Origin of the sequence: Bdellovibrio sp. ZAP7, assembly GCF_006874645.1 — a bacterium.
Taxonomy (GTDB): domain Bacteria; phylum Bdellovibrionota; class Bdellovibrionia; order Bdellovibrionales; family Bdellovibrionaceae; genus Bdellovibrio.
Window position 1 is genome coordinate 3,573,295 of sequence record NZ_CP030082.1, and the last position, 456,624, is coordinate 4,029,918.

Sequence of the window (456,624 nt, forward strand, 5' to 3'; positions counted from 1 at the left end):
ACGCGCAATACTTGACCGATCTCTTTCAAGTTCAAATCTTCATAGTAATAAAGAGAAAGAACCAGGCGCTGTCTTTCAGGAAGCTCTTCGATAGCCGTCGCCACAACTTCTTTGATGTTTTTAACATTCAATTGGTTGAAGGGGCTGTTGGTACGAGAACCTTCCAAAATATCCATGATGGATTTTTTGTCTGTATTACTGAAAGTAGTCGCTTGGTCGATTGGCAACAAGCTTACAGGACGAACTTGATTTACCAGATCATGGAATTCATCGATATTGATATTAAGGGCTTTCGCTACCTCTTCATCAGTCGCATTACGGCCCAAATCTGCTTCCAACTGTACCATCGTTCGATCCAGCAATTTTGCTTTATCACGAATAGAACGTGGAACCCAGTCTTGAGCGCGAAGTTCATCCAGAATGGCACCCCGGATACGGAACTCAGCATATGTTTTAAATTTATTATCACGAGTGGAATCGTATTTCTCGATGGCATCCATCAAGCCGATAACACCTGCCGAAATAAGATCATCCAATTCGATGTTAGAGGGAAGTCTAACGGCGATTTTCTGAGCGATAAATTTAATAAGTGGAGCGTACTCTCTAATAAGGTCGTCTTTTTTTGTCGGCGCGAGCTGACGTGGCTCATCCTTGTACTTCTTCAACAATGCCGCATTTTTCCCCATATTTATCCCTCTTGAAGTCTATGTTAGCAAACAGCCCTATGCGCTGAAAGTCCAATTCTGTGGCGGACTAGGATTTGCCCTAAGCGAAACCCACCACTTGATCCCAGAACATCTGCATCCCGCCATTAGCTTCAATTAGCTTGGAGGATTTTTCGATCTGCGCAGAAATTTGACGAATTGCCTTAGATGATTCAGCTCCCACATCGTGTCTCACAATGAGACGTTGCATTTGTGTTGCTTTCCTCAAGACCGAATCGTTTGGAACTGAGCCCCAGTAATCAAGACCAATGTACAGGAATCGATTCACGACATCGTTGAAGCGTTTATAAAGATTCATCCCTTCTTCTTCATCGCGCACCTGATTACAAACGATCGAGAAGTGATTCACTTTGTACTGTTTGTTTAAAACTTTAATAAGTGCATAGGCGTCTGCAAAGCTAGAAGGATCTGGTGTGATCACCACACTTACCGACTGAGCGGCAGAATTCAGGAACAAAACGTTCTCTGCGATCCCCGGAGCGGTATCAATTAACAGGTAATCAAAGCCCATCGGCAACGAACTGATGGCTTCCACCATCGCACGTCTTTCGAAATGATTCAGATTATTAAACTCTACGATTCCGCTGCCACCAGGAATCAAAAAGACATCTTTAGAAACTTCCAAAAGAATGTCTTTCATCTCTTTACGACCGGCGATGATATCGTGAATGCTGCCCTGGCTTTTGGCGCCGAACATGATATCCACGTTCGCCATGCCCAAGTCCCCATCCAAAATCAAAACCTTCTTACCTTTTTGAGCTAGACTCAAAGCAAGGTTGGCCACCAACGTCGTTTTACCAACACCACCCTTGCCGGAAGTAATGCTGATCGTTCTAGTGCGGTATAAATCAAAAGTATTTAAACGGCTCATACAGCTTCAGAATCCTGTTGTTTGAATTTAGTGATATTGAAAATAAGATCCAACAAACGCTCTTTCGTCGCGAACTCAAAGTCTTCTGGAACGCGCGAACCAATACCGAAAGAGTGCAATGGAATATCAAAACGCTTCATAAAGTTGTATATAGTACCGTGCTGAGTGGATTCATCCAGGGATGTAAATACCACATCTTTATAACCTAACACAGAATAGCGACGACCCAATTCGATCGCATCGGCGTCTTTCGTATTAGCCGACATCGTCAAATGGATGTTTGCGTTCAATGCCTGTGGCGGCAAAATGCTGCGCAAAAGACCGATCTCTTCATTGTTTTTAAGGCTTAGACCCGCAAAGTCCACCAACACGCAATCAACATTCGCCAAATAGCGCATTAGATTATGCCAGTCATTTTGATTGCGAATCACAGAGAATGGAACATTCAGGATTTGCGCATAGATCTTCATTTGATCAGCAGCACCCACTTTGAATGTGTCTGTGGTGAAAATTGCAACTTTCTTGCGCTCACGAACCACCATGTGGCTCGCCATTTTAATTAATGCTGAAGTTTTACCGCTGCCTGCAGGACCCACGAAGCAGTGAATCTTCCCTGCTGTGGGATTTTGGGCGATCTTGATAGCGTCCAAAACACGGCGGGCAACAAACGCTTCTACCAAAGCTTTATTTTTGATTTTCAAAGGTGGCAATGTTTCTTGAGTCTGAGTCAAGATATCAGCCGCGATCTCTGGAGCCATTCCTGAACGAGTCAATTTTTCAAAAATAGAACTTAAATCGTAAGAAATGCCGAAATCAGCTCCTGGGTGAGCACCCACGAAGGATTGTGGCATTTGTTGAAACTGAGTGATCACCTGACGCAAGTTTGCGATCTCGCTTTTCAAAGCGATGACTTCTGGTGACTCACCTGCAGGTTTAGCTGGTGCTGGAGCGGCCGCCGGCTTTACGGATGCCGCCGCCTTTTTAGGTGCAAAATTTTGTTCTTGCTCTTGGAAAGCATGCAAAGCGCGTTGTGCTGCGTTTTTAACTCTTTCCTCAGACATTTTCTGCTGACGAGCATATTCATTTTCATCTTCGATATCGATATAACGACGTTGCGTGATTTGCGCAGGCGGCTGGCTTTTTTGCACATGCTTTTCCACCATTTTGGTGATCAGCTCTTTTTGCTGACGAGCGGTGCTAGCCTGGAATCTTTGACGATCCTGCTCACGCAATTTGGATTCTGCGAATTTCTTTTTTTGCAAAGTCTCTTCGGAGACAGCGGCAGTGATTTCCACACTTCCTTCGCCAACCAAGCCGAAGCTTTTGTTGTTGTCACGGGCAGAGAGGATGATGGCATCAGGCCCCAGCTGGGTCTTAACCATCTCCAGAGCTTCCTTCATAGTACGTGCTTCAAATTTCTTAACCTGCATGGCTCATCTCCACAAGGGCAACCGATTGAACATCCGCATCTGACGTCAATTCATTGTGCGAAAGCACAACCAACTGAGGGATAAAACGCGAAGTCAGTTTATAAATATGACGACGGGAAGTCGGGCTGGTCAGCAGAATCGGCTGACTTGCCACTTCCGGATGGTTTTCCACCGCACGCGCGATCTCATTGATCAAGCGATGTGCTGTATTTGGATCCATCACCAACTGCACACCCTGCTCTGTTTGCAACAAAGAGTTCGCGATCAATTCCTCGATCACCGGGTGCAAGGTCATCACAGGGATGTTGCCTTGATCAGTTGTGTACTTTGCAGTGATACCGCGAGCCAGAGACCTACGGACACTTTCTGTAAGGACTTCAATATCTTTTGTGCGCGGAGCTTCGTCTGCCAAGGTCTCAAAGATCGTAAGCAAGTTACGAATCGATACTTGTTCTTTAAGAAGTCCCTGCATAACGCGAACAACAGAACCCAAGGACATAAGATCCGGAATAAGCTCTTCAACGACTTTAGGATGAGATTTCTTAAAGTTTTCAACCAAAGATGCTGCTTCCTGACGACCCAACAATTCATGAGCATGAGAGCGAATGATTTCAGTCAAGTGAGTGGCCATAACCGTTGGCAAGTCCACCACTGTATAACCCGCGATTTCAGCGTCTTCTTTGCGGTTTGGAGAAATCCAAAGAGCATCAAGACCGAATGCAGGTTCTTTTGTTTTAATGCCGTCGATAGGATCAGAAACATTTCCTGGATCCATGGCAAGCATCGCTTCAGGACGAAGAGTCCCACCGCCCACACGGTTGCCTTTGATCATCACGCGGTATTCACCTGGCGCCAACTGCAAGTTGTCGCGGATATGAATACTTGGAACCACGATCCCCAGATCCAACGCAAATTGCTTACGGATGCTGACGATACGCTCAAGCAAGTCACCAGATTGGTCCGACTCGACGATACTGATCAAGCCATAACCAACTTCCAATTCCACCATGTCGACTGGAAGCATGCTTTCGATATTTTCTTTTTTCGGAGCAATCGCTTGAGTTTCCAAAGCTTTCTTTTCTGCTGCCACAGTCTCGGCTTTGTATTTTTTGATAACCCAGGAAACTCCACACATCAATCCACCCATCATTAAGAATGGAACTGTTGGAAGACCTGGGATGATACCCATAAGGATCAGTACACCACCAGAAATCATAACGGCACGAGGGTTGACCAAAAGTTGGCTTGTAACCTCAGCACCCATGTCTTTATCTGAGTTTGAAGTACGAGTAACTATCGTACCGGCAGCAGTTGAAATGATAAGTGCCGGAATCTGCGCAAGCAAACCGTCACCGATCGTCAACATCGTGTAGTACTTGGCAGCCGTGCCCACATCCAAACCTTTTTGGATCACACCAATCGCCAAACCACCCAGGATATTGATCAAAGTAATAATGATACCCGCGATCGCGTCACCACGAACGAACTTGGAGGCACCGTCCATCGCACCGTAAAAGTCAGCTTCTTGTTCAATCTGACGACGGCGTTTACGAGCGTCAGCTTCAGTGATGTGACCCGCGTTCAATTCCGCGTCGATCGACATCTGCTTACCTGGCATCGCATCCAAGGTGAAACGGGCAGCAACTTCGGCTACGCGCCCAGAACCCTTGGTGATTACCATGAAGTTGATGACGATTAAGATCGCAAACATGATAAACCCGATGACGTAGTTGCCACCGACAACGAAGTTTGCGAACGAGGCGATAACATCACCGGCCGCTTTTTCACCTTCGTGACCGTGGGTCAAAATCAAACGAGTTGTCGCTACGTTCAGGGACAGACGGAATAACGTCGTCATCAACAGCAGCGATGGGAAAGATGTGAAATCAAGGGCTCTTTGAGTATAGATACTCACAAGCAGGATCAGGATACTGATCGCCAGGGAGAATGTAAGAGAGATATCCAGCATCATTGGAGGCAATGGAATGATCATTACCGCCAGGATTGCCAGGATACCAAACGCAATAAAAAGATCCGTATTCTTAGTATACTTTTCGAATCTCTTTAAAAACTGAAAAACATCTTCCATTATCTTTTCTTCCTACGTAGTCGGTAAACATATGAAAGTACTTCGGCCACTGCGACAAATAGATCCCTGGGAATCACTTGTCCGATCTTCATGGTTTTAAAGATCGTGCGGGCCAATGGTTTATTCTCAACGATCGGAATATTGTGCTCTCTTGCAAGCGCCTTAATATTCTCTGCCACAGAATCCGCACCCATCGCCACCACCTGAGGAGCTGGCAAGTTGTCTGAGTATTTCAAAACAACCGCGATATGCGTCGGATTCGTGATCACAACGTCGGCCTTAGGGATGTCAGCCATCATACGCTTAGAGGCCATCTCCCTTTGGATACGACGAATGCGCGATTTGATCATCGGATCACCCTCGCGCTGTTTGTGCTCTTCTTTCACTTCCTGTTTGGTCATCATCATTTTCTTTTCAAGATCCCAACGTTGATAGAAGTAGTCAGCTCCAGCCAGAACCAACATCACTCCACCCACGCCGCCCAAAAGTTTCGCGACGATGCCACCAATGTAAGTGCAGATTTGTTCAATCGAGAAACTCATCAAATACGGAATTTGATGAACTTCGCCACGTAACAAGAAATACAAAACCATACCGATCGCGCCCATTTTCAGGATACCTTTTACGGCTTCCATAACAGCGCGAAGACTCATCACACGTTTCATCCCCTCAACGGGATTCAGCTTGTTAGGATCCGGAGTCAGTGCATCTTCAACTTGCAAGAAACCGATTTGTGCCACAGTGGCAGCAACACCCAACAAACCTGCAATACCCATTACAGGTGCAATAAGAATCAAAGTTTTCTCTCCGTTAATACGAAGAGCTTCAGTGAAGTTCCCGGAACGAATAGTTGAAACCATGTCGGGACCGAAGGAATATTGGAAAAGGTCATAGAAGTTTTTGAAAAAGAAACGACCCAAGGCATAGACGCCACCTGAAGCAGCCAACAACAATATTGCTGTAGCTAGCTCCTTGGACTGCGCAACATTTCCTTGCTTGCGAAATTCTTCCCGTCGGGCATCCGTGGCCGATTCGGTTTTTTCGCTGTCGTTTTCCCCTGACACTTAGTTCCTTCCTAGAACTTCATCTCTCTCTAAAATTCTACAATGCTTTCATCACTTTGAACAGTTGACTGGCCGTGATTTCGACCAGTCCATTCATCTCGGAAACCATCAATGGTAAACAGATGAAAACAACCGTCATACCGATCATAATCGACACCGGCATACTCGTAACCAGGACGTTAATCTGGGGAACTGCTCTACCGAGGATACCCATCGATAAATTCACCAGCAAAATCGTCACCAACACAGGGGCGCACATCTTAATTGTAAGAATAAAAGTAGTTTGACCAAACATCGCCATTTCCGCGAAAGGCCCAACATTCAAACTCAAGGAGCTGACCGGAACCAAAGTATAACTCTCGACAATGGCGCGAATCAGAATATGGTGTCCGTTGATCGCGAGAAAAACCAACGTCCCCAGAGTGGAGTAAAAAGATTCCATCGCATTCCCAGACGTTCCTAGCAATGGATTGTACATCTGCCCGGCAGACAAACCCACGCTCATCGCGATAAGATCCCCCACCATAGAGACAACGAAAAAGAAGATGCGGGTTAAAAAACCCAGCAGCAATCCGACCAAGAGTTCACGGATAGCTAAGGATATGATTTCATTGGAAATCACAAGGTAATCCACGTTACCGATTTTAACGATCGGAAACAAAAGAACGCTTAAAATCAGCGACAATAAAATCTTTACTGGAGCTGGGATATTGCCAGCTCCAAAGAAAGCGGAGGCAATCACAAAAGCCACCATGCGCAGAAAGATCAGCGCGAAAAGGAGGATTTGTGCTTCTGTAAGTGCCGTCCAATTTAACATTCTGCTATTCCCTGACCATGGCCGGAATATTTTCAATTAACGTCGAAGTGTATGTCGTCAAAACGTCCATCATCCACGGCCCGGCTAAAACTACGACCACCGCAACCACGATCATTTTCGGAATGAACGTCAAAGTCGCCTCATTGATCTGAGTCAATGCCTGGAAAATGGAAACAGCCAAACCGACAACCAGCGTGCTGATCAAAAGCGGAGCTGACAACATCGCTGTTGTTCTTAAAGCATCCTGGCCAAGTTTAATTACTAATTCTTCAGTCATTTATTACCTCAACCGAAACTTTTTACCATCGAACCGATCAGCAAACCCCAACCGTCGACAAGTACGAAAAGCATAATTTTAAATGGCAGCGAAATCACAATCGGTGGAAGCATCATCATACCCATCGCCATCAAAACGCTGGAGGCGACGATGTCGATCACCAGGAAAGGCAGGAAGATAATGAAACCGATTTGGAAAGCGGTTTTAAGTTCCGAAACCACAAATGCCGGAACTAAAACCATTGTTGGAACTTCGGCACGTGTCTTAGGTTTTTCAACTTTAGACAGTTTTACAAACAAAGCCAGATCCGCGTCGCGTGTCTGGTTGAACATGAACTTACGCAAAGGAGCCAGGGAGTTTTCGATCGCTGCCTCTTGAGAAATGGTGCCTTTCAAATAAGGCTGAACACCTTTGGTGTTGATTTCATTGAATGCCGGTTGCATCACAAAGAAAGTCAAAAACAAAGACAAACCCACCAACAATTGATTCGGTGGCATTTGTTGAACACCCATCGCTTGTCTTAAAAAAGACAATACGATGATGATACGAGTAAAGCCTGTCATCATGATCAGGATACCCGGTGCCAAAGTCAGCACGGTCATGATCAAAACTAGTTTAATCGCATTTACAACTTCGTTTGGATTGTCAGAAGTTTTGAACCCCAAGTTCACTGTTGGCAATGTCACTTGCGCAAATGCATGTGAACTCGTCAGCAAAATCAGGGGAAGTAGAATCAAACTCCAAAGAGTCAGTTTCTTAAAATTCACTGAAAATTCCTCATGCCTTTCAAACGTTTTGAAACGATATCTTTGATTCCGCTAATGGCGAATTCATCGTCCGCGTCAGTGTTTGCGGATTCTTTTGCACGACTTTTGAATGAAACACGTTCTTTAGGCTCTGTGCTAAATTGTTGTTCTGCTTCGTCTTCATCAAAAGTCGCCATTGTTTTGCCGAAGCTTTTTGGGGCTTCTTCCGGAACTTCGTCATCCAACAAAGAAAGGGATTTAATCATCGAGATATTATGATCCGTTACCCCGATCAGAATGGACTCGCCCGCAACGCGAACGATAGCCAAACTTTTCTTAGGCCCCAGGTAGTGCTGTTGCAAAACCTTGATCTGCGTTTGATGCTTTCGTTCTTTAGGAACCGAGTACTTGCGCAAAAAGATAAATGCACCGCAAGCCACCGCACCCAAAATAGAAAGCGTCATCAAAATGCGGAACCAGCTAGAGCCTTCGGTTCCGGCATTTTTCTGTTTTTCCAAATTTAGTGGAATTTCAGATTCTTTGCGATTGTCGATTTTCGGCAAATCTTTAGTCGCCACCGCATCAGCAGTTGTTGCCGTCACTGCCGTGTCGGTTGTTGCTTCTGCCGTGACAGCTGCTGGAGCTGCCTCAGAGGTAGGGGCCTCTTTGTCTGCTGCTTGAGCAGATACGGAAATCACAAAAAGAAGAGAAAGAATCCACTTCATTTAAACCTCTTACTTCAGCTGTTCTACGCGTTCAGCCGGAGAAATGATATCAGTCAAACGTACACCGAACTTCTCATTCACCACCACGGCCTCACCGCGTGCGATCAACTTGTCGTTCACGTAAACTTCCATTGGCTCACCAGCCAATTTGTTCAATTCAATAACGCTACCTTGAGTCAGATTTAAAAGCTCACTCACCGGCATTTTTGTACGACCCAACTCCACTGTTACTTTCAATGGAATATCCAGGATCAAATTCAAATTTCTATCTTTAACGATAGAATTACTGTTGGTTTCCTTTTTTGGAGCGGCACTTTCAGATGCCATTCCGGAAGCTTCTGCCATTAACTGATCTGCCAAGTCGTCCAATTTATCGTCTGTCATTTATCCCCCTACTTGATTACCGGACGAGTCACTTGGACAGCCACGGTTCCATGATGTATTCCGTAATAACCTAAAAACTTTTTGATACCTTCAATTTCAACTTCAAACTCGCCCGTGGCATCTTGATCCAAAGGAATGACATCCCCTACTTTCAAGCCCATCATGTCGCGAAGTTTGATCTCGGTTTCACCCAAGTTCACTTTGATTTCCAAATCTGTTTCCAAAAGCTGTTCTTGAATTGTGGAAGTCCACAATTTCTTGTCAGTTTGGTCAGACTCAACTTGGAAACCAGTGGAAAGTTTTTGCTTGATCGGCTCGATTGTCGCATAAGGGATAACGATAGAAACCGTACCCGAAGCGTTTTCAAGCTCAACGTCGAAAGTCGAAGCGATAACTACGTCAGTCGGAGGCACGATACCTACGAACTGGGGATTCACTTCCGTACGAACAAAAGAACAACCGATTTTTTCAACAGAAGCCCAGGCTGTTTCAAGGTCGTTAATAGCAAGACCCACGACTTTTTGTACGATCTGAAGTTCAATCGGAGTAAAATCTTTACCATCGATTTTGGTATAAGGACGGTCAGCACCACCGAAGAAACTGTCCACCAAAGCATAAGCCAGTTTACTTTCGATTACGAAAAGAGCTGAACCACGCAAGTTACCAAAACGCAGAACGCACATGCACGTCGGCATCGGCAAAGTATTGATAAACTCACCGAATTTAAGGAATTCCGTACCAGTCAAAGTGATCGACGCGATTTTGCGCAGAGCCGAAGACAAAGAAACACGGAAAGCTCTCATGAACTTTTCGTAAATAACTTCCAGCTGAGGCAAACGACCGCGGATAATACGGTCCTGGCTGGTTAAGTCGTATGATATAATTTTGCGCTCTTCAACTTTACCATTGCTGCCGCCACCGCCACCACCTTGGCCATCATCTGACTTTGGTGAATCCGAAGAGGCAACATCCCCGTCGGAAACCGCGGCTAAAAGCGCATCAACTTCACTCTGTGAAAGAACCTGATTCATAGCCCTGCCTTAGTTGTATAAGAACTCAGTAAAGAGCACGTTCGAAATCTTCCCTTGAACCAGGAAGGAGTTAATCGTGTCTTTGATTTCATTTTTCAAGCTGTCACGACCCTCACGAGTCGAAACCTCTTCATATGTTTTAGAAGAAAGAATAATGATAATGATGTCGCGAATTTGCGCTTTACGCTTGTCGATTTCTTCCGCAGCTTTTTCGCCTTTCAGCTCAAGCTCGATATTGACCTTGGCGACACGACGACCTTTGGAACCTGCAAGATTTACGATGAATGTTTCAAGTGGAACGACTTTACCGACCAACTCTTTTTCTTCAGCTTCTTCTTTATGTTGAGCTTCAGCTTCACCTTTAATTACATGTTCGATTTTAGGCTCGGCTGCTTCTTTCTGCTTGTTCTTATAAAGCATGAAGCCCACGCCTGCGACGATGAGCATATTGATCACTGCTAGAGCGATAAGAAGTATAGGCTTTTGTCCTGAACCGCCAGACGGAGCTGCTTCAGCTGCCGCCGCTTTTTCTTCTGCCATTCATCCTCCATGATGAACGACCACAGATGGGAGTGGTCTCATGGAAATTGTAAGCAACTGGAATGCCAACACGCCTTCGGTCTAGGCCCCTGTCCTGCGGTCTAACATATTTGATTACAGGCAATTTTTGCCCCTGGGGAAAATGTTTCCCTACAAAATTTTTATGACGGTAGTCAAAAGTTTGGCGAAGTAAAGTTGACTGTGTCTCTTGTCAGGCCCCGACCTAGGTCAATAGTGAGAACCTTCTGACAGGTTCATAATAGAAGAGGGTCCACGCATAAAAAAGGAGATCTTTATGGATAACCAAAATCAAACCGTGGGAGGCCTTCAAAGCAAATTCGGAGAAATGTCCTCCGCACTAAAAGCTCAGTTCTCAAACTTGAATCTTTCTGATGCTCAAATCAAAGACGCCTTAAAAAGTCCCGATGATTTGATTAATATGATCTGCGAAAAAACCGGCATGTCCAAAGAAGCCGCCACAGAAAAAGTTCATTCATTGATGGCCCAATACAACATCACCGATGAACAAGCTAAAAGCTTTATGGCTCGCTGGGGTGAAAAAGTCGAACATGGCATTGAAACCATCAAATCGAAATTCACCCATTAGTCAGGAAAGACTTTCTTAAATGGATTTATCCTAACCATCTGGTTAGGATAAATCCATGACAGCACTGAAACAACGCCTTCTAAATTACTATGAAAAAAATGAAACCAAAGTGGACATCGCCTTTTTCCCGGGCGGATTTATCTTTGACGTTCTGACTCTTTCAGACATCGATGATCCGTTAAGCATAGTGCAACAGGTGGTCTATCTTGGAGTCATTGGCGTGATTCTTTTCTATGACTTCTTAAACACTCACAACTTAGTCACAATTTCTCCCCGTGTTTCAAAATACTGGGAGTATCGAAATCTGGCCGTGCACTTCCTATTAGGAAGCTTGCTGAGTGTATATTCGTTATTCTTCCTGAAGAGTGCCTCGATCTTTTCATCGATCGTCTTTGTCGTTTTAATGATGGGTATCATGGTGGCAAACGAACTTAAAAGTGTTCAGAAGGCCGCTGTCGATTTGAAAGTCGCCTTGTACGTGATATGCCTGTTTGCATTCTTTTCAATGACCATTCCGGTGCTATTGGGATTTGTGGGAGTAACAACGTTCCTGTTGTCCATTGCACTAACAGCGGCAGTTATTTATAGTGCGTTTGTATTACTGACAAAAAAAATTCAAAACAAAAAACTGCTGCTAAGAACTTTAGCCGTTCCTGGCTTTGGCGTTTTGGGAATGTTTCTGATTTTGTATTTCATCGGCTGGATTCCACCGGTGCCACTGTCAGTTCAGAACATGGGTATCTATCACAACATTGAAAAATCAGAGGGAAATTATCTCTTGTCCCACGAAAACCCCTCCTGGAGATTCTGGAAAACTGGAGATCAGGAATTTTTAGCAGAGCCTGGAGATAAAATTTATTTCTTTGCGCAGATCTACTCCCCGGCACGATTCAGTGATTCCGTTATTGTGCATTGGTATTACAAAGATCCGCGCCAGGGTTGGATCAGCACCGACAAAGTTCCAATGAAAATTTCTGGCGGCAGAAAAAATGGCTTCAGAGGATTCGCGGTCAAACAGAACTATGCTGCCGGCGAAGGACGGGTCAGTGTGGAAACCACGGACGGTCGTGAAATCGGTCGTATTTATTTCAATGTGATGAAGAATGAAATGAGCTCAGAGAACCGCACCTTCACGACCGAGATCATGTAGAAAAAACTACGCCAGACTTTTTGAAGATTCGTGGATGATCTCACCGATCGCCACGTTCTCAAGTGAAGATACTGCCACTTCAAAGCGGCCTTCGTCACAAAGGCCGCTGATTCCCGCCGACTCGTATGAATCATTCAAAGTCGCACGTAACTTGGGCAGAAGTCGCTGTTTGAAGCGCTCTGCCAGTTCATCACAAACCTTGCAATCAAGTTCAACCCCAAGATGCCCCTCACGCCCTTCAGCAGTCAGAACCCATTCTCGCACCATCCACGGCGGATCATGTCTGACATGTTGAACATGACCACACTCTAGTTTTGCCACCCAGTGGTTTTCCGAATCCGTAAGATAGCCGACGATTCCTTGATCCATACCGTCCTCGCGATTTTATTCTTAATGGGTTTCAGGGCTGACATGCGGAGCCAAGACGCTTTGCAGTTGTTTTACGATCGCAGCGGGTCCGGCGATGATTGAATTCTTATACGGATTATATTTTTCTCCGCGGTAAGTTTCAACAATCCCACCCGCTTCTTCCACTAACAGAATTCCGGCAGCCGCATCCCAGGGTTGAATATTGCGCTCCCAATATCCATCAAAGACTCCACGTGCAACTTGCGCTAAATCATACGCGGCAGCACCTGGGCGACGCACACCGCGCGCTTTACGAACAACATCGGTGAATATTTTTAATTGCTCAGAAATGACGTGCTCGTGTTCTGCAACGAAACCCGTTGCCAACAAAGCGTCTTCAAGTTTTTCATTTTTAGTAATGGAAAGCTTGCGACCATTCACAAAAGCGCCTTCACCGCGAATCGCTGTATAGGTCTCATTGAGCATCGGCACATCAATTACTGCTAGCTGAATCTGTCCGTTGATTTCCAAACCCAAGCTGATACAAAAAATTGGAAAGCGATGAATGTAATTCGTTGTTCCATCCAATGGATCCAGAATCCAACGCCCGCGCGCCCCTGCGGTTTCCCACTGGACTTTCGCCCCAGCGGCATAAGATTCCTCTCCAAGAAACTCTATGTCAGGAAAATTTTTCTTAAGGTAATCCGAGATGACTCGTTCTGATTCTTTGTCGGCCTCAGACACAAGTCCAGCCTGGAATTTTTGTTCGATATGCTCTAAGTTACCGAAATAATTGAGAAGGACTTCTCTGCCAAGGCTCACAGCCTTGATGGCCGTACCTAAGACCTGCTTCCAATCTGTTGATTTTACGCTGCTTTCCACGATGTACCTCACAAGTCAGGACCGTCAGGTTATTGACCGGTTCCAGGACTTAAAGCTACCATGGATGTAAGGCCAAAGGAAGGGCCCTAAACTTAAGCATTTACGCGGGTTTTAACATTATGAGGATTCAAAAAATGGCAGCGAAATCAGATACGGTTGTAAAACTAGTGATAGTTTTGTTCATCTCTCTTCTTTCTTTTTCGGTGGGCTTGTTCGCCGGTAAGAACTTTAGTGACAACCAACACACGATTTCACAACTTGAGCCGACTAAAACTGCAACTCGTGAAGTAGCTTCTGAGCACGGCGCAACTGCAACTGAGTCTAAATCGGGCGCGATGACTGATGAAGAGATCGCGAAACTTGCTGAAGAGTTCGTAGCTGACGAAAAACCAGTGGCTGCAGGTCACGGTGAAGCAGCAGCCGGTCACGGCGAAGCGACTCCTGCTGCGGGCCATGGCGAAGCCGCTCCAGCACACGGTGCTCCAGCTAAAGCTGAAACTGCAAAACACGTTGAAGCTCCAGCAGCTCACGGTGCTCCAGTAGCAGCGGCAGGTCACGGTGAAAAAGCAGAACCTTCTTCTGTAGCAAAAGATTTAGCAGCGGGCAAAGGTCCACAAACTCGTACCGCTCCTGCTGCTAAACCAACAACTGCTGAATCACGCATTCCTTCTTCATTGCCACAAAATGTAGCGCAATACACTGTTGGTAAATTCACAGTGCAAGTTGCTTCTTACGCTGATGAAGCTGAAGCACAAAAATTTGCTTCTGATTTGAAAACTAAAGGTTACAGCGCTTTCTACGTACCAGCGAATATCAAAGGTAAAACTTGGTTCCGTGTTAGCGTAGGTCAATTCGCAACTTCCAAAGAAGCTGCTTCTTACAGAACTGAACTGATTAGCAAAGCAAAAGTTTCTTCTGCGATCGTTCAAAAAATTACTGAGTAATCTTCCTTACTCGGTCAACTCCGGTAACATCGGAGTGCACCTTTTCAAAACTCGCAAAAAAAACCCTATCTTTTCGAAGATAGGGTTTTTTGTTTTTTAGAGTGGTTTTTCTCAATTTACTTAGCGGGAGTGCCTGTTGAAAAGCGCTCTGTCATCTCTTTTAAATTAAGCTCATCCAGAATCCAATTTAAACGATCTGCTGCACGCTGGCGAGGGCCTTCCTTTTTGGTGGCAATGATCAATTCATTTTTCATGGAGTGTTCGAACCCGACAAGCTCCGTCACGGTGACTTGATAACCATGGGCTTCCAATCGAAGACTGCGCAAAACATTCGTTAGATGACTCCCGAATTCCCGGGTATGAATGGGATGACGCCAAATTTCAGTAAGAGGACTTGCAAGTTGTTTAGCTTTATTTTGGCGAAGGACTTTGGCCATTTCGGCCTGACAGCAGGGAACTAATACGATGTGCTTTGCTTGTTTTTTCAAAGCAAAATCAATGGCGTCATCGGTCGCCGTATCGCAAGCGTGCAGGGCGGTGACCAGACCGATTTTTTCAGGCAAAAGTTTCGATTCAGTTGCCTCCGCCACCAACAAAGGCAGGAAGGACATGTTGGGAAAATCTAACTTTCCTTGGAGTTCGACGGATTTTTTAACAAGCTCATCACGCGTTTCAATGCCGTACACATGACCTTTGCTGGCCAGGTTTTTAAAGAATAAATCATAGATAATAAAACCAAGGTACGACTTGCCAGCACCATGATCAACCAATGTAACATCATCGCCCGATGCTTGAAGGTCTTTCAACAATGGCTCGATGAAATTATACAGGTGATAAACCTGCTTTAATTTTCGGCGACTGTCTTGATTGATTTTTCCATCGCGGGTCAGAATGTGAAGTTCTTTAAGTAACTCAATCGACTGACCGTCGCGCATTTCTTCTAGGGGCTTTTTCATAAAAATCGCTTCTATCTAATTTTGATCGAAAAGTACACTACCATGCGTAGTAAATTCCAGTACGAATAACTCCACCGAACGTGGGATTCGGATCAAGCTCTTGTCCCATCAAACCGCGGCCTTCCGCTGCGGCGATGACACCGAAATACTTTGTAAAATCATAGGAAATATCAGCTCCGGCTGCCAGACCACTTAAAAACTTTCCACCGGTCGTGTCCTTCTGACTCGTACCAGACAAAGTCGTCGTTACGTCTTCTTTGTAAGTTCCCAGACTGCCACCACCGTAAACAGAAACGCGAATGGATTTTTTCTGCAGACGCCACAAATGCCAGCGTCCCCACAACAACATTTCCTCGTGATCGCGCTTGATATTCAACGTGGGATTTCCACTTTCTTCGGTGAACTTGGAATATTCAAACAAAACAGACCAGGCGTTCGTGCGATAGGCAAAACTTAAATTCTGTGGTTTTTGCTCGATATAATTTTCAGCAGAGTCTTTTTCATAGCGAATATCCATCGCCAGTGGATAAAGCTGCAACTGATTCAACGTTGGAACCAGTACAGGACGTTTCATGCGGGTCTCCTGCGGAGAAGCCGCAGAAGGTGCCTGCGGAGAAGCCGTTGCAGATGCAGAACTCGCCGCCGTTTGCGCAAACGCATTCAAGCCGATCAAATAAGACAACAGAACTAAAACTAATTTCATTTCTTAGCCTCTGTCAGGTCATAGCGTTTCGCAGAAGCCACACACGTCTTATCCGTGTTCTCTTCAGTCGAATTCACAACCTCTGCCAGGAATTCACATTCCTTTTTATTCAAGTCTGGAATCACGCTTGCGAGCACAGACAGAAAACGTGTCGGCGGATAGTAACCTTGAGAATCAGTGTCTATGAAATCCTGACGATACACCGGCAATGCAGCCACGATCCATTTCGCAACTTCCTTACGCATCTCTTGATGATCGACGTTACGTGCATCCGCAGCTGTCTCTGTGAAAAGCTTTAACAAGCGAGAATACTGCGTACCCAGGCGGTAAGATTTATCGCGCATATCATCTTCATATTGCGAGCGGTCTCTGTAGTTTACATACGCGGCCGAGAAATCACGGAAGCGCTCTGCCTTCACCAAACTTACCACTTCATAGTCTGCGACATTCAGCGTGCGAAGTCCCTTAAACGCCGGCAAAGACGACGCGATAAAATCAGGGTCGCCGGTATAAACCCAACCCCACACATCCGCCAAACCTTCATTTAAAGCACGGTGGAAGTAACGGTTGTAATAACGCTTCACCAGTTTTTCCGAGATCACCACAGCGCGACCGTGACCTTTTTTAAGTCCACCCTCATCAACGCGAGGATTTACCGCCGCATCTGAAGTTTCCTCTACGATACCAGCTGCTTTCATAAAGCCATTGCGATCATGGATCGAGCCCGTGTCTGTTTGGTTGTTATCACTTGGATCGTCAAAACCCTTCATCACAAGTTTGAAAAACAACGAGTGAAAATGCTCATGAGCCAAGATCCCGCCATTCACAGCGATAGGAAGATTTTCTTTTGTATACGGTACGATCAAAATAGAATCCGTCGTTCCGTCGTAAAGAGCATTGTTCGTAAGACCACTGGATTCACGAACCGCCACGCCGATATCACGCGGCCAGTGATTCACTCCGCCTGCACCCACTTCTTCATCCAGTTTTGCTAGATTTTGCATGTGAGAATAGATCGCCACCAGCTGCTGACTTTGCTCGTTGGCAGGAATGAATTTGCCTTCGGAATTTTTAATGAAGCGGCCTTGAGGAGAAGGGCCATTTAAACGATTGTCCAAAATACGCGGACTGATAAAGAAACGAACGAAACGTCCGGAAACCTCACGCAAGTTATCCAAGCCTGAAAGCTCGATGAATTTCAGCGTGTAACCACTTTTGCTATCATTCACGGGAGATAGAACTTCGACCGAGCCCGAAACTTGGGACGTTTCCTCTTGGCCAGAGCATGCTGTGACAGCCATAGCCAATAAAACGACAGCAGTGATTTTAGGAAGAACGCGCTTCACAAAGTCCTCTCCAGGCACTATAAAAAAGGTGCCCCGGCTGGTCTTCGACCAAATGCGTTATAGTTTTAGCGGAAGTTCACAAAAAACTCAATGATAACTTAGGGATAGACAAACTTTGTCAGTCCCACTAAAACTTCGACACCCGCCTTCGCTTAAGCTTCGGCGGGCAGGCCCGCGGGAAAACGAGGAGCGATCTGTGGATGTATTGGAATTTGTTACGAAAAATTTGAATCCGGCACAGAAGGAAGCGGTTGAGACCCTGGAAGGGCCGATTCTGATTCTGGCAGGAGCAGGTTCCGGTAAAACCCGCGTTCTTACTCATCGCATGGCCAATATGATCGGAAACGGTGCCGCAAGTCCCGAAGAAATCCTGATGGTGACCTTTACAAATAAGGCCGCCAAAGAGATGGAACATCGTATTTACAAGCTTCTGACGGACCTTCAAGTTCCCGTTCACAGCCAGCTTTGGATTTCCACTTTCCATAGTTTCTGCGTGCGCGTTTTACGCCAGCACGTAACTCTTTTGGATTATAAACCGTTCTTTGGAATCTATGACTCTTCTGATTCGCTTGCGCAGATCAAAAAAGTTATGACGGCTTTGAACATCAACGACAAAATTTATCCCGCTAAAAACTTTCAAGGCCGTATCAGCAGCGCCAAGATGTTAGGCCTGACTCCCGACCAATTTGAAAAAGGCAACAAACGCCTGATGGATCAAAAAACGGTCGAGGTGTACAAAGCCTACGAAAACGAAATGAAAAAAGCGAACAGCATGGATTTCGATGATCTTCTGATGAAGACCTACGAACTTTTCCGCATGTATCCAGACATCCTCGCTCAGTATCAGCAAAAATTCCGTTTCATCATGGTGGATGAGTATCAGGATACGAATCACATCCAATATCTTTTGGTGCAAATGCTGGCGAAAGCTCACCGCAACTTGTGCGTGGTCGGCGATGAAGATCAATCGATCTATTCGTGGCGTGGGGCGGACATCAAAAACATTTTGGATTTCGAAAAAGACTTCCCAGAAGCGAAAGTTGTTAAGCTTGAGGAAAACTATCGTTCCTCTGCGAATATCGTGAATGCGGCGACCGCCGTGATCAAAAACAACTCGCAACGTAAAGACAAAACTCTTTTCACTTCCAATACGGAAGGTGATCTGATCAATGTGCGCGAAGAGCGTAACGAATACGATGAAGCTAAATTCGTCGCGAAAACGATTCAGACGATGATCAACGAAGGCGAAGGCTCTTACAATGACTACGCGGTGTTTTACCGCACCAATGCGCAGTCTCGCGTGCTTGAGGAACAACTGCGCACCTTTGGTATTCCTTACCGCTTGATCGGCGGCGTGCGCTTCTATGAACGCATGGAGATCAAAGATATCATTTGCTATCTGAAACTTTCCATCAACCCAGCGGACGATATTGCGTTCAAGCGTATTATCAATGTTCCTGCCCGTGGTATCGGTAAAACGACTGTCGAAAAAATCGAGGAGCTGGCTTTCCAAAAAAATATGACTTTGATGGAAGCCGCGGAAAAAGCAGTGAATGAACGCCTGTTCAACGCCGGCACTTCTGGAAAAGTTCGCAGATTCCTGGATTTGATGACAGAGCTTACGGCGAATGCAAATGCGTTTAAGCTGACTGATTTCTATCACATCGTATTGGATCGCTCTGAATACCTGATGGCTTTGAAAAAAGACGAGTCTCCGGAAGCCCAAGCCCGTATCGAAAACTTAGAAGAACTCGACAATGCCATCGCGCAATTCGCGAAAGAACGTGGCGAGGAATCCACTTTGACCAGCTTCCTGGAAGAAATGGCTTTGGTGAATGACGTTGACTCCTTGGATCAGGAACAAAACTCAGTAACCATGATGACGCTTCATATCTCCAAAGGTTTGGAGTTCCCGTATGTGTTCGTGGTGGGCTTAGAGGAAAACCTTTTCCCAAGTTCACGCAGTGCTGAATCGGAATCCGAAGAGGATGTTGAAGAAGAGCGCCGCCTCGCCTATGTCGGCATGACTCGCGCCCGTCAAAAATTGTGGCTGACTTATGCAAAGATGCGCCGTGTATGGGGTCAGGAACAGTTCAATCCACCATCGCGTTTCATCAAAGAAATCCCGACGCAGTTTGTGAACTTTAAATCCGCAGCGGCCGATGCACCTCGTTTTGTTTCTAGATATGGCACAAGTGGTAGTAATTCTGACGAGTACTTCCCAAGTGCGTGGTCTTCCTCGGGTTCCAGCGATCGCAACAAACCTCGCTCTGGTGGCGATGACTTTGATACTCAAGACTTCCCGGATTACGATGAGATGGGCTCATCCAGCAAGAGTTCTTACTCTAAAGGCATGCGCGTCCGCCATCCAACATTTGGAGTCGGCACGGTGTACTCCACAGAAGGTGCTGGGGATAATTTGAAGGTCAGCGTTATGTTCACGGACAATACCGTTAAAAAGTTCGTGGTTAAATACGCGCGTCTTGAAAGAGTTTAATAGAAATCCGGTTGACTCCTTTTTGATAAACAACAATCATTTTTGTTGAACTATTAAAGGAGTCTCATCATGAAAAAACTATTTGTAGCCGCAGCATTGATCGCTTCTGCAGTTTGCTCTGTAGCATCTGCGAAAGATTACTCATCAACTTCATTTACTTCTTACAGCTCTCAACCGTTGAACGAAGTAACGACTAATCTTACAACAGGTTACTTCTTCTCTGGCGAAAGATGTAAAGATTGCGACAGCGGCAGCGACCTAACTGTTAACGTCTCTTACCTTCGTTATTTGACTGACGGCTGGCAAGTGGGCGGCGAAGGCGGTCTTCAACTTCTTTCTAAACAATTCTCTGGAACTGGCAGCAGCGAAACTTTGATCACTCTTGTAGGTATCGGCGCTTACAACTTCCAATCTGATATCAAAACTTCTATGTACGCTAAAGCAGGCGTGGGCTTGTACCCTGTTCTTGATGGCACAAGCTACAAATCACAACTTGGTTTCTTTATCGGTGGTGGTAAACGCTTCCAAATCTTTAACAGCATCACTTACACTCCAGAAGTTCGCCTTGAAAAACACGGTGACTTGGATATGGGAATCAGTATCGCATTCCTAAACTTCTCTCTTTTCTGGAACTAACAGTTTCTTAAAGTTTGAATACGAAAGGCTCTGGGCAACCAGGGCCTTTTTTTATTTGTGGGTCCGGTTTTGATCAACTCCTAGCCTGGAGTCCTACTCGGAGTCAGGAAGCTTTTGATTTTGTCTTTCAAGTTGCTACGCTTTTAGTATGACAACATTCAAGTATTTCATCGTGGTTCTAAGTCTTTTGGTTTCTGCAGCATCTTTCGCAGCTCCCCGTCCAGGTTTTAAACTTATCGGTCCTAAAGGCGTCACTGAAGACAATGTGAAATTTCGCTGGATGAGTAACGACGGTGAAATCATTTTGAACTGCTCGCACGTCTATGACCGCCCCGATGCATGGGACTGGGATGTTTGGTGTGGCAAGGGAACCAAAATGCTGCGCGAATTCCGCGTGCATTTCTTAGTCCAAGAATACAATCACCCAAAACTCGAGAAAAAAGCATTTCAAGTTTTGTACTGGGTCACAGATCGCAACTCCGAACCACGCAAGTTTGATTCCATGTCTCAATGGCTGCAATTCAATGGCAAACCTGATGTGGAGTACTTCAGTTTCTCAGTCGGTGTAGAAAACGACTACGGCATTCTAGAACTGGATTACCGCCCTTAACGGGTAACAGTTCCCTTTTCGGAATGCGCCGCATTCCGAAAAGGGAACTGTTACCTCGGAGCCTTTGCAGACTTTAATTGATTCCACTCGTCAAGATAGTGATACAGCTGGGGCTTTTTTATTTTATCTGCTGTCGGGCTTACGTATTGTGCGTTCACCCCGTCCCAACCTGTATAGTTGCGAACGTTGCCTTCACGAGACGTTTCAAAATTTGGAACAAGATAAGTTTTGCCACCACCATCAGGAATATCGACCGAGAGATTTGGCATCGCCAAACCTGATAGATGCCCCCACAACTCTTTTTGAATTTCTAAAGAGTCTTCAATCGAAGTGCGCAGGTGATCGGTTCCTTGCGAAGGATCGCATTGGAACATGTAATACGGTTTTACTCGCAAGAACAACAGGCGACGATTCAACGCTTGCACCAAAGCTGGATGATTGTTTACGCCGTTAAGCAACACCATCTGATTCATAACTGGTACCCCGTTATCCACCAGCTTTTCCAGACCAGCAGCGGCTTCCGCGGTTAATTCGTTGGGATGATTAAAGTGCGACATCAAAAACACGGGCTTGTGCTTTTTCAAAATTTTAACCAGATCATCGGTGATACGCATCGGGCACACCACTGGCATACGTGAACCGATACGGATGATTTCCACATGCTCAATCGCACGCAAGTCACCCAGCACTCGATCCAACTGACCGTCACTCACCGTCAATGGATCTCCGCCTGACAAGATCACTTCGCGAATACCAGGATGAGATTTGATATAGCTAATCGCTTTTTCGTATTCTTCATTGCGGATGAAAGCTTGTTCCTGACCGGTGAAGTGCTTACGCGTGCAGAAGCGGCAATAAACACTGCAAATATCGGTGATCAAAAACAGCACGCGATCTGAATAGCGATGAATCACGCGTGGAGCGGGATTGTTTTTACGCTCCCCCAAAGGATCCAACATCTGCTGCAAACCTTCTTCGATTTCAAACTTTTGTGGCATCAAAATCTGGCGAATTGATTCGCCCTCACCACCTGCAAGGCTCGCATAATAGGGCGTCGTACGGATATTAAAAAGCTCCGCACCCTCACTGAAAGCAGCACGTTCGTTCTCAGTCAGTTCAAATGCCTTTTCAAAATCAGCTTTGGTCTTTAACGAATGACGAAGCTGCCAAGTCCAATTGTTCCAATCGGATTCAGCGATATCAGCAGGTTTACGGGAAGGGGGAAAATGCAGCTTCATTGAGAGGGTGTTATCGATGAATTTACGTCTATGCGCAAGCGGAAGCGCCACAAAGTGGCATTTTGGCGGCTTTTCCGCACCCGCCCCCTCTGTGGGCCTAACTTATTGATTTTTAGTGGTTATTTTCAATTCTCATAGTGAAACTCTAGAAGTTCGACATGTGAGTTTTTATAGGACACCGATCTCAACATGAGAATAGGCAAGATATTCGCGAGGTTATGTGTGCCAGCTCAGGGACCCTAAGTTGGCGCGCACTTCGCTTTACCTTCTAGTAGGAAAAAGGGTCTGGAAGACCCATTAACTAGGAGGACTTTATGAAATTCAACGATACACAAAAGAAATGGGCCATGACCGGTGTTCTATTAGCCGTGCTTGGATTTAATATCTCACCACCAAAATCTGTGAGAGGTTTCTCATTAACAGAGATGGCATCCACTGAAGACGTGAAGATCGACGAGATCACTCGCGAAGACGGTGTCTATGAAGCCAAATACTCTAAATTCAATGATAACCAAACCCTCGTTGAATATCGTAAAATCCTGACCGAATCCGGCGCCGAAGTAAACTGCGATACTTGTATGGAAAAAATGGTTCTAGATAAACCATTCGCAACACGCGTAGACGTCCTTAATATGAATCTAATGAAAGCGCTTTCAGCGGTAGAACCAAAAGTAGTTGCGGCATCCGCATCACGCGGCGAAGCTCGCAAACGTTCCGTAAGAGGCGTTAAGGAAGAACAAGCCGTTAAAGAAACTAAAAGAGCGCCTAAGGAAGAAGAAGAGGAAATGGATACAGAAGAAGAATCTTCAGCATTCTCCTCATCTCTAGCTTCCCTTGCGGAAACTTGTAAGGCGAAGAAAAAAGGCATGAAGCAACTAGAGTGCCTGTCTAACGGTCTTTCTAGACTCATGGAAAAGACTGAATCTGAAGAAATCGAAGATGCAGCAGTTAAGTCATTTATCCAACGCAAAGTTCTTCCACTTCAGGCAGACTTGGTTTTGAAAAACAGAAAAGCTCAGTACGAATATGCTTTGAACGGCGGAGAAGAACCAGCTGAGACAACTTTGTCTATCCTTAAACCAATGGAAGATATCATCGCAAGCATCCCGGAAGACCATGCAGCACTTCAATCAGCATTGGTTAAATCAACAGCTGCAGTAAAAGCATCTGAATTGAAATTTATCTCCAACTTGAACGCTCGTGCACAAAACAGTGAAGGTATCGAGAAAACAGAGTTGTTGAATGAATCTAACTGGAGAATGAACTCTTCAAGAACTATCGATAACGATTTGCAAAAAATGATTTCTCAAGCACTTTATGTGTCTGATGGAATGTCTCAAGCAAATAAATTGTCTTCAGCTCTTCAAGGTCAGTTGAACCAAGTTTGGGTAGACTACAGCAACGGCCGCCTAGGCTCTTCTGAAACTTTCCAAATTGGTGACGGCGTATACACTCGCGTAGGTACAGTAAATAACCGCGGTGGTGTAACTCCAACTCAAATCAACACAACAGGTGTGATCGTACCGAACACACAATTCACTCAAACGAATTTGATGCCGATCCAAGTTCCAACGAACAATGGCGCAGCAGCAGTGCCAGGACAACAGCAAATGTTCGCTCAGCCGCAACAACAAGTTCAGTTTGTGAACCAACAACCACAACAACAGTTTGTCGGTCAGCCACAGCAGTTCGCTCCGCAACAGCAATTCGCAGTACCGCAAACTCAAGCAGGTGTTGTGAATATGGGAACTTTCAGAACAGGTGGCGTACCAGCAACAGTTGGTAACGGCATCCAGGTAGTTCCTCGCCAATAATCTGACGAGAAACCACAATAACAGAATCCTCCAACGGGTCCATGACGGGCCCGTTTCCTACCAAGAGAAGAAAGGAGATCACATGAAAAAAAACATCATTGCTTCAATGGTAATGCTTTCTTTTTTGATAGGATGCTCCTTTTCAAAAGATAGCAACAAAGTAAAAACTCAACAAATCACCAGTCCGCCACCAGAAGATATTTTCAGCATTGTAAAACGCGGAAGCATTGATGACCTGATTGAAGAACTAAAGAAATATACTCCATATGATTTAACATATGCATCCAAAGATGGACGCTCATTACTGCAAGTATCAGTCGATCGTGGAAGCACAGAGGTCGCAAGCATTTTGTTAAATGCGGGGGCATCTCCATATTACCCGAATTCTAATGGAAAAAGCTTTTATAGTTCCTTCGAAGACTCAAATGTAATCGGAATTTCCATTGAAGCACACATTGCCAAAGGTTCGACATCTTACCTCGCAAAAGAATTTTCCTATTCGCGCCCTGACAAAATTCAATACTTAATCCGACAAGTTAATCAGTATCTTTTGCCTTGTGATCAAACGTTAGTACAACTTTTGAATAGCAGTGAAGGCCACGCGAACATATCTCTATTCTTAAGTGAAGTGAAGAACTGTGAACAAACGACAATTAGGAAAAACGTAAAATACATCTTTGAATCAGCCACAAAGAATTTCTTAGTTAAGGACAACATCTCCGGGCCAGACTATCTAAAAATTTTGAACACCATACCTGAATCGTTCAAATATGATCTAATTAATGTCAAATCCATCTCTAAATCATCTTCTTGGGAAATTGGTGTCCATCCAGAAGTGGTATTGAATATATTAAGAAAATATTATCCCAACAAAATCGATCCTATTTTAGCGGAACTCCAGAAGAAAAGAACAAACAACGAAGCAGCATTTGCGCTGGTTTCAAGCGAGGAAAAGTATACTCCGATGGCAAACTTAGGTGAATACTTTCGTTCACCAAACCAATATTCTTTAATTGAGGAATCTATAATTCAAAAAATTAATCCGGTACTATTAGAAGATGACGAGGATATACTATGAAGTACTTCATCTTTTTTATTTTAGTTATGGCGGGTTGTTCATTCAAAAAGAATTCATACTCAGATGGCAAAATTTTATCCGAAATGAATCGAGCATTGAGCAAAGAAGCCATCCGTACTATACAAGAGGATCCGGCTGAAGCTGCCATTAAGTATTTGGAATCGATTCCGTCAGAATCAATTTTGAATACTTCGCTCGAAAGTGAGATCGTTAGTAGCGCATTAATTCGTGGTGAAACTAAGCTAATCTCATACGTCACAAAAAGATTCTCTATATATATCGACGCAGGAAAACATCGTAACTACCTGCTCAATCCAGCATTTGCCTCAAATACTTTCGGCATGGTAACCACAATTAATGCACAACTGCTTGATGATTTGCAAAAAGTAGAAGAGAAAAGTATCAGTACATTTCTCAAGAAAAATAGAATTCCATGTATTGCATTATTTGACCTTACTCAAGAAGTTCGCCTTAGAATGGCCGCAATAAATATAAATCCAAACTTCGATAATTTTAACTACTACTTCCAGAATTCTGAAGAATGCAATCTTGCCAATTCAAAGTATAAATCGGAATGGATGGACAAAGGAGTAGCAGCACAGTTTGCGTCCAACGTCTACGAGACAAAAAACTTTCTTCTTCTCACAAGTTTATTTAATAACCATGAATACAAATCTGATCTTGGAAAATTTATTCCAAGATCATCCTTCGGTGAAATTGATTTAATTGGCTACATAAATCGAAAATATGGATCTGAACTACCGGAAGCTGGCCACTGCCTAGAAGAAATAACAAGAATCTCGAATAATTACTATAGCCAATTGGATCACGATTTATCGAAAATTGAAGACGACAAGCAAAAAGAAAAGTTTTTGAATAACATTGACTCTCAATTAATGACCTACCGACAACTTTCTCGAACAGCTATTCAAAGAACAGACTTAGCTTTGACAACTCCAAGTCGTGTTTTTCCTTGATTAACGAAGATAGATTTGGATTTGGGCTGGGATGTTGCGATCGAGATTGATCACGTTCATGCGGATGTCGCGTACGGAATCTGCCAGGAAGTTTGCGCTGGCATCGCGAGGGCCGCGGTAATCACCTTGAATTGTGAATGCGGAAACTTGGCCTTTGTTTTTAAGCCAGATCATTGGATTTTGAATGCGCACAGTGCCACGATTTACTCGAACCAGGATTTGCGAATAAACTTCTTTGGAATTCACGGGATAAATTTTCATTTGTGGTGCATTGGGGAAGATATTTTCAGTCGCTACCAATTTCCAATTACCTGCAAAAGCTGAAGCTGACATCATCAAAGTCACAAACATCGCGAAGAACTTTTTCATACAAACTCCTTACAAGACTTGAAATGCAAACGAGTGAACTCGAACTTCGGCGTCTTCAGAATAAAGACCCAAAGCCCCCGCCTGATCGTACAACGCTTCAGGCATCTGGCTACCGTGGTAGTCCATAATCTGAACCCCGTCACGAAAAACACGGAAACGTTGGCCCTGCTTGGCAAAATAGTACGTCACTCTCGCGCCGACCTCTTGTTTTGATTGCTCGGATGTCATTAAAAACTTCTGTCCCTTGTCTTCAAAGAATCTTCCCAGCTCCACTCCGGAATTAGGTTTCTGAATAAAGTAATTCGCAGTTTTAATCAGATGCGGATCTTTGCGGTAGTTGCTGATGAACCAAAAAACTTCCCAATCGTTGGGAGTTGAGGAACGCAATTGACGAATGGTTGTGACTTCCATTTTCACAACATAGTTATTTACGGGGGAATTCATCGTGTTCTTTAGCAACAAAAGGCTGGCAAACGTTTGCAGAGAGGTCTTAGCCGTTTGGGGATAAAAAACCAAATCACCCGTGCCGTCGACGTTAAACTTAACCTCACCGCCACCATCAAACGCCACCATCCAATATTTTGCCGTCAAAGGAACATTGATCAAACGATTGTACTTAGGAAGATCCATAGGCCGTGGAGCTTTCTGCGCACAGGCACTAAGAATTAAAAAGAAAGAGAGGCAAAGGACGGCTTTCATCGAAACATCATAGGACGAACTGAGAAAAAGGCAAAAAAAATCCCCGGGGGTTTCCCCCCGGGGCCTGCTCACCACCAAACAAGATGTAAAATTATGTCATCAAGCTGTCGTACAAGTTGCTATCAAGTTGTTATCAAAAGCTGATGGCGGCTTTAGAAACGAATCCAAATGTAAAGTCATTACCCTTATTCCCACCGGCGCCTGTACCGTTCTTCCAAGCTTCACCAGGGAAAAGTAGACCAAGCTGATTCACCCATTGAACACGTTCAATTGGTTTGTAAACTAGCTCGATATCCCATTCTAGGCCTAAATCTTTTTTCGCATCAACAGAATTTTGAAGCGTGTTCATCAATTGTGCATAAACCACGGTGTTGCGAAGAGAGAAACGCTCGTTGATTGTGTAATTCACTGAAGGAGCCAAGTAGAAAGCGTTTCCAACACTTTCATCGTCTGCCGAGTTACCATTATCCAAAACATTCGATGCTTGTCCCGTCGGAATATAAGTCGGTTTCACTGCGTTCGTGTTAAAGAAGTCAGCACCACCCAAACGGTGATTGAACATCAACATCGCAACATCATAGTTTTTATTGAATGCGAATCCGCTGAAGTTCGTTGCCGCTGTATCGCCAGTTGCCATACCCGTTTTGAAAGACCAGTCCCATTTAGATTCTCTTGCCGGGAAATAGAATTCCGCAGCCAATCCGTACCCGTCCAACGCTACGTTTTCGGAACCGTTTTTGATCCCTGTTTCGCCAGATTGGAAAGCACCTTCGATTTTATAACCGAAAGAGTCCCAAGCGCGACCCAAGATGAAGCTAGTTGTGTTGATGCTCATGTCACCACCCACAGTTCCAGTACCGCCACCTGTGTACGCAGCCAATTGATCAGCTGTGTAGTTCAAAGTCGTGCGTGCACCTTTTTTCTGTTCAACGTAAACGCCGATCACAGATTTCGCTTCAATGTTTTCGTATTGAAGTTGAGCACCCCAGAAAGTTTGGTTGTTACCTTGACCGAAGTCATTAGCAACAATACGGCCCATCATCGGCATCAAGAACCAGTCGCCCACGATGATTTTGTAAGCGGCCATATCACGAGTGTTATACCAGTGATCAAACTGACCTTTACCCGCAGAGTACATCATGCCCATACCGAAATCGAATGGCACACGACCCACCATCAACGAACCGAACTCTTGGTTCACGTTCAAGTATAACTGGCTTGCAGTCACAGATGCCGGACCTTGATTACCAGAAGTCGTTTGGTTGTCAGAAGTGTTCATCCCCCAGATAGTTCCCAATTGAGAACCTGGATAGATACTGCTGTTAAAGATATCCACGCGAGAAATGATGTTTACACCGTCCGCTGCGATGATTTTTGGAGTTAGATACAGGTAATTCAAACCATATGCTTTACGCTCAGTCGGAGATGTTAAAGAAGGTTTATCAACCTCTGTCCATTCCGCACGGTATCCACCTGACCAGTCCAAAGACATTGCGTGAGCCGCCGTTGACGACAAAGCAATGGAAAGACCCAATACTTTTAGAAAATGTGCTTTCAACATTTGTATTCCTTTACTTTTCTACCACGCCCATCACTTCAGTTTCGCGAAGGATGACGAGGTCTTCATTTTTTAATTTAATTTTTGAACCGGAGTATTGCGAGAACACAACTTTGTCCCCGACTTTCAACTCCATAGGCGTCAAGTGACCTTTTTTGTTCACATGACCACGGCCCACAGAAACCACTGTGCCATGCAGATTGCCGGAAACATCAGCCACGGTGTCTGGAATGTACAGTAAACCGCTTGCCGACATACGATCCGAACCAGAAGTTTGCACAATCAAACGATCATCCAGTGGCGTGACAAAATCACTGAGGTCCACCAACTTTTTCGCTGCTGGCTTCACCAAATGAGCCATAGCTGGCGCTTTGGTCTTCGCAACAGACGCTTGCGTTTTCACTGCGGATGATTTTTTCACAGAAGACGGAGCGGATTTCTTAAAAACTGCTTTTTTAGGTGCTGTTTTCTTGGCTACCGTTTTTTTAGCGGCTTTCGGAGCTGCTTTCGCTGCGGCTTTTTTTACTGGAGCTTTTTTTGCGACCTTGCCTGCAGACTTTTTTGCAGGTGATTTTTTAGAAACTTGTTTTGCGACTTTTTTAACGACCTTTTTTGCGGTCTTTTTTACGGCTTTCTTAGCAGAAGATTTCTTCTTAGCCACAACTTATCCCTTTCACGAAAAAACACTTCTACAGTGTCTATATTTCGTACTACTCTTATGTGCATGTTGCGACCAAGATTAAAGACCATTTTAATTCGTTTTACAATCCTCGTGACGCTTGCAATCATCGTGGGCCTTGGGATTGGTGTCTATTCCTATTTTTCTCTCGAAAAAGAGATGTCACAAAAGCTTGAGTCCAAGCGCTTCATTGTACCTACGGAGTACTACGCAGGGCCGCGAGTTTTCAGTGTGCGCAACAGCGCCGACGCCAACACTGTGGAAGGCCTATTTAAGAATCAAAACTTCCGTCGTCGGGACTATGATCAGCGTTTGTTGCAGGGCGATTACTTTCTGGCAGACAGAGAGCAGTGCAGCGCTCGCCTGCAATTGCCTTTGGATGAAAATCAGGTCGCTTGCTTTGCCTGGGTGAACAAAGATGTCGCAACCGACAAAGTTGATTCCAGCATGCAGGTTTTGGTCTTTCAAAATGATGGGACTATCTCGAAAATCTTACTGGGAGCGCCTTTCCAGGAGTCTCAAACTGCTTACGGCGAAGCCCCGCTTTTGGCACAGTACATCGGTAACGAACCTTTAATGCAAAAAACCGTGACATTGGGTGAAGTACCTCCCACTTGTTCAAACGCCATCATGGCAATCGAAGACGCGCAGTTTCTGGAACACGGCGGAGTCAGCATCAAAGGCATCATGCGTGCCGTGGTCAAAAATATCACAACCGGTCGCAAAGAAGGTGGCAGCACCATCACGCAACAGTTGGTGAAAAACTATTTCCTGACCAGCGAAAGAACTTTCAAAAGAAAGTACAACGAATTCATCATGTCGATCTTGCTAGAGTCTCGCTTTAACAAAGACGAAATTCTAGAGACTTACCTGAATGTCATCTATATGGGCCAAAATGGTTCGTTCCAGGTGCGGGGTTACGGAGCAGCGGCTCGTTACTACTTCAACAAAGAGGTTTCTGATTTAGATCTGTCAGAGTGTTCTTTGTTAGCTGCCATTGTGAACAGCCCGGGCCTTTACAATCCGTTCAAAAAGCCTGCGAATGCAGAACGCCGTCGCCACTTGGTTTTGGATAAAATGAAAGGCTTGGATTTTATCACCGAAGCCCAAATGACAGCCGCAGATCACATGCCTTTGCCAAGTGCTCCGATCACTCTGGCAACTGAAACAGCTCCGTACTATCTGGATGCCGTTCGCAAACAATTGGACTCGTTAAAAATTCCAGTTGAGGGACTGCGTATCTACACAGCTCTGGATCTGGAAGCCCAACAAGCGGCTCAGGAATCTTTGCGCAATCATCTGGATGGCCTTGAAAAAACCAACAAACACATCAAAGGCCTGAAAGAAAAGGGCAACAGCCTGGAAGGCATTGTTCTAGTCGGAGACAACCGCAGCGGCCTAGTAAATGTTGTTGTGGGTGGTCGCAATTATCGCATGACTCAGTTCAATCGCGCGATCGATGGACATCGTCAAGTTGGTTCGACAATGAAGCCGTTCGTTTATTTGACGGCGTTGATGAATGAAACTCCGGAGGGAAAACCTTACTCCCCGATCACGCTGCTCAATGATGAAAAGCAGCAGATTAAGTACGAAGGACAAACGTGGGCGCCGGAAAATTACGGCAAAAAATATTACGGCCAAGTTCCAATGTTCTATGCTTTGAAAAACTCGATGAATGCGGCAACCGCCAATCTTGGCATGCAAGTGGGCCTTGGCAACATCGTCGATATCGCTCATAAATTCGGAATCGACTCCGAACTAAAAGCTTTCCCGTCACTGACTCTGGGAGCTTTTGAAATGTATCCCCGCGAAGTTTTACAAAGCTATATGACGATCGCCAACATGGGACTTCGTCGCGATATTTCCTTTGTTCGCAAAGCTGTAAATGCGGAAGGCAACGAAGTTTACACTTTCGATCCGCATGAAAGGCAAGTGGAGGATCCTGCCACGGTCGCAAGCCTTATCAGCATGATGAAACAAGTGATCGTATCGGGTTCTGCTCGCGCGATTCCTTTGAATGGATTTACGAATCCTGCGGCAGGAAAAACCGGAACCACTAATGACAATAAAGACGCCTGGTTCAGCGGTTTCACACCTTATCTGACGACGATTGTTTGGGTGGGATACGACAACAACCTACAACACAAATTGACGGGTTCAAGTGGTGGCGTTCCGGTGTGGACAGACTTTATGAAAAAAATTGGCAGCCGTTATCCCGCTGACGACTTCGCTTGGCCAGAAGGCACCGTGAAAGTGACTTTGGATGAAGAAACACTAAAGGCCTTGAACGCTGTTCAAGCTCCATTCGATCCGACTTCAGTTGAATTGATTTTCAGAAAAGGGACGGAGCCATAGGCTCCTAGGTAACAGTTCCCTTTTAGGAATGCAGCGCATTCCTAAAAGGGAACTGTTACCTATAAAACGACTTCCAGGCCTTCGTGGGCGAAATCCCAAGAGACATTCGGAAGGATCTCATTGTTCGCGGCCGACGCGCGAGCCACAGCTTCATAGTATTCCCGAGTTTGACGACGCAATTCCAAAACATGATCCGTGCGAGCGCCCGGGTCATGATGTGCAAATAGAACTCGCTTGATGCCCTCACGGAAAGCAATTTCCAATCCCACTTGGGCGGCACTGTGCCCCCAGTTAGCTTTTTCTGCCAACTCCGGCAACGTGTACTGCGCATCGAAATACATCAAATCGATATTCTGATACAAAGGCAAATCCGCACCCAACTCTTCTTGAGTCACGCGCGTGCCTTCTGTATCCACACAATGCGCATAAGATTTACCATTCGCTTGAACTTTGAAACCCCAACAAGGATCTGGATGGTCGAGCTGATAAGGTGTCACTTTGAATTCGCCGACTTGAATCATTTTGCGTGGCTCTAAAACATGGAAATGAATTTTCGCCTGCAAGGCTTCAAACGGTACCGGGAAGTAAGGCTTTTTAAACAAACCACGAATCAAAGATTCCAGTTCCGGTTGCACAGCATAATAGTGAATTTCTTCGCCAGGAATAAAATGCGGAACAAAGAATGGCAAACCGATCACATGATCCCAGTGAAAATGAGTCATGAAGATATGATAAGGACCTTTTTTGCGATTCGCTGTGCCTTTAAGAATTCTTTCGCTGATCGAACGAATGCCACTACCACCATCAATGATAATTTGATCATTGCCATAGTTCAGCTCCACACAGGTAGTTGCTGATCCGTAACCACCTACAACAGGCTCTTCCATCCCCCGAATGTACATGGAGACCTGATCGGCACTGCGATGACCGGCAGTGAAAAAGTTCTGAAGAACTCCCTCAATGTGCTGTGCCCAAACTGATGGTGGTGGAGACGATGGCAAAGAGCCACGAACGCCCCAAAATTTTATGGAGAATGACATACCTTCTAAGGATGCCTCAGAATAAACACGAAACAAATTAATATTTTGTCCTGGGACCGACCTAGGTAGGTGACCCTCACAAAATTGGAATAAATTCCGGCAATAACAGAAGTTCGACTTAAATATCGCAACCGCTCTAACGGTGTCACCACGCCCCCTCGAGTAAGGATTACTCGAATGGCGGTTCCTTTTGCACCCACCCATTATACGTCGCAGCCAAAAGATGCATCGTAAGTGACTGAAATTACTTAAATAATTTTATAACTCCGGGGCCTTAAATTGGTACGCCTATTGCTTACTTCTGCAGTATGGAAATTCGGAGACAAAATGACATCATTGCTTTTCGTGCGCCGGGGGAAACCCCAGTGGCTTTTCATGCGCGAAATCTAGAGGTGGCAGACATCTCCGAAGAGCTTTGGGGGGAGATGACCCAAGCCTCCAACGACTCCCTTCGGTCCGTGTTGACTGACTGGAACAACGAAATCAATCCACAAACAACAACGACAGTTCCGGGTAAAGAAATCCGCGCGCTGACCATCAACGTTACGCAAATTTGCAATTTGAAATGCACATACTGCGCAGCTGGTGGCGACGGCACATACGGTGCCGCTCAAACTAAAATCTCAGTTGAAAAAACTTTGCCACAGCTAAAATACTTCCTGGAGAAGGTTGCTGATTCAGGAACTTTCCGTATCGGCTTTATCGGCGGCGAACCCCTGCTATATCCAGATGGCATTCGTGCTATCGCAAATTATGTGAAATTGATGACGGCTGGAAGAAACATTCGCGCGCAGTTTTCTATTGTGACGAATGGGACTTTGCTGACGGATGAAAACATCGCTTTGCTTGAAGAAATCAAATGCAATATCTCGGTGAGCATTGATGGCGAAGCTAAGTATAACGATGCCGCTCGCCCTATGAAAAACGGTCAAGGCAGCACGGCTGTTGTCGTTGAGGGACTTAAAAAACTTTTTGCTCGCAAAGAAAATTTTGGTTCCATCACTTTGCATGGTGTCTTTACAGCTGAAAACATGCACGTGGCAGAAGCTTATGAGTTTTATCGCCAATTCCCAGCGGATGCTTACGAATTCACTTACAGCGTTTCTGATTTGAATCAGGAAGCCAGTGATACTTTCACACGCGAGATGCGCTTGATCGCAGCGATGGCTTACGCTGAAGGTGGCGAGACTGCACTTCGTAAGATCAGCTTTTTTAATCGCATTTTCTCGGCGTTGGATGAACAACGTCGTACTGAAAACTTCTGTGGCGCCGGGAAATCCTTTCTGGTCGTAGATGCCCGCAACAACCTCTTTACCTGCCCTTGGGACGTTGGCAACGACGCCATGAAAGTGGGTCAAGGCACAGAGGTTTTCGAGGGCGCACTAGAAGAATACTCAAGTCCCCTGATTGAACAAAACAACTGCCAAAGCTGCTGGGCCAGATTCCTTTGCGGCGGCGGCTGTATGTATGTTCACAAGGAAGCTACGGGTTCAAAACATCAGAAAAACGGTCAATTCTGCGAAAGAACGCGCAGCTTGGTCGGAACAGCCATTTTATACTTTAAAAAAAGTCGTCAGACTGATATTCAAGAGGACAGTGACTATGGAAAACACTAAAAAAACTACGACACACATCAAGAAAGTAAAGCCTCGCGGCAACGTGCTTTCTGCCGTACCCACAGCCAGCGAATGCATCCCAGTTAAGTAATCAGCTAAATAACCTGGAGCTATTTAAAACAATATGAAACTGCCAAGTCCATTCGAGGAAACAACGAACTCCTCGAAACCAGTGCAATACCGCGTTTACGCGATCAGAGCTGTATTAGCTATGATCATGGCGTTCCTTATTGCGCAAATCAATTTGGACTATGTGGAGTCATGGCTTTATGACTTCCGCATCCGCTCGCAGCTCTTCCAAAGAACTTCTGAAAAAATTGAACTGGTTTACATCAAACCCTCAACAGTTCAGGCTTTCAAAGGTCAACCGAACGCCAAGGACCAGACAGCGATTCTTTATAACCTTTTGGCCGCTCACCCGCGTGCTGTGGTTTATGATTTTGCGATCGACGACGCCCAAGGCAGTGAAGAAGACAAAGCGGAATGGGCGAACCTTATCGTTCAAAGCACCAATGTCTATGTGGCAACTCCTGACACCCCACTAAAGGGCGAGGAGCGCAGCCTCTATTTACCTCTGCCGTTTGATCATGTGCGCATGGTTTCGGCTCCAAAAACTTCTGATACTATTAACTTTGCCAAAGACCGCGTCACTCGCCGCATGCTTTTGTCCTATCAGGATTCAATGATGCTTCCTGTGACTTTGGCGGGCTTCTATAATCCTGATGTTTTAGATTTTAGAAAAATCCGCGGTTACTTTGATTTCTATGATACCAAGCAATCCTTTATTGACTACCGTCGACCTGGCTCCTTCCCGTCGACCGTGTTCGACGATCTGGCCAATGGCAAAGTGGATTGGACTAAATTCGAAGATAAAATCGTTATCATCGGGACTGATTTAAATATCAGCGAGTCAGACTATATTCTGACTCCTTATAGCCGTATTCCTTCGGCTATGACCCGCATTGAAATGCAGGCAAATATCATCGATACCCTGATCCGTAACTCCAGCCCGGTCAGAATGCCAACCTATGTGAACTGGATCCTGCTGACTTTGATTTCCATCCTGGCAATTCAAATCGTCCTGAGCATGAGCCCGGCAATGGGTTTGGTGATTTTAGTTGGAACACTGACAGGATTTTCGGTTATTTCGTTCACTTTGTTCTGGTTATTCGGCTGGTGGATCACCATGGCGGCTCCGTTGTTGGCGGGTTTCCTGGTTTACTATTTCTTTATCCCTTACCGTCTGATCATCGAAAACCGTCGCAGCTGGGAATACTATCAAAAGAATAAACTTTTGAGTCAGGTCGAAGAGCTTAAGACGAATTTTATCTCGATGATGTCCCACGATTTGAAGACACCGATTGCGCGGATTCAAGGGATGACGGATGTGATCTTGGCTGATCAGGTGCAATTGAGCACGCAACAGCGCGAAGCCGTGGATACGATCAAGCATTCCTCTGACGATCTGTTGAAATTTATCAGCTCGATTTTGAATTACGGAAAAATTCAAAGCGAAGGCGTGGAACTGCACATGCAAACCAAGGACATCAACAATGTCCTTCAGGAAGTAATCCGTAAGCATGAGTTCCTGGCGAAAGTAAAACGCATCCAGATCGTGTCAGAGCTTGAACCGCTGTTCCCTATTCGTATGGATCCGGATTTGATGCGCCAAGTGCTTTCAAATCTGGTGGAAAACGCGATCAAGTACAGCCCGGATGACACGAAAATCCTGGTCACCAGTGAGGAAAGGGATGAACGAGTTGTCATTCAGGTTTCTGACCAGGGACCGGGAATTCCCGAGGACGAACTGAATAATATTTTCATGAAGTTCTTTAGAAGCAAAAACGTAAAGAGCACGCAGATAAAAGGCTCGGGGCTGGGCCTTTACTTGGCTAAATATTTTACAGAACTACACAAGGGACGCATCTTTGTGGAGTCGAAAGATGGAAAAGGTTCCACATTTACGGTAGAACTGCCGATGGAACAAGGGGGCGTAAATGCTTAAGGTTTTGGTAGTAGACGACGATCAAGGGTTGAGACTTTCAGTTAAGACAGCCCTTACATCCAACCAACGTTTTGACGTCGACGAAGCATTCGATGGCATCAACGCCATGGAAAAAATTAAAGCCGGTACGACTAAGTACGACCTTGTTATTCTTGACGTCGACATGCCTCGCTTAAACGGCCTGGAAACTCTTCGCGCTATCAAAGAATACGACTCTGGTATCATCGTGATGGTGATGACCGCGCATGCCACTTTGAACGATGCTGTTCAAGCCGTTAAAGACGGTGCTTACAATTATCTTTCCAAACCAGTTGCGGGTGATGAACTATTAGCTTTGATCGATAAAGCCGTGAACGCTCACAACTTGATTTCCAATATCGCATTCTCTGCCCCTGTGATGGTTGAAGAAGGTCGCAAGATCATCGGTCACACATCCCAAATGCAGAAAGTATTTAACATCATCCACCGCCTTGCCAAAGTGGACACTCCGGTTTTGATCCGTGGTGCCTCCGGTACAGGTAAAGAGTTGGTCGCAAAAGCGATCCATTTCAACTCGGCTCGCAAAGACGAAAAGTTCGTGGCGATCAACTGTTCTGCAATTCCAGAGAACTTGTTTGAATCTGAATTATTTGGTCACGAAAAAGGCTCGTTCACTGGCGCTGATCAACGTAAAATCGGTAAATTCCAATTCGCTGAGGGTGGCACTTTGTTCTTGGACGAAGTCGGTGACATGCCTCAATTGATGCAAGTTAAAATCTTGCGCGTTCTTCAGGAAAAACTATTCACTCCTGTGGGCTCGAACCGCGAATTCGCCAGCAACGTACGTATCATTGCTGCGACAAACCGTCCTTTGGAGGACATGATCAAAGCCGGAACTTTCCGTGAAGACTTGTTCTATCGCCTGAACGTCGTACCTATATTCTTGCCAGCTCTTCAAGAGCGTAAAGATGATCTTGAGCACATGATCAACATCTTCATCAAGAAGTTCAATCAAGCTCAAGGCAAACGCATCAATGGTATTACTCCGGATGCGATGGCGGTTCTTAAAAAACATTCTTGGCCAGGAAACATCCGTGAGCTTGAGAACGTGATTGAACATGCTTTCGTTCTGGAAACGAGCAACTTGATCACTTTGGCATCTTTGCCAGAGGCTTTGTTGATCGCAACAGGTACTAACTTGATCGATCTTTCACCGTTTGAAACGGCTCAGAACGTGGCTTCTGCTGGCATCGTTAAAGCAGCAAAAGCGCATGTGAGTTTGGGTGAAGACGATGAAAATGCTGGAAGTGATATCGACTCTGAAGACCTTGAAGGTGAAGAGATTGTTCCTTACTCTGGCGAGAATCTTGATTTCAACGCGCAAAAAGAAGCGTTCGAAAAAGAGTTTATCATCAAGGCACTAAAAACTTTCCGTGGTCGCATCAATCAAACAGCGCTTCACGCGAACATTCCGAAAAAAACTTTGCTACGCAAAATTGAAAAATACGGAATTATCGCCAAAGACTACGCAAACTAATTTCATTCTTTTCAGCTCCAGCAAGGCCTTCCATTCCCGGAAGGCCTTTTTTATTTCCGGCCGATACGCGATAAAAATAGGTGCCTAACTAAAAGTGCCGGCCTGAATGCAAGTGAAAGTTATCAATAAAAAATCGGTTTCTGCATCGCCTCTAGTTATTTAATCCAAAAACAATCACCAGATCTAGTGTTGCACGTTTTTTAAGCACAATTTGTTTAAGAATCATGTCGACGATACATTGACTCGATGTTGTGAAATTTGTAACGTCAGCCCCTCGACCCCGGAGAAATTCTAAGACATGACCATGAATCCCTTGCCACCGCAGGCTTACACAAAAGAGACGCTGCTGAAAGCCTACCAATGGCTGATGTCGCAAAACTCTAATATCAAGGAGATCGCAACAACTCCTGATATGCTGGTAAGTCTTTACCTAAAATCGGTGCGTGATGGTGAAAGCGCTTTGGAGCGCCCAAGTATCAAGAATTTCAAATCCGAATTGAAAAGCTTATCAGCAATGATGGGCGAGCTGGATCGTCCCAACCAAAATCATGGAACCGGTGCGACTTATCATCAGCAAGCTTCGCAACAACAACCCGTTCAGCAACAACAGCACATTCCGCAACAACCCGTTCAACAGGTTTTGCAAGCTCAGCCGATTGCGCAACCACAAGTGGTTCACGTGGCGCCAACGATGGTTCCTCAAACTCAAGTCTCTTACACAGAGAAAACCCTGACGGCGACAACTCAAGATTCCGATGTGATGGTCCTTTTTGATTGCGGGACTAAATCAATGATTCAGGAAGTCAAAGACGAGTTCAATTTGAGTTCTGAACTAGAAGCCTTGCGCATGCTCGTAAAAATCGGTTATGTGAAGTCTAAAGGCATGCTAAAATAGTTTAAGAGGCCCACACATGAACAAAAAATACATCTGGCTGGCAGCGATTGCAGGCTTTTTGGTCGCCTTAGACCAAGTAACGAAACTCTATATTCACACACACTTTCACCTGGGTGAATCTGTTGTTGTGATCCCAAACTTCTTTAATTTTACTTACGTTAGAAACTTTGGTGCGGCGTTTGGATTTTTGGCAGAAAGCCATCCTTCCTTCCGCGAGTTGTTCTTTCTAAGTATGCCACCTATCGCATTGATCATCATCATGGGTATCTTGCGCGGGGTGAAAAACGAAGACACGAAACAAATCGTCGCTCTTTCCAGCATCTTTGGTGGTGCGATCGGGAATTATATCGACCGCATCCGCTTCCGCTATGTGATCGACTTCCTGGACTTCCATATCTATGGAAAGTGGAGCTGGCCTGCGTTCAATATCGCTGACATGGCGATCGTGGGCGGAGTGGGACTCCTACTTCTGTTAATGTTCCTGGAAAACAGCAAAAAGAAAGAATCAGAAAAAGGCGCTTAAAGGCGCCTTTTTTTTGACCGTAAACTTTATGGATTCGGTATTTGGCAAACAGGACTAGCCCTGGACCTAGACATATTTCCGTTCACCGCCGAAAATTTATCTATGAAAAAAAGTCGTTTTTTCGTAGCGCTCGTTTCATTGATTTCTCTTATTTGTATCGCCTATGAAGTGGATAACTACACCCTTCGCTATCAATCTTTGCCCGACTCTCGGGATGCGATGAACGACGAAGTGAATCGCATGCTTCGAGAGGCTCAAGCAAAACTAGAAGGCAAAGGCTGCAATCCAGACAAACTGGTCACAGCAGTTCACGACACCTTGGGCGGTTGGGTCGTGGGGAAACTGGAAGAATTTGCTTCGGATTCGGATACAGTGAAAAAGCATAAATCTCCGTCTGATAACATTTATTCCAAGCGAAGTGCCAAATCCAAATTGTCAGGCTTCATGATGACGTTTGCGGGTCTTAATGATTCCGTAAATTTAAATGGCCAATATGTGGGCGCAGATAAATTTGGTCATTTTATCGATCAGGGTTGGGAATACTATAAAGAATATGAAAGCCGACAATCACCTAGTGAAGGTACGGCGGCGGCCTTGAAATATGGCGTCGGCCTGGAGGAAGGCGGATTCGGCCTAAGAGCGACGGGAGTCAAATCCCACGGCGACCTTGCTGCGAACTATTCTGGATTTCGTTTTTGGCTGAATCTGCATAAAGGTGATGTACCGTACTTTAAATGTGAGAACGATAAATGGACGCAAGTTCGCCAATTTGATTTTATTGATTACGTAAATCCTGCTTGGGACGAAGCGATCAACTGCAGTGACTTTAAATCTGATGACATGGCGACTTCCGTTGTCGAGCGCGCCACAGAACTGGAAGAAACAGCTTTGAAAAATGGTAAAACTCAGCGCTATGTCTGTCCGGTTTCACCGAACGACTGTGTGAAAATGAAAAAGTACTATGGCGATAAGGCTCCTATGATTCTTTCTGAGAAATGCCTGAACGCCAAACCCGAGGCCGATAACACTCGTCACTCGGCACAAATTTCTGCTCAAGAACTTGGGACTTCCAAATATAGCAAACGCGCACCTAAAACGACTGAAACGCCTCAACCTACACAGGGGACACGATGAAATACGTAATTCTTATCTCTCTTTTGATTAGCCAAATGTCTTTCGCGGTGACGATGAAACCAGCGACAAAGATAGCTCCGACTAAAAACAGAATGACTGCAAACACGGAATATTCTGCGGAAATTAAAGTCCTTTCGTCTTTGATTGGCTGTGTGAAATCAGGGACAAGCCCAGACGCCATCCGCGCCTGCAGCAAAGACTTGCTTTCTGAATCTTTGAAACAGAAACACCGTGATCTGGTTTTGACTTGGTTTGAACAACAAGTGGAAATCAGCTATCCGGCAGCTTGCCCCGCATCTGATTTGGAATTCATCGATAAAGCAGTTTTAGCGAAATCCAAAGCGACTTTGTGCTCGAGCTTTGCTCGTGGTGATCAGACCAGACAAGTCATGTTCTTTATGAGCGAAGAAAAAGGCCAATCGCGCCTTTTGAATCTTAAAGAAAGATAGAATCAGAAAAAGGCGCTTAAAGGCGCCTTTTCTTATTTATTGGGAATGTTCTTGCGGAGCTTGCGTTGCAGGCTCTGCCTGTGAAGTCCCAATTTTTTTGCGGCCTGAGTGATATTTCCATTCGAAGTATTCAAAACGTAATCAATATACTCCCGCTCCATACGCGCCAAAGAGATCTCGGATTCATCTTTAGGAGCCTCAGAAACCTGCTCCTCGGTAAAAGCACGAACAATCATATCTGGTGTCACAGGTTTTGCCAGAAAGTTTTCGGCCCCCAGCTGCATGGATTTTACCGCAGAAGCCACCGATCCAAAGCCACTCATCATCACGATGCGAGCGCCAGGAAATTTTGCCGTTAGCAGCTTAATAAAATCTAAACCATTGTCATTACCAACACGCAGATCCAGCAAAACTCCATCCGGTGGATTCACGCGGTCCAAGTTAGGAAGTTCTGCAAAACTTTGCACGACGAAATCGCGCTCTTCCAGCTCCTGATGCAGAACATCTCTTAAGCGAGAGTCGTCTTCGATCAGTAAAAGATTTTGAACGCTTTTTTTCATTTCGACTCCTCGTAAGGAATCGACAGACGTGCCGTCGCTCCTTTGCCGGGATTGTTATTACGAAGGCTAAATTCGCCGCCCATGGACTGCGCCGTCATCATGGCCGAGTAAACCCCCAAGCCGTTACCGTTTTGTTTGTTTGTATTAAACGGCTCACCCAAGCGTTCGATAATTTCTGAAGCCACACCGGAGCCTGCATCGACCACTTCGATCACGATCTCCCCGGCATTTTGATATACACGCAAGGAAATTTCCGAGGCCGACACCGAAGCTTCTTTAGCATTATCCAAAAGATCGAAGACTGTTTGGGCGAAGGATAGCGGCTGAAGACGGCAAAATAGTTCCCCCGGAGCCCATTCTTTTTTCAAAGTGATTTTATTATCGGCTTCCCAGGACTGAACGATGTCTTGCAATACAGAATGAACATTGAGCTTTTGCAAATCACCATCAGCGGATGTGGCAAAGACGCCCACCATTTTTTGAAAGATTGAAATACACTCATCCAATGACAACTGGGCTTGTTGAATTTCAGCGTGGGCTGCGACGGGATCACCCAGCTTGCGAACGCCACGATCAAGGCGAAGTTTCAGGGAATTCAGCGGTGTCGCCATTTCGTGGGAGAACCCTGCTGCCAAAGCTCCCAAAGATTTCAGACGATCGGCGCGGTGTTGGCGGTTTTGCAAACTGCGAATGCGCTCTTCCTGTTTTTCCAATAAAACGGAAAACAAACGCGCGACAAACCAAGCACCAACCACAACGACCCATTGAAAAAGAAAATGGAAAGCCATTTCTTTGCGATCCACATTCAACGTCACAGCAAGGTCTTTGTTCGTCTCGCTTTGCAAGATTGCCAGTAGGCCCAAAAGAATCACGGCAAATAAAAGACTGCGCTTATTTCTAAGAAGCATCCCTCCCAAAAAAGCGTGCAAAGTCAGAACAGCGATAAATGGATTCGCCGCAGATCCACTGACAAATAAAAGTCCCGCCACTGCGAGCAAATCCACCAACAGCTGAACAAATAATAACGACTGCTCTTTCGCGGCGGAAGTTTTGCTCCAGATACCTTGAGTCAGACCATTGAAAACCGCGAGCAATGCCACCACGGCCATAAAATAAAAGAGCTGCTCTTTTAATAAGTATCCAGACTCCAAAAGAGGAACGGTGCCGACCATCATGAAAATGATCGCGATCCATCGGAAACGCACGATTCCCTGAATCAAGGATGTGTCGGGCCAAAATGATTTAACGACAGAGGATAACATGGGCTTTTCATAGTCCAGAGAGGGAGACACAGCAAGCTCTTGCGTATTTCCGCAACTATCCGCTGCACTGACGCACCCGCGAATATCATTTGGGTTTCTAATTGCAAATTACTTGCGTTTAAGAATGGTCCACGTTAAACGCTAATTCTGACAGACCCTGGAGGATTTGAATGAAGAGATACTTATTGCCTTTAGCATTGTGCCTAGCAAGCACTGGGGGTTATGCCCAAACGGCCTCACCTTTGGTGCAAAATTTAAATTTTTCTGCGGCGATCGATGCCACCGCGCCAGTTAATTTTGATGATTCTTCGGAAAACCAATTGGGAATTCGTTCCGCAGAGCTGATGCTTTACGCCCCTGTGGATCCAACGTTTGATGCCCTGATCAATTTTGCAGCCCACAACGAAGATGGCGAATACCATGCTGAACTTCATGAAGGTTATATCTCTTCTTCGAAATTGATTCCGAATTTGCGTTTTAAAGTCGGGATGTTTTTCCTGGGCGTGGGACGACTGAATCAATTCCATCAACATGATTGGGCCTTTATCTCGGCACCGAAAGTACAATCTGAATTCTTTGCCGATGAAGGCGTTCACGATACGGGAGCAGAAGCGACTTACATTCTGCCAACAGATCACTATTTTGATGTCACAGTGGGTGTGACCGATGGTTACAAATGGCATGAGGACGATACTCCGGAAAGACCCAAGGCGCCGGTTCATTATATCCGTCCTTCAACATTCTTTAATATCGGTGACAATGGCGGTCTGCAAATCGGTTTAAACTATTTGGGTCGCACCGATGCCACGGGATTGCAAACGCAACTAACGGGCCTTGATTTGGTCTTTAAGCAAAAAGAAGGCAAATTCAATCGCTGGTATTTCCAATCAGAAATTTGGAATCAGGTGCAAAACAGTGATCTGACAGATCGTTCGAATAAAATGGGCGCTTACTTTTATCCAGAGTATGGTTTCAATGAACGTTGGTTCCTGGGTCTTCGCCTGGATGCATTTACCGACATGAGTTTAAAATACGACGACGGAGATCACCGCGACAACTTGGATTATGCGTTTGTACCAACAGTGACTTTCAGAAACTCGGAATTTGTGACTTGGCGTTTGGCGTATACGCACGAAGTAAACCATATCGCTCTGGAATCAGACCAAACAAACCGCGTTCTTGAATTGCAATTCATTGCGATCCTTGGCGCCCACCCGGCTCACGCATTTTAGAGGTGATTATGAATAAGTTGATTTCTATTCTTCTGCTTTTCGTTTCCGTGAATGCCTTTGCAAAAATCAAAGTCGTGGCCACTTTGCCTGATGTCGCCGAAATTGTGAAAGCGATTGGACAGGATAATGTCGAGGTTTCGTCTTTGCTTTCCGGTGGGACAGATCCGCACTTTGCAGATGCTCGCCCGGATTATATTTTGAAAGTAAATCGCGCGGATGTGGTTTGCTCCGTGGGCCTTGATTTAGAAATCGGTTGGTTGCCAAAAGTTTTAGAAAAAGCCGCCAATGCCAAAGTTCAATCTGGTGGCGCGGGCTTTTGTGAACTGGGGAATGCAATCAAGCCTTTGGAAATTCCCACGGGCGTGATCAATCGTTCGTTAGGCGACGTACACCCACACGGAAATCCGCATTTCACTTTGGATCCGCTGAAAGTCGCAGAATCCGGCGCTGAAGTGGTCCGCGTGCTTTCCGCGGTCGACGCAGCAAATGCAGCTGTCTATCAGAAAAATTATGATGCATTCAAAAAGCAAATGGAGACTTTGCACTCTCAGCTGAAAGCGAAAGTTAAAAAAGTAAAAGTGATGGAGTACCACAAGGAATTTACGTACTTCTTTAATTCCTATGGTTTGGATTCGGCTGGTTCTTTGGAGGAAAAACCTGGAATGCCGCCTTCCGCGACTCGCATTGCTCAGGTGGCCCAAGCTGCCAAAACGAACAAAGTCCAAGTTTTGTTCGCGACAGCTTCTGCTCCCCATCAAACATTGGAGCGTTTCACGGAGCTTTCAGGAATTCCTGTTGTTACTGTGCCTTCCTATGTTCAATCATCAGGTGACGCAAAGACCATTGAGGCTTTGCAAAACTTGTTGGTAAAATCTATTCCATGAAAAAGCTTTTAAGCGTTTCTAATCTCTGCGCCTTAAGTAAATCAGGCACGAAACTTTCCCCTGCGGTGAATTTTGAACTTCACGCGGGGGATATTCTTTTCCTGCGCGGTGAAAATGGCGCCGGAAAAAGCACGATTTTGAAAACGCTGTTAAAGCTGCATGCTTATTATTCCGGCAAATTTGATTTTGCCGTTAAGAATGAAGAAATCGAATACCTGCCACAGCTGGGAAATTTAAATTTCCATCTACCTCTTACTTTGGCGGACATGCTGGGCGAAGCGACGTCGTCTCCCTTGCTGGCCGGCCTTGATCTGAATAAAAAATGGAACACAGCCAGTGGTGGTGAACGTCAGAAGATATTGTTTTCTGCGGCTTTGGCGAAAAAGCCCAAGGTTCTGATTTTGGATGAGCCCTTTAATCACGTCGATAAAGATGCAGGCCTTTTACTGGAACAAGGACTGCTGCAATTCTTAAACGAAAATCCGGAAAGTGCACTGATCCTGGTGTCTCACCGTTCATTGACTCAAAACCACGCTCGCATGCGCTTCCTGGAGATTCAATGACAGAGTTTTTGTCTTTATTAGGAATCTACAAGTGGTCACTTCCCGCCAGCACTTTGATGGCGGGAACACTGTGCCTGATTGGTGCCCAGTGGACCGCGCGCGAAAAAAGCTCGCAGATCTTCGTTTTGGGACAAGGTTCTTCCCTGGGTATCGTATTAGGATTAGTTTTAAATATTTTGTTGGGAACTGATTTTCACTGGCTAAGCCTTGCTGGTGGCTTGGGAGTCGGCGCCCTGACTTTGGTTCTTTCCGATCTTTTGATTCAAAGAAAGTCCGACCGCAATCACGTGTACTTAACCTTATTTGTTTTGTTCCTGTCTTTGACGTATCTGATGTCGTCCCTGACTCCGTCACTGGAAAGCCATATGGCGGCCGCTTACTTTGGTGATTTGGCCGTTATGAGTGACAATGCGGCGGCGATTGCGATGTTAGCGGCAGTTCTATTCATGGTTTTTATTTTGATGAATTGGCGAAATCTGACTCAAATCAGTTTTCAATTGGTGAATCAAAGCTTGATTCACCGTCATTGGAAAAATCGCCTCTTTGATGTGGGAACGCTGGTTATCACGACAGTTGCCATTCAAAGCATGGGCTATTTGTTCACGATGGGCTCACTGTTTATTGCGACAAGCTTTGCTTCGCAACGAAGCCGTAATTTGAAAAATTACACTCAAAGAGTTTTGGTGATTTCAATTGTGGGATGCTTATTAGGATTCTTGATTTCCCTATTATCTACCAATCTGCCCACAGTTCCTTGTGTGATGCTGGGACAGATTGTAGTGGGTATTCTGACTTACATGAAGAAGTAATGGAAAGACGGTTGAGCCAAGCGCTTTTGACCGTCCAAATTGAACAGACAAATCACTTCTGTGCGCACACCTTGTTTGACGTTGAAAATCGTCAAATCTGAATTCTCGATGATCTGATGAAGTCCGCGGCCTGCCCCACCTTTAGTGGTATTCAAGCTGCCCGCTGTGCCATTGTAACAAGTTTGCAGATAATCGATGATCACGTCTCTTTGAAGAGCACCAAATGGATCGACGACCGCCACTGCTGCCATCACACCATCCGTCGCATATCTAAAGACAGATTGTTGGTGAGTTTCCAACTGAACTTCTTGTTTGCGGCTGACGTGATTAAAGATGGCTTTGCCATGGGAATCCACGGGAGCATCATAAATCGCATTCATCAGCATTTCCTCAGCAACCGTATTCACGCGATCAATAACCGACGTACGCACACCTGCTTTTTTCAGGTAAGAACACATATCGTCGCGCAACTGTTCACGCTGGCCTGAATGAGTGACCACTCTTTTTTGAATATCCACACCCCAAGTAAGGTACTTGTCGATACCAAATAGATCTTTATTCAAAAGCTTACCCAGTGCCGTCAAGACAAAGCGAATGGTCGCATTTTTGTCTTCAGCATCACGGGAGATAATGTTTTTGATAAAGCGATTCGGAACCAAAATCCCCAGGTTGCCCTGAACATCGTGGCTGGTTAAGAGAATCACATTTGGACTTAGTTTTTGCTCTTCAACTTTACGAAGCACATCAACGCAGCTGTCTTCACCGACAACCACATCGTATTTGCCACCTTTTAAAAGCTCCTCAGCTTGAGCCGCATCGCTCGCGATATCCAAATGAACACCCGTACTACCTAAGGCCATACGAAGTGGCATTTGCTGCTTTTTATCTGGCTCGATCAAAAGAACACGGCCGCCTGCGCCACGTTGCAAAGCATTCTGGGCTTCATGCAATTCGCGGTTCAGGATTTCAAACAACCGAGCCTTTTCGTTCGTTTTAATCAGGCGCTCGGTCAAAATCATGCAATAGATTTGATATAGCAATGCTTGAAAACGGTCTTTGTCCTTAGGATGAACGTGGGCAAAGTCTTCGTCTTTGATCACATAGCATGTTACTTCAGTGACCGCGCGAACCGACGTGGAAGCAGGGTTTGAGGTGATAACACTCATCTCGCCCCAAACTTCACCGGGAGTATCAAAAGAAGCCAGCACTTCACCGGCCAAAGAAATTTCCAATTTTCCAGATCTTAGAAAATACAAATTGCGATTGGTTTGGCCTTCTTTAAGCACCACTGTCCCAGCAGGGAACACTTCATTGTGCATCATCGCTGCTACTTGCAGTAACAGGTCTGTGCTAAATGATTTGAAAAAGGAGTAGCCCTTAATTTCCTGAACTATATCTGCTGGGTGCATTTTCATATGCTACAATTATGTAGTCAGACATCTGTATATGGGTAGTTTCGCTTGAAAATTCTTCGGAATTTTTTAAAAATTAAGTCTATCGTCGGTGTCAGGAGTACTGTGTTTCCAACGATCGAAATCTCATCTGAAATCCACGTTCCCACATATTATCTTGTAATATGTATTGTGGTCGCAATTTGCCTTATCTGGGTCACACGACGGAGTCAGCAACAGAAGCTTTCTGTCCAACATACACTCGACCTAAGTCTTCTAATCATGGTGTTTGGTTTCATTGGTGGACGCCTGTTTCACGTGTTTTATGAAAGTTTCAGCTATTATCAAAACAATCTGATGCGCATCCTTTATTTCTGGGATGGTGGTTTCGTGTTTTACGGAGGTGCTTTGCTGGCGGCCTTTGCGGGAATCACATACCTGTATTTCAAAGAGCAAGATCTGATGGAAAATTACCTGGATTTGCTGGCCCCAGTATTAGCCTTGGGTTATGGCCTGGGTCGTATTGCCTGTTTTCTAGCGGGTTGCTGCTATGGGCGCGCCTGCGACCTTCCTTGGGCCGTTGCAGGCAAACATCCTTCGCAGCTTTATGCCGTTATGTGGGAATTGGGCGTGGTCATGGTCCTCCTCGGCCTGGAAAAATCCCGCCCGAAATGGAAGTTCTTTAAGACTCCGGGAACACTCTTTTATGTATGGATGATTCTTCATGGAAGTGGTCGCCTTATTATGGAGTCCTTCCGCGATGATTTCCGCGGTCCTAATGTGGGCTTCTCTATCTCCAGCTGGATTAGCTGGGGGATCATTATTCTTGGTTTAACACTGCTTCTAAAAAAGCCCGTGGATTCCAAGGTTTAAAGTGTCTCATGTTGAGACTTTAGACAAAAGGTGACACAAATTGGCGAAGTGTCTAAAGAGTTCAACACCACCACCCCTCTCAAATCGCAAATAACAAATCTCTGCGCATAGTTGGCAGTGGCACGTCCCGTGTATTGCATCTGTAGTGAAGAAGCTTATTTAATGAGAGAGGTATTTATGAAAAAGCTCATCCTACTATTAGTAACGACGGCATCAATGCTGACGTTTGTTGGTTGCGGCAACAATGACAGTGGCGGTGGTGGCGGCGCAGCTGCAATCCCGACATGTAACTACGGCTCTACATGGAACGGCCAATACTGTGTTACTTCAAACGGTAACATCGTAAGCCCTGGTGTTACGACAATGCGTTTTGGTGACTATAAATATTGGTTCCAAATCGATTACTACACACGCATGCCGGTGCAAGTCGTAACTCAGGAAACAGGTAATCTGCAAATCACGAATACAACTGTGTATGCAAAATTCCTTAAAGAAGCGATGGCAGTATGTGATCGCACGATTTGGGGTTGGAACACAGGTTATGCGAATTGCAGCTCATGGACGACGGGTTCTTTGATGGTGCAACTTGATATGAGCAACAGCTTGAAACCATCTTTGTACTTCACGGCGATTCCATCTCAGCAGTACTTCAGCTTTAACATTGGTATCAATGGTGGCGGTATGGCATACAACCCATTGGCTTTGGTTCAAAATACGACTTACAACTTGATCAACCAAAACAAAGGATTTGAAATCCGCACAAATGGTTCTTCGATGAATGGTGGTGGTTTGCACTTGATCCAACTTCAAGTACCAAACGGCTCCATCAACGACAGCCAGGTTTCTTACCAACTTGCTTATCCAGATGCTAACGGCAAAGGCACTGTGTTCGCGACAGGCGTACTTAAAAAGTACTAATAGTTAATGAACTGAATTTAAAACAACCGATTGGAGTAACTTCGCAAGTCTCATGGCGAAGGTGCACAATCGGTTGATCTCGTTTCAACTCTGCGCAAATATCCTACCATGAGTGAATCTGAAAAACCCCAAGGTAAAATGGTAAAGTGTCCACAGTGTGGCAAGCCTGCTTTGTACTCACCTGAAAATCCTGCGCGCCCTTTTTGCTCTGAACGCTGCCGCCTGATTGACCTTGGTGAGTGGGCCTCTGAGGGATATCGCATTCCCGTGAGCAATCAATCTTCAAGTGATTCTTTAACTTCCATCGACGACGCGTACGATGATGAAGATGGTAGCAACGATCCACGACACTGATCCTTACACCAAAAAGAGATTTCGTGAAAATGGCTGTACGAGCCTTTTTCGTAAATAGCCGTTGACGAAGCAGAGTTTTTAATTTGTTATTTGAAAGTCATCGGAAGACGAGAATTTATCATCAGGATTTTAAACAACTGAGACACACACATGTGTCACTAAAGAGGAGTTCAAATGAACAAGGCTCAATTGATCGAAAAAATCGCTGGCGAAACTAAAGTTTCTAAAGCTCAAGCTGAAGCAATCCTTGACTGCGCAGTAGAAAACATCAAAAAAGCAGTTAAAAAAGGCGACGACGTTAAACTTGTTGGCTTCGGTACTTTCACAAAAGCTAAACGCAAAGCTCGCACTGGTCGCAACCCACAAACTGGTAAAGCAATCAAAATTCCAGCTGCATGGGCTCCAAAATTCCGCGCTGGCGCTGAATTCAAATCAATGGTTAAGTAATTAGTTTTACAACTAATCACTGATTTAAAAAGGCGTTCGCAAGAACGCCTTTTTTTTATTCCCAAAATCACACTCTCCCACTCACCCACTCACCCAAAAACTTCTTGTTCCCACAAGACTCCAAAAAACGTACTCACCCCGTGCACTCCACAGGATCTACCACCAACGCAGGAAACAACACCCCGCTCCATATCCATTTATTAATCTCCATCGAAGAGTTTAGCACTGAAGAGGAAATTTCAAAGGGAATCCCCTGTGGAGCGTGAGTGCAGCGACCTCCGGTGGCGCCCGGACAAAAATAGCAGGATGCTATTTTTGCGCGTTAGCCCGTAGGGACAAGGGCAGGAGCCCTTGTCATCCGCGAACTCGCCGAAGGCGAGCACCGGTTGAGCCACGATGGCGTGTCGCGGAACACACGCTCCACAGGGGATTCCCTTTGAAATTTCCGGCGCCCAGAGCTAATCTTCCCTTCATGGCAACTTTCAATAAAAAGATCAAAAGACTAGGTGTGTATACAAGTGGTGGCGATGCGCCGGGAATGAACGCAGCTCTGAGAGCCGTAGTTCGTGCAGGTATCGCAAACAAACTCGAAGTTTTTGCAGTCATGCAAGGCTATGTTGGAATGATCGAAAATCACATCGAATCGATCGACCAACGTTATGTTGCCAACATCATTCAGCGTGGTGGGACTGTTATTAAAACAGGGCGCTCGACTGAATTTACCAAACCTGAAGGTCGCACGAAAGCTGTCGCAAATTTGAAAGCTCATGGCATTGATGCTTTGGTTTGTATTGGTGGCGATGGTTCCTTCCGCGGTGCTCATGCTCTTTGGGAAGAACATCAAATTCCTATCGTCGGTGTACCGGGTACCATTGACAATGACGTTTACGGTTCTGATAAAACGATTGGTTTCGATACTGCTGTTAATACGGCGCTGGAAGCCATCGACAGAATTCGGGACACAGCGGCTTCTCATGACCGTTTGTTCATCGTTGAGGTGATGGGTCGCAACTCCGGCTTTATCGCTTCTGCTGTGGGTCTTGCCGGCGGTGCGGAAGAAATTTTCGCACCGGAATCTTTGACGACTGTTGATAAAGCTGTGGACCGCATCAAAGACGGTATTGCTCGTGGCAAAACGAGTTCTATTCTTGTGACAGCGGAAGGCCAAAAACCAGGCCGCGCTTATGATTTAGCGGATGCTATTCGTAAGAAAACGGGCTGGGATGCAAAAGTTTGCATCCTAGGACATCAACAACGTGGTGGCTCGCCGACTGCTGCTGACCGCATTCTTGCAAGCCGCATGGGTGCTGCCGCTGTGGATTCATTGCTGCGAGGTCATTGCGACATCATGATCGGCACTGAAGGCGAAAAATTGATTGAAGTTCCTCTCGATATTGTAACAAAGAATGAAAGAAAAGCGCATCTTGACTTGATCAGTCTTGCAAGTGTTTTAGCGACCTAAAAACTCTTGACCTCTTTTGTAGATACTTGAATTCTAAACGCTATTCAGGTTTTAGAATTACAAAAGAGGTCAATATGAAACGTCTGGTACTTTCCCTATTGCTAGTACTTCCTTTACTGGCGAGCTGTACAAAAAAAGAAAATGAAATTGTGATCGGTGAATACGACTCCTTGTCTGGAAGCGATGCCACTTTTGGCTTGAGCTCTAACAAAGGTGTTCGTTTGGCTTTTGATGAAATCAACGCTGCTGGCGGTATCAAAGGTAAAAAAATTGAATTAAAAACGATGGACGATCAAGGTAAGAACGAGGAAGCCGCTGCTGCGACAACTCGCTTGATCACACAAAACAAAGTCGTTGCAGTTATCGGTGGCGTGGCCAGCGGTCGCTCTAAAGCTGCTGCTCCGATTGCACAGGCAAAAGGTATCCCTTTTGTTTCCCCAGCTTCCACAAATCCTGATGTGACTAAAATCGGTGACTATGTTTTCCGTATTTGTTTCATCGATCCATTCCAAGGTTCTGTGATGGCAAAATTCGCCAGCGAAAATCTTAAAATCAAAAAAGTTGCTATCCTTCGCGACGTTAAAAATGACTACTCTGTTGGTTTAGCTGACGCCTTCCTGACTGATTTCAAAAAACGTGGTGGCGAGATCGTAGCTGACGTTTCTTACCAAGCCGGCGATATCGATTTCAAAGCGCAATTGACTCAAATCCGCTCTAAAAACCCTGAAGCACTTTATGTTCCCGGTTATTACACTGAAGTGGGTTTGATTGCACAACAAGCGCGTCAATTGGGCATCAAAGCTCCATTGATGGGTGGCGACGGCTGGGATTCCGATAAACTTCATGAAATCGGAAAAGAAGCTATCAACGGTAACTACTACTCCAATCACTACACGGTTGAGTCAACAGATCCTGCAGTGACTGAGTTCATCAAAAAATTTAAAGCGAAATACAACGAAACTCCGGACGCATTGGCGGCTTTGGGTTACGATGCCGCAAAAATCTTGGCTGGCGCAATTGAGCGTTCTGCAGACTTGTCAGGCAAATCGATTCGTGATGAACTGGCTAAAACTAAAGACTTCCCAGGCGTGACTGGTAAGATCTCCTTGAATGAAAATCGCGATGCAGTGAAAAGCGCTGTGGTGATTCAAGTGGACGGACCAAATCGCAAGTACATCACGACAGTGACGCCGTAAAGGCCACTAACGAAGGACAGACATGCAGGATTTCGTACAACATTTGATTAATGGTATCAGCCTTGGCTCCATCTACGCATTGATCGCCCTTGGCTACACCATGGTGTACGGAATCCTGAAAATGATTAACTTCGCCCACTCGGATGTTTACATGGTGGGCGCCTTCGGGGCTTTCTACGTTGCCCGTGCCTTTGGAATTGAAGCAAATCCTGGCATCGGCTCTCTCGCTATCCTTCTTATTTCCTCCATGCTTGTATGTAGTATCTTGGGTCTTTTGATTGAAAGACTGGCGTACCGCCCTCTTCGTAATGCACCAAAACTAAATATCCTGATCACAGCCATCGGCGTGAGTTTATTTTTAGAATATGGTGGCCAAGCTTTATTCGGAGCCAATCCCAGAGTTTTTCCTGAAGTCATGAAAGATTTTGTGATTTTCTCCTTCGGCAACGTTGAGTTGAAATCCTTCGACATCACAGTTCTAGTCGTCAGCGTTCTGGCGATGCTGGGACTGCAATATCTGATCTATAAAACCAAACTTGGAAAAGCGATGCGCGCTGTAAGTGCCAACGCCTCCGTTGCAAGTCTTTTAGGTGTAAATCCAGATAAAATTATCGCTTTCACTTTCATCGTCGGCTCCGCATTGGCTGGTGTCGGCAGCGTTTTGGTGGGTATGAAATATCCTAAGATTGATCCTTTGATGGGGATGATGATTGGAATGAAAGCTTTCGTTGCCGCAGTTCTAGGTGGTATCGGAAATGTTCGTGGCGCGGTACTGGGCGCACTTATCATGGGCCTTTCAGAAGAAATGGTCGTGGCTTATTTATCTTCTACATACCGTGATGCTTTGGCCTTCGGTATTTTAATTGCGATTTTGATCTTTAAACCTGCCGGATTGCTGGGCAAATACTCTGTGGAGAAAGTCTAATGATTCGCGCGTTCAAGAATCCTCTTTTATCTTTGCTTGGTGTTTTAGCGGTTGGTGCGATCTTCCAATTTGCTTTCGATGAATACATTCAGCTGATGGTTTTGTTCATTACGGTGAACTGCCTGATGGCGATGAGCTTGAATCTGGTAAATGGCTACACTGGTCAGTTTTCATTGGGTCACGCAGGCTTCATGGCAATCGGTGCTTACTTTACGGCTTATGCTTCCACTCATTGGAATTTTCTTCCAGCAGAACTACAAGGCGTGTCTTTCTTTATCTTTGCCATCGGAAGCGGTCTTGCGGCGGCTTTGGCGGGTTTCCTGGTCGGGCTTCCTTCGTTGCGATTGAAAGGTGACTATCTGGCCATCGTGACTTTGGGTTTTGGTGAGATTATTCGCGTGTCGTTGCTAAATATGGATGTTCTGGGTGGCCCTCGTGGTTTCGCAAACATTCCTGGGTTCTCTAATTTCTATATGTCTTATTCGTTCGCTGTTTTGTGGATTTTGATCTGCTTCTTTACGATCTGGCGTGTGATGAAATCTTCTTGGGGCCGAGGCTTCTTAAGTGTTCGCGAAGACGAGATCGCTGCAGAATCGACGGGCGTTAATACGACTGGCATGAAAGTACGTGCTTTCGTGCTTTCCAGCTTTTTCGCCGGTGTCGCGGGAGCTTTATTTGCGCACTTTACGAACTTCATCAATCCTTCCTCGTTCACGTTCTTGCAAAGTGTGAACGCCGTGATCATGGTTGTTTTAGGTGGTATGGGTTCGATGACCGGTTCAATCATCGCGGCTATTTTCGTAACATCCCTGCCTGAAGCACTTCGTCCGCTGCAAGAATGGACTGGCGTGGATTTGCGTATGGTTATTTATTCTTTGTCCCTGATTCTTGTGATGATCCTTCGTCCTAAAGGAATCATGGGTGAACTTGAGATCACTGACTTGTGGAGAAAATATGTCCGACGTTCTGCTAGAAGCTAAAGGTATCACTATGCAGTTCGGCGGATTAAAAGCCGTCGATAACTTGTCCTTTCAAGTTAAAAAAGGTCAGCTTGCAGGTTTAATCGGTCCCAACGGTGCGGGCAAAACGACAGCCTTCAATATGCTGACGGGTGTATACCAACCCACAATGGGTGAAGTATGCTTGGATGGTCAATCCGTGCATGGTTTAAAACCTTGGCAAATCTCTCAAAAAGGCATCGCACGTACTTTTCAAAATATCCGTCTCTTTAAAAACCTGACGGTATTGGAAAACGTTTTGATCGCGACTCATCAACACGTGGAATACGGTTTGATGGATGCTCTTTTTCAAACCAAACGTTTTCTAAAATCCGAAAAAGACATGACCGATAAAGCAATGGCATTGTTGGAAGTATTCTCCCTGCAATCCAAAGCCAATGAAATTTCCAGCAGTCTTCCTTACGGTCAACAGCGCAAACTTGAGATCGTTCGTGCTTTGGCGACGGATCCTAAGATTATTCTTCTGGATGAGCCGGCTGCGGGCATGAATCACTCGGAAACTCATCAATTGATGGAAACGATTGCTGAAATCCGGGCGAAGTTTAATCTGACGGTTCTGTTGATTGAACATGACATGAAACTGGTGATGGGTATCTGCGAAAACATAGTGGTTCTGGATCACGGCGTGAAAATCGAAGAAGGCACCCCTAAGCACGTACAAAATTCCAAAAAAGTGATCGAAGCTTATTTGGGTGTTGAGGAAATTCACTAATGAGCACTCCGATTATCTCTGCTGAAAACCTGAATGTTTATTACGGATCTATTCAAGCTTTGAAAGGCATCACCTTTCATGTGAACAAGGGCGAGATCGTAAGCCTTATCGGTGCCAATGGTGCTGGTAAAACGACGACTCTGCGTGCTTTGTCGGGCTTGGTGCCCGCCCAAGGTAAAATTGAACTCCATGGGAAAGATCTGACGACAGTTCCAACTCACCAACGTGTAACACTGGGTATCGCCCAGTCTCCAGAAGGTCGCGGCGTCTTCCCGCAAATGAGCGTTCAAGAAAACTTGGAAATGGGCGCATATCACCGCTCTGACAAGGCCGAAATTAAAAAAGATTATGACATGTGCCTGGGACTTTTCCCGCGCATCAAAGAACGCCTGTGGCAAATGGCCGGCACCTTATCCGGTGGAGAGCAGCAAATGCTTGCGATCTGCCGTGCTTTGATGTGTAAACCGGAAATTTTGCTTTTGGATGAGCCTTCGTTGGGCTTGGCACCTTTGATTGTGAATCAGATTTTTGAGATCGTCACAAAGTTGAATCAAGACGGTATGACAATTCTTTTGGTAGAGCAAAATGCCCGTTTGGCCTTAAGAATTTCCCACCGCGCCTATGTTTTAGAAACAGGTCGCGTGGTCATGCAGGACACAGGTATCAATTTGCTGAACAACGACGAAGTTCGCAAAGCTTATCTTGGTGTCTAACTAAGGCAGAACAAATCCCGGAAACAATAACGACGAGGCTCGAAAAGCGACCTCGTCGTAAAAAAAGGTCCGTCGGGGGACAGGCCTTTTTTATTTTAGTGAATTTCTACTTTGAATCCGTTGGATGCAGAAAACAATCCCAACGATTCATGAATATCTTGTTCGATCGCGATGGTGTTACTGATTAAGAAGCTCTCGTCAGCATAAGTCGCTGGACTCTTGGTCATATTATTATAGCAGCGCTTAGCAAAGAGCGACATCATTGAGGTCCAATTATCGTATTTAAGGCCCGCTTCCACTCCCAAAAGACTCCAAGAACCACCCATCATGAACTCTGTATCAGGAAGATAAATTTCCTGCATAACCTGACACTTTTTCTCTGGAGCCGCCGCCACGTAGGCTTTCATTTGTGGGATGACTACCTTCTGGAAGTAAATAAGATTACGCCCCAATGCTGCAGGCACGTTGGTAATTTTATTTTCAAATGGCGGAATTTCCCTAGCGTTCGACAAGGTTACCATTTGCATTATCCGACGCTGAAACTCATACGCGGCATTTTCATCGAAACCAAAGCTGTGAGAAACTTCGTGAAGAATAAGAGCTGCGACTTGATTGCGCACTTCAGATCTCTCTACAAATCTGGCGATATCGCCAGCAGAAAGACAAATAATGTCAGGCTTACGCGCATCCCAAGCGCCAGTACGTGCATTTCCATCCACATCAATACAAGGGCGGTCCGTCAGAATCTGAATCGTCATGCCACTGATTCTTTGTTCCAATTGATTCTTAACTTTGAAAAGCGCTTTAGCTTGATCGGAATACTGCTCCGGAAAAAGCTGCATGCGCACACCCGCCATGCGTGCTACCGCAATAACTTGATCTTTGGAGTTTTGGATCATTTGCGCAACTTCAGCTGGAGTTGCAAACCCGGAAGTCAGTGTGTTACCGCCACCACCAGTAACTCCCCCTTGAACGTCTAAACCTGCTGCCGAAGCAACGGTCGACACACCTAAAAGCACACTGCAAATAACTTTCGCGAACATATTTGTTTTCATATAGACCCTTCTACCAGAGACCGTCTCTGATTTCGAAAGTAGAAGTATTTGATAGCCGCTCATTTGAAAATAATATGTTGCTATAGAATATACATGTTCGTTTATTTTTATACAACATTGAGCCCGAATGAGGTATTTTTATTTAAATATTTCAATGGGTTGGCTTATGAACACATCTGTATTTATGTTTAAAGATTTTCGCAAATTTTTACTCGATATCGTGAAGTCTCCAGCAACAGGCCGAGGCATTCAAGCTCGTTGGGCGGCGGCAACTCTATGTCAACCCGCCTATATTTCCCATGTTTTAAAAGGCCGCGCGGAGTTCAGTCTTGAGCAAGCAGAAGCCCTTAGCAATTATTTGAATTTAAAGCCCAAGGAAAAAGAATACTTTTTAAATCTGATTCAATATTCGCGAGCAGGAACGAGTTCATTGAAATCATATTTGAAAAGCAAGCTCGATGCCCAGAAAGCGGAGTTCGATAATTTAAAACAGCGAATCAACATCGAATCTAAAATGAATCTTGAGGATCAAATCCTTTATTATTCGCGGTGGCAGTATAGCGCAGTTCATATGTGCGTGATGCTTCCAGAAATGAGCACTGTTCAAAAAATTTCGCAGCGCCTGTCCATCTCAACCCAAGAAGCAGAAGAAGCCCTGGAAATTTTGTTGCGTCTGGGTTTGATTGCAAAGACTTCGTCCGGTTGGAAAGTGACAAACACGGCAATGCATCTTGAAAACAATTCGCCACTGCTTAAAAGTCTCCATACACAATGGCGACTAAAATCAATTGATGCGATATCTTTGTTGAGGACGAAACAGGATTTGCGTTATTCCGGTTGCGTGGCATTGGCCAGAACGGATCTAGAGCAGATCAAAGAAATCCTGACTCAAGCCATTGAGAAATCAATTGCCCAGGTTCTTCCTTCTCCTGAAGAAACCTTGGCCGTTATGAATGTAGATTTTTTTGAGATTTAGATTTTAATGTTCGTGGTGCCACTGTTCCAAATAGTTGGTGGAAGTCTTGTTCTCTGGGAACTCATGATACTCTTTATAAAGCTGCAGAACTTCGCGGTGGAAGTTTGATTTATACGAATGAACCCGGCTGCCCAAGGCTCCAAAAGTATCAAACATGCAGAACACGACGAACACGCTCGCAAAAATCCACTGAAACCGTTTCGCCGGCATTTTATCGCGCAATTTATGGAAGGCGATGGTGATCAGCACCGTCACGATCGGGAATGCCAAAATCAAGTGCCAGTGGTTGAATTCAACTGGGGAAAGCCCTGTCGCAATCACCATCGCAAAGAAAAAGTAAAAGGCATAAAGGTAAATCCCCTGCTCGCCACGAATCACTGTGCGATCTTCGCCACGTCGGAACGGGTGGCCTTGCTTCCAAATATCACGGAAGATGCGCCATTGAACCACGGCACTGAAAACCACACTAACCGCCGTAAAGACATATTTCATTGAATGAAACGCGCCACTCACGACCTTTTGGACCGTCATGTCCTGAATCCATAAGAAATTGATTTCGCTAAAGATATGTCGTCCATAAGAAACTGCACCGTAACGGACCCAATAAGAAATACCTTTTAAAACCGGATACACCAAAACAAAGTTTTTACCAATGAACGTACCGGATTCTTTACTGACCGCCACGGCCAGTTCCCTGTGAGCCAGGTAAGCCATAAACCAAGGCAGCAAACTTAAACCGACGACGGCACTTCCCGCAACGAAACCCCACCAGTTCACTTTGAGGTATCTGAATCCCCAAAGACCCAACGATAAAATTCCCAACATCAAAACGGAAAAGTGAACCTGAACGCAAAAACCAATCGTCAGCACGTGAAAGAACGTCATCCAGAAGTTTTTCTTGTTCATATGATAGGCGGTATAGAAATGAACTGCCGAAAACAAAAACAGGTACGCTGGATTATAAAGTTCGGTCTGCTCCACACGCCAAGGGCTTAACCAGTACAGCAAAAGGAAATCGACCAGAATCAGCGATTTGAAATTTTCTTTTAGAACACTGGCAAAAAGAAGGTACGAAATCACATGGAATAAAAGGATCACGACCAGTGCGGAATACGGAGAAAAATAAATCTGCATCGGAACCGCAGACACTGCCGTCAGAAAACTTCCCGGCAAAAATCCCATCCCTGTCGTGGCATTCCCAAAGTGCGACCACTGGCCTTCGTCGACCACCCGGAAAACTTTGAGCAACATCTGCACATGATCGTTATGCATCGTCAGTTTTGTAAAAAACAAAATGCTAAAGAAAAGTCCCAAGGAAAAAAGGACGACTTTACTCACTCGTTGGCACACTACATTTTGATTGTTCTCAGACATGGGCTTACTTTGTCACAAAAGATGGCCTTATGCCATCTTTTGTAGAGTGATTTCCATCTCGGTTCCGCGGCCGTCTTTAACCGGGCTTTTGATATTCACTTTGCCATCGTGGGCTTCCACGACTGCCTTTACGAACGTCAACCCCAAGCCCATCCCGTATTCAGAGCGGCTTTTGTCACTGCGGTAAAGCTTTTGCCAGATCAGGCCATGCTCTTCCGGAGCAATCCCCGGCCCCGAATCTGTGACTTTTAAAATCACGCTTTCAGTTTGATTGATGGTCTCAATAATCACCTCACCACCTGGTGGCGTGTATTTATGGGCATTATCTAAAAGATTCGCGATAACCCGACTGATTAGACGAGGATCCACCATCGCCCAATCGTGAGAATCCAATTTCTGCGTGATAGTGATGTTCTTTTCCTCGAACGCCATCTCATACAGATCCATGATTTCACGAACCAGATCACTGATGAATTTCTTTTCAATCTTAAGCTTCTTACTGCGGTTTTCAGCCTCGGTAATATCCGTCAGAACCTGCAGGAAACTTAGAATTTTATCTGAATTTTCAAAACAGCTTTGCAAAGCCTCACGGTATGATTCCAAATCACCTTCGCTGGTCAAAGCGATTTCCGCACGACCACGCAAACGAGTCACCGGTGTACGAATATCATGAGCCAAATGGTCAAAGGCTTCTTTCAATCCATTCACCAGATTTTCAATTTTATCCAAAGCCTTGTTGAACAGAAGCTTCAGTTCTTCCAGTTCGTCGTCACTGCCACCGATCGGCACACGTGTAGATAAGGATCCACGCTCGATCTTTTTCATCGAGTTGATCAAGTCACGCACCGGACTCAATGTAGAATTGGATAAGAATAAACCACCCAAGAATCCAATCAACGCCACAGGAAGCAGGGACCACCAGAAAAGTTTTTGCAGATAACGGAGTTGCTTACCCATGCCGGCCGTGCTTTTTGCGATAATCAAACGCTCGCCGCCTTTTAAGTTACGCCCCAAAACCAAAACTGCCTCTGTGGAGGAAACTTCTGGCAAGGAAAACTCAAAGGACGTCTCGCCATGACGATTCAACTCGTTCAGCAATAGGTCTTTATTAATATCAAAAGCTGGCGTGGGATTATGCGCGAACAGCAATTCACTGCGACCGCTATAAATTTCCACCAATAAGGAGGCATCACGATCGTAATTGCGCAGCAATTCAAAGTACTGCTTAAAGTCGGCCATACCGTTCACTTCAATACGATTCGCAAATTCTTCGGTTTTTGATTCAAGAATAGCTCGCTCCTGATTTTGGAGCGAGTGAGTGATCTGAAAGTATAGAAAACTAAAGATCAGTGTCGAGCTAAGAATCAGTACCATGGAGTACGCGAGCGTAAGCTTGGTACTGATTCGGAATAGCGTGGGTTTAAGTCCCTTTAAGAACATAACCTACACCTCTGACTGTATAAATAAGTCGTGTAGGAAAATCTTTTTCTAATTTGTTTCTTAGGCGGCATACCAATACGTCTACCACATTCGTTTGTGGATCGAAATCATAATTCCAAACTTCCTTGAGGATCGTTTGTTTACCGATGATTTTATTGGGATTGCTCATGAATAGATCCAAAAGAACGAACTCGCGCTCTTGAAGATCCAATTTGCGACCGGCGCGAACCACATCACGGTTCAGACGGTTCAATTTCAAATCCTGGAATACCAGCTGCGTCACTTCAGAAGCTTTTTGAGCGCGCTTCAAAAGGTTTTTCACGCGGATTTGCAGCTCAGCCATTGCGAATGGTTTCGTAAGATAATCATCACCACCCATGCTAAGACCCTTCAGACGGTCATCAAGCTCGCGCAAAGCGCTCAAAATAAGAATGGGTGTGTTGATTTCTTTTTCGCGCAAAGATTTCGCGAAAGTGTAACCATCCATTTCTGGAAGCATCAAATCCAGAACGATGATATCATAATGATTCGTCAAAGCTCTTTCGTAGGCACGTCTACCGTTGGATTCAACTTCGACTTCACCTTCAAGCTCTCCTAAACCTTGCTTTACTATTGTTGCGATCTCGTTGTCGTCTTCAACTACTAAGCATCTCATGTACTAAACCCCTCAGGACTGATGATTAAAACTTGCGCCAGTGTATATCAGGTTTGTTTCTAAACAAAAGGAGCAATTTTAATAAACATTGCTAAAAAGCCCATTATTACACACATTTAATCGCTGTTTTTGGGGCATATTGCCCAAGATTGCGAGCTTTTAAAACTTCTGTGGGGCATTTAGGGTTGACCCGGAAAAAATAAAAACAGGCCCGGGGTCACGGGCCTGTTAGACATGGATTATTTGTTAGTTAGGGGGATTAACGTTTCAACTGGATCACTTCATTCAGAAGCTCATCCGTCGTCGTAATCGTCTTTGCATTGGCTTGGAAGCCACGTTGATTTTGGATCATGTTTACGAACTCAGTTGCTAGATCCACTGTAGATCTCTCAAGAGATTTCGCGAACAATTTACCGCGACCAGCTGCGCCCGGGCCACCCACTGAAGCTGTTCCTGAATCTCTGGATTCTTTCAAACGGTTGTTACCAACTTTGAAAAGAGCTTCTGGATTTTCGAACTTAGCTAGAGCGATTTGCGCCAAGTCTTGCGCCTGACCGTTAGAGTAAACTGCAGTCAAGATACCATCATCATTGAAGGACAAGCTGTTGATTGTACCAGCAGCCGCACCGTCTTGATGCCAAGAGATAAGGTCAGAGTTTTTACCGTACTGTTTAGTACCGTCCAAACCTTTACCACCGTCTTTGATAGCATCACCGAAGTTCATTTTGATTTCTTGACCTTGAAGAGCACCACCTTTGAAGTTGAAGCTCGAAGAAGTCATTGTTTGGCTGTCAAGTTTACCGTCTACTGTAAACTCAAGTTTACCAGCTACCACTTCAGAAAGTTTACCTTCTTCGCCGCCAGTCACTTCTTTACCGTCAACCAAGCCTTTGTATTCCCATTGTCTGTCAGCCACTTTATTGAAGAACATGCTCAACAAGTGCTTATTACCTTGAGAATCGTACATCTCAACACCTGTAGAGTAGTGAGAAGTGGAGTATGGGTCCTTCACATCAAACTTTTTAGTTGGTTCCATACGAGAATCCAAGTTCAGGTCCAACTTAACTTCTTTAGTTGCTTTCGCTGGAACTAGAGCGCGAGGGAATTTGATGTCAGTCATTTTGTTCAGGATGTTACCTTTTTCGTCAGTACCGAAACCTTGAACTTTTTGATTGTCGTTTGTTACCAGGTAACCTTCGCGGTCAAAGTGGAAAGAACCGTCACGAGTGTAAGACTCGCCATCAGAACCTTTAACTTTGAAGTAACCGTCACCAGAGATAGCAAGGTCAGTTACTTTTTCAGTAGCGTCTACGTTACCTTGAGTAAGGATTGGATTTACGGCACCGATCTTCACACCACGACCGATTTGGTTACCACCAAGAACGCCTTTTAAGCTTTTAGAAATGATATCTTGGAATTCAGCGCGAGATGCTTTGAAACCGACAGTGTTCGCATTTGCGATATTGTCACCGATAACGCCAAGGGCTTCGCCCTGTGCAGTCATACCAGACACACCCGTGTACAATGAAGAAAGAATACCCATGTGACCTCCATGTCGTTGGCAGTTCTATTCGAGAACCACCGTTTGGAGGGCCTCCTCTACGAGGACCAGCCCTAATATTTAGTTTTTAAAACCAACCTTGAACACATTCTATGTTCTCGGTTCTTTGTACTTTATCTGTCTCTTCAGGACAGCTTCGGTACGTTTTGCGGTTAAATAACCACTGTGGAATCGATGTTCGTGAACACATTTTCTTTCAATGCGGTCTTGTCCATCACTGTTACCACAGTATTATTCTTCACGCTGACAATCAGTGCCGAGTCATTCATCAAAATCAATGAATCCTTGGAACCTTTCGCCGCTGCTCTCGAAACTGCATCATTCAGCTTAGTGATATCGTCGGGGCTGTAATTAATCCCGCGAGTACTCATTCGCTCAATCGCATGATTCGAAAACTTCACTCCTTCAACAGGCTTGGTAAAGCCCTGAGGATTCACTTGTTTCGCTACCGGGGTCGCAATCGGCCCGCCGAGCTTATCAAGGGTGTCCTTGAAGGAAGGACCCGTTCCAGCGCCAACTTCAGGTTGAACCTTCGGTTGCGTCTTGGGGACGAGTTGTTCGAATGTCTGTATCTTCTTTAAGTCTACCATTTTACTTCGCCATCTCCTTCGCGATCTTATCCATCATGTCGCGAGATAAACCCACCGTATCCATGATCTTAGATTTACCCATAGGAGCTGGCTCAGTAGTAGAACTTTGTTGAACTACATTCGCCTCTTTCTTAGTTTGTCCTGTGGCATCATCTTTTTTCAAGTCTAGGTTGGTGACATCATTTACATTCTGGTCGTTTCTCATAAGACGTGGGTCTGTGATCTTCTTCACGTCTCTGAAGCGGATTGCCTGATTTCCTACGTTAAGAACCGGGCCTTCAGCAGAGTAACTTACACCAGTGATCAAACCATCAAAGTCAGTTTTGATTCCCAATTTTTTTCCGTCAGCAGTTTTTGCTTCTGCGATGAATTGATATTCACCCACAGCTGCTTTCATACCCTTTTCGTCTTCACCATTCCAAGTGAGTTTGTTGTCTCCTTGTTTCAGACCTTTCAAGTTGTATGTTCTTACCACAGCGCCATCCGCATCGCGAACTTTCACTGTGACTTCCTCTGCTGCCATCGGAAGATTAAATTTGAAATCGTGTTCTTTATCATTCAAGCCGCGCACGATTTTAGATGAATCACCCGCCACTGCTTTACCGATCAAGTTCAACGCCTGGAAATTTTCAGAAGGCTTTTGGGCATTCTTCAACTCCTCAAGTGTTTTGTTCATGTTCTGCATTTGCTCGAGTGACGAGAAGTTCGCCAATTGAGCCGCCATTTCATGGGACTTCATCGGATTCGTTGGATCTTGATTTTTCATCTGGGCAAGCATCAATTTGAAGAAAGCATCTTTATCCAAATTGGGATTACCTGTCGTACGAACTTTTTTAGTGGGATCCGTCCAATTCGGGTCAGCAAGTTTATTGGCAACGGCGCCAAGATCCTCTTCGCCAACTTTCGCTTTGTCTTGAACGCTGAGGTTAGTTGGAGTGCCAACAGTACTTGTCGGTTTGTCTTGTGTCGCACCGAAAGCATTCACTCCTAATTTCGCATTAACCATTGTCATTCAAATTCTCCCTTAAAAAATTTAAGCCTACGCTACCAGGTTAAGTCCGCTGCCTTTGCCTTCTACTGCGCGCGGAGCTGCTTTCACAGATGCGCTGTCAATAGGCTGCAATGGATCACGACGTTTACCAGCATAACCACGAAGCGGTTGCATCTCAGTAAAGGATTCACGGCGGCCTTGGTTACCAAAGCTTTCGTTGAAGTTATTCCAGAACTGACGCGCATCACGCTGACCACCTTGGCCATTCGTATTATTATTTTGGTTTTGTGTCGCAGTATCTGCGGAAGTCGTGTTCACAACATCCACTTTAACATTTTCCACAGACAATTTGTGAGCAGCAAGACTGTTCTTCAAATCAACTAGACTAGACTCGATCGACTTCTTCGCCTCTTGAGAGTCCGCTTGCATTTGAAGATTTACTTTTCCGTCCTGAAGCATAACTTTCAAGTGGATCGTTCCCATGCCCTCTGGGGTCATTTGAACTTTCACTTCACCGCCACCTTGTTTAATCAGGTATTGGGCTTGATTCATCAATTGCTTCACGTTGGCTTCGTTTTGCGCCTCTGTTGCCGGAGCTTTCGGAGCCATCGCTGCCATTGCCGGGTCAAACTTCAATGTTTCACCTTTCAACGGTTGCGTTTGCAAACCTTCAAGTCCCGTCATCTCTGCTTTGAATTCTGCAGCTTTTGTCGTCAGCTTTTCTTTCGCCGCATCTTTGCCATGAGCGCCACCTTGCTGCATGAACTCATTTGCTGAATCCTGCATCATGGATTGCTCTTGGCCTTGCTGTTGTTGGAAGAAAGATTCTGGAGTGACTTTGCCGGCCACCGCTTTGTTCATCATATCTGCTTGCTGTGGCTTCTCTCCACGAGGAGCCTCCAGAGCTTTAGTGAACTCGTTCGTCAATTCAGACGAAGAATCTTCTGTCACAGTACCTTCAGCTTTTTGAGCTGCTGCAGCGGCTTGTTTCGCTGCCAAGGCTGCCAACAATGCTGGAGACATTGTCTCTTTCATTTGACCTTGCAAATGAGGAGGCAACTTGTCCAACAGGCTTTGCTGATTCATAGCTTCTGGAGCAGGAGTTTCCATTCCTGGCATTTCTGCCAATGGAGTTTCCGCCAAAGCGCTATCATCCATCATCATGCGTGATGCAAGATCACCCTTTAGATCCGGCATAGCTGTCGTTTTCATCGCAGCATCCGGCTTCATCCAGAATTTTTTATTAACGCTATCTGCAGCAGCACCCAATTGGGACTGCTTTTCCTGAGCGGCTGCCACACGCATCTGCATGCTCTGTTGAGACATACCAGCGCCCACAGACATTTCTGTCATTTCTTTAGGCGTTTGCTGTTGTGGCATCTGTTGCAATTGCGCCAGCAAACCTGCATACATGGCCGCGGCTTTTTCTGCCTGGTCATCGTCCAAGTTCAATTGGTCAATCACAGCATTCGCTGTTACTTCCGGGGATTGTTTGAGCTGGCTGTCATCCAGTTCGGCCATCGCTTCCACAAGTCGTGTGGGAGGGATTTCAAATTCACTCTCGAATGAGTCCATGAATTCTTTGATTGCCTGCTGTCTGTTCGCCGCCCGCTTTTCTTTCCCATCGTCAGTGCGAACCTTGCGTTCTGGTTTTGCTTCCTTCGCTGGAGCTTTGTCGTCTCTTGTCTCTTTCGAGTCGTTAGAGTCTTTGGCTCTGGCTTCTTGCCTTTGCGATTCTTTGGCTTCTTTCGGGCTTTTAAGACTAATTTTGTCCTGAAGAGCTTTATTGAAACCGGAATCTGCACCGGAACCCTTGAAGTCTTTCTCCTGAAGTTTATCAGAAGCTTTAGGCTTCAATTCGGTCGCACCCACCATTGGGGGGCCGACTATATTTAACAAAACGATCCTCCTTCCTTAGAGAATTGCTGTTACTAACTTTTATTTTTCAGATGCTGGAGCACGTTTATAACCGGCGTACTTCTCAGAAATGATCTGAGCTTTCTCCGGTTTTAATAAATTCATGATATCAGCAGCATTTTTCTTTTTCATACGACCAAGTATCTCAACCACCAAATCCTCGTCCATCGTCTCAAAGACTTTGGCCGCTTGTGGGGCTTTCATGTTGGTGTACATCTGTACCAAGGTATCGACTTTCTGGTCGTCAGCCTTGACGCGAGTTTCCAGCATGTTGGAAATTTTCCCACGCATGTCTTCCAACTCTTTCAAGCGCTTATCAAGTTCTACCTTCTGCGCTTGCAACTCCACCTCTTGACGATTGAGTTCTTCTTCGCGCGCATCCAATTCTTTTTTTCTGTCATTCAATTTTGTCAGATGATCGATTTCATCAGAAGACAAAGCCGCAGCTTTGGTTTCAGTTTCTGCAGCGGCTGCTTCTTCTTTTTTCTCAGTGGCTTTTGCTGCTGCCGGTTTTGCTGGAGCTGTTTCAGCCACAGCTTCACCCGTCATTGTGATTTCCACACGTTTAAGAATGTTATCGATCTCTTCGTGATTCTGGAATCCCACCACTGCCAATACCAATCCCAAGAATGAAAAACCGGCCATTTTCCAATGGACGCCAGATTTTTTCTTTTTGGATTTTTTGGGAGCAGTCATTTTCATGCGACGACGCAACTGCTGTTCAACGTCTTCAGAGGACAGATCAAGATGCAAACGCGTTGCTGATGGATTCTTGGTGAACTTCACAGGTGCTCCACCGTTTTCATCAGCGACTTTGCGAGCATTCTTAAAGAACTGATCGTATCCTGTTTTCATCTATTCCTTCATCCTTGAAGAGCGCTGAATATCCTATTCAGCTGTTTTCTTAAAGCGGTAGATGGCCTGCTCAACTGTTCTTTTTGAACCGCAGAATAGCCTGCTCATCGTTCTCTTTTTGATCTTGGATCTTACGTTCGGCTTTATATTCCTCGAACTTGTTTTCCCGGACCTTCTCCATAATTTTATATTCTAGAGCCGCTTGTCGCAAAATTTCTCTCTTGTACTCGACTATTTTCTCGATCTCTTGAATTTTTTGCTCTTGCTGGAGAATGCGAATCTTTTGACCTTTAAGAAACTCATGAATTTGCGACAGGGCTGGACCTTGGGCGCCCCCGGCCTGAAGCAGGCTGCCCGTACGGGCTTGGGCTTCCAGAATCTCTTGATTCATTTTATCTAATTTTTCTTGGAATTCATTCAGAACCGCGACAGCGTCTTGAAAGTCTTTCTGGGCAAGGTTTTCCACAACCTTGCGATGCTCAAGAACCTTTTGCATGGGGAATTTAAATCTCATGACTCTCCCCTAGGTTATGCGTTCATCAGGATCTGTTGGAGCATACGAACTGTGTTATTGAAGTTCGTGGGGTCCTCGACTCTTTGCTTTAAGAAGTCGTTTACTTGATCGATTACTTTCACAGCCTTATCAATCTTCGGATTGGAACCTGGCTTGTATGCACCGATATTGATCAAGTCTTCTGCGTCTTTATAAACGGCCAATACTTCTTTCAGTTTTTGCGCCAGTCTCACGTGTTCTGATGAGGCCACGGCTTTCATAACACGCGATGCACTTTGCATCACATCGATCGCAGGATAGTGACCACGTGCTGCCAAGGCACGGGAAAGCACGATATGTCCGTCCACGATTGAACGAACAGAGTCCCCGATCGGGTCATTCATGTCATCACCCTCTACGAGAGTGGTATAGAAACCAGTGATACTGCCTTCGCCTTCAAAGTTTCCGGCGCGCTCCAAAAGTTTTGGAAGAGTCGCAAACACGGAAGGCGTATAACCTTTTTGAGAAGGTGGCTCGCCGGTCGACAAACCGATTTCACGTTGAGCCATGGCAAAACGTGTCACTGAATCCATCATCAATAGAACATTCTTACCTTGAGCACTGAAGTATTCTGCCATTGCTGTTGCCACATAGGCGCCACGCATACGCAAAAGAGGAGATTGATCACTCGTAACACAAACGACTACAGAGCGAGCCATGCCTTCAGGTCCCAAATCGTGCTCGATAAACTCACGCACCTCACGACCCCGCTCACCGATCATGGCGATTACGTTCACGTCGGCACTGGTGTTACGAGCCATCATCCCTAACAGAACGGACTTACCCACACCCGAACCGGCCATAATAGCGACACGCTGGCCTTGGCCTGCGGTTAATGCGCCATTGATTGCACGGATACCCACATCCAGGGGCTCACGAATCGGTTGTCTATCCAAAGGGTTACGAATTTCACTGTACAAAGGAACTTCACGGAAGTTTTCGATCTCGCCTTTGTTATCCAAAGGACGACCCAATCCATCCACCACGCGGCCCAAAAGCTCATCGCCGGCGCGAACAGTGGCAATTTGACGGGAAAGAATAATCTTGGAACCTAAAGCGACGCCTCTCATATCATTAAGAGCCATCATCAGAACGTGTTTGTCTTTAAAGCCCACCACTTCAGCAAGGAAAGAGCGCTCCAAACCTGTCGGATTGATTTGCACGATACTGCCAACGCTGGCGCCAGGGAGATATCCCTTGATCAGCATTCCGTTCACCTCAGTCACTTTACCGCTATCGCGAGTCAAGTGGATCGAGTTGACCAGGTCAGAATACTTATCCAGATCAAGAGACATTTCATCGTTCATTAACTAGCAACCTTGTCTTTTACTTTAGGCATGTTTTCGGAAAGAACAGACCACAGCTGTTCCAGGCGTTGCTCGACACGAGCATCCACTTCGCCATAATTTGTTTCCACGATGCAACCGCCAGCCATAATTTCTGTGCTCGGTTCAAAGCGGATCTTTTTCGTGAATTCGAGATCACGGCCGGTTTCTTTTTTTAACTCTTCCAAGAATTCGAATTGTTCTTGAGAAACATGCACCGTAATTTGCTCTTCGTCTTGCGCCAGGCTGACAGCATCACGCAATATCTGAATCATAGCGTCGTTATTCGTCTGCAACTCAGCCTTCGCCAGGCGACCCGCCATTTTATAAGCCAAAGTCACCAGATGGTTTTCATTGAAAGCCGCAAGATCCTTTTTCAATTCTTTCACACCCAGCAAAAGCTCATCCAAACCCTGCATTCGAGCTTGGATTTCAGCAGAAACTTTTTCGAAGGCTTCTTTACGACCTTCTTCCAGGCCCAGATTGTAAGCTTCCTGATAAGCCTGCTCCTGAATCTCTTTTAGTTTTTCCAGGGCCGCTGCTTCAATTTTTTCTTCTTCGTCAATGCGTTCCACTTGATCCACACCCGTTTGAATACGGATGGCATCATTCATGCGGAAATCAGAACCGCGTTGTTTTTGAAGCAAATACTCATGGGCTTGAGCGGGAGTTCCCAGCTCAAATTTAGCTGGGACAAACTCCAGAACAGTCTTTTCAGCGACGTCCTTTTTAAGAACTGCTTTTGTATGGGCGCCCACGCCCTGTTTACTAGACCATTGCATCTTCTGAACCACCTCTTGCGATCATAATCTTGCCTTCCGCCTCTAGGCGGCGAGCAGCATTGACGATCTCTTGTTGTGCGCCCTCGACGTCTGACAAACGAGAAGGTCCCATGTTCGATAAGTCTTCGCGCAACATCTCGGCCGCACGGGCAGAAATATTTTTGAAGATTTTGACACGGATATCTTCGCTTGAAGTTTTGAGTGCCAAAAGAAGTTTGTCGTTCGGTACTTCTTTGAGAAGTGCCTGAATACCACGGTCGTCGATTTTGATGATGTCGTCGAAGACAAACATAAGTTTGCGGATCTCTTCGGCAAGAAGAGGATCTTTTTCTTCCAAACGGGACATGATCGCCGTCTCTGTGTTTTTGTCCATAACGTTGAGCATTTCTGCCACCGGCTGAACACCACCCAAAGCCGCTTGTTCGACTGTCGCTGTGTTAGATAATTGATGTTTCAATACGCGGTCGATCTCGCCGATCAACTCTGGATCGACGTGCTCTAGATTCGCCATACGCAGAACCACTTCGGCTTGAAGAGCTTCTGGAAGACGTTTTAGAACCTCACCTTTTTTCTCTGGCTCCAAGTGAGCCAAGATAACTGCAACAGTCTGTGGATGTTCATTCACTAGGAATGTCGCCAAAGACTTCGCATCGACCATCTCCAAAGATTCCAGTGAACGAGAGCCACCTGTCGTGATATTCAAACCACCCAGGATACCTCTGGCACGTTCTTCACCCAAAGCGTCCACGATAGTTTCCTTCGCAGAGATCGTTTCAGAGAAGATGTAATCCTCAGTTTCAGAAATCATTTCATAGAACTCTTCAAGAACACGCTTTGTCACATGTACAGGAACCACACGCAATTTACTCATTTGATTAATAAGCTTGCGGATATCTGCATCGTCCATGCGACGCAAAAGAACCTTAACGGCGTCCTTACCAAGGTAATTGATAAGAATTGCTGCCTTGTCGAAACCTTTGAGCTGTTCGTACTCAATATGATCGGCTCTTTGCAGTTTCATTAAGAATCCTTCCTTACCAGCCACATACCAAAGGCATTAGCGGCTTTTTCTTCATCACGACCCATGGTCGCCATAATACGGTCTTTCAACAATTCAGATTCAGCTTTCTCAGGGTCAATAGATTCCTGCAAAACAGGAAGAGCGGTCGACATACCTGGAAGCGTGTTATCCACGGATTGCAATTCTTCGAGTTCCTCGATCGTACGTGGCAGCATTTCCTCAACAGAGTCTTGGAAGCTGTCTGTGATCCATTGCATGAATGGACGAACCACGATGAAGAAGAACAGAGCCAAAGAGAAACCAAGAAGAGCCCATTTGAACAATGCGTGGATCAACTTCTTACGCTCAAGCGTCGTCAGGATTTTTTCCGCCTCAGAGAAGTCTTCTGGTTGGAACTGGATCGTTTCAACTTTAACCGAGTCCCCACGAGCCGCATTGAAACCAACTGCACCCTTGATCAGGTCTTCGTACTTTTTCACTTCTTCAACAGAACGGGGCTGCCATTTAGTTTCAGATGTCCCGTCAGGGTTCTTTGTCGTAACGGCGACACCGTCAACCACAACCGCAATGCTCAGGCGCTCAAGGTTACCCGCTGTTTCACGGATATTGCGCACTGTTTTTGGAACTTCGTAGTTAATCGTTTTAAGTTCTTTTTTAACGTCTTGTTTGAAACCCACCTGGCCGTTGTTGTCTTCGGCACCTGGGATATTGGAACGGGAACCTGGAACACCAGAAGGATTCGTACGCGCCCCATCTAAAGATTCCTCTTCAGATTGTTGGGAACGAATCGCTGTTTTATCCGGATCAACAAGTTCTTCCACAGAAGAAATCACACGGTGATTCAAAGTGGCATCAACTTTAGCCACGACTTTGGCGTGACCCACAACTTTAGAAAGAATGTCTTCAATGCGATCTTCGAAATCTCTTTCAACTTTCGCTTTCAGGTCCAAGAGTTCATTGGAACCACCTGTGGAACCGTCTGAAGTACGAGTCAAAACTTTACCGCGCTCATCCAGAACCGCGACTTTATCTGCGTCCATACCTTCAACTGCGTTCGCAACCAGATAACGGATACCTCGAACTTGATCAGGCGTAAGTTCTTTGCCTGAGTGAAGTTCAACGACAACGGAAGCCGATGGCGAGCCACCTTCTTCCAGGAAAGTTTTCTTATTTGGCAGAGCCAGGATCACTTTAGACTGCTTAACCGCTGTCAAAGTGTTGATAGCTCTCATCAACTCACCCTGAAGGGCACGCTGATAGTTAATTTTCTGAGCGTAAGAGTTCACACCGAAATCTTGCTTATCGAAAAGTTCAAGCCCGATATTCCCCATTTTCGGAGAACCGATTTCCGCCATCAACGTCATTTGCGTTGAGTGCAAAAGCTCTTTAGGGATCGCAACAGTTTTACCACCGTCACGCAATTGGAATGGGATATTTTTTTCGTTCAGTTTAGCTACGATCGACGAAACTTGTTCAGTGGGAATGTTCGTGAATAGAGGAACATAGTCTTTACCAGACGCCATGAACATCATCGTCAATAAAGCCACCACCGCAATAAGAGTTACGGCAACAACTGAAAGTCTTTTGGTTGGACCCAGATTTTTAAAGAACTCGCGAAACTGGACAACCAATCCACCAAAAATTTTGTTCAAAGAATCCCTCCGGGGCTTTTCACTTTGGCTCCGCCAAAGCACACGATCTAACTAAACCTGTACCAGTGATTATAATCTAAAAAACTAAACCTGCATCTTCATGACTTCTTGATACGCATCGATGATCTTGTTGCGCACCTGAACCATCACACGCAATGCGATGTCAGCTTTTTCTGCAGCAATCATGGCACCAGCGACGTCGTCCGTTTTTCCTGTTGCAACGTTTTGTGCAAATTTATCCGAAGACTTTTGCAACTCGTTCACAGAAGAAACGGCTTCTTTCAGAGTGTCAGCAAAGCTCTTACCGGATTCTGATGTATTACTAAGTGGTGTCGTCTCGCCCGAGATAGACAGTGACTTTGAGTCACGCAGATTTCCAGATTCCAGAAATCTGTTTGCATTTGATACTGTAAAACCCTCCATGGCTTCACTTCTCCTTATACTCTCTAAAAGTGTATTCTAAACGTTCTTAAATTTCCTGCTTTTTCAACCTAGTCTAGGAACTATCTTCCTATCTCGAGAGCACTCATGGCCATATCTTTTGACGCCTGCATCGCCGATACGTTGGCCTCGTAGGAACGCGACGATTGTATCATATTGGTCATTTCTTCCATGAGATTGATATTCGGATAAGCGACGTAACCCTCTGGATTTGCATCAGGATGATCCGGCTCATATTTCATCAAAGGAGCTTTTCGATCCGAGACAACGTCAGTCACCTGGACCCGTTGCATATTCCCCATAGGGTCTGTGCCTGTCACGATTTCGCCGAAGTTCTTAGCATCGGGCATCGACTCGAAAACCACGTCCTTACGGCGATACGGACCACCCTCGGGGGTCTGGGTTGTATTGATGTTAGCGATGTTGCTGGCAATAGTATTCATGCGCATTCTTTGCGCCGCCATACCACTGCTACTAATTCTCATACCCGTTAAAAAATCAGCCATGACTTACTCCTGAACATCCAGTTCTGGATTAATTAATTACTCCGACGGAGTCGGAGTGCAGACCTACCTGCCTTCGGAAGCCGCGTACTTCAGAGCCGCCATTTTTTTATTGATCAGCTGAAGAGCGGTTTTGTACATGATGGCATTCTCTGACAACGCCGACATTTCTTTTTCCAGATCCACAGTGTTGCCGTCATTGTTCACAGCACCCTCTGGATTTTCATAAATGTCTGGTCGAGTTTTCGCCACAGAAACACCACCGATCGCGAAATGCTCGCCACTGCTGGTGCTAAGGGCATTCATGCCATCCATGTTCAAGGAACGAGACAATGCCTCTTCGAAGTCCATCTTTTTTGCGTGATACCCTGGGGTCTCCGCATTGGCGATGTTGGAGGAGGTAACATTATTACGGAGCTGGCGCATACGCATCGACGTCGCCAGCGCGTTGGTTGTTTTATCGAAAATATCACTCATGCGACACCTTCTTCCCTGTACTCGTTAAGTTTGTTTCTTAATGTTCTGATACTGATTCCAAGCATTTGCGCCGCACGTGTGCGGTTCTGGGCCGTCAGTTCCAGGGTCTGAAGAATCAGACGCTTTTCAACCGCAGAAAGGGACATTCCCGGAGCAAAATCTGCTGCCGTGTCATCCTGGACGGACTCAAATTGAATAGAACCGACTTCGATGGTTTGGGTCTTAGCCAGGACCACAGCGCGTTCTATAACATTTTCAAGTTCGCGGATATTTCCTGGCCAATTCCAGCTGGTCAGACGGGCATAGGCATCAGTTGAAAAATGCATGCCTGAACGGCCATGCATAATCTGGGTAACTTCCAGGATAAAACTCGCAATCGTATTGAAATCGTTGGTGCGATCTTCAAGACGTGGAACTTCCAAATGAATCACAGCAATTTTATAGAACAAATCCTGTCTGAATTGTTCTTGCTTCACCATCGCACGCAAATCACGACGAGATGTGGAAATAAAACGTGGCTTTGTGCCATCCGTTCTTTCTGCAAGTTTCATCAATTCCGCTTGAACGTGAGATGACGCACAATCCAGATCTTCAATAAGCAAAGTGCCACCATCAACTTTATCAAAGTTAAAGCCACCGGCATTTTTGCATTCCAAAACCTGAAGTTTCCCTGAACGGCTTTTAGAGTATATGTAACGAGCCAGACTGGTTTTACCTACACCGGCTTCACCAAGCACTAAAAGACTTGCTTGTGTTGCCGCCAACTGCAATCCCAACTGCTTTGCTTCGTTCATTTTTCTGTCTTCGATGTTCAAAGCATCAAAATCAAAATACGACATCCTGTCTTTACTCCTACTTGCTTTCCTGCTTATCCGCTGCCATTGCGGGAATTCTTTGAATATACTTTTTATAACCGTCTCGCCATTCGGAGTTCTTCAATTGCTCTTGTGCGAGATTTTTCCAGAATCCACTTTTTTGACCCTTGAATTCGTTCCAGACCTCTGCAGCTTTTTGAACTTCGCCGCGATTAAAATAAATCTGTCCTAATTTGTATCTGATGGAAGAAAGAGGTCTGGTATCCTCGTACTGTTCCAAAAGATTTTTATATGCACCAATCGCTTTGTCTTTTTGACCGGCATCCATATAAACATTGCCCATCATTTCCAAAGCCTTGGCATGAACCACGGCTGGAACTTTTTGAGAATCTGTTTTCAATTTATCGATCATACCCAAGGCCTGAAGTGCTTCGTCTTTTTTCCCTTGTTTCAATTGCAACTCAGCGAGTTTCAAGTAGGGTTCCGCCACCAATTCCGGCTGACCTTTCCAGGTTCTTAGCAATTCTCCCAAATAACGAACGGCAGAGTCCGTGTCACCACGACGTTCAAGCAAACGGACGGCAACTCCCACTCGCTCGATCTGATCATCTTCAGAAAGCTTCTCTGGATTTTTGATATTCTTAAGATATTCGTACGCTTGGTTGTATTTTTGTTCGTTCGAAGAAACCGCTGCCAGACGCAAATTCAATTCCTCGATAGAAGGAACTTCTTCTTTGACGCTGATCTCTTTGGCTTCCGGAGTTCCCTGCAAAGCGTACACGCGATTCAAGACTTCTTTGTAATAGCGTTCAGACTCCGCCGGAGTTCCCGCCATTTCAAAAGCACGGCCCACATTAAATTTCGTATCCAGACGGTTCGAGTTTTTCAACCAGTTGTCAGCGTATTGACTGTGAGTTTTCAGGGCCCCAATAAAGTCGCCTTTTTCTACCTGATCGTCCAATTTGCTGTTGATGTTGCCGATAATTCGACCCGTCAACAAAGGCGCATCGACCGAACCTGGATGCTCTTTATAGTACTTCGACAAAAGATTTACGGACTTATCAAACTCTCCCCGTTGAGAGTAACCATCCGCCACCATCACGGTCGCAAATTGCTCCATGTTTGGCAGGTCCACTTTTTTCGCGAGTTCCATGATCTCTTTAACTGCATTCGCTGTTTCTTTAGGTTTCATGCCCTTCATACGAGCACTTAAAAGACGCAGACGCGCAATCACCGCACTTGGTGTTTCGCCGTAACGGAAATAGGTTTCAAGATAAGCACCCATCACTCGGGATTTATCAGCCCCCAAAATATCCAACAACTCACCCAAGCGAGTCATCGCATACGGAGCATGATCACTGGACGGAAATTTTTTAACGAACTCACGATACATATCCAAACTTTGTGGATACATTTTCAAACCAAACATGGATTCCGCTTGGTTATAAAAAGCATTTGGATAAATATTCTGACCCTCTGGATATTTCTTCAGGGAGTTTTTGTATTCGTCGACAGCTTTCGCATAATTTTTAGCACGAACCCAAACGTCACCACGGCGGTAAGCAGCTTCCACTTTCAAGTCGCGGTTTGTGGAATTCTTTTCAATCTCATTAAACTGTGCAACTGCATCATCCCATTTATTCAAACGCATGAAAGCCAAGCCCATACCCATGCGGGCCAGGTCTTTGGACAATGATTCTTTTCCACCGAAGTTTTTATTTTCGATGTGTTCTTTGAACAGACGAAGTGCCGCCAAGTTATCGCCACGATCCAAAGTCAAATAGCCAACCTTCAATGACGTTCTTTCCGCCAAAGGAGATGTTGGGTATTTTTCAATCGCTTCTTTATATTTCTGAACGGCTTCGTCAAAGTACTCCATTTTTCCGCTTTGTTTGTACAAAGCAAGATTCACGTCGCCCGTCATGAAATCGATGATTTCATTGTATTCAGACTTTGGATATTTTTCGCGGAACCACTCACGAGTTTTCAAATAGACGGCGTAACGTTCTTTTTCAAACAGAGTCAAAAGCAGACGCGCCTGTTTGTTTTCTTCAGTTCCTTTGGGAGTAATCTCGTAAATAGTTGGAGTTATTTTCAATTTTTCCCATTGGGCAACGGGAGTTTCCAACATAGGAAAAGAGATATAATAGTTATCTTTGGCACGAATGATCGAATCTTCCTTAATATCATAAGGTTTGATCGAAAAACGTTCATAGTTGGGATCGCCACCATCGAAGATACCGGATTGAACCTGATCCGCTTGCGCCACCACAGTTCCCGCATCCTTGATTGCCAAAGCATCTGAAGTTGCTGGCTTGCGGTTTGTAGTTTTAACTTTCACAACTGTTTTTGAAGGCTTAGCTGCTGCTTCGGTCGTTACTGTTTCATCTTTTTTAGCTGGAAGTTTTTTGGCTGCTTTAACCATATTAGGATTCAAATAGAAATCCATAATCAAGCGAGAAGGTTGGTCTGTCAGATAATCAAAAGTGTCAATACTTTCACCAGCCAGCGTGAAAGAGATCACAGATTTGCCATCAGTGCCCTGAGCATCCACAGTTACTTTAGTAACCATGTCACTTTTAAATGTGTTGAGTGACTTGATCGTTGATTCATCAAGAGCTGGAACAGTCATACGGACGATGGTCTGGCCTTTTTCATCCAAACGCTTCACATCGTAGTCCCAATTTTGTTGGCCCAATAACTCCAAATGCACGGTATCGCCCTGGAAGTTAATGAAGCCATTTACTTTGTTATTTGCTGAATTGGCCACTAGACCAAAGCAAAGGCATCCTGCCAAAATTACGTTGCGCAAAGTGTTCACTCCTCGAACCCCTTTTCCCCTGCGTTATGCATTTGCACATACGATGCCAGCCTTGCAAAGGTCTATTGGCAAATATGTTCAAGATGGGCAAAATGTTTCATAGAATTATTGTCAGGCCTGACAAAGCGATGACAGCGACGTTGGTCTGGATTGAATTTGTATGACTGAATTTTCCCTCAGAAAATTCCGATAGATAGGCGATATGAAAAACCACTTTAAATACATCATCATGAGCTTACTTCTTGGCAGTTGCGTATCAGTGGAACTCCCTGGTGGCAAGGTAACCGCCGCTAAAGACGTGGAGTTTTCGGAGCCTGGCGGAGACTATTCCAAAATCAAATCCAAAGGTGCGGATCGCGCGTGGCAGAGTTCGAAAACAGGTAACACTATTTCCTATATCTCTGAGTGCGGTGGCAATACCGACGCGAGTTTGCAGACTTTGGAAACAGAATCCTTGAGTGCACTGAATAAATTGGAAGTCTTAAAAACCGAAGAAAAAATCTTCAACGGCCGCGCCTCTCGCCAAACAACCTCCGTGGGTTCTATTGACGGTGTACCTGTGGCGCTTTCTCTGGTGGTGTTCAAAAAGAACGGCTGCAACTATACACTCAGCTACGGTGGCGTTGAAAAACAGTTCAATTCGGAACTTCCCGTTTTTGAAAATTTCAAAGCAAACTTCAAGGCACCATAAATGTTGCAAACCCTTTTACCTCTTACCAACTTCACGATCGAGATTTTCCACTTTCTGGGTGGTATCGGTCTTTTGACTCGTGATATTTTTCGCGAGCTGACGTCCAGCAAGCTTTACTGGCGTCTGCTCGGCGAGCAAATTTATCAAGTCGGTATTCGCTCGGCCCCCCTGATCGTGGTGACGGCGGTGACGATTGGTGCGGTAATGTCTTTGCAATTTGGTCTGGGTTTGGAAAAGTTCGGTGGTAAGATGTACGTCCCAAAACTTTTGGCCGTCACTATCTTACGCGAAATGGGACCAATGTTCACAAGCTTGATGCTCGCAGCCCGCGTGGGCGCAGGTATTGCCAGCGAAATCGGTTCCATGGTGGTCACCCAACAAGTGGACGCTATCCGCGCCCTGGGCACCTCCCCGATTCGTAAAATTGTTATTCCTCGCGTGTTAGCCTGCTTAATTACTTTACCCATTCTTTGCGCAGTCACCAACGTTGTGGCGAATGCAGGGGGCTTGTTCATCGGTGCTGTGGAATTGAATTTAGATCCAAGCTTTTATCTTTTGAAAGTTCTTTCCACTTCCTCTGTCGGCGACTATGTTTCTGGCTTCGGAAAAACGTTCTTCTTTTCCTTATTCATTTCGATCCCGGCTTGTTACTTTGGATTAAACGTTAAAAACGGCACGAAAGAAGTTGGTATCGCGACGACGAAAGCGGTCGTGGTTTCTTCAATTTTGATTCTGATTGGGGATTTCTTTCTTTCGAAACTATTCTGGATTGTGGAGAAAATCTTATGAACGAAAAACCACAAGCCTTTATTGAAGTAATTGATTTCCATAAATCCTTTGAAGATAAGAAAGTCCACCAAGGTGTCAGCTTTTACGTTCGCAAAGGCGAATGCCTGGGCCTGATCGGTGGGTCTGGCACCGGCAAATCCGTCTTGCTACGCACATTGGTAGGGTTAGAAAAACCTGACAAGGGTCAAGTCATCGTGGATGGCACTCCTATTCACGGTATGAACGAAGCTCAACTGGTCGATATTCGTAAAAAAGTGGCTTACGCATTTCAGGGTGGCGCCCTTTTTGACTCGATGACGGTATATGAAAACCTGGCATATCCTCTTCGCGAGCATTTCAATTTCTCGGAAAAAGAGGTTGAAGCACAAATCAAAGCTCAATTGGAAGAGTTTGGTCTGGCTCCGGGAACTGAGAAGCTTTACCCAGGAAGTCTTTCCGGGGGTATGCAAAAACGCGTGGGCCTAGCCCGTGCGATGATGATTCATCCTCAAGTGGTTTTGTACGATGAACCAACGGCAGGCCTGGATCCTTATAACACCAAGAAAATTCAGGAATCTATTTTGAAACTGAAATCCAAAGGGATGACTTCAATATTGGTCACCCATGATATGCCGACCGTGTATGCTGTTTGCGACAAAGTAGCTTTGCTGCAAAATGGTCGTATCAGCGAACAGTACACGATTGATACTTTGAAAAAAGAGCCGAGCGGCGCGATGACAGAATTTATCAACGGAGAAAGCGCGTAATGGAATCATCAAACAGTACCCAAGTTAAAGTCGGAATCTTCCTGGCGATCGGGATTGTGATCATCTTAGGATCGATCTTTTTCATCGGCGGTGAAAAATCCATCTTTAAATCCTATATCAACCTGCATGCGCACTTTGAACAAGTTCAGGGTCTGGCAGAAGGCAGCGTGGTCTCCCTTTCCGGTATCACCATCGGGAACGTACAAAAGATCAATTTCCTTTCAGACAAAAATTCTTTGGATGTGGTGATGAGGGTCGATAAAGAGTTCCTGCCGCGCATTCGCGAAGGCTCTCAGGTCGAGATTCGCACTCAGGGTGCCCTGGGTGACAAGTTTGTCTTTATCATTCCTGCAGATCCCCGCAATCCTGAAGTCAAAGACGGCACGATCCTGGAAGTGGCGAAAGCGACTGATTTGATCGGTGTGATTTCTGAACGTGGCAACGAGGCTGGTAAGTTATTTGATATCATCGATGAAATGCACAAGATCGCGAAATCCATGAACGATGGCAACCGCCTGGGAAAAATCATGGCAAACTTTGAATCGACGTCTGCAAACTTAAGCAGAGTCAGCGGCGATGCTTCAAAAATGATGAGTCACTTAAGCGATGGCAACAGCGGTGAGAAATTGAAAAATACTATCAACCGCCTGGATGCGATCGTGGCGAAAGTAGACCGCGGCGAAGGCACACTGGGTGCCTTGATCAACGACCCAAGCATTCACAATCAGTTGAAGGCACTTTTGGGCGGCACTCAACGTAAAAATAATGTTAAAAACCTTCTTCGCACATCCATCGAAAAAGAAGATTAATAACCTCCTATACATCTAAATAGTTAAATCCAAAGAGGGCTCAAGAAGCCCTCTTTTTGCATTATTACTCCTTGTCGTGATCCAAAAGTTCCCAGGAGGAATATATGCCAGCTCAAAACTCGACAGGCAGCGCCCGCCGTCATAGTGTCTTAAATTTAGACACGGGTCTGCGTTTGGCTATGGCTTTGATTATCCCCCTGGTGACGTCGCTGGCGGCCCAGGGCCAAGTGATTTCCTGTGGGCAGGTCTTTTCCACCACAGCTCGTGACGAACGCGCTCCGTACTATGAAGAGGCTTTTGAGCGCGCATTGACCAAATCCATCCGACTCTTTAGCGATAAAGAAGGCCTCTCTGCCAAGGACATCGAATTACTGGTGGAAAAAGTTTACGCCAAAGAAGATGGCCCCCTTTATAAAGCCAAAGATTATCTGACTCTTTCCCCTCGCGAGCGCACCTTTAAAGCCCTGACTCGTCAGATGGCTGAAAAAGTCACACGCGATGGCTTGATCGCTTATTTCCGCGAGAACGGAATTTTACTGGATAGCTCAAACCTGCTGACGAAATTGATTTTTATCAATCGCGCCGGTATCACCAACGTCAGCTCCGCGGGACTTGCCGTCTATGGCTTAACCAAAGGCCGTCTGCCGATCCTGCTTCCCGATGTGTTTTCGAAAATTAAAACAGACGATATGAATGTGCTTTTATTGCGTGGCCTGGAATCCAAAGAAGGCCGCGAGATTTTGGAAAAGTATCAGTCTAAGCAGGAAATCCTGCGCGGCTACACGATCTTTAATCGCAACTATACGCGCATCGCTTTGGCCGTAGTCATCGCGGTGCTTTGGGATAAGGGCGACGATTTCTTTAAAGAAAAACATGACGATATTTTTAATGATCTTTGGGTGCGTATTTTGGAAGAACTAAAATTGGTGAAAGGAAAATCAGCATGAGAAAATTTCTTTTCCTTCTAAGTTTTTTGGCACTTGCGGCCTGCCAGGATGGTGGCTTTCACAACAACCAATCCGTGGCCCATCCCAATGTAAAATCCAATGTTGATGACACCATCATCGGAGGCCATGAAGCCAAATCCGGGAGCGAGATTTCTAAGCTTGTTTTTTCTTTTAAATCCTTGGTGGAACCATTAGAGAGCCAAACTGGCAGTCATAAAGTAGCTGTCACACAATGCTCTGCCTCGGCTTTAACCCGTCGGGTGATTCTGACAGCCGCTCACTGTATTAATGGTGAAAACCCAAGCTATATTGAAATCATGCAAGGAGCAACGGCGACTACGATCCCGGTTGTTAAGACTGTTATCATCGATGACTATAAAACAGATTCTTTCGCAGACCTGGCACTGGCCGTATTGAAAGAGGAACTTCCTGCAGACACGATGACGGTACAGATTCCTAATCCCAATATGGAAATCGATTTGAAAAAATTGGATTTGATTTCTGCGGGCTATGGCAAGGATACGGAAACCACGGGCGAAGAAGTTAAAGACGGCTTGGGCGTGTTGCGTGTTGTTTTACTAAAAATCTCTGGTTACGAATTTGCTGACAGTAAATTCCTGGTCGATCAATCCCAGGGCAAAGGTTTTTGCCAAGGCGACTCCGGTGGACCCGGCATGTTTCAAGTTGATGGCAAGTACTACGTCATGGGTGTTGCTTCAAAAACAGTTTTCCCAGAACAACAAAAAGACTCTGGAGAAACTCCCGTCTGCAGTTTCCGGGGTGCTTATGTAAATCTGGTGAAATTTAAAACTTGGATTGAAGGCACAACTAAAGAATTGATGGCTGAAATTGAAGCCATCGAAGCACCAATTGCATCCTCTGCCCCGAATGCTGATCAAACTGGAATCAACTAATCTTCAGAATCCGGTGCGAGTCTTTGAATCATCTCTCGAATCCCCGTTTGATCGTCTTGAGGAACCTCACGGCGATCCAGAGTGAACTTGATATAGCGAACAAAGTTATTCTCGAATTTCTCGTTTATGGTGTCGCGGATCTGATCCTTCAAAAAGATCATCTGCTGCATCCATGAGGAATTTCGGACCCAGACGTACAACACGCCTCTCTGGAATCCCACCGGCTCTGCATTTTTTGCAATGGTAGGACCCACGACCTCTTCCCATTTCGCCCATAATTTCCAGCGCATGAATTGTTCTGACAATGGCGACTTGCCATTTTCAAAAAGACTCTGTAGGACTTCGGATCCTAGAGTGAGCTTGCGCTTTTTATTTTTAGGGTGGCTTGGATCGTTTGAATTCATTCGCCCCCAAGTTAGCAAAGGATTTCCCAAAAGATGACCAATTTCATGCAAAATCAAAAAATTACTGTCGTTGGCGCGGGGCTCGCGGGCTCTGAGTGCGCATTACAGCTTGCTGATATGGGTTATAAGGTCGTTCTGTGCGAGATGCGCGATAAAACCATGACACCAGCGCACAAAACCCACAAATTCGCGGAACTGGTTTGCTCCAACTCCTTTGGGACATTGAACGAAATATCGGCCCCAGGCCAATTGAAATGGGAAGCCGAATTGAATGGCTCCCACATCCTAAAAATCGCTAAAGAAGCCGCAGTTCCCGCAGGTCAGGCTTTGGGCATGGACCGCGAGGTTTTCTCCCAACTGGTGACTGATAAGGTAAAAAGCCATCCCAACATTGAAATTCGCAATGACGTGATCAAGTCTTTGAGCGACGTTCCCCGCCCCGCAGTTATTGCTACAGGTCCTTTGACTCACGATGAATTGGCAGAAGATCTGCGCAAGCATTTCGGTGATGAGTTCTTGTACTTCTTTGATGCCATCGCACCGATTATCGATGCGGAATCCATCAACACCGAAATCGCCTGGAAAGCTGATCGTTGGGGCAAAGGCACCAACGATTACTACAATTGCCCGATGAACAAAGAAGAATACAATAACTTCATCCAGGCAGTGACTGACGCTAAAAAAATTGAACCCAAAGACTTCGAAAAAACAGAATTCTTTGAAGGCTGCATGCCGATTGAGGTGATGGTCGAGCGCGGTCCTCAGACTTTACGCTTTGGTCCGATGAAACCAATCGGCTTGGATGATCCTCGCACAAACCGTTATCCCTGGGCCGTCGTACAACTTCGTCAGGACAATAAAGAGGGCACGGCCTACAACATGGTGGGCTTCCAGACTCGCATGGCTTACGCCGATCAAGTACGTGTGTTCCGTATGATCCCTGGTTTGGAAAATGCGGAGTTCTTGAAATTGGGTTCTATCCACAGAAACCTTTTCATTAACTCTCCAAAACGTCTGAACAAAGATCTTTCCAGCAAGAACGATCCTTGGTTGTTCTTTGCAGGACAAATCACTGGCGTGGAAGGTTATTTTGAATCCACTTGCGTGGGCTTGATGGTGTCTCGCTTCATCAATCAAAAACTGAAGGATCAGATATTCAATCCTCCGCCAAGAGCCTCTGCGTTCGGTTCTCTGTTGGAAGCCATCACGGATGAATCCCGTGCAGAACACTTTCAGCCGACGAATATCAATTTCGCGCTGTTGCCACCATTGGCTGAAAAAGAACGCGACAAAGAGATCCGTAAAAAGAAACAAATCGAAATCGCTCGCAATGCAGCCAAAGAATGGGTTCAAGCTCATTCCTAAGCTGTTCCTCTTTGCCTAAAGACAGCTGGGAGCCTGTCCCAGCTCAGGGCAAAATATCTCCATGACCTTTCTACCCGCTTTTCTTTCCTTCTATTTATTGGCGCAACAGACGATGGCAATTCCGTGCCAGGGTTCCTATAGAGTTGCGGTTAACGAATCCGAGCCACTCTATTTTCAGGAGGGCAGCAGCAAACGTTATACGGGCGTCAGTTTTGACACTGTGGAAGAATTGGCAAAACGCACGACGTGCAAGTTTACAGCGGTTCCGCTAAATCGCTCCCGATTGCTGTCTGAAATAAAGTCCTATCGAATCGACCTTGTGGTCGTGACAATTAAAAATCCGATTTTTGACGAGTACGCGCAGTTTATTCCCATTCAAAAAATCCATCGCGAAGCGCTACTCATAAATAAAGACAAACATAAGAGCTTTCGTGAGGTTCTAACTGACACCAAGATTCGTTTCATCATATTGCCTGCAGCCGCCTATTTCTTTACACCTGATGAAGTTCAAATGTTAACGAAGGCCGAGCGATTCAAAACAGCCCCGTCATTACAGGCCGCCTATCAAATGTTGACCAGAACACCCAGGGCCGCAATTGTGCAGAATGCATTTGTACATGAATACTTTAAAAAGACAGTTCCACTATCCTCGGAATACACGCGAGTTCCCGACAGCGAATCATCATTTGAAATTGGGATTTATCATCGCACGAAAGATCGTGTGAGAGATATGGATGCCATCTCTGAGGCAATAAGTGACATGGTGAAAGACGGAACTTGGGAGCGAATCACAAACACCTACGCGAATTATAAAAAACCCGCCCCCCGAATTCGTTAGAAATTATTTTTTGCAGAATTGATCCGGCTTGATATTCGTTCCTGGTACACACATATCCAACCATTGATTATTCTTGTTAGTCGAATATCCGTAGAACCAGACAAGCTCATCACTTTGCGATGTGAAAGAAACCTTGTGTGGCATGGCCAATGGAACTTTTCCATTCACTGAATAGCACCAGCCATATGCGCGCATCAAAGTATCAGAAACAACTTCAACGGCATCCAATCCCACCGGAGAATCATTCACCGAACTGATGCCTTCTTCAACGCCGTAGTATTGAACTTTATTGGCATCAAAGATTTGAATCGTGTTAGCGCCCACGGATTTACCCAGGTCAGCCGTAGCTGTGCCTTGATAAAGTGGAGTTTCTGAGCAAGCTCCGATAACTTTCCAAGTGATTGCGTAAGATGACATAGGAGCTAAAACCAACAAAAGAATGAATATGTTTTTCATAAGGACTGACTAAACCGGCAGCCCCTTGGATGCAAGGAATCTGTGTTCAAAGACACCCGACTTGCAAAAAATTGAACAAGAACCTGATTCCTCGCTACAATAATTTCAGGTGGACCATGACGGTAGGACTGCTTATTTCCATTCTATTATCGAACACCCCGGTCTGGGCCGAGCGCCCCGCCTGTGGTGTCAATTTTAGAACATCTGTCAATGAGTCGCCGCCCCTGTACTTTCCACCCGAAGCTGGTGGAACACCGCGAGGAATTACCATCGATATTATAGAGGAACTTAAAAAACGCACGGGATGCGAGTTCACGGTCACATCTATGAATAGGTCTCGGACCGCTCATAGTTTACAGTACTCCTCTATTGATCTTGCACTCTTGGATTCCAGAAATATCACTTATGATAAATACGCGAAGTTCATTCTGCTAAGACCCTCGGCCAGAAAATTTCTGGTGAATCTGAAAAATCCACCTGCAAATCCCCCCAGTGTTCAGGAGTTAATGAACAATCCTAAGTACAAGTTTATTCTGCAGCCAGGCAGCCGTATTTTTTTTAAGCCCGACGAAGTCACAAAACTTGAAAAAGAAAAGCGCTTAATAACGATGCCGAATCTTCCACAGTGTTTTAAAAAACTCAAGGACACGGAAAACGCCGTTTTTGCTTCACAAGGAACGTTGATTACTTATTATTTGGGAGACCACCCGGAATTCACATTGGTCGATGACAAAGAGAACGTTTTTGAAAGCGGTGCCTACTATGTTCCGCGAAAGGGCATTCAAGCAGGCATCGCTTTAGTAGAAAAAGCCTTAGCTGAGATAGCTAAAGACGGGACTCTGAACAAAATCGTGAAAAAATACCAGCGAGTTCCTAAATAGAAACTTCAGCAATCTCTTCTGTACGACGTAGTTTAAAATCCAAAGTCGGCAAATCAACAACCGGTTTAAAATGAGAACGACAACGAGCCTCGTAAGCTTCGTGAGTACCGACCTGAACTTGACCGTCGCCACCGGCGGTTCTTTGCGTGCGGCATGCCGGAGCTCCACACACGACACAGACTGCATGTTGTTTGGTGACGTTTTCGGCGATGGCCATCAAAGTCGGCATGGGTTCAAAAGGTTTTGCCTGCCAGTCTGTATCCAGTCCTGCGATAATCACGCGCAAACCGCGCTCGGCCAGATCCTGAGCCACCTGAACTAGGTTGCCAGAAAAGAACTGACCCTCATCAATGCCCACCACTTTCGTTTCAGGCTTTAAATGCTCCCAGATCATTTCTGCGTCTTCGATCGGTTGCGAATCCATTGTTGTAAAGTTATGAGAGGTTACGGCCATTTCGTTATAGCGCTTGTCGATCACCGGTTTGAAAACTTGAACTTGCAGACGAGCGAATTCCGCACGACGCAAACGACGAATAAGCTCTTCCGTTTTCCCGCTAAACATAGAGCCGACGATCACTTCAATCCAACCGCGAGTTACAACATATGAAAATTCAGACACGAAATATCCCCTCAAAATGAACCGTTCAAAGCATCGGATGGGGGCGAAACAGTGTCAAATGATTGCGTTGCATTACGAAACTGAGGGATTAAAGCTTTGTTTCCCGCTCGCATCAAGGGCCTGCGGATATTGAATATTTTTCTGAAAGCGAGCCAAAAACGGCATTCTTTCACATTTAAAACCCCATTTCGGCTGCTTATTGCTTGCGCAAGCAGCGCGCCATAAGTTACTCAGCCCGAACACTATGGGTAGGAATTTAAGATTTAGACAGAAATTCAAACGCTTCTGCGTGGTCAGTGGACTGGCGGCAATGACGTTCATCATGAACGGTTGCGATGCTATCTATTGGGACGAGCAGGAAAGTTTGGAAAAAGTCCAAAAGCAGGGCGAGATCACCGTCCTGACCACGCAAAGTCCTCTTATATATAGTCAGCGCAAAAAAGGTGAAGCCAGCGGGATCGATCACGATCTGATCCAAAACTTCGCCAACCACTATCACCTCAAAGTAAAGTTCGTGGTGATGAAGGATGAAAGCGCCATATTAAGAGCCCTTTCCAAAGGCCAAGGCGATGTGGCAGCGGCTCGCATCCGAACTCCTGAGAATCGCTCAGGGTTTTTAACAGGCCCGGCTTACGAAGACACAACATTAAGTCTTTACTGCCAACGCAAATCCCAGATCAGCAATATTCAAGATCTAGGTGGTAAAAGTGTCGCACTCCTTAAAAAAGACAACTATCAAGGCTTCTCTCAACGCCTGACTCAACTGACACCGACGACTAAAATTGAATTGCTGGAAAACACCCGCACTCAAGATCTCCTATCTCAACTGAACGATAAAAAATTCGACTGTGTGATTTCTGAAAACGTCAGCGGAGATTTCTATGTGCGTTTCCATAAAAATATCGAGAAAATCACATCGTTAACGGATTCTTACTCTTTAAGTTGGCTTTTGAGTCCTGACAGTCAGGATCTTGCGCGTCTGATGCAGGCTTGGTATCAATCTGCCAGTCGCGAAGACAGCGTCATGCGTATCATGGATCGTTATAAAACGACTTTGAATCAATTGGATAAAGCCGACATCTCGCGCTTCTTCCGTAATATCGAAGACATTTTGCCGACTTACCGCCAAGCCTTCAAAGACGCAGGCAATGAACACGGTCTTCCTTGGCAATTGATTGCCTCTGTTGCTTATCAGGAGTCTCATTGGAATCCGGATGCTCGCAGTTTCACGGGAGTTCGTGGTTTGATGCAATTGACGACGGACACAGCAGACCATGTCGGCATCGACGATCGCACCGATCCTTTGCAAAGCATTTGGGGCGGTTCGAAATATTTGAAGTATCTTTTGGATAAAATGCCGCGCTCTTTGAACTCGAAAGATCGCATGGCTTTGGCTTTGGCAGCTTACAATGTGGGTTATGCCCATCTTCGTGATGCCCAAAAATTAGCCGAGAGCATGGGACGCGATCCTTATTCTTGGCGCCACATGAAAGAGATTTTACCATTGTTGGCAGATCCTGATTACACGGAAAAATTGGAATACGGTTACGCTCGTGGGTACGAAACTGTTGAGTTCGTTGAGCGCGTGAAGTCTTTCTATAGCTTAATGTCTGCGGGTTAAAATTCGCTCTCTCTTTTCAAGAAATCTTGTTAAGGTTTCTTGAAATGATAAAAACTTTCCTTCGCAAATTTATTATCTATCTTGCTGTGCTCTCCACAGGTTTGTTTGCGGGATTTACGTCATTCTTTTCTTTAACATTTGGTCCAACACTTAAGGAACTTCCACCTTCCACATTTCTGGAGTTCTTCCGTTATGATCGCGAAGCCTTTGATATGAACGTGTTGTATCTTTATCTGGTGATGTCTTTGTCCACTGGCATTTGGTTGATCATCTGGCGACGTCGTTATCGTATGGTGGATTTCTATTTTGTCTTGGGCGCGTTTCTTTGCGTACTTCAGGAAGTATTTCTTTCTTATCTGGGCCACTATCGTATCAACATCATTCTGCGATCATTTGCGGAAAACCGGGTGGTCGGCAGCGAGATCTATGGGCTCCGTGAAGAGTGGGCGTACTTTATGAACTTTCACTTTGCGACGAATCTTTTGGGATTCTGTCTGGTGTTGGCAGCTCTTCGCCGCGCGAGTTCGGGACGAGATGCTCCCCGCAATAACTTTCTGGCACCCACACATCATAAAAAAACCCGTGAGATCATCACGGGTTATGGACAGTAAAAATTTACTTTTTTAAACTATTCAACAGTCACGGACTTCGCAAGGTTGCGTGGTTGATCCACGTCGTAACCCAAGCTTGATGCCAAGTGATAGCTCATTAATTGCAACGGAATCACTGACAAAATCGTGTTCGTTGTCCAGTGAGCTTTCGGCATGGCCAAATAGTATTCGCTGATACCACGAAGTTTTTCGTTTTCACCCGTACCGATAGAAATGATTTTACCACCACGCGCACGAGCTTCTTCCAGGTTGCTGATTGTTTTTTCGTACCAGTGGTCTGTTGGAGCCACCATCACGATTGCCATGCGCTCGTCGATCAAGGCTAAAGGACCGTGCTTCATTTCGCCGGCAGCATAGCCTTCCGCGTGCATGTAAGCCAACTCCTTCAACTTCAAAGCACCTTCCATCGCGATCGGATAGCTTGTGCCACGACCCATGTACAAGAAACCACGGAACAGCTTCAATTTAGCCGCTGCTTCGTCGAAGTACTTGTCATAAACCAGGACGCTTTCCATTTGCGCTGGAGTCGCTAGCAAGCTTTGTACAAGTTCTTTTTCTTCCTTAGCTTCCATCACGCCACGGCTGCGAGCCATTGCCACTGCCACGCAGTTCAAGACCGCCAGTGTTGATGTGAAGGCTTTTGTCGAAGCCACACCGATCTCAGGACCCGAGTTCATGTACAAATGACCATGAGCTTCACGATCGATTGTGGAGTTGCGCACGTTACAGATACTCATTGTTGTTGCGCCCGCTTCTTTTGACATACGGATAGCTGCCAATGTATCTGCCGTCTCGCCGGATTGAGAGATCGTCATCACCAAAGTTTTTGGTGGGATCACTGGATTGCGGTAACGGAATTCAGAAGCCACATCCACTTCAACGGGGATGCGAGCCAATTGTTCGATCAAGTATTTACCGACAAGACCTGCATAGAAACTAGTTCCGCAAGCGATGATGAATACACGTTCGATACCTTTGAAAACTTCCTGAGTTTTCGCCCAGTCCGCTTTTGAATCAAGCTCTTCCAATTTTTGAACAGATTGACCACCGAAGCCCACATTTTTCAAAGCCACATTGAAGGCTTCTGTATTGACGTGTGGTTCGATCGCAGCAGCCACAGCACGTGGTTGCTCATAAATTTCTTTCAACATGTAGTGAGCATAGCCTTGTTTTTCGACCATCTCAGGATTCCAGTTCAACTCAACTGATTTTTTTTGGATAGGGAAACCATTGGCAGAAAAGAACTCGACCTTGCTGCCTTTGATGTTTGCGATCTCACGATCATCCAGATACACGAAAGTTTTTGTGTATTGGATCAATGCTTGAACGTCCGAAGCGACAAACACTTCATCTTTACCCAAGCCCACAACCAATGGAGGACCATCTTTGAAAGCGATCAGGTGATCCGGTTCTTTATCCCACATAACCAGGATCGAGAAGGCACCGCGAAGTTTTGTCAAAGTCGACTCGACGGCCTTATAAAGATCTTTGGTATTTTCAATTTCGTTGGCGATCAAATGCGCCACCAACTCAGAGTCTGTGTCGGAAGTGATCTCTGCACCTTGAGCCAAAAGCTCTTCGCGGATATCAAGGTAATTTTCGATGATACCGTTATGAACCAGATTGATGCCACGAACTTGATGGGGATGGGCATTGCGCTCAGAAGGCTTCCCGTGAGTTGCCCAACGCGTATGACCGATACCCAAGTGGCCATCGAATTTTTCGTTTACTAGTTTTTCTTCAAGGTTTTTTAGCTTTCCTTGAGCACGCACACGTTTCGTTGCGCCTTTATCAAGGATTGCGATACCCGCGCTGTCATAGCCACGGTATTCAAGCTTTTTCAAACCACTGATAATGATGTCTTTGGGACTTTGAGGTCCAAGGTACCCTACGATTCCACACATAACTCACCTATTAATTCTAAAATCTAATTACTTGTTCTCTGTTTCGGTTACTGCTTCAGGCGCCTTCGTCACATAGTTCTCTTTCGTGAACTGTTTACCGCGAGCCACTGCCAAAGCATTTGCCGGAACATTCTTCGTGATCGTTGAGCCGGAGCCAATCACCGCGTCGTTGCCGATTTCAATCGGAGCCACGAATTGCGTATCACTGCCCACGAATACACGATCACCAATTTTGGTCTTATATTTCTTTTTATCTGCAGCGTAGTTGCAAGTTATAGTTCCGCAACCCACGTTCACTTCTTCACCAATTTCCGCATCACCCAAGTAAGTCAAATGACCGGCTTTGGATTTTTTGCCGAATTTAGTTTTCTTCATTTCCACGAAGTTGCCCACATGAGCTTCTTCGCAGATCTCTGTTTCCGGGCGCAAACGAGCATAAGGACCCACAGAAACTTTGTTATGAAGTTTAGAACTTTCCAAATATGTCCCGCCACGTACCTGAACACTGTCACCGATTTCCGTGTCAGAGATAAAGGAGTTGGATTCGATCACACTGAAAGAACCGATCTTTGTACGGCCACGGATGAACACGTTTGGATAAACCACTGTGCCCGCACCGATTTGCACGCTGTCTTCGATGTAGGTCGTGCGTGGATCGATCATCAACACGCCTTCTTCCATCAAGCGCAAAGCTTTTCTTTTAAACAACAAGCGAGTCGCTTTCGCCAACTCCACCTGATTGTTCACGCCCACGGCCACTTTCGGAGTGGATTTGATCGCTTGAACTTTCATTTTGTCTTGAATGCACAAAGAGATCAGATCTGTGATGTAGAATTCTTTTTTAGAATTGTTGTTTTTGATTTGTGGCAAGTATTCAGCCAAAACAGAAGCCTTGGCGATATAAATGCCAGTATTGATCTCGCGGATTTTCAAAGTTTCGGCAGAGGCGTCTTTCGCTTCAACGATAGCAACCAAGTCGCCACGGTTGCGCACGATACGACCAAACTCGCCTGGAACTTTCAACTCAGCCGTTACCACCGCCAAGTCGCATTTTTCATCACGGAAAATGCGCAGAAATTCTTTAACGTCAGAAGCCTCGATCAAAGGATGGTCACCGTTCATGATGACAACATCGCCTTCGATCGTTTCAGGCTTTGCACAACGAACTGCGTGGGCTGTTCCCAACTGCTCGTCTTGAGCGTAGCAAGAGACACCCATCGGCTCGACAACCTGGCGAACCAAGTTCTGGCCATGACCAACGATCACGCGTACTTCCGTCGCGCCCGCCCCTTTAGAGGCTTGAATAACTTTTTCGATCATTGGACGACCCGCCACCGGGTGAAGAACTTTAGGGAGTGGGGATTTCATACGTGTCCCCTTACCAGCAGCGAGGGCAATCACAGTCAACTTGTCGGTAGTATTTGGGGGGGTATTATGAGTGGCATTTCCTGACATTCAGAAACTTCCTTTTAAATGCTTTTCTTCCGTTAAAAAAACAGGCTTAATTATCGCATGCAACACCAAATTTTTCACCAATCTTCTTGGGCAAAGTCTGCATCGGGAAAAAACATAGAGCTGTATAAAAAATCACACAGCTTGAGTGACTTTTCAGAACGCCCCATTCTCTTTGTGGGCGGCGTCCATGGCGACGAACCCGAGGGAGTTCGCCTGGCTCAGGATCTATTGCAATGGCTTCAGGAAAACGAGAAAACCCAAAGTGCGAAAATCCTCCCTTGGATTCTTATTCCCGATATCAATCCCGACGGCTCCTCTCAAAATCAAAGAACCAATGGCAACGGCGTCGACCTGAATCGCAACTTTCCCAGCAGCGATTGGAGCCCTGACGCTAAAGCTCCCAGATACTATCCCGGCCCTTCGCCCGGGAGTGAGCCCGAAGTTCAGGCTTTGGTAAAACTCATTGAGGACGAAAAGCCACATCTCATAGTACACTTCCATTCATGGGAGCCTTGCGTTGTCTATACTGGCGAACCGGGCAAAAAGGCCGCCGAGATTTTGGCAACTGGCACCGGATATGAGCATCGTGAGGATATTGGCTATCCGACTCCGGGAAGCTTGGGTCAGTACGGTTGGATCAATAAAAAAACGCCAGTGGTTTGCATCGAGGAACTGAGCGGAGAAGATCTCAACAAAGTATGGCCTCACTTTAAAACGGGTTTGGAAATGCTCCTAACAGGAAAAGGCGTTTAGATGACTATGATCAAGTCCATCGCATTCGATTTGGATGACACCCTGGTAGACACTTCGGGTCTACTGGTGCCCATGGCATCTCAACGCGCATGCGAGGCAATGATCGCCGCAGGTGTTTGTATTTCTTTGGAAGAGTGCATGCGCATCCGCGAGGAATTGGCTGCCAATCTTTCCCACACCGAAATTTTCACAAAAATCGCCAATCAATACGGCACGAACCAGCCGGGCAAAGCGGTGCATGATGCTTTGGAGATGTTTTACAATCCCGAAGTGCCACCGGTTCTGCCGTTGCTCGCAGGAGCGACTGAAAATCTTTTACACCTGAAAGAACAATACAACCTGTATCTGGTGACGATGGGTTCTTATGAAGCCCAAGTCCGTAAGATCCAAGCCTTGGGTGTCGAAAAGTTTTTTAAAAGGATTTACATCCTGAACGGTTTTATCGGCGAGAAAAAAGAATCGGCTTTTCAAGACATCCTGGCTCGCGAGGGTCACAGTCCTGAAGAACTCATCAGTATCGGCAACCGTCTTTCCAGCGAGATTCGTGATGGAAAACGTGTGGGCGCTAGAACTTGCTACTTTGCGCATGGGGAACACATCGGCGAACAGCCGGTTTTCCCTGAAGACCATCCTGACTTTACCATCACTCAGCACAAGGATCTTATCACAGTATGCGGACTTTAAAGGCGAGCTTCCTGCTGATCGGTCCGTGGGACTCGCGCTTGCAAGAGTTGGGGGCTCACATTGCCACCGACCTGCAACAGGCCTGGCATTGGATTCAAGATTCCACCTATAACGTTGTCGCGGTTTCAGTCACAGTGATCCTGGGCAAACGCTTCAATGAATTTTATCAGGAAATTAAACAGAACAGCCCGGCGACCCAATTCATTGCAGTTGTGCCGCCAGACTTTTCTGCAAATCAACTGAGCCGCTTGCACGAGGAATATTCTTTTATCCGTGTGATGCACAGTTTTAATGACACTGATTTAGAAACTCACTTGTTTACAGCACTTGAAGAAGCCAATCAGCGAAAGCAAGATGAAAACCTGGCGGTGTTGATTCGTGAACAAACAGAAAAATTAAAACGCCTGCAAATTGAATTGGAAGAGCGGGTTCAAAAAAGAACCAAGTTCTTAACCGAAGCACGCCGCAAACTGTATTTGACGAACTCCCGTATCGAGGGATTCAAAGTCGCTTTGATGGCGGTTCATCAGGCAAGCTCCGTGGCCGAGATCGAACAGCTATTGAACGAATCTTTGGCGACCACTGTACAAACTTCGTGGATTCGCATTTTCTTTTCTCCACAGGATGAGCAGTTTTCCAGTCAGGTAACCGCGCAGTTAAGCTTTACGCAATTACAAGTTCCATTATTTAAAATGCACGATCGCATCGGCTCAGTCTTTTTCCTGCGTGCGCCCGATCATCCTTTTAACAAGGAAGAAAGCGATTTCCTGACTCGCGTGGCAGAGGCTGTTGCGCTGGCTTTAGATCGTATTCAGAAATTAAAAGAATCAGAATCGATGAAAGAACAATGGGAAGCGACATTCAATTCGATGTCGGATCCCGTAGTTTTGATTGATCAGAATTACGACATCATTCAATCCAATAAAGCCGCCGAAGAACGCTTGAAAGAGCGGGAACATCCTCAGAACACCCGCAAGTGCTATGCTTTATTGTATAACCGCGAAGAACCCTGCCCGGGTTGCCAGCGCGGTCGCAATTTCCGTATGCGCTCGAATGATCCAGCCCCGCGCAGTTTCGATGTTTTCAGTCAGAGTTTGTTGTTGGACAGCGATAAGCCTGCCGTCTTTGTGAATCTTTATCACGACGTGACTCAACAGATGAAAATGGAAAAACAAATTCTAGAGTCCGCGAAAATGGCCGAGCTTGGAACGATTGGTTCTTCTATTGCGCATGAGCTGAACAATCCGTTGGGGGGAATTTTATCATTCACTCAGCTGATCAAAATGGACATGCCTGGCGATCATCCACTTTATCCAGATATCTTAGAGATGGAAGCTGGCGTTCAACGCTGCAAAGAGATCGTCATAAATCTTTTAGGTTTCACACGCAGTTCAACGTCAGACCAAGAAGGCGACGTCAGCCTGAAAGACGTGTCCCAAAGGGCTTTCAAGATTGTCGAACTACAGACAAAATCCCAAGGCATCGAAGTGCGCTTGCACTTCCCGGCTCAGGATATTTTTGTCAAAGGTCATTTGAATCTGTTGGCCCAAGCTTTGAAAAACGTTTTTCAAAACGCGATCGATCATTTGACAGATCGCAGCCGACAAATCAAAGGATTCCGAGCTTCCCTCGATATTGAAATCGGGTCCAGCGAAAACGTTGCTACTATTTTAATCAAAGACAATGGAACCCCAGAGAAAAATCCAAGTCTTCCCATAGGTTTAGGCGTTCCTGTTGCCGCTCAGATCCTGCGCGATCACGAGGCCGACCTCGAATTTTACACGGGTCCAGGCCAGGAAAACGTGGCAAAAATTTCCTTCAACCGTCTAGTTTTAAGGTCCTGAAACGCCCGCTGGGCGCGGATTTTTTGACAGGCCCGTCAAAAATACCATATCCTTTTATCAAGGCTGACATGCACGTCGGCTGTCTCTCCAAGAACCCACCATGGAAGGAAGGTTCATGCGTTCACAACGTGTTCTCATTCTGGATGACGAATCGTCTCTGCGTACCGCTCTGTTCAGAGTGCTCGACAGAAAAGGTTTGAATGTCATCACTGCCAATAAAATCGAAGAAGCCAAAGCTCTTTCTCAAGGTGACACTCCTATTGATCTGGCTATCGTTGATTTAAATCTCCCGGATGGAGATGGCATCGAGTTCATGACTCATTTAAAAGCCCTGAACCCCGCTTGTGAAGTAATTATCCTGACGGGTCACGCGACTATCGAGTCTGCAATCCGCGCGACACAAAAAGGCGCCTTCCACTTTGTGACCAAGCCTTTCAATCTTGAAGAGCTGATGAGCCTGATCGAAAAAGCGCTGACTCACAAAAAACTTCAGCAAGAAAACCAACAACTTCGTTCCGAATTAAACAAGAAATACAAATTCGATCAAATCGTCGGTTCTTCTGAACCCATTCAAAATGTTTTGCGCTTGATCGAACGTGTTGCTGATTCTGATTCAACAGTCTTGGTTACGGGCGAGTCAGGTACGGGTAAAGAGTTGATCGCACGCGCGATTCACTACAACTCCCCTCGCGCCCAAGGCCCTTTTATTCCAATCAACTGTGGTGCAATTCCTTCGGAACTTTTGGAAAGTGAATTGTTCGGCCACATGAAAGGTGCCTTCACCGGTGCTATCGCCAACCGCATCGGCCGTTTTGAAATGGCTGACGGCGGTACGATCTTCCTGGATGAAATCGGTGATCTGGAGCCGTCTTTGCAAGTGAAACTCTTGCGTGCTCTTCAAGAACGCAGTTTTGAACCGGTGGGTTCGACAAAAACGGTTTCCGTCAATGTTCGAGTGATCGCAGCGACTAATATCCACCTGGAAGAAGCTGTCGAGCAGGGTAATTTCCGTGAGGATCTTTACTATCGACTGAATGTTATTCCTATCCACGTTCCGGCGTTGCGCGAGAGAAAAAGCGACATTCCTTTGTTGTTGAATCACTTCATGGAGATCTTCAATAAAAACAAAGGTCGCGGTTTGACAGGAATTGCTGCCGACGCTTTGGATGCTTTGGGGAATTACCCATGGCCGGGAAATATTCGTGAGCTTGAGAATTTGGTAGAGCGCATGACGATCCTTAAAGGCCAAGGCACAGTTGAAATGAATGACCTTCCGGTGAAATACAAATCCATGAAGCCCGTGGCTTCTTTGGATGCGAGCCAAATGGAAATCCCTGACAGCGGCATGGACTTTAACACGGCGGTAGACAATTTCGAGAACAATCTGATCTTGAAAGCTTTGGAAAAAACCGGCTGGAACCGCAATCAAGCAGCGGCTTTGTTAAGACTGAACCGCACCACACTGGTAGAGAAGATCAAAAAGAAAGGTCTTACTCCTCCGAACGATATCAATCCTTCCAATTTCTAAATCTCTGAATGAGACAAGCAAGCGGCGAAGACACCTTCGCCGCTTTTTTTATAACTAAATTTCCCTGCGAAACCGGACGTTCGACGAGCGATAAAACTTCACTTTCCCTCTTAAAATCCGATCAGAATTTGATGCGATTTTTTTTGATTTCATTCATCATTTCAACGGTCTTGGGACTACTTTCGTGCACCAGCGCGCAACGTACGCCAAGCTCTGTTGTGACGGATGAAGATCGCATCGTACGTATTCAGGAAATCGACTTAGAGCTTTCCCAGTATTGGAACAACGATTGGCGCTACAGCCAAAAACTTTTCCAGGTGGCTCCCTCGAAAGTTATGACTTCCAATGCTCCCCTGTTTGATCTTTCTAAGATTTCTGACCCCAAGGTCCGCTCAGAGATTGTTCGCTTACAGAATGAGCGACAGTCTTTGCGAGACGCTTTGGCATTCAAATTCGAAGCCCGGGATTGGCAGGGTATCGGTCCTTGGTTCCAAAGTACCTTTCGTCGCCCTTTGTTTGCCAAAGAAGAAATCATCAGTATTCGTGATCTGGAAGAATTCCGTTTGAACGGGAAGTCGTCAAATCCATTTCCTTTGGAGCATCGTTTTTTCGCCGAATACTCTCTGCGCTTTAAGAATGAAATGAAAACCGAGAACGGTGTCTTTGCGAAAGACAAAGACGATCGCATCAACAAGCGCTATTTGAAGGCTCGTTTGGAATGTGATGGGGATATCATTGCTCCGGCCAAATACTTTTGGCTGTCCGAAGAGCGCACTCGTATTTACGAGTTCAAATGGTTTTATGCGAACGAGAATACTCAGAATATTTCTGTGAAGTTTTCTTCCAACGTTTCTCAATGTCGATTCAGCTATTTTGATCCGGAAAAGGCTTCCTCCTGGACGAATGGATTTCCGTTGTCCAGTCTGCGTGATGTTTCGCCAGAATGGATGAAGCTGACTCAGCAAATCGATGTGTGCCCACAGATCGCAGGTGGCTTTGGCAAAAATCCTGAAGGATTTTTTTGGATGCAGGATTTTAACTTCGACACTTGCCCTGAAAGTTTTGATTCATACACGAACCTGCGCGATCCGTATGCGGCGATGAACCGTCGGGTGATTTCTTTGACAGGATCTCCGTTGCAACGCCGGGATTTCGATGCCAAGAATCCAATGGCATCTTTGAATTTTGCAAAGGCTCCGCAATTTGATATTTTATGGGTGTCTTCTTTGAACTTCTCGGCTGACTTTTCGGGAATGGTCACAGCCCGTGCGATTCGCTATCACGCGGAAAAAGGCACGCAAGTGCGCATTTTAGTTCCGCAAGTAACGATGACTAAGAAGGATCGCGAGATCGTTTCGTGGTTGATGCGTGACCTTCCGAACGTGAAGGTTCAGTACTATAAATATTCTGTCACTGATGATGGTGATGGAACATGGTTCGATCGTTTGCACCGTGTGAATCACACGAAGCTCTTGTTGGGATATTCTTTCCGTCAGCCATCTGCGAACTTCTTAATTACGGGTGGTCGTAATATTCGCGATTCTTATATTTTCCCAGAAACGCCGTTCTATCGTGCCTATAAGAATTTAAAAAATTATGGCGATGGCGAAGAGCCCTACATTTACTATAACGACTTTGAAGTCGAACTGCGTGGGACTGAAATCGTCAAACACACACTGGCGCAAATGTTGAATTTCTGGAACCGTGAGCCCTCCACTCAACGCTTCCGCTCTACCAACGTGAATATCCCGGTGGTTGGCAGCTCGGATCTGGTGACTCGCTTAAATGCGTTACCGAAATCAAAGCCCTTGGTTCGTCATGTGATGTCACTGCCTTACTTTGATGGTTATCAGCTCGAGCGTTTCTATATCGAGATGATTGATTCTGCTCAAAAGGAATTGCTGTTAACGACGCCGTACTTCCGTCCTTCCGTGGCTATCAGCGCGGCCCTGGATCGCGCTCATGCTCGTGGTGTCGCGGTTAAAGTCGTGACCCGTATTCACTTAGCAGGCGACGGCACTCCGCAAATAGCCGAAGAAGTGAACAAAGAAGGCGTGAACCGCCATCTGAAAAACGTCATGATCTATGAGTGGACTGAATCCAATTCGATCATGCACGCCAAGATCCTGGTCATCGACGGCAAACTAAGCTTTATCAGCAGTGTGAATCTAAATCGCCGCAGCTTCATCCACGACACCGAAAGCGGCGTCTTGATCCTGCACGAACCAACGGCGATGAATCTGCGCAAAGAATTCTTCAGCTACCTAAACCGCAGCCGCCTCATCACAATCGAAGAAAAAATAGGCTGGATCAGTGGCCACCTCATCGACTGGGCCGACTCTTACTTCTAACTCTCCCCCGCCCCCGCCCCTCTCGGGGGTATCGGTCACACACCCACCCCTAACATCCCCCCGGGGGTATCGGTCACACAACACTCTCGCTCCTATCCTGGGGTATCGGTCAGCTCTATCCTCCTCTCCTGCCGGGGGTATCGGTCATGCCCACAACTCCCGTAACTGCTCCTCGGACAATCCCCGCAGTCGCGTTTTAGAATACGGTCGTCCCGCCGCCTCGAGCTCATTCAATTGAATATAATCGCGCACAACTCGATAAGGCTTATAACCTTTGATAACCCGGGAAAATGGACGATGTTTCCAAACTTTCTCGCCCTCATGCTTCTGCGTGAAGGTATCGGTCAAGCACTGAGCAAACTGCCCCGCCACAACCCGCAAGAAACTTTGCATCGCCGATCTGCGACCACCTCGCACCAAAAGATGGATATGATCCGTTTGAATAGAAACCTGCTCAACCCGCACGAAAAACTTCCGCGAATACTTTCTCAACAGTGCCCGCAATAAATTAAAAGTCCGAGGACTGCGAAGTCCGGCACGGACAGCACCTTTATTAACTTTAAAAACCAAATGAATAGGATCGGTTGACGATAACGGTCTCGCTCCCCTGCCTTTCGAGGACTTTCGTAAATTACCACCGTAAGAATACCGATGCCGCCAATGGGTGTTTAACTGGGAAAAAGTTTGCTGCTTCATTCGTAACTCCTCTGGGAAAGTCGGTTGACCGATACCCCGCGAACGAAGAATGGGAGATGCAATTTGAGAGGGAGGGCGAAGTACGAAAGATTTTGAATCAGGGATCAAGCTTGTCCGAACTGAGGATTGAATGACCAAAAAACTGAGATGACCGATACCCCAAACGACCCGGGAGTTGGGTCGCGACAAGGTAAAGGTAAAGGAGAAGGTGAAAGCGGAAAAGAAAGTCCTAGGGAGCTTGGGTGGGTGGACGGAAAAACAAAACCCCAGGGGTGCTGGGGTTTTTTCTCGAAAAACTATTTCGTTTTGAATAAGTGGAGCATTTCGAACATTGCGTCCATCCCTGCCAATGCGGTGATGTCGCCATGATCGAACGGCGGAGAGATCTCCACCACGTCACAACCCACCAAGTTTGGAATTTTGAAGGCGCGGAAGATGCGTTGCACTTCGTACGTCGTCAATCCGCCTGGGACTGGCGTGCCGGTACCTGGAGCACAGCTTGGATCCAGGTTGTCGATGTCGTAACTGATATATGTCGGAGTATCGTCGAACGTCGGCAAAGTTTTTAAAAAGTCGTTGATGTTTTGATTGCGGATTTCGTCGACAGTAATCACGCGAATGCCGTGTTTATTTACGAAATCTAAATCTCCACCTGCGGCCAAAGGACCACGGATTCCGATTTGGACCATTTTCTTGGGATCGACCAATCCCTCTTCCACGGCATGGCGAGCAAAAGCTCCATGATGGTATTCACAACCCCACGCCGCTGGATAAGTATCCAAATGCGCATCAAAATGAATGAACGCCAAAGGCTTGCCGTATTTTTTTCTTAAAGCGCGCAACACCGGAAGCGTAGTCGAGTGATCTCCGCCAACCGAAACAAACCTTTTATTATGCGACAGAATCTCACCCACAAACTTTTCAATGCGCTCGTAAGTTTGACCTTGATCAATAGGAACCGTAGGGCAATCGCCGATATCAGCGACCTTCAATTTTTCAAAGAAATTTTCCATGCGAGTCATGTGAAAACCACGACCCAAAGCAGAAACCTCTCTCACTTTCGTCGGAGCAAAACGAGCACCGGGACGATAGGAAACCCCGCCGTCATAGGGAATACCAAAGATTCCGACTTCATAGTCCGCGTCAATTGCCACATAAGGCAGTCTGAAGAATGTTTTAATCGCAGAAAATCGGGGGAACTCACGTCCGCTCAGAGGTTTGTATTCCATTATTGACTCCTCAATTATCTCCCGACTAGATTACCGCGGATGAGCTCAAAATACGATCAGAAACTCGACTATCAACGCGACCAAAAAAGTTTGATCCAGTGGTACAAAAAGAATCGCCGCAGTCTCCCATGGCGTGAGAGTAAAGATCCCTATCGTATTTGGCTTTCGGAAGTCATGCTCCAACAGACGACAGTCGTTGCAGTCATTCCCTATTTCGAGAAATTTCTTAAAAACTTCCCCACGGTTCAGGACCTGGCCTCAGCTCCAGAGCATGACGTTTTAGAAGCCTGGGCTGGTCTAGGCTACTATTCCCGCGCCCGCAATCTTCATAAGGCGGCAAAAGCTTTGGCCGAAAATGGATTTCCAAAAACGGCCGCAGAACTGTTAGAACTTCCTGGATTTGGTCCCTACACTTCCCGCGCAGTGGCGAGTATCGCCTTTGGCGAAAAAGTAGGTGTTCTGGATGGCAACGTGATCCGCGTTCTTTCACGTCGCTATGGTTTGAAGTTGGAGTGGTGGAATGGAAAAGCCCGCCAACAATTGCAGGATCTTTCTGATATCTTGTCTTCGTTTGGAAATTCTGACTCCGTCAATCAAGGACTCATGGAATTGGGAGCAACGGTTTGCACTCCACAAAAAGTCTTGTGCTTGATGTGTCCTTGGTCCACGGACTGTGTTGCACGCGAAAAAAACATGGTGGACAAATTACCTCTGAAAAAGCCACGTAAGCAGAGTGAAGTCTGGGTCTGGAATCCGATTGTTTCAATCAAGAACAATAAAGTCGCATTGATAGCGAACGACTATGCTCCGTTCCTTAAAGGGCAAATGATATTTCCAGGAACGATTTCTCAAAATGATGACAAGCCCAAAGACTATGATGCTAAACACAACATCACACATCATGATATCTTCATAAAAATCGCTCAAAGAAAGAGCGTGAATGACCGAAACATCCAGTGGGTTGAGTTGAAAAATCTGAAGAAGGTCAATCCCTCCTCACTGTTACAAAAAGTACTTCACAAGGTAGAAATATGAAGCAAACGTGTATGAAGATCTTTATTTTGGGCAGCATCCTAACTGGATGCACACACAGCCCAACGAAAGATCTTTTGACCACGGACTTCCTGCTTCAAAAAGACATCAAGCAAATCACCTTCCAAGGTGATAACGAACGTCCCCGCTTTTCTGCCAATGGCAATCGTCTGATTTACGCCAGCCGTGGTCGCGGCAACCAAAAAAATCTCCAGCTGTATGAAACCGATCTGATTCGCAACAAAGAACGTCGTGTGACATTTCAGGATGGCGATGCTTTCGATGCGAACTATATCAGCGAGATGGAAATGATTTACTCGAGCACAACGGATGAGATTAAAGAGAGTCCGTTCTTGAACAGAAATCCCAGCAAAGAGTTTCCGCCAGCTGATATTTATATGAGCGATCGCTTTGGCTCTGATATTTTACGAGTCACAAATCAACCTGGCTACGATGGCGAGGCGTTCTTGATGCCTCACCCAACCAAGCCTTCGGTGATCTTCACTTCCCGTCGCGGTGACGTGACGGGTATTTATCAGTCCGATTTGAAATCTGGTTTTGTTTCGTTGCTGGCAGCAGAAACGGGAAAAGATCGTCGCTCGCCGACACTTTCTCCCGAGAAATCCCGTGTAGCTTTTATTGAGACAAATTTAGAAACCAAGCAACAAAGTTTGCAATTGGTAGATATTCGCACCAAACAAACGGCGCTTCTAAAATCCGATGAAGGACAGTATCGCGATTTATTCTTTGCTCCGCGCCCGCCGGCACGTTTGTTCTATAGCATTTTAAGAAAAGGCGAGAAAAAGAATCAAATCGAAGTCTACAATTTGGAAACGAAATGCACGCAGGTCGTTTTCAAAGGCACAGACTCTTTGATGTACCCTGCCGTTTCCAATGAATCCAACGAACGTGTGGCATTCACCAGAACCTTCCAGGATAAAAAGCAAATCTACATTGTGGCTTTGCCAGATGATATGGGACCTTGCTTGGTGGACCCTACGGCGACAAAAATTGAAACACCTGCTTCTGCGAATGGAGTAACGGCATCTGAAAGCTCGGCCGCCGCGACTGTAGTTGCACCTGCAGCAGTCAAACCCACTCGTCGTGCGAAACGTCAGCCAATTCCAAAACCAACACCGGTTCAGGAACCTGCAAACCCACTCCCGGAAAGAAAAATAATTCCAGCTCCGGCGGATGGAGTTCCCGCTCCCACAGAAGCCACCACTCCTACGACTTCGAACCCAGCGTTTACAGCCCCTGCTTCATCGCAGTTAGCTGCGCCAGCAACACCTGCAAATGCTACAAAGCCAGTGCAAAATCCGGCAGCTGCGGCGCCGATGACACCTGCAACGAGTCCAGTTCCTGCTGAAACACCCGCAGCTTCGCCTACACCCGTGAAATAAAGACCTTTGCTCTTGCTGGGCTAGATCACCCTTGGTAACCTGAAAGGGTGAGAACGTGGTTAGCTCTTCTTTTATTAAGCCCCCTGACAAGCTTCGCAGCACCTTACCCTGCGACAAGCACTTCTGCGCTGACAGCGCCAGAAAAGGGTCTTTATTTCTTGCACAAGGGCTTCACCGTTAAAACAGATGGCAGCACTTGGACGCCGATTGCGACTTCTGAGGACAGCCTTCTCGACACTGTTCGCTTCGCAGATAAAACAGCACCCGATGCTGCTTCATTAAGTGTGCGCACGGATCGTGTTTCTAAAAACGCTTCTTTGGAACTTTACACTCGCAAATGGATGCGTGATTACCCAAGCTATGGCTTTGAAGTTTTGGCGACGAAACAATTCAATTTGAATGGCAGTCCGGCCTTGATCGTAGACATGCTTTCCAGATCCAAAAACAAACAGATCCGCCAAGTCGTTTTGAAAAACGAAGACAAAGTGGCGATCATGACTTGTTTAGACAACAAAGACACTTTCAGCAAGTCACTGAAAGAGTGCAATCAGATCATCAAGACATTCTCTTGGGTAGTTCCCGAAGAAAAGCCCTCTCTTAAAAAATAATTCTATAAATTTTAGTACAATGAAATTTGCGCAGTACAGAACCGCTGCGGTTCCGCATTGCACAAGTTATCGTTCCTAGTTGTGATCGAACTGCCCGGGACAGTAATCCATCTCGACCGGGCAATACACGCAGTTCAATCCACGAATATCTTTCGTTACGCGGCCTGTGGATTGAATGATCTCGCGGTAAAATCCTTGACCGAAATTCAAAACGTATTTCATATCGCCATCCAAGCCGACAGCGACTTGTTGAAATTCTTCGACACGATTGGAAAGTACCGTGACTCGGTCATTTTCGATCCAATACAAAGCAATGGGTTGGTTCTTCGTTACCGCAAAATGAATCTGGATGGATTTATCGGGAGTACGGCAGCGAACAGCATTGTACTGATCAGAAACTTCAGCTTGAGCTACAGATGATAAAACCAAAGATGCCAGCAAAGAGCAGATAATCGTTTTCATGCTTCGATCAAAACGACAAAACCTCTTTGTGTCAAACAAAGAGGTTTTGATGAAAACGAAAAGTTGGGTTACTCGGCCGATGACGACATACTTCGAAAAGGTACTTCCTTACTTCCGCAGGTAAGTCCGTACCTTTTCACGTAAGGCCGTACCTATTGGAACACTAGGTAAATCTCGGACATGGCTTTTGAACCACCACAATCCAGAGCGTTTACATTGAGCTCGTACTGCTTGCCGACACTGAAATCACTTGTCAGCAACAGAGTACCGATTGTCGCGGTCCCGCCCGACTCGAAAGCTTGCAAGGACACGTCGGCGTTGTTCACTTTGATTTTACCAGTTGTTCCGATGGCAGAGTCACCCGAACCGAATGCGCGGTAATTTGAAATCGGGGCCGTTGATGAAGCCAGACGACTTCCCATCAAGACAAAGTTATCAACCAGAATCGAAGTCAATGCTTGAGATGAACCTGACAACTTCACAGAGCGCTCGCCATTCAAAGTCACTTTATTAGTGAAAGCACCCAAGACATAAGGAGCAGCTACATTCGTCACAGCCAAATTGCTTGGACCACCATTTGCCGAGCTGTGGTCACGAGCCACAACATTCGATAAACGCGATCCCGAAGAAGGGCCCGTCGCAATCTTATCGAACAACTTCGCGTAATAACAAACGCCATCCACCGTACGCTCTGGAATCACCACTGGGAAAGATTTGATTTCCACAAAAGATTTACAAGCGTACACGATACATTTACCACCCGATTTCACTTCATTGCTTCCGCAAGTCACAGAAATCGAAGCCGTTTTACTCACTGAAACTCCGGCAGAGTTCGTACCTTTCACCGTACAAGCCAGATCTTGAGTCACTTTAATCGAAGTCGAAGTTTGTGCCACTGGCAACATACCTGACTGACCATCAGAGCAAGAGTATGCCATCGTGCTGACGTTGATACCTTGGGTGATCAAACCAGCCGTACCATTGATCGCCACTTTTTCACTCGAGAAAGCTGCTGTTAAGTCCGGAGCAGGACAGGCTTTATCCAAACCGATGTAACTGCCTTTTTCAGAATTCACGTAACTTTCTTTGCCACCCAGGCAAACATAGTTGTCGTTCTTATTGTAAATCGCATTCACGGTCACAGATGAAGAAGGACAGCTTTGCGGTTCAGACACCGTGCCATTCGGAACAGACCAAGTGCTTCCCGCTGGTTTACCATTACAATTAGCTGGCAAACATGCGCCTGCCGTAGAAACCAAAGCGCCTTTTTGCGAGTTACCCGTTGGTACCGCATTTCCGTTTGTACAAATCAGTTCAATATTTTTTTGATAGGAATATTTTAGATCTCCCCCAAATTCACAAATGCCGTTTTCGACAATGGCTTCATTAGATGGAACCCACCAAGTCGTACCTTCCGTGCGACCAAAGCAATTTGGAACCGCTTCCTCTTCAGGAGCTGTTTGCGATGACGCTAATTCGGATTTTGTGAATGAGGCATTATTAGGAGCACAGTTTTGAAAGGCAATAACGAGCAGGCCCACGGCCAATATCTTATTAACATGCTTCATTTGGCAGTCCTTGGTTAAAACATTCCCTACTAGACTTTTCGGCAGGTTCCGAATGAAACTTGCGGCTTTTCGCTGGGAAACAAGGACTGATTCAGAATGAGACACCCGCCTCGAACACAAGGCGGGCAGTGATGATCAAAAGATTAACGATTTTTTTGTAACCACTCGGCCATTGGCAAAGCGAAGTATGTAAAGATGATGTCGGCACCCGCTCTGCGGATAGAATAAAGTGTTTCCACCATCGCGCGGGTTTCATCAATCAAGCCTGCTTTTGCGCCGTGCTTGATCAAGCCGTACTCACCACTCACGTTGTAAGCTGCGACCGGAATGGACGTGTGGGCTTTTACTTTTGCGATCACATCCAGATATGACAACGCAGGTTTTACCATCACGATGTCTGCACCCTCGGCCACGTCCAAATCGATTTCGCGAATCGCTTCACGCGTGTTTCTGAAATCCATTTGATAGGTTTTTTTGTCGCCGAATTTAGGAGCCGAATCCAAAGCCTCACGGAATGGACCATAGAAGCTGGAAGCGTATTTTACCGAGTAAGAAAGGATGCCGGTATCGATCAAACCTTCTGTATCCAACGCCTCACGAATCGCACCGACTCTGCCATCCATCATGTCAGATGGTGACACAATATCCGCGCCTGATTTCGCATGCAGCACGCTCATTTTCGCGAGAATCTCTACCGTTTCGTCATTCAAGATGAGACCGTTTTTCACTAAGCCATCATGTCCATCCGAGGAGTAGGGATCGAGTGCGACGTCTGTGATCAGCGTCACATCAGGAAATTTGTCGCGAATTTTCTTCAGGGTTGTGGGCATTAAACCATTCGGATTCAATGACTCCTTCCCGGTTGGATCTTTTTTGGTTTCTGGCAAAGCTGGGAAAAGATCGAAACTTTTCACGCCCAAAGAAACAGCCTTCGCAACCTCATCTAGAATTAAATCAGGGCTCATACGGAAAATGCCCGTCATTGAGGCAATTTCTTGCTTCTGTCCAGTGCCTTCAACCAGGAATAAGGGGAGCACTAATTGCGATGGGCGGAGATCAGTTTCGGCAACCATTTGTCGCACGGCTTCAGTGCGTCTGTTTCTTCTGGGCCTCTGTGTCAACTTCATATAGAACCTCGCTTCGGATGTCAGATGCCGTCTCACTATGGGAAAGCAGCGTTAATGACATTTCAATGACACTTTAATGAAAGTTTAGTGATAAACCTAATAATCAAGATGGAAGATATACTTCTCGTTCACAGAAAATCTAGTAAAAACTTTGCTGAGTCTCTTCAAGATGCAGCTGTTTGGAAGACATGTCTTCGCCAGATTTTATTTTGCCGTGAAGACGAAGTAAATTCAATGCTAGATGTTTTGGAAGCCGACGATCAAATTCTTCGCGGTGAAAAAGCATTCAGTCTTCTTCTTGAAATTCTTTGTGGTCTCCACTCCCCGATCGTGGGTGAAACTGAAGTCTTCGGTCAATTCCGTAACTTCATCGAATCCCGTAAAGCCGCAGGCGACATTTTGTTTGGCGACAACCAGAAATGGCTGAACTTCGTCATGCAAGAAGTGAAACGCACGCGCGCGGAACACTTGGTGGGAATTGGTTCACAAAGTTATGGCAGCCTTCTGCGCCGCTACTCCAAGGATATGGATTCCGTGACTCTTTGCGGATCCGGACAACTGGCGCAAGAAATTCTTCCGTGGCTGGCACACAAAAAATCCGTTCAAGTTCTTTGCCGTGAATGCACAAAGATGCGCAGCTTCGCAGAGAAATACGATAATTTGACTATTTCTAACTACAACGAAGCTTACGTTCATGGAGAGGCGATGGTTATTGCTGCGCCTCTGTCTGATGCACGCATCTTGGAATTGATCAGCAAGCAGGATACCCGTCCTCATGTAATTTACGATCTGCGCGGCGAAGAAAACAATCTTTCAGCAATGATCGCGAGTCAGTTCCCTCACGTGACTCTCATGACCCTTCAACAGTTCTTTGCCGAAATCGAAGAGACCAAAAAGGACCGACAAACAAAGATCGAGCAAATCCGCGAGTTCTTGTTTGAAAAAGCCTTGGCCTTCGCGCAAAGAACGGAGCTTCGTCCACTTGGGTGGGACGATATATGCGCTTAAAGATTTCCGCGAGAAAAAGTGATTTGGCCCGCCTCCAGGCCTATATGGTTGGCGAAATTCTAAAAGAAAAAAATCCGGGACTGGAAATCGAATTCAAGTTCAAAGAATCCCTGGGTGATATCAACCTGACAACTCCGCTGTGGCAAATTCCTGAAAAAGGCGTTTTCACTGAAGACTTCTTTGGCGAGTTGATCAAGGGCGAAACCGATATGGTGGTTCACTCCTGGAAAGATCTTCCAACAGAAACTAAAACAGAGACTGTGATTGCGGCGACACTTCCTCGCGCCGATCAACGTGACTTGTTGTTGGTTAAAAAATCTCACTTCGAAAAACTGCGCACGACAAAAAAAATGAACGTGTTCAGTTCTTCGCCTCGTCGTGAATACAATCTGACAAATTTCTTTAAAGAGCATCTTCCGTTCAATTTGGAATCGGTCAAGTTTGAAAGCGTTCGTGGAAATATCCCGACACGTATCCGCAAACTTTTAGAAGCGACTGAAACAGATGGTTTGATCGTTGCGAAAGCAGCCTTGGACCGTTTGTTGACAGCGAAAGAACCAGAATTCAAAGAAGTTCAGACTTTGCTACGTTCATACCTGGATCAAGTTGAATTTGCAGCTCTTCCTTTGAGCATCAATCCGAATGCCGCAGCTCAAGGTGCATTAGCGGTTGAAATCAAAGCCGACCGTGCTGACTTGAAAGCTTTGCTTGCTAAAATCGACAACCCAACAACATTCCAGTGCGCTCAAAAAGAGCGTGATATCCTGGCGAGCTTTGGCGGCGGTTGCCATCAAAAAATCGGTGTTGCTGTGTTGTCTCGTCCTTACGGCGAAATCACGATCCTAAAAGGTCTGACTGACGGTGGAACTGTTTTGGATAAACGCGAGTTGAAACCTTCTGTGGTTTCTCCGAAATTTGCTGCAGATCAAATGTGGTCTTCCGAGGTTCGCGCGGAAAGAAAAGTATTAAACGACTGGAAGATTCCGTCGGGAACAAACGCTTTGTATGTTTCCCGTTCTGAATCTTGGCCAGAATCATTGAAATTCGATCAATTCATTTGGACGGCCGGAACTCGCACTTGGAAAGCTATGGCTCAAAAAGGTGTTTGGGTGCACGGTTGCTCTGAAGGTTTGGGCGAACAAGAAGAATCCCGCATCGATATTTTAGCGGGCAAATCTTTGTCTTGGGCAAAATTAACTCACGACACAGGTTACGAAGAAGGCGCACGCCAAATGCCATTGGTTGCGACTTACACACTGGGTGAGCAAAACAACGCAACACCTGTGACTGGCAAGGAATGCTTCTTCTGGAGCAGCGGCAGTCAGTTCTTGGATACGGCTAAGAAAAACCCTGAAGTTCTTGGCAAACACCACGCATGTGGTCCTGGCAACACTTTCAAAATCATTCGCCAGTATCTGCAAGAACAAGGCACATTTGAAGAATCAAAATTAAATATCTATTTGGATCAAGAAAACTGGAGACAGCAATGCACAAAGTAACTTCTGAAGAACTATTCCAACGCGCTCTTAAAGTCGCACCAGGCGGAGTTCACTCCCCAGTTCGTTCTTTCAAAGGCTTGGACCGTGCTCCTGTTTTCTTTAAGCAAGCTGAAGGCGCTTTTCTGACTTCTGTTGAAGACAAAAAGTACATCGACTTCTGCCAAAGCTTCGGCCCTTTGATCCTGGGTCACCGTGATGCTGAAGTTGCTGAAGAAGTTCACCGCATGGTGGATACGGCTTGGACTTTCGGCGCCACTGAAATCTATTCTTTGGAACTGGCTGAGTGGATCACTTCAACTTTGCCATTCATGCAAAAACTTCGCTTCGTATCTTCTGGAACTGAAGCGGTCATGTCTGCATTACGTGTAGCGCGTGCAGCAACTGGCCGTAGCAAAATCTTGAAATTCGAAGGTTGCTACCATGGTCACGTTGATAACTTGCTGGTTAAAGCGGGTTCCGGCTTGGCTGGTGCTGCGGCTTCTTCATCTGCAGGTATTTCTGCGGAAGTAGCTGCTACAACTGTCGTTGCTCCGTTGGATGACGAAGCGAAACTGGCTGAAGTCTTTGCGGCTCAAGGTAAAGACATCGCTGCCGTGATCATCGAACCACTTCCAGCGAACTATGGTCTTTTGATCCAACGACAAGAATTCCTTCAAAAAGTCGCTGATCTTTGCAAAAAGAACGGTTCTTTGTTGATCTTTGACGAAGTGATCTCTGGTTTCCGTGTGGGCCTAGCCGGCATGGTTGAAAAAACAGGTATCACTCCAGACCTTGTAACCTACGGTAAAATCATCGGTGGTGGCTTCCCAGTGGGTTGCTATGGTGGTCGCGCGGAACTTATGAACATGGTTGCTCCAAGCGGCGATGTTTACCAAGCAGGAACTTTGTCAGCGAATCCCATCGGTATGCGCGCGGGTCTTGTGACTCTTAAAAAGATGCAAAGACTTGATGGCTGGAATGTTCTTGAAAAACGCACTCAAAAATTCGTTCAAGCTTTGCGTGATGGTTTTTCCAAAAAAGGTTTGCCGTTGAAAGTTGAACAGCACTCCTCGTTGTTCTGGATCCACGGCGACACTAGCGGCAAACCAATCCGTACCATCGAACAAATCCCAGCGAACCAAGGTGCGACCTTCAAAGGTTTGTTCCTGAAAGCTTTGGACAAAGGTGTCTACCTGGCACCAAATGCTTACGAAGTAGGTTTCGTTTCTATGGCTCACACAGATGAATTGTTGGCAGAAGCTGCAAACATCATCGTAAATTCTGCGGAGTAATCGAAAATGAAGAACTTCCTCAAATCACATTTGAAAACGGTGCTCGCGATCATCTGGTTCGCGTTCACGTTTGCACTTGTGGCTTGGTGGTGGGTATTCTTTTTGATGGAGTTGGAAGGTGCTCGCCAACATCGCATGATCGCCTGGGAAGGTTCGATTCTTTTGGGGTCCATCTTAATTGGTGGTATTTCGCTAATTGTTTTCACCTTCCGCGATAAACAACGCCACGATCGGTTGCGTTTCTTTTTCTCGACTTTCAGTCATGATATCAAAACTTCAATTGCCCGTTTAAGACTGCAGGCTGAAGTTTTGGAGGAAGACTTGCAAGGTAACAGCCCGCCTGTGATGAAACGCCTGATCGCAGATATCCAAAGACTGGATCTGCAACTTGAAAATTCTCTGTTGCTGGCCAATCTTGAAGTAAGTCCTCTTCTGCACGAAGAAATGTCGTTGAGCCAATTGATGGCAAACCTTCGCAGCGAATTCGCAGATCTTTCCGTTGAGCTTGAGCGTGATGCCAAAATTTCTGGCGACCGCCGAGCTTTGATGAGTGTCGTTCGAAATCTTCTGCAAAATTCTGTTCTGCATGGCAAAGCCACAACTGTTCGCATTCGCGTGCGCGCCTTAAACAGCAACCGACTTGAAGTGATCTTTGAAGACGATGGCTTGGGCTTTAAAGGTGAAACGAACAAATTGGGCTCTGAACTGCTAAATTCTAAAGACTCCCGCGGTAACGGCATAGGACTTTTGATTACAAAACGTCTGATGGAAAAAATGCGTGGAGACATTAAGTTCGAATCCTCTGAAAATGCTGGCTTCAAATCAATCCTCCATACGGAGGGTCATCTATGATGAGAAAGATCCTTCTGGTCGAAGATGATTTGTCATTGGGTGAAACCCTGACGGAACGCCTGCGCAAGGACTATGAAGTTTCTTGGGGCAAAAGCGTTGCCGAAGCCTGGGCGTTGTTTAGTAAAAACAAGGACTTTGATTTAGTGATTTTGGATGTGGGACTTCCTGACGGCACGGGCTTTGAGCTCGCAGCTAAAATGAAAAAGCTTTCCCCGGTTCTATTTTTATTCCTGACAGCTCAAGCAGATGCGGAATCTCGTCTGCAAGGCTTTGAATTAGGTGCTTCTGAATACATCCCTAAACCTTTCCATCTGAAAGAGCTGTTAATCCGCGTAAAAAACGTTTTGGATTCCCATGCTCCCCTGAAGGAAGTCCAACTGACTTCCTGCGTGATTAATTTCACCAACATGTCTGTGCGTAAGAACTCGGGTCAAATCGAGTATCCTGCTGTGACTGACATGAAGATCTTGCAGTTATTAATTGATAAAGCACCCCGCGTTTTAAGTCGTGATGAAATCATGAACGAAATCTGGGGGGTTGATAAAAATCCAAGCCACCGTACGATTGATAATATCATCGTTCGTCTGCGCCATCTATTGGGCGAAGACGGAGAAGCACACATTCGTTCTGTGCGCGGCATCGGCTACCAATGGTCCACGGAGGAAACACCCGCATGAACACTCTTTTTCACAACGCTCTTCAAAGAAAAGCACAAAAAGTTCCTCCTATCTGGTTCATGCGTCAGGCCGGGCGCTATCACCAGCATTATCAAGGCATGAGAAAGAAAAATTCTTTTGAAGAGCTTTGCAAAACTCCTGAACTGGCGGCCGAAGTGGCTCGCGGTCCTGTGGCTGAATTTGATTTTGACGTCTCCATCCTCTTCTCTGATATCTTGTTCCCGTTGGAAGCTTTGGGTATGGGATTGAAATATACGGACGCTCACGGTCCACAATTGGGATTTAAGCTAAATCCTGAAACGATCGGTCAGTTGGGTGAAGTAGCTCCGGCGATTGAATTTATGAAGTTCCAAAAAGAAGCAGTGATCGCAACTCGCGAAGTCTTGCCTCGCGACAAAAGCTTGATCGGTTTCGTCGGTGGGCCTTGGACATTATTCGTATACGGTGTCGAAGGTTCCCATGCGGGTTCTTTGATTCAATCCAAAGTATTGATCAATATGTTCCCCAAATTCTTGGAAAAGATGCTTCCACTTTTGAAAGCGAACATCCAACTGCAACTGGATGGTGGTGTTGAGCTGGTGATGATCTTTGATACAGCGGCTGGTGAAGTCTCCCCGTTGTTCTTTAAAGAATGGATTCAGCCTGTGATCTCGGTTCTGGCAAAAGAATTCCCTGGGAAAATTGGTTACTATTCAAAAGGCACTCAGCCGGCATTCTTTAATAAAGAATTCACAGAGCTTCCATGGGCGGGCCAAGGTTTCGATCACCGTTGCTACATCCCTGATTGCTTTAAAGTTCAAAACAAAGGCTTCGTCCAAGGGAACTTCGATCAAAGCTTGTTGTTCATGGAAGACGGTGATTTCAAAAAAGCTGTCGCAAACTTCCTGGCACCAATGAAGGACATGTCTCCTGAGGCGCGTGCAGGTTGGGTTTGCGGCTTGGGTCACGGTGTCCTTCCGAAAACTCCAGAAAAGAACGTCAAACTCTTCATCGAGACAGTCCGTGAGGTGCTTTCATGATGATTAAAAATCTACTAGCAAAATACGACGTCCCAGCTCCCCGCTATACGTCTTACCCGACAGTTCCTTACTGGGAAACGAATCCCACGCGCGAGCAATGGGTTTCCCATTTAAACACGACATTGAAAAAAGGCGATGGCGGCTGGTCTTTGTACATCCACATTCCTTTCTGTGAAACGCTTTGTACTTTCTGTGGTTGTAACAACATCATCACGAAAAGCCACACGAAAGAATCTCCTTACGTGGATATGCTTTTGAAAGAATGGCACCTTTATACTCAACAAGTTCCAGAGCTTTTGAAATCTCCTTTGAAACACATCCACTTGGGCGGCGGAACTCCGACTTTCCTTTCCTCTGAGTCTTTGCTTCGTCTTCTGACTCCGATCGTGAATGACTGCACCCTGGATAAAGAACACTTTGAAGGTTCTATCGAAGTCGATCCACGTCGTACGACGGCTGAACAATTAAAGGCTTTACGTACGCTGGGCTTTAACCGCGTGAGTATGGGTGTTCAAGACTTCAACCCCGAAGTGCAGCGCCTGGTAAACCGTATCCAACCTTTGGAAATCACAGCCAACCTTTCAGACGAAGCCCGCAAACTGGGTTATACATCTGTGAACTTTGACTTGATCTATGGTTTGGCAAAACAAACAGCTGAATCTATCCGCGAAACGGCCGAAGCGACTGTGAAGTTGCGCCCGGATCGCATTGCTCTTTATAGCTTTGCTTTGGTTCCTTGGATCAAACCAGCACAACGTCTTTTCAAAGACGAAGATCTTCCTAAGGCTGCTGAAAAACGTGAGCTTTATGAAATCGCTCGTGGCATTCTGATCAAAGCTGGTTATGTGGAAGTGGGCATGGATCACTTTGCTTTGCCGACGGATAACTTGAGCATCGCGATGGATGAAAAGCGTCTGCATCGTAACTTTATGGGTTATACAGATCAAAGAACCGATGTTCTTTTGGGCTTGGGAGTTTCCTCGATTTCTGAAACTCCATTCAGCTTCCATCAAAATGAAAAAGTTCTGCCTTTGTACGAACAGGCTTTGAACGAAGGTGTTTTGCCTACTATGCGTGGCCACATCCTGACAGAAGAAGATCAAGTTCGTCGTCGTCAGATTTTGAAACTGATGACAGAGTTCGAAGTGGAATTCTTAAGCGCTGAGCAAGAGCAAGGCGCGAAAGAATTCTTGGCCGAAATGATCAACGATAAGCTTTTGGTCATCCAAGACCACAAACTGGTTGTTCTGGAAGCGGGTCGCCCGTTCCTGCGCAACGCCTGCGTGTACTTCGACGAACGCTTAAAAAGCAAACAACCTCAAACTAAGATCTTCTCTCAATCTATATGAAGAAGGTCACGGTGGTCGGAGCCGGTTTTGCGGGATTAACCATCGCGCTAAAGCTGGCCCAAAAAGGATTCACGGTTGAAATTCACGAAAAGTCCTCTCGTGTGGGTGGGCTTTTGGGAACTGATTATTCCGAACATGGAATGGCGGAGCGTGCTGCCAATTCTTTGATCCTTTCAAACCGCTCTGAAAAATTATTTCAAGAAATCGGTCTTGAGCCGGCCTTGCCCTTGGAGTCTTCTAAGAAAAGATTTATTTTCCGCGGCTTTCCCAAGGCTGTGCCATTGAATCCTTTTGAAATTCTGGCGGTGGCTTTTAAAGTCGTCCCGCGAGTGCTTTTTGCGAAAGCGAGTTTGAAACCCAAAGCTTTTGAAACTTTAGAAGCTTGGGGACTTCGACGTTTGGGCAAAGCGGCGACTCGTTTTCTGTTGGGACCTGCCATACAGGGAATTTATGCCAACGAACCTCAAGATCTAAGTGCATCACTAATTATAGGGCCGTTATTCAATAAAGACCGGGAAAAATTCCGCGGCATGATGACCGGCGCAAATGGCATGCAGGATTTAGTCAATCATCTGCAACAAGCTTTAGAAAAGTTGGGCGTAAAAATTCATTTAAACTCCTCTGTTGATATTGCTAGCCTTCAAGGCCCTGTGGTTTTGGCGACTTCAGCATCGGCTGCGACGGAGCTTTTAAGATCTTATGCACCTGCAGTTTCAGCGCTGATAGCACGTGTGCACATGTCGTCCTTGATCAGCACAACAGTCTTCTTTGACAAGGCGCAGACGAAATACAAAGGCTTCGGCTGTCTGATTCCTCGCGGTTTGAACCTGCGCACTTTAGGCGTGTTAATGCCGCCTTATATTTTTGCAGGCCGAGACAAAACTTATAATGAAACGTGGATCATGGGTGGCAATAACAATCAGGACTTAATAAACCTGACTGATAAAGAATTGCTGAACTTGATTGGGACAGAAAGAAAGCGCCTGTTCAAACGCCAAGATGGCATCCTGGATGCCAAGATCAACCGTTGGGATCGTGCTTTACCGATGTACGATCTGGAGCTTGAAAAGGTTCAAAATGAATTGGCGCAAATTACGCTCCCAGCAGGTCTTTTCCTGCACGGGAATTATCTTTCTGGTATTGGTTTAAGTAAAATTCTGGAGCGCAGTGAACGCCTCAGCGAAAAGATTGTGAGTCAACATGGCTAAAACGGGTGTTTTACTTTTAAATATTGGCAGCCCACGCACTTACGAAGTTCCTGATGTTAAAAGATACTTGAAGCACTTCCTGATGGATAAGGAAGTGATCAATCTGCCGTTTATTTTCCGTTGGCCATTAGTGAATCTTTTAATTGTTCCTAAGCGTGGTCCGATTTCTGCTGGAAACTATAAAAAGATCTGGTTGGAAAACGGCTCTCCCTTAACGGTGTATACGAATCAATTCGCTGAAAAACTGCAAAAGGATTTGGGTGATAAATATCTGGTGAAAGTGGGAATGCGCTATAGTGATCCAGATATTCCCTCTGCCCTAAAAGCTTTTGCCGATGCCGGAGTTGAAAATGTTTTGTTGGCGCCTATGTATCCCCAATACGCAGACGCAACGACGGGATCCTCGCTTCGTGAAGTTCAGCGCCAAATCAGAAAACTGAAACTGAATTTCAAAGTTAAAAGCATCCGCGATTTCTATCAACACTCGTCCTTTGTGGATCCCAGCGTGGAAATCGCGCAAGAGTTCCTCAAGGGAAAAGACGTCACTCACTACCTATTCTCTTTCCACGGACTTCCTGAAAGCCACGTGAAAGTAAATGCGGGATGCTTGGTCACTCCGGATTGCTGCATAAAACCTGGAGCGTGTGATAAGCCTTGCTACCGTGCCCAGTGTTTAGCAACGGCAACCTCAATGGCCACGAAGATGGGACTTTCCAAAGATCAATGGAGCCTGTCTTATCAATCACGCCTCGGCCGAGCGGAATGGCTGAAACCTTCGACAGAAGAAACCATCGCAAAACTTGCTGATAAAAAAAGCATCGCCGTTTTGTGCCCTTCCTTCGTTGCTGATTGCATCGAAACTTTGGAAGAAATCGGTATCGGTGGAGAGGAAACTTTCCATCATGCTGGTGGGAAGGACTATCACTTGGTACCTTGCGTGAACGTGAATCCAAACTGGGTCTCTAAGTTTGCACGCTTCGTAGAATCTCAAGGTTGATACATTACTCTATTTTGACCCGCTGCAGTTTGCTATCCAACAACTCCTGAACAAAAATTGGGGTCCTAATTATTCAGGAGTAGCAACTTTGAAAACGACATCTTTGAAGTCAGTTCTGTTCGTATTGGCTCTGGCTCTATCTGTTCCCGTCCCGTCCCATGCAGGTTTGGATATTTTCGAACCCTCTAAAGTTCTAGAAAAAATCCGCAAACAAATCGCGAAGCAAGATATCGGTGCGACGATTGGCCTCAGTGCTGACATCATCGATGGATTGAGCGTTTCTCTGAAATACAAAGCAAAGTCTGAACCTTCTTACTTGGATGGCTATTACACTCGTCTGGATAAATATATCATGACGACGAATGTGAATGTCGGCGATCTATTGAACGGTGATATCACACCATTTGGTTTTGACGTTGAACAAGGCACTGAAGTTTACTTTGCCCGTCAGTTTAAATCTCAAGGTGATTCTATCAAAGCTCTTCCCTACACTTTGGATCGCATCCCTTTCACAGCCCAAAAAGCTGTTCAAAAATTGAAAGTCGGCGATTTCGTGGCCCTTCAAGGTAAGCTTAACATCGTGTTCTCGATCGGTGCTGACACCGATTTGAATCCGACTGTTTCTTTGGGCGGTTCTACACATATTTATATGTCAGGTGATTTCATGATTCACTTGTATCGCATGGAAAACGACAAGATCCGCGTGAAATTGATCACATTGAGAAGTCGCGGAACTGGTGCAAGTGCTTCCATCGATTACTTGGGCCGACTTAAAGTTGTTGGTCTTCGCGTCGTCGACAGAAAACTTGAGCGTTGGATTGACTTGAAACCAGCGTCTTTGAACTTTGGTAAATCTTTGAATGACGTTTTCATGTTGGACTATGTGTTTGATTTGAAAAACCCTGCAGCCGCGACAGCTTTCAATAACTTCATGAGCAAAAAAGTGAAGTTCAAAAACTTGAAAGTGATCGATCCAACAGCTTCCCGTCCTGAGTTGCAAAATGAACTTTTGACCGATATGTCTGAAGTTGAAGACATGTACATGGAAGATCACAATTTGCCTGTGGATCAACGCCGCATCGATCGCGTGTTTAAAGGTTCCAACACCTCTGTCGACATCATGTCTCGCTATAAACTTTCCATGAGCATTCTGCGCCTGGAAGCAAACACGATGTACTCGCAAAACAAATTGCAAAACTACGATTCGAATAACATCGAGAAGCAATACATCCTGGACACTTACCAAAAATCAGCTCAGTCCAAAATCTTTTATGGTATCTGGGGTAACAAGATCACAGAAGGTGATCACATTATCTTTAATTCCAATCCCCAATGGACTCCAGGATCTTTGGTTACGACTTCACACTTTTATGAAGCCCGTATGAGAAACGTTTCCAAAAAAGATTTCGGTAAAATGCAAAACCGTGCGGAAGATGTTTTGCCAGAATGGATCTATCGTCAAATCGACTGGAAGCACTGGGATTTCTCAAACGGCGACATCGTGAACGGTTACTTCCGTCACCAAGTGTGCATCAGCCCTGAAGCTTACGAAGCAATTCCAAGATACTCTGCCAGCCAGATCGAAAAAATGTTCTCTGCTTACCTTGATTCCCAAGATCAAGACTTGGATCAGCTAAGACATAAAAAGATCGAAAAGATTGCTGTGAACTTGGCATACTTGCTTCAACCGGTGATGACTGACAAAGCTCGCTATGAAGCATTCAGAAACTTGCAAAAAATCGCGATGTGGCGTGATCACGGAGCGTATTTCATTCTGACTCTTTTGCCAGAAAATCGCTTCGAAGAATTGGTGACTTACGAAATGACTTTCTCGGGCCGTAAATCAGACCAGATCAATTTCCGCTTTGGTAACTTTGAAAAACAACAGCTTTACCAAACGTTATTATATATCCAAAACTTGATCAATGATCGTTCCTTTGATCTGCGTCTGGTGACGGATTCCACCGGCGGAAAAACAAAACCATAGTTAACGAAAAGGGCTTCACACGAAGCCCTTTTTTATTTCCCTCCAGAGGGAGAGTGTTCCCCGCAGATTTTAATTGAGTAATTTGAGCCAGTGCGACATTTCATTCGCTTCGCCACAAATAGCGCCTCTTCGAGAGATAAAAGCTTGGCCGCTTAACCTCCCCATATGTTTGACCTTTTCCCTCTGAAAACAGGTCGTAAACAAGTTTTTGGAAATTAATACAAACCCGTGCTTCGTCGAGAAAAGAAATATTCCCGGCGACTCCATTTAGAGCTTTAGATTAAAGGATTTTAAGTATATTAACCGAACCCTAGTTGCTAAGTAGACCAGCTCAATTACATCTAAACTAAGGGGAAAATGGTGTCATTCTTGAGATTCCAACTGGCATTGACTGCTTTGATTGTCGGCTTCACGACATCTTCTGCTTATGCAAAAGTCTATTTGAACTCCCAATGCACGATGAAAGCCAACTCTGGCAAAATCGAAGGCAACGGTTCTAAAGACGAAAAATTTCCTCTCGCTTCTATCTCCAAACTTGTGACTTCGTTGTGGGCCATTGAAACTCTGGGCGCCAACTACCGCTTTGAAACTAAAATCCACGTTACTAAAGTTGGGCCTAAAGCCTACGACATGCATTTCGAAGGCAGCCGCGATCCTTTGATGGGTCGTAATGTCGGCTATTTCATTTTGGCTCAGCTCACGATGAAACAGCTGGGTATCGAAAGAGTTGAAAACTTGACCTTCGATGAAAACTTCCAAATGGAATGGAACGTGGAAGAACCTGTGGCTGTTGCTGGCGACACGAAGCTTTTCGCTGATATCACAGAACAAGCTGCTCATGTTGAGCATGAATTGGAAAATGGCTTCATCACACCAATCGCAGATAACTCCTACACGTACTTGCGCAAGATTTCAAAATCGGTGGGCGTGAAGCTGCCGGAAGATAAGCCAAGTATTAAATTTGGCAACGTCTCGTTCCTGGCGAAAGCAGACTTTAAAAAAACGAACGAGACTCAAACGTTCGTTTACAAATCTGCGCCTCTTTATAAGATTGTTAAGAACATGAACAACAAGTCCAACAACTATGTGGCTGACCACTTGTATTGGAACTTGGGTGGCACTACAGCGTTCAATTCTTACCTGGCAGCGAATCTGAAAATGGACAACCGCGATCTTGAGTTCAACTTGGGCTCCGGCAACAACGCGGACTATATCTCTAAAAAGAAATACGACTATAACGAAGGCACTTGCACTGCGATGATCAAAGTTTTGATCCGCCTGAACGAAGTTTTGGCGACGCAAAAACTGGTTTTGACGGACGTGATGGCGGTTGCTGGCAAGGACAGCGAATCCACATTGGTTCGCTATGATGGCGTTATGGGCGATGCGATGACGGCCAAAACCGGAACGGTGGATAAAGCGAAAACTTTGGCAGGCACGATTTCCACAGGAAACGGCACGATCTATTTCGTGATCCTGATGCACAAAGATTCTTCGGGTGAGAATGGTTCTGCAGCGAATGCCATCAAAAACCGCATCCGTGCTTTGTTCACCATCAACAATGGCTCTAAGAAAATTAACTATTCAGAAACTACGCCTCTTCCATTCGATAGCCAATCGGCTCTAGTTCTGGAATACGGGCCTCATTTAGGAATGTTCTAATGATCAGTGTGACGCTTTGGATTTTTTATGTTCTGGTTGCGATGTTCACCGTTTTTGGCCCTGTTCGTGCCAGCGGATACACCGTCGAGAACTTAAACAAAGCGATCGAGCTTCAAAAGAACAAAGAAGTTCAACAGCAAATCCAATCTAAAACTTTCGATCCGGGTGTGGGTGACTCTGATGGAATCACACCCCTGATGGCAGCCGCCATGAACGGGAACGTGAAGGCGTTGAATTTGTTGATGCAAAAAAATGCGAATCTGGAACAAAGAAATAAATTCGGCGATACAGCCTTGGCTCTGGCTGTTTCGAACGATCAGGATGCCGCTGCGAAAACTTTGATTACTGCGGGCGCTAAAGTGGATGTCGCGGTTCTTTCTGAAAACAAAGACACGTTGCTAATCACAGCTGCTAAAAGCAGCGAGAAAACGACCCGTCTGATCCTGCAAAAAAATAAAAAGGTCATCAACCAGACAAATGCTTTAGGCAATACAGCTCTGATGGAATCCATCGTGGCGGGTTATCCTAAGATCGCAAAACTTCTGGTGGATAATGGCGCTGACGTAACCATTAAAAATAACGACGGAAAAACAGCTTTGGATCTTTCCAAAGAGATGAAGAATAAAAGCCTTTCAGATCTTCTGACGAAAAAGGCGAAAGCCATCGACTCTGCTAAAAATTAATCGCGCGCTTATAACATTTAAAGAAATAAAAAAACCCCGGTTTTGCCGGGGTTTTGTTTTTTAAGAGAAAAGCTTTTTGATGAAGCTGGAGATCTTTTTACCGATCGTTTGCTTCGCTGGTGGTCTGCGAGCAGCGCTTGCACCTTTGCGTGGCTCGTGACGTTTGTGAGCACCTTGGCCTTGGCGGTTGTCACCGCGTTTTTGCTGGCCATGAGCTGGAGTTTTAGCACCGTGCTCAGGACGCTTAGCGTGTCTTGCATTAGGTCCTTCAGACTTCACGGCTGAAGCGCCTTTGCGCTCTTCACGTGGAGGTCTGTTTTCGCCACCGCGGTTTTCACCACGAGGTCCACGACCGCCTTCGCGACGTGGGCCACGGTCACCTTCACGACGAGGACCGCGATCACGGTTTCCACCGCCACTGCGACCACCCTCACGACGAGGACCACGCTCTCCGCGCTCACCATCCAATGATTTTGGATAATGGCCTTCGAAACGATCTGGGAATGGTTTGAACTCTTGAAGTAGCTGATCATTTTCCAAATAGCCCACTTCAACTTTGTGTTTCAAATAATCTTCGATACGAGTCAAAGACTCGATATCTTTTTCGCCCACCATGGAGAAAGCCTGACCTGTCGTACCCGCGCGACCCGTACGGCCGATACGGTGAACGTATGATTCAGAATCCATTGGCAATTCATAGTTGATAACCAGGTCAACACCTTTGATGTCCAAACCACGAGCAGCAACGTCCGTCGCCACCAGAATGTTCAGATGGTTTTCCGCTTTGAACTGTTCGATCACGCGATTGCGTTGAGCTTGAGTCAAAAGACTGGAGATCGCCATTGCTGGCACATCGTTATCAATCAAGAATTTCGTGATCTTTTCCACGTTCATTTTAAAGTTCGTGAAGATGATCGCTTGTTTTGGATTGTGCAATTTAAGCAAAGACAAAAGATGCTGAGGTTTTTCAGCGTTGCCCACGTGGAAGATTTGGTCTTTCACATTTTCAGCTTTGGCTTGGTCACGGCTGATGTTGATTTCAACCGGCTCTGAACCAAATTGGTAGGCCGTGTTCAAAACATCAAAATTCAAGGTTGCAGAGAATACCAAGAACTGACGTTCGCGAGGCACTCTTTGCAAAATGAACTTCATGTCGTCTTTAAAGCCCATGTCGAACATGCGGTCCGCTTCATCGAATACGATCGCGCGAACTTGCTTCAAATCCACCAAATGTTCTTTGTACAAATCGATCAAACGGCCTGGAGTTGCTACGATGAACTCGACGCCGTTTTTAAGAGCTTCTTTTTGTTTGTCATAGCCAGTGCCACCATAAATTGCGAAACCACGAAGGCCGCTGTCAGCACCGAACTTAATAATGTTATCTTGAACTTGCTCTGCCAATTCGCGAGTGGGAACCAAAACCAAAATAAAGTTCTGTGGTTTCCAGTCTTTGAAGGCGCGTTTTTCGATGATTTCTTTTTCTGCGTCAGTCACTTCACCGTGAACTGGGCGAGCGCGCAAAATACGCTCCATCAAAGGAAGAACGAAGGCAGCTGTTTTGCCTGTACCTGTTTGGGCTAGGCCAGCAACGTCTTTACCATCCAAGATATACGGCATAGCTTGCTCTTGAATCGGGCTGCAATCTTCATATCCAATTTTTTGGATAGCAGTCATCAAGGCGGGATCTAAATTTAACTCTGAGAATTTCAATTTCTTATACTCCGGTTCGTAAGCCCAAACCTACTTTTCGGTGCCCTAAAAGTCACCAACAAAGCTTTTTAGGCTCTCTATAAAGGCCTGAGGCTGATCTGAATGGACCCAATGTCCAGCCCCAGGGATTTCGACGCCCTTAATCATCGGGTTCTCGGCCAATATTCTCTGATAAACGTCAGATTTTAGCTCTTGAGATTTCTCTCCCCGAATCCAAAGGGTCGGCATTTTAAGGCCACGGACTTGGTCCCAACGATCAAACGTATGCCCGGCCTTCACTGATTCAATGATACCATACTTGGAAAAGCGCCAATCAACGGTCCCGTCCGGTTTTTCAACCATATTCGAGTAAAAGTACTGAGCCATGACTTCGACTTTTTCTCGCGTCTTAGCGATTTTAACGAAGTCTTCCATGAAAAACTTACGAGCTTCCTCTCGAGAGGCAAACGGCGTCGGCGCCAGATTTAAGAGATACTCATAGTACTCATAGGCGTTCGGTGCTGCTTCCGGGCCGATGTCTTCCACGATCAGTTTTTCAACATACTCTGGATACATGGAGGCAAAGGCCAAAACGTTCCGCCCTCCCATGGAGTGACCCACCAGAATAAACTTTTTCCAGCCAAGTTCGTCGACAATCTGTTTTAAGTCGTTAGCGTAATCTTCAGGCGAGTAGCCCGATTCAGGCTGAAAAGAGCGCCCATGCCCGCGCTGATCGTATGCCAGGCATCTTTCAGAGGCCTCAAGCCCCGAAATGATCCGGCGCCAATTTTGTCCGTACCCCATAAGCCCGTGAATAAAGACCCATTTTCGCCCATCAACTGGACCATAGAACTGGTGATTGAAATTGTCCAAGTATGCCATATCGAACCTATCCTGCGCCCCTTGAAGGGGTATTTCAAGTTTGAATTTTGGAACGAAGGAGAGTAGATTCAGCGACAATGAGTTCCTCGAAAAAGCCCCAGCTTCATGAAGACTGGATTGATCCTTACGCATTAAGAATTGTCAAAAACCTCCAAGATTCTGGTTTTGAAACCTATCTGGTGGGCGGATGCGTGCGCGATCTGATGGTGGGAATTCATCCGAAAGATTTCGACATCGCAACTAGCGCTCACCCCAATCAAGTTCGTAAAAAAGTTCCCAATGCCTATGTCATTGGTCGCCGTTTCAAGCTTGTTTTGGTGAAACGTGGCGATCTGCAGTTCGAAGTTGCTACTTTCCGCCGCAATGTTAGTGCCGAAGAAATCGCAGCCACTCCGGAAGAGGACACGATCGAAGGTGATAACTATTTCGGAACTGTAGAAGAGGACGCTAAACGCCGTGACTTCACTGCAAATGCTGTTTTCTATGATCCAGCCAATAACAAGCTGATCGATTTCTGCGGTGGCATTCAAGATATAGAAAATCGTGTCTTACGTATGATCGGCGATCCGAAAGATCGCTTCATCGAAGATCCGATTCGTATTTTGCGCGCAATTCGTCTGTCTCACAAGCTTCACTTCTCGATTGAATCAAGCATGCGCCATGCGATCGTGGAAACCAGCGCAGAACTGAAAAAATCAGTTCTGCCTCGTCGTCGTGAAGAATGGTTGAAATTCCTGCGCCTGGATGAACCCCATTTAGCGTTCATGGAACTTTTCGATTTGCATATTCTTGAACAAATTCTTCCAGGCTTGCACTCGGTCTTTATGGATCCGGCAAAGATGGAATTATTTGAAATGCATTTGGCTCGCATCACGCAAGTCGGCATCAACAAGCAAGACCCATTGGAATTGTTTGCAGGTGTGATGTTTGCTTTTATGAAAGCACAATACGGTGAGGGCCAATGGAATCACGATGAAATTCTGAATGATCCAAAATTGGCTTATTTCATGCGCGAGGAAATGGGGATCTTCAAACAAGAAGCGGCTGTTTTCTTTAAAGCTTTACATTTGATGTCGGGACTTAAAAAAATCGACAATTATTCCCGCAAGGGCGAGCGTCGTCAGATGGCTTTCGTTTTAAATGAAGCTTTTGGTTTGGCGATGAAGCTTTCGATGATGGATTTCTCTTTGTCAGCGTCTGAGACTCACTACTGGATGCAACAGTTGGAAAAATTCACGGGCGGCAAAGTTACGCCAACGCACTAAACGCGGGCCAGAAGTGTTTTAGCAAGCACTTCTTCCAGCATCGACATATCAATCGGCTTACTCAAATACCCATCAAAACCTGAATTCAGACATTCTCTTTGTCCTTCAGAGCTCGCTTGGGCTGTAAGCGCTACGATAGGTTTTATATAACCGCGGGCCCGCAACTCTTTCGCAGCCTCATGACCTGACATTCCAGGCATTTTAATATCCATCAAAATCAAATCATAGCCTTCCGCTTTCAGGGCGTAAGAAACAGCCCCGGCACCACTGTCACAGATATCCACCATGGCCCCGTGACGAAGCAAATAACGATGCATCAGATTGCGCAGATCTTCGGAATCATCCACCACTAAAATACGGCGGTCCTTCAGATATTCAGAATTTTTATTCTGCGGCAAATTACGCTCCAGAACCATGCGATTGGCATGGTGAGCTTCTACCAACTTTAATGGCGTCACAGATCCAACACTGATGGAGTATTCAAAGATACTGCCCTTGCCTTCAACCGACTCAATCAAACACAAATCCCCACCTGACAGGCGCGCCAGACGTTGAGACAACGCAAGACCCAAGCCTGAGCCCACGACTTTTTGAACTTCGCGACTTTCCCCTCGCATGAATGGTTGGAACAGATTCATCTGCGTCTGCACATTCATACCGATACCAGAATCAGTGACACGAATTCTTAATGTGCCTTGATTTTCGGTATCCATTCCAAAAGAAACCAGAACTTGAATTTCTCCCTGCGGAGTGAACTTCACCGCATTGGAAAGAAGATTGATTAACACCTGACGGAAGCGAACCGAATCCATTTGAATTTCATCTGGCAGCAAGGTCATGTACTTCAAGGTCAGTCGATGTCGGGCATTGATCACGGTGCGAATCACCGAAACCGAATCCTCGATTTCCTGAACCGGACTCATCGGGGCATTCTGCAGGAACAGCTTTTTACTTTCAATTTTCGATAAATCTAAAAGATCATTCACCAGGGACGTCATGAACTTACCCTGCCTTTGGATAGCATGAATGTCTTTGTAAGCGGCCTCATCCAAATTCGGATTAGCCAGCATAGCTTCTGAAAACCCCAAAATGGCTGCGAGCGGAGTACGAATCTCGTGGCTGGCGTTGGCCAACAAAACTGATTTTGCCTCGTTGGCTGCTTCGTGGAGATCTCTTTCACGACGAAGGAAGTCTTGATTACGCTTGATCGTTACATCCCAGACAATACCTGATGTACGCAATACATTGCCGGCCTCACAGCGTTCGATTTTTCCACGAAATGCCAACGAGCGTGCTCCGCCGTTTTCACTCGCCAGCAAAAATTCAAAATCCAATTCACGATTTTCATGAAAATTAGAGCGTAGAATATCTTTTAACAAAGCCTGTTCTGGTAAAAGCTGCAGATTGCCCTCGCGGTAAATCATGTCTTCCTGGATATCCCAGTCCCAAGTCATCGCTTCCGAAGAAGCCATGGCCATGCGCACGCGCTCTTCACTGCGCAGTAAAATTTTATCGACGCTGAACAAAGTCAGGATGGAACGATTCAAAGAGCGCCCCAGAACAATCACCAACGCCAGATAGATCAACATGATCGTACCAACCAAGTACGTATGAGGCTGACCCGAAACGACATAACCCAAAGCCCAACCCACAATTGTCGGTCCTACCACACACAGCATTGCCGTACGGTTGGACACGTAAAGTATCATCCCGCCCGCGGTCATAACCGCAATCAACATCGCCGTTAAATTCTGAACAGTGGTCCCCGTCCACGGTGCCATAAATCCCATGGCTCCCCAACTCAGTCCCGAAACGGAAAGCAGACAGTACTTGGCTCTTTTCCAAATGTTCAGTTGTTCAATGCTTTGTATTTTATCTTTGGCTTCATTCCAGAAGGGCACAATGCCCAGGCTCAGGGCTGCATAAATATTAATCGTTAAAAACCAGCCGATGATGAACTTGTGGGAGACCGTATCCCATGCCACAAACGTATAAAAATAGGCGGTCGTCAAAACTGCCACCATGGCAGTAAAGCTTTGACCCAACAACAGGTCCACTTTGCGAATTTCTAGTTCGAGCAGATCATTTTTTTTCATATACGTGCGAATTCGTTAATATTCCATAGGCGCTAAAAATAAAACAGGGAAAGTCTGAACTTTCCCCGTTTTACACGTTCCATAAAGCATCTGTAATTAAGCGGCTTCTCTTAAATCAAGCTGCTTTAATAATTCTCCTGCAATTTTATCCAGGGCCATTATCTTATCTGCAGCTCCCAATGCCACAGCCGCGGCTGGCATTCCATACACCACACAGGTTTCTTCGTTCTGCGCGACTGTAAAGGCTCCGGCATTTTTCATCTCCAAAAGACCTTCAGCGCCGTCTTTACCCATACCCGTTAGTACGACACCCATCGCATTTTTACCTGCGTATTTTGCGACCGATTTCATTAAGTAATCAGCTGCAGGGCGCACGCTGTGCATAGGAGCATTCTGATGAAGCTTGATATAGTAAAAAGCACCACTACGAGTGATTTCCATGTGGAAATTACCCGGAGCAATCAAGACACGACCTGGAACAACCTGGTCACCTTCTTGAGCTTCTTTTACTTCAAACGGAAACATAGCGTTTAAATTATCTGCGAAAGACTTCGTAAAACCTGGAGGCATATGCTGAACCACCACTGTTCCAGGGATATTCGCCGGCATGCCGGAAAGGAAAACTTTTAAAGCCTCCGTACCGCCTGTGCTTGATGCGACTGCAATCATTTGATGGGTTGTACGCGCGAGCGACGTACGATCCACCTTTTTTACAGGAGTTGTCGGTGTTGCCACTTTCGTTCTAGATTGGATGCGAGCGCGGGCGACCACGCGAACCTTTTCAATAATTTCGCGCCCCAGAACTTCAAGAGTTTGCGAAACGTCGATGGAAGGTTTTTCCATGATTTCAATAGCACCGGCCTCAAGAGCACGAAGATAAGTTTCCGAACCTGTTTTTGCCAGACTCGAAAAGATAACTGTTCGGGTTGGAAAGTGCTGCATGACTTTTTCCAGGAAGCTGATGCCGTCCATACGAGGCATCTCCACATCCAAAGTCATAACATCAGGTTTTAGTTGCACCAATTTATCACGAGCAATGTAAGGATCAGAAGCTGTACCAACCACTTCGATATCCGGTGCCGAAGAGAAAATTTTCTCTAGCAACTTACGAATCACTGCGGAGTCATCAACGATGAGAACTTTGATTTTTTGACCCATATTTCCTTCTTACAGCTTTTGATAAACTGCGCGTGATAGCGGTTTCAAATGAGTGTGTTTAATATTTCCTGATTCGGAATGTCCCAAAATCAGGTAGCCACCCGGTGCCAGACACGAAGTCAGGCTGTCGATTACTTTTTTCGTCGTCTCTTCGTCGAAATATATCAAAACGTTACGACAAAAAATCACATGGAACTTGTGCTGAAATTCATACTTAGGACTCATCAAATTGAATTGCGCAAAGCGAACCATGTCGTGAATATTGTCTTTCGCTCTCCAATATTCAGTTTCATTCTTTTTAACTTTTTCAAAGTACTTTAGACGCTGAGCCGGAGGCAGGCCCTGCATTTCGCGATCTTCATAGGCACCGATGGAGCCTTTTTTCAAAACTTGCAAATCGATATCCGTCGCAAGCAAGCGTGCCTTCATACCGGGAATCTGTTGCATCACTTCGTGAGCAGTCATAGCAATCGTATAGGGCTCTTGCCCCGTACTTGCAGCTGCACACCACATACGAATGTCAGCGCCAAATTTTTTATAAAGTTCTGGAAGTTGTTGCGCAAGGAAATCAAAGTGATTTCCTTCTCGGTAAAAAGACGTCATGTTTGTTGTCAAAGCAGAGATGAACTCCGAAGTGATTTCATGATTTCCGTGTTCAATCATGTCCCAATACTGCTCGTAAGATTTCAAGCCATGACGGCGCAAAAGCTTCACTATACGGTTACGGATCAGCGCATGATTCTTAGGGGAAAATGGCAAATCCACGCCCGCCAGGTCATACATGTGCTTGGCGAACTTTGCGAACATCTTCTCGGTGAGCTGAATATCTTCAAACTCATACAGAGCGCTTACGGCTTCAGTCTTTTTTAGTGCACTCATGCTGCTGCCGCCATTCCTGATCCCTTAGAAACGGACTGCAACAATGAACCTGGTTCCAAAATTAGTACGGTACGACCATCACCCAGAATCGCAGCACCTGCGATCTCAGGAATATCAAAGCCCGTCACGATTGGTTTCACCACCACTTGCGCCTGACCCAAGACATCATCCACTGGGAAGGCCATTTGACCGGTCACAGACTCGATGATCACCAGCATCGTCTCTTCACGACGCGCGCTCAACGTATCTTTCACCACAGTCTCTTTGGTGCCAAACTGGCTGTTCAAAGAACCCAACGTGTGGGACACATCGATCACTGGAAGCAACAAGCCACGAATGTTGGCCACTTTGCCAGCGTTAGAAATACTTGTGTAATCCTTCGGCTGGACACGCACGATCTCGCGGATCGAGTGGATCGGAAGGATGTAACGAGAACCGTCCAAGGCCACGATGATACCGTCAGTGATCGCCGTACTAAGAGGAATCGTCAAACGGAATGTCGTACCCACGCCTGATTTAGACATGATGTTAATCTTACCGTTGATCTTATCCAGATTTGATTTCACCACGTCCAAACCAACACCACGACCAGAAAGGTCCGAAATTTTGTCAGCCGTCGAGAAACCAGGATAGAAAATATATTGGAAAACTTGTTCATCCGGAATAGTTGCCGGGTCTTGGCCCTTCGGAACGAAACCTTTTTCAATGGCTTTCGCCAAAACCTTCTCACGGTTGATACCACCACCATCATCGATGATCTCGATAACGACGTTACCACCGTTTTGTTTTGCAGAAACCGTTACTTTTGCAGTCACAGGCTTACCGCGCTCTTGACGTACTTCACGTTTTTCCACACCGTGGTCCATGGAGTTTCTGACCAAGTGAACCAAAGGGTCACCCAAGAGTTCAAAAACCGTTCTTTCAACCTCTGTCTCCTCACCGATCAATTGCAAATCAACAGGTTTATCCAGAGTCAAAGATACGTCACGCACGATACGTTGGATTTTAATGAACATGGATTTCAGAGGCGTCATGCGGATGCTTAATGTTTTTTCATAAAGTTCACGCACAGCTTTGTCCAGCTGGTCAACGATCGCTTCTAGACGAAGATTTTCACCACTGCGAACAGTTTCGTCGTGTACCAACTGATTCTTCAATACAACCAACTCACCCACAGCATCCAACACGGAATCAACACGCCCTGTATCCACTTTGATCGTGCTGTTGGCATTTTTTGCAGGAGTTTTATTACCCCCGCCGCCGCCACCGTTTTCTGATGCAGCTGGTTTTGCCTCAGAAACCACTTTCAATTTCGGAGCTTCTGCCACTGGCTCTGGAGAAGCCGTTGCAGCAGGAGAAACCGCAGGGCCCGCTGCCACAACTGGAGATGCTTCCACAGCTGCCACTTCTGGAGTGGAAGCTTCCACAGGAATTTCAATTGCTGCATTTTCAATTTCACGGATCAATTCTTTTTCGGCGGCTTCTGCTGCTTCTTTCGCATGAAACTCGGCTTGGTCTTCTGGAGACAATTGTGCGAGCAACTCTGCCAAAAGATCGTGGTTCACGACATCGTCAGAAGTTTCCATGTTGGGTTTTGCTTCTGGCACGGGACAATTCGCTGCCGCCGCATCCACATGCTCGAAGAAGTCATCAGGCACAGACATTTTTGGTTCATCAGCTGTTGCTGCTGCCACCGGAGCTGGAGCTGCCGCAGCGGCCGCGGCCTCAGCTGCTTTCGTATGAGAAGATTTTTTGCCGGAAAGACTTTCCGTCACAGCCACAAGTTGTTTCACCAGTTCAGATGGATCCCATGGACCACCTTGACCTTGCTGCAAAGAAGAGATGCGATTTTTCAACTCGTCACCTGCTTGCAAAAGCAAAGAGATAACATTCGAGTTCACCAGCTCTGGCTTGGAACGAAGAAGATCCAAAAGATCTTCCGCAACGTGCGCGAATTTCGCAAGATCTGACAATCCTACCGCTGCTGCTCCACCTTTTACTGAATGGGCCACACGGAAAATATCTGTCAGATCTTTCGCAGGATCATCACTGTTTTCTAGTTTCATCATCGATTCGTCGTATTGCTCGAACATGAACAAGGACTCGTTAAGGAAATCCATCTGCAGTTCTTCAAAGAATGCATTATCGCCGCTCATTTATTTCTCCAGGGACTGTGTATTTCTAATCACTAGAGTTATCGGCAACTTAGAACATTTGATTCTACTACGAAGGACCAGAGCCGCGGGTAAATTCACTGATTTAGTCATAGGTCCTGGAGTCGAACTAAAGCTGTCTCATAAGGGCGCGAAAATACGAATTAACAATTATTTTTAACATACCCTTAAGTTCCCTTGAGATTTCGGCGAATAGTAGGGGGTCCAATTACATCGAAAGGCCTTACTATGAGTGAAATGTCTACAAAAGCAAAAGCTGGTCAGTATCTGACTTTCCAATTGATGTCAGAGCAATATGGTGTCGCGATTGAAACAGTTCGCGAAATCAACCAGTTTGGTGAAATCACTCCGGTTCCACGCACGCCTGAATACGTTAAGGGTGTCATGAATTTGCGTGGAAAAATCATTCCAGTTGTTAATCTTCGCGTAAAATTCGGAATGGATGCTCAAGATAAAACTCGCGATACTTGCATCATCGTGATCGACACTGAAATCGGTCAAGTTGGCATGATCGTGGATTCAGTAAAAGAAGTTGTGGATCTTCAGGACAACCAAATCGAACCGTCACCGGTTCTTGGCAACCAAAGCTCTATGCACTTCGTTCGCGGTATGGGTAAAGTTGATAACAGAGTTGTTATCCTTGTTGATATCGTGGCTGCATTCTCTTCAGATCAAATGGGCCAAATGGCTCAGTTCTCTGAAGCTGCTTAATCGAATCTCGATTTTCAAAAATAAAAAAGGCACTGCTTTTGTCAGTGCCTTTTTTTATTTCAGAATGAAGTCCGAAATAATTAGTCGTTGTAATCAGCTTTGCAAAGTTCGTTGATTGTAACTTCCAAGCGAGCTGCATAATCAACATAGTCTTGTCTTTTTTCAGTCAAAACTTCGATAACGTCTGCATTGTTTGAAGCTTTGATCTGAGCTGTCAAAGATTTGATTTGAGTAAGGGCTTTTGCTTTGTTTTCGATCATTTGACCGCAAGAAGCTGCGTTTGCTTGAGATGTGAAAAGACCTGCCAAAACCAATGCGCCGATAAGTGCTTTCATTGAAACTCCTAATGGGTTGTTATTTTGACCGGAACCTACTCAACAGAAAGCGAATCTCCAAACTAATAAGCGGTAATTCGCCAATGCATCCAAAAAATTCACGAATTCCAGAGGGAAAACAGAAAAATCTCTTCATTTTCCACTCCGAAATTTAACATATGTTAATGATCGTTAAGAATTGACTAAAGCAAACCCGCCTGAACAATCTCGATCCAATAGTTGTCGGGATCTTTGATGAAGGCGATATTCTTCATTCCGCCCTCCCCTAAACGTTTCTGATACGTCACATTTAATTTATCAAACCGTTCGCACGCAGCTTTGATATCAGGAACGGTCACGCAGATATGACCAAAGCCACGAGGCTCTGTGTTGCCGTTGTGGTAAGGCGTCGTTTCTTGGTCTTCTGTGCCCCAGTTATGAGTCAGCTCTAAAACCGCTTCACGACCAAAAGTGTATTTGGCATTCGCTTCGTTTTCCGTCGGAACATTTGTGCCTTCAGGAACATAAGCCAAAAAGAACAACGAAAACTTCCATTCCGCGAAATCAAGTTTGCGCACCAACTTCATACCCAAGATGCGAGTGTAAAAATCCAACGAAGCTTTAGGATCTTTCACACGAAGCATGGTGTGATTGAATACGTATTTTTTCGTCTCGCCATCGGGGTTCGCGCACAAACCCGGAATATTTTCCGCCATGATGTTCTCCTCAAATTAATTTCGCCTTAGATATAACATAAAAAAAAGGGAGAAGCTTTCACTTCTCCCTTCGAAATTATATTTACCAGATTTTGCATCGTACCCCCCAAAAGGTACGGCGTACCTTTTACTTGGCTGCTGCGACGATGGCTGAAGCGTCGATTTTGTGCTTCTTGTACAAATCAAGAGCTGTGTATGAGCTTTGGCCGAATTCACCGTGTACGCCCAAAGACTTCACTTTGAAATCAACTTGCGCCTGCAACAATGAGTGGCAAAGCATTTGCCCGAAACCACCGATCAACTGGTGATCTTCTACAGTCACCAAGCGACCGCCTGTTTTTACCAAAGCTGCTTTCACAGTTTCGACATCGGGGTGATTTACTTTCACCACGTTCACAACCACAGAACCGATACCTTGCGCTTCCAAAGTTTTAGAAGCCTCCAAAGCTTGAAGAACCAAAGAACCCGTTGTGGCGATTGTCACAGACTTCGCTTTACCAGCTGTTGTGTCAGCCAATACTTGTGCTTTGTTCAAATCGTACTTAGTTCCAGCAACATATGTTTTAGGGAAGTTTTCACGGCCCAAGAAGAACACGGCGCTATTTGGAACTTTGCCAGCTTTGCGATCATTGGCAAATTTTTCGATTACAGAGTAAACGATGCTGTCTGCTTCTTCGCTGCAAGACAAAGAGTAAACATCCACGTGAGGAATCGAAGAAACCATCGCCATGTAAGACAAAGCTTGGTGAGATGCACCGTCAGCAGCATCTTGGAAACCCGTGTGAGAGAAGACTGCAATCACTGGAGCTTCAGACAAAGCGCCCATAGTGATTGGCAAAGCACCTTTCGTTACACCGAACTGAGCGAATGTATCGACAACTGGGATGTAACCCAATTTAGAAAGACCTGCCGCTGCAGAAACCATATTGGATTCAGCCACACCCACATCGAAAGAATCTGCTGGGAATTCTTTTCTGAAGCCAGCAACACCTGTGGAACCTGGAAGATCCGAAGTCACGCTCAAAACTGGGTAACCCGCTTTACGAGCACGGATCAAAGCGGAAGAAACACCATTTTGGATTTTTTCGCCAGAGTCTTTAACTGCGTTTGCTTTGATCTCTGCTTCCCACTTGTTCAATTCTTCGATCCAAGTGTTGAATACAGCCGGCAAGGCTTCGCCATTGTAGATTTCAGACAAGAAGGCCGGAAGTTCAGAAGGGCTCTTCAATGGGAAACCGTGAGCACCTGAAGCAGATTCAGCCGTTTTCTTAGTTCCGATACCTTTTACGGTTTTCGCGTGGATTGCGACTGGAACCTTAGGATTTGCTTTGGCTTTTTCAACAGCTGTTGCAATTGCATCGTAGCACTTTTGCAAGTCATTGCCTTCAGGCAACGAGATCACATCCCAGCCCAAAGTTTTCAAAGAAGCAAATGTATGAGACATCGAGAAAGATTCATTATCAATACGACCCGAAAGTTTCGTGTTGTTATCGCTGATAACCATCACGAATGGCCCCATCTTACCATGAGCTGCAAGCCCCGGAATCGCCGCGAAAGCTTCGCGTGCTTCACCTTCCATACTGGCACCGTCAGAGATCGCTGTGATCGTTACGCGGTTTTTACCAGACAATGCCTCACCCATCGCCAAACCTTGAGTTTGTGGAAGAGCAGAACCCAAAGGACCGTTAGAAACGAAAACACCTTCAGGGAAACAGTGAACTTCACCGTGACCAGTAAGACCCGATTCGATCGAACGGAATTTTTTTAGGCTGTTCAAATTAAGACCGGCTGTTTGGTAGTTTGCTTTCAAAGCATACAAACCGTTTTCACAGTGACCAGCGTCGTTCACAACGTGGAACAAATCATACCAAGGCTTGTTTTCTTTTTGAGCTTGATCAAAAACAAGACCATGCATTGCGGACATCAACTCTGCAAAAGCTGCAGGACCGCCGTAGTGCGAAGCCGCGCCGCCAAGCACTGCATTCATGTCCATCAAGGACACAAGCGCACGCGTCGAGCGAGGATCAGCCACCGGAATGGATCTGCCGTCTTTGCTTTTAACAAAGCTTTTGAATTGAGGTTCTTGAGTCGGGTTGCCAGCCAATTTTGATTTGATTTGAATAGGTTCAGTCATAGAATATGTTCTACTTCCAGCGCAGAGGAACATCAAATGCAAAAGCTATATGCACACAACATTCGCGATCTTTTAAAAGTAGAGCTTCACCGACACTTGGACTGCTCAGTGCGTTGGAGCACCTTGGTCGAATTAGCACCTCAAGTTGGCATCACTCTGGCGCCTACTTCACAGCAACAAAAAGAGCAGTTTTTAATTACAGAGCCCATGAATGATCTGGGAAGTGTGCTGAATAAATTCCTGAATGCTCAAAAAGTTCTGGCGAGCGAAGAAATCCTCTCGCGTATTGCTTTTGAAGCCTGCGAAGATGCTTACAACGACGGCATTCGCCTGCTGGAACTGCGTTACGCGCCCACTTTTATCGCAGAAGGCCACAGTTCTCTGACTTTTGAAAAGATCCATCAGGCTTTGCACAACGGCGTAAAGCTGGCGCAAAAGAAATTTGCCATCGCTGTCGGACTTATCTGCATCGTGCAACGAGTAAAACCATTCGCGGTTGCGGAAAAAGTTGTGGATTTCGCTATAGACCACAAAGACAGCTTTGTCGCTCTGGACTTGGCTGACAACGAAGAGGGTTTTGATCCTAAAGTATTTGCCCCACTTTTTCAAAAAGCAAAAAAGGCTGGCCTGCATATCACCATTCACTCAGGCGAAACACCGAACGATCAAGCCGCCAGCTGGGTAAAAGACTCTGTCGAAATCCTGGGAGCAGAACGAATCGGCCATGGTATTCAAATCGTGCGCAATCCTGAAGTTTTAAATTTCATCCGTGATCGCAAAATTCCATTGGAAGTTTGTCCGATCAGTAACTATCTGACTCAATCATTTAAAACCTATGAAGAGCATCCAATCCGTCAGCTTTTAAATGCGGGAGTTTTGGTGACGATAAATTCAGACGATCCGGGAGTCTTTGCGACGAACTTAAGTGACGACTATGAAGTTCTACATCGCGTGCATTCCTTCACGACGGAAGATTTCAAACGCTGCAATCAGATTGCCTTCGAGGCAAGCTTCATTCCAAAAGCGGAAAAAGAGAAATTCAGAAAGGATTTTTTCTAATGGCAACTGATTGGAAATCGATTGGCGAAGAGATTCAGCACATGATGAGAGAGGACACCGCGGTTCGCGAAGTTCTGGCATCCACGGGAGAACTTTTTCAAGGCTATGCCCCCGCGATGGAAAAAGTTCACCTGAAGCATGCACAACATTTGAAAACACTGATTGATGAACACGGTTTCCCCACGATATCTAAAGTAGGCAAAGATGCTGCGATTGATGCCATGAGATTGATTTTACATGCGATCAGCTGGCCTGAATTCATGCGCTCGATGGAGGCGGTCACAGTGAATTTAGCCAAGACTGGCGAAGTTCCAAAAGATTATGTCGCAAGGCTCATGGACCGCATTCGTTTCTATGAGGGACGCAAACAAATCTATGGAACCAACGCGGACTGGGACGATAATGGAATTATGCGCATCACCGATGTGGAAGATGAAAGTAAATTGAATGCACGCCGCGCCGAAATGGATTTACCACCTTTGGAAAGCCTGGTGATCACTCCGTTGGATGGCGATTTTCATCCAGCCGATCCCAAGAAGCGTCACGAAGAATATGTAGCATGGACTCTAAAAGTAGGATGGCGTACAGTCGCTATGCCCTAGCAAAGGATCAGAAATGGAAAAACAAACTCTTCGCGATTTTTACCCACCTATTGAGCCCTACAACAAAGGCTTTTTAAAAGTTTCAGATATTCATAATCTCTATTTCGAAGAAGTCGGAAATCCTGCTGGTAAACCCATCGTGTTTTTGCACGGCGGCCCCGGTGGTGGTGTCGCTCCTGATCACCGACGTTTCTTTGATCCGAAAACTTATCGCATCATTTTGTTCGACCAACGTGGTTCGGGCCAATCCACTCCTTGTGCTGAACTTCGTGACAACACCACATGGGATCTGGTTGCAGATACAGAACGTATTCGCGAGCATTTGAAAATCGACAAATGGGTTGTCTTTGGCGGGAGCTGGGGTTCGACCCTGGCTTTGACTTACGCCATTAAACATCCCGAGCGCGTAAAAGCATTGGTTCTGCGCGGAATTTTCCTGTGCCGTCCTTCAGAAATTAAATGGTTTTATCAAGAAGGCGCTTCTCAGATTTTCCCTGACGTATGGGATGAGTATTTGAAAGTGATTCCTCAAAATGAACGCCATGACATGGTAACTGCCTACTACAAACGCCTGACTCATGAAAATCGCGATGTGCGTTTGGAAGCCGCGAAAGCCTGGAGTAAATGGGAAGCCGCAACTTCTCGTTTGTATATTGATGCTCACGCGATCGAAGAGTTCGATGATCCAGATTCTGCATTAAGCTTTGCACGTATCGAGTGTCACTACTTCACCAACAATGCGTTCTTTGAAACCAACAACTGGATTTTGGAAAACGTAAATAAGATCCGCAACATTCCAGCGTGGATCGTTCAAGGCCGTTACGATGTGGTTTGCCCGGCGACATCGGCGTGGGAACTTCACAAAGCTTGGCCGGAAGCCAAATTCCAAATCATCCCCGATTCAGGTCACGCGGCCGCTGAACCCGGCACCCGTTCTGCCCTGGTCGAAGCCACAGATGCCTGCAGATCGCTTTAATTCGTTTTAGCGACCTGGCGACTGCATTTTTTACAATATAAGGAGCGGGAAATTGTTTCCTGCTCCTAAATTGATGTTTCAAATTCCGTGAACTTCAGGTTATATGGCTCAACGCATCATTTGTTTGATGGTGCCATTCCTGGGGGAAAATTGGGGTCTTTAAACCGCTGTTTCTTATTCCTAGCACTCTGCACTTTAAGCGCCTGCTCTCAGGCTCTGAAGATGCCAGTCTCCAAAAAGAAAACAGACTCTGCAATCATCGGTGGTGAAGTTGTCACGGGCCGTGATCTGACTTCCCAAAGCGTTGTCGGTGTTTTGACTCAAAACAAAGAGACTGGCGACGTTGAAATTTGCAGCGGAACTTTATTAAAAAACAAACTTGTTTTAACTGCTGCTCACTGTGTCTCTGACCCAGAAGGCAGTCTTAGTATTTCAGTGGTTTTCGATAACGTGATCAGCCCGACGGGCAATACCATCACCGCGATTCGCGCGGTTCCTCGTACAGCGATTCCTGCATGGTGGGGCGCCGAAACACATTTAGAAACTGATACCGGGGACATCGCACTTCTTCAGTATGTTGGCGACACTCCAAGTGGCTACACGCCGATCACGGCTTTGGCTTCCGAAGAAGACATCGTTAATAATAACCAAATTCTGATTGCCGGTTTCGGTGTCAATAAAGTGACGACGAAGCCCGTGGACGTAAATACATTCCCGGATTTGATTGGTGCTATCCAATCAGGCCAAGTCAGCTGCAAAGACCCTGTCCGCCTTCAAGGTTGCGTGGAAGTATCTATGGAAGGTGCTGGCACATTAAGACAAGCCACTTCCAAAATTAAAAACAACCGTTATTCCAGTTCTGAAATCGAAGTCGCTCCGCAATCGGGCAACACATGCCATGGAGATTCCGGTGGCCCGGCGTTCATCGTAAAAAACAATAAACTGTATTTATGGGGAGTAGCAAACCGCTCTGCCAATAACAGGCTTACTGATTGTTCAACGAATTCAGTCTATGCCAGCGTGCCGTTCTTTAGAGAATGGCTGAACCTTGCAGCGGCGAGACTTCAGGAAGAATCAGTAAAATAGTTATGAAAAAAAGCATTTACCTGATCCTGACTCTCGTATTGTTAAATGCCTGCCAACCTGAAAACCCCGCTGTTGATTCTAACGTTGATGAAGTGACGGAAGAAATCGTCGGCGGGAGCACCGTATCCAGCGTGGATTCCATCTCTAAGCACTTGGTTTTTATTTACAGCAACCGTGATTCTTCATATTGCACTGGCACAATCATTTCAGAAAATCTGATTTTAACAGCTGCTCACTGTATTAAAAATACGTCTGACACTTTAGTTCTTGGCTTTGGTTTGGATCGCTCCAAGGGCACAATGCAGGCTCGAACCAGCAACGGCGCGGTTAAACACGTCGCTTATAAAGCGGATCTAACTGCGGAACGCAACGATGTCGGTTTGATCTCATTTTCCGGTGGCTTGCCAGAGGGTTTTGAACCCGCTCCGCTGGCGAATGCGAAAATTTTCGCCAAGGTAAAATCAGAAATCATTGCGGTTGGCTATGGCCGCGTGAAAGGCGTTCGCAACGTTCCCCCTTCTGACAGTGGCTCGGGTCGCCTTCGCAAAGTGACATTGAAAATTCAATCCAAGACGACGAACGGCAAAGCTTTTGAAGTCAGCCAACAAGACGGTCGCGGCATTTGCTATGGCGATTCTGGCGGTCCAGCGTTCGTCAAATCAAACGGTCAATACTACCTAGTGGGAGTAACTTCCGCAGTGCTTTGGTACAAACCCAAAGACTCAGTCTATGACTTGTGTAAAGAGCACTCGATGTTCATGGATGTGAAGTTTTATAAACCGTGGATCAATGCCCAATCAGGACAACTGCTGTAGGATCTGTTTGATTTTTTCTGCAACTTCGCGGGGACGATCAAACAGCACACGGTGAGAGGCATCTGGGGCCACCACATAGTCCAAGCCCGTCTGGTGATGCAGATTTTGCGACATCGAGACAAACTTTTCGTCTTTCTCGCCAACCATCCACATTACTTTTTGCCTTAGGGCGCTGATGATATTGCGCATGTTCTGTTGTTCCGCCAGGGACCATCTGGTCAATGCAAGACTTAGGAATTCACGATTATAGTCTTTTTCCAAACGAACAGGCTCACTGCCACCACCGAATACAGGCTGGGCATTCCAGTTTCTCATTACCATATCCCACGGAGCTTTCAGAAACTCCTCTGCCCAATAGGAATCGCTCAACCAGCGCTGTCGACGCTGTTCAGAACTGGGATCGAAATGTCGTAAATTATCATCAAAGCCAGGATTGGTAGAGATCAATAAAGCTTTGAACCATTGAGTGGGATTTTGTGCGAGAGCTTGTAAAGCCAAACGACCGCCCAAAGAATAACCGACAATTACATTGCGGCCAGTGTTTTTGGTTTCATCATAAACCCAGTCGTTAAAGTTTTCGGCCCATTGATCAAAACCATGTACGGAGTTGAGCTCTTCGTCTTTGAAATAGTCAGGAGTATAGATACGCAGATTCGAGACCGGAGGAAGAGAAGCTTTCACCGCTTCCCAATCCGAGGGTCTGCCTAAGAATCCGTGTAAAAGAAAAAGGTTCACTCTTTCCAAAGGGTTTCGATTTCCTTCCAAAACTGCTGGGTCTCATTCCAATCAGGGACCATCTCAATCACTTGAAGATTGTCCAGTTCCAAACTCGTAGGAACAGTATGCCACTTCTGATACGACCAATTCCACATTTTTGCCCACGATTCGAATGAAATTTCGTGCTTATTCACGAAAATCTCTTTCTTGAACATCCGTGAGAAGATTTGGCCACCACCATTGTTGATCACAACTACTCGTAATTTCTGCGCTTCTAACTGAGAAGTCGCCCAAAGTGCCGAAAGATCATACATCGCAGTTAGATCCCCGACCAGACACCAGTTCTGTGTATCTGTGTGTGCCCAACCGAGGAAAGTCGAGATCTGCCCGTCTATACCATTTGCTCCACGATTCGCAGCCACACGCAATGGAGAACTGTCCAAATCAGCACATGAATCCCATTCGCGAATTGGCAAAGAGTTTCCAAGATAAACGGAGTGACCCTTCATATGTTTGGAGGCCGCATAAATCATGCCTTGCTCGGACTTAGGATATTTCTCAAGCAATGACTTCATTTGTTGGGTGCGAGATTCATCTTCCATCGCGATCTGATAGTTCTCTCTGTGAACGGAGGCGAACTCCACCTGGCTGAGCAAATCCAGCGAAGGGCAATGGTCTACCGGACGACTTAATCCCGTATAGTGATTAAATCCGACTGAAAAAACTGGCAGCTCGCGATAACGATCTTCAAGATCACGCCACAGACGAACGGTGGGAATCCCTCCAATTCGCAAAATGGAGTCGCAGGTCCCAGACTTTAAAAGCTTGTGAATCATCTGCTCGCCCGAGCGAATTTGCAGGTCCTTTAAATCAGGATGCCCGCGCAGACTGGAAATACCTTCGGCATACACGGGAGCTTTGTACTGTTTTAAAAAATCCAAAACAGTGCCATAAGCTTTCTCTGGCAAAATCCCGACGAGCACCAAAGGTTTGTGCGTGTTAAGGAAATCTTCCAATTGCTTCAACATGCCCATTGGTAATTGACCCGGAAGTTTTGTTCTTTCCGAAGTTGCTGGAACTTTGATTTGCGGAACAGGTCCGTCAATCAACGGCTCTTCAAAACAAACATTCACGTGAATTGGTTTTTTCCACGATAAACTTTTGAACGACAAATGGGAATTTTCCGCATCGATATCCAAAGCCACTTCGTTGTAATAAGAAAAAATACCGACTTGCTCAATCGTTTGCGGAGCTCCGGAACCGCGATAGCGTTTAGGACGATCCGCAGTGATCATGATCAAAGGCAAAGAGGAATACGTTCCCTCAACCGCTGCTGGCAAAAGTTCTGCAACTGCAGTTCCTGAAGTTGTGAAAATAGCAACCGGACGGCGGTAACCCGCGATACGCCCCAAAGCAAAGAAAGCAGCAGAGCGCTCTTCAAAGAAAGAATAAACTTTCAGGCTTTTGTTTTCGTCCAGGATGTGAACCAGTGGACTGTTGCGGGCTCCAGCACAAAGAATGAATTCACGAACGCCGGTGTCCACCAGCTCCTGAATAACTTTTGCCGCCAATTCCATGTTTGTCATACGTTAAGCCCCAAAATCTTTCTTACAGACAGGCGTTTTTGAAAGAGTTCACGCCACTCTCTGGAAAATTCACTAGCCGCAACAATGCCGCAACCAGAACCAATCATAGATTCGTTCGTACTCCACTGCAAATTCCGAATCGCCACAAGACACAGAGCCTCCTCTGCGCCAAAAAACGCAAACGGTGCTCCGTAACCACGACGACCTTCCTGACCTGGCAAATCCTGCATCCAACCGTAACCGGCTGCGCGCGGAGCGACTCCCAAAGCGGGTGTGGGATGAAGTTCCATCACCAATTCACGGAAATCAGGGCGTCGATTGCACTTCACCTGGAAATCAGTTTTCAGATGAAACAGTGTCGGCAATTCCAGGATCATCGGACCCTGACTTTGCACGTCTCCCCATTTCTTTAAGCGTTGGGAGAGATCTTCAACCACCAGATGATGCTCTTGCATTTCTTTTTCATCAAGCAACAATGATTGGCGTTCACCCTTGTCGCTTTTTGGACAAGTGCCTGCGAGCGCCATCGTTTGCAGGAAACCCTGTTCATAACTGAAAAGTGTTTCCGGAGTGGCCCCCAGAATGCCCTGACCCTTTTGCCAAAAACCAAAGACGTACAAAGTCTCTGGTGCCGACAACAAATTCAAAATCATTTGCGCACGCTCCGTAGCCGTCACTGTTTGTGACGAGCGGGCAAAGATCACGGGCACTGCTTTTTGAATTTCATTTTTTGCGATCTTACCTTGGATCACTTCGAGGTCTTTTTGAAAGTCGGACTCTGCTGGTTCACTCCACTGGGCCTTACTTAGGGGCCCTTCGGGACGCGGGTTTCCGGCCAGATAGTTTTCCAACAGGGATTGGAGTTCTTGGGTGCTCAAAGTGTTTTGAGCAGTTCCCCACCATAACGGGTGCGAATCCTGCTCATAGAAATCAGGGCAAAACACTGAAATCTCTGCACTATTGGCAGATTTTACAGGGCTAAAAGGACCCTCAATGAGAGTCCACTGCCCCTTATGGCGCAAGAGGGCCCCCGAGTCCAAAAAGTTTGTAATGCCTAGAGGCGATATGCTATGTTTGCGATCCACAGTGAGAGTTCGTAATATGGAAACGCAAACTATGCAAACAAGTCCCTCAACCCAAATCGTCAATGTTGGCGGGTTTAATATTGGGGGTCCCGAATTCACGGTCATCGCCGGTCCGTGCTCTATCGAAAGCCACGCTCAATTTCTTGAGACAGCTTCCGGTGTTAAGGCTTCTGGCGCACACTTGCTTCGCGGCGGTATCTGGAAAATGCGCACGTCCCCGACAGCCTTCCAAGGCTTGGGAAATTCATCTTTCGATATCGTTAAAGACGTTTGCAAACAGCTCAATATGAGCTTGATCTCCGAAGTCACTGACATCCGTCAAATTGAAGAAGTTTACGACCTTGTAGAGTGCTTCCAAGTGGGTTCTCGCTCTATGCAGAACTACGAACTTTTGAAAGAGTTGGGACGTCAAAACAAACCAGTTCTTTTGAAACGTGGTTTGGCCGCTTACATCGAAGAATGGGTTAAAGCCTCTGAATACGTGATCAAAGCGGGTAACGGCAATGTGATCCTTTGTGAACGTGGTATCCGTACTTTCGAAACAGCGACTCGCAACACTTTGGATTTGAACGCTGTGGCTTTCGCCAAGAAAAATACAAATCTTCCTGTTATTGTGGATCCTTCTCATGCAGTGGGTATTCGCGCGTTGGTTCCTGACCTGGCTTACGCAGCTGCGGCTGTGGGAGCTGACGGTATCATCGTGGAAGTTCATCCTCGCCCAGCAGAAGCTCTTTCTGATGGTATGCAAGCCCTGACTTTGCAGGACTTCGAAATGATGATGAGAAAACTTGAAAGAATCCTAGTCGCTATCGATCGTCCTCTTCACAAGGTGACAGCCCATGCACACTGAGAATCAAAAACACTCTCCAAATCCTGAAATCATTCGCAGCATGTTCTCTAAAGTGGCCGCGAACTACGACAAAGGGAACAATGTGCTTTCCATGGGTGTTCACCACTTGTGGAGAAAAAAATTGGTTAAATATTCTGGCGCGAAGCTAGGCGACAGAGTTTTGGATTGCGCAACGGGTACTGGTGACCTGGCGATTGAATTCAAACAACAAGTGGGTTCTGCAGGTCAAGTCACAGGAACTGATTTCTGTGCCGAGATGTTGATCCCGGCTCCAGGCAAAGCAGCTCAGCGCGGTTTGGACATCAAGTTTGAACAAGCTGACGTGACTCAACTTCAGTACGCTGATGATTCTTTCGATATCTCTTCCATCTCTTTTGGTATTCGCAATGTAGGCAACCCGGTTAAGGGTCTCAGCGAAATGGCGCGAGTCACTAAATCCGGTGGCACAGTGATGGTTTTGGAATTCGGCCAAGTGAACATCCCGGTGTTCGGCGCGCTTTACAATTTCTATTCACAAAACATTCTTCCAAAAATCGGTGGCTTGGTAACAGGTCAAAAAGACGCTTACGAATACTTGCAAAAGTCTTCAGCGGCTTTCCCTTGCAAAGAGGGCTTCCTGGATTTGATGAAACAAACCGGCGCGTTCTCCCACACAGAGTACATCACTTTGACTGGTGGCATTGCGTACATCTACAAAGGCACTGTTAAATAGTCTGCTTCATGCAAACGTAAAAGCCTAAACCACCTCGGCGAAGCTGAAGTGCAAGACAGCAAAGGCGTTCCACAAGGACGCCTTTTTTATTTTGTTTTCAAGAGCACTAAAATTTGACTCCGACTTCAGTTCGTTGAACAGTAGTCAGCAATTCGATTCGAATAAGGAGTCCCTCATGAAATGGATGGCTTTGGTTTTGACGTTTGCTCTTGGTTCAACTGCAATTGCCAGTGAGTTCTGCCCTTCGGCGGAAGATTACGAAGCGCAAGGCTGGGTTGTGCATAATCCAGAAGACTTTGCGAAGCTTGAAAAGACTTTCGATGCGATGTTATCTGCTGGTCAAAAAAACGGTCAGATCATTGACGATATGAGCGGTCACATGGTGACTGGTGATCTCGATAATAAGGAAATCATGTTAGCCGTGAAGTCTTACGAAGACCTGCGCACCCCAGACATGGTGATGTACGGCGATCATGCAACGTACACTCATATGGAAACTCAAAAGCGCGTCGAGATCCGTTGGTTCAACGGTAAAAAGAATTTAGTGATCAATCCCAAGTACATCAAATGCATCACAGGACAGCCGCCAGTGGCTGAAAATGTGATTCTGTAAACAGCCTCCACCCGGGTAGTAAGAAGGCTGAGTGATCCTCGGCCTTTTTTATTAATACGCTCGCATCCGAGTGAAAAATCGCAAGATATGATCTTTATCATACAGAGTTCTTCCGACCAGCCGACAAGCATAGTGAAAAAACCTGCGAGGTGCACTATGTCTGACAATTTTTTTAAATGGGACCAAGAACGTCTTACCACTCATGTCGATGCGATGGATAACGAGCATAAAAAGTTAATAGAGATTATGAATCGATTGTATGACCGCTACGAAGCGAAAGCGACGAAACCGGAGTTGCAATCCATCGTTCGCGAACTGGCTTCCTGGACGATCACTCACTTCGACCACGAAGAAAAATTCTTTGATACTTTGGACTACTCGCAAGCTGCTGTTCACAAAAAAATTCATAAGGATTTGGTCGAGCGCTTAAAAGGCCACGCGACTGAATTTGACAAGACAGGCGTATTAACGCCTGCATTCTTCCAATTCCTGAAAACTTGGCTAACAGCCCACATCATGGGGATTGATACCAAGTATGGCGTCATTGCCGCCCAAAAGTCTGCTTAAAAATAAATAAGGCTGGTTCATCACCAGCCTTTTTTATTTCCGATTCGTACCGGAATATTCAATTCATTATCCTTCAAGATCCGATTAAACGAGTGGAGAAATCCAGTTCATAGAATCTTTCACTGTGCCTTTTTGAATCCCAGTGATTTCGTTATAAAGCTCAGTGCTCAATGGACCGGTTTCGTTGCCGTTGATCATCCAGTCTTTTTCATTGTAGTGAATCACGCCGATTGGTGAAATCACTGCAGCTGTTCCCGTACCGAAAGCTTCTTTCAACTCGCCCTTCTCCAGGCGCTCAATCACTTCTGTGATTGTGATACGTCTTTCAACGATCGGAAGATTTTTCTTTTTCAAAACCTGGATGATAGCATCGCGGGTACCACCCGACAAAATGCTGCCGTTCAATGCTGGAGTCACGATCTCGTTATTGAAAACAAAGAACGCATTCATTGTACCAACTTCTTCGATACCCAAACGCTCAACGTCCAACCACAAAACTTGCGCATAACCCTTTTGTTTCGCTTCCAAGGCCGCTTTCAAACTGGATGCATAGTTCGCACCGGCTTTCACAGCACCCAGGCCACCCGGAGCTGCACGCAAGTATTTTTCCTCAGTCCAGATTTTCACTGGTTTTGCGCCTTCAGAGTAATAAGAACCCACCGGAGACAACAAGATGAAGAAAGTGGTTTCGCGAGAAGGACGAACCCCCAAGAAAGCCTCAGTACCGATCAATGTGGGACGGATGTATAAAGAAGTATTTGGCCCGTGAGGAATCCAACGCTCGTCCACTTTCGTCAACTCATGCAAACCTTGCATAAATAGCTCCATAGGCGGAGCTTGAAGACACATACGTTCGGCACCCTCAACCAGGCGGTTGTAGTTGAAATCAGGACGGAAGAAGACAACCTTGCCATCGTTTTGGCGGAAAGCCTTCATACCTTCGAAAAGTGCCTGACCGTAATGAAATACCGAAGCGCCTGGGTCCACAGAAAGAGGGCCATAGGGAACGATCGAAGCCTCGTACCAACCTTTGCCTTCAGAGTATTTTGCCACAAACATGTGGTCTGTGAAGTATTGACCAAAACCAAGTTGATCAGACGGAGGAAGAGCCTTCGGGGATTTCACGAGAGTTGTAGAGATATTTGTCATGAGACTGTGGTACCTAATTTCAATCCATCGGTCAAACCGCAGTGCCCGCGAAATGCATTTGTGGCAGTTTTTTCTATGCGAGCATCACTAAGAAATAAGGGCTGGGGCCCACTAAGGGAGCCCGTCCACCCATCACATCCAATTGACGGCGGCTCATCGTGACATCTTGGGTTTGTGTTTGGGGTTCAGGTGGTTTTGGCGGCGGAATTTTCGGCTGCTCTCGAGTGGGACAACCCGATAAAACCAGAGCCGTTAAAAAAAGGAGGAGATAACGCCGTTTCATGGCTTTATTCTCCTCCCACTAAATAAGAATTTGTACTTAATTAGGGCTGTTTTTTAATAGCCCTAAAACGCATTTTTAGTAATGCCAAGGGAACTTGGAGAAGTCTCTTTCGCGTTTCTCGACGAAAGCTCCACGGCCTTCGACTGCTTCTTCAGTACCGTAAGCCAGTCGAGTCGCTTCTCCAGCAAACAACTGCTGACCCACCAGACCATCATCGATCATGTTGAAACCGAACTTCAGCATACGCATCGCAGTTGGGCTCTTCGTATTCATTTCAGCAGCCCATTCCAACGCAACCTTCTCGAGATCTTTATGTGGGATCACGGCGTTGACCATGCCCATTTCAAAAGCTTCCTGCGCAGAGTAATTGCGACCCAGGAAGAAAATCTCACGGGCACGTTTTTGACCGACCATGCGAGCAAGGTAAGCTGAACCGTAGCCGCTGTCGAAGCTTGCGACATCTGGATCTGTTTGTTTAAAGATCGCGTGCTCTTTACTTGCCAGCGTCAGATCGCAGACAACATGCAAAGAGTGACCGCCACCCACAGCCCAACCAGGAACTACGGAAACCACGATTTTAGGCATGAAACGAATCAAGCGCTGAACTTCCAAAATATGCAAACGCCCCAAACGAGCCAGGTCTGCTTTACCAGAAGCTTCTTTGTCTTCATATTTGTAACCGTCTTTACCACGGATGCGTTGGTCACCACCGGAACAGAAAGCCCAACCCGCATCTTTCGGAGATGGTCCATTGCCCGTGATCAAAACAACCCCCACATCAGGAGTGATGCGCGCATGCTCCAAAGCCATGTACAATTCGTCCACGGTTTGTGGACGGAAGGCATTGCGAACTTCGGGGCGATTGAAAGCGATGCGTACCGTGCCCTGATCTTTGGCACGGTGATAGGTGATATCTTTAAAATTAAAACCAGGGACTTCAGTCCACCATTCAGGTGTGAAAATATCGGAAACCATTTATTCCTCCGGAGGCGTTTTACAGTTTGTCTGTTTTAGCCCAGAGGTAATGGTCTGCCAATACCAGCCATGTCATGGCCTCCAGTACAGGGATTGCGCGAGTCACGATACAAGGATCATGACGTCCTTTTTTTGCCACATCTAAAATAGAGCTGGTGGGTTTAAAGGAAACTCGCAATAAAATGTCATCGCCAGTTGAAATACCGCCGCGGATTCCACCGTAAACGTCCTGGGAGCCCTGATGGAACTGAGTTCCCTGAACTTCGGCTGAATCAAAACCCAAACCCAACTCAAATCCGTTCGCAGCACCCACGCTCATGAAAGCCATGGCCAGGTCTGATTTCAACTTATGAAATACGGGCTGACCCAAATGCGCTGGCGGAGCCTGAATCAAAATTTCTGCAATACCGCCATAGCTGTCGCCGCTTTCCTGCGCTTTCTTTAAAAGCTCTGCAACCTTTTGATCGTCTTTGGAAGGAAAACGCGCTTGATAGGAATCCACATCGACATTGGCAACGTTTTTACGATCAGCCTCTGGCAATGTCATCGGACCGATTTGTGAGGCATAGCCGATAACTTTGGTGCGAGCACTTACTTCGTTCACCAACATTTTCGCCACGGCACCAGCCATCACGCGTGAAACGGTTTCACGTCCTGAAGAACGACCACCACCTCGGTGATCACTGTGACCGAATTTATTTTTCCAGACATCATCGGCGTGACCCGCACGTGGAGAGTTTTGAATTTTAGAATAATCCTGAGAACGCGCATCTTGATTTCTTACGATGATCGCAATCGGAGTGCCCAAAGTCTTTCCTTCAAACACACCACTTAAAACTTCTGGAACATCCGTTTCCTGGCGGCCTGAAACAATTTGTCCTGATCCATGATGACCGGGACGACGTCTTTCTAATTCACGAGTCAGAACATTCGCATCGAATTTAACTCCAGCAGGACAACCATCAATTAAAACACCTAGGGCTGTTCCGTGACTTTCACCAAAAGATGACATCGTAAAGCGAGATCCAAATTGATTTGCTGAACTCATGCTTTTTCCTCACACTCTTTCCAGAAAACTCGCTGCAGCTGAGCCTGGGCAATAAACATTTTCAAACCGGATTCATAGTTGGCGCCACACAGCTGCGCGTATTCTCTGCCCACTGAATCTTCTTTGTAATTCAGATCAAAAACCATGGCTGGCTTCCAATCCGCCGGAGGCATATAAGTTTCATCCACGCGTGGAGCCGCCCAAACAATGACTTTAGGAACAAAGTCAGCTGACGCTTTTGAACCATCACGGGGTTCACCCGTACGTGCCGAATAATACGAGGCATGAGGCAGAACTTTTTCGATCATCGGTAATGTGCCACCGCCACCCCAGACGACGATTTCTTTTTGCAAAGGTGCAAGCATGCCCACGCCTTCGATCAACTCGATGAAGCCAGCTTCATCCGTTGAGGTCCCCTGCCACTTCACTTGTTTTTTATTATAATATAAAGTGTTCACTGCGCTTAACGTCGGATGCTGACACCATTTCGCAGCCGGCTCCTTATGCGGAGCAGTGACTGCAGCATATTGCAGCCCCATTTCCTGTAATAACGGCATCGCTTGATCCCACTCGTCGCGGGCAATGCGAATTGCAAAAACCGGAATATTTCTTTCAAAGAAAAAATCAGAATGTTCAACCGGAGTAAAACTGTGAACCACCGGATCACCCAGAACCGCCGCAAAATTTGATGGTCTTGTGGGTGTCATCATCCACTGAAACAAACTGGGTTGATCGCCCGCACTACCTTCGCCTTCACGCCAAAAATTAATCAGCTGCTGACCTTTTTGACGAAGTCGGTACCACGTCCAACGACCATCGGTCGAGCGCGGAATAAAACTGCGAGTCTCGTCCTGTTCCTGCTGCCAGTGATGCAGGCGCGACAGGTCTTTGAAACTATCAATCAGCGGAGCAAATTTTAAATGCGCAACTTCCGATTCCAATTTCTGCAAATCCAGGAAATGCGCGCTTTCGTGGGCCGACAGGATTATTTTTTCTTTGGGAATATTCTCTAAGACATCCGTCGGCGCCCCAAGTTCCAGGGGCCAATCGATCCACGTCGCTTTATTCAAAAGGAACTGGGCACTTTCAGATTTCCACCAACCGGCGCGGTCTTTGGCTGCCCGGAAAGAAAAGATGAATTTATCCTGCGGGAATTCGCCGATGAAATGCAGAATATTTTCTTCACTTAGGAAATCATCACGAAGTTCAAAGTACTCAACACCACGACCTGCATACCGTTCTTTAAACATGGGCAGACGATGGAGCTTTTCAAAAGTGGACGCCAGGACCGTTACTCCCCCGCCGATGTTTTGCAGTTGATGCGAAAGAATTCGGCGTTCCAGATTTAAAACCTGGTGATGATGTTCAAATACGCCTTCTGGCATCAAGTACACTTCATCAGCAACCGCTTGGTAGCGAACTTCGCGGGGGCTTGCTCGTTTGATGAATTCCTGCAACGGAGTCATGTCGGGATTCAAACGTGGACGATTTAAAAAGATGCGCCCATCCAAGTCCGTCTGCCTCTTAACCCACAACACATGCAGATCATTGGGAATGATGCTGACATCGAAACCCGCTCCTAAAACCAAAAAGATGTCCTTATAAGGTTTTTGTAAAACCTCCAGAAACATCTGCCTTTCCATTTCGCGGAAATAGGCCTCGCCGTGCTCCATGAAAAGTTCTCGGATGGTTTTACCGATGCGTTTTTCGATCTCATCATCCAGATCCAAGTACGCGACATTCGGATTTTGCATGGTTAAGCTCATGCGCTTGATCAATTCTGTTTTGCCGGTGCCACGGTGTCCGATAATTAATGTAATCATGGCTTAATCCCGATCATGTCCCAGAATTCCGGGAAACTTTTGTTAATAGCTTCGGGATGTTGAATTTTGATTTCATGTCCCATCAACTTCATCAGGACCGCCGCCATCACCATGCGGTGATCTTCGTCAGGATTAAAGACGATGCCTTTTTTCAAAGTTTGGTTGGGATTCCCGTGAATGATCATACCATCTTCCAGGACTTCGTATTGAATTCCCAAAAGATTGAAAAGATCTGCCACCTTGGCGATACGATTAGATTCTTTGGCCACCAAGTGAGGTGCCCCATGAAGTTTGGAAACACCATCGGCAAAACTGCAGACGACCGCAAGCACCGGGAACAGGTCCGGGCATTGAAACAGATTCCAGTCCACCGCGCGCAAGTGCTTGGGTTTATTGATCGTCAGAATTCTTCCATCCAGTTCAACTCCGACACCCATTTTTTTAAAAATTTCGACGAAAACTTTGTCGGGTTGCTCTGTCACTTCCGGGAAGTTTTCAATAACGGAGGTTCCAGCCAAGGCACCTGCAGAAGCCATCGTAAACATCGAGCTCATATCGGCTTCGACTTCATAGGATAGCTTTTCCAGACGCTGTTCTGCGGGAACCAAAAATCCTGTGGGAGTTTGCTTGATTCGCAAACCCATCTTTTTCAGCATTTCCAGTGTCAGCAGAAAATAACTCTCTGAAACTTTGCTGCCGACTAATTCGAAATCCAGATCAAAACTTAAAAGCCAGGAATTAAGAATCAAAGCAGAGGCATATTGGGAAGACTCGGTCGTGTCGACCTTAATCGGCACGCCTCTGAACTTCTTCCAGCCTTCACTGACGATATGCATTTCATTTTTTTTGATTTGCGCCTGAACACCCAGCTGACGAAGAAGATCGATCAAACCTTTTTGCGGACGGGACATCAAACGCGGGCTTCCCTTAAGGACATGCACACCACGAATACGCGAAGCTCTTAAAGCCATAAAACGAAATGTCGTTCCGCCCTCACCACAATCAATGCGGCTGCTTGCTTTCAGACCTTTTAGGCCTTCTCGCATAAAGCGCACATCATCACATCCCGCAAAACCGTGAAGATCCAAAACTGGAAAATAACTTTGGACAATCAATGCACGATTGAAAACAGATTTAGATCCCGGGATGCTTCCTTGAAAGTGGAACTTAGCCATGAAGCTCCTCTTCGCGCTGGCGACAGATCTCGATTAACAGATCATCGACGCTCACTTCTCGAATCACCGTTTTGCCAGGTTTTTGTACGAAAACAAATCTTAGCGTTGCCGCTTTGGTTTTCTTTTTATCGCTTAAAAGCAGACGACGATATTCATTAAGGTCGTTGCTTTTGATAGAAATCATATCATCACGCAGTGGTGACAACAGGAATCCCATGATCGGCTCGGAATAAATTTTCTCGGCCTCAGTCGGTTTCATGATTTTCTTTTGCACACTAAAGCGTAGGGCAAAATCCAAACCATAATTAATAGCAATACCATGAGGCAATTCGTAATAGCTTTCCAAAACATGGCCGACAGTGTGGCCCAGATTCAGAACATGGCGAATGCCTTTTTTCTCTTCAGGATCTTTGGCGACAACTTTGTATTTGGCTTTAACTGCTGCCTCCAGATGCTTCCAAAGAACTCTGGAATTCACCTGGCGTTCTTTGGCCAAAGAGTTCCACAACTTTCCGCCCTCGATCAGCGCGATCTTTACCAGTTCTCCGAACCCCTCATAGGCACGGGCTTCGGGTTGGGACATCAGCACCGAGCGAACCATCAAGATTTGCTCTGCAGGATAAAATGTGCCGATTTGATTTTTCGCGCCACCAACATTCAGCGCGGTTTTTCCACCGTGTGCGGAATCAATCGCAGCCAACCACGTGGAGGGAATATGGATCAAGCGCACGCCGCGCTTTAAAATGCTTGCGACAAAACCACCGAAGTCACCGAGACTGCCACCACCAACCACAACGATGGTGAGTTTTTTTACAGAAGTTTGTTCTGTAAGTTTAGTAATTGCTTTGATGTGGCGAGGGAAATGCTCGATGTCTTTTAAATGCTCGCCGGCTTGAACCGCATATTTCAGGGCGATTTGCTGCGACCATTTTTTAAAGACAGGAGATTTCTGCGCAAGGATCTGATCGTAAATCAGAAGAAGTTCCTCCCCCAGTTTTTTTACCGGAGGAAGTTCATTCGAAAAGACAAGCGTGCTTTGAGATTTCATCAATGCTTACTTTTGCTCTGCGTATTCGGCTTTAGCTTTTGCATAGGAATCAGAAATTGAATCCCAAGCTTTGCTCATACCATCTTTCATGTGATTCCATGCTTTGCCTGAGCTCTTTTTAAGTTTGGAAAGATCTTGGGACATGCTTTCTTGTTTTTTCTCAAGAGCAGCAATTTGCTCGTTCATTTCTTTTTTAGCTTCGCCCGTTTTATCTGCAGCGGCTTTTTTTAACTCTGCAGTTTCTTTTTTCATTTCAGCAAGTTTCGTTTCCATCTCTTTTTGGAAAGCGTCTTTTTGTTCTTTAGAATAGTTGGCTGCTGAAGTAGCGGCGTCAGAAGTTTTTTGTTTTACTTCATCCGCAGTTGTTGCAAATGCGGGTTGAAATGCAGAAAGAGCGATAAATAGGGCGAATACAGATTTCATATACTGGTCTCCTTAATTCAAGGAGACCAGTTTACATGCCCTAGAGGCTCCAGTCCACAGGCTCTTTGCCCTTGGACTTTAGATACTCATTGGCTTTTGAGAATGGTTTTGTTCCGAAAAAGCCGCGATGTGCCGATAGCGGCGACGGGTGAACAGATTCAATAACAAAGTGCTTTTTGCGGTCAACGAAGGCGGCTTTCTTCTGGGCATAAGCACCCCACAAGATAAAAACGATGTTTTCTTTTTCTTCATTTAGAACGTGGATGATTTTATCCGTGAATTCTTCCCAACCCTTACCTGAATGCGCAGCAGCTTTCCCATCCTCTACCGTCAAAACCGCATTGAGTAAAAGCACTCCATGCTCTGCCCACTTGGTCAAAGAACCGCTTTTGGGAATCTCAATTCCCATGTCGGCCTTCAATTCCTTAAAAATATTCAGCAATGACGGTGGGAAACGCACACCCTCACGCACTGAAAAACACAAACCGTGCGCTTGACCGGGACCGTGATAAGGATCTTGACCGACGATAACCACTTTCACTTTATCAAGTGGTGTCAAATTCAACGCCGCAAAGTATTCATCACCTTGCGGATAGATCGTCTTTCCTGCTTTGGACTCTTTTTGCAAAAATGCCGTCAGACTTTTCATGGAGTCTTTTTCAAACTCCGCTGCAAGTTTCGCTTTCCAGCTTGGGTGTAATTCTATTTTATGTTTGGTATTAGATAATTTTTCGATTTTGTCGCTCGTCTCAGAATGATACTCGTCAATAGTCTAGTTTCGCGATTCTAATTCAAACCTATTGGTTTTCAAATTATTTTTCATGCCGCCGTTAACTTGACCAGACAAATCTAAGCCTCATTGTTAAACTAGTTATAAGGAAAAGGAGGCCCGCCTATGACGAACCTTCCAAACCCCACCATTCAACTTATTGAGGATAATCCAGAAGTTAAGTCCTTTATCTATCAGCAGATAGCGGAATTTGACGGCTTTGTTACTCCTGAAACTGTGGTCACGGTTGTGGCCCGAAATCCGAAAAAACTCGCGCTTCAGTATGAAACGGAAGGCAAGGAATTCAATCGTCGCGATTTGAGCAAGCTCTATCGTATTGCGATTGTTCTATCGGATGGCGAAGCCAAGGTCGAAGCCGAAGGTGTGCATCAAGACATCTACCTTGCGATTAAACTGGCAAAAGACAATCTGATGTTGAAGCTGGTTGAGATTCAAGACTCCGTCGTGAGTCACCAAGATCGCTTGGTGGAGATCAATCATTACCTTCAGCCACAGACTTTACACTAAACCTCAATCGACTCTCTTCAAGCTGATTGAAGGGAGTCTTTCTTTTAGATAGCGGAACGGATGAGCCATTAGTCCGGGAATGTCTTTAGGGATGTTCTCGCCCTGGACGCCCACGGCGCCGACGTGCTGATCTTGCGGCTTATACCAAGTTTTAAAAACCACGTCCCATACAGATAAAACCTTTCCGAAATTCTTTGCAGAGATTTCCGGTGTCACTGAGTGATGCCAGCGATGCAATTGCGCTGTATTAAAGATTTTATTCAGCGGTCCCATTTCAAAATCAACATTCGCATGCTCTAGCAATCCCGTTACGGCGTTGACCAACAAGAATAATGCGATCAACTCTTGCGGAACTCCCAATAAGAAAAGCGGGAAAAAATAAAACAGCCAGTTAAAGAACAAATCCACCGGGTGAAAAACACCAGCATTATCCCAGTACACACGTTCAACCACGTGGTGGATAGAATGGAATTTCCATAATGCTGTCACTGTGTGACCAAAGCGATGTGTCCAGTAAAAAAAGAATTCACAGATTAAAAGCGCCGGTACCAATTGCGCAAGCAAAGGCCACTCTTTCGGCCATAGCGTGTGAATATTGTCGTGGATAAATCCTGAAGTGGAACTTAAAAAAGCAAAACCTAAAATGATCTCAACAATTTTAGAAAGGATGGGCAAAACGATATTCGTTAGAGTGAAATTGTAAATGCGATCGCCGCGGGGAATATTCCACTCTTCACGGTAAGGCATCACCCGCTCTGTGATCGCAATAATCACGATCACACCGATGGAAATCAACGCCGTGAGGACTGCGAGCTTTTCACCAGGAAAGTTATCCTTAAAGAGGAAAAAAAGATACACCGCAGCCGTCAAAAGAGCTGGATAGTAAACGCAGCGGATTGTTTGATGAAGAGCCTTCATATTTCCTCTTATTCCTTTACATCATCCAAGCAAGAAGCAGACCCAAAAACCCCCAGGGAATAAGCAATAGGTAAGATCCTTTGAAGGATTTGGCTCGAAGGACCCAAACTCGCAGGCTGACGTCAAAAAGTTCGACGTGCTTATCACGCATAAAGGCGTTTAATTCTCCTCTGACGACCTGTTTTCTGGCACGCACCTGGCAGTTGCTGTCATCTATATGAAAACGTCCATGAAACGCCTGATTCAAATGGTTTCCATTTTCTTAGCTTGCCAGTCTGCGCTGGCATCTGAAACTGATAATTTCACAAGACGTAATCTTGAAGTTGACGCTCAAGAATGGCTCAACTCGCAAATGAATGAAGCGATTCAAAACGCCGTTCAAAAAGCAGATCCCAACGTTCCCTATTCAGTTCATAAAATTTTATTTAAATCTTTGGGCGGAGTGTTCTGGGCCAAAATTGAAAAGTGGTCTGACAATCCTGTCTCTCCGGCAGAGCAGGTGGCATTTGAAGAATCCATCTTTCGTGACGTAGGACACTTCAAAGGGACTTCCAGTTTTATTCGTCGCCTGGTGAAATTTAAAAGCTACTACTCCCCCGGCATCTATCGCATGGGTGACACCGTGTTTGGCGCCGATAAGTTAGGTCACTTCCTGCAATTGGGTTATTCAATGTATCTGGCTGACGGCCAAAAAAGGAAGCCCGAGTTCAAAGACGTGAGACCTCTGTTTGCAAGATTCGCTGATGTTATTTCAGGTGATGCGAAATTCAGAAAGCAATTACAATCAAAAGGTTTAGATCTAGCTTACGAATACAGTCACTTTCAAGAAAACGGCGAATGGGGACTTAAAGGCCCCATGGCTCGCTCGTGGGCTGACATGGCCGCCAACGTCGAAGGATATAAGTTCTGGTCTGAACTGACAGGCGGTTCTGATCCTTATGTTAAAAAAGGTGCCGATGGCCGCTGGGTGCAGGTCAAGAAATTCGAATGGGGCCGCTATGTAACCCCGGCGTGGGACGAAGCTGTAAACCGTACAGACTATGATCCTCGTTTCGCTGATCAAGTTGAAAAACGCAGCCAGGAAGCGATGGAGAAAAACAAATATGTTCTTCCAGGTATTGATAGCATCTATGAAAAATACGGAGTGGATACGAATCGCGTTTTTAACAACCTGTGCTCTAAGATTTTCACTTGGTAAATCTTACCTGTCGATAGATTGATCATCTGATTTGTTCGATTTTGTACACTTATAAAATTCCTTTCTGCATGAGACAACGCTTTCAACAAAGCAACTCATGCAAAAGGAAATCCTATGAACAAGTATTTTATCTCTGCCATCAGCCTTCTCCTTGCGGCCCAGGCCAACGCAGGAATTTTCACTAAGAAATATTCTTTCTGCGAAGTGACTATCTCGGGTGATTCGCCCGTCATCTTGGGCACCAATGTTTCATCAACAAGACTTCCAGAATATGGCGAAGATATCTTGGGATACCTTGGTGTTGACGCTGCCAACATCGCCCTGGATGCCTTGATCGCCAAAGGCATCTGCCCACGTCACTCTGTAAAATTACCAGTCGATAAGTCCACTGTCGTCTGTGAACAATATAAAATCAAAGAATCTCCAGAGACGGACATCGCCCCGTTTACCTATCGCGAATTTAAAACGAAATACATCATGTGCGAAGTTGGTTATAGCGATCAATTTCAATATAAGTATGTGTTTGGCTATAAGGCCGGTCAATGGGCAGACACCCTGACCGAAAGTTCAAATTCCTTTGGAGCAAATGTTGCCTTAAATGTTTTAATCGCAAAAGGCATCTGCCCGGCTTACTCGGTGAAAGCGATTACTAACGGCAAGCATCCCGTCTGCAACTAGAGAAAGAAAAAAACGGAATTTATCATTTAAAAATTTATAAATCACAGACCGAAAATCATTATAAAAATGGAGATAAGATCTATGAAAAAAGTGGTTGTTTTATTGTCCCTTATGCTTTCCTCTCAATCATTTGCATCGGTTCCCGCGGCACAATGTAAAGAGTTTGCTAGTGACCTCATAAAAGTTTCCATGCCAAAAGATGCTAAAGACCTTCCTAAACTCGTAGGATGGAAAAGAATTAAATACATATACGAAAACGACGAAGATCGGGTTTTATATGTGACATTGTTGGCGTTCCAATCGAAAAGCGCTTATGTTGAAGTTGAAGCTTTTGTAGACGGAGTATGCCAACTAAAAAGCATCAACATTGTAAGAGAGTAAAGACCTACGGACTATAAAAAAAAGGCTTCTGTTTACAGAAGCCTTTTTCATTTAATTATTTTATTTACCGACTTCGAAAGCCAGAGGCAGATACTTGCTGGAGCTTGTCGCCGAGGAAGTATTCGCAGCTTTTCTTGCTGCATCCAACTTCACCAGTGTCCCGATGATGTCTTGCAATTGATCAAACGGTGCCAAGTTCGGTGGAAGATTTTCTTTTAGCTCCATCGTTAATACAGGAGTACTTCTTTCCATCCACATGTAGCGACCAAGACTGCCCGGATAATTTCCTAAACTTCTCCACGGCAAGTAATCAAACTTTGGCGGTGGAGAAAATTTCGGCCCGTCGAAATCCAAAACCTTTAATGGAGTGTGCACCGACACGATGAAATCAGGTTTGAAATCATCGATATGGTGAAGGGCACATTTCGTTTCCGGCTCGCTGCCACCCTCTTTACCTGGGAAGCGACGTGGATTTTCACTTGTTGTTTTCTTCCAGGAAGCAATCGCGCCCGCATCCCAATCTTTTGTTGGGAAGTTACGATTCACGTCGATCTTGTTCGCGTTCGTGCGGGTTTTGTATTTCACACCATCAGGATTTAGAACTGGAACAACTCTCCACGTATTTCTTGGAGCGATACTTTCCAAACGTTCCATCCAGTAACGGCCGACTGTTCCCGCATGTGTTTCATCACCATGAATCAGACTGATCACCAAGATACGTTTCGCACCGGTATCACTAGCTGTTTTGTCATAATGATAAATAGGACGGCCTTCAACGCTCACGCATTGCGGATCCATTATCACTTTGGCACAAGCTTGTTGCAAAAGTTTGTCATCCCACGCGCCTGGGAATTTTTTAAGATCGTTCACGCAGGTCTGATCAAGGTTTGCATACTCCGCATGCGCTGCGGATACCCCTGCGAGTGAACAAATCATACTTACTATTAGGTAACGAAGTGGCTTCATCATTTCTATCTATTATCCCACGTCTTTAAATTCTCTCAAGATGAGAAAATGCCTTTTTTCGATCCAATCTGAGAATCGCTATAAAACGACTAAAGTCTTATAGCCATTCGTCCGTAATGTAAAAGGTGATGTTTTTAGCACTCATGTTGTAGTTTTGAGGAGGAAGTATGGTTAATAAAGGTGGTTTTAGTTTCGTCGCGATGTTGGTGATAAATCCCGTCGTGATACTCTTCTACCAAAACTGCTCGATGAGCCCTATAAGTCACGCGCAGAACTCTCCTCCTAAGGTGATTGAGCGCAAAGTCGCTTCTGAGGTGAAACCTATTTTAGCTGAGGTAAAACCGGCTTGTGATACGAACAAAAAAGAGTGTCCGACCCTTAAGGAGTAAACCTCTTTCTTAAAAATTGATGTTGTTGTTCAAAAGCCCCGGTGCATAAAAACGTCGGGGCTTTTCTTTTACCGTTGGCGCGGCGCTGAAACGAAAAACTAGACCATTTTCTTTTTGACTTACATATTATTTACACTGTAAGTTCATATGTAAGTTATGACAAAGAAATTGCCCCTCCCATCACTGACACCTAAAGAAAAATCCGTTCTCGAATATATCGAGGCGCAAATCTTAAGTTCAGGTATTTCTCCGTCATATCAAGAAATTAAGGATCACTTCGGTCTAGCGTCGTTCAATTCGGTTCAGAATTATCTGAAGCAATTAACGACGAAGGGTTACATCACAAACCCAGTTAACCAGAAGAGAGCCATCCAAGTGCTTCATTCAGCGTCCGCTGTTCAGGATCACTTGCAAGCAAAAGTCTCGACGACGACGGGATCTCATCGCACTAAGCTCCTCCAGGCTCGTGACGAGATCCTGTCCCTTCCCTTACTTGGGAAGGTGGCTGCGGGACAACCTATTGAAAATTTCAAACATGATGAATTCGTTGATGTCCCACCCTCCATGGTTCGCAATCCTTCAAAGTCTTTCGCTTTGAAAGTACAGGGCGATTCCATGATTGATGACGGTATTTTTGATGAAGACATCATTCTGGTTCAGGAACAAAAATCTGCGAGCAATGGCGATATCGTGGTTGCAACTGTCGATAATGAAGCGACGGTGAAACGTATTTACCTACGCCCCCGCCCTGACAGCGGCAACTCGGATAAACAAGTTGAACTGCGTCCGTCCAATTCCACAATGAAATCTATGTGGTTCACGCCAGATCAAGTTGAGATTCGCGGCATTGTTGTGGGTTTGATTCGCAAATTCTAATCTCAAATTCATACGGCTAATTCTTCTAGATGGTCCTGATTTGTCCTCAGTCCGGTTCCGTGGAGTGGGTCTTGCCTGTCCCCTAAGCTCCTTCCATAATGTTAAGAAACAGCTTAACTGGGACGTTCAATGAAATTTGTTTTTAGCAGCTTGCTAGTAATGGCTATGACGGCCTTTATTCAACCTTCGTTAGCCAAATCCAAAAAGAAATCTTCAAAAAAAGATGCAACCGCAGTGACAACATCAGCTCCTGAGGCAACGCCGACTCCGTCAGCAACACCCACTGTGACTCCGACACCATCTGCTACTCCTGCAGATACGCCAAAAGCCGAAGCCAAAGAATCTGATGATTACACTCGTCCGGTTTTTTTCTCGGTCGAAGAACCTGATGTTAAAATTAAAAACCCAACGGTGTCCTACGATTTAAAATCTGACAAAGGCCGCTCTTTAAAAATTGCCGACTTCGTTTTCAATAACGATTCCCTGCGCGCATCGATTGAAGAAAAAAATCTGCGCATCACCTGGGACACGATGATTATGCCAACCGGGGATCTTTCAATCATCGATAGTTATGGTAAAGAATTGTGGAAAGTGACTTTGGATAAATCCGGTGACTGGAAATTCTCTGATTTTAAAAGTGAAAAAGCACCGCAATGGCAGTCAGGCAACCACTTCCGCTTTTGTCTAAGATCGGAAAGTGGCAAAGGCTTCACTGCGATGTGCACACAAACCTACGGTATAGAGATCAAAGACGACACGATCACGTTGGATTATACCAAATCTGAAACTGCTCCACGTGTAATTGCCCTGAATGAAGAACGTAAAAACCTGAAAGACGATATTGAAGTTGCAGTGGGAGCACCGGTTGGCTTCCTGGCGACTTTGAAATCCGGTGCGACTTATGAATTCATGTCAGAGCCCATCGCTCTGGATCTGAAAGATTTCATCGAGAGCGAACAAAAAGGCAACGTGACCTTCAAAGGTGCATTGCCAGCTCCAATTGGTGACACGAAAATCTTGCCAGGAATTGAATACGGTTCTGTGACGAAGGCTTTTGGTTTTCAAAAGTCCATCGCTGAACCTGTCGACCTTTGGCAAATCGATGTTCCATTGAAAAGCTCACGCCTGCACTTCCACGGAAAATACGGCGGCGTATTCACATATAACTTGGAAATCAAAAACTATCCGAAAATAAAGGACCGTCTGTTCCTTCATAAAAATGCTTTGAAAGGTACTTACAATTCTAAAGATCAAGTCAAAGTGAAGGTCGGCAAGGATTCCAAAGTTGAAGGCCTGGTTCCTGCAAATGAAAAAGACAAAGATTCTGACTTAAGAATCTGGAAATTTGAAACGAACGAAAAATACGCGCTGAACAAGCCACAATTGCTTTTAACTGAAGGCGAAGCCGGCAAAACCGAACCACACAAAGCCTACATCGAAATCTATCGTGGCGGCTCTGGTGAGGCGAGCTTGCGTCTTAGCGGTATTTCCACAACCTCAGGTGGCTCAACGTTCATCGGCGAAGCCCATTTGCAATACTGGTTTAACGACCTTTTCGGTTGGCAAAACAACTACCTATCCAAACAACGCTGGGGTGTTTCCGCAAAATACTTCACAACATTAGCTGACGTAGACGCCCAAAGAGAAAACGGCGGCACAGAAAAAGTAAGCCTGTCATCCACAGAATTAGATGTACGCTACCGCTTCGCCCAAGGCTTGTGGGAGCGAGATGAAACAGTAGGTGCCATCGCAGCCTATGAAGCCCTCTCAGTTGGTGAACAAAAGGCGAATAAGATCGGTGTCGGTCTATTCTGGGCACGCTCGATGCCAAAAACATTCGACAACTGGTTAAACAAACTCTCCTTCTTTAATCATCCTAAATACGTGGACATGGAATTCATCCAGTTCGTCAGCTCTACTGATAGCGGCACGAAAATGGGAAATGACTTCTTGTTGAACTTCCATGGAAAAATCTTATTCACCAATACTTTCTTTGGCGAGCTGGGTTTCGGCCTGAAAAGGTATGACTTCACAAAAGCTGACGATTCCGGCGCGAGCCTTTCCAGCTTCTATGGCACCATTGGCGCTGGTGTTGACTTCTAAAGCACATCACAGATCATTTTAGAAAGGAGCTTCCAGGCTCCTTTTTTTTTGAAAACTGCTCCATCCGCTACGCTGTTCACAATTCTGTCGCAATAAAAGAACAACACTTCCGTTTTGCAATGCTCATAAATTGACTGACTCCAAAATAGACAGCCAATATGGCGCATGTCTAAAAACCCTAAAACTCCAGCCAAATATGCCGAAGTTGCCGAATTTCTAAATGCTATTCTGAAAAGCAAACGCACGAAAAATCCCAAGTATTCGATGCGCGCTTTTGCCAGAGATTTAAAAACTTCTCCAGGACGCATTTCTGCAATTCTTGCCGGCCATGCATTGCCAGGAAAAATCGTCAGAAAAAGAATCTTGTCGGTTTTGGACATGAGTCCGGAAAAAGCATCTAAATTGGAATTTCTGATCGGCAAATATCTATTGGAAAGAAAAGCCCCTAATCAGTATTTTCAAGTAACCGAGGAAGTGCAAACTTTCCTTCCCGAATGGCATCATTTTGCAATTTTAAATTTATTGGAAAACAAGGACTTCAGAAACGACCAACATTGGATTTCACACCGACTGAACCTTGATGAAACTATCGTCTCGGAATCCATCAAAAAACTAATCTTGGTGGGCCTCGCAAAAGAGGAAAATGGGAAACTTGTACCGACTCATGCGAACATCACTTCAACCCACGACATTCCATCAGAAGCTCTTAAAAACTATCATCGCCAAATGATTAAAAAATCTATGGAAGTATTAGACGAAGTACCGGTGGATTTGCGAGATGTCACCTCTTTGATCCTCGCAACCAATCCACGCCAGATCTATAAAGCAAAGCTATTAACAAAACAATATCGCCAGGACATGATCAAACTTCTGGAAGAGGGTGACAAAACCGAAGTTTATAGCGTTTGCATTCAGATAACACCCATCACTAAAGCAATTACCGCGGTATAAGGATATTTATGAAAAAACTGCTTCTGTTTTCCACAATCTTATTCGCACAGACATCCTGGAGCACGGCTACTGAATTCGGAAATGGCGGCAACGCGGTGGTTTGCCCCTATGGCGAACATGAGATTGTAACCGCGTACGACATGAATGAAGTTATTTTTCGATATGAGTTGCTTCCCTCATTTCCCCCGATGGTGAGTGCTGATTGTCAAAACCAACGCAATGGTCGCGAGATCTGCGAAACCGGAACTGACATTGCCAGAGCTATCCTGAACCGCCTGGCTCTACTTGATCAGGATTTGATGAACGATCTTTTAGGTAAATTAGACACATTCTGGTCAGAGGCCATCTTAGTTTACGGTGATCTAACTCCTGTAAACGACTCCGGCCTAAGTTTTGTGCCTGAAGGCTGTTCACTAAAACAATTGGCGATTCAGCAACAACCGATTTTCGAGCAAGACAGCCGCTACTTCATTTCCGGTTCACTTTGGAATAAAATGGATGGTCAGGGAAAAGCCGTTTTGATACTTCATGAAATCATTTATCGTTATGCTTTAGAGCATGGTGCTGCAACTAAAAGCTCGGTGCCGATACGGTACTTCAACTCTCTATTAATCTCTGACAAACTTAAAGAATTTACTCCGAAACACTACATGAAAGTTTACTTCCAGGTATTCAGAATAAATCAAGAACCAGAACGTTAAAAATATTCTGTTCCGTTTTATAAAAGGGAAATGGTCACGTTTCCTTTTTTTATTTGCAATTCACCGTAGTGAACGAACTCTGTTGAGACGCCCTTCACTTTTCTTCCTCCCTTCCGAATTTAGTACGGAATAATTAACCAATGGGGAGGGTGGAACCATGTTTATAAAATCAATTGTTGGAATGTTGATCGCCGCAAATATCGCTAGCGCTGCAACTTCCAAAGTAGACGATTCTGATAAGGGGTGGACCTGGTATCGCATCGGCTCGTACGCTGACGACGATGCTTACAAGCTGATTGCCCACGGCACGCACAATCGCAACAGTTACGGCCAATATACCTTCAATGGCACCGGTGTGGCTGTTTACGGATGGCAAGGACCTAACGGTGGACAGCTTGAATTCATAGTGGATGGCGTGTCTCGCAAAACCGTCAGCGTCGCAAGCTCCATTGAACGCTATAACTTTAAAATGTTTGAAATCGCGAACCTTTCAAAAAGCAGCCACACGCTGCGTATTGTTTCCAAAAATACCAAATGGGTGATGATCGATTATCTGGTGATTGAAGACGGCAGCACGACGACGCCGACTCCAACACCGTCACCGACTGTTTCTCCGTCTCCTCCACCAACTGTGACGCCAACACCAACGGTAAGCCCGTCACCAACCGCAACGCCACAGGATCCGACTCGTTACACAGATGATCGCGAATTGGTCGTGCGCACGATTGCAAATTTCTCCAAAGCAGATGACGTCGTGAAATTCTTAGATATGGCAAAACGAAACAACTTCAACATTGTTTCCGTTTCTATCAAGCAGGATGAAGATGAAAATGTACCGTCAGGAACTGTATTCTATCCAAGTAAAATCGCTCCAGTCGCAGCAGTTTACAAAAACTTTGATGTGATAGGCACGATAATCACGGAAGCCGCAAAACGCGGCATTCGTGTCAAAGCCTGGATCCCGCAATTCCACGATCAGGTCGCGGCTCGCAAGAACGCTGACTGGGCCATGAAAGCATTGGTAAATGGAAAAATAGTTCCGTTCCAAGGAAGCAATCCCGACAGCCCGGAATATTTCGTAAATCCTATCAATCCTGAAGTTCAAGATTATGAAATCTCGATCATCAAAGAGTTCCTATCCCTGTACAAAGTGGATTCAGTCGCGATCGACTGGTTGCGCTTCGATAATTGGAATATGGATATGAGCGATAGAACGCGCAGCGATTTCCAGGCGATCTATGGATATGATCCTGCGACAATCAATTTCGCACAAAGCTCAACCAAACGAACTCAGTGGAATGAATTCCGCATGCAAAAAGTAGCGGACTACGCTGGCCGAGTAAAAGCAGCAGTACAATCGGTACAAAATGTCCCACTAGGCTCTTACACTCTGCCACCAGAGTTCATAGAATGCGCCCAAAGCGCAAAACGCTTAGCACAACACTTAGATTTTTTCAGTCCAATGGCGTACTACGATGACTGGGGCTATCAATTAAACTGGGTCTATGACAGCGTAATCGCCGATCTAGTATCCGAAGTAGGCATCACCAAAAAAATAATTCCAGCCTACAACTACTACTGGTCAGTAAGCGAGTTCCAACAAATCTATAAAACACTAAACACCCGCTATCCACAAATCCGCGGAGGCTCCTTCTTCAAATACGGAAAATGGGCCGAATCCGACATGACCACCGCCGACCAAGGCAGCAAAAAATAAAAGAAGAACTTTAACAGATCCCGGGAGTAGGTCCCCTACTCCCCAAGTGAGAAATAAAAAAGCCAGACAATGTCTGGCTTTTTTATTTCAAGCGCTCCCCGGCCCCGAACCCGTCCCCCACCCCCTCGAAGGAGGGCTCGTCAAAACGGTCCAAGCGCACAAAATGCAAAGCATTTTGTGGCGAAGCCCACGCGGAGGGCCGTCGCTGCCACGCAGGCGTACTCCAAGTACGCCGGAGAGCAAGCGAGGGTCCGACAACGCAGTCGATTGGGCCGTTTTCACGAGCCCATAAAATACGAAAGGGAACACGGCTCAGCCTTGCTCCCTTTCAATCCCCTCGAGACGCAGTAACTCCTGATTAAGGAGTTACCTTAATATTCAATTTTATAGCTCTTGCTAATCGTATTAGCCGCGAGCGTAGCGTTTGTTCACAGACTCGCGAATCTCAGCACCTTCGATGCTTAGACGAGTCCAAGGAATTGCGCGCAGACGTTCTGGCTCAATTTCCTCTTCAGTTTCTTCGCAGAAACCGAAAGAACCGTTTTCGATACGTGCCAGAGCCGATTCGATTTCCATAAGCTGTGAACGAAGTCTTTCGTGCATGCTTAGGAATTCCTGTTCAGCAAGTACGCGAACCGTTTGGTCGCCTTCGTCGCCGCCCTTTTCCTCGTTCTGGTCCAAATTCAATCGTGCTTCCTTCACTCTATTGAGGATATCTTGCTTCGATTGCAAAAGTCTTTGTCTGCATTCGCCGACCAACTTTTCAGAGATAGCCATACTGCCCCCCTCGTTCCTTCGAGCTTGAGTGCCAATTTGGAACTGAACTATTAAGTTCCAGCCCTGTATTTTTTGCAAGCATAAAATCTTACATCACCTTACAGCTTTCCAAACCATTGATAACACTTATATTTCAATGTTTGTGGACAATGATGCGACTATGCTAAATACCCGAAAAATCGGGCCTTATGACATCTTCTTTCACATCATGCAGGGCGTTAACATTATACACCAGAGGGTTTGGAAAGAAAACAGAGGGGCCTTTAGAAGCTAGTTATTCTCAGATTAGAACAAACTCAAAGTGTCCGGCGGGAAAACAAAAGGCGACCTACTAGACTTCGGTCGCCCTGAGAGCCTCTTATGCAATCAATCTCCCCCGAGACTGCTTACAGACACTCGGCTACACGAGTGAGGAGGTCGCTAGTTGCCTCTTGGAGCTTATCCGACATGCGCTTGCCTTGAACCCCGCGTGTGCGGAAAGCTTTCGCAGAGGCTTTCATTTCTTTAGTTATGGATTTCTTAGAAGTCTCGCCCGAAGCCACAACCAGATTGTCGGAATACTCTTCCAAAGTGGAAGCAAACGTCTCGTGGTTGCTGACCAGGCTGTTCATGATTTGGGATTGAGCGTCTTTCATGGACTGCAGCTCGGCTTTAAGAGCTTTGCAGTTATCATTGGAAGCAGATGCAGCTGTCGTCGCGAGGAGAATTGCGGAGGCTAAAATCAGTGCTTTCATGAAGAGACCTTTCGTGTGGATAGGTCTCTTCTAAGCAATCCCCCTGCCACCTCCAACTCGATTTTACAGAGGGAAGAGGTGACATTTCAGGCTAGGATTTGAGAATTTTTTCAAACTCGTCTTTAGTGTCGCCAGCAGTGTAAGGGGCTAACAAACGTGTCACGTGGCGCTTACCGCGCTCGATTGTACGGCGGCCCGGTTGGCGTTCCGCAGACTCGAAGAACTGCAGGAACGTCGTGGACATTGCCAGCAAGGATTCCGCTACGTATTGCATCTCGTGAACGTCATCGATTTTCACCATTTTGCCTTCGCGCACCCATTGACGGTATAAGATCACCATCAACTTCATCATTTTCTGAATATGCGTGCGCCACATTTTAGCAAGCTCCACATCTTTGCGACGAAGAGCGTACATTTCGCGGTGGAAGAAACGATAGCGCCAGTAAAGATCGAAGTTATCGTTGATGAATTCTTGTGGAGTGACTTTTTTTACGCGACGAGGACGCCATACATCGTATGTTTCCTTAGCCATGCGCTTAAACAGTTCCACCAGGATTTCTTCTTTGTTGTCATAGTGGAAATAGAGGTTGCCTGGGCTGATATCCATCGCTTTTGCGATGTGATTCGTGGTTACGGCAACAACGCCACTACGATTAAAGAGATCGATGGATGTGAGAAGGATGCGTTCTTTAGTCTTCATGGAATTAAGTCTTTAGTCCAATTTAACGAGGGAGTCACGTCGTAAACCCTTAAAAGTCGCACTCTGAGCCAGTTTGCCGTGACTTCTTTCGAGAATGGCCTTGAAACTGCCAATTTACTGGTGTTACGCTTAAAAGATATGCGATCTAATAGAAAACCTAATTTGTTGAAACTATTCATATTTTCGAGCGTTTGCGGAGTAGCAATTTACTCTCTTGTGGGCTTTACCAAAGCCAGCACTCCAGAAGCACAAGCCGAAAAACAACTTCAATCCCAAATCGAACAGCGTTCTCAAATTGCAAAAGCATTGAACGACAAGATCAAAAACAACGAATTGCCTTCTAAGATGAACGTGCAATGGGATGGTCACGACGAACAGTTCGCGGTCAACTACACGATCGATTCGTCTCTACAACAAGAAGCAGATCGCCTTTTGAAATCCTACAAACCTGATTACGGCGCTATCTTTATGATCGATGCGACAACAGGTGAAGTGTTGGCGATGTCCAGTTTCCAACGCGACAACCCAACAGGTAACAACTTGAACCTGCAAGCGACTTTCCCTGCGGCTTCGGTTTTCAAAGTTGTGACAGCGACGGCCGCAGTTGATAAAGCCGGCGTCGAACCATCACACAAAATCCACTACAACGGTGGAGCATATACTCTATACAAAAAGAATGTTTTATCGGACCGCGTAACTCGTTGGACGAATGTGATTTCGTTGAAAGATGCTTTCGCACGCTCCATCAATACAGCGTTCGGTCGTTTGAGTATCGAAAATCTTCACCCAGAAGATTTGAACGAGTACTCGAACCGTTTCATGTTCAATCAAGAAATCGCTGCTGACTTCCCCGTGGATATGGGTGTTGCCTACATCCCACCGGGCAAAGGCTTTGAAATGGCTGAAGCGGCTTCTGGTTACAACAAAATGAACCGCATGAGCCCTGTTCAAGGTGCGATGATCGCAGCTTCTGTTGCGAATGACGGTAAAGTTGTAGTTCCTTACATCGTAAACTCGATGCAAGACAAAGAAGGCAAAACAGTTTACCAAGGTCAAACTATGCACAAAGGCGAGACGATGACTAAAGAGTCCGCTTCGAAAGTGCGTGAGTTGATGGAACAAACAGTTATTGCTGGTACTTCTCGCCGTTCTTTCCGCCCGATCACAAAAGATCGCAAATTTAAAGAAATCGAAATGGGTGGTAAGACAGGTCACTTAACGGGTGACAACCCTAAGGGCCGCGTTGATTGGTTCGTAGGATACGCGCTCGAAGAAAACAGAAAGATCGCCGTAGCAGCGATCACTGTGAATAAAAAGTTCTGGACAGTTAAATCCGCTCACTTGGGTCAAAGCATGTTTAAAAAATACTTTGCTCCAGTGATCGCGGCTCAACAAGCTAAACGCAGCATCACTTCTGTAGAAAACTAAGGTACGGACACACCTTGTCCAAACAAAAAAGGCAGGATCATCTCCTGCCTTTTTTTATTTAGTTCACCCGTTTGCTGATAACATCAACAGAACGGTAATAAACTCTGCCATCATCGTCATCGCGAACCGCGATAACGCCTGATTGATAGACGCCGACAACAACGCCCAGATAGTAACGGCTTCCGCCGCCCGACATAACGCGATCGCCCTGGCAAATGCCTTTGGATCTTTCACAACGGATGCTTTTTTTAATCACGTCTGTTCTGCGGAAATAGGCTCTGCTGTCGTCATCGTCGCGAACCTGGAAAATACCATTTTCCCAAATGTTTACGATACGACCAGAATAGTATTTGCTGGAGCTGCCTGAAATCACATATTCACCAACACATTTACCGTCAAAACAATTCACAGAAGCGAACACCACATCTGTTTTGCGGAAATAGCGACGACCATCATCGTTGTCACGAACTGCAACTAAGCCGTTCGTATAAGCACCAACAATTTTCCCCAAATAGCCGTTAGAACCACCATAAGTCAAAACGTCTTGTCCGATGCATAATCGTTTGGAAGTTGCACACTGGATCTTCTTGAACACCACTGCAGAAGATCTTACGTATGTTTTGCCATCGTCATCGTCTCTGACAACGACTTGGCCATTGTCATAAACGGCCACGACTTGGCCGGTATAATAATTTGAACCACCACCGCTGATAACCGCATCGCCTGCCCTCAGTGGACCAGCAGATGACGGAGGAGGTGGACGCGGAGGATTGCCAGGGCCTGGAGCTGGTGGTTGTGGCGGGAATACATCGCTTAAAGACAACTGTGGCCAACGCTCATCAGATGAAACCAGGACTGTGACATCCGCTTCGCCGCCGTAAGCTTCCATACGCAAATCGATCGTGAACACACGCTCGTTCAGGTATTCAGAACTCATGGCTGCGCCCGCAGTTAAAATATCAGGGCTCACCAAGTTACGTACTGGTGTCGTGTTCACACGCGCACCACTGATCACTACTTTACCACCGTTCACGCGAATGGAAACTCTCTGGATCACCACACCAGGTCGCACAGAAATGCGGTAAACCGTTCCACCGGAAGCTCTGGAAACATTCGAGATCCGTAAAGTACCCGCTTCAGAAGCAGGCGTACTAGGTTCAGATGGTGGGGGCGGAGGAGGAAGTGGCGTTGGATATTGATTTCCCGGAGAACCCGATTCTGAACCAGGATCCAAATCAGGAAGGTCTTCGATATTGTCGGCGCGCGCGATAAGGGAAAACGACAGAACGACTGCTGCTAGAGAAAGTAAGGCTTTTTTCATAATGTGAGCATAGATAACAGATCGCCCCAGGAAGCCACTACTATTTCCGAAGTCAGTTCATTAAAAACCGGTGTCTGCAGGTCAACAGGCAGAATTTTCAGAATCTGCCTTGCGTACCTACTCGTCTTTCTTCTTTTCTTGATGAGTGATTTCGATCGGAGTGACATCCAGGACTTCAACATCCGTGAGCTCTCGCTCTTGAGGAGCTTCTTCGTTCATGTCTCTGAAGCCTGAACCATCATTGCGGAATTCGTAGTACTTAAAGCCACCCGGGCCGCCAGCTTGGGGACCACCCCCACCCATTCCGCCAAAGCCGCCGAAACCAAAAGGACCACCTCCGCCGAAGTTAAAGACGCGCGCAGAACCGCTGGCCATCTTTTTCGCCATGTAAAGCTTAAATCTCCACACGATCAAATGACGAAAACCCGGAAGCAACAGGAAAATACCCGCAATACGAGTGAATGCAGATGGGACCAAGAAGCACAATCCAGAAATGAAAACTGCTCCTGAGTGTAAAAGTTTATTCGCCGGCAATTGACCTCGGGAAACTGTGCTTTGCAAGCTCATCATAGCCATGCGGCCCACAGTATTCACAATCAGAATACCCAGCAAGCACGGCACAAAATAAATCAACATGGTATTGAAGAATCCTGCAATACGCACCACCGAGAAGAAAATAATAATTTCAGCAATCACCCATGGCAGAGGAACTACGAACATAGAACGTCCTTTTTAAAATTCCAAAGTTGCAACCACTGGGCAGTGATCGGAACCCTCAACTTGATCCAAGATATCTGCAGAAACCAGATGCTTCTCCAGACCACGAGAAATACAAATGTAATCAATACGCCAGCCGCTGTTTCTGTCGCGGGCAAAATCATAGTAAGACCACCAGGAATAACGATGCTCTTCGTTCGGCTTAAAGTAACGGAAAGTATCGATGAATCCCAAATCCAAAAAAGAATCAAACCACGCACGCTCTTCCGGTAAAAAGCCGCTGACTTTGCTTAAGCGAATAGGATCAAAGACATCAATATCATCGCGAGCAACATTATAGTCACCCACCACAACAATCTGTTTGCCAGTCGCCAGTTTTTCTTTCAGATGTTCGTTCAAATCTTTTAGAAACTGTTGTTTGAAGCTATGGCGTTCATCCCCTGAACCACCATTTGGAAAATAAATATTGTACAAATCAAAATGCGGATGCTCAGTGATGACGATACGGCCTTCGGAATCATAGGCTTGAATACCGATTCCATGTTTCACATCTTTAGGTTCATTGACCAAAAAAGTTGCGACTCCTGAATATCCTTTTTTAACAGCAGAAGACCAATAAGCGTGAGGACGGTGCAACTGACGCGCTTCCACCTCTACCTGATCGATGTGAGCTTTGGTCTCTTGAACACAAAAGATATCTGGATTTTCACGTTTCACGAAATCCACCAAGCCCTTCTTATGGCAGGCACGGATCCCATTCACATTCCAAGAGATGATTTTCACAGTTTCTCCTTGTTTTTCACTCACAAACCGCTATCTATGAATGCAGGCAGTTTTAGCAGGAGTTCGAGTGGGCTTAAAGTCAAAATTCATCGCGCAACTTAAAAAATCCTTCCCAGGGCTCAATACAGAGCAACTGGAGAGTCTGGTTGCCGAGAACTTGCTTTCGCCGTTCCACGTTGAGCTTCCCAAATCGGTTTTAGAACAGGCGCAACAAATCGTTTCCACGTTCTTTACCTTGCGCGAAAAGGACTCCTACAAAAGCCATTATCGTGACCTTGCGGCCCTTAAAGGCTTCAAAGATCCTGGCAATAAATCAATCATGATGAGCTATGATTTTCACTTGGATGAAAATCAGCAACTAAAGTTGATTGAAGTAAATACCAATGCCTCTTTCTTGGCTTTGGGCCATGAAATGTACAAAACTTTGGAGCTTCCCCTGCCCGTGGCAGATTTCACGTGGGATGAAATTCGCAATGACATCTTGAACGAAATGAAATTACAGGGACATCCTGTGGGTGAGGGCCCCTTCCGCGTGGCGATCACCGACGAAAAACCTTCCGAGCAAAGACTGTTTGCGGAGTTCCTGGTTTACAACGAACTGTTCAAATCCTGGGGTTGGGACTCGCGCATCGTCGACTATCGCGAGCTCTTCAATAACTTTGATCCGCAATTCATTTACAATCGCTACACGGATTTCTTTTTGTCTGAAGAATCCAGCCAGGTTTTAAAAGACAAATTTGTTAGCGGTGATGTATGTCTGTCGCCAAATCCCTACGAGTACTTGCTCCTTGCAGATAAGCAGCGCTTGATTGAATGGAGCCAACCCGGATTCTTGGAAGCCCATGGCATGACAGAGCAGGAAATCCAGGTTTTGCGAAATGCCGTTCCGGTTTCCTATGATCTGACTACGACAAATGCCGATGAGCTTTGGTCGATGCGCAAAAAACTATTCTTTAAACCGAAAAACGCTTTCGGATCGAAACAAAGTTACCGCGGGCATTCGATGTCGCGCAAAGCTTTCGAAGATCTCCAAACCAGCCCCACGATTGCGATGGAATATATTCCTGCACCAGAAGTTCCGTTTGAGACACCGGAAGGCACGCAGAACTTCAAATACGATCTGCGCTGTTATGCCTACCAGGGACGCCTGCAGCTAGTTCTGGCGCGCTTTTACCAGGGTCAGGTCACGAACTTACGCACCCCGTATGGCGGTTTCGCTGCCTCCGTTTTCAAATAGGCTCCCACTCTAGGTCTCCTAAAGGAGTCTCAACCTTAGACACTCCCCTGGCCAATTCCAATAAACCAAACTTTGGTTTTGGTCTAAGGACTATTCTGTCTAGTCCAGTAGGACTTTTACTCTTTTTAGGGCTTAATATTTAAGTAAGGCTAGAATGGCCTTATTTCTAGTGTGTCTCATTTTTCCGCAAGGAGTGTGGAAGTACATGACGGTTAAGCACAACGGCGCTAAAAAATTAGCTCAGGAAAGTTTCTATTCCTCATTTGATCAACTTAATGGTGTGCATCCGTGGATGGAAGCTGTTCAAGACGGCTTTATCGCTTACCGCGTTCGTCAGCTAAACACCGGTAAAATCGCGTACTTCAATTTTATCCTCGCTAAAGAAATGGGTTTGATTCCGGCAGATCATCCAGAAACGATGACAGATGAACTGGAAGACAAGCTGATCGAGACCTTTTCTATTCAAATCATTAACGAATACGATGAATTAAACAGCCGCCGTATCGATCCCTCAACAATCCGTCCTCATAAATACATGGCCACTCGTTATCTGCAGTTGCAACACGCAAACAAGCAGGGAAAAACTTCGGGTGATGGTCGAGGTATTTGGAATGGAACCGTTTACAATCGCGGAATGACTTGGGATGTTTCCAGTCGCGGAACTGGCGTGACTCGCCTCTCCCCAGGATCGGTGCAAGCTCAGCGCCCCTTGAAAACTGGCGGAACTGAGTTTGGTTATGGTTGTGGTCTGGCTGAAATCGATGAACTTTTTGGTGCGTCGATTCTGGCAGAAGTGATGCACTTGCAAGGCATCCGCACGGAGCGTGTTCTTTGTATCGTCGACTTGGGTAAAGGCTATGGAATTGGTGTTCGTGCCGCTCCCAACCTGATCCGCCCGGCTCACTTGTTTCTTTATTTAAAGCAGGAACGCATTCAAGAACTAAAAGCTGCGACGGACTATTTTATTGATCGTCAGGTTTCCAATAAAGCGTGGCCGATCAAAGCCCGTGGCAACGCAAAGTATGACGAGCTGCTGTCTTGCGTATGCACTTCCTTTGCAGAATTCACTGCACAGCTTGATACCGACTATATCTTTGCATGGCTTGATTGGGACGGCGATAACGTCCTGGCCGATGCAGGTATCATCGATTATGGCAGTGTTCGCCAATTCGGCATTCGTCACGATAAGTATCGTTACGATGACGTGGAAAGATACTCGACAAATTTGAATGAGCAAAAATCCAAAGCCCGTTTGATCGTGCAGGTTTTTGCGCAAATGGTGGATTACCTGCAAACAGGTCGCAAAAAGTCTTTGCGTGCCTTCGCAACTCACCCGGTAATCGAACAGTTTAATAAGCAATTCGATAAATGCCGTGCGAATCGTATTTTGTACCGCATGGGCTTCAACGAATCCCAGCGGGAAAACATCCTGGCCCACAAAGGCCTGTTCGAAAAATACGACAAAGAGTTTTCATACTTTGAAAGAGCTAAAGTCAGCGGAACCACTGAAAAAGTAGCTGATGGAGTAAACCACGCGGCGCTATTCAACGTGCGCAACATCCTGCGCGAGTATCCGCACCATTTGGCAAAGAATCCTTTGCCATTTGAAAAACGCTTTATGTTGGATAGCGAATTCTTTAAGCAGATTCTGTCCAGCTTTGCGAAAACACGTGACGCACGTTTAAGCGAAAAGCACCGTCGCCACATTCAGGCGTTCCAGGCCGCGTATCGCGAGCTGGTAACAGCAGCTGCGGGCAAAAACAAACCAGAACAAATCCTAAAAGGCATCTGCGATCGAGCAGAAGTTTTGAATTCAGACAAACGCATCACTGGAAATGCCTTGATTGAAATGGTGGATGCGATTATCAATGAGAAGAAGCGCGGACTCTCGATGACTCAAATTCAAAGAATCATTGACCGTCTGGTTTTTGAAAACAGTGGAGTTCCTGAAACACCTGTCAGCCGTTTTTATAAAGAAAAAGAAAAAACTGCTGCTGTGAAGATGGATCTTTACGCAAAACTTCTCAGTCTTGTAGAAGAAAACAAAGAAAGCATCTAAGTTATGACAGCAAAGTATATTGTCTTGGCGTTGGCAGCGGGTCTGTTCACTCTTTCCGGCTGCGCACTCAGCAAAGGCACGATCAAGGACTCTCCACGCCTTGAGTCTTCCAACATCACTATTCCTCCAATGAGCAAATTGAATCCAAAAGCGATGTCTTTGAATATCGTGGATAATCGTGCTCCTGAGTTCAGACAATTCTCTGCTGAAATCAAAGCTGAAATCACTCGTGCTTTAACTTTGGCATTGGGCCGTCAAAATATCGAATTGAAATCCGGCGCACCAAATGCTCTGACATTGACGATTCAAGATTATAAAACAGCAGAATTCCAAGAAGGTTGCGTGCAATTAGTCGGAAGCCTGGACATCCCTAAAAAAGGCAAAGCCAATGCTTCAGCTTACAGCTGCATGGAATTTAAATCTTTTGGCAGAAAAGTCGGATCTGATATCGGCGCTGCCTACGAAAACGCTTTGACAGAAGTTTTCAAAGGCATCAATTCAGGAATGGAACAAATTCCTTAAAAAGAAAAAGGGCTCCTCACGAGCCCTTTTTTATTAGTTTTTACTCAATGTCGAGAGTTGATTACGAACCCATTTTCTTATTAACGGGTACTCTTCGACTTCCAGGGTGTGTTTCTTTTCCATCTCGACCCACTCCACTTTAAGACCCGCAGATTTCAATTTCTCAACGCCGTACTTCGTTTCAGGAAGTGGCAAAATATCATCCGCATGGCCGTGGGTAAACATCCATGGCGTTTTTTTGGAATCATCCGCCAGGTTGTTTTTCCAGCGAGGATAAAAGTTAAAGTATCCACTGATACCTACTACCCCACCTAATTGCTTAGGATAGTTCAAACCGATATCGGCACTGATAAGGCAACCTTGGGAAAAGCCGAAAAAGAAAATGTTTTCGCTCTTCCAACCTTGGTTTTCCAGTTCATTTAAAAGAGTGAAAAGCTTTTCGCGGATTTTTAGAACGCCATTTGCTTGATACGGAGGTTCTCCATACCAAGTGTATCCTGTCATAAATTTCCGTGGAGCATTCAACAACAAGTAATTCATTTCCGGAATGTTCAACTCGTCGTCGAATTGACGAAACGGACGAATGCTGTCACCACGACCGTGCAATACGATCATCAAGTAATCAGACTTCTTTTTCGCAGGGATAAACTTGTGCTTAAACAAATCAGTGGTAATCATTAGTTCACTCCAGCAATTGCTTTAGAACAGAATAAAATCTGACGAGCTTTTTTCAGCTGAACGTCCTCGTTCACCGCACCGTCTTCTGTATCCAAGCAGTCCTTGCTGGAAATTAGATTTTTCAACGAACGCACATGACGCTCGGGAGCCATCAATGGATTCACGAATTGATCTTCTTCACGATCCACCGAGATCTTATCAAAGTTCACGGCCACATCCGGAGACAGACCCTTCATCTGCGGAGAACGACCCGAGGGCAGGTAATAGAAACCTTTTGTTTCAAACAGAGCGATTTTCTTATTTTGTGTCCAGTATTCACCCTCTTGGAATGAACCTTTCCCAAATGTTCTTTCGCCCACCAAAATCGCTCGATTCAAATCACGCAAAGCTCCAGCCACGATCTCTGCCGCACTTGCTGAACCTGCATTAATCAGGACGGCCACGGGTTTATCAAAGATCTTAGGCTCGCCACCGAAGTATTCTTCTGCCTTTTTAGATGGATCCAAATAACGAATGTCGAAGATTTTTTTGTCGCCACCAACAAAAAGGCTCGCGATACAAGCAGCCTCTTCCATTTGTCCACCTGGATTGTCACGCAAGTCGAACAACAATCCACGGACATGGGCTTTGTTCACGACTTCCAAAGCCTCCTTCATTTTATCGCAGGAGCCTTTGGCGAATTTATTTAAACCAATCACAGCGATCGGTTTGATACCTTCGATCACTTGAGTTGTTAAAGTGGAAACGACGATTTCAGTACGCTCCAATTTTTTACGAATCGTTTCACCATCGCGGGAAACCAGCAAAGATACTTTCGTACCTTCCTCGCCCTTTAGCATTTCCATCACACGAGCCTGCAACAAAGGATGAACAGGCTTGCCATCGATTTCCAAAATAACATCGCCACGCTTAAGACCTGCACGGTCAGCGGCGCTGCCCGCCAAGACTTTGCGAATCGCATAGTTGCCATTTAAACGGCCGACTTGCACACCCGCTGTTGTCATTCTGTTATCTGCACGGGAAACGACTTCTTTAAACATCGCTACCGGCATCAAATACGTATGGGGATCACGGAATACGGAAATAAAGCCATTAAGCCCCACTCCCACCATCAATGATTTTTGAGAGGAAGAAATATATTTGGCTTCGATTTTTTCCCAAACCTTGATGAATGAAAAGCGTGTCGCTTCAGCAGTATTTTCATTAAAGAACTGTTTCCAAACAGCCAACTGTTTCTTTTCAGTGGAAAGATCTTGGATAAATCCATCGTGTGCTGGAAGTACATTGCCTTGTTGATCGACTGTTACGTTGTAACGGCTGGCCACGGCAATAATCGCGTTGGCACACGCCAGGAAATAGCGCTCAGAACTGGAACATGTTGTTGAGTCCAAAAGGTCTTCTAATGCAGCGGGCTCTAAGCCCGTATCGGCCCAATAGCTATCTGTAGACTTCACTGCGGGAACAGATGGAGCATGGTGGTGACGCGTCCACAGGAGGCTCCCCCCAAGGACCGCCACACTCAATGATGCTAAGAAAAATCGACGTGAGCTCAATAACACCCCATGCCTCCCGACAGGTACGAATGGGATTCACCAAAGCAACGTCCATGCCGCCCCAGCTCCAATTGGTTGCATTTTACGGCCTTATTTTTGAACTATTTGCAGGTTTGGACAGAGCTTCCACAAGGGCTTTTTCTTGTGTATCCCAAAGGGCTGTAATAGGGTGAATTCACTATGATTATTGTAACTGGTGCAAACGGATTTATTGGCAGCGTGATGGTATGGCAACTCAACGAAAAAGGGTTCTCCGATATCATCGCCGTGGATACGGTCGATCTTCAAAAACGCAACCTTCTTCGTAAGCGCGTTTACAACAAATTCTTAAAGAAAGACGATCTTTGGTCATTCCTGGAAACCGATGAAGCCAAAAAGAAAGTCACTTGGATCATCCACATGGGAGCTTGTTCTTCCACGACGGAAACCAACAAAGACTTCCTATGGGAAAACAATACCAACTATACACAACGCATTTTTGAATGGTGTACGAAAAATCAAAAAAGCATGATCTATGCTTCCAGCGCTGCGACTTACGGTGCTGGCGAGTTGGGTTTTGACGATACGACGGACCCTGAAAAACTAAAACCGTTAAACCTATACGGTGAATCCAAAGTGTTATTTGACCGTTGGGCTTTAAAACAGCAGCAAACTCCAGCTCACTGGTACGGTCTTAAATTCTTTAACGTCTTCGGTCCGAACGAATACGAAAAGGAAGGCATGGCGAGCATCGTTTTCAAAGCGTACAACCAAATCAAAGAAACTGGCGTTCTGGGATTATTTAAATCTGCAAATCCTGAATACAAAGACGGCGAGTTCATGCGTGACTTCGTTTACGTCAAAGACGTAACGGGCTGGATGGCCGAGTTGATGGAGAAAAAACCAACAAGCGGCATCTACAACATGGGCTTCGGCAAGCCTCGTACCTGGTTGGATTTGGCAAAAGCCACCTTCACAGCGATGGGTAAAGAGATGAAAATAAACTGGATCGAGATGCCAGAAAATATTCGTGGTCAGTATCAGTACTACACTGAAGCCAAAACGGATAAATGGAACCAAGCTGGAATGAGCGCTCCGAAATGGCCTCTGGAAAAAGCTGTAGATGATTACGTTAAGAATTATCTAAGTCACGAAGACCCCTTGTTATAAGAAAGCATTGTCATGGAGACGGACTTTTTACCACCGCATCTTAGAAAATACGTCGTTGAGCAGCACTATGAAAAGTACACTCCGATCGATCAAGCAGTCTGGCGCTATATCCTGCGCCAGCTGAAATCCTATTTGTCCAAACACGCCCACGAAAGTTACGTCGAGGGTTTGAGCAAAACAGGTATTTCCGTTGAGCGTATTCCGCGCATTGAAGAAATCAGCAACAAACTGAAAGAATTCGGCTGGAGAGCTTTGCCGGTAAGTGGATTTATCCCACCGGCGGCATTTATGGAATTGCAATCCCTAGGGGTTCTTCCGATTGCCTCTGACATGAGAAGCATCGATCACCTTCTGTACACACCAGCTCCCGACATCGTTCACGAAGCGGCAGGACATGCGCCGATTTTGATTCAACCAGAATTTGCGGAATACCTTCGTCAATATGCTCAGGTTGCTAAAAAAGCGATCCTTAGCAAAGAAGACCTCGATATGTACGAGGCGATTCGCGAGTTGTCTGATTTGAAAGAAAATCCGGGCTCGACTGCGGAACAAATCAAAGCAGCAGAACTAAAACTGGAAACTGTCAGCAAAAATACCACTCACGTATCCGAAGCTGCAGAGCTGGGTCGCATGAATTGGTGGACTGCTGAATATGGTTTGATCGGCACTTTGGATAATCCAAAAATTTTCGGTGCGGGACTTCTTTCCAGCAAAGGCGAATCTCAGGCTTGCTTAAAACCAAACGTTAAAAAGATTCCCCTTTCAGTTGAATGCATCAAGCAAGGCTACGACATCACAGAACAACAACCACAATTGTTCGTAACTCCTGATTTTAAAACTTTGGTGCGTGTTCTGAATGAAATGGCTGACCAGATGGCTTTCCGCTTGGGTGGCCTGCAAGGTTTGAATAAAGCCATTGAAGCTCAATCGGTGAATTCTGCAGAATTATCGTCAGGTATTCAAATCTCTGGCCAAATCATTGAAGCGATCACCGATTCAGCGCAGAACGTAGCTTACCTTCGCTTACAAGGTCCTTCACAACTTTCTTTCAAGGATAAACAACTTCCAGGTCACGACAAGTCTTACCATTTGCATGGCTTTGGCACCCCGGTTGGATTTTTAAAAGACTACCCGTCGAAAGATGCTTCCAATCTGACTCGCACCGAGTGGGCAGATATCGGCGTGGAAATCGGCAGTAAATCTCGTTTGGAATTTGTTTCCGGTGTCGTGGTGACAGGAACTGTAAAAGGCATGACGGTTGTTGAAGGCAAAACAATTTTGCTTTCCCTCACTGATGCGAAAGCTGAATTCCAGGGCCGCATCCTGTTTGATCCGTCATGGGGTCAGTACGATATGGCTTTGGGAGCTAAAGTTAATTCAGTCTTTGGTGGCCCGGCGGACCGCGAGGCTTATGGTGAAACTGAAGACTTCGTCGCAAAACGTGTCCCAGCCCCCCATTACCAGCCAGAAGAGCTTAAACTGCAGACGCAATACGGTCGCTTAAGAGAACTTCGTGAAAAGAATATCCAGGCTGCAGAGCTGGAAAAATCTTTGTCCGATCTTTTGGCAAACCATGATAAGGACTTCCCACAAGATTGGTTGCTTCGCCTGGAGGCTTTGGAATTGACCAAAGCTCGTTTAAGCAACTCGGCTTTGTTGGCAAAACTTGAAAAGGATCTTCAAGGTTTGGCAGGCAAAGATGAAACTACTAAAAATCTTATCCACGACGGAATTGCTTTATCAGGAAACCTGTAAATGAAACGTCCCTTCGAAGTGCGCATTGTTTTAGTGCGCACAATTTATGAGAGAAACGTCGGCGCCACTTCTCGTGCTATGAGCAACATGGGCGTTGAAAAATTGATCATGATCGCACCTCAGTGCGAATTGACCTACGAAGCTCAGCAAACGGCAGCCACAGGTCAAACGGGTCTGCAAAATCGCACGACATATCAATCCTGGGATGAGTTCATGGCTAATGAGCCCGAAAGCATCAAAATTGCCTTTACTGCCCGTGATGGTAAAGGTCGTCAGGTTCGCGATATCGATGACGTTCTGGCCGACGTCAAAGCCAACGCTCCCCAATTTCAACATGAATCCGACGAGCCCTACACAGTTCATTTGATCTTTGGTCCCGAAGACTGGGGCCTTGCAGGTGAAGACCTGGAATTCGCAAACCACTGTGCGTGCTTGCCGACTTTCGGTGAAAACTGGAGCTTGAATCTGGCTCAAGCAACCTTGCTGGGCATGTTCTCATTGCGTAAAGCTTGGGGCGGCAACCGCACGAAGCTGGATGGCGGTAAAAAACGTCGTGCTCCTCAAGGTATTCAAGGGATCAATCCTGAGCAAACCTTGAAAACATGGATTGAAGAGATGGGCTTTGATCTTTCTAAACAACGTAAGATCAACGCCTTCACTGTGCTTCGTCGTATGCTTTTACAAAACACACCGACCAAAAAAGAATTGGTGATCCTGGAAACGGTTCTGCAACAATCCATCCGCAAACTCCGCGAATGGAAAGAATTTAAAAATCGCGAACGCTAAAAGGTGCCAGGTCCTGTTTACGTGTGCACCGCATCCGAAACAGTAAAAAGGTGCCCTGGCGCAAAACCATTTCTTAACTTTTGTTAATTCATTCATGGTGCTAGAATATGTGCCATGGATGAAATCGAAGTACCATTAGAACAAACCCAAGAACATATTCAACACCACGCTCTTCACGACGGCGGCAGCGGTAATAGCCTCATCAATTTGAGCGCTGTGCTCTCTGCGATCCTAGCCGTGTGTGCGGCGATCTGCGCTTTGCTAGCGGGTCACTATTCCAATGAAGCGATGATCGAGCAGATCAAGTCATCGGATCAGTGGTCTTACTATCAAGCCAAAGGTATCAAAGGCGCTTTGCAGGAGTTCCGTTTAGAAATGAACACTCAGCAAAGTGACACCGCTAAGGTTGAAGCCATCAAAGCTAAGATCGAAAAGTACAAAGAGGATCAGGAAAAGATCTCGGAAGATGCAAAAGAGAAAGAAGAGATCAGCGAGCTCAAGCTTCACCAACACGAACGCCTGGCAATGGCCGTGACGTTCTTTCAGGTGGCCATCGCGATTATAGCGATCGGCGTACTAACTCGCAAAAAATTCTTCTTTTATATGGGTACGGGATCCGGAATACTCGGACTGATTCTGTTTATTTCGTTCTTATTTATCAGCTAGAAATAAAAAAAGCGGGCTTAGAGGCCCGCTTCTTCTTCCTGAATCTCAATTTCTTTATCGCGGACCGCGCGAAGTTGCTCATCCAGTTTTTGAAGCGCGATTGCGAAGGCTTGGCCCATGTCATTCAGTTCGTGAATGCGCCCCATGGTTTCAGTTTCTTCCGCTCCGACCAGGCGTAAGCTTTCAAGCTTTGCCGAGTTTAAATCGATTTCTTTAGTTAATGTTTCCATCTTTTGATTAATGCGTTTTCTGTCTTCGATCAGGGCTTTCGTGATTTCACGAACCTGGTTCAGACTCAAAACATCTAATTTTCCACTTTCAAAAGCGCTTTTGGTTTCTTCAGTGACTTCTTCGTCACCCTGAAAGGCCTCCCAAAACAAAGCCCACTCATTTTTAAGGGAACTTACCATCGACCTATTACTGTCATCACCCATATATCTAAAAATACTCCTGCGCCCTTAGGGCGACTTTGCAGGTTTAGGGCTTTCAGGTATCAAGAAGTAACAAAGCCCATAAACCAAGATCGCAGCTCCGAATGTGACGTACAAAAAGAGGAGAGCCGTGGTTCTTACCACTCCCACCTCGAGTGCGTATCTCTTGGCTATTCTAGCACAGACGCCTAGAACCTTTCTATCTAGAGCATAGTCCAGTCTGTCGACGCGAGGCAGCGCATACCATAGGGTGAAATATAAGAGCACCCCAGAGCCAAACCAAAGGATAGCGACCAACCAAATAATGCGAAGCATCCAGGTTTCAATTTCAAAAGTCTGAGCCAGACCTTTGCAAACCCCGGCCAAGGCTCCGTCAGAGGCTCGAACCCAACGATATTTAGTATTCTGAACTCCGGCTGCCATAGTTTCCATTATTGAATTCTCCCTGTGATCATAAAGTCATTTCCGAAGGTTTTATAATTCGGATGTTGAATAAAGATCTTATCCTTCATGGTTTCGATGCGAACGGTTTCCGTCCAAGATTTCGAACCACCACTGCCCATGATGATGGGAGCCTGGAACATATAGATCCGATTTACCAAATCACTGTGCACGAAGCTGCTGGCAGTTAAAGCGCCGCCTTCAACTAATATGGATCTGAATCCCAGTTTGTAAAGCTGAGCCAAAAGATCTTCCAAATCCAGATCACCGCCGACTTTGGTTTTCACAAAAATCAACTGCGGAACCTTGGAAAGCTTTTGAGCTTTCTTTTGAGTTTCGTCTTTCAGTTCCTCCGCCACGCACCAAAAAACGTTCTGCGAATCATGCTCTGCACAGACTTTAAGTTCCGGATATTTTGCTAAAAGATCGGCTTCACCATCGATGATGACAACTTTGTTTTTCTTTTCAATTTGCGGATGACGAATGTTGAGTGAAGGATTGTCGAATTTGATCGTCCCTTTACCCACCAACAAACCATCATAACACGCGCGCAGATAATGAACGTATTCGCGAGATTCTGAACCCGTGATCCATTGGCTTTCCCCCGAGCGCAGGGCTACTTGTCCATCCAGGGAGCTCGCCATCTTCAAGGCGACAAAAACTTTCTTGTGACGGAAATTCCACAGAAAGGCTTCACAGACTTCTTCAAGCTTGATGCGCATTTCCTGATCTAATTTCAAATCGTCAGCCTGATAAAGATCCGCTTCGATTCCCACATGGCGCAGAATCTCTGCACCTTGGCCCGCAACCAAAGGATTTGGATCAATCAATCCAAAAGTCACCCGCTTGATGGGAAGTTTTGCAAGCATCTTGGCGCAAGACGGTGTTTTGCCTTCGTGAGCACAAGGCTCCAAAGTCACGATCACGTGAGCATCTTTAAGATCTTCATGAGAAAGGTTTTTTACGGCGTTTACTTCCGCATGAGGACCGCCGTAAAACTCGTGATGACCGGCAGAAACAAAGCCACCGCGGGCATCCAAAACAACACATCCTACAAGTGGATTAGGGCTAACACGGGGCCCACCTTTGTATGCCTCACTTATGGCTAATGCCATAGCCGCATCGACGGTCATAGGCGTTCCCCGAACGGGTGTAGTAAGACTGCTAATAAGTTCCATGGGGCTTCTCCCGCTTGAATTTGCGGCTCCCAGCTTAGTCTCAAAATGAGGCGATTTCAATCTGAGGATTTTAACGATTTTTAACAAATAAACCCGAAAGAATTTAGAAAAATTAACCGATATTTATTTATATCGGGGGGAGTAGCATCATGAGTAGCAAAGCCAAGAAAAAAGAAGAATCGGTCTGGTATTACGTGATGATGGCGGTAAACTCCCTGGCAATTCTATTTGCAATCGGTATGTTACGCGATCTGATGTGGATTTATTAGGCTGATCTACACTCCAGCTTCGCTGGAGCGGGCTTCTAGCTTCTTGTAAAATTCCAAAACTTTTGGGTCCACGATAATTGATCTGGGATTCCAACCAATCAAATGCAGACCTTGAGCAGATTTTAACCGGGACAGTGCCACATAAGCTTGGCCAGGCTCCCACAGACGACTCAAGTTACACCACAAGTCATCCAAAGTTGCCCCCTGGCTTTTGTGAATCGTCGTTGCATAAGCCAGCGTCAGAGGAAATTGAATCACCTGCGCCATGACATTGCCCTCGGCATCTTGCAAAGCAAAGGAAACCTTGTCGGCCGTGACTTCGCGACCACCGTCTTTTTTGATTGTGATTTCATCGGCAGCGATATCCGTCACCACTCCCCGAGTTCCATTCACCCAACGTTTTTGCGGATCATTTTGCAAAAACATCACCCGGCAGCCCAATTTCAAAACCAGTTTTACCGGCACCGGTGCTGACTTCATCAGAATATCGACGTGTTTTTCAGAGCCAAAATAAATCGAATCAATCGTAACTTCTTCTTCGTTGATCTCGCTTAATTTTTTCTGATTGAAATCATCCGCATCGGCTTTGCGCGGAAATAATCTTGTCCCCGGATCGTCTTGATCATGGTCACGTAAATGTTCATTTAAAAAATCGCGCACACGTTCCGTCACCAAACCGTGACGAACATCACTCAACACATCTAAAAATAAATTATCAGAGACGCGTTGATTATGGGAAAGCATCACGGATTGAAAACCGGTTTGCTGCCAGACGGGATTTAAAAAACACCAGTCACGCGGACCATTTTGTGTGACCGGAGGAAGCTGGGCAAAATCACCGACAGCGATAATGCGCATGCCACCCCAAGGCAGACTGGACTCACGGGCTTTTTGCGAAAGCGCTTCGGCGATCATCAACGCCTGTCCAGGAATCATCGAAATTTCATCGATGATCACGCCCTCGACTTTACGAAGTCGCGCCATCAATTTATTATCTTTGGAAGCACGCTGGTAAGTGGAGTCAGGACCACCCTCCATAATACCCAAACCAAAAAAACTATGAAAAGTTCGGCCACCCAACAGAACTGCTGCCGCTCCGGTACTGGCCAGAATCGGTATGGCCTTTGGGTCAAGTTCGCGCATGAACTGACGAATTAAAAAACTCTTGCCGCTGCCCGCCCCACCCGTCAAAAAAACGTTCTCTCCGGACCTTAAAAGTTCCAGAGCATCAGCTTGTTCGGGTGAGAGTTCCACAGGTTTTTTTGTCATAAAAAAGGATCATGCCACCGAGGTATAGGCAATAGCAAGATTGTGTTGCCTTTCAAGGCAAAGGGTCATGAAATATTCAGGCATCATTTGAAAGGACTCATATGAATCGCTCTTTGTTGATTTTGATGGCAGCGAGTCTAACGGCTCAGTTCTCTTTCGCTGCTAAACCATCCTCTGACATTCCCGAAAAACGTGAATTTCCCGTAAATACTTCGATCAATCCTTGTGAAAATTTCGAAGGCTACGTTTGTTCAAACGTGAAGGAATCTTTCAAGCTTCGTGCCGATCGCAGCTATCATGATTTCGCGTTCAGCGATTCTGCAGAAAGACTTTTGGAAACCAAAAAGAAATTCATGGCTGACTTGCCTAAGGCAAAAGATCTGAATGAGCGCACTCAACAGCTTCGCAACTTCTATATGTCCTGCATGGATCCCAAAGCCCGCGCGAAAGCAGAAAAAGATGAAGTTAAGCGCGTGCAAAAATCTTTGCAGGGCATCGAATCCTGGGAAGATCTAGTTACATACCTGAACCAACAACAATCCAAAGGTGGACAGTTCTCGTTGGCGAATATGTGGAGCTACCCTGATCCAGATGATTCAAATAAATTGAACGTGGGTCTATTTGGCAACCTGATGGGTCTTCCGGATCAAAAATACTATGAGCAACCGGAATTGATGAAAGACTATCAGAAACTTTTAACGGCATTCTTTAAAAACGTCGATCCCAAAGGCAAAGACGGCAAAGCGGAAGACCGTGCCAAAGCGGTGATCGAAGTTGAAAAAGACTTTGCTAAAGTTTACCCAACTCCAGCCAAGCGTCGTGAACGCTTCTCTGAACGACACATCAGCACCCAAGACGAGGTCGTAAAAAAATATCCGAATTTGAAACTGGATATTCTGTTTAAGAAAGCTCCGAAAACAGCTTTGGTTTCCGTGCCCTTGTTTGAAGGAACTGACTTTGTAAACGCGGAAATTGCCAAGCGTCCTTTGGCTGTTTGGAAAGACGTCGCCTTAAGAAAGTCCGTTTATCAATATCTAGATGACGGTTACTCAAAATTCTATGAACAGCGTTTTGCTTTTAATAAAAAATACTTCGGTGGACCTGAAACTCGGCCGGTGCGCCAAGAGCGTTGCACCGAAGAAATCATGGGTAATTTCGATAAAGAACTTGATGCGGCTTTGATCGAAAAACTATTCCCGAATTTCGACGAGGCCAAAGTTCAAGAAATCGGAACAAAAATCCGTTCCAGCATCCTGGAAGGCTTGGAAAACAATAAATGGCTTTCTAAAGACGCTAAAAAAGAAGCGATCAAAAAGATTAAAACAGCTCGCTTGCAATTGGTAAAACCACACAACGATCGTGAATGGGATTTCACTCCCCTCCGCCATTATTCCCAAACGGATATGATGGTGAATGATCGTTTGTTGGCTGAAGCTAATTACAGCAAAATGCTGCACGAACTTACTGAACCCAACAATAAAGACGCTTGGGGCATGGGCCCGTTGACCGTGAATGCTTACTACAGCCCGACGGAAAACAAGTTCGTTTTGCCGATCGGTATTTTGCAATATCCGTTCTATAACAAAGACGGCAGCATCACAGAAAACCTGGGTGCGGTGGGTGCCGTGATCGGTCACGAATTGGGTCATGGTATCGATGACAAGGGTTCAAAATTTGACTCTGCCGGTGCCTTGAAAGAATGGATGAAAGATAAAGACCTGGAACAGTTCTCTAAACGTGGCGAGCGTATGGTAGACCAATTTAATAAAATTGATCACGACGGAAAACTAACCTTGGGTGAAAACGTAGCCGATTTGGTTGGATTGACGTTTGCTTACAACGCCGCTTTCCCGGGAAACAAAGGCAGCCTTGAAGACAAGAAAGCTTTCTTTACCGCGTATGGACGCTTGTGGTGCACGGTGGCTCGTCCTGACTTTGAAAAACTGCAAAGAAAAACAGACCCGCATTCTTCCGGGATCGCTCGCATTAACGAGCAGGTAAAACACCAGCCAGGATTTGCGGAAGCGTTTCAATGCAAACCAGGCGATAAAATGACCCTACCTGAGGCCGATAGAGTTCAGATCTGGTAACCACTACCGCCCCTTGTCGAGGAAAACTTCAGAATTCCTCATATGTCAGGGGGCATCTCTTGAAGGTATTAAGCTTCACTGTTATTGTAATACTCTTGTCTCCCCTCCGGCTCTGCCGGAGTAATTGAGCTCCAGGAGGGCTTTTACGATGACAGTGAAGGTTTACGATTTCACATCTAAAACAGAGAATCCTAATTTTGAAGATGTTCAAGACATTGCTCCTCTTGAACTTCATCAAAACATGTCCAAAGTAAAAATGATCGATGTTCGTCAGCCTGATGAATACACTGGTGAGCTTGGCCACGTCCCAGGTTCCCAGTTATTAGTGCTCGACACTCTTCCAGATCATTTGGAAGACCTTCCTAAAGACCAAACAATCGTGTTTATCTGTCGCAGCGGAGCCCGTTCGGCTCGCGCCACTGCTTTTGCGAAGATGAATGGATTCACACACGTATTTAATATGCTAGGCGGAATGCTTCATTGGAATGAATTGCAACTGCCTGTTGAAAGATAGAATTATGCCAGGAAAAGTATTTGTTAACAGAACATTGAATCTTAAAAAGATTCGCTACATCGGTGTTGATATGGACCATACGTTGGTTCGTTATAACTCCGAAAACTTTGAACGACTTTCTCATACTACGATGATCGATAAATTGGTTAAACGTGGTTACCCGGAAACTCTTCGCAAGCTGACGTTTGATTATAACTTCGCGATCCGCGGACTTGTGATCGACCGTAAGATGGGAAATCTTTTGAAATTGAACCGCTACACGGCGATCCGTGCGAGCTATCATGGTTTGAAACCACTTGATTTCAAAACTCATCAAAAACTTTATAAGTCGACTTACATCGATCTTTCCAACACTGATTATTTGGCAGTCGATACATCGTTCTCCATTTCTTTGGCGAACCTTATTGGCCAGATCGTTGAATTGAAAGACACCGATACAGCTAACAAGTATCCAGAATACGTTCAGATTGCTGACGACGTTTTGGATGCTTTGGATGAAGCTCACCGTGACGGCTCATTGAAAGATGAAGTTAAAAAGAACCTGGATCACTACATCATTAAAGATCCAGGATTGGTTGCGGGCCTTGAAAAATTCCGTCGCCACGGGAAAAAGATTTTCGTTCTTACGAACTCTGATTTCCATTACACGAAATTGCTTTTGGACTATGCGGTTCAACCGTTCCTGAAAGATTTCAAATCATGGCAGGATCTTTTTGAAGTCACGATCACTTTCGCTTCCAAGCCCAAGTTCTTCTATGAAAATCAAAAATATCTGCGCGTGAACCCAGCTGACGGCTCCATGACAAACATGGAAGGCAAGCTGACTCCGGGCATTTACCAAGGCGGTAATGCTAAGAAGTTCACAGCCGACCTTGATTTGAACGGTGATGACATTCTTTACATTGGTGACCATATCTACGGCGACATCCTTCGTTTGAAAAAGGATTGTAACTGGAGAACAGCGATGGTGATCGAGGAGCTTGATTCTGAAGTTGAAAAAAACAGACAAGCCGAGCCGATCAATGCCGAAATCGAGACCTTGATGAAAAAGAAAGAGCCGTTTGAAGACGAGTTGACTGAAATCATGACTCGTAAAATTGAAAAAGCGGCTGACGTTAACGAAGCGCAAATCGAAACTCTGCAAAAAAGTATTTCAGAGATCGATGGTCAGATTAGTTCTCACATCAAAAAACAACAGGCGCTGTACAATGCGAACTGGGGTCAATTGATGAGAGCAGGTAACGAGGAAAGCTATTTTGCTTACCAGTTGGACCGTTATGCTTGCGTATATATGGAAAAATTGGCGGATCTTTTGGAGCTGTCTCCAAGAACTTACTTCCGTGCACCACGTAGACCACTAGCCCACGAGATTTACTAATATGAATAAGACAAACGCACTTTGGATTTTAGGTTTAATTGTTGTCGCAGCCGTTGCTTTTAGCTTAGGGAAACGTTCTGTGCATTGCCAGACGGCTCCAGCGATCGATGCAGCCGCCTGTGGAGCTCCGGCGAATACGTTCCCGACGAATTTGCCTCCTCCACCGCCACCAACTGAACCAAACAGTTCACATCAGTAAAAAATAAAAAACCGGGTTCTAGGACCCGGTTTTTTATTTTTTGATTCAGATGTTTTATTTGATGATCGTTAGCTCTTTAAGTTTCGCTTTAATGTCTGAGACCTTTGCGTTGCGACCGTTTAAAATCATATAGTCTGCTGCCTTTTCGATATTTTCCATGTCTGTCTTATCTAGAAGGGCTTTACGTCTTTTCTCGTTCACGTCTTCCTGCTTTTTCAAGCATTCCGGAAGCTGTGGCTGGTCAGTTTCTTCTTTGCATTTATCGACTGGTGAACCTTTGCGCTTGCCGCCGTCAGAAACCAGGGATGCCACTGTGTCGTCTTTAGACGTGCTCTCTGATTCCTCGTCAGCTTCTGATTGAGCTGCGACCTTGTTCGCTTCAGCTTGGTCGTCGTCCTGAATAGCCTCGCTCATTGCTTCAACCAATTCATCGGACAAGGCTGAGGTTGCAAGCTGTGCTTGAGCGGAATAAGCCGCCAATTGACCTTTGGTATCCAGACGCAAAACGGTCATGATGAATCTCATCAAAATACCACCTTTTTGCTCTGTTAAATACGATTCGTAAGTCGATTTATCGATTTGTAGTTTCGTCGGAGAAATCCAAGCCAACACCAAAGTGGATTTGTCGTTCGGATCCTTTGAAGCCTTCACTTGGGGAATAAAGAATACGTCCGCCGGAGCGGTTTTATTATAAAGAGAAAGAACTGACCATTTTCTGGAAGTGATCGTCTTAACGAAACCGATGGAATCGTCGCCGTTGACCTTTAGATTTGAAACAACTGGATCAATATAGTTGCGATAGGCGTCGTCATCCTGGAAGTTGAAGTCTTCTTCCTTGATAGCGCTTTGCTCAGCGATGCGTTTGGCTTCTTTTGCAGTCTTGCCATTCATGCTTCCTTTGGCAACACGAACGCCTGATTTCGAGTGTCCAGTGTCTAAACACCCTGCCGTAAATTGTAAGCAAATTAAGGCCCCGATAACGGGTAAAGCCAATCTCTTCATTATAAGCTCCCATTTTTTCTATACACCCAGGAGCTTACAATCTCTATGCCCGCCTATTTGTATTTTAAGGCGCGGGAACCGGCGGAGGGTTGTTGCCACCATCAAATAGCGGATAAAGAACGTTCACAGTGTTATTACGCTGAGTAACGACACACTCTTGAGAGATGATTCTGTAGCGCTCGATTGGGAAATGATAACCGCGCTCGACCCAACCCCAACCAGTCCAATCAACATAACGACGATAGCCTGTGCCCACTCTTTCAGTCACAGAGCGTGTCTCAAAATGATACGTCAACAGAGGGAAGCGGATCTTAACAATGCCGTCCTTCTCCATTTTCATCTCGGCTTTTTCATCAAACACGCAGCCATACAAACCATCCACGCTGCGCACGCGACCTTTTACAGTTTCGCCCACTTGGACTTCGTGATTCTTTGGCATTTTGAACTCAAAAAACCAGTTCACTTGAGCACCGTTAGCATAAAAGCTAGTCGTGTTCATCGTCACCGAGCCATCGAACTCGATCAAGTCCGCTTCAGCTGTACGACTTTTATTTTCGTAAGTGCCTTCGAAAATATTTCCTGCCTGAGAAACTCCCGGCAATACCAACATCATCGCTACAATCCATTTATTCACGAAGACTCCCTAGTTTCGGTTAAATAAAATAATATAATCTTTAGGACCAGTTTGCTCCATCATCGTGGAGTACTTGTTCGCTTCAAGTTTTTTACGATAAGTTCTGCGAGCGACATTGCGAACGGCACAAGCAAACTTGCTCGTTCCTGCCGGATCCACTTCACCACTATCGATACACTTGGGCTCAAAAGCCGCTTCCTGAGCGCGTGTCACCGGAAAGGTGCTCACACTTAAACTGGTCACGTCCAATTTATAATCTGTCTTAAGTTTCGCAACAGGATTCGCATCGATCAGCTGCGAAGCATAAATATTAGGAACAACCACTGCGACACGAAGTCCCTCGGCGCGGGCTTTTTCAATTCCCTCCACCAGGCGCTGCATTTCTTCCTTCATTGCAATGTAAACAGCGGGACGGAAAAGCTCCACGTAAGGGAGCATCGGCTCAACGATCACGACGTCGTATTTGGAACCTGCGTCTTGATTACTGTCGATGAATCCCTTCACCAGTTCCATCTCTTCAATTTTGTTAGGAGTGACACCCAGGATCACAACTGGGGCGGCTTTAATTTCTTCACGCAAACGCTCGAAGACCAGCTTCCCCATCTCTTCAGGTGTGGAAACATGAGTAAATTCGATCTTAGGAGTTGTTTCAGGCCCCACAGAAAAATTTATGGAGAAATAAAGGCCTACAGCGATGATTAAAACGGCGCCAATCCAGTACAAGTGCTTCATAGGACTATCGACCTATCACCGCTGACCCATCATGGCAAGGCTCGTTGTAATCTGTTAAAATTGTGCTAAGTTGCGAACATTACAGCGGACTTGATCCTAATAAGACAGGTACCTAAAAAATTATGGCGACGAATACGAATTTACCAATTTCTTATCTCATTATTGGCTCTGGCCGCGTCGCCCGCCATATTGCTCACTATTTTCATCTGTCAAATATCAGTTTTCAAAGTTGGGATCGCTCCCAGGACCCTCATGCATTACGCGTTAAGATTGCGGCAGCCACTCATGTTTTGTTGGCTATCAGCGACGGTGCCTTGCAGGGCTTTTATCGCCAACACCTGATGGGACATGATGAGAAAATCGTGGTGCATTTTTCCGGCGCCCATTCCTTTGACGGAATGATCGCGGCACATCCGTTGATGACTTTTGGAAATGATCTTTACGAGCTAGAATTTTACCGGAAAATCCATTTCACTTTAACCGGTGCCTCTAGCCTGGACGAGGCCTTGCCAGGTCTCACGAATTCATATTCCTGGCTCCCTTCGGCACAAAAGGCGCTTTATCATACACAGTGTGTGATGGGTGGAAATTTTGTGACTTTGTTGATTGCCAGAATGCTTTCCGGCTTTGCAGCGATGAAGGTTCCCGCAGAAGCAGCTCATCTGTACGTGCAAAAAGTTGTGGAAAACACTTTTGCAAATCCTGAGACCGCACTGACGGGCCCGCTAGTTCGTAAAGACGTTGAAACAGTGGCGGCGAATCTTAAAGCTTTGGAAAACGATCCGGCTCTGAATATCTACAAAGCATTTCTTGAAACCTATTGGCCTGATTATCCGCGAAAGTGAGGCCCAGCTATGAAATCCATTCTCGACTTCCAGGAAAAGAAAAATAAAAAACAAAAGATCTCCATGATCACTTGTTATGATTACACTTTTGCTTCGATCGTAGCTGAGAGCGATATTGACTGCATTCTGATCGGCGATTCACTGGCAAACACAATGCACGGCTTTTCTACAACTCTTCCTGCGACCGTAGAAATGATGGCCCTGCATACGGCGGCAGTAGCTCGTGGTGCTGGCACTAAAAAATTCATCACAGCGGACTTTCCCTTCATGGCGAACCGTAAAGGTTTAACCGCGACCATGACGGCGGCAGCGAAAATCATGCAAGCTGGCGCTCATGCTTTGAAGCTCGAAGGTGGCGACGAGTACACTTACAAAATCGTCCGTCATCTGGTGGATTCCGGTGTGCCAATCATGGGTCACTTGGGTTTAACTCCTCAATCCGTCAATCAACTGGGTGGCTTTAAAGTTCAAGGCCGTGACGACAACGCTCAAGCGAAAATCCGCGAACAGGCTTTGCGCCTGCAAGATGCTGGCGCTTTCTGCGTAGTGCTTGAATGTGTTCCTTCAAAACTTGCGACTGAAATCACGGAATCTTTGGATATTCCAACAATTGGTATCGGTGCGGGTCCTGATACAGACGGCCAGGTGTTGGTTCTGCAAGACATGCTGGGTATGAATCCAGGCTTTAAACCGAAGTTTGTAAAAACTTATTTCAATGGTTTTGAGGCTTTGAAAAAAGCTTTCAACACTTATCACTCTGAAGTGGAAGCCGTTGATTTCCCGACCGAGAAAGAGAGCTATTCCTAATGATTCAAGTTCTGCGCACTCCCGCTGAACTCAAGGCGTGGAGAAAAAATCAGAAAGGCAGCGTTGGCTTCGTACCAACCATGGGGGCTTTGCATTCAGGCCACGAACAGCTGATGAAAAATGCCCGTCGTGAAAACGATCTGGTAGTGCTTTCTATTTTCGTGAATCCAACACAGTTCAATGATCCAAAAGATTTCGAAAAATATCCCCTGACTTGGGATCAGGATTTGAAAATCGCGGAAAACAACAAAGTCGATGCGATCTTTTACCCGCGTTATCCAGATATGTATCCTGATGAGTACCGCTATAAGGTTGCCGAGAACAGCTATTCTAAACTTTTGGACGGCGCCCACCGTCCGGGTCACTTTGATGGCGTCCTTTCTGTGGTGATGAAACTTTTCAACGTCGTTGCTCCGAACAAAGCCTACTTTGGCGAAAAAGATTTCCAACAACTGACTTTGATCAAGGGCATGGTCGACGCCTTCTTTATGGATGTCGAGATCGTTCCGGTAGCCACGGTTCGCGAAAGCGATGGCTTGGCTAAGAGTTCGCGCAATTTATTGCTGACTCCAGAGGAGCGCGAAAAAGCTCCGATTATTTATAAAACTATCACCACCGCAGAATCTGCTGAGGAAGCGGCGAAAGCTTTATCTGCTGCAGGATTTGATGTGGATTATGTGACAGATGTTCACGGGCGCCGTTTTGTAGCGGCTCGCTTGGGCTCTGTGAGGCTGATTGATAATGTCCAAATCTAAAGTTCTCTTTATGATGACTGGCTCCATCGCATGCTACAAAGCATGTCAGGTGGTTTCGCGTCTGGTGCAAGCAGGTTGCGAAGTTCAAGTTGTGATGACACCTTCAGCATTAAAGTTCGTGGGCAATGCCACACTTGAAGGCCTGACAGGAAAACCTGTCGTTAGCGACATGTACTCGCAAGGAAACGTGATGGATCATATCCATCTGATGCGTTGGGCGGATTTGATATTGGTGGCTCCGGCAACGGCGAACTTTATCAATAAAGCGGCGCAAGGTATCGGTGATGATCTGGTCTCCACTTTGTTCCTGGCTCATGATTTTAAAAAGCCGTTCTTGATTGCACCCGCGATGAATACTTCCATGTATCTTCATCCAGTCACACAAAAATCTCTGCAAACTTTGAAATCTTACGGGATTGAGATACTTGATTCTGCATCGGGCATTCTTGCTTGCGGTGAGGAAGGTTACGGTAAACTTCTAGATCCTGATGAGATTTTGAAAATTACTTTGGCTCACCTGCATAAAAAGGCTCCCGAGGCCGAGAATACAGAACAAGCTGTGGCTCTCCGCTCATCCGAACTTTCCAAAGTGAAAGTTCTAGTAACTGCAGGCGGTACGCAAGAACCCATCGACACAGTTCGCACCATAACCAATCTAAGTTCTGGTCGCACGGGAATTTCTTTGGCGGAGTACTTAAGCCAAATGGGTTTTGATGTGACCTTGCTTCAGGCCCATGGCACTGCCAAAGCGGAACATGTGAATCACCATGATTACTTCACAAGCTTTGCAAGCCTGGATTTTCAATTGCAAAAGTACCTGGCGGAGCAAAACTTCACGCATGTGATTCATGCAGCTGCTGTCAGCGACTATTCTGTGGATTCTATCGAAGTCGATGGCAAAAACTATCGCCCACTGGAAGTAAAAAAAGTCAGCTCGGACGCTCAAGGCATGAATATTCACCTTAAGCGCAATCACAAGATCGTGGATCGCCTGAAAGAGTATTCTAAAAACAAAGACGTAAAGGTGGTGGCATTTAAACTGACCAGCCACGCGACACCGGAACAAAAGAAAGCTGCTGTGGATAAGCTCTTCAAAGCGTCCCACGCTGATTTCGTTGTTCACAATGATTTGACTGATATTGATATTGTAAATCGCACTCACAAGTTCACCCTGTACAACCACCAAAGCTTTATTGCTTGCGAGAATCTGGATCAGCTGACAAGTGAGTTGATTCGCGTGATGCTACCAAAGGAAAACCTATGATTTTATGTCTTGATGTGGGTAACACCCAAATCTTTGCAGGACTCTTTGATAAAGACAAAATGGTGATGTCTTTCCGTAAGAACTCTAAAAGTGGAGCTTCTTCGGATGAAACCGGCATCTTCCTGCGCACGGCAATTCGCGAGAATGGTTATGACCCGGCTTTAGTAAAACAAATTGCGATCTGCTCGGTGGTGCCTGAGGTGATTTATTCCCTTCGTGGGGCCTGCATGAAGTATTTCAATATCAATCCGTTCATCCTGCAAGCTGGAGTGAAAACGGGCCTTCGTGTGAAATACCGCAATCCTTTAGAAGTGGGTGCGGATCGTATCGCGAACTCCATCGCGGGCACTCACCTGTATCCGAATAAAAACCTGATCATCGTAGATCTTGGTACAGCGACAACATTCTGTGCTGTTTCTAAAGAGAAAGACTACTTAGGCGGATCAATTGTATCGGGACTTCGTCTGTGTATGGAGGCTTTGGAAAGTAAAACTGCCAAGTTGCCATCAGTTGAGATCGTTCCCATGCACGAAGCCTTGGGTCGCACGACAATTGAAAGTATTCAATCTGGTTTGTATTACGGCCACTTGGGTACAATGAAAGAAATCATCGCTCGTATCACTCGTGAGTGCTTCCAGGATGAAAAGCCTTTCGTAATCGGAACGGGTGGTTTCTCTTCCCTATTTGAAAAAGAAAAAGTTTTCGACGTTATTATCCCTGACTTAGTTTTAAAAGGAATGCTGATCGCACTTCAGCATAATGCTTAGAGGTTATTATGAATGTATCACTACTTAGAACCAAAATTCACAGAGCCACAGTTACTGAATCCGATCTAAACTATGAAGGTTCGATCAGCATCTGCCCGGATCTGATCAAAGCCTCTGGCTTATTGATGAACGAACGCGTGGATATCTATAACTGCAATAACGGCGCACGTTTCTCGACTTACGTGATACTGGGTGACAAAGGCGACATCTGCCTAAACGGAGCCGCTGCCCGCCACGTTCAAAAAGGTGATCTGGTGATTATCTGCTCTTATTGTGGGTTGTCCATGGATGAAGCTAAGAAATTCGAACCGACAGTCGTTTTCGTGGATGAAAAGAACCGCGTGAAAGAAAAGCGCGCGGAATCCCACAAAAACAACAAAAAGAAAAAGAAGTAAAAGGTACGTACTTACCTGCTCCATAGAAAAATCCCGGGCTCTCACCCGGGATTTTTTATTTCTTCCTTAGGCCTGTCGAAAAAGGCGATGACGTCGTACCTTCAGATGCAAAATACTGACAAGAAAATTGAATCTCACCATATCTCACAATCATTCTTAACGTACTTTTACAAATGGGATTATCTGCAAAGATCACCGTCGATACGACCGTCTCATCCCTTCCTTTGTCAGTAGCCTTTGATCTTAAAATCTCCACAACAGTTTTTCGCCCATTTGTTTCTTCACCGCAGTTGTTTGGCTCTGTGATGACAAATTTCAAACGTAAAACCGTGTTGTAGTCTTCCTGGAAGTATATCGACCCTTCCATGGGGTTTCCCCCCACACTGGTTTCATAGGTCATCAAATTCTCATCTTGGAAAAGACGTGATCCTGCTATTTGTGCGCCAAATTGCCCCGTTCCATTTGAAGCGTCACATGCAAACAGGTCCCGGATACCAAACTGTGAACCAATTTTCCCTTTTCGCTTCGCCACGCTGACCAGAGACGTTGCAACCGCATCCAAAAGATCCCTGCCTGATTTAAAAGGACCGATCTTTTCGTTATCCGTTACTGCTTTACCCTCAAACAGCGCTTTATGTTCAAATTCATGAGTTATCAGGAATAGAACTTGGACCGGAGCCATGGTACGCATTGAATCCCTATGAAATTCAATCGCTCCCTCGGGGCCTAAACTCGTTCTAGCAGCCACCGACATTGCTTTACCATCGGGACCTTGTACATACAATGGCTCCTCTCGTAAAACAAAGTCAGTCGGTTTATCTCCACTACTCAACATCAAAATCTGTTGTCCGACTTTAAAAAAGAAATCACGACAGAACTGAACCTGCTCCACTGACAACCGGTTTGTTTGACAGAACTTCTCTTTCTCCTCGGGCTGGCTCAAAACAAATTTCATTGTCGCGTTCATAGATTCCCGCGTCGCGCGTAAAAATTCAAAAACGGGATCTCCACCATTTCCCACAACAGTACCGGACGCGTGCGCCTGTTGAATAAGCACCAGAAAAATGGTTGCGATCAGATAAATTAACTTAAGAATTTGATTCTTCATGAATCGCCCCGATTGGAGTTAGATGAATTGCCACTTGAACTAACGAGTCCTTACCTTGCGGATTATTCTCGATAAACTCCAACAACTGCTGTTGAAAGGAGTCGACCAGGCCTCGCAGTTCATCCATTTTGTTTTTATCGACCGAAACCAATACTGTAGCGGACTTGCGCCGATGCGATGGCAATACCGAAATTCCCCGATGAGCAATATCGAGTGCTTTCTTATGAAAAGACCGGATATTTTCATTGGGAATTTCATTCGTCGTGGCCACAGCACTTTCCTCAGGAACAATTTTTCCTTCAGGAGTTCGTCGCCAGAAGCCTTCTCGAATCAAAAAGTCTACAGACTTTTGAATTCTCTCCGGACTTACAATACCCGAAAGCATTCTGTGCAGATTTTTAGGATCCGAAGAAAAACCCTTCAAATTCACCAAATCCTTCACATAGGGATTAACCCAGTCTGATAGAATATGGTTCTTTGCAATACGCTTAACAGGAATTTTCTCTTCTGTAGAATTCGAAACTACCTTCAGAACATTTCCCAATAATTGCTTATCAAGATAATCTTGTTCGATTTTTGTAAGCTTAAACACCACACACAAAGCCGGAAGATTGTCACGAGTCACTTGGCGGTGCCCGTTGATAATCTGAGAAACCAGAGTCTGCGACAAGCCACTCACCCGTTGAGTGCGTTGACGTAAACTGAAAGATCCGGTTTTCTTATAGTATTCAAAAAGAGCCCGAAGAAACTTTGCTGGTTCCCCATAGTCAAAGACTACGGGGCGCACTAGTTCCACAGTTTGGTTTTGGGATCTCACTTATAGGTTCCCAAGAACTTACAGCTAATATCGACATTAAGCAGAGGTTGCCCCGTGACGTCGTCAGTAATCTCCATGCTTGCAGGACCCATTTCTTCGTCATTAAATACCGGGGTTTTTCCATTCACAGAAGTTTTTTTCCAACGTGTCACAGGATCCGAACCAAATGGATCATTACTTTGCATGCAAGCCACTTGGCCATCATCGTAACATGCCTGAACCGGCCCACCGTCATTTTTGTGTTTACAATAGCCGCCCGCCACGCCCATACATGTGAACTGACGTGCTTCAATCCCCGTAGCTCCTGGGATTTCCCGAGACGCGTGGGAATAGTAAAAATTCAAATTGGCAAAGGCATGACCATGCTTAGCATCGATTTTAATTTTCATTTGTGTCTGACCCATAGTTTCATCGAAGGGTTTTGTCGTTCCGCCTGATGAAGGAAGTCGCACAACGGAAAGCTCTTGAGACTGAGTACTCTCCGTGCCACTTAAACGATCCTTAATTTTTGCAGTACATGTGAATTTATCCGCGACAACAGCGTGAGAAGTGCTCGCGCCAAGAATAAGTAAAGAAGCTAATACTAGGTGTTTCATGGTGTTCTCCCAAAATTGTTTAATTCAAAAACGATTTCAACGTCGATGAAGAAACTATTGCAGGATATTCTTGCGTAGCCAAGAGGGGCTGGTCATCAAAATGATTGCATATGTAATCACCGCGGCAATCCCTGCGAGGGGAAATTGACCCTGTTTGCGGGATTTTCTGTGTCTTTGAGGACGAGTTTACTCGATAGCTTCGACTTCGATACCAGCCGCGATCAGCATTTCGGCAAGGACGCCGTTACCTTCGATGGTTTTTCCGCTGTAGGTCCCGTCATAGATGCGGCCGCAGCCACACATCGGGGATTTGGATTTTAACATGGCTTCTTTCACGCCGAATTTCAGCGCGATTTCCAAAGCTTTTTGAGCTCCGCATTTGTACTCGGCCGTGACGTCTTTGCCATTTTTATCGATAACCTTGTCACCGATACGTTCAGCGGGCGTGCGTGGAGTGGAAAGTCCTCCCATTTCCTCCGGGCAAACGGCGATGGTCATCCCTTCCTCGTGGAGAACGGTGACTTCTTCGCGCAGCTGATGCTTTCCATCATAGCGGCATGGTTTTCCGATTAGGCAGGCTGAAACTAGGATCTTTCCTTCACTCATAAGCCCGCAGTTATATCACAGCCAATGCTCAAAAAGACCGTCACCTGCAGAAAATTCATGACTGTAAAATGTGTGAACACCCTGCATGACAGCTAGCACTACAAAAAGGGAACTGTTACCTTCTGGGGTATGGGTATTACGTTATTGCAGTTACAGGATGGGCATAAGGCTTATGGGGCTAAGGTTCTTTTTGATCAGGCGACATTCGCGATCAACGAGGGCGAGCACGTGGGAGTTATTGGTCCCAATGGAGCGGGTAAAACCACTCTTTTTAAAATCCTGGTGGACCAAGAACATTTGGATGAAGGCATTGTGACCAAGTCTCAGCAATTGCGCCTGGGGTACTTGGAACAAGAGTCTGACTGGAATATCTCTGAAAAAGTTGAAGAATACCTGGATAAGAACTGCATCACTCCCCTTTGGGAGTTAAAGCAATTCGGCATTAAACTTGGTCTGACTGAAAGACATTTTCAATCCCATTTGAAGGAACTGAGTGGCGGCTTCCGCATGCGTGTGAAGCTTTTGTACTTGATTGGTCAAGAGCCGAACTTGTTATTGCTGGATGAGCCAACAAACTTTTTGGATCTGGAAACGTTGTTGGTTCTGGAAAGTTTTCTGCAAGAGTACAAGGGTGCGTTCCTGTTGATTTCCCATGATCGTGAATTCCTTCGTCGCGTGACCGATCATATTTTGGAAGTTGAAGCCGGCGATATCGTAAAATTTGCTGGAAACCTGGATGACTATTTCGAACAAAAAGCGATGCTTGCGGAACTTTTGCAAAAACAGGCCATGAGCCAAGCTGCAAAGAAAAAATCCATTATGGACTTCGTCACACGTTTTGGTGCGAAAGCAACCAAAGCACGTCAGGCCCAATCTCGCCTAAAGGCTTTGGAAAAGATGGAGACCATCGAAATCAAAGCAGCTCCGACTCACTCCCATATTCACATTCCACCTGCGAGTGCGACCGGGAAAGTAATTCTGGAAATCGAGAACGCGGATTGCGGGTACGGTGACAAAGTCATTTTGAAAAACGTAAACCTGCGCCTGGAGCGCGGGAATCACTTAGGTATCGTGGGATTAAACGGTGCCGGTAAATCCACTTTGCTAAAATCTTTGGGTGAGCAGATTCCGCTGGTGAAAGGTTCCATCAAATGGGGCCATCAGGTAAGTTTATCATATTTTGCGCAGCACACGCCCGAAGCATTGAATCCTGAGCACACGGTGATCGAGGCGATGGCAACGTTGGCTCACAAAGACGTGATCCAACAAGATATCCTAAACATCGCAGGAAGCTTGTTATTCAGTGGAGATGCGATTAATAAAAAAGTAAAAGTCCTTTCCGGTGGCGAGAAGTCACGCGTGGCTTTGGGACAAATTCTTTTGCAAAAGTCTCCATTGTTGCTTCTGGATGAGCCGACGAATCACTTGGACTTCGATACCGTTGAAGCCTTAACTGGCGCTTTAGAAAAATACGAAGGCACGATTGTTACCGTAAGCCATGATCGTGGTTTCATCGGACGTGTGGCGAACAAAATTCTGGAAGTGAATCACGGCCTGCTGACGCTTTATCCAGGCACTTATGATGAATACGTATGGAGTCTTCAAAAGGGCTTCCTGTCTGAACGCGTATTTAATGATGAAGCGACTCGCAAGCCGACAACCGGACAAACTTCGGATGAAGCGCCCAAATTTAATTACAAAGAAGAACGTAAACGCATTGAAGGCCTGATTAAGAAGGCACTGAAATTGATAGAGGATTCCGACAAACGGATCACCAGCCTGTCAATAAGACGAGACAGCTTGAACGAATCCCTTATTTCAGGTGCAGCAACTAATACTGCTGCCACCGCCAAAGAACTGCACGAGATCAGTGGTCAAATCGAGGACCTTGAAAATCAAATGTTGCAGGCCATGGAAGATCAACATCAATACGAACAAGAATTAAAGAACCTTATAGGATAAATATGAAAAAACTCATTGCGATCGCTTTTGTTTCCTCCATGTTTGTCGGCTGCGCCAGCCAACTTAAGAAAGATTGCGAATCTACGAATTGGTTCAAGTACGGTGAAGAAGTAGCCCTGCGTGGTGACTGGTTGTCTTCCGACGCGAAACTTCTGGCTTGCCGCAAAGAAGAAGCAGAGATCAGCGAATCTCAAGCGGATCTTGGTTTTAAAAGCGGTCGCCAAAAATATTGCACGGGAACTAACTCTTACCTAGTTGGCAAATCTGGTGATGCTTTTTCTAAAGATCTTTGCGATACGCCAGCATTGAAATCTATTGTTTCTGATTACAATAAGGGTCTGCGTGACTATTGCTCTAAAGCGAATGGGTTTAATGCGGGTTCTTCCGGCAAAAAGTATAAGAATCTTTGCCCGGCTGAGCTTGAAGCAGGATTTTTGCCAGAGTATAAAAAAGGCCGCTTAAAATACGTGGAAGCGCAAATCAAAAACTTGGAAAACCGTCAGCGTGACTTGCAACTGGCGATTGCCAACAAAAACACTCAAGTTGTAACGGCACAGATGAACTTTATGTCCATGCAGAATCGTCGTAACGCTTTGGAAAGCCAAAAGTCCTTTGCACAATCCACTAATAACCTGGCAGATGTCGGTCGATTAACCAACGAGATCCAAAATGCTGACTGGGATGTAAGTCGCGCCAGACAAGACGTCGACAGAGCCAATGCTGAGAAAAGAAATCTGGAAGCGGAGCTCGATCAAACCGGAAAAACCATCGCGGAGTACCGCACAGAGATGGCAGGACTTTAAAAAAAAGGGGCTTCAAAAACCCCTTTTTCTTTTTAGGATTTAGAATCTGAACCATTCAATCGCATCGACATACGCTTTTGGTTGGTAAGCATTCGCTGTCTGACTAAAGCGAACTTCTTGCCAGCCTAGGCTCTTAAAAGATGGATTGTCCACATCTCGCTTTTTAATAAAATCTTGAACATTTAATACCAAAGCCAATTCATCACGCTTCATCAATAGTGACGGCAGATGGAATTGCACGAAGGACATACCTTTATTCTCTAAAGCAAATCCTTCTGCGCCGGATTTCAAATACTCGCGGTATTTGATTTCGACTTTAGGATCACAGTGCTCTACCACCAATAACTTTTCCGTGCTGTCCGAGTAATCCATCACGTAACTGAAGCTGTAACCCCCGCACTTTTCAACGATGGTGCGATTGGCTTTGATTTGACCAAATGTCTTAATTGGAATCGGGAACTTTGATGGAAGCATCCACAAGTTATCTTGATCACGAAGTGCGATCTGCGTTTGCGGTTGTTCCTTGGCAATTTTCAACAATTCCTGGAAAGCCTTAGTATCCGTCGAAAGCTTTTGGTTACTAACGTAAAGAACATCAAAGCTTGCTTCTGCAAAGGCTTTTTCATATCCGTGACTACGCAGTTCATTTGCAAAATTCGCAGCAAACAGACGATATATGTTTGAGGTCTTGGTCAACTCAGCTGAAGCCACATACTGATTGAAGTTCTTTAAGACCGCCGTTGCGCGCGCCAAGGTTGATGCATTTGCATCCCCAGCTACAGAAAGAACCGGATTGTATTCGCCACGAATAATCAAGCCCATCTTGCGCGAGAACTGATAACGCTCTCCCACTGATAAGGATTTATAAGCCTTGACCCAGCTATTTAAAAGAAGCGGGCGAAGACTCATCTCCAATACTTCTGGAGCGATTGCTGAAAGATTCTGTCCTGAAGCACAGATCTCATAGTCTTCGGATTGCTTCCACGGAGAATCACAATAAGCCTCTGGTGATTTGATCACATAAGGCCACTTCACCGGCAGAATCGCAGTCTTCACATGCGTTGACGGGTCCCCGATATCCAAGTCACCTGCCAGCAGATAGACCAAAAAGTCGGTTGCGACTTCTTCCATCAATTCCTGCTGAACGAATAGGGTTTCATTTCTTTCACGGTACCAGATTTTAGCCAAAGCTTTTTCCAGATGTCCTGGAGCTTCAACAAGGTTTTGTCCCATATAGATCACATGTCCCTTAATACGGAACATATTCGGGTGATCACCCAGAATTACCAGCTGCACCTTTTGATAGAACGGTTCAATGCTTTCTAAAAGCCTTTCCGTCGCACCAATGCGCAGGTTTAGATCCCTGAGGTTTTCCCCAAAGTAAGTGCTATAGCGAGTCGCCTTGTTCACGGCGCAACGATAAACCAAATCCTCATGTCGCCCCGAGGTTCTGTCAATTTTCTCGACAACCTTGGAATCGATACAAAGAGGCCTTTGGTTCATCTGCAGAACAACCAGGCTAAGTATGCCAAAACAGGCAAAAGAAATGTAAGTGAGCCAACGTGACAACATATCACAGGCTAGGATTGCAAAAGGCAGACCTCCCTAGTTTGAATATTCTCCAGGAATACCGGGTCATGGGAGACCACCAATAATGCGCCCTGATAGCCAATAAAGACGTCCTCCAGAACCTCCAGACTTTGCAAATCCAGATTGTTCGTGGGCTCATCCAGCACCAACAACTCCGGTACTGCATCCGCCAGAAAGACTTTCGCTAAGCACAGCTTAAGTTTTTCTCCACCACTCAGGCTTTCAACCTTTTGATGAACTCGATCCGCAAAAAATTGAAACGCGGCAAGCTCATTTCGAATCCACTCGGATCCTTTGCTACTTACATCCATGATGGACTCCAGCACCGTCTGCCCGGAATTCAAGATGCTATATTCCTGATCGATCAAACTGGTGTGCAAAGTTCCCACCTTCAACTCTCCTCGGATTTCGCCAAGGGGCTTCTGACCGTTACTTAGCAGAAGCTGGAGCAAAGTGGTTTTCCCGGCGCCATTCTTTCCAGTAAGGGCCCAACGCTCGGGGCCTTTCATATGCAGAGTCAAGTTTTCTGGCCAAAGCCAACTATCGCTTCCTGCAAAGCGAAAATTAAAATCAGCAAGGGTGAATATCAATTTGTCCGCCGGCACGGCAGAGTCCAATTCTTTTAGACGCAGAATCGTCTGACTCCGCATGCCGGCAAAATGCGACTGAAAATCCGCGCTGGCATTCTCGGCTCTCTGTGATTCGTTGGTATTTATAGTTCCCAACGTCACTTGCGCCGCCCGTTTTCTAGCACCCAGAAGAATTTTCGGCATTCCACCTTTTTCGCCCTGAATCTGCCCACGGCGCATGCGCTTTTCTTGGGACTGAACTTTGCTGTGCAGCTCTCTCTCGGTTTTCTTTTTCTCGCGGCGCAATTGATCCAAGGTGGATTGTTCTAGTTCAATTTCTTGAGTCCTTTGCTCGTGATAAAAAGAGTAGCCTCCACCATAGGCGCGCATTCCCTGATTCGACATTTCCAGAATGGAATCCATCGACTCCAAAATCTCGCGATCATGACTGATAACCAAGATATTCCCATCAAAACCTTGAACAAATTCTGTGATTCGACGTTTGGCTTCTCGGTCTAAGTTGTTTGTTGGTTCATCCAAAATCAGTAATCCCGAATTAATCGCAAGGGCTTTGGCAATTCGCACGCGCGTCCACTCACCACCGCTTAATTGCTGAAGTGTTCGATCAAAGGGAATATCTCCCAGGAGACTTTCTTGAGTGACCGCATCTAGCTGCGAGGATTCCCAGATATCCACCAAGAATTCCCCGACGGTTTGGACCGGCCGTTCTTCGATTTGTCGCAAGTAAGTAACTGGATGACTAGCATGGATCTCACCTTCCGTCGCAGGGATTTCTCCCGACAGAATCTTTGCCAAAGTGGATTTTCCGATACCGTTCGGCCCCAAGAGCCCATAACGACCCGATCCAACAGTAAAACTTAAGGACGAAAACAAGCGCAGCCCATTGCTGAACTCAAAGCCGACCTTGTGGGCCGTCATTTGAAATATTTGATTGTGCATAAATGAAATATCCGTCTGCGAACCTGAGTGGTTCTAAAAGAGTTATTAAAAAAAGAATAACGACGGATTTATTTTCTCATAGACGCCAAGGTTTGCGCCCTGGCCAAAGCAGTATAGCAAAGCCCCCCACGATATGCTAGTATCTGCGCCATGAAAAAGCTTTTGATCATCCAGCACGAATTGGATGGGCCTCCAGGTACTACCTTGGACTGGGCGTCTCAAAATAACTACGCCGTTGAGCTCTGGTCACCTTATCTGGGTGAACCAGCGCCGACTCGTTTAGACTACGATGGGGCAGTGATCTGCGGTGGCAGCATGGACACCTTCGAGGAAGAAAAGTTCCCGTGGTTGCGCGCCGAAAAAAAACTGATTCGTGATTTGATCGATAACAATGTGAAGATCTTTGGGCTGTGCCTGGGTTCTCAATTGATTGCTGACATCATGGGTGGCAAAGTCCATATTCATGACCCAGGTTGGGAAATTGGTTTCGTTCCTGTGGAAACAACGGATGGCGAAACTATTCAGGCTTTCCACTGGCATCACTGCACTTTTGATTTACCGCCTGGGGCAGAACTTTTCGCTACAAACAGTTTCTGCAAAAATCAGGGTTATAAAATCGGGAAGAACATCGTCGCCACTCAATTCCATCCAGAAACGACTGAGGATTGGATTAGAGAGTGCGCAGATGAGGTAGGTACCTCTCACAAAGGGATCGTGCAAAATCGCACTGAGATGCTGGCTTCGCTCCCTTTACAAAAGCCCCTTAAAGAGTGGTACTTCCGTCAGCTGGATAAGCTCTTCAATTCTTAATTTCAAATTGTACAAATAAAAAAGGCCTGGGATCACCAGGCCTTTTTTATATTTTCATTCTGGCTACATGAAGATGCGTTCGCAGCGTAGCATGTAGTTACGTTGCTTACCTTGCTCTACCAGTTTCAGGAACTTTTGACCCGCTGGAAGAACCAAAGAATAACCTTTATTGCGATACATACCCCCCGCACTTGGCTTGCTGTTGTTCACAAGCTGAACGCCCGTTTCTCTGTGGAATTCCTTTTCAAACTCTTTAAAAAAGTCTACGCCCCATTGATTGTAAACAGCTTCTGACAGCCAAGAAGGTGCCGTATTGCCATGAAGAATACCAACGCTTACTGAAGTTGCTCCACGGATCAGGTTCGATTGTTCCCAAGCTTGGGTGATATCTGTTCTACCCACTTTATCAAAGAACTCTTGAGTCAAATAAGTATCGCCGTAGTCACGAAGAACGATTTTTCCCGTTGGACGTGACTTCTCGTCCAGCTCAACCAGGAAGTTTTGAGAGTGAGGCGAATCGTACGTCATACCTGTCAAAGCAAAGAACTCTGCCAAGGCGCGAGCCAATGGTTTGTTGTAGTGTTCGTTCCAATAGCTTGCAGGAGCGTTTGATCCGTTGAGCTTAGCCAGCTCACGACCTTTTTGCTCGTGCACGATTGAAAAGCCTGGCACATAAGTTTTACCCGAGTTCGTCAAAGTGTCATAAGAGCGAATGATCATACCCTGATCGATGACAACCTCACCTTTTGCATTACGAGTCTCGATACCAAAGGCCACCGGCTCATCCAGCAAAATGATGTTTTCAAGTTTAGGTTGGCTTTTCAATTGGTCATTCACAAAATCCGTCATCATCCGGATTTGCTTACCGTCGTCCCAGTCCTGATGTTTATCACGCCAGTGACCGCCGGTTTTATCAGTAGAACCTTTAAAGGAGAACTCAGCGTTCGTCACAGGGTCGACGATGATATAACTGCGCGATGCAGTCATGTATCCTTTATAATAGACTTTTTTAATGGGAGTGATGCCATTGTCTTTCAGGAAGTTCGCAATCTCCTGCCACCACTTTGTATCCTCAGGATTGATAATCCAACGCAGGTACTTCACACCATTTTCTTCGTGAATCAAAGAATTTACGAACTTCTCAGGTGCGCGTTCTGCGATATCTGCTTGAATCAAGCTAACGGGAATATCGTAGTGATAAACACTGACAGCTTGATCACTGCGAGTGGTAACCGCATTGGCTTTAGTTTCCAACGTCACAAGTTGTTGCAATTCCTTACTGATCGCATGCGAGAAAGACGCAAGGACCATATTGGAAATAAGGGCAAAGCTAAGCGCGCGGTTAAACTTCATAACGTGCATCTCCTGCGAATTAATTTAAATTCGCAGGAGATACTTCAAATAAAATACCAAGATTTGGCGGATTCAGGCGGATGTATATTGGATTTGAGGGCCTTAAAACCCAACAAAGAACAAAATACGGCAATCAGTGTTCAGGGCCTAAACACTGGATAACCTGCTCTATTTACTGACTTTTCCTAGAGGCTTCAGGGGCCCCACCTTCCCTACTTTTGAAGGAAGTGCATGCTGTATTTTTTCTGACATCCAAGGATCTATCGCAATGAGCTTTTCAAGGTTTAAACCGGTTTTAATACCCATCCCGTGAAACATATAGACGACATCTTCAGTAGCAACGTTACCCGTTGCACCCGGGGCATAAGGGCAACCACCCAAACCACCCAGGCTTGTATCAAAGACGCGAACACCCGTCTCATAAGCGGCAAGAATATTAGCCAGTGCCTGCCCGCGAGTGTCATGGAAGTGGCCTGCCAATTTTTTAACTGGAACGACCTTTTTGATTTTCTTAAAAAGCGATTGAACTTGCCCCACATTAGCCACACCAATAGTGTCGCCAATGGAAAGCTCATACACGCCAAGCTTATGCATTCTTTGCGCAAGCTTCACCACACGAGCTTCAGGAACTTTGCCTTCAAAGGGACAACCAAAGCACGTGGAAAGATAGCCGCGCACTTTGATTTTATGCTTTTTCGCCAATGCCATCACGGGCTCAAAACGTTTAAAGCTTTCATCGATGGAACAATTGATGTTTTTCAAAGAGAAAGATTCAGAACAGGCGGCAAAGATCGCAACTTCTTTAACACCACTGGCGATAGCGTCTTGCATACCGCGTTCATTTGGAACCAAAACAGAAAATTCAGTTTTCTTAGGAATCTGACCGGACTTTTGAAGGCCGAAAGCAAGGCTCACGACCTCTTTTGTTCCCGCCATTTGTGGAACCCACTGCGGAGAAACAAAGGCGCCGATTTCCACACGCTTTGTTCCAGCTTCAATCAGTCGGCGAGCAAATTCAACGCGTGTGTCGGCATCCAAAACGACTTTCTCGTTTTGCAGTCCATCTCGTAATCCCATTTCCACAATCGCAACTGAATTCTTAGGCATAAATTTTCTATTCAGCAGAAGGTTTGATTTTCACAAGTGCTTTACCCAAAGCCACTTGCTCGCCAACAGCACAAGAAATGCTTTCAACAGTTCCCGCGATATCGCACTTAAGAGTGTACTCCATTTTCATCGCTTCCATCACCAAAACTGCCTGTCCGGCCTTCACTTCCGCACCGGCTTGAACCAGGATTTTTGTAACTTTACCTGGCATCGGAGACATCACAGTGTCAGAGGAGCCACCAGCCCCTGCTTTCTTACGTGACTTTCGTCCTGTCCCTGCATCCATTGTGAAAGTGCGACCGTTTGCGTGAACCCACAAATTCCCAGCAAGCAATTGCGCTTGAGCTTTGTGATCCACTCCGTTGATGCGTACTTTGACTTCCATTAGATACCTCTCCAGTAAGTCATCCATGGGGATGCACTAGCCGATGCTGTTGCACCCGCATGCTGAGTTCCGCGAGCTTGAGCCAAGGCTGCGGCTGCGATTTTCTTTTCCACTTCCGTTAGCTCAGGTTCTTTAATCGGATCAGCGAAATAAGTTTCGATGAATCTTGTTGTCATCGTGCCCATCACAAACTCTTTGTGGGACAAGATCTCGATCAAATAAGGAATGTTAGTGTGAACGCCGAAAACCACAGAGTCCTTAAGCACACGGATCATTTTTTGAATCGCGCGCTGGCGATTTTCATCCCATACGATCACTTTCGCTATCATCGGATCGTAATACGGTGTGATGGTATCACCAGAATCAAAACCATATTCATAACGACGACCTGGGCCCTCTGGCCATTCCACATGACCCAACAAGCCTGTGCTCGGAACTCCGCCTAGGAATGGATTTTCAGCATAGATACGGCACTCGATTGAGTGACCACGAGGAACACGGATCATTTTTGGATCGTGGATGTATTCACCTTGCGCTGTCAGGATTTGCATTTTTACCAAATCCACACCCAACACTTCTTCAGTTACCGGATGTTCAACTTGCAAACGAGTGTTTACTTCAAGCAAATAGAATTCACCATCTTGCAAAAGGAACTCAACTGTTCCCGCCCCTTTATATTTACCCAAAGTTGCAATCGCGCACGCAGCCTCGCCCATACGACGACGAAGTTCTTCCGTCAAAGAAGGCGAAGTCGCCTCTTCGATAATTTTTTGGTGACGACGTTGAACAGAACACTCACGGTCAAAGAAATGCACAACATTTCCTGTCGCGTCTCCGAAGATTTGGAATTCAATGTGTTTGGCGCGATCCAGGTATTTTTCCAGGAAAACTTTTGGCGAACCAAAAGCAGATTGAGCTTCACGTTGTGCCGATTCAATCAACTCTGCCGCTTCAGCAGAAGATTTGATCAATTTCATACCACGGCCACCACCACCGGCAGCGGCTTTAACGATCACTGGATAACCGATACGTTCCGCTTCCGTGATCAAGTTTGCAACTTGTTGGTTCTCGCCTTGATAACCTGGCACCAAAGGCAGGCCAGCTTTTTTCGCAAGTTCTTTACAGTGAACTTTATCGCCTAAAGAGCGAATCGCTTCCGCGGAAGGACCGATAAACGTTAAACCCGCGTTACTCACTGCCTCAGCAAAGTCAGCATTTTCTGACAAGAAACCAAAGCCGGGATGAATCGCTTGCGCACCACCAGCCAAGGCTCCATTGATATTCGCTTCGATGTTCAGATAACTCTCAGCGGTTGCTGCAGGACCAATACAGATGGTTTTAGTCGCCATTCTGTAAGCTCGAGAATTGATGTCCGCTTCTGAGTGTAAAAGAACCGTTTCGATTCCCAACTCTTCGCAAGCTTTGATAATACGAACCGCGACTTCTCCGCGATTAGCGATAGCGATACGAGTGAATTTTCCAGGCATTTTTGTCATGGTGCAAAAGCTCCAATTTAAGAGCTTTATCTATATCGACGAATCTGGCTTAAAGCAACGAAAAGACGGCGTTTTCGGAGTCCCAAAGGCCTTTGCTGTATTAAAACTAGAGCCTAAACATCCGTCGGGACATTCGCCGTGCGCGACATCAACGAACTACCGCAAGATGCAACCATGACGCATAAAATAGCCACCATTTGCGTCTTGGTAAGACGTTCGCTTAAAAAAATGTACCCCATGAGGGCGGCCACGGCGGGTTCAAGACTCATCAGAACACCGAACGTCTTTGACGGAATACGCCTTAGTGCGATCATTTCTAATGAATAGGGAATCGCCCCCGACAATACGGCCATCGCGACAATCATCATCCACATATGACCTGTGTATTCCGCCGGATGCAAATGCGAGAGCGCTGGAATCGTAACCGTTAAAGCGGCAACAGTCATTCCCATAGCGGTCGCCGTGCCCCCGGGGATTTTTGCACCGACTTTTTTGGCAAGAATAATATAGAACCCCCAGAATGCACCAGCCACTAATGCCAGAACAACTCCAGTCAGATCAATGCTTTTAGCAAAGTCTGAATGCGGAAGAACCAAAATGATTCCTGCTGCAGCTAGTACTACCCACACAATATCCAAAGCGCGCTTAGATCCAAGAATTGCAACTGCCAAGGGACCGGTAAACTCCAAGGCGACCGCAACACCCAATGGAATGCGCTCAATTGACAGATAGAAAGTCATATTCATGCACGCCAGACAGATACCGTAAATCGCAACAATACCCAAAGTACTGCGAGAATACTTTTGTCTCCAAGGACGATAGATCACGAGTAAAATAAACGCGGAAATACTGGCGCGCCAAAATGTAGCGGCTTGAGGCCCTAAGAGTGGAAATAATTGCTTTGCGAAACTAGCGCCACCTTGTACAGAAAAAATGGCAATCAGAACACAAAGAAGGGCTACTAACTTCTCCAAGACGGTTCACGCTTTTCCAGGAAAGACTTCAAACCTTCCTGGCCTTCATCGCTGGCGCGACGTTCAGCAATTAAATGAGTTGTGCGATCACGCTGTTGTTCCCAAGTCATGTTAGCAATATCGTTCAAAAGTTTTTTAGTTTCGCGAACAGCTTCAGGCCCACCTTGTTTGTAGTTCGCTAGAACCTTTTGCAAAACATTGTGACCTTCGCCCGCTGGGCAAACATCTGTCACCAGACCAGCTTGTTGCGCCACTTGCGGATTGAATACCGCTCCAGAAAGCATCAAAGGACGAACTTTACCGGCCACAGCTTTTCTTTGAACAAACGCACTGATAACTGCCGGAGCAATTCCCAACTTCACTTCACTGAAACAAAATTGAGTGCCCTCTTCAGCGATAACTTCGTCACAAACAGCGACCAAACCCAGGGCACCACCAAAAGCGGCGCCATGAATTAAACCAATCACGGGCAAAGAGCATTTAGCGATAGTTTCAAACATGCTGAAAAGGCGCAAAGAATCTTCACGGTTTTGGTGGTAGGAGAAATTCACCATTTCTCTCATCCAATTCAAATCCGCCCCGGCGCAAAAGGATTTACCCTCCCCTTGCAAAACGATGGCGCGAAGATCCGTACGATTTGCCAACTGATGAAATGTCTCTGTGATTTCAGAAATCATTTCCGGATTAAAGGCATTGCGCACATCTGGCCTATTCAATTTCACATAGGCCACGTGATCCATCTCAACCGTGTTAATAAAAGTCATGAAGCAGTCCTACATTCTAAATACGCCTTGAGATTTTTCACCCCAAGACTTGTTAAGGCTGGCAGCGATACCCAAACCCAAAACTTTGCGAGTATCTGCAGGATCGATGATGCCATCATCCCATAAACGAGCCGATGAGTAATATGCAGAGCTTTCGTGTTCATACTTTTCAAGCGTTGGACGCTTGAACTCTGCTTGTTCTTCAGTTCCCATCGTTTGGCCTTTAGCAGCCATTTGATCGAGCTTCACCGTCAACAAAACGTTGGCAGCTTGCTCGCCACCCATCACGCTGATCTTGGCATTCGGCCACATCCACAATTGACGAGGCTGATAAGCACGACCGCACATACCATAGTTTCCAGCGCCATAAGATCCACCGATCACCACTGTGAATTTTGGAACGTGAGCATTGGAAACCGCCATCACCATTTTAGCACCGTGTTTCGCAATACCTTCGTTTTCATATTTTTTACCAACCATGAAACCTGTGATGTTTTGCAAGAAGATCAATGGAACTTCACGCTGCTCACAAAGTTCAATAAAGTGAGCCGCTTTCATCGCGCTTTCGCTGAACAATACTCCGTTATTCGCGATGATACCGACTGGCATTCCGTAAATGTGTGCAAAACCAGTTACCAAAGTTTTGCCGTACAAAGCTTTGAACTCATGGAATCTGGAACCATCTACGATGCGCGCGATAATTTCACGAACATCAAATGGTACGCGGCTGTCTTTTGGAATCACGCCGTAAATTTCTTTTGCATCAAACATCGGTTCTTCAGATGGCAAGATCTGCATGGTCACGGTTTTCTTGTGATTCAAATGCGCCACGATAGAACGAGTGATCTCCACCGCGTGTCCATCGTCTTCAGCAAAGTGATCCGTTACACCTGAATTTTCACAGTGAACGTGAGCGCCACCCAATTCCTGAGCGTCAACCACTTCACCAGTTGCGGCTTTAACCAATGGAGGACCACCCAAAAAGATGGTGCCGTTTTCTTTAACGATAACAGTTTCATCACTCATCGCGGGAACGTAAGCCCCACCCGCAGTACAAGAACCCATGACAACTGCGATCTGAGGAATACCTGCCGCAGACATGCGTGCTTGATTATAGAAAATACGCCCGAAATGATCACGATCCGGGAAAACGTCGGCTTGCATAGGAAGGAATGCGCCACCAGAATCCACCAGGTAAATACAAGGCAAACCATTTTCAAAAGCGATCTCTTGGGCGCGTAAATGTTTTTTCACGGTCATCGGGAAGTAAGTCCCACCTTTTACAGTGGCATCATTCGCAACGATCACACATTCAGTTCCATGAATCACACCGATACCTGTAACAACACCGGCACCAGGAGCCTGGCCTTCGTACATATCCCACGCAGCCAAAGTTGAAAACTCCAGGAAAGCGGTTCCGCCATCAACCAAGGCTTCAATGCGCTCACGCGCTGTCATTTTGCCGCGGGCTTTATGTTTCTTGGTGGCATCAGCACCACCGCCCTGTTTTACCAGTTCAACTCTTTCTCGCCATTCGCCGACGACTTTTAACATCGCATCGCGATTGGCTTTGAAATCAGAGGAATTTGCATCAATGTGACTATCAAGAATTTCCATAGAACCTTTACTCCGCCGAATTACCGAGCGCTGGAGTGTGTTTTAACTTTAACTGCATTTGCACAGAACCCACGGCCTGATCGTTATCATCAAAAATCTGCACGTCAGCCGATGAAGTGGCTTCGCGGCGATCCCTAAGATCTGCCAAGACCACTTCGCGGGTATTTTCCGCCAATTCCATTCGCAATCTGCAGTCACTTGTTTGCACTTTAAAAAACTCAGATTCAATTCGCGTAACAGCAATCTCGAAATTTCCCATGGGAGCATGGCGCATCCACAGAATTTTTGCGGCCTCGATGGCAGCGCTTAAAATGGCACCCTCGTGCAGCTGCCCGATTTCATTCATATTGCGAGTGCGAGCCGGAATCACGACTTCGATTTGCGTATCCTTAAGGCGAGAAATACGTAGACCCATCCCTGCAGAAAAAGGTCTAACGATATCAAGCGCATAACCCAGCGCAGCATGCGACACCTTCGGAGAAACCTCTTCCAAAAGAGCGGCCAGGTCAGCGGCATTCAGGCGAATTCCACGGTCTTCCAATTGAGTTTTAAGTCCGTCTTTAGCCTGCTGCAGCTGCTGACGCAGGTTTTGTTCAAGCTCAATTCCCTTAGACATTAAGATTGTCAGCCATTGTTGGTTCATGAGATATCCTTTTCCCTACGAGTATTGAAAAATCTACGATATCATGCTCCGATAAAGACACGAATTTTTCAAAAGGAATCGGGATGAAAAAAATTGTAAGCCTAGTCGTTTTCGTTGCTGCTTTGGTTTGGACTTGGAACGTGATTCACACAAATGAAGCTATCGGCTTCGAGACGCACGCTGGCATCCAAACAAAATTAGCTGAGTTGATCAAAGCTACTTTGACTGCAAAAAAACCAAACGCGAAAGATTTGAGAATCGAAAAGCTTTGGACTGAATCAATGAACGACAACAAAGTTCGCGCTGTGTTCGCATACAAATTCAGTGAAACAAGCGAAGGTGGCGAAGCTTTGGAACAAATCATCGAGGGCGAAGCTGTTCTTCACCGCGAACCTACCGAAGACAAAACAGACAAATGGACTTTACAGTCAGTTAAAACAACGAACGATATCGTGGTTTTCTCTGAAGGCTCCACGGTAACTCCTGACACCGCAACACCTGCTGAAGGCACTCCGGCGGCAACGCCTGCGACGACCCCAGCCCCTGAACACCACTAATGGCCATTCCTAATCACTTTGTTCAAATTGATGAAGAGGGATTTTGTGTTAGCCGCGAAATGCGCATTCAAGATCCCAACTCTGGCCGGGAAATCCTGGAAAACCTAAAACTTCATCAAGGTGGAACATTGTTGAGCACCTTCGGCGACACTCCCGTGATCGTCGAAGCCTTCGATGAACCTCTGATCGCCTTGCAAATCGATAAAAACGACTCTCACTGGTCTATTCGTTGTCCCTACGACACTGAGTTTTCATTCTCATTGGACAGCTTGTCTGTGGACGAGTGGGATCGCTTTCATGGATATACAAGGGACCACATTCCTTTCGTCATGTCTCGCAAGGCCCAAGCTGCTTTCTTTAACATGGTTGATGAATTCGATGATGATTCAGTCACGGCTGATGGCAAAACTTACGAAGTCCCGCCTTATTGGAATTCTGAAACGGACGTAGAAAAAGAATCCTTCTGGAGCCAGATCTACAAACGCGAAGAAAATCCAGGCTGGAATTTAGGCGAGCCCGCAGAAGCCTTAAAAGACATGTTTCAGCGTCTAAAAATCTCTCGCTCCCGCATTCTGGTTTTAGGTTGCGGCGAGGGGCATGATGCTGCATTTTTTGCGCAAGCAGGACATGTGGTGACCGCGGTGGATATTTCCCCGGTTGCCCTTGAAAGAGCTAAAAAACTCTATGGTCACATGGAGAACCTGACTTTCGTTGAAGCCGATTTATTCAACCTTCCTCGCAGTTACGATGCGGCATTTGATATCGTGTTCGAACACACTTGTTATTGCGCCATCAATCCAGAACTGCGCCAGGATTTGGTGAAGGTTTGGAATCGTGTTCTGGCCGAGGGCGGTCACTTGATGGGTGTTTTCTTTGCGATGGAAAAGCGTCAGGGTCCGCCATTTGGTGGCAGCGAATGGGAACTTCGCCAACGAGTAAAAAACAACTACATCCCAATCTTCTGGGGCCGCTGGCAAGCTTCGCTTCCGAATCGCCAAGGCAAAGAATTCTTCGTTTACGCAAAAAAGAAATAGTTCTTAGTTAAAGAGGTCGTCTATGCATATTGAATTCACTCAAGCTGATGATAGTCACGTTGAAGACTTGGTTGAGCTCGTTAACTCTGCATATCGCGGAGACAGCTCCAAACAAGGTTGGACAACGGAAGCCGATCTTTTAGATGGGCAGCGTGTGGATGCAGAAGGAATTTTAGCCGACATCGAGCGCGATGGCTCCGTGATCTTGATTGCTGAAGACGACGATACCGGCCAACTTCTGGGCTGCGTGCATTTGGAAAATCAAAACGGAAAATGTTATCTAGGCATGCTGACGGTAGCCCCGACCTTGCAAAACAAAGGCATCGGAAAAATGCTCATCAAAGAAAGTGAAGCTTTCGCCCACTTCTGGGGATGCACGCACCTTTATATGACGGTGATATCGGTTCGTTCTGAACTGATCAAATTCTATGAAAAAGAAGGTTTCCGTCAAACGGGCGAAAAGAAACCATTCCCCTATGGTGACGAACGCTTCGGCAAGCCCAAAGTCGACAACCTCGAATTCGTGGTCCTCGAAAGAAAACTTTAGGTGCGAGGTCCTCTTTCTGTGTACGGTGCTCCATTTTATTTAGCCGTGCATGAATTGCATAATAACTTCTCTTCTATGTATTAAAAGTTTTCCTCGTTTGGTCCTATCTTTTAGGCAATCGAGGTGCTTATGTTTTCAAAAATTGTTGTTGCAGCGGTTTTGACTCTTACGGCGCCTTTGGCGTTCGCTGATCACATGGGCCCAAATGGCGATAAATTCTATGACGAAGCCGCCCACTTCACCAACGCCTGCTCACAAGGTCCGTGCAAAGCGCCTTACTCTGCCATGTTGGTTTACAGCCAAAATCCAAGATTAAACAAACTAAGTCCTCAACAAACAGACATGCTTCGTGCTGTTGCAAACTATCAAGCGCAAATCTGGGGCGACACTATTCTGGAAGGTGACTTCCATTCTGCAGGCCGTACACGTTTGGATTCAGCTGTGGTGTACTTTAAAGGTGATCGTGTCGCAGGCTTTAAAATCCGCTACTCCGAAAAAGCGTGGAATACTTCAGAGTGCGCATTTGATGGCAGCAAGGATTCCCTGAAAGGCTGCAAAGAAGGTCGCATTAGCGAGGAAAGTTACGTTTCCCCTGATTTCCAAACTTTCTTTACTGACGAGGATCGCCAAGCTGGCTTCTCTTTAGGCTTGAACTAGTCTATGATCGCCGAATGGCGATAGTAATTGAAACTCAAGATCTGACCCGTGTTTATAAAAGCTACCAAAAGCCCGAGGGATTTACGAATTCCTTGAAAGGTTTTTTTAATCGAAAATATCAGGAAAAAGTAGCTTTAAACAAAACCACTCTTCAAATTGAATCTGGCCAAATTGTGGGATTAGTCGGAGCCAACGGCGCTGGCAAAACGACTTTGCTAAAAATGCTTTCGGGCCTAGTCACTCCGACAGGTGGAGAAGCCAGTGTCCTGGGATATCGCCCCTGGGAAAGAAAAAATGAATTCCTTCGCCAGATTAGTATTCTTTTAGGTCAGAAAAATCAGCTGTGGTGGGATATCTCCCCGGCTGATTCCTATGCATTGCTGGCACGTATCTATGACCTGGATCCCGCAGCGGCCCGCAAACGTGTCGCTCACTTGGCAGAGATGCTTCAGTGCACGCATGTTCTGCACACGCAGCTTCGCCGCTTGTCTTTAGGCGAGCGTATGAAGATGGAGATCATCGGCGCCCTTTTACATGAGCCCCAGATTTTATTCCTGGATGAACCGACAATCGGTTTGGATATCGTGGCCCAAGAAACGATTCGCGAATTCCTGGATCAATACGTGAAAGAAAAATCTCCGACGATTATTCTTACCAGTCACTATATGGATGATATCGCGCAACTTGCTGACAAATTACTTCTGATCAGCAAAGGCAATATCGTGTACCAAGGCAGCGTGGAAGAATTCGTTGCTAAATCCAATCAAGAACTAGCTCAAAATGAAGAGGTCGATTTTGAAGAAGTCATTCGCCGTTTTTTGGAAACGGAATCTCGCGTTCGCTAAGCTCGCGATTGTTTCCAATCTCGAGTACAGGCTGAATTATTTCGTCGACGCTGTTTTGCAGCCGGCGCTGACCACAGGAATTGAAATCCTGTTGTGGGTGGCTGTATTCCGTGGCGCTGCCACTGCGGAAATCGCAGGATTCAGTCGCGAATACTATCTAGCCTATGCTTTGTGGGGCGCTTTCTTTGCGCGTATTTGCACCAGCTGGATGTATGAGTTCCGCATGATTCAAGAAATTGATTCGGGCAGCATCAACGCGATTTTAACTCGTCCGATGACTTACTATGAATATTATTTCTCGCAGTTGATGGGATATAAATTCATTACGACGATCGTTTCCATGATCATTCCTATTTTGGCCGTCATTATCTTTGCATTGCCGACCAAGTTCGAACGCCTGCCGATGGCGTTTGCTTTGGAATTCTATTATTTGATCTTGGTTCATTCCATCAGCTTCGTGGTTGCAGCATGTGCATTTCATTTGAATAAAATCTATTCCTTCACGGGAGCTAAGAATTTAGCTCTGTGGCTGTTGACCGGCGAACTTTTCCCTCTGGATTTGATGCCTGAACCTGTTAAATCGATCGTTATAGCGCTTCCATTCAGCTCGGGCGTTTACGTACCGGTGGGTTACCTAACCGGTCGTTTGGAAATCGCATCTGTATATCAATCATTCATTTCAGTGACGATTGGTATTGTCGTGGTGAATATTGTTGGCGCCGTGATCTGGAAACGCGGACTGAACGCTTACACAGGAACGGGAGCCTAAGATGACAGTTATAAAAAAATACTGGTTCTTATATCTTTCCATGTTCCGCGCAAGCTTCATCGCCGATCTTGAATACCGCGTGAACTTCTTAACTAGAATCGTGACGGATATTTTCTGGTATATCGCTCAGATCGCAACCTTTGAAGTCTTATTCCTGCACACTCCCATGATCGGTGCTTGGAACCAAGCCCAAATGCGCGTCTTTCTGGGAGTGGTTTTCGTCGTCGATGCCTTGTACATGATTATCCTGTCGGAGAATTTGGATCAGTTCTCTGAAAAAGTCAGAAAAGGCGATCTGGATTTGCTCTTAGCAAAACCCGCGAATTCGCAATTCATGATCAGCATGCAAAAAGCCTGCACTCCTGCGATCGGCAACCTTGGGATTGCCACAACGTGGTTCGTGTATAGCTTACTTCAATTACCTGATTTTGAATGGCTGCGCTTGCTATGGTTGATTATCCTCATCCCATGCGGATTGATCGCATTGTATTCAATGCGCTTTATGATGGCGGCAACAGCAGTGATCTTCGCCCGCTCTGAAAACCTGCAGTTCATCTGGTATCAAATCTACAGATTAGGTATGCGTCCGGATTCGATTTATGTGCCCTGGTTAAAATGGATGCTATTAACAGCATTACCCGTGGGAGTGATCGCCAGCGTCCCCGCAAAAGCATTGCTAGAACCTCCCCCATACGAACTATTCGCGTGGGTCGTAGCCCTGTCAGTGATCTTAATCTACATCACCAACAAGTTCTGGAAATTCGCCCTAAAGTCCTACTCCAGCGCCAGCTCCTAAAAGGTGCCGTCGGCACCTAAATTCCGAGCTGCAACCAAGATAGAATTTTGTCGAAGATCTTCATGTGCAACGGCTTCGCAGGAAGCTCGTTGCGAGACTTCTGCGCGTAGTATTCAAATAGGTTTTTGAAGTAACCGTTGTACCAGCTGGATAGCAGGTGTTCTTTGTCATAGCGAAGACTTTTCCCCGCTGTCAGACGTTGGGGCTCAGTGACATACACGCGAAGCTTTCCGTCGACATCGTGATTGTGCATACGCGCGTACCATTTTTCGATAGAAACAGCTTTGCCAAAGAATGGATCAATAATCCACCAGCCGCCTTCAGAATTTTTCACAGCCGTAGCCACGTGGAAAGTCCAAACTGTATCACCAACTAGCGCTTTCATCTGACCTACAACGTACACCTTGCGAATAGAAGCGTTGTCCACTCCCATGCGTAAAGATTCCAAGTGCGAATTCATCGCACGACCAAAGCAAAAACCCAGGTGTCCACTGGGATCATATTTTTTTACATTCAACAGGCGAGTCACCGGATTGCGAGTCACTTCTTCATAAATATCTTTTGCTTCAGAAGCATTGATAGAATTCTTACGACCCGTGCCTGGATTTTCAGTGGAGATTTTCTGCATCTGCGAAAGGACTTCCGCGTTCAAAGCTGTCGCTTGTTCCGGAGTGACCTTCGCTTGATCTGCATAAAGATTTTCAGCCGCATAACGGGTCAAAGAATCATTCACAAGCTTCGCGCCCAACAACGACACACGCTCTGGCAAAGAAAAACCAGCAAGCTCAAGAATTCGATCCTTGCGAGCAATCTGCTCTTTCGTATAATTGTCACCAAATCCCGGAAGTGTTTCGTTCAAACCTTTTTCAGTACGCCCCAAAGCACGAGCAAATTGCAAAGCGGTCGCTTCTTGATCAGAGACCTTTCGATCCAAAAACAATTCCACTTCACGCTTTTGCAAAACATCGTGAGTCGACATAGCCATTAACAATTTAAAGAAATCTTTTTGCTCAACCAAGTTCAGCTCAGAACGCTGATTCACCACACGATCCACCAGATCCATCTGCGAATCCGTCAAAACACGATTAAATTCATTCTCAACCAAATCGCGAGTCGCCCCATAAACCGCCGAAGGCTCCAAACCAAAAACCGCCTCACAACGGCTTTGCCCATGAGCCAAGCTGACAAAAAACATAACTCCAAAAACAACAATGAAGCCGCGACCGAAAGACATGGGTTTTCTCCAATACCCCGTACCAAGCAATCCCAAGGCCAAAAAACCCGCCAACCCATTAGATTTAAAGGAAAATAACTGAACAAACCTTAAACAAAGTCCCAAAAAACGCGAGCAGCAAGCGAAAGCGAGCTGCAAGCCACGTCCCCCTGAACGGAGTCAAATCTTCGCGAAATAAGAACGAGCTAGAAAGCGCCAAATGCAAGGCGCGAGGAGGAAGGCGTACTACCTGTACGCCGACGACGAGCAACGCAGTCAGTTGGCGTTTTATAGCTCGTTCCGTCTAAGAAAGTGGGAGTCAGGTTTTGCTTTAAGCCGGATTCTGTCCATCTCACCTGGTCCCATAATTGTCCCGATGAAATTAGATGATCATTCCTCTAGGAGTGACATTACTGTCACCCTCAAGCGATCTTACCCGGTGGCTACGGACTGGCCGTCCTACTAATGCCACCCTATTTGATCTTGCTCCGCGCAGAGTTTGGCTGTTTTCACTCCGGCGGCTCCCCTGACCCTCCCGTTCCCGGTGTCAGGCTCAATGCCCCGGACATTCTCTCTGTTCCACTGTTCCTTACATTACTGTAGAGGGGCGTTACCCCTTGCGCTGCCATATGGAGTCCGGACTTTCCTCCCTAATATCAAGTATTTGAGTATTATTAGAGCGATCATCCGCAAAACCGAAGGGTTTTTTTAACACCCTCCAGCAAAATTCGCAAGAGGGTTTTCTTCGCCCCATATTTATTTTACTTTCATCTCACTGACTACAAAAGGAATTTTATATGAAGATCTTCGCATCTCTTATCGTCTCTGCTTTGACCCTGGCTTCGACTACACCTGCGTTCGCAAGTGAAGGTCATACTGGTCCTAACCACCATACTAAAGAAGAACTTGGCCAAAAAATGAACGAGTTGTTTCCTGAGAAACAAATGAAAGTTGAATCTCAAACAATTCCCGCAAAACCTGAGCTTGCAAGTCCCGAGTACTTTGCAGCAGTTAAAGGTGATTCCGTTACTTTGAAATGGAAAGAAGCAAAAGATGCACAAGAATACCACGTGCAAGTTGCGACTGATGCAAATTTCAAATGGTTGGTTGCTGATGACCAACACGTCAAAGCTACAACATTCGATGTTTCTAAACTTGAGGCTGGAAAACACTATTTCTGGCGTGTGGCATCTGTCAGACCAGACAACTGGAAAACATTCCGCAAATCCTATTTTGCGACTTCTATGTTCGAAACTCCAGACGCTGCTACAGCTGCACCTGCAAAATAGCAATCTCTGACGAATCAAGTTCGTCGTCTAAATAGGCCCTCATATACTTTCTTTTATGAGGGCTCTTTACTGGTTCCGCAACGATCTCCGATTACATGACAACGAAGCACTGACGTGGCTCTGCCAAAATGCGCAGCATGCTTTGTTCGTGTATTCCTATCCCTTGAATTTCAGCAGAGCTGGAAAATTTCGGCGCAAGTTTTTATTAGAGACATTGGCCAATCTGCAAAAAGAGCTGGAGGATCGAGGTCATAAATTAGTGATCACCTATTCTCACCCGGAAGAAGTTCTCCCCCATTTGATTCACAAATATAAAATCGACACTTTGGTTTACACTGAAGAATACACACCCGAAGAACTGCGTGAAGAAAAACTGGTCACCTCACGCATAGTTCTTGATCGCATTATGCCTTTCGACCAAAGAACACTTTTAAAAAAATCTGCCCTGCCATTTCCATTGTTGAATTTACCGAATAATTTGGCGGAGTTTCAGGTGCTTTTAAGCAAGAAACATCCAGAAAAAGTTTTGCCCATTCCTTTGGTGTGGCCCGATCCCATTAGGGCCGACGAATTTGAATTGGACTTAAATCGCGAGCTTCGCATGTTCATCACGCCCTCGCGATTTATTGGCGGAGAATTGCAAGCCCTGACTCGACTAAAAGAATTTATCTGGGACAAGGATCTACTTCGTAGCTTTAAGGATGGATACTCAGAGCTGGTGCACTTTGATGACAGTTCAAAATTTTCTCCGTGGCTTTCCAACGGCAGCCTTTCACCTCGAGTGATATATTGGGAAGTGAAAAATTACGAGCGCGAACGAGCGGCCAACGATTCAACAAACTGGATGATGATGGATTTACTTCGTCGCGATTATTTTAAATACTATGCGCTTAAACTTGGACCCTTTTTGTTTCAGGCAGATACCAATCCCACTCATCAGCCATTGGTGGATGATCGTCTTCAACAAGAGCTTTTCAAAAGTTGGAAGTTGGGATCAACAGGAAAAGATCCCATCGACGGAAGCATGAAAGAGCTTAATGAAACAGGCTTTATCTCTTACCGCGGCCGCCAGGATGTTGCGAACTTCCTGACCGAAAACCTGAGCCTGGATTGGCGTTGGGGCGCACGGTATTTCGAAGAAATGTTGATCGATTATGATGCCGCCAGCAACTGGGGAAACTGGAACTATATTGTGGGAGTCAGCGAAGTCACCTCCCCTTCAAAAAATCACGGAGGATTCTATGAGCAACCCGGAATTTGAGAGCTTTGATAACGCCGAGATAGAACAATTCTTTCAATGTCCCTACTGCCGAACAGCTATATCAATGTTGGTTGATATTTCAGAGCCAGGGCGTCAAACATACGTTGAAGACTGTGAAGTCTGCTGTAAGCCGATTCAAATCACTTACTCCGCTGATCAAGGTCGCTTAGTGGATTTTTCGGCTCATCGGATCTAAACAACGTAATTACAAAACTTTAATTCCCAGGGCCTTTTGTAATTTTATTTAAATGCGTTTCTACAGATAGACTAATCACATGAACAAGTCCGCGTACGAGGCTCTTGTAAATTCCCATGCTCTGATTGAGTTCGATCCCCAAGGAAAAATTCTTTGGGCCAATCGCAACTTTCTGAATCTCGTGGGATATGAGCTGAGCGAGATACACGGGAAACATCACTCCATTTTTCTTCCTGCCTACGAACTTCACGAAAAAGAATACAGCGAATTGTGGGACACTTTGCGTGCCGGGAATCCCCAAGTGGGCGAGTTCAAACGCCTGGCCAAAAACGGCAGTGAAATCTGGGTTCATTGCTCTTACACGCCCGTTAAAAACGACAGCGGCGATGTGATCAAAATTCTGAGTATGGCCTTTGATATCACTGAAAAAAGAAATCTGGCTGAAAACCTAGAGAGAAAAAATCAGGAACTTCTGTCGACGGCAGCGAAAGCCCGTGCGGCGACTTATGCAAAATCGGTGTTTCTGGCGAATATGAGCCATGAAATTCGCACGCCGCTGAATTCGATCATTGGGATCACTGACACTTTAGCAGAAACTCCCCTGGATGGTCAGCAAACTTCATTCGTCGAAATTTTGCAAAGAGCGAACTATCAGCTTATGACAATCATCAACGACGTTTTGGATTTATCCAAAGTGGAAGCTGGCGAGATCATTTTGCACATGCTGCCTTTCAGTTTGCAAAGAATGATCGACGATATTTTGTCGATCCTTGAATTCCGAGCGAAAGAAAAGGGTTTGCAACTTAAAGTCTCAGTCGCACCCGAGGTTCAGGAATACTATATCGGTGATTCCGATCGTCTGCGCCAAGTGCTGATCAATCTTTTAAATAACGCGATCAAATTTACTCATGCCGGCACAATTACTTTGAATGTTTCGGTGAACAACACACCGCGGTCGGGTAATTTATTATTTGCTGTTTCCGATACGGGCATTGGCGTCTCGAAGCAAAAATTCAAAGATATCTTCCGTCCCTTTACTCAAGCGGATGCGACGACGACCCGTCGTTACGGCGGAACAGGTTTGGGACTTTCGATTTCCCAAAAAATTGTCAGTCTTATGGGCGGAGTGATCTGGCTTGAAAGTGAAACGAATGTGGGAAGTACTTTTTACTTCACAGCTTCGATGCCTGCGACGACAGAGCGAAAAACCAGCATGCACAATCCGCTACAGGGACGCTATCAGCTGAATGACATCAGTCACTTCATCGAAGACGAGCGACTGCGCGTCCTTGTTGTAGATGACGTTGATGACAATCGGAATCTTCTGGGAATTTATCTGCAAAAGACAGCTCATCACATCACTTATGCTGAAAGCGGCACCGAGGCAGTTTCACTCGTTGAAAAAGGTCAATTCGATGTGATCTTTATGGATGTGCAAATGCCAGGGATGGACGGACATGAGGCCACCATGCGCATTCGCGAAATCGAACGCGAACAAAACCGTCGACCTGCGCGCATCTTTGCTTGTACTGCCAATGCCTTTGCTGAAGACATCGAAAGAAGTATGAGTGCTGGTTGCGACATGCATCTTTCGAAACCAATTCGGAAAGACACGCTGATTAAAGCAATTAATTCCTGCTTTGCTATGACGGAAGCTGTTGGTTAAGGCCCAAGCGATCTAAAACTGTCTGCGAAGACAATCCACCGGATTCTTCCACAGAATAATACACTTTTATATTCGCGGAAGTTTCCATCCACTCATAAATCATTCCTGCGCACATTTTGCAGGGTTTATGCGTGCTGTACAAAACAGAACCTGAGGGAATTTTACCGCCATGTTCACGGTAATATCTGTGAATTAAATTTACTTCCGCATGCAGAGTTTTATTTTTGGAGTTGGAATTCACACCGTAACTTAAAACCTCGCCATCCTTTGAAACCAAAAGAGCCGCAATACAACGATCATGATCGTGCAACACCTCTCCACGAGGAACTTGCTTAGAAAGAGCGTGGGCTGCTTTCAGCAACTCTTGGTTCGTTGAGGCTTTTTCGTTTCGCAACCATTCGTTCAGCTTTGCCAAAGGCATTTTATTTTCTGCATTCAAGTGCGTGACGGTACTAAGTACCTCCGCCGCAGAATCAATTTCAATAAACTCTAAGGACTCTTGAAAGTGTGTATCTTGCTCTGGAATGATTTCTCCAGAAGCTCTTTTAGCGACGACCTTGATCATGCCTTTGCACATTTCTGTTAGCGGAGCGGTCGTGAAAATACGCTGGCGCAGAATAAAAAAGCTGTGGTCCACGTGACGGTCAAAAAGGCCCTGCAGCAACTTGACAACCGCAGAAGATGGAGCGACAGAACCTTTCGGGAAATGGGAAAAATAAACTTTGCCTCTAAACTCCACAAAGGCGACCTGAAAGGTGTCCTTATTGAGTAAAAATGCTAGGTGACGGGCTCTTTTTTCGGCGCTCATTCAAGAATTGATACCATATCAGATTATTTTTGTCTAAAACCGCCGTATGCAGATGATCAAAAACCGCCTTGAAAAGAACTACAAGAAACTAAAATCCTGGGCCGAGCGCGCAGGTATTCAGGCGTATCGCCTTTATGATCGCGACATCCCGGAATATCCGTTCATCGTGGATATCTATGGAGAGCATTTTTTGATCTACGATAAGGGCGACAGCCGCGACGTCGAAAAGAACCATCTTCCTCACGTCGTCGAAGCTTTGCAGGCTCTTTTCAAAGCTGATGAGTCCAAGATCGTGATTAAAAAACGCGAGCGCCAAGAGGGCCTTAAGCAATACGAAAAATTGGATCAAAAAGATCAAACATTCACGGTGAAAGAGTCTCAAGCGACTTTCAAAGTTAACTTGTATGACTACCTGGATACGGGCTTGTTCTTAGATCACCGTCCCATGCGCCAAAAGATCTTTAAAACTGTAAACGGCAAAAAATTCTTGAACCTTTTCTGCTATACGGGCTCGGTCAGCGTTTTCGCGGCTTTGGCGGGAGCAAAAACCACCTCCGTCGACATGTCTCAGACTTATCTGGCCTGGGCTCAAGAGAACTTCGCGCTTAATAATATCCCTGCTGACCAACACAGCTTCATCAATGCCAACGTGCTTGAGTGGTTGGACCGAAACCAGGGAAAACCGGCTTTTGACGTGATTTTTCTGGATCCTCCGACTTTTTCGAACTCTAAAAAAATGACCGATAGCTTTGATGTCGAACGCGACCAGGAATTGCTGGTGAACGAGTGTATGAGCATGCTGGAACCAGGCGGAGTTTTGTATTTCTCGAACAATAAACGCAAATTTCACCTGTCACCTGCAATTAAAGAGCAGTACAAGGTTCGCGACATCACCGAGGAAAGCATCCCTCAGGATTTCCACGACAAGAAGATCCACGTCTGCTTCGAAATCCGCGCACTTTAGTGTTTTCACTTAATTTTTTGATTTTCGCCCTGGGGGCAGATTTGTCTTGCCCCCAACCCCAAAAGGTCCTATTTACCCTTTAAATTTTAAGCACAATTTTAAACTTTGGAGGGCACGGAATTGAATGCTTTAGGTCGCCATATTTTGGTTGAGTTCAGCGGATGTAACGCTGAGGTGTTAAACGACGTTTCTATCATCGAAAGAAGTATGATTGAGGCGGCACAAATCGCAGGTGCTACTGTGATCAACTCGACATTCCACCACTTTTCTCCGTGGGGAGTGAGCGGTGTGGTTGTTATCCAGGAAAGCCATTTGGCAATCCATACGTGGCCGGAATACAGATACGCAGCTGTGGATCTTTTCACATGCGGCGAAACTGTTGATCCTTGGGTTTCTTTTGAACACCTGAAAAAAGCATTCCAGGCAAATTACTCTGCGATCGAAATGAATCGTGGTTCTTTGCACGTGATCCAAAAAACAGACTTCAAACCAAAAACGATGCGCGAAAAGCCTTCTTTCGATTTGTCGAAAGGCGTGCAGATCGAACGCAATGTTTGGTTCACTGACAAAGACGAAAACCAAGCTTTGTCTTTGCGCTACACCGGCGAAGTTTTGTTTGATGAAACAAATCCGTTCCAACGCGTTCGCGTTTTGGATTCTTACTCTCACGGAAAATTCCTGGCGATCAATAACATGGTTATGTGTTCTGAGCGCGATGAATTCCATTACCACGAGATGATCACTCATCCAGTGATGCAAACTCACGGTAAAGCTAAAAACGTTCTGGTTATCGGTGGTGGTGACGGCGGAACGATTCGTGAACTTTTCAAATATGACGTTGATAAAGTAACGATGGTTGAAATCGACGAAGCGGTTGTTCGTGCTTCCAAACTTCATTTGCCAAAAATCGCTTCTGAATTCGGCAACCCGAAATTGAATCTTATTATCGGTGACGGCATTCAGTTCGTAAAAGACGCTGCTCCAAACTCTTACGATGTTATCATCGTTGATGGTTCGGACCCAGTAGGACCAGCAGAAGGTTTGTTCACGGCTGAGTTCTATGCAAACTGCAAAACGGCATTGAAAGATGGCGGCATGGTGATCACTCAGGGTGAATCTCCAATGTTCCATGAAGGCACGTTCGTTGAGCTTAATAAGTGCCTAAAAGGCATTTTTGGAGCAAACAGCGTTCACACTATGCTATTCCATGCAACGACTTACCCATCGGGTATGTGGAGCTTGCAAATGGGTGTGAAAGGTTCTGCTCACCCAGCAACGGACTTTAACAAAGACAATGCGCGCCAATTTGCTAAGGCTAAGGGCTTGAAATACTACAATGAGGATTTGCACTCTGCAGCGTTCTCATTGCCGACATTCGTTAAGACGATGTTGGGCCAAAACTAAGATCACCAAATGTCTCTTAGGGACTCCGTCACATTGGGCGGAGTCCTGTACAATTCTAAAAAGATAGACCGTCTTCCATTTTCAATATAGTTTCATTAAGGATTCCTCCGACCCGGTCGGAGATTAGAAACAGGAGACGGTTAAATGTTCAAACTTCCTACACTTCCGTATGCAAAAACTGATTTGGCTCCTTTGTTCAACGAAGAACAAATGACTTATCACTATGACAAACATCACAAAGCTTATATCGACAATTTGAATAAAGCGATGGAGACAGACTCTTCTTTGAAAGGTAAATCCCTTGAAGAGATCGTTCTTTCTTCTTCTGGCGGTAACTTCAATAACTCGGCTCAAGCTTGGAACCACACGTTCTATTGGTTCAACATGGCTCCAGTAGGCAAAGGCGGTAAAGCTTCTGCTGACCTTGAAACTGCAATCAAACGCGACTTCGGTTCAATGGACGAGTTGAAAGCTAAGTTCGTTGACGGTGGTATGAAAACTTTCGGTTCTGGTTGGATCTGGTTGTGCACAGATGCTTCTGGCAAACTAAGCCTGGTATCTACTTCTAACGCTGCAGTTCCATTCACTAACAACGGCCCAGCTCCAATTATGGTTGCTGACGTTTGGGAACACGCTTACTACGTAGATTACCGCAACCTTCGCCTTAAATACCTAGAAACTTTCTGGTCACAAGTAAACTGGGATTTCGTATCTCAATGTTACGCCTCCAAAAAAGTTCAAGATTTAACGAAAGCAATGACATAGGTAACAGTTCCCTTTTCGGAACGCGATGCATTTCAAAAGGTACGGACTTACTTTGTCCAAAAAAGGGAGCTGATGAAGCTCCCTTTTTTTATTTGTTTTGCCCCAGCTAAGAGACTGGGCACGACAACTGACATGTCGGCACCTTGCGAAAGCCCGGTCTGCAGTTACTTTCCTTTCATACAACAGTTCCCTACTTGTTGCTTCTCACCGTTGTTCCACAATAGAGGCAACCGTAAGGAGGTTCTTTATGAAAACCTTGATCGCACTTTTGCTGGCCAGCACATTCTCGTGGGGTGCTTATGCGGCTCCTTCTCATACATTTATGAAAAGTCCCATGCACGCCACCGAGGAAGTCGCGATTGACTATGATTTCGGTGAAGTCACCGTAGGTAACGGCGCTTCACAAACTTGGGAGTTCACAGCTCCAGATGATGCCGCAGTTTATATTAGCAGCATCACAATAACTGGTGACGACTACTGGGCAGATACTGACTGCCTAGGAAAATTAGATGCCACCTACTCATGCACTTTCACACTGTACTTCGTCCCTGCTAAAGAAGGCGAAGCCATGGGCACTGTGAAAATCATGACCAATATGGATAACGTTACAATCAATGCCAAAGCTAAAGGCATGGCCGCCCCCGCTCAGTAAAAACACAGGTAACAGTTCCCTTTTCGGAATGCCCTGCAGTACGAAAAGGGAACTGTTACCTACTGTTACCTACTTAAACCATTTCCTGCGTGGATCTTTTTTATCCACCGGCCAAGTTGTCCAGGACACTTTCATTTCCATCGCGGCTTTTAGATTTGCTAAAATCAACTCGGCATCTTCGATTTGCCAGAAATCTTTGGCATGCGTGTTCTTATTTTTAAGGGCTATGTCAGACACCAATGAGTAAACCATTCCACTCATCGGTGGGATTAAGAATCCCATCGTGCTTAAAACGCCTTGAAGACGTGACAGAACGGACTTACCACCCACCGAGTGCATCAACACCATGACCGCGCAAGGTTTACCCATTACGGCGGGTGTGGCTTCCATATCGGTCATTTCTTCCAAAAGTCTTTGCATTGGACTCCCCCATGAGTCCCAGTAGGTACCAGTCACAAAAATCACTCCATCACAGGCAGAGATTTTCTTTTTTAATCCCGCGTTCGGTGATGTTCGTGCAAGATGAACAACTTCAAAGTTAAAATCTTTTTTGAGTTTGCTCACCTTTTTAATGAAAGCGGCACAATTGCCTTTTTCTCCGGAAGGACTTCCATTCAAAACCAATACTGATCTTATAGTTTTATTTTTCATTTCTCACACTCACTCACCGAACAACACCAAACGTTCCACTGATATTCAGGCGCTCTTCGGAACATTTGTCGACATCATAACCATCAATTGATGGTGAAATTTTATGTCTAGACATTAAGTGCACGCAACAATCAGATCGTACCTTCGTTAAAATTATTCTGACTGCTCTTGGTACGCAACTTGAAATCAAACCTACCATCAACGTTAAAGGAGAACATATGACGATAAGTAAAAAAAGGTCTTTCAAAAATATCATGATGAGCGCGATGCTGTTGGTAAGTTCGGCGAGCCACGCGCAAAGCTCGTATTTCAATCAGGCTCCTCACAGCACTAACGAAGATTTAGAGTGCTATCTTGAGGGAGGTGTTCTTGCCAAAGGTGTTTGCGTCGCAGCCACCGTTACTGGTCAAGTTGCCGCTGTATTAAATAATGATCTGCGCAAGCATGGGGGTAACGAAACCTCCATGGGCGACACAGTTATTGAAGGTGACGCGAAGGTTTCCAATAATATTGCCAATTCTCGTATTAAACAGATCTTTATCACAGTTAGCGCGATTCCGAAAAACCAGGTGCTCGACTATAATGAAAAAGGGCGACAAAACTTTCATAATGCCAATCGCATGCGCGCAGATGGCTACGTAGATCGTCCATGGTTCCTAGGGGCCATTGGTGCCAATATCGATATTAGCAAATCCCAAGATGTCACGATCCTTGCCGGAAGTTTTGCGGCCAGCGGTCTTGCGCCGTTGGAAGGAAAACCAAGTCGCTATTATATGACAGCGCCTTATGGAATCCAGGTTCGGTATGATCAAGGAATTCAAATGAACTATGAATTGAAAGAGGAACTCGACCGCGTTCTGTTGGCTTCTTTCTCGGTCATCGATGGTGATGGCGTAAAGGGTGAATCCAATATCACTCCATTTGATTCTCGTGCGAATTCATACCCTTCTGCTGCGGGCACCATGGAAATGCGCATTACCAATGCACTTCGCAAGGTTTACTCTAAAAGCTCCCCTTATCTTAAAAATCACGACCTTTACATTGGTGTCACGGGATCTCGTGGAGACACTGGCAGCTATCCTAAGCAAAAACGCGTGCAAGATGATCTGACAACTTATTTGGGCTATATGTTCACTTCCAGTAAAGGTCAGGCCGAGGTTCGCGTGTTTAGATCGCAATTTGTGCGCAATCCCGAAGGCAATGGCGATGGTACTCACACCAATCTTGTTCACTCCAATGCAACCGGTGCCGAAGTTGCTTATCGCGGGCTTGAAGCTGGCGCATGTACTTGGGATTTTTACTACAACCAACACGTTTTTGATTCTGAGGCCAACGACGGAGAGTTCACTTCAGGAAATGTGCGCGGTCTAAAAGGCTGGACGCTAGGTTCTGCCTGCCGGAATCTTTTGGGAGTTAAAAACCTAACTATCGGAGTTGAATACGGCGAGGCCACACCGAAATATAAATCGGGATCTAAAGCAACGACGATGGCTTTCGGTGGGAAGCAATTCAATCTGACTTTCAGCTATAAATTCGGACTAAAACGTAATTACAACTAAGCTCGAAAAAGAAGGCGCCCGATTTGAGGGCGCCTGTTCATGGAGGGATATTGGGAAAAGGACCGCATGATTTAACTAACAATCACCATCAACCTGCCTCCTTTGCGGAAGAACCGGAACCATCTGTGTCCCGGTATAAGTTTTGAAAAAAAGGAGCTCGGCGTGGACGGTCTGTAATAACAATATTGTTAATCACATCCTGTACACCGGAGAGCTCCCATGCCGAGCCGACTGCTAAAGCTTTTAATCTTGGGCGGAATACTTCGCCTTCTAGGGTGACAACGCCGTCTTCAACAAAGACTTCGATATGTTCCCCACCGATCATGACAAATTCTTCCATAGCTTCCAGGATCAACTTCTTTAGCTCTTCATCGGAGCGATAATAGTCAGATGGAACCACAATGCGGTCTTCTATAGACCATACCCCTTCAAAATCGGAGACGAGTTCCAGAGCTGCCATTTTTTTATATGATGTATCGCAACTGCCTGTAACAATCACGGAACATCCGCGCACAATCACATCGAAGTCGGCGGGACTCACTCGTTTATCCCATTTTAATCGCTCGCAGATTTTTGCTCTGAGATCGGTTTCAACTGGTTTGTTTTTATGAGAACCCATCGGCCAACTCCTTTCTGATTGCTCGGTTAATTGTTTAATAACTCATTCTATTTAATTTTCATTCCCATCTCTCCAAACTGGGATTACCACCCAGTTTGGTTTTCTGCCATCAACTGGGATTCTTCCTCAGTTGGGAAATAATTCAGCATCGGATCATGTCGACGATGCATGGCTTTTTTAGAAGAACGGCGACGCAAAACAGATTTCAAAGAGTCTACGGTTTGCATCACGGCTTTTTTGAAACTGTCATTTGATTTGGCAATTTTAATTACCGCTTTCGAATGAGTGGGTTTCAAAATAACCTCGCAAGTATAACTTGGTTTGCGAGCGTGAGTGCGATGTCTTGTAGTTTCGACTCTCACGGTGAGGTGAGCAGCACTATCGTACTTGAAGAAATCTTCAATGGAGGCTTCCACTTTTTCAAGTAAGTAAGCTTCAAGGTTTTCTGTACGTGTGATGTCTCTGTAGTAGATGTCTGTTTGCATATCTACCTCCTTGTTCTTTCATTATCGCTGAGACCCAACAATTCTTTAAATATATAATTTAAATGACATACATAAGTTAAAGTTATAGGTTCAGTCTGGGCCCGATGGAATTCCCTAATGCTCTTGGACAGTTGGGCGACCGATGTCGTGGTCCGGGTTCCAAAGTGGAGCCAAATTTCGTCTCTAAAACCGGGTGGTAATTTATGTTTAATTTTAATCACTTGTACTATTTTTACGTGACGGCAAAAATTGGCGGCGTTTCAAACGCTGCTAAATATCTAAGAATTTCCCAGCCCAGCCTCTCATCCCAATTAAAAATTTTAGAGAGCAATATCGAAGTAAAACTTTTCGAAAAAAAAGGTCGGGTGCTCCAACTTACGTCTGACGGTGAAAAGACTTTCGCCTATGCAAAACGCATGTTCGACGTTGCAAACGAATTAGCTGAGTCCTTGAAATCCCCAGGTGAAAAAATGACAGAAAGATTTCACATCGGAATTTCTGAACAAGTGGAAAGACCTTTCATTGCAGACATTCTTTCACCAGTTATTCGCGACAACAGAGGAAAAACCAACAAAATCATTTCAATTAGTTCTGCTCCTGACGAAGATATTTTACAGCTTTTAAGAACCAAAGAAGCAGATCTGATGCTGACAAACAAACCGATTTATGCAGAAGACGTGGTGGAGCTTGCATCCATTGCGGCACCTGTGAATTTAATGGTTTCAACTCAACTTTTGAAAACCTTAAAAATGCGCGTTTCGAAAAACACCAGCATACAGGATTTCCTCGCCGCCTTTCCCGGTGGCTTAGTAATTCCTTCATATAAAATGAAATTGCGCCACGAAACTGATCTATTCATAGAAAACATCAAGACACGCAAAAAGATCTCTTTTGAATCTGACATCATGTCGGTAGTCGGCCGTGCCATCGTTGATGGTGCTGGCTGTGGATTCCTGCCGCTACCTTATGTTTTAGAGGAAATAAAAATGGGTCTGATCACCGTCATCGGTCCCAAATCAGGTTACTGGAAACACTCCCTGTACATGATCTCTCACAAAGAAGACGACTATGATGCGCTTACAGAAGACATCGTAAAGCGCTTTAAACAACTGGATAAGTGGAGCTAATTTCCACCCAGGAGCGTTGCTTTTTGAGCGCGCCTGTTTTGAACTTCGATAACGCAAGAATATGTCGTGGGACTTTTTGTGCGAAAAACGACAGTCATTTTCCCGTTCACAAATTTATGAAAGTCGGCCGCGGTATCTTTACCCGGAATGATGACCCAGTACTTGCCATTCGATTCATCAACAAAGACCCGGTAAAATACGATGTCTCGGATTTTACCGAGAACGGCCGCCAACTCCTGCTCAACGTTCACCGCCTGGCAAAACTCCTCCGCATAAGATTTCACTTGATGCGATTCGATTTCCAAATAAGTTACACCGATCAAGCATGTGACCAGAAGTATTAAGAAAACAGCGCTAATGACTTTTAGGGTACGGCTCACAGTAACCTCAGGAAACATCATGTTAAACAGCTGCAAGTTTATTGTTTATAGTAATCGGAAAATGAAATTCGCGGAAGTGTTAATTACAACGTTACGAAAAAGAAAAAGCCCCCGGGTTTCCCGCGGAGGCTTCCGTCATCAATTTGAAATCGAAGCCTAGTAAGGCTGACGAGCCGCTGAGTTGGCCAGATCCATTGCGAACACAACCGCAAGCTTGGAGTACATTGCGGAGTGAGCAAAGTTTGTCTTATCGTTGATCAAATCTTTCGCTGTGTGGATATTTGGATTATCCGCACGCATTGTGGATTCAAATGGCATCAATGTTGGGTAACCTTGTCTGAACCAAGAAGCATGGTCACTGCAACCATAACCGCATTGATCATCAACGATACGTGCATGCAAGTAAGCTTCGTTCACAGCTCTTAGGTATTCATGCAACCACTTGCTGGTAAAGTCAGTCATATTACCGATTACGAACTCTCCCGCACCTGGATACGAAGTCATATCCAACTGAAGAACTGCAACCACATCACGTTTTTCACCTTTATAAGATTTTGCAATTTCCGCAGAACCCAAAAGACCTGATTCTTCACCCGCGTACCAGAAAAATTCAATAGTACGTTGCGGTTGTTCTTTTTGACTGATGATACGCAAAGTTTCTAGCAAGTTAGCAGAACCAGAAGCATTATCGTCAGCGCCCGGAGCTTGCTGACCGCCACCCCATCCTTGATTGATGGAATCCAAGTGACCACCCAAAACCACGATCTCATTTGGACGAGTCGAACCCGTCAAACGCACACGCACTGATTGTTGTGGAGTGGAATCATGAGAGATCAAAGAAATTTCGTACGGAATGTTGGAGCTTGCAAGCAAAGTCTGCAAACGTCTTTTCATGTCTTCCACGTGAACATTTGGTGTTTTGCCACGGTTGTAACGGTTTGGATAAGAAGACAACCAAGTTACCCACTCACGCAGGTTTTGTTCGCTAACTTCAGCCACAGCTGCTTCGATTTTAGGGCTTTTTTCAACCGCTACGGCTGCAAAAGGGGCTCTTTCGTAAAGGTCGTTTTTAGCTTTGATTTCTGCCAAAGAACTCAACATTGAAGTAAAATTCAAAGCCTGGAAGTTCTTTTCCGTAGTCAAATCTTCAAAGCCACCGCATTTGCCCACTTTATGAGCGCGCTCTTGGATTTTTAGTTGCATTTCCGGAGTGATAACCGCATATCCGACACCTACAGATTCTTCTTTAGCCAGGACAGGAATGTCCAAAGCCTTAAGGTCCGCAAGGTCAGCCAAAATAGGCTTTGTGGAGAAGGTTTCAAGGGACGCTTGGTGAGCGCCAGCTTGCGATGCGACGAGTAAAAGGGCCATCATGGCAGTTTTCATGGAATCATTCCTTTGAAATAGATTACTTGGTTACAATGTTAGCTAAGTTGTCCACAACCAGCAAAGATAAATCTTGAACGCGCGAACTTTAGCTATGATGAGAACACGATGAAAAATGACATTCTGTTGGTCACACTCAATTCCACTTATCAGCATTCCTCTTTCGGTTTGCGCTATTTGTATGCGAATTTAAAAGAACTCCAAGAGCGCGCATCGATCCTTGAGTTCACTACACAAAAAGATCCGCGTGACATCGCCGAACAACTTTTAAAACTCAACCCTAAGATCATCGGACTTGGCGTATATATTTGGAATGCCAACGAAAGTTACGAACTGGTGAGTCTTATCAAACGCATCAGTCCCGAGACGATTGTGGTGCTGGGCGGCCCCGAAGTAACCCACGAAAGTGAGACACAAGCGATCTGCAACACGGCTGACTTCACGTTCAAGGGTGAGGCAGATTTCTTGTTCTATGAGTTTTGTCACAAGTATTTTTCGACAGGTGATTTGCCTCAAGAAAAGTACATTAAGGGTCCACTTCCAGAAATAAAAAATATCGCATCGCCGTATAGTTTTTATTCCGACGAGGATATCAAGAACCGTGTTCTTTATGTTGAGGTGTCTCGCGGTTGTCCGTATCGCTGTGAATACTGCCTGTCGTCCTTGGATAAATCCGTACGTAACTTTGAGATCACGACGTTCCTGGCGGATATGCAAATCCTGTTAGATCGTGGTGCTCGTCAGTTCAAATTCATCGATCGCACGTTTAACTTAAGTCCCACTATCTGCACCCAGATTCTTAACTTTTTCCTAGAGCGCATTGAGCTGGGACTGTTTTTGCATTTCGAAATGGTACCGGATCGCCTGCCCACAGAAATCCGCGAGCTGATTAAAAAATTCCCTCATGGTTCTTTGCAATTTGAAATCGGTATTCAAACCTGGAATGTCGACGTCGCGAGACTTGTCAGCCGCCGAAATGATTTAGCGAAAGTTAAAGAGAACTTTAAATTCCTAGCGGAAGAAACGGGTATTCACTCTCACGCGGATCTTATCGTGGGTCTTCCAGGCGAGGATATTGAAAGCTTCGCCAAGGGCTTTGATACGTTGGCAGAGCTTCGTCCTGATGAAATCCAGGTGGGTATCTTGAAACGCCTGAAAGGCGCACCTATTTCCCGTCACGATAAAGAATGGGAAATGGTTTATTCAGAACATCCACCCTTCCAAATCCTGCGCACGAAAATGATGGATTTCCAAACGATGCAAAAAATGAATCGCTTTGCAAAGTATTGGGACTTGTTTGCGAACAGCGGTAACTTTAAAAATTTCGTGGCGGCGATCAAAAGCCGTTCTGAACTGGCTGAACACAAATCATTCTTTTGGGAATATTTTGCGTTTACTGAATACATGTCAGCACGTCATGCACAGTCTTTCGGAATTTCGTTGATCAACTTGGTGGAATCGGCTTTGGTTTATTTGACGGATCATCTGCACTGGCCCCATGAAGAGGCAAGACAGCTTTTGATTTCAGATTATATGGCGCCTGGCACTCGTGAACTTCCAAAAGTTTTAAAGGTTTATCCAGAGCCTAAGCAAAAAGGTCTGTCACCTGAGATGAGAAACAACCTGCCTAAAAGGCAACAGAGACATCTTGTAAAATCGGAGACTCAGTCTTCTTAGTGAGGACTGAGGCGATCATAAAGCTAAATCCTGCAACCAGCAGGGCACATCGCCAGTACATCAAATTCAGCCACTGCAAGCGCACGCTCTCCCAATCATTGGGAGGGCCTTGAAACTGCCACATATGAATCACGCGGTTTAAAGGCATATTCCCCGTCCACGTCATCACCAGCTCATCGGCCACACAAAGCATCGCAAATAAAACCAAAAAGAATTCAACCCGCTGCCACTGACGGCGCATCACAATTAAATGCACTGAAAGCTTAAACACTACCACCAGACACAATAACGGTGTCCAAGACAGAAATGATCGCTGCATTGATTGGTGAAAAGCGATGTAAGAAGACGCTGACAGCTTTTCCATTACCGGCCCCATGCCAATGACAAACGCAAAGGCATTGCCCGCAAGCAGCCCGATCAAGAGCAAGCTTGTGTACTTCAAGAATTGGTTAAGTTTCATATAGTGCTACTTATACGCTCCCCAAACAGAAACTCACGTTTCAATTTCTTCACATAACATCAATGCTCGCGGAATTTTTTAGCGTAGCCCGTGTACGAAACGTGTTTTGATTTGCACCAGGTAAATTGAAAGGTCTGATGAAGCTCGCGGTTTCTTAAAAGATTCCAAGTGCTCCTCTGAAAAATCACGGGACGAAGCCCGCGCATTGCTTGTATTTCAAGATCAAATTCTTCCAGCCACAATTGCACTTCTTCGGGCTTTCGAAAAAGACGATACTCGAAATATTTCTCGGGCGTGTGATTTAGGAACCATTTCATGAACTTATTCATCCATAAGTATGAAACTAAAGTTTTGTTTATAGTGCGAAAAAAGAAAATGCCCCCAGGACGCAACACCCGGCTCATTTCTGAAATAATCTTCTCAGGGTCAGAAACATGCTCGAAAAGATCCATGGCGACCACAACGTCAAAGCTTTCATTGGGAAAGGGCATACGGTAAGCATCGCCTTCGACATACTTCACGCGCCCGGTGACATCCATCATTTGGGCGACACGTAAGCTCGTGCGGGAAATATCCATTCCCGTCACATCGTGACCCACTTTAGCGGCAGCGTTCGAAAAAAATCCCGCACCGCTGCCCACATCTAAAATCTCGGCATGAAAGCCGATGTATTTACGAATTTCTCCTAGAATCCAGGCAAGCTGCGCATTGGTCTCCAAGCGAAGCAAAGCCATGGGTCCCTTATTCGAAGAATACCACTCCTTGGCAAGCTCATGATAAAGCTCACTCCTGTCCACTTCCTGCTCTTCGAATTTCTGCAGTTCGATTTCTTCATCCACTCTTTCAAACTAACAAGGAGAGTGAGCCAACGACGAATCCTGCGAAGTCTAGTGATAATAATCAATCAACAACCTCGACAACACGTCGAAGGCCTGGCTACAATGAGGGACATGGATATTATTGAAGTAGTCTGCCGTATTATTTTCGGTTTACAAATGGCCTTTTGGGGCTTGAACGGCTTCTTTAACTGGGTGACAATTCCACCCTCGCCACCGGTCATTGAAAATTTCGTTGAGGCTTGCGTTGAAACACGCTTTATTATGCCAACCACAAAGGTGATTGAAATCGTATCGGGGATGCTGTTGGTTCTGGGAGTCGCGGTAAACTTAAACCTGATGCTTTTTGCACCGATCGTTTTTGTGATTACCTTCCTGCACTTGCTTCATAATCCCAAACCTTGGAGCGTCGTTGTTCCTATTACTCTGCCATTTGCAGTGGTGATTGGATTTCATCTGCCCGCATTGTTTGCCGGAAACTTTTAAAGCAAAGCAATCACCGCCAGAATCGCTGGCAACGCCTGAATAAAGAAAATACGACGACTGACACTGTAGGCACCGTAAAACCCTGCGATGATCACGCAGACCAGGAAGAACATTTTAATCTGATAGGCAAAGACTTCATTGGATTGAAACAGACCCCAAAGCAGTCCGGCTCCTAGAAATCCATTGTATAAACCCTGGTTGGCAGCCAGAACGGCCGTAGTTTGAGCTTTTTCGAAAGTATTTCTGAAAACCTTCAGGCCTGTCGGTTGAGTCCACAAATACATCTCCAAATACATGAAGATAAAATGTTGAACTGCAACTATTGCAACTAACGTCAGGCCCAAAACTCTCATCTATATACCCGTCTGGGAGATCTTATAGGCGATCTCATCTAAGCTTTCGATATCAAACAATGTCGAAAGCGTTTGTTTTCTTGGAACTTTATCTAAACTCTGCGCCAGCAATCGCAATAAGTCATCAGTTGTTACGATGCCGATTAATTGGTTCTCTTCATCCCCAACCAAAATGGAGCTGATTTTCAGATCCAGCATTTTTTCAATGGCAGAATGTAAAGGCAAATCATGGGCCATCCACACCACAGGGCGAGACATAAAGTCTTCGACTCGGGAATGGTAAGAATTGGCGTTTTTTAGAAGATCTCGTTGAGACAGGACGCCAACAATTTGTTCGTCCGTATCGAGGACTGGTAGGTGTCGAATTTGATTTCGCTCCATCACCTGTCTTGCATCGGCCAGAGTTGTTCCGACCGAAACCGTGATAACATTATTGGACATGACATCGCGAGCGAGTTTAGCCATAAGGGGCTCCTTTGCAGGTCATCCCCTTTAGTACACAATACCCATCGCCTTTTTAACATCAGAAAGAGTTTGTGCTGCAACAGTGCGAGCGGCATCTGTGCCAGTACGCAAGATTTCGCGCACATAACCCATGTCTTTTGCGAATTCTTCACGACGTTGGCGCATCGGACCAATTTTGGCTTCCAAAATTTCCAGAATACGCTTTTTAAGGACGCCATCCCCCAAACCACCACGACGGTAGTGTTCTTTCAAAGCTTCCACTTCTGCCTGGTTTGGATCAAAAATATCGAGGAATGCAAATGGAACGTGTCCTTCAACTGTACCGGGATCTTCCACTTTCAAGTGATTTGGATCTGTGTACATCGCATTTACTTTTTTCTTAAGTTCATTTGGAGTATCGCCCAAATAAATGGCGTTACCCAAAGACTTGGACATTTTTGCCTTACCGTCGATACCAGTCAGGCGGCCGGTTGTACCGATCATTGCTTTCGTATCGTGGAAAATTTCTGTTTTATACAAGTGATTGAATCTGCGTCCGATCTCATTTGTTTGCTCGATCATAGGTTGTTGGTCTTCACCAACTGGAACCAAGTCAGCTTTGAAAGCCAAGATGTCTGCCGCTTGAGAAACCGGGTAAGTGAAGAAACCCGCTGGGATGGAATCCTTCATGTTCTTTTGACGGATTTCATCTTTCAAAGTTGGATTTCTTTCCAAACGAGCAACCGTCACCAAGTTCATGAAATAAAACGTTAGTTCAAAAAGCTCAGGAACTTGCGATTGAATAAAGATCGTACTTTGCTTTGGATCGATGCCCACCGCCAAGTAGTCAAGTGCAACCTGCTCAACGTTCTTCCGAACGTGCTCTGGGTTTTCGTAGTAATCCGTCAATGCTTGTGCATCGGCGATCAAAACGTACTGATTGTATTCGGATTGCAATTTCACGCGATTTTGCAAAGAGCCGACATAGTGTCCAAGATGTAAAGGGCCCGTGGGGCGATCGCCCGTCAAAATGATCTTTTTCATGCCCCCATATTTACCCTAACTTGGGCTTCTGGACAAGCGGACGTGCAAGATGCCGCGCAAATTGCTTCATCACCCACAGATGAACATAGGCCTGCGTCACTTTATAGAAATACCAGGGCAGCCTTGGCCTGAAATCATGAATCGCCGCCAGACATGCGGTTCCCCCCAGAACTTCACGAAACTCAAGCCGTCCACGGCCGCTCTTTTTAGAAAATAGCCCTCCCCGAACATAGAAAAGCTCGCGATGTCCCCAGCTGCGATCCGGAGAATACTCCAAAACCAAAAGACGAATGTAAGGAAAACGATTGCAGAAATAGACCCAGCGGTCTTTAACTTCCACCTTCATCACCCGCGGCCGCATCACAGGCAGATACGCCATGTACTCCAATGCCACATCCCTCGCAGTCCATCCCGGCGGCAAAGGAATTCTTTGCACTGAGCGAACTTCGTGTTTTGCATCCCGTGCAGCCTGAAAGGCATGTGGCCTTTTCGCATCCGAATAGTTCTCAATAGCAAGTTTCAAAGCTTCGCCGATTCCCATGAATTGATGGCCCGGAATTTCCAATCGATGATCTTCACGTACCAACAGTGGATTGCGCAGGCTTTCAATCAAGGGATTGATCAAGTTTTTGGGAGCGCTAGTAACCAAGCGAACCCAAAGGGCCGAAAGATGCGGAGTTAAAAACGGAACTTTCCATAGGGTTCGTCTAAGTCCCATTAGATCTGCCACCCTTAACATCATTTCACTGTAGCTTAAGACATTGGGGCCGCCCAAATCATAAATCTTATTATCGGTTGCAGGATTTTCCATACAGTAACGAATACTTTTAAGCACATCATCCAACGCCACTGGTTGGCTCGCGGTCGACGTCCACTGAGGGCATATCATGACCGGCAGCCTTTGCACCAAGCGGGTCATGATCTGAAAAGATGATCCATTTGAACCAATGATTAAAGCAGCTCTAAGAATTGTGGTCGGAATATCGCTGGTTAAAAAAACGCTTTCAACTTCGCGACGACTTTGCAGATGTGCCGACAGGTTATTACTGTCATCAGGAATCAAACCCCCGACATAAATGATTTTCTTAACTTTGTTTTTCTGAGCGGCTCTAAGAAAATTATCCGCTACAATCAAATCGAAATCTTCAAAAGACCCTTGAGATAAATGCGCTGACGGCTGCATCGAGTGCACCAGATAAACCGCGATTTCCGCACCTTCCAACGCTTTCTCTGCGTCCAAGAGGCTAAAGAGATCGCAATTACGCCACTCGCAGGAAGAATGTTCCTCGGAATGAGTGTGCTGTGAGCGACTTAAGCCCACGATGGAATAAGATCCTTTTAGATTTGCGACCAGAGCTTTACCAATGAATCCACTGGCGCCGGCAATAGCAACTCGCATGAATGCCTCCGGAAGATTTTGACGGAAATATTACTGACCGAGCTCCGCCATAATGTCCCAACCAAATTTTGCCAGCTTTGCTTCGCCGATGCCATGGACATTTTTAAGTTCATCCAGACTTTGTGGATTTTGGACTGCTAAATGCTTCAGTGTCAAATCGCCAAAGACGACAAAAGCAGGAACATCGAGCTCCTTCGCCTTTTCTTTGCGCCATTTTTTTAGAAGTTGGAAGCGCGCCTCTTGTGCATCATCAAATACCAGCCCATCCATGTCGACCGTGGTCTTTGACACTTTTGAACGAGTTTTTGTTTTTGCAGGGGCTTTCAGAGCTGCCACTGGTCTTACGACCTTGCGCTCTGATTGCGGCAAGCAAGTATCACAGTGCCCGCAACGTTCGATACGTTGGGCATCTTTGTAGTAAGTAAGAATCTCCGCATGGCGGCACTCGCCACCTTCGGCGTAATTCACCAACGCATCCAGATTTCTCCAGCGGGCATTCTTGATTTCCTTGGGAGCTTCGGAACTGGTGATGAAATATGTTTGTAGACCTTTATCTTTTTTCGAATAAAGCATCAAACAAGTCGAATCTAAACCATCACGACCCGCCCGCCCCATTTCTTGATATAAAGAATCAATCGTGGCAGGCATTTGATAATGTACCACCAAGCGGACATCAGGCTGATCAATTCCCATACCGAAGGCATTGGTGGCAACCAGGATTCTTAAATCGCCACGCTCATAGGATTCTTGCGTCTCGGTACGTTCTGCGGTGGAAAGACCTGCATGATAATAACCAACTTTATCCAAACGACGTTGCAACTGTCCTGCAAGCTCTTCCGTCACCTTACGAGTTCCGCAGTAAATTATAATGCGACCTTCGGGGGTTTGCTGAATTGATTGCATCAACAAAGCAGCCTTTGCCTCCTCATCCGCACAGAATTCAACTTGGTAGTAAAGATTGGAACGATAGAACCCGTGAACACGACGCTCAGGGCTTTTTAGTTTTAAATTAATCGATATATCCGCAAGAACCGTTGGTGTCGCCGACGCGGTCAATGCTAACACCGGAATATCGGGGCGCAATCTTTTTAGTATTTCTAACTGACTGTACTCTTCGCGGAAATCGTGACCCCACTGTGATACACAGTGAGCTTCATCAATCGCAAACAAAGCGATGGCGCGATTCTGAATCCAACGCTGAAAGCCTTCCTTCTGAACACGTTCAGGAGAAAGGTATAGCAAATATGTTCCGCCTTTTTCAATGTCCTGAAAAATCTGACGTTTTTCTGCATCCGTCTGGCCTGAATAAAGACAACCCGATGGAATACCTTTTCTTTGCAAGGACATCACTTGATCTTTCATCAGAGCGATCAACGGAGAAATAACAATAACCAGCTTGTTTGCGTAAACCGCCGGAAATTGAAAGCACAGGGACTTACCCCCCCCCGTCGGCAAAACCGCGAGCACATCTTTACCCGAAAGAATGCCGGTGATGATTTCCTTTTGCCCGATACGAAACTGCGACAGACCAAACGACGTTTGCAGCGTTTGTTCCAAATGGTTTTGATCGATAGTTTGTACTTGGGAAACAGGGTCCTGAAGCATAGGGCTACTTTCCTTGAAAACAGCCCTTCTTTGCAACCAAGATTCCTGCGTTAAAATGGATTATTTCCCTTGCAGACGCAGATCCCCGATGGAATCTCGGACAGGATTAATAGCGACTCTCAAAATCCAGCTTTTCGACTTCCACCGTCGCCAATTTTATCTGCGCGGCCTCAGTTAAATCCTTCAATTGCTCAAGTGAAGTCGCGCTCGCGATTGGAGCGGTAATACTCGGCCTTTGCATCAACCAGGCAAGCGCTATTGTCGCGGGTTTCACTTGGTGATCCAAGGAAATATCATCCAAGGCGCCAAGGATTTTAACCCCACGCTCGTCCAGATAGCTGATGGCCTTTTCTCCCCGTGCACTTTGTTTTATATCGTCTTTAGAGCGGTACTTGCCCGTTAAAAATCCGCTCGCCAATGAGTAATAGGGAATAACACTCACCTCTTTATTAAGGCAAAGTGGCTCAAGTTCTTTTTCAAAAGATTCCCGATCATGCAGATTGTATTTGGGTTGCAAGGTCACGTACGACGCAAAATCTTGTTGTTCCGAAATGTGCAGACTTTCTTTTAACCGTTTTGCGCTAAAGTTCGAAGCACCAATGGCACGAACTTTTCCCTCTTTTACCAAGGCATCGAATGCTGCCAGAGTTTCTTCGATGGGAGTTTCCATATCATCCGTGTGGGATTGATATAGATCAATATAATCCGTCTGCAAACGCTTTAAAGAATCTTCCACGGCTTGTTTGATATAGGCCGCCTTCAAGCCCTTTTTATCAGGGGCAAGCTCCATTCCCACTTTCGTGGCAATGATCACTTTATCACGAATCCTGCGCTCTTTCATCCAGTTACCAATGATGGTTTCTGATTCGCCACCTTTATTCCCCGGAACCCAGCGAGAGTAAACGTCAGCGGTATCGACGAAATTGAAACCCGCTTCAACAAAACCGTCCAACAATTGAAAAGACATCTCTTGATCGATCGTCCAACCAAAAACATTTCCTCCAAAGCACAACGGAGCCACTTCAATTCCGGTTTTTCCAAGCTGACGTTTATTCATGCTGCTGACTCCTACATTGAATGAAGACCCACACGATTCCCTTCGGTGTCTTCAAAAATTCCGATATTACCGTACTGACCGATTGATTTTTTACCTGAAAGAATCTTGCCGCCATTATCGCTTACTTTTCTTAAAGCAGCTTCAATATCTTGTACAGGAATATAGGGAAGCGTTCCATCGTGAGAGGGCTTATATCCCGGTCCCTTAACCAGAGCACCCGAGGCTCCGTATTCTTTCATATTTCCCGAAGGGAAAAACGCAAGCTTCAACGGTCCCATTTCTTCCAATTTGAATTTTAGATCAAATGACTTTTCATAGAAAGTCATTGCGCGTGAAATATCATTCGCAGCCAGCTCGACCCAATTGAACATATTGGACGCCATAATAAAAAACCTCCATCTTGAATCTGTTCTTAAGAATCAGAATCCGTGGAGGTTTCCGTCAATATGACATTGCACACTGTTTCGTGGTTATCCCGTCAAAGCTTTATTGGCTCTTTTTAAGCGAAGCGCGAGTGTTTTCACAAGGGCCTTAGCCCAGGCGGGTTTGGAGAAAATCACACTCTCGAGTGCTGACATAGGGATTTCAATCAACTCCACTTCGGTGACCGCTTCGACAGTTGCAGAACGAGGTTCGTGATTGAAATGTCCCATCTCTCCCACGAATTCACCGGGCCCGATTTCTCCCAAGCGAACTCGGTCGCCAGTCGTTGCTTCCGAAAACGCATTCAAAGTCCCATGTTTAACGATATAGACAACTTCCGTGTCGTCGCCTTCCTTGAACAAAGTCTCCCCCACAGTCAAACTGCGAAGCTTGTACTGGGAACCATCCTTTACTGGCTTGGGAGCAACGATTTTAGAGACAACTTCCAACAAAGCCCATTCTCTATTTGGCTCTGACAGGAATGATAATCGTCCGGATTGCACTTCATGTGGAAACATATCGTGATCGGGAACGTAAGACATCATCACTAGGAAGATGCCGTTATTATTCTTTTCTTTAAGTACTTTGGCTATAATATCGTAGCCTGAACCTTTAGGAAGATACTCGTCGACGAACATGATTTTAGGTCTGACATTGTCAATTTTGTATTTGGTATCAAACCAATCACTGCCGTGAAACACGGAACAATTTGTGAAATGTTTATTGAGAATGTCGGAAATCGCGGTGATTCGCGTGGGATCACCACTAACAATCAAAAAGCTGTTTTTATCCTGGCTGCGGCTCATACAAAAACCTTCCATAATTTTCAGTCCCATTCCTAGGACCCACAGACGTGCCAGATACTTCTATTATCAACCCTAACTGTCTAACTCTCAACATTCTGTCTAAAAGTTACCTACATTTTCTCAGGTTGATTCATTCGGTATGTGTCAATCTGGGACTTTTTAGTTTAGTTGATATCTTGCGAGATCCGCAGCGAACTCTTGTTTGGATTGAGGGAAGCGTTTGTTCACCATCTCGATAAGCGACGCTCTCATATTGTGATTGGGGTTATTGGCGATCACAGTTAGTAGACCCTGCTGACAGCCCGCATAGCTGCCACAGTTGTTCAGATAAATTTCATAAGCGACGATAACCGGAATGTAACTTTGATCCGTTGTCGAAGCGATGTTTCGCTCTTGCTCGGTACGAGCGTTGTCCATAGTCACTGTCGCTGCGGGTGCATAATCCAACGATTCTGCCAATGCTACCTCAGCCAATTGCTTATCTCCGCCACGGCCATTTAACATATCCAAGGCTTCCACTCTCTCAAAGTGAGCAGAGTTGGCACTTTGCAAATCTCTATAGTAATCCCACAGCACTTGTTTCTTATTTGGAAGAGCATTGAATTTCGCACGCAGCTCTCTGACTCGCACGCGCAAATCCGATTTATTTTCCGCTGCTCGAGTTGTCTTAATAAGATCAACCAAAAGAGCGCGTTCTTTCGTTTCCACGGGCACAGCAGTGACCTTAGGCACCGTCGCTAAAGGAGCCGATGCCGAAGCAACATTACGGTTTGGAGCTTTCTGAGTCGTTCCATCAACCACGGCCTGCGGTGGAGGCTGTGGATCGGCTGAATGATCGACGTTTTGCTCTTTCTGACGACTGAAAAATAGAACGGCGATAAGGGCTACAGCGGCTAACACCACGAAAGTTTGCTTCATTATTAGATTATCCCCGTGTGCCCTAAGAAATTGCAACTGGAAACAAAGTCCATGCTTTAGTCACCTGCCAAGGTTTGGACAGCTGACCTTCATTTAATTCGTTTAAAACGAAAATGCCCCCATGGTCCTTTATTTGCTTTGAGTATCTGGCATTGGGGGGCCAATGAAATTTACAGCAACTGCTTTATTTGCAGCGACCGTTCTCACATACAATATTGCCAACGCAGGGATCACTTGTTCTTCATCTGAATGTAAAGCTGAAGACATGCCACTCCTAGATCAAATGGAATCATCAGTAAAAGCTAAGTTCGGATCAATGGCTTGTTTGCCAACGTCATCTACCATGGTGATGGAATCGATCTTTAATTCTAAAAAAGATATCGTGGCGGGAAGCTTCACTGAAAGTCTTTACCAACAGGGTGTTTATGGTGCGGTGGTGATGTTGGGTATCGATATGAAAACCACATCTGCCAACGGTACCTATGTTAATGATGCCAATAAGACTTTTACTAAAATCGCTCAAGGTTTCTCAAGTGGCGCCAGCGGTTTTAGTTTCCAAAACTCCCAAAAATCTCTGACACCAGCAAATCTTTTTGCAGAAATGCAGGGTGGAAGTTTAGGTTCAATTCTTTTTGCTTCTTATATTCCTAAATGTTCTGCGATGGCCAGCGGTCGTCAGACTTGCAGTTTCACTCGTCAGTACGGTCACTCCGTGGCTGTGCAAGGTGCATCTGCTTCTTCAGTTTCAATTTATGACCCGAATGATGAAAAATGGTCTTCTCAACTTTTGAAATTGGCAGATGACTCCAGCTTCTCAGGTGCGACTTTATCTTTGCCATCCCATATCGGTGCGGATGCCCGCATTTTGGATAAAAACTACTACACTCAAGGTGAAGTGGATTTGGCAGAGTATTTTTATGGTTTGAAGACTTCAGCAGGTGCTTCAACACCGGTTGTAACTCAACCACCAGTAGTGACTCAACCTTCACCGGCGCCATCGCCAGTGGTTACTCAACCAACGCCAGCTCCATCACCTGTTGTGACGCAACCAACACCGGCTCCATCACCGGTCGTTATCCAGCCGACTCCAGCGCCGTCTCCGGTTGTAACTCAACCTAAACCTTCGCCTTCTCCTGTGGTTACTCAGCCTTCCAAATCGCAAATTTGGCAGCAATGGGCTCAGTACTACCGCAATAAAGGGAAATTCGCCTTCCGCAAATAGTTCCCTCTATGAAAAAACAGGCATAACAGGCGGCAGTTTCGACTGCCGTCTTGCTATTAGAGGGGTTATTGCGTAGAACCGTTCCCTATGATCAGCACATCCAATATCAGCCTCCGTTTCGGTGGCAAAAAGCTTTTTGAAGACGTAAATGTGAAATTCACTCCAGGCAACTGTTATGGCCTGATCGGGGCCAATGGCGCCGGCAAATCCACATTCTTAAAGATTCTTTCCAAAGAAATCGAGCCCAACACAGGCGAAGTCATTATCCCAGGCAACCTACGCCTTTCGATCCTAAAACAGGATCATTATGCCTATGATGAGTACGAAGTCCTTAAGACCGTGCTTATGGGTAACGAGAAGCTTTACAAAGTCATGACTGAAAAAGACGCGCTATACGCAAAGCCTGATTTTTCTGAAGATGACGGCCACCGCGCTTCTGAATTAGAAACGACCTTTGCTGAGCTTAATGGCTGGGAAGCTGAATCCGAAGCCGGCGTGATGTTAGCTGGTTTGGGTATTGGTGACGAACTTCATAACAAACTTATGAAGGAACTAAACCCAGGCGAGAAAGTAAAAGTCCTTTTGGCGCAGGCTCTATTCGGCCGCCCCGATATTTTACTTCTGGATGAGCCGACGAATCACTTGGATATCTATGCGATCAACTGGCTTGAGGATTTCCTGTTAAACTTTGACAACACTGTCATCGTGATCTCGCATGACCGTCACTTCTTGAACAAAGTGTGCTCGCATATTGCGGATATCGACTATGGCAAAGTCACGACATTCACTGGAAACTACGATTTCTGGCGCCAAGCCAGCGAACTAAAACAGCGCATGCTTTCTGATCAGAACAAGAAAAGTGCTGATAAAGCTGATGAGCTTAAAGCCTTTATCGCGCGTTTCAGCGCGAATGCTTCTAAATCAGCGCAAGCTTCTTCCCGTCAAAAACAATTGGAAAAGCTTGAGTTCAACGACTTGCCAGCTTCTTCCCGTAAATCCCCATTCATCGGTTTCGATGTAAAACGCGAATTGGGTAACGACGTTTTAGTGGTAGATAACATTACTAAGACTTGGGAAGGCGAAACAGTTCTTAAGAACGTTAGCTTCACCCTTAAAAAAGGCGATAAAGTCGCTTTGATGGGTCGTAATGACTTGGCTAAGACTTTACTTATGGAAATCATCGCAGGTCAAATGCAGGCGGATTCTGGCTCTTACACGTGGGGTATCACGACGACTCGTGGTTACTTCCCGACAGACAACTCCAAGTACTTCCAAGGCAACGAGGCTTCCCTGGTTGAATGGCTTCGTGAGTTCTCTGAAGACAAAGACGAAAGCTTCCTTCGTGGATTCTTGGGTAAAATGCTGTTCTCCGGATCTGATGCCTTGAAACAACCAACAGTTCTGTCCGGGGGCGAGAAAGTTCGCTGCATGTTCTCGAAACTGATGCTGGAAGGCTCTAATATCCTGATCCTTGATGGTCCGACGAATCACTTGGACCTAGAAAGCATCACGGCTGTAAATGAAGGCCTGCAGCGTTTTAAAGGCACTGTGATCTTCACCTGCCATGACCACGAACTTTTGCAAACGGTTGCAAACAGAATCATCGAAATCAACGAGACTGTTACTTACGACAATCACATTGATTACGAAGGTTACGTTCAGGCGACCAAAAAGCACTAAAACTGCTATCACATCTGAAAATAAAAAAGGCCGGGGTTTCCCGGCCTTTTCTTTTTAAATCTCAGTATAACTATTTATCCAATTTGACTAGGGGTTCAAAGCCCATCTCCCCCCAGGACATGGGCTGGAACGGCAAACGAATCACTTTGTACCAAGGATCACGGTACTGCTCGACTACCAACGAGTTCGCATCGTACTTCCATTTGTTGTTCAACTTAGTCGCTGTAAAGCTGATAGACATCTTGTATTCGTTGCTACGAAGCAGGATGTTTGTTTTGAATAAGCAAGAGTTCGAGATATTTCCGATAAGCTTCACTTTCATTTTCGTGTTGCTCTCATCAAATTTATCCCAGTGAAGATTGTAAAGCACAGATCCTGCCGGCTTTTTGCTAACCAGGTCCAAATCTGGAATTGGTAAGATAGGAACTGGGATCGAGAAGCGATAACACATAGCTTCGTTTTCAATCGCTTTAGAGATATCGATCAAATCTTCGCCCACGTTCAAAATTACGTCTGGTGTCGCTGTATAAACGTCTTTCGTAAATACCATTGCCGAGAAATCGTTACTCCAAGGCAAAAGTGGTGTTATCGAAAGTTTAGATTGAACCAACATCGAAATACGCACCCCCAGAAGATCTAATTCTTCGTGAGGGTATCCACCATAGTGATGACCGAACTCATGAACCAGGATGGCAACAGCTTCTGGAATTGAAACCGCTGTGTATTCACCTGTCGGGGCTTTGCTATAAAGAAGATCGGAATTGATATAGATCGGTGTTCCTGGAGAGCTTCCAGTTTTTGCAACTCGAACCAAGCCATCAATTACAAAGAAACCTGGAGTCTTTTGCTCAGAACCAAAGTAAAGCATACGGCTTCTGACTTCTTGTGGAAGACCTTTCGCAATCTGAGCGATGATCTGACGCTGACGTGAATCAAGCTTACAAGCATCAGAAGTCAGGCAGACTTCGATGTATTGTTCTAAACGTTCATAAGCATAAAGAACGTTCTTTTCAGCGATACCGCCGCCATTACCGATAAAGTCACCGCCCACAAGTGCATTCGCTGCAACTGTCGACATCGTGATTGCCATCATCACCAAAGAGCGGAATTTTAAAACTGATTTCTTTAGGCTACTCACTCTGATCCTCCATGCCGCCGTCCACTTTCGTGAGCGGAAACAATTGAAACGAAAACGTATATACCTCAGATAACGGGCCATCTTCTAGCAGATCCTCGATCTTTTTACGAGTCTTTAAAATCACGTCGTTAACTAGAGGAAGTTTTTCAGGATTCACTGCGGTTGTGATCGAATAAAACTGTCGGCGTTCGACGGGATCATTATGGAGTGAATACTCTGCTAAATGTAAATTTTGAGTGTGGTGCTTACGTATTGCAGCTGACGGTACATCTCTATTAATAAAGATTGGTTTCGCTGTTCGCACCATGCGGTTTCGGTTTTTTTTCAAGAGTTCCAGTCTGAGTAAACGCTCTAGCGCATGTTCCGCCTCAGACTCTTTTATTCCTAACCGCTTTGCAATCCATCGGGGATTTGCTTTGTTCTCGGGAAGCTTTGCGAGATTTAAAATCGCAACGTAGTACCAATCCGACATTAATCGGAACGTATCTTCCTCCATAAGCAGACGATCATCGATTTCGATTTTCTTGGATCCCTGCCTGTATTCCGCCCACAGAACTTCTTTTTCCAACGGGGAAACCAACAAGCGCTCCATGACTTTCTCCAGGTTCGACTTGGAAAGAGATCTTCTATCACCCATCACATCAGAGAGAGTCGTCGAGCCAACGCCCAAATCACGGGCAAACGCACGCAATGAATAAGAAGGATTGCGCATTTGGCGCTTGGCGAGTTCCTGCATTAATAACTTTTTTACAGTGAGTTCCATAGAACCCTTATAGACACAAAACTCTAATAACGCAAGAGTTCGGGACACTTTGTCCCGTTCTTTAAAGTCGGGACACAATGTCCCGTTCGGGGTCTAGACAGCCCAAGACACCTCGGCTATCTCTTGCTCCATACCGCAGCAGCGGAAAAGTGAACGAATAACAAAAAAATCCTTAGGAGGATTAAAATGAAAAAAGCATTCTTGGTTATCGCAATGGTTTTGGGCTTCTCTCAAGCACACGCATACACAGCTCCAGCTTGGGCTTGTAACTTGAACTTCAAAGGTACTGCTTCTGGCGTTAAAGTTATCCTTGGCAACTATGAATACAATGGCAAAGGGACATTGGCTTGTATGTCTCCAACAGGTCAAACTGCAGAGTACCCTGTAACTGTTACTATGAAAGCTAAGCCTTTCTCTCCACAAATCGCATTGGGTAAAATGGAATTGACTGGTCAAGCGGCTGAAATCGCTCTTTTCGATTCTAATCCAGAATCAATCCTTGGCACATACTATGTGGCTCAAGCTCAAGGCGCAATCCTTGGTGGCGTAGGTTTGATCACAGCAACTCGTATCGACCTTCCAACAATCGCTCTTAAAGTTTCCTTCCAGTTCGCTAAAGGTTTCGGCGTAAATCTTGGCGTGAACAGAATGGAAATCGCACTAGATCAAGACCGTAACTAATTCACTGAAGAATTGGGTGCGCGAATCCATCAAACCGGGGAAATCAAACGCCCCGGTTTTTCTTTCCCGAGAAATTATTATTTTTGATTAACCGAAGAGGTATTTTCAATGTTCCAAGAACTATCCGGAGAGGCATTCGCCCTTCCAAGCCCAATCAAACAAAAAGAGTTAAGTATGATTCAACCAATTCACATCGGTAGCTATCCTGACTATCGCGATTTTTTAAAGGAAAAATTTGTTGCCGAGAAGACTAAGAAATACTCGTTCTCTTTGCAATTCTGTGCAGACCGTCTTCACGTATCGAAAACTTTCGTGAAGCTTGTGTTTGACAAAAAAAGACACTTCTCAATGGATACGCTTCCACGCTTGTGGGATCTATTCAAACTTAGCGACAAGGAACGCCTGCATTTGACATTCTTGTTCTGCCACACAATTTCCGACAGCGATTTGTTGAAACACCAATTTGAGGTGATCATGCGCAATGTGCAGAATGAAACTTTGGTAGTTCCAGCCGTAACAGAAGTCCCGTAATAGCCTAGGTCCACCTCAATTTTTTGTACCCAAGAGTACACTGAGTGCAAGTTCAACCACTCACAAATTGAGGTGTGACATGAAAACAAGCCATCACGTAACATGTTTCAGCCTTTCGCTTATGCTACTCGTGGGGAATTATGCGAAGGCCGAAGTTTCCACATACATTGACGATGACCGCATTCCTAACATGCTCGAACATATCGACCCCTTCGATCCCAACGTAGAACAGATCCTTGATCAGTACGATAAAATCTATGAACAAGAAACCGGTAAGCCTGCTCACATCAATACGTTGATGGATGACATCCTTGGACCTTTTGGTGGTTGCAGCCGAAACGCATGCTCCGTCTGGGCTCAGGTGGTAAAAAGTTCTCAGCGCATGTACTTGTATGTGAATGGCAGCTTACGAGGTTCATGGGCGGTTTCTACTGGCATGAAAGGTTATGGCACACCTAATTTTGATCGACATCCCGATGGTCGTATCTATGACCGCTACACTTCAACGAAATATCCCGAAGGAGACTATAATGGCTTAGGCAACATGCCGTATGCTGTGTTTATCACTGGAGGTTATGCCCTTCATGGAACTCCACGAGGCAATTGGCCAAAACTGGGTACTCCAGCATCACATGGTTGCATACGCATGCACCCTGATAATGGATACACCTTCAACCGCTTGGTAAGATCTTACGGAATTAGTAGGGTTTGGATCACGGTTCAGTAAGCTGGAGCAGCTTAAAGAAATCTACTAGAAGTGACCAGAGTGGGGATGCCTTTCCCACTCCACTTCGTATATTGATACTTCCCGCCAGGTCTGACTTTTTCTGATTTAATTTCCACGTCAACCAAAGCATTGAATCCCGCAATAACAGTTAAGAATGCCATACGCATCACCAACTCTTCACGGTCATCACACTCCTTGATCTCAATGGCGTTCTCTTTACGGCTGAACATTTGCGTGAGTTTAGAATCTTCCTTCATGAAGATGCTAATGCCTTTGGCCTTTTTCATTTTCTGCTCATAGTCCTCAAGGGCCGGCGCAATTTCGCGATCAAAGCAGGGACCACAGAAAACGGATTTATCAAGTGGAGCCGGAATCACTTTATAGAAAGAGAACGTGCCTTCATCGACGAACTGAGCACATTTTTTACAAACGTGTTCATGGCATATACCACATTCCAAATTGGCTTTAGGTTTTTGGCAGACACAGCAGTTAGTATTTTCCATATTGATAATTCCTTGACCAGAAATTACATGACACACCGTTTCGATGCAAGGTCCAAAGCATTGAAGCTTTTGTCTACTCAGAGCAGATTCCCCAGATCGGAGATATTGATGGCAGAACATGAGCTCAGCAGAAAAAGACAGGTTGTTTTTATATACTCACTTAGTTGTTTGATCGGAGTCGCAATGACTTTCGTCGCTAAGGGGCTACTTTTAGCGATTCAGCTTTGTACCAACCTTTTCTATTTTCAAAGCTTTTCCTTTGAAAACCGTGCGCCGGCGGAAAATACCTTGGGCTGGATTGCCATCATCATTCCTGTGATTGGCGGACTTTTAGTGGGAGTAATGGCACGCTGGGGTTCTAAAGCCATTCGTGGTCATGGCATTCCTGAAGCCATGGAAAACATTTTACAACGTGATAGCCGCATCCCTCGTCGCATCACCTTATTAAAACCACTCTCTTCAGCAATTGCGATCGGTTCGGGCGGCCCATTTGGCGCCGAAGGTCCGATCATCGCGACAGGTGGAGCTTTAGGTTCTTGGATCGGTCAAGTTTTGCCGGTTTCTTCCTATGAAAGAAAAATTCTTTTAGCTTCCGGTGCGGCAGCCGGTATGGCAGCGATTTTTGGAACTCCGCTATCGGCCGTGATGATCGCGATCGAACTACTGCTTTTCGAGTTCCGTGCAAAATCATTTGTCCCGGTGGCTCTGGCGACTGTCATCGCAGCAACTTTGCGTGGACTATTCATCGGCTCTGAATCCTTTTTCCAAATGCCACCTTTGGGTGAAACCGGAGTGACACAGCTTTTGGTCTTCTTGGGCTTCGGTGTTGTGATGGGACTTCTTTGCATCATCGTGACTAAATCCATTTATTGGATCGAAGATGCCTTTGAAAAACTTCCGATCCACTGGATGTGGTGGCCAGCCCTCGGTGGTCTTGCCGTCGGTATCATCGGTTTGGTTGAACCGCGCAGTCTGGGCGTCGGTTATGGAAATATCTCGCTGAGCTTAAGTGGGTCTTTAACTGTGGGAGCCGCAGCTAGTATTCTGGTTTGGAAGTTCTTATCCTGGGCGCTGGCTTTGGGCAGCGGCACTTCGGGCGGAACTCTTGCCCCCCTTCTGACTTTAGGCGCTTCCTTTGGTTTTATCGTCGGTACTGGCCTTACGATGCTATTTCCAGAGTGGAATATTGATCCCCATGCGATGGCGTTGGTGGGAATGGCCGCGTTGTTTGCGGGCTCGTCTCGAGCGTTACTAACGGCAGTTATTTTTGCTTTAGAAGGAACGAAACAGCCAGTGGGATTGGTTCCACTTCTGGGCTGTTGTTCAATTGCTTATGTGGTTTCATCGCTGTTGATGAAAAATTCTATCATGACAGAAAAGATCGTCCGTCGCGGTTTGGAAGTTCCTCACGAATACTATCCCAAACCGGGAGCCGCAAAAAACTAGGGACGAAACTCTTCGCACTTTTTAGTAGCGATTTCAGTCACGCGATCGTTTTCAGAAACCAAGGGAATATAATGCTTCATTCTTAAAAGTGGAGCCCCTTGGTCGTACCAATTTTCCACTGACATATCCACGACAGATCCTCTGGGAGTCAGTTGCGTATTTTTCTTTACGATGGAAATATTCGCACCTTGCGGCTGACAAGTTTTCAGATCCACTCCCCAGATTTCTGTTCCTTCAAAAACGTACAAGACACTTTCAACTGTCGCAGGATCCGGAGTTCCAACTAAAGCAATGCAATAGCCAGTATTTAATGCACGCGAGGAAGTCCAAGCCGCAACGCTTGCTGCCGAATCTCCCGCAGAAAGGTCGAAACCATCGCGATTATAGTCGACCGCAGAGAATTCCCACTCCGCTTCATTTTGCTGATATTCACAGGTGATGTGATTGAATTTTTCCGAAGCAAAGACCGGACTTGTCGAAAGCATCACTAAAGTAGCAAACAGAAATCTCATAATCACCTCAGACGATGATTTGAGTAAGACCGCCAAACCTTGTCAAGAAATGACTGTCTCGTGCATTCCTGTTCAACAAATCCTCAACATACTTTGCCATAAAAGCCTCCTGGTTTTAAACTCAGCTTAACTGAGGAGGTTTCGTCATGAAAATAGAGCGAATCGATCACCTTGTATTTACAGTAAAAGACATTTCTGCCACTTGCGATTTCTATCAGAAAGTCCTGAACATGGAAGTCGTGACGTTCAAAGGAAACCGCAAAGCTCTTTCATTTGGAAATCAAAAAATAAATCTGCATCAGGTGGGAAAAGAGTTTGAACCCAAAGCAGACAAACCAACTGCGGGAGCTATCGATCTTTGCCTGATAACAAAAACACCTCTTGATGAAGCGAAGAAACACATCGAAAGCTTTGGAGTTAAAATAATCGAGGGCCCTATTGAGCGCACAGGAGCAATGGGGCCGATAAAATCAATTTATTTCCGAGATCCTGATTTTAATCTGATAGAGGTTTCGAACTATTGAATCTGTGGTCAAGGTGTAGGACTCTGATACCAGGGAGGTGCTATGGCCGACACACCAGATAAACCACGAATTCCATCCAATCCGGTCGAGAATCCTGACAAAGGTGATCCTCGCAAAAATATTCCCGAGATTGATCCGAAGCCCAGCAAGGTTCCCGAAATCGATCCACAACCCGGAATGCCAGAAAAAAAATTGCCGCCAGATCCCGAAATTAGACGCTAGGAAGTTTTATGAACGTTAAAGACAATGAAATCAAAGGACTGCTGGAAAAGTATAAAAAGTTTTCCGTCTATGGGCTAAGCCCCGATCAAACCAAAGCCAGCCACTATGTACCGGCGTACATGCGCGATCATGGCTGGGAAATGGTTGGGACTTATCCAAAGGATCATGAGGAGAACGGGTTCAAAATCTACTCATCGCTGAAAGAGGTTCCCGCAGAGTACAGAAAATTTGTTGATGTTTTCAGAAGCTCGGACCGTATTCCCGATGTCGTTGATGAAGTCTTGGCGGTCGGTGGCGTTGAAGTTTTATGGCTGCAACTGGGAATCAGTAATCCAGAAGCAGAGGCCAGAGCAGAAAAGGCAGGGATCAAAGTAGTCTCTGATCGCTGCCTTATTATCGAACATAAACGCTGGTTTTAGTTTTGTGGAGATTGAGTAGCTGCCGGTTCTACAGCAGGTGTAGTACCTGGCGGCGCCTCTACAACCTTTTTCAAATTTTCAAATCCTTTGTCCATTTGAGTTTTAAACATTTTTTCGCAATCGATCAAAACCGTCATTAACTTCGTCATAAAGCCACCATCACCGTGCATAGCCCAAGTGAACTTGGTCGACGAACCTTCTGGAATTAATTTATAATTGATCAGTTGCTCACCGTGCATAGGCTCGGTCATTGTCAGTTTCATTTGCACGAATTCATTCGGTTTGATCTCTAACATTTCCAGCTTTCCCGAGCCGGCGTCTTTATTGCCTTCGAACTCCATGACTGAGCCCACTTTGCCATCTTCGCCGGTATAGGTTTTCTTCATGGTAGGATCAACCAACTCATAGGGATTCCATTGTCCACCCAATTTGAAATTCGAAAGATAAGGAAATATTTTGTCCGCGGGGGCACTGATCACGGTGCTGTTTTCATAATGAAAGGAGCCACTACGAGTCGCAACATATCCCAAAAACAAGAAGATAAGAACTAAGATACCGATGGCTATTTTTTTACCCATTAGAATTCCTCCGAGCTCTTATGGTGGCTTGATTAGATCTTAAGATCAACTAACTAATCCTGCATCACGATAAGCCTGCATCTCGTCCCTGACAACGAAGCCAAATATTTTTGGGCCCTGGTCACTGATCTGAATAAAATAAGTCACGTCAAAATCAATCGACTTAATTGGTTTTCCTTGGGGAGTATAATCGGCGCGATAATAAACCTTCACCATGTCATGAAAACGATCGATTGGCGTGACCATAAGGTTGCGAACGTGCATCTCCCTGGTTCCGATTTTTTGATAGAATGAATAGGCTTTCCGCAAAGTCGCGGAGAAAGTAATATTATTTGAACCTGTTTCTACCGAATCAGGTCCCGCCGCAAGAAAATGCTCGGTAAAAAAACTTTGGATCAATTCCGTATCAAGATCGCCTTTAAGACCGCGATTATAGGCTTTAACGTATTTCTGGAAAAAATCTTTGTACTGCCGGGCAGGCATAGCGTCCTCCAAAAGAACCCCTATGATAAGCCAACGGCAGATAAGACTCACATGACATTCGTGTCACTATCTGTTGCTATTTTTCTGGGGATTTTGCTTTATACAATTGCTCAGAAGTTGTTCCCACACAGCGCGGGCAACAGGCCCCATGGGTTTATGCTTCATACGCATGATGTGCAGATCCAGGTAAAAAGGTTTCACGTGTTCATCTTTAATCTGAATCAGAGTGCCACGACTCAATTCTTTTTCGACTTCACTGAAAGGCAAACTTCCCCAGCCAAAACCATTCATAATCATTCTGTGCTTCAAAGCATGATCAGTGACATAGCTTTTTTTGGAATCAGCGACTAAACCCTTGCCATCTCTTTTAAGTAAATTTGCCTTATCCCCTTGTTGCAACACCACGATCTGCGGAAACTGTTTTAAAGACTTATAGGTAAGATTCGGTAACTTCTTCGCCAAAGATTTCGCAACGACCGGGATCATTTCGATTTTATCAAAAAAGACGCTTTCGATATTTTCATTTTCTCCAGATTTAGTAGAGATAGAAAAATCTGCGTCACCTGAAAGCAATGAATTCAAGCCACCACTCATAATTTCTGAACGAAAAGTCATTTCAGTGGGATGTTTGCTAAGAATGGTCTCCTGAAACACTCCCTCGATGGCTTCAAATCTCACGAGTGGATCCAAAACAACTGTCAAAAATGGTTCTACTTTTTTTGAACCCAGCTCTTGCCCGACGGTTTGAAGTTCACGGAAAGATAATAAGCACTGCTTCGCCCAGTTATAGAACATCAAACCCTCAGGGGTCAGCTTGGGCCTATATTCCTCACGATTAAAGAGCTGAAGATCAAATTCCTCCTCCAGCTTCTTAATCGCAACACTTAGACTGGGCTGGGTCTTATTTAGGAACTCAGAGGCTGCCTTAAAGCTTCCTTTTTCCACAATCATTTCAAGTGTTTCCAGCTGATCTATCGTCACAAAAACCCCTTTTTCTGGCCCATAACTATATAATTATAAACTATATAGTCTATTAAATCTTATTAATTTTTTTAAATATAGAAATCGCCGATACTTAGTTCATGGGAGGCACTCATGAACTTGAAGATTCCCCTGAAGCGTCGCGGATTTATCTTAGGCGCATTAACGACAGCAGTAGGTTTATTTGCGGGGGCAGGGCCTCTTATTAGAAAGGAAAAAGGTATGTTAACAGTAAGAAGATCAAACGATAGAGGATTGGCAGAGCACGGATGGTTGAAGTCTCGTCATACGTTTTCCTTTGCAGAATACTATGACCCAGAACACATGCACTTCGGTCCACTACGCGTAATCAACGAAGACCGAATCGCAGCAAGCTCTGGCTTTGATACACATCCTCACCGCGATATGGAAATCATCTCTTACGTAATCTCTGGCGGTCTACAACACAGAGATTCTATGGGTAACGTGGCAGTGATTAAACCAGGTGAAGTGCAACGCATGAGCGCAGGCACAGGCGTTCTTCACTCGGAGTATAATGATGAGTCTGACAAAGAAACGCATTTCTTCCAAATCTGGATTATGCCCAACAAACGTGGCGTCCAGCCAGGTTACGGTCAGAAATCATTCGAGAAAGAACTGGCTTCACAAAAATTGGTGCATGTGATTTCCACAGACGGTCGCGATGGCACAATCGGAATTCATCAAGATGCAGATATGTATATCTCGCGCTTGAAAAAATCCGAAGAACTTGAGTTCGAAATTGGTGATGATCGCCGTATGTGGCTTCAAGTGGTCAAAGGCAACGTCGAAGTAAATGGTGAAAAACTTGCGACCGGTGATGCAATTGCGGCAACCGATGTAGCCACTGCAAACATCAAAGCCAGCGATGACTCTGAAATGATTTTATTTAAACTTCCGTAATTTAATATCCCCTCCCAACAGAAGGGCGAATCCACGCGGGTTCGCCCTTTTTTTGGCGCTAAGACTGGCTTGCGGCACGATTCACCGCGTTTTCCCTCCCAAAAGTCGAGATATTCTGCGTTTCACGGTTGACGGAGGAACACAGATTTTGTCATATGCGACCTTCGACGAGGAGGTTCTAATGAAAAAATTCACTCTGATTTTCGCTATCACATTGGTTTCCATGAATGCTTGGTCTTCAGCCATTGTCCTTCGCTGCAATTCACAAAAAGGTGAAGTACTTATTAACTTCGAACCATTGTCGGCGAGCTGGGTTAACAAAGATGGATCTACAACCCCGTTCCTTCGTTATGGAAACATCTGCAATCAAGATGTTTCTAACTACAATCCAAAACCAAACTGCCGTGCGGAAGAAAGATCTGAAGATCACTACTGGATCCAAACATTGGAGTGTGAACACGGAGGTCAATGGTTTGCTGATGCGGTTATGGAAATCAGCCAAATCACGAAAGACGGCCGCTTTCAATGCAAATCTAAATTCGGCAGCAAAGCAGACATCAAGCTAGAGCTCGATAGCTGCCGTCCGTTCTAAGAAAACATTTTCGGCTTAGACGCCTGGCTCTTTGATTTTGCCGGGCGTTTGCTCCATTGGAATTTCAGCAGATCTAATTTTCCGTCTGCACTAAACTCCACGCCTTCCTTCTCAAGCTTCTTTTTTTGCTCTCGATAATTTCGACTTTCCACCTCAAATGATATGCGGCCTTGCGAGTTCAAAACTCGGTGCCACGGCAATTTGTACGTGGTTGAACAGGAATGGAGAATCCAAGAAACTCCTCGAGCCCCTTGGGGTTTACCAGCAAGCTCGGCAATCTGTTTGTAGGTCGCGACCTTCCCCTTGGGAATTTTCAAAATAGTTTCGATCACTTTTTTAGAAAAAGGTGAAAGTTGAATAACGGCCATTAGTTCCCCTGTATAAGGATTCTATCCAGTTGAGCTTTTTGATATGTTCCAAACTCTAAATTAAATAGACAACGAATCAAGGGGTCTTCGACAACATCAACATCCACGGTCTTTTCAACACGCAGATAAAGCGAGGTCAGACTCTCCCCTGTGGTTAAAGCAGAATAGAGCTTCGTCGCGATAACTTCTGTTTTCCATTCTGTAGGCTGGGGACAGGTGTCCACACTTATCATTTCATCGTCAGTCAGTTTGAAATGGAAGACCGTTTCCGTCCCGTCAAAATCAAAAACAGAAAGCTGCCAAAAGCGAGCCTTATTAAAATAGATATCAGCAGACGGGCCCACATCTTTGTACTTAACTGGCAAATCGTTCTGACAATATGATATCACTCGCGCCATCTGCTCTTTGGGTAATTCAGGAAAATGCTTCGCAATTGCAGCAGTTGACGGAGGAACCAGCGCGGGATCGTAGTGATAATCAACGTCCTGATTTCCAATGACCCGAATCCAAGGCAAGGGCTCCGCGGCCTTCATTTCCGAGCCCTCAAGTTTCAGACTTGATCCTGGATTTAAACGAACGATATGTGTCTGAGGTAAAACGGGCCCAACCTGTTCAGAAAACAATTGATAAGAAATGGGAAAGAACGCCTGATTATACCAAGACCATTCTTCCATACGAAACTGACAGGAACTGGGAATCAGATTTTTAGGGGCGAGGAAACGAAGTTGCTCTAACCATTCCTGCGGAATCCTTCTATCGGAAGGTTCCACCCTCAAGGGCTCGATTACTTCCAGCTCTCGCATCGTTTGAAAAGGCCACATAACAAGATCCCATGGCTTTTCCTGAATAAGCTGATTCATTGTTTCTTCATCGACCCAAGAATCCACCACATTCAAAATTTTTAGCCCGTGTACATTGACCTGAAATATAGAATCAACATCCACATCCAATGCTGGCAAGGATTTCAACGCAAAAGGACCTACTTGAACAGATCCCCCCAGCTTTAAAGCGTGAACATTCTTAAATCCCAGCTGTCTGATCCAGTCAAACATTTCTGGGTGCACGCAAAACATGTAAATCGGCGTATTTCGATTTAGGAGCTTAAGACTATCCAACGAACAGTGATCATCATGATGGTGGGATATAAAGACAGCCGCGAGGCTTAGGGCCCGAATACTGTCATAATCAAATTCAAGAGCCGGATAAGCATAACAGTTACGGCTGAATGGATTTTCAAAAATCGGATCAAAGGCGATTTGCACACCCTTGCTTTCGAATACATAGCCCGCATGAAAAATTCTGGAAACTTTGACAGCCATGATCTCGCTTATACTAGATCATGGCTGCAGACGGCAATTCACATATTCGAATCTGTCTTACGACGCAAATCTGACGGGCTGACCAAGTGAAATTGAGTCTTCATCTTGAGCGCCCTCAGCAGCAGCAACGGACCGTCCTGCCACAATTCGATCTAAATCATCAACATTAGTACGGAGCTGCTTTGCTTGATCTGCAAGCTGTTGAGCCGAGACGGCTGCTTCTTCCGAAGCTGAGGCATTTTGCTGTGTGACTTCATCCAGATCATTCATGGCTTTACCCATTTGGACGATGCCGTTGGCTTGCTCATGACTAGCTGTAGAGATTTCTCCACTTAAATCCGCAATTTTCTTAATTGAGGTTACGATTTCCGAAAACACGACACCGCTTTGTTCCGCCTTCGCGCTGCCCTCTGCAATTCTTTCAACGCTTTCGTTAATAAGAGTGGCTATACTTTTCGCTGACTCTGCGCTTCGTTGCGCTAAACTTCTAACGGCATCAGCAACCACCGCAAACCCTCGTCCTTGCTCGCCGGCACGAGCGGCTTCCACTGCCGCATTGAGCGCCAACAAGTTCGTTTGAAAAGCGATATCGTCAATCACCGAAGTAATCTCGGCGATCTTTTTGGAATCAGATGAAATCAATTGAATAGAGGTAATTAAGGAATGAATATCCTGCTCACCTTTCACAGCACTTTCACGAGTAGAAGTGGCAAGGTGCGCCGCTTGCTTTGCATTTTCGGAATTTGTTTTCACCATGGCGGTCAGTTCCTCAATCGTAGCCACTGTTTCCTCAAGGGAGGCAGCTTGTTGTGAGGAAGCAGAAGACAAAGCATGCGAAGAATCCGTGATTTGCTCCGAAGCATGCTTCACTTGCTCCGCACCCTTTGCGATCTCTTCAGATACTTGAGCAATGGATTTAGACAAAGAGACGGCAACCCAAGCTCCGCAGCCCATTCCTAAAATCACCCCGAAAAGAATTGTAACTAACACCGTGGTATTCGTTTCTTTGCCGGTGTCGCGGGCTTCCTGAACCCACGCCTCTCCATTCATATGATGGAATGAAACCAGACTGGCTATAGCCTTATCATAAGCTGCGGCGTACTTTGGGCAATCAATCAGAAAGATACCAATCAATTTCAGCTTATCTTCGTTCGTTCCAGAAAGATAAAGTTTCAAGGCTTCTGTACCTAAACTTTTAAATGCCACCCAAGTGGAATTTACTTCGTCATATTTTTCTTTCTCACCCGGCAGGAAGCCATAAGACTTATAAAGTTCATCAGCCTTTTCATAAGCCGCGATACTGTCAGTCACTTCTTTTACGTACTGTAAGCCTTGCTCATGAGACAAACCAGGCAGCCCCAAACTTCTTAGGCTGATACGAATAGAACGAAAATGAAGGTACATTTTATCAGCAACTTCGATATTCCCCAGAACATCGCCTGTTACCTTTTCATAGGATCTGCCAATTCCTTGGATACCCCAGAACGCAACCCCACCCACAACAACCGGTATCGCCGCCATAAATATGCAAAGCGCGAACAACTTTGCCTTCAGACTCATTTTCATATTCACATCCATCTCGCACTAAAATGTTCATAAATAGAAGAAGGGAGGAACCACGAATACTGCTTACCTTCTGAATCCACCAAGGTCGATGGACACATTCATTTCGGGAATGTCTTAAGAAAACTTGATTGGTATTTAGCAAGCAAGACTCTTATCTGCGCAGAAAAGGAGTTGTTCGGTCTCACATTCGAGAAATCCTCGGCGAAATCACCTAAGACATATGTGCGACCTCGTTTTCACACCGTGTTCCATTAATCAAACAAACAAGATTCCTTTTAGTCGTGTCAGCAATATTCATTAAGGCCTCTTGAGTAAGAAAGGCTTGGTGAGAAGTCATAATAACATTTGGGAACGTCGTTAAACGGGCCAGGATATCATCTGTGATACCTTCGCTGGATTGATCTGTGAAAAACACTCCCTCTTCTTCTTCATAAACATCAAGACAGGCTCCGCCAATACGATGAGCTTTCAATGCTTTGATCAAAGCTTGAGTGTCAATCAAGCCACCCCGGCCGGTGTTAATCAAAACGGCATTGCTCTTCATTTTCGCAAAGGCGCTTTCATCAATAAGATGCTTGGTGGCCTCGTTCAACGGACAGTGCAAAGAAATGATGTCAGATTTTCTAAGCAGTTCATCCAGATTAACGTACTTTGCCATCGCCTCAATTTCAGGGTCAGTTTTAATATCATGGACTAAAATTGAACATCCAAAGCCATTCATAATCTTCGCAAAGACATGTCCAATCCTTCCGGTTCCGATAATACCCACGGTCTTTCCATGAAGATCAAAGCCGACAAGCCCCTCCAGTGAAAAATTCATTTCACGAACGTGATAGTGCGCCTTATGAATCTTTCTATTCAAGGTAAGCAGCAATGCCACCGCATGCTCCGCGACTGCATAAGGTGAATATTCAGGAACGCGCACCACTCGCAAACCTAACTTTGTAGCCGTCGGCAAATGGACATTGTTAAATCCTGCGCAGCGAAGTGCGATAAAGCGAACGCCCAGTTTATGAAGCTCCGTAAGAACTGCTTCGTTTAAAACATCATTAACGAAAACACATATCCCTTGATAACCGCTTGCGAGTTGCACGGTCTTTTCAGTAAGTCTTGCCTCCAAAAAATCAAACTCGATTTCAGAATCTTTCTGAGCCTCTTGAAAAAACTTTTCTTCGTATTTGCGAGCACTGAAAAACGCTACTTTCATGGCAACCTCTGGTTTGGATTTATAAACAATAACCGTAGTATTTGCGGGACGCCATCTCTGACACAGTCCTTTTGCAGAAAATCTTCTCCACCCCCTATCTATAGGATATTACCCAGCATTCTCTAATTTTTGACAAGTTCACAAACCCTGGTATACTTAACCTATAAGTTAATTAACCGATAGGTAAAATATGGATCAGTTAAGTCAAACATTTCAGGCACTCGCAGACCCCACCCGTCGGGCGATGCTTGCGCACTTGGCAAAGGGCGAATCAAATGTGACAGATCTGGCAAAGCCATTTCTGAAAGAAATGAGTCTGCCCGCTGTCACCAAACATTTGAAAGTTCTTGAAAAGGCCGGACTGATCACCAAAACCAAAGAGGCACAATGGCGTCCCTGCAAAATCAATGCAGATGGACTTCGTGATGTTGCCGATTGGATGGAACATTACCGAACATTTTGGGAAGAAAGTTTTGATCGACTGGATGCTTACTTAAAAACCGTCACTGCCAAAGAAAAGACATCGAAAGGGAAAAAAAATGGGCGCAAGAAATAAACCTAACGAAATATATCTCACCCGTGTGTACGATGCCCCGGTAAAACTCGTATGGGATGCTTGGACAGATCCAAAGCAAGTGGCCCAATGGTGGGGACCTCGCGGTTTCACTATCACAACTCACAGCAAGGACCTTCGCGTCGCCGGCCATTGGTCTTATACAATGCATGGACCCGACGGTAAAGATTGGGAAAATAAAACGGTCTATCACGAAGTCGAAAAGTATTCTCGTTTGGTTTATGACCATGGTGGTGGCGAAGATCGCCCGCCCCTTTTCAGAGTTACCGTGACATTTGAAGAAATCAAGGGTGGCAAAACGAAAATGGATATGACCATGGCTCTGGAAACTGCTGAAGCCGCGAATGAGACGAAAAAATTTATCAAACAGGCAAGCGGCAACTCCACTTGGGATCGCTTGGCAGAATTCTTGGACAAAGAGTCCACGGGCAAAGAAAAATTCGTTATCAATCGAGTTTTTGAAGCTCCAATTAACACGATGTTTGAGATGTGGACGAATCCGACTCATTTCGCAAAATGGCTGGCACCGACGGGCTTTAATATGAAGTTCTTGCGTGCTGATATTAAGGCCGGGGCAACGACGTTCTATTGTATTGAAAACGATGCAGGTTTAAAAATGTATGGCCGAGCAAAGTATTTGGAAATCTCCGCTCCGAACAAACTGGTTTACACTCAAGAGTTCACCGACGAGAAAGAAAATCAATCACGTCATCCGATGGCGCCCACATGGCCTGCTGTTATGCAGACCACAGTCCTATTCGCCGAAGAAAGTCCCACAGAAACTCGCGTGACTGTGACTTGGGAAGTTGTCGGCGATTACACAGCGGAAGAGCTTGAGACCTTTATCAAAGGACGCGCCGGCATGACTCAAGGCTGGACGGGATCATTTGATAAGCTTGAAGACTACATCGCTAGCAACAGAAATTAGTGTTCCTAAAACTCCCCCGTGCACCAGAATACGGAGCGCGATGGGGAAATTTTGAACCCTCCCGTAAGCTAGGATCATCGTGGGTAGCATACCAAAAAAGCCCACGATGAATCCCTTCAGCCAAGGCTGTACATCCCAATTAACAAAGGGAATCAGCAGTCCCAGCAAAACCCACTGAAAGAAAACCGAAACAATTGAATAGCGATATATCGGAGGCTTAGACTTCATATCCTTTAGCATCGGTATGATGTCCAGGCCACCCGCAACAATTCCAATAAGCAGTGCAATTATGATTTGAACTAACATATCGCTTATCATAGGAAGTCTTTATTTCCGTGTCATCGGAAGTTTGCTATAATAAGCAAACATTGTTATCAGGCTAATGAGGTCTAAAAATGAAATTGATTTCCTGGAACGTGAACGGTCTTCGTTCCGTTCATAAAAAGAACTTCCGTGAATGGTTTGAAAAAGAAAAGGCAGATGTTGTCTGCCTTCAGGAAATCAAAATTACTGACGAGGCGATTAAAAAGGATGAAACATTTTATCATCCGGCAAAGTATCACTCTTCATGGGCGTTTGCGGAAAAGCCGGGATACTCGGGTCTCGCGATCTATTCTAAGAATGAACCCGATGATGTCCGGGTCGGTTTGGGAATCCCCAAATTTGATTCTGAAGGTCGCTGGATCGAGGCGGACTTCGGCCCGATTACCGTGGTGAACAGCTATTTCCCAAATAGCCAAAGAGAACACACTCGATTACCTTTTAAACTGGAGTTCTGTGCGGCTGCAGAAAAGCGCCTGCAAGCTTTGAGAAAAAAAGGGCGCGAAGTGATGATCTGTGGTGATTTTAATATCGCTCACAAAGAAATTGATCTTCGTAATCCCAAAACCAATATGAAAAATGCGGGCTTTCTGCCGGAAGAACGTGCGTGGATGACAAAGTTCCTGGATAAGCTTGAATGGGTTGATGCTTTCAGAAAATTCGAGCAAGGCCCAGATCACTACACGTGGTGGAGCTATCGACCTGGAGTGCGGGAAAAGAACATTGGTTGGCGCTTGGATTACTTCCTGGTGAACAAAGAAGCGTCGGATAGATTAAAGGCTGCAGCCCATTGCCCAGATGTTATGGGTTCTGACCACTGCCCTGTTCGTCTTACTCTGAAAAAGTAATCTCTCGTTTTATTGCAAAGCTTTCTTCACGGTATCTTCTAGTGAAGAAGGCTTGCGACCCAAAAGCTTTTTAAGATCATCGCGATCCGTATAAAGATCTCCTCTGACAATCCCAGCATCTGAATCGGCAAGAATTTCGGCAAATCCCTGTGGAACTCCGAAGCTCATCAATAGTTTCGCGTATTCGCCGGTAGGCATATCTTTATATTCAATAGTCTTACCACTGAGTCGCGAAGTTACTGCCGCCAGTTCAGATAAAGTAAATGAATCACCGGCAAGTTCATAGATAGCATTTTTAGAAGTATCTCCCAGAACAACTGCTGCGGCAGCTGCTGCATAGTCCGCTCGGGTAGCAGCACTCACTTTTCCATTTTGAGCGGCACCAGCGATCACACCACTTTTTAAAACGTTGCCGAATTGCTCTGTGTAGTTTTCGATGTACCAGCTATTTCTTAAAAACGCATGAGGGATACCCGATTGAGAAATCATTTTTTCAGTCGCCAAATGTTCCTGAGCTAAAAGCATTTTGCTGGTGTCAGCCTTTAAGATGCTTGTGTAAGCAATGAATTTTACCTTTGCGTTTTTTGCGGCATTAATAACATTCGTGTGTTGAGGAACGCGTTGACCTGCTTCACTTCCTGAAATGAAAAGAAGCTTATCCACACCTTCCAACGCCTTTTGCAAACGATCTACATTACCATAGTCTGCCTCACGAACCGTGATTCCTTTTGAGACAAGGTCTTTAGCTTTTTCTTTGTTTCTAACAATAGCCACCAACTCTTGAGGTTTCGCGCCTTTGTTTAAAAGAGCCTCCACTGCCAATTTACCCAAATGTCCTGTTGCCCCTGTGATTGCGATCATAAAATCTCCTATCCGATATAGATCCAACAAGTGAACTTATGCTATACTAATCCCGACACTAACATAATGTAAGTACGCACTATTTTGTTACTGTACTGATTTTTAAAAAGATATGGAGTTTCAAATGGTTACAAAATCCGACAAAAAGACAAAACAGTCACCTTGCCCGGTTACCAAGACCATGCAAGTGATTGGCGGAAAATGGAAACCCATGATTCTTTTTAATCTGCTGTCAGGCCGAAAGCGCTTTAACGAATTACAAAGACTTGCGGGAAATCCTTCGGCACGTGTGCTTACTCTACAGCTGCGCGAACTTGAAGACGACAAAATCATCAAACGCGATGTCTTTGATCAAATTCCTCCGCGCGTGGAGTACTCACTGACCACGAAGGGAAAAAGCCTAAGTTCTGTGTTAGAAATGATGGCAAATTGGGGCCAAACCCACGGTTAGTCTTTCTTGGATCCGCTTAAGTTTTCAAAAAGCTTAGACATCTTACTAAAAAGATCCGCGATGTTTTTGTCGGGGTTTTTGCCTGCTAGCATGGCGCTTTCTTCGATCTTTTCAATACAGCGAAGATCCTGACAAATCAGATAGGAATTACTGACGTTAGCATTCATCGCAACTGACAAGAGCCCAATGTCTTCCGAAGAACCATAGGCATTACACCAATTGCACAAGCCACCTGTGGGTTCTCCACCAGTGTGAGTTCTTTTAAACGCCACCCCACGAGGCATATCCCAATTCGGCATTTTAAATAAAAGATAAGTGTAAACCCCGGAAGGTTCTTTCCAAGTAAAGTAAGAACGAACATTGAATGGATATTTTAGGTTATCAGGCAAAAGTAGCTTCTTCTGATCACGCTCACGAAAACAGGAAATCAATTCTTCCTCGGAAGAGATCGAGAATACATGTTCGGTTTGATAACTTGTCTCAGATGTTTGCATAGTTAGCCCTCATTCATCATGATACACCACAAACTGTCAGAAGTCATGCAGACGGTCTAAGGTGCATACGACTAAACTGGATCGATGAAATTTCTCGTCCTCCTTATTTCTATCACAACGTGGCAGGCAATTGCCAATGCAGAATCCGAATGGAGCTTTGGAGCCGACCTCCAAATGTCAGAGCAATATTTCCCCGAAGAATACGGCGAGAACACTAATACCAGCTTATTCAAAATTGAAATTGATCCCCTGGCGAAATGGAAAAAGGGCGAACACTGGCGCTTTTACTTAAAACCCGTTTTAGTTGCGAACCCCGATAACAAATCTTCCGAGGAACAAGTTTTTATCGAGCCCTCCGAAGCCTATATAAAATTTCAAAAGGATGTTTTAAATATTTCCTTGGGCTATCACCTGGTCACTTGGGGAGTCACAGATGGATACAACCCAATCGATGTTGTGAACCGTCGACAAATTTATGATCCCACTCGCTCTAAAAAGTTGGGATCACCTTCGCTGATGATCTCTGAATCGCTGAGTTGGTTTGATTATGACTTTATTTATGTCCCAAAATCCCGCGAAGCGATTATGCCTGGGGAGAACAGCCGTTGGCTTCCTCGGGATGTCTTCATTCCCCAGGTTCCCGAAAACAATCTCGTCTTATTACTACCTCCAAATCTTCGTTATCACTGGGGGATTAATGAAACTCTGAACAATGCATTGGATAACAACATAGCCCTGCGCTTGCAAAAAACGATTTCTATTTTCGATATCTCTCTAACTGGATTTGATGGCGCGGGTGGATACCCGATCATTGAACCTCAGGTCACTGGAACCATTGTTCAGGTCTCTCCCAAAACAGTTATTCAAGTGGATCCCGATGTGACCTTAAATCGGAAACAGCGACGAATTCGCCAAGGTGGATTTACATTAGTCAGCCACCAATGGGACTTTTTATTCAAATATGCCACCAGTTACACAGATGATTACGGCGACTATGTCAATTTGCCCGGATGGCTTCATGAAAACGTGTTGGGTATTGAAAAGACGTTTAACTTTAATGACGCCATGCTGATCGCCATACTTCAATATTCATTTTTAGACTCTGAAAAACAAAATGATTCAAATATCTCGCTTACAGAAGTCTTTCGCAGATCCTGGATGGCAGGAGGTCGCTTAACTTGGAAAGAAGTTTGGAATGCCTCGATCCTTGGACTTTACGACACTCTTAACTACAGCACTTTTTTAGAAATGACTTTAGGCCGACGCTTTTTTGATGCGTGGAGTGTAAACTTCACAGCGGACTTCATTGCTGGAAGCAGTGAAAATCCGCTGGGTGTTTATTCGAAGAATGATTCTTACTTACTATCTGTCAGTCGTTCCTTTTAGGGAGCCAACTGCAATAGCAAGTCCGAGTTAGAAAGTGATGTTGCTTTCTTAATTTTAAGCGTGACACCTTCCATCACCGGTATTGCTGGCAATGTGACATCCATTGTTTTACCCGAAATCGCGCCCAGGATTTTACCTTCAATCGTGGACGCGGCAAAACGTGTCTTAGGTGAGTATTTTTTCACATAAGAAGGATCCCAACTGTATTTCAAATCCAAAGTAGTGTTCGTAAACTTCACACTGGCTTTGCTTTCAGAAATTCCCACGGTCACATTGCTATTAAATGGAACCACAAAGTTCATAAACGGAATATAGTTACCGCCCTTAGGCGCCTGCATCTGGCTTAGCAAATTAAGATTCACTTGATACTTCAAACCTGATCCTGTCACTTTCGGATCTTTGTTCGAGTAAACATTAAAAAGAAACTTGCTAGATTTCGGATAGTCCATCAACTCCGGCCACACGAACCACTGCATGAAGCGAGAATTCATCACCGTTGAAAAACCAGAAATCTGTGTGGAGTAAAACTGATGCACCCACGAATCAGCCGCATAAGACTGAGTGATGATTTCTTTGGCCAATCCGCCAGGCAGACGAATCATCGCCTGAGAACTTACGGCAAGTTTTGGATCTTCTTTTGAAAGAGCCAATGTTTTTGTCGTATTCTGAGAGGATCTGGTGAAATTCATGATCACACGGCCCTTGGCAGTGACCTGATCGGGATTTGTATCATTAAAGCTATCGATCACCATGCTCATCTTTACATCAGAGCGTGCACTTACCAATTCTCTGGGAGTGGACAGGTCAAAAGACCATTTGCCAATATAGTCATTCAGATATGAAAGCAACAGCGCCTTCTTAGGATTTACGAACGCCGCTGAATCCATTGAAATCTGAGAAATTTGTTGGTTCACGATTTGATCAAAGCCATCAGCACCCGTACATGTGAATGCTTGCGTACTCCACGCATCTTGTTTCCATGACAGGCTCACATCTTCCACACGCCCGTTAGCCGTGCTGGAAGCCACTTCTGGCGATACAGCGATAGAAAATGAACCAGCACCCGGTTTCATATTCATAACGACATTGGAACATGAGGCTTGAAGATGAAAACGACCGGTGATGCCATTAACAGTACGTTCAATCCATTGGTCGACAGAAATACTAGTAATAGTCATTTGTGCGGATAAATCTTTAGACTGGAGAATTAATTGAGTTTGTTCAGATCCCAGGTCCGGCTTTTGCAATTGAGTCTTCAGCGCCAGGGAAAGACCTTTCAGCTGAACTTGTACTCCGTCCTGTGCTTCCACCATCTGATCAGGAAATTGCCAGTTTGCCTGAAATTCCTTGTTCACCAGTGATTTCCATTTTTCCTCGATAAGATTTTGCTGAAACTGCTTTGGAAGAACAAGCTCAAACTCTGATTCGACAGTGGCAGAGGAAAACGCCGACTGCGAAAACAGAAAAGCAGCAAATACGAAAAGAGACTTTGTGATTTGCGTTTTTATCATGGGTTAACGTTACGGCTCTTCGCCCAAAATCTAAAGCAAGAATTTCCGTTCGGATGTATTCTCATTTTTCATTCAGTAAAAAGGTCCAACATCGAAGAACTTTTATACTTTTATCGCCGAAATCATAACTTCACGTGTTTAACTATCTCTCTGTTCATCATTTATTCAATTTTCTGCACATTCCAGAGAGGAAAAAATCGTCCGATATATTGTATCTGACTTCAATAAAGGAAAAGGACTGAGCGAATGTTGCGACTGCCTTTGAAAATTTCAAAAAAAGCCCTAGCGATCACCTCATTGATCGGCGTGATTATTATAACTCTGGCTAGTTTGTTTGCTTTACCGAAACTTACAACTCAGTACAGTCTTAAGCAGTTTCTTCCCAAAGATAACGCTCTTCTAAAGCTTGATGAAAAAAGTCGTCAGACGTTTCAACTATCTGAAGTTCAACCTTTCATCATCACAGCAAAAGTTAACAAGGATAACGGAGATTGGTTCAATCAATCTAAAATTTCTGATCTTGAACAATTAACTGAACTCGTGTCAAATTTCCCGGGAGTCCGCACTGCACTTTCTTTGGCAACAGTTCAAGGCGCCATCAGTAATGAAAATGGTTTAAGTGTCGGTCCCTTGCTAAAAAATGTTCCTGTTCAGAACTGGAGAACCGAAACTCTTGCAAATCCGATAATTGCGCCGACTCTGATTTCCAAAGACGGTAAGACCGCTTCTATTATTGTCAGCATCAACAGACTCAATACTCACGAACTGACAGCTCTTCGCCAGAACCTGCAGGTTACAGCGACGGCAGCACTTCCCTTTGCTGATGTTCAGTTGGGTGGAACTCCCGCAGTACAAACAGACGTTGGGCAACTACTGCAGACAGAGCTGCGAAATTTCGTGGTACTTGGATTCGTGGCATGTTTTATCGTCCTAGCCCTTATATTTTCCAACTTCTCCCCGCTGGTTATTTCCTTCATCGTCATCGTGTGCGCTAATATTTTAGTAGTTGCGGTGATGGCATTGGTTGGGCTGCCATTCTCTATTCTGTCGACGACAATTCCAATTCTAACAACTGTGGACGTCGTTTCTCTCTGTATTCATACACTCCTCCGATATGCCGAAGAAAAGAAAGCTTCTCCAGAAAAGTCCCATGAGGATCTGGTGATGATGACTCTTAAAGCTATTTTAAAACCCAACATGATCGCTTCTTTGACGACGATGATTGGTTTCCTGAGTCTGCTTACGACCAATGTTCCACTTATTCGTGAATACGGCGTAACGGCAGCGATATCTATTGTTACCGGATGGATTGTGACCACGATCTTACTCTTCCCACTTCTTTTATTCTTAAAAGGCCCACAGGCACGCGAGTGGGCTTGGGCTAAAGCGCGTTGGGGACTCTATTTATTCCGTCGCAGTGGCTTATGGACAACAGGGATCATCATCGTATCTTTGGGATTGGCTTTGAAAGGTCACAGCCTGTCTTGGTCCGCTCGTCTGTTTGATGATCTTCCTCAGAATCATCAGGTTCGCTTATCGACCGAAACTATCGACAGAGAACTAGGTGGCATGATTCCAGTGGACATCGAGATCGCTGGTGGTCAAGATTCGTGGAATGATCCAAAACTTATCGAAAGACTGGACTCCCTTTCCGCAGATCTTCGCCAAACGAAAGGCATTGGCAGTGTCGTGAGCTTACCGGATCTGGTAGCAGCCGCCAGCTTTCAACACTCAAGATTGCCTGCAAGTCGCAGCTCCACAGCAGAGATCTTCTTTTTGTATTCATTGTCTAATGAAAGTCCTTTAAAAAACTTTCTAAACGCCGACAGCTCAAAAACCCGCGTTTCGGTTAGAACTCAAGATTTACCCGGAAATGAATTGCATGCTCTGGTACAAGTCGTACGCGAAAAAACTGAAAAAGCCTTTCCGGGAATGGGAGTACAAGTCACTGGAATGGGGTCTACGATCCATTCCTTAAATAATGATCTTTCCCACGAGCTGATTTTTGGATTCTGGCAATCGATGTTAGCGATTGTCGTGGTTTTAGTTTTTGTATTTAAGTCACTGCGTTGGTCGCTGGTGGCTTGTATTCCAAATCTGGTTCCTCCGGCGGCCCTGCTCGGCTTCCTGGCAATTTCAGAAACGCCAATCAAACCCAGTGTCGCAATTATTTTCTCGATCGCTCTTGGCTTGGCATTCAACAACACCGTTTATCTTTTGTCTCGTTTGCGAGTCATGCAAAAGAACACAAAAAGTGGAAAGCTAGATATCGAAAAAGCCTTGTGGCTTGAGGGCAACCCGTGCCTGATCTCGAGTCTTACGTTGCTGGCTGGCTTCTCGGTGTTTATGGCTTCATATTTCGCCATGAACCGCATCTTTGGTTTCTATATGCTTTTGTCTATGCTGGCTGGTCTGGTAGGGGATTTGATTCTTTTACCGACGATGCTGAAAAGTTGCCCGTGGCTTCTGGGACCTTTACGTTTTAAGAAGGAGAAAGTTATGGCAACAGCAGCATCTATCCTTCTGGCAATCATCGTGATCAGCACTCCATTCAAACTTTGGGCCCAGGGACTGCCCACGGCAGAAACTTTGGGGAAAGAAATGAGTTCTCGAATCAGCACAAAGGATGAGACCTTTATCGCTGAAATGAAAATCATCGAAGCCGATGGCTCCAAAAAAGAACGTCAGATGCAAATCTGGCGTATGAGCCCCTCTAAAAAAGATCATTCAATGATGGTCAGAATGCTTAAACCTGCAGACCTAAAAGGCACTGCGCTTTTAGCCACGATGAAAAACGATAAGGAAGACAAATGGATTTACCTTCCCTCCTCCAAACAAGTGCGTCGTTTGACGGGCGAAAACAGCAAAGGTGGAATTCTTGGCTCTGAACTAAGTGCCGAGGATTTTGATTTCAATCGCGACTCCTCAGCCACGACGACCGTGAAAAAAGAATTGGAAGTAAAGGGTGCCAAATTCTATTTAGTTGAAAGCGATGTTTCTGCGAACTCTCCGAATTACTCGAAAATTGTTAGTTATGTTTCAGCGAAAGAGTTTTTGCCAATCAAAGCCGAGTGTTTTGATAAACAATCGAAATTGGTAAAGACGATTGATTTTGGTGATTACAAAAAGCTTCCGGGTGGAAAATTCCGCGCTGGCAGCATTAAGATCCGTAACGTGCAAAATAAACGCGGCACAGATATCACTTTGTCTGATATCAAAATTAATCAAAACCTGAAAGCTTCCAAATTTAATCCCAAAGCTCTTGCAGACGACTAATATTATAAATTATTGAAAATATTAGAAAATTCATAGGACCTTGACAAAATTTTGCCGTAACTCAGATTGAAAATACAGGCAATATTTTGAAAGGAGGTCTTATGAAAGTCTTAAACTTGCGTTCATTAATTCAAGACATTGTTCTATTTCTAGGGATAACAGCCCTATTAACAATCATTGTGAATACCACGACTCCCCCCGAATCTATGACTACGGCGTCGATGACATCATCGGCCTCTGAAAAATATTTGGCGACACCTTGACAGGGTAATTTCCAAAATCAGTTTTTAAAAAACAAACCATAAAGGAGGTATGAAATGAGAATGTTAACAACTACACCATATTGGACAACACGCAGTCTTACTTCTGGACTCTCCAGTATGTTCGATGAAATGGAGCATATTGCAAAAATTTATGATGATCGGGATTTCACTCCCGCCTGCGATCTTACTGAAAATGAAACGCATTACTTCATGAGCATGGATCTGCCAGGGTTAAATAAAGAAGACTTAAAAATTGATATTACCAACAACCTTTTGACGGTCTCTGGTGAGCGAAAAAGAAATTCAGCAGACGACAGTCGAAAATATCAATTGTTTGAAAGAAGACATGGCTTTTTCAAACGAAGCTTTACACTTCCCTCAAGCATTGAATCTGCGAAAGTAGAAGCTCGCTATGAAAATGGAGTATTAGAGCTGTACCTTCCTAAAACCGAAGCTGCAAGGCCAAGAAAAATTGAGATTCAAGACGGAAAAACCGGAATTTTCGAACGTCTGATTGGCTAAACCACCACGTTCTCTCTCCCTGTCCCAGTGTAGGCTTCTTCACCGAGGAGCCTACACTCTTATTGTGCTATCTGCGAGCCGCCCTCTCTAGAAATGCTATTTGGCTGCGTATGCGGCAGCGATATGAGCCGCAAGCTTCGCGTTATTTAGAACCAACTGAATATTCGTCTCAAGGCTTTTTCCGGCCGTCAGCTCTTTCACTTTTCCTAACAGGAATGGAGTGGAGTCTTTCCCTTTGATTCCCTTTTCATTCATCTCAGCTAACGCATTGTTGATGACTTTTTCCATTTCTTTAAAATCCAGAGAGTATTCTTTAGGAGCGGGGTTTGCGATCACCACTCCGCCATTCAAGCCCAAATTCCATTTTGCTCGCAGGATCTCAGCAATATTTTCTGCCGTCTCGACATTTGCATCTACTTTAAATCCACTTTCACGAGTATAGAACGCTGGCAGTTCGGATGTTTGATATCCCAGCACGGGGACACCTTTTGTTTCAAGGTATTCCAGAGTTAAACCGATATCGAGAATAGATTTAGCACCCGCACAGATCACCGCAACATTCGTTTGAGCAAGCTCTTCCAAGTCTGCAGAAATATCCATCGTCTGTTCAGCACCGCGATGCACGCCACCGATACCGCCCGTTGCAAAAATCGAAATTCCTGCAAGTTCCGCAATGATCATCGTGCTCGCAACTGTTGTTGCGCCGTCTTTTTTTGCAGCAACAATCATCGGAATATCCCGGCGACTGACTTTTGCGATCTGCATTCCCTTTTTCGCAAAGCTTTCGATTTCAGGTTTGGAAAGACCCGCACGCAAAACACCATCAATGATCGCGATCGTCGCTGGAACCGCGCCATGGGAACGCACCTGCTCTTCGACCGCCAAGGCCATTTCATAATTCTGCGGATACGGCATCCCGTGAGAGATAATCGTCGACTCCAGGGCGACAACGGGTTTACCGGCCTTTAAGGCCTCTGCAACTTCATCGGTTAGCTGAACTTTTAGGTGTTTCATGCGAGGCAATCTGCCAGTTTTTATAAAGCAGGGCAATTCAGATTAAGAAGCTTGAAAATTCCACCGAAGTGCAGACTTTTTAAACATGATAGTCTTCACTAAGACAGCCAGTTTCTTCAGTATTCGGTTGCTAATAAGCACAAGCAAGGTTGCAATAAAGACTCACGGAGGAACCATGAGAATTCTAGTATTGATCATATCAGTATTTTGCTCTGCACAAGCCTTGGCGATGACTTCATCGGAAATGAGAGCAAAGGGCTGCATCCCTTTCCGCCAAGAGGACGGAACGATCACGATGAAATGCAAAGCGCCGCCGTACCAAATTCAAGAAGCCCACGAGCTAGAATTAAAAGCTGGTGACGTGATTACTGAAATCAATGGTGAACCGGTCGACAGCCCAGCCAAAGCCATGGAACTTTATCAGTCGCAGAAGGCCTCAACGATGTCCATCGAACGTGCCCCTCAAGAAGCGCGTGGCATTAATGAAGAGACGACAGATAACAATTAAGTGAGAATTTTTAGGCACTCCGCCGTGAGTGCCTGTTTTTCTTTCATTAAAAAGCAGAAATTGCCGATTCAGGGTTGCGGAAACCATCAAACATAAAATAGATTTCTGAGCATGAAAACTCTGCTTTTTGTATTCGGTACTCGTCCTGAAGCCATCAAATGTGCGCCTGTTATTTTAAAAGCCCAAAAAGATCCGCGCTTTAAAGTTCTTGTCTGTTCGACAGGTCAGCATCGCGAAATGATTCGTCCATTATTCGATTTTTTTGGCATCAAACCTGATTTCGACTTGGATCTTATGCGCCCAGGACAAACTTTGATTGATATTTCCATGGGAGTGATGGCGGGTTTAAATAAAATCCTGAATGAAAACAAAATCGACGCCGTCGTCGTTCAAGGTGATACGACAAGTGGGTTTATCGGAAGCCTGGTTGCTTTCTATAACAAAGTTTCTGTCGTTCATATCGAGGCCGGCCTTCGCTCGGGAGACATCTACTCCCCCTTCCCTGAAGAGTTTAATCGCAAAGGCACAGCTTTGGTTTCTAAAGTGCACTTGGCACCCACTGAGACGGCGAAAGAAAATCTTTTACGCGAACACTATCCGGCTGAAGATATCTTCGTAACCGGCAACACCGGTATCGATGCATTGTTTGAAGTGAAAAGAAAAATCGCAGCCACTCCGCAGCTTCAAACTGAAGTGGCTGGAAAATACTCTTTCCTGAATCCAAAACGCAAAATGATTTTGGTAACAGTTCATCGTCGTGAATCCTTCGGTGAACCTATGGAAGAAGTGATGAAAGGATTGCTGGAGCTTTCCCGTCGCGAAGACCTGGAATTGATGATTCCACTTCATATGAATCCCCAAGTTCGTGCCTCTGCTAAAAAGATTTTTGGGGACAACGCCCAGTGGATCGATAAGGGTGAAACTTTAAATCCAGCTAACAAAATCTGGCTGTGTGAGCCCGTCGACTATGTTCCGTTTATCTATCTGATGGATAAAGCCCACATGATCATTACTGATTCTGGTGGTGTTCAAGAGGAAGCTCCGTCTTTGGGTAAGCCTATATTGGTTGCCAGAGAAAAAACTGAGCGCCCCGAAGCCATTGCTGCCGGGACGTCTAAATTAATCCCACTTGAGCAGGCCAAATTCTTCAAAATGGCTAGCGAAGTATTGGACACTCCTGAAATTTTTAACCGTATGTCACAGGCTAAAAACCCTTTTGGCGACGGTAAAGCATCTGAGAAAATCTTAGATATTCTGGACACCAAACTTTAACATTAGAGAATACGTTCCAGAAACTTCCATGAAAATTCTGCACCGGCATTGTAATACAAATGCCGGTCGTATATACCACCGATGTAATCAAGAATTTGTCAATTCGGCGGTGGTTTATCGAACTCATGGTACGTGTTCTGCGATATTCTGCTCTGAGCTTAATTTTATCTACAACATTAGTCACGACCACTGCTCAAGCATCCTTCACTTCAAGTGGAGAAATCTATTCGGAAACGAATTACGTTCCTCAGTATGGTTTACTGACGGACACGCAGCTTCGTTATGTCTTTTACAAAGACGAATTGGCCGCGGTCTATTTAGGTGCGGTCGTTCAACGTCAGGATAAGACATCCACCGATCAAGACACCCTCTACAACAAAGAATATCTGATGGCCGAGGTGGGCTTCCGATTCAAAATCTGGAAGAACTTGCACCTGCTTGCCGAAGCTCGCACTGAAGACCGCAGCCGCTGGGGCGTGTTCTTGGGTGATATGTGGATCTATCCGGTGAGCTCCGTAAATATGTTCACTGAGTTTTACGCTGAAGGCGTGTTGATGCCTTCTTATCATCACAACCCGGTATCCACAGGTTGGATCAAACAAGGTCTGCGTTTTCAAATGGATCCGAATTTCATGATCGATCCTTACATTGAACTTTACGGTCGCCGCAGCCCTACTCCTGATTTGGGTCGTGACACTGATCAAGCGCGCGCGGGCGTTCGCTTCTTGGGTGCCTGGGAAAAATGGAGCGTAGGTCTTTTGGTTTATGAAGCCTTCGTGAAAGACGAACGCAGCCATAACGAAGCCCTTTTGTACTTTGGAGGATCATTCTAATGTTGTTTGATGCTCTATTTATCTTATTGGCATTCGCGGTTGTGATTGGCGCTCTGGTATTCACGTTAGATGACCTTTTCATCGATCTTTACGCGCTGATCTTTAGAATGAAACCGAAAGTTGTGACTTCTGATTTCATCACTAAGATCAAACAAGCTCCGGAAAAACATTTCGCAATTTTGATCGCAAACTGGAAAGAAGCAGAAGTCATCGCTCCGATGATTCGCGGAAACCTGCGCGGTCTTCAGTACAATAACTACACTTTCTTTCTAGGTGTTTACCCGAATGACACGGCGACTTGGGAAGCTGCTAAAAAGCTTGAAGATCTATTTCCACACAAAGTCGTTGTGATCGTGAACACGCAACCTGGTCCGACTTCTAAAGGCCAGATGCTAAACGAGATGGCTCGTCAGATTATTGATTCGGAAATCGCTACCGGGCGCAAAATTGATTTGTTCTTGATGCAGGACTCTGAAGACGTGCTTCATCCACATTCACTCAGCTTGATGAATCACTATTCGTCTCAAGCAGACTTCGTGCAAATCCCGGTATTTTCTTTTGACGTTCCTGCCGCATCCCTGGTGGGTGGCGTTTACATCGATGAATTTTCGGAATCACACACCAAAGATCTGTTGGTTCGCGAGCGCATGGGCGCAGCGATTCCGTCTGCGGGCGTGGGCACATGCATCGGTAAAAATCTGATGTTGAAACTTCAAGATGCGCAAGAAGGTCAGTTCTTAAAAGAAGATACTCTGACTGAGGACTATCACTTGGGCATGATGACGAAGCAATTGGGCTTTAAATCCAAGTTCGCTTGCGTTCAGTACGAAAAAGAAAATGGCAAAAAGGAATTCATCGCGACTCGCGAATACTTCCCGCATTTGATGCAGGCATCGATGCGCCAAAAATCCCGTTGGACTTTGGGAATTGCTTTCCAAGGTATGGATAACCTTTCTTGGAATGGAACTTTCGTCGACAAATACTTCATGTGGAGAGATCGCCGCGGTCCTTTGAACAGCGTCTTGATCGTATTCTCTGCTTTGTTACTGGTTATGTTCGCTTCCGCACGCGCCACAGGACACCTGCCGGAAATTCTGCAAACGAATTTATTCCAAGCATTGTTGCTCCTGAATCTTCTGAATATGTCCGTGCGTGTAGTGCAACGAATGAAAGCCGTCTCTCGTACCAATGCGCGTATGCACATTGCGCTGGTACCCGTCAGATGGCTTCTTGCAAATGTTATTAATATCGGCGCGACGGTGAAAGCTTATCGCCAATACAAAGAAAGTATCAGAACAGGAAAACGCCCGGCGTGGATTAAAACCGAGCACCGTATGCCTGAGCACTTTGGAAAAGAGATTGAGGTTCAAAGCACATGAGACCACTATTAGCGATTTTCAGTCTATTGCTTATCATGAGCGCCGCAACCGCAGCCAATGCGGCTTCTTGCGTGAATATCTATTATGATCGCTCACCCGATGCGACATACTGGATGGGCAAAACTTATGCGACTTTCTTGCAAAACCTTATGGGTCACTTCCCAGAGTATCAGCAAGTCGTATCTACGGTAGAGTCCTACAAAAAAGGCGATATCGACAAGTGCGCAGCAACGATCTATATCGGATCTTATTTTGACAATGCAGTTCCTGCTGACTTCTTAAAAGATTTCACTGAAACGAAAACCAACGTGGCTTGGCTCGGTTACAACACCTGGAAACTGGGTAAAGACTTCGACAACGTCTTTGGCTATAGCTATGAAAAGATCAGCTCCCTGGATCGCCAAAATCTTGATTTCAAAGCTCGCCCAAGTTTCTTTAAGAACATCCTCTATAAAGGTGAAAAGTTCTTTAAGTATGGCGATTTCAGCCAAACTCAAAACGGTCAATTCCTGGCGGAGTTCGAACAATCTTTGTTCAAACCGGTCGCTCCAGAAAAATCTCAAGTTTTAGCCAAAGCTCAACAAAACGTAACGGGCGAAGAAGCTCCGTACATTTTGCGTGCAGGCAATCACTTTTATGTGGCTGATGTTCCATTCAGCTTTATGCACGAAGCAGATCGATATCTGGTATTTGCTGACGTTCTATTTGATATCTTGAATGCCAAGCCTCGTCACAACGACAAGTATGCTTTCTTACGTATTGAAGACGTGCACGCCTTGGTTCCACTCAGCTGGTTGTACATCACGAACAAAGTTCTGAAAGAAGAACAAGTTCCGCTTAATATCTCGATTATCCCGATCTTTTACGATCCATTGAAACAATACACGAACAACCCTAACGAGCAGTTGTTATCCATGGACCGCGTTCCTGCATTCATGAATTACATCCAGGATTCCAAAGCACAAGGTGCAAACTTCATCTGGCACGGTGTTACTCACCAATACAAAAACCAATTCAACCCTCACTCCGGCACTTCCGGTGACGACTTTGAATTCTTTGATGTGGCTAACAATGGCCCCATCGCTGAAGACAGCGTGGGTTATGTCATGGATAAACTTGAAGACGGATTCTCTGTTCTTCAAAAAGCCGGCATCACACCTAAAATCTGGTTAACGCCGCACTATCAAGCGAGCACTTTGGACAATATCATTTTCGCCAATGTGTTTTCCTGGAATGTGGGCCGCGTGATCTATTACAACTTTAAAGCTCAAGGTTTAACACCTTCTGCAGATCCAGCGTTGTGGCTTGAAACTAAAGCTGCCAACGGCAAGCAATTGCGCGATCAATTCTTTAAAGATTTGAAAGTGACAACGGGTTCAAAAAACTGGAGCGGTCAGTTCTTCCCATACGAAATTTTTGGAGACGTGCACGGTCAACGTGTTATCCCTGAAAACCTGGGTAACTCGCAACCATTCCAAAATGACCACGTAACAAATCCTCGCAGCAAAGAAGACATCGTAGCCGATGCGAAAAGAAACCTGGTATTGCGTGATGCTTGGGCTTCATTCTTCTATCACCCGTTCCTATTCACGACTTACGAAGATGGCGGACGTGGTTCCTACCCAGGCGATGCAAGTGAACTTCGTTTCATTTTGCAGGAGCTAAAAAAGATGGGCTACAAGTTCATCGATATTAATGATTTTACGAATAAAAATACGAAATTTAAAAGACCTGAACCAATTTATAAGGATGTCCAGTAATGAAAAACCTTAAGCACCTTCTATTGCTTTGTGTAGTAGCACCAAGCCTGGCGTTAGCTGCTCTTAACTTGCCAGCTCCGCAAGACCTTTTGACGAAAGCTGCCACAAGCCGCACAGCTTTGCGCGAAGTTATCATGGATCTTGATCTCAATATCTCTGAGATGAGAGACGCGGTAACTTTCGACAAATACTTTGCATTGCTTGGCCAACTTCAAACGCAAGCTACTAAATCAAACTTGGATCAATACTATCCAAACGCAGTCGAGCAACTTGGTTTGCACATGGTTACAAATGGTATGCGTTGGTTGGATCTTTCAAAAGATTCCTCTGAAAAAGTGCGATACTATGTAACTTGGATGGATGCAGATGCATTGGGCCGTCTTCTTTCAGTTGTTGAGTACCAACTTGACGTTGTTAAAGATCCAGCTGCTCTTCAAAAAATCACTGCAAACATCGATGCAATCTTGCCTCTTGTAGACAAGAAATCCAGCTCTCTTCCATACGTTACAGCTGGCTTCCGCCGTCTTCAATCTGACATTGCAGTGACAATGCTTAAGCAAAACCAAATGTCTCCAGAACAAAATCAGTTCTGGATCTCTCAGATCAAGATCTCTTCTTCTTTGTCTGAGTACATCGACGTTTTGAACCAAGGCATCTATGCTTTGGGTACTAAAAACAAAGCAGATGGTCACTTCTATTTGTCTCAATTGCTTCTTTTGAACAAACAAACGACTAAATTGACTGACAGCTCTCCAGCTTGGTTGCTTGCAGGTCTTGGTGATTCTACGATCGAAACTTTGCTTCGCATGGTTCGTTTCGAAGAAAACATCTCTGCTGAGGAATTCACGGCGGCGGTAAATTCATTGTCTTTGCGCCACGTACAAAGCTTGGTTCAACAATGGATGGCTCAAGACACTATTCCTTCTGGCACATACTCTGCGAAATACATTGAACTTTCCAGAATGCTAGTTGATATGTCTCGCGCTAAAGGTGCGGCTAAAGACTCTGACGATCTTGCTAAATGGTTGGGTCAAAAATCAGCTCCAGTTTTGGCTAAAGAACAAAACTTGGAAGGTGAATACGCTCTGACAGATAAAAAAGGTCGTTCTTGGAAATTCACAGTAGCAGTTGCTCGTGAAAACATGTTGATCGCGGCACTTTCTATGCAAGGTGGTGTGGTTTACAAAGCGTTCTTTAACGTTGCTTACAATGTTAAAGGCTCTGGTTTTGTGGCTTCTCAACGTGATCAAGACGTTGACCAAGATCAAAATCCTCCAATCAAATTTGACTACAAAAACGGCGTAATGACTGTTCAAGATCCATTCGGCCGCGATGGTATGACGACTTTGACTGGCAAAAAGGTTCAAAACTTCACAAACATGTGGGGCACGGCAGTTGCTAACCCTGAGTATGCTGAAGGTATCTACGAAGGCACTATCTACACACCACAAGGTAAACCATTCTGGGGCCGCGTGATCGTGACAGCATTCAACGGATACACTTTGGGTCGTATTGATTCAAAAGTTTTGACTGTTGATTTGAACATCGGCAGCAAAGGCACTGATGGCGTAATCATCATGACTTCTGGTCGCAACATTGGTTCTTCATGGGTGCAAGTTCGCGCTAACGTAACAGCTTACGGTCTTGACGCTTACATCGTTGTAGGTGGCCAAGGACAAGCTAAAACAATGTCCAAACTTAAACGCGTAAGCAAATAGGACTGATTATGAAACTTATTAATCTGATTTCTGCTTTCGTATTGATGTTCGCAGCGAATTCTTTCGCTGCAGACAAATACGTTGCAGGCTTTAACCTAACTGAATCTGAAGGCTTCCTTTACGATGCTGCGCCTGCTGGCCAGCCAAAAACTTTGGCACAACAAGCAGTTGATGAAGCAAAACGCCTTGGTTCTAACCACGTTATTTTGAATCTTCGTGCGATCATGAAGGGTCCCTACTCTTCTGAAATCATCCCAGTAACTGCTCCGGCAGAACGTTCTAAAGAAGCTATGCGCATGGCGAAGCTTATTAAGTACATCCAAAGCCAAGGCATGACTGTTGGTATCCGCCCGATCTTTTTCGTAGTTGGTCCAAATGGCGAATTCCCCTATATGGAAAAACAATCCAATGGCACTATGAAAACTTGGTGGCATGGGAACATCCAACCTAAAGATCCAAATCGTTGGTTTGAATCTTTCCGCGTGTATCTTGATGTTTACATCACCGTAGCTAAACTTGCGAAAGTGGACGAATTTACGATCGGTGCCGAGCTTTACTCAATGACCGTGGGTATCGAAGACCAATGGAAAGAATATCCATATGGCTTTCCAGGTCGCTGGTTGGAACTTCTTCGTTATGTTCGTGCTAAATTGCCAAACGCTCGTTTGATGTATGACGTAAACTTTACGGATGACAGCGTGAACAACGGTCCTTTGACTGCTTCTGGTGGTGAGTTCGAAAGATGGCGCTACCGTTTGGTGGACCTTGCAGACCGTCCAAATCCAGAAGAACAGAAAATCTGGCAAGACCTTTCCACTTTCTGGAAAGAACTAGATGCTATCGGTTTGGATATTTATCGTTCGTTGGCTTCCAATGACCAAGTGTTACCAAACACGTACGCCGACCTAGTGAGCTCCCTGAAACTTCGCTCTGATTCTTATGCAACTCAGTTGGATACAGGTCTTACTCAGATTGAATTGACTTTGGATCACCACAAGAAAGCAATCATCAAAGAAATCGGTTTCCGCTCTGTGGAAAAAGGCTTCATTGATCCATTTGCTTACGCTGGTTCAGGTACAGTAAATATCCAAGACCAAGCTGCGGCTTACCAAGCGATCTTTGAATCTTTCTGGCAGCCACAATGGCCATGGTTCCAAGGTATCAACTTCTGGGACATCGCCATCGACTCTTCTAAAAAAGGTCGTAACGACAACGGCTTCTCTCCGATCGGTAAAGAAGCGACTGAAAAAGTTGTTAAGGAAAACTTCAAGAATAAATAGTTTCTTTAAAAATCCCCGCCCTCGAGCGGGGATTTTTCTTTCTGTGCATCCTGGTTTATGCCATCATTTCTTATCAGCGAGGTAAGACATGCAAGTGGCATTCGAATGTGATTGTGGAAAAGTTAAAGGCACTGTGGAATCCAAACACCTTAAAGGCTATCGTGCGGTTTGCCTTTGTGATGATTGCCAGGCTTATGCCCACTATTTGAAACGTGCTGATACTTTAGATGCCAATGGCGGGACGGATATTATTCCGGTGATGCCTTCGCATTTAAAGATTCAAGAGGGCATGGATAAAATGAAGTCTGTGCGCCTGTATAGATCAGGAATGTTCCGCTGGTATTCCGAATGCTGCAAGACTCCCATCGGCAATGCGATGACTTCCGCAAAAATGCCTTACATCGGTATGGCCGCGCGTATCTTTGAAAAGAAAAGTTCCCCAGAAAAAGTAAATGAAATATTCGGACCGATTCGCGAAAGAATGCAAGCACAGTTTGCCAAGGGCCCTTTGCCACCGCTTGCGCAGAAGAGAGTTTCATTTCCATTCATGGCCCGAGTCGTGAAATTCATCCTGACGGCCAAGATCACAGGCGCTGGGTCACCTTCACCGTTCTTTACTTCAGAAGGCACACCTACGCTGGAACCTTATGTTCTAACGAAAGAAGAGCGCGAATCACTGCGCCCTCTGTGTGGAACTTTACGTACTGATATTTAATAGAAACGCGTTTAAGTTAGACCATTCAGCCACTGGGCGGCTTGGTCTTTGTCGGTAAAGAACTGCTGACGATCGCCGCCGATTCTTTTTCGATAATCCGCCATTTTATTTGGATCGTGGTGAACATTGGCAAAAGCTGTGCATCTTTTGCCGTCATCACAACTAATGATCATCTCGGGCTTTTCATCAAACAAGTCAATGAACGCAGGGCGAAGTCCGTGAGTCGCCAATAGCTCGGGAATAACATTTCTCATTGCTTTATGAGCACTGATGGAAACAGGGTCAAAACCATTTAGATCTAACAATACTTTAAATTCGGTATTGGTGGGAATTGATGCCACCGCGACTGACAGAGTGTGCTTCCAAGCGAAGATATCAGCTTCATCGACATTTCCTTTTAAGCTCGTGAAAAGAATTTTGCCATTCTGATCCCAATGACTCTCTGTCACTTTGGTACTCATCTAAAATCCCCTATTTGATGTTAACCATTCCCTTGAAGTCCGACGGAACGACGATGGTGTTTACTCTGCCATTTGCAATGGCTTCCGCGATTTTCATGTTCGCCATAGCCGCCATGTATTCGATGGCACCTTTGTTAGAGTTAAGGGCCGCAATACGCTCTGCCTCTTTCTTAGCGGTTTGAACTTCGACTTCTTTTTGCTTGTATTCATTCTTGGCACGAACCAGTTCATTCGCTGATGCAACAACAGAATCTGCAGGCAGAATCACACGCACCAGAACTTGGCTTACGGTAATTGACGTATCAAGTTTTTCTTCAGCCAACGTGTGAATGATAAGATCTTTTACTTCGGATTCAATCGCCTGGCGATTGTCATTCATATCCAGGGCATCATATTTACGTGCAGACTTATAAATCGCGTTTCTTGCTGCCTGATGAACATAGTTATACATCAAGTAAATGTCGCCATCGTGTTCGGCATGGAAAGATCTGTTCTTTTTCACATACAGCTCACTCACCGCTTGAGGATTGATGCTGTAAACGACCATTGCATCGAAATCCTTCATCGTGCTGTTATCTTTTGCAAGTGGAGTCATATCTTCAACGCGAACACTGACGTCTTTCACTGGGAAAGTCAGAACGCTGCCGACAATTGTTTGATTAAAAGAGCCGGGAAGCAATTCACCGGAGCTGATTTGTTTGTCGAATCCAATTCGAACTCCCACTTCACCAGTTTCGATACGTGTACAACTGATCAAAGACGAAATAGAACATACTAAAAGTAAAACACTGCCGGTTTTCACTGGGGCTCCCATAAAGTTGATTTACTTTATTTCGCCATACGTATTAGTTATGTTTAAGGAAAATCAGAATGACTGCTCTTAAGACCAGTAACAGAAGTTAACTATTTCTGAAAAGAAACGAGCTTACACTGGAAGTCTTCGGATTGATTGGTTTGCGTATCGACCTGTTCAACCCAGACGGTGGTTCCGACAGATTCAGTATATTCCAGAACAACCTGATAATTGAAATTCGCTGGATCGATCAGCCGAATGATGTCGACCAGATAGCCTTCGTTGTCTCTATCGAAATCTTTATCGCCGACAAGTTTCATAGTTCCATTCGCAGTTTTATAGATCGCTTGCAAAGGATACTCACCAGACGAAGGAGTGATCGAAATCGTGGATTGATTTGCGCATTCGAATTTCCAGGATTTAGCAAACGCCGCCGAGTTGGCGAAAACCATCGACAACGTTAGAAATAAGTTTGATAGGATCACGGTGTAAAAATTCGACATGCACCGATAATACCTTGGGCTTTTCAGGTCTTTCAAGACGTCGAAGATTATATTGCTCTCATGAAGAACGCTGAAATTACATCGCGTTTCACTTGGAGTACATTAGAAAAAGTAAAGCTATCTTGCACATTTACGGCAAACCCACTGACTCCTGCTCCAGCAATCACTGTCGATTTGCTCCGTGTGAATTTTTCTTCAAACGGAGCGACACGCAGCGACTCCATCAATCTTTTGCAAACACTCTTGGAGTTTTCGCAGAGGACTTCATAACCTTTTCAAGCTCTGTTTCAAGCTTCAAGGCAATGTTGCCGGCTTCTGATTTTACCAGATACGCCGGCTTTTCTTTGGAGCCATTCCGGGTGATTTTCTTACCCTTAATAGTTTTCGTAATCGACTCAAAAAATACCTCTTCGACCTTTCCATAAATAGGTCTGCCAAGATATTTCCACTGAACATTTTCATTCTTTTTAAACGCAGCCATTAGTTCCTTAAATCATAACGATCCAGATTCATCACTTTATCCCATGCTTTTACAAAATCACGAACAAATTTATCTTTGCCATCATCACAAGCATAGACCTCAGCAAAGGCACGCAGCTGGGAGTGATAACCGAAAACCAAATCAGCGGCGGTGGCTGTCCACTTTTTGCTGCCGTTCTTTTTCGATACCCCTTCATACAAACCTTGCTTGGAAGATACATCCCATTCAGTTTCCATATCCAAAAGGTTCGTGAAAAAGTCATTTGTTAAAGTTCCGGGTCTGTCTGTTAGGACGCCATGCTTGGTATTTTCATGATTTACATCTAATACTCTTAAACCGCCAACCAGCACTGTCATCTCAGGTGCCGTGAGATTTAGAAGGTTCGCACGATCTAATAGCAGTGTCTCAGGTGAAAGTTTAATTTTTGTATGGATGTAGTTACGAAATCCATCTGCTCTGGGCTCTAATACCGCAAACGAATGGACATCAGTCTGTTCCTGAGACGCATCTGTGCGACCCGGCGAAAACGGCACTGTTACATCGTGACCGGCCTTCTTAGCCGCATTTTCGATCGCGGCACATCCGCCTAACACAATGACGTCAGCCAAGGACACTTGCTTACCACCACTTAGGGTTTTATTAAATTCCATTTGAACTTTTTCAAGCACTTCCAAAGCTTTACTAAGTTCTGCCGGCTCATTTGCTTCCCAGTTTTTCTGAGGGGACAGACGAATGCGGGCACCATTGGCTCCCCCACGCATATCAGTTCCACGGAACGAGGATGCTGCCGACCAAGCCGTAGCAATCAAACGGGAGTTGCTAAGACCCGACGCCAGGATTTTTTCTTTTAATACTTTGACATCTTTTTCATCGATAAATTTAAAATCTGCTTCCGGAACCGGATCTTGCCACAACTGTGCCGGTGGCACCCACGGCCCCCAGTACCTTGTGATCGGGCCCATATCGCGATGTAAAAGTTTGTACCATGCTTTAGCGAACGCATCGGCGAACTCTTTTGGATCTTCAAGGTAGCGTTTTGAAATTTTCGCGTAAACGGGATCTGCTAACAACGCCAAATCAGAAGTCAGCATTGTGGGTTGATGACGTTTCGAGGAATCGTGCGCATCAGGAACCAGGTCTTTACCGGCGGAATTTTTCGGCCTCCACTGATGTGCACCTGCCGGACTCTTGGTAAGTTCCCAGTCAAACTTGTGCAGATTTTCAAAAAAACCGTGACTCCACTGCGTAGGCTGACTTGTCCAAGTCCCTTCCAGGCCACTCGTGATCGTGTCTCCACCCTTTCCTGATTTATACGAATTCTTCCAGCCAAGTCCCAAGGCATGCATCGGACAGCCTTCCGGTTCTTTACCGACATACTCATCGGCTCTCGCAGCCCCGTGAGTTTTCCCGAACGTATGCCCACCGGCAATCAGGGCAACGGTTTCCTCATCGTTCATCGCCATACGTGCGAAGGTTTCACGAATGTCCCGCGCTGATGATTTTGGATCTGGTTTACCATTGGGACCTTCAGGATTCACATAGATCAAACCCATTTGCACGGCGCCAAGTGCGCCGGCCAGCTGGCGATCTCCGCTATAGCGTTCATCCCCTAACCACGTATCTTCCGGCCCCCAGAAGACTTCTTCTGGTTCCCACACATCTTCGCGGCCAAAGGCAAAACCAAAAGTTTTAAATCCCATAGATTCTAAAGCACAGTTACCCGCAAATACCAAAAGATCGGCCCAAGAAATTTTACGACCATACTTCTTTTTGATCGGCCAAAGCAGACGGCGGGCCTTATCTAAATTCGCATTGTCAGGCCAGCTGTTCAGTGGTGCAAATCTCTGAGCACCGTCACCACCGCCGCCACGACCATCTTCAATTCGATATGTTCCCGCCGCATGCCAGCTCATACGAATGAATAAAGGACCATAATGGCCAAAATCCGCGGGCCACCAGTCTTGGGAAGTCGTCATCAATTTGAAAATGTCTTGCTTTAATGCTTCAACATCTAATTTTTTGAATTCTTCCTTGTAGCTAAAGGAATCATCCATCGGATTCATTTGTGGCGAATTTTTATTTAAGACAGAAAGATCTAATTGATTCGGCCACCAATCGCGATTGGATTGAGGGCGCATCGAAGTTTTCGGTTTTGGCGATGGGATGGCGGGGTTTTCACTTTCACTGCGCGGTTCTGCCATGGTCGGCTCCTCGTAATTGAAGTTCATTTTGTTTATATTTTAAATAGTACTTAACGATATCTTGATGAAGGGATCCGTGAAATCGGGAGCACGACTTATTGTAGTATTACAAAACTTTGTCGTTTACTAATCCCCTTAAAGCCTTCGATAATGAACTCACTATGAGTTCCACAAGAACGGCAAAAATATTATGGGTGTTATGGGCATTATTTGTGTGTCGTGTGCTAGGACAACTCATAGTAGTTTTGTATGCACCTGACTTTTTACCACCCATGAAGGAATGGTATTCGGGACTGATGCCCTACCAGTATCTGCTACCCACGCAAATCTTGATCATTGGTTTTTTTGCTAAAATCGCTTCAGATATCTCCCGCGGAATAGGTCGCCTTTCAAAACCTCATCAAAAACTTGGTCTGTTCTTAAGAAACTTTGGCTATTTCTATTTTGGCGCGATGATCTTTCGCTATGTTTTGCGCATGTCCATGTATCCCGAGGAAAGATGGTTCGGCGGAACGATCCCGATCATCTTCCATTTTGTGCTGGCGACGTTTCTGATTGTTTGGGGTAAATATAATCTGCGCCAAAGCCCTACTTCAGCCTAGGCCCAGATCTTTAGCTATATAGTGTTTGCTCTCCACTTTCTCGAGATAATTCGTAAAAATGGAATCATGAAAAACACTATATATCTTAGTACGTTGACGTTGCTTTTCTCTCTATCAACCACTAGCGCTTTTGCCGTTGAAAATCATGGCTCCCCTGCTGACGATTTCAAAGTAAAATTGAAAGCTGATGTTGCAGCACCTGCACCAAAGAAAACAGCGCAAGTCGAGCACAAGGCAGTAGAACATCCAGAGGCATCTGCCGCGAAACCTATCACTGCGACTACTAAGAAAACTTCCTCCAAAACTCCTTCTAGCTATAAACGGGAGATTCGCACAACTGGCGATCTAACAGTTTATACCGTTACGGGGCGCGCTCCGCACTTGTACATGGTAAGCCGTGACCTTTATGGAAATGAAAAACAATGGAAAGCTATTGCTGAGTGGAACTCTTTGAAAGAGCCTTACACTTTGAAACAAGGGCAAGAGTTGGTTATTAAAAAGGCTCCAACGATTTCCAATGCTGAAGCTGATGAAGTTCTCATTAAGAACTATACAAAACTAAACCGCATGGAAACTGTTGCTGGCATCCAAGCAGCACAAGAAAAACCAACAGCTGAAGAAGAAGCAAAAGAAGCACCAACACCAGCTCCGGCTCCAGCAGTAGCTGCAGCAGCAATCGCTCCTAAGTCTGACGTAGCCCCTCTTCCTTCTCCAACTCCGGCAGCAACTGTAGCGGCAGCTGAAGAAACTCCTTACAACCATCCAGAGGAGGCAAAAAAAGAAGAGCCTGTTGCTCCGAAAGAAGAAGTAAAGGTTGAACCCGCTCACCATTCAAAATGGGGTTTCAAAACTTCGTTGGCTCTTTCAAAATTCACTTTGGATGGTAAGTTGAACGATGGCACTTCTGATATCTCGTTGGATTCTGATCTTGATTACGGAATCGAACTTGAACTTGCTTATCACATGAGCGAAAAAGCGGAATTGATCATCGGTGCCGCGGTTGAGAAAATGGATATTCACCCTAAAGAATCCGTTGGTGAAATCGAAGGTGAATCTCAGTATCTTGCAAAGTACACATTAGGAATGGAATACGAAGCTGTTCCTTTGGTTACCTTGGCAGGTTTGATTAACTATGAACAAACACCATTTGTTGAGCCATCTTTGACGGGTGCTGAAGTTAAAGCGATCTATATCCCTCAAGTACAGTTCGGTGCCAGATGGAATGTGGTTAACACTGGAAAATTCAAAACATCTATCATCACAGACGGCCTGGTGTTGATGGCGACTAATCACGATGGTTTGGATCTGAAAACCGGTGGCGGCTTCCTTGCGGGAGTGCGCTTTGCAAATGAGTTTTCTAAAAGAACTCTGACTTACGGAGTTTCTTATCGCGACATTTATCAAGATACAGAAGATTCCAAAAACAACCTGCACACTTGGTATGCGAATATCGGTCTGATCTGGTAGTTTCCAAGCGGCGAAATCTTCGCCGTTTTTGCTCAGGTTGTTGACTTGATCATATATGTAAATTATATGTAAGTCTATGGCAATTCAATGGGATAATCTCAAGTCAAAGCTCTCTATTCTGGCGGATGCAGCAAAGTATGATGCATCCTGCTCAAGCAGTGGCTCCCAACGCAAACGTGAAAACGGCGGCATGGGAAATGTTGAAGGTATGGGAATTTGTCACAGCTATGCTCCCGATGGCCGCTGTATTAGCTTGCTTAAGATTCTGATGACCAATTTCTGCATCTTTGATTGCAAGTACTGCATCAATCGCGTTTCAAGTGACGTGAAACGCGCGCGCTTTATGCCTGAAGAAATCGTGCAGCTTACTTTGGAATTTTATCGCCGAAATTATATCGAAGGTTTATTTCTAAGTTCTGGAATCATTAAAAGTTCTGACGAAACGATGGAGCAACTGATTCAAGTCGCTAAGTCTTTGCGCTTAGAACATAAGTTTCAAGGCTACATCCATTTAAAGGTTGTTGCTGGCGCATCCGAGGAATTGATTTTAAAAGCTGGCTTATGGGCTGACCGAGTCAGCGCGAATATCGAGATGCCCGTACAAGCTGATTTGAATCTTCTGGCCCCTGCGAAAACTATTTCTGAAGCCACCACATCGATGCAACAAATCGCCACACGGGTTGAGGAAGCAAAGGAAGATCAGAAAAAGAAATTCATAAAAGCTCCCCGATTTGCTCCTGCTGGCCAAACTACACAAATGATTGTGGGCGCAACAGAAAGTACGGATTCAGTTATTCTTGATCAATCACAAAGTCTTTATAAGAAATATTCTTTACGTCGAGTGTACTACTCTGCCTATAGCCCTATTCCCCATGCGGATGCTTTTTTGCCTCGCGGAGAACCATCGTTGATTCGTGAAAACCGTCTTTACCAAGCGGATTGGCTGGTGCGTTTTTATAATTTCGATGCTTCTGAGCTTACAAATGCTGAATCACCTAACTTACCTTTAGATATTGATCCTAAAACCGCTTGGGCACTTCGCAATCGCCATGCATTTCCAGTAAACGTCAATACGGCAACTCGAGAGGAACTTTTACGCATTCCAGGATTCGGCGTAAAGAATGTGGAACGCATTTTACAGATGCGCCCTTTTAAAAAGATTTCCCTAATGGATATTGCAAAGCTAAGAATACCCCTTAAGCGCGCAAGATTTTTTATTGTAACGACGGATCACAATCCCGACGCATTTTTGATTGATGCCAGCGATTTAAAAGAACGCATTAAACCCGAAGAAAAACAGATGTCATTGTTTGATGTGAAGCTTTCGGCGGCTTCAGGTGATTTGTGAACTGGAATGAGTGGCGCGTGAAAGCACGCACTCAGCTGATCGAGGGTGTCGCACCGGCGGAAGTCATTTGGAATGACGCTCCAGAATTTCTGTTTTCCGTGCTAGAGAAAAAACCTCTGGAAAAACCCGTTATTCCCAAAGAGTTTCTGGAAATGGCTCCTCTTATTGCAGCCGCTCGTGATCCCGATCGCTGGAATTTACTCTATCGCCTGGTTTATCGCTTAAATCACGAGACTTCACACTTACTCAATATCGTCACCGATCCCGACGTGAAAAAGGCAATGGATCTGGTCAAATCCGTTCGTAAAGACATTCACAAAATGCACGCCTTCGTTCGTTTTAAAAAAGTGGATATCGACGGACAAGAAGGCTACGTGGCTTGGCATAAACCAGAACATCTTATCATTGAACTAGGAACTCCTTTTTTTGCAAGACGCTTTGGCGACAAGCCCTGGTCGATCTTTTCACCGGATGCATCGGCGCATTGGAACATGAAGGAGCTTACGTTCGGACCTGGCATGGCCGAACATGAATTCAATGTCGCAGATGAGTTCGATGAGGTTTGGAAAACTTATTACAAATCGATTTTTAATCCCGCACGATTAAATTTAAAAATGATGAAACAGGAAATGTCCCCGAAGTACTGGTCAAGTATGCCCGAGACAGCTTTGATTCATGAACTGGTGCGCGAAGCTCCTCAACGCTTACAAAATATGGCCGCTGCTCCGCAGGTGCGTGCTGAAGTACCTAAAAATAAATCTCTTGCCGAAGTAAAGGACTTAGCAAAAAAGTGCCAGATTTGTCCTTGGGCAGGTCATTCCACGCAAACGGTATTTGGCGAAGGAAATCCTCACGCTGATCTCATGATCGTCGGCGAACAACCAGGGAACGAGGAAGACCTTTCCGGCCAAGCCTTCATTGGACCTGCTGGAAAATTGTTATCTGAAGCCTTGGAAGAGTTGGGAATTCACCGCGAATCCATTTACATCACAAATGCCGTCAAGCATTTCAAATGGACCCCCGGCGAAGATGGCAAGGCCCGCATTCATAAGAAACCAAGCGGCACCGACATGCACGCCTGCAAGCCCTGGCTTGAGGCCGAAATTGCAGCCGTCAAACCTCGAGTCATTATCGCTTTAGGAACCACAGCGGCAACAGCGATTTTGGGAAGACTGGTAAAGATTAACGAGTACCGAGAAAAAGTAATTACGAATAATGCCTTGGCCGAGAACATTTTGGTCTCATGGCATCCTTCCGCGATATTAAGAGCTTTTGACCAAAAAGATGCGACTGAGAAGTTGGCGCAGCTAAGATCTGATTTAGCGAAAGCTTTTTCGCTAAGCTCCCCGGGTGTATCCCCTTTTTCCGTACAAATATAACAGTACGAATGACAAGTTTACCGACATTAGGATTGTCATCCCACGGGATAGATTTCAGAATTTATCTATTAAGATATCTCTCACGAAAGAGCTGGGCATGAGCAAAAAGAATCCAAAAGTAGATGCATTTATTAAATCTGAAAAAATCTGGCCGAACGAGGCAAAACTGATGAGAGAAGTCTGTTTGGAATGTGGCCTTGACGAAGATTTCAAATGGCGTTTTCCATGCTACACAAATAATGGCAAAAACTTGATCATGATTCAGACTTTCAAAAACATGTGCGCTCTTTTATTTTTTAACGGCGTTATGGTTAAAGATCCCAAAAAACTTTTGAAAGCTCCCGGTGAAAATTCTCAGATTGGCAGAAGACTTGAATTCAAATCATTCAGCGAAGTTTCTAAAGCCAAGTCTGCGATGAAGGCGCTCATTAAAGAATCCATTAAAGTAGACAACTCTGGCGCAAAGATTGCCAAAAGCTCTCCAAAATCCCTCACGATGCCTACAGAGCTTCAGGTGCAGTTAGATAAGAATAAAAAACTTAAAGCTGCATTTGAAAAACTGACCCCCGGGCGCCAAAGACTCTATACAATGCATATTGCTTCCGCAAAACAAGAAGCTACACGCATTTCTAGAGTTGAAAAATGCATTCCAAAAATTCTTAAGGGCTTGGGATTAAACGACTAATCCTGAAAGCTGCACCAACTAGACAGAATCGGCTCACTTCGGTATAATGTCTCTATGTCCTCGACGAAAACCGTTCGCTTAACAGACAAACAGTTCGAACAAATTGCGAAAGCACTTGCAGAGCCTCGTCGTTATCTTATTTTAAAACAGATTGGTTCCAGCAAAAACGATGGCTCACTTGCATGCAGCGCTTTGCAAGAAGAGCACGATATTAGTGCCGCAACACTTTCCCATCATATTAAAGAACTTGAAACTGCCGGCTTGGTCGAAATCACCCGAGAAGGCAAGTTTATGCGCCTGTCTGTCCAACGCGAGGTTTTGCACGCCTATTTAGACAAGCTTGCAAAGATCTAGTTCATAGCACTTATATTCTATATCCCCACCGAGAAGCCTGTCGAACCATGTGTCCATCTATGCGTTGTTATTGGCTTATTTTGATAGTTAGATAATTATCTAAGCGTCACATTGACAACGAAAATTTCATTTCGATATTTATCTAAGTGTCGAACAATAAAACCCCGGGAGACCGGCATTCAATGGAGACCGAAGTGAAAAAGTTAAATGGTAAGGTCGCAGTCATTACTGGTGCATCTAAAGGCATTGGCGCAGCGATTGCCAAAGAGTACGCAGCAAATGGTGCATCTGTCGTCGTGAATTATTCTTCAAGCAAAGAAGACGCCGACAAAGTAGTTAAAGAAATCATCGCCAATGATGGCAAAGCTATCGCCGTTCAAGGTAGTGTTGCCAACGCAGGTGATGTGAAAAGGATTTTCGAAGAAACCAAGAAGGCCTTCGGCAAGTTGGATGTTCTGGTCAATAATGCCGGCATTTACAAATTCACTTCCATCGAAGAAGTTACGGAGGAAGAATTCCACCGACAATTCAACACCAATGTTTTGGGAATCCTATTATCCACCAAAGAAGCGGTTAAGTATTTCACCAAAGACGGTGGCAGCATTATAAACGTTAGCTCTGTCGTCAGCACCAGCCCTATGCCAGGAACAGCTATTTATGCTGCAACCAAAGGTGCCGTCGACACTATGACAATCGGACTTGCCCGCGAATTGGCAGGAAGAAAAATCCGTGTAAACAATATTGCTCCGGGCGGAGTTGAAACCGAAGGCTCCAGAACCCTGGGGATGATTGGCAGCGATATGGAAAAAAATATCGTCGCACAAACTCCACTAGGACGTATCGGTCAACCCCAAGACATCGCGAAAATCGCTTTATTCCTGGCATCTGACGACTCGGGTTGGTTAACGGGAGAACGCATTCAAGCCGCCGGTGGTTTAAGATAATGCAAAGATTTTAGAGAGGAGGTTTAGGTGGAGTTAAGCGGCGAAAATTTAATTATTCTAATACTCGCAGGCTTCTCGGGCCTGAATCTTTTCCGACAAGGCTTGGCTCGTGGCGCTGAACTAGCAAAAAAGTTCAGCGTTCGATTCAGTGAGGACTATCGATATAATCGAAGTAAGCACGGCACAACGCTGTGTCGGCCTTGATGCGGTTAAAGCGCAAAACTTTATCCATTCGCCGTGCCTTACAGCGATTGATGATGGGACCAATTAAAGCACCGGGGCGCTCCTTTAAAACCGGAGCCGCTTCATCTTTACAACCTTGATCGACACTATTCCACGCCGCTTCGCAGACAGAGCGATCTAAGTTATAACATTGGCCTTGTGGACTTGAAGAACCACACGGTTGTTTCGCAAGACTCTCCTCAATTTCGGCTTGAATGACATAAGTCACCATCATGTGAATAGCAAAAGCGACAACTGCAAGCGACCCTGCACCGATCTCCCAATAAATGGGAATGCCGAAAGTTTTTGCTAAGGGGCGGAAGTATATTAGCAGGGCCCCGATAATAAGAAGAACCACATACAAAATATCTGTCATAGGTTAAGAATATCCCAACTAAATGACAAACTTCAACAACTCCTCAAGAGTTATCAGACTGAGGCGATACTTCTCGGCGGCCTCTGCGTGACCAAGTTGTTCGTATTCTGCTTTCGCCTGACGACGCACGTCCATCTCAGTTTTAATTATGTCTGCGATCTTTTCTTTGGTGACGGGTCTGCGCGGGATTTCCGTTTGAGCTGGATCAAGCTTTGCGATCTCTTCCTTTGGTACAGCACTGGCATTATCAACGGCCGTCATGATCGCTCTGATCGCCCCCACAACTTCAGATTCACGAGCGGCCATAGCTGCGCGAAGCATTTCCAGACTTTGCACTCGAAAAGAGGGACTTGCATCAAGCATGACTTGCCCACTTCGTTGCATCTTCATACTTTTCAAAGGAGCGAAATTCAGAGATTTTGCCATCGCGGAATGCAAAGGCATCAGCCACACGACCGTCGATCCAATCGGTTTTGTCTTTTAGTCTGACTCTGACATGGACATCCACGACGAATGCATTCCCGACAGAAGTAATTTTCTCAGGATTACAAATGCCTTCAGCCCACGTCGAGCGACCTTTGGTAAAATGATCCTTCATCTCATCCAAGCCGCGATAGGTCCCACCCATGGGAGTTCCTTCGAACTCGACTCGAACAATTTGTGGATCTAGTAAACTAAGAGCTGCGGGAATATCATTTCCATTCAAAGCCACATAGAATAGTTTCACAACTTCGATTTCATTCACATGTTTTGAGTCTACTGATCTCGACATCGATTCTCCTCAAGAAAACTCAGCTCTTTCCGTCAGTCCTAGGTCTAATTTAACAAAAATCAGTTTATTCAGTATTGGGTACTCTCGTAGGATATTCATACACGAGGTATTATGTCGCCCCAAAATAGAAATCGTCTACAGGCTTTGTTCTTTACCGCCCCCGTCATATTTACAATTTCATACCATTCGAAATTTACCAATATACAGCCAAGCAGCCTATTAATTTGGATTCAAACCCGATCCGCACTGCCGATTTGGGCGATCCTGGTGGCGATCTTAATTTTCGTTCTAATGCTTTACCGAATATTAAAGCCAAGTTTGAAAGTAAGGTTTTGGAATTGGATTTTTTCCAAAATCCTAACCTATATTAATCAATTCAAAAGCTTTCCACTTCAATGCATCTCCTACCTTATTCTCGGATACCTGGCCGGAAATATTGTATTTTCAATAATTATAAAGCTATTTCTGCTGGAAAAAGCTTCTTAAATTTTGAAGTATTCTATTTCAAGAATTCTAGCATGATATTAAGACTTGCCTGAGCCATTGCTGGCGAGTCTTGCGATACGCTACCAATGAAATTGTCATGCGGCCCCGGCAAAACTGCAAAGCGCCCCTGTGGAAGCAATCTTGTTACATGAACTCCATGCTCCAAGGTCGCAACATCTTGATCCGTTTGCATGATCAATACCGGAATTTTAACAGAGCGAATCGATTTCTCGGGGATGTCCTTGAATTTCTGCATCCGAGTGGAATCATACTCAAACATCTTAATTAAATCTTGGGGGCGTGGAGATGTTTTCACATAAGCGTCTTGCAATTCTTTTGGCATCGACGCCAGAGTCGCCTTATCCATCATGTCCCAGAATTGTGGAGGAGCGCCTTTTCGACTGTAAAGCCCTGAACCCAACACCATTTTACTCATAAGATCGGGATAAAGAATGGCAATGTACATTCCGGTCGTCGCGCCATTACTGAAGCCGATGAACTTGGCCTTTTGCACATTTAATTGTTTTAAAGCCTCGGCAATATCACGTGCCGTATTTTCAAATCCAAAAGCTCGCGATGAAGCTGGCGATTTACCGTGTCCTTGTTCATCAAAAGCAATCACTCGGTAGTGCTTTGCTAAAGTGGATATGCCTCTGCCAAAGCTCACATGAATATCGGACCCGCCACCATGAAGAAGAACCAGAGGCTCCCCTGTTCCATACGTCTCATAGTAAATCTCGGTGCCATTGACCTTTAAGGTTCCGTTTTCCAAAATTTTCGCCTCCCCCTCATCAATGTTTTCGCGCACTTTCTCGCTGTGAGCACAAGACGCAAGGATCAATACCGACAAGACTAAGATACAATTTTTCATCGTTACTCCAATTCCAGCTGCTGGATGCCAGCAAATATAGTCAGATACTAGCACATGATTGTCCCGCAACGTACACTTACAAAACAGGAGAAAATCATCATGCTAAAAGTATACGCCTGCATCTGGTCCGATGACAAAGCTACCGAAATGGCAAAATTCTATAAGTCAGTTTTCAAGGGAACAAAAATTGGAAAGACCGCCTACTGGGGCAGCAATCCCATGGGAGTCAAAGAAGGTTCTGTGCTGACGATGCATCTGACTATCCTTGGGCAAAAAATTATGTTGTTAAACGGATATACTAAGATGCCTTTCAACGAATCTATATCTTTTGTCATACCTTGCAAAACTCAGCGCGAGATCGACACCTACTGGAAAAAACTTTCCTCTGGTGGTGGCAGAGAAGTTGAATGCGGATGGGTTGTTGATAAGTACGGTGTTCGCTGGCAAGTGACTCCGGCTGATTTTGATAAATGGAATACAAGTAAGAACAAAAAGAAAAAAGAAGCCGTCATGCACGCCATGTGGAAAATGAAGAAGCTGGATCTTAAAGTTTTGCAGAAAGCTTTTGAACAAGGCTAAACTGAGACCTGAATACACAAGTTAAAACAGATACTTATGCAACATTAAACCATATGGTTGACTATTTTAAAGACCTCCTTTAATATTCAACCATATGGTTAACATTCTTTCTTCCGACTTAGATAATTTATTTTACGCGCTTTCAGACCCTACTCGTCGACAGATCTTGAAAATGTTGAACGAGGGCACTCACACAATCGGTGAGCTCAGCGATCCTTTCAAAATGTCTCTTCAGGCGATTTCGAAACACATCAAAATTCTTGAAAGCGCAAAGCTATTAAACCGCAAAAAATCAGGTCGCATTCATGAATGCACTATTAATCCAGAGGCCTTAAAGATCGCGGAAGAGTGCATCCAATTCTATACACAGTTCTGGAACAATCAATTGGATGCATTCGCAGCAAATTTAGAATCAAAAAATAAATCCTCGAAAAGGAGTAAGTAAAATGACTTATGAAGTGAAGGCCGAAAAACTAATTCGCCGATCTGCCAGCGATGTTTTTAATGCTCTAAAGGGCGGACTCCTTTTCATGAACTGCGGAGCTGATTCTGGATCGATGCAAATTGATTTTCGCGCGGGTGGAAAATACCAAATCGATTTCAGAAATAAGACTCTGGTAAATTTTGGCGAGTTTCTGGAAATCATTCCCAACAAGAAAATCGTCTTTAGCTGGTGCCAAACTTTCGGTCCCGATCAAAAGCCCGACACACAAGTTGTCATTGAACTTTTTGCAGAAGGCCCTCACACCCGCCTGACGTTAAGCCATACAGGATTTAAAGATCAAGCGACGAAAGACGCTCATCAAACTGGCTGGTTCGGTGGACTTGCTGACTTTATCGGTCAAGTTGAGAATGGTCAGCTGCGCATGCTTCGCAGTTATCCGGTATCGGAGCAAAGAATTTTCGAAGCTTGTAAAAATCCAGAAAGTTTCTTTGGCTTGATGGGTGATGTATCACGTGGTTCTGTCGATTTCAAAGTCGGTGGCAAATTCCAACTTCCAACAGCAACTGGTGAAATCAAAGGTGAGTTTTTGGAAATCGTTCCCGGGAAAAAAATAAAACTGTCTTGGCTTGTCGGCAGCAGTGGCCCCCTAGAAGACAGTCACGTTGTACTCGCTATCAATGGCAAAGAGGATGGCAGTTCTTATCTTGAAATCATTCACAACGGCCTTAACAGCTTTGAAGAACAAAAAGCCCACCGCCGAGGGTGGGAGACTGTTACTAAAAAAATGACGGAGGTTTTATGAGCACCAAGAAAAATCTTACGATAACAATGACCTTTGATGAGTCTCCCAAAAAAGTATTCGACGCAGTCGCCAACGTTCGCGGCTGGTGGTCAGAAGATTTGAAAGGCACTTCGAACAAATTGGGTGGCAAGTTTAACTATAAGTTCAAGGACATTCACACGAGCACTCAAAGGGTGACAGAATTTATACCAAATAAAAAAATCGTCTGGAAAGTTTTAGACAGCAACTTAAGTTTTTTAAAACAAAAGGACGAATGGACCGGCACTGAAGTTATTTTCGAGATCAGCAAGAAGGGTGACAAAACTCAACTGCGCTTTACTCACGTGGGTCTGACTCCCGATGTAGAATGCTATGACGCTTGCTTTGATGGCTGGGGATACTTCGTTAAGAAAAGCCTCAAAAGCTTGATCAAAACTGGCGAAGGCAAACCGAACCCTAAATGATCGAAAGACACTTACTAAGCGATGTTGTCGAAGGCTGATGATTTTTCTGCCCCCGCTTGGTGTTCCCGCGTCACTTTCACAAATGTTATAAAGACTCGCTTAATTGCTTTGACGGGTGAAGTACTTCTTGAAATTATCTCCCCATCTACATTTCCGGGGGGAAGAATGAAGACAGTACTTATCACGATCGCGACTTTGCTTTGTGCACAGGCCTTTGCGCAGGATGCTTCGACATCAACAACTAAGATTTCAAATCCAGCGAGCAATTCTTCAGCTCCAGCTGCGGAATCAAGCATCACTGCAACAGCGCCAAAAATCGAAACTCCATGGCATCTGACATTGGGTTCTGAGACTTTCACTTACGAAGGTGATCACCGCAATTCAGATTCTGGTGCGATCATCTCTAACAACTTTGCCGGTGTTCGCTATGCTCCTTCAAAAACTTGGGAGTTAGAACTTCGTCAGCACGTACAAATCGCTTCCAGCCGTGTAAACCTGGGTGCTCGTGATGCAAAACTCCACCAAGACTCTTTGACTGCCATGGGCGAGACAGTTTTGCGTGCGGCTTTGAGACCGGCAAAATGGATGGGCTCAAGCTTTGGTCTTATCGATCTTAGATATTACGCTCCGACAGATGCGGTAGCTCAGGAAAACCACGAGTTGGGTCGTCTGCGCCTTGATAATTATTTTGAATGGGTTGCAAATCCTAAGTTCACATTCGCAGCGTTGGTATCTCCTCGCGTGCAATTCAATAGCAGCAAAAACCCAAACACTGCGGTGGGTGCTGATGCTGAATACTATCAAGTGAAAGCTGCGCCTTACTTCATCTATACGATGAACGACCACATCCAACCGTACTATGCTTACACTGTTTCAGAAAAAGCCAGCCAAGCACAACGCGGCAACTGGGAACCAGATATGGGGAACGTTGGTTCGCATGAAGTTGGTTTAAATCTTTATTATGGTGCTTTCTATATCAACCCAGCGTTGATGAGCGATACCAATTTGGAGAATGGCGGCGGGTCGCTTTTAAGTGCGGATTCGCGAGCGTTTTCTTATGAGAATCTTAGCTACAATTTGAATGTTTACGCTGTTTTCTAGGTTATAAAAATAGCTAAAATTAAAAAGCCATCCATTGGGTGGCTTTTTTTTTAACTAAAATCCCCTTATTTAGTCTGCCAAAGTCAAACTTCTGCCAAATAATAAAAGCGTACCGCTATCGGCATTAAAATTTAGTATCAGATAAGTCCCAAATGCTAAAATAAGAACAACCAATATGGCCGCTGCCGCCTTTTTTTGATCGGGAATAGATACAATGTTGTCTTCAAGGTCTTTTTTCCCATCCAACATACTCAAGCCAACAGAATCTCGATGCTGCCAAGAGTGAACTACAATCCCGGCAATGTGCATAACAACAACTACCAGAAAAGTGTTGGCCATCAGTTCATGCAAGTCTTCTAACTCCTCTTTATAACCTGATCCCATCAGGTAGCCGGAAACAGCTAAACCCAATGCCAAAACCAACATGATTATCGTAGACCAACTTGAAGCCGGATTATGACCTGACCATTTTCTTTTCTTTCCTGTCACGATCCCTAAGAAATAGCGAAAAAGATCCTTAGGGTGCACTCTGAAGTCTGCGAAGCGCGCATGCTCAGATCCAAAAATGCCCCAGAAAATTCTCCACATGACAAGAAAGCCAAGTACAAAACCAGCTAACATATGGAACATGTAAACAACGGATTCATCATCTGCATTTTTCGCGGCAACAAATGAAAATAGAAATAAGGCCGCAAATGTCCAATGAAATATGCGGGTGGGTAAGTCATAAATCATTTTCGCTCTCATTGCTTAAACTCCGTATGTTAGTAATAATTGATTTATACAGCAGTGAACTAATAAGTGAAAATTAGAAAAGGAGTCTTTTGTGAAAAAAATCATTTTGCTTGCCGTGCTTTCCCTTTTATCTACCTCAGCATTTGCGAAAAAAAATTGTACTGATGAGCCTAAAGATAAATGGATGTCAGAGGCGGACTTCAAGAAAAAAGTGGAGAGTGAAGGCTATAAGATTTCGAAATTTAAACAACCGGGAACCTGTTATGAAATTTATGGCACTGACAAAGACGGAAAGAAAGTTGAGATTTATTTCAACCCTGTTGATGGATCCATCACCAAACAAAAATAAATCTGCGTTTAATGAAAGCATCCCAAATTACGGCGGAATCCCACCGCTCTGAAAATATCAGCTGGCTGCGAGCAGCGGTCTTAGGCGCCAATGATGGAATAGTATCGACGGCCAGCCTAATCGTTGGCGTCGCAGCGGCGAACTCTTCACATCAAAGTATTCTGATCACCGGAATTGCAGGCTTAGTTGCTGGTGCAATGTCTATGGCCGCGGGAGAATATGTCTCTGTAAGCTCTCAGGCCGATACTGAAACTGCCGATCTAAGCAGAGAAAAGGCCGAGCTCTCTTCAAACATCGAATTTGAACGAGCCGAACTTGCTCAAATATACGTGGGACGCGGGCTTGATCAGGAACTGGCATCAAAGGTTGCGGAGCAGTTAATGGCTCATGATGCCCTAGGTGCACACGCTCGAGACGAACTCGGAATCACGGAAACATTAAGCGCCCGCCCGATTCAAGCAGCTCTAGCATCGGCGGCGGCATTTACTGTGGGTGCAGCTTTGCCCTTGTTGATGGTTTTAATTTCAACACCTGAAAATCTAATATTGATAGTTTCACTCGCCTCCCTAGCGTTTTTGATAACCCTAGGTTCAGTGGCTGCTAGCGTAGGAGGAGCGAATATTTGGAAAGGCGCGTGGAGAGTAGGATTCTGGGGAGCCGCAGCCATGGGACTTACCGCTGGTATTGGTCATCTGTTCGGGACCGTTGTGTAACTATTCAGTACTTCGATAAATTTGAAATTGCCTACGCTTTTAGCGCAGGCAAAATAATCTGTTCTAATATTTTACCATAATCGGATTTCGTGAACATCGTTCTTTGGAAGTTCGTTTTATAGGCGGTCATGGCTTCTATGATCTCGCAGGCAAGATCGATGTTTGCCTTTTTTGAAAGCTCACCACGGGCAATCGCCCTTTGCATTAAGGTGCGATTCACGTTCGTCCACGGAGAGAAAATTCCTGACATGGCCTCATCGGCGATTTTTTGATGCTCAGAAAAAAAAGAACCCAGGCCTGAAAGAATGCGGATTTTTCTGTGACCGTGTTCCGATGAATACGGCTTCAACACCGCTAGCAAATCCTCTTTCAAATTTCCTGAATCAGGCAAATGGTCGATATCGACGGAACTTTTGCTCATGAAGATCAAAGCGTCACGGACAAGCTCTGGCTTTGAGGGCCAACGACGATAAAGCGTCGCCTTACCTGACTTCGCACGGGCAGCCACCATGTCCATCGTCATACTATCGAAACCTTTTTCAGCAAGAATATCGAGTGTCGATTCCAGGATGGTCTCGTCAAGATTGGGATCGCGTTTGCGGCCCAACACTGTCGCGCCCTTTTTTGTGGCTTTCTTGACGACAGTCTTCTTTTTTGATGTTTCTAACTTATTGTTTTTACTCATATTATCACCATATTCGAAACTTAATAGTTCCGGAACTTGAAAGTCTCGTAATTATGTGTTTTAATCTAAATGTGTTCAGCATTTAAATCCTACAAGGAGTATAGCATATGAAAACAGTATTAATCACGGGTTGCTCGTCCGGTTTCGGCCTTGAAACATCAAAATATTTCCTCGAGCGCGGTTGGAAAGTTATCGCCACAATGCGCACACCGCGTGAAGGCATTCTTCCACGCTCGGAAAATCTACGCATTCTTGCTTTGGATGTCAGCAAAGATGACAGCATTCGTAAAGCCATCGCAGAAGCGGGGCCCATTGATGCGCTCGTTAATAATGCGGGCATCGGTATGCTAAGTCCATTGGAAGGAACATCCATGGAATCTATTCGTGAAGTTTTCGAAACCAACACCCTCGGCACTATCGCCATGACACAAGCAGTTCTTCCCCAATTTCGCGAACGTAAGGGCGGCGTGATCGTAAATGTCACTTCGACAGTGACATTGAAATCACTTCCGTTGCTTGCGGTCTATACGGCAAGTAAAGCTGCAATCAATGCCTTCACCGAATCCGTTGCGATTGAACTTGCTCCGTTTAACGTGCGTGCACGTTTGGTATTACCTGGCCTTGCACCACAAACAAGTTTTGCAGCAAATGCGAAGGAGCGCATGGCCACCGGCCCTGCTGCTTACAATGATTTGGTTCAACAAGTTATGGCAGGCTTTACAAACTTCTCAGGTCCGATCACTCACGCAAACGACGTCGCAGAACAAATCTGGAAAGCCGTGACAGAGCCTTCCGCGCCTATGCGTAATCCCGCTGGTGAAGACGCTGTGATGTTAGCGAAAGAGGTGAAATTTATCTAACTCCCCGGCTATTGAGTGACTACGTCGCCACTCCAGACTGGTGTGGCGCGCATGAAAACTTGAGTTATAACTCAAGCGATCCGTCACTAGTCCGCTTTATGATCAATAACAACCTTTCCTACAGCTCGTCCGGATTCTACATAGGACATAGCTTCGGGAATCTGGCGAAACGAAAACTTTCTATCAATTATAGGTTTTATAATTCCACCCTCAATCAACTCAGCCAATTTTCCAAGTTGATGACCATCTGCACGCATGAACAAAAATGAATACTGAATGTTCTTTAATGCTGTTGCCTTTCGAACCTTCCTACTCAAGAACCACACGACTGCAGTCAATGGAAAACCTAATTTCTTTGCGAATCGAGAATCTGGGGGACCAGAAATAGATACTAATTTGCCGCCAGAGCGAATGATGCGCACAGATTTTTCTAAATTTTGTGAATCTTGACTGTGAAGAACAAGGTCGTAGTTGCTTAGAATTTTATCGAATTCTTGTGTCTTATAATCAATGACTTCATCGGCTCCTAAAGACTTCACAAACTCAAAATTCTTTGAACTTGTTGTCGTTGCGACATATGCACCCAAATGCTTCGCAAGCTGGATAGCAATAGAACCTACACCTCCGGAGCCAGCTTGAATAAATACTTTCTGACCTGGTCTAAGTTGCCCAATCTCTACCAAAGCTTGCCATGCGGTTAAGCCGACAAGAGGAACAGAAGCAGCTTCGTTCATACTTATATTCTTTGGCTTCAAGGCAAGATCATCTTCGCGAACAGCAATAGATTCAGCAAAAGTCCCTTGGTGATAGTCTCTGACTCTTGAAAAGACTTCGTCACCGACCTTAAACTTTGTAACCTTAGAACCCACTTGCCTCACGACTCCAGCAAGATCGTGCCCCAGAATAAATGAAGGCTTATATTTTAATATGAGCTTAAACTCGCCGTCCCTAATTTTTGAGTCGAGGAGATTGATAGCGCTACTGTAAATCTCTACAAGAACTTGCTTCTCACCAACAGTCGGAGAAGGAACCTCTGAAAGAGCTAACTTTTCATTTTTTTTATACTGATTAACTGTGTAAGCCTTCATAGATGGTCCTTGTGAGATAAATTACTCAACCTGAAATGTTTTTCTTAGGATCGAATCGAAAACTTTCTCGGGCAAAAAGCGTCTCATGCTGGCCATTTGAAAAGCAGCCGAACCTGCAGTGTAACGAACATGGGGATTCAAATCCGTTGCGGCCTTAAGGATAACAGCAGAAACAATCTCGGCTGAGTCACCACCTGACTCCATCGCTTTTTTGCTAAAATCGATAACTTTTTTTCGTACTTCTACATAGTCTTGAATTTCCCGGTCAACTGGTAGGTTGTTTTGGTCAAAACTCGTTTTTGTAAATGCTGGCTCAATTAAAATAGAACGGATATTAAATCGTCTTAATTCATGATCTAAGGATTCTGAATACCCTTCGATGGCATGTTTACTTGCTGAATAAAGTGCGGAAAGAGGCGCCGGAACACGGCCCAGGATGGAACTTAAATTAATAATTCTTCCTGACTTCTGCTGACGCATGTGAGGCAAACAAGCCTGGATCATTCTGACACTTCCAAAGAAATTCGTATCAAAAATTGCTTTCGCTTGGGAGATTGATGACTCCTCAGCTCCGCCAAGAATCCCTACTCCCGCGTTATTAACAAGCAGATCAATTCGACCACTTCTTTGTATAACATCAGCAACGAGGTTTTCGACAGACAGATCATCACAAACATCTAGTTTTAATAACTCAATTTTTTTGGAAGCTTGCGAAGGTTTTCTGCTAGTCCCATAAACTTTATAACCAGCTTCCACCAGTCGATTGGCTGTTGATTCTCCAATTCCAGATGAAGCTCCAGTAACAATCGCAACTTTAGTTGTACTCATGATAACCTCCTAAAGGTCCATTCTATTTATTTTGTACTTACAATTTTCAACGCAGACTCAATTCCACACTTGAGAATAAGATTCGAAGTCTCAACATCTGGTATCACTCGGGAAAGCTGAAGAGTTCCAACGAGCTGGGCATATAATGAAATTGCTCGCTCTTTGGAATCATAAGCGCTCGAAGGAGCTATTTTGGAAGATAAAAGCTGCACCATCGATTCAAAATGCCTGTCAAAAACTTTCCGTGTGGCTTTAGGATGGCGAGCGATCTCAGCTGTTAAAGCAGAGGCGATGCAAGCTTCTCCACAGTTGTCCCGTCTTTTGGGTGACAGATAATCTTTGATCACATCTTCGATGGAAAAACCCTTATCGAAGGCTTCTTTAAAAGCTTCAATCTGGGTTTTGAAGGTGTCGTCTAAAACTTCACAAACTAAATCTTCCTTTGATTTAAAATGAGCGTAAAAAGCACCATTCGTTAAACCCGCACTTTCCATGAGACCAGAGAGACCCACGGACTCGATCCCCCCTTTACGAAATTCTCGAGAAGCGACGTTAAGAATATGCTGCTTCGTTTTTTCTTTATGGCCTTTTTCATATCTCATAAAACACCCTAGGAAGTTATAGTATTATGATCATAATACCATAACTAAGCTTAATCAACTCTAGTTTTTTAGAGATGATTTATGGCAAAGATTTCAGATAGTTATGACGTCGAGCCACGAGCGGATAACATTCTTCCTCATCTGATATACGGGAGTGGCCATCTATCGCAAAAGTCGTTCAACAAGAGACTCTCGGCAGGAATACTCCAACCGAGAAAATGGAGTACTGGTGAGAAGTTGAACGAACTATTAGATTAAAGACGAAATTCGATAATTCGAATTCGAAACCGATGCTTACTGCGGGCGCGAGCTCACGACATGAACAAATGTTCTGCAGTCTCCCCTGCAAGCTGCATCTGAGCTCAAACCTACGGTGCGAATTCGTGGCGAGGTGTTTGCAATGTCTACCCAAGTCGAGTGATGGAGATGCGATTCGAAGTGAGACATCGCCACACAGATTATTTTGGGGGTCAGTATGAAGCTTTTTCTTAAACTGAGCTTGTTGATGGGCGGGTTGGTGACATCAGTGGCGGCGCAGGCCTACGTCGCCGAGACAGATGTCGAATACGACTATATCAATGGAACGAGCCTTAAGATGGATGTCTATCGTCCCTCTAATCCCGGGACGGCTCTGCGACCGGCGCTGCTTTTCTTTCACGGTGGTTGCTATAACAGCGGCAGCAAAGCCAGTATCAATGGCGTTGTGAAGGGCCTTGCTGATGAAGGGTTCACAGTTTTCAGTATCGGCTACCGATTGACACCCGTTGCGAAGTACCCGGCGGGCGTCACCGACGTTAAACAGGCATTGCGATTCATTCGCAAGAATTCGGCGCGCTTTCAGGTTGATCCCAACAAGATCGTCACTCACGGCGAGTCCGCGGGTTCCTACCTCGCTGCCGTCTTAGGTGTTGAAGCCTCAGAGGACAGAAAAGGTAATGTTGATAAATACTCGGGACGAGTTCAACTCGTAGTGGATTGGTTTGGTCGCACCGATTTCACCCTGACACAAACCACTGGAACCGATTGCGCTGTGGATTGGATCGGTCAGCCGCGCAACGACAAAACTATGCCGATTTTTAAAGACGCGTCGATAAAGAATCACGTCGATGAGAATTCGGCAGCCTTCTATATCATTCACGGCACGCACGACACTCAGGTCGACCCGATTCACTCGACGAGCCTCGCCAACACTCTTTGGAATAGAAAGCGTGATGCCGAGCTTGTGCTTTACGAAGGACAAGGCCACGGCTTCTCGCGAACTATTCCGTGGGCTCTGTCACGCGCTCGCATCCTTAAACAATTCGGAATCCCTGATCGCTTAGCCATAAAGAAAGTCGACGGCGCGCCATCATACGCGATCAATTCAGGCCAACTGGATAAAACCAATACGTCTAACTTCACACCCGACAAGTACTTCGTTGGTGGGTCGGCGTATGACTACGGAAACGTGAGCACAGAAGGCACGTCGCTGCAGGCACTCTATACCGACTCCCGCTATGGCTGGAATTTCAGCTATAAATTGCCAATGGTAAACGGAGTCTACCGCGTCGGTCTTTTCTTTGCCGAAAACTCAACGGCCTTCAGCGCGAAGGGTTCGCGGGTGTTTGATGTTTCAATGAGCTTCCCGAATGGTTCATCCACCATCTCGGTGCCAGTACTTCCAAAATTCGATGCGATTGCCCTTGGAGGAAAAAACACGGTGATCCGTCGCTACGTGCATGTCATCACCGCAACTCCGAATCTCAAACTCGACTTCCAGGGACGAGTCAACAACGCCTTCATCAACGCATTCTCGGTTGATCAAATTGGGTACTGAGGAGCAAGGCTAAGGTCGCGGAACCTAATTGGGTTCTGCGACCTCTTATTTTGGAGCTACCTATCTGTTCTGAATTGGGTGCTTTTAACTCCCAATTCTCGTAGAAACGACTTTCAAGAAAAATTGATAAACACCATTCCCGACAGTCATCTAAAAAAACTACGACGAATAATTCAAAATAGATTTGAAATTATGTGTGAGTGGAATGTCCTTGATCGAAAAATTTACTGTTATTGGTAAGTTAATACTTGCTAAGAGGTCTTTCGCCAATTCCTTCGGCACTATTTTGAACCAAATTTTCTCTCTAGGATTCCATCTAAATCCCGACTTCTTAAATAAGTGCCTCTCTTCGAATGTGGCATTTTCTATGGAAATCATGGATTTGGGTTGATGGGAATTAATTAATAATTCATTAAAATAAGTACGACCACCCAGATCCTTAAAGGTAAGCAGATGGATTAGAGAGTCTACATCCGTCCTAGCCCGATGAGACTGATTAAAAAAACCATGATATATGCATAGCAAATTTAGCTTAGCAGAATCGTAACCTTTTTTTATCCAGTCAATATTCTGCATGGAGCATCCCCAGACAACATCTAAATCTTTATGAGAACGCTCCAAAAATGCTCTGTCAAAACTTGCGTTATGTGAAATAATCATTTGGGAGTTTTCAATATACTTATCGAAATCATTCCAATCTATTTTATTTCCCGCCAATACCTGATCCGAAAGACCGGTTACGATCTGAATATTCTGAGAAACAGGTACTCCTGGATCATTTAAAGAAGAAAACACCTCTTCCGAAATGGCCATGACCTCACCAGTATGGATATCGAAAATAATATTACGAGCACAAAGCTCTATAATTCTATCTTCGACCTGATTTAAACCTGTGGTCTCAACATCTAGAACCGTAGCGATCCTCGTTGAAAGCGACGGACTCAATGTAGAGAAATTCTTGAGAGGCACAGTAAATCCAGCTAGTGCTTCCAACACTACCTTTGTCTGTGCCTCATTCATTCCAATCCATTTAAAACGACCAGTCATGAAAAATAAACTACCTTATATTTGTTTACAGTTTGTAATATTTCAAACATGGATCTATTTGATAGTAGCAGCAAACGCCTAACCGAACAGCAGAAACTTTGGATTTTCTCAAAAATTCGCGAGTTCTTTAAGACAGATCTCTATCTTTCCCATATTGAAAAAGACTTTCTTCTATCGCCTCTGGCGACCGCACTATACAAGTCAAATACAGCAGCGGAACTAATTGCGTTGCTAAGCGACCATGATAATTCCACTGGAATTTCAATAATTCGAAAGATTAAAGGAGGAGGAGCTTTAACCTATGACTACCCAGCTCTATCCTTCCAAGTCCAATGCTTAATGTACCTATGGCCAAAAGTTGATGACCTTTACAGAGAGGGTCTTTATGCTAAAACGAAGGCTCTTCGGCATAACTTCGGACATAAGCCAAATCTCTCCTACAATCCCGCTGACTTAGTCGGCGCGTCCGGAGATATTCATATTAATAGTTTTTTAAAAGAACCATTTCAAGATCAATACAATGGCTTTCAACAAGAAGTAATAACAAGTGCTACTAACATTGTTCAGAAAGGTGCAACCGCATTACTAATTCAATCTGATATCGAATCGTTCTTTCACAAACTCAGTTTGAAAGACTTAAGATATTTTTTAAAAGACATATTAAAAATTGATATCTACGACCCTTATCTTAGGACACTTCAGGAAAAATTTGGATTTCAATCTCTTCCGATCGGTTGGATTTTTAGCGGCTTCATCGCAGATATGTTTCTAGAAGGATTACAAAGAGAATTTCAAATCAGGATTCAAAAAGATTTTCAGGTAGATCTGAAAAAAAACTTAAGAAAATACCTCAATCAAAATGTTCCTTCGGGTCGCGCCACGGACGAGCTCGAAGAAAAAATTAGAAACTCTTTGCAAAATTCTAAAATTAAATTTTCAGAAAGCTTCAATTACGTCGACGATGTGATCTTCGTTCTTAAATACATAAACTTCGATGAAGAGAAGGATGATTTCTATTTAGAAGCATTTCACTCCGTAGTTGGGTCTTCAATTTTAAGTTGTGCCAATAAAATTATTAATGACTACTACGGATTTTTAGGCAGCTTGAGATTATACACCTTAGAAGAACATAAAGCCAAAATTATGTTTTTCGATAAGTCCAACATTTCTGCGCTGAAAACAAATTTTCAAAAAATGATCGCAAGAGGTACATACTCAAAAGAAGAGCCTAATTTATGGGCCAAACTGGATGATTTCCTATTACCCATGGACAATGACCTCTCTATTAGTGAAAGAAATCAGTTCTTTGCTCATATCAATAACATTAAAAAGCTCCTTATAGAAGGTGATCGAATCACCACTGACGACAGAAATGACGTCTTTCAAAAAATTATTCTGAAACTAGAAAAGGATGGTGCCCGGTATATTTATTCGGTTTTCAGTTTAATTGAAGCATTTATGACTTCAGATCCCGAGGGGCGAGATTACTACCTCGAACGCATCACCGTGATAGTTCATCTCTTCATCGGAAGAGAATATCCACTAGATATATGGTTAAAGCTATTTAAGGGTTACTTCTTCCTATATTCACGTCATGGCTATCCGACAGACATAAAATTCTTTCAACACTTCACAACGTTCTATCTAAATAGAAAATCTTTTATAGATCGCACACATATTATTGCCGATGATCTCGATCTCCTGGAGGCCGTGCACGCGACGTACCTGTTAAAAACAAGGATAGCCTTAGGATCTAAGGTTGATCGTCGCGAAGAAATTGATTCCAAGCAGGGGTACGGCAAACTATCGAGATACTTTGAATACATACAAAAGAATAAATATGATTTGAGTCGACACGAGCTTATTCATTCTTTTGACGTATATTCATTCTCTCATATTGTAAAAAAATTGGCCAAAACCAGCGAACAATGGAATCTGAAATACTACCGAATCGTTATACGAAATATAAGAAATCGCCTAGGCCCTCAAGAGGCGGACTTTTTCTTTCGACTTACAATTTTTGAAGTCTCACCTCATTCCACTGAAAAGGAAGTTGATGAATTCGTCACCTATTTAAGAAAAGGTGAGTTTCTAAAGAAGTCACTAATTGAAGACTTCCGAAAGCTAAATCGCTATGCCGATTCAATAAATAAAAAAATGGGCAACTCGTATATATCTCGTCTAAAATATTTTAAGTCACAGCTTGAAAACGAGAGTATTGAATTCATACCAAATCTACTCGGCAGCTCAAGTTGGGACAATCCAAAAGCCGTCGCATTCTTATTGTCGTGCATTGACCAGAACCATTCAATTGACGTAAAACGGCGTTTTATTTTCACCTTATCTACCTATTTTTCATCACGACTCATCGATTATATGGTGATGCCAAAAAGTAATAAAAGATCCGGCTTATTCGTAATAAAAGCACTGGCACTAATGAGCAAATGGAACGTAAGAGATGATGGACAATACATTGACGAGGTAAAACTAAAAAGACAACTCTATCGAATTTTATCAAAGGAGCTCAACTTTTACGGAAGAGCTGGACAACTTAATCGCTTCAGGAGCGAAGGAGTTATAAATATTGATTTTGATTCGATCCTTAAAGAGTTTTCTCACGGATTGCCCGCTGAAGCCAAAAATAGCATCACTGTTACTGTCGCTCCAATAAATTACGAATGGCATTCTACCTTTGACGACGTCAATGGCATGAGATTTAAGACCGACAAATCAGTACAAGAACAACTGGACTACAAAATTCAGGCGGCGATTTCAGAGGCGCGAAAACAAAAAGCCAACTTTATTATAATACCGGAGCTAACCTTACCGCGGAAATATTTAGATCAATATTTGAGACAATGTGCAGATGCCGATGTCATTTTGATAGCTGGACTAGAGTATGAACATTTTCGCAATAATAGAATGATCAATTCGACTATCATTTCCTTTCCCATAGATAGAAAGAAAAACCCTCTTACCAAGAACTATCTTGCTTTCGAGCAAATTAAGCATTTTCCAGCAGCAAAGGAAAAGTCCAGTTTGGTTGACAACGGATTTTCGTATTACCCGGGAAAGAATCTTTTCCTATTTTCGTCTGAGACGATTAGCAACTTTGCGGTTTTAACTTGTTCTGATTTTCTATCACTTCGCCTTAGACTAAAGCTGCAGGAACGCATTCAGTTGCTATTTGTGCCTGCGCAGAATCCCGATGGCACTAGTTATGATCATATCGCTGAATCATCAATTCGAGACCTCCATTGTTACACAGTGATTTGCAACAATCAGACTCTCGGGGGGAGCTTTATTTATGGACCGATGTATGAACGAAGAGATCGTATTTCATTAAAGGTTGAAGGTAAGATTATTCCGGAATTTGCTACGGTTTCTATTTTCCCTCAAGTTCTTATCAGCTCTCAGAATAGCGACAGCCAGATTCCATTTCGAAAAAGTGATCACAAGAAGATCAAAGGTAAAAAATTTGAAAATATCCAATTGCACGATCTAAAACAAACACCGCCAGACTGGGGATATCCCAAAGAACGTCAGAAAAGATCGAAAGTTCTCCCGAAAAAATAGACTGAGAAATACTCAATGAAAAACAAAGAATCTCCCAAGAGGAGGTTCTTTGTTTTGTCGAAAATTGGTGGAGGAGCTATCAATTAGAAATAACCGCTCTCATTAAATGTACAGGAATGCTGATCAAAGACTGACTTGAATAGCTTGGTTTAAGACCAATTACGAAACTAAAGATTAAATCGTAATCCATTTAATAGGTACTCTTCCTCAAATATCCTAAGCTCCCTAGTATCCCTAGAGCACTTAAAATCCACAAATCCAAGAAACAGCTGATTTCCGTTTCCTTCATAAAAATGAAGTAAGTACTTACCGCCCTCAAATTTAATTCTTAGACTACTTGAAGGCGTATTTTTCATTTCCTTAAAGATAGAGATCTCTCGTTTTTTTCGATCTAACTCTAGAATTTTATTTAGGTCTTCCCGAGTATAAGTTTCTTTTTCTAGACCCAAAAGACGCGCATTTCGCGCACTTTCATCTATTTTAACTTCCAAATCTCTCGGCAGACTCTTTATTTTGGACTCAAGATCTTTAAAGCCCATATCATCGCCAGTAAATAATTGAGCCATAAAATCCAAATACTTTATATAAAAAATAGCTGATTTCTCGTGGACTCTATATGTGCATATCGGCTCTGACTGTTTTCCATTCGAATTAACTTTCCGACCTTTCAATTCTCTATTCGACAGATTTTCTGCATAGGCGTTCATAGTTCTTGTAAGACGTTGATTTACACTCAATAAAAAAGAATGATGTATCGATGAAAAGAAACCGTTAGCCAAATAGACATAGACAAATACAAAAACGAAAAATACTAGCTTATTCGGTTTCCATAGAAAATCAGAACACCTCTCAAACCAACTCCGAAATTTACCAGGCGCCAAGACAGCACTAACACGACTTGAAAAGGCAATCAGAGCCCATATTATAAAAATCGCAGCGACAGCGATCCAGTACTTCTGAAATACATAACGTACGTCTATAAAACTATCTCGAAATTTAAATAACTCTTTAAAAAGCTTGGTCGGACCACTATAGTTCCAAACAATTTTTTCATATGCTTCGCCGGATTCAAATCTCAAAAAAAATGAAATCCAATATGCTAAATCATTTAGCGCTTTAGACAAAAGAAAATATACAGCAATCAGGTAGATTGGGCGTCTAAGAGGGACATATAAATAAAGGTGTTTAAAATAGTTTGTAATAGTGCCCACCATCTATCCTTTAAGATGATCTTTGTCAAAACCCACTCCTGGATTTCGAAAATTGGTGGAGGCGACAGGAATGGGCTCGGGCGTCTTTGCCCTCGCAGCTTCGCCCTGACTTCGTCACCGCAAAAATACGATCCTGACATTCTTGCGAACCCACGTCTGCCAGAGTTCTGGCACTTGAGAGATCAACTCCAACAGACTTCATACATTTGGAAACTAAAAAACCAACCCGTGGGTTGGCTTTCTAGTTTTAAATGGTGGAGGCGGGGGGAATTGAACCCCCGTCCGCAAGTGATCCGCGATAAGGCGCTACATACTTAGTCAGTGTTTTAGATTGGTCCTCGGGCTTCCACAGACAAAATCCCTAAGACCTCTCCCCCAGTAAATTTAAGCGAGTCTGCTGGAGAAAACCCAACACGCCGAGGTCCCTAAATGACGATCAATCCAAGAGCGGAACCACCTCAAGGTTGATCGTGCAGATTAATTAAGCTGCAAGTGCGTAATCGTTGCCAATTACAAAATGGACGTTTTTATCGAGGTCCTCATCCGCCCCGGTATGCTCCTTATGTTTCAGCACCCACGTCGAAGCCAGTACGCCCCCAATGTGTGATTAACATAACTCGTTCAGTGTAACACAGATTTTCGCTCTACTTCACAAGCAAAACGAAGGACCAAAGTTCCACAAAACGATCGGACATAGTGTCTGCGCGAGATATAGAAAACAACACCCAATTCACCACGTCATCGCTGTGTTTTTAAGCAATTTATGTTACACGAGATTAACAATACGCTAACGTAAGCATGACAATTCACCTGGTAAAAGGTCCTGTTATCCACCATTTATAGGGGTCTTCCACAGACTTATCCACATAGTTGCTGAAAAAATGGTGATTTTTCGATTCGAAATTTAAGATTCTTAAATTTTCGCGAAATGGATTCGCATTTTCTGACATGCTTGGAAACTGGGCAAATCCACGCAAAAAGGGACAAAAAAGGGGGGCATAAAGCCCCCCGTTCGATTCAATATTTGATTCAAATTTTAGCGGAAAAGTTCCGCCGCTGATGCTGCCGCTGAAGCCAAAGAACTTACATTCGAAGGTGCTTTGTTCGCATCAGGTTTAGCAGGTGCTGCCGCCGCTGGAACTACAGGAGCAACAATCGGTGGAGCTTGAACCTTCGCTGTCGTTGCAGCCACCGCTGCCTCAGATGCCTGCGCAAGAACCGCTTCCGCTTTCGCCACCGCCTCTGCCGACGGAGCCGCAGCTTCCATCACAGATTCAGCCAAGTGCACGTCCAAAGCGCTTTGAACAATGTGTGAATGCGCGTGAGTATTAACACCAACGCCATTCACCGCATTCGTGACCGGGAACAATTGAATGTTTAATTGGTACACTCTTTCGCCTTTTGATTTCATACGAGCGATCGAGTTGTCTTTGTTCAAACCTTTTCTCATCTGACGAAGTTTGAATTTGATTTCTTCAAACTCTGATTTCGTCAACGACATCGTCAGCGTTCCGAATTCGCGGTCTGTCGGTTGATCTTGATAAATAGATTCAAGACCCAAGTACATCAATTGCGATTGCAGCTTACGAACCAACGCCACTGGAATGTCTTCAGGGGACTCAGTCAGGGAGCGAGCTTTTTTGATCTCGCCCGTTTTTTCGTCGCGACGAAGTTCACCAGATGCGATCAAGGCTGCCAAAGAGTTTTCGATTTCATCTTCAGAAGCTTTGCCACGAAGAAGTGCTTTCAATGAAGCTGTGTCGAATGAAACACCTTCTTGATCCACCATCGCGTAAACGATCCAGGCAACCCAGTTCGGAACTTTTTCGAAGGACTTACGATCGATCTCCCCTGTTTTAAGTTTCACACCTACACGGTGCTCAGACATTTTTTTCAGGAAGATATTACGATCTGCAGGATCTGTTGCTTGAGTGAAGTTCACCAGCAAACGGAACTCTTCAGTTTGTTCCTTATTAAAGCCCAACGCTTTACCAAATTTACCGATCATGTCTTCGGAAAGGTTGCGCTTTCCTTCGATGATCATTTTCAAATAATTTGGTGATTTGATATTCGCTGCTGCCGAGAAAACTGCGTAGTTATATTGGCGCAAAGAGCCCTTTGAAGCTTTGCGTTTGTACTGATAATAGTCCGCTAAATATTCGCGGTAGTTCATGTAATCAGACAATACTGGCGGAACCAGCGAAGTTGTTGAAATTTCTTTGCCTTTGCCGAACTCAGGTTGATTGTGTTGCATAGAAATCGCTCCTTTGCGCCTAAATAGTTGAACGCAGTTGGAGCTTCAAAACAAGGGGATTCCATTTATCTCACCCGATGTTTTCGCGCGGCATAAAAAAGGGGCTTTCCTTTTTAGGAAAACCCCTTGATAGAGAACAAATTTTTCCGAAACCAATTAACGCGGGCGCGGTCTTGGTGGAGGTGGTGGTTGTGGACCATCACATTTTTCAAGCCACAAAGTGACATTGCGAATATCCAACTGCCCCTGACTGTAGAAAACCAAACTTTCAGCGTTCTGACCAATCACCGCGTTATGTGGATTGATTGTATAGCTTTGATTCCAAGGACCTACTTGTACACGTTGTGTTTGGAACACGCCGTTGATTGAGAAATCCAAGAAGGAAACATTCTGCAAAGAGTTCGCTTCAAATTGCACCGCTACCAAACGATAACCGCGATATTGTTGCCAGTTAAAGTATGGATTCAAATCCAAGCGATCGTTTCCGATCATGCGACGATTGATTCCCAAATTTACTGGGAAACCTTGGCCGGGCTGTTGCGGCCCCCCGTTGCCTGGGCAACTGATGTTAACAGCGATGGTTGCGATATCTGACATCCCACGAACTTCAACTTCCATCAGACGAACACCATTTCCAATCACAGCTGGGAAACGAGGAACGAAGCTAACGAAACGTTGTGGAGAATTCACCCATTGATCAACTTGACCATTAATGATGAAACCCATTTGCGTGCGGATATCAGATCCCAAAACTTGCACATCAACCGAAGTCACTGTGCAACCTGCGTAACGTTGATTCACTCCCGCAAGAGCAAACAAATTAAAGCGTTCATTGAACACGCGACGTTGGATGTAGATTACTTTTTGCTCTGAACCGTAACCACCGTTACCTCCATTGCCTGGATATGGTTGACCAGGATATTGCGGAGGTTGCACTGGAGTCGTCGCTGGTGGACGCTCTGGCGCAGGACGCGGAGGAAGTGGACGTGGCGCTGGTTTTGGGCGCGGGCCTTGTTGAGGAGGCTGCCCTGGGCGATTCGGCTCGCCTGGATAAGGAAGATCGTCATCTGGAAGAGGAAGTGGTTTATCGTAGCCACCATTTCTTGGGCCTTGATGTTGTCTTTGTTGCGCTTCAACGACTTGTGGTCCAACCATCATCGTCATAGAAATCGCCAAGAATAAAATCTGCTGTTGTAGAGCCATTTCGTCCCCCTTTGGATCAATTAGAATCTGCGAGAAGGCTATAAAGCAAGCGTTATACCAATTTATTCGGTGTCACTAAGCTCCCAAAATGCTCACTGGTGTTGTGTTTCACATGTCGATAAGTGTCCGGCAGGCGGATTGGGCATAAAAAAAGGGCCACAGCTTGGAGTCTGTGGCCCTTGGGCAAACAAAGGGGGATCCTTTATTTGTATTTTGGGTTTATTCAACTGATGGCAAATCGTCGCTGCCACCATCTTCGTAACCGCCACCAGGGTTTTGGTTACCGTTGTCGTTACCTTGATCTTGTTGATCTTGGTAATCGTTCAAATCGATCACGGGTTTAGATCTTCTCATGAAAGTGATCGCGAATACGTCTTGTTTGTAAGTGCCGTATTTTCTCATTTTAAATACCAAACGGATTTGGCCTAAACCGTTGTTCGCAGTCAAACGAGCCTCACCAATCATGTTTTGGTAAGTCAAGTTAGCTTGTCTGCCGATATCGTCATCTTCATTTGGATCTTTCGCCAAACGCTTCAAAGTCACGTTTGTAGAGTTACCAGATTGCGGAGAAACCAACGGACCCGAGAATGCCAACATTTGGTTTTCAAAAGTTTTAAGTACAACTGTGAAACCTGCGCGACCGTTAACAACTTCCCATGAACTCATTTTGGAAGATTGAACGCGGTTCGTGCCTGATTTCTTTTCGAATGTGTTAACAGCCATGTCTTTGATGAAATCGTATTCTGGATTGCCAGAACCTGGAGACATCTTAAAGAAAAGATCTGCATTCGATTGACGGAATACGATGTCAATGTGACTTGCAGAACCTGACCAACCCAATTCTACTTTTACCAAAGTAGTTTCGCATTTGCCGTCAAGGTCCAAGCACTGAAGAGTCCCGCGAATTGGCATTGAACCCGTTGTTTTAGTTCCATTGCCAGTACGAGCAGAACGAAGTCTTACGATTTCGTTACCGTCTTCAAAAGCAGAATCGCCAACCAAGTTATATACGCGAGCGAAACCGTTTTCTTGAATATTCAAAGTAACAACCGAAAGACCAGAGATGCTTTCGAATTTCAATTTAGCTTCAGTAACAGAAGCAGAAAGACCCAATTGATCGCGTTTCAAACCACGCAATACATCCAAAGTGTCATCTGGCGAAGAAGAAGTATAAAGAAGACCTTCTTGAGAAACACCACCGGTCAAACGTTTACCATAGGCATTGCTATCAACGTTTGCTGGGTTATTGTTTCCGTATTGCTTACCCATGATCACGCCATCTTTATTGATTTCGTAGTCAGGACCTGAAGATTGAGCATTCGTTTTGCCCACAGGTGCAGAAGGATTAACATTTGTGCCGGCGCCACCAAGATCTGGAAGATCTTCGACCTGGCCCGTAGATTCAGTTTGTGTTGGCGGTGGACCGCCCACTGTTTTGTCTTTGTTGCAGGCAGTAAGGCCTAGCGTTGCGAGCAAAGCCGCAGTAATCAGAGTATGTTTGTGCAACATTGAAAACCTCCAAGTTTTTTCAGTCACGAGTTTTGATAGGACCAGCAATAGCAAGGCCCAGGCCAAGTTTTGTCACTCCTCTATGGGCTTGTATTGCAATAGACACGTATCCTATGATGGGTTTGAGAAGGAATTACATGCCTGTTTATAATTTAAGCTCCCTGATGAATGATTCGAGGCTATTACGACACCACCTCCTAAAGGTGACTGTGGGAGGCCTGATTTTAGCGGCAGCCGCTGCATTCTTATTCGATCAAAAGCTTGCTGTGCTGTTTGGGACTCCCTGGGCGCATCAATTCTGGAGACCGCTTGCTCGTGAAGTTACGAATATTGGTCTTTCAGAGCACTACTTTATCATCGCTATTGGCTCGTGGATTATTTGTGCTTTTATCGCTCCAAGAATCGAAAGGCTTAAAAAGTACTCAGCCAAGATCGATTATCTGCGCCGCTGGGGTTTGAACTTGTTGGTAGCTCTTCTGGTTTCTGGTGCACTCACTCACATTATTAAATTCTGCGTGGGCCGACAACGTCCTCATAAAAGTCCGACTGGTGATCCGTTTGTATTTGATCACTTTACTACTCACTGGCACTGGCATTCATTTTCTTCTGGTCATTCGCAAGTCATGTTCACGGCAGCGGTTTTGTTCACTCTGGCATTTCCCAAGGGCAAATGGTTGTGGTTAACGATCGCAGTTCTGGCTTGCGCGACTCGCATTATGATTCAAGACCACTTCTTAAGTGACACAATCTTTGGAGCTTGTGTGGGTTACATGGGATCTTTGCTGGCCCTTAAATGGATGCGCAAAAGTAAGAACGCGATCGTTTAAGAACGATCGGATAAAAAGTCTGTCAGGTTTTGTGAAGACTTTAGTGTCTTCACAATTCTTGGATAATCCGGAATGAACTCTTCCACTACTCCCCAGAATTTTGCGGAGTGATCCATGTGTTTTAAATGGGCAAGCTCATGCACCACCACATAGTCCATCACTTCTTCACTGAATACGATCAAACGCCAATTTAGATTTAGGACTTTTCTGGAGGAGCAACTCCCCCAACGAGTTTTCTGCTCGCGGAATTTTAACTGCGACGGATAAAGCTTCATGATGTTCGCCCAGTGATTCACCTTCTGGGACAAAAGCTTGATCGCTTCACGCTTATAGAACGCTCGGAATTCCGCAATGGCTTTGGGATGATGCTCAAGCGAGGTGTTCGCTTCCCACTGGGCTTTCGGAATATGTAAGAACAATTGCTCATCACTGACCGAAACAAAAGACTTCTTACCCAGAGTGATCACGACTTTAAGTTCACGCTCTACACCTAGGAACGGAAACCTTTCCCCGGCTTTGATGGTTTTCCTAGGATAAAGCTCGGCCATGGCCTCGAACTTGATAAAATTCTTTTCAATCCATTCGCGCTTTGCGGCCAGGAAATCGAGTACGGTCTTTTGCGAGGTGATTTTGTTAGTCACCACTTTGATGGGACGATTGGGATAGAGATAAATCGATAAAGACCTGCGAAAAGGCTTACGGTGAAGCTCCACCGCCCAGTTAGCAAAATCAAAAAGTTCAATCGACCCACTCATAGGAAAGGAGAATGACTTAAGCCAAGAAAAGTGGCAATCTAAATCCCATGGATAATAACTCTTCGTTTTATAATTTGGATCCCGATAAAGTTCTGCAGGCTGCAGAGAACGCCGGATTTTATCCGACTGGCGAATTTGCGCAGCTGAACTCCTATGAAAACCGCGTGTTTGATATCAAACTCGAGGAACCGGTCGAGCCCAACTCACAAAGCAAGAATGTTATTGCCAAGTTCTATCGCCCGAATCGCTGGAGTAAAGAAGCGATCTTGGAAGAGCACGAATTTTTGTTGTCGCTAAGAAATGAAGGCATCCCTGCTGTCGCTCCACTTTTTCAAGGACATGATTCCACGGTTTCTGAAGTGGATGGAATGTATGTTGCATTTTTTCCGAAAGTTCTAGGTCGCATGCCACAAGAATTTTTGGGAGATGATTATCGCAAAGTCGGAAGACTGATGGCGCAGGTTCATAATGTAGGCGCACGCAAGAAAGCTCCACATCGCCCTGTCCTGGATACAAGTTACTATGGTGGTTGGGAAACATTGGACAACTTGCAAGACTGGGTCACACCAGAACTGCGCGGTCGCTACAATGCCGCGGCTGAAGACATTTTGTATGCGATCGATGATAACTTTGATCCGTCTGAATTCATTCGCATCCATGGCGACTGTCACAAAGGAAATTTACTTAACAACGGAACACAATTTTTCCTGGTCGACTTTGATGATTTCGTAAACGGACCTGTGGTTCAGGATTTCTGGATGTTGCTATCTGGAGATCAGGAAACATTCGGCGAAGAAAAAGATTTAATTATTTCCGGCTATGAAGAACTGCGTGAGTTTCCGGATCATCAGTGGTCATGGATTCCCATGCTGCGTGGACTGCGCATTATTTCTTATGCAGGATGGATTGCGAAACGCTGGATAGATCCAAGTTTCCCAAGAATTTTTCCGGAATTTAATACTTACAGATATTGGGCAGAAGAAGTGGAAGCGCTGGAGAAAATCGCGTGGTCCATCAATCCATCTTAAGTGTGAGTTCCAACATGGAACTAGTTTTCCCTCTGAAAATCAGAATTATTTCATAAATATTAGTTTACTTTGCATCGGCCTCTTGAGATATTAGAGTCACTCTATTGAAAGGAGGCCATCATGCAACTGATGATTAATTCAAAAAATATTCATTCCCATTCTGGGATTACGACCGAGATGGCTTCCGATTGCTTCATCTTTTAAGGTAACTATCTCGATTCTCATTCTCACTAAATTTTAAAAATCTTGCGTGCGCTGACTTAGTCATCGTTCTGCAAACTTATATTTTTTCACAACAAACTCTCGTCAGAGCTTTGGTCCGCGGCCTTTGGATCTGCGCTTTGGCGAGCATTATCCACACAGGAGGAATTATGAACGCGTTATTGCGTAAACAAGCGGTATGGAAATACCGGAACCAGCGAGTCTTATTGAGGCTCGTGGATTCTTCTGCGGATGTGTATGTTGAAAGCGTAGTAAAGGCCGGTCATGTAATGAGCTTCCTCCTGTATTTGGTGTATCGAACACCTGGATTTATGCTCGCCATTTTCGAATGGATTTTACAGGGACCGGAACTAAAACGACGCGTTCAACCTTATGCTCAAGCAGAAGTTGTTCAACCGAATCTTCAAGCACTTGAAGCACGGTTAAAATATCAAATCTATATCCGATAATTTTACAGGAGGGTTTATTGCCCTCCTTTTTTATTGACGGACTATCCTTGGGTCGGGAAAGCTTTTAAGGAAAGCAAATTTGACCAAGGATGGATTTATGAAATTACTGATTTCTGTATTGTTACTAGGTTTGATGGTTACAGCTTGTAAGCCAGTTGAAGATCTTGATGCTGATAAAACTCCAGACAAAATCATCAACGAAACGGATTACAGCAAATGCGGTGACAGCACAGGTGCTAAAAACATTATCGGCAACTGGTACTACCAACAAGGAATCGGTAACACTAAGTTCGTAAAATCTTATTCGATCTCTCGCGAATATATCCGCATCACTAACACTTGCACATTCGATGGCGTTCCGGTGAATGCATCTGCAACTTCAAGAATTGTTTTGAGTATGAACTCCATCAGCATGTTGGATAGCGCACTGAACGAAAATGTTTTGCAACGCGAGGGTTACAAACTGACTTGCCAAGCTCGCGTTGAGCCGGTGGATTTCCATTTCAGCTTTAAAGGAAACTGCCTGGTTATGACGTCAGTTGACGGCAAAAGCTCTCTGGCCTTGCTTCCTGCAGCAAATTAGTTTTCATCACAGAGCCCCTGAAGAGATTCCGGGGCTTTTTTGCGTCCAAATCCCCACCTGCCGCGAAGCATAACGCACTCTATCCTTTGTCATGAGGTCCGCCCCTGATCTATATTCCTAGGGCTTATTAACCTTCCACAAGGACAACTCATGAAAAAAATCAAAGTTGCAAATCCCGTTGTTGAACTCGACGGCGATGAAATGACTCGTATCATCTGGAAATTCATCAAAGAAAAATTGATCCTTCCTTACCTAGACATCGACATCAAGTATTTCGATTTGGGCATGGAACATCGTGATGCTACTAACGACCAAGTAACTGTTGATTCTGCTGAAGCGATCAAAAAGTACAACGTTGGTATCAAATGCGCGACGATCACTCCAGACGAAGCGCGCGTTAAAGAATTCAACTTGAAACAAATGTGGAAATCACCAAACGGCACTATCCGTAACATCTTGGACGGTACTGTTTTCCGTGAACCAATCATCTGCAAAAACGTTCCTCGTTTGGTTCCTAACTGGACAGCACCAATCTGTATCGGCCGTCACGCATTCGGTGACCAATACCGCGCAACAGATTTCGTGACTAAAGGTAAAGGTAAATTGACTGTGACTTTCCAACCTGAAAACGGTGGCGAAACTATCACTCACGAAGTTTACAACTTTAAAGGCGATGGCGTTGCATTGACTATGTACAACACTGATGAGTCTATCAAAGGTTTTGCACACTCTTGCTTCAACCAAGCTTTGTCTAAAAAATGGCCTTTGTACCTTTCAACGAAAAATACAATCTTGAAAAAGTACGATGGTCGTTTCAAAGACATCTTTGAAGAAATCTACCAAAAAGAATTCAAAGCTAAATTTGAAGCTGCTGGCATCACTTACGAACACCGTTTGATCGATGATATGGTTGCTTCTGCATTGAAATGGAATGGTAACTTCGTATGGGCTTGTAAGAACTACGATGGCGACGTTCAATCAGATACAGTTGCACAAGGTTTCGGTTCTTTGGGCTTGATGACTTCAGTTCTTGTAACTCCAGATGGTAAAACAATGGAAGCAGAAGCTGCGCACGGAACAGTGACTCGTCACTACCGTCAACATCAACAAGGTAAACCAACGTCAACAAATCCAATCGCTTCTATCTTTGCTTGGACTCGTGGTCTTGAGCACCGTGGTAACTTGGATTCAAATCCTGAACTAGTTAAGTTCGCTCAAACTTTGGAAAAAGTTTGCGTAGAAACTGTTGAAGCTGGTTTCATGACTAAAGACCTTGCGGTTTGCATCTACGGCGATAAAGTTCCTGCTGATAAATACATGAACACTGAGCCGTTCTTGAACAAACTTGATGAGAACTTGAAAAAAGCTCTTTCAATGTAGTTCGAATTTTATAATTTAAAATTCAAAAAGCCCTGGGGAAACCCGGGGCTTTTTTTTGGGTAACAGTTCCCTTTTCGGAATGCGGCGCATACAGAAACAGGACCTGGCGTCTTTTTAGAAAGTGATCTTGATGGCTTCGCTCGATTTTTTTGCTGGGCCGTGGAAAACGGCCTCGATGTTGTTGCCGTCAGGATCAATCACGAAGGCGCCATAATAGCCTGGATGGTAGGGGCGCTCGCCTGGCTTGCCGTTGTCTTTTCCGCCTGACTTCATCGCCACCTCATGGAACTTATCGACCATAGCACGATCCTTAGCTTGAAACGCCAAATGAACACGGCCTGTGAGTGCACCATTCGCCGCTTTGCTTTCCTTGGATGAAATAAATAGCTCGTCTACCCAAAAAAAGTCCGGTCCCTGTCCACCAATCGGGATTTGTAAGGTTTCAAAGATCGGCAAATAGAATTTTTTTGAGGATTCAAGATCTTTCACCACCAACTGAATGTGATCAATCAAACGTCCGCGATATAATTCATTTGTTTCCACAATGACTCCCTCGTGCTGTACCTATTTTTTGTTTTACGCTCTTTACAAAATAGGACACAGTATTTTATTCGAACTCAAGGTAAAACGTATGAATTTAATCAAAGTCTTAATACTTATAAGCATTTTAACACTTGGTCATAGCAGCTTTGCCGTTATGCGATTCGTTTATCATGCTCCTGAGTCTGATCATGATTTTCGCTATAAATATCATTGGGAAATTTTGAAATCTGCGTTGGATCTGACAGAGAAAAAATTCGGACCCTATTCATTAACTCCTTCGGAAATACTCAGCGAAGATCAGCAACTAGCGGAAATGAAAAAAAAGAGTGCTAAATTAACCGTCATGATTCGAGAGACTAATAAGGTCTTTGAAACTGAACTGAACGCGGTAAAAATTCCTATCGATCGTAACCTGATTGGTTACCGTGTGTTGTTAATTGACAAGAAAAACCAAGCTCAACTATCGAAGGTGGATTCTTTAGAGAAACTTATTACCTTCAACGTGGGTCAAGGCGCAGGTTGGGGTGATATTTCAATTCTGAAGAACTCTGGCTTCAACGTTATCACCAAAGCGAAATACGACGACTTATTTAAATCTTTGATCGCTGGCGAATTTCAAATATTCCCCCGGGGAGTTGTTGAGGTTCTGGAAGAATATCGCCACTTCAAAAAACTGTATTCAAACTTAGCGATAGATGATCATGTTTTGCTTTACTATCCGCTGCCGACTTATTTCTGGTTTCAAGATTCATCGGATGGACGATTGATGGCCCGTCGAGTGGAAGAAGGTTTAAGATTCATGATCAAGAGCGGTTCTTATCGCAAAATATTTGATAAGCACTATGCAAAAGTAATCCGCGAATTAGACTTAAATAAAAGAGTCCTTATAAAAATCCCAAACCCGTATTTGCCCTCTTCCGTTCCATTCGATCGCAAAGAGCTGTGGTTCGATCCTAGAGATATATGATGCAATGGCCACTGATTATTGATTTGAATCTTCAGAAGTTCGGCCAAGGACAAAGATATCCTTAAGCTCTTTTAAACCATCGTGCAGCGTGTATTTACAGTTAAAGCCCGTTGCTTCGATTTTGCCGTTAGAAATCACGTAGTCCCTTTTATCGGGATCTTTCATGTCGTGATTCGCTGTGATCTTTAAATCGGGAATAATCTTTTTAATTTCTTGGCAGAGTTCAAGCTTAGTCATATTTGCGGCGGTCAAACCAACGTTAAATATTTCGCCTCTCAGGTGATTCCAGTTTTCCAGAGCGTGCACGTAAACGCGGGCGGCATCTGCGACGTGCAGGAAGTTTCGGCGAAAGTGGCCTTCAAACAGATGAATTTCTTTATCCGTTTGCGCCTTCCACATAAAATCATTCACCAGAAGATCATAGCGCATGCGATAGCTTGCTCCGAACAGAGTCGCGAAACGAAAGGAAACCGAATTGCCGTGATCAAGGACCGCTTTTTCCGTTTCCACTTTTAATCTCGCATAATGGGATAAGGGCTTTAAGGGGCTATTCTCGTCACAATGAGCCTCGCCTCCCACGCCGTAACCACTGTTGGTCATTGGGAAAAGAACTGCTTGGTTTTTAGAGAGGAGTTTCAATGCATCAGCAATGGCCTGATGGTTGATAGCGGTCGCAAGGTCTGTGAACTTCTCGCAAACCGGGGCACCCGTTAAACATGCAAGTGGAATAAAGGCATCGGCTTGCTTCAGCCATTCAAGATAGGCTGAATGATTTCTGACGTCTGTCTTCTTTAGCTGAAACTTTCTGTTTTTTAGGTGGCCTTGAAAAACTTTCTGGTTATAGCGGAAATCATCCAGCGCAAAGACTTCGTGGCCTGAAGCCAAAAGTAGATCAACGAGTTGCGTTCCTTTATAACCTGCGGCCCCTGTAACTAGGATCTTCATGCCATCACTTCTTCAAAGAATTCAGCAATATTAAGACCGAGGTCGGCTCTTAAAACTTCTCGGCCGCCGTACTTATAGGTGTAACCACCTTCCATACTTAAGGCCATGCGTTTTACTGCGCATTTCAAATTCCAATCGACCACTGTCTCGGCAATCAAAGTTCCCAAGCCGCCGTTTTTGAAATGCTCTTCAAGGCAGATAACATGGGAGAATGGTTGCAGCTCTTTACGAAGGCTTTCGTGAACTTTATCAAGTCTTGCGACCTCGATGATATTAAGTTCCTTATTCGATTTCATGATTTCAGGAACTTTCGCCACCAGATTTCCCGTCACCAGCAACGCTTTTAAAGATCTGGTTTTTCTGATGTACCTAAAGCCTGTTGAGAAATTCATCTCGGACTCACCTGGGACATGTGGAAGTACCTCACGGTCCAGACGAATATAGCGTGGAGTTTTTGGGTGCTCTAGAACGTATTTGGCTGCAGCTTCAGCATTCACCGAGCTTGAGATATTTAAGATTTCGATATTTGGGAACGCGCGCATCACAGCGACATCTTCAATTCCGTGATGAGTGGGCCCTGAGTCTGCGTAACTGAATCCTCCACCCACGCCAATGATTTGCACGGGAAGTTTCATGATCGACATTTGCACGCGAATTTTTTCAAGGCAGTTCACTGTGATGAAAGAAGCGATAGCAAAAGTAAATGCTTTCTTTCCTTCCAAAGCCAAACCAGAAGCTACAAGAATGGCATTTTGCTCTGAAATACCGGCGTTATAAAACTGGCCCGGTAAATTGCGACGGATCAGATCCAGAGCCGGAGCTCCCATGTCCGCGGAAATCAAAACAACATCGCGATCAATTTTACCGCGCTCGTAAAGTTCAGAAAGAAAAGCATCACGTTGTGACATTTCTGATTGCGCCATTAGATGATTCCTTTCGCTAGATCTTTGCGGGCTTGGTCGATTCCCTTGGCCCCTTGCGGAGGAACTCCGTGCAGGACTGGAATATGGGACATCGATTGAATGCCGGCACCCTTAGTGGTTTCGGCAATAATGACTGTAGGCTGACGGTACTTGCGACTGCGTAGGTTTTGCATGCTGTTGATCAGTTCTTCCGTGCTATGACCATTTACTGTGACAACGTTAAAACCGAAAGATTCAAATTTTTTGTCGAGTGGCTCAAGGGCTACCATGTTTTCCGTGAAGTCAGTCGTCGCCATAAAGTTACGATCCACGATCACGACCAGGTTATTAAGCTGATTGTGGGCAGCAAACATAGCGGATTCCCAGATGGAACCCTCATACAGTTCACCGTCCCCTAACAGACAATAAACCAAATGCAATTCACGGTTCATTTTTGCAGCTAACGCCACGCCTGCCGCGACACCCAAACCATGCCCCAAAGCTCCCGTTGTAAGTTCAACACCAGGAACACTGTTTTGTAAGTGCACGCCGAAATTTCCGTTTTTCTGTGCGAAACCTTGCAACCAGTCTTTCGGGAAGAATCCTTTACTGGAAAGGACACTGTAAATCAAAGGGCTGCATTGTCCCTTACTGATGATCACACGATCACGACCGGACCACTTTGGTTCCAGAGGATTTACATTTACAAGACCGCCGAAGTACAAGCTGATTAGAATTTCCACAGCTGACATCGAAGACGTCACGTGGCCCGTTCCGGCTTCGATACACATTTCCAGCACTTCTGTGCGTGTGTCGTGGGCTAGTTTTTTTAGTTCATCGTGAGTCATCATTTTGCCACCTCGTTCAGTGCCTTACAGAGCTGATCAATCCATTTAAGGGGAAGGGACGGAAAGTTCCCGATATAAAATCCGTTATGATGGATTTGTTCTGTATTCACAAATGCCGTCGGATCGATATCAATCCCGCGTGTTTTTAAAAATCCTTGGCGAAGTTGATTTCCTCCACCAGACATTCCCCGGCGGTACTCGACTCCCAAATCCATTAGAACTTTTTCCACTTTAGATTTTAAATGCACTTTCTCTGGAAGGATTTGCAGTAAAAGAGCATAGCTGGAACTGCCCTTGGTGTTGTACTGGGTAAAGTATGTCTTTTTATCCAAGGCCTTTAGGAATCTTTGCAGGCGAATACTTCTTTGCGTGTTGTTTTTATCCAGACGCTTTAATTGATTGAGGCCTAAAACTGCACCCAATTCGTTGTTGCGAAAGTTAAACCCCACCACTGGAAAATCAAATTCTTTATAGACTTGTTTTGAATTGCCTAAATGCTTTTGCAATTGAGCTGGATCAGTGGATTCACGCAATAGACCGTGTCCCCGCTTAATTCGCACCAGTTGCGCGAATTCAGGATCATTGCTGCACACCATGCCGCCTTCAATCGTTGTCATGTGATGGCCATAGTAAAAGGAAAAGTTTGAGGCAAAGCCGATGCTTCCCACTTTTTTAGAACCCATTTTAGCGCCATGGGATTCACAGGCATCTTCAATTAATGGAATATTGTGCTTTTTTAAAAGATCCTGCAGCTGAGTGCTTAAACCATTCAATCCCAGAATATGCGTAAGAAAAACGGCTTTGGTATTCTTGGTGATGGCCTTTTTAGTGGCTTCATAATCAAGAGCCAATGTCTCGGGATTGATATCAACAAAAACTGGGGTAAATCCGTTTTCGATGATGGAAACGACGTCCGAAACCCAGGTCAAAGGTGGAACGATCACCTCACCCACACCCGCGATATCTCTTAGTGCAGAAAGGGTCAGGAAATTTGCTGCCGAACCTGAGCTTACAAAAATGCTGTGCTTTACACCCAACCACTTTGACCACTCTTGTTCAAACTTCTTTACTTTCTCACCTTGAGTGAAGCGATCAGAAGTCATGATGTGCTTTACCAGAGCCGTCTTATCTGCGTCGGTGATATTGTTTTGAATCAAAGGCCAACGAAAGTTATTCATAAGAGGCCTTTGCCAAAACTTTATCCAAAGAATATTTGCGACTGAGTTTTATCTTTTTCAAATTCTCAATATATTCAAATGTCTTTGGTCCAAACTTGGATTTGATCAAATTCAAATAGGCAGGGCTATTGTGATAAATGCTCCACGCTTGATCACGGAATGTTAAAACTTCAGCGGAGCTGATGTGCTTTGTCGGTAAAGGCTTGCAATCATAGGAGTGCTGACTGTAACCCAACCAATTTTCGGGAAGCTCAACATTATTACGAACGGCTTCGCGATAAAGCTCTGATCCGGGATAGGCCATCGCAGAGTAGAAATTTGCGGTTTCCAGATTCAGCTCAACCGCCAGATCCAAACTTCTTTGCATGGTATCTAAAGTATCGTCTGGAAGACCAAAGACAAAGTTTCCATGAACGTGGATTCCGCCATCTTTAAGCATCTTGGTTTTTTCAAAGATATCGTTTTCAGTATAACGACCCTTGTTCACTCCGGTTCTCACTGTTTGATCAAAGGCTTCAATACCTAGAACAATCCAGTTAATACCGGCCTTTTTTAGTTTTTCCACGTGTTGCGGCTTCACCGTATCGATGCGACCGAATACCCAGATGTTGAAGTTATATTTTCTTTCAATTAAAAGGTCGGCGATCTTTAAGAAATGTTCTTCTTTCAAAACGAACATCTCGTCAGCGATCTTGATATTTTTTACTCCCATGGAAGCAAAGACATCAAATTGCTTGATGATGTGATCCGGCTGCCAATAACGAAATGTGCCCTGTTTTCCAAAGGGAGCACTAATGCAACAAAAGCTACAACGAAACGGACAACCCAAACTCGTATACACGGTCGCATAAGGCTGGCGATCTTCGATATGATCAAAACAATGCCAGTTCGGAGCTTTATAATTTCCCGTTGGCAGAGACTGTAAATCCACTTCGGGAAACACGACGTGTAATTGATTTTGCTCAATTAAAGACGCTGTTGGATTATGTTGAATGTGTCCGTCTTCTCGGAACCACAGGCCAGGAACTTTTTTTAAGGTGTTTGTATCTTTGAAGTTTGTTTTTAACAAAGCATCCAAAGTTTTAGGCCCTTCTCCCTCGCACACAAAATCACACGCCTCATCCTGCATTGTTCGCAGAGGTAATGCTGAGATATGGCCACCAAGCATGATAATCTTTAATTCGGGAGCAAGTTTCTTTAACTCCGTACACAGATAGCTTGCACCAAACATCGCTTGCGTCGAGGCAGAAGGATGCTGCCCATAAACAACAATACAAATCAAGCGAGGGCGGAGATATGAAACGCGATCATACGTTTGCGCGACGGTCAGATTTTCCGCCGCACAATCCACTTGGTCTGCTGAGTGCCCCATGGTTTTCATAGAGGCCGTAAGCATCCCCATCCACACTGGCATTTCCAGTGTAGCGACACCGCCACTCAGGTTTTGATAGACGTGTTCAGATATGGGTGGATTCAAAAATAATATATCCAAAATTACTCCAAAAATATTATTTGGATAAACAGAGGTTTGTGCAATAATTAATCATGTTATTATATTGCATTATATTCTTGCTCGTCGTGGTGTACTGGCCCGTCAGTATGTTCTGGGAACAAGACATTTTATGGGCTCGTGGAATTTCCAATTACATCGATTGGCCGGTTCACTTTGCGCAAGCCTCAAAGGTGCGTTATCAAACCATCGTTGAATGGTACACGCACAACCCCTTCGTGTATGGCGCGCGCAACAACTATCCCTTCTGGGCGGATGTTCCATCAGGATTGTTGTTAAGACTGGGGCTTCCCTTTAAAACTGCTTTTTTAATTCCTTCAGTCCTCTTTACGGTTCTGTTCTTTTATTGTTCTTACGGGTTTTTGAAAAAAAGAAGCTTTTCGCACAACTCCATCGCGGCTGTCCTTTTTCTTTTTCTATTCGCGAGCATGCCGACGGGAGAAGGAACGCAGCCTCAACTGTGGTTAAACACATTTAGCCCGAATCGCAGCCTTCTGATTACGTTTTCATTGCTCTTAGTTGTTTATGATATTTTTAGCGACTTTTTAACCAATCAAACTGTGCCCAACCTGAAAACACGAGTGATGACTTGGTTAAAACTTACCTTCATCACGCTGATTATGTGTATGACTCACCCCCATACACTTCTTTCAACCGCAGTTGTCGCCACCGTGTTTTCGATAGTGACCTTTAATAAAAAGCGCAAGATTCCAGTTGAAGCTGTGGCCTGGGCCATCACAAGTCTCGCAATTATTCTGACCTTTAAACATTATCTGTGGAGTGAAGCGACAACGGGATACCCGATCTTCAGACCCAATTGGACTCAGGAGCGTTTCGCCATCAGTCCGTGGATGTTTTGGCCAACTTACGGTGGTATCGTTTATTTGCTGGGACTTTACTTTGGTATCGTCAAAAAGCGCTACGTGGAACTTGCAATTATTCTGATTTTAACGGCTCTGCATTTACTGTTTCAGTGGCAGATCAACGAGTATGACAATATCAAGAACACTTTGATTATGATGTTCTTGTGCACAGTTCTTATCGTTGAATTCTTCCCGTCTAAAAAAGGGCTCGCCGTTCTGTGTATCATTTGCGTTTTGCCGTCTTTGCGAGAGTGGACGGAAATTTATCCCCTAACGAGTCGTGAAGAAATGGCTTTGGCAGACAAGCTGCAAGCTGAAACCCCTAAAAACTATGTCGCCATTATTGATAGTCGTCACAATCATCCCGTACCAATGTTCACTTCCATTCCTGTCATGGCGTGGTGGGATTTTTATTCTTGGACTTTGGGACTTCGTAATAACCGTGAAACTATTTTTAGAATGGAAATGCTCAGAAGACCTTTGGAGATGACTTTCGTAAAACCTTTGTTAGTGATCTCAAGAGACGATGGAAGTTATTCTGACTATGAAACCTCAGGAAGATTCAAAGATCTAACAGGGATCTATTTGCAGTTTGATAAATCTGCCCTAAAGGATGTTCCTGTATTTGACAAAGGTGCCGGCTACACGATCTATCGTAAATTCGGAATAGAAGGTCAGTGACCTTCTAAGTTCACCTGTTCATTCACGATATAGTGGGGGCGATTGCGAGTCGCCGTGTGCACTTGGCGGATATAAAATCCAAAAAGCCATACAATATAAAAGAGCGCCGAAAAACCAAAACTAACAATCGCAAGAAGCAAACTGTTTTGATTGAAGTTTTTTAACACTGAAAACCCACTCCACAATGCTCCCAATAAAAAGAGTGAGCCCAGGAAAAATGGCAAATGCAGAGGGAAATAAGAGAAGTGTGTCCACGCTCTGAAAAATTCCAAATAGCTGCGTGGCCCGCCCAAAGAAAAATTTGTTTCCCCGGCAAAACGAGGCTGTCTTTTGAATGGAAGATAAGCTTGTTTTAAGCCAATCCAATCTGTGTAAGCTCTAAAGTAAGGATCTACCTCCCCCGACTTTAAAATTTCATTTACTGCCCGACGGGTGAGAAGTTTAAAGTTTCCGCAATCGACTGAGTATTTAAAAGGATAGGATGCCGACAAAATTCGGTAAGAAAGCTTCAGCATGATGCGCTTGTAAAGCGTTTCACCATGGCGCTCCACCATGTGAGTATTTACGACATCTGCCTGAGTAGTCTTCCAAAGTTTTACCAGTTCCTCGAATAATTCTGGCGGATCTTGTAAATCGGAATCCATGGTGATCACTAAGTCACCTTTGGCCACTTTAAGTCCGGCAAAAAAGCATATATCGCGCCCCATTTGGCGAGTCATCTGCAATAGACGAATGCGTTTATCATTTTGAATAGCTTCTTTAATCAAGTGGGGGGAAAAATCTTTGGAATGATCATCAACGAAGATCATTTCGCCATCGATGCCGAAGTCTTGCTTAAGTTTATTTAAAGCGGCTGAACATCTTGAGATGAACTCAACAATGGTAGCACCCTCATTCAAATTAGTAAGTACGACTGATAGAAGCATGTTATCCACTTTGCCATAGGGATTTTAATCATGCTAGCTTTAATGAATGAAGAACTTTGGCTCTACGATCAAGATCATCTTTTACTATATTATTCCCTTTGTTTTTATCGCAAGCTATCTGTTCACAGCTGTGAAAGAAACTCAATATGGGCTCAATCGTGACTATGCCGAAGGGACCACTCTGGCTTTTGTAGAAAAATGGAGAACCAGCGAAAGTCCCCGTGTCCTTTATTCCTCTGAAAATTTTGAACAAGGAAGTATTACCGGATATCCGTTCGCGCACTTAGGGTTGGTGACGGCAGTCAGCCACGATGCCGGCAGCGCTTTATCTTCCGGAAGAATCATCTCAGTGGTTTCCGCTTTGTTAATGGCTTTAATCGCTTGGTTGATTCTGGCGAATTTTGAGTTGGTGAAACTTCAACACCTTCCCCTGCTAGCTACTTTGATTCTGTATCAAACCGCCATTTTTGATTGGTCTCTGCTCGCGCGGTCCGACCTGCTGGCTGCATTGTTTGAAATACTGGGCATTTTGTTTTATGTACGAAGTTTAAAAACAAATCGCGTCTTGTTAGTTCCGTCTTTGATATGTTTTCTGCTCGCATTCTTCTGCAAACAGAACTCCATTGCGGGACTTCTCGTGGTCTTTGCCTTTGAGTTCTGGCGCGCTCCCACGCGGACTTTGAAATCTGCACCAATCTATCTTTTAACCACCGCGGCTGTCTTTGGCATTGTCACATGGACGTTTGGAGTGAGTTATTGGGAACACACAGTGACTCAACTTGGTGGGCAATCCTGGTATTTTTCGCGCCTTGTGCAAATGCTTTCAAGTTATCTAGTGTCTCATCTGTATATTTTTATTCTTTCGCTCTTGGCGCTATTCCTGGTACCTATCAAAAAGCCGCTTAAGAATTTTCTGATTGCGTGGGTTGCAATCGGTTTCCTCCTGGTACTTTTAGGATTAGGTCGCTCGGGATCGAATTTTAATTACTTTATCTCCTTGAGTATTCCGATGGGAATGTTGGCGTTCTTGAGTATTCAAAATCTGCTGAATGCTGAGCTCGCTCTGAAATCAATTGCGGCGATATCGATTGTCGCCGTCTTCATGGGATCTGCTTTCTTTGAAAACCATGGATTATCCGGAAGGTTAACTTATCTTGATCACCGCGCTTGGCCGCCGACACGATCTGATGCTGAAAAGGCAATCGAGAATACGAAATCACATCTAACAGGATTTTCGGCGACAAATCTATTTTGTGATGAGCCGGGCATTTGTACCCTTGTGGGTTTTACACCTGATTTTACCTATTTTGAGAACAATATGAATACTCAATTGGGTAATCAAAAGAGCTTTGATCACTATGACACTTTATTACTGACTGAGTATCCAAGTGAAAACCTGACTTGGACAAAGTTCAAACTACCTGCGGGGTTTGTCAAAACGATTCACGAAAAGTATGAACTTCGCAGAATCTCGGATCTGGGATTTATTTTTACACGTAAAGAATTATAAGAACTGGCAGCGATTATTCTGAATTACTGCCACGCGATCTAGAATGCAATTGTACTTAAAGCCGAACCAGCCGGGATTTTGAACCCAGGAAACATCTGATATTTCCTTTTTTAGCAAGTACGCTTCTGCATTTGCATTCAAAGCTGGAACACGAATGACTACTAAGCCCGGCAAGTGATCCCAATCAGCTTTTTCCCCAACTGGTGAACACAGCTGCTGGGAGTATTGAATCTTCTGTAAGTGGCAAGCTTGATCCTGGGATACGAAATAGTAATAGCGATGGCTTGCCGCAATCACGGCGATCACAAATCCCAAAGACAAAACTAGAAAGGTCTTATTCGCTACTTTCATTCAGATTAATTCTTGCCTTCAGCACCTGCTTAGTCACTAAATTAACTATGGTAAATAAGAAATTATTGCTACTGGGCAGCTCAGGATTAATTGGCAGTGCGATCTTTAGAAAACTCACTGATCTAAAGTCATTTGAGATTCTAACTCCTTCTTCGTATGAATTAGATCTACGCGATTCCTTTGCCGTGGATAGATACTTTCAAACCCACAAACCTACCCACGTCATTCACGCCGCCGGCAAAAGTGGCGGAGTCTATGCAAACGTCAATAATCCAAGCACCTTTTCGGTTGAAAATACCCTGATGACCGTCAACGTCCTGCAATCTGCATTCAAAGCCGAGACAAAAAGACTCTTACAATTCATTCCGTCTTGTATTTATCCGCTGAGTGCTGAGCTTCCCTACAAAGAGGAAGCCATCGGTTCGGGGCACATTGAGGAATCCAGTAAATATTTTGCCTATGCAAAACTAAATGCACTGATGATGGCTCAAGCCTTCAATCAACAGCATAAGACCGAATTTATCTCTATCATCCCAAGTAACGTCTATGGTTTAGCGATCAAATCGGCCTCCGAGAACTCTCATGTAATCCCCTCACTGGTTCATCGCATGTTGGTTGCAGTAAAAACCAATCAAAAAGACATTCAAATCTGGGGTGACGGAAAAAATAAAAGGGACTTCCTTTATTCCGACGATCTGGCCGAAGCCACCTTGATGATTTTAAATCATGCCTCGCCAAAGCCAGTCATCAATGTGGCCAGTGGAGAAGTTGTTTCGATCAGCTCATTGGCTGAACTGATCCGCGAAACCGTGGATTACAAAGGAACTCTTAATTACAAGAACAACGGCTTAGCCGGGGCAGCTCACAAGTATCTGGATTCGTCGACGGCAAATGCCCTGGGCTGGAAAGCGCGCACGTCTCTGAAAGACGGCATCAGATCTTTACTAGTTTAATATTTGCGGGATGGCGCATGCCATCTGGCGGATTGAATACATCGTCTTCGCCATCGGGAGAAGACACACGTAAAGATTTTCCTATTTCAAAGAACTGTTCAGTAGACAGCTTTTGGCGTTCGACCAAAAGATTCTTGTCATCTTTATAGATATTCTGATCGTAAGACTTCAAAACAACGTTCAAATCAATAGAAACCCTGGAACCAGCGCTTTCTGCACGATGAGTTCCATGCAGCAACGAAGAATCCACCATCAGCATATTGCCTGCAATATTATTAACATCCAATTCGGTGCTGTCTTGAATAAGTTCTTGAGCCTCGTGATAGCTGGAAAGAGGCTTTAACCAGCTCGATTCAAACTTCTCGCCCGGCATCCACACTTTCAACAAGTTATTTGAAAGATCACCCAGAATAGGAATATGCAATAGAACTGAACGCAACGAACATCCCACCCAAGTTTCAGAGTGAGGAAGCTCTGTTGGATAGGCCCGCGAACCAGATCCATGATCAGTTCCTTTTAATCGGATATTAAATGGGTATATCCAAAACTCCACCGCATCCGCAATTTGGGATTGCTCTAGGATTTCCGCAATCGTTTGATGAACTTCGGTGAACTTGTGATCGCAATATGATTTTGGAATGACGATTCCTGACGTACTGATGTTTTTGGCCTTGGAAGGAAAATCAGTCAGTGCCTTTTGCAAATCACCGTCGTGAAACTCGTTAGCTCCACAGGACACCTTTAGGTATTCTTGCACCTGAATCTGCAATTTAGAGAACAAATGAAAAGGAATTCTGAAACTCGCCGTCAACGGCGCTTGTGATCTAAATCCGGTACGGGAGATAGCTTCGTCAAAGAACTTCTTTCTTTGGAAATGGTATTCGTTCATACCGCTGCCTTTTTGAAAGTGCCCTGAAGGTGTTTAAATCCGGACTCGGTTCCAAAATCTATTTCATCGAATGGATACGCGGTAAACTTTGCGCGCGCTTTGATTTTATCAAAAACATCTTTTTCATAGGAACAGAACACCGGTAAATCAAAGCTGTGCCAGTTACGAACAATTTCTGAACTTAGAACCGACAGTCCCGTATAGATATATGAAGGCGTCTGATATAGATCCGGCCAGGCATAAGCTTCTTGCTTACTAATCTCATGAAATGAGGACGTGTGCACAAAAGTGCGCATATAGAAAACGGCGTCCTTATTCCCCATCGATTGCGACTTTACGAGCTCAAATGGATTTTCGGAAAAATAAGTATCTGCATTCGAAAGGATAAAATACTTTTCTTGCAAATAAGGAGCGATCAACGTCAACGCCCCACCTGTTCCCAAACGGACTTTTTCCTCTGGAAAAGAGAAGCGCATTGGATAGTTCAACTTGCGAACTGCATTTTCAATGATTTCACGATTTGGCCCACCCAGGATGATGACTTGTTCAATCCCTGCAGCGTTTGCTTGCGCCAATAGGTAATCCAAAAACACGCGGCCCGAAAATTCGCTCAGGCACTTCACATGACTTTCGGAATTCAAAAAACTGTTTAGCCGAGAGGCCATGCCCCCAGCCAAGAGAACTAAAGTTTTTGATTCCAATTCCGAATTTACCAAAGTAGCATTTCCCTCAATGGTATTTAAATCGAGTATTCCATATCGCATAGGTTTAATTGGAGGCGGAACAGATCTGCCTTTTTTTACCAACAAACATGGAACCGAAGTCATCAATGCTTCGTTTAAAGCCTTCTCTCATTGTGAAATTCGAAAAATCCAAAGTCCACACATTTTTATTGAGACCAATGATTACAAAACGCAGGTTCAGGTCGATAAACTTCCAGAGATGGTGCTGATTTCCAGAGATGAATTTCGCATCAGCCTGGCTGTTCTGAACAACTTCGCAGATCTTGTAACCTCACTGGGTGGTGGCCTGCATATCAAGACATATTCAGAGTTTGCACCGCAGACTGGCTTGGGCGGAAGTTCCGCACATTTAATCGCGGTGTTAAAGGCTTGTTTAAATTATCTGAATCTTGATTGGGATAATAAACAGATTTTGGACACGGCTCATTCGCTTGAGCGGGACACGCTGAGCATCTTTGGTGGATTTCAGGATTTCTATCCGTGCCTTTATCAGGGCGCACATCATCTTTCCAAAGATCCAGGTTCTGAAATCATCCACCGCACGTTGGATGGAAATTTCCTAAAAGAGTTGGATTTGTCTTTCTTTATCACGGAATCTTCGGCAGTCAGCTTGGGTGAGACAGACCTACCAGAACTGAACTCTCTAAAGATTCAAAAGGATCTGGCTCATCAAGCCGCAAATGCCTGGAAGCAAGGTCAACACTCCGTTTTCAAGAAATTGCTGCAAGAAAGCTGGCAAGCCAAAAGCCAATCAGCAAATCTTCCCCATGTATTCGCAACTAAGACCTGCGGACTTTCAAAAAGAATGAACGTCGTCGCTGTGGAAAAATCCCTGGAAAAATCATTCACCGAAAGCAGTGGCTATGCAGCTCGAAAAATTGAATGGTATTAGAGCTTTCGTTAAGAGGCACTTTGAGAAGTTGATCTTCTTAAACTGCATTGCTGCAGCCTTAACGATGTACTTCCATGATATTTTATATTCACTAGATGGCGGTGGCCGCTATGTCAGCGCGATGGATTTGTGGGAAGTCGGACTTCACGGATATAACGATCACTTCTTTATGGGGGGCCTGCAAAACCTTTTCTATCCTCCCCTTCATGACTTTATTTTGAGTCCTGTTATAAAATTATTCTCGTTAGCCTTTGGATCTGATCTGAACCATAGGCTGCTTTACAGTATTTTCGTATTTTGCATCTTCACGTTCTTCATTTCGACGATCTATAAACTTTCCCGTCAACTGCAATCAGTTGGTGCAAAAGTATTCCTCCTGGTCTTTATCTCGTGGATGCTGTCGCTAAATATTTACTCATACGAAGAAAATCTTGGCTTCTTTCTGAATTTCTACAAAGTGCCACACATTATCTATTATCAAGGATTGAGTTTTCAGGACATCTTCATCACTGGGTTGATGAACCAATTCTTATCTGCAGGTTTTCTTATTCTTAGCATCATTTCTCTTTCTAAGAGAAATAACACCAAGACGGCTGTTTTCATTGCACTCACCATTCTGTCTCACTTTATCTTCGGCTTGGTTGCAGTTCTTTACTGCATAGTAAAGAAGGTCTTTGAGAAAGATTTGAAAAATCTGGTCTATATTGGAGCAATTTGCTTTGGCTTAACGTCAATGTTCCTGATTCCAATGGTGGTTTATCGCGAATTTCTTGTTCATCAAATTTCCATGCCCAAGAAAACGGCCTTCTGGCTGACGATGACCGCGTTTTTGTTCTTATTCTTTAGAAAACCTAAGACTTCTTTCTGCCTGTCTTTCACGGCGCTCCTTTTGGCCGCTGTAATCGGATACGCGAAAACTTTCCAGAAATTCGGCCTCCCCGTCATTCCATTTCATTACTACCGCCTGCTATACCCGACGATTCTTCTTTTGATTCTGGCTGTTGCCTTTGCTCTCAATGAATCGTCTTCAAAAATTCGAAAGTCCTTATTGATCACGGTATTTATGATTGCGTGGTTTGGAAATTTCGGTGGACATCTTTATTCCCAGGATATCTTTACGACTTACCAGCCGAAACTTGAAAGCATCACCCCCTCTCAGCCAACAGAATTTGGCCAGGGTCGTTCTTATATGTTCGGATTCGGAAGGCCTGTCGATTTCGCGATGGAAATCGCCGCACATACGAATGGCTATCGCTCATTTTTTACGAAGGGCCTTTACTGGGAAAGTGCACCAGCCAATCGTAATATTTCAGCGGCGATCTTCAAGATGATGGGACCTCCTACTGTATTGGAAAAAGAATCTGATTTCGCTTTCGAACACAAAAGCTGTCAATTTTATACCTGCTTCTTTAATTCTTTTCTAAACATGACTGCTGCAACCGAAGTGTGGATGCCGTCGAAAGAATCATTGATTCAATACTTTCAATTGAACTATGCAGAAAGACGAAAGTTCATTTCTTGCTATGACGATATCCTGAAGTCCCTTCAACGTGTGGATGGCGATTTAAAGTTCGAATTGATTTCTGAGGGTCGTTATTTAAATCCTAACACTTCCATCGTAAAGTTCCACGATACGAACTCTCCTGAGATGTCTGTTTCTGAAATGGAAAGAATGTGTGATGCAAATCCACCCAGTGATGGGCGCATAGATGGAAAAAGCTCGCCCAAAATCATCCGCAATTCTGCGGGAGACTATTCGATCGCTTTGCCATCGACGCCAGGTACATTCCATGTCTCACTTCAATATTTCCCAGGGCTGGTCTACGATACCGCAACAGATAAAGGTGTCATTCCTAAGGTTCAACCCGCTGGTATTCTTATCACGGGATCTGGTCAGACCCATTTGCATTATTCGCGACCTGTAGTTATGTGGATAAGCTATCTAATAACTGCACTTACGATTCTTTGGATAGCTATAGCTTTCCTGGGACGATCACAAGGTAGTAGTCGTTCTGATAACTAGGTCGATAAGCCGTTTCTATGGCTTTTAGGATGTTGTCAGAAAATCTTTGAACTGTCGGAAGATACTTATTTCTTTCCATGACAATCATGGCAACTTTCTTATCTTCAATATCTTTTACGAAAAAAAACTCGTCCAGCTTTCCACGAGCCACGGCCTGCTTATATTCAAAAGGGAAAAATTCAATGTCTTTCCCGGCAAATAATAACAACGCGGGATTATCAGACCACACTGGGCCATCCGCGCTTTTAATTCTTTCAATTACAATTTCTGTGCTTTGTTTTACCTCTTCTGACCAAGCTGTTACAAAGGTCGGGACACCCGGATCTTTCAAAAAGTAAGTTCGATAACGCATGTTCTGCCAACAAGTCGCAACGATAAGAATCGCGGCAACAGCAGACCACTTCCAGGATTTGCTCAAGGCTTCAATCCCGCGCATCGTTAGCCAAGTCAAAACAACACAGAACTCGAGAAGAAAATTCGAACCACTGCCTTCTCGTCCCATACCCCAAACATATATTAGCGAAAGCAGACCAAGAATAATTACCAGCTGATCGCGACCACGGATTTGAAGTTTTGATACCCCAAATGCAGTCACCAATAGAATTCCCAAATGGAACAGTCCATTTTCTTTGAGAGAAATCAGCAAGTTAGACAAATGATAGCTATTATTATTCGATGAAAACAGATGTCCGAACAGAGTATTTTCACTGAAGTAATTCAATGACATGAAACCCGTAATCAGTCCGACGGCAAACACGACCCACGACTTCTCGAATTTTCGATTTATCAAATCATAAAGAAACAACGAACATGGAACCCACAGCGCTGATTGTTTTGTAAAGATCGCTAGAAAAAAGCAAATCATCGCCATGAATCGCGAGCTGCCTTGATTTTTTTCCCGAAGATACAGGAAAAGCCCCATCATCTGAAAGAACAGGGCCACACCATCTAGTCTTCCCATTCCTGTCCAATTGAAAACGGGATACCAGGAAATCCACAACAAAAATGGCAAAGCCCAATCTATCGCGGTGGCTTTTTCGCTCTTGCCATCGACATAAAACTTAGAAATAAGCACACCCGTAAGAAGCAAGGAGACGGTGTTCAAAATTCTTGCTTCGCGAAGCCACATAATCGGATCTGATCCTAATATGCTTACAACAGATTGAAAAAGAGGCGTGTAAGAAAAATAATTAGCAGAATCAAATGCAGAAGCTCGATACGGAAAGAACCCATCGAACAAAATCTTTACCTGATAAAGAATCGTCGACTCACCATAATCAATTGTGTAAGGAAAGCGAATAATCTGAAAGGCTCTGGCAACAACAGCCATATAGCAAAGTAAACCGTAACCCAAAATTACGAGGGTCAGGGGCTTTAGCATTTTCGGATTAAATCGCATCACAGACCTTTATTATTGCAATTAACTGCTGCCACTTGGTCGCATCCGCCGCTGCAATTGTAGAACTTAACAATTGGAGCAGATGATGCCGGGAAGTTTACGGTAGCAGTTCGGTCCGGAATTGTGAATGCAGGAATAGTATGTGATGGCACTGTGTAGTACGAGGTCGAAGAAGAGGGGTTCGTACCTGAACCCCCACTAGATATTGCGATCGTTGTTCCCGGAATAGTTTGAGACGGAATTGTAGTACCGGGGATAGTCACAGTTTGAGAACCACCGCCTAATGACTGAGTTCCAGCGGTACAAGCTCTTGTCTTACAGGTTGTATCAGTTGTCACTCCGCCATAGCCTTCGCAAGACTGATTAGAGATCTCGTAGAAGGTCTGACATTGGGCAGTTCCTCCGCCCGTAGTTTTCATCATTTGGCCAGTGGAATTGCCACATGCTTTCGCATAAGCTTCTTGAATACTTTTACACGTCCAGAAACCATTCTCCACAACCTGCGTTTCGCCGTTTGGACAAACATAGGCGCCCGCATTGTTTCCGAAGCAATTTGAAACAGTTCCGCCCGCAGCGATTGTATTGTTCGTTATGAAAAAAACTTTTCCGATATCGACCGATTTTAAGTCAATACTCCCAGGCATCATTGTTTTGGGTTTAAACTTCGCTTTTACCGTCGCGACATACAACGTTGCTGGAGGTGTGAGTGTCGCAGTTGGAACGACCACGGGATCGAAGGCACGAACCCATTCTGTAGTCAGACCAAAGCCTGGGACATCCATACCTTCAATAATGGGGACCTTCTGTCCACCGGGTGCAGGGGTCGGCGGTTTATTACTATCAAGATAAAAGCCAACGCGAATGGTTTGGACACCAGCTTCCCCCGTCGGTACCCCTGTTGGAGGACCAAACTGCGCCAGTCGAACGGATGTTTTACAAACTTCAGAAGAGGATATAATAGACTGGAGAGATTGAGTGATGGCTGCTCTTTCCATTGAATTTCTGATCTGTGCGGCCTGTTTATTGGAATTAACCCCCATCTCGGCCAATACCAAGCCAAGAATAGTAGCCAATCCAAAACCAACCAATACCTGCACTATGCTCATCGAATCCCCTCAGAACGACCTAGATAACGACTCCAAAAATTGAGCTCAGTAATTATGAGAACACTTGAAATCATTGAAGTAAATACTTAAATATTTACGTATCAGACTAAAACACAGGTTTTGTACGTCATTCGTATGATGTCTACAAAAGAGGATATTTATTGAGCGTTTCCAAGACAAGAAATCAAACAATTGGGCGTGATTATTACAAGGGAAAAATAAGAACAGCAGCCCCTTAAGTTAAGGCTGCTGTCGTTGAATTTTTAAGGCTAATTTGGACCTTTATTTGGCTTTGGCGAATTGAATATCAAGGCTGATCGTCACATCGTCACCCACCAAAACACCGCCGGCTTCAAGGGCCGCATTCCAGTTCAAACCGAAGTCTTTACGTTTGATTTTTGTTTTCGCAGACAAACCAATTTTAGTATTACCCCAAGGATCCGTGTGCTCGGCGGAAGGTCCTTCAACTTCAAGAACAACTTCTTTACTTACCCCACGAATAGTCAAGTCACCGGTAACTTTAAGTTCATCCTCGCCTACGCGTTCGACTTTTTTAGATTTAAAAGTGATCGTTGGAAATTTCTCAACGTCAAAGAAGTCAGCACTTTTCAAATGGGCATCACGTTGAGCTTCGCGAGTATTGATACTTGCGGATTCGATAGATGCCTCCACCACAGATTTGGTGATGTCTGAAGAATCAAGGGAAAGAGTTCCACTGATTTTTTCGAAGCCACCATGAACTTTGGCGATCATCATGTGTTTGATAGAAAAGTTTGCGCTAGAGTGAGAAGGGTCGATTTGGAATTTTGCTGTAGTCATAGTGTCCTCCTAAAGACTTAAGTTATTTGCTACTCACTAACTATCGTCGAAAAAAGATTGTCGCGGCAGAGGACGATATCGCAAATCATTGTTGCAATTCTGTACCCCTCCCCAAAGAACACCCCCAGACTTATGTAGCCCTTGCGCACTGTATTCAGGCAAGACTGACACGTCGGTCATTTCCACAGTTAAAAAAGTAGTAAAATAAAAGCGATACCAGACTCTGAAAGGAGAGTTTTATGAATGTCCTATTTAGAGGCTTTTGGGCAAGCACCATGGCAACGAGCGCGATGACCTTTACCCTGTTCGAATCATTTAAAAGGTTAGCTCTTCGCGAAAGGAAACCCTTGCCACCCGCACAAATCACAAGATCGCTGACCGATAAGTTGCACCTGACTCATAAGACCAGTTCCGAAATTCAACAGGAAGCCACGATGATAAACCACTTTGGATACGGAGCCGTCTGCGGAATTGCCTATGCGCTACTGGCATCCAAAGTTCCAGGTAACGCCGCTTTGAAAGGCGGGCTTTTCGGACTAGGAGTCTGGGCTGCAAGTTATTACGGACTTATCCCTGCATTGAAACTACAGCCCCAAGGAAGACACATGAGCCCGCAACGAAAACTAATGATGATTGGGACACATGTAGTTTGGGGAGTCAGTTTAGCCATCGCCGAAGACACCTTGAAAAGAAAAGGCACACAAATGCTGGACGCCAGACGCCGTTACTAACGGAGGAAAAATGAAAAACTCACAACACCGGGAACAATTAAAAAGAAATATCCCGCAAGAATTAATAAAAGGCGAAAAACACGAAAGCCGTCCCAATCAAAATCACACACCCGACGGTCCGGCAGAGGAATACATCAACGAATCTCGAAATGACAGCAACGAACCGCCACCATTTACTACCAAACTATTAACTCAAAAGAAGAAAGCCAGCTTCTGGGATATTTTCCGATCCCGCAAAAATTAAAAAAGCCAAACTCAAAAAGAATTTGGCTTTCAAATAATCGATTATACTTTTACACAAAGTAAGGCCGTACCTATAAGGTAAGTCCGTACCTTTTGAACTACTTAACTTGAATTTTAAGTTTGTAGGTGGCTTTCGAGCGACACACGCTTTCAACACCTTCGGTAGAACAAATCATCTTCCCACAATTCATTGTAAGAATGCGGTTGTCCTTATTAAGTTCCTTCAACTCTTTCTTCCACTCAGTACAAGCCTTCTTCCAATTAGCACGAGCTTCTTTAATCAAAGTAGCCTCATCCCCTTCAACATCATCCTCACCAGAAGTAATCTCAAATTTATTCTCCGTGGACGAAGACCCCTTCTTAACAGAAATAGTAGTCTCCCCCTCCTCAGCCGGAATATCCTTAACCCCAATAGACTGAGCAAAAGAAACAGAAACCAAAAGCGAAACCAAAAGTCCCAAACCAAATTTCATAAGATTTCCTCCAATCCCAAAATCCTACCACTCCCCCTAAACCAGAAAAGCAATAACACCCCACCCCTCCGAATCCATACAACGCACAACGTCGAAGACCAAAATCAACCATGAGGCCGGTCTATCCTCCAATTCTTACACCGAACTTCGAGCCATTGCGGAATTATCCGAATGAAATCCTCTCACAAACGACCTCCGCGGGGTCTGGAAGACCCTCCCCAAAGGGGAAGCGGCAAGGGCAGGAAGCCCGGGTCGGTTGGGAGAGGATTTCATTCGGATAATTCCGCAATGGTACGACGAGTTATCGCATGTAACAGAGACCCCAGTAGGATAGACCAATCCATGGCCGGGTCCCATGCAATGGTTCCCTTGACGAATCCCGCTAGGTCCGGAAGGAAGCAACGGCACTCGAGGGGCTATGTGATATGGGGTGCTCGGCCACTTTTTTGTTTAAGCAGTTCGGAGAATGTTTTGTCTTATCAGGTGATTGCACGCAAATGGCGTCCCCAATCTTTCACTGACGTTGTCGGACAGAATCATATTACCCAAACGCTGGCGAACGCGCTTAAAAACAACCGTCTGCCTCACGCACTTCTTTTCACAGGTCCTCGTGGTACTGGTAAAACTTCATCCGCTCGTATTTTGGCCAAAGCTTTGCGCTGTCCAAATGCGGTGAACTTTGTTCCGTGTAACGAGTGTGACTCTTGCCGTGAGATCGCAGCCGGTAACAGCGTCGACGTTATGGAAATCGACGGAGCTTCTAACAATGGTGTCGATTCCATTCGTGAACTTCGTGAGACCGTGGCGTTCATGCCAACCAGCGGAAAATACAAAGTTTACATCATCGACGAAGTTCACATGCTTTCGACAAGTGCCTTCAACGCCCTTCTGAAAACTTTGGAAGAGCCGCCAGGTCACGTGATCTTCATCATGGCAACAACTGAGGTCCACAAAATCCCGCAAACGATTTTGTCTCGTTGCCAACGTTTCGATTTCCGCAGAATCACCACTCGTCAAATCACCGAGCGCTTGAAACTGATCTGTGATCAGGAAGGCGTACAAGCTGAAGAGGAAGCTCTTTGGGTTATCGCCCGTCAAGGTGACGGTTCAATGCGTGACTCGCAAAGTTTGCTGGATCAAGTAATCACTTTCGCCAATGGTCCTTTGACTCGCACGAATGTTGTCGAGATTTTGGGCCTTACTGATCGCGCGTTGTTGTTTGAAACACTGACGGCGTTGGTGGAGCGTAACACTCTTGATATTTTGAAAGTGATCGAGAAAATTTCCACGGCGGGCTTTGAGCCGCACTTATTCTCTCAAGACTTGTTGGAAATGATCCGCAACCTGCTTTTGGTTAAAGTCTCTGAAACTCAAGCTGCACAAATTCTGGAAATGCCTGACACTGAATTGCAGGCTTTGAATGATTTGTCTCAACGCTTGTCCGAAGAAGACATTCACATGCTCTTCGACATGGCGTTGAAAGGTGGCAGTGATATTCCGCGCGCTCAAGATCCTCGTATTGTGCTTGAGGTGATTTTGCTTCGCATGGCGTCTGCGCCGAAACTTGCGGACCTTAAAACTTTATTGGCGAATGGTCCCCAAGCTTCTCACAGCGCAGGTGGGGCCAGGCCCTACGTTCCGCCGGTAGCTCCACCCGTTCCAGGCCACCAGCGACTGAAAGAATCCCAATCCGTTCCTGAAGTTCCGTCAGGTTTGGAAAAAATGAAGGCGACTTTCGAGCAGCCTGCAAAGAAAACTACTGATAACAAACCAGCAACACCGGCACCTGCTCCCGTTGAGGAAGCAAAACCCGAAGCTCCAAAACTTGCTACGGGTGCGAACGCACAAGAACGTTGGATGAGTTTTGTTGAGTTGCTGCGCCAGGATGACGCTTTGTTTGCGGCAAAAATTGAAAATCTTCTGTTCGTAAAAGAAGAAGGCAAACTTTTGACCCTGGGAGTTCCGACCAAGTTGGTGTTCCTGAAAGATCAAATGGCCGATACTCAGGTGCGTAAAAAGCTTCAAGGATTTATTGATTCGTACTGGGGCGCTGGGTATTCTTTTGAAGTATTGATGAAGGGTGATCAAACCGGCGAATCGGCTCAGGCTCTGCAACAGAAAAAAGTGCAGTTGGCTGAAGATGAAATCCGCAACAAGATCACTAACAACCCGATGGTTAAAGCAGCCCAGGAAGCATTCCAGGGTCAGATTAAAAACATCGTAGAACTAAAGCGCGACAACGCGCCTAAAAAGTAAGGAGAACTTATGAAAGGTCTTCCAGGCGGAATGGCTGCTTTGATGAAGCAAGCTAACCAAATGCAAATGAAAATGAAAAAAGCCCAAGAGGAACTTGCTAAGGCTGAGTACGAAGCAACTTCTGGCGGCGGCGCTGTTACAGTTAAAGTTAACGGCGACCACATGATCACTGATTTGAAAATCAGCGCAGACGTTATGAAAGACGGCGACGTTGAAATGCTTCAAGACATGATCATGACTGCAACTAACGAAGCAGTTAAAAAAGCCCGTGATATCTCTTCCAAAGAAATGGAAAAAATCACTGGCGGCATGAACATTCCAGGAATGTTCTAGTCAGATAAACGGAGAAACCTTGCTTCACATCACCGCTCTTGAAAAATTAGTCCACGAAATGAGCCGTCTGCCTGGTATCGGGCCGAAGACCGCTCAACGCTTGGCCTATTTCATTCTTAAATCTGAGAGTGAATTTCCAGAGCGTTTAAGTGAAGCTCTTCTTCGTGTGCGCGCAGAAGTTCACGACTGCCCACAATGCTTTAACTTTACGGATGCTGATATTTGCCGTTATTGCAAAGATGCACACCGCTTGGATGAAGCTATCTGTGTGGTGGAGGAACCTTCCGATATTATGCGCATCGAATCCTCTGGCGCTTTCCGTGGCCGTTACCATGTTTTGCATGGTGCGATCTCTCCACTGGAAGGCATCGGTCCTAAAGAACTCAAAATCCATGAATTGATCGACCGAGTGGACGCAGGTTTGCGCGGTGACGGCCCCGTGATTAAGGAGATCATCCTTGCATTGGACGCAGATCTTGAAGGCGATACGACGATTTTGTACCTTGCTAAACAGTTGCAGGGTAAAGGATTGAAACTTTCTCGCATTGCCCATGGAGTTCCTATTGGCAGCGACATCGATTTCGTAGATGATAGAACTATGGGTCGTGCCCTGCAAAATAGAGTGGAGCTGTAATGTCCTTTATTAACTACAATGCCAAAGAGATTCACTGCAAAGTCGTGTATTACGGCCCATCATTGGGTGGTAAGACGACGAATATTCAGTGGGTTTACCAAAAAACGGCTGAGGATCAAAAATCCAAGCTGGTGGCATTGAATACGGACATCGAGCGCACTCTGTTCTTTGACTTCCTTCCACTAAACGTGGGGGAAATCCGCGGTTTCAAAACTCGCTTCCACCTTTACACAGTTCCGGGCCAAGTTGTTTACGATGCTTCCCGTAAGCTGATCCTTAAGGGTTTGGATGGAGTTATCTTCGTCGCTGACTCTCAAATCGAGCGTATGGACGAAAACTTGGAATCTTTGCGCAATCTTGAAACGAACCTTGAACAACAAGGTTACGACATCAAAGAAATCCCACTGATCATGCAGTACAATAAGCGCGACCTTCCGAATGTGGCGTCTTTGGCTGAGATGAGAAGCGCTTTAAACCCTTACAACGCTCCTGAAATCGAAGGCTGTGCTTCCGAAGGCCGTGGCGTGTTTGAATCTTTAAAGACCGCTTCTAAGTCCATTATCAATGTTCTTAAGGGCGGAACGACTCTGTAGTCGTTAAGTCCTCGCTGACCGGATATATATTAAAATTCACCTGAAATAAGCGACGGCCGGAATATGTTTTCGGATTGTGTCGAACCATTTGTTCTTTGGCGAAATCATCCAACAGTTGATTAAATGTATGATAATCCTCGGTCGTCATAGGCAGCAAAAGACTTTTGTAACGACGGACTTCTTGGGGAAGGTCGAAGGCCTTAAGAGCCTCTGCCAAACTCTTCTCGTGAAACTTGCGCAGGTTCAAGCTGCCTTTGTTGTCGGGCACTTTAAAGGCAACCACCTTAGATATCCATACACCCTTTTGCGGCTGTTCGATCAAAGCTAATTTATGCAGAATCTCGAGAGCTTGAATCACTTGCTCTTCGCGAATCCCTAAAATCTGCGCGAAACTTACGGAGCTTTTCTCGACATCGTCGTAACTGAAAAGAGACAGCAACCGAGGAAGCAGAGGATTGGAAATGAAATCCTCACTCTCTGCTAAAACCTGCGCTGAACTTTGCCGCTTTAAAATCTGGATCAACTTCTGACCGAAAATTTGTTTTTCTTTAAGAGTTGAAGTTTGCGTGTATTTAACCAGGCAAAAGAAATAGTCCCGTTCATCGGGGGTCAAAAAGCTGATTTCAGCCAGGGACGCCACGATTTTTTCAGTGAGCTTCTTTTTTCCGTGGATCATCATGCGCAAAAAAGAGCGACTGTTGAAGTTTAGCTCTGCAGCCCAAGCTTCATAAGAAAATCCAACGTCTACTTTTTTTCGAAAGGCATAATAATCCTGCAGATATTGATAGGCATCGAGATAATCGAAAACTTGCGGCTTAATGTATTTCACGAACAGTCCCCTTCCCTAGGGCACCAAGATGTTTAATTTCTGTCAAAGAATTCGCGTGCAGCGATCGCTACACGCAAAAGTTTTAGCGAGTCGGCAACATCTCACAAGCGCTTTGGATTGTTTCCACTTGAGTACGAGTTCTTAATCCAACATTGAAAAGTTTCAGAGCCTGAGCTGATAAAACGGGGCAACTTACACTCAAACCCACAACTTCCGCTTGAACCAATGCCACAGAATCCGCACCGGTCATACCGACTTGATATCGGCGGTTCATCATTTGCTGACGTACCAGTGTGTTTTCCACCAACGCCTTATAGGCTGCATAGTCACTGGCATCTTTGGAAAGCTTAACCTCCAGATCATGCTTTTGATTCAGCAGCACTTCGTAATCGCCGATCAGTGCGTTAGGTTCCGTCGCAGAACCCACTTGTCCCGGGCCCGCAGCGGCCATCGCCGACATGAGAAGGGTCAAAATGACCGTGCTTGCGATTGTTTTCATAATTTCTCCTGTAATATAGAGCCAGCACCAATTAAACGCGCTTTCACGGAGATCAGTTGTGGCTTCTTTAACTTTTCCAATCCCAAAAGCAAAAGACATGCCCCTATTTCCGGTTCCTTTTTGGCCTCGAACCCGATTAATCTTTGCTCAGGAAACGGCGATTTGGGGCCCCCGTGTAGCACAGGCTGCACAAGCCTTTCAGGTTCAAAAGAAGCTCGCATTTTGACTCAATTTTCCCTTACGACCTAGGGTTGGCTGTGCTATAGGATACGGCACCTTTTGGGCGTATAATAATCGTTCAAAGCGCGAGGTAATGACTATGAGTTATGATGTTGCTGCTGAAATTCAAAGACTGAAAAAAGAAAAGAACGCCGTAGTTCTTGCTCACTACTACGAAGATGGCGAAATCCAAGACGTGGCAGACTATGTCGGTGACAGCTTCTTTTTGGCTAAAAAGGGTCAAGAAGTGAAAGAGCAAGTGATCTTGCTTGCGGGCGTTGTGTTCATGGCTGAATCAGTAAAGATCATGAACCCGACTAAAACAGTTTTGGTTCCTGAGCTTGAGGCAACTTGCTCTTTGGTTAAGGGTGCTCCTTACGATAAGTATTTAGCTTGGCGCCAGCAACATCGCGATGGTATCGCGGTGACTTACATCAATTCCTCTGCCGAAGTTAAATCCATCTCTGATGTGATCATCACTTCTTCAAATGCCCAGCAAATCGTTAACGCAATTCCTAAAGATCGCAAGATCTTATTCGGACCGGATCAACACTTGGGTCGTTGGTTGTCTAAAAAATTGGGCCGCGAAATGGAGTTCTGGAATGGTTCATGCGAAGTCCACGTGTTGTTCAATGCGAACCGCTTGGCCGCTCTTATTCAAGAACATCCGGATGCTTTGATCCTGGCCCACCCTGAGTGTGACGACTCCGTTTTGGCTTACGCGAACGTGATTGGTTCAACTCAACATTTGTTGGACTCAGTATCTGCGAATCCTCACAAGAAATTTATTGTCGCGACAGAAACTGGTATTTTCCATCAAATGCAAAAACGCCGTCCTGATGCCACGTTCATTCAAGCTCCGGTTGTTGATGAAGGCTGTAAGTGCAATGACTGCCCTTACATGAAAATGAACAACATGGAGAAGATCAAACGTGCGCTTGAGACGTTCAAACCCGAAGTGAATTTGCCAGAAGCCTTGCGCTTGGAAGCGAAAACGTCTTTGGATCGCATGATGGATATCACCAGCGGTAAAGCCGTTACTTGGCCCGCTGAATTCACTCTTTAATCTTCGCCCAAGGACTCTGACATGCTGATCATAGATAATCACAAGTTAGAGTCTTTACGAAAACATCTGAACTGCCCCGATTTGCAGGTCTTTGCTTACGCTGAATGGGGCAGCGACAATCCCGATCACCGCAAATGGATTCACTCGCATCGCGATCAGATTATACTTAATTCCAATACTCCCCTGCATTCAAGTATCGCTCATACTCAAGGCATGGGAGTATTGATGATTTCATCCCATGCTGTCGGCGTGGATGTCGAGAACACTCACCGTGTTTTAGAACCCATCGCAAAGCGCGTAGCTAAGCCGGGAGAGTACGAATCCGCCCCCAGTGCTGCCAGCCTATGGACAGCGAAAGAGGCCTGCTTTAAGGCCCTTCGCCCCTTCAGCCAGCCCTCGGTCCTTTCAGAATTTTCTGTAGGGGATTGGCAAAAAATCACATCCCAGTATGAGACATTCACTCTCCTAGATTACTCTGAACACCAAGCCCCATCTGCCGGAGCTGGCGTGTGTTTCCACGAGCAGAAATTTAGTTTTGGTTTTTACTGCGTGAACCTTTAACTTTGGTCCGGTCTTGCCGAAGAGTTTAATATGCGTGGAACTCAACTGAGAACCCGCGGCTCATAAGGCAAGTTTCATTAGGGCAAGGTAGGTATAAATGGGAAACACAGCTGCAAACAAACGGATCGCTCCCCGTAAGGAAGTCTCACCGATTCATGTGTCGTATATGACTTCACTGGATGATTTCGCCAAGATCGCAAAAAACTGCGAAATCGTGGAAGCATCTTCAACAGGTCTGCTGCTTTTAGTAAAAAGAGAAGATCTGATTCCCACGGCGCTTAGAAAAAATCTGACGTTGGATGTATTGATTGGCGACAGAGTCTTCATGCATCTGGACGAAATGAACCTGGAAATTTCAGGTGTTATTAAAAGAACAAAACTATTGGGTAAAAAAGGTTTCCACATCGCTGTAGATTACAGTGAAGATGCTCCAGAATATTGGAGAGAATGTCTGATGGATCTTTTGCCAACTCCAGGAGAGATCGACGAAGAATAGTTTGTGTTTCAAATGCCTATGAGACTAAAAAGGGAATCCAACCGGATTCCCTTTTTTATTTGGCGTAAGTGGTTACCAGCTCATCAAGCTTGGCATTAAAGATCTTCTGCCCTTCGGCGCTTGCATAAGATTCTGATTTTAATTGCTGCTTATATTGTTCTAGCTCAACTGAAATAGTCTTCCAGTTGTTTTGACGAAGCCGCTGTTTATCCTCGTCTATCTGCTGGGCTGGCCCCATGATGTCGCGGAAATTAGCGCCTGCTTCCATTTGTCTTTGGAGTTCTTTTTCCCTTACACCGATGACTTCCATCTGAGACCTTGTGGCGCTGTTGGTTTTAAGTATTGATTCAATCTTCTCGTTCATCAGTCGTGTCGCACGATCATTTTCATAATCCTTGCGCACGCGAATTAGATTGGCCGGTGAAGCTGTCAACATTCCGTTTTTCATGCCTTCACTGGGCCCAGCTCCCGTATCCACCCACGTGAAAGGAACATTAAGATCACCCAGCACAGGCTGGATTCCCAAGTTTAAAAAGTTTTTCAGCGCCATAAATTCTGGCTTTAAGGCAGAATCATTGTCGGTTTTGTCATTCAGATATTTTGCCGTTGCATTCAGTTTTGCCAAAACTTCTGCTCGAGTCATTTTTTGAATGTCTCCCCAGTGGAGGTCTTTCGGCGCGCCGACTTTATCCAGGAGTTTATTGTAATCTGCAATTTCACGTGAAAAGTTCTGTACGAAATTCTTTTTTACATCGGCAAAGTGGATGAGGCGAATCATTGTATCGGGGGATGGAACTCCGACCTGTTGCTCCGGAGGAAGGACCTCTTTACAGTGGGCATAATCTTGAAGCTTTTCATAAAACCTGCGCAGTTCACTGTCGGAAGTATTTGCCGGAGGATTTGCACAACCCTCTTCGGCGTTCAAATAGCATGTATAAACTTTTGCGTCCTTTAGATAAGCACCCTCACACATGGACTGTACATTTGCCAAATCCATCGTAAGCTTTTTATTCGAAAACTTTCCGCCCACACAAATGGCAGCATCCGTGATCCTGACGCCATCTAAACCTTTTAAGGCTTTCTGAAGTTCGTTTTCGTCCTTAATCTGCGTTAGTTCCTTTTCTTTAGAAAGGAAGTCCTTTAGCAGAGCCCAGTTTGCGGGACTATTTCCCAATGGCCCTTGTTTATCGAAACCAACCACAACTTCAACTTGAGGGAAAGACTTTTTCCAATACAAACTAAGACTGCTAATGTTCGCTGTATAACAACCCCACAATGCCAAAGAACGAATTCCATCACCCATCGGTGGGTTTTTTAAGAATGCATCTGAGAGAGCTTTGTCATCAAGATCTCCGAATCGGCCGGCAAAATGTCCATTACCATCGTGACCTGAGACCACCATCGAAGAGAGCTGTACACCCTTTTGCTTTAAGTCCGCGATGCTTTTTTCCAAGGTCTTGGCATTTAATTCATTTTCCTGACGGAATTTATTCTCTTTTGCCATCGCATCTTCAAGATTTTTTGCGACAGTCGCGCACGCTGCGGTTTTTTCTATGCCAACGGAGCAGCCTTTTTTTAAGTAATCCGCATTCGCCTTCTGAGTAAGTTCCTTAAACTTGGCCTGATTAGCCATCATCTCTTTGGTTATTTCGGGAAGGACGATTACTTTTTCACCGCGCTTGGCAGCCGCTGCCTTCGCGGCTTCGATTTCTTTGGGATTTCCATTAAGATCTAAAAAAAGGATATCGGCGTTCGCAGTCGTCGCAAAGGACATAACAATTGCTAGAATGCTGAAAACGGATTTCAACATTAGCGCGGCTCCTTGATCAGCATTTGGAATTTCGCTAATTGCTTTTTAGGCAGAGCCGGATACTTCCTTGCGAAAGCTTTCGCTCCGCTGTTTTGTGCACGCAATACAAAGATATCGCGTTCGTAGTGACTTTTATTTTTGAAGAATTTTGTAAGACCCGCTTTATCGATCAGATCATCGCGGTCCCCAGGAGGAATCACCTGATGATCTCTTAGAGATTTATTAACAGGCCCACTGAGCTTTTCACTCGGATACTCTTTGGAATAAACGGAATAATTAATCTCCGCCGGTGGCGTGAGTGTATTTGATAAAGCTGTGGAAGCGCTCAAAAAAAGAACGAGAGCGCCGAGATATCTCAGCATGAATTTTTCCCTTTTGATTATGATAATCTACGAGGGAACAATTGTAAGGACGAGCCATTGCAACTCGTCCTTAGCCTAGCTTAAAGATCGGTGAATTTCGGCAAGCCCATTTCAGAAACCAAAACGATGGAATAATGCGGAGGCAAAAACCAGCTGATGGCTTCTGCGATTCCTTGATGTTCTTTTTCTGGAGGATTTCCCAATGACTCCAAAGAGAACGCCAAATCATAATGCTTACGATCCTGGCTCATCACCAAAACGCGCGGACGCATAACAGCCTGGTCTCTAAAGAACTCTTTGATAATGTTACGAACGTACTGCGGAAGGTAAGATGGCGCTGGCTCACCAGCATGAAGACCTTGGCCTTTTTCCATTTCCACAACACCAACCGGAGCCTCATCCGCCGTGCGATAGAACAATCCAGTTTCTTTGAAATGCCAAAGCATGCCGTATGTGAAAACGTAGTCGGGATAATTTTTTTGGGGATTCACCGCCAAGCCCACACCTTTAAGTGCCGCCCATTGCATGATTTTATTTGCTGGCTCTGTTGCATCCGCGGAAGTTTCCGCAAGCATGTACGGCCAACCATCAGGTCCCTGTTGAGGAGCATCTAGCATCAACTTAACTTTGCCGGAAGTAATCGCCATGAAGAAATCGATTTCCCATTGGTGATCACGTTGTTCATCATTAATTTTCACAAGTTCGTTCAAAGTCATAAATGCTCCAAGAAAGGACACTTTACTCCGGCCAAGCCGGAGGGCCTACAAATGAAAAAAGGCCAAACCCACAGGTTCAGCCTTTTTATTGCCCTTAAGAGTTAGGGTCAAGTCGGTATTAGTACTCTTCCACGATCACTAGAGAGCGGTAACCCACTTTAGTTTGTGGCTTGCCGTATTGGTCAACCATTTGGCGACCCGTCTTAGTGTCGATAACTGGCATTTGGCCTTTGTCAGCTCTAACAACAGCATCGTGGATGATGTTGATTTGGCCAGACTTAACACGCACGCAACCAGAGGAAGCACGTTGACCCAAAGCCGCCACACCGTTTGCTTCGCCACCAGAGATATCTGGAGGTACTTGGTGAACTGCCAAACCGCGAGCGTCGTTAAAGAACATCGCATATGGCATTTGGAATTTAGATTCACCGGAACGGTAGTTATAATCATAAACGCGTTTCACAGAATAGAAACCACGAGTGGTGTGTCTCCAGTGTGAGTTACGAGAACCTTTGAAGATTCCGTTGATCACACCTTTGAATTTACCGATGTATTCAACTTCTTCAGTTCCAGAAGAAATTGGAGTTGTCAGAACCAAGCGACGGTTTGTGTACAGGCGAAGAGTTTGAGCGCCATTGCCACGAGCTTTTTTATTGATCACGATGATGTTCGTGTAGTCGTTGAAATCAGTCTCACCAGCAAGGTAAGCATCTTCGAAAAACAATTGGCCCTTTGGAGCTTCGTAAGCATCTTCAACCATCAAACGTTTTTCAGCTTCTTCACGTTTAGAAAGTTTCAGTGGTGTTTCTTCCGGGAAAGACTGCGCAAATGCAGCTACAGAGAAAGTGGACGCCAAAAGCGCTGCCAACAACAATTTCATGATCACTCCTAACAAGTACGTTCTGGAACTTCGCACCCCTCGCGAATTCCGATGGAGTCAGATAACTTAGGAGACGAGGGAATGCATTAGTTTTCGAGAAATGAAGCATTCCTCCATACTTTGTAGACAGAAAATTATAAGGATTTAATCCAAGTACGGAAACTTGATGTGAGCGATTGGCTTATAGGGGCAGATTTTGGGCATAAAAAAACCGCCTTGTGGGCGGTAATTTTTCGATAGGCCAATCTTTTAGAAGATTGGTAGGGAGTACAGGATTCGAACCTGCGACATCCACCTTGTAAGGGTGGCGCTCTACCAACTGAGCTAACTCCCTATCGGTAAGAAGGACCTATGTTTATCTGCGTCCTTCGAACTTTGCAATATCTTTTTTAACTTTTTTAAAAATTCCCGTTAGTGCGACAGGCAAGTATCTTGCGTGAAGCGAAAACGCGAAGAAACCTTCGTCAGCTGCAAATGGGCGATGTAATAAGCGCTCTTGTCGCCAAGATCACTCATCGACAATACCATCACTGAACCCGTGTAGAGATTACCCATAACCGGAGGTTGAGGAGAATCTTCACGTTTAAATGATGTTAGCTTCAGACGGTACGTAGCACCACCACAGCTAGTCATTTGCGCAAACACGATGTTGTCTCTTTCGAAACCCGGGCCCTCGGCCAACACACGACGAGTTTCTCCATCGATTTGTCTGACCAGAAGCTGGCGACCACCGCTTGCTTGCTTCACAACTTTAAATGCGAAGTAAGATACATAGTTATCCTGTTCGACCTTCCACAAACCTTGGATATCATCCCAAGGGAATGGTTGCGCCAATGTCCAAGGCCATGGGACCGGACGATTGTCTCCAGTCGGCATGATGCTGCCTTCGTCGTAATCCCAAGCATGTGCGTGGTAAGACGAAGTCTGCGCATGACTTACACTGGAAAAGATCAACAGAGCTGCTAAAAAAATATGACGTAACATGAAAACCCCTACTAGTGCTCGAAATGTACTCGAGCAGCTTTATTCATGTAATAGCCGTTTTTGGCTCTAAAAATATATTTTGGTTTCTCGTAATCCGGTTCGATCAATTTACGAAGACGTTTGATCGTCACGTAAATCTTATTGTCATGGATCGCAGGATCGTATGGCTGCTTCCAAACATTTTCGACCAGGAATTCCTTAGAATAGATTGTGCCTTGGTTCTGAACGAACAGGCGCAATAGATCCAAAAGGATAAATTGATTTTTGAAATCGATACGACCCAATTTACGCTCAGTCACCGCATGGTTAACTTCGTCGAATACAAGGTCATAGCTGTGCTGAGAATCCGCACCGATTTTAGATGCGTAGAACTGAGCGATCTTAGCCAGGCGAACGTGGTTTTCGGAGTCGATAGATTTTTGAGCCAACGCCAAGTAAACGCGAGCCAAATCTTTATCGCCCATTTCGAAATACACATCACCCAATTGGATCATCAGGTAAGATGCAGAAACCACATTACGAGTCTCTTTAAGAGCGTCGTAGGCTTTCCACAATACCGTCACAGCTTCCTCGTGCTTTTTCATTTGCGCAAGGATGTTACCGTTCAAGATCAAAGATGAAATTTTCAAATCTGGAAGATTGTAAACCTGGAAGAACACCTCAAGGTTGTAGATCTCTTTCAAGGCGTCAGCATAACGTGCCACACCTGGAGCAGAGTAAACCATCGCAAGACCGAAGATGGCGTTGCAGATGTCCTCTTTGTTGTCAGAAGCAAGCGCGATCGCAAGCGCTTTTTGTACGTAATCCAAAGCCACTTCAGTTTGGCCCTTGTAAGACGCGCAGACAGCAAGAGTGTAGTAAGTTTTAGAGTTAAGTTCGAAGCCCTCATTCAAAACCAGGTCTTGGAGTTTTTCCTTAGTTTTGTTGATTTCTTCTGTTTGTTCGCGTTCGGCAAAAATACGCAACAACAAGTTTTGGCACTTGAGATATTGAGAGAAATTCTTTTCAGCGAAATAGCCTTCACTAGCTTCGCGAAGGTGATCCGCTGCGGGACCGAACTCTCCACGATCGCTATAAAGCTTGCCGAGCTCATAGGTGCGATCGAATTGACTCATAAGAAATTAAAACTCCAAGTTTTTTTGAGGAAGGACAGGTTTTGTCAGATTGTCAGGATATCGTCAATGAAGGATGCGAGACGTTGCTCAAAAAGTAGGCATAGTGAGAATTGATTTCAGTAATGTAATCCTAAGCCCTTACCACAACTGTGTTTACTCGCCGCAACATGTGGGAATTATTTAGAATAATACGTGTCCATAGTCGTCCGAAAGATGCTTTTTAACCTCTTGGATAAAGACTTTCACGTTAATGTTCTGTTTGTGGCGGATCGGCGTTACCGCCCAGATGTCCTTTTTTCCTTCGTTGAAGTTTTCCAAAACAGAAACCAGGCGGCCCCGTTTTATCTCCTCAAAAGCATAGGAACCCGGAAGGCGCGCGATCCCCAAACCCGCCAGGGCAGCCTTTTGCGTGACTCTGGGGTTATTACTTTTGAAATTCCCGGAAATGGAAACCTGAAAGTTTTTGCCTCGTTTTCTGAAACTCCACGAGCTGCGCTCGCCGATACAGTTGTGGTGAATCAAGTCCTGAGGCTCTTTCAGTGGAGGAGCAGAAGCCAGATAACTTTTGGAACAGACAATATATTCAAAACGAGAAGCAATTTTTTGCGCCATCAATGAAGAATTCTCTAGATGCCCGATACGAATCGCCACATCGAACTTTTCCTCAATTAAATCCACAATGCGCGTGGAAAAATTTAGCTCCACTTTCAAATCCGGGTAGCGCTTGGCCATTTCAATCACCACGGGCGCAATATAGTCTTCACCAAAAATTCCAGCCAACGTCACTCGCAAGGTTCCGCGAGGAGTATCTGATAAATCCAAAATTTCCTGCTTGGCTGAATCGAGACTTTTTAAAGACTCGCGACATGTCTCTAGAAATCTTTCCCCGAGATGAGTCAGCTGGACTTTGCGAGTAGAGCGAACAAATAGCGCGATACCCAAGTCAGCCTCTAATTGGCGGATGTTTTTACTGATGTGAGATTTTGAAACGTTCAAAATTTCGGCAGCTTTGGAAAAGCTTCCGAAATCGGCAACTTTGACAAACGAAATGATTCCTTGGAGCGACTTTATTGTTTCCATACAGAAACAGTATTGTTCCTTTTGTCGCCTAGTCAAGAAAGCGGTATCTCCTTATAATTCCTTCATTCAATACATCCAAGGAGTCAGTATGAAAATCAAAGCCGCAGTTGCGTGGAAAGCCGGAGCCCCTTTATCTATCGAAGAGGTTGAATTAGAAGCACCGAAAAAGGGTGAAGTGTTAGTTAAGGTCGTGGCAACGGGCGTTTGTCATACTGACGCTTTCACGCTGTCAGGAGCTGACCCAGAAGGTCTTTTCCCGGTGATCCTGGGCCACGAAGGTGGCGGCATTGTTGAAGCCGTAGGTGAAGGTGTCACGACGCTTAAAAAAGGTGATCACGTGATTCCACTTTACACTCCCGAATGTAAAGAATGTAAATTCTGTCTGTCTGGCAAAACTAATTTGTGCGTTCGCATTCGGGCGACTCAAGGTAAAGGTTTGATGCCGGATGGAACTTCTCGATTTTCTAAAGATGGCAAAATGATTCATCACTATATGGGTTGTTCAACATTTGCTGAATACACCGTAGTTCCAGAAATCGCGTTAGCGAAAGTAAATCCCGCGGCCCCTTTGGAAAAAGTTTGCCTGCTTGGTTGCGGAGTAACGACAGGTATCGGTGCAGTTCTGAACACGGCAAAAGTTGAGAAAGGCGCGACCGTTGCAGTTTTCGGCTTGGGCGGTATCGGTCTTTCCGTTATCCAAGGTGCAAAAATGGCGGGAGCTTCCCGCATCATCGCGATCGACATCAATGATGCGAAACGCGAAATGGCTGAAAAATTCGGCGCCACGGATTTCGTAAATCCCAATAAATTCGACAAACCAATTCAGCAAGTAATCGTGGAAATGACCGAGTGGGGCGTTGATTATTCATTTGAGTGTGTGGGCAGCACAGCACTGATGCGCGCAGCTCTTGAGTGTGCTCACCGCGGTTGGGGTCAATCGATTATTATCGGCGTAGCGGGCGCGGGACAAGAGATCTCTACCCGTCCCTTCCAATTGGTGACAGGCCGAGTATGGAAAGGTTCTGCATTTGGTGGAGTAAAAGGCCGTACTGAACTTCCAGGATATGTTGATCAGTACATGTCTGGTGCGATCAACATCGATGACATGGTAACTTTCGAAATGCCACTTGAAGATATCAACAAAGCCTTTGATTATATGCATGAAGGCAAAAGCATCCGTTCTGTGATTAAAATGTAGGAGAGGCCATGGAAGTAAAACTTCTTAAGTCGCATAAGACATTCGAAGGTAAAACTCAGTTTTGGGAGCACGATTCAACCTCGACGAAAACCAAAATGAAGTTTTCAACTTTCATTCCTAAGGACTTGGTTAAGGGTTGTGTGATCTGGCTTTCGGGACTGACTTGCACGGATGAAAACTTTATAACCAAAGCCGGTGCTCAAAAGTATCTGGCAGAACACCAATTGATGGTGATCTGTCCGGACACCTCCCCGCGCGGACTGCAATTGCCGGGTGAGCATGACTCCTATGATTTCGGCTCTGGTGCGAGCTTTTACGTAGATGCGAAAACTGAAGGATATGCTGATCACTATCGCATGTTCACTTACGTCAGCGAAGAACTCTATGATTTGATTCAGACGCAGTTTCAGATTCCCAAAAATAAAATCTCCATCATGGGTCACTCAATGGGTGGTCACGGAGCTTTGGTGATCGGTCTTCGTGAAAGTAAAAAGTTTCAAGCAATCTCGGCGTTTGCTCCGATTGTGAATCCAACTCAATGCCCTTGGGGTGAAAAAGCTTTCACCGGCTATTTAGGTTCAGATAAATCCACTTGGAGCCAATACGATGCGACTGAATTGGTTCGCAGCGGCGCCAGACATGAAAACAGCATTCTAGTCGATCAGGGCTTGGCCGATGAGTTCTATGAAAAGGGTCAACTGCTGACCCCGCAATTGGAAAAAGCTTGTTTGGAAGTTGGACAAAATATCGAAGTAAAATACAGAGGTGAGTATGATCACAGCTATTATTTTATCGCGACGTTTATTGAAAACCACATCAAGCATCACGCGAATTTCTTAACGTAATGAAAACCAGGCTGTGCTTTTAAAGACTTAAAAGCACGGCTCCCGTTCCCACCACCAAGGCGCCGACAATTTGAATTCGACTGAGTGATTCTTTTAAGAAAAATGAAAATAGAACCGCAAAAAAGATAGATGCGTTCCTAAGGGAAATTGCAAATCCCGGCACAGAAACTTTTAATCCGTAAAGAAATATCACAAACGACATATTAGCTGCGATTCCTGCAGCGATTGCTTTAACGCTTTCAGTGCGCACGACTTGTTTCACGCGACTCATTCGCTCCCCAGTGATTGCAAACCACAGGAATGGCCACGAGATGACCATCGCAACCGCAAATAAACTTTTGGGCTCAGCGCCGTGATGCAAAGCCTGGTGATAACTTAAATGGTATCCGCCAATAAACAGAGCGCAGACCCAAGCCCACGGAATTTTCGCAAACCATCCAGAAGTTTCGCCTTTTCTTTCGCCAAGGCTTGGAAAGCTAAGCACCACAATTCCGCCTAAAACAAAAACAGCCCCGACAGTTTGCAAGGCAGAAGCTGTCTCACCCATGAATACTGTGGACATAATCCATACGAAAATCATCGCTCCGCCGCGCATGATAGAATACGCCTTACCCAGCTGACTTTGTTTTAAAGACCACGCAAGAGTTACGAAGTACGCACCCTCTGACAACCCGGAGAGTATCGCCCAACCCACGGGGTTTCCGGCCGAGAATCCATCTGGAAAGAGTATAAGGGAAATCGCAATGACCAGATTGCTGACGGTCATTGCCACAAATAGAAATGCTTCCTTGTCCTTGGTGGTTTTCGCGATAGCGTTCCAGCTGGCATGAAGAAAAGCAGAGATTAAAAGTAAAAGGGCACTGGTGTTCATCGGTGCCCATCATACGAAGTAAGATTACTTACGAGAAGAAATTTGTTTATCCATCTGACTTTTCTTTTCTTCCAGGCGCGCAAAAATTTGATCAACTTCTCGCTCAAACTCTTTTTGAGGTTGTTGCAGTCCGTTTAGAAAGGTACTCCAGTGCCGAGTAAGTCCTGCCATCGCAACGGATTCTCGCAGCTGCTCGTCGTTAGCGCCATGAAGTTTCGCAAATTCTGTATAGATGTAAACACAATAAGGACATGACGTCTGCGCTGACACCGCCACACTTATAAGATCAATAGTTGCAGGCGCCAAGGGGGCCTTGGAATTCATGCTTAGCATCTTGTGTTCATTCCAGGCTCCCGCAATTCCCTTAGCTGCATAGGGTTTCACGAATGCGGGGGTAAAACCCAAAGTACTTTGCATATCACGATAAGCACCATCCGCATCCCCGATCAAGGGAGTTGTCTCGTACTCAACGACGGATCCAGGTTTTCTGCTTTTAAGATTTGTTACCATTTTATCGACGTCCATTTTGAATTTGGGAAATGGAATCGGTGATCCCTCCCAAAATGTCGCCCACTTGCGAGTATCAGCCGCAATAGCGATCGCAAAATTTATTTCTTCAGAAGTGGCCCCGTTGAACTTGGCTGCACGCTTATGAAAATAAATACAGTACGTACAAGGAATCTGCGCTGCGACTGCCAGACCAATCAACTCCTTAGTTTTCGGAGTCAGTGCCGTCGTAGGGTTTAATTGCACATCGCGAAACTCCTGCCACGCGCCTGAAATCCCTTCTTGTGGAAACTCTTTAAGAAAAGTCGGGACCATCCCCATGGTGCTACGAATTTCTTCATAAGCTTTTTGTGCCTCAGGATTCTGCGCCACAACCTTTTCACCAGGTCTTTGAGCCGCAAACGCGACAAAGAAAAACAAAAGCGGTGCAAGCAAAGGCAAAAAGAACTTCATAGTTACTCCAATGTGAATACCTAAATCCTATTCACACCAAAGCTCCACGTTGAGCGCCCTCACAAAAAAACAAAGGGCCAGTCTTGCGACCAGCCCTTTGCATTCAAAAACTTCCAATTTCTAATTTCCAATTTCCAGAATGTCGTTCACCACTAGTGGTGAGCGACATTTTGTTGGCCTGTGTACTGAGCCTTGATACCAAACTCGCGTTCCTTTTGGATTTTGAAGATCTCTTTTGGATTTTTAACATCCAAAGCGTTGATCAACACTTGATCCACATGGTCCACCAGGATGACTTTCAAGTCTTTCATCACTTCCTTCGGGATGTCCTTAAGATCTTTTTCATTCTCTTTAGGACAGATGATCATCTTGATGCCACCACGGTGTGCCGCCAGAGTTTTCTCTTTCAAACCACCGATTGCCATCACACGACCACGAAGGGAAACTTCACCCGTCATCGCAACTGTGCGCTTAACTGGGATCTTAGTGATTGCTGACACGATTGAAGTCGTCAATGCGATACCTGCTGAAGGACCGTCCTTAGGAACTGCGCCTTCTGGCAAATGGATGTGCACGTCGATGTTCGCGAAGTATTCTTTGTCCAAACCGAACAAAGGACCTCTTGAACGTACGTAGCTCATCGCAGCCGCACAAGATTCTTTCATCACGTCGCCCAGTTGACCAGTCACCGTGAATTTACCTTTACCAGGTACCACGCTTACTTCGACAGCCAACAAGTCACCGCCCACTTCTGTCCAAGCCATACCGTTTGTAAGACCGATTTCATTTTCAGCTTCGATTTGACCGAATTTGAATTTATGAGGTCCCAACAACTCTACCAGTTTTTGTGAAGTTACAACGTAACCTGCATTTTTACCGGTTTCAGCTTTCGTAGAAGTCTTAGCTCCCTTAGCACCTTTTTTAGCAGCAGCTGTTTTACCAGTCGCTTTCTTAGCAGTGCTTTCACCTTTAAAGTCATTCAAAGTTTCGTTCATCACGATGTCTTTAGCTACTTTACGGCAAACGTTCGCCACTTGTCTTTCAAGGTTACGGACGCCGGCTTCACGAGTGTAGAAGCGGATGATGTCGCGGATAGCTTCATCTTTCACCGTAACTTTGTGATCTTTCAAACCATGGTTTTCCAATTGTTTTGGAACCAGGTAATTTTTCGCGATGTGGAATTTTTCCTGCTCAATATAACCTTCAAGCTGGATGATTTCCATACGATCCAACAATGGACGTGGGATTGTATGAAGACTATTCGCAGTCGCGATAAACATTACTTTTGAAAGATCGTATTCAACTTCAAGATAGTGATCTTGGAACGTAGAATTTTGCTCTGGATCCAAAACTTCAAGCATTGCTGCTGAAGGGTCACCTCTGAAATCGTTCGCCATTTTGTCGATTTCATCCAGAAGAACCAGTGGATTACCTTTATCAACCTTGCGCAAAGCTTGGATGATTTTACCTGGCATCGCACCTACGTACGTTTTTCTGTGACCGCGGATCTCTGCTTCATCTCTCACGCCACCCAAAGAGATACGTGCGAAAGAACGATTCAAAGATTCAGCGATTGATTTCGCCAAAGATGTTTTACCTACGCCCGGAGGACCTGCAAGGCACAAGATAGGCCCCTTCATATCTTTCGAAATCGAAAGAACTGCCAAGTACTCAAGGATACGATCTTTAACCTTTTCAAGTCCGAAGTGCTCGTCATCCAAAATGCGTTGAGCATTTTTGATGTCATGTTTCTCTTCGGAGTAATCCTGCCATGGAAGTGACAAGATCCAGTCGATGTAGTTACGAACAACTGTCGCTTCCGCTGACATCGGTGACATAAGTTTCAATTTCTTGATCTCTTTCATCACTTTGTCTTTAGCTTCTTGAGACATTTTCTTGTTCTTACATTTGATCTCTAGATCTTGAAGCTCAGCTTGGTAGTCGTCTTTCTCGCCAAGTTCTTTTTGAATAGCCTGCATTTGCTCATTCAAATAGTACTCTTTCTGAGAACGCTCCATTTGCTTCTTCACGCGAGTGCGGATCTTTTTCTCCACTTCAAGGATTTCGATCTCGCCCGTCATCAAGTTCAACAAATGTTCCAAACGTTTGCTGGCATCGATGATCTCAAGAACTGCCTGCTTATCTTCAAGCTTCAAGTTCAATTGAGCCACGATAATGTCAGCCAACTCACCTGGGTTCTCGATAGTCGAAACTCTCATCAAGATTTCTGGTGGGATGCGTTTATTCAACTTCACGTACGTTTCGAATGTCGTTTTCACAGAGCGAACAAGCGCTTGTGCTTCAACTACGTTGGTACCGTCTTCGTCCAGGGACTCCACAGCCACCATGAAGAAGTTGTCGTTGTTTACGAAATTCTTAATCTTTACACGACGTTTACCTTCGACCAAAACCTTTACAGTTCCATCCGGCAAGCGAAGCAACTGAATGATCGTACCTACGGTACCGATCGCAAAGATGTCCTTGGGTTCGGGATTGTTCGTTTTAGCGTCTTTCTGTGCCGCCAAAACGATATCGGTTTGTTTGGCCATCGCTTCTTCTAGAGCGTTGATGCTCTTTTCGCGACCTACAAACAAAGGCATCATCATATGTGGAAAAATGATGAGGTCTCTTAGGGGCAAAAGCGGTAGTTGTGTTACTTTTCCCTCGCTCATATCCTCTCCCTCCCTTGGGTTAACGAGCTTCTTGCACTATTAGAACAAGAGGATCTTCATTCAGGTTAATTAATCCGTTAAAAACCTTAGCGAATCCTTCACTTATTTTAACTATGGTAACGATTGCTGGGAAGTAAATATGTGAGTCTGAAATATAAGTCTGGCCCATCACAGTTTTTGGCCTGTCAGATACCTGCTTATCTTTTAAGCATATCGTAAAAAAAGATGACCCGAAAATTTATCTAAATATCGAGCAGAATTGAGATTCTTTCCTAATTGTAATACCCCCGAAGCAGATTTTAATCCCCTTTTTTAGCGACTTGATCGATAAGTGCTATGTGACACGCGAACAATCCAAATGGGCTCATACCAACTCACTGAGCCTCAAGTTGCTTATAGCGACCTGGGCAGTCAGTTCTTTCGCCACGTTAGTTTTAACGGCGGGCCAGCTTATTTTGGATTATCAAAAAGACTTCGACAAGCTGCAGAATAACTTCTCCATCATCAAGAACTCGTACTTGGATTCCATGGCCGAGCACTTATGGTCCTATGACACTCGCCTTTTGGAAATCCAGTTGGATGGTTTAAGTCGCTTGCAAGGTGTGAGCTATCTGAAACTGGTTGCGGATAATAAAACGATCTATGAAACAGGCGTCACGGACCCAGCCGAGGAAAGCCACCGCAGCTTCGATATTTTGCATAAAAATACCAACGAAGTTTTAGGTACTCTGGACGTCGAATTGGATGTCAGAAATCTGCGCGAAAAATACTTCCACGAGGCCATTTGGATTTTCATCCGACAAGCTGCCAAAACCATGATCGTGGTTTTCTGTTTGTACTTTATCTTTAACCGTATCGTGGTTGTGCATATCAAACGTGTCGTTGAGCATTTAACTTCTGATGAGCGCACGCGTGGAGAGTTACGCCTGAACCGTCCGCACAGCGAGGTAAAAGACGAACTGGATATCTTGGTCGACTCTATCAATAAGTTTAAGATCGAATTGCTGGAAGCCAACCAGCAACTTGAACAACTGAATCAGGCCCTTGAACACAAGGTCATGAATCGTACTCGTGAGCTGACGACGAAAAATCAAAGCTTGGAAAAAGCCATGCTGCAGATCAAGCGTATGCAAGCAACCTTGGTGGCTCAGGAAAAACTCGCTTCCCTGGGCAGTTTAACAGCCTCTGTGGCACATGAGATTCGCAATCCACTGAACTTCGTTTTGAACTTCAGTGAACTTTTAAGTGAGTCTGAAGACACCGAAGAAATTAGAGAAATTAGTCGTGTTATTCTAAAGCACAGCCAGCGTATCGATCAAATCGTTCGCTCCATGCAGATCCTATCTGGTTACGATAGCGACATCTTAGAACAGACCGATGTGAATGAAGTTGTTAAAAAATCTTATCAGCAAACTATTGCCAATCGTGCATTAGGTTCTGCATATATTCCCCCTAAGGTGAATTATCGCCTGGCTGACTCTGTCCAAGCACAAACATATTCGGCTTCCCTAAGCAGAGCTCTCTCAAACATCATCGATAACTCGATTCATGCTCTTGAGAAAAAAGTTTTAACTGAAAAGAACTTTGACCCTGAATTGACAATCTCCACTGCAGTTCGCGGGGACAATGTGGAAATTTCTATTCGTGACAATGGCATCGGGATTCCCTCAATTTTGGGAGAAAAGGTATTTGATCCTTTCCTAACTACCAAAGCACCTGGAGAAGGGGCTGGACTTGGGTTGACTGTCGCATTTAACATTGCCCAAAAGCATGGCGGCACATTAAAGTACTCGAGTGAGTTCGGTCAGTGGACTGAATTCGTAATGTCGTTGCCAATGGTACACGAAAGAATTCATGCATGATTCATATTGTGGTCGTCGATGATGAAGCAGACACACATCTGCTTTATAAATTGAAATTTAAAAAATTTTTCGCTGCCTTGGGTGGCGTGAAATTGGTTTCATTTTTAAGTGCCATCGATTGCCTCAACTATCTTCGCGTTGCGGATGCTCCCAAAGTTGACCTGATCATGTCTGATATCAACATGCCAGAGATGGACGGATTTGAACTTCTTCAGGAAGTCCGCAAAATGCATCCGAATATGTTGTTTTATGTAGTTAGCGCCTACGAATCTTCTGAATTCCGCAGCCGCGCCGAGCAACTTGGTGCGCAACGCTTCTTAAGCAAACCCGTCGATTTCCACGCACTTGGCGAAGCTCTTAAAATCGATCTCAATCTTTCTTTGTAATCCAACGTAAATTGCTTTTAACTTTGATCCTGAGGAAATTAGTTTCGTATAACTACGAAATCACGGAGGGATCCTTATGACAAAGTTAGTTTTAACAGCGTTTTTGCTGATCACGGGAAGTGTTCCAGCGTTCGCATCACCAATAACTGCAGATAATATCGTGGGCCGCTATAATGTTGAAGCATCCTATATGTTTCAAAAGGCTTACCTGAAATTCCGCGTTTTGAATAACCAGGAATTTGAAATCCAACGTTACTATAAAGACGGCCATTCTGATCCAACTTGCCAAGGCACGTTCGTCGTTACAAACAGCTTTTATTATGATCACACAGGCACTCTGAGCTCAGGTGGACGCTACTTTAAAGGCGTATTCACTTGTCCAGACGACCGCTCTAAGAAAATCGATTTCAACATCGACTACAAAGGTACTCAGGTTGAGGAGCTGCCAAGAGGCGTGAACGTAACAGCAACCACTTCCATGGTTCCCGGCGCAAAACTAAAAGCCTACGTAATCAAACTTCCATAGCCCTAAAGCCGCCCGAAAAAACAAACCCCCAAAGATCACTCTTTGGGGGTTTTTAATTCTCGATTCTCGATTTTCAGCGAGCTAAGCGGAACTTTTCTTAGCTTCTGCCTCAGCTTCAGCTTTCATTTCCTCTTCAGTTTTGTAAACCAACATTGGCTGCCCGCCATCGTTGATCACGTTTTCATCGATGATCACTTCTTTCACGTTATTTTTAGATGGGATGTCGTACATGATGTCGAGCATCGCCGTCTCAAGCACACCACGCAGACCGCGGGCACCTGTTTTACGTTTCAAAGCCATTTGTGCCACTGCACGAAGTGCTTTATCAGTGAACTTCAATTCAACGCCCTCGAAAGAGAACAATTTTTGGTATTGCTTAGTGATCGCGTTTTTAGGGCGAACCAAGATATCCATCAATGCATCTTCGTCCAATTGGCCAAGAACCGCGATCGCCGGAAGACGACCGATGAACTCTGGGATCAAACCGAACTTAGACAAGTCATCTGGCTCCACTTTCGCAAGTAGATCTGCAGACGCTGCCTCTTTGGCAGTGCGGATTTCCGCAGCGATACCAAGAGTTTTATTTGTCGTTCTGTTTTCGATGATTTTATCCAAACCAACGAATGCACCACCCACGATGAAAAGAATGTTCGTTGTATCCACTTGGATGAATTCCTGTTGTGGATGCTTACGACCACCTTTCGGAGGCAGATTTGCCACAGTACCTTCTAGGATTTTTAGAAGGGCCTGTTGCACACCTTCACCCGATACGTCACGAGTGATGGATGGATTTTCAGACTTACGGGAAATCTTGTCGATCTCGTCCACGTAAATAACGCCTTTTTGGGCTTTTTCGACGTCGTAGTCAGAAGATTGAAGAAGGTTTAGAACAACGTTTTCAACGTCTTCACCCACGTAACCAGCTTCAGTCAAAGTCGTTGCATCCGCCATAGCGAATGGAACGTTAAGGATTTTGGCGATAGTTTGCGCCAACAATGTTTTACCGGAACCAGTTGGACCGATCAAAAGGATGTTGGATTTTTGCATTTCAACGTCAGCAGATTTTTTCCCACCAGACATCGCGTTAACACGCTTGTAGTGATTGTGAACTGCTACCGCCAAAGTTTTCTTAGCTTGAGTTTGGCCAATGACGTAATCATCAAGGTAAGTTTTGATATCAGCTGGTTTAGGGACTTTAAAGGTGCCCTTAACTGCTGTCTCTTTCTCTTTTTCCTCGTCGATGATGTCATTACAAAGGTCAATACACTCGTCGCAGATATACACGCCAGGACCAGCAATAAGTTTTTTAACTTCTTTTTGGCCTTTACCGCAGAAACTACATCTCAATGTGCCGTTGGTGTCTTTAGTCGTCATCGCTGATTACCCTTTTTTCGCCTTACGAGATTCTACTACGTGGTCAAGCAAACCGAACTCTTTAGCTTGGTAAGGGTCCATGAAATTGTCCCTTTCCATTTGCGATCTCAAGAATTCATAGTCACGGCCCGTGTGAGTTTCATAAATACGAGTCAGTTTTTCTTTAGTTTTCAAAAGCTCTTTAGCATGGATTTCGATATCAGTTACCTGACCAGACAAGCCACCACCAGAAAGAAGCGGTTGATGGATCATGATACGGGTATTTGGAAGGCTGTAACGCATACCTTTAGTTCCTGCCGTCAAAAGCAAAGAACCCATGGATGCTGCCATACCCATGCAATATGTCGCCACATCGCACTTCACAAACTGCATCATGTCGTAAATCGCCATCCCGGCAGACACGCTGCCCCCTGGAGAGTTGATATACAAGTGAATTGGTTTTTCTGGGTTATCCGATTCAAGGAATAGGAATTGCGCGATAAGAGCATTGGCTACTTCATCCGTAACCGCTGTACCAAGAATGATAATACGGTCCTTAAGAAGGCGGGAATAAATATCGTATGATCTTTCGCCTTTGGAAGTTTGCTCGATGACGTAAGGAATTAGTGCCACTGGTGTCTCCTAATAGTTGTCTGTACCCTTCGGCCGTGCCGAAGTAGCTGAGGTCTTATGCTGTGCTACCTATCGGAATACTCCAGCAAGACTTTATGAAAAAGCCTTTGACCCCCCGGAGTGCTATGTTACATCTAACAAAGCCCGAATTACACAATCATTTTAAGAGGTTTACTATGGCTTTTAACTTACTGAACAAAGATATTGATACTTTGACTTGCCCGGCTTTGGTCGTGTTTTCAAAGTCTTCTTCACAAAAAGACAAGCTTGCAAAAGTGACTCATAATGAGCTGAACAAACAGCTGGTCGATTCAATCACTGAAAAAACGATTACTGGGAAACATCAGGAAGCGATTACTTTCCGCGAATTCAATATCTCTGGCTACCGTCATCTTATTGTTGTCGGTCTTGGTAAAGAAAACGAAATCACACACGAATCTGTTCGCCAATCTGTGGCATCTGCACTTGAAGCAATCAAAGCTTTGAATGTTAAAGAAGCCGCTTTGCATTTTGACGGTATCACTGCAGGTAAAAAAGATGCTGCTGATTTCGCAAAAGCGGTTGCTGAAGGTTTAGTTCTAACTTCTTACGTATTCGACGAATTGAAGTCTTCAACTAAAGCTAAAAAAGATGAAGATGAACTGAACGTTCACGTTGTTACTAAATTGGCGGCCGACAAAGCTGTTAAAGCGGCTTTCAACGAAGGCGCAGTTTTGGGTAACGTGGTTAACTTCTCTCGTCGCCTTGGTGATATGCCAGGTAACTTGATGACGCCGACAATCCTTGCTGACTCTGCCGTGGCGGCAGCTAAAGGTATCGCAAACTTGAAAGTAACAGTTTGGGATAAGGCTCGTATCAAAAAAGAAAAAATGGGCGGCCTTCTGGGTGTTGCTGCTGGTTCTGATCAAGAGCCTCGCTTCATCATCATGGAATACAAAGGTGCAGCTGCTTCTAAAAAACCGGTTTGCTTCGTAGGTAAAGGTCTAACTTTTGACTGCGGTGGTATTTCTATTAAGCCGGGTGCCGGTATGGAAGAAATGAAATACGATATGTGCGGCGGTGCAAACGTGATCGGTACTTTGCTTGCAATCGCTCAATTGAAATTGAAAGTAAACGCAGTTGGTTTGGTAGCTTCTACTGAAAACTTGATCAACGGTTCTGCAACTAAGCCAGGTGATGTTCACACAGCTCGCAACGGTAAAACGTTCGAAGTGAACAACACGGATGCTGAAGGTCGTTTGATCCTTGCAGACGCTTTGTCTTACGCTACTGAGTTGGCTCCGCAAGTGATCTGTGATGCTGCAACTTTGACTGGCGCGATGGTTATTGCTTTGGGCAATACACACACTGGTTACTTCACTCGCAACTCTGCTTTGAAAACTAAAATTGAAAAAGCAGCAGTTCAATCTGGTGAGTGGGTTTGGAACATGCCTTTGACAGATTACCACGTGAAAGACATGAAAGGCGTTTACGCTGATCTTTCTAACATCTCTTCTGGAAAAGGTGCAGGTTCTGCAACAGCAGCAGCATTCCTAGAGCAGTTCGTTGGCGAAGGCATCCCTTGGGCTCACTTCGATATCGCTGGTACTGGTTGGGCTGTTGGTAATCGTCTTCCATACGCTCCTAAAAAAGGTGCTTCTGGTGCGATGATCCGCACGTTCGTTGAAGTAGCTAAACAATACGTTTAGTTCTTACTTAGCATAATGAATCTAAAGGCCTTGGGGAGACCCAGGGCCTTTTGTTTTTTGTCATCTGGCCTTCGACTTTCGTGGCCGCAAAATCATAATATTCTTATGAAAAGTCGCTCCCATTTTGCCATTTTGTCCTTGGCATTTTTAATGTGTTCGTGTGCGACTTTGCCAAAAGAAGTGCAGCGCAGTCCCAGCAGCACTTTAGATCCCGATCCAACGACAACTCTTTCAAAACGCGTTAAAGAAAAACTTCAAGGCAAGCACGATCTCTCCGGTTTTCATCCCCTATTCTCCGGTGAAGATGCCTTTGTCGCCAGAATAGCATCCATACGCGCAGCCGAGCGGTCGCTGGATATGCAGTACTACATTTGGAATAACGATCTTACCGGCAACATCATGACAGCTGAAACCATGAAGGCAGCCGATCGCGGCGTGCGCGTACGCATTCTACTGGATGATTTGAATCTTGGTCAGTACGAGAAAGCCTTACGGATCATGTCCTTGCATCCCAATATACAAGTGCGCATGGTAAACCCATTCGCCAATCGCAGCTTTCGGATTTTCGATATTACTCGCTTAAGTGAAGTGAATCGTCGCATGCACAATAAAGTTTTTGTTGCCGACAGCGAGGTCGCGATCGTGGGTGGTCGCAATATCGGGAACGAATACTTTTGGGCAAGTGAAGGAATTAATTTCGGGGACCTTGATTTGTGGGCGATTGGGCCTGTCGTATCAGGACTGTCCAAAGAATTTGATGCTTATTGGAACAGCGAAATTGCTTATCCGATTGCCTCGCTCACCCCCTCTCAGAAGGTGAGCGAGGACGATCTAAAACAGTTTCGAGACAAATTAAACGAGGCCTACCAGAAAGCCTTGGACACGCCTTATACCAAAGGGCTACGCAACGACAAACTGCTGGCGGATTTTGCCTCTGGAGATATTGAAAAGTATTGGGGCGAAGCCCATGTGGTATACGACTCCCCTGCAAAGTTTAAAGAAGACCCCAAGGACCAGGGGGACAATCTTCAATCACAACTTCAACCCTATATGGCCGGTGCTAAGGAAGAAATCATGATGATCTCTCCTTATTTTGTTCCTGGTGACCAAGGGGTAAATAATCTTTCTGAAAAAGTTAAAAAGGGAGTCCACGTTACCGTCCTGACAAACTCACTGGCATCAAGTGACGTTAGCAGTGTCTTTGCCGGTTATAAGGGATATCGAAAAGATTTGATTCGAGTTGGAGTGGAACTTTATGAACTGCGCCCTCGCTTTCACAAAGATCTGATTAAGCAAAAAAAATCCCTGGGTTCCAGCGGCTCACATGCCGGTCTTCACGGAAAAACTTTGGTGTTTGATCGAAAGTATATTTTCGTGGGTTCGATGAACTTAGATCCCCGTTCGGTGCACATAAATACTGAAATGGGGGTCGTTGTTGAAAGTGCCGAAATGGCTGGTAAGTTTTCCACCCGGTTTAAAGAGAATCTTCCCGAGATTGCGTATGAACTTAGTTTAGATATCGATGGTGATCTGCAATGGACCACGTTCGACGATGGACGAAAAAATACCTTCACTTCTGAACCAGAATCAAGCTGGTGGCAAAGAGTGAAGGCATCATTTATGTCGTTATTTATTCCTGAAAGTTATCTCTAGAACGTCACTACGATTGGGTGACCCAAGTAACGAGCCACTTCATTGCTTTGGATAACCAAGTCAGAGTTGTTCAGGTTCTTCATACGAACTGATTTTAGCAACCAAGTTTTTGGCCAGTGATCCGGAAGATTTGCAAAACGAACAACGGTGCCAGCACCTTCGTTGAATTGGAATTCGCCGTCTGCAGGTCTTTCTCCCAAGATTTTAGCGATTGGCAACCAAAGAGGATTAATTTTCGCCATGTCTTTTGAATATTCACATGTGCCTTCAACTTCCATTGATGGTTTATCACCAGAAACGGAAACGCCTTCAGCTTCAAATACCAGACTTACTTTGGAAAATTCCTGACACGCGAGTTTTCTTTGGCCGTTTTGATCAACGAAAACAAAGTGACCCAAAGAAAATCCGGAACCCTCTGGAGTTTTTTTAAGCTCAAAGCCCGTTACTAAACGCTGCTTTACTGCATCTTGAAGTTTGTCTCCAGAAAGATGAGAAAAATCAAAACCGGTTCTTACTGCGGCTGGATCACGATCAATGTAAGTACTTGCGGTATTATAGTGAACAACAGAATAGCCCACGCCAAAGCAAACAAATAAAAGTCCGAAGACTCCCACAAATTTCTGCATATAGTTTTCCTCTTATATGCAGAATAGCATGGGCCTTGGCGGAACTCGCTGTTTCTGTAAGCAGTCAGGCCTATCGTCTAGGGGCCCTAGTACGAAATGATCACACTTTGCACGGGAACAGTCTGGTTCCCTATCTGCATAGAGCGAACTTGCGGGTCCAGAGTCATTTGCGGAACGGGAGCGTCTTTGCGTGAACGGTAAGCGGCTTGAATAACTTGAACTTCGCGGCCCTTAGATTGAAGGCTTAAGTTTACTTGGCTCGTATCTTTAGCATTCACTGCAAAGTTGATCACACCTTTATTGGAAACCGCAGATGCGACCTTCTGGCCATTCAAATAAATCCCAACAGTTTCACCATCGGCAGCCGTAGTAAGAGCACTAATGTAACGACCACCAGTATAGTCCGTCGGATTAGAAGAAAATCCTTCGGCCGTGGATTGCCCGACATCGATGATAGTAAGGGAAGCGGTGATCGAGCCCGAAGTTGAAGCGGCGCTAGCATGTGAAGAGGCCACCAAAAGTACCAATACTGACAAACTCACAGTCCAAAACTGTTTTGAGATTTTCATCGGGGCTCCTTATCTGGATTTACATTCGCAGACCTAGGAGCAATAGGTGTTCCCGATTCAGATGTGTTTATTTGAAGCTAGATGGAAAATCCCCTGTCTAAAGCTATGACAGGGGACGAAAACTGGAGTTTTACTTATAGCCTTTAAATTCAGCCTTAAGTTCGCGAGCTTCATGGGCAATCGCCAAAAGACCCAATTTCGCAGTCCAACCATAGACATTTTCTTGCGGGCAACCCGGCGTATTGATCGCCAAATCAGAGACACAAAGACGCTTATAAACTGCACCGGGGCTGTTTAAACTTTCCGTAGAGCTTTTCTCGGAGTGAGTTCTTAAAAAGCCACCTGCCAATTCAGAACCGATCATGTAAATCACAGGCTCCGCACTCGCCCCGTCAGATTCTACAATTGAAGGAATGCCTTCTTGAATGATCACTTCCTCAACGTCACGACCGCCTTTGGCAGCTTTCATTTTTTTACGGGATTTATAGCTCCACTCTTTTACTTCCGCGCCAGAACCGACACGAATAACTGCGAGTCCATAAGTACCCGCATTGTTTTTTACGAATACAAATGGCTCCTGAGTGATTCCGCGTTTTTGATATTCTGCTTTTAGATGCGCAAGCATGGCGTCCACACGAGCGGCCAATGCGGCACGACTGTTTTCATCACCAATATCGAAGTGCTCGAATAATTCCGTTTCAACTGTCATCAGAAACGGATCGATTTTTGCGATCGCGCTGAATTCTTTGACAAGCTGATTATAGTATTTGAAGTAAGTGCTTTTTTTACGTTGATACCAACCCAGCTCGCGCGGTGGATTCATCGGAAATTCAGTCACTGTCTTTGCCCACTCTTCATAGGCTTCAGAGAAATCGTTATTGCTGATAATCAAATCTGGCTTAAACTCTTTCATCAGGCTTCCGCTCATCAAAGCAGAATGAACAGTGATTTCGTTTCCGGCCGAGCTTGTGATTTGCATGGGCTGTTCAAGTTCACGAGGAATCGCTACTTTAACTTCAATGCTGGAGGCTTCGATAAGTGATTTAATCGTGAAGACGTTCTCCCAATAGAACGCATTGTTCGTATGTTCTTCAGTAACCAACAGGATCTTTTTAATTTTTTCGCCATAGTGCTCGATGATGTATTTATTCATTAAGCTGACGGAAGTCTCTTTATCCGTTGGGCAGATGTTATTAAAGCCTGCTGGGAAAATATTCGCATCCACGTTTGAAATCTTGTAACCGGAGTCACGGATATCATAGCTGGAATAAATCGGATGTTGGAATTCATTGGACTTGGCTTTGAACCAAGAACAGATTTCCTGCATGTTGGCGAGTGTTTGTTTGTGAAGGGTAAGCTTCGCCATTAATTCTCCTTAAAATCTCAACTACAAATTTGGATCGACGCCTTCAGCAGCTTTTGGAGCTGCCTTTTTCTGAGGAAGCGATTGTATAGAAGAACTTTCTTCTCCCGGCAACAACGCATCCGCTTTTGTGCGACCTGATCTTTTGATGCTGTTAAGTTTCTTAGACTCCTCCGTCAGACCCATGGATTCATGGCCCTGATACAGAAGTCTCTCTGTTTTTTTACGTACTTCGTTCGTCAATGTGAAAAACTCAATCTGGTAACTGTTTTGAGTTTGTCCAGATACGGGTTTATATAATTCTGCGCGATCAATCAATCCAATCAATGCACCACCCAAGTGGGCCTGCTGACTCGGGTTTTGCTTTACGGCCTCAACTTGTAGATACAATTCACTATATGTTGTTTTAAGTTGTTTGAGGGCCTTAGGAGACCAGCGGCTGTCATTCAACTCCATAGCTTTCAGCAGATAAACTTGGACAAACTTTTGCGAGGCCACGAACGAATCAAAATTTTCTGGCGAAAGCTGATTGGTTGTGACACTGCCCATTTGGTAATAAGTCTTTGCGAGCCAATCTTTTTCAAGCTTACTGGGATCGGATTCAGCGCGAATTTTCGCAATGCCTTTTTCCGCTTCATTCAGATATTGAACAGCTTCTTTTTCTCGCCCCATGCGGCTGTATGCCGCCGCCAAACGCGCTGGAATTTCCGCGTGCCCCACAGTTAACGGCAAAGTGTTGCGTAAACTTTGAGCATCCAAAAGATCTGCGACGGTTTTTTGGTCATCACCTAAAGCTTCATCACAAAAAGACATGCGATATAAAGCCATCGCTGCGATATCGGGCTGAAGATTTCGCGTCTTTAAAACGACATCTCGATAAATTGCTGCGGCCTCCACCCACTTGCCCTGACCCTCCAAGGCTTGGGCTTCACCGATTCTGGATGCCTGGAAAAAGTTCGAACGCGGATAGGTTTCCTGGAATGTTTGATATTGTTTTTGAGCTTGGACATAGCTCCCCGCGGTCAGATTATCTTGAGCAGCATTCAGATCCCGCTCTTCGATCAAGCGTTGATTTTGCAAAGACTGATCGCCACGATTCATTTGAAAAGAACTGCAGCCCGCAAGAAACGAAAAACACAACAGGCTGATCACTCTTTTCATTTGGATTTCTCCTCCTCAGTAATGAGGGCGCTAATTTCTTCCAAGCCCGAAAGATCAGAAACATCTTTGACCAAATCAGGAATCCGCAGCACGCGTGCTTCTATCGACATCTTTTTTTCAAACTGGCGATAGATCGCATCCCTATGATTGTAATAGGTCTTCATTTGCATGTACAAGTCCGCGAGCCCTTGCTCTGCCGTTCCACCTTCATAACCTACCCGGAGGTCTAGCCAGTGAGGAAACACACGGTTTAAAATCACTGTGTCCAGATTGTATCCGCCCTTACGAATTTCACGGGAAAAGTATTCGGCTTCTTTAAGCTTGGCTTGATCAAAGCTTGTGACCAAAAAGAATTTAGTCGTCGGCGCAACCAACATGCGCTGAACTTCCGTTGTTCGCTGCAAAAGTTTGCCTTGCCATTGCTCGATATTGATAAAGAAATCACCCAGTTCACGAATGAACTGCGAGCCCGTCAAAGTTTCTAAAACTTTTAATACCTGACGAGTTCCCGCTTGAATCAAATGACTCAGGATACCGGATTTTTTACCCTCGGGATCGCGGAACCATTTCGCCACACCCTCGCTGAAAAGGGCTGAAAGTTTTTGCGGAGCTTTCAGGAAATCCAAAGCGTGTTTCGTCGGCGGAGTATCAAGAATAATCAAATCAAATTTGCCCGACTCATAGACCGAATAAAGTTTTTCAAGCGACGTGAACTCTTGGGATCCGCTTAAGTTTGTGGAAAGTTGTTTGTACAGACTGTTATCGAAAATGCGACGAACAGCTTCTGACTTTTGCGCGGCTCTTTCCACAAAATCATCGAAGGTTTTTTTGTGATCAATGACTGACGCCCACAACTCGCCTTTGAAATTTTGGCCAGGAACTTTGGTCACATCGTTGGTGCCTTCAATGCCCAAAGTTTGCGCCAAGCGCTTGGCAGGATCGATGGTTAAAACTAAGACTTTCAAACCCTGCTTGGCCGCAAGAACGCCAACTGAAGCGGCAACCGTGGTTTTACCCACTCCCCCGCTGCCGACACAAACTAAGACTTTGGTGTTTTTTAAAAAATCCTGGCTCATGGAAGTTTCTCCACAGCCTTTTCAACAAGGGTCCACGGATTTGTTTCAAAGAATAGTGGCACTTTCAGTATCTTTTTAAATTTCGTTTTTGCCTGATCCATCATTTGCGACTGACGATCCAGTTGTTGTTCCAGGTATTGCGCAAACAACCCCAGATCAGATGTTGTCAGTGATTCCGCATTTTGCAAAGAAGCACGCGGAATGTTCACGTCCAAAACTTTATTCATTACCAGCGTTGGTTCGACGGAAAATTCTTTCTGCAACATTTCAGAAAGCTCGGTCGATTCTTTCAGTGGCAGTTCTTCTGGTAACGAAACGATATGATATTTTGAAACTTCAGGATCCTTCAGTACACGAATGATGCTACGACTTTGCTCGCCCATGGGACCAATCTGTACGGCTTGCGCCATTCCCGCGGGTGCTTCCATCAAAGCCTTGAAATGTCCCGTTGCAAAAGCGTCGACCACCACGCAATCAAAAGGCATTGGTGGTCCATATTTACGGGGGCCAGAAGTGATTTTTCCCAGCATCGCAAGCTCGGGCAGTCCCGGAGCTATATTGATAAATGCCCTCATAACGGCATTATCAAAGAAAAGTTTGGCGAGGCTTTCGACTTTGACGAGGTACTGGGCGTACTCTCGCAGGCAGCTTTCCCCGGTCCACAGCGCCAGGGAGAGGTTCGGTTGTATTAACTGCGGATGAAAGGTGACATCAGCTAACTCAAAGAAATCCTTGAAGAAGCTTTGATCTCCAAGCTCCACCAGGAGTACTTTTTTTCCCTGACGGCTGAGTTTTAGCGCGAGAGCGGCAGCCACAACTGACTTCCCAACGCCCCCTTTTCCAGTCACAAAATGAATCTCTTGCTTCATAGTTACTAAAAGTGTCTCTGAGCTTGGAAATATAGGCATTACGCATAGCATTATAAGGTGCCTTCAGAGAGGGCATACCCTACTATCCGACGGCTTTTAACATGTAGGAGTAATCGCATGAAATCAAACGTAGAAAAGGTTTCTAACCTTTCCAGAAAGATGAACATTGAAATCCCAGCTGCTGTTGTTGCGGCTTCTTTCAACAAAATGTTCATTAGCATCCAAAAAGACGTGGAAATCAAAGGCTTCCGTAAAGGTAAAGCTCCTTTGAACACAATCAAATCCATGTACGGCGATCGTGTAAAACAAGACGTTGTCCAAGACCTAGTTCAAAAACATTATGCGCAAGCATTGGAAGAGCACAAACTTGATCCTATCAGCTATCCAGAATTTGAATTCGCTGATGTGACTGCTGACAAAGACTTCTCTTTCTCTGCAGCATTTGATGTTCGCCCAGAAATCACTTTGAAAAAATACGAAGGTTTGGAAGTTGAAAAAGAAGCTTTCTCTTTCGACGCTAAAAAAGTTGACGACGTGTTGAACAACATCCGTTCATCTCGCGCAACATTCGAAACAGTAACTGAAGATCGCGCTGCTAAAAACGGTGACGTTGCAGTTGTTGATTTCACTGGCTTCATGAATGGTGCTCCACTTGAAAACGGCGCTGGCACTGACCACAACCTTGAATTGGGCGCAAAACAATTCATCGAAGGTTTTGAAGAAGGCGTTGTAGGAATGAAAAAAGGCGAAACTAAAACTTTGTCTTTGAAATTCCCAGATCCATACCACTCTGCAGAGCTTGCTGGTAAACCAGTTGAGTTCAAAGTTACTTTGAAAGAAATCAAAGCAAAAGTATTGCCTGAGTTGAACGATGAGTTCATCAAAACTTTGGGTGGACCAGAGTCTTTGGCTGACTTGAAAAAAACAATTCAAGAAGACCTTGAGCAAAACGACAAAAAACGTATCGAAGACGGTTTCAAAAACCGCACTTTGAAAACTTTGGTTAAAGAAAACCCAGTTGAAGTTCCTCCGTCTTTGTTGAAAGAACAAAAAGCTTCATTGGTTGAAGACTTCAAAAAACGTATGTCTGAACAAGGCATGGGCGAAGCTGACTTCTCTTCTTACGTTCAAAAATGGGATGCTGATTTCACAGCGACTGCAACTGAGATGATCCAATCTTCATTCTTGGTAGATGCTATTGCAAAGAAACATGATCTATTCGCGAAAAAAGAAGACTTGGATGCTAAGTTTGAAGAGTACGCAAAACAAACAAACATCGAAGTTTCTCGTATCAAAGAATTCTACGGCCGTCCTGACCAATCAAGCCGTTTGACTTACCAAATCACTGAAGAAAAAGTGATCAACTTCTTGAACAAAACTATCAAAGTTAAAGAAGTTCCAGCTGGTACATTCAAAGACGAACAAAACTAATTGTTCTTCTTAAAGTTGAAAAACTAAAAAAGGCTCTCGCAAGAGAGCCTTTTTCTTTTCGCACCATCACTTAACGTATTCGAAGATTCCATAGACCTCAGGGTTGCAGCTTCCCATAGAGATTTTATCTACCGTACCGGATACTTTAGTTAGTTCTTTATTAATTTTTGATCCCCTCATCAGTTGAAGGCGATAAACTTTTTCGACGGACTTCTCACCTGTCTCTGGGCTTTCAGTTTCGACCAAAATCGGCTCTTTTAGAATCAACGCCAAATAAGTCTCTCCGCACTTTTCTATAAGCCATTTATCATCATCGTCTGCGTTTTGACGAAACATTCTTGCAACTGTGCCTTCCAACTCCACAGGCTCCCAGGCCTTAATGACCGGGGACTTCGCCAGGGCATTTGTGGATGTCATCAATAAGATCATCATTAGTAAGCTTAAATTTTTCATAGGGTTCTCCTGTTTATTCTTCATTAAGTTGGCTTTCGTTTCGAGAAGACTTTTAGCTGATTGCGTTATCGATAAAAACTGATATTATGAGACGAAGGGTTTTGTCCCCGGGGTATGGCCGTGAACTATTTGAAAATAATTGAAGCCTCTGAAGAACTTCTTAGGAACGGCCAAGTAGCTAAAGCCGCTCAGAATTTTAAGAAAATACGACTCTCAAAAGTCGTTACAAAAGATGCCGTTCACGTGGCTCAATTCGCCCGCCGTACGGGGCAAATAACTGCCGGATTAAAAGTTTTACAACGGCAGATTTCAAAGAAACAAACTGTGGATAGGCAGAATCTGGAATTTAAAGCTGAGTATGCAAACGTGCTTACTCTCATCGGCTGCGTGACTGAGGCATTGGGCATCTTGGCAGAGGTGACTACCCAGTCAATCCCCGAAGCTCTGCTTGCAAAGTCCTGGTGTCACTTTGAAGTATGGGAGTATTCGAAAGCTATTCCTTTACTAAAAAAGTATGTGCGTGTTCAAAGCGATGAATATCTTCGTCTTGCTGGATATGTGAATTTAGCGGAAGCACTTCTCGGCGCTGGCGATCCGGTTTCTGCGATAGCAATCGCCACCAAGGCGGCTGCCGAAGCGAAACGAAAGTACTACACTCGTCTGCTTGCAAATGCTCTGCACATACGGGCGCAGGCTTATGAACTGCAACACGACCTTGCTAAATCGAATTCTGACTTGAAACAGGCAATGGAGATCTTTGGATCATCGCTGACCTCTGATGCCTTTCTGATCCGTCGTCAGATTGCCATCAATGATTCAATTCGAAATAAAAAGGCTGCTTCGCTCGTTAAAGCCAAAGATGAAGCTTTAGGATTGGGTGAATACGAAAGCTTAAGGCATCTTGATTATAAGAGTTTAGAGATTAAGTTTAACAACGAGGTGTTCAATCATCTTTACTATGGCTCCCCTTATGAACATTTTCGCACACGGCTTCTAAAACGATTTCCACAAGGCAAAATCCGCAGAAACTATATCTGGGGTGATAAATCCGGGACAGCGCTTGATCTATCTACGGAGAATGTCCACTTCGGTACAAAGTCTGTTGAAATTACTCCCCAAGTGCACCGACTTCTTTTGACTCTGATTAATGATTCCTACAATCCCGTGCGTATTGGTGGGATTTACTCTTCGAGTTTTCCAGGATCTCACTTTATAGCAGACCACTCCTCAACAGTGGTTCATCAGGCATTAAAGCGGTTGCGACAATGGTTTGAGGAGAACGAAATTCCCCTGACTGTTGAATGTACAAAACGCAGATACAGATTAATTCAGCTGAAGCCGGTCGGCATTATCTTATCGAAAGATTCGTTCAAGGAACTTGAGGGATTGTCGACGATTCAAAAGTTGAGACGTGCCTTTGTTATCGCGCATGAATTTGGGATGACTGATGCGATAGACGTGTTGGGTATATCAAAGGCCTCCGCTCATCGCGCCTTAGTCTCTGAGATAATGAGCGGAAATATTGAAAAGAAGCATAAAGGACGAAATACCAAGTACGTTATTAAAGCTGGGGAGTGAAGGCTTTCCAGAATTTTTCTGGGTTTTCGATGAATGGAGTGTGACCCATCCCTTCTAGGGAAATCAGTTTTCCTTTGGGAATTTTGCTGATCACGTCTTTCGCCATCTTTGGGTAGTTGCCCATTTTCTTTTTGTTTTCTTCTGGAGCCCAAGCTTTACCGATGGCTGTTTTGTCTTTTGTGCCAATAACTAGAACTGTCGGCACTTTTAGGTTTTTGAATTCATAGTAAACCGGCTGCGTGAAGATTGCCTCGGAGGTTAATGCTGACGTCCATGCCAGACGAGCCGAATCGGGACCTTCGAACCAACCTTGAGCAGGCACCAGGTATTTGTCGTATTCAGGTTTCCATTTGCCATCATAATAGTACTCCAACTGATATTTTTTAACCTTGTCGATATTGCCTGCGAGCTCTTGGGCATACAGTTGGTCGACACTTTTATACGTCGTTAAAGTTTTCCAGTCCTCAAGTCCCAATGGATCGATCATGAAAAGTTTCGTGATATTTTCGGGATACATCAAAGCATAGCGAGCCGCGAGCATTCCTCCCATGGAGTGGCCCAGCAGTTGGAATTTCGTGACCTTCAAATTGTCGAGCAGCATTTTTGAATAGGATGCCAAGGCGTGCAGTGAATATTGAAACATTTCAGGCTTTGTCGATTTTCCAAAACCGATTTGATCAATCATGATCACACGGTAGCCTTTGCCAACTAATACTTTCGCCATGTCTTCAAAGTAGTAACCTGAAAAGTTTTTTCCATGGAAAAGCACGATCACTTTGTCAGAACTTTTTTCTGGAGCCACATCCATATAGGCCATTTTCAAATCTTGGTTCTGTGCATGGAAAGAAAAATAAGAAACCGGGAATGGATAATTGAACTGAGTCAGTTCAGCATCAAAACCCTTCATAGGTGGCGGAGGCGCGGTCTCAGTCTTTGTAGATTGAGAAGCACAAGCCGATAAAACCAGAAGTGAAAGCAAAAGTATTTTTCTCATATCAATTCTCCCCAAAGGAAAATGATAGAAGACTCTGCCTGATTGAAAAAGGATTCTTTAATTCCGAGTGCGAAACATCAAGAGGGTAATATTAACGACAATTATTAAACTGTTGGAAGTAGCGTTGGCAAACGGAGTATTGGGAATTGCAGTCGTTCACGTCGGCGGAGTTGTAGTGGGTTGTTGGGCAGACGCGGGAGCTGTTGCGAGCGACGTTGATTGTTACGTCGCCTTGGCTTAGGGGTTCGCGATTGTTCTCGCCGTAAATTGCGTAGCTGATTTTATTTTTTCCGGCTGCAAGCAATGGCTTCTGGAACAGAGTCGAAATCCAAAGATTGATTCCGGCAGCGCTGCGTCCGCGAGATCCGTCGTAATTGTCTTCTTTGGTGCGAGTGGAACCGTCTTCACGAAGGTTGCGAAGTTCATAACGAACGGCGCGAGCGTCGCGTGGACCAACGAAGTAATCATAAGAAGCGGGATCTAAAACGACATCACGACATGTGAAAGTGGCTGCTCCCCCACCGTTGAAGCCTTCGCAAGTTACGTGAACTTGGCCTTCAATGGGAGTTGCTTTGAACTGGTTGCCTGACGAAAAACCCACAGGGTCAGCGGCCTGAACCACTGATCCCAATACGCTTACGCATAATAATGTGAGAATATTCTTAAACAAAGAGGCCCCTCCGCCTGCTAAAGTTGCAGTAGAGTAAGGCCCCTATTTTTCGGAATCAATAACTAGCGCGTCAAACCCTTCATGGTATTCCACGCCTTAAGATAGCTAAATGCTTGATATGCTTGGTAATCTTTCTTCAGGATATTGTCGCGAGGCGATAGTTTCTCGTCTTTTTTCGACCCCACGTCCTTCCACCAAGCAAGTGCGCCCTCTTCAGCACCCTTTTTAACATCAAGCTTTTCAGCCGCTTTTTCCTTATCGCCCTTCAAGTGACCTGCGATATCGCCCTCACGAGTGGACTGTTGTTTTTGGATCGACTTCGCAAAAACTTCCGGATCGATGTCTTCGATTTCCACATCTGGGTGGATACCTTCAGCTTGGATGGAAACACCACTTGGAGTGTAGTAACGAGCCACGGTCAATTTCAAACCGGAGCCGTCGCCCAACTTGATAACGGATTGAACGGAACCTTTACCGAACGTACGTTGACCGACAATCAAAGCACGTTTGTTATCTTGAAGTGCTCCAGAAACGATCTCACTCGCGCTGGCTGTGTATTCATTCACCAGGATCACAAGTGGAACATTCTGGTATTTGCCTTTTTTAGTGGCCATCGCCACTTCTTTTTCAGCTTTGTTACGACCAATTGTACTTACGATCACGCCTTCTTTTAGGAACATATCGCTGACTTTAACGGCCTGATCAAGCAAACCACCTGGATTTCTGCGCAAGTCCAATAACAAACCGTTGATTTGACCTTTGTTGTTTTTCATGTGATTTGCGATCGCTGTTTCAAGATCTTTACCTGTGTTTTCGATAAAGCTTGTGATTCTAACGTAAGCAAAACCATCACCCATGTCTGTGTATTTCACAGATTTGATTTTCACAACACCGCGAGTGATTGTGATATCGCGTGGTTTTTCTTCGTTTTCACGAACAACTCTTAAAACAATTTTGCTGCCTTTTTTACCTCGCATGAATGAGGACGCTTCAACCAAGCTCATACCTTTCGTGCTGTTACCATCGATGGCGATAACTTTATCGCCCGCTTTGATACCCGCTTGCCATGCTGGAGCATCTTCAATTGGAGAGATGATCGTTAAGATGCCATTTTGATTTGAAATCTCGATACCCAAACCACCGAACTCACCGCTCGTTTCGGTTTCGAAGTCTTTGAAAATATCCGGTGGCATAAAGTTCGTATGCGGATCCAACTCACGAAGCATCCCTTTGATCGCTCCGTACACCAACTTTTTCGTATCAGTTTCTTCGACATAGTATTGCTGAATCAAATTCAAAACTTTACTGAAGTTTTGTAGATCAGCGTAACGCTCTTGAGCGAATGCACGGACTTGAAAACCTGTTTCAGCCATTACGAAAAGGACCAGAAGCAGAATGCCTCCGAGAATATAGGTTTTCCAATAGCGTTTGATAGATTGCATGTGGTTAGAGTCCTTTCATCCACTGTTGCGGGTCGTAGGGTTCAGAAAAATGTCTGATTTCAAAATACAATCCCGAAGGATTATCTGCGGAGGCATCACCGGTTGTCGCTACAACCTGTGCTTGTGTGATTTCTTCGCCTGTCGTCACCTTAATTTCTTCAGCATGGGAATAGACAGAATAGTAGTGATCGCCATGATCCACAATAACTGTATTTCCAAATCCAGGAAGTTCGCCCACGTATGAAACTTTACCTTCAAACACGGATTTAACCGGACTTCCTTTAGCTGCCGATATGAAAATGCCTTTGCTCGTTAAAGTGTAAGGGTGATCCTTACCTTTCATAAGTCCAAATTTTTGCGTTACGACTCCAGCAAGAGGTCTTGGAAGCTCACCTTTTGAATCCAGAAAGGAGGCTTTGAATAACGTATCAAAAACCCCGGTGTCATCGATGTTGTATTGCGCTGATTTGGATTTGAGGTCGTTGATTTTGTTTTCAGCGAACATTTTGCTCTTACGAATGCCGCTTAAGAGTTTGTTTTTCAAGGATTGCTCAGCAACGAGCTTTTGTTCTTGGGTTGAGATACCGGCCTCAACAGCTTTCAGATTTTCCAAACGCTGAGAGATAGCTTTTCTTTTACTTTGCAGGTCCTGGACGTCGTGCCTGTATCCTTTGATTAATTCTAAATCTCGTTGAGCAACAATTCCTAGAATTTTTAGATTTCTGTCCAATGAAACGGAACTGTCAGCGTTCAGAATGAATCGTGCTAGGGGCTGGCCACCCAATTTGTAGATTGCTTTTAAACGCTCGGCCAATTGAGCCCGTTGAACTTTAGCTTTGGCTTCTAGCTCGTCCACTTTTTCCGTCAAATTTTTAATATTAACTTCCAAAAGTTCACGTTGTTGCGAAAGCGAGCTACGTTCCGTGACGGTCTTTTTGATCTTTTTATTGATTTCATAAAGTCCCGAAAGGACCTGACGTTGTTTAACTTCGACATCGGCGAGCTTTTGCTTTGTCGCTTCCATATCTTTGGTCAATGCATCGACCTTTTCTGCAGGCGTTGATTCAGGCGTCGCCGCCTGTGCCGCAGAAAATGCCATCGATATTGAAAGTGCCCCGAGGGCCAATGACCATTTCAAGTTTTTAGGCCCTTTGACTTGCGGCCGCGTAGCCGTCATTGATTCTTCTAACACAAAGGTAAGATGCCAACGCTCCCATCACTGTTCCACCGATGATTACCAGTGCAATAATCCATGGAGAGATAAAGCTGACTTGTTCACCAATTCTTAAGAAACTTAGGCGGGTATTCACAATGCTTTTTCCGACGGTGTACATTCCAAAGGCTATTCCCATGGAAAGTGTCGAGGCGATGAATCCTAGCAATGCACCTTCTTTTAAGAAAGGCTTGCGAATCATCGATGCCGTGGCACCGATCATCTCAAATACCACGATTTCATCTCGATGAACTTGAACGGAAGCGCGAATTGCATTCGACATCACGAAAATCGAGGCACACAGTACGACCACACCAACTAAATTCAGTGCAAGATTAATCGCTGAAACAAAAGCGCTGTATTTTTCAACCCAATCCTGACCATAACTAACATCATCAATGCCGGAGCGACCTTTTAAATCTGTCGCAATCGCCTGCAAGATACTGCTTTGAGCATCAGTTGCAATTTCCGTTTTCAGTTTCACTTGATAGCTAGAAGGAATCATTTTTAAAAGTTCATCATCTTTACTGATATCCGGTGCGTAACTTGCCAGTTGTGCGCGGAAATCAGAAAGAGCCTGATCTTGAGTCACCAACTTGAAGTTGCCGATGTCTTTGTGATTTTTAAAATACTTTTCCAGCTCATCGCGGCCTTGAGCTGAAATATCCGAGGATAAATAGACTGTCAGCTGAACATCTTCACCCCAATGGGTCAGAATGTTTCTGAAGTTTTTTGAAATCAGCAGAGACGTTGCCATGACAACGAAACAAGCCGTAACCACAATTAGCGTAGAAAATTTAAGAGCGAGGTTCTTTTGGGTAGGATTCACTTGGTGTCTCCCACGATAATTCCGTCTTTAAGTTCCAAAGTTCTTTTGTGGCGACGCTTAACCATTTCATGATCATGGGTGGCGACAAAGACAGTTGTCCCTTGAGAGCAAACTCTCTCCAGTAAATCCATGATCTCTTCGCTAAGCCTTGGATCCAAATTTCCGGTCGGCTCGTCGGCAATCAAAACACCTGGCTGATGAACGATGGCTCTGGCAATTGCGGTTCTTTGCTGCTCACCGCCGGAAACAAAATCAGGATACTGATCATGTTTGTGAGCCAGTCCCACTTGCTCCAAAACTTCATAGACCTTGCGTTGAATTGCTGGAGTTTTGTCGCCACGAATTTGCAATGGCAAAGCGACATTTTCGAATAACGTGCGATCTTTCAGAAGCTTGAAATCCTGAAAGATAACACCGATTTTTCTGCGAAAGAATGGAACTTGTCCATTGCGAATTTCACCCAGATCATATCCCGCGACTTTTACTTCACCAGATGTGGCTAAATCATAAGCAGAAATCATTTTGAAGAGCGTAGTTTTACCTGCACCACTGGGTCCCGTTAAAAATACAAATTCACCTTTGTCGATTTTCAAATCGATATTTTTTAAAGCGTGAACGGGCCCTGGATAGGTCTTATATACGTGGGAGAATTCAATCATTTCTCTATCTTATGAAAGATAAAGACTTATTCATACTCGCCCGAAGTCGAGGTTTTCAGGATTAAGGCATACCACCTGACATCAACGTATCAATGATTGTTGAATGCTGGCGATGAAGGGCTTGTTTTATTGCTTCAGCCGGTTGATTGGAGCCGACTTGCAGAACTCTTTCGTGAGGAGTTTTAATCGTTTTCAAAACCGCACCGTTGCAAAAAATACGACTGACCAAGAATGGATTCGCCATTCCCCAATCCTCTGTTTGAATGTGGTATTTCTGTCCGCGTACTGTGATATCCGAATTGAAACCTTTTTGCATTTCTACAAACCTCGAACTTCAATTTAGCAAAAAAACGTCGCGATCTCATCAAATTTTTATATGCGCGGTGTTTTGACTCTTCAGGCAAGACACATACTAAATGTCTATGGAGGTAACTATTATGAAGTTCGTTTCTGTTCTATTTATTCCTATTGTTGTAGCTCTATCTTTGGTCGCAAAAGCACAAACACCTGCGCCAACTGAGCCTCCACCATTTTCTGGCGAAGCTGAAGCCGGAGCCATCATGGTAACTGGCAATTCTGATTCAGAGAACTATGCGGCCAAAGGAAAAGCGGCTTATAAAGCCGGCAAAAACATCTACACTTTAAGTGGTCAATATATTCGCACTGAAGCCAACTCTGTTGAAAGCGTACGCAATTGGAATGCAGGGGCTCGTTATGATCACGAGTGGACTGATTATCTTGGCTTCTTTGGTAGTCAAAAAGTCGAGAGTGATATCTATTCTGGTTACTTGCAACGTGATTCGACAGATATCGGTTTGAAGTACTGGCTGACAAAAACAGACAGCTTCGACTGGACTCTTGAAGCCGGTTATCGTTATTCAAAAACTCAAAATGTTTTGGTTGGCACTACATACGACCAATTGATCCGTATTTACACCGAGATCAACGCGAAAATCGACAAAGAATTTTCGTTCAAGTACTGGATCGAATACTTGCCAAACATGACTCGTGCAGACGCCTATCAGGTAAATACCGAAGCTTCGATCAATGTTATGTTAAATTCCATCTTCTCATTGAAGCTAGCTTACTTGCTACAATATCAAAACGAACCTGCTCCTCCGGGAGAATACAGCACAACCACGACAACTTTGAATCTTGTCGCGAAATTCTAGAAAGGATTTTGTCATGATGAAGGAATTTAAGACCTTTTTAATGAGAGGGAACGTTTTAGACTTGGCAGTCGGTATCATCATCGGTGCCGCCTTCACTAAAATCGTAGGCTCATTTGTCAGCGATATGTTGATGCCAGTTTTAAGTTTGGGCATGGGCAAAATCGATTTCTCGAATCTGTTTGTCGCACTGAATGGTGAATCTTATGCAACTTTAGCAGCAGCTAAAGCTGCTGGGGCGGCCACTCTTAATTATGGCGTCTTTCTGAATGCAGTTATTGATTTCGTGATTGTTGCTTTTGCAATTTTCATGATCGTAAAAGCGGCAAATCGCTTCAAAAAAACAGAGGAAGCAACTACCTCAACGAAGCCCTGTCCTGAATGTTTGACGACGATTCCCCTTGCGGCACGCAAATGTTCTGCTTGCGGAAGTTTGCAAACAAGTGGCTCGATAACTGGAAAAACGTCCTCGATGAACGTCTAGTGTTTCATATTGAGACGTAAACTTTCCCCCGAAAAGTGACGATAATAGGCACTGCAATTGCATCCATATATAGTCATCAGGGGGAAAGACAATGTATTCCAAATCACAGACGACGAAGAAGACATCTGTTAATCTTTTTATCAGCATCATATCTTCTTTAGTTATGATGGGTTACACAGCCAGTGCGCAAACTTCCGGGACCTCATCGGGTTCTTCAAGCTCTACTTCTTCAAACAATCAAAACTCACAGCAGCAATATCCTTACCCAGTGATGACTTCTTATTCCGAAGGGCAAACGTGTAATGACCTACGCTCCAGATACAGCTCTGCCCGTAGAGATATGTTGAGACTTTGCAAAGATGCAGGCGCCGGTGCCAGTTGTGTGGATAAAATTGACTCCTGTAATACTGAAGCCAGTGATACTGGCGGCATCAATCTTTATCAAACTTTAGGTACGGCTGTGGGCGCTGATAATGCGTTGGGAACGGCACTTGGGGTTATGGGTCAAAGCAGTAATGTGGGCGGTGGCTGCCCTCAATTCTCGTTTCAAGATTACTTCAGCAAGAAAAAAGAATATCAAGAAGACCTTGATAAAACTGAAGAAGACTTAGCAAAACTATCTGATGAAAAAGCGGATATTCAAGCCGACTTTAATAAAAAGATTTCTGACCTTCAAGAGGATCTGAACAAAGCTCAAGAAGATCTGGAGAAAACCAAAGATCAAATCTCTAAGGACAAATTGGAGAACACACAGAAGCTTCAAGAAGCACAAAATGCTGCTAAAGATTCAATGCGCTCTCAAGCTACAACTTTGCTTGATCTGCACGGTAAGCTGATCACTTCGCAGCGTGATAAATCGCTCAATATGATTGCACTGACAGAGGCATCCGCAAAAAGAGCCTGTATGAAAACTGTGAATGAAATGAAATCGCAGTGGCAAAAAGATGGCGCATTGAGCGGATTCAGCTCTGGGACTATGATCGCCAAAGCTAAGCGCTTAAAGCAAGATTTGATCGATACATGGAACGATTGCATGACAGTTTACGATCAGAAAAAGCAAGCTTTACTTGAATCCAAAAAACAAGAAGAAGACATGCTTAGAAAGCAAATTCAAGACACCACTGAGTCTATGGCTCAAACAAAAGATTCTATGGATTCTGCAGAAGCGAATATGGCGCAAATGAATGCCTTGGCAGACAAGCAACAAACTCAGGCTGAAACTAATATGAAGAACACCCAAACTGCGATCCAAACTAAAATGACCGCAGCGAAACAAGAGTTGGAACAAAAACTTCAGACATTGGCGACCAAGACTACGAACTACAGTCAAAAGATCAATCGCTTGAACACTCAATTATCAAGTCTAGGTGCTGTTCCTCCTTCCGGAGCGACAACGACTGCTCCGCAAGTAGCGGATGAAGTGTCGGGTCTTCAAGAAGAGATGAATGAAATCATCGCACAGGCGAAAGATTTGACCCAAGTGAACTGTTCAATTGGGAAAAGTGCCTCCAGTTCCTCAAGGTCCTCGTCTGGACTTAAGGAATAGGTGACCAAAGACCAGTATCCCTAGACCCTCACCTTTTCGACTGATAGAATGGGGCTTCGTTTAAAGGAGCCCCAAACAGTGTTAAAAAAAATCATCCTGGCATTCGTCGCTCTCTGTGTTCTTGGTGTTGTCGGCGCCGTTCTTGCCTATCAATCTGTTAAAGCAAGTCTTCCGCAAATCATCACTGTTCAAGATTATAAGCCACAACTGGTAAGTCAGGTTTATGATCGCAATGGCAAAAAAATTGGTGAGTTCCTTAATCAGAAACGCACACTGGTAACTTACGATAAAATTCCCAAAGATCTGGTGCATGCATTCTTAGCGGCCGAGGACGATCAGTTCTTCCAGCATAAAGGGATTAATCCCCAGGCGATTTTCCGTGCGGCTCTTGCCAACCTTCGCGCAGGTCGTTCGGTGCAAGGTGGTTCTACGATCACACAGCAGGTTGCTAAAACCCTGATGCTGACTTCGGAAAAAACCCTGACCCGTAAACTTCGCGACATCATGCTTGCGATGGAAATGGAAAAAAACCTTAAGAAAGAAGACATCCTGTTTCTTTACCTGAATCAGATTTATTTCGGTGAGGGCGCTTACGGTGTTGAACAAGCGGCACAAACTTATTATCGCAAACCCGTTTCAAAATTAACTTTGCCAGAGATGGCCATCCTTGCGGGTCTGCCTCAAGCTCCGAGCGCTTACAGTCCGGTTCGTAATCCACTGCGCGCCAAAGAAAGACAAACTTACGTGCTTCGCCGTATGGCTGAAGTTGGCTTCATCACTAAAGAGCAATCGGATAAAGCCATCAAAGAACCCGTTAAAGTTTTTGTTCGCGAGAACTACGAAGAGTACGCTCCGTTTTACCTAGAAACTGTTCGCCAAATGTTGGTTGCACAAATTGGCGCAGACATGGTTTTAAATAAGGGTCTTCGCATCTACACCAGCCTTGATCTTCAAAAACAGTTAGCAGCCCAAGAGTCTGTGATGGCCGGACTTAAGAGTTTGGATAAACGTCAGGGCTTTCGCGGACCGATCAAGAATCTTTCTTCTGAAGACGACATAGAAAAATTCCTGACGGATGAGCGTAAAAAACTTATCGGGGAATCAACTCCTGAACGTACGATTCTTCCCGATGGTAAATTTGCGGACCTCGTTCCTAAAGTGGATGAAAAAGCCGCGAAGGAACACCCGCTTCTGCCTTCATACATCAAACTTAAGGACTCTGTTCAAGGGGTTGTTCAAGCTGTAGATGACGCTGCGGGCTTGGTTTACGTTAAAATTGCTGATACTCAAGGGTTGATTGATTTCGATTCGATGACTTGGGCACGTAAACCCGATTCCGATAAGCGCTATGATTTAAGTACCATTAAGAAACCGTCTGATGCTTTAAAGAAAGGCGATGTGATCTTAGTGAAGGTGACTGCTGATAAGTTCTCTCCTTCTAAAAACGTAACTCCGAAAAAAGGCGCTGCTGAAGTAAAACTTCCAGATTTCAACAAGTATGTGGATTTGGAGTTGGATCAGGAGCCGTTGGTAGAAGGAGCACTTCTTTCCTTCGATCAGGATTCTCAAGACGTATTAGCGATGGTGGGTGGAACAAGCTTTGCGAAAAGTGAATTCAACCGTGCGATTCAAGCTCCCCGTCAAACCGGTTCTTCATTTAAGTCTATCGTCTATGCTTCCGCACTGGATAAGGGCTACAACCCAGCGACTCCGATCATGGATGCTCCTCTAGTGTTTGAAGGCTCTGCTGGTGATGAAGAAGGTCAAGGTGATGCCAAGGAATCCAAAGCCTGGAAGCCAGCGAATCACTCGAAAAGTTTCGGTGGTGATATCATCGTTCGAAATGCACTTTCTCAATCTTTGAATATCCCGGCTGTTAAAGTAATCGAAGATGTTGGTGTCCCTTGGGCCATCGAATATTCTCATCGTTTGGGATTATTCAGTCCGCTAAATCCTGACTTTACATTGGTTCTGGGTTCATCAAGTGTGACCTTATACGAAATGACAAAGGCCTTTTCAGAATTGGGTCGCTTGGGTAAACGCACTCGCCCAATGCTGATTCACAAAGTGACTGATGCTGATGGCAAAACGATTTTAGAAAACGTGTCTTTGGACGCGCGCTTTGAAAAAGAGATGAAACCATACGAGGAAGATTTTGAAAACCGTCGCAAAGAATATTTGCAACTTGTTTCTGAGCCCGCAAAATTGGAAGAGTTTAAAAAGAAAGATCCTAAGAAAGCGGCTTTGGCTGAAAACTTGTTCTTCCAGGATCCTGATCAATTGATCAAGCCGACAACCGCATTTGTCATGACATCCCTTCTTCGTGGAGTGGTTGAAGACAAGAACGGTACGGGCGCAAGAGCTCGTGCTTTGGGTCGCGAAGTTGCTGGTAAAACCGGAACGACGAACAATTACTATGACGCGTGGTTCATTGGATATACTCCACAAATCGCAACTGGTGTGTGGGTGGGCTTTGACAAAGAGAAAAGTCTAGGTAAAGGCGAGGTGGGTGGCCGCTCCGCATTGCCAATTTGGGTAGATTACATGAAAGCAGCCCATGAAGGACTTCCCCAAGTGACTTTCCCAGTACCAGATGGTATCGTGTTTGCGAATATTGACAGTGAAACTGGCAAACTTGCAAATGCATCAACAAAAAATATTCTGCGCCAGGCCTTCGTTGAAGGAACAGAACCGACTGCTGCTTCCAGTAAGCAAGAAGAAGCAACAGACTTTTACAAACAGGATTTGTCTGAGTGAAGGATATCCACCTCTGGGGTGTGAAACAGAACAATCTTAAGAACATCGAGGTCAAGGTCCCAGTTGGTAAAATGACTGTGATCTGTGGCCCGAGTGGTTCAGGGAAATCCTCTCTGGCGTTTGAAACTTTATTCGCCGAAGGTCAACGCCGCTTTATCGAGAGCATGTCAAACTATGCTCGTCAGTTTCTAAATAAAGCACCTAAGCCTGATATCGAAGGCATTAGCAATATTCCGCCAGCAATTTCGATTGAACAAAAAAACACGGTGAAAAGTTCCCGCTCTACTGTTGGAACAACAACTGAGATCATCGATTACTTGCGCCTGCTTTACGAAAAAATCGGTAAGTCCTATTGCCCGACACATGGGTGCCCTACTGAAAAAGAAAGTGTCACTGAAGCCACTTCCAAGGTGATTAATGAGTTCAGTGGTAAACGTGGCTACATTCTGGTTGAGATCTCTGAAAACGGTCGTGTAGCACAAGCCAAGAAACTGCACTCCTTGCTTTTGCAGGACGGTTACTTGCGTATCTATATTCCTAAAGTTCAACCCTCGGTAAAACCCGTTGCCATTAAAAAAGCCACTCTTAAAAAAACCAAAACCAAGGGTGCTGTTAAAAAGACTGTCGAAGAAGTTATTAGCATTCCCATCGCTCCCTCTGGTTTAACCAATGAGGAAATGGGAACTGTTGTTGAGATCGGCGATCCCGCTGCTATTAAGAAAGGACTTCCTAAAGAGACGTTCTATCTGATCATCGATCGCATGAGTTTCAATGAAGACGAACGGGGTCGCATTGCAGACTCGATGACTCAAGCTTATGAGGCGAGCATCAAATACAATTCAAATTTGATTTCTCGAAAAGCCACGGTTCTTACGACTGAGGGCCAACGCCTGCAGGTCAGCGAAGAGTCCTCGTGCCCGATTTGTGGTTACACTCCTCCGCCATTGACTTCACGTTTATTCAGCTTCAATTCACCGATTGGTGCGTGCCCAACTTGTAAAGGTTTTGGAAATATTTTGGATGTCGACGAAGCCAAAGTAGTTCCAAACCCTGCGATGAGTTTAGCCCAAGGAGCTCTTTCACCTTTCTGGATGCCAAGTGCTGCCCATGAAAAAAAGCAGCTTCTGGCTTACTGTAAAAAGGCTAAAATCGACATTCACACTCCTTGGCAGGATTTGCCGAAAGCTCACCGTGAAGTGATCTGGAATGGTGACGACGATTTCTTTGGTGTACGTGGATTATTCGAGTACTTAGATCAAATTAAATACAAAATGCATGTTCGTGTGTTCATTGCACGCTTCCGTAGTCCTTTCTTGTGTCCGACTTGCAAGGGTGCGCGACTGCGTGAAGAAGCGAATCATGTTTTGGTGGGTAGCGCGAACATCAACGAACTGTCTTCGATGATTATCGAAGATTTGAATGCGTTCTTCCAAAAAATTGAACTTCCCCCCCATCAGGTTGAGGTTGCCGGTGAAATTCTAAAGCAAATCCGTTCGCGCCTTGAATTTCTGATGCGCGTGGGCGTGCACTACTTGTCACTGAACCGTGAAACCAGAACCTTATCTGGTGGTGAATACCAACGTTTGATTTTGGCAAATCAGCTGGGCATGGGACTATCGCAGGCACTTTACGTGTTAGATGAACCGACAGTTGGTCTACATCCACGTGACAATGATCGCCTGATTTCAATTCTTAAAGACTTAAAAGAGCTCGGTAACACTCTGGTCATCGTTGAACATGATCATGATGTGATTAAAGCCAGCGAAAATATTATCGAGATGGGTCCTGGATCTGGATATCTTGGTGGAGAAGTCGTTTACTCTGGCCCCACTAAGGAATTTTACAAATATGACAAATCCAACACAGTTCCATATTTATTAGACAATAAGCATTCTGCAAATTTGCGTACGATTCGTCCGGTGGATATCGATACTTACAAAGTAAAAATCGAACTTAAAGGCGCCAAGGGACATAATCTAAAAAACCTAGATGTCGTCTTTCCTTTGAATCGTCTAGTTACTGTGACGGGTGTCAGTGGTTCGGGTAAATCGACTTTAATTTCAAAAACACTGTATCCCGCTTTAGCGCGGGCTCTGGATATTGAATATCTTCCGGCACAAGAGTACGGCGGCATCGAGGGTGTTGATCACATCAAGAATGTCTTGTTGATTGACCAATCCCCTATCGGTAAATCTGCGCGCAGTTCGCCGATCACTTACCTTAAAGCATTTGATGCGATTCGCACAATTATGGCGACGACGCCTGAATCTCAAGCGCGTGGTTACACTCCAGGAACATTCAGTTTGAACGTGGATGGCGGTCGTTGCCCTGCTTGCAAGGGAACAGGCTTTGAAGAAATCGATATGATGTTCATGGATAACGTCGTGATCCCGTGTGACGTTTGCGATGGAAAAAAATATCGCAATGAAATTCTGGAAATTCAGTACAAGAATAAAAATGTCTCTGAAATTCTGGCAATGACAGTTAATGAAGCGATGAATTTCTTTGTGGCTCACCCGAACATTCGTAAGCCTTTATCTGTCTTAAAAGAAGTGGGTCTTGATTACCTGCAGCTAGGTCAACCTGCGAACTCTCTGAGCGGTGGTGAATCTCAACGTCTGAAAATCGCTAAAGAGCTGTCTCAGGTCCAACAAAAGGCCACCCTGTATATTTTGGATGAACCAACCACGGGACTTCATTTCCGCGAGGTCGACTTGCTAATGAAAGTCCTCAATAAGCTTATAGAATCAGGCGGCAGCGTCGTTGTGGTAGAGCACAACTTGGATGTGATCCGTGGCTCTGATTATGTTATTGACCTCGGCCCCGAAGCGGGTAAAAAAGGCGGTAATATTGTTGCCCAAGGGTCCCCTGATGACATCATCAAGGCCAAAAAGAGTCTGACGGGGCAATACTTAAAACGCTATATCGACGGGAATGCATAATACCCGCGAGACGGAAGTGGAATGCTACCTGAAATCAAAAAGTTAGTTGCAGAAATTAAACCTCACAAAAGCAGAATGACTGTGGTGGCAATTACGGGAATCCTGAATGCCCTAGCAACAGCTCGCGTAGCCTTACTAACTAAAGTCCTTTTCGACGCACTTTCTGCGAACAATCAGCAAGAATTGATGAAACAAGTACCCATCGTTATTGGTCTTGGCTTCATTCAAGCGCTCTCTCGTTACTACCATATCTACAACATGAATTATATTTCTGAAGCCGTGGTCACCCGCATCCGCGAAAAACTTCAATACAAATTCATGACCTTAAACTTGTCGTTCCATAATAACTACGCAGCAGGTTCTGGTGGTTTGATCAGCCGGATTTTGAATGACATTAAAACAATTCAAGATGGCTTGCGTGTTATCGCCGATATTTTCCTGTATCCATTATTGCTTGTTGGCTTGCTGATCAATTTGATTATCATCGACTGGAAGCTGACTCTTTCTGTTCTTATCATCGCACCGGTGATCGGAATTATCTTGAAGTCCATCGCACGAAGCATGCGCAAGTATATTCCCCGCGAACGTGAAGCTCTGGAATACATGACATCCACAATCAAAGAAAGCCTGGACGGCGTTCGTGTTATTCAGTCATTCAATCTTGAAAAAGACATGGCTAAGAAATTGGAAGATCAGGGCGCAAACTATCTTTCCATCCGTAAGACCGTTTACAAACGTCAAGAGGCTTCGGGCCCTGCGACTGAATTTATCGCGACAGCCCTAATTCCGATGATCTTGATCTACAACAGTTACGAAATCGCCGCTGGCCGTGGCACTGCCGGTAATATTATTGGTTTCATCGCCTCGTTGTTGATGATCAATGCTCCGATTAAAAAAATTCAGGAAGCTTACGTGCGTATCCAAGAAGTCGTCATTTCAGTTCGTCGTATTTTTGAAATCATCGACAACCCTTCCGAAGTTCCTCAAACTGCCAATCCAGTTGCCTTCCCTAAGGACTGGAAAAAAATTGTTTATAAAGACGTGAGCTTTGCGTATGGCAAGGAAATGATTCTTAAGAATGTAAACCTTGAAATCAATCGCGGCGAAGTGGTTGCCTTAGTCGGCGCCAGCGGCAGCGGTAAATCTACGATCGTCAATTTGCTTGAAAGATTTTTCGATGCCACATCTGGTGAAATTCTGATTGATGGCGTGAACATCAGAGACATTGGCTTGGTTGAACTTCGCCGCAATATCGCCTTGGTAACTCAAGACGTGTTCTTGTTCAGCGATACAATCGAAAAGAATATCTGGGCCGGTGATTATAACCGTGACCGTGAAGACGTTCAGAAAATGGCGAAACTTGCCAACGCCCATGACTTCATCATGAAAACTCCTCAAGGCTATCAAAGCCGCGTGGGAGATCGCGGAAACTTGCTTTCAGGTGGAGAAAAACAACGTGTGAGTATTGCGCGCGCGATGTTCAAAGATGCACCAGTCTTGATTCTGGATGAAGCGACAAGCGCACTGGATACTGCCAGTGAAATTGAAGTTCAAAAAGGCCTTGATCACTTGATGGAAGGTCGTACGGCTTTGGTGATTGCTCACCGTCTGTCGACAATCCAAAAAGCAGATAAAATCGTCGTGATGAGAGCCGGCGAAATCGTGGAAATTGGCACTCATGCAAGCCTTCTTTCACTAAAAGGCGAGTACCATAACTTCCACAGCCTTCAGCACAACTAATTTACTTAAACTGTTCTGAAAGCCACTTCATCACATGCGGCATACGGCAACTCCAATATGATGTCGCATGTGAGTTGTCTGTACCGCAATCCTTAATACCAATTTCAAACTCTGGATGAGCTTTCTTAAGCTCTTCGATGAACTTCCTAGTATCCGGAGTGTCATTCAGAAATGGATCTTTTGAACCAATCTCCAGACGGAAGTTTTTAAACGGCAAACAACGGTCGCTGCCGGGTTTTTTTAATTTCTCACAAATATGACGGGCACTGCGCTCTTCAAAGTCTTTTCCCACACCATAGGAATAATAGTCTTCTTTGGGTTGCGAGCTGTTGCTATTGGGAGTCCAAATCTCTGCTGGCGTTCGAAATACGGGGCTCATTGAATAAACTGTGCACACCAGCTTGGGGTTGCTTAGCCCCAACTGCAAAGCCCCGTTGCCACCCATGGAAATTCCAAACAAAGCGCGATCACAAGGTTCATTCTTAACGACAGGATACTTTTTCTCTATGTGCTTAATCAGATCCTTAGTCACCATGTCGGCCGTCTTCACTTTAGAAATTGCACCATTCATCCAATAGTGACTCTGTCCATTGGGAGCAAAGATCAAAAAGGGTCTGCCGCCCTCACGTACGACTTTGTCATAGGATTCAAGTCCACCCGTATAGATTAGTGAATCTTTGTCACCACCCCTGCCATGCAAAAAGATCGCATAAGGGTACGACGACCCCCCATCCGGCGAGTATCCTGGAGGCACAATAACGTTGTATTCGACTTTCTTTTTTAAACTTTGTGAATAAAAACTGTTCGAAAAACAACGCGTGATAAATATCCGTTGGTTCAAAATCTTTTCATCGAATGGCTGACATTTTTCCGAGTTGGCGAATCCAAAAGATGAAAACAGAAAAATTGAAGTAACAAGAATTAGACATTTCATATTCGTCTAAGATAGCACATCACATTTTCGTTTCAATTTGAGTCAGCCATTAAACATCGGAAATTACGAAGATATTCAGTTTGTTTTCAATTTCTCGTCTCGGTTTGAACTAGACCAAAGACTGAATTGCATGATGTTTCGACACAACCCTCAAGTCCGTCTAGTTTCTTGACGATAAAAATATCGACAGTTTGAAAGTTACAGAAAATTGAAAGGGAGTTTGAAATGATTAATTGGGATGAGTTTGAACATATACATGTTATTAAAAAACTCAAACATATCCTTAGCGCATGGTGGAACATTGACGTTGTATTCACTGATGAGCGCGGGACACTTAGAGGGTTCGACTCCGGTAAAGCGGGCTTCAACAATCCTGCTATTGCAGCTTTGATGAATAAAGAAGCTGGCCAAGCTAGCGTTGCTGAGCTTGTAACTAAATCACTTGATGATCTTCGTACTTCTCAAAACCGCTTCTCCCTGCGCAAATGGGACATGGTTGGTTTCGACGTAGGTGTCTTCCCAATCATGATCGAAAATGATTGCGTTGGTACGGTTGTGGCGATGGGCTTCTTCCGCGAAGCGAATTTCTCTTCTCGTATGACAGAAATTCGTGAGCGTCTAGCAGCTTTCGGTATGTCTGGCGAAGTGATTGAAAAATGCTTGGGTAAATTGAAATTCATGGATGACCATGAGCGCACACACTTCACTGAGGTTTGTGAATTGGTTGCTCAAGAGATCGTGACTCTTCACCTTGAGATCTCTTCTCGTGAAGATCGCATCAAAGAATTGAATAAAGAGCTTGGTAACAGATTTAAATACGACAACATGATCGGTAAATCCAAACCAATGCAATCTCTGTACGCTTTGCTTGATAAAATCAAGGGTGCAGATTCAACAGTTCTTGTTCAAGGTGAAAACGGTACGGGTAAAGAGTTGATCGCTAAATCGATCCACTATAACTCTCACCGCAAAGACAAGCCGTTTGTTATTCAAAACTGTTCTGCATTCAATGACAACTTGTTGGAATCAGAATTGTTCGGTCACGTGAAGGGTTCATTTACCGGCGCTTTGAAGGACAAAAAAGGTCTTTTCGAAATGGCCGACAAAGGAACTTTCTTCCTGGATGAGATCGGTGATACATCTCCACAAATGCAAGTTAAGCTTCTTCGCGTATTGCAAGAAGGCACTTTCACTCCAGTTGGTGCGACTGAAATGAGAAAAGTTGACGTTCGTATCGTTGCGGCGACGAACAGAAACCTTAAAGAGATGGTCGAGCAAGGTACATTCCGTGAAGACTTGTACTATCGTTTGAATGTTATCAACATCCGCGTTCCGCCTCTTCGCGAGCGTAAAGAAGACATCCCGTTCTTGACGGATTTTTTCTTGAACAAAATCCATGAAGCTCAAGGTGGTGTAAAACACCAATTGACGAAACGTGCTCTTGAAAAATTGTACGACTATCCATGGCCAGGTAACGTTCGTGAATTGCAAAATGAAATTGAAAGACTTTGTGTTCTTTCCGGCGAAGAATCAAAATTGATGGGTGAATTGCTTTCCCCAAAAATTTTGGAAGCTGGTGAGAAAAATAAAGTTCAAGGTTCCCGTTTGCAAGGTAAGTTGAAAGACGCTTTGGAAGATCTAGAGCGCGAAATGATCCGTGAGGGTCTTCGCCGCACAGGTTGGAACAAATCGAAACTTGCTAAAGAATTGGGTATCAGTCGTGCAGGTCTTATCATGAAAGTCGAAAAATACGGCTTGGATAAGCGTAAGATCGCTCGCGCATAATTGGGCAAGCACCCTAAATTATTTACCTATTTGAACTAAAAATAGAGGGCTTTGAAGGACAACTTCAAGGCCCTTTTTCTTTTCCCAAAAGCCACTTAAGTAGCTGATTTCACCGATAATTACCCCCTCCCCTGACAGTTGGTATTGTTCTTGTATATTAGGGTTTCTGTTAAGGGGTGTTGGTAATATGCAAACTACAACTTTGGATTCGTCATTTGTATCTCGTCTTAAGCATCTTGTTGAGACTCGCTATGGAAAAGAGCTGCTGATCCGTCAATTGATGGATCTGTCTGCCGTGCAACCGCACGAAGATACATATTTGCGCGGGGTGGATTTTCATGTGCCTATCAAGGTGAACGGTGCTCTGTTGGGTACCGCCATCGTTCCGGGTGCTGACGATTTAAATGCTGAAAAACGCCAGGGCGTTACGCAATTGATTCGCATGGTTTTAGAGCCAGCCCTTTATAAATGGTATCTGGAACAAAAAGAATCCAACTTAGTCGAAATCAGCAAAGCCAATTTTGAAACTGAAAACCTTCATGTCTTCGGCGATGACAAACTGCCAAGCATTGATGAGTTGCTGGAAGACTCCTCTAAAGACCTGGCCAAAGGTCTGTCGAAAGAATTATTATCCCACCTGATCCATCTGGAAGGGCAAACGCCGACAACCAATAAGAAAGTCGCTTTGCAGTTGCATGAGCTAACAGGCCGCTGGGCATTTGTTCCATTCAACGACATCAAGGGTCAACTTCACTCCAGTTTCGATATCGCGAAAATGGGTGAAATGACAATTTTCATCGAAAACATCGAGTCTCTAAACGCTGCTGAGCAAGAGCTTTTACTGGAGTATCTGGGTGAAGAGCATTCGCCAGATGAACCATTGATTATCACAAGCTCCGCTATGAATCTTGAAGAACTCGCAAAAACAGAAGGTCTTGCATCCAATCTGATTGATGAAGCCTCTGTGAATTGCTTTGAAGTGGACCGCGCTCCACTGACAACTCAAGGCCTGAAAGAAGTCCTGGAGTTGTTCTTTATGAAAGACCCGGCATCGACATAAGTTCTTGAATTAACTTGGAGTGTCTGTGAGAATTTTTCTTATGGTCACTCACGATGAATTTCTAAATTCTTTTTTAAGCCGCTCATTATCTACAGACGCATTCAAGGTATTTTCTCTTGCAGGAGATGCCTCGAATCGTCGCTATTACCGCGTGGTACATGACAATCAATCATGGGTGCTTATGCGCTGGGAGCCATTTGATCCCGCGAACTACCCGCTGATGAGCGTTCTAAATCATTTTGCCAAAAACGGTATCCACGTTCCTAAAATCGTTGCGATGTCACCCAGCGAAGGATTGATCCTTCAAGAAGACTTGGGCGATTTGATGCTTGAAAGAAAATTCTGGGAAAGCCAAAGCCACGAGTCCTCAATGGAGTGGTACAAGCTGACAGTCGATGAGGTTGTTAAGATCCATCACAAGGCAACGCTTGATCACGATCCGAACTGCTCTGCCTTTAAGATGAAATTTGATACTGAAAAATTTCTTTGGGAAATGAACTACGGCAAGGACAATTTATTGGCTGGCGTATTGAAGTTTCCTTTCAACGAAAAATCCAATAAAGAAATTTCTGATATCTTTTTGGATATCTGCTCACGCTTGGATGCGGAACCAAAGCGCATCGCTCACCGCGATTATCACTCGCGCAACGTGATGATTAAACTCGATAAAGTTCATGTGATCGATTTCCAGGATGCGCGCCTGGGACCGATCCAATATGACTTGGTAAGCCTTATGCGTGACTCATACGTCGATATGAGCGACGAAATGGCCGCAAAGCTGATCAATTACTACTTGGAGCAATCTAAGCAGTACTTGCCAAAAGATTTCTCGCGCGAACATTTTGATCGCATCTATGAACTTCAGTCTATTCAGCGCTGCTTTAAAGCTTGCGGCAGTTTCGCCAGCTTCTTCCACCAACGCGAAGATCGTCGTTACTTGAAATATCTTTCCGGGACTCTTCGTCGCGTGATGAAAGCGATTAACGAGTTTCCAGAATACAAAGTGTTTGCTGATATCTTGATTGATTCTGGCGCTCTTGAAAGAAAGTACGATTCTTTATGAATGTAATGGTCCTTGCAGCTGGCGAAGGCACTCGCCTTCGCCCCCATACAACTCAACTTCCCAAGCCTGCAATTCCGTTTTTGACTTTACCGTTGGCGGCGCATGCTTTGGGGTTTCTGCAAGGAATTCAGATTAACAAACTTGTGGTGAATACATATCACTTGCCAGAAAAGATCCACACACTGTTCAACAAGATTAATCATCAAGCGAACGAGCTGGTATTTTCAGACGAAGTGGGAAAAATTCTGGACAGTGGTGGCGGCTTGAACAAGGTTCGCAGTCATTTCAGAAATGGCGGAGACTTCATCTTGATGAACGCCGACACCGTGATTCTTCCGAAAGACTCTGAAATTCTAAAGAAAGCCCTTGCCAATCACCGCTCAACAGGAGCTGTGACGACGGTGCTCGTGATGTCACATCCCAGTGTTGGCACACAGTTCGGTGGAATCTGGGCAGACGGGAATAATGGCATAAAAGGATTTGGGAAAACCAAAGTCGAAGGCAGCGAAACAGGGTGGCATTACATCGGCGTTCAAATTTTTTCGGAAAAAATATTCAATTACCTTCCGAATCAAGAAGTATCGCATATTTTCAATGATGCTGTTATGGCGGCGGTAAATGGTGGGGAAAAAGCCCAAGTTTATCCAATAGAATGCACGTGGTTCGAAACTGGTAACCCTACTGATCTTATTGAAGCCACGAAGTACTGCATAAATGCATTGCTCGGTCCCAACGGCCATGAAAAGCAAGCGCTGGAAAAAACCTTCGCTCAATATTCACCATCAAAAGTCATCACGCAAAGATTCAATGAAGCAAACCTTCAGTTTTCTTCTGAAGCCATCATCGATAACGAATCTAAATTTTCTGGATTTGTAAGTGCCGGGCCAGGAACTGTGATTGGTAAGAATTGTACGTTGGAAAACGTGATCATCGGAGACGGTGTCAATGTTGCTGACGGCACGACCGTCAACAACACGATTCTGCTTTAAATTATTTTTTCAAATCAACATCAGAGACACCAAAGAAAGAATCTTGGCTCTCTTTGACTTTATAACGACGGCTCATCATCAGGAAGATACTGTCTGCGGCGACACCAATCGGCTCGCCGTGATAGTTCTTACTCATGCCTGCAGCTAGTCTTGAATTATCTTTGTCCAACAAACTTGATGACCCGCGAGCACCCGCATAACCGGGGTAGGGACCACTTCCACTGCTGCCATCACCACTTGGATAGCGACTGCCGCCGCCTCCACCAGAGCTTTCGTCATAACCCTGCGCTTTCGTCAATGCGCCGATTTTTACTTTCTCTAAGGCTTTCTTTTCGATGTCCTTCGAAGTCGCCATCGCTGCATCGATAGCACCTTGAGGAATCCCCGCAGATGCCATACCAGCCGCTGAACTAAGATCGGACACATTATAGGATTTTCCATCTGGAGAAGTAATTTTCGTCGCAGAGCTATTGACCAGTCCTTGCGCTTTTAGACTACTTAAGCCGGCTTCCGCTTTTTTCATATAGCTTGAGCCAACTGATGCATTTGACTGATAGTCAGGATCAGAACTGCTGCCGGATGCCAATCCAGAATTATAGTTTCCGGTTCCATAGGCATCAGACAAGTCAGCGGTGTTATAAGACTCACCTGCTTTTTGTCCATTAGCTTTCGACTGCTTCATGGACATGATACCCATCGCTGTAAACAGCGCTGCTACCGCACAAGCACTGCCATCCTCAGGACATCGGGACCAGTTCTGTGCTGCTACTGCAAACTCCGTTGCGCTCGCAACAGCATTGAAAGCTTGTGCCGAATTGTTCTTGCTACCATTGCTATTTGCAGAGCTATTCACTGCGGGAATTGTCGTGGTTTTTGTCGCACCACTTTCCACCCCCGTTTCTGCTGCGAAAGAATACGCAGGAGACAACGCGATGCTAAGACTGCAAACCGATTTAGTAATCGTTTTAAATACTGTCATGTCGTCTCCTAGTTATTTAGTAAAGAAGATTTATTATCCTGGTAGCGATCACGAACTTTTTCCCAGTTCGATTTACCACCCTGACCAGTTACTTCTTTAACCCAATTTTGTTGCGCGCCACCCATCTTTTTTGGATCTTTTGCTCCGCCAGGCAAGTAACCACGAAGACCTGACTTATCACTGGATGAGTCACCACCACCCCAACCACCGCCACCTCCGCCGCCGCTAGAGCCAGCTAAGATGTTGGTATCGAGAGCTTTATGACCTGATTTATCTTCACCACTGGCGCCGGAGCCACTGCCGCCTCCGCCACCACCAAGGTTTGCGCCGCCACCCCCAACGGGAGCACCAACACCACTACTGCCTGAATCATTGGATGGTGAGCGAGCTGTTGTTGAAGGAGTATTGCCCGTCGCCAAATCAGCCGCCGTCAACCCATCTTTGCTTGATGAAGCCGGTGTCGCTGAAAGTGCAGACAAACCACTGCCAGCAGAACTCATTGTAGATCTCGCGGCAATAGAGCCACAACCTTCAAGCATTGGATTTTTTAAACATATACACTCTGGAAGATTTGCATTCGCTTCAATCTTACAAGTTTCTGCTGTCGTCGCCACATCAGTTCCCGCAGACGAATCCGTCGCCTCCTCACAGCTCTTACCTTGTTTCAAGGCATTCACCACGCCATAAATACCGGATGCCGCTGAAGCAAGAAGTTGAGGATATTTACTTGTACATACTTGCGATTTTCCAGCGATAGATTGAATGTCACCAGTCTGAAGTTCTTTACCGATAAGATTCAAAATCGTAGCCTGCAAATCTCTGTAACGTGCGATTTGAGATACACAGTTTGGATCCTGGGGATTTTTGCAAACAGGAGAAGAAGCTTTTACTGCCTTCTGCATGTTTGCAACGGCTTCTTTAGTGTTGGAACAGTACCATCCGCAGTGACCCTTAGCTGCACCACAAGCTGCCGTATAAGCTGTCAAAGCTGCTTGAGCAACACCCATGCCTTTACCAAAAGCACTACATGAATCACTTACTCCAGAGGCACCTGCCACTGTCCCCAAGACGTTCAGTGCCGCTACGGCATCCTGAATTTTAGGACTCAAGTTTGACAGACAGGCATACGCAGCTACTGATTGACCCTTTACGCAAGTGTCCCAGTTGCCAATATACTCGTTGTAGGCAGCCTTTTCATTTTTGATCTGGTTGTCTTCGATGAATGCGCCACTTAATCCGACCAACTCACTGAAATTTTTTTCGAATTGTTTTCTAACGGCTTCCAAACCACCAGCTGTCGCTTCATTGGTATCAGCGGCTACGCTTGAATCAAGCGATGTTACTGGCGCAGAAGTTGAATTAGCAGCAGCAATTTGCTTCGGTTTAGCGAAACCTACATCACTTGCGGGAACTGTTTTTTCAGTTTGAGCATAAACGTTCCCACCTGCAAATGAGATCGCAAAAAGAATAGTAAACACGCGAGTTATCGCATTTCTCATAGATATTCCCCTACCTGTCTCTTTTCGGACAAAAGTCAGAGAATCTTAACTGTCTCAATTTGAGAATTTACGAGTGAGCTAGAAGTCTGAGGGAGGCGCATTTTTGATTTTAGCCTTGCCGGAGTTATCCCCACCCAATTGCAGTTCAGAATTCAAATAATCAGAGGAGATCATTTTGACGGAATAACCCGAGGTCCCGCCCACAATACAATTGCCAGAAGTTGGCGGAACAGGAGTTTCACCATCGTATTTTGGCTCTACTGTGCACTTACCCAGCTTCTCCGTATTCAGGGAGTAGTCCAACAAGCCGTTGTCAGCCCAACCCGTAAGTACGTTTTTCCAATCCTTCGAAAGATAGGTCAGTTTTTGATCAATATCTAACGCTAGTGTTTGAATCTCTTTGCTCTTTAAAACTTTATATTGGTCTTTCACGCTGAACTCTTCCAAGTTCACATCGCCCTGCTTGTAGTCCTTGTGATAGCCAATATCGGGACGAATGGATTTATCAAAACCAGGGTTCGCCTTCGGCATAAACTTTTCTTTAATGCGCTTATAATAGTTATGATAAAAATCCGGCTCGATAGAGTAGTACGCCATATCGAACTGGTCAGGAAGAATTGCTAAAAGTTCCAGGGCGCGGAATCGAGAAGGACCTTTTACTTCCTCGCTCCAAGCCAATAGATCTCCATTGCCATTACTTTTTTTAGCAAATTCAAACGGCAATTGATTCCAGTGACCAAAATTGGGAGCGGTATCTTGAAAATCAGGATTGTCCTTTGTACGTTTGTCCCAAGTCGGATCTAATTTGAAAATTGCGCGACCAAATTGATATAGAAGATTTCGACTTTTCAAACCGTACTGATCACCCACGAAACGGCTGTAATTTCCTGCACGAGTTGGATCCTTTGGATCGCCGATATTGCCAGTGTCATAAATTCTTGGGGGAAGATTTGCATCGATCTTACTACCACCTGCAGATCTTTCGGAACCGCTAGGCCATTGCGATTCATACCAAGGGCCCATTCTGCCTCCGAACGGTTTAAAAAACGCACGCGCTTTTAAATCAACGGCACCCAAAGGAGAAAAGGGAATGTTTGGACGAGTGACAGCCGAAACACCAACATAAGCCATACACCATGGATTCTTCTCGACACCCATTGAGTAATTATAAGGATCTTCAATCTGACTGCGAAGTCCGACAAACTGAGAGAGCTCGGAAATATCTCTCCATAATGCATGCCCTTGGTTTTTTACAACTTCAGCAGGCCAGTTATTGCGATCCGATGCGAGTTCTCTTGGTACGCGTTCAATATTGTTTTGGTCGACATTACAGACCGTATCCACATAACTAAATGCTGGTGCTATACGAATGGGAACGAGCCATTTTGCAGGCAATTCATCTTTTGCAGGATTATTGCACCCATCAGCACCCAAAGAATTATAAACTTTAAATGACTGCAACCCATCCTTATTTGCAGCGGTTAGATTGTTATCCAAAGTTGCTTTGATGCCCTTTTTAACTGATTCACCATCAAGATCAAAAAAGTCTTCTGTCTCGTTACTCATGGATCTGGAAATTGTTGAAATCAACAACATCCTATCTGCTTGGTCCATATTGTAACCCACCACCCATTGAGCCAGCAGTCGATAATTGAAGGCTCCAAAATAACGACAACGCTCAAACGCTAAGTTTCGAAATGTTTCCGATATACTTGTCATCGCAACGTTAACACTATGAAAACCAGCAATCGTTGGGGTTGGTCCGAATACTTTAACTCCGCTCATACCTTTTAAATCTCTACAGGTATTCTCATTCGGCATCGGTTTGAATGGAACATAGGTCGCACAAAAAGATGGTGCATCGTAAAAGTCTTTGGCTGCGGGATTGGTATCATCAGTATCCGCGCGCCCCGGCACGATCTGCAAATTATTAGCTGGGTTTTTATCGACCGGATGTTCCGACATATCCCCGGCCGTACCAACCATACGATAGCGCCAAGCCAGTAACTTCCAGCTCTGACGGATCTGATAGTTGATATGTGCGATCGCATTCATGTTCTCCGCTTGCTTCATTGCGCCGTAATAGGCAGCAAGATCCACGGAATTCTGTAAGTTGATTTTGTGATGGACCAACAAGCCCACGTTGATGACCATAGCAAAGAAGATAAACAGAATTTGAAATATCAAGGCGACAAATAGCGCAACCTGACCGCGAGGGTTTTTGAGTCTTCGAATAAGTTGATCACGCAGTTTCATCATGTGGTTAAAAACAATTGTCTCGTATCAATTGCACGGAGGCAATAACTCGACCTTGAAAACTTTGACTTGTTCTATAGTGAGATGACAGACTTTTAGCCATGATAACTAAGGGGAATCTCGACGATGGTCCGTAATTACTTCTCTGCCCTTATTGGCTTCTCAATTTTTACTGCTCCGCTGGTTTCCAACGCAGCTGTGTTGTTTGAGGGATATTCAAAAATTAACGCGAACGACGCCCATATCGGGTACGTCGTCAGCCGTTACGAGTTTGACGACAAGAAAAAACAATTTATCTCCACGTACTTTATCAAAACCGGAAAAGGTCCCACTGAAACCACAGAAAGTTTAAAAGCTTTCGCGGACTCCGAACTTGCTCCGATCTCTTACGAATACACATCGCTGTCTGGCAAAGAATCTAAAACGATCGACGCCAAGTTCAAAGCGGGAGCGATGACGGCAATCGTTAGCAACAACGGCAAATCCTCCAAAATTGAAAAGAAAATTCCCAAAGGGACTTTCCTTTCAACATTTCTGGTTTATTTGATGCTGAAAAGTAAAGACGGACTTCGTTCTGAAACAAAATACGAATACCAAGCCATCGCCGAGGAAGATGCCAGCATCTCCAAAGGGCAAGCTCTGGTTGGCAAAGAGCAGATCTTTAATGACTTTAAAGTATTTAAAATTCTGAACACCTTTAAAGACGCTAAATTCCTCAGCTACGTAAATGATCGGGGCGAAGTCATTGCGACGAATGCAATGGGTACGGGAATTTCCACGGAACTGGTTTCCACCGCCGCAGAAGCAACGAATGGCCAATCTTTCAGTACAACTATTTTGAAAACATTGTTTGCGGGAGTTCCGGCGGGCACTCAAAATGTTGTTGCTCAAGGCAAGAAAGCAAAACCGGCGACACTACCAACTACGACAATTAATGCACCAGTAACGGCTCCAGCTAGCGCCACTCCAGCCACTCAACCAGAAAATGAACCGGGTCAATAACTATGGGAATCAAGCAAATCATCGGACAGCACATGTTTATCGGTATCCAAGGTCACTCTTTGACTGCCGACGAAAAGAAATTCATCGTCGATAACAACATCGGTGGTATATGCCTGTTTGGTCGTAACGTCGCTGAACCAAAACAGGTTCATGACCTGTGCGCTGAAATTCAGTCCCTACGTCATATGCAGGCTGATAAGGCTCCGCTGTTTATCGGGATAGACATGGAAGGTGGCCGAGTCCACCGCTTGAAACCGCCGTTCACAGTTTGGCCGGCACTTCGTAAATTGGGTGATCTGGATGCCCCGACAGTTTCCTTTCACTTTGCAAATCGCATGGGTCAGGAATTGAAGGCCGTTGGTATCAATTTGGATTTTGCGCCTTCGGTTGACGTCTTCACCAATGAAGCAAACAAAGTCATCGGCGATCGTTCGATCAGTTCCGATCCTGAGTCTGTCGCTAAACATGCATCTGCCCTGGTTCGCGGTTACATCAAAGCTGACGTAATCACTTGTGCAAAACATTTCCCTGGCCACGGAAATACTTTGGTTGATAGCCATGAGGATCTTCCTGTGGAAAACCTGGATAAAGAACGCCTGGAAAGTTGTGAACTGATTCCATTCAAAAAAGCGTTCAAGTCCCGCGTCGACATGGTGATGACCTCCCATATTATGTTCCCAAAAATCGATCCTGAGTGGCCGGTTACTTTGTCAGAAATTTTCGTTAAGAAAATGATCAAAGAAGAACTTCGCTATAGAGGTTTAGTGATCACTGACGACTTGGGAATGAAGGCTATGTCGTCTCACTATGGGGTTGATGAAATTCCGGTTCGCGCTCTTCAAGCTGGCTGTGATCTGCTGTTGTATTGCAATGAATTCGACGTACCTCCGCAAGCTGTCGAAGCAATCTTAGGCGCTGTGGCTCAAGGCACTTTGGATCAAGCACAACTCGAGTCTTCTCACAGAAGAATTTTGGAACTGAAAAAAGCCAAAATCACCCACCCCGATCCACTGGATATGAGTGAGGTTGTAAAGATCGTTGGCCACGCAGAACATCTTAAAATCGCTGCTGCCATCAACAGCGGTGTCTCCCCAGACGGGTTACTGCCAGAGTAACAGTCATGAAAAAATTACCCAGGTCACCCGTCCCAACTTAAACAGGGACCTCCACAAGCTGGCCTGGGAATTGATAATACTCCCCCTATAGTCAGAGGAGTATTTATGGGTTTCGATAAAAGTAACGAAGAACTAAGTCCCGAGAATCAGCTCGATTTGTTTTCGTATAACACCTCAAAACTCGATTTTATTCCCGACCTGAAAATCCCGACACCTCGCCCACCAGAAGCGAATAAATCCCCGCGCTTTATGACTTTGTCAGTGGCTCTGCATATCGCTGCAGCTGTCGCAGTTGCAGTCATCAGCGTGCCTTTGGTGAACGAGATCAAAACCGATACAATTACGATCGAGCTTGAAGAGCCAACAGTTCACGAAGTTACCAAAGGTGCTCCAGTAGAACCCACGAAAGGTGGTGCACCAGCAGCTCTTCCAGAAAAATTACCTGTAAAAGAGGTGCAAGAAGTCGCAGTCACTCCAGTTGAAACGGCTCCGGCACCTACAGAAGTTGCGGTAGTGGCGGCTCCTGAAGTCATTGCAGAACCAGTTCCTGTTATCGAAAAGTCAGCACCTAAAAAAGCTGCGCCCAAAGCAGTAGCTGCCGCAAAACCATCTAGTCATAAAGCTGCTAAATCTGCTCCTGCAAAAACAAATTTTGCCGCAGTTCCTATGTCGATTGATGATATCAACTCGCCCGAACTTGATGAGGGAGAGATCGCGAATCAAAAATCTGAAGCAAAATTAGGTGAAGACTTCAATCAGGACTTCGATGAGATCGACAGTAAGCACGCAAGCAAACTTGCCGCTGAAGAATCGCAAATGAATGCGATGGCAGAAGCTCTTTCTGCTGATCAAGAAAGGTCTCTAAAATCCGTTGAAGATCAAAATCAGGCTGATTCTGCAGCTCTTGCGGAGTCTCAAAAGAATCTTCGTCATAAAAACGCCAAAGCGGTTGCTTCGGCGCTAGCATCCGAGAAAGCCGCTGCTGAAGCTGCTGCTCGCGAAAAAGCCGCCCAACGTGCAGCTGCGATTGCCGCTGCCAATGCGGCACAAGGTGCTGACGGCGCAGGTGGCGATGGTCCTGGTAAAGGTGAAAAACAAGGTGCCGGGGCCGGCAACAATGGACTTGAAAAATCAGGTCAGGAAGTTGCGGGCGCTGCTGAAGGCGTCAGAAGTTTAGATCAATTAAAACAGATGCCTGGAAATCCACGTCCTCAATACAGTGAAGAGGAACGCCTGAAAGGCAATCAAGGTCGCGTAAGCTTTGAAGCTTACATAACTAAAGATGGTACGCCTGTAAACTTCCGTATGAAGCAATCGACAGGTTTCAGAAATCTGGATGCAAAAACATTGGCTGCTCTTAAAAAGTGGAGATTCTATCCAGGCCAAGAAGGCTGGGTCGAAATACCATTTAGCTGGGACTTGAAAGGTGGCGTTCAAGAAGTGAAGGGTCGCCTAAGGACTTCGGTAGGACAGCTACAAGGTAGCTACTAATCTCTTGTAACAAACTGTACAAATGCAAAAAGCCTTTGGTGAACCCAAAGGCTTTTTACTTTTAAAGACTGAGGCTAATTAGTCTTTGAAAAGAACTTTAGCAGATTTAGTAGTACCGTTAGTACGTACTGCTGCTTTACGTTTTTTACCGCTAGTAGTTTTTTTCTTTTCGCGAATGTATTCAGTTTTTTTAGTTTTAGAAGCCACGGTTTACCCCCGGAATATTTATTAAAACTCCGGCCGTGCCGAAGTGCGCAATTATCCCATCAAAGCCGGGATAGGCTAGACGGAACGAGTTAACTATCAAAACGGAATAATCAAGTCAATCGAATGCCTATAATCTGATGATTTTTGTGTATTTCCGAAATAGGCATAGTTTAAACGAAAGCGAGGACCGCTAAACCCCATACCGGCCGAAACCAGGGGTCTGGAGTCGTCAAAATCGTCAGAATAGCCGAATCTGAACACTATAAAGCGATTTATGAAGGTTTCAAGGCCCAAACCAGCGTATCCCTCGGAATCTCCATCGACGCGAACACGGAACATTCCCTTATAAATATAGTTAAATCCGCCGCCCACCTTGGTTTTATAGCGGAGCTCCTCAGGAGCCGTATTATTGTTTTCACCGAAAACATTATAGACCACCAGGCCCAAACCCATGTCTGACATCGGCGTGTAAAGAAGGCCCAAATCCCCGTTGACTGAGTGATAGCTACCCTGAGCAAGAGTCTGCTCAAGGTAATGTCCCGTCAAACCCACGGACCATTTATCTTTAAAGAACTCTGCCAATGTAATGCCGATATCGTGTTCATTCAACTCACCAAGAGTTTTAGTCATCTTGGATTTTTGCACATACGCAGCCGCCGCAGGAAGCGTACTTTCTTTTGTGTTATCACTCAAAAAAGCTGCGAACTCTTTATCTGCGAAAGATGTAAAAAGAAAACGTCCCCCTAAATGAGCCATGGATGCAGGATTCAGGAAACTAGCATCACCGGGCTCCACAGCCGCACGTCCAGTTCCACCCGCTGCTACTGACGCCGAAGAATTATAAACTTGGGCCACTGCTTGGTTCGAGCTAACATATATGAGGAGAAAAACAGAAAGTTTTTTTACAAAGCTCAAAGGATGGAGCATGAATCAATACCTCGCACGCATCGTGTGCACATTCATTTTAGTGCTCACATACTATCAATCAGTTCATGCTGGCGCCAACAACTTTACGGCCAAACAAATTCGTTCCGGTGATAATCTTTTAAATATTTTGCGCCAACAGGGTTTTTCCATACGTGAACGCGAAAAAGTTCTGGCATCTGATCTTGGACTGCGTCGTTTGTTTCTGACTTTAGATACACGTTATCTGGTTCGTCGCGATAAGAACGAAGTAGAACTTCGAGTTTTCGACTCTCAAACTTCTGATGCCTTTCGCATTTTAAAAAAGAATGGTGTGATTCAGGCCGCTCCTTACAAGCCGCAATTTAAGACTACAGTTCTTAGAGTGGACGGCAAAGTTCACGGATCTATTCTGGGTTCTATCCTTCCCAAAGTTAACAGCAACTGGGTGGCAACCCGCTTCACTGATGCTTATGTATTCGATATAAAATCCGCAAAAGAACTGCGCCGAGGCGCACCTTTCTGGTTCACAGTTGAAAAGAAGTATGAGAGCGGTTTGTTCGTAAAATACGGAGAGATTCTGCAAACTTCGCTTGAGATCGATGGCGACATAGTTCGCAAAAAATTCGTTCGCTCTAAAGATGGCGGCGTGTTCTTTAATGATCAGGATCTGCAGGAAAAGCGTGCCTTCTACTCCCCCGTTAATTACATCAAAATCGCCAGCACCTTTCAGCCGAACCGATTGCACCCCATCACTCGTAAAAGAGTTCCGCATTTGGGCGTTGATTTTGAATTGCCGATTGGAGACCCGGTCTTAGCCGCACGCAAGGGCCAAGTGGTTCGCTATGGAAATAATCATGCGGCGGGGAATTTCATCGTACTTCGCCATTCAAACGGCATCGAGTCCTCGTACAACCATCTGTATAAAATCGATCGCAGAATTCGCGAGGGCTTGATGGTAAATGCCGGAGATAAAATCGCCGAGGTGGGTTGTACAGGTTACTGCACTCGGGCTCACTTGCACTTCGCCCTAAAAATAAAGGGCCGAATGGTCGACCCTTTGAAATATATTAAACCTTATCCACAAAACATGCATCAGCTCTTAGCTTCGCAAGTGGCGTCTAATTAGAATTTTGTACAGATCGTTGCATAGTTTGCGCAACGTTTTGTCGGAATAACACTGTTCGGATATGAAGCTGCGGAAGTACCAATCAATGGGTTGTAACAAGCAGCACCCGCACTGTATTCCACACCCTGGGCCACGCCATTCACCAAATTTTCAGTATAGCATGATGGCACAGTTGCTTTAGGAACCAAGCAGCCTTGAGTCACGTTAACATCCCATTGGTGAGCTGGGAACTGGCGGCGAACAATGTCGATTTCCGCACGCAAAGCCGCGCTGGCAGTAATTTGTGCCTCCGTATGAGGAGCACAAGAAGCCAAGTCGCGATTCAAATAAACTTTATAAACACGGTTACAATTCCAGTTCGCAATCACATTACCGGAACTCAGATCAACTTCTTGCAGAGTTTGCAACACATTCAGTGGAGAGAAACCGTTGGAAACACCCGCGGCCTGACCGAAGGAGAAACGGTAACCGCGACCGTAAGCCAAAGCTTTGTTTGTTGTGCTTGCAGAAACTACGCTGCCGATATTTGTGGAATCATTTAAATAGGTCATCGTCATCTGACCTTGCACTTGCAAGATATCACGCAAGCTTTGGGAGATGCTTTGATCCGAGTTAAATTTCATGTTGGCTTCAAGAGTGCGAGTGTTCGTAGAGAACGGAAAATAGCGAACCGAAGCCCCACGATTATTCAACAACGTATCCATGATATACGTTGAAGACAAAACGTCAGCCATTGGAATCACATCTGTATTCAAAGCCAAAGAACCCGTTGCAGAATAAACGCTGTTCAAATTTGAACGGTCACGGATTGCCATTGTCGGCATCACATTGATGTTCGTTGGCGAGTCACCCAAGTACTCTGCGTATTGGGCTTTAGAAACGGCGTTGGCTGGATAAATCGGGCTAAAATTAGCATCAACATAGGAATAGAAACTTGCAGGAATCGTAATACCCGCAGTCTGGTAAGCACCTGCACGAATTGAATAGTAAGCGCTACTGCTTGGCAGAGTTCCTGGCTCAGCGCAGGAGTTATAGGCAATTTGGTCAAATCCACCATCGAATGCAAATGGGATCCCAGAAATTTTTCCGGCCATTTGTGAACCGTACTTAGAAACGAGCGCCGCGTCCAAGCTGGAGTAGTCAGCTACGTCGTCAAGGGATGAGTCAAAACCTGCTTTGCCGCAGTTTTGAAAAGAAACAACAAGAGCCAATGAGGCAGCTATGACCCCAGCAACCTTCAACGTTGTTGGCTTGTTTGGCATTTTCATGGAAATTCCCCCGTTGTTAAACCTTACCACGACGTAGGGAACTTCTCTGGTAAAAAACAGATTTGGACCCCATTTTCAGCACGGTTTATTATAGCTTGTCTTAGAATGAAACGTTTGCGATTTTAAGAGGATGTCTAAAGTAAAAAAAGCAATAATTCCAGCCGCAGGTCTAGGTACCAGATTTCTTCCCGCAACGAAGACAGTTCCGAAAGAAATGCTAACCATCGTGGATGCACCCATCATTCTTTATGTGGTGGAAGAAGCGATCAAAGCCGGTATTGAAGATATCGTGCTTATCGCCGGCCGCAACAAGCACGCTATCGAAGACTTTTTTGATATGTCTTACGAACTAGAAGACAAACTTCATAAAGACGGAAAAGAGAAGCTTTTAGAACGCGTAACTAAGGCTCGCGATGCCGCGAACATCATCAGCATTCGTCAGAAACAAGCCCTGGGCCTGGGGCATGCAGTCCTTTGCGGCCTGCCGATCGTCGGCAAAGATCCATTTGCGGTCCTATTGGGTGACGAAATTACGATGGAAGCGAATGGCCAGGACAACGTGACGTCTCAGTTGGTAAAATCTTTTCAAGAAACTCAAACTTCCACGATTTCGATCATGAAGGTCTCTGAAAAAGACGTTTCCAAATACGGAATCGCTGAAGTTGAAGAAAAATCTCCAGGTTTTTTCAAAGTAACTTCACTTGTGGAAAAGCCTAAGCCAACGGAAACAAAAAGCCGCTGGGCTCTGCCGGGTCGCTATGTTTTTGACAACGCCATCATGGATCTGTTGGCAAATGCAAAACCATCTTTGAACGGTGAAATCCAATTAACCGATAGTATGAAGATTTTGTGCGAACAAAAAGGTCTTAATGCGATGACTTTTACTGCCGATCGCTACGATGCTGGTGATAAACTGGGCTATCTGCAGGCGAACATTGAACTGGCTTTGAAAAATCCAGAACTCAGCACGGATCTAAAAGCGTACATCGTTGAGCTGGCAAAAACTCTTAAGTAAAATCTGCGTTCCGATCAAATCGGAATCGCGTGAACCGAGGACTGTATGAGAAAAATATTAATCGCATCACTTGTTGGAATTTTAAGTCCGGTGCTGGCTTCAGCTTTCATTTTGCCAACAAGAACCATTTTGCAAAAAACTTCTGACAACGCTGGCAGTGGTATCTACGCCATCGAACAAGAAGTTCAATTTGCGAATGGAGATGACACAATTCACGTGCGTGAAACTTGGTTGATCGACAACGATCGCACCATGCGTCTGACAGTCACTGGTACCAAAGAGCTTCAAGGCAACTTCCGCATGCAATTCCTGTATGCAGGTGGACAACGCTACACGGTTATCAACGGCGCTAAGAAAAGCGAAAAAACTCCAGACGACTTTTTGGAAAAGTATTTAAATTTCCGCAGCCCGGAAGTTTTCGCAAACAACCTGGCGCAACTAAAAATTATTCCTCATGGTGGTTACTCAAAACGCATTCTTGCTAAAAAGGGCGAAGATGTGAAATATGAACCAGAGTCTTGGGTTCGTTATTCTCGCACTGGCGGCGTCGTGAATTATGCCTTTGGAACGCCAACTCCTGAAGACGATAAAAACGGCAATCCGGGTCTGTGGATCGAACAAGATCAATTCGTCATTCGTAAAATTCGCCTGCCAAGCCAGGTTGAAATGACGGCTGATAACTACAACCAATTCGCTAAGGGTCTATACTACCCTCGCACACGCACGGTTCGTTGGGGCAACAACACGGCGACCATTCGCCTGATCAGTGCTTCTGCCCGCCCCGCAACGGCTGTCGCGCAATTCCAGCCCAGCTCCTTGGATATCAACACCAAGCTTGATGGTTTGGAAAAATTGTCAGCTAGGGACGCGATCATTGAGTTCTATTCGAGGTTTAGATGAGCGAAGCTTCTCTCTGGAAGGTTGCAGTTGATGCTCCCCTTCCAGAGGCTTTGACATACAGCTACGCTGAGCCTCTGATTCGCGGCCAATTGGTTAACGTTCCTCTCGGAAAAAGAAAAACGAAGGGTCTTGTTCTTGGGCCCACGACAGAAGTTCCCGAATTTAAAGTTAAAGCCATTGATTCCATCGACGAGGAGTACGCTCCCCTTCCTGACGCTTTCGTAAAGTGGCTGGAGTGGCTGGGTAATTACTATCTGCACCCGGTGGGTCAGGTGGTTCAATCTGCTTTTCCTCCGCTTAAGAAAACGGAAAAACAACGGGCAAGCAAACGTGCTCCGGTCATTCCGCAACTTGAAAGCGATAAACTTCCTGAATTAACTCCGGAACAAAAAACCAGCATTGACGGCATCGCTGCTCATCAGGGTTTTTCCACGCACTTGTTATTTGGTGTGACAGGCTCCGGAAAAACTGAAGTTTACCTGCGCCTTTTAGATAAGGCGTTAAAAGAAGGAAAACGCGGTCTGGTGCTGGTTCCAGAGATTTCTCTGACGCCACAATTGATACAACGATTCGCGCGTCGCTTTGGTGATAAAATCGCAGCTCTGCACTCGCAATTGACCGATCGCGAACGTACCAATCAGTGGTGGGATGTTGTAGAAGGACGCAAATCTATTTTGATTGGTGCGAGATCTGCATTGTTCTGCCCGGTTCCTGATTTAGGAATCATTATTGTCGACGAAGAGCATGAGCCGTCTTACAAACAAGACGAGAAACTAAAATACAATGGTCGCGATGCTGCCGTCATGATGGGAAAAATCATGAACTGCCCTGTCGTGCTTGGTTCGGCCACTCCAAGTTTGGAGACCTGGAAAAATGCACAAGAGGGCAGATACTTTCTGCATCCACTGAAAAATCGTGTCGCCGGAAGAGCACTGCCCGATGTGGAAGTGATCGACCTAAGAAAACTAAAAGCTGATGACGATCATCAGAAACTTTTGATCGAGAAATACTCGCACCTTCCTTACTGGATGAGTCCACAGCTATTTGAGCGGATGCGCGAAACCCTAGAGCGCGGTGATCAAAGCGCTCTTTTTTTAAATCGTCGTGGTATTGCCCAAATGGTGGTGTGCCCGGCCTGCGGCCATACTCGCGAATGCCCCAATTGTGATATTTCGTTAACTCTGCACGCGGGTTCGCATCTGGTGTGTCACTACTGCGACTATCACGAACAGATGAAAAAGAAATGCCCTGACTGCAAAGAGGGCGAGCTGGAAGCCATTGGACTGGGAACAGAACTTTTAGAAACTGATCTTGCACGACTTTTCCCAGGAAAAGTTATCGCTCGCGCTGATCGTGATGAAATTCAAAATCGCGCCGATCTTGAAGATCTGATCGCTCGCATGGAAAGTGGTGAGATCGATATTCTGGTCGGCACACAAATGATCGCTAAGGGTTTAGATTTTCCAAAATTGAAACTTGTGGGACTTGTTCTTGCCGATGTGGGTTTCAATCTTCCTGATTTCCGCGCCACCGAACGAAGTTTTCAGCTGATCACTCAAATGAGTGGTCGCAGTGGACGCCATGTGAAAGAGGGCGAGAGCCCGGGCCTTGTAATTATTCAGACTTTCAACACTGAGCACGACAGTCTGACTTTCGCTCAACATCATGACTTCGAAGGTTTCGCTGCGAATGAATTGAATGTGCGTTCGGCTTTGAATTATCCACCTGTGGGCCGATTGGTCAGTTTCCGTATTCAAGGAACTCATCTAGGGAAAGTTGAAGAGACAGCTCGACTTTTAGCGAGACGTGCTCACAGCCTAAAGGCTCAAATTGAGAAGTACAAATCTATCGAAATTTTAGGTCCAGCGGAGGCCGCACTGGCGAAGTTGCGAGGACAATTCCGATATCATCTCCTCGTAAAATCGTCACAGGGGTCTGTCACGAATCCGTTTTCCCGCCAACTCCTTGGGGACCAGGAGTGGGTCCCCTCGGGAGTAAAAATTGTCGTCGATATTGATCCAATGAATTTGCTTTAAATCAGTTCTGAGACGTAAAATACTTAGGTATGCCCTCAATGGGCAAGGATGCCTATGATTCAATGCCCGCGTTGCGGAATTCAAGTAACAGAATTACACCCGATAGAAGCAGATCTATCGGCGAAGCTTGCACAAGCTGGCGAAGCTAATTTGCCATCCGAGGTGTGTGCGGGCTGTATTTCTGATTTACGTAGAACCGCCGCAACCAGCAGTGGTGGCGTGTTGATGGCGCAGGAACGCGCCCGCGAACAACATCGCCTGGCACTTTGGAAAAGTCGCGTGATGTTGATCAAGCAAGCACGCAACTCTATGGGACAAAAGCTTTATGCGGAAGCCGCGATTGCTTATGAAAAATATCTGAAAATTTTAGATATCGTTTTTGAGGTTAAAAAAGGCGAAAAACTTCGCCCCGAAGCCTTCAAAGAAAGCGCCCGTCATACCGAACTTACGGTTGTGGCATCAGTGTATTGGGATTTAATGCGCATCTATGACACTCATGACAAGTATCACGAACGCATGCAGAATTCGGCCAAGCAACTAGCCATCTTTGTTCAGTTCACACCGATTTATCCGGATATTATTAAAAAGGCCGAATCTTTTGTTCGCTCTGCCAAAAATCCAAATATCGTTAAGAACTTTTTAAAGCTGGCTGACAAAGAAAGACCACGCTGTTTTATTGCAACTTCTGCGTTCGGTCCTCAGGCTCTCGAAGTTCAAACATTGCGAATGTTCCGTGACCAGGTTTTAAAAGAAACGTTTTTAGGTCGTAAATTCGTTTACTTCTATTATAAAACCTCCCCGTCAATTGCTTGCTTACTCGATAAGCACTCCTGGCTCAAACCCGCTGTGAGAGCCGTCCTGCGCACATTGATTAAATGCGTTAGCTAAAATTTCATGCCCTTCCTTCTTGCAAAGTCCCGGTCTTCTAGGGGATTGTATTTGCATGGCTCATATTTATGATTACGCAATTATCGGTAGTGGTTTAACAGGTCTTAGCATCGCTGCAGCTCTTAGCCGCGAAACTAAGAACGTCGTTTTGTTGGAAGGATCGGATATTTCCGCTGGCGCCAACAAACAAATTAATTTCCCCACTGGCCCGATCAACAATGGCATCCGTTTTGTTCCTGATTCAGTTCTGTCTGAAAAAGCTTTGGGCTTCCTGGAAAATCTTCTGGGTCAAAAAGTGATCGCTGATGTTTCTGACGAAGCACCAATCACTTACGACTCTGGAAACTTTAAAACTTTCCTGGGCTTCGGCGAAAATCCACCGGCATTCTGGGAAGAATTGTCTTACTTCACTTCCAGCAAACGCATTGATTTGCACTTGCAGCCTTTTCAATGGGCACAAATGTTGATGGAAAAATTCACAGGCGATTTCATGCCTCGCTCTTATGTGACTAAGTTTCACCACGAAGGCGACCGTGTAAATTCTGTGACGGTGAATGGTTCTAAAACTATTCACGCTCAGAACTTTATCTTTGCAGGTACTGTTCGTGATCTTGCACTGTTGTTGCCAGAAGATACGATCTCTGCGCGCGCTCGTGCAAAACTTAGCAAAAATTCTTATTGGACGGCTTTGTGTATTGATATTTGCCACGGCAAAGCCGTGACTGATTCAACAGCTATGCACATCCTAAACGGCACAACTCAAGACGAAATCGGTCCTTGTGCGGGTCGCTTTCTTCCAGCAGTGGAAGTTGACGGCAATATGATTCAAGCTTCTCAATGGATCACATTCATTGAATCAGAATCCACAGAAGACAGCGAAGTGGTCGGCATGGCTTTGAAAAAAATCAAACGCCAGGTGAAACGCGCTTACCCTGAAGCTTTGGATAATTTGAAAAGCGAAAGAATCTTCGTCTCCCCTTATATCGCTGGAAATGGTGATTTGAAGTTGAGCGCGAATCAGACAATCCCAAGCTTGGAAAACCTATGGGTTTCTTCTTCGACTTTGAACGAGCAAAAGAACCTTGTAGGCGCACTTTTACAGGCAGAAATGATCGTGGCTTCCCTGGGTTTCAAAGTTGAGGCAGCTGTCGCTTCTGAAGCTCCCGTCGAGGAATTCTCCGAGGCATCACTGTAAGCTATTGAAATAATTGGATCTTTGTTAACGCCGCCGCAGAAATGCTGCGGCGTTTCTTTTTGGCGATTTTCATTCTTAAAAACATGCTACCAGACTGAGCAAAAGATCCTTGCTCTTCTGTGCCACGCTATGATATCCCGTGAGTCCAACAATAACACACTCTAGAGCACTAACTGGTCCCCGAGTACTGAAAAAGGGGTCTTCCGGCGAATCAAAAAAAGCTGGCTCTGCACTAGAGGAGGATTAACCAGAAAGGACGTACTACCATGGCACAAGTTACCATGAAAGAAATGCTAGACGCTGGAGTTCACTTCGGACACCAAACACAGCGTTGGAACCCAAAAATGAAACCTTACGTATACACAGCTAGAGGCGGTATTCACATTATCGACCTTCAAAAGACTGTTGTTCGCGCTAATAAAGCTGCTGAATACGTAAAAGAAATCGCTGCTAACGGTGGTCGCATGATCTTCGTTGGTACTAAAAAACAAGCTATCGAGCCTGTTCAAGAAGCAGCAGCAAAATGCGGTCAATACTACGTTACTAAACGTTGGTTGGGCGGCATGATGACTAACTTCGAAACGATCAAATCTTCTATCGATCGTCTTCGCAAAGTTGATGCTATGAAAGAAAAAGGCGAATTCAACTACCTTACTAAAAAAGAACGCGCAAAAATCGAAAAAGAATACCTTCGTTTGTCTGAGTTCTTGAACGGTATCCGCGACATGAAAGAAATGCCTTCTGTAATGTTCGTAGTAGACCTTCCTAAAGAACACATCGCAGTTGCTGAAGCTAAACGCTTGGGTATGACTGTTGTTGGTATCGCTGATACAAACTCTGATCCAGAGTCTATCGATTTCCCAATTCCAGGGAACGACGATGCTATCCGTTCTATCAAATTGTTCGCTAACCTAGTTGCAGACGCTTACCTTGAAGGTTCTAAAACTTGGGAGCAAAAACTTCGCACAATGACAGACAAACAATCTGACGTTGCTAAAGAAGCCAAAGGCGAAGAAGCAGCTCCTAAACGTCGTGCCCCTGCTGCAAAAGCTGGCGCGAAAGAAGCTCCTAAAAAAGCTGCTGGCCCTGCGGTTGTTAAAGCCAACAAAGGTCGTAAACTTGTTGCTGCTGGTACAGCAGAAGAAGTTGAGATCCAAGCTGAGCTTGAAAACAAAGACGAATCTGCAGAGTAATTTCTGTCAGGTCTCTGAAGAAAGGGTGGCTTGACCACCCTTTCCTTTGTCTCGCCTCCGCAAAAGCTACGGCGTGACAAGTCCTCCCTCGGTATCGCTGAGGGACTTTTATATAAGTCTTATTTGATTGCCCTACTTCGACGACGTCGAAGTGTAAATTAGAATTGAAGGAGTCTTCCTAATGTCTATTTCCGCTACTCTTGTTAAAGAGCTAAGAGAAAAAACTAACGCAGGTATGATGGATTGCAAAAAGGCGCTTGAAGCGACTTCGGGCGATTTCAACGCTGCTGTTGAATGGTTGCGCGTTAAAGGTCTTGGCGCTGCAGCTAAAAAAGCTGACCGTATCGCTGCTGAAGGTGCTGTATTCGCACTAATCAACGGCAACACAGGTCTTGTTATGGAAATCAACTCTGAAACTGACTTCGTTGCTCGTAACGACGGTTTCAAAGCTTTGGCTGCTGACGTAGCTGAGCACATGTTCAAAACTGAACTTGCTGGTGATGCTTTGTCTCAACCTTTCGCAAAAGACCCTTCTAAAAAATTGGGTGACCTTTTCACTGAAGCAACTGCTACTATCGGTGAAAAAATCGTTCTTCGTCGTCAAGAGAAGTACACTTCTAGTGCAAACACATTGGTTCACACTTATGTGCACGGTGAAGGTAAAATCGGTGTGATGATTGAAGTTGGCGTTTCTAAACCAGAAGCGACTTCAAACCCAGCATTGAAAACATTCGCACAAGACGTTGCTTTGCACATCGCTGCGATGAACCCAATGGCGATCTCTTCTGAACAAATCCCAGCGGATGTTGTTTCTAAAGAGAAAGAAATCCTAACAGCAAAAAACCTTGAATCAGGCAAAAAACCAGAAATGATCGAAAAAATCGTTGAAGGTCAAATCCGTAAATTCTTGGCTGAAAACTGCCTGATGGACCAAGCTTTCGTTAAAAATCCGGACTTGAAAGTTTCTGATTTGGCGAAAAATGTTGGCAAAGAAATCGGCGCTGACGTTACAGTTAAACGTTTCGTACGTTTCGAATTGGGCGCTGGTATCGAAAAGAAATCCAACGACTTCGCAGCTGAAGTTGCAGCTCAAATGAAAGGACACTAGTTTGAAAGCGCCTGTTTATAAGCGTATTTTGCTGAAATTAAGTGGCGAGGCTCTTGCTGGAAAGCAAGGGACTGGCATTAACACTGCGACAATCACACAGATTGCGAATGACGTAGCAGAAGCTTACAAGGCAGGCGTTCAAATTGGTCTCGTTATCGGCGGCGGTAACATCTATCGTGGTGTTGCCGCATCTGCTGAAGGTATGGATCGCGCAAGTGCTGACTACATGGGTATGCTTGCGACTTGTATCAATGCCCTGGCTCTTCAAGATGCTCTTGAAAAAGCCGGTGTTCCGACTCGTGTACAAACAGCTATTGAAATGGCTGAAATCGCAGAGCCTTATATCCGCCGCAGAGCTATCCGCCACTTGGAAAAAAACCGCTTGGTGATCTTCGGAGCAGGTACTGGAAACCCTTATTTCACAACAGATACAGCCGCTTCTCTTCGCGCGATGGAAATCGATGCTGAAGTGATCATGAAGGCGACTAAAGTTGACGGTATCTACGATAAAGACCCTGTGAAACATGCTGATGCGAAGAAATTCGATAAGATCAGCTATATTGATGTACTAAATCGCGGTCTACAAGTGATGGACTCAACTGCGATTTCAATGTGCATGGATAACAAACTTCCGATTATTACTTTTGACCTTTCAGTTCCGGGTAATATCCTTAAAGCTGTTCAAGGTGAAAACATCGGTACCCTGGTACAATAGGGCGCCACAAGGAGATTCAACATGGCAATTGCTGAGATTAAAAAGAACGCTCAAGCTCAAATGGATAAATCTGTTCTTGCTTTGGGTGAAGAGCTTAAAAAAATCCGTACTGGCCGCGCACAAGTTTCTATGCTTGATGGCGTTCGTGTAAACTACTACGGAAATCCATCTCCACTTTCACAAGTCGCTTCCATCTCTACACCAGATGCGAAATCTTTCCTTATCGCGCCTTGGGAAGTATCCATTCTTAAAGACATCGAACAAGCGATCATCAAATCTGAATTGGGCATGGCTCCAATGAACGATGGCAAAGTGATTCGCTTGAAAGTTCCTGACGTAACTGAAGAACGTCGTAAAGACCTTGCTAAACAAGTTAAGAAAATCGCTGAGGAAGCACGCGTCGCTGTTCGTATGGCTCGTCGTGATGCCAATGAAGCTATCAAAAAAATGAAAGCTGACAAAAAAGCGCCTCTTAGTGAAGACGAAGCTAAAAAAGGTGAAGCAGACATTCAAAAAGTGACAGACGATATGATCAAAAAAGTAGATCAAATCGCTGAAGAAAAAGAAAAGTCAATTTTGACAATCTAGGTTTTGGGAGCCCGGTGACTCTACCTAAGCATATTGCAATCATTATGGATGGTAACGGTCGTTGGGCTCAGCTCAAGCGAAAGCCACGTACTTTTGGTCACATCAAAGGTACTCGGGTCGCAAAAAAAATCATTACTGTATGTTCTCGTAAGGGAATCAAAAACCTTACGCTTTACGCTTTCTCCACTGAAAATTGGTTCCGTCCTCAGGCAGAAGTTTCCTTCCTGATGAAAATTCTGCGTCGTTATTTAAGCAAGGAAACCAGCAATCTGGTGAAAGAAAACATCCGCTTTTCCGTGATCGGGGATCTTTCCAAAGTTCCTGCTGACGTATTCAGCGCTATTCAACAAGCTCGCGAAGCTACATCTAAATGCACAGGCTTGAACTTGGTCTTTGCATTGAGCTATGGCTCTCGCCAGGAAATCACTTTGGCCGTGCGTGATATCGCGCAGATGGTTGCCAAGGGTGCTATTAAACCTGACGAAATCGATGAGGCTTTGATTAGCACTTCGTTAAGCACGTATCCGACTCCAGATCCTGATTTGATTGTTAGAACAAGCGGCGAACAACGACTTTCTAATTTCTTGTTATGGCAGGCCGCTTATTCGGAATTCTACTTCACGGAAACTCTGTGGCCTAATTTCACAGAAGCTCATCTTGAGGAAGCCCTTACTGCTTTTTCCGTGAGACAACGCCGTTACGGCAAGGTCTCTACAAATGACAACTTGGAAAAGCTTTCTAACTAGAGCCGCTTCAGCCCTGGTGGCATTGGCTATCATCTTTGCGCTTTACTACTTCCTGAAAATTCCAGGTTTGAAAATCATTATCGCAGTTGCTGTTGCACTGAGCGCTTGGGAGCTTCTGGGAATTTTATTTAAAACTGAAACTTCAAAAACCCTTAGAGCGGCATTTTTAATTCTGTCGTTTTTCGTCTTTGCGGTTTCGACAATGGCTTTGAATTTGGGCGCCATCGTCTATGCCATCTCATTGATTTTGCTAACGATCATCAGTTTGCTAAAACTTCACAACACGGGCGATTTGCAGCGCATGGGGAAGTTCCAAGCGAATGCTGCTTTGGGATTGATGTACGTGGGATTATTGCCCTCGTTCGCTTTCCGTTTGCTTGATCAAGAGCAAGGTATTTTCTGGTTCATTTATTTACTGGCTGTTGTATTCGCTGGCGACACAATGGCTTATTGCTTTGGTGTTCTGTTTGGAAAACACAAAGTGATGCCTTCGGTTTCTCCTAAGAAAACTTGGGAAGGTTCCCTAGGGGGAATTTTGGGCTCCGTAGTTGCGGGAACAATTTGCTGGAAGTATTTACTACCAGAGTTCTCGGGGTATTTCATTGTGGGACTGGCAGCTGTCTCAGGATATGTCGGTCAGTTCGGAGATTTCTTCGAATCACTTCTTAAGCGTGTCGCTGAGGTCAAAGACTCAGGAAAGATCATGCCGGGGCACGGCGGCGTCCTAGATCGAATTGACGGTGTCCTATTCGCAAGTCCGGTAGTTTTGCTTGGCGTTGTGATCCTATCTCATCTTTTGTCGTAAGAATAAAGTCGAGCACCTCGACATAAAGTTTGTAATTTAGTAGCTCGGAATAGCTCGATCCAATTAGAATAACCGGATGGAAATGCTTCTAAATTACATCAATAGTGGTTTGTCAGTCGTTATTCCTTTCGTTGTATTGCTCGGAATTTTGATTTTCGTGCATGAGCTTGGTCACTTCCTTGTGGCTCGCTGGTGTGGCGTTAGAGTCGAAGTATTCAGCTTGGGCTTTGGCAAAAAAATCCTGAAATATAAAAAAGGCGATACAACCTATGCGCTTTCCATCGTGCCACTGGGTGGTTACGTAAAAATGTTTGGTGAACAACCAGGCGAAAATATTTCTGAAGAAGACAAAAAAGTTTCATTCACCCACAAAACAGTGTGGCAACGTATCGCCGTGGTTCTTGCGGGTCCGTTGATGAATTTCTTTTTTGCGATTTTGGTTTTAGGTATCGTTGCCTTGGTTGGCGAAGATGCAAAAATGCCAGTGCTTGGTGATATCAATCCAAAATCTGCCGCGTATGAAGCTGGTTTCCGCTCGGGCGACAAAGTCATTTCCATTAACGACAAACAGATCGCTACTTGGGAAGAAATCCAAAAAACGCTTAGCCTAAAACATGAACAAGATCTGCATCTTGATGTCGTGGTTCAACACCAAGGCAGCCAAGAGCAATCTAAGATCTCTGTTGTTGCGAAGGCTGAACCGAATCCAAACATCTTAAGCTCATTCAACTACGTTGCTAATGTTGACGGTCTGACAGCAATGTCTGCCGGAACAACTGTGGGCGTAATTGCAAACTCACCGCTTTATGCGTTGGGCTTGCGCACGGGCGATTCCATCGTTGGCATCAACGGAACAAAAATCGCTTACTGGAGAGATCTGGAATCAACGCTTGCTAAAATGAACTCCAAGGACACTTTAACTTTGGAAGTCATGGGTAAACGCGAAGGCGACAAAACTGACAAGCCAATTACTGTGACGATGGCGCCGCTTGAAAGCATGAAATCTTTCAGCTTGTCAGCATTGGGCCTTGAGTCTTCCGAGCTTTACCTTTCTAAAGTAATGGATAATTCACCAGCGAAAGCTGCGGGCATTAAAGAGGGCGACCGCCTGGTTGCAATCAATAGCGTAACTTTGAATAAATGGGACGATGTTATTGCTAACATCAAATCCTTCGATGGTAAAAATCCTGTCGACATCAAAGTTTTGCGTGAAGGTCAGAATGTTGATTTGAAAATCACGCCTAAAATGACAACGCAAATGACAGCAGCTGGTAGCGAAGAAAAACGCTATACGATTGGTATCGCTCCTGTTGTTAACTTGGCATTGCCAGACACTTTGGTGGTTCGTACAAACAATCCACTTGAGGCCGTGGTGCGTGGGACAGAAAAAACTTGGGACTTCACTGTAATGACAGTGATGAGCTTTGTTCGTCTGTTTGAAGCAAAGATCTCTCCGAAAAATATCGGGGGCGTTCTGTCTATTGGTCAGGCGGCAGGTGAAACTTATAAAATGGGTATTACGCCATTCTTGCAAATGATGGCGATCATCTCTGTGAACTTGTTCATCCTGAACTTGCTACCGATTCCAGTTTTGGACGGTGGTCACTTGGTGTTCTATGTGATCGAAGTTGTTAAAGGTGCGCCTTTAAGTCTTCGTAAAATGGAAATTGCCCAACAAGTAGGTATGGCGCTCTTAATGAGTTTGATGGTCTTTGCCCTGTTCAATGACTTTACTCGCCTATTCGGTCTATGAAAATTCTAGCCATGGAAACCAGCACTCTGCTTGGTGGAGTGGCTGTCATTCAAGACGGAAAAGTTGTCGCTGAGGAATCCTCTCAGCGACAAAAGTCCCATACAGAAATTATCTCCCCCTTCGTGGAAAACTGTTTGAAAACTGCGGGTTTGAAACTCGAGGAAATCGACGTGTTTGCTGTCGGTCAGGGACCAGGGAGTTTTACAGGTATTCGTGTAGCAGCCAACGCTGGCAAGACTTACGCGTATAGCTTTAATAAGCCCATGGTGACCATTGATTCACTGATGTTGTTAGCCGAACAAGCTCGTCCATCAACACTGCCAGTTCTGGCAATCATGAATGCTTACAAGAACATGGTATACCTGGGACTTTTTGATTGTTCAGGTGAAGAACCTGTTTATCTAAAAGGTCCAGCGGCAATTCCCGTTCGCGAATTATCCCAACATATTGACATGGAAGTGATGGTTGTGGGCGACGGTTGGGAAACTTATCACGAGTATTTTCCGGAAAACATGAAAAGCAAAATGCATCGGGATTCGAAATTTCCGGATGAGCCGCAAGCGCGCACTCTGGGTTTGATGGCGGAAAAACGTGCTCAACGTGGACAAACTTTAGACTGGAAATCGTTTATTCCCCTTTATATTCGCGCATCTGAAGCCGAAGAGACAAAAAAAGGAATTTTAATTTCCCCGTTGAAATAGGACAGTCCATGGAACGAGACTTCGAAAACGACAATGTTGAACCTTTGAACTTCAAAACTTCTTCCAATGAAAAATTCCCTGCGAAACTTTGGGTGACGGCATCTGGAAAAGGCGGCGTGGGAAAAACCTTTGTCTCTTCGAGCTTGGGCATCACGCTCTCCAAACTTGGTCACACAGTAGTGATTGTTGATTTGGATTTAAGTGGCGCAAACATTCACACAGTTCTTGGCGTAAATCCTTCTCACATGAATATCCGTCACTACTTTGAAGGCGTTAAAACTCTTCAAGACCTGGTGATTCCGACTCAGTACTCGAATCTTTCCTATGTTCAAGGCTTCTGGGATTCCTGGTCGCCAATCGATTTCACCATGGATCAAATCGCAAACTTGATTCCGCAAATCCACGCCCTTCGCGCAGATTACGTGATTGTTGATTTGGGAGCTGGTGCTTTGGAAGCACACTTGGAGCTGTTCAAAGCGGCTGATGAAAAATTTCTGGTGACGTCACCAGAACCAACCAGCATCGAAAAAACTTATCGCTTCATTGAAGCTTTCGTTTGCCATTCTCTAAAGCAAGATTCCACTCCCGATGCTTACGGCAACATGCTGACTACTTTGCGCAGCCATCGCCAAAGAACTTTGGGTAAACCGTTTTCATTCCGTTCATATCTTAAAGAGCAAACGGGTTTGAATTACGACTTCTTTGAAAGTTTAACGGCTAAGCCGGTTCGTTTGATCGTTAACAGTTGCCGCTATCAAAATCATTCTGAGCTGGGTTATGGAATGAAGAGTGTCTGCAATAAGTACTACGACCTTAGTATTGATTTCGCTGCTTCAATCGACTTTGACAATGCAGTGTGGCAGTCGGTAAAGGGGCGTGAACACGTACTATTTGCACAACCCTTCACGGGGCTAGCAGGACAATTTTTGACCACGTGCAAACAACTTATTGATCCCGAGGAACTTCGCGCCGTAGTATAATAGGTGCATGGAAGCGACAACACGTTCTAATTACTATGAAATTCTTGAATTACCTGCAAACTCACCTCAGCACGAAGTGACTGCGGCGTATGAACGTGCTCGCAATACCTATTCTGGTGAAAATCCAGCTATCTATACTATTTTTTCTGAACATGAAGCTCGTGAGTTTCTGGTCCTGATCGAGGAAGCGTATCAAGTTCTTGGTAACAAGATCCTGAGAAACATCTACGACCAAAGACTGTTAAGCGGAATGGCATCTCTAAATGATCTGACTTACGCTTCTATCGTTGAAGCGAGCAAAAAGGTTGCCCCAGTTGAAGTTAAAGCGACTGAAAAAAAACCTGCTGCTGCTTACACTAAAGACGAAAAGTTCGAAGCAGAGATCAAAGCCCAAGAAAATTGGACTGGCGACTTCCTTAAAAAAGTTCGCGAATACAAAGGCATTACTGTTGAACGTATGAGCGAGATCACTAAGATCAACGCGTGGTACGTGAAAGCCATAGAAAAAACTGAACCTGATAATCTTCCAGCTGTTGTATTTGTACGCGGTTACGTGGTGCAAATCGCAAGAGCTTTGGGTGTTGACGACAAAAAAGCCGCTGACTCCTACATGAAGACATTCAAACAAGCTCTTGGAAAATAAATCCAACTCCGAAAATTCTGAACAGACAATTCAGATCACCGCTCTGCCCGAGATGGTTGGCTTGCGTCTAGATAAAGCTCTGACTTTGTTACCGGAAGTAGAGACTCGTTCGCGTGCTTCGCACCTGATTGAAAACTCCCTGGTGAAAGTAAATGGCAAGGTGGCCAAGGCCTCCTTGGCTTTGAAGGCAACAGATCAGCTGGAAATAACTCTGCCAGCACCGGTTCCAACAGAACTTCAGTCCTACGATTTAAAGTTAGATGTTTTATTTGAAGATTCAGATGTAATCGTGATCAACAAGCCAGCGGGATTGGTGGTCCATCCAGCTGCAGGCCATGCACACGATACTTTAGTGAATGCGTTGATCTCGCACACGGATGATCTTTCCATGAAATTTGGAGAAGAGCGACCTGGTATCGTTCACCGTCTGGATAAAGAAACCAGTGGAATCATCGTCGTTGCTAAAAACGATAAAGCCCACGAGTCTTTAACTTCGCAATTCAAAGAGCGCAGCACTCATCGCATTTACTATGCGGTGACCATTGGGACCGCTCGCAATTTAAGCGGAACTATCAAAAGCTTTTTGGCTCGTCATCCTGTTGATCGTAAAAAATATGCCTCAGTCGTGGGCGATGATCGTCGTCCTTTGCAAGATCAAGAGGATCCACCAATGGTTGGGAAGTGGGCCGTTACTCACTACGAAACTGTGAATCGTAAAAGCGGTCTTAGCTATATGAAGCTTAAGCTAGAAACCGGACGGACTCATCAGATTCGCGTTCACCTTTCTGAAAATGGTTTGCCGATTGCGGGTGACACACTTTACGGAGCTGATCGAAAAATCAAATCCGTTGAACAACGCCAAATCCAAGAAGACCTTCGCGCCCTTCCAAGATTCTTGCTCCACGCGGCTGAGCTGGGCTTCACTCACCCACGCACTCAAGAGCGCATGTTCTTTAAACAAGATTGGCCGGAAGATATTCTTTCACTGATTAAAAAATGGGGTTTGGTATGAATATAGAAAGAACTCCTTTGGGATATGAGATTAAAAACTCTCATGTAACTTACTTTTTCGGTGGCAAAGAGTCACAAATTCAAAATCTGAAAGCTGCTTATCCTCACTTTGATTTCGTTCGCGTTAAGCAAACTCACAGCGATATCGTGGTGGAATCGAAAGATGCGTCGCTTGATTACCAAGTGAACGCCGACGGACATATTTCCTCGGCTCGCTATCTAGCTTTGTGCGTGGTCACGGCTGACTGCGTTCCTGCTTTGTTCTATCACGCTAAAAGCGGCACCATTGCTGGTGTTCACGCCGGCTGGCGCGGAGTTGCGAACCGTATTTTAATCAATACGATTCGCGATATGGTTAAACGCGGAATTCCTCCTCAGGAAATTGAAGTTGCCATCGGTCCCCACATTCAAAAAGACAGCTTTGAAGTGGGTCATGATGTGCGCGATCAGATCCTGGCTAGTCTTCTAGAAACGTCTCGCGAGGAAAAAGAGATGTTTTACACAGACCTATCCACAGAGAAGAGTCTGGTGGATATTAATTTGATCGTGAAAGCTCAATTGGAATCCCAGGGAATTTCCTTAGAGAATGTCTCAACCTTGCACATCGATACTGTGAAAGATCAATTCTTTCACTCCCACCGTCGCGATAAGGAACAAGCCGGTCGTCAGATCAGCTTTGTCGTAAGAACGCCATGAGTATCATTCCTCAAGATTTCTATTTTGAGGATACAACGTCAGTGGCAAAATCCCTGCTGGGAAAAACTCTGCACATAAAAACCACTGGCCAAGAGCAACTGGCACGCATTGTTGAAGTGGAAGCATATCTGGGCATCCAAGATCCTGCCTGTCATACTTTCGGCGGTCGTCAAACTCCCCGCGTGAAATCAATGTATCTGTCCGGGGGCCATAGTTACGTCTATATGATCTATGGAATGTATAATTGTCTGAATATTGTGACTCGAACTGAAGAGCACCCCGAAGCTATTTTGATTCGTGCCGTGGAACCGCTTCCATTGAGTGCGACGTTTAATAAATCGATGCTGGTGTCGAATGGTCCTGGAAAATTATGCCGTCATTATGAAATCACTAAAGAACACGATGGAGTCGCTTTATGGAGGAAAAACTCCCCACTTTATCTTTCGGATGATGGGCTCAATATTCCAAAAAGTCAGATTGTTTCTAAACCACGGATCGGCGTAGATTATGCAGGCGAAGCCGCTGAATGGCCATTACGCTTTTATATCGCCAATAGTAAATTCGTTTCCAAGAAATAATATTTCCGGTCGAGTCGCATTTCATTTTCATTTCAAACATTGATCTATTTGGTCTAAGATAAGTGGCGCTATAGGAGGCCACGATGAAAATCAATATTGGTATTAACGACAAAGACAGAAAAGAAATCGCAAAAGGTCTTTCGACTCTTTTGGCCGACACTTACACTCTTTATCTTCAAACTCACAACTTTCATTGGAATGTCGAAGGACCCATGTTCCAAACTTTGCATTTGATGTTTGAAACTCAATATAATGAATTGGCGTTGGCCGTTGATTTGATCGCAGAACGTATTCGTGCATTGGGACACTACGCTCCAGGTACGTATGCTGAGTTCTCTAAACTTTCTTCTATCAAAGAAGTTCCAGGAGAAAAATTGAGCGCGACAAAAATGATCGAGACGCTTGTTCTTGGTCAGGAAACTGTTGCTCGCACTGCTCGTGGCCTGTTCGCTGTTGTTGAAAAAGCAAGTGACGAACCAACAGCAGATCTTTTGACTCAAAGACTTCAAGTTCACGAGAAAACAGCTTGGATGTTAAGAAGCTTGCTTGAAAAGAAGTAAGCCTTAAAAAAAGGGTCTCGAAAGAGGCCCTTTTTTCGTTTTTGGGCAAAAAAAATCCCGCTTTGTGAGCGGGATATAAATCTTAAAAAATGGTGGCTTGAGACGGAATTGAACCGCCGACACAAGGATTTTCAGTCCTCTGCTCTACCAACTGAGCTACCAAGCCATTCGGAAATCTCTAGACTGTCGTTAAGAGAGACATTGGTTTAACTTTTGCCCCCCTTGCCTGTCAACAATTAGACTTTGTCGAATGCAGATTTTAGGTCTGAAAGCAGGTCAGTAAGGTCTTCAATACCCACAGACAGTCTGATTAGCGTGTCGTCGATACCTAGAGCCTTGCGGTTTTCAGCTGGCACGGAGGCATGCGTCATAATCGCTGGGTGTTCGATCAAGCTCTCTACACCACCCAAACTCTCTGCCAAAGCAAAGATTTCTACGCTTTCCAAGAACTTACGGGCCGCTTCGATTCCACCTTTGATATAGAAAGTGATCATGCCGCCATATCCATGCATTTGCTCTTTCGCCAAGGCATGCTGCGGATGACTTTCCAAACCTGGGTAAATCACTTTTTCAACTTTCGAATGACCTTCCAAGAAACGTGCGATCGCCATCGCGTTTTCCTGGTGAGCCTTCATACGCAAAGGTAAAGTTTTCAAACTTCTTAAGCACATGAATGAATCAAATGGTCCTTGGATCGGTCCCATCGAGTTACTTAAGAAAGCCATGCGCTCAGCGATGTCTTCACGCGAAGTCACTGCCACACCGCCAACCACGTCACTGTGACCACCGATATATTTAGTCGCCGAGTGCACTACGATATCCGCACCCAATTCCAATGGACGCTGGAAGTAAGGACTCATGAACGTGTTATCAACGGCTACGATGATGCCTTTCGCTTTCGCGATCGCGCAGATTTTTTTGATGTCGACCAACTTCAATGTCGGATTTGTCGGAGTTTCCAACCACACCATTTTCGTATTTGGCTTGATCGCCTTTTCGAAGTTTTCAACTTTCGTCAAATCAATGAAAGAAAACTCCATACCATCGTGTCTTAGAACTTTATCAAACAAGCGAAAAGTGCCGCCGTACATATCGTCCATCGCGATAACATGATCACCACCTTTAATAAGGTGCAAAATCACAGTCGTTGCGGCGCAACCTGAGGCAAATGCGAAGCCATATTTACCGCTTTCAAGACTTGCCATGCAATTTTCATAAGCGCGACGAGTTGGATTGTGAGTACGAGAATACTCCCAACCTTTATGAACGCCCGGAGAAGATTGTACATAAGTCGAGGTCATGTAAACCGGAGTCATGATCGCTCCAGTTGTAGGATCTGGAGCTTGTCCAGCATGAATCGCACGAGTCGCAAAACCAAGTTTAGAATCTGTTGTTTTCATATCTGCACCTATTATTTAGAAAGATTTTTTAGGGCTTCTTCAGCGGAAACAACGCGATTGAAGACATTTTTCGTATCTTCAGCCTTCAAGAAACTGTTTTCCACCATCCATTGATCGTTAAATGCCTTGCTCAGATATTGGCGGCCGCTATCTGGGAAAATCACGACGATATTTGATGGTTTTTCCAACGTTTCAGCATACTTCATTGCGGCCACCATAGCTGTTCCACTTGAAGGACCAACCAACAAGCCTTCTTCCGCGACCAAGCGTCTTGTCATCGCGAAAGCCTCGGGATCACTGACTCGAACAAAGCCGTCATAAATATCCAAATGAACATTGTCTGGAAGCATGTCTTCGCCAATACCCTCGACCTTGTAAGAACCTGGGGGATCGACAATTTTCTTATGATAGAACAAATCATACAAAATCGATCCGATAGGATCGGCGCAAATGACTTTTACGGAAGCTTTTTGCTCTTTAAGATATTTAGCGCAACCAGAAAGAGTCCCACCAGTACCCGCACCACCCACGATGACATCGACTTTGCCATCCGTTTGTTTCCAAATTTCTGGACCAGTCGTCTTATAGTGACGAGCTGGGTTGTCTTTGTTGTGGTACTGATTCACTAAAAAACCACCTGGAACACCGTCTGCGATTTTTTTCGAGACATTGTAGTGGCTCAAAGGATGATCCGGCTCCACCATAGGCGTGATGACCACTTGGGCGCCATATGCTTTTAAAATGGCTCTCTTTTCTTCAGACATTTTCTCCGGCATCACAAAGATACACTTGTAACCCTTAATCACGGCAGCGAGTGCCAAGCCTACGCCCGTATTTCCAGAAGTAGCCTCTACGATCGTACCTCCGGGTTTTAAATCACCGCGTTTTTCGGCTTCTTCAATCATCGCAACAGCGACGCGATCCTTAATGCTCCCGCCCGGATTGAAATACTCCACTTTCGCGAAGAATTTGTGTTTAGAACCTTTGGCTACATTGTGAAGTTCCACAATCGGTGTGTTACCGATGGTTTCCAGGATCGAATTATAGATTTGTGACATGATCGACTAGCTTTCTAAGTCTCTTCTTCTGTTGGGTTGAAGTAAGACTGTGTTCATGGACTGCAATACTGTATTCATTTGAGTCATTGGATCTACGGAATAATCCATTCCCAGCTCTGAAGTCAGCTGTTTCACAAGATTGCCGTTCGGTTGATCTTTCATCAACTCGCTTACCAGCTTTTCCAGCGTCACAGTTTTCTTTTTAGTTTCAAGCTCTGCCATGGATTTCCCCCAACTGGGCCACTCTATCACCCCCCTCCCAAAGAGTGAAAAAAATTTTGCAGCAAGGGACCAAAAAGAAGCAGCAGGAACGCAGGAAACTGAAATAAAAGCAGTGGAATTAGCAATAAGAAAGGAAGTCTCGCGAGCTTAGTACTGATCTCTTCCTGGCAGGCCTCAATCAGTTCGTCTTCAAGGCTTACGATTACATTATATATGGCCTCACCGCGCAGACCGCGCTCCAACAGCTGCAAAACAACCTGCCGATGAGGCGATGAAATCTCTTTAATGAGGCCATGAGTGTCCTTTCCTTGCTGCAGGAGCGCCAACCAACGACTCACCTGTTCCGGAAATTCTCCCTGATATCGTTTTAAATAATGAAGCACACCCGATTTGGTAGGTTGACCCTTCTCCAAACCGCGTTTCACGCAAAGTAATAACGATAACGGCGGTGCTACACCTTCCATTTCATCCTCCGACCCACGCTAAAAATAATAAAGAGACCCAAAACGAACATAAAAAGGGAGCCAAGAATTAAAAATCGGTGGTTCATAAAGCCAAATTGCGCAAATACAAATGCTAAAAGCGCGCCATAAAGGGCGGTGACAATTATCGCCTGCATCTTAATTTGTTGGGTCACTTGTCCGGACCTACGTCGAAAATTTTCTTCCACTTTATACTGCCGACGAAGTGCTTTTGCCTGATCAAGAGCGCGTGTTTGCGAGCGATCTATTTCCAAGAGATCTGACTGCAAATCCTTTATCACAGCGGATTTCGCGGCGATCTTATTTTCGGAAGTGACGATGGAATTGTAAATTTCGCGCAGCTGATTGCGCTGCCAACCGCTTTGACTTTCGATTGCCATATGCAAGCTCTGCCGAAATGATTTTCCTGCCTGAATTCCTAAAACCAGGTTATCAAGCACGGGGATCACTGCTCTTGAAAGTCTTTGGATAAGAAAAATGCGGAAAAAATCAGGAAAAAACTTTAAACTTATTAAAAGAATGCCGAAGAAAAGCCAGAGCGATACTGTTGAGTCAGAAATCGCGGCGATTAAAACGATCGCAAAGAAGTTCAAGATCATCAAAGATCTCAAACTTCGTTGAGAGATCGCAAATTCCCGCGCGATGTTGGCAAGAGAACGCTGAACAAGTGCTTGTCCGATCATCGAAAGCATAAAAAAGGTGATCAAGAGGTGCCTCCACGGATCTTGTTGATCGCAAAAAATATGCAAGCAATTTTTTTGTTGACGGCGCAGGTCGATTTGGGAAGACTTAGGTTAAGTAAGGTTTTTTACAAGTAAGTAACAACAACAACGTTTGCATCCTAGGAGGAGCACATGGCAAAGAAAGCAGCAAAAAAAGCTACTAAAAAAGCAGCAAAGAAAACTACAAAAAAAGTAGCTAAAAAAGCTACTAAAAAAGTTGCTAAAAAAGCGACTAAAAAAGCTTCTAAGTAGTTAGACGCTGTACTAATTTAGTACATTGAACCCCAGAGGCAACTCTGGGGTTTTTTTATGCCTGAAATCAGCCACCAGAGCGGGTTTCAAAAGAAAAAGGCCCGCATGACTGCGAGCCTTTTTTATTTAAATTGGTTTGCAAAAATTAGAAATAATAAAGAGCACCAAATGTACCTGAAGGAATAAGTTGAGAGCGTTTAACTTCATACATCGCAACCACTTCCGCAAAGCATGAAATGCCGGCAAAATCTCCGGACAATTGATTGTATTGAAGACCCAAGGAAGCATTCAAAAAGTCGGTTCCGAAGCGGCCCGATTTCTTTTCTTCAGCGGTCAAAACGCGGTCCAGAATCCCCGATTCTTTCCAAGATCCAGAGTTCCCCATCGAATTATACCAGCGAGAATATCCCGCCGTGTAATAAGGCGCGATATAATCGCCATCAAAAGCATGCTTCCATGCGAATTGGATCGAGTTATAACCTGGACCGGTGCCAAATCCGGCAACAACGCCGTTTTCATCTTCAAAATTGAACTCGGTCGCGATTCCAACAAGCCCTAATTGACCACCAACGGACATTCCGACGCCCACTTTGCGGGCTTCACGCATATTTAATGTTGAAGCATACGTCATGCCAAGGCGTTCAGCGCGCATGGATTGGCTATAATCCTGCTCGATACTGATCGCCTTGCTAGATATTGATGAAGAGTCTGCGCTGAGATTGGACGTCGAGATTTCTGCCAGAGAAGTTGATGATGCCAACAAGATTATGGCTGCAACACCTGTGAAACGGGAAAACATAAGGGCCTCCTTTTAGCTCAGGATCTAAAAGATACGGGCTCTGACACCTTCTTCTTGAAGAAACTTTTTGATTGCCGGGGCATCCATAGGTTCCAAGCGGAAAAGAAGTTTATGAACCAAATCATACGTGTCTTCAGCCTTTTTAGATCGAAGATTCGTCGTAAAATATGCCATGTCATCGCTGATTTTGACTGCATTATCAAGCAATCTGGATACTTCGCGGTTTTTTGTCGTTTTATCCAATAATACCAGAGTGCGATTAAAGTTTGTCGTCAAAGCATCCAGCTGTTTGATCGTATTTGTTACCGATCCTTCATTTTTTTCCAGGATTTCGATAACTTTTCCAGCCAATCCATATCCTTGAGACAGGAGTTGATCGATGCGCGGAGGATCTTCACCGCGAACATAGTCCCCATTTGCAAACTCACCGGCCGCTGCATTTCCAGGAGAGATCTCCAAGAACTTTTCCCCGATCACACCTGCAAGATTGATATAAAATTTCGAATCTTTACGGACACTCGTCCAGGCTTTTTTATCAATGGTGATTGTCAAACGCAACTTAACCTCTTCACCATCAGCCATTTTATGTTCAGGATCAAAAGTAATGGATTTAACTTTGCCCACTTTGATACCCATTACACGAACGGGAGAACCTTCTTCAATTCCCCCAGCGAAGTTAAACATCACATTTAGTTCTTTAGTATTTGAGAATGGAGCAATGAAGCCCATGGCATAAGCAAATGCTGCGACCATGATTAGACTTACTAGAGCTAACAAACCGACCTTGGTTTCCACTTTCATAAACGCTCCCGAAAAGGCTCAATAAAGATAACTAAAAGTATAAGACAAAATAAAATCGATAACAATAATTGCAATCGAGGCCACGACCACCGTATTTGTAGTCGCCTTACCTACACCCTCAGCACCCTGCTGACAGTTGAATCCGAAATAGCAGGCAACCAATGGAATCACTCCGCCAAAACAAGCGCCTTTGATTACGGCAAATAAAACGTCTTTAAATTGCACGAATCTGTGCATAGAGCTGATGAACATACCGGGCGTGTAGCCCAAGTACGCCTGACTGATCATCATCGCTGCGAACAAACAGGTCATATTGGAAACAACCGTCAACAAGATACCACCTAAAACACAGGCGAAAAAGCGCGGAATCACCAGGTAATTGATGGGATCAATTCCAAGCATTTTTAAGGCATCAATTTGTTCTGTGATTTGCATCGTTCCCACTTCAGATGCATAGCCCGCACCCACTCGAGAACACAGTAATAGCGCCGTTACAATGGCTGCTAACTCACGCAAAATCAAAACAGCAGCAAATCCGGGAACCATCGCATCGTTTTGAATCACCATTTTCATGTGAAAAGAGGATTCAAGAATGGTCACAACCGCCGCAAAACAAACACAGAAAACAATGATGAAAAGACTGCGATTGGCGACAAAGTAAAGCTGTTGAAAGAACTCTTTACGGCGGAAAGGTCCAGTGAATGTTCCCCAGAAAGTATCAGCAAGAAGTGTCATCATGAGCGGTATCCTCTGACCATTTGAAGAATCACATCACCCAAAAAGCTTGTGAACCAATCCATCACTACGATACAAATCATTGTAGTGACAGCCGTTGCCACCACCGCGCGACCGACACCTTTAGCTCCGCCAGTGGTCGTGTAGCCTTTATAAGTACAAATAGTTGCTAAGACGATGGCGAAAACCAGGCTTTTTAGCATCCCACTAAGAATTGAAAGAGGATGAACGATCGTAGGAATGTGGCGCGTGTATTCTTCTGGTGTTACGCCCGCAAACGCTTGCGACAAGGCCATTCCGCCGAATACCGACATCATCAATCCTGCTGCCAGAAGGAAAAAACTGGATATAACGATGCCGATAAAGCGCGGAACGATAATTTCCTGCATGGGATCCGCGCCCAGGCAGCGAACAGCATCAATTTGTTCCGTTACGCGCATCGTTCCCAACTCTGCCGACGTAAATGCGCCTACTTTTCCGCTTAACATGAAGGCGATCAGCATCGGACCCACTTCACGGAACGTGGCACTGGTCGCGAGTCCGCCCAAGAATCCCAAGGCGCCAAACTCGCGAATAGGCATTGCAAATTGTACCGCCATGATCGCGCCCACAAAAAATCCCGCCATGGCTGTTGTTGGGAAAGACTCAGTTGAAACTTTCCAGATTTGAACGAATATCTCGTGGGTTTTTAGCTTTTTGACAAAAATAGTGGATAAAATCTTCTGTAAAAACAAAAGTGTGCCGCCGATTTCATCCAGTATATGAACCGTTAAAGCAATCATGCCAGCACCTCGGCCAAAAAGTCTTGTACCAGTGGAACTTCTGATTTTTTTAATTCAGCAGGTGTTCCCATGGCGACTATCTGTCCTTTATCTAAAACGATAATTCGATCCGCGACGGACAGCGCACAATTCATGTCATGACTGACCACAATCGAAGTTGTTTTCAAAGAACGGGATAAATCTAAAATCAACTGATTCACCGCTGTCGTCGTCACCGGATCAAGTCCCGTGGTGGGTTCATCAAAAAGCAGAATTTTAGGATCAAGTGCGATGGTCCGGGCTAGGCTTACACGCTTTTGCATTCCATAGGAAACTTGCGCTGGAAGTTTGTCTTCCACGTCCCTCAAATGCACCAGGCGTAAGGCTTTCAGAACTTTTTCTTTAATCACTTCTTCGGGAAATTGATATTGACGGCGTAAACCAAAAGCGACGTTTTCAAAAATCGTCAGTGAATCAAAAAGAGCGGGATGTTGAAATACCATGCCGCATTTTTTACGAATCGGAAGATATTGTTCCTCGGAGAATTTTGAAACTTCTTCGCCGTCGATCCAGATCTCCCCTTCGTCGGGAGTTAAAAGACCCACAAGATTTTTCAGTAAAACGGACTTACCCGTTCCGGAAGTCCCCAGAATAAAAACGATTTCGCCTTCGCGAATAACTGCAGAGAGTCCATTAAGAACTGTGCGGTCACCAAATCTTTTGACGATCTTTTTGAACTCTATCACTCAGAAATTTTACGGGTTCTTATAAGACAGGGTCAAGCGCCGTCAGTGGACCTTGCAGAAGACCGCGTACAAACTGACGCACTCTTGGATCACTGTGGTTCTCGGTCTCTTTGGGAGTTCCTGTGACAATAACTTCTTGATCAACCACCATCGCAATTCGATCTGCCATCTGATAAGCGCGATTCATATCGTTCGTGATTGCCACAACTGTCGAGTTATTTTGCTGCTGCAAAGTCTTAATCAGTGAAATAATTTTTTTAGAAGTGATAGGATCCAGACCAGCCGTGGGATCATCGTAGAAAATAATTTTAGGATCCAGAGCCAACGCCCGCGCTATTCCCAGGCGTTTTTGCATCCCCCCGCTGATCTCGTCGGGATACAAATCTCGTGCGTGAGGAATCCCCACGGCATCCAAGAAGCTCTCAGCTTTTTTTGTAATTTCCCACTCTGTCAGTTGAGTGGTTTCACGCAGAGGAAAACAGATATTTTCAAGACAGGTCAGAGAATCAAACAGGGCATTTTTTTGAAACAGAATTCCCATCTTTTTAAGCAGCGGCAAACGCTCTTTGTTGCTTAGCGTTAACCAGTCGTTTTGTTCAACAAAAACTCTGCCATCTTGAGGGGTTACAAGCCCTGATAAAGTTTTAAGTAGAGTTGTTTTGCCCTGACCGCTAGGACCCACAATCACAAAAGCTTCGCCGGACTTTATATCCAGATTTACGGAGCGCAAAACCACCTGTGAGTCAAAAGTCACAGTCACGTTTTCAAGACGTAGTGCACTCGTCATTCTGGCCCACCTTCCATCAGTCCTGCGCCCAGCGGTAATCCTTGTTTCTGTCTATGATTTGATATTGAATGGGTCATCAAACGCAAGTCTAAATTTCGGGAGTTAATAAATGAATATTCATGAGTATCAGGCTAAAGAAGTCTTGAGAAAGTTCGGAGTAGCAACGCTTAAAGGTAAGCTTGCTCACTCTCCAGAAGAAGCAGTTGCTGCTGCTAAAGAAATCGGTGGATCAGTTTGGGTTGTAAAAGCTCAAATTCACGCTGGTGGCCGTGGTAAAGGTGGCGGTGTTAAAGTTGCTAAGTCTTTGGACGAAGTTGCGGACTACACTAAAAAAATGATCGGCATGACTTTGGTGACTCACCAAACAGGCCCTGAGGGTAAAGTTGTTCAAAAAGTTTTCATCGAACAAGGTTGCAACATCGCTAAAGAATACTACGTTGCTTGCTTGATCGACCGTGCAACTGGAAGAGCTGCAATGATGGCTTCTTCTGAAGGCGGCATGGACATCGAAGAAGTTGCTGAACACAATCCAAACGCGATCAAAAAAGTAGACATCGACCCAACTGTTGGTTTGATGCCTTTCCAAGCTCGTGAATTGGCTTTCCAAATCGGCATGGCTCCTGAAATTGTAAATAAAGCTGTGAAATTCTTCTCAGGTCTTTACAACGCGTTCATCGCAACTGATTGCTCTATCGCGGAAATCAATCCTCTAGTTGTAACTAAAGAGGGCGACGTTCTTTGCCTGGACGCTAAAATGAACTTCGATTCAAACTCATTGTTCAGACATCCAGATATCGTTGAAATGCGCGACTTGAACGAAGAAGAACCTTCTGAAATTGAAGCTTCTAAGTTCGATCTAGCGTTCATCAAACTTGATGGTAACATCGGTTGCTTGGTAAATGGTGCGGGTCTTGCGATGGCGACTTTGGACATCATCAAATTGCACGGTGCTGAGCCTGCAAACTTCTTGGACGTTGGCGGCGGCGCTAACAAAGAGAAAGTAACTGAAGCTTTCAAAATCATCCTGAAAGACAAAAACGTTAAAGGCATCTTGGTTAACATCTTCGGTGGTATCATGAAATGTGACATCATCGCTGAGGGTGTAATCGCTGCTTCTAAAGAGTTGGGTCTTAAAGTTCCATTGGTTGTACGTCTTGAAGGTACAAACGTAGAACTTGGTAAAAAAATGTTGAAAGAGTCTGGCTTGAACATCACTCCAGCAGACAACTTGACTGACGCAGCTAAAAAGATCGTTGCTGCGATTAAAGGATAAGCGAACATGGCAATTCTTATTAACAAAAACACAAAAGTAATCTGCCAAGGTTTCACTGGTGCTCAAGGGACATTCCACTCTGAGCAAGCATTGGCATACGGAACTAAAATGGTTGGTGGCGTAACTCCGGGTAAAGGCGGCACGACTCATATCGGTCTTCCAGTTTTTAACACTGTGAAAGAAGCTAAAGCAGCTACAGGTTGTAACGCTTCTGTGATCTTCGTTCCACCTCCATTCGCTGCTGACTCTATCATGGAAGCTGTTGATGCTGATTTGGATCTTGTGATCTGTATCACTGAAGGCATCCCAGTTCTGGATATGGTTAAAGTAAAAGAATACATGAAGGGTAAGCGCACACGTTTGGTTGGACCAAACTGCCCAGGCGTTATCACTCCAGGCGAATGCAAAATCGGCATCATGCCGGGCCACATCCACAAACCAGGTCGTATCGGCGTTCTTTCACGTTCTGGTACATTGACTTACGAAGCTGTTGGTCAGTTGACTGCACTTGGTATCGGTCAATCTACTTGCGTAGGTATCGGTGGTGACCCAGTGAACGGCACAAACTTCATCGACGTTTTGAAATTGTTCAATGAAGATCCAGACACTGACGGTGTAATCATGATCGGTGAAATCGGTGGTACCGCTGAAGAAGAAGCTGCTGAATACATCAAAGCTCACTTCAAAAAACCTGTAACTGCGTTCATCGCTGGTGCTGCGGCTCCTGCTGGTAAACGTATGGGCCATGCTGGTGCGATCATCAGCGGTGGTAAAGGAACAGCTGAAGCTAAGTTTAAAGCGCTTGAAGCTGCTGGTTGCAAAATTTCTCGCTCCCCTGCTGACATGGGAACAACGATGCAATCAATGCTTAAGAAGTAGTTTTCTACGTTAGATTAGAACTAAAAACCCACGGTGATGAATCGTGGGTTTTTTTATTCTGGTATCGACTGTTTGTTTTGCTTTTTAGAGCTTGTACAAAGGGTCCGACTTATACGTCGAAAACGGATCGAACTCCTGCTCGCGAAGCTTTTTGCGCTTATTGTATTTCTGCCAACGCTCAGCTGCGGCAAATAGATCGTAATCTATTCCCCCAGTTAAAAGCTGATCTTGTAAGTTCGTCGGGATAGGACTTTCACCGGTGGTACGAGTAAACTTCAAAACGGGCTTTGCAAAGGCTGTTTGCTTACTGGAGTTATTCCCGTACTTTTCATATATAAAACTAAAGTGTGCCTGAAATATCTGACTTTTACCTGTCGGGTTCCATTTGGTTTTATCAAATGATTCCCGCAAACCCTTAATCAGAGCCCTTAAGGCGTGAACTTTCAAAATTGCATCGTCTGCTGTAACTTTTAAACCGCTCTGGACGAAATGCCCTTTATCATCTACTTCAAACTCAACATAGACATTTCCGAAATGCCCGTACTGCGCCAAAAGTGAATCGAACAATAACTGCTCATCGATTTTTTTAAAGACCTGCTGAAAGTAAGACCATTGATTGCCGTCTGAAATAAATCCTTCAGCATCACCAATGTAATTCGCGTGATCTTTGTAGTCAGCAACCGGTCTGTCGATATCGCTCAAAGGTTTTACGTTTGAATCAGTCACATAACCAGAACCAAAAAGATTTAAATTCGAACCTTTGGTTTTTGGTGTATTACCGGATTTCTTTCCGGCGTTGGGCGCTGAACCTGCGAAGTCCAGTTTCGGTTTTGCTGAAGGAGTTTGGATCTCAAACTGAATCACTTCCTTCTTGGGAAGCTCGTGATTGAATGAAACAAAGAAAAATGCCGCACCCAAAAGAGCATGTAAACCCAATGAAAGTAGAAAATTTAGCTTCATGCGCCTAGATTATGGTCGAGATTTATTCTTGTAAACAACAATCACCCAAAGACAACCTCTAAGTGTTTAATTTTGTTATTTATTATTCCGATACAATGGCATGCGGACACTTATTGTTTTATTGATATTCGTTTTAAATTCTACAGCCTTAGCTGCATCAACTGCATGTGTGAATGCCGAAAAGACTTTGCGCGAAATGAACGCCGAAATTTTTGGCGAAAAATCGTCGCACATCGACATGACCGAGAAGGTGAAACAGGCCATGGAACTGGTGAAGGGCTGCAAAGTCAGCTTAAGAAAACTTGGTGTTCCCGATACGATTTACACGGACGCTCTTGAGAGCAATCGTCGTGACGAAATCACCCGAAGAAAATTCATTCTCGCGCTTTATGCCACGAGTGGAAAAATCGACAGCCAACTTGAATCCTTCAAGCAATACATGATCAGAACTAAGGATATCAATCCCGAAAAAACTGAAAAGTTTCTGACCGAGATGAAATCCAAATCTGATCAATCCTTCGCTACTGAATCCAAGTCATGCACAGCGATTGATTTGCGAGACAAAA

Annotated in this window: 452 protein-coding genes, 2 tRNA genes, 3 other RNA genes and 3 pseudogenes (2 of these 460 cut by a window edge); 235 read left to right on the forward strand and 225 right to left on the reverse strand. The window is 45.1% G+C overall.

The features are described from left to right. The 12 genes and pseudogenes from DOM22_RS17075 to fliL form a co-directional block, all read right to left on the reverse strand. Window positions 1–686 carry the 5' portion of a FliA/WhiG family RNA polymerase sigma factor gene (locus tag DOM22_RS17075; protein WP_142701528.1) on the reverse strand. 100 nt of this gene lie to the left of the window's left edge, so 686 of the gene's 786 nt are visible here — the first part of the coding sequence; its start codon is at window positions 684–686; its stop codon lies off the left edge, out of view. A 79-nt stretch (window positions 687–765) separates the two neighbouring features. Further along, entirely contained in the window at window positions 766–1,596 is an 831-nt protein-coding gene (locus DOM22_RS17080; protein ID WP_142701529.1) for a MinD/ParA family protein, read from the reverse strand. Beyond that, on the reverse strand, window positions 1,593–3,026 hold the full coding sequence (flhF, locus tag DOM22_RS17085; RefSeq protein WP_142701530.1) for a flagellar biosynthesis protein FlhF: 1,434 nt from the start codon (window positions 3,024–3,026) through the stop codon (window positions 1,593–1,595). Before flhF ends, DOM22_RS17080 begins: the two co-directional genes overlap by 4 nt. Then, window positions 3,016–5,115 carry a flagellar biosynthesis protein FlhA gene (flhA, locus tag DOM22_RS17090; RefSeq protein ID WP_142701531.1) on the reverse strand — a complete coding sequence of 700 codons (2,100 nt, stop codon included), beginning with the start codon at window positions 5,113–5,115 and terminating at the stop codon, window positions 3,016–3,018. The genes flhF and flhA overlap by 11 nt, the downstream gene beginning before the upstream one ends. Then, complete coding sequence (flhB, locus tag DOM22_RS17095; protein ID WP_142701532.1) at window positions 5,115–6,179, reverse strand: flagellar biosynthesis protein FlhB; 1,065 nt, start codon at window positions 6,177–6,179, stop codon at window positions 5,115–5,117. Before flhB ends, flhA begins: the two co-directional genes overlap by 1 nt. Before the next feature lie 37 nt (window positions 6,180–6,216). After that, on the reverse strand, window positions 6,217–6,996 hold the full coding sequence (fliR, locus tag DOM22_RS17100; RefSeq protein WP_142701533.1) for a flagellar biosynthetic protein FliR: 780 nt from the start codon (window positions 6,994–6,996) through the stop codon (window positions 6,217–6,219). Between the two features lie 4 nt (window positions 6,997–7,000). After that, window positions 7,001–7,273 carry a flagellar biosynthesis protein FliQ gene (gene fliQ, locus DOM22_RS17105; protein WP_142701534.1) on the reverse strand — a complete coding sequence of 91 codons (273 nt, stop codon included), beginning with the start codon at window positions 7,271–7,273 and terminating at the stop codon, window positions 7,001–7,003. Window positions 7,274–7,281: 8 nt separating this feature from the next. Beyond that, the gene (fliP, locus tag DOM22_RS17110) at window positions 7,282–8,040 is read right to left on the reverse strand and encodes a flagellar type III secretion system pore protein FliP (RefSeq protein ID WP_142701535.1); all 759 of its coding nucleotides are present in this window, start codon (window positions 8,038–8,040) and stop codon (window positions 7,282–7,284) included. After that, window positions 8,037–8,744 (reverse strand): flagellar biosynthetic protein FliO, encoded by a 708-nt coding sequence (gene fliO / locus DOM22_RS17115; RefSeq protein ID WP_142701536.1) that lies wholly within the window; start codon window positions 8,742–8,744, stop codon window positions 8,037–8,039. Before fliO ends, fliP begins: the two co-directional genes overlap by 4 nt. 9 nt (window positions 8,745–8,753) lie before the next feature. Beyond that, window positions 8,754–9,005: pseudogene (gene fliN / locus DOM22_RS17120) on the reverse strand (flagellar motor switch protein FliN); the annotation flags it as partial. 131 nt (window positions 9,006–9,136) lie between these two features. Beyond that, a complete protein-coding gene (fliM, locus tag DOM22_RS17125; protein WP_142701538.1) occupies window positions 9,137–10,159 on the reverse strand; it encodes a flagellar motor switch protein FliM in 1,023 nt (340 codons plus the stop codon). Window positions 10,160–10,168: 9 nt separating this feature from the next. Next, window positions 10,169–10,699 carry a flagellar basal body-associated protein FliL gene (gene fliL / locus DOM22_RS17130; protein ID WP_142701539.1) on the reverse strand — a complete coding sequence of 177 codons (531 nt, stop codon included), beginning with the start codon at window positions 10,697–10,699 and terminating at the stop codon, window positions 10,169–10,171. A gap of 295 nt (window positions 10,700–10,994) precedes the next feature. Between fliL and DOM22_RS17135 the strand changes: the two genes are divergently transcribed. Both DOM22_RS17135 and DOM22_RS17140 read left to right on the forward strand, forming a co-directional pair. Further along, on the forward strand, window positions 10,995–11,306 hold the full coding sequence (locus DOM22_RS17135) for a hypothetical protein (RefSeq protein WP_142701540.1): 312 nt from the start codon (window positions 10,995–10,997) through the stop codon (window positions 11,304–11,306). Window positions 11,307–11,361: 55 nt separating this feature from the next. Next, complete coding sequence (locus DOM22_RS17140) at window positions 11,362–12,456, forward strand: DUF2914 domain-containing protein (protein ID WP_142701541.1); 1,095 nt, start codon at window positions 11,362–11,364, stop codon at window positions 12,454–12,456. 6 nt (window positions 12,457–12,462) lie between these two features. Here DOM22_RS17140 and DOM22_RS17145 read toward each other — a convergent pair whose 3' ends face one another. Together DOM22_RS17145 and DOM22_RS17150 are read right to left on the reverse strand one after the other, a co-directional pair. Then, window positions 12,463–12,825: a DUF3565 domain-containing protein gene (locus DOM22_RS17145; RefSeq protein WP_142701542.1), complete on the reverse strand. Its 363-nt coding sequence runs from the start codon at window positions 12,823–12,825 to the stop codon at window positions 12,463–12,465. A gap of 21 nt (window positions 12,826–12,846) precedes the next feature. Then, on the reverse strand, window positions 12,847–13,686 hold the full coding sequence (locus DOM22_RS17150; RefSeq protein ID WP_142701543.1) for an inositol monophosphatase family protein: 840 nt from the start codon (window positions 13,684–13,686) through the stop codon (window positions 12,847–12,849). A 134-nt stretch (window positions 13,687–13,820) separates the two neighbouring features. On the opposite strand from DOM22_RS17150, the gene DOM22_RS17155 reads away from it, so the two are divergent. Next, window positions 13,821–14,630, forward strand: coding sequence for an SPOR domain-containing protein (locus DOM22_RS17155; RefSeq protein WP_246845723.1), 810 nt, complete (start codon window positions 13,821–13,823; stop codon window positions 14,628–14,630). A gap of 116 nt (window positions 14,631–14,746) precedes the next feature. On the opposite strand, the gene DOM22_RS17160 is transcribed toward DOM22_RS17155, so the two are convergent. The 3 genes from DOM22_RS17160 to DOM22_RS17170 are packed head-to-tail and all read right to left on the reverse strand — an operon-like array spanning window position 14,747 to window position 17,635. Next, on the reverse strand, window positions 14,747–15,586 hold the full coding sequence (locus DOM22_RS17160; RefSeq protein ID WP_142701545.1) for an SAM-dependent methyltransferase: 840 nt from the start codon (window positions 15,584–15,586) through the stop codon (window positions 14,747–14,749). Between the two features lie 37 nt (window positions 15,587–15,623). Then, a complete protein-coding gene (locus DOM22_RS17165; RefSeq protein WP_142701546.1) occupies window positions 15,624–16,289 on the reverse strand; it encodes a hypothetical protein in 666 nt (221 codons plus the stop codon). Beyond that, a complete protein-coding gene (locus tag DOM22_RS17170; protein ID WP_142701547.1) occupies window positions 16,286–17,635 on the reverse strand; it encodes a hypothetical protein in 1,350 nt (449 codons plus the stop codon). Before DOM22_RS17170 ends, DOM22_RS17165 begins: the two co-directional genes overlap by 4 nt. A gap of 196 nt (window positions 17,636–17,831) precedes the next feature. Between DOM22_RS17170 and DOM22_RS17175 the strand changes: the two genes are divergently transcribed. The 3 genes from DOM22_RS17175 to DOM22_RS17185 all read left to right on the forward strand — a co-directional run bounded on the left by DOM22_RS17175 (window position 17,832) and on the right by DOM22_RS17185 (window position 21,378). Further along, window positions 17,832–20,132, forward strand: a complete 2,301-nt coding sequence (locus DOM22_RS17175; protein ID WP_142701548.1) for an ATP-dependent helicase — start codon at window positions 17,832–17,834, stop codon at window positions 20,130–20,132. Between the two features lie 69 nt (window positions 20,133–20,201). Beyond that, window positions 20,202–20,768: a hypothetical protein gene (locus tag DOM22_RS17180; RefSeq protein WP_142701549.1), complete on the forward strand. Its 567-nt coding sequence runs from the start codon at window positions 20,202–20,204 to the stop codon at window positions 20,766–20,768. Window positions 20,769–20,916: 148 nt separating this feature from the next. Beyond that, on the forward strand, window positions 20,917–21,378 hold the full coding sequence (locus DOM22_RS17185) for a hypothetical protein (RefSeq protein WP_142701550.1): 462 nt from the start codon (window positions 20,917–20,919) through the stop codon (window positions 21,376–21,378). A 50-nt stretch (window positions 21,379–21,428) separates the two neighbouring features. Here the strand turns inward: DOM22_RS17185 and DOM22_RS17190 are convergent, their stop codons facing one another. Further along, window positions 21,429–22,616 (reverse strand): KamA family radical SAM protein, encoded by a 1,188-nt coding sequence (locus DOM22_RS17190; RefSeq protein ID WP_142701551.1) that lies wholly within the window; start codon window positions 22,614–22,616, stop codon window positions 21,429–21,431. 314 nt (window positions 22,617–22,930) lie between these two features. Between DOM22_RS17190 and DOM22_RS17195 the strand changes: the two genes are divergently transcribed. From DOM22_RS17195 to DOM22_RS17205, 3 genes are all read left to right on the forward strand, one after another. Next, entirely contained in the window at window positions 22,931–24,430 is a 1,500-nt protein-coding gene (locus DOM22_RS17195) for a hypothetical protein (RefSeq protein WP_142701552.1), read from the forward strand. Between the two features lie 82 nt (window positions 24,431–24,512). Continuing rightward, window positions 24,513–25,508, forward strand: a complete 996-nt coding sequence (locus tag DOM22_RS17200) for a hypothetical protein (protein ID WP_142701553.1) — start codon at window positions 24,513–24,515, stop codon at window positions 25,506–25,508. Beyond that, window positions 25,505–26,485: a hypothetical protein gene (locus tag DOM22_RS17205; RefSeq protein ID WP_142701554.1), complete on the forward strand. Its 981-nt coding sequence runs from the start codon at window positions 25,505–25,507 to the stop codon at window positions 26,483–26,485. The genes DOM22_RS17200 and DOM22_RS17205 overlap by 4 nt, the downstream gene beginning before the upstream one ends. On the opposite strand, the gene DOM22_RS17210 is transcribed toward DOM22_RS17205, so the two are convergent. The 4 genes from DOM22_RS17210 to DOM22_RS17225 form a co-directional block, all read right to left on the reverse strand. Further along, the gene (locus DOM22_RS17210; protein WP_142701555.1) at window positions 26,486–26,854 is read right to left on the reverse strand and encodes a hypothetical protein; all 369 of its coding nucleotides are present in this window, start codon (window positions 26,852–26,854) and stop codon (window positions 26,486–26,488) included. A 9-nt stretch (window positions 26,855–26,863) separates the two neighbouring features. Further along, a complete protein-coding gene (locus DOM22_RS17215; protein WP_142701556.1) occupies window positions 26,864–27,553 on the reverse strand; it encodes a hypothetical protein in 690 nt (229 codons plus the stop codon). Between the two features lie 133 nt (window positions 27,554–27,686). Then, on the reverse strand, window positions 27,687–29,114 hold the full coding sequence (locus DOM22_RS17220) for a hypothetical protein (protein WP_142701557.1): 1,428 nt from the start codon (window positions 29,112–29,114) through the stop codon (window positions 27,687–27,689). A 10-nt stretch (window positions 29,115–29,124) separates the two neighbouring features. Next, complete coding sequence (locus DOM22_RS17225; protein WP_142701558.1) at window positions 29,125–29,772, reverse strand: co-chaperone GroES; 648 nt, start codon at window positions 29,770–29,772, stop codon at window positions 29,125–29,127. Between the two features lie 111 nt (window positions 29,773–29,883). Between DOM22_RS17225 and DOM22_RS17230 the strand changes: the two genes are divergently transcribed. Beyond that, entirely contained in the window at window positions 29,884–32,145 is a 2,262-nt protein-coding gene (locus tag DOM22_RS17230; protein WP_246845724.1) for a transglycosylase domain-containing protein, read from the forward strand. Between the two features lie 59 nt (window positions 32,146–32,204). On the opposite strand, the gene DOM22_RS17235 is transcribed toward DOM22_RS17230, so the two are convergent. Further along, window positions 32,205–33,185 carry an MBL fold metallo-hydrolase gene (locus DOM22_RS17235; RefSeq protein ID WP_142702290.1) on the reverse strand — a complete coding sequence of 327 codons (981 nt, stop codon included), beginning with the start codon at window positions 33,183–33,185 and terminating at the stop codon, window positions 32,205–32,207. 365 nt (window positions 33,186–33,550) lie between these two features. Here DOM22_RS17235 and DOM22_RS17240 point away from each other — a divergent pair, with 365 nt between their 5' ends. The 7 genes from DOM22_RS17240 to DOM22_RS17270 all read left to right on the forward strand — a co-directional run bounded on the left by DOM22_RS17240 (window position 33,551) and on the right by DOM22_RS17270 (window position 41,323). Next, window positions 33,551–34,801, forward strand: a complete 1,251-nt coding sequence (locus DOM22_RS17240; RefSeq protein WP_246845725.1) for a radical SAM/SPASM domain-containing protein — start codon at window positions 33,551–33,553, stop codon at window positions 34,799–34,801. A gap of 124 nt (window positions 34,802–34,925) precedes the next feature. Beyond that, on the forward strand, window positions 34,926–36,806 hold the full coding sequence (locus DOM22_RS17245) for an ATP-binding protein (RefSeq protein WP_142701560.1): 1,881 nt from the start codon (window positions 34,926–34,928) through the stop codon (window positions 36,804–36,806). After that, entirely contained in the window at window positions 36,799–38,322 is a 1,524-nt protein-coding gene (locus tag DOM22_RS17250) for a sigma-54 dependent transcriptional regulator (protein ID WP_142701561.1), read from the forward strand. The genes DOM22_RS17245 and DOM22_RS17250 overlap by 8 nt, the downstream gene beginning before the upstream one ends. A 298-nt stretch (window positions 38,323–38,620) precedes the next feature. Further along, window positions 38,621–39,217: a hypothetical protein gene (locus DOM22_RS17255; RefSeq protein WP_142701562.1), complete on the forward strand. Its 597-nt coding sequence runs from the start codon at window positions 38,621–38,623 to the stop codon at window positions 39,215–39,217. Between the two features lie 16 nt (window positions 39,218–39,233). After that, a complete protein-coding gene (lspA, locus tag DOM22_RS17260) occupies window positions 39,234–39,740 on the forward strand; it encodes a signal peptidase II (RefSeq protein WP_142701563.1) in 507 nt (168 codons plus the stop codon). Window positions 39,741–39,842: 102 nt separating this feature from the next. Then, on the forward strand, window positions 39,843–40,874 hold the full coding sequence (locus tag DOM22_RS17265) for a hypothetical protein (protein WP_142701564.1): 1,032 nt from the start codon (window positions 39,843–39,845) through the stop codon (window positions 40,872–40,874). Continuing rightward, window positions 40,871–41,323 (forward strand): hypothetical protein, encoded by a 453-nt coding sequence (locus DOM22_RS17270; protein ID WP_142701565.1) that lies wholly within the window; start codon window positions 40,871–40,873, stop codon window positions 41,321–41,323. Before DOM22_RS17265 ends, DOM22_RS17270 begins: the two co-directional genes overlap by 4 nt. A 32-nt stretch (window positions 41,324–41,355) precedes the next feature. Here DOM22_RS17270 and DOM22_RS17275 read toward each other — a convergent pair whose 3' ends face one another. Both DOM22_RS17275 and DOM22_RS17280 read right to left on the reverse strand, forming a co-directional pair. After that, window positions 41,356–41,883, reverse strand: coding sequence for a response regulator transcription factor (locus tag DOM22_RS17275; RefSeq protein WP_142701566.1), 528 nt, complete (start codon window positions 41,881–41,883; stop codon window positions 41,356–41,358). Then, the gene (locus tag DOM22_RS17280) at window positions 41,880–43,175 is read right to left on the reverse strand and encodes a sensor histidine kinase (protein WP_246845726.1); all 1,296 of its coding nucleotides are present in this window, start codon (window positions 43,173–43,175) and stop codon (window positions 41,880–41,882) included. Before DOM22_RS17280 ends, DOM22_RS17275 begins: the two co-directional genes overlap by 4 nt. A gap of 140 nt (window positions 43,176–43,315) precedes the next feature. On the opposite strand from DOM22_RS17280, the gene DOM22_RS17285 reads away from it, so the two are divergent. From DOM22_RS17285 to DOM22_RS17300, 4 genes are read left to right on the forward strand one after another with little or no spacing between them, the layout of a single operon-like run. Then, complete coding sequence (locus DOM22_RS17285; protein WP_142701567.1) at window positions 43,316–44,377, forward strand: hypothetical protein; 1,062 nt, start codon at window positions 43,316–43,318, stop codon at window positions 44,375–44,377. Window positions 44,378–44,385: 8 nt separating this feature from the next. Continuing rightward, window positions 44,386–45,261, forward strand: coding sequence for a metal ABC transporter substrate-binding protein (locus tag DOM22_RS17290; RefSeq protein WP_142701568.1), 876 nt, complete (start codon window positions 44,386–44,388; stop codon window positions 45,259–45,261). Further along, window positions 45,258–45,824 carry an ATP-binding cassette domain-containing protein gene (locus DOM22_RS17295; protein ID WP_142701569.1) on the forward strand — a complete coding sequence of 189 codons (567 nt, stop codon included), beginning with the start codon at window positions 45,258–45,260 and terminating at the stop codon, window positions 45,822–45,824. Before DOM22_RS17290 ends, DOM22_RS17295 begins: the two co-directional genes overlap by 4 nt. After that, window positions 45,821–46,633 (forward strand): metal ABC transporter permease, encoded by an 813-nt coding sequence (locus DOM22_RS17300; RefSeq protein ID WP_142701570.1) that lies wholly within the window; start codon window positions 45,821–45,823, stop codon window positions 46,631–46,633. The genes DOM22_RS17295 and DOM22_RS17300 overlap by 4 nt, the downstream gene beginning before the upstream one ends. Here DOM22_RS17300 and DOM22_RS17305 read toward each other — a convergent pair. After that, window positions 46,618–48,048, reverse strand: a complete 1,431-nt coding sequence (locus tag DOM22_RS17305) for a cyclic nucleotide-binding domain-containing protein (protein ID WP_142701571.1) — start codon at window positions 48,046–48,048, stop codon at window positions 46,618–46,620. The genes DOM22_RS17300 and DOM22_RS17305 overlap by 16 nt on opposite strands. A 102-nt stretch (window positions 48,049–48,150) precedes the next feature. On the opposite strand from DOM22_RS17305, the gene DOM22_RS17310 reads away from it, so the two are divergent. The 10 genes from DOM22_RS17310 to DOM22_RS17355 all read left to right on the forward strand — a co-directional run bounded on the left by DOM22_RS17310 (window position 48,151) and on the right by DOM22_RS17355 (window position 56,643). Continuing rightward, window positions 48,151–48,897 (forward strand): prolipoprotein diacylglyceryl transferase, encoded by a 747-nt coding sequence (locus DOM22_RS17310; protein WP_142701572.1) that lies wholly within the window; start codon window positions 48,151–48,153, stop codon window positions 48,895–48,897. A 177-nt stretch (window positions 48,898–49,074) separates the two neighbouring features. Further along, a complete protein-coding gene (locus tag DOM22_RS17315) occupies window positions 49,075–49,815 on the forward strand; it encodes a hypothetical protein (protein WP_142701573.1) in 741 nt (246 codons plus the stop codon). A gap of 108 nt (window positions 49,816–49,923) precedes the next feature. Then, on the forward strand, window positions 49,924–50,169 hold the full coding sequence (locus DOM22_RS17320; RefSeq protein WP_246845727.1) for a DNA gyrase inhibitor YacG: 246 nt from the start codon (window positions 49,924–49,926) through the stop codon (window positions 50,167–50,169). 174 nt (window positions 50,170–50,343) lie between these two features. Next, window positions 50,344–50,616, forward strand: coding sequence for an HU family DNA-binding protein (locus DOM22_RS17325; protein ID WP_142701575.1), 273 nt, complete (start codon window positions 50,344–50,346; stop codon window positions 50,614–50,616). A gap of 472 nt (window positions 50,617–51,088) precedes the next feature. Beyond that, a complete protein-coding gene (pfkA, locus tag DOM22_RS17330) occupies window positions 51,089–52,078 on the forward strand; it encodes a 6-phosphofructokinase (RefSeq protein WP_142701576.1) in 990 nt (329 codons plus the stop codon). A 74-nt stretch (window positions 52,079–52,152) separates the two neighbouring features. Beyond that, window positions 52,153–53,274: an ABC transporter substrate-binding protein gene (locus tag DOM22_RS17335; protein ID WP_142701577.1), complete on the forward strand. Its 1,122-nt coding sequence runs from the start codon at window positions 52,153–52,155 to the stop codon at window positions 53,272–53,274. Between the two features lie 22 nt (window positions 53,275–53,296). After that, window positions 53,297–54,199 (forward strand): branched-chain amino acid ABC transporter permease, encoded by a 903-nt coding sequence (locus DOM22_RS17340; RefSeq protein ID WP_142701578.1) that lies wholly within the window; start codon window positions 53,297–53,299, stop codon window positions 54,197–54,199. Next, complete coding sequence (locus DOM22_RS17345; protein WP_246845728.1) at window positions 54,199–55,179, forward strand: branched-chain amino acid ABC transporter permease; 981 nt, start codon at window positions 54,199–54,201, stop codon at window positions 55,177–55,179. Before DOM22_RS17340 ends, DOM22_RS17345 begins: the two co-directional genes overlap by 1 nt. Then, window positions 55,154–55,930: an ABC transporter ATP-binding protein gene (locus DOM22_RS17350; protein ID WP_142701579.1), complete on the forward strand. Its 777-nt coding sequence runs from the start codon at window positions 55,154–55,156 to the stop codon at window positions 55,928–55,930. The genes DOM22_RS17345 and DOM22_RS17350 overlap by 26 nt, the downstream gene beginning before the upstream one ends. Beyond that, window positions 55,930–56,643 carry an ABC transporter ATP-binding protein gene (locus tag DOM22_RS17355; protein WP_142701580.1) on the forward strand — a complete coding sequence of 238 codons (714 nt, stop codon included), beginning with the start codon at window positions 55,930–55,932 and terminating at the stop codon, window positions 56,641–56,643. Before DOM22_RS17350 ends, DOM22_RS17355 begins: the two co-directional genes overlap by 1 nt. Window positions 56,644–56,738: 95 nt before the next feature. Here DOM22_RS17355 and DOM22_RS17360 read toward each other — a convergent pair whose 3' ends face one another. Further along, window positions 56,739–57,698, reverse strand: a complete 960-nt coding sequence (locus DOM22_RS17360; RefSeq protein WP_142701581.1) for a metallopeptidase family protein — start codon at window positions 57,696–57,698, stop codon at window positions 56,739–56,741. 166 nt (window positions 57,699–57,864) lie between these two features. Between DOM22_RS17360 and DOM22_RS17365 the strand changes: the two genes are divergently transcribed. Next, complete coding sequence (locus DOM22_RS17365) at window positions 57,865–58,674, forward strand: TIGR02147 family protein (protein WP_168196688.1); 810 nt, start codon at window positions 57,865–57,867, stop codon at window positions 58,672–58,674. 3 nt (window positions 58,675–58,677) lie between these two features. On the opposite strand, the gene DOM22_RS17370 is transcribed toward DOM22_RS17365, so the two are convergent. From DOM22_RS17370 to DOM22_RS17455, 18 genes are all read right to left on the reverse strand, one after another. Continuing rightward, the gene (locus tag DOM22_RS17370) at window positions 58,678–60,048 is read right to left on the reverse strand and encodes a hypothetical protein (protein WP_142701583.1); all 1,371 of its coding nucleotides are present in this window, start codon (window positions 60,046–60,048) and stop codon (window positions 58,678–58,680) included. A 27-nt stretch (window positions 60,049–60,075) separates the two neighbouring features. Next, window positions 60,076–61,488, reverse strand: coding sequence for an ATP-binding protein (locus DOM22_RS17375; protein ID WP_142701584.1), 1,413 nt, complete (start codon window positions 61,486–61,488; stop codon window positions 60,076–60,078). Further along, the gene (locus DOM22_RS17380; RefSeq protein ID WP_142701585.1) at window positions 61,469–62,143 is read right to left on the reverse strand and encodes a response regulator transcription factor; all 675 of its coding nucleotides are present in this window, start codon (window positions 62,141–62,143) and stop codon (window positions 61,469–61,471) included. Before DOM22_RS17380 ends, DOM22_RS17375 begins: the two co-directional genes overlap by 20 nt. A gap of 259 nt (window positions 62,144–62,402) precedes the next feature. After that, on the reverse strand, window positions 62,403–63,686 hold the full coding sequence (locus DOM22_RS17385) for a flagellar hook protein FlgE (protein ID WP_142701586.1): 1,284 nt from the start codon (window positions 63,684–63,686) through the stop codon (window positions 62,403–62,405). 170 nt (window positions 63,687–63,856) lie between these two features. Then, window positions 63,857–64,294 (reverse strand): TIGR02530 family flagellar biosynthesis protein, encoded by a 438-nt coding sequence (locus tag DOM22_RS17390; protein WP_142701587.1) that lies wholly within the window; start codon window positions 64,292–64,294, stop codon window positions 63,857–63,859. Between the two features lies 1 nt (window position 64,295). Continuing rightward, complete coding sequence (locus DOM22_RS17395) at window positions 64,296–65,306, reverse strand: flagellar hook assembly protein FlgD (protein ID WP_142701588.1); 1,011 nt, start codon at window positions 65,304–65,306, stop codon at window positions 64,296–64,298. Window positions 65,307–65,333: 27 nt separating this feature from the next. Further along, window positions 65,334–67,184, reverse strand: a complete 1,851-nt coding sequence (locus DOM22_RS17400; protein ID WP_246845729.1) for a flagellar hook-length control protein FliK — start codon at window positions 67,182–67,184, stop codon at window positions 65,334–65,336. 39 nt (window positions 67,185–67,223) lie between these two features. Next, window positions 67,224–68,057 carry a MotE family protein gene (locus DOM22_RS17405; protein WP_142701589.1) on the reverse strand — a complete coding sequence of 278 codons (834 nt, stop codon included), beginning with the start codon at window positions 68,055–68,057 and terminating at the stop codon, window positions 67,224–67,226. A gap of 70 nt (window positions 68,058–68,127) precedes the next feature. After that, window positions 68,128–68,571: a flagellar export protein FliJ gene (gene fliJ, locus DOM22_RS17410; protein ID WP_142701590.1), complete on the reverse strand. Its 444-nt coding sequence runs from the start codon at window positions 68,569–68,571 to the stop codon at window positions 68,128–68,130. 14 nt (window positions 68,572–68,585) lie between these two features. Further along, a complete protein-coding gene (locus DOM22_RS17415) occupies window positions 68,586–69,917 on the reverse strand; it encodes a FliI/YscN family ATPase (RefSeq protein WP_246845730.1) in 1,332 nt (443 codons plus the stop codon). Further along, the gene (locus tag DOM22_RS17420) at window positions 69,917–70,717 is read right to left on the reverse strand and encodes a FliH/SctL family protein (RefSeq protein ID WP_142701591.1); all 801 of its coding nucleotides are present in this window, start codon (window positions 70,715–70,717) and stop codon (window positions 69,917–69,919) included. Before DOM22_RS17420 ends, DOM22_RS17415 begins: the two co-directional genes overlap by 1 nt. Further along, window positions 70,704–71,738 carry a flagellar motor switch protein FliG gene (gene fliG / locus DOM22_RS17425; protein ID WP_142701592.1) on the reverse strand — a complete coding sequence of 345 codons (1,035 nt, stop codon included), beginning with the start codon at window positions 71,736–71,738 and terminating at the stop codon, window positions 70,704–70,706. The genes DOM22_RS17420 and fliG overlap by 14 nt, the downstream gene beginning before the upstream one ends. Next, entirely contained in the window at window positions 71,738–73,390 is a 1,653-nt protein-coding gene (fliF, locus tag DOM22_RS17430; RefSeq protein ID WP_142701593.1) for a flagellar basal-body MS-ring/collar protein FliF, read from the reverse strand. The genes fliG and fliF overlap by 1 nt, the downstream gene beginning before the upstream one ends. A gap of 84 nt (window positions 73,391–73,474) precedes the next feature. Then, the gene (fliE, locus tag DOM22_RS17435; protein ID WP_142701594.1) at window positions 73,475–73,813 is read right to left on the reverse strand and encodes a flagellar hook-basal body complex protein FliE; all 339 of its coding nucleotides are present in this window, start codon (window positions 73,811–73,813) and stop codon (window positions 73,475–73,477) included. An 80-nt stretch (window positions 73,814–73,893) separates the two neighbouring features. Next, window positions 73,894–74,337: a flagellar basal body rod protein FlgC gene (flgC, locus tag DOM22_RS17440; protein ID WP_088615645.1), complete on the reverse strand. Its 444-nt coding sequence runs from the start codon at window positions 74,335–74,337 to the stop codon at window positions 73,894–73,896. 63 nt (window positions 74,338–74,400) lie between these two features. Beyond that, window positions 74,401–74,811 (reverse strand): flagellar basal body rod protein FlgB, encoded by a 411-nt coding sequence (flgB, locus tag DOM22_RS17445; RefSeq protein ID WP_142701595.1) that lies wholly within the window; start codon window positions 74,809–74,811, stop codon window positions 74,401–74,403. After that, entirely contained in the window at window positions 74,808–75,650 is an 843-nt protein-coding gene (locus DOM22_RS17450) for a sigma 54-interacting transcriptional regulator (protein ID WP_142701596.1), read from the reverse strand. The genes flgB and DOM22_RS17450 overlap by 4 nt, the downstream gene beginning before the upstream one ends. Before the next feature lie 13 nt (window positions 75,651–75,663). Then, window positions 75,664–78,447, reverse strand: a complete 2,784-nt coding sequence (locus DOM22_RS17455) for a tetratricopeptide repeat protein (protein WP_142701597.1) — start codon at window positions 78,445–78,447, stop codon at window positions 75,664–75,666. A gap of 202 nt (window positions 78,448–78,649) precedes the next feature. On the opposite strand from DOM22_RS17455, the gene DOM22_RS17460 reads away from it, so the two are divergent. The 6 genes from DOM22_RS17460 to DOM22_RS17485 all read left to right on the forward strand — a co-directional run bounded on the left by DOM22_RS17460 (window position 78,650) and on the right by DOM22_RS17485 (window position 83,343). Then, entirely contained in the window at window positions 78,650–79,138 is a 489-nt protein-coding gene (locus DOM22_RS17460) for a hypothetical protein (RefSeq protein WP_246845732.1), read from the forward strand. Beyond that, on the forward strand, window positions 79,139–79,927 hold the full coding sequence (locus DOM22_RS17465; RefSeq protein ID WP_142701599.1) for an ABC transporter permease: 789 nt from the start codon (window positions 79,139–79,141) through the stop codon (window positions 79,925–79,927). Continuing rightward, on the forward strand, window positions 79,924–80,673 hold the full coding sequence (locus tag DOM22_RS17470) for an ABC transporter ATP-binding protein (RefSeq protein ID WP_142701600.1): 750 nt from the start codon (window positions 79,924–79,926) through the stop codon (window positions 80,671–80,673). The genes DOM22_RS17465 and DOM22_RS17470 overlap by 4 nt, the downstream gene beginning before the upstream one ends. Then, window positions 80,673–81,482, forward strand: coding sequence for an MlaD family protein (locus tag DOM22_RS17475; RefSeq protein ID WP_142701601.1), 810 nt, complete (start codon window positions 80,673–80,675; stop codon window positions 81,480–81,482). Before DOM22_RS17470 ends, DOM22_RS17475 begins: the two co-directional genes overlap by 1 nt. A gap of 104 nt (window positions 81,483–81,586) precedes the next feature. Beyond that, entirely contained in the window at window positions 81,587–82,429 is an 843-nt protein-coding gene (locus DOM22_RS17480) for a hypothetical protein (RefSeq protein ID WP_142701602.1), read from the forward strand. Continuing rightward, window positions 82,426–83,343, forward strand: a complete 918-nt coding sequence (locus DOM22_RS17485; protein ID WP_142701603.1) for a trypsin-like serine protease — start codon at window positions 82,426–82,428, stop codon at window positions 83,341–83,343. Before DOM22_RS17480 ends, DOM22_RS17485 begins: the two co-directional genes overlap by 4 nt. On the opposite strand, the gene DOM22_RS17490 is transcribed toward DOM22_RS17485, so the two are convergent. After that, the gene (locus DOM22_RS17490; protein WP_142701604.1) at window positions 83,340–83,747 is read right to left on the reverse strand and encodes a DUF721 domain-containing protein; all 408 of its coding nucleotides are present in this window, start codon (window positions 83,745–83,747) and stop codon (window positions 83,340–83,342) included. The genes DOM22_RS17485 and DOM22_RS17490 overlap by 4 nt on opposite strands. 33 nt (window positions 83,748–83,780) lie before the next feature. On the opposite strand from DOM22_RS17490, the gene trmFO reads away from it, so the two are divergent. After that, window positions 83,781–85,112 (forward strand): methylenetetrahydrofolate--tRNA-(uracil(54)-C(5))-methyltransferase (FADH(2)-oxidizing) TrmFO, encoded by a 1,332-nt coding sequence (gene trmFO / locus DOM22_RS17495; RefSeq protein ID WP_142701605.1) that lies wholly within the window; start codon window positions 83,781–83,783, stop codon window positions 85,110–85,112. Window positions 85,113–85,173: 61 nt separating this feature from the next. Next, window positions 85,174–85,950, forward strand: coding sequence for an ABC transporter substrate-binding protein (locus tag DOM22_RS17500; RefSeq protein ID WP_142701606.1), 777 nt, complete (start codon window positions 85,174–85,176; stop codon window positions 85,948–85,950). Window positions 85,951–85,953: 3 nt separating this feature from the next. Here DOM22_RS17500 and DOM22_RS17505 read toward each other — a convergent pair whose 3' ends face one another. After that, entirely contained in the window at window positions 85,954–86,406 is a 453-nt protein-coding gene (locus DOM22_RS17505; RefSeq protein ID WP_142701607.1) for a DUF4430 domain-containing protein, read from the reverse strand. A 116-nt stretch (window positions 86,407–86,522) separates the two neighbouring features. Between DOM22_RS17505 and DOM22_RS17510 the strand changes: the two genes are divergently transcribed. Continuing rightward, the gene (locus tag DOM22_RS17510) at window positions 86,523–87,287 is read left to right on the forward strand and encodes an ABC transporter substrate-binding protein (protein WP_168196689.1); all 765 of its coding nucleotides are present in this window, start codon (window positions 86,523–86,525) and stop codon (window positions 87,285–87,287) included. Here the strand turns inward: DOM22_RS17510 and DOM22_RS17515 are convergent. Then, complete coding sequence (locus DOM22_RS17515) at window positions 87,280–87,906, reverse strand: thymidine kinase (RefSeq protein WP_142701609.1); 627 nt, start codon at window positions 87,904–87,906, stop codon at window positions 87,280–87,282. The two genes, DOM22_RS17510 and DOM22_RS17515, sit on opposite strands and share 8 nt — an antisense overlap. A gap of 310 nt (window positions 87,907–88,216) precedes the next feature. Here DOM22_RS17515 and mltF point away from each other — a divergent pair, with 310 nt between their 5' ends. After that, window positions 88,217–89,527: a membrane-bound lytic murein transglycosylase MltF gene (mltF, locus tag DOM22_RS17520; RefSeq protein ID WP_246845734.1), complete on the forward strand. Its 1,311-nt coding sequence runs from the start codon at window positions 88,217–88,219 to the stop codon at window positions 89,525–89,527. 44 nt (window positions 89,528–89,571) lie between these two features. Then, window positions 89,572–90,138 (forward strand): DUF1772 domain-containing protein, encoded by a 567-nt coding sequence (locus DOM22_RS17525; RefSeq protein WP_142701611.1) that lies wholly within the window; start codon window positions 89,572–89,574, stop codon window positions 90,136–90,138. Window positions 90,139–90,155: 17 nt separating this feature from the next. On the opposite strand, the gene glmS is transcribed toward DOM22_RS17525, so the two are convergent. Together glmS and glmU are read right to left on the reverse strand one after the other, a co-directional pair. Next, window positions 90,156–92,042 carry a glutamine--fructose-6-phosphate transaminase (isomerizing) gene (glmS, locus tag DOM22_RS17530; protein WP_142701612.1) on the reverse strand — a complete coding sequence of 629 codons (1,887 nt, stop codon included), beginning with the start codon at window positions 92,040–92,042 and terminating at the stop codon, window positions 90,156–90,158. A gap of 27 nt (window positions 92,043–92,069) precedes the next feature. Next, the gene (glmU, locus tag DOM22_RS17535; protein WP_142701613.1) at window positions 92,070–93,497 is read right to left on the reverse strand and encodes a bifunctional UDP-N-acetylglucosamine diphosphorylase/glucosamine-1-phosphate N-acetyltransferase GlmU; all 1,428 of its coding nucleotides are present in this window, start codon (window positions 93,495–93,497) and stop codon (window positions 92,070–92,072) included. Between the two features lie 57 nt (window positions 93,498–93,554). Between glmU and DOM22_RS17540 the strand changes: the two genes are divergently transcribed. The 5 genes from DOM22_RS17540 to DOM22_RS17560 all read left to right on the forward strand — a co-directional run bounded on the left by DOM22_RS17540 (window position 93,555) and on the right by DOM22_RS17560 (window position 100,657). Then, a complete protein-coding gene (locus tag DOM22_RS17540) occupies window positions 93,555–94,250 on the forward strand; it encodes a DUF2817 domain-containing protein (protein WP_142701614.1) in 696 nt (231 codons plus the stop codon). Continuing rightward, on the forward strand, window positions 94,251–94,934 hold the full coding sequence (locus DOM22_RS17545) for an HAD hydrolase-like protein (RefSeq protein WP_142701615.1): 684 nt from the start codon (window positions 94,251–94,253) through the stop codon (window positions 94,932–94,934). Beyond that, the gene (locus DOM22_RS17550; RefSeq protein WP_168196690.1) at window positions 94,922–96,778 is read left to right on the forward strand and encodes a histidine kinase dimerization/phospho-acceptor domain-containing protein; all 1,857 of its coding nucleotides are present in this window, start codon (window positions 94,922–94,924) and stop codon (window positions 96,776–96,778) included. Before DOM22_RS17545 ends, DOM22_RS17550 begins: the two co-directional genes overlap by 13 nt. 115 nt (window positions 96,779–96,893) lie before the next feature. Beyond that, on the forward strand, window positions 96,894–98,306 hold the full coding sequence (locus DOM22_RS17555; protein ID WP_142701616.1) for a sigma-54 dependent transcriptional regulator: 1,413 nt from the start codon (window positions 96,894–96,896) through the stop codon (window positions 98,304–98,306). A 143-nt stretch (window positions 98,307–98,449) separates the two neighbouring features. Next, window positions 98,450–100,657, forward strand: coding sequence for a phosphatidylserine/phosphatidylglycerophosphate/cardiolipin synthase family protein (locus DOM22_RS17560; protein WP_246845736.1), 2,208 nt, complete (start codon window positions 98,450–98,452; stop codon window positions 100,655–100,657). 144 nt (window positions 100,658–100,801) lie between these two features. On the opposite strand, the gene DOM22_RS17565 is transcribed toward DOM22_RS17560, so the two are convergent. Continuing rightward, the gene (locus tag DOM22_RS17565) at window positions 100,802–101,353 is read right to left on the reverse strand and encodes a transposase (RefSeq protein ID WP_142701617.1); all 552 of its coding nucleotides are present in this window, start codon (window positions 101,351–101,353) and stop codon (window positions 100,802–100,804) included. 296 nt (window positions 101,354–101,649) lie between these two features. Then, window positions 101,650–102,582, reverse strand: a complete 933-nt coding sequence (gene speB, locus DOM22_RS17570; protein WP_142701618.1) for an agmatinase — start codon at window positions 102,580–102,582, stop codon at window positions 101,650–101,652. Between the two features lie 39 nt (window positions 102,583–102,621). On the opposite strand from speB, the gene DOM22_RS17575 reads away from it, so the two are divergent. From DOM22_RS17575 to DOM22_RS17585, 3 genes are read left to right on the forward strand one after another with little or no spacing between them, the layout of a single operon-like run. Next, window positions 102,622–103,617 carry an A/G-specific adenine glycosylase gene (locus DOM22_RS17575; RefSeq protein ID WP_142701619.1) on the forward strand — a complete coding sequence of 332 codons (996 nt, stop codon included), beginning with the start codon at window positions 102,622–102,624 and terminating at the stop codon, window positions 103,615–103,617. An 11-nt stretch (window positions 103,618–103,628) separates the two neighbouring features. Beyond that, window positions 103,629–105,017 (forward strand): hypothetical protein, encoded by a 1,389-nt coding sequence (locus tag DOM22_RS17580; protein WP_246845737.1) that lies wholly within the window; start codon window positions 103,629–103,631, stop codon window positions 105,015–105,017. A gap of 47 nt (window positions 105,018–105,064) precedes the next feature. After that, on the forward strand, window positions 105,065–105,625 hold the full coding sequence (locus DOM22_RS17585; protein ID WP_168196691.1) for a hypothetical protein: 561 nt from the start codon (window positions 105,065–105,067) through the stop codon (window positions 105,623–105,625). 75 nt (window positions 105,626–105,700) lie between these two features. Here the strand turns inward: DOM22_RS17585 and DOM22_RS17590 are convergent, their stop codons facing one another. From DOM22_RS17590 to hemB, 3 genes are all read right to left on the reverse strand, one after another. Then, on the reverse strand, window positions 105,701–106,087 hold the full coding sequence (locus DOM22_RS17590) for a hypothetical protein (RefSeq protein ID WP_142701621.1): 387 nt from the start codon (window positions 106,085–106,087) through the stop codon (window positions 105,701–105,703). Window positions 106,088–106,239: 152 nt separating this feature from the next. Further along, entirely contained in the window at window positions 106,240–107,655 is a 1,416-nt protein-coding gene (locus DOM22_RS17595) for a hypothetical protein (protein WP_142701622.1), read from the reverse strand. Window positions 107,656–107,798: 143 nt separating this feature from the next. Next, window positions 107,799–108,782 (reverse strand): porphobilinogen synthase, encoded by a 984-nt coding sequence (gene hemB, locus DOM22_RS17600; RefSeq protein WP_142701623.1) that lies wholly within the window; start codon window positions 108,780–108,782, stop codon window positions 107,799–107,801. A 108-nt stretch (window positions 108,783–108,890) separates the two neighbouring features. Between hemB and DOM22_RS17605 the strand changes: the two genes are divergently transcribed. The 12 genes from DOM22_RS17605 to DOM22_RS17660 all read left to right on the forward strand — a co-directional run bounded on the left by DOM22_RS17605 (window position 108,891) and on the right by DOM22_RS17660 (window position 122,994). After that, complete coding sequence (locus DOM22_RS17605; protein ID WP_142701624.1) at window positions 108,891–109,790, forward strand: hypothetical protein; 900 nt, start codon at window positions 108,891–108,893, stop codon at window positions 109,788–109,790. Then, window positions 109,781–111,289, forward strand: coding sequence for a hydroxymethylbilane synthase (gene hemC / locus DOM22_RS17610; RefSeq protein WP_142701625.1), 1,509 nt, complete (start codon window positions 109,781–109,783; stop codon window positions 111,287–111,289). The genes DOM22_RS17605 and hemC overlap by 10 nt, the downstream gene beginning before the upstream one ends. After that, entirely contained in the window at window positions 111,277–112,560 is a 1,284-nt protein-coding gene (locus DOM22_RS17615) for a glutamate-1-semialdehyde 2,1-aminomutase (RefSeq protein ID WP_142701626.1), read from the forward strand. The genes hemC and DOM22_RS17615 overlap by 13 nt, the downstream gene beginning before the upstream one ends. A 6-nt stretch (window positions 112,561–112,566) precedes the next feature. Continuing rightward, on the forward strand, window positions 112,567–113,412 hold the full coding sequence (locus tag DOM22_RS17620; protein ID WP_142701627.1) for a HAMP domain-containing sensor histidine kinase: 846 nt from the start codon (window positions 112,567–112,569) through the stop codon (window positions 113,410–113,412). Further along, on the forward strand, window positions 113,409–114,089 hold the full coding sequence (locus tag DOM22_RS17625) for a response regulator transcription factor (protein WP_246845738.1): 681 nt from the start codon (window positions 113,409–113,411) through the stop codon (window positions 114,087–114,089). The genes DOM22_RS17620 and DOM22_RS17625 overlap by 4 nt, the downstream gene beginning before the upstream one ends. Next, window positions 114,086–115,108, forward strand: coding sequence for a uroporphyrinogen decarboxylase family protein (locus tag DOM22_RS17630; protein ID WP_142701628.1), 1,023 nt, complete (start codon window positions 114,086–114,088; stop codon window positions 115,106–115,108). The genes DOM22_RS17625 and DOM22_RS17630 overlap by 4 nt, the downstream gene beginning before the upstream one ends. After that, window positions 115,108–116,457, forward strand: coding sequence for an oxygen-independent coproporphyrinogen III oxidase (gene hemN / locus DOM22_RS17635; RefSeq protein WP_142702298.1), 1,350 nt, complete (start codon window positions 115,108–115,110; stop codon window positions 116,455–116,457). The genes DOM22_RS17630 and hemN overlap by 1 nt, the downstream gene beginning before the upstream one ends. Next, on the forward strand, window positions 116,454–117,665 hold the full coding sequence (locus DOM22_RS17640; protein WP_142701629.1) for an NAD(P)/FAD-dependent oxidoreductase: 1,212 nt from the start codon (window positions 116,454–116,456) through the stop codon (window positions 117,663–117,665). The genes hemN and DOM22_RS17640 overlap by 4 nt, the downstream gene beginning before the upstream one ends. After that, window positions 117,658–118,662 carry a ferrochelatase gene (gene hemH, locus DOM22_RS17645; RefSeq protein WP_142701630.1) on the forward strand — a complete coding sequence of 335 codons (1,005 nt, stop codon included), beginning with the start codon at window positions 117,658–117,660 and terminating at the stop codon, window positions 118,660–118,662. Before DOM22_RS17640 ends, hemH begins: the two co-directional genes overlap by 8 nt. Window positions 118,663–118,750: 88 nt before the next feature. Beyond that, window positions 118,751–120,649: a hypothetical protein gene (locus DOM22_RS17650; protein WP_142701631.1), complete on the forward strand. Its 1,899-nt coding sequence runs from the start codon at window positions 118,751–118,753 to the stop codon at window positions 120,647–120,649. A gap of 357 nt (window positions 120,650–121,006) precedes the next feature. Beyond that, window positions 121,007–122,311: a D-alanyl-D-alanine carboxypeptidase gene (locus DOM22_RS17655; RefSeq protein WP_142701632.1), complete on the forward strand. Its 1,305-nt coding sequence runs from the start codon at window positions 121,007–121,009 to the stop codon at window positions 122,309–122,311. Further along, a complete protein-coding gene (locus DOM22_RS17660) occupies window positions 122,311–122,994 on the forward strand; it encodes an ankyrin repeat domain-containing protein (RefSeq protein WP_142701633.1) in 684 nt (227 codons plus the stop codon). Before DOM22_RS17655 ends, DOM22_RS17660 begins: the two co-directional genes overlap by 1 nt. Window positions 122,995–123,054: 60 nt before the next feature. Here the strand turns inward: DOM22_RS17660 and DOM22_RS17665 are convergent, their stop codons facing one another. Beyond that, window positions 123,055–124,704, reverse strand: a complete 1,650-nt coding sequence (locus DOM22_RS17665; RefSeq protein ID WP_142701634.1) for a DEAD/DEAH box helicase — start codon at window positions 124,702–124,704, stop codon at window positions 123,055–123,057. Window positions 124,705–124,749: 45 nt separating this feature from the next. After that, window positions 124,750–125,565: an alpha/beta fold hydrolase gene (locus DOM22_RS17670; RefSeq protein WP_142701635.1), complete on the reverse strand. Its 816-nt coding sequence runs from the start codon at window positions 125,563–125,565 to the stop codon at window positions 124,750–124,752. 77 nt (window positions 125,566–125,642) lie between these two features. Between DOM22_RS17670 and DOM22_RS17675 the strand changes: the two genes are divergently transcribed. Next, entirely contained in the window at window positions 125,643–126,830 is a 1,188-nt protein-coding gene (locus DOM22_RS17675; protein WP_142701636.1) for a CCA tRNA nucleotidyltransferase, read from the forward strand. Here DOM22_RS17675 and DOM22_RS17680 read toward each other — a convergent pair. The 4 genes from DOM22_RS17680 to DOM22_RS17695 form a co-directional block, all read right to left on the reverse strand. After that, entirely contained in the window at window positions 126,827–128,926 is a 2,100-nt protein-coding gene (locus DOM22_RS17680; RefSeq protein WP_142701637.1) for a response regulator, read from the reverse strand. The genes DOM22_RS17675 and DOM22_RS17680 overlap by 4 nt on opposite strands. 96 nt (window positions 128,927–129,022) lie before the next feature. Then, complete coding sequence (locus DOM22_RS17685; RefSeq protein ID WP_142701638.1) at window positions 129,023–130,084, reverse strand: chemotaxis response regulator protein-glutamate methylesterase; 1,062 nt, start codon at window positions 130,082–130,084, stop codon at window positions 129,023–129,025. Between the two features lie 9 nt (window positions 130,085–130,093). Next, complete coding sequence (locus DOM22_RS17690; protein ID WP_142701639.1) at window positions 130,094–130,963, reverse strand: protein-glutamate O-methyltransferase CheR; 870 nt, start codon at window positions 130,961–130,963, stop codon at window positions 130,094–130,096. After that, complete coding sequence (locus tag DOM22_RS17695) at window positions 130,960–133,119, reverse strand: chemotaxis protein CheA (RefSeq protein ID WP_142701640.1); 2,160 nt, start codon at window positions 133,117–133,119, stop codon at window positions 130,960–130,962. The genes DOM22_RS17690 and DOM22_RS17695 overlap by 4 nt, the downstream gene beginning before the upstream one ends. Window positions 133,120–133,374: 255 nt before the next feature. On the opposite strand from DOM22_RS17695, the gene DOM22_RS17700 reads away from it, so the two are divergent. Beyond that, a complete protein-coding gene (locus DOM22_RS17700; RefSeq protein ID WP_246845740.1) occupies window positions 133,375–133,848 on the forward strand; it encodes a chemotaxis protein CheW in 474 nt (157 codons plus the stop codon). Window positions 133,849–133,928: 80 nt separating this feature from the next. Here the strand turns inward: DOM22_RS17700 and DOM22_RS17705 are convergent, their stop codons facing one another. From DOM22_RS17705 to DOM22_RS17715, 3 genes are all read right to left on the reverse strand, one after another. Then, window positions 133,929–134,183: a hypothetical protein gene (locus tag DOM22_RS17705; RefSeq protein WP_142701641.1), complete on the reverse strand. Its 255-nt coding sequence runs from the start codon at window positions 134,181–134,183 to the stop codon at window positions 133,929–133,931. Between the two features lie 182 nt (window positions 134,184–134,365). Next, window positions 134,366–134,878 carry a lactoylglutathione lyase gene (gene gloA, locus DOM22_RS17710; RefSeq protein WP_142701642.1) on the reverse strand — a complete coding sequence of 171 codons (513 nt, stop codon included), beginning with the start codon at window positions 134,876–134,878 and terminating at the stop codon, window positions 134,366–134,368. A 127-nt stretch (window positions 134,879–135,005) separates the two neighbouring features. Further along, window positions 135,006–137,012: a transketolase C-terminal domain-containing protein gene (locus DOM22_RS17715; protein WP_142701643.1), complete on the reverse strand. Its 2,007-nt coding sequence runs from the start codon at window positions 137,010–137,012 to the stop codon at window positions 135,006–135,008. A gap of 36 nt (window positions 137,013–137,048) precedes the next feature. Here DOM22_RS17715 and add point away from each other — a divergent pair, with 36 nt between their 5' ends. The 5 genes from add (at window position 137,049) to DOM22_RS17740 (ending at window position 141,550) form a co-directional block, all read left to right on the forward strand. Beyond that, a complete protein-coding gene (add, locus tag DOM22_RS17720) occupies window positions 137,049–138,071 on the forward strand; it encodes an adenosine deaminase (protein ID WP_142701644.1) in 1,023 nt (340 codons plus the stop codon). Then, complete coding sequence (locus DOM22_RS17725; RefSeq protein ID WP_142701645.1) at window positions 138,071–138,673, forward strand: DUF6624 domain-containing protein; 603 nt, start codon at window positions 138,071–138,073, stop codon at window positions 138,671–138,673. Before add ends, DOM22_RS17725 begins: the two co-directional genes overlap by 1 nt. Before the next feature lie 13 nt (window positions 138,674–138,686). Beyond that, a complete protein-coding gene (gene pip / locus DOM22_RS17730; protein WP_142701646.1) occupies window positions 138,687–139,649 on the forward strand; it encodes a prolyl aminopeptidase in 963 nt (320 codons plus the stop codon). A gap of 222 nt (window positions 139,650–139,871) precedes the next feature. Continuing rightward, window positions 139,872–140,735: a trypsin-like serine protease gene (locus DOM22_RS17735; protein WP_142701647.1), complete on the forward strand. Its 864-nt coding sequence runs from the start codon at window positions 139,872–139,874 to the stop codon at window positions 140,733–140,735. Window positions 140,736–140,737: 2 nt separating this feature from the next. After that, window positions 140,738–141,550 carry a trypsin-like serine protease gene (locus DOM22_RS17740; RefSeq protein ID WP_168196692.1) on the forward strand — a complete coding sequence of 271 codons (813 nt, stop codon included), beginning with the start codon at window positions 140,738–140,740 and terminating at the stop codon, window positions 141,548–141,550. On the opposite strand, the gene DOM22_RS17745 is transcribed toward DOM22_RS17740, so the two are convergent. Genes DOM22_RS17745 through DOM22_RS17755 form a run of 3 tightly spaced genes read right to left on the reverse strand, consistent with a single transcriptional unit; the run spans window position 141,533 to window position 144,797 of the window. Continuing rightward, window positions 141,533–142,285 (reverse strand): alpha/beta fold hydrolase, encoded by a 753-nt coding sequence (locus DOM22_RS17745; RefSeq protein WP_142701649.1) that lies wholly within the window; start codon window positions 142,283–142,285, stop codon window positions 141,533–141,535. The two genes, DOM22_RS17740 and DOM22_RS17745, sit on opposite strands and share 18 nt — an antisense overlap. After that, a complete protein-coding gene (gene menD, locus DOM22_RS17750; protein WP_142701650.1) occupies window positions 142,282–143,853 on the reverse strand; it encodes a 2-succinyl-5-enolpyruvyl-6-hydroxy-3-cyclohexene-1-carboxylic-acid synthase in 1,572 nt (523 codons plus the stop codon). Before menD ends, DOM22_RS17745 begins: the two co-directional genes overlap by 4 nt. Next, complete coding sequence (locus DOM22_RS17755) at window positions 143,850–144,797, reverse strand: chorismate-binding protein (protein ID WP_246845742.1); 948 nt, start codon at window positions 144,795–144,797, stop codon at window positions 143,850–143,852. Before DOM22_RS17755 ends, menD begins: the two co-directional genes overlap by 4 nt. Window positions 144,798–144,954: 157 nt before the next feature. On the opposite strand from DOM22_RS17755, the gene aroF reads away from it, so the two are divergent. The 4 genes from aroF (at window position 144,955) to DOM22_RS17775 (ending at window position 147,680) form a co-directional block, all read left to right on the forward strand. Beyond that, entirely contained in the window at window positions 144,955–145,788 is an 834-nt protein-coding gene (gene aroF, locus DOM22_RS17760) for a 3-deoxy-7-phosphoheptulonate synthase (RefSeq protein ID WP_246845743.1), read from the forward strand. Next, the gene (gene ubiE, locus DOM22_RS17765; protein WP_142701653.1) at window positions 145,778–146,500 is read left to right on the forward strand and encodes a bifunctional demethylmenaquinone methyltransferase/2-methoxy-6-polyprenyl-1,4-benzoquinol methylase UbiE; all 723 of its coding nucleotides are present in this window, start codon (window positions 145,778–145,780) and stop codon (window positions 146,498–146,500) included. Before aroF ends, ubiE begins: the two co-directional genes overlap by 11 nt. A gap of 175 nt (window positions 146,501–146,675) precedes the next feature. Further along, complete coding sequence (locus DOM22_RS17770; RefSeq protein ID WP_142701654.1) at window positions 146,676–147,113, forward strand: hypothetical protein; 438 nt, start codon at window positions 146,676–146,678, stop codon at window positions 147,111–147,113. A gap of 156 nt (window positions 147,114–147,269) precedes the next feature. After that, a complete protein-coding gene (locus DOM22_RS17775) occupies window positions 147,270–147,680 on the forward strand; it encodes a bacteriohemerythrin (RefSeq protein ID WP_168196693.1) in 411 nt (136 codons plus the stop codon). A gap of 84 nt (window positions 147,681–147,764) precedes the next feature. Here DOM22_RS17775 and DOM22_RS17780 read toward each other — a convergent pair whose 3' ends face one another. The 9 genes from DOM22_RS17780 to ung all read right to left on the reverse strand — a co-directional run bounded on the left by DOM22_RS17780 (window position 147,765) and on the right by ung (window position 156,340). After that, window positions 147,765–148,829, reverse strand: a complete 1,065-nt coding sequence (locus DOM22_RS17780) for a branched-chain amino acid aminotransferase (protein ID WP_142701656.1) — start codon at window positions 148,827–148,829, stop codon at window positions 147,765–147,767. A 73-nt stretch (window positions 148,830–148,902) separates the two neighbouring features. Continuing rightward, a complete protein-coding gene (locus DOM22_RS17785) occupies window positions 148,903–149,112 on the reverse strand; it encodes a hypothetical protein (RefSeq protein WP_142701657.1) in 210 nt (69 codons plus the stop codon). Between the two features lie 75 nt (window positions 149,113–149,187). Continuing rightward, window positions 149,188–150,087: a 1,4-dihydroxy-2-naphthoyl-CoA synthase gene (locus DOM22_RS17790; RefSeq protein ID WP_142701658.1), complete on the reverse strand. Its 900-nt coding sequence runs from the start codon at window positions 150,085–150,087 to the stop codon at window positions 149,188–149,190. A gap of 19 nt (window positions 150,088–150,106) precedes the next feature. Next, window positions 150,107–151,135 carry a chorismate synthase gene (gene aroC / locus DOM22_RS17795; RefSeq protein WP_142701659.1) on the reverse strand — a complete coding sequence of 343 codons (1,029 nt, stop codon included), beginning with the start codon at window positions 151,133–151,135 and terminating at the stop codon, window positions 150,107–150,109. Beyond that, complete coding sequence (locus DOM22_RS17800) at window positions 151,132–152,958, reverse strand: shikimate kinase (RefSeq protein WP_142701660.1); 1,827 nt, start codon at window positions 152,956–152,958, stop codon at window positions 151,132–151,134. Before DOM22_RS17800 ends, aroC begins: the two co-directional genes overlap by 4 nt. Next, window positions 152,955–154,133, reverse strand: a complete 1,179-nt coding sequence (locus tag DOM22_RS17805; protein ID WP_142701661.1) for a 3-phosphoshikimate 1-carboxyvinyltransferase — start codon at window positions 154,131–154,133, stop codon at window positions 152,955–152,957. Before DOM22_RS17805 ends, DOM22_RS17800 begins: the two co-directional genes overlap by 4 nt. Continuing rightward, on the reverse strand, window positions 154,126–155,181 hold the full coding sequence (locus tag DOM22_RS17810) for a 3-dehydroquinate synthase (protein WP_142701662.1): 1,056 nt from the start codon (window positions 155,179–155,181) through the stop codon (window positions 154,126–154,128). The genes DOM22_RS17805 and DOM22_RS17810 overlap by 8 nt, the downstream gene beginning before the upstream one ends. Before the next feature lie 6 nt (window positions 155,182–155,187). Then, window positions 155,188–155,604: a hypothetical protein gene (locus DOM22_RS17815; RefSeq protein WP_142701663.1), complete on the reverse strand. Its 417-nt coding sequence runs from the start codon at window positions 155,602–155,604 to the stop codon at window positions 155,188–155,190. 40 nt (window positions 155,605–155,644) lie between these two features. Continuing rightward, window positions 155,645–156,340, reverse strand: coding sequence for a uracil-DNA glycosylase (gene ung / locus DOM22_RS17820; protein ID WP_142701664.1), 696 nt, complete (start codon window positions 156,338–156,340; stop codon window positions 155,645–155,647). 159 nt (window positions 156,341–156,499) lie between these two features. On the opposite strand from ung, the gene DOM22_RS17825 reads away from it, so the two are divergent. Next, window positions 156,500–156,901, forward strand: coding sequence for a hypothetical protein (locus DOM22_RS17825; protein WP_142701665.1), 402 nt, complete (start codon window positions 156,500–156,502; stop codon window positions 156,899–156,901). A 3-nt stretch (window positions 156,902–156,904) separates the two neighbouring features. On the opposite strand, the gene DOM22_RS17830 is transcribed toward DOM22_RS17825, so the two are convergent. After that, entirely contained in the window at window positions 156,905–157,819 is a 915-nt protein-coding gene (locus DOM22_RS17830) for a sterol desaturase family protein (RefSeq protein ID WP_142701666.1), read from the reverse strand. A 229-nt stretch (window positions 157,820–158,048) separates the two neighbouring features. On the opposite strand from DOM22_RS17830, the gene DOM22_RS17835 reads away from it, so the two are divergent. The 3 genes from DOM22_RS17835 (at window position 158,049) to DOM22_RS17845 (ending at window position 160,076) form a co-directional block, all read left to right on the forward strand. After that, on the forward strand, window positions 158,049–159,017 hold the full coding sequence (locus DOM22_RS17835; protein WP_142701667.1) for a hypothetical protein: 969 nt from the start codon (window positions 158,049–158,051) through the stop codon (window positions 159,015–159,017). A 114-nt stretch (window positions 159,018–159,131) separates the two neighbouring features. Next, window positions 159,132–159,695, forward strand: coding sequence for a hypothetical protein (locus tag DOM22_RS17840; protein ID WP_142701668.1), 564 nt, complete (start codon window positions 159,132–159,134; stop codon window positions 159,693–159,695). A gap of 81 nt (window positions 159,696–159,776) precedes the next feature. Continuing rightward, the gene (locus tag DOM22_RS17845; protein WP_142701669.1) at window positions 159,777–160,076 is read left to right on the forward strand and encodes a hypothetical protein; all 300 of its coding nucleotides are present in this window, start codon (window positions 159,777–159,779) and stop codon (window positions 160,074–160,076) included. A gap of 60 nt (window positions 160,077–160,136) precedes the next feature. Here DOM22_RS17845 and DOM22_RS17850 read toward each other — a convergent pair whose 3' ends face one another. Then, on the reverse strand, window positions 160,137–161,045 hold the full coding sequence (locus DOM22_RS17850; protein WP_246845744.1) for a DUF2817 domain-containing protein: 909 nt from the start codon (window positions 161,043–161,045) through the stop codon (window positions 160,137–160,139). A gap of 164 nt (window positions 161,046–161,209) precedes the next feature. On the opposite strand from DOM22_RS17850, the gene DOM22_RS17855 reads away from it, so the two are divergent. The 6 genes from DOM22_RS17855 (at window position 161,210) to DOM22_RS17880 (ending at window position 167,779) form a co-directional block, all read left to right on the forward strand. Beyond that, window positions 161,210–161,431, forward strand: coding sequence for a hypothetical protein (locus DOM22_RS17855; protein ID WP_142701670.1), 222 nt, complete (start codon window positions 161,210–161,212; stop codon window positions 161,429–161,431). 156 nt (window positions 161,432–161,587) lie between these two features. Then, entirely contained in the window at window positions 161,588–162,307 is a 720-nt protein-coding gene (lexA, locus tag DOM22_RS17860) for a transcriptional repressor LexA (protein WP_142701671.1), read from the forward strand. Window positions 162,308–162,436: 129 nt separating this feature from the next. Next, on the forward strand, window positions 162,437–164,410 hold the full coding sequence (locus DOM22_RS17865; RefSeq protein WP_142701672.1) for a hypothetical protein: 1,974 nt from the start codon (window positions 162,437–162,439) through the stop codon (window positions 164,408–164,410). A gap of 165 nt (window positions 164,411–164,575) precedes the next feature. Continuing rightward, window positions 164,576–165,361, forward strand: a complete 786-nt coding sequence (locus DOM22_RS17870; protein WP_142701673.1) for a DUF4423 domain-containing protein — start codon at window positions 164,576–164,578, stop codon at window positions 165,359–165,361. 8 nt (window positions 165,362–165,369) lie between these two features. Beyond that, window positions 165,370–166,062 carry a hypothetical protein gene (locus DOM22_RS17875; protein WP_142701674.1) on the forward strand — a complete coding sequence of 231 codons (693 nt, stop codon included), beginning with the start codon at window positions 165,370–165,372 and terminating at the stop codon, window positions 166,060–166,062. 157 nt (window positions 166,063–166,219) lie between these two features. Then, complete coding sequence (locus DOM22_RS17880) at window positions 166,220–167,779, forward strand: putative glycoside hydrolase (protein ID WP_142701675.1); 1,560 nt, start codon at window positions 166,220–166,222, stop codon at window positions 167,777–167,779. A gap of 405 nt (window positions 167,780–168,184) precedes the next feature. On the opposite strand, the gene DOM22_RS17885 is transcribed toward DOM22_RS17880, so the two are convergent. From DOM22_RS17885 to DOM22_RS17895, 3 genes are all read right to left on the reverse strand, one after another. Then, window positions 168,185–168,556, reverse strand: a complete 372-nt coding sequence (locus DOM22_RS17885) for a TraR/DksA family transcriptional regulator (RefSeq protein WP_088615720.1) — start codon at window positions 168,554–168,556, stop codon at window positions 168,185–168,187. Between the two features lie 386 nt (window positions 168,557–168,942). Continuing rightward, window positions 168,943–169,290, reverse strand: a complete 348-nt coding sequence (locus DOM22_RS17890; RefSeq protein WP_142701676.1) for a hypothetical protein — start codon at window positions 169,288–169,290, stop codon at window positions 168,943–168,945. Between the two features lie 91 nt (window positions 169,291–169,381). Further along, a complete protein-coding gene (locus DOM22_RS17895; protein ID WP_142701677.1) occupies window positions 169,382–169,990 on the reverse strand; it encodes a TetR/AcrR family transcriptional regulator in 609 nt (202 codons plus the stop codon). Window positions 169,991–170,152: 162 nt separating this feature from the next. Here DOM22_RS17895 and DOM22_RS17900 point away from each other — a divergent pair, with 162 nt between their 5' ends. Further along, a complete protein-coding gene (locus DOM22_RS17900) occupies window positions 170,153–171,418 on the forward strand; it encodes a penicillin-binding transpeptidase domain-containing protein (RefSeq protein WP_246845745.1) in 1,266 nt (421 codons plus the stop codon). Between the two features lie 58 nt (window positions 171,419–171,476). Here DOM22_RS17900 and DOM22_RS17905 read toward each other — a convergent pair whose 3' ends face one another. The 3 genes from DOM22_RS17905 to DOM22_RS17915 form a co-directional block, all read right to left on the reverse strand. Then, window positions 171,477–172,739: a beta-sandwich domain-containing protein gene (locus DOM22_RS17905; RefSeq protein WP_142701679.1), complete on the reverse strand. Its 1,263-nt coding sequence runs from the start codon at window positions 172,737–172,739 to the stop codon at window positions 171,477–171,479. Window positions 172,740–172,856: 117 nt separating this feature from the next. Then, a complete protein-coding gene (locus DOM22_RS17910; RefSeq protein ID WP_142701680.1) occupies window positions 172,857–173,459 on the reverse strand; it encodes an FxsA family protein in 603 nt (200 codons plus the stop codon). Between the two features lie 12 nt (window positions 173,460–173,471). Continuing rightward, complete coding sequence (locus DOM22_RS17915; RefSeq protein ID WP_142701681.1) at window positions 173,472–174,239, reverse strand: exodeoxyribonuclease III; 768 nt, start codon at window positions 174,237–174,239, stop codon at window positions 173,472–173,474. Window positions 174,240–174,306: 67 nt separating this feature from the next. On the opposite strand from DOM22_RS17915, the gene DOM22_RS17920 reads away from it, so the two are divergent. The 3 genes from DOM22_RS17920 (at window position 174,307) to DOM22_RS17930 (ending at window position 178,057) form a co-directional block, all read left to right on the forward strand. Beyond that, entirely contained in the window at window positions 174,307–175,476 is a 1,170-nt protein-coding gene (locus DOM22_RS17920) for a hypothetical protein (protein WP_142701682.1), read from the forward strand. Between the two features lie 205 nt (window positions 175,477–175,681). Further along, on the forward strand, window positions 175,682–177,535 hold the full coding sequence (locus DOM22_RS17925; RefSeq protein WP_142701683.1) for a protein adenylyltransferase SelO family protein: 1,854 nt from the start codon (window positions 175,682–175,684) through the stop codon (window positions 177,533–177,535). Between the two features lie 3 nt (window positions 177,536–177,538). Beyond that, on the forward strand, window positions 177,539–178,057 hold the full coding sequence (locus tag DOM22_RS17930) for a hypothetical protein (RefSeq protein ID WP_142701684.1): 519 nt from the start codon (window positions 177,539–177,541) through the stop codon (window positions 178,055–178,057). A 33-nt stretch (window positions 178,058–178,090) separates the two neighbouring features. On the opposite strand, the gene DOM22_RS17935 is transcribed toward DOM22_RS17930, so the two are convergent. Both DOM22_RS17935 and DOM22_RS17940 read right to left on the reverse strand, forming a co-directional pair. Then, window positions 178,091–178,735, reverse strand: coding sequence for an alpha/beta hydrolase (locus DOM22_RS17935; protein ID WP_142701685.1), 645 nt, complete (start codon window positions 178,733–178,735; stop codon window positions 178,091–178,093). Continuing rightward, window positions 178,735–180,189, reverse strand: a complete 1,455-nt coding sequence (locus DOM22_RS17940) for a S41 family peptidase (RefSeq protein ID WP_246845746.1) — start codon at window positions 180,187–180,189, stop codon at window positions 178,735–178,737. The genes DOM22_RS17935 and DOM22_RS17940 overlap by 1 nt, the downstream gene beginning before the upstream one ends. A gap of 279 nt (window positions 180,190–180,468) precedes the next feature. On the opposite strand from DOM22_RS17940, the gene rfaD reads away from it, so the two are divergent. The 4 genes from rfaD (at window position 180,469) to DOM22_RS17960 (ending at window position 184,644) form a co-directional block, all read left to right on the forward strand. After that, window positions 180,469–181,437, forward strand: a complete 969-nt coding sequence (gene rfaD, locus DOM22_RS17945; RefSeq protein ID WP_142701686.1) for an ADP-glyceromanno-heptose 6-epimerase — start codon at window positions 180,469–180,471, stop codon at window positions 181,435–181,437. Between the two features lie 12 nt (window positions 181,438–181,449). Continuing rightward, window positions 181,450–183,192 carry an aromatic amino acid hydroxylase gene (locus DOM22_RS17950; protein ID WP_142701687.1) on the forward strand — a complete coding sequence of 581 codons (1,743 nt, stop codon included), beginning with the start codon at window positions 181,450–181,452 and terminating at the stop codon, window positions 183,190–183,192. Then, window positions 183,193–183,978, forward strand: coding sequence for an RNA methyltransferase (locus DOM22_RS17955; protein WP_142701688.1), 786 nt, complete (start codon window positions 183,193–183,195; stop codon window positions 183,976–183,978). Between the two features lie 114 nt (window positions 183,979–184,092). Continuing rightward, window positions 184,093–184,644, forward strand: coding sequence for a DUF4337 domain-containing protein (locus tag DOM22_RS17960; protein WP_142701689.1), 552 nt, complete (start codon window positions 184,093–184,095; stop codon window positions 184,642–184,644). Window positions 184,645–184,661: 17 nt separating this feature from the next. Here the strand turns inward: DOM22_RS17960 and DOM22_RS17965 are convergent, their stop codons facing one another. The 4 genes from DOM22_RS17965 to DOM22_RS17980 all read right to left on the reverse strand — a co-directional run bounded on the left by DOM22_RS17965 (window position 184,662) and on the right by DOM22_RS17980 (window position 188,232). Next, window positions 184,662–185,078 carry a hypothetical protein gene (locus DOM22_RS17965; protein ID WP_142701690.1) on the reverse strand — a complete coding sequence of 139 codons (417 nt, stop codon included), beginning with the start codon at window positions 185,076–185,078 and terminating at the stop codon, window positions 184,662–184,664. 24 nt (window positions 185,079–185,102) lie between these two features. Continuing rightward, window positions 185,103–185,507, reverse strand: coding sequence for a PspC domain-containing protein (locus tag DOM22_RS17970; protein ID WP_142701691.1), 405 nt, complete (start codon window positions 185,505–185,507; stop codon window positions 185,103–185,105). Continuing rightward, window positions 185,507–186,694 (reverse strand): bifunctional diaminohydroxyphosphoribosylaminopyrimidine deaminase/5-amino-6-(5-phosphoribosylamino)uracil reductase RibD, encoded by a 1,188-nt coding sequence (gene ribD / locus DOM22_RS17975; protein ID WP_142701692.1) that lies wholly within the window; start codon window positions 186,692–186,694, stop codon window positions 185,507–185,509. The genes DOM22_RS17970 and ribD overlap by 1 nt, the downstream gene beginning before the upstream one ends. Before the next feature lie 275 nt (window positions 186,695–186,969). Next, window positions 186,970–188,232, reverse strand: coding sequence for a PIF1 family ATP-dependent DNA helicase (locus DOM22_RS17980; protein WP_142701693.1), 1,263 nt, complete (start codon window positions 188,230–188,232; stop codon window positions 186,970–186,972). Between the two features lie 101 nt (window positions 188,233–188,333). On the opposite strand from DOM22_RS17980, the gene DOM22_RS17985 reads away from it, so the two are divergent. The 4 genes from DOM22_RS17985 to DOM22_RS18000 all read left to right on the forward strand — a co-directional run bounded on the left by DOM22_RS17985 (window position 188,334) and on the right by DOM22_RS18000 (window position 192,413). Continuing rightward, window positions 188,334–190,322, forward strand: coding sequence for a M13 family metallopeptidase (locus tag DOM22_RS17985; protein ID WP_142701694.1), 1,989 nt, complete (start codon window positions 188,334–188,336; stop codon window positions 190,320–190,322). A 148-nt stretch (window positions 190,323–190,470) separates the two neighbouring features. After that, window positions 190,471–190,836: a rhodanese-like domain-containing protein gene (locus tag DOM22_RS17990; protein ID WP_142701695.1), complete on the forward strand. Its 366-nt coding sequence runs from the start codon at window positions 190,471–190,473 to the stop codon at window positions 190,834–190,836. Between the two features lie 4 nt (window positions 190,837–190,840). Then, the gene (locus DOM22_RS17995) at window positions 190,841–192,214 is read left to right on the forward strand and encodes an HAD-IG family 5'-nucleotidase (protein ID WP_142701696.1); all 1,374 of its coding nucleotides are present in this window, start codon (window positions 190,841–190,843) and stop codon (window positions 192,212–192,214) included. Between the two features lies 1 nt (window position 192,215). Beyond that, on the forward strand, window positions 192,216–192,413 hold the full coding sequence (locus DOM22_RS18000) for a hypothetical protein (RefSeq protein WP_142701697.1): 198 nt from the start codon (window positions 192,216–192,218) through the stop codon (window positions 192,411–192,413). A 54-nt stretch (window positions 192,414–192,467) separates the two neighbouring features. Here DOM22_RS18000 and DOM22_RS18005 read toward each other — a convergent pair whose 3' ends face one another. The 3 genes from DOM22_RS18005 to DOM22_RS18015 form a co-directional block, all read right to left on the reverse strand. After that, window positions 192,468–193,415, reverse strand: a complete 948-nt coding sequence (locus tag DOM22_RS18005) for a hypothetical protein (protein WP_142701698.1) — start codon at window positions 193,413–193,415, stop codon at window positions 192,468–192,470. A 64-nt stretch (window positions 193,416–193,479) separates the two neighbouring features. Further along, the gene (locus tag DOM22_RS18010) at window positions 193,480–194,049 is read right to left on the reverse strand and encodes a hypothetical protein (RefSeq protein WP_142701699.1); all 570 of its coding nucleotides are present in this window, start codon (window positions 194,047–194,049) and stop codon (window positions 193,480–193,482) included. A 9-nt stretch (window positions 194,050–194,058) separates the two neighbouring features. Continuing rightward, window positions 194,059–194,781, reverse strand: coding sequence for a hypothetical protein (locus DOM22_RS18015; protein WP_142701700.1), 723 nt, complete (start codon window positions 194,779–194,781; stop codon window positions 194,059–194,061). Window positions 194,782–194,903: 122 nt separating this feature from the next. Here DOM22_RS18015 and DOM22_RS18020 point away from each other — a divergent pair, with 122 nt between their 5' ends. Genes DOM22_RS18020 through panD form a run of 6 tightly spaced genes read left to right on the forward strand, consistent with a single transcriptional unit; the run spans window position 194,904 to window position 199,614 of the window. Then, window positions 194,904–195,626 carry a Rossmann-like and DUF2520 domain-containing protein gene (locus DOM22_RS18020; protein ID WP_142701701.1) on the forward strand — a complete coding sequence of 241 codons (723 nt, stop codon included), beginning with the start codon at window positions 194,904–194,906 and terminating at the stop codon, window positions 195,624–195,626. Between the two features lie 9 nt (window positions 195,627–195,635). Next, the gene (gene panB, locus DOM22_RS18025) at window positions 195,636–196,433 is read left to right on the forward strand and encodes a 3-methyl-2-oxobutanoate hydroxymethyltransferase (protein WP_142701702.1); all 798 of its coding nucleotides are present in this window, start codon (window positions 195,636–195,638) and stop codon (window positions 196,431–196,433) included. Then, a complete protein-coding gene (panC, locus tag DOM22_RS18030) occupies window positions 196,433–197,188 on the forward strand; it encodes a pantoate--beta-alanine ligase (protein WP_142701703.1) in 756 nt (251 codons plus the stop codon). The genes panB and panC overlap by 1 nt, the downstream gene beginning before the upstream one ends. Further along, a complete protein-coding gene (gene coaBC, locus DOM22_RS18035) occupies window positions 197,175–198,452 on the forward strand; it encodes a bifunctional phosphopantothenoylcysteine decarboxylase/phosphopantothenate--cysteine ligase CoaBC (protein WP_142701704.1) in 1,278 nt (425 codons plus the stop codon). Before panC ends, coaBC begins: the two co-directional genes overlap by 14 nt. Next, on the forward strand, window positions 198,449–199,219 hold the full coding sequence (locus tag DOM22_RS18040) for a type III pantothenate kinase (protein ID WP_142701705.1): 771 nt from the start codon (window positions 198,449–198,451) through the stop codon (window positions 199,217–199,219). Before coaBC ends, DOM22_RS18040 begins: the two co-directional genes overlap by 4 nt. Window positions 199,220–199,227: 8 nt before the next feature. Further along, window positions 199,228–199,614, forward strand: a complete 387-nt coding sequence (panD, locus tag DOM22_RS18045) for an aspartate 1-decarboxylase (protein WP_142701706.1) — start codon at window positions 199,228–199,230, stop codon at window positions 199,612–199,614. Window positions 199,615–199,669: 55 nt separating this feature from the next. On the opposite strand, the gene DOM22_RS18050 is transcribed toward panD, so the two are convergent. The 4 genes from DOM22_RS18050 to DOM22_RS18065 form a co-directional block, all read right to left on the reverse strand. Further along, on the reverse strand, window positions 199,670–200,722 hold the full coding sequence (locus tag DOM22_RS18050; protein ID WP_142701707.1) for a hypothetical protein: 1,053 nt from the start codon (window positions 200,720–200,722) through the stop codon (window positions 199,670–199,672). After that, window positions 200,703–201,539 (reverse strand): DUF4423 domain-containing protein, encoded by an 837-nt coding sequence (locus DOM22_RS18055; RefSeq protein WP_142701708.1) that lies wholly within the window; start codon window positions 201,537–201,539, stop codon window positions 200,703–200,705. The genes DOM22_RS18050 and DOM22_RS18055 overlap by 20 nt, the downstream gene beginning before the upstream one ends. Then, window positions 201,536–202,135 (reverse strand): hypothetical protein, encoded by a 600-nt coding sequence (locus DOM22_RS18060; protein ID WP_142701709.1) that lies wholly within the window; start codon window positions 202,133–202,135, stop codon window positions 201,536–201,538. Before DOM22_RS18060 ends, DOM22_RS18055 begins: the two co-directional genes overlap by 4 nt. A gap of 186 nt (window positions 202,136–202,321) precedes the next feature. Further along, the gene (locus DOM22_RS18065; RefSeq protein ID WP_142701710.1) at window positions 202,322–202,741 is read right to left on the reverse strand and encodes a DUF523 domain-containing protein; all 420 of its coding nucleotides are present in this window, start codon (window positions 202,739–202,741) and stop codon (window positions 202,322–202,324) included. Window positions 202,742–202,870: 129 nt separating this feature from the next. On the opposite strand from DOM22_RS18065, the gene abc-f reads away from it, so the two are divergent. Together abc-f and DOM22_RS18075 are read left to right on the forward strand one after the other, a co-directional pair. Next, on the forward strand, window positions 202,871–204,703 hold the full coding sequence (gene abc-f, locus DOM22_RS18070) for a ribosomal protection-like ABC-F family protein (RefSeq protein ID WP_142701711.1): 1,833 nt from the start codon (window positions 202,871–202,873) through the stop codon (window positions 204,701–204,703). Between the two features lie 2 nt (window positions 204,704–204,705). Further along, the gene (locus DOM22_RS18075; RefSeq protein ID WP_142701712.1) at window positions 204,706–205,506 is read left to right on the forward strand and encodes a DUF2799 domain-containing protein; all 801 of its coding nucleotides are present in this window, start codon (window positions 204,706–204,708) and stop codon (window positions 205,504–205,506) included. A gap of 39 nt (window positions 205,507–205,545) precedes the next feature. Here DOM22_RS18075 and DOM22_RS18080 read toward each other — a convergent pair whose 3' ends face one another. Together DOM22_RS18080 and DOM22_RS18085 are read right to left on the reverse strand one after the other, a co-directional pair. Continuing rightward, window positions 205,546–207,009, reverse strand: a complete 1,464-nt coding sequence (locus DOM22_RS18080; protein WP_142701713.1) for a hypothetical protein — start codon at window positions 207,007–207,009, stop codon at window positions 205,546–205,548. Between the two features lie 77 nt (window positions 207,010–207,086). Further along, window positions 207,087–208,625: an ABC-F family ATP-binding cassette domain-containing protein gene (locus tag DOM22_RS18085; RefSeq protein WP_142701714.1), complete on the reverse strand. Its 1,539-nt coding sequence runs from the start codon at window positions 208,623–208,625 to the stop codon at window positions 207,087–207,089. Window positions 208,626–208,775: 150 nt separating this feature from the next. Here DOM22_RS18085 and DOM22_RS18090 point away from each other — a divergent pair, with 150 nt between their 5' ends. Next, complete coding sequence (locus tag DOM22_RS18090) at window positions 208,776–209,435, forward strand: type 1 glutamine amidotransferase (protein WP_142701715.1); 660 nt, start codon at window positions 208,776–208,778, stop codon at window positions 209,433–209,435. Window positions 209,436–209,498: 63 nt separating this feature from the next. Here DOM22_RS18090 and DOM22_RS18095 read toward each other — a convergent pair whose 3' ends face one another. The 8 genes from DOM22_RS18095 to DOM22_RS18130 all read right to left on the reverse strand — a co-directional run bounded on the left by DOM22_RS18095 (window position 209,499) and on the right by DOM22_RS18130 (window position 217,774). Beyond that, complete coding sequence (locus DOM22_RS18095; RefSeq protein WP_142701716.1) at window positions 209,499–210,788, reverse strand: hypothetical protein; 1,290 nt, start codon at window positions 210,786–210,788, stop codon at window positions 209,499–209,501. A gap of 168 nt (window positions 210,789–210,956) precedes the next feature. Further along, window positions 210,957–211,895: a hydroxymethylglutaryl-CoA lyase gene (locus DOM22_RS18100; protein ID WP_142701717.1), complete on the reverse strand. Its 939-nt coding sequence runs from the start codon at window positions 211,893–211,895 to the stop codon at window positions 210,957–210,959. Window positions 211,896–211,902: 7 nt separating this feature from the next. Next, complete coding sequence (locus tag DOM22_RS18105) at window positions 211,903–212,280, reverse strand: biotin/lipoyl-containing protein (RefSeq protein ID WP_142701718.1); 378 nt, start codon at window positions 212,278–212,280, stop codon at window positions 211,903–211,905. After that, window positions 212,280–213,776, reverse strand: a complete 1,497-nt coding sequence (locus tag DOM22_RS18110; protein WP_246845747.1) for an acetyl/propionyl/methylcrotonyl-CoA carboxylase subunit alpha — start codon at window positions 213,774–213,776, stop codon at window positions 212,280–212,282. The genes DOM22_RS18105 and DOM22_RS18110 overlap by 1 nt, the downstream gene beginning before the upstream one ends. A 113-nt stretch (window positions 213,777–213,889) precedes the next feature. Further along, window positions 213,890–214,750, reverse strand: coding sequence for a DMT family transporter (locus DOM22_RS18115; RefSeq protein WP_142701719.1), 861 nt, complete (start codon window positions 214,748–214,750; stop codon window positions 213,890–213,892). Further along, a complete protein-coding gene (locus DOM22_RS18120) occupies window positions 214,738–215,514 on the reverse strand; it encodes an enoyl-CoA hydratase-related protein (protein WP_142701720.1) in 777 nt (258 codons plus the stop codon). The genes DOM22_RS18115 and DOM22_RS18120 overlap by 13 nt, the downstream gene beginning before the upstream one ends. Window positions 215,515–215,523: 9 nt before the next feature. Further along, entirely contained in the window at window positions 215,524–217,131 is a 1,608-nt protein-coding gene (locus tag DOM22_RS18125) for a carboxyl transferase domain-containing protein (protein WP_142701721.1), read from the reverse strand. 7 nt (window positions 217,132–217,138) lie between these two features. Then, window positions 217,139–217,774, reverse strand: coding sequence for a DUF4442 domain-containing protein (locus DOM22_RS18130; RefSeq protein ID WP_142701722.1), 636 nt, complete (start codon window positions 217,772–217,774; stop codon window positions 217,139–217,141). 83 nt (window positions 217,775–217,857) lie between these two features. Here DOM22_RS18130 and DOM22_RS18135 point away from each other — a divergent pair, with 83 nt between their 5' ends. The 7 genes from DOM22_RS18135 (at window position 217,858) to DOM22_RS18165 (ending at window position 222,979) form a co-directional block, all read left to right on the forward strand. Further along, entirely contained in the window at window positions 217,858–218,331 is a 474-nt protein-coding gene (locus DOM22_RS18135; RefSeq protein ID WP_142701723.1) for a hypothetical protein, read from the forward strand. Next, complete coding sequence (locus DOM22_RS18140) at window positions 218,331–219,365, forward strand: methyltransferase domain-containing protein (protein WP_142701724.1); 1,035 nt, start codon at window positions 218,331–218,333, stop codon at window positions 219,363–219,365. The genes DOM22_RS18135 and DOM22_RS18140 overlap by 1 nt, the downstream gene beginning before the upstream one ends. Window positions 219,366–219,387: 22 nt before the next feature. Further along, the gene (locus tag DOM22_RS18145; RefSeq protein ID WP_142701725.1) at window positions 219,388–219,912 is read left to right on the forward strand and encodes a GNAT family N-acetyltransferase; all 525 of its coding nucleotides are present in this window, start codon (window positions 219,388–219,390) and stop codon (window positions 219,910–219,912) included. A 129-nt stretch (window positions 219,913–220,041) separates the two neighbouring features. Further along, window positions 220,042–220,569, forward strand: coding sequence for a hypothetical protein (locus tag DOM22_RS18150; RefSeq protein WP_142701726.1), 528 nt, complete (start codon window positions 220,042–220,044; stop codon window positions 220,567–220,569). Window positions 220,570–220,583: 14 nt separating this feature from the next. Beyond that, entirely contained in the window at window positions 220,584–221,414 is an 831-nt protein-coding gene (locus tag DOM22_RS18155; protein WP_142701727.1) for an ABC transporter ATP-binding protein, read from the forward strand. Next, window positions 221,365–222,183 carry an ABC-2 family transporter protein gene (locus tag DOM22_RS18160; protein WP_246845748.1) on the forward strand — a complete coding sequence of 273 codons (819 nt, stop codon included), beginning with the start codon at window positions 221,365–221,367 and terminating at the stop codon, window positions 222,181–222,183. Before DOM22_RS18155 ends, DOM22_RS18160 begins: the two co-directional genes overlap by 50 nt. 1 nt (window position 222,184) lies before the next feature. After that, window positions 222,185–222,979, forward strand: coding sequence for an ABC transporter permease (locus tag DOM22_RS18165; protein WP_142701729.1), 795 nt, complete (start codon window positions 222,185–222,187; stop codon window positions 222,977–222,979). A gap of 16 nt (window positions 222,980–222,995) precedes the next feature. Here DOM22_RS18165 and DOM22_RS18170 read toward each other — a convergent pair whose 3' ends face one another. Both DOM22_RS18170 and rnpB read right to left on the reverse strand, forming a co-directional pair. Next, window positions 222,996–224,213, reverse strand: a complete 1,218-nt coding sequence (locus DOM22_RS18170) for a hypothetical protein (protein ID WP_142701730.1) — start codon at window positions 224,211–224,213, stop codon at window positions 222,996–222,998. 295 nt (window positions 224,214–224,508) lie between these two features. Beyond that, an RNA gene (gene rnpB / locus DOM22_RS18175) (RNase P RNA component class A) lies at window positions 224,509–224,891 on the reverse strand. A 98-nt stretch (window positions 224,892–224,989) separates the two neighbouring features. Here rnpB and DOM22_RS18180 point away from each other — a divergent pair. From DOM22_RS18180 to DOM22_RS18195, 4 genes are all read left to right on the forward strand, one after another. Further along, window positions 224,990–225,481: a fibronectin type III domain-containing protein gene (locus DOM22_RS18180; protein ID WP_142701731.1), complete on the forward strand. Its 492-nt coding sequence runs from the start codon at window positions 224,990–224,992 to the stop codon at window positions 225,479–225,481. A 55-nt stretch (window positions 225,482–225,536) separates the two neighbouring features. After that, window positions 225,537–226,742 carry a DASH family cryptochrome gene (locus DOM22_RS18185; protein ID WP_142701732.1) on the forward strand — a complete coding sequence of 402 codons (1,206 nt, stop codon included), beginning with the start codon at window positions 225,537–225,539 and terminating at the stop codon, window positions 226,740–226,742. Next, on the forward strand, window positions 226,723–226,938 hold the full coding sequence (locus DOM22_RS20255; RefSeq protein ID WP_142701733.1) for a CPXCG motif-containing cysteine-rich protein: 216 nt from the start codon (window positions 226,723–226,725) through the stop codon (window positions 226,936–226,938). The genes DOM22_RS18185 and DOM22_RS20255 overlap by 20 nt, the downstream gene beginning before the upstream one ends. 79 nt (window positions 226,939–227,017) lie before the next feature. Continuing rightward, window positions 227,018–228,604 (forward strand): PAS domain-containing hybrid sensor histidine kinase/response regulator, encoded by a 1,587-nt coding sequence (locus DOM22_RS18195; protein ID WP_142701734.1) that lies wholly within the window; start codon window positions 227,018–227,020, stop codon window positions 228,602–228,604. On the opposite strand, the gene DOM22_RS18200 is transcribed toward DOM22_RS18195, so the two are convergent. Beyond that, window positions 228,582–229,343: a Bd3614 family nucleic acid deaminase gene (locus DOM22_RS18200; protein WP_246845749.1), complete on the reverse strand. Its 762-nt coding sequence runs from the start codon at window positions 229,341–229,343 to the stop codon at window positions 228,582–228,584. The two genes, DOM22_RS18195 and DOM22_RS18200, sit on opposite strands and share 23 nt — an antisense overlap. Window positions 229,344–229,458: 115 nt before the next feature. Between DOM22_RS18200 and DOM22_RS18205 the strand changes: the two genes are divergently transcribed. The 4 genes from DOM22_RS18205 to DOM22_RS18220 all read left to right on the forward strand — a co-directional run bounded on the left by DOM22_RS18205 (window position 229,459) and on the right by DOM22_RS18220 (window position 233,197). Beyond that, window positions 229,459–230,376: a class I SAM-dependent methyltransferase gene (locus DOM22_RS18205; protein WP_142701736.1), complete on the forward strand. Its 918-nt coding sequence runs from the start codon at window positions 229,459–229,461 to the stop codon at window positions 230,374–230,376. A 120-nt stretch (window positions 230,377–230,496) separates the two neighbouring features. After that, window positions 230,497–231,780 carry a polyamine aminopropyltransferase gene (gene speE / locus DOM22_RS18210; RefSeq protein ID WP_142701737.1) on the forward strand — a complete coding sequence of 428 codons (1,284 nt, stop codon included), beginning with the start codon at window positions 230,497–230,499 and terminating at the stop codon, window positions 231,778–231,780. A gap of 144 nt (window positions 231,781–231,924) precedes the next feature. Further along, window positions 231,925–232,545: a superoxide dismutase gene (locus DOM22_RS18215; RefSeq protein ID WP_142701738.1), complete on the forward strand. Its 621-nt coding sequence runs from the start codon at window positions 231,925–231,927 to the stop codon at window positions 232,543–232,545. Between the two features lie 247 nt (window positions 232,546–232,792). Continuing rightward, entirely contained in the window at window positions 232,793–233,197 is a 405-nt protein-coding gene (locus DOM22_RS18220) for a hypothetical protein (RefSeq protein WP_142701739.1), read from the forward strand. A 69-nt stretch (window positions 233,198–233,266) separates the two neighbouring features. On the opposite strand, the gene DOM22_RS18225 is transcribed toward DOM22_RS18220, so the two are convergent. Continuing rightward, entirely contained in the window at window positions 233,267–233,848 is a 582-nt protein-coding gene (locus DOM22_RS18225; protein WP_142701740.1) for a flavodoxin family protein, read from the reverse strand. A gap of 218 nt (window positions 233,849–234,066) precedes the next feature. Here DOM22_RS18225 and DOM22_RS18230 point away from each other — a divergent pair, with 218 nt between their 5' ends. Next, window positions 234,067–235,407, forward strand: a complete 1,341-nt coding sequence (locus DOM22_RS18230; protein ID WP_142701741.1) for a hypothetical protein — start codon at window positions 234,067–234,069, stop codon at window positions 235,405–235,407. Window positions 235,408–235,495: 88 nt separating this feature from the next. Here DOM22_RS18230 and DOM22_RS18235 read toward each other — a convergent pair whose 3' ends face one another. Both DOM22_RS18235 and DOM22_RS18240 read right to left on the reverse strand, forming a co-directional pair. Further along, the gene (locus tag DOM22_RS18235; RefSeq protein WP_142701742.1) at window positions 235,496–236,026 is read right to left on the reverse strand and encodes a BON domain-containing protein; all 531 of its coding nucleotides are present in this window, start codon (window positions 236,024–236,026) and stop codon (window positions 235,496–235,498) included. Between the two features lie 83 nt (window positions 236,027–236,109). Then, on the reverse strand, window positions 236,110–236,511 hold the full coding sequence (locus DOM22_RS18240) for an HPF/RaiA family ribosome-associated protein (RefSeq protein WP_142701743.1): 402 nt from the start codon (window positions 236,509–236,511) through the stop codon (window positions 236,110–236,112). Between the two features lie 203 nt (window positions 236,512–236,714). Here DOM22_RS18240 and DOM22_RS18245 point away from each other — a divergent pair, with 203 nt between their 5' ends. Then, window positions 236,715–237,638, forward strand: a complete 924-nt coding sequence (locus tag DOM22_RS18245) for a LysR family transcriptional regulator (protein WP_142701744.1) — start codon at window positions 236,715–236,717, stop codon at window positions 237,636–237,638. Here the strand turns inward: DOM22_RS18245 and DOM22_RS18250 are convergent. Together DOM22_RS18250 and DOM22_RS18255 are read right to left on the reverse strand one after the other, a co-directional pair. After that, complete coding sequence (locus DOM22_RS18250) at window positions 237,635–238,018, reverse strand: hypothetical protein (RefSeq protein WP_142701745.1); 384 nt, start codon at window positions 238,016–238,018, stop codon at window positions 237,635–237,637. The genes DOM22_RS18245 and DOM22_RS18250 overlap by 4 nt on opposite strands. Before the next feature lie 156 nt (window positions 238,019–238,174). After that, complete coding sequence (locus tag DOM22_RS18255) at window positions 238,175–239,404, reverse strand: M20/M25/M40 family metallo-hydrolase (RefSeq protein WP_142701746.1); 1,230 nt, start codon at window positions 239,402–239,404, stop codon at window positions 238,175–238,177. A gap of 108 nt (window positions 239,405–239,512) precedes the next feature. Here DOM22_RS18255 and DOM22_RS18260 point away from each other — a divergent pair, with 108 nt between their 5' ends. Further along, window positions 239,513–241,081: a B12-binding domain-containing radical SAM protein gene (locus tag DOM22_RS18260; protein WP_142701747.1), complete on the forward strand. Its 1,569-nt coding sequence runs from the start codon at window positions 239,513–239,515 to the stop codon at window positions 241,079–241,081. On the opposite strand, the gene DOM22_RS18265 is transcribed toward DOM22_RS18260, so the two are convergent. Continuing rightward, complete coding sequence (locus DOM22_RS18265) at window positions 241,032–241,541, reverse strand: DUF1772 domain-containing protein (RefSeq protein ID WP_142701748.1); 510 nt, start codon at window positions 241,539–241,541, stop codon at window positions 241,032–241,034. The genes DOM22_RS18260 and DOM22_RS18265 overlap by 50 nt on opposite strands. 59 nt (window positions 241,542–241,600) lie before the next feature. Further along, a complete protein-coding gene (gene ubiG, locus DOM22_RS18270) occupies window positions 241,601–242,380 on the reverse strand; it encodes a bifunctional 2-polyprenyl-6-hydroxyphenol methylase/3-demethylubiquinol 3-O-methyltransferase UbiG (RefSeq protein WP_246845750.1) in 780 nt (259 codons plus the stop codon). 111 nt (window positions 242,381–242,491) lie between these two features. On the opposite strand from ubiG, the gene DOM22_RS18275 reads away from it, so the two are divergent. Further along, on the forward strand, window positions 242,492–242,863 hold the full coding sequence (locus DOM22_RS18275; RefSeq protein WP_142701749.1) for a hypothetical protein: 372 nt from the start codon (window positions 242,492–242,494) through the stop codon (window positions 242,861–242,863). On the opposite strand, the gene DOM22_RS18280 is transcribed toward DOM22_RS18275, so the two are convergent. The 9 genes from DOM22_RS18280 to DOM22_RS18320 all read right to left on the reverse strand — a co-directional run bounded on the left by DOM22_RS18280 (window position 242,860) and on the right by DOM22_RS18320 (window position 250,912). Beyond that, window positions 242,860–243,216 carry a DUF1304 domain-containing protein gene (locus DOM22_RS18280; protein WP_142701750.1) on the reverse strand — a complete coding sequence of 119 codons (357 nt, stop codon included), beginning with the start codon at window positions 243,214–243,216 and terminating at the stop codon, window positions 242,860–242,862. The two genes, DOM22_RS18275 and DOM22_RS18280, sit on opposite strands and share 4 nt — an antisense overlap. Beyond that, window positions 243,217–243,681 (reverse strand): HPP family protein, encoded by a 465-nt coding sequence (locus DOM22_RS18285; protein WP_142701751.1) that lies wholly within the window; start codon window positions 243,679–243,681, stop codon window positions 243,217–243,219. It lies immediately after the preceding gene. Window positions 243,682–243,708: 27 nt separating this feature from the next. Beyond that, window positions 243,709–244,704: a tryptophan--tRNA ligase gene (gene trpS / locus DOM22_RS18290; protein ID WP_142701752.1), complete on the reverse strand. Its 996-nt coding sequence runs from the start codon at window positions 244,702–244,704 to the stop codon at window positions 243,709–243,711. Window positions 244,705–244,714: 10 nt separating this feature from the next. Then, window positions 244,715–246,103 carry an NAD(P)H-binding protein gene (locus DOM22_RS18295; protein ID WP_142701753.1) on the reverse strand — a complete coding sequence of 463 codons (1,389 nt, stop codon included), beginning with the start codon at window positions 246,101–246,103 and terminating at the stop codon, window positions 244,715–244,717. Window positions 246,104–246,133: 30 nt separating this feature from the next. Then, the gene (locus tag DOM22_RS18300; RefSeq protein ID WP_142701754.1) at window positions 246,134–247,708 is read right to left on the reverse strand and encodes an ATP-dependent DNA helicase RecQ; all 1,575 of its coding nucleotides are present in this window, start codon (window positions 247,706–247,708) and stop codon (window positions 246,134–246,136) included. A gap of 106 nt (window positions 247,709–247,814) precedes the next feature. Further along, on the reverse strand, window positions 247,815–248,765 hold the full coding sequence (locus DOM22_RS18305) for an aldo/keto reductase (RefSeq protein ID WP_142701755.1): 951 nt from the start codon (window positions 248,763–248,765) through the stop codon (window positions 247,815–247,817). Between the two features lie 11 nt (window positions 248,766–248,776). Further along, complete coding sequence (locus DOM22_RS18310) at window positions 248,777–249,148, reverse strand: VOC family protein (protein WP_246845751.1); 372 nt, start codon at window positions 249,146–249,148, stop codon at window positions 248,777–248,779. An 87-nt stretch (window positions 249,149–249,235) separates the two neighbouring features. Then, on the reverse strand, window positions 249,236–250,024 hold the full coding sequence (locus tag DOM22_RS18315) for a cyclic nucleotide-binding domain-containing protein (RefSeq protein ID WP_246845752.1): 789 nt from the start codon (window positions 250,022–250,024) through the stop codon (window positions 249,236–249,238). A gap of 129 nt (window positions 250,025–250,153) precedes the next feature. Beyond that, entirely contained in the window at window positions 250,154–250,912 is a 759-nt protein-coding gene (locus DOM22_RS18320; RefSeq protein WP_142701757.1) for a hypothetical protein, read from the reverse strand. Between the two features lie 163 nt (window positions 250,913–251,075). Here DOM22_RS18320 and DOM22_RS20210 point away from each other — a divergent pair, with 163 nt between their 5' ends. After that, window positions 251,076–252,134: a hypothetical protein gene (locus DOM22_RS20210; protein ID WP_142701758.1), complete on the forward strand. Its 1,059-nt coding sequence runs from the start codon at window positions 251,076–251,078 to the stop codon at window positions 252,132–252,134. 87 nt (window positions 252,135–252,221) lie between these two features. Further along, window positions 252,222–253,814, forward strand: coding sequence for an ABC-F family ATP-binding cassette domain-containing protein (locus DOM22_RS18330; RefSeq protein WP_142701759.1), 1,593 nt, complete (start codon window positions 252,222–252,224; stop codon window positions 253,812–253,814). Window positions 253,815–253,884: 70 nt separating this feature from the next. Here the strand turns inward: DOM22_RS18330 and DOM22_RS18335 are convergent, their stop codons facing one another. Both DOM22_RS18335 and DOM22_RS18340 read right to left on the reverse strand, forming a co-directional pair. Beyond that, the gene (locus tag DOM22_RS18335) at window positions 253,885–254,952 is read right to left on the reverse strand and encodes a hypothetical protein (protein ID WP_142701760.1); all 1,068 of its coding nucleotides are present in this window, start codon (window positions 254,950–254,952) and stop codon (window positions 253,885–253,887) included. Continuing rightward, entirely contained in the window at window positions 254,945–255,715 is a 771-nt protein-coding gene (locus DOM22_RS18340) for a DUF4423 domain-containing protein (protein ID WP_142701761.1), read from the reverse strand. The genes DOM22_RS18335 and DOM22_RS18340 overlap by 8 nt, the downstream gene beginning before the upstream one ends. Window positions 255,716–255,901: 186 nt before the next feature. Between DOM22_RS18340 and DOM22_RS18345 the strand changes: the two genes are divergently transcribed. From DOM22_RS18345 to DOM22_RS18355, 3 genes are all read left to right on the forward strand, one after another. Then, a complete protein-coding gene (locus tag DOM22_RS18345) occupies window positions 255,902–256,396 on the forward strand; it encodes a hypothetical protein (RefSeq protein WP_142701762.1) in 495 nt (164 codons plus the stop codon). A 174-nt stretch (window positions 256,397–256,570) separates the two neighbouring features. After that, window positions 256,571–256,927, forward strand: coding sequence for a hypothetical protein (locus DOM22_RS18350; RefSeq protein ID WP_142701763.1), 357 nt, complete (start codon window positions 256,571–256,573; stop codon window positions 256,925–256,927). Between the two features lie 79 nt (window positions 256,928–257,006). Next, window positions 257,007–257,654 carry a L,D-transpeptidase gene (locus tag DOM22_RS18355; protein ID WP_142701764.1) on the forward strand — a complete coding sequence of 216 codons (648 nt, stop codon included), beginning with the start codon at window positions 257,007–257,009 and terminating at the stop codon, window positions 257,652–257,654. A gap of 11 nt (window positions 257,655–257,665) precedes the next feature. Here DOM22_RS18355 and DOM22_RS18360 read toward each other — a convergent pair whose 3' ends face one another. Then, window positions 257,666–258,157, reverse strand: coding sequence for a hypothetical protein (locus tag DOM22_RS18360; RefSeq protein WP_142701765.1), 492 nt, complete (start codon window positions 258,155–258,157; stop codon window positions 257,666–257,668). 183 nt (window positions 258,158–258,340) lie between these two features. On the opposite strand from DOM22_RS18360, the gene DOM22_RS18365 reads away from it, so the two are divergent. Continuing rightward, on the forward strand, window positions 258,341–259,603 hold the full coding sequence (locus tag DOM22_RS18365; RefSeq protein WP_246845753.1) for a chloride channel protein: 1,263 nt from the start codon (window positions 258,341–258,343) through the stop codon (window positions 259,601–259,603). Here DOM22_RS18365 and DOM22_RS18370 read toward each other — a convergent pair. Next, window positions 259,600–260,115, reverse strand: coding sequence for a hypothetical protein (locus tag DOM22_RS18370; RefSeq protein WP_142701767.1), 516 nt, complete (start codon window positions 260,113–260,115; stop codon window positions 259,600–259,602). The genes DOM22_RS18365 and DOM22_RS18370 overlap by 4 nt on opposite strands. A gap of 146 nt (window positions 260,116–260,261) precedes the next feature. On the opposite strand from DOM22_RS18370, the gene DOM22_RS18375 reads away from it, so the two are divergent. From DOM22_RS18375 to DOM22_RS18385, 3 genes are read left to right on the forward strand one after another with little or no spacing between them, the layout of a single operon-like run. Beyond that, a complete protein-coding gene (locus tag DOM22_RS18375) occupies window positions 260,262–260,639 on the forward strand; it encodes a VOC family protein (protein ID WP_142701768.1) in 378 nt (125 codons plus the stop codon). Between the two features lie 42 nt (window positions 260,640–260,681). Continuing rightward, window positions 260,682–260,861 carry a hypothetical protein gene (locus DOM22_RS18380; RefSeq protein ID WP_142701769.1) on the forward strand — a complete coding sequence of 60 codons (180 nt, stop codon included), beginning with the start codon at window positions 260,682–260,684 and terminating at the stop codon, window positions 260,859–260,861. An 8-nt stretch (window positions 260,862–260,869) separates the two neighbouring features. Beyond that, complete coding sequence (locus DOM22_RS18385) at window positions 260,870–261,280, forward strand: CoA-binding protein (protein ID WP_142701770.1); 411 nt, start codon at window positions 260,870–260,872, stop codon at window positions 261,278–261,280. On the opposite strand, the gene DOM22_RS18390 is transcribed toward DOM22_RS18385, so the two are convergent. The 3 genes from DOM22_RS18390 to DOM22_RS18400 are packed head-to-tail and all read right to left on the reverse strand — an operon-like array spanning window position 261,277 to window position 263,322. Next, window positions 261,277–261,858: an SRPBCC family protein gene (locus DOM22_RS18390; RefSeq protein WP_142701771.1), complete on the reverse strand. Its 582-nt coding sequence runs from the start codon at window positions 261,856–261,858 to the stop codon at window positions 261,277–261,279. The genes DOM22_RS18385 and DOM22_RS18390 overlap by 4 nt on opposite strands. A gap of 45 nt (window positions 261,859–261,903) precedes the next feature. Next, window positions 261,904–262,353, reverse strand: coding sequence for a nuclear transport factor 2 family protein (locus DOM22_RS18395; RefSeq protein ID WP_142701772.1), 450 nt, complete (start codon window positions 262,351–262,353; stop codon window positions 261,904–261,906). 54 nt (window positions 262,354–262,407) lie between these two features. Beyond that, window positions 262,408–263,322, reverse strand: a complete 915-nt coding sequence (locus DOM22_RS18400) for a LysR family transcriptional regulator (RefSeq protein ID WP_142701773.1) — start codon at window positions 263,320–263,322, stop codon at window positions 262,408–262,410. A 114-nt stretch (window positions 263,323–263,436) separates the two neighbouring features. Here DOM22_RS18400 and DOM22_RS18405 point away from each other — a divergent pair, with 114 nt between their 5' ends. Both DOM22_RS18405 and DOM22_RS18410 read left to right on the forward strand, forming a co-directional pair. Next, entirely contained in the window at window positions 263,437–264,243 is an 807-nt protein-coding gene (locus DOM22_RS18405; RefSeq protein WP_246845754.1) for a pirin family protein, read from the forward strand. 181 nt (window positions 264,244–264,424) lie between these two features. Further along, entirely contained in the window at window positions 264,425–264,835 is a 411-nt protein-coding gene (locus tag DOM22_RS18410; protein ID WP_142701774.1) for a hypothetical protein, read from the forward strand. Here the strand turns inward: DOM22_RS18410 and DOM22_RS18415 are convergent. The 4 genes from DOM22_RS18415 to DOM22_RS18430 all read right to left on the reverse strand — a co-directional run bounded on the left by DOM22_RS18415 (window position 264,832) and on the right by DOM22_RS18430 (window position 269,295). Next, window positions 264,832–265,203, reverse strand: coding sequence for an MGMT family protein (locus DOM22_RS18415; RefSeq protein WP_142701775.1), 372 nt, complete (start codon window positions 265,201–265,203; stop codon window positions 264,832–264,834). The genes DOM22_RS18410 and DOM22_RS18415 overlap by 4 nt on opposite strands. Further along, entirely contained in the window at window positions 265,203–266,522 is a 1,320-nt protein-coding gene (locus tag DOM22_RS18420; protein WP_142701776.1) for an MBL fold metallo-hydrolase, read from the reverse strand. The genes DOM22_RS18415 and DOM22_RS18420 overlap by 1 nt, the downstream gene beginning before the upstream one ends. 57 nt (window positions 266,523–266,579) lie before the next feature. After that, window positions 266,580–268,088 (reverse strand): methyl-accepting chemotaxis protein, encoded by a 1,509-nt coding sequence (locus DOM22_RS18425; protein ID WP_168196695.1) that lies wholly within the window; start codon window positions 268,086–268,088, stop codon window positions 266,580–266,582. A 211-nt stretch (window positions 268,089–268,299) separates the two neighbouring features. Then, window positions 268,300–269,295 carry a 2-hydroxyacid dehydrogenase gene (locus DOM22_RS18430; RefSeq protein ID WP_142701778.1) on the reverse strand — a complete coding sequence of 332 codons (996 nt, stop codon included), beginning with the start codon at window positions 269,293–269,295 and terminating at the stop codon, window positions 268,300–268,302. 190 nt (window positions 269,296–269,485) lie between these two features. Between DOM22_RS18430 and DOM22_RS18435 the strand changes: the two genes are divergently transcribed. The 4 genes and pseudogenes from DOM22_RS18435 (at window position 269,486) to DOM22_RS18450 (ending at window position 271,966) form a co-directional block, all read left to right on the forward strand. Continuing rightward, window positions 269,486–269,851 carry a helix-turn-helix transcriptional regulator gene (locus tag DOM22_RS18435; protein ID WP_142701779.1) on the forward strand — a complete coding sequence of 122 codons (366 nt, stop codon included), beginning with the start codon at window positions 269,486–269,488 and terminating at the stop codon, window positions 269,849–269,851. After that, window positions 269,835–270,290 (forward strand): annotated as a pseudogene (locus tag DOM22_RS20260) (SRPBCC family protein); the annotation flags it as partial. The gene DOM22_RS18435 and the pseudogene DOM22_RS20260, both read left to right, overlap by 17 nt. Before the next feature lie 54 nt (window positions 270,291–270,344). Beyond that, a pseudogene (locus DOM22_RS20265) lies at window positions 270,345–270,797 on the forward strand (SRPBCC domain-containing protein); the annotation flags it as partial. Window positions 270,798–271,192: 395 nt separating this feature from the next. Next, on the forward strand, window positions 271,193–271,966 hold the full coding sequence (locus DOM22_RS18450) for an exodeoxyribonuclease III (RefSeq protein WP_142701782.1): 774 nt from the start codon (window positions 271,193–271,195) through the stop codon (window positions 271,964–271,966). 9 nt (window positions 271,967–271,975) lie between these two features. On the opposite strand, the gene DOM22_RS18455 is transcribed toward DOM22_RS18450, so the two are convergent. Continuing rightward, entirely contained in the window at window positions 271,976–272,827 is an 852-nt protein-coding gene (locus DOM22_RS18455) for an SDR family oxidoreductase (protein ID WP_142701783.1), read from the reverse strand. A 124-nt stretch (window positions 272,828–272,951) separates the two neighbouring features. On the opposite strand from DOM22_RS18455, the gene DOM22_RS18460 reads away from it, so the two are divergent. Next, entirely contained in the window at window positions 272,952–273,278 is a 327-nt protein-coding gene (locus DOM22_RS18460) for a helix-turn-helix domain-containing protein (RefSeq protein WP_210415648.1), read from the forward strand. Here DOM22_RS18460 and DOM22_RS18465 read toward each other — a convergent pair. After that, window positions 273,275–273,772: an FBP domain-containing protein gene (locus tag DOM22_RS18465; RefSeq protein ID WP_142701785.1), complete on the reverse strand. Its 498-nt coding sequence runs from the start codon at window positions 273,770–273,772 to the stop codon at window positions 273,275–273,277. The two genes, DOM22_RS18460 and DOM22_RS18465, sit on opposite strands and share 4 nt — an antisense overlap. Before the next feature lie 84 nt (window positions 273,773–273,856). Here DOM22_RS18465 and DOM22_RS18470 point away from each other — a divergent pair, with 84 nt between their 5' ends. Continuing rightward, window positions 273,857–275,158, forward strand: a complete 1,302-nt coding sequence (locus DOM22_RS18470; RefSeq protein ID WP_142701786.1) for a hypothetical protein — start codon at window positions 273,857–273,859, stop codon at window positions 275,156–275,158. Here the strand turns inward: DOM22_RS18470 and DOM22_RS18475 are convergent. Further along, window positions 275,155–276,669: a hypothetical protein gene (locus DOM22_RS18475; protein ID WP_142701787.1), complete on the reverse strand. Its 1,515-nt coding sequence runs from the start codon at window positions 276,667–276,669 to the stop codon at window positions 275,155–275,157. The genes DOM22_RS18470 and DOM22_RS18475 overlap by 4 nt on opposite strands. A gap of 246 nt (window positions 276,670–276,915) precedes the next feature. On the opposite strand from DOM22_RS18475, the gene DOM22_RS18480 reads away from it, so the two are divergent. The 3 genes from DOM22_RS18480 (at window position 276,916) to DOM22_RS18485 (ending at window position 280,730) form a co-directional block, all read left to right on the forward strand. Further along, complete coding sequence (locus DOM22_RS18480; RefSeq protein ID WP_142701788.1) at window positions 276,916–279,945, forward strand: outer membrane lipoprotein-sorting protein; 3,030 nt, start codon at window positions 276,916–276,918, stop codon at window positions 279,943–279,945. A 101-nt stretch (window positions 279,946–280,046) separates the two neighbouring features. Continuing rightward, window positions 280,047–280,208, forward strand: a complete 162-nt coding sequence (locus DOM22_RS19965; protein WP_168196696.1) for a hypothetical protein — start codon at window positions 280,047–280,049, stop codon at window positions 280,206–280,208. Window positions 280,209–280,262: 54 nt separating this feature from the next. After that, entirely contained in the window at window positions 280,263–280,730 is a 468-nt protein-coding gene (locus DOM22_RS18485; RefSeq protein WP_142701789.1) for an Hsp20/alpha crystallin family protein, read from the forward strand. A gap of 96 nt (window positions 280,731–280,826) precedes the next feature. On the opposite strand, the gene DOM22_RS18490 is transcribed toward DOM22_RS18485, so the two are convergent. Then, entirely contained in the window at window positions 280,827–281,744 is a 918-nt protein-coding gene (locus tag DOM22_RS18490) for a pseudouridine-5'-phosphate glycosidase (protein WP_142701790.1), read from the reverse strand. A 175-nt stretch (window positions 281,745–281,919) separates the two neighbouring features. On the opposite strand from DOM22_RS18490, the gene DOM22_RS18495 reads away from it, so the two are divergent. The 8 genes from DOM22_RS18495 (at window position 281,920) to DOM22_RS18530 (ending at window position 291,209) form a co-directional block, all read left to right on the forward strand. Continuing rightward, window positions 281,920–282,252 carry a PDZ domain-containing protein gene (locus DOM22_RS18495; protein WP_142701791.1) on the forward strand — a complete coding sequence of 111 codons (333 nt, stop codon included), beginning with the start codon at window positions 281,920–281,922 and terminating at the stop codon, window positions 282,250–282,252. A gap of 111 nt (window positions 282,253–282,363) precedes the next feature. Further along, entirely contained in the window at window positions 282,364–283,524 is a 1,161-nt protein-coding gene (gene wecB / locus DOM22_RS18500; protein ID WP_142701792.1) for a non-hydrolyzing UDP-N-acetylglucosamine 2-epimerase, read from the forward strand. A 125-nt stretch (window positions 283,525–283,649) separates the two neighbouring features. Beyond that, window positions 283,650–284,357: a hypothetical protein gene (locus DOM22_RS18505; protein WP_142701793.1), complete on the forward strand. Its 708-nt coding sequence runs from the start codon at window positions 283,650–283,652 to the stop codon at window positions 284,355–284,357. Next, the gene (locus tag DOM22_RS18510; RefSeq protein ID WP_142701794.1) at window positions 284,357–285,736 is read left to right on the forward strand and encodes a glycosyltransferase; all 1,380 of its coding nucleotides are present in this window, start codon (window positions 284,357–284,359) and stop codon (window positions 285,734–285,736) included. The genes DOM22_RS18505 and DOM22_RS18510 overlap by 1 nt, the downstream gene beginning before the upstream one ends. Further along, entirely contained in the window at window positions 285,733–287,496 is a 1,764-nt protein-coding gene (locus tag DOM22_RS18515) for a DUF2334 domain-containing protein (protein ID WP_142701795.1), read from the forward strand. The genes DOM22_RS18510 and DOM22_RS18515 overlap by 4 nt, the downstream gene beginning before the upstream one ends. After that, complete coding sequence (locus tag DOM22_RS18520; protein WP_142701796.1) at window positions 287,496–289,214, forward strand: hypothetical protein; 1,719 nt, start codon at window positions 287,496–287,498, stop codon at window positions 289,212–289,214. Before DOM22_RS18515 ends, DOM22_RS18520 begins: the two co-directional genes overlap by 1 nt. Window positions 289,215–289,222: 8 nt before the next feature. Beyond that, the gene (locus DOM22_RS18525; RefSeq protein WP_142701797.1) at window positions 289,223–290,494 is read left to right on the forward strand and encodes a hypothetical protein; all 1,272 of its coding nucleotides are present in this window, start codon (window positions 289,223–289,225) and stop codon (window positions 290,492–290,494) included. Window positions 290,495–290,582: 88 nt separating this feature from the next. Next, entirely contained in the window at window positions 290,583–291,209 is a 627-nt protein-coding gene (locus DOM22_RS18530; protein WP_142701798.1) for a DUF6151 family protein, read from the forward strand. A gap of 11 nt (window positions 291,210–291,220) precedes the next feature. Here DOM22_RS18530 and DOM22_RS18535 read toward each other — a convergent pair whose 3' ends face one another. The 5 genes from DOM22_RS18535 to katG all read right to left on the reverse strand — a co-directional run bounded on the left by DOM22_RS18535 (window position 291,221) and on the right by katG (window position 295,648). Beyond that, on the reverse strand, window positions 291,221–291,670 hold the full coding sequence (locus tag DOM22_RS18535) for a hypothetical protein (protein WP_142701799.1): 450 nt from the start codon (window positions 291,668–291,670) through the stop codon (window positions 291,221–291,223). Between the two features lie 10 nt (window positions 291,671–291,680). Then, on the reverse strand, window positions 291,681–292,472 hold the full coding sequence (locus DOM22_RS18540) for an SPFH domain-containing protein (protein WP_210415649.1): 792 nt from the start codon (window positions 292,470–292,472) through the stop codon (window positions 291,681–291,683). Window positions 292,473–292,573: 101 nt separating this feature from the next. Then, window positions 292,574–292,966 (reverse strand): hypothetical protein, encoded by a 393-nt coding sequence (locus tag DOM22_RS18545; protein ID WP_142701801.1) that lies wholly within the window; start codon window positions 292,964–292,966, stop codon window positions 292,574–292,576. Window positions 292,967–293,189: 223 nt separating this feature from the next. Beyond that, the gene (locus DOM22_RS18550) at window positions 293,190–293,447 is read right to left on the reverse strand and encodes a DUF2945 domain-containing protein (RefSeq protein WP_142701802.1); all 258 of its coding nucleotides are present in this window, start codon (window positions 293,445–293,447) and stop codon (window positions 293,190–293,192) included. Continuing rightward, on the reverse strand, window positions 293,447–295,648 hold the full coding sequence (gene katG / locus DOM22_RS18555; protein WP_246845755.1) for a catalase/peroxidase HPI: 2,202 nt from the start codon (window positions 295,646–295,648) through the stop codon (window positions 293,447–293,449). The genes DOM22_RS18550 and katG overlap by 1 nt, the downstream gene beginning before the upstream one ends. Window positions 295,649–295,809: 161 nt before the next feature. Between katG and DOM22_RS18560 the strand changes: the two genes are divergently transcribed. The 7 genes from DOM22_RS18560 (at window position 295,810) to DOM22_RS18590 (ending at window position 302,427) form a co-directional block, all read left to right on the forward strand. Beyond that, the gene (locus tag DOM22_RS18560) at window positions 295,810–296,250 is read left to right on the forward strand and encodes a hypothetical protein (RefSeq protein WP_142701804.1); all 441 of its coding nucleotides are present in this window, start codon (window positions 295,810–295,812) and stop codon (window positions 296,248–296,250) included. A gap of 66 nt (window positions 296,251–296,316) precedes the next feature. Further along, the gene (locus DOM22_RS18565) at window positions 296,317–297,717 is read left to right on the forward strand and encodes a hypothetical protein (protein ID WP_142701805.1); all 1,401 of its coding nucleotides are present in this window, start codon (window positions 296,317–296,319) and stop codon (window positions 297,715–297,717) included. A 76-nt stretch (window positions 297,718–297,793) separates the two neighbouring features. Then, window positions 297,794–299,065, forward strand: a complete 1,272-nt coding sequence (locus DOM22_RS18570; RefSeq protein WP_142701806.1) for a putative DNA modification/repair radical SAM protein — start codon at window positions 297,794–297,796, stop codon at window positions 299,063–299,065. Between the two features lie 17 nt (window positions 299,066–299,082). Then, on the forward strand, window positions 299,083–300,444 hold the full coding sequence (locus tag DOM22_RS18575) for a UdgX family uracil-DNA binding protein (RefSeq protein WP_142701807.1): 1,362 nt from the start codon (window positions 299,083–299,085) through the stop codon (window positions 300,442–300,444). Between the two features lie 97 nt (window positions 300,445–300,541). Further along, on the forward strand, window positions 300,542–301,129 hold the full coding sequence (locus DOM22_RS18580) for a YdeI family protein (RefSeq protein WP_142701808.1): 588 nt from the start codon (window positions 300,542–300,544) through the stop codon (window positions 301,127–301,129). 54 nt (window positions 301,130–301,183) lie between these two features. Further along, on the forward strand, window positions 301,184–301,483 hold the full coding sequence (locus DOM22_RS18585; RefSeq protein WP_142701809.1) for a helix-turn-helix transcriptional regulator: 300 nt from the start codon (window positions 301,184–301,186) through the stop codon (window positions 301,481–301,483). 194 nt (window positions 301,484–301,677) lie between these two features. Next, on the forward strand, window positions 301,678–302,427 hold the full coding sequence (locus tag DOM22_RS18590; protein ID WP_142701810.1) for an SDR family NAD(P)-dependent oxidoreductase: 750 nt from the start codon (window positions 301,678–301,680) through the stop codon (window positions 302,425–302,427). 145 nt (window positions 302,428–302,572) lie between these two features. Here DOM22_RS18590 and DOM22_RS18595 read toward each other — a convergent pair whose 3' ends face one another. The 4 genes from DOM22_RS18595 to DOM22_RS18610 all read right to left on the reverse strand — a co-directional run bounded on the left by DOM22_RS18595 (window position 302,573) and on the right by DOM22_RS18610 (window position 305,154). Beyond that, window positions 302,573–303,025 carry a hypothetical protein gene (locus tag DOM22_RS18595; protein WP_142701811.1) on the reverse strand — a complete coding sequence of 151 codons (453 nt, stop codon included), beginning with the start codon at window positions 303,023–303,025 and terminating at the stop codon, window positions 302,573–302,575. 18 nt (window positions 303,026–303,043) lie between these two features. Then, a complete protein-coding gene (locus DOM22_RS18600; protein ID WP_168196697.1) occupies window positions 303,044–303,388 on the reverse strand; it encodes a hypothetical protein in 345 nt (114 codons plus the stop codon). Then, complete coding sequence (locus tag DOM22_RS18605) at window positions 303,381–303,797, reverse strand: nuclear transport factor 2 family protein (protein WP_142701813.1); 417 nt, start codon at window positions 303,795–303,797, stop codon at window positions 303,381–303,383. The genes DOM22_RS18600 and DOM22_RS18605 overlap by 8 nt, the downstream gene beginning before the upstream one ends. Window positions 303,798–304,296: 499 nt before the next feature. Then, window positions 304,297–305,154, reverse strand: coding sequence for an alpha/beta fold hydrolase (locus DOM22_RS18610; protein ID WP_142701814.1), 858 nt, complete (start codon window positions 305,152–305,154; stop codon window positions 304,297–304,299). 99 nt (window positions 305,155–305,253) lie between these two features. Here DOM22_RS18610 and DOM22_RS18615 point away from each other — a divergent pair, with 99 nt between their 5' ends. The 5 genes from DOM22_RS18615 (at window position 305,254) to DOM22_RS18635 (ending at window position 308,524) form a co-directional block, all read left to right on the forward strand. After that, window positions 305,254–305,733, forward strand: a complete 480-nt coding sequence (locus tag DOM22_RS18615; RefSeq protein WP_168196698.1) for a VOC family protein — start codon at window positions 305,254–305,256, stop codon at window positions 305,731–305,733. Window positions 305,734–305,827: 94 nt separating this feature from the next. Beyond that, window positions 305,828–306,178: a helix-turn-helix transcriptional regulator gene (locus DOM22_RS18620; RefSeq protein WP_142701816.1), complete on the forward strand. Its 351-nt coding sequence runs from the start codon at window positions 305,828–305,830 to the stop codon at window positions 306,176–306,178. Window position 306,179: 1 nt separating this feature from the next. After that, window positions 306,180–306,980: an SRPBCC domain-containing protein gene (locus DOM22_RS18625; protein WP_142701817.1), complete on the forward strand. Its 801-nt coding sequence runs from the start codon at window positions 306,180–306,182 to the stop codon at window positions 306,978–306,980. Beyond that, window positions 306,977–307,423: an SRPBCC domain-containing protein gene (locus DOM22_RS18630; RefSeq protein ID WP_142701818.1), complete on the forward strand. Its 447-nt coding sequence runs from the start codon at window positions 306,977–306,979 to the stop codon at window positions 307,421–307,423. The genes DOM22_RS18625 and DOM22_RS18630 overlap by 4 nt, the downstream gene beginning before the upstream one ends. A 165-nt stretch (window positions 307,424–307,588) precedes the next feature. Beyond that, on the forward strand, window positions 307,589–308,524 hold the full coding sequence (locus DOM22_RS18635; RefSeq protein ID WP_142701819.1) for a hypothetical protein: 936 nt from the start codon (window positions 307,589–307,591) through the stop codon (window positions 308,522–308,524). Between the two features lie 69 nt (window positions 308,525–308,593). Here the strand turns inward: DOM22_RS18635 and DOM22_RS18640 are convergent, their stop codons facing one another. Further along, on the reverse strand, window positions 308,594–309,271 hold the full coding sequence (locus DOM22_RS18640) for a cytochrome b/b6 domain-containing protein (protein ID WP_142701820.1): 678 nt from the start codon (window positions 309,269–309,271) through the stop codon (window positions 308,594–308,596). Window positions 309,272–309,350: 79 nt separating this feature from the next. On the opposite strand from DOM22_RS18640, the gene DOM22_RS18645 reads away from it, so the two are divergent. Next, window positions 309,351–309,608: a PepSY domain-containing protein gene (locus tag DOM22_RS18645; RefSeq protein ID WP_142701821.1), complete on the forward strand. Its 258-nt coding sequence runs from the start codon at window positions 309,351–309,353 to the stop codon at window positions 309,606–309,608. 11 nt (window positions 309,609–309,619) lie between these two features. After that, entirely contained in the window at window positions 309,620–310,321 is a 702-nt protein-coding gene (locus tag DOM22_RS18650) for a VIT family protein (RefSeq protein WP_142701822.1), read from the forward strand. 31 nt (window positions 310,322–310,352) lie between these two features. On the opposite strand, the gene DOM22_RS18655 is transcribed toward DOM22_RS18650, so the two are convergent. Beyond that, entirely contained in the window at window positions 310,353–311,006 is a 654-nt protein-coding gene (locus tag DOM22_RS18655) for a TetR/AcrR family transcriptional regulator (protein WP_142701823.1), read from the reverse strand. A 107-nt stretch (window positions 311,007–311,113) separates the two neighbouring features. Here DOM22_RS18655 and DOM22_RS18660 point away from each other — a divergent pair, with 107 nt between their 5' ends. Continuing rightward, window positions 311,114–311,866, forward strand: a complete 753-nt coding sequence (locus tag DOM22_RS18660; RefSeq protein ID WP_142701824.1) for an SDR family oxidoreductase — start codon at window positions 311,114–311,116, stop codon at window positions 311,864–311,866. Between the two features lie 86 nt (window positions 311,867–311,952). Here DOM22_RS18660 and DOM22_RS18665 read toward each other — a convergent pair whose 3' ends face one another. From DOM22_RS18665 to DOM22_RS18675, 3 genes are read right to left on the reverse strand one after another with little or no spacing between them, the layout of a single operon-like run. Further along, window positions 311,953–312,954, reverse strand: coding sequence for an NADP-dependent oxidoreductase (locus DOM22_RS18665; RefSeq protein ID WP_142701825.1), 1,002 nt, complete (start codon window positions 312,952–312,954; stop codon window positions 311,953–311,955). 21 nt (window positions 312,955–312,975) lie between these two features. Next, a complete protein-coding gene (locus DOM22_RS18670; RefSeq protein ID WP_142701826.1) occupies window positions 312,976–313,782 on the reverse strand; it encodes an oxidoreductase in 807 nt (268 codons plus the stop codon). A gap of 26 nt (window positions 313,783–313,808) precedes the next feature. Next, window positions 313,809–314,384, reverse strand: coding sequence for a TetR/AcrR family transcriptional regulator (locus DOM22_RS18675; protein WP_142701827.1), 576 nt, complete (start codon window positions 314,382–314,384; stop codon window positions 313,809–313,811). A 475-nt stretch (window positions 314,385–314,859) separates the two neighbouring features. On the opposite strand from DOM22_RS18675, the gene DOM22_RS18680 reads away from it, so the two are divergent. Then, window positions 314,860–316,200 carry an alpha/beta hydrolase fold domain-containing protein gene (locus tag DOM22_RS18680; protein ID WP_142701828.1) on the forward strand — a complete coding sequence of 447 codons (1,341 nt, stop codon included), beginning with the start codon at window positions 314,860–314,862 and terminating at the stop codon, window positions 316,198–316,200. 159 nt (window positions 316,201–316,359) lie between these two features. Here the strand turns inward: DOM22_RS18680 and DOM22_RS18685 are convergent, their stop codons facing one another. Beyond that, complete coding sequence (locus DOM22_RS18685) at window positions 316,360–317,247, reverse strand: 3'-5' exonuclease (RefSeq protein WP_142701829.1); 888 nt, start codon at window positions 317,245–317,247, stop codon at window positions 316,360–316,362. Between the two features lie 48 nt (window positions 317,248–317,295). On the opposite strand from DOM22_RS18685, the gene DOM22_RS18690 reads away from it, so the two are divergent. Further along, a complete protein-coding gene (locus DOM22_RS18690; protein ID WP_142701830.1) occupies window positions 317,296–320,823 on the forward strand; it encodes a carbon-nitrogen hydrolase family protein in 3,528 nt (1,175 codons plus the stop codon). A 167-nt stretch (window positions 320,824–320,990) separates the two neighbouring features. Here DOM22_RS18690 and DOM22_RS18695 read toward each other — a convergent pair whose 3' ends face one another. From DOM22_RS18695 to DOM22_RS18715, 5 genes are all read right to left on the reverse strand, one after another. Continuing rightward, window positions 320,991–322,037 (reverse strand): hypothetical protein, encoded by a 1,047-nt coding sequence (locus DOM22_RS18695; RefSeq protein WP_210415650.1) that lies wholly within the window; start codon window positions 322,035–322,037, stop codon window positions 320,991–320,993. Window positions 322,038–322,286: 249 nt separating this feature from the next. Then, window positions 322,287–322,632: a transfer-messenger RNA gene (gene ssrA, locus DOM22_RS18700) on the reverse strand. Between the two features lie 438 nt (window positions 322,633–323,070). After that, window positions 323,071–324,288, reverse strand: a complete 1,218-nt coding sequence (locus DOM22_RS18705; RefSeq protein WP_142701832.1) for a TIGR02147 family protein — start codon at window positions 324,286–324,288, stop codon at window positions 323,071–323,073. A gap of 156 nt (window positions 324,289–324,444) precedes the next feature. Then, entirely contained in the window at window positions 324,445–325,491 is a 1,047-nt protein-coding gene (locus DOM22_RS18710; protein ID WP_142701833.1) for a hypothetical protein, read from the reverse strand. Between the two features lie 219 nt (window positions 325,492–325,710). Then, window positions 325,711–327,000, reverse strand: a complete 1,290-nt coding sequence (locus DOM22_RS18715) for a hypothetical protein (protein WP_142701834.1) — start codon at window positions 326,998–327,000, stop codon at window positions 325,711–325,713. A 209-nt stretch (window positions 327,001–327,209) separates the two neighbouring features. On the opposite strand from DOM22_RS18715, the gene DOM22_RS18720 reads away from it, so the two are divergent. Beyond that, complete coding sequence (locus tag DOM22_RS18720; protein ID WP_246845756.1) at window positions 327,210–327,827, forward strand: phosphatase PAP2 family protein; 618 nt, start codon at window positions 327,210–327,212, stop codon at window positions 327,825–327,827. Here DOM22_RS18720 and DOM22_RS18725 read toward each other — a convergent pair. Beyond that, window positions 327,824–328,582: a M48 family metallopeptidase gene (locus tag DOM22_RS18725; RefSeq protein WP_142701836.1), complete on the reverse strand. Its 759-nt coding sequence runs from the start codon at window positions 328,580–328,582 to the stop codon at window positions 327,824–327,826. The genes DOM22_RS18720 and DOM22_RS18725 overlap by 4 nt on opposite strands. 47 nt (window positions 328,583–328,629) lie before the next feature. Here DOM22_RS18725 and DOM22_RS18730 point away from each other — a divergent pair, with 47 nt between their 5' ends. The 4 genes from DOM22_RS18730 (at window position 328,630) to DOM22_RS18745 (ending at window position 332,244) form a co-directional block, all read left to right on the forward strand. Beyond that, window positions 328,630–329,610: a serine/threonine protein kinase gene (locus tag DOM22_RS18730; RefSeq protein WP_142701837.1), complete on the forward strand. Its 981-nt coding sequence runs from the start codon at window positions 328,630–328,632 to the stop codon at window positions 329,608–329,610. A 371-nt stretch (window positions 329,611–329,981) separates the two neighbouring features. Then, on the forward strand, window positions 329,982–330,281 hold the full coding sequence (locus DOM22_RS18735; RefSeq protein ID WP_142701838.1) for a hypothetical protein: 300 nt from the start codon (window positions 329,982–329,984) through the stop codon (window positions 330,279–330,281). Between the two features lie 97 nt (window positions 330,282–330,378). Further along, window positions 330,379–330,864: a hypothetical protein gene (locus DOM22_RS18740; RefSeq protein WP_142701839.1), complete on the forward strand. Its 486-nt coding sequence runs from the start codon at window positions 330,379–330,381 to the stop codon at window positions 330,862–330,864. A 150-nt stretch (window positions 330,865–331,014) separates the two neighbouring features. Further along, complete coding sequence (locus DOM22_RS18745) at window positions 331,015–332,244, forward strand: isocitrate dehydrogenase (NADP(+)) (RefSeq protein WP_142701840.1); 1,230 nt, start codon at window positions 331,015–331,017, stop codon at window positions 332,242–332,244. Window positions 332,245–332,358: 114 nt separating this feature from the next. On the opposite strand, the gene DOM22_RS18750 is transcribed toward DOM22_RS18745, so the two are convergent. Beyond that, window positions 332,359–332,787, reverse strand: coding sequence for a VOC family protein (locus DOM22_RS18750; protein WP_142701841.1), 429 nt, complete (start codon window positions 332,785–332,787; stop codon window positions 332,359–332,361). 88 nt (window positions 332,788–332,875) lie between these two features. Between DOM22_RS18750 and DOM22_RS18755 the strand changes: the two genes are divergently transcribed. Then, complete coding sequence (locus DOM22_RS18755; protein ID WP_142701842.1) at window positions 332,876–333,754, forward strand: hypothetical protein; 879 nt, start codon at window positions 332,876–332,878, stop codon at window positions 333,752–333,754. A gap of 15 nt (window positions 333,755–333,769) precedes the next feature. On the opposite strand, the gene DOM22_RS18760 is transcribed toward DOM22_RS18755, so the two are convergent. Genes DOM22_RS18760 through DOM22_RS18780 form a run of 5 tightly spaced genes read right to left on the reverse strand, consistent with a single transcriptional unit; the run spans window position 333,770 to window position 339,119 of the window. Next, window positions 333,770–334,699, reverse strand: a complete 930-nt coding sequence (locus DOM22_RS18760) for an NAD(P)-dependent oxidoreductase (RefSeq protein WP_142701843.1) — start codon at window positions 334,697–334,699, stop codon at window positions 333,770–333,772. Continuing rightward, window positions 334,696–335,622 carry a transketolase family protein gene (locus tag DOM22_RS18765; RefSeq protein ID WP_142701844.1) on the reverse strand — a complete coding sequence of 309 codons (927 nt, stop codon included), beginning with the start codon at window positions 335,620–335,622 and terminating at the stop codon, window positions 334,696–334,698. Before DOM22_RS18765 ends, DOM22_RS18760 begins: the two co-directional genes overlap by 4 nt. Continuing rightward, entirely contained in the window at window positions 335,622–336,452 is an 831-nt protein-coding gene (locus DOM22_RS18770; RefSeq protein WP_142701845.1) for a transketolase, read from the reverse strand. Before DOM22_RS18770 ends, DOM22_RS18765 begins: the two co-directional genes overlap by 1 nt. Continuing rightward, window positions 336,449–337,627: a DegT/DnrJ/EryC1/StrS aminotransferase family protein gene (locus DOM22_RS18775; protein ID WP_142701846.1), complete on the reverse strand. Its 1,179-nt coding sequence runs from the start codon at window positions 337,625–337,627 to the stop codon at window positions 336,449–336,451. Before DOM22_RS18775 ends, DOM22_RS18770 begins: the two co-directional genes overlap by 4 nt. Next, a complete protein-coding gene (locus DOM22_RS18780; RefSeq protein ID WP_142701847.1) occupies window positions 337,620–339,119 on the reverse strand; it encodes a B12-binding domain-containing radical SAM protein in 1,500 nt (499 codons plus the stop codon). Before DOM22_RS18780 ends, DOM22_RS18775 begins: the two co-directional genes overlap by 8 nt. A 53-nt stretch (window positions 339,120–339,172) precedes the next feature. On the opposite strand from DOM22_RS18780, the gene DOM22_RS18785 reads away from it, so the two are divergent. Further along, window positions 339,173–340,681 carry a hypothetical protein gene (locus tag DOM22_RS18785; RefSeq protein WP_142701848.1) on the forward strand — a complete coding sequence of 503 codons (1,509 nt, stop codon included), beginning with the start codon at window positions 339,173–339,175 and terminating at the stop codon, window positions 340,679–340,681. Here the strand turns inward: DOM22_RS18785 and DOM22_RS18790 are convergent. After that, a complete protein-coding gene (locus DOM22_RS18790; RefSeq protein WP_142701849.1) occupies window positions 340,675–341,607 on the reverse strand; it encodes a glycosyltransferase in 933 nt (310 codons plus the stop codon). The two genes, DOM22_RS18785 and DOM22_RS18790, sit on opposite strands and share 7 nt — an antisense overlap. A 46-nt stretch (window positions 341,608–341,653) precedes the next feature. Here DOM22_RS18790 and DOM22_RS18795 point away from each other — a divergent pair, with 46 nt between their 5' ends. Next, window positions 341,654–343,117, forward strand: a complete 1,464-nt coding sequence (locus DOM22_RS18795; RefSeq protein WP_142701850.1) for a hypothetical protein — start codon at window positions 341,654–341,656, stop codon at window positions 343,115–343,117. Here the strand turns inward: DOM22_RS18795 and DOM22_RS18800 are convergent. Then, entirely contained in the window at window positions 343,112–343,468 is a 357-nt protein-coding gene (locus DOM22_RS18800; RefSeq protein ID WP_142701851.1) for a hypothetical protein, read from the reverse strand. The genes DOM22_RS18795 and DOM22_RS18800 overlap by 6 nt on opposite strands. Window positions 343,469–343,515: 47 nt before the next feature. On the opposite strand from DOM22_RS18800, the gene DOM22_RS18805 reads away from it, so the two are divergent. Further along, window positions 343,516–344,421 (forward strand): NAD-dependent epimerase/dehydratase family protein, encoded by a 906-nt coding sequence (locus DOM22_RS18805; RefSeq protein WP_142701852.1) that lies wholly within the window; start codon window positions 343,516–343,518, stop codon window positions 344,419–344,421. On the opposite strand, the gene DOM22_RS18810 is transcribed toward DOM22_RS18805, so the two are convergent. Both DOM22_RS18810 and DOM22_RS18815 read right to left on the reverse strand, forming a co-directional pair. After that, a complete protein-coding gene (locus DOM22_RS18810) occupies window positions 344,402–345,310 on the reverse strand; it encodes a hypothetical protein (protein WP_142701853.1) in 909 nt (302 codons plus the stop codon). The two genes, DOM22_RS18805 and DOM22_RS18810, sit on opposite strands and share 20 nt — an antisense overlap. Beyond that, window positions 345,307–345,933 (reverse strand): hypothetical protein, encoded by a 627-nt coding sequence (locus DOM22_RS18815; RefSeq protein WP_246845757.1) that lies wholly within the window; start codon window positions 345,931–345,933, stop codon window positions 345,307–345,309. The genes DOM22_RS18810 and DOM22_RS18815 overlap by 4 nt, the downstream gene beginning before the upstream one ends. A gap of 40 nt (window positions 345,934–345,973) precedes the next feature. Between DOM22_RS18815 and DOM22_RS18820 the strand changes: the two genes are divergently transcribed. Continuing rightward, complete coding sequence (locus DOM22_RS18820) at window positions 345,974–346,945, forward strand: hypothetical protein (RefSeq protein WP_142701855.1); 972 nt, start codon at window positions 345,974–345,976, stop codon at window positions 346,943–346,945. Continuing rightward, window positions 346,917–348,968 carry a hypothetical protein gene (locus tag DOM22_RS18825; RefSeq protein WP_142701856.1) on the forward strand — a complete coding sequence of 684 codons (2,052 nt, stop codon included), beginning with the start codon at window positions 346,917–346,919 and terminating at the stop codon, window positions 348,966–348,968. The genes DOM22_RS18820 and DOM22_RS18825 overlap by 29 nt, the downstream gene beginning before the upstream one ends. Here DOM22_RS18825 and DOM22_RS18830 read toward each other — a convergent pair. From DOM22_RS18830 to DOM22_RS18840, 3 genes are all read right to left on the reverse strand, one after another. Then, window positions 348,919–350,367: a hypothetical protein gene (locus DOM22_RS18830; protein ID WP_210415651.1), complete on the reverse strand. Its 1,449-nt coding sequence runs from the start codon at window positions 350,365–350,367 to the stop codon at window positions 348,919–348,921. The genes DOM22_RS18825 and DOM22_RS18830 overlap by 50 nt on opposite strands. Further along, window positions 350,367–351,473: a hypothetical protein gene (locus DOM22_RS18835; protein WP_142701858.1), complete on the reverse strand. Its 1,107-nt coding sequence runs from the start codon at window positions 351,471–351,473 to the stop codon at window positions 350,367–350,369. The genes DOM22_RS18830 and DOM22_RS18835 overlap by 1 nt, the downstream gene beginning before the upstream one ends. 282 nt (window positions 351,474–351,755) lie before the next feature. Continuing rightward, a complete protein-coding gene (locus tag DOM22_RS18840; RefSeq protein WP_142701859.1) occupies window positions 351,756–352,292 on the reverse strand; it encodes a YceI family protein in 537 nt (178 codons plus the stop codon). A 239-nt stretch (window positions 352,293–352,531) separates the two neighbouring features. On the opposite strand from DOM22_RS18840, the gene DOM22_RS18845 reads away from it, so the two are divergent. Beyond that, on the forward strand, window positions 352,532–353,023 hold the full coding sequence (locus DOM22_RS18845) for a DUF1440 domain-containing protein (RefSeq protein ID WP_142701860.1): 492 nt from the start codon (window positions 352,532–352,534) through the stop codon (window positions 353,021–353,023). Between the two features lie 10 nt (window positions 353,024–353,033). Next, window positions 353,034–353,267 carry a hypothetical protein gene (locus DOM22_RS18850; RefSeq protein ID WP_142701861.1) on the forward strand — a complete coding sequence of 78 codons (234 nt, stop codon included), beginning with the start codon at window positions 353,034–353,036 and terminating at the stop codon, window positions 353,265–353,267. A 97-nt stretch (window positions 353,268–353,364) separates the two neighbouring features. Here DOM22_RS18850 and DOM22_RS18855 read toward each other — a convergent pair whose 3' ends face one another. Beyond that, window positions 353,365–353,739 (reverse strand): hypothetical protein, encoded by a 375-nt coding sequence (locus DOM22_RS18855; protein WP_142701862.1) that lies wholly within the window; start codon window positions 353,737–353,739, stop codon window positions 353,365–353,367. Window positions 353,740–354,083: 344 nt separating this feature from the next. Between DOM22_RS18855 and ffs the strand changes: the two genes are divergently transcribed. From ffs to DOM22_RS18880, 5 genes are all read left to right on the forward strand, one after another. After that, an RNA gene (gene ffs / locus DOM22_RS18860) (signal recognition particle sRNA small type) lies at window positions 354,084–354,182 on the forward strand. 28 nt (window positions 354,183–354,210) lie between these two features. Next, window positions 354,211–355,995 carry a DNA polymerase III subunit gamma/tau gene (gene dnaX, locus DOM22_RS18865; RefSeq protein ID WP_142701863.1) on the forward strand — a complete coding sequence of 595 codons (1,785 nt, stop codon included), beginning with the start codon at window positions 354,211–354,213 and terminating at the stop codon, window positions 355,993–355,995. A gap of 9 nt (window positions 355,996–356,004) precedes the next feature. Then, the gene (locus DOM22_RS18870; RefSeq protein WP_142701864.1) at window positions 356,005–356,328 is read left to right on the forward strand and encodes a YbaB/EbfC family nucleoid-associated protein; all 324 of its coding nucleotides are present in this window, start codon (window positions 356,005–356,007) and stop codon (window positions 356,326–356,328) included. Window positions 356,329–356,347: 19 nt separating this feature from the next. Next, the gene (recR, locus tag DOM22_RS18875; RefSeq protein WP_142701865.1) at window positions 356,348–356,962 is read left to right on the forward strand and encodes a recombination mediator RecR; all 615 of its coding nucleotides are present in this window, start codon (window positions 356,348–356,350) and stop codon (window positions 356,960–356,962) included. Further along, window positions 356,962–357,555, forward strand: a complete 594-nt coding sequence (locus tag DOM22_RS18880) for an ATP/GTP-binding protein (RefSeq protein WP_088615854.1) — start codon at window positions 356,962–356,964, stop codon at window positions 357,553–357,555. The genes recR and DOM22_RS18880 overlap by 1 nt, the downstream gene beginning before the upstream one ends. Here DOM22_RS18880 and DOM22_RS18885 read toward each other — a convergent pair. Both DOM22_RS18885 and DOM22_RS18890 read right to left on the reverse strand, forming a co-directional pair. Continuing rightward, window positions 357,533–358,384, reverse strand: coding sequence for a TIGR02147 family protein (locus DOM22_RS18885; RefSeq protein WP_168196701.1), 852 nt, complete (start codon window positions 358,382–358,384; stop codon window positions 357,533–357,535). The two genes, DOM22_RS18880 and DOM22_RS18885, sit on opposite strands and share 23 nt — an antisense overlap. An 82-nt stretch (window positions 358,385–358,466) precedes the next feature. Further along, window positions 358,467–358,883 carry a hypothetical protein gene (locus tag DOM22_RS18890; protein WP_142701867.1) on the reverse strand — a complete coding sequence of 139 codons (417 nt, stop codon included), beginning with the start codon at window positions 358,881–358,883 and terminating at the stop codon, window positions 358,467–358,469. Window positions 358,884–359,202: 319 nt separating this feature from the next. On the opposite strand from DOM22_RS18890, the gene nadA reads away from it, so the two are divergent. From nadA to DOM22_RS18905, 3 genes are all read left to right on the forward strand, one after another. After that, window positions 359,203–360,168, forward strand: a complete 966-nt coding sequence (gene nadA, locus DOM22_RS18895; protein WP_142701868.1) for a quinolinate synthase NadA — start codon at window positions 359,203–359,205, stop codon at window positions 360,166–360,168. A 21-nt stretch (window positions 360,169–360,189) separates the two neighbouring features. Then, window positions 360,190–360,729 carry a 4'-phosphopantetheinyl transferase superfamily protein gene (locus DOM22_RS18900; protein ID WP_142701869.1) on the forward strand — a complete coding sequence of 180 codons (540 nt, stop codon included), beginning with the start codon at window positions 360,190–360,192 and terminating at the stop codon, window positions 360,727–360,729. Window positions 360,730–360,826: 97 nt separating this feature from the next. Continuing rightward, window positions 360,827–361,225 carry a hypothetical protein gene (locus DOM22_RS18905; RefSeq protein ID WP_142701870.1) on the forward strand — a complete coding sequence of 133 codons (399 nt, stop codon included), beginning with the start codon at window positions 360,827–360,829 and terminating at the stop codon, window positions 361,223–361,225. Window positions 361,226–361,280: 55 nt separating this feature from the next. Here DOM22_RS18905 and DOM22_RS18910 read toward each other — a convergent pair whose 3' ends face one another. The 8 genes from DOM22_RS18910 to DOM22_RS18945 all read right to left on the reverse strand — a co-directional run bounded on the left by DOM22_RS18910 (window position 361,281) and on the right by DOM22_RS18945 (window position 368,172). Further along, on the reverse strand, window positions 361,281–363,035 hold the full coding sequence (locus DOM22_RS18910; protein WP_142701871.1) for a hypothetical protein: 1,755 nt from the start codon (window positions 363,033–363,035) through the stop codon (window positions 361,281–361,283). Beyond that, entirely contained in the window at window positions 363,035–363,397 is a 363-nt protein-coding gene (locus tag DOM22_RS18915; RefSeq protein ID WP_142701872.1) for a hypothetical protein, read from the reverse strand. Before DOM22_RS18915 ends, DOM22_RS18910 begins: the two co-directional genes overlap by 1 nt. Window positions 363,398–363,477: 80 nt before the next feature. Beyond that, window positions 363,478–364,113 (reverse strand): hypothetical protein, encoded by a 636-nt coding sequence (locus DOM22_RS18920; protein WP_142701873.1) that lies wholly within the window; start codon window positions 364,111–364,113, stop codon window positions 363,478–363,480. A 118-nt stretch (window positions 364,114–364,231) separates the two neighbouring features. Beyond that, window positions 364,232–364,993: a L,D-transpeptidase gene (locus DOM22_RS18925; protein WP_142701874.1), complete on the reverse strand. Its 762-nt coding sequence runs from the start codon at window positions 364,991–364,993 to the stop codon at window positions 364,232–364,234. Between the two features lie 258 nt (window positions 364,994–365,251). Further along, window positions 365,252–365,327 (reverse strand) — tRNA-Val (locus DOM22_RS18930). Between the two features lie 77 nt (window positions 365,328–365,404). After that, on the reverse strand, window positions 365,405–365,977 hold the full coding sequence (locus DOM22_RS18935; RefSeq protein ID WP_142701875.1) for a hypothetical protein: 573 nt from the start codon (window positions 365,975–365,977) through the stop codon (window positions 365,405–365,407). A gap of 11 nt (window positions 365,978–365,988) precedes the next feature. Continuing rightward, window positions 365,989–367,092: a winged helix-turn-helix domain-containing protein gene (locus DOM22_RS18940; protein WP_142701876.1), complete on the reverse strand. Its 1,104-nt coding sequence runs from the start codon at window positions 367,090–367,092 to the stop codon at window positions 365,989–365,991. A gap of 180 nt (window positions 367,093–367,272) precedes the next feature. Continuing rightward, complete coding sequence (locus DOM22_RS18945) at window positions 367,273–368,172, reverse strand: LysR family transcriptional regulator (RefSeq protein ID WP_142701877.1); 900 nt, start codon at window positions 368,170–368,172, stop codon at window positions 367,273–367,275. Window positions 368,173–368,260: 88 nt separating this feature from the next. Here DOM22_RS18945 and DOM22_RS18950 point away from each other — a divergent pair, with 88 nt between their 5' ends. Further along, window positions 368,261–369,370, forward strand: a complete 1,110-nt coding sequence (locus DOM22_RS18950; RefSeq protein WP_142701878.1) for an S-(hydroxymethyl)glutathione dehydrogenase/class III alcohol dehydrogenase — start codon at window positions 368,261–368,263, stop codon at window positions 369,368–369,370. A gap of 8 nt (window positions 369,371–369,378) precedes the next feature. Further along, the gene (gene fghA, locus DOM22_RS18955) at window positions 369,379–370,215 is read left to right on the forward strand and encodes an S-formylglutathione hydrolase (protein ID WP_142701879.1); all 837 of its coding nucleotides are present in this window, start codon (window positions 369,379–369,381) and stop codon (window positions 370,213–370,215) included. 19 nt (window positions 370,216–370,234) lie between these two features. Here fghA and DOM22_RS18960 read toward each other — a convergent pair whose 3' ends face one another. From DOM22_RS18960 to lon, 3 genes are all read right to left on the reverse strand, one after another. Next, a complete protein-coding gene (locus DOM22_RS18960) occupies window positions 370,235–371,086 on the reverse strand; it encodes a DMT family transporter (protein ID WP_142701880.1) in 852 nt (283 codons plus the stop codon). 24 nt (window positions 371,087–371,110) lie between these two features. Then, on the reverse strand, window positions 371,111–372,046 hold the full coding sequence (locus DOM22_RS18965) for a carboxymuconolactone decarboxylase family protein (RefSeq protein WP_142701881.1): 936 nt from the start codon (window positions 372,044–372,046) through the stop codon (window positions 371,111–371,113). A 152-nt stretch (window positions 372,047–372,198) separates the two neighbouring features. Continuing rightward, window positions 372,199–374,718 (reverse strand): endopeptidase La, encoded by a 2,520-nt coding sequence (gene lon, locus DOM22_RS18970; protein ID WP_142701882.1) that lies wholly within the window; start codon window positions 374,716–374,718, stop codon window positions 372,199–372,201. A 338-nt stretch (window positions 374,719–375,056) separates the two neighbouring features. Between lon and DOM22_RS18975 the strand changes: the two genes are divergently transcribed. The 3 genes from DOM22_RS18975 to DOM22_RS18985 all read left to right on the forward strand — a co-directional run bounded on the left by DOM22_RS18975 (window position 375,057) and on the right by DOM22_RS18985 (window position 377,492). After that, window positions 375,057–376,580, forward strand: coding sequence for an ATP-binding protein (locus tag DOM22_RS18975; RefSeq protein ID WP_246845758.1), 1,524 nt, complete (start codon window positions 375,057–375,059; stop codon window positions 376,578–376,580). Further along, window positions 376,577–376,966, forward strand: a complete 390-nt coding sequence (locus DOM22_RS18980) for a response regulator (protein WP_142701883.1) — start codon at window positions 376,577–376,579, stop codon at window positions 376,964–376,966. Before DOM22_RS18975 ends, DOM22_RS18980 begins: the two co-directional genes overlap by 4 nt. Window positions 376,967–377,042: 76 nt before the next feature. Then, window positions 377,043–377,492 (forward strand): hypothetical protein, encoded by a 450-nt coding sequence (locus tag DOM22_RS18985; protein WP_142701884.1) that lies wholly within the window; start codon window positions 377,043–377,045, stop codon window positions 377,490–377,492. Between the two features lie 81 nt (window positions 377,493–377,573). Here DOM22_RS18985 and clpX read toward each other — a convergent pair whose 3' ends face one another. Then, complete coding sequence (clpX, locus tag DOM22_RS18990; RefSeq protein WP_142701885.1) at window positions 377,574–378,866, reverse strand: ATP-dependent Clp protease ATP-binding subunit ClpX; 1,293 nt, start codon at window positions 378,864–378,866, stop codon at window positions 377,574–377,576. 6 nt (window positions 378,867–378,872) lie between these two features. After that, window positions 378,873–379,478: an ATP-dependent Clp protease proteolytic subunit gene (locus tag DOM22_RS18995; RefSeq protein ID WP_142701886.1), complete on the reverse strand. Its 606-nt coding sequence runs from the start codon at window positions 379,476–379,478 to the stop codon at window positions 378,873–378,875. Between the two features lie 176 nt (window positions 379,479–379,654). Here DOM22_RS18995 and DOM22_RS19000 point away from each other — a divergent pair, with 176 nt between their 5' ends. Together DOM22_RS19000 and DOM22_RS19005 are read left to right on the forward strand one after the other, a co-directional pair. Then, window positions 379,655–381,166 carry a leucyl aminopeptidase gene (locus DOM22_RS19000; protein ID WP_142701887.1) on the forward strand — a complete coding sequence of 504 codons (1,512 nt, stop codon included), beginning with the start codon at window positions 379,655–379,657 and terminating at the stop codon, window positions 381,164–381,166. A 105-nt stretch (window positions 381,167–381,271) separates the two neighbouring features. Continuing rightward, complete coding sequence (locus DOM22_RS19005; RefSeq protein WP_142701888.1) at window positions 381,272–382,819, forward strand: phospholipase D family protein; 1,548 nt, start codon at window positions 381,272–381,274, stop codon at window positions 382,817–382,819. Here the strand turns inward: DOM22_RS19005 and DOM22_RS19010 are convergent. The 6 genes from DOM22_RS19010 to DOM22_RS19035 all read right to left on the reverse strand — a co-directional run bounded on the left by DOM22_RS19010 (window position 382,816) and on the right by DOM22_RS19035 (window position 388,483). Next, entirely contained in the window at window positions 382,816–383,445 is a 630-nt protein-coding gene (locus DOM22_RS19010) for a hypothetical protein (RefSeq protein WP_142701889.1), read from the reverse strand. The two genes, DOM22_RS19005 and DOM22_RS19010, sit on opposite strands and share 4 nt — an antisense overlap. An 86-nt stretch (window positions 383,446–383,531) precedes the next feature. Then, complete coding sequence (locus DOM22_RS19015) at window positions 383,532–384,014, reverse strand: hypothetical protein (protein WP_142701890.1); 483 nt, start codon at window positions 384,012–384,014, stop codon at window positions 383,532–383,534. A 130-nt stretch (window positions 384,015–384,144) separates the two neighbouring features. After that, the gene (gene gshA / locus DOM22_RS19020) at window positions 384,145–385,380 is read right to left on the reverse strand and encodes a glutamate--cysteine ligase (protein WP_142701891.1); all 1,236 of its coding nucleotides are present in this window, start codon (window positions 385,378–385,380) and stop codon (window positions 384,145–384,147) included. A 21-nt stretch (window positions 385,381–385,401) separates the two neighbouring features. Continuing rightward, window positions 385,402–386,538 (reverse strand): hypothetical protein, encoded by a 1,137-nt coding sequence (locus DOM22_RS19025; RefSeq protein WP_142701892.1) that lies wholly within the window; start codon window positions 386,536–386,538, stop codon window positions 385,402–385,404. Then, window positions 386,535–387,614, reverse strand: coding sequence for an ArsA-related P-loop ATPase (locus DOM22_RS19030; RefSeq protein WP_142701893.1), 1,080 nt, complete (start codon window positions 387,612–387,614; stop codon window positions 386,535–386,537). Before DOM22_RS19030 ends, DOM22_RS19025 begins: the two co-directional genes overlap by 4 nt. Further along, on the reverse strand, window positions 387,611–388,483 hold the full coding sequence (locus DOM22_RS19035; RefSeq protein WP_142701894.1) for an ArsA family ATPase: 873 nt from the start codon (window positions 388,481–388,483) through the stop codon (window positions 387,611–387,613). The genes DOM22_RS19030 and DOM22_RS19035 overlap by 4 nt, the downstream gene beginning before the upstream one ends. A gap of 117 nt (window positions 388,484–388,600) precedes the next feature. Here DOM22_RS19035 and tig point away from each other — a divergent pair, with 117 nt between their 5' ends. Beyond that, window positions 388,601–389,914 carry a trigger factor gene (gene tig, locus DOM22_RS19040; RefSeq protein WP_142701895.1) on the forward strand — a complete coding sequence of 438 codons (1,314 nt, stop codon included), beginning with the start codon at window positions 388,601–388,603 and terminating at the stop codon, window positions 389,912–389,914. 66 nt (window positions 389,915–389,980) lie between these two features. Here tig and DOM22_RS19045 read toward each other — a convergent pair whose 3' ends face one another. Beyond that, window positions 389,981–390,367: a hypothetical protein gene (locus DOM22_RS19045; protein ID WP_142701896.1), complete on the reverse strand. Its 387-nt coding sequence runs from the start codon at window positions 390,365–390,367 to the stop codon at window positions 389,981–389,983. 120 nt (window positions 390,368–390,487) lie between these two features. On the opposite strand from DOM22_RS19045, the gene DOM22_RS19050 reads away from it, so the two are divergent. Beyond that, on the forward strand, window positions 390,488–391,945 hold the full coding sequence (locus tag DOM22_RS19050; RefSeq protein WP_142701897.1) for a lipopolysaccharide assembly protein LapB: 1,458 nt from the start codon (window positions 390,488–390,490) through the stop codon (window positions 391,943–391,945). Here DOM22_RS19050 and DOM22_RS19055 read toward each other — a convergent pair. The 7 genes from DOM22_RS19055 to DOM22_RS19085 form a co-directional block, all read right to left on the reverse strand. Then, complete coding sequence (locus DOM22_RS19055) at window positions 391,929–392,939, reverse strand: alpha/beta fold hydrolase (protein ID WP_142701898.1); 1,011 nt, start codon at window positions 392,937–392,939, stop codon at window positions 391,929–391,931. The genes DOM22_RS19050 and DOM22_RS19055 overlap by 17 nt on opposite strands. A 91-nt stretch (window positions 392,940–393,030) precedes the next feature. Beyond that, on the reverse strand, window positions 393,031–393,609 hold the full coding sequence (locus tag DOM22_RS19060; protein WP_142701899.1) for a hypothetical protein: 579 nt from the start codon (window positions 393,607–393,609) through the stop codon (window positions 393,031–393,033). 62 nt (window positions 393,610–393,671) lie between these two features. Continuing rightward, on the reverse strand, window positions 393,672–395,051 hold the full coding sequence (locus DOM22_RS19065; RefSeq protein WP_142701900.1) for a S41 family peptidase: 1,380 nt from the start codon (window positions 395,049–395,051) through the stop codon (window positions 393,672–393,674). A 4-nt stretch (window positions 395,052–395,055) separates the two neighbouring features. Next, a complete protein-coding gene (locus tag DOM22_RS19070; RefSeq protein ID WP_246845759.1) occupies window positions 395,056–396,228 on the reverse strand; it encodes a murein hydrolase activator EnvC in 1,173 nt (390 codons plus the stop codon). Next, window positions 396,194–397,093 (reverse strand): ABC transporter permease, encoded by a 900-nt coding sequence (locus DOM22_RS19075; protein WP_210415652.1) that lies wholly within the window; start codon window positions 397,091–397,093, stop codon window positions 396,194–396,196. The genes DOM22_RS19070 and DOM22_RS19075 overlap by 35 nt, the downstream gene beginning before the upstream one ends. Further along, window positions 397,090–397,752, reverse strand: a complete 663-nt coding sequence (gene ftsE, locus DOM22_RS19080) for a cell division ATP-binding protein FtsE (protein ID WP_142701902.1) — start codon at window positions 397,750–397,752, stop codon at window positions 397,090–397,092. The genes DOM22_RS19075 and ftsE overlap by 4 nt, the downstream gene beginning before the upstream one ends. A 61-nt stretch (window positions 397,753–397,813) precedes the next feature. After that, window positions 397,814–398,068 carry a hypothetical protein gene (locus DOM22_RS19085; protein WP_142701903.1) on the reverse strand — a complete coding sequence of 85 codons (255 nt, stop codon included), beginning with the start codon at window positions 398,066–398,068 and terminating at the stop codon, window positions 397,814–397,816. A 121-nt stretch (window positions 398,069–398,189) separates the two neighbouring features. On the opposite strand from DOM22_RS19085, the gene DOM22_RS19090 reads away from it, so the two are divergent. The 6 genes from DOM22_RS19090 to DOM22_RS19115 all read left to right on the forward strand — a co-directional run bounded on the left by DOM22_RS19090 (window position 398,190) and on the right by DOM22_RS19115 (window position 408,390). Continuing rightward, a complete protein-coding gene (locus DOM22_RS19090) occupies window positions 398,190–398,924 on the forward strand; it encodes a YdiY family protein (protein ID WP_142701904.1) in 735 nt (244 codons plus the stop codon). Window positions 398,925–398,937: 13 nt separating this feature from the next. Continuing rightward, the gene (gene mscL / locus DOM22_RS19095; protein ID WP_142701905.1) at window positions 398,938–399,405 is read left to right on the forward strand and encodes a large conductance mechanosensitive channel protein MscL; all 468 of its coding nucleotides are present in this window, start codon (window positions 398,938–398,940) and stop codon (window positions 399,403–399,405) included. Between the two features lie 91 nt (window positions 399,406–399,496). Continuing rightward, window positions 399,497–400,951, forward strand: coding sequence for a hypothetical protein (locus tag DOM22_RS19100; RefSeq protein ID WP_142701906.1), 1,455 nt, complete (start codon window positions 399,497–399,499; stop codon window positions 400,949–400,951). A 78-nt stretch (window positions 400,952–401,029) separates the two neighbouring features. Next, window positions 401,030–403,708 carry a penicillin-binding protein 1A gene (locus tag DOM22_RS19105; RefSeq protein WP_142701907.1) on the forward strand — a complete coding sequence of 893 codons (2,679 nt, stop codon included), beginning with the start codon at window positions 401,030–401,032 and terminating at the stop codon, window positions 403,706–403,708. 20 nt (window positions 403,709–403,728) lie between these two features. Further along, window positions 403,729–406,650, forward strand: coding sequence for an excinuclease ABC subunit UvrA (gene uvrA, locus DOM22_RS19110; protein WP_142701908.1), 2,922 nt, complete (start codon window positions 403,729–403,731; stop codon window positions 406,648–406,650). Between the two features lie 21 nt (window positions 406,651–406,671). Next, a complete protein-coding gene (locus DOM22_RS19115; RefSeq protein ID WP_142701909.1) occupies window positions 406,672–408,390 on the forward strand; it encodes an ABC transporter ATP-binding protein in 1,719 nt (572 codons plus the stop codon). 1 nt (window position 408,391) lies between these two features. On the opposite strand, the gene DOM22_RS19120 is transcribed toward DOM22_RS19115, so the two are convergent. After that, a complete protein-coding gene (locus DOM22_RS19120; protein WP_142701910.1) occupies window positions 408,392–409,324 on the reverse strand; it encodes an alpha/beta hydrolase family protein in 933 nt (310 codons plus the stop codon). A 225-nt stretch (window positions 409,325–409,549) separates the two neighbouring features. On the opposite strand from DOM22_RS19120, the gene DOM22_RS19125 reads away from it, so the two are divergent. The 4 genes from DOM22_RS19125 to DOM22_RS19140 all read left to right on the forward strand — a co-directional run bounded on the left by DOM22_RS19125 (window position 409,550) and on the right by DOM22_RS19140 (window position 414,221). After that, window positions 409,550–411,109: a sigma 54-interacting transcriptional regulator gene (locus DOM22_RS19125; protein WP_142701911.1), complete on the forward strand. Its 1,560-nt coding sequence runs from the start codon at window positions 409,550–409,552 to the stop codon at window positions 411,107–411,109. A 187-nt stretch (window positions 411,110–411,296) separates the two neighbouring features. After that, the gene (locus DOM22_RS19130) at window positions 411,297–412,169 is read left to right on the forward strand and encodes a hypothetical protein (RefSeq protein ID WP_142701912.1); all 873 of its coding nucleotides are present in this window, start codon (window positions 411,297–411,299) and stop codon (window positions 412,167–412,169) included. A gap of 25 nt (window positions 412,170–412,194) precedes the next feature. After that, window positions 412,195–413,232: an aminoglycoside phosphotransferase family protein gene (locus DOM22_RS19135; protein WP_246845760.1), complete on the forward strand. Its 1,038-nt coding sequence runs from the start codon at window positions 412,195–412,197 to the stop codon at window positions 413,230–413,232. Continuing rightward, entirely contained in the window at window positions 413,229–414,221 is a 993-nt protein-coding gene (locus DOM22_RS19140; RefSeq protein WP_142701913.1) for a sugar phosphate nucleotidyltransferase, read from the forward strand. Before DOM22_RS19135 ends, DOM22_RS19140 begins: the two co-directional genes overlap by 4 nt. A 1-nt stretch (window position 414,222) precedes the next feature. Here DOM22_RS19140 and DOM22_RS19145 read toward each other — a convergent pair whose 3' ends face one another. From DOM22_RS19145 to DOM22_RS19155, 3 genes are all read right to left on the reverse strand, one after another. Then, a complete protein-coding gene (locus DOM22_RS19145; RefSeq protein WP_142701914.1) occupies window positions 414,223–415,200 on the reverse strand; it encodes a hypothetical protein in 978 nt (325 codons plus the stop codon). Window positions 415,201–415,208: 8 nt separating this feature from the next. Then, on the reverse strand, window positions 415,209–416,699 hold the full coding sequence (locus tag DOM22_RS19150; RefSeq protein WP_142701915.1) for a hypothetical protein: 1,491 nt from the start codon (window positions 416,697–416,699) through the stop codon (window positions 415,209–415,211). 78 nt (window positions 416,700–416,777) lie between these two features. Continuing rightward, on the reverse strand, window positions 416,778–418,958 hold the full coding sequence (locus tag DOM22_RS19155) for a TadE/TadG family type IV pilus assembly protein (protein WP_142701916.1): 2,181 nt from the start codon (window positions 418,956–418,958) through the stop codon (window positions 416,778–416,780). A gap of 123 nt (window positions 418,959–419,081) precedes the next feature. On the opposite strand from DOM22_RS19155, the gene DOM22_RS19160 reads away from it, so the two are divergent. The 3 genes from DOM22_RS19160 (at window position 419,082) to DOM22_RS19170 (ending at window position 422,563) form a co-directional block, all read left to right on the forward strand. Next, a complete protein-coding gene (locus DOM22_RS19160) occupies window positions 419,082–419,957 on the forward strand; it encodes a hypothetical protein (RefSeq protein WP_210415654.1) in 876 nt (291 codons plus the stop codon). A gap of 2 nt (window positions 419,958–419,959) precedes the next feature. Continuing rightward, complete coding sequence (gene nagZ, locus DOM22_RS19165; RefSeq protein WP_142701917.1) at window positions 419,960–421,072, forward strand: beta-N-acetylhexosaminidase; 1,113 nt, start codon at window positions 419,960–419,962, stop codon at window positions 421,070–421,072. 105 nt (window positions 421,073–421,177) lie between these two features. After that, window positions 421,178–422,563, forward strand: coding sequence for an energy transducer TonB (locus tag DOM22_RS19170; protein WP_142701918.1), 1,386 nt, complete (start codon window positions 421,178–421,180; stop codon window positions 422,561–422,563). A gap of 78 nt (window positions 422,564–422,641) precedes the next feature. Here DOM22_RS19170 and DOM22_RS20175 read toward each other — a convergent pair whose 3' ends face one another. Further along, entirely contained in the window at window positions 422,642–422,770 is a 129-nt protein-coding gene (locus DOM22_RS20175; RefSeq protein ID WP_255490115.1) for a hypothetical protein, read from the reverse strand. A gap of 96 nt (window positions 422,771–422,866) precedes the next feature. Next, window positions 422,867–423,697 (reverse strand): hypothetical protein, encoded by an 831-nt coding sequence (locus tag DOM22_RS19175; protein ID WP_142701919.1) that lies wholly within the window; start codon window positions 423,695–423,697, stop codon window positions 422,867–422,869. On the opposite strand from DOM22_RS19175, the gene DOM22_RS19180 reads away from it, so the two are divergent. Then, window positions 423,696–424,802 carry a M23 family metallopeptidase gene (locus DOM22_RS19180; RefSeq protein WP_142701920.1) on the forward strand — a complete coding sequence of 369 codons (1,107 nt, stop codon included), beginning with the start codon at window positions 423,696–423,698 and terminating at the stop codon, window positions 424,800–424,802. The genes DOM22_RS19175 and DOM22_RS19180 overlap by 2 nt on opposite strands. Here the strand turns inward: DOM22_RS19180 and DOM22_RS19185 are convergent. After that, window positions 424,799–426,070: a hypothetical protein gene (locus DOM22_RS19185; protein ID WP_142701921.1), complete on the reverse strand. Its 1,272-nt coding sequence runs from the start codon at window positions 426,068–426,070 to the stop codon at window positions 424,799–424,801. The two genes, DOM22_RS19180 and DOM22_RS19185, sit on opposite strands and share 4 nt — an antisense overlap. Before the next feature lie 130 nt (window positions 426,071–426,200). Between DOM22_RS19185 and galU the strand changes: the two genes are divergently transcribed. The 19 genes from galU to DOM22_RS19280 all read left to right on the forward strand — a co-directional run bounded on the left by galU (window position 426,201) and on the right by DOM22_RS19280 (window position 444,181). Continuing rightward, window positions 426,201–427,085, forward strand: a complete 885-nt coding sequence (gene galU, locus DOM22_RS19190) for a UTP--glucose-1-phosphate uridylyltransferase GalU (protein ID WP_142701922.1) — start codon at window positions 426,201–426,203, stop codon at window positions 427,083–427,085. A gap of 45 nt (window positions 427,086–427,130) precedes the next feature. After that, window positions 427,131–427,985, forward strand: a complete 855-nt coding sequence (locus DOM22_RS19195; protein WP_142701923.1) for a hypothetical protein — start codon at window positions 427,131–427,133, stop codon at window positions 427,983–427,985. After that, on the forward strand, window positions 427,982–430,021 hold the full coding sequence (gene priA, locus DOM22_RS19200; RefSeq protein WP_142701924.1) for a primosomal protein N': 2,040 nt from the start codon (window positions 427,982–427,984) through the stop codon (window positions 430,019–430,021). The genes DOM22_RS19195 and priA overlap by 4 nt, the downstream gene beginning before the upstream one ends. Window positions 430,022–430,069: 48 nt before the next feature. Continuing rightward, window positions 430,070–430,909: a CFI-box-CTERM domain-containing protein gene (locus DOM22_RS19205; RefSeq protein ID WP_246845761.1), complete on the forward strand. Its 840-nt coding sequence runs from the start codon at window positions 430,070–430,072 to the stop codon at window positions 430,907–430,909. Window positions 430,910–430,964: 55 nt separating this feature from the next. After that, the gene (locus DOM22_RS19210) at window positions 430,965–432,104 is read left to right on the forward strand and encodes an NAD(P)-binding protein (protein ID WP_142701926.1); all 1,140 of its coding nucleotides are present in this window, start codon (window positions 430,965–430,967) and stop codon (window positions 432,102–432,104) included. Window positions 432,105–432,370: 266 nt separating this feature from the next. Next, window positions 432,371–433,297, forward strand: coding sequence for a 30S ribosomal protein S2 (rpsB, locus tag DOM22_RS19215; protein WP_142701927.1), 927 nt, complete (start codon window positions 432,371–432,373; stop codon window positions 433,295–433,297). Window positions 433,298–433,478: 181 nt separating this feature from the next. Continuing rightward, on the forward strand, window positions 433,479–434,405 hold the full coding sequence (tsf, locus tag DOM22_RS19220; RefSeq protein WP_142701928.1) for a translation elongation factor Ts: 927 nt from the start codon (window positions 433,479–433,481) through the stop codon (window positions 434,403–434,405). A gap of 1 nt (window position 434,406) precedes the next feature. Beyond that, window positions 434,407–435,120 (forward strand): UMP kinase, encoded by a 714-nt coding sequence (gene pyrH / locus DOM22_RS19225; protein ID WP_142701929.1) that lies wholly within the window; start codon window positions 434,407–434,409, stop codon window positions 435,118–435,120. Window positions 435,121–435,141: 21 nt separating this feature from the next. Continuing rightward, window positions 435,142–435,708, forward strand: a complete 567-nt coding sequence (frr, locus tag DOM22_RS19230; RefSeq protein WP_142701930.1) for a ribosome recycling factor — start codon at window positions 435,142–435,144, stop codon at window positions 435,706–435,708. A gap of 14 nt (window positions 435,709–435,722) precedes the next feature. Then, on the forward strand, window positions 435,723–436,454 hold the full coding sequence (locus tag DOM22_RS19235) for an isoprenyl transferase (protein ID WP_142701931.1): 732 nt from the start codon (window positions 435,723–435,725) through the stop codon (window positions 436,452–436,454). Next, window positions 436,426–437,259, forward strand: a complete 834-nt coding sequence (locus tag DOM22_RS19240; protein ID WP_142701932.1) for a phosphatidate cytidylyltransferase — start codon at window positions 436,426–436,428, stop codon at window positions 437,257–437,259. Before DOM22_RS19235 ends, DOM22_RS19240 begins: the two co-directional genes overlap by 29 nt. A gap of 76 nt (window positions 437,260–437,335) precedes the next feature. Continuing rightward, on the forward strand, window positions 437,336–439,012 hold the full coding sequence (rseP, locus tag DOM22_RS19245; RefSeq protein ID WP_142701933.1) for an RIP metalloprotease RseP: 1,677 nt from the start codon (window positions 437,336–437,338) through the stop codon (window positions 439,010–439,012). Continuing rightward, window positions 439,009–439,713, forward strand: a complete 705-nt coding sequence (tsaB, locus tag DOM22_RS19250; protein ID WP_142701934.1) for a tRNA (adenosine(37)-N6)-threonylcarbamoyltransferase complex dimerization subunit type 1 TsaB — start codon at window positions 439,009–439,011, stop codon at window positions 439,711–439,713. The genes rseP and tsaB overlap by 4 nt, the downstream gene beginning before the upstream one ends. An 8-nt stretch (window positions 439,714–439,721) precedes the next feature. After that, window positions 439,722–440,693, forward strand: a complete 972-nt coding sequence (locus DOM22_RS19255) for a P-loop NTPase (RefSeq protein WP_142701935.1) — start codon at window positions 439,722–439,724, stop codon at window positions 440,691–440,693. Window positions 440,694–440,700: 7 nt separating this feature from the next. Continuing rightward, complete coding sequence (locus DOM22_RS19260; protein ID WP_142701936.1) at window positions 440,701–441,336, forward strand: helix-turn-helix transcriptional regulator; 636 nt, start codon at window positions 440,701–440,703, stop codon at window positions 441,334–441,336. Beyond that, window positions 441,326–442,348, forward strand: a complete 1,023-nt coding sequence (locus tag DOM22_RS19265) for an RluA family pseudouridine synthase (protein WP_246845762.1) — start codon at window positions 441,326–441,328, stop codon at window positions 442,346–442,348. The genes DOM22_RS19260 and DOM22_RS19265 overlap by 11 nt, the downstream gene beginning before the upstream one ends. Continuing rightward, window positions 442,345–443,043, forward strand: coding sequence for a peptidoglycan editing factor PgeF (gene pgeF / locus DOM22_RS19270; RefSeq protein WP_142701937.1), 699 nt, complete (start codon window positions 442,345–442,347; stop codon window positions 443,041–443,043). Before DOM22_RS19265 ends, pgeF begins: the two co-directional genes overlap by 4 nt. Next, window positions 443,040–443,621, forward strand: coding sequence for a DNA-3-methyladenine glycosylase (locus tag DOM22_RS19275; RefSeq protein ID WP_142701938.1), 582 nt, complete (start codon window positions 443,040–443,042; stop codon window positions 443,619–443,621). Before pgeF ends, DOM22_RS19275 begins: the two co-directional genes overlap by 4 nt. Before the next feature lie 83 nt (window positions 443,622–443,704). Next, window positions 443,705–444,181, forward strand: coding sequence for a Dps family protein (locus DOM22_RS19280; RefSeq protein WP_142701939.1), 477 nt, complete (start codon window positions 443,705–443,707; stop codon window positions 444,179–444,181). 90 nt (window positions 444,182–444,271) lie between these two features. On the opposite strand, the gene DOM22_RS19285 is transcribed toward DOM22_RS19280, so the two are convergent. The 12 genes from DOM22_RS19285 to DOM22_RS19345 all read right to left on the reverse strand — a co-directional run bounded on the left by DOM22_RS19285 (window position 444,272) and on the right by DOM22_RS19345 (window position 452,946). Continuing rightward, a tRNA-Phe gene (locus DOM22_RS19285) sits at window positions 444,272–444,347 on the reverse strand. A gap of 70 nt (window positions 444,348–444,417) precedes the next feature. Next, on the reverse strand, window positions 444,418–445,581 hold the full coding sequence (locus tag DOM22_RS19290; protein ID WP_142701940.1) for a cystathionine gamma-synthase: 1,164 nt from the start codon (window positions 445,579–445,581) through the stop codon (window positions 444,418–444,420). Window positions 445,582–445,592: 11 nt separating this feature from the next. Continuing rightward, the gene (locus DOM22_RS19295) at window positions 445,593–446,639 is read right to left on the reverse strand and encodes a PLP-dependent cysteine synthase family protein (RefSeq protein WP_142701941.1); all 1,047 of its coding nucleotides are present in this window, start codon (window positions 446,637–446,639) and stop codon (window positions 445,593–445,595) included. Window positions 446,640–446,645: 6 nt separating this feature from the next. Then, window positions 446,646–446,861 carry a hypothetical protein gene (locus tag DOM22_RS19300; RefSeq protein ID WP_142701942.1) on the reverse strand — a complete coding sequence of 72 codons (216 nt, stop codon included), beginning with the start codon at window positions 446,859–446,861 and terminating at the stop codon, window positions 446,646–446,648. 26 nt (window positions 446,862–446,887) lie between these two features. Continuing rightward, window positions 446,888–447,325, reverse strand: a complete 438-nt coding sequence (locus DOM22_RS19305) for a hypothetical protein (protein ID WP_142701943.1) — start codon at window positions 447,323–447,325, stop codon at window positions 446,888–446,890. Next, window positions 447,313–448,050: a hypothetical protein gene (locus DOM22_RS19310; protein ID WP_142701944.1), complete on the reverse strand. Its 738-nt coding sequence runs from the start codon at window positions 448,048–448,050 to the stop codon at window positions 447,313–447,315. The genes DOM22_RS19305 and DOM22_RS19310 overlap by 13 nt, the downstream gene beginning before the upstream one ends. 412 nt (window positions 448,051–448,462) lie before the next feature. Continuing rightward, window positions 448,463–449,116, reverse strand: a complete 654-nt coding sequence (locus DOM22_RS19320; RefSeq protein ID WP_142701945.1) for a hypothetical protein — start codon at window positions 449,114–449,116, stop codon at window positions 448,463–448,465. A gap of 24 nt (window positions 449,117–449,140) precedes the next feature. Further along, window positions 449,141–449,917 carry an MlaD family protein gene (locus tag DOM22_RS19325; RefSeq protein WP_142701946.1) on the reverse strand — a complete coding sequence of 259 codons (777 nt, stop codon included), beginning with the start codon at window positions 449,915–449,917 and terminating at the stop codon, window positions 449,141–449,143. 18 nt (window positions 449,918–449,935) lie between these two features. Beyond that, a complete protein-coding gene (locus tag DOM22_RS19330) occupies window positions 449,936–450,655 on the reverse strand; it encodes an ABC transporter permease (protein WP_142701947.1) in 720 nt (239 codons plus the stop codon). Then, the gene (locus DOM22_RS19335) at window positions 450,652–451,434 is read right to left on the reverse strand and encodes an ABC transporter permease (protein WP_142701948.1); all 783 of its coding nucleotides are present in this window, start codon (window positions 451,432–451,434) and stop codon (window positions 450,652–450,654) included. The genes DOM22_RS19330 and DOM22_RS19335 overlap by 4 nt, the downstream gene beginning before the upstream one ends. Then, a complete protein-coding gene (locus DOM22_RS19340) occupies window positions 451,431–452,159 on the reverse strand; it encodes an ABC transporter ATP-binding protein (RefSeq protein ID WP_142701949.1) in 729 nt (242 codons plus the stop codon). Before DOM22_RS19340 ends, DOM22_RS19335 begins: the two co-directional genes overlap by 4 nt. A gap of 19 nt (window positions 452,160–452,178) precedes the next feature. Next, window positions 452,179–452,946 carry an ABC transporter ATP-binding protein gene (locus DOM22_RS19345; RefSeq protein ID WP_142701950.1) on the reverse strand — a complete coding sequence of 256 codons (768 nt, stop codon included), beginning with the start codon at window positions 452,944–452,946 and terminating at the stop codon, window positions 452,179–452,181. Window positions 452,947–453,055: 109 nt separating this feature from the next. Here DOM22_RS19345 and sucC point away from each other — a divergent pair, with 109 nt between their 5' ends. Together sucC and sucD are read left to right on the forward strand one after the other, a co-directional pair. After that, a complete protein-coding gene (sucC, locus tag DOM22_RS19350; protein ID WP_142701951.1) occupies window positions 453,056–454,219 on the forward strand; it encodes an ADP-forming succinate--CoA ligase subunit beta in 1,164 nt (387 codons plus the stop codon). A 6-nt stretch (window positions 454,220–454,225) separates the two neighbouring features. Next, complete coding sequence (gene sucD, locus DOM22_RS19355) at window positions 454,226–455,098, forward strand: succinate--CoA ligase subunit alpha (protein ID WP_011166112.1); 873 nt, start codon at window positions 454,226–454,228, stop codon at window positions 455,096–455,098. An 84-nt stretch (window positions 455,099–455,182) separates the two neighbouring features. On the opposite strand, the gene DOM22_RS19360 is transcribed toward sucD, so the two are convergent. Then, a complete protein-coding gene (locus DOM22_RS19360; protein WP_142701952.1) occupies window positions 455,183–456,058 on the reverse strand; it encodes a hypothetical protein in 876 nt (291 codons plus the stop codon). Between the two features lie 100 nt (window positions 456,059–456,158). Here DOM22_RS19360 and DOM22_RS19365 point away from each other — a divergent pair, with 100 nt between their 5' ends. After that, window positions 456,159–456,624, forward strand: partial view of a hypothetical protein gene (locus tag DOM22_RS19365; RefSeq protein WP_142701953.1) — the 5' portion only. Its footprint extends 812 nt past the window's final position; the window shows 466 of its 1,278 coding nt (coding positions 1–466); it begins with the start codon at window positions 456,159–456,161; its stop codon lies off the right edge, out of view.

What these genes read in the sequence shown, in the direction of transcription:
- DOM22_RS17080 (WP_142701529.1), bottom strand. Translation starts at nt 1,596, where the DNA reads ATGAGCCGTTTAAATACTTTTGATTTATACCGCACTAGAACGATCAGC.
- flhF (WP_142701530.1), bottom strand. Translation starts at nt 3,026, where the DNA reads ATGCAGGTTAAGAAATTTGAAGCACGTACTATGAAGGAAGCTCTGGAG.
- flhA (WP_142701531.1), bottom strand. Translation starts at nt 5,115, where the DNA reads ATGGAAGATGTTTTTCAGTTTTTAAAGAGATTCGAAAAGTATACTAAG.
- fliR (WP_142701533.1), bottom strand. Translation starts at nt 6,996, where the DNA reads ATGTTAAATTGGACGGCACTTACAGAAGCACAAATCCTCCTTTTCGCG.
- fliQ (WP_142701534.1), bottom strand. Translation starts at nt 7,273, where the DNA reads ATGACTGAAGAATTAGTAATTAAACTTGGCCAGGATGCTTTAAGAACA.
- fliO (WP_142701536.1), bottom strand. Translation starts at nt 8,744, where the DNA reads ATGAAGTGGATTCTTTCTCTTCTTTTTGTGATTTCCGTATCTGCTCAA.
- fliM (WP_142701538.1), bottom strand. Translation starts at nt 10,159, where the DNA reads ATGAATCAGGTTCTTTCACAGAGTGAAGTTGATGCGCTTTTAGCCGCG.
- fliL (WP_142701539.1), bottom strand. Translation starts at nt 10,699, where the DNA reads ATGGCAGAAGAAAAAGCGGCGGCAGCTGAAGCAGCTCCGTCTGGCGGT.
- DOM22_RS17135 (WP_142701540.1), top strand. Translation starts at nt 10,995, where the DNA reads ATGGATAACCAAAATCAAACCGTGGGAGGCCTTCAAAGCAAATTCGGA.
- DOM22_RS17140 (WP_142701541.1), top strand. Translation starts at nt 11,362, where the DNA reads ATGACAGCACTGAAACAACGCCTTCTAAATTACTATGAAAAAAATGAA.
- DOM22_RS17145 (WP_142701542.1), bottom strand. Translation starts at nt 12,825, where the DNA reads ATGGATCAAGGAATCGTCGGCTATCTTACGGATTCGGAAAACCACTGG.
- DOM22_RS17155 (WP_246845723.1), top strand. Translation starts at nt 13,821, where the DNA reads ATGGCAGCGAAATCAGATACGGTTGTAAAACTAGTGATAGTTTTGTTC.
- DOM22_RS17160 (WP_142701545.1), bottom strand. Translation starts at nt 15,586, where the DNA reads ATGAAAAAGCCCCTAGAAGAAATGCGCGACGGTCAGTCGATTGAGTTA.
- DOM22_RS17165 (WP_142701546.1), bottom strand. Translation starts at nt 16,289, where the DNA reads ATGAAATTAGTTTTAGTTCTGTTGTCTTATTTGATCGGCTTGAATGCG.
- DOM22_RS17180 (WP_142701549.1), top strand. Translation starts at nt 20,202, where the DNA reads ATGAAAAAACTATTTGTAGCCGCAGCATTGATCGCTTCTGCAGTTTGC.
- DOM22_RS17185 (WP_142701550.1), top strand. Translation starts at nt 20,917, where the DNA reads ATGACAACATTCAAGTATTTCATCGTGGTTCTAAGTCTTTTGGTTTCT.
- DOM22_RS17190 (WP_142701551.1), bottom strand. Translation starts at nt 22,616, where the DNA reads ATGAAGCTGCATTTTCCCCCTTCCCGTAAACCTGCTGATATCGCTGAA.
- DOM22_RS17195 (WP_142701552.1), top strand. Translation starts at nt 22,931, where the DNA reads ATGAAATTCAACGATACACAAAAGAAATGGGCCATGACCGGTGTTCTA.
- DOM22_RS17200 (WP_142701553.1), top strand. Translation starts at nt 24,513, where the DNA reads ATGAAAAAAAACATCATTGCTTCAATGGTAATGCTTTCTTTTTTGATA.
- DOM22_RS17205 (WP_142701554.1), top strand. Translation starts at nt 25,505, where the DNA reads ATGAAGTACTTCATCTTTTTTATTTTAGTTATGGCGGGTTGTTCATTC.
- DOM22_RS17210 (WP_142701555.1), bottom strand. Translation starts at nt 26,854, where the DNA reads ATGAAAAAGTTCTTCGCGATGTTTGTGACTTTGATGATGTCAGCTTCA.
- DOM22_RS17215 (WP_142701556.1), bottom strand. Translation starts at nt 27,553, where the DNA reads ATGAAAGCCGTCCTTTGCCTCTCTTTCTTTTTAATTCTTAGTGCCTGT.
- DOM22_RS17220 (WP_142701557.1), bottom strand. Translation starts at nt 29,114, where the DNA reads ATGTTGAAAGCACATTTTCTAAAAGTATTGGGTCTTTCCATTGCTTTG.
- DOM22_RS17235 (WP_142702290.1), bottom strand. Translation starts at nt 33,185, where the DNA reads ATGTCATTCTCCATAAAATTTTGGGGCGTTCGTGGCTCTTTGCCATCG.
- DOM22_RS17245 (WP_142701560.1), top strand. Translation starts at nt 34,926, where the DNA reads ATGAAACTGCCAAGTCCATTCGAGGAAACAACGAACTCCTCGAAACCA.
- DOM22_RS17250 (WP_142701561.1), top strand. Translation starts at nt 36,799, where the DNA reads ATGCTTAAGGTTTTGGTAGTAGACGACGATCAAGGGTTGAGACTTTCA.
- DOM22_RS17255 (WP_142701562.1), top strand. Translation starts at nt 38,621, where the DNA reads ATGACCATGAATCCCTTGCCACCGCAGGCTTACACAAAAGAGACGCTG.
- lspA (WP_142701563.1), top strand. Translation starts at nt 39,234, where the DNA reads ATGAACAAAAAATACATCTGGCTGGCAGCGATTGCAGGCTTTTTGGTC.
- DOM22_RS17265 (WP_142701564.1), top strand. Translation starts at nt 39,843, where the DNA reads ATGAAAAAAAGTCGTTTTTTCGTAGCGCTCGTTTCATTGATTTCTCTT.
- DOM22_RS17270 (WP_142701565.1), top strand. Translation starts at nt 40,871, where the DNA reads ATGAAATACGTAATTCTTATCTCTCTTTTGATTAGCCAAATGTCTTTC.
- DOM22_RS17275 (WP_142701566.1), bottom strand. Translation starts at nt 41,883, where the DNA reads ATGAAAAAAAGCGTTCAAAATCTTTTACTGATCGAAGACGACTCTCGC.
- DOM22_RS17285 (WP_142701567.1), top strand. Translation starts at nt 43,316, where the DNA reads ATGAAGAGATACTTATTGCCTTTAGCATTGTGCCTAGCAAGCACTGGG.
- DOM22_RS17290 (WP_142701568.1), top strand. Translation starts at nt 44,386, where the DNA reads ATGAATAAGTTGATTTCTATTCTTCTGCTTTTCGTTTCCGTGAATGCC.
- DOM22_RS17295 (WP_142701569.1), top strand. Translation starts at nt 45,258, where the DNA reads ATGAAAAAGCTTTTAAGCGTTTCTAATCTCTGCGCCTTAAGTAAATCA.
- DOM22_RS17300 (WP_142701570.1), top strand. Translation starts at nt 45,821, where the DNA reads ATGACAGAGTTTTTGTCTTTATTAGGAATCTACAAGTGGTCACTTCCC.
- DOM22_RS17305 (WP_142701571.1), bottom strand. Translation starts at nt 48,048, where the DNA reads ATGAAAATGCACCCAGCAGATATAGTTCAGGAAATTAAGGGCTACTCC.
- DOM22_RS17315 (WP_142701573.1), top strand. Translation starts at nt 49,075, where the DNA reads ATGAAAAAGCTCATCCTACTATTAGTAACGACGGCATCAATGCTGACG.
- DOM22_RS17320 (WP_246845727.1), top strand. Translation starts at nt 49,924, where the DNA reads ATGAGTGAATCTGAAAAACCCCAAGGTAAAATGGTAAAGTGTCCACAG.
- DOM22_RS17325 (WP_142701575.1), top strand. Translation starts at nt 50,344, where the DNA reads ATGAACAAGGCTCAATTGATCGAAAAAATCGCTGGCGAAACTAAAGTT.
- pfkA (WP_142701576.1), top strand. Translation starts at nt 51,089, where the DNA reads ATGGCAACTTTCAATAAAAAGATCAAAAGACTAGGTGTGTATACAAGT.
- DOM22_RS17335 (WP_142701577.1), top strand. Translation starts at nt 52,153, where the DNA reads ATGAAACGTCTGGTACTTTCCCTATTGCTAGTACTTCCTTTACTGGCG.
- DOM22_RS17340 (WP_142701578.1), top strand. Translation starts at nt 53,297, where the DNA reads ATGCAGGATTTCGTACAACATTTGATTAATGGTATCAGCCTTGGCTCC.
- DOM22_RS17345 (WP_246845728.1), top strand. Translation starts at nt 54,199, where the DNA reads ATGATTCGCGCGTTCAAGAATCCTCTTTTATCTTTGCTTGGTGTTTTA.
- DOM22_RS17350 (WP_142701579.1), top strand. Translation starts at nt 55,154, where the DNA reads ATGTCCGACGTTCTGCTAGAAGCTAAAGGTATCACTATGCAGTTCGGC.
- DOM22_RS17355 (WP_142701580.1), top strand. Translation starts at nt 55,930, where the DNA reads ATGAGCACTCCGATTATCTCTGCTGAAAACCTGAATGTTTATTACGGA.
- DOM22_RS17360 (WP_142701581.1), bottom strand. Translation starts at nt 57,698, where the DNA reads ATGAAAACAAATATGTTCGCGAAAGTTATTTGCAGTGTGCTTTTAGGT.
- DOM22_RS17365 (WP_168196688.1), top strand. Translation starts at nt 57,865, where the DNA reads ATGAACACATCTGTATTTATGTTTAAAGATTTTCGCAAATTTTTACTC.
- DOM22_RS17370 (WP_142701583.1), bottom strand. Translation starts at nt 60,048, where the DNA reads ATGTCTGAGAACAATCAAAATGTAGTGTGCCAACGAGTGAGTAAAGTC.
- DOM22_RS17375 (WP_142701584.1), bottom strand. Translation starts at nt 61,488, where the DNA reads ATGTTCTTAAAGGGACTTAAACCCACGCTATTCCGAATCAGTACCAAG.
- DOM22_RS17380 (WP_142701585.1), bottom strand. Translation starts at nt 62,143, where the DNA reads ATGAGATGCTTAGTAGTTGAAGACGACAACGAGATCGCAACAATAGTA.
- DOM22_RS17385 (WP_142701586.1), bottom strand. Translation starts at nt 63,686, where the DNA reads ATGGGTATTCTTTCTTCATTGTACACGGGTGTGTCTGGTATGACTGCA.
- DOM22_RS17390 (WP_142701587.1), bottom strand. Translation starts at nt 64,294, where the DNA reads ATGGTAGACTTAAAGAAGATACAGACATTCGAACAACTCGTCCCCAAG.
- DOM22_RS17395 (WP_142701588.1), bottom strand. Translation starts at nt 65,306, where the DNA reads ATGACAATGGTTAATGCGAAATTAGGAGTGAATGCTTTCGGTGCGACA.
- DOM22_RS17405 (WP_142701589.1), bottom strand. Translation starts at nt 68,057, where the DNA reads ATGAAAACAGGATACGATCAGTTCTTTAAGAATGCTCGCAAAGTCGCT.
- fliJ (WP_142701590.1), bottom strand. Translation starts at nt 68,571, where the DNA reads ATGAGATTTAAATTCCCCATGCAAAAGGTTCTTGAGCATCGCAAGGTT.
- DOM22_RS17415 (WP_246845730.1), bottom strand. Translation starts at nt 69,917, where the DNA reads ATGAACGATGAAATGTCTCTTGATCTGGATAAGTATTCTGACCTGGTC.
- DOM22_RS17420 (WP_142701591.1), bottom strand. Translation starts at nt 70,717, where the DNA reads ATGCAATGGTCTAGTAAACAGGGCGTGGGCGCCCATACAAAAGCAGTT.
- fliG (WP_142701592.1), bottom strand. Translation starts at nt 71,738, where the DNA reads ATGAAACTGCAAAGAGCCGATCATATTGAGTACGAACAGCTCAAAGGT.
- fliE (WP_142701594.1), bottom strand. Translation starts at nt 73,813, where the DNA reads ATGGAGGGTTTTACAGTATCAAATGCAAACAGATTTCTGGAATCTGGA.
- flgC (WP_088615645.1), bottom strand. Translation starts at nt 74,337, where the DNA reads ATGGCTGATTTTTTAACGGGTATGAGAATTAGTAGCAGTGGTATGGCG.
- flgB (WP_142701595.1), bottom strand. Translation starts at nt 74,811, where the DNA reads ATGAGTGATATTTTCGATAAAACAACCAACGCGCTGGCGACGTCGATG.
- DOM22_RS17450 (WP_142701596.1), bottom strand. Translation starts at nt 75,650, where the DNA reads ATGTCGTATTTTGATTTTGATGCTTTGAACATCGAAGACAGAAAAATG.
- DOM22_RS17460 (WP_246845732.1), top strand. Translation starts at nt 78,650, where the DNA reads ATGAAAAACCACTTTAAATACATCATCATGAGCTTACTTCTTGGCAGT.
- DOM22_RS17465 (WP_142701599.1), top strand. Translation starts at nt 79,139, where the DNA reads ATGTTGCAAACCCTTTTACCTCTTACCAACTTCACGATCGAGATTTTC.
- DOM22_RS17470 (WP_142701600.1), top strand. Translation starts at nt 79,924, where the DNA reads ATGAACGAAAAACCACAAGCCTTTATTGAAGTAATTGATTTCCATAAA.
- DOM22_RS17475 (WP_142701601.1), top strand. Translation starts at nt 80,673, where the DNA reads ATGGAATCATCAAACAGTACCCAAGTTAAAGTCGGAATCTTCCTGGCG.
- DOM22_RS17480 (WP_142701602.1), top strand. Translation starts at nt 81,587, where the DNA reads ATGCCAGCTCAAAACTCGACAGGCAGCGCCCGCCGTCATAGTGTCTTA.
- DOM22_RS17485 (WP_142701603.1), top strand. Translation starts at nt 82,426, where the DNA reads ATGAGAAAATTTCTTTTCCTTCTAAGTTTTTTGGCACTTGCGGCCTGC.
- DOM22_RS17490 (WP_142701604.1), bottom strand. Translation starts at nt 83,747, where the DNA reads ATGAATTCAAACGATCCAAGCCACCCTAAAAATAAAAAGCGCAAGCTC.
- trmFO (WP_142701605.1), top strand. Translation starts at nt 83,781, where the DNA reads ATGACCAATTTCATGCAAAATCAAAAAATTACTGTCGTTGGCGCGGGG.
- DOM22_RS17500 (WP_142701606.1), top strand. Translation starts at nt 85,174, where the DNA reads ATGACCTTTCTACCCGCTTTTCTTTCCTTCTATTTATTGGCGCAACAG.
- DOM22_RS17505 (WP_142701607.1), bottom strand. Translation starts at nt 86,406, where the DNA reads ATGAAAAACATATTCATTCTTTTGTTGGTTTTAGCTCCTATGTCATCT.
- DOM22_RS17510 (WP_168196689.1), top strand. Translation starts at nt 86,523, where the DNA reads ATGACGGTAGGACTGCTTATTTCCATTCTATTATCGAACACCCCGGTC.
- mltF (WP_246845734.1), top strand. Translation starts at nt 88,217, where the DNA reads ATGACGTTCATCATGAACGGTTGCGATGCTATCTATTGGGACGAGCAG.
- DOM22_RS17525 (WP_142701611.1), top strand. Translation starts at nt 89,572, where the DNA reads ATGATAAAAACTTTCCTTCGCAAATTTATTATCTATCTTGCTGTGCTC.
- glmS (WP_142701612.1), bottom strand. Translation starts at nt 92,042, where the DNA reads ATGTGTGGAATCGTAGGGTACCTTGGACCTCAAAGTCCCAAAGACATC.
- glmU (WP_142701613.1), bottom strand. Translation starts at nt 93,497, where the DNA reads ATGTCAGGAAATGCCACTCATAATACCCCCCCAAATACTACCGACAAG.
- DOM22_RS17540 (WP_142701614.1), top strand. Translation starts at nt 93,555, where the DNA reads ATGCAACACCAAATTTTTCACCAATCTTCTTGGGCAAAGTCTGCATCG.
- DOM22_RS17545 (WP_142701615.1), top strand. Translation starts at nt 94,251, where the DNA reads ATGACTATGATCAAGTCCATCGCATTCGATTTGGATGACACCCTGGTA.
- DOM22_RS17550 (WP_168196690.1), top strand. Translation starts at nt 94,922, where the DNA reads ATGCGGACTTTAAAGGCGAGCTTCCTGCTGATCGGTCCGTGGGACTCG.
- DOM22_RS17555 (WP_142701616.1), top strand. Translation starts at nt 96,894, where the DNA reads ATGCGTTCACAACGTGTTCTCATTCTGGATGACGAATCGTCTCTGCGT.
- DOM22_RS17565 (WP_142701617.1), bottom strand. Translation starts at nt 101,353, where the DNA reads ATGAAGCAGCAAACTTTTTCCCAGTTAAACACCCATTGGCGGCATCGG.
- speB (WP_142701618.1), bottom strand. Translation starts at nt 102,582, where the DNA reads ATGGAATACAAACCTCTGAGCGGACGTGAGTTCCCCCGATTTTCTGCG.
- DOM22_RS17575 (WP_142701619.1), top strand. Translation starts at nt 102,622, where the DNA reads ATGAGCTCAAAATACGATCAGAAACTCGACTATCAACGCGACCAAAAA.
- DOM22_RS17580 (WP_246845737.1), top strand. Translation starts at nt 103,629, where the DNA reads ATGAAGATCTTTATTTTGGGCAGCATCCTAACTGGATGCACACACAGC.
- DOM22_RS17590 (WP_142701621.1), bottom strand. Translation starts at nt 106,087, where the DNA reads ATGAAAACGATTATCTGCTCTTTGCTGGCATCTTTGGTTTTATCATCT.
- DOM22_RS17595 (WP_142701622.1), bottom strand. Translation starts at nt 107,655, where the DNA reads ATGAAGCATGTTAATAAGATATTGGCCGTGGGCCTGCTCGTTATTGCC.
- hemB (WP_142701623.1), bottom strand. Translation starts at nt 108,782, where the DNA reads ATGAAGTTGACACAGAGGCCCAGAAGAAACAGACGCACTGAAGCCGTG.
- DOM22_RS17605 (WP_142701624.1), top strand. Translation starts at nt 108,891, where the DNA reads ATGGAAGATATACTTCTCGTTCACAGAAAATCTAGTAAAAACTTTGCT.
- hemC (WP_142701625.1), top strand. Translation starts at nt 109,781, where the DNA reads ATGCGCTTAAAGATTTCCGCGAGAAAAAGTGATTTGGCCCGCCTCCAG.
- DOM22_RS17615 (WP_142701626.1), top strand. Translation starts at nt 111,277, where the DNA reads ATGCACAAAGTAACTTCTGAAGAACTATTCCAACGCGCTCTTAAAGTC.
- DOM22_RS17620 (WP_142701627.1), top strand. Translation starts at nt 112,567, where the DNA reads ATGAAGAACTTCCTCAAATCACATTTGAAAACGGTGCTCGCGATCATC.
- DOM22_RS17625 (WP_246845738.1), top strand. Translation starts at nt 113,409, where the DNA reads ATGATGAGAAAGATCCTTCTGGTCGAAGATGATTTGTCATTGGGTGAA.
- DOM22_RS17630 (WP_142701628.1), top strand. Translation starts at nt 114,086, where the DNA reads ATGAACACTCTTTTTCACAACGCTCTTCAAAGAAAAGCACAAAAAGTT.
- hemN (WP_142702298.1), top strand. Translation starts at nt 115,108, where the DNA reads ATGATTAAAAATCTACTAGCAAAATACGACGTCCCAGCTCCCCGCTAT.
- DOM22_RS17640 (WP_142701629.1), top strand. Translation starts at nt 116,454, where the DNA reads ATGAAGAAGGTCACGGTGGTCGGAGCCGGTTTTGCGGGATTAACCATC.
- hemH (WP_142701630.1), top strand. Translation starts at nt 117,658, where the DNA reads ATGGCTAAAACGGGTGTTTTACTTTTAAATATTGGCAGCCCACGCACT.
- DOM22_RS17655 (WP_142701632.1), top strand. Translation starts at nt 121,007, where the DNA reads ATGGTGTCATTCTTGAGATTCCAACTGGCATTGACTGCTTTGATTGTC.
- DOM22_RS17660 (WP_142701633.1), top strand. Translation starts at nt 122,311, where the DNA reads ATGATCAGTGTGACGCTTTGGATTTTTTATGTTCTGGTTGCGATGTTC.
- DOM22_RS17670 (WP_142701635.1), bottom strand. Translation starts at nt 125,565, where the DNA reads ATGGCATACTTGGACAATTTCAATCACCAGTTCTATGGTCCAGTTGAT.
- DOM22_RS17675 (WP_142701636.1), top strand. Translation starts at nt 125,643, where the DNA reads ATGAGTTCCTCGAAAAAGCCCCAGCTTCATGAAGACTGGATTGATCCT.
- DOM22_RS17680 (WP_142701637.1), bottom strand. Translation starts at nt 128,926, where the DNA reads ATGAAAAAAAATGATCTGCTCGAACTAGAAATTCGCAAAGTGGACCTG.
- DOM22_RS17685 (WP_142701638.1), bottom strand. Translation starts at nt 130,084, where the DNA reads ATGGGTCAAAAAATCAAAGTTCTCATCGTTGATGACTCCGCAGTGATT.
- DOM22_RS17690 (WP_142701639.1), bottom strand. Translation starts at nt 130,963, where the DNA reads ATGAGTGCACTAAAAAAGACTGAAGCCGTAAGCGCTCTGTATGAGTTT.
- DOM22_RS17695 (WP_142701640.1), bottom strand. Translation starts at nt 133,119, where the DNA reads ATGAGCGGCGATAATGCATTCTTTGAAGAACTGCAGATGGATTTCCTT.
- DOM22_RS17700 (WP_246845740.1), top strand. Translation starts at nt 133,375, where the DNA reads ATGTCTACAAAAGCAAAAGCTGGTCAGTATCTGACTTTCCAATTGATG.
- DOM22_RS17705 (WP_142701641.1), bottom strand. Translation starts at nt 134,183, where the DNA reads ATGAAAGCACTTATCGGCGCATTGGTTTTGGCAGGTCTTTTCACATCT.
- gloA (WP_142701642.1), bottom strand. Translation starts at nt 134,878, where the DNA reads ATGGCGGAAAATATTCCGGGTTTGTGCGCGAACCCCGATGGCGAGACG.
- DOM22_RS17715 (WP_142701643.1), bottom strand. Translation starts at nt 137,012, where the DNA reads ATGACTGAACCTATTCAAATCAAATCAAAATTGGCTGGCAACCCGACT.
- add (WP_142701644.1), top strand. Translation starts at nt 137,049, where the DNA reads ATGCAAAAGCTATATGCACACAACATTCGCGATCTTTTAAAAGTAGAG.
- DOM22_RS17725 (WP_142701645.1), top strand. Translation starts at nt 138,071, where the DNA reads ATGGCAACTGATTGGAAATCGATTGGCGAAGAGATTCAGCACATGATG.
- pip (WP_142701646.1), top strand. Translation starts at nt 138,687, where the DNA reads ATGGAAAAACAAACTCTTCGCGATTTTTACCCACCTATTGAGCCCTAC.
- DOM22_RS17735 (WP_142701647.1), top strand. Translation starts at nt 139,872, where the DNA reads ATGCCAGTCTCCAAAAAGAAAACAGACTCTGCAATCATCGGTGGTGAA.
- DOM22_RS17740 (WP_168196692.1), top strand. Translation starts at nt 140,738, where the DNA reads ATGAAAAAAAGCATTTACCTGATCCTGACTCTCGTATTGTTAAATGCC.
- menD (WP_142701650.1), bottom strand. Translation starts at nt 143,853, where the DNA reads ATGACAAACATGGAATTGGCGGCAAAAGTTATTCAGGAGCTGGTGGAC.
- aroF (WP_246845743.1), top strand. Translation starts at nt 144,955, where the DNA reads ATGGAAACGCAAACTATGCAAACAAGTCCCTCAACCCAAATCGTCAAT.
- ubiE (WP_142701653.1), top strand. Translation starts at nt 145,778, where the DNA reads ATGCACACTGAGAATCAAAAACACTCTCCAAATCCTGAAATCATTCGC.
- DOM22_RS17770 (WP_142701654.1), top strand. Translation starts at nt 146,676, where the DNA reads ATGAAATGGATGGCTTTGGTTTTGACGTTTGCTCTTGGTTCAACTGCA.
- DOM22_RS17775 (WP_168196693.1), top strand. Translation starts at nt 147,270, where the DNA reads ATGTCTGACAATTTTTTTAAATGGGACCAAGAACGTCTTACCACTCAT.
- DOM22_RS17780 (WP_142701656.1), bottom strand. Translation starts at nt 148,829, where the DNA reads ATGACAAATATCTCTACAACTCTCGTGAAATCCCCGAAGGCTCTTCCT.
- DOM22_RS17785 (WP_142701657.1), bottom strand. Translation starts at nt 149,112, where the DNA reads ATGAAACGGCGTTATCTCCTCCTTTTTTTAACGGCTCTGGTTTTATCG.
- DOM22_RS17790 (WP_142701658.1), bottom strand. Translation starts at nt 150,087, where the DNA reads ATGGTTTCCGATATTTTCACACCTGAATGGTGGACTGAAGTCCCTGGT.
- aroC (WP_142701659.1), bottom strand. Translation starts at nt 151,135, where the DNA reads ATGAGTTCAGCAAATCAATTTGGATCTCGCTTTACGATGTCATCTTTT.
- DOM22_RS17800 (WP_142701660.1), bottom strand. Translation starts at nt 152,958, where the DNA reads ATGATTACATTAATTATCGGACACCGTGGCACCGGCAAAACAGAATTG.
- DOM22_RS17805 (WP_142701661.1), bottom strand. Translation starts at nt 154,133, where the DNA reads ATGGCTAAGTTCCACTTTCAAGGAAGCATCCCGGGATCTAAATCTGTT.
- DOM22_RS17810 (WP_142701662.1), bottom strand. Translation starts at nt 155,181, where the DNA reads ATGAAATCTCAAAGCACGCTTGTCTTTTCGAATGAACTTCCTCCGGTA.
- DOM22_RS17815 (WP_142701663.1), bottom strand. Translation starts at nt 155,604, where the DNA reads ATGAAATCTGTATTCGCCCTATTTATCGCTCTTTCTGCATTTCAACCC.
- DOM22_RS17825 (WP_142701665.1), top strand. Translation starts at nt 156,500, where the DNA reads ATGACGAACCTTCCAAACCCCACCATTCAACTTATTGAGGATAATCCA.
- DOM22_RS17830 (WP_142701666.1), bottom strand. Translation starts at nt 157,819, where the DNA reads ATGAAGGCTCTTCATCAAACAATCCGCTGCGTTTACTATCCAGCTCTT.
- DOM22_RS17835 (WP_142701667.1), top strand. Translation starts at nt 158,049, where the DNA reads ATGAAACGCCTGATTCAAATGGTTTCCATTTTCTTAGCTTGCCAGTCT.
- DOM22_RS17840 (WP_142701668.1), top strand. Translation starts at nt 159,132, where the DNA reads ATGAACAAGTATTTTATCTCTGCCATCAGCCTTCTCCTTGCGGCCCAG.
- DOM22_RS17845 (WP_142701669.1), top strand. Translation starts at nt 159,777, where the DNA reads ATGAAAAAAGTGGTTGTTTTATTGTCCCTTATGCTTTCCTCTCAATCA.
- DOM22_RS17850 (WP_246845744.1), bottom strand. Translation starts at nt 161,045, where the DNA reads ATGATGAAGCCACTTCGTTACCTAATAGTAAGTATGATTTGTTCACTC.
- DOM22_RS17855 (WP_142701670.1), top strand. Translation starts at nt 161,210, where the DNA reads ATGGTTAATAAAGGTGGTTTTAGTTTCGTCGCGATGTTGGTGATAAAT.
- lexA (WP_142701671.1), top strand. Translation starts at nt 161,588, where the DNA reads ATGACAAAGAAATTGCCCCTCCCATCACTGACACCTAAAGAAAAATCC.
- DOM22_RS17865 (WP_142701672.1), top strand. Translation starts at nt 162,437, where the DNA reads ATGAAATTTGTTTTTAGCAGCTTGCTAGTAATGGCTATGACGGCCTTT.
- DOM22_RS17870 (WP_142701673.1), top strand. Translation starts at nt 164,576, where the DNA reads ATGTCTAAAAACCCTAAAACTCCAGCCAAATATGCCGAAGTTGCCGAA.
- DOM22_RS17875 (WP_142701674.1), top strand. Translation starts at nt 165,370, where the DNA reads ATGAAAAAACTGCTTCTGTTTTCCACAATCTTATTCGCACAGACATCC.
- DOM22_RS17880 (WP_142701675.1), top strand. Translation starts at nt 166,220, where the DNA reads ATGTTTATAAAATCAATTGTTGGAATGTTGATCGCCGCAAATATCGCT.
- DOM22_RS17885 (WP_088615720.1), bottom strand. Translation starts at nt 168,556, where the DNA reads ATGGCTATCTCTGAAAAGTTGGTCGGCGAATGCAGACAAAGACTTTTG.
- DOM22_RS17890 (WP_142701676.1), bottom strand. Translation starts at nt 169,290, where the DNA reads ATGAAAGCACTGATTTTAGCCTCCGCAATTCTCCTCGCGACGACAGCT.
- DOM22_RS17895 (WP_142701677.1), bottom strand. Translation starts at nt 169,990, where the DNA reads ATGAAGACTAAAGAACGCATCCTTCTCACATCCATCGATCTCTTTAAT.
- DOM22_RS17905 (WP_142701679.1), bottom strand. Translation starts at nt 172,739, where the DNA reads ATGAAAAAAGCCTTACTTTCTCTAGCAGCAGTCGTTCTGTCGTTTTCC.
- DOM22_RS17910 (WP_142701680.1), bottom strand. Translation starts at nt 173,459, where the DNA reads ATGTTCGTAGTTCCTCTGCCATGGGTGATTGCTGAAATTATTATTTTC.
- DOM22_RS17925 (WP_142701683.1), top strand. Translation starts at nt 175,682, where the DNA reads ATGACGGTTAAGCACAACGGCGCTAAAAAATTAGCTCAGGAAAGTTTC.
- DOM22_RS17930 (WP_142701684.1), top strand. Translation starts at nt 177,539, where the DNA reads ATGACAGCAAAGTATATTGTCTTGGCGTTGGCAGCGGGTCTGTTCACT.
- DOM22_RS17935 (WP_142701685.1), bottom strand. Translation starts at nt 178,735, where the DNA reads ATGATTACCACTGATTTGTTTAAGCACAAGTTTATCCCTGCGAAAAAG.
- rfaD (WP_142701686.1), top strand. Translation starts at nt 180,469, where the DNA reads ATGATTATTGTAACTGGTGCAAACGGATTTATTGGCAGCGTGATGGTA.
- DOM22_RS17950 (WP_142701687.1), top strand. Translation starts at nt 181,450, where the DNA reads ATGGAGACGGACTTTTTACCACCGCATCTTAGAAAATACGTCGTTGAG.
- DOM22_RS17955 (WP_142701688.1), top strand. Translation starts at nt 183,193, where the DNA reads ATGAAACGTCCCTTCGAAGTGCGCATTGTTTTAGTGCGCACAATTTAT.
- DOM22_RS17960 (WP_142701689.1), top strand. Translation starts at nt 184,093, where the DNA reads ATGGATGAAATCGAAGTACCATTAGAACAAACCCAAGAACATATTCAA.
- DOM22_RS17965 (WP_142701690.1), bottom strand. Translation starts at nt 185,078, where the DNA reads ATGGGTGATGACAGTAATAGGTCGATGGTAAGTTCCCTTAAAAATGAG.
- DOM22_RS17970 (WP_142701691.1), bottom strand. Translation starts at nt 185,507, where the DNA reads ATGGAAACTATGGCAGCCGGAGTTCAGAATACTAAATATCGTTGGGTT.
- ribD (WP_142701692.1), bottom strand. Translation starts at nt 186,694, where the DNA reads ATGGAACTTATTAGCAGTCTTACTACACCCGTTCGGGGAACGCCTATG.
- DOM22_RS17980 (WP_142701693.1), bottom strand. Translation starts at nt 188,232, where the DNA reads ATGACAAAAAAACCTGTGGAACTCTCACCCGAACAAGCTGATGCTCTG.
- DOM22_RS17985 (WP_142701694.1), top strand. Translation starts at nt 188,334, where the DNA reads ATGAATCGCTCTTTGTTGATTTTGATGGCAGCGAGTCTAACGGCTCAG.
- DOM22_RS17990 (WP_142701695.1), top strand. Translation starts at nt 190,471, where the DNA reads ATGACAGTGAAGGTTTACGATTTCACATCTAAAACAGAGAATCCTAAT.
- DOM22_RS17995 (WP_142701696.1), top strand. Translation starts at nt 190,841, where the DNA reads ATGCCAGGAAAAGTATTTGTTAACAGAACATTGAATCTTAAAAAGATT.
- DOM22_RS18000 (WP_142701697.1), top strand. Translation starts at nt 192,216, where the DNA reads ATGAATAAGACAAACGCACTTTGGATTTTAGGTTTAATTGTTGTCGCA.
- DOM22_RS18005 (WP_142701698.1), bottom strand. Translation starts at nt 193,415, where the DNA reads ATGAAGAGATTGGCTTTACCCGTTATCGGGGCCTTAATTTGCTTACAA.
- DOM22_RS18015 (WP_142701700.1), bottom strand. Translation starts at nt 194,781, where the DNA reads ATGAAGCACTTGTACTGGATTGGCGCCGTTTTAATCATCGCTGTAGGC.
- DOM22_RS18020 (WP_142701701.1), top strand. Translation starts at nt 194,904, where the DNA reads ATGGCGACGAATACGAATTTACCAATTTCTTATCTCATTATTGGCTCT.
- panB (WP_142701702.1), top strand. Translation starts at nt 195,636, where the DNA reads ATGAAATCCATTCTCGACTTCCAGGAAAAGAAAAATAAAAAACAAAAG.
- panC (WP_142701703.1), top strand. Translation starts at nt 196,433, where the DNA reads ATGATTCAAGTTCTGCGCACTCCCGCTGAACTCAAGGCGTGGAGAAAA.
- coaBC (WP_142701704.1), top strand. Translation starts at nt 197,175, where the DNA reads ATGTCCAAATCTAAAGTTCTCTTTATGATGACTGGCTCCATCGCATGC.
- DOM22_RS18040 (WP_142701705.1), top strand. Translation starts at nt 198,449, where the DNA reads ATGATTTTATGTCTTGATGTGGGTAACACCCAAATCTTTGCAGGACTC.
- panD (WP_142701706.1), top strand. Translation starts at nt 199,228, where the DNA reads ATGAATGTATCACTACTTAGAACCAAAATTCACAGAGCCACAGTTACT.
- DOM22_RS18050 (WP_142701707.1), bottom strand. Translation starts at nt 200,722, where the DNA reads ATGAAGAATCAAATTCTTAAGTTAATTTATCTGATCGCAACCATTTTT.
- DOM22_RS18060 (WP_142701709.1), bottom strand. Translation starts at nt 202,135, where the DNA reads ATGAAACACCTAGTATTAGCTTCTTTACTTATTCTTGGCGCGAGCACT.
- DOM22_RS18065 (WP_142701710.1), bottom strand. Translation starts at nt 202,741, where the DNA reads ATGAGTGAAGGAAAGATCCTAGTTTCAGCCTGCCTAATCGGAAAACCA.
- abc-f (WP_142701711.1), top strand. Translation starts at nt 202,871, where the DNA reads ATGGGTATTACGTTATTGCAGTTACAGGATGGGCATAAGGCTTATGGG.
- DOM22_RS18075 (WP_142701712.1), top strand. Translation starts at nt 204,706, where the DNA reads ATGAAAAAACTCATTGCGATCGCTTTTGTTTCCTCCATGTTTGTCGGC.
- DOM22_RS18080 (WP_142701713.1), bottom strand. Translation starts at nt 207,009, where the DNA reads ATGAACCAAAGGCCTCTTTGTATCGATTCCAAGGTTGTCGAGAAAATT.
- DOM22_RS18085 (WP_142701714.1), bottom strand. Translation starts at nt 208,625, where the DNA reads ATGCACAATCAAATATTTCAAATGACGGCCCACAAGGTCGGCTTTGAG.
- DOM22_RS18090 (WP_142701715.1), top strand. Translation starts at nt 208,776, where the DNA reads ATGAAAAAGCTTTTGATCATCCAGCACGAATTGGATGGGCCTCCAGGT.
- DOM22_RS18095 (WP_142701716.1), bottom strand. Translation starts at nt 210,788, where the DNA reads ATGAAGTTTAACCGCGCGCTTAGCTTTGCCCTTATTTCCAATATGGTC.
- DOM22_RS18100 (WP_142701717.1), bottom strand. Translation starts at nt 211,895, where the DNA reads ATGCCTAAGAATTCAGTTGCGATTGTGGAAATGGGATTACGAGATGGA.
- DOM22_RS18105 (WP_142701718.1), bottom strand. Translation starts at nt 212,280, where the DNA reads ATGGAAGTCAAAGTACGCATCAACGGAGTGGATCACAAAGCTCAAGCG.
- DOM22_RS18110 (WP_246845747.1), bottom strand. Translation starts at nt 213,776, where the DNA reads ATGACAAAAATGCCTGGAAAATTCACTCGTATCGCTATCGCTAATCGC.
- DOM22_RS18120 (WP_142701720.1), bottom strand. Translation starts at nt 215,514, where the DNA reads ATGACTTTTATTAACACGGTTGAGATGGATCACGTGGCCTATGTGAAA.
- DOM22_RS18125 (WP_142701721.1), bottom strand. Translation starts at nt 217,131, where the DNA reads ATGGAAATTCTTGATAGTCACATTGATGCAAATTCCTCTGATTTCAAA.
- DOM22_RS18130 (WP_142701722.1), bottom strand. Translation starts at nt 217,774, where the DNA reads ATGAACCAACAATGGCTGACAATCTTAATGTCTAAGGGAATTGAGCTT.
- DOM22_RS18135 (WP_142701723.1), top strand. Translation starts at nt 217,858, where the DNA reads ATGAAAAAAATTGTAAGCCTAGTCGTTTTCGTTGCTGCTTTGGTTTGG.
- DOM22_RS18140 (WP_142701724.1), top strand. Translation starts at nt 218,331, where the DNA reads ATGGCCATTCCTAATCACTTTGTTCAAATTGATGAAGAGGGATTTTGT.
- DOM22_RS18145 (WP_142701725.1), top strand. Translation starts at nt 219,388, where the DNA reads ATGCATATTGAATTCACTCAAGCTGATGATAGTCACGTTGAAGACTTG.
- DOM22_RS18150 (WP_142701726.1), top strand. Translation starts at nt 220,042, where the DNA reads ATGTTTTCAAAAATTGTTGTTGCAGCGGTTTTGACTCTTACGGCGCCT.
- DOM22_RS18155 (WP_142701727.1), top strand. Translation starts at nt 220,584, where the DNA reads ATGGCGATAGTAATTGAAACTCAAGATCTGACCCGTGTTTATAAAAGC.
- DOM22_RS18165 (WP_142701729.1), top strand. Translation starts at nt 222,185, where the DNA reads ATGACAGTTATAAAAAAATACTGGTTCTTATATCTTTCCATGTTCCGC.
- DOM22_RS18170 (WP_142701730.1), bottom strand. Translation starts at nt 224,213, where the DNA reads ATGTCTTTCGGTCGCGGCTTCATTGTTGTTTTTGGAGTTATGTTTTTT.
- DOM22_RS18180 (WP_142701731.1), top strand. Translation starts at nt 224,990, where the DNA reads ATGAAGATCTTCGCATCTCTTATCGTCTCTGCTTTGACCCTGGCTTCG.
- DOM22_RS18185 (WP_142701732.1), top strand. Translation starts at nt 225,537, where the DNA reads ATGAGGGCTCTTTACTGGTTCCGCAACGATCTCCGATTACATGACAAC.
- DOM22_RS20255 (WP_142701733.1), top strand. Translation starts at nt 226,723, where the DNA reads ATGAGCAACCCGGAATTTGAGAGCTTTGATAACGCCGAGATAGAACAA.
- DOM22_RS18195 (WP_142701734.1), top strand. Translation starts at nt 227,018, where the DNA reads ATGAACAAGTCCGCGTACGAGGCTCTTGTAAATTCCCATGCTCTGATT.
- DOM22_RS18205 (WP_142701736.1), top strand. Translation starts at nt 229,459, where the DNA reads ATGCAGATGATCAAAAACCGCCTTGAAAAGAACTACAAGAAACTAAAA.
- DOM22_RS18215 (WP_142701738.1), top strand. Translation starts at nt 231,925, where the DNA reads ATGTTCAAACTTCCTACACTTCCGTATGCAAAAACTGATTTGGCTCCT.
- DOM22_RS18220 (WP_142701739.1), top strand. Translation starts at nt 232,793, where the DNA reads ATGAAAACCTTGATCGCACTTTTGCTGGCCAGCACATTCTCGTGGGGT.
- DOM22_RS18225 (WP_142701740.1), bottom strand. Translation starts at nt 233,848, where the DNA reads ATGAAAAATAAAACTATAAGATCAGTATTGGTTTTGAATGGAAGTCCT.
- DOM22_RS18230 (WP_142701741.1), top strand. Translation starts at nt 234,067, where the DNA reads ATGACGATAAGTAAAAAAAGGTCTTTCAAAAATATCATGATGAGCGCG.
- DOM22_RS18235 (WP_142701742.1), bottom strand. Translation starts at nt 236,026, where the DNA reads ATGGGTTCTCATAAAAACAAACCAGTTGAAACCGATCTCAGAGCAAAA.
- DOM22_RS18240 (WP_142701743.1), bottom strand. Translation starts at nt 236,511, where the DNA reads ATGCAAACAGACATCTACTACAGAGACATCACACGTACAGAAAACCTT.
- DOM22_RS18245 (WP_142701744.1), top strand. Translation starts at nt 236,715, where the DNA reads ATGTTTAATTTTAATCACTTGTACTATTTTTACGTGACGGCAAAAATT.
- DOM22_RS18255 (WP_142701746.1), bottom strand. Translation starts at nt 239,404, where the DNA reads ATGAAAACTGCCATGATGGCCCTTTTACTCGTCGCATCGCAAGCTGGC.
- DOM22_RS18260 (WP_142701747.1), top strand. Translation starts at nt 239,513, where the DNA reads ATGAAAAATGACATTCTGTTGGTCACACTCAATTCCACTTATCAGCAT.
- DOM22_RS18265 (WP_142701748.1), bottom strand. Translation starts at nt 241,541, where the DNA reads ATGAAACTTAACCAATTCTTGAAGTACACAAGCTTGCTCTTGATCGGG.
- DOM22_RS18275 (WP_142701749.1), top strand. Translation starts at nt 242,492, where the DNA reads ATGGATATTATTGAAGTAGTCTGCCGTATTATTTTCGGTTTACAAATG.
- DOM22_RS18280 (WP_142701750.1), bottom strand. Translation starts at nt 243,216, where the DNA reads ATGAGAGTTTTGGGCCTGACGTTAGTTGCAATAGTTGCAGTTCAACAT.
- DOM22_RS18285 (WP_142701751.1), bottom strand. Translation starts at nt 243,681, where the DNA reads ATGGCTAAACTCGCTCGCGATGTCATGTCCAATAATGTTATCACGGTT.
- trpS (WP_142701752.1), bottom strand. Translation starts at nt 244,704, where the DNA reads ATGAAAAAGATCATTTTGACGGGCGATCGCCCCACGGGCCCTTTACAT.
- DOM22_RS18295 (WP_142701753.1), bottom strand. Translation starts at nt 246,103, where the DNA reads ATGCGAGTTGCTATTGCCGGCGCCAGTGGATTCATTGGTAAAGCTCTG.
- DOM22_RS18300 (WP_142701754.1), bottom strand. Translation starts at nt 247,708, where the DNA reads ATGCTTCAGGACCCTGTTTCCCAAGTACAAACTATCGATCAAAACCAT.
- DOM22_RS18305 (WP_142701755.1), bottom strand. Translation starts at nt 248,765, where the DNA reads ATGAATAAACGTCAGCTTGGAAAAACCGGAATTGAAGTGGCTCCGTTG.
- DOM22_RS18310 (WP_246845751.1), bottom strand. Translation starts at nt 249,148, where the DNA reads ATGGCGTCCAATATGTTCAATTGGGTCGAGCTGGCTGCGAATGATATT.
- DOM22_RS18315 (WP_246845752.1), bottom strand. Translation starts at nt 250,024, where the DNA reads ATGGGACTGAAAATTATGGAAGGTTTTTGTATGAGCCGCAGCCAGGAT.
- DOM22_RS18320 (WP_142701757.1), bottom strand. Translation starts at nt 250,912, where the DNA reads ATGAAGCAAACTTTCGTGGTGTTAGCCGCTGTAGCCCTTATCGCCGTT.
- DOM22_RS20210 (WP_142701758.1), top strand. Translation starts at nt 251,076, where the DNA reads ATGAAATTTACAGCAACTGCTTTATTTGCAGCGACCGTTCTCACATAC.
- DOM22_RS18330 (WP_142701759.1), top strand. Translation starts at nt 252,222, where the DNA reads ATGATCAGCACATCCAATATCAGCCTCCGTTTCGGTGGCAAAAAGCTT.
- DOM22_RS18340 (WP_142701761.1), bottom strand. Translation starts at nt 255,715, where the DNA reads ATGGAACTCACTGTAAAAAAGTTATTAATGCAGGAACTCGCCAAGCGC.
- DOM22_RS18345 (WP_142701762.1), top strand. Translation starts at nt 255,902, where the DNA reads ATGAAAAAAGCATTCTTGGTTATCGCAATGGTTTTGGGCTTCTCTCAA.
- DOM22_RS18350 (WP_142701763.1), top strand. Translation starts at nt 256,571, where the DNA reads ATGATTCAACCAATTCACATCGGTAGCTATCCTGACTATCGCGATTTT.
- DOM22_RS18355 (WP_142701764.1), top strand. Translation starts at nt 257,007, where the DNA reads ATGAAAACAAGCCATCACGTAACATGTTTCAGCCTTTCGCTTATGCTA.
- DOM22_RS18360 (WP_142701765.1), bottom strand. Translation starts at nt 258,157, where the DNA reads ATGGAAAATACTAACTGCTGTGTCTGCCAAAAACCTAAAGCCAATTTG.
- DOM22_RS18365 (WP_246845753.1), top strand. Translation starts at nt 258,341, where the DNA reads ATGACTTTCGTCGCTAAGGGGCTACTTTTAGCGATTCAGCTTTGTACC.
- DOM22_RS18370 (WP_142701767.1), bottom strand. Translation starts at nt 260,115, where the DNA reads ATGAGATTTCTGTTTGCTACTTTAGTGATGCTTTCGACAAGTCCGGTC.
- DOM22_RS18375 (WP_142701768.1), top strand. Translation starts at nt 260,262, where the DNA reads ATGAAAATAGAGCGAATCGATCACCTTGTATTTACAGTAAAAGACATT.
- DOM22_RS18380 (WP_142701769.1), top strand. Translation starts at nt 260,682, where the DNA reads ATGGCCGACACACCAGATAAACCACGAATTCCATCCAATCCGGTCGAG.
- DOM22_RS18385 (WP_142701770.1), top strand. Translation starts at nt 260,870, where the DNA reads ATGAACGTTAAAGACAATGAAATCAAAGGACTGCTGGAAAAGTATAAA.
- DOM22_RS18390 (WP_142701771.1), bottom strand. Translation starts at nt 261,858, where the DNA reads ATGGGTAAAAAAATAGCCATCGGTATCTTAGTTCTTATCTTCTTGTTT.
- DOM22_RS18405 (WP_246845754.1), top strand. Translation starts at nt 263,437, where the DNA reads ATGAACTTGAAGATTCCCCTGAAGCGTCGCGGATTTATCTTAGGCGCA.
- DOM22_RS18410 (WP_142701774.1), top strand. Translation starts at nt 264,425, where the DNA reads ATGAAAAAATTCACTCTGATTTTCGCTATCACATTGGTTTCCATGAAT.
- DOM22_RS18415 (WP_142701775.1), bottom strand. Translation starts at nt 265,203, where the DNA reads ATGGCCGTTATTCAACTTTCACCTTTTTCTAAAAAAGTGATCGAAACT.
- DOM22_RS18420 (WP_142701776.1), bottom strand. Translation starts at nt 266,522, where the DNA reads ATGGCTGTCAAAGTTTCCAGAATTTTTCATGCGGGCTATGTATTCGAA.
- DOM22_RS18425 (WP_168196695.1), bottom strand. Translation starts at nt 268,088, where the DNA reads ATGAAAATGAGTCTGAAGGCAAAGTTGTTCGCGCTTTGCATATTTATG.
- DOM22_RS18430 (WP_142701778.1), bottom strand. Translation starts at nt 269,295, where the DNA reads ATGAAAGTAGCGTTTTTCAGTGCTCGCAAATACGAAGAAAAGTTTTTT.
- DOM22_RS18435 (WP_142701779.1), top strand. Translation starts at nt 269,486, where the DNA reads ATGGATCAGTTAAGTCAAACATTTCAGGCACTCGCAGACCCCACCCGT.
- DOM22_RS18450 (WP_142701782.1), top strand. Translation starts at nt 271,193, where the DNA reads ATGAAATTGATTTCCTGGAACGTGAACGGTCTTCGTTCCGTTCATAAA.
- DOM22_RS18455 (WP_142701783.1), bottom strand. Translation starts at nt 272,827, where the DNA reads ATGATCGCAATCACAGGGGCAACAGGACATTTGGGTAAATTGGCAGTG.
- DOM22_RS18460 (WP_210415648.1), top strand. Translation starts at nt 272,952, where the DNA reads ATGGTTACAAAATCCGACAAAAAGACAAAACAGTCACCTTGCCCGGTT.
- DOM22_RS18465 (WP_142701785.1), bottom strand. Translation starts at nt 273,772, where the DNA reads ATGCAAACATCTGAGACAAGTTATCAAACCGAACATGTATTCTCGATC.
- DOM22_RS18470 (WP_142701786.1), top strand. Translation starts at nt 273,857, where the DNA reads ATGAAATTTCTCGTCCTCCTTATTTCTATCACAACGTGGCAGGCAATT.
- DOM22_RS18475 (WP_142701787.1), bottom strand. Translation starts at nt 276,669, where the DNA reads ATGATAAAAACGCAAATCACAAAGTCTCTTTTCGTATTTGCTGCTTTT.
- DOM22_RS18480 (WP_142701788.1), top strand. Translation starts at nt 276,916, where the DNA reads ATGTTGCGACTGCCTTTGAAAATTTCAAAAAAAGCCCTAGCGATCACC.
- DOM22_RS19965 (WP_168196696.1), top strand. Translation starts at nt 280,047, where the DNA reads ATGAAAGTCTTAAACTTGCGTTCATTAATTCAAGACATTGTTCTATTT.
- DOM22_RS18485 (WP_142701789.1), top strand. Translation starts at nt 280,263, where the DNA reads ATGAGAATGTTAACAACTACACCATATTGGACAACACGCAGTCTTACT.
- DOM22_RS18490 (WP_142701790.1), bottom strand. Translation starts at nt 281,744, where the DNA reads ATGAAACACCTAAAAGTTCAGCTAACCGATGAAGTTGCAGAGGCCTTA.
- DOM22_RS18495 (WP_142701791.1), top strand. Translation starts at nt 281,920, where the DNA reads ATGAGAATTCTAGTATTGATCATATCAGTATTTTGCTCTGCACAAGCC.
- wecB (WP_142701792.1), top strand. Translation starts at nt 282,364, where the DNA reads ATGAAAACTCTGCTTTTTGTATTCGGTACTCGTCCTGAAGCCATCAAA.
- DOM22_RS18505 (WP_142701793.1), top strand. Translation starts at nt 283,650, where the DNA reads ATGGTACGTGTTCTGCGATATTCTGCTCTGAGCTTAATTTTATCTACA.
- DOM22_RS18510 (WP_142701794.1), top strand. Translation starts at nt 284,357, where the DNA reads ATGTTGTTTGATGCTCTATTTATCTTATTGGCATTCGCGGTTGTGATT.
- DOM22_RS18515 (WP_142701795.1), top strand. Translation starts at nt 285,733, where the DNA reads ATGAGACCACTATTAGCGATTTTCAGTCTATTGCTTATCATGAGCGCC.
- DOM22_RS18520 (WP_142701796.1), top strand. Translation starts at nt 287,496, where the DNA reads ATGAAAAACCTTAAGCACCTTCTATTGCTTTGTGTAGTAGCACCAAGC.
- DOM22_RS18525 (WP_142701797.1), top strand. Translation starts at nt 289,223, where the DNA reads ATGAAACTTATTAATCTGATTTCTGCTTTCGTATTGATGTTCGCAGCG.
- DOM22_RS18530 (WP_142701798.1), top strand. Translation starts at nt 290,583, where the DNA reads ATGCAAGTGGCATTCGAATGTGATTGTGGAAAAGTTAAAGGCACTGTG.
- DOM22_RS18535 (WP_142701799.1), bottom strand. Translation starts at nt 291,670, where the DNA reads ATGAGTACCAAAGTGACAGAGAGTCATTGGGATCAGAATGGCAAAATT.
- DOM22_RS18545 (WP_142701801.1), bottom strand. Translation starts at nt 292,966, where the DNA reads ATGTCGAATTTTTACACCGTGATCCTATCAAACTTATTTCTAACGTTG.
- DOM22_RS18550 (WP_142701802.1), bottom strand. Translation starts at nt 293,447, where the DNA reads ATGGCTGCGTTTAAAAAGAATGAAAATGTTCAGTGGAAATATCTTGGC.
- katG (WP_246845755.1), bottom strand. Translation starts at nt 295,648, where the DNA reads ATGGCAGAACCGCGCAGTGAAAGTGAAAACCCCGCCATCCCATCGCCA.
- DOM22_RS18560 (WP_142701804.1), top strand. Translation starts at nt 295,810, where the DNA reads ATGAGTTCCACAAGAACGGCAAAAATATTATGGGTGTTATGGGCATTA.
- DOM22_RS18565 (WP_142701805.1), top strand. Translation starts at nt 296,317, where the DNA reads ATGAAAAACACTATATATCTTAGTACGTTGACGTTGCTTTTCTCTCTA.
- DOM22_RS18570 (WP_142701806.1), top strand. Translation starts at nt 297,794, where the DNA reads ATGGCAATTCAATGGGATAATCTCAAGTCAAAGCTCTCTATTCTGGCG.
- DOM22_RS18580 (WP_142701808.1), top strand. Translation starts at nt 300,542, where the DNA reads ATGAGCAAAAAGAATCCAAAAGTAGATGCATTTATTAAATCTGAAAAA.
- DOM22_RS18585 (WP_142701809.1), top strand. Translation starts at nt 301,184, where the DNA reads ATGTCCTCGACGAAAACCGTTCGCTTAACAGACAAACAGTTCGAACAA.
- DOM22_RS18595 (WP_142701811.1), bottom strand. Translation starts at nt 303,025, where the DNA reads ATGACAGATATTTTGTATGTGGTTCTTCTTATTATCGGGGCCCTGCTA.
- DOM22_RS18600 (WP_168196697.1), bottom strand. Translation starts at nt 303,388, where the DNA reads ATGCTTGATGCAAGTCCCTCTTTTCGAGTGCAAAGTCTGGAAATGCTT.
- DOM22_RS18605 (WP_142701813.1), bottom strand. Translation starts at nt 303,797, where the DNA reads ATGTCGAGATCAGTAGACTCAAAACATGTGAATGAAATCGAAGTTGTG.
- DOM22_RS18610 (WP_142701814.1), bottom strand. Translation starts at nt 305,154, where the DNA reads ATGAAAAATTGTATCTTAGTCTTGTCGGTATTGATCCTTGCGTCTTGT.
- DOM22_RS18615 (WP_168196698.1), top strand. Translation starts at nt 305,254, where the DNA reads ATGCTAAAAGTATACGCCTGCATCTGGTCCGATGACAAAGCTACCGAA.
- DOM22_RS18620 (WP_142701816.1), top strand. Translation starts at nt 305,828, where the DNA reads ATGGTTAACATTCTTTCTTCCGACTTAGATAATTTATTTTACGCGCTT.
- DOM22_RS18625 (WP_142701817.1), top strand. Translation starts at nt 306,180, where the DNA reads ATGACTTATGAAGTGAAGGCCGAAAAACTAATTCGCCGATCTGCCAGC.
- DOM22_RS18630 (WP_142701818.1), top strand. Translation starts at nt 306,977, where the DNA reads ATGAGCACCAAGAAAAATCTTACGATAACAATGACCTTTGATGAGTCT.
- DOM22_RS18635 (WP_142701819.1), top strand. Translation starts at nt 307,589, where the DNA reads ATGAAGACAGTACTTATCACGATCGCGACTTTGCTTTGTGCACAGGCC.
- DOM22_RS18640 (WP_142701820.1), bottom strand. Translation starts at nt 309,271, where the DNA reads ATGAGAGCGAAAATGATTTATGACTTACCCACCCGCATATTTCATTGG.
- DOM22_RS18650 (WP_142701822.1), top strand. Translation starts at nt 309,620, where the DNA reads ATGAAAGCATCCCAAATTACGGCGGAATCCCACCGCTCTGAAAATATC.
- DOM22_RS18655 (WP_142701823.1), bottom strand. Translation starts at nt 311,006, where the DNA reads ATGAGTAAAAACAATAAGTTAGAAACATCAAAAAAGAAGACTGTCGTC.
- DOM22_RS18660 (WP_142701824.1), top strand. Translation starts at nt 311,114, where the DNA reads ATGAAAACAGTATTAATCACGGGTTGCTCGTCCGGTTTCGGCCTTGAA.
- DOM22_RS18665 (WP_142701825.1), bottom strand. Translation starts at nt 312,954, where the DNA reads ATGAAGGCTTACACAGTTAATCAGTATAAAAAAAATGAAAAGTTAGCT.
- DOM22_RS18670 (WP_142701826.1), bottom strand. Translation starts at nt 313,782, where the DNA reads ATGAGTACAACTAAAGTTGCGATTGTTACTGGAGCTTCATCTGGAATT.
- DOM22_RS18675 (WP_142701827.1), bottom strand. Translation starts at nt 314,384, where the DNA reads ATGAGATATGAAAAAGGCCATAAAGAAAAAACGAAGCAGCATATTCTT.
- DOM22_RS18680 (WP_142701828.1), top strand. Translation starts at nt 314,860, where the DNA reads ATGAAGCTTTTTCTTAAACTGAGCTTGTTGATGGGCGGGTTGGTGACA.
- DOM22_RS18685 (WP_142701829.1), bottom strand. Translation starts at nt 317,247, where the DNA reads ATGACTGGTCGTTTTAAATGGATTGGAATGAATGAGGCACAGACAAAG.
- DOM22_RS18690 (WP_142701830.1), top strand. Translation starts at nt 317,296, where the DNA reads ATGGATCTATTTGATAGTAGCAGCAAACGCCTAACCGAACAGCAGAAA.
- DOM22_RS18695 (WP_210415650.1), bottom strand. Translation starts at nt 322,037, where the DNA reads ATGGTGGGCACTATTACAAACTATTTTAAACACCTTTATTTATATGTC.
- DOM22_RS18705 (WP_142701832.1), bottom strand. Translation starts at nt 324,288, where the DNA reads ATGCAACACAATCAACCTGAGTTCGGCAAAGGCAAAGAAATTTCAACA.
- DOM22_RS18710 (WP_142701833.1), bottom strand. Translation starts at nt 325,491, where the DNA reads ATGGCTCTACAACAGCAGATTTTATTCTTGGCGATTTCTATGACGATG.
- DOM22_RS18715 (WP_142701834.1), bottom strand. Translation starts at nt 327,000, where the DNA reads ATGTTGCACAAACATACTCTGATTACTGCGGCTTTGCTCGCAACGCTA.
- DOM22_RS18725 (WP_142701836.1), bottom strand. Translation starts at nt 328,582, where the DNA reads ATGAGTGGGTCGATTGAACTTTTTGATTTTGCTAACTGGGCGGTGGAG.
- DOM22_RS18730 (WP_142701837.1), top strand. Translation starts at nt 328,630, where the DNA reads ATGGATAATAACTCTTCGTTTTATAATTTGGATCCCGATAAAGTTCTG.
- DOM22_RS18735 (WP_142701838.1), top strand. Translation starts at nt 329,982, where the DNA reads ATGAACGCGTTATTGCGTAAACAAGCGGTATGGAAATACCGGAACCAG.
- DOM22_RS18740 (WP_142701839.1), top strand. Translation starts at nt 330,379, where the DNA reads ATGAAATTACTGATTTCTGTATTGTTACTAGGTTTGATGGTTACAGCT.
- DOM22_RS18745 (WP_142701840.1), top strand. Translation starts at nt 331,015, where the DNA reads ATGAAAAAAATCAAAGTTGCAAATCCCGTTGTTGAACTCGACGGCGAT.
- DOM22_RS18755 (WP_142701842.1), top strand. Translation starts at nt 332,876, where the DNA reads ATGAATTTAATCAAAGTCTTAATACTTATAAGCATTTTAACACTTGGT.
- DOM22_RS18760 (WP_142701843.1), bottom strand. Translation starts at nt 334,699, where the DNA reads ATGAAGATCCTAGTTACAGGGGCCGCAGGTTATAAAGGAACGCAACTC.
- DOM22_RS18765 (WP_142701844.1), bottom strand. Translation starts at nt 335,622, where the DNA reads ATGGCGCAATCAGAAATGTCACAACGTGATGCTTTTCTTTCTGAACTT.
- DOM22_RS18770 (WP_142701845.1), bottom strand. Translation starts at nt 336,452, where the DNA reads ATGATGACTCACGATGAACTAAAAAAACTAGCCCACGACACACGCACA.
- DOM22_RS18775 (WP_142701846.1), bottom strand. Translation starts at nt 337,627, where the DNA reads ATGAATAACTTTCGTTGGCCTTTGATTCAAAACAATATCACCGACGCA.
- DOM22_RS18785 (WP_142701848.1), top strand. Translation starts at nt 339,173, where the DNA reads ATGTTATTATATTGCATTATATTCTTGCTCGTCGTGGTGTACTGGCCC.
- DOM22_RS18790 (WP_142701849.1), bottom strand. Translation starts at nt 341,607, where the DNA reads ATGCTTCTATCAGTCGTACTTACTAATTTGAATGAGGGTGCTACCATT.
- DOM22_RS18795 (WP_142701850.1), top strand. Translation starts at nt 341,654, where the DNA reads ATGAAGAACTTTGGCTCTACGATCAAGATCATCTTTTACTATATTATT.
- DOM22_RS18800 (WP_142701851.1), bottom strand. Translation starts at nt 343,468, where the DNA reads ATGAAAGTAGCGAATAAGACCTTTCTAGTTTTGTCTTTGGGATTTGTG.
- DOM22_RS18805 (WP_142701852.1), top strand. Translation starts at nt 343,516, where the DNA reads ATGGTAAATAAGAAATTATTGCTACTGGGCAGCTCAGGATTAATTGGC.
- DOM22_RS18810 (WP_142701853.1), bottom strand. Translation starts at nt 345,310, where the DNA reads ATGAACGAATACCATTTCCAAAGAAAGAAGTTCTTTGACGAAGCTATC.
- DOM22_RS18820 (WP_142701855.1), top strand. Translation starts at nt 345,974, where the DNA reads ATGCCCCCAGCCAAGAGAACTAAAGTTTTTGATTCCAATTCCGAATTT.
- DOM22_RS18825 (WP_142701856.1), top strand. Translation starts at nt 346,917, where the DNA reads ATGCAGCTCGAAAAATTGAATGGTATTAGAGCTTTCGTTAAGAGGCAC.
- DOM22_RS18830 (WP_210415651.1), bottom strand. Translation starts at nt 350,367, where the DNA reads ATGCGATTTAATCCGAAAATGCTAAAGCCCCTGACCCTCGTAATTTTG.
- DOM22_RS18835 (WP_142701858.1), bottom strand. Translation starts at nt 351,473, where the DNA reads ATGAGCATAGTGCAGGTATTGGTTGGTTTTGGATTGGCTACTATTCTT.
- DOM22_RS18840 (WP_142701859.1), bottom strand. Translation starts at nt 352,292, where the DNA reads ATGACTACAGCAAAATTCCAAATCGACCCTTCTCACTCTAGCGCAAAC.
- DOM22_RS18845 (WP_142701860.1), top strand. Translation starts at nt 352,532, where the DNA reads ATGAATGTCCTATTTAGAGGCTTTTGGGCAAGCACCATGGCAACGAGC.
- DOM22_RS18850 (WP_142701861.1), top strand. Translation starts at nt 353,034, where the DNA reads ATGAAAAACTCACAACACCGGGAACAATTAAAAAGAAATATCCCGCAA.
- DOM22_RS18855 (WP_142701862.1), bottom strand. Translation starts at nt 353,739, where the DNA reads ATGAAATTTGGTTTGGGACTTTTGGTTTCGCTTTTGGTTTCTGTTTCT.
- DOM22_RS18870 (WP_142701864.1), top strand. Translation starts at nt 356,005, where the DNA reads ATGAAAGGTCTTCCAGGCGGAATGGCTGCTTTGATGAAGCAAGCTAAC.
- DOM22_RS18880 (WP_088615854.1), top strand. Translation starts at nt 356,962, where the DNA reads ATGTCCTTTATTAACTACAATGCCAAAGAGATTCACTGCAAAGTCGTG.
- DOM22_RS18890 (WP_142701867.1), bottom strand. Translation starts at nt 358,883, where the DNA reads ATGAAAACAATCGCAAGCACGGTCATTTTGACCCTTCTCATGTCGGCG.
- nadA (WP_142701868.1), top strand. Translation starts at nt 359,203, where the DNA reads ATGAGTTATGATGTTGCTGCTGAAATTCAAAGACTGAAAAAAGAAAAG.
- DOM22_RS18900 (WP_142701869.1), top strand. Translation starts at nt 360,190, where the DNA reads ATGCTGATCATAGATAATCACAAGTTAGAGTCTTTACGAAAACATCTG.
- DOM22_RS18905 (WP_142701870.1), top strand. Translation starts at nt 360,827, where the DNA reads ATGGGAAACACAGCTGCAAACAAACGGATCGCTCCCCGTAAGGAAGTC.
- DOM22_RS18910 (WP_142701871.1), bottom strand. Translation starts at nt 363,035, where the DNA reads ATGTTGAAATCCGTTTTCAGCATTCTAGCAATTGTTATGTCCTTTGCG.
- DOM22_RS18915 (WP_142701872.1), bottom strand. Translation starts at nt 363,397, where the DNA reads ATGCTGAGATATCTCGGCGCTCTCGTTCTTTTTTTGAGCGCTTCCACA.
- DOM22_RS18920 (WP_142701873.1), bottom strand. Translation starts at nt 364,113, where the DNA reads ATGACTTTGAACGAACTTGTGAAAATTAATGATGAACAACGTGATCAC.
- DOM22_RS18925 (WP_142701874.1), bottom strand. Translation starts at nt 364,993, where the DNA reads ATGAAATTGTTGTTGGCAGCGCTTTTGGCGTCCACTTTCTCTGTAGCT.
- DOM22_RS18935 (WP_142701875.1), bottom strand. Translation starts at nt 365,977, where the DNA reads ATGTTACGTCATATTTTTTTAGCAGCTCTGTTGATCTTTTCCAGTGTA.
- DOM22_RS18940 (WP_142701876.1), bottom strand. Translation starts at nt 367,092, where the DNA reads ATGAGTCAATTCGATCGCACCTATGAGCTCGGCAAGCTTTATAGCGAT.
- DOM22_RS18945 (WP_142701877.1), bottom strand. Translation starts at nt 368,172, where the DNA reads ATGGAAACAATAAAGTCGCTCCAAGGAATCATTTCGTTTGTCAAAGTT.
- DOM22_RS18950 (WP_142701878.1), top strand. Translation starts at nt 368,261, where the DNA reads ATGAAAATCAAAGCCGCAGTTGCGTGGAAAGCCGGAGCCCCTTTATCT.
- fghA (WP_142701879.1), top strand. Translation starts at nt 369,379, where the DNA reads ATGGAAGTAAAACTTCTTAAGTCGCATAAGACATTCGAAGGTAAAACT.
- DOM22_RS18960 (WP_142701880.1), bottom strand. Translation starts at nt 371,086, where the DNA reads ATGAACACCAGTGCCCTTTTACTTTTAATCTCTGCTTTTCTTCATGCC.
- DOM22_RS18965 (WP_142701881.1), bottom strand. Translation starts at nt 372,046, where the DNA reads ATGAAGTTCTTTTTGCCTTTGCTTGCACCGCTTTTGTTTTTCTTTGTC.
- lon (WP_142701882.1), bottom strand. Translation starts at nt 374,718, where the DNA reads ATGAGCGAGGGAAAAGTAACACAACTACCGCTTTTGCCCCTAAGAGAC.
- DOM22_RS18980 (WP_142701883.1), top strand. Translation starts at nt 376,577, where the DNA reads ATGATTCATATTGTGGTCGTCGATGATGAAGCAGACACACATCTGCTT.
- DOM22_RS18985 (WP_142701884.1), top strand. Translation starts at nt 377,043, where the DNA reads ATGACAAAGTTAGTTTTAACAGCGTTTTTGCTGATCACGGGAAGTGTT.
- clpX (WP_142701885.1), bottom strand. Translation starts at nt 378,866, where the DNA reads ATGACGACTAAAGACACCAACGGCACATTGAGATGTAGTTTCTGCGGT.
- DOM22_RS19000 (WP_142701887.1), top strand. Translation starts at nt 379,655, where the DNA reads ATGGCTTTTAACTTACTGAACAAAGATATTGATACTTTGACTTGCCCG.
- DOM22_RS19005 (WP_142701888.1), top strand. Translation starts at nt 381,272, where the DNA reads ATGAAAAGTCGCTCCCATTTTGCCATTTTGTCCTTGGCATTTTTAATG.
- DOM22_RS19010 (WP_142701889.1), bottom strand. Translation starts at nt 383,445, where the DNA reads ATGCAGAAATTTGTGGGAGTCTTCGGACTTTTATTTGTTTGCTTTGGC.
- DOM22_RS19015 (WP_142701890.1), bottom strand. Translation starts at nt 384,014, where the DNA reads ATGAAAATCTCAAAACAGTTTTGGACTGTGAGTTTGTCAGTATTGGTA.
- gshA (WP_142701891.1), bottom strand. Translation starts at nt 385,380, where the DNA reads ATGGCGAAGCTTACCCTTCACAAACAAACACTCGCCAACATGCAGGAA.
- DOM22_RS19025 (WP_142701892.1), bottom strand. Translation starts at nt 386,538, where the DNA reads ATGAAAAGAGTGATCAGCCTGTTGTGTTTTTCGTTTCTTGCGGGCTGC.
- DOM22_RS19030 (WP_142701893.1), bottom strand. Translation starts at nt 387,614, where the DNA reads ATGAGCCAGGATTTTTTAAAAAACACCAAAGTCTTAGTTTGTGTCGGC.
- DOM22_RS19035 (WP_142701894.1), bottom strand. Translation starts at nt 388,483, where the DNA reads ATGAAGCAAGAGATTCATTTTGTGACTGGAAAAGGGGGCGTTGGGAAG.
- tig (WP_142701895.1), top strand. Translation starts at nt 388,601, where the DNA reads ATGAAATCAAACGTAGAAAAGGTTTCTAACCTTTCCAGAAAGATGAAC.
- DOM22_RS19045 (WP_142701896.1), bottom strand. Translation starts at nt 390,367, where the DNA reads ATGAAAAATTTAAGCTTACTAATGATGATCTTATTGATGACATCCACA.
- DOM22_RS19055 (WP_142701898.1), bottom strand. Translation starts at nt 392,939, where the DNA reads ATGAGAAAAATACTTTTGCTTTCACTTCTGGTTTTATCGGCTTGTGCT.
- DOM22_RS19065 (WP_142701900.1), bottom strand. Translation starts at nt 395,051, where the DNA reads ATGCAATCTATCAAACGCTATTGGAAAACCTATATTCTCGGAGGCATT.
- DOM22_RS19070 (WP_246845759.1), bottom strand. Translation starts at nt 396,228, where the DNA reads ATGACGGCTACGCGGCCGCAAGTCAAAGGGCCTAAAAACTTGAAATGG.
- ftsE (WP_142701902.1), bottom strand. Translation starts at nt 397,752, where the DNA reads ATGATTGAATTCTCCCACGTATATAAGACCTATCCAGGGCCCGTTCAC.
- DOM22_RS19085 (WP_142701903.1), bottom strand. Translation starts at nt 398,068, where the DNA reads ATGCAAAAAGGTTTCAATTCGGATATCACAGTACGCGGACAGAAATAC.
- DOM22_RS19090 (WP_142701904.1), top strand. Translation starts at nt 398,190, where the DNA reads ATGAAGTTCGTTTCTGTTCTATTTATTCCTATTGTTGTAGCTCTATCT.
- mscL (WP_142701905.1), top strand. Translation starts at nt 398,938, where the DNA reads ATGATGAAGGAATTTAAGACCTTTTTAATGAGAGGGAACGTTTTAGAC.
- DOM22_RS19100 (WP_142701906.1), top strand. Translation starts at nt 399,497, where the DNA reads ATGTATTCCAAATCACAGACGACGAAGAAGACATCTGTTAATCTTTTT.
- DOM22_RS19115 (WP_142701909.1), top strand. Translation starts at nt 406,672, where the DNA reads ATGCTACCTGAAATCAAAAAGTTAGTTGCAGAAATTAAACCTCACAAA.
- DOM22_RS19120 (WP_142701910.1), bottom strand. Translation starts at nt 409,324, where the DNA reads ATGAAATGTCTAATTCTTGTTACTTCAATTTTTCTGTTTTCATCTTTT.
- DOM22_RS19125 (WP_142701911.1), top strand. Translation starts at nt 409,550, where the DNA reads ATGATTAATTGGGATGAGTTTGAACATATACATGTTATTAAAAAACTC.
- DOM22_RS19130 (WP_142701912.1), top strand. Translation starts at nt 411,297, where the DNA reads ATGCAAACTACAACTTTGGATTCGTCATTTGTATCTCGTCTTAAGCAT.
- DOM22_RS19140 (WP_142701913.1), top strand. Translation starts at nt 413,229, where the DNA reads ATGAATGTAATGGTCCTTGCAGCTGGCGAAGGCACTCGCCTTCGCCCC.
- DOM22_RS19145 (WP_142701914.1), bottom strand. Translation starts at nt 415,200, where the DNA reads ATGACAGTATTTAAAACGATTACTAAATCGGTTTGCAGTCTTAGCATC.
- DOM22_RS19150 (WP_142701915.1), bottom strand. Translation starts at nt 416,699, where the DNA reads ATGAGAAATGCGATAACTCGCGTGTTTACTATTCTTTTTGCGATCTCA.
- DOM22_RS19155 (WP_142701916.1), bottom strand. Translation starts at nt 418,958, where the DNA reads ATGATGAAACTGCGTGATCAACTTATTCGAAGACTCAAAAACCCTCGC.
- DOM22_RS19160 (WP_210415654.1), top strand. Translation starts at nt 419,082, where the DNA reads ATGGTCCGTAATTACTTCTCTGCCCTTATTGGCTTCTCAATTTTTACT.
- nagZ (WP_142701917.1), top strand. Translation starts at nt 419,960, where the DNA reads ATGGGAATCAAGCAAATCATCGGACAGCACATGTTTATCGGTATCCAA.
- DOM22_RS19170 (WP_142701918.1), top strand. Translation starts at nt 421,178, where the DNA reads ATGGGTTTCGATAAAAGTAACGAAGAACTAAGTCCCGAGAATCAGCTC.
- DOM22_RS19180 (WP_142701920.1), top strand. Translation starts at nt 423,696, where the DNA reads ATGAATCAATACCTCGCACGCATCGTGTGCACATTCATTTTAGTGCTC.
- DOM22_RS19175 (WP_142701919.1), bottom strand. Translation starts at nt 423,697, where the DNA reads ATGCTCCATCCTTTGAGCTTTGTAAAAAAACTTTCTGTTTTTCTCCTC.
- DOM22_RS19185 (WP_142701921.1), bottom strand. Translation starts at nt 426,070, where the DNA reads ATGAAAATGCCAAACAAGCCAACAACGTTGAAGGTTGCTGGGGTCATA.
- galU (WP_142701922.1), top strand. Translation starts at nt 426,201, where the DNA reads ATGTCTAAAGTAAAAAAAGCAATAATTCCAGCCGCAGGTCTAGGTACC.
- DOM22_RS19195 (WP_142701923.1), top strand. Translation starts at nt 427,131, where the DNA reads ATGAGAAAAATATTAATCGCATCACTTGTTGGAATTTTAAGTCCGGTG.
- priA (WP_142701924.1), top strand. Translation starts at nt 427,982, where the DNA reads ATGAGCGAAGCTTCTCTCTGGAAGGTTGCAGTTGATGCTCCCCTTCCA.
- DOM22_RS19205 (WP_246845761.1), top strand. Translation starts at nt 430,070, where the DNA reads ATGCCTATGATTCAATGCCCGCGTTGCGGAATTCAAGTAACAGAATTA.
- DOM22_RS19210 (WP_142701926.1), top strand. Translation starts at nt 430,965, where the DNA reads ATGGCTCATATTTATGATTACGCAATTATCGGTAGTGGTTTAACAGGT.
- rpsB (WP_142701927.1), top strand. Translation starts at nt 432,371, where the DNA reads ATGGCACAAGTTACCATGAAAGAAATGCTAGACGCTGGAGTTCACTTC.
- tsf (WP_142701928.1), top strand. Translation starts at nt 433,479, where the DNA reads ATGTCTATTTCCGCTACTCTTGTTAAAGAGCTAAGAGAAAAAACTAAC.
- frr (WP_142701930.1), top strand. Translation starts at nt 435,142, where the DNA reads ATGGCAATTGCTGAGATTAAAAAGAACGCTCAAGCTCAAATGGATAAA.
- DOM22_RS19240 (WP_142701932.1), top strand. Translation starts at nt 436,426, where the DNA reads ATGACAACTTGGAAAAGCTTTCTAACTAGAGCCGCTTCAGCCCTGGTG.
- rseP (WP_142701933.1), top strand. Translation starts at nt 437,336, where the DNA reads ATGGAAATGCTTCTAAATTACATCAATAGTGGTTTGTCAGTCGTTATT.
- tsaB (WP_142701934.1), top strand. Translation starts at nt 439,009, where the DNA reads ATGAAAATTCTAGCCATGGAAACCAGCACTCTGCTTGGTGGAGTGGCT.
- DOM22_RS19255 (WP_142701935.1), top strand. Translation starts at nt 439,722, where the DNA reads ATGGAACGAGACTTCGAAAACGACAATGTTGAACCTTTGAACTTCAAA.
- DOM22_RS19260 (WP_142701936.1), top strand. Translation starts at nt 440,701, where the DNA reads ATGGAAGCGACAACACGTTCTAATTACTATGAAATTCTTGAATTACCT.
- pgeF (WP_142701937.1), top strand. Translation starts at nt 442,345, where the DNA reads ATGAATATAGAAAGAACTCCTTTGGGATATGAGATTAAAAACTCTCAT.
- DOM22_RS19275 (WP_142701938.1), top strand. Translation starts at nt 443,040, where the DNA reads ATGAGTATCATTCCTCAAGATTTCTATTTTGAGGATACAACGTCAGTG.
- DOM22_RS19280 (WP_142701939.1), top strand. Translation starts at nt 443,705, where the DNA reads ATGAAAATCAATATTGGTATTAACGACAAAGACAGAAAAGAAATCGCA.
- DOM22_RS19290 (WP_142701940.1), bottom strand. Translation starts at nt 445,581, where the DNA reads ATGAAAACAACAGATTCTAAACTTGGTTTTGCGACTCGTGCGATTCAT.
- DOM22_RS19295 (WP_142701941.1), bottom strand. Translation starts at nt 446,639, where the DNA reads ATGTCACAAATCTATAATTCGATCCTGGAAACCATCGGTAACACACCG.
- DOM22_RS19300 (WP_142701942.1), bottom strand. Translation starts at nt 446,861, where the DNA reads ATGGCAGAGCTTGAAACTAAAAAGAAAACTGTGACGCTGGAAAAGCTG.
- DOM22_RS19305 (WP_142701943.1), bottom strand. Translation starts at nt 447,325, where the DNA reads ATGGAAGGTGTAGCACCGCCGTTATCGTTATTACTTTGCGTGAAACGC.
- DOM22_RS19320 (WP_142701945.1), bottom strand. Translation starts at nt 449,116, where the DNA reads ATGTTTTCCCGTTTCACAGGTGTTGCAGCCATAATCTTGTTGGCATCA.
- DOM22_RS19325 (WP_142701946.1), bottom strand. Translation starts at nt 449,917, where the DNA reads ATGAAAGTGGAAACCAAGGTCGGTTTGTTAGCTCTAGTAAGTCTAATC.
- DOM22_RS19330 (WP_142701947.1), bottom strand. Translation starts at nt 450,655, where the DNA reads ATGATGACACTTCTTGCTGATACTTTCTGGGGAACATTCACTGGACCT.
- DOM22_RS19335 (WP_142701948.1), bottom strand. Translation starts at nt 451,434, where the DNA reads ATGATTGCTTTAACGGTTCATATACTGGATGAAATCGGCGGCACACTT.
- DOM22_RS19345 (WP_142701950.1), bottom strand. Translation starts at nt 452,946, where the DNA reads ATGACGAGTGCACTACGTCTTGAAAACGTGACTGTGACTTTTGACTCA.
- sucC (WP_142701951.1), top strand. Translation starts at nt 453,056, where the DNA reads ATGAATATTCATGAGTATCAGGCTAAAGAAGTCTTGAGAAAGTTCGGA.
- sucD (WP_011166112.1), top strand. Translation starts at nt 454,226, where the DNA reads ATGGCAATTCTTATTAACAAAAACACAAAAGTAATCTGCCAAGGTTTC.
- DOM22_RS19360 (WP_142701952.1), bottom strand. Translation starts at nt 456,058, where the DNA reads ATGAAGCTAAATTTTCTACTTTCATTGGGTTTACATGCTCTTTTGGGT.